At 43.6% G+C, this 461,373-nt stretch carries 393 protein-coding genes, 1 other RNA gene and 3 pseudogenes (2 of these 397 running past the window's edge); 185 read left to right on the plus strand and 212 right to left on the minus strand.

Annotation, left to right across the window (positions count from 1 at the left end):
* The 4 genes in view from ALT761_RS14225 to ALT761_RS14240 are tightly spaced (at most 30 nt apart) and all read right to left on the minus strand, a layout consistent with a single transcriptional unit that may run on beyond the window.
* On the minus strand, window positions 1–481 hold the beginning of the coding sequence (locus ALT761_RS14225; protein ID WP_232043461.1) for an O-antigen ligase family protein. The gene continues 848 nt to the left of window position 1, outside the view; only the first 481 of its 1,329 coding nucleotides appear in the window; it begins with the start codon at window positions 479–481; the stop codon falls past the left edge of the window.
* Window positions 475–1,560 (minus strand): GNAT family N-acetyltransferase, encoded by a 1,086-nt coding sequence (locus tag ALT761_RS14230; RefSeq protein WP_129739624.1) that lies wholly within the window; start codon window positions 1,558–1,560, stop codon window positions 475–477. The genes ALT761_RS14225 and ALT761_RS14230 overlap by 7 nt, the downstream gene beginning before the upstream one ends.
* 3 nt (window positions 1,561–1,563) lie before the next feature.
* Window positions 1,564–2,982 carry an exosortase gene (gene xrt, locus ALT761_RS14235; protein ID WP_129739626.1) on the minus strand — a complete coding sequence of 473 codons (1,419 nt, stop codon included), beginning with the start codon at window positions 2,980–2,982 and terminating at the stop codon, window positions 1,564–1,566.
* Between the two features lie 30 nt (window positions 2,983–3,012).
* Entirely contained in the window at window positions 3,013–4,425 is a 1,413-nt protein-coding gene (locus ALT761_RS14240) for a TIGR03013 family XrtA/PEP-CTERM system glycosyltransferase (RefSeq protein ID WP_129739628.1), read from the minus strand.
* 149 nt (window positions 4,426–4,574) lie between these two features.
* Between ALT761_RS14240 and ALT761_RS14245 the strand changes: the two genes are divergently transcribed.
* From ALT761_RS14245 to ALT761_RS14260, 4 genes are read left to right on the plus strand one after another with little or no spacing between them, the layout of a single operon-like run.
* Window positions 4,575–5,207, plus strand: a complete 633-nt coding sequence (locus ALT761_RS14245) for an XrtA/PEP-CTERM system exopolysaccharide export protein (protein ID WP_129739630.1) — start codon at window positions 4,575–4,577, stop codon at window positions 5,205–5,207.
* Between the two features lie 26 nt (window positions 5,208–5,233).
* A complete protein-coding gene (locus ALT761_RS14250; RefSeq protein ID WP_129739632.1) occupies window positions 5,234–6,802 on the plus strand; it encodes an XrtA system polysaccharide chain length determinant in 1,569 nt (522 codons plus the stop codon).
* Window positions 6,802–7,689: an XrtA-associated tyrosine autokinase gene (locus ALT761_RS14255; protein WP_129739634.1), complete on the plus strand. Its 888-nt coding sequence runs from the start codon at window positions 6,802–6,804 to the stop codon at window positions 7,687–7,689. The genes ALT761_RS14250 and ALT761_RS14255 overlap by 1 nt, the downstream gene beginning before the upstream one ends.
* Before the next feature lie 43 nt (window positions 7,690–7,732).
* Window positions 7,733–9,337, plus strand: a complete 1,605-nt coding sequence (locus ALT761_RS14260; protein ID WP_232043462.1) for a TIGR03016 family PEP-CTERM system-associated outer membrane protein — start codon at window positions 7,733–7,735, stop codon at window positions 9,335–9,337.
* Window positions 9,338–9,381: 44 nt separating this feature from the next.
* On the opposite strand, the gene ALT761_RS14265 is transcribed toward ALT761_RS14260, so the two are convergent.
* Window positions 9,382–10,449 carry an XrtA/PEP-CTERM system-associated ATPase gene (locus ALT761_RS14265; protein ID WP_129739638.1) on the minus strand — a complete coding sequence of 356 codons (1,068 nt, stop codon included), beginning with the start codon at window positions 10,447–10,449 and terminating at the stop codon, window positions 9,382–9,384.
* 116 nt (window positions 10,450–10,565) lie between these two features.
* Window positions 10,566–11,996, minus strand: a complete 1,431-nt coding sequence (hldE, locus tag ALT761_RS14270; protein WP_129739640.1) for a bifunctional D-glycero-beta-D-manno-heptose-7-phosphate kinase/D-glycero-beta-D-manno-heptose 1-phosphate adenylyltransferase HldE — start codon at window positions 11,994–11,996, stop codon at window positions 10,566–10,568.
* Window positions 11,997–12,033: 37 nt separating this feature from the next.
* Between hldE and ALT761_RS14275 the strand changes: the two genes are divergently transcribed.
* Window positions 12,034–12,396, plus strand: coding sequence for a GIY-YIG nuclease family protein (locus tag ALT761_RS14275; protein WP_232043463.1), 363 nt, complete (start codon window positions 12,034–12,036; stop codon window positions 12,394–12,396).
* Between the two features lie 52 nt (window positions 12,397–12,448).
* On the opposite strand, the gene ALT761_RS14280 is transcribed toward ALT761_RS14275, so the two are convergent.
* On the minus strand, window positions 12,449–13,354 hold the full coding sequence (locus ALT761_RS14280) for a DUF350 domain-containing protein (protein ID WP_013783198.1): 906 nt from the start codon (window positions 13,352–13,354) through the stop codon (window positions 12,449–12,451).
* Between the two features lie 115 nt (window positions 13,355–13,469).
* On the opposite strand from ALT761_RS14280, the gene glnE reads away from it, so the two are divergent.
* Window positions 13,470–16,361: a bifunctional [glutamate--ammonia ligase]-adenylyl-L-tyrosine phosphorylase/[glutamate--ammonia-ligase] adenylyltransferase gene (gene glnE / locus ALT761_RS14285; RefSeq protein WP_129739644.1), complete on the plus strand. Its 2,892-nt coding sequence runs from the start codon at window positions 13,470–13,472 to the stop codon at window positions 16,359–16,361.
* Between the two features lie 77 nt (window positions 16,362–16,438).
* Here glnE and ALT761_RS14290 read toward each other — a convergent pair whose 3' ends face one another.
* The 7 genes from ALT761_RS14290 to ALT761_RS14320 form a co-directional block, all read right to left on the minus strand.
* Window positions 16,439–17,053 (minus strand): TcpQ domain-containing protein, encoded by a 615-nt coding sequence (locus ALT761_RS14290; protein ID WP_129739646.1) that lies wholly within the window; start codon window positions 17,051–17,053, stop codon window positions 16,439–16,441.
* Between the two features lie 123 nt (window positions 17,054–17,176).
* Entirely contained in the window at window positions 17,177–18,103 is a 927-nt protein-coding gene (gene lpxL, locus ALT761_RS14295; RefSeq protein WP_129739648.1) for an LpxL/LpxP family Kdo(2)-lipid IV(A) lauroyl/palmitoleoyl acyltransferase, read from the minus strand.
* Between the two features lie 186 nt (window positions 18,104–18,289).
* Window positions 18,290–18,556: a DUF3081 family protein gene (locus tag ALT761_RS14300; protein ID WP_013783194.1), complete on the minus strand. Its 267-nt coding sequence runs from the start codon at window positions 18,554–18,556 to the stop codon at window positions 18,290–18,292.
* 106 nt (window positions 18,557–18,662) lie between these two features.
* A complete protein-coding gene (locus tag ALT761_RS14305) occupies window positions 18,663–19,190 on the minus strand; it encodes a hypothetical protein (RefSeq protein ID WP_126871645.1) in 528 nt (175 codons plus the stop codon).
* A 99-nt stretch (window positions 19,191–19,289) separates the two neighbouring features.
* Window positions 19,290–20,477 (minus strand): hypothetical protein, encoded by a 1,188-nt coding sequence (locus ALT761_RS14310; protein WP_129739650.1) that lies wholly within the window; start codon window positions 20,475–20,477, stop codon window positions 19,290–19,292.
* 3 nt (window positions 20,478–20,480) lie between these two features.
* Window positions 20,481–21,275 carry an outer membrane lipoprotein-sorting protein gene (locus ALT761_RS14315; RefSeq protein WP_197724981.1) on the minus strand — a complete coding sequence of 265 codons (795 nt, stop codon included), beginning with the start codon at window positions 21,273–21,275 and terminating at the stop codon, window positions 20,481–20,483.
* The gene (locus ALT761_RS14320) at window positions 21,262–23,571 is read right to left on the minus strand and encodes an efflux RND transporter permease subunit (RefSeq protein ID WP_129739654.1); all 2,310 of its coding nucleotides are present in this window, start codon (window positions 23,569–23,571) and stop codon (window positions 21,262–21,264) included. Before ALT761_RS14320 ends, ALT761_RS14315 begins: the two co-directional genes overlap by 14 nt.
* Window positions 23,572–23,834: 263 nt before the next feature.
* Here ALT761_RS14320 and ALT761_RS14325 point away from each other — a divergent pair, with 263 nt between their 5' ends.
* From ALT761_RS14325 to ALT761_RS14340, 4 genes are all read left to right on the plus strand, one after another.
* On the plus strand, window positions 23,835–26,084 hold the full coding sequence (locus tag ALT761_RS14325) for an acyl-CoA dehydrogenase (RefSeq protein ID WP_126871641.1): 2,250 nt from the start codon (window positions 23,835–23,837) through the stop codon (window positions 26,082–26,084).
* A 461-nt stretch (window positions 26,085–26,545) separates the two neighbouring features.
* Window positions 26,546–28,585, plus strand: coding sequence for a putative bifunctional diguanylate cyclase/phosphodiesterase (locus ALT761_RS14330; protein ID WP_232043464.1), 2,040 nt, complete (start codon window positions 26,546–26,548; stop codon window positions 28,583–28,585).
* Window positions 28,586–28,590: 5 nt separating this feature from the next.
* Window positions 28,591–29,181 carry a thymidine kinase gene (locus tag ALT761_RS14335; RefSeq protein WP_129739656.1) on the plus strand — a complete coding sequence of 197 codons (591 nt, stop codon included), beginning with the start codon at window positions 28,591–28,593 and terminating at the stop codon, window positions 29,179–29,181.
* A gap of 77 nt (window positions 29,182–29,258) precedes the next feature.
* A complete protein-coding gene (locus tag ALT761_RS14340; RefSeq protein ID WP_129739658.1) occupies window positions 29,259–29,753 on the plus strand; it encodes a hypothetical protein in 495 nt (164 codons plus the stop codon).
* A gap of 22 nt (window positions 29,754–29,775) precedes the next feature.
* Here the strand turns inward: ALT761_RS14340 and ALT761_RS14345 are convergent, their stop codons facing one another.
* The 3 genes from ALT761_RS14345 to ALT761_RS14355 all read right to left on the minus strand — a co-directional run bounded on the left by ALT761_RS14345 (window position 29,776) and on the right by ALT761_RS14355 (window position 31,992).
* A complete protein-coding gene (locus ALT761_RS14345) occupies window positions 29,776–30,807 on the minus strand; it encodes a LacI family DNA-binding transcriptional regulator (protein WP_129739660.1) in 1,032 nt (343 codons plus the stop codon).
* Window positions 30,808–31,067: 260 nt separating this feature from the next.
* On the minus strand, window positions 31,068–31,697 hold the full coding sequence (gene upp / locus ALT761_RS14350; protein ID WP_013783184.1) for a uracil phosphoribosyltransferase: 630 nt from the start codon (window positions 31,695–31,697) through the stop codon (window positions 31,068–31,070).
* A 58-nt stretch (window positions 31,698–31,755) separates the two neighbouring features.
* Entirely contained in the window at window positions 31,756–31,992 is a 237-nt protein-coding gene (locus tag ALT761_RS14355) for an XRE family transcriptional regulator (RefSeq protein ID WP_013783183.1), read from the minus strand.
* 388 nt (window positions 31,993–32,380) lie between these two features.
* Between ALT761_RS14355 and ALT761_RS14360 the strand changes: the two genes are divergently transcribed.
* Window positions 32,381–32,836, plus strand: a complete 456-nt coding sequence (locus ALT761_RS14360; protein WP_232043465.1) for a hypothetical protein — start codon at window positions 32,381–32,383, stop codon at window positions 32,834–32,836.
* Window positions 32,837–32,990: 154 nt separating this feature from the next.
* Here the strand turns inward: ALT761_RS14360 and ALT761_RS14365 are convergent, their stop codons facing one another.
* The 7 genes from ALT761_RS14365 to fdxA all read right to left on the minus strand — a co-directional run bounded on the left by ALT761_RS14365 (window position 32,991) and on the right by fdxA (window position 38,966).
* Window positions 32,991–33,479 (minus strand): WbuC family cupin fold metalloprotein, encoded by a 489-nt coding sequence (locus tag ALT761_RS14365; RefSeq protein ID WP_129739662.1) that lies wholly within the window; start codon window positions 33,477–33,479, stop codon window positions 32,991–32,993.
* 233 nt (window positions 33,480–33,712) lie between these two features.
* Window positions 33,713–34,249, minus strand: a complete 537-nt coding sequence (locus ALT761_RS14370) for a DUF2780 domain-containing protein (RefSeq protein ID WP_232043466.1) — start codon at window positions 34,247–34,249, stop codon at window positions 33,713–33,715.
* Between the two features lie 172 nt (window positions 34,250–34,421).
* Window positions 34,422–35,240: a transglutaminase-like domain-containing protein gene (locus ALT761_RS14375; protein WP_129739664.1), complete on the minus strand. Its 819-nt coding sequence runs from the start codon at window positions 35,238–35,240 to the stop codon at window positions 34,422–34,424.
* Window positions 35,240–36,472, minus strand: coding sequence for a hypothetical protein (locus ALT761_RS14380; protein WP_129739665.1), 1,233 nt, complete (start codon window positions 36,470–36,472; stop codon window positions 35,240–35,242). The genes ALT761_RS14375 and ALT761_RS14380 overlap by 1 nt, the downstream gene beginning before the upstream one ends.
* A gap of 107 nt (window positions 36,473–36,579) precedes the next feature.
* Window positions 36,580–37,584, minus strand: coding sequence for a ribosome biogenesis GTPase YlqF (ylqF, locus tag ALT761_RS14385; RefSeq protein ID WP_129739668.1), 1,005 nt, complete (start codon window positions 37,582–37,584; stop codon window positions 36,580–36,582).
* Window positions 37,585–37,761: 177 nt separating this feature from the next.
* The gene (locus tag ALT761_RS14390; RefSeq protein ID WP_129740657.1) at window positions 37,762–38,574 is read right to left on the minus strand and encodes a TrmH family RNA methyltransferase; all 813 of its coding nucleotides are present in this window, start codon (window positions 38,572–38,574) and stop codon (window positions 37,762–37,764) included.
* A gap of 65 nt (window positions 38,575–38,639) precedes the next feature.
* Window positions 38,640–38,966 (minus strand): ferredoxin FdxA, encoded by a 327-nt coding sequence (fdxA, locus tag ALT761_RS14395; protein WP_013783175.1) that lies wholly within the window; start codon window positions 38,964–38,966, stop codon window positions 38,640–38,642.
* 215 nt (window positions 38,967–39,181) lie between these two features.
* On the opposite strand from fdxA, the gene ALT761_RS14400 reads away from it, so the two are divergent.
* A complete protein-coding gene (locus tag ALT761_RS14400) occupies window positions 39,182–40,843 on the plus strand; it encodes an NAD(P)/FAD-dependent oxidoreductase (RefSeq protein WP_129739670.1) in 1,662 nt (553 codons plus the stop codon).
* A gap of 254 nt (window positions 40,844–41,097) precedes the next feature.
* Here ALT761_RS14400 and ALT761_RS14405 read toward each other — a convergent pair whose 3' ends face one another.
* Entirely contained in the window at window positions 41,098–44,400 is a 3,303-nt protein-coding gene (locus ALT761_RS14405) for a PKD domain-containing protein (RefSeq protein ID WP_129739672.1), read from the minus strand.
* Between the two features lie 274 nt (window positions 44,401–44,674).
* Between ALT761_RS14405 and ALT761_RS14410 the strand changes: the two genes are divergently transcribed.
* Window positions 44,675–45,073, plus strand: a complete 399-nt coding sequence (locus tag ALT761_RS14410; protein ID WP_129739674.1) for a helix-turn-helix transcriptional regulator — start codon at window positions 44,675–44,677, stop codon at window positions 45,071–45,073.
* 65 nt (window positions 45,074–45,138) lie between these two features.
* Here ALT761_RS14410 and ALT761_RS14415 read toward each other — a convergent pair whose 3' ends face one another.
* Both ALT761_RS14415 and ALT761_RS14420 read right to left on the minus strand, forming a co-directional pair.
* Window positions 45,139–48,468: a serine/threonine-protein kinase gene (locus ALT761_RS14415; protein ID WP_129739676.1), complete on the minus strand. Its 3,330-nt coding sequence runs from the start codon at window positions 48,466–48,468 to the stop codon at window positions 45,139–45,141.
* 45 nt (window positions 48,469–48,513) lie between these two features.
* Window positions 48,514–49,110, minus strand: a complete 597-nt coding sequence (locus tag ALT761_RS14420) for an ECF-type sigma factor (protein ID WP_013783168.1) — start codon at window positions 49,108–49,110, stop codon at window positions 48,514–48,516.
* Window positions 49,111–49,494: 384 nt separating this feature from the next.
* Here ALT761_RS14420 and ALT761_RS14425 point away from each other — a divergent pair, with 384 nt between their 5' ends.
* On the plus strand, window positions 49,495–50,151 hold the full coding sequence (locus ALT761_RS14425) for a crotonase/enoyl-CoA hydratase family protein (protein ID WP_013783167.1): 657 nt from the start codon (window positions 49,495–49,497) through the stop codon (window positions 50,149–50,151).
* A gap of 201 nt (window positions 50,152–50,352) precedes the next feature.
* Here ALT761_RS14425 and ALT761_RS14430 read toward each other — a convergent pair whose 3' ends face one another.
* Window positions 50,353–50,868 carry an Mpo1 family 2-hydroxy fatty acid dioxygenase gene (locus tag ALT761_RS14430; RefSeq protein WP_129739678.1) on the minus strand — a complete coding sequence of 172 codons (516 nt, stop codon included), beginning with the start codon at window positions 50,866–50,868 and terminating at the stop codon, window positions 50,353–50,355.
* Window positions 50,869–51,209: 341 nt separating this feature from the next.
* Between ALT761_RS14430 and ALT761_RS14435 the strand changes: the two genes are divergently transcribed.
* Window positions 51,210–52,265: a hypothetical protein gene (locus tag ALT761_RS14435; RefSeq protein ID WP_129739680.1), complete on the plus strand. Its 1,056-nt coding sequence runs from the start codon at window positions 51,210–51,212 to the stop codon at window positions 52,263–52,265.
* 290 nt (window positions 52,266–52,555) lie between these two features.
* On the opposite strand, the gene ALT761_RS14440 is transcribed toward ALT761_RS14435, so the two are convergent.
* The 3 genes from ALT761_RS14440 to ALT761_RS14450 all read right to left on the minus strand — a co-directional run bounded on the left by ALT761_RS14440 (window position 52,556) and on the right by ALT761_RS14450 (window position 58,100).
* Entirely contained in the window at window positions 52,556–54,568 is a 2,013-nt protein-coding gene (locus ALT761_RS14440) for a TonB-dependent receptor (protein ID WP_129740658.1), read from the minus strand.
* 510 nt (window positions 54,569–55,078) lie between these two features.
* Complete coding sequence (locus ALT761_RS14445) at window positions 55,079–57,244, minus strand: TonB-dependent siderophore receptor (RefSeq protein WP_129739682.1); 2,166 nt, start codon at window positions 57,242–57,244, stop codon at window positions 55,079–55,081.
* A 121-nt stretch (window positions 57,245–57,365) separates the two neighbouring features.
* Entirely contained in the window at window positions 57,366–58,100 is a 735-nt protein-coding gene (locus tag ALT761_RS14450) for an SDR family oxidoreductase (RefSeq protein WP_013783162.1), read from the minus strand.
* Window positions 58,101–58,462: 362 nt separating this feature from the next.
* Between ALT761_RS14450 and ALT761_RS14455 the strand changes: the two genes are divergently transcribed.
* The 3 genes from ALT761_RS14455 to ALT761_RS14465 all read left to right on the plus strand — a co-directional run bounded on the left by ALT761_RS14455 (window position 58,463) and on the right by ALT761_RS14465 (window position 62,896).
* The gene (locus ALT761_RS14455) at window positions 58,463–59,044 is read left to right on the plus strand and encodes a hypothetical protein (RefSeq protein WP_129739684.1); all 582 of its coding nucleotides are present in this window, start codon (window positions 58,463–58,465) and stop codon (window positions 59,042–59,044) included.
* A gap of 5 nt (window positions 59,045–59,049) precedes the next feature.
* Window positions 59,050–60,612, plus strand: coding sequence for a PepSY-associated TM helix domain-containing protein (locus ALT761_RS14460; protein WP_129739686.1), 1,563 nt, complete (start codon window positions 59,050–59,052; stop codon window positions 60,610–60,612).
* A gap of 187 nt (window positions 60,613–60,799) precedes the next feature.
* Window positions 60,800–62,896 (plus strand): TonB-dependent receptor, encoded by a 2,097-nt coding sequence (locus ALT761_RS14465; RefSeq protein WP_129739688.1) that lies wholly within the window; start codon window positions 60,800–60,802, stop codon window positions 62,894–62,896.
* 74 nt (window positions 62,897–62,970) lie between these two features.
* On the opposite strand, the gene ALT761_RS14470 is transcribed toward ALT761_RS14465, so the two are convergent.
* Entirely contained in the window at window positions 62,971–63,363 is a 393-nt protein-coding gene (locus ALT761_RS14470) for a hypothetical protein (RefSeq protein WP_129739689.1), read from the minus strand.
* 553 nt (window positions 63,364–63,916) lie between these two features.
* On the opposite strand from ALT761_RS14470, the gene yiaA reads away from it, so the two are divergent.
* Window positions 63,917–64,405: an inner membrane protein YiaA gene (gene yiaA, locus ALT761_RS14475; RefSeq protein ID WP_129739690.1), complete on the plus strand. Its 489-nt coding sequence runs from the start codon at window positions 63,917–63,919 to the stop codon at window positions 64,403–64,405.
* 63 nt (window positions 64,406–64,468) lie between these two features.
* On the opposite strand, the gene ALT761_RS14480 is transcribed toward yiaA, so the two are convergent.
* From ALT761_RS14480 to soxR, 3 genes are all read right to left on the minus strand, one after another.
* A complete protein-coding gene (locus ALT761_RS14480; RefSeq protein ID WP_232043467.1) occupies window positions 64,469–64,858 on the minus strand; it encodes a hypothetical protein in 390 nt (129 codons plus the stop codon).
* Window positions 64,859–64,946: 88 nt separating this feature from the next.
* A complete protein-coding gene (gene rlmF, locus ALT761_RS14485; RefSeq protein ID WP_129740660.1) occupies window positions 64,947–65,912 on the minus strand; it encodes a 23S rRNA (adenine(1618)-N(6))-methyltransferase RlmF in 966 nt (321 codons plus the stop codon).
* A gap of 70 nt (window positions 65,913–65,982) precedes the next feature.
* Entirely contained in the window at window positions 65,983–66,435 is a 453-nt protein-coding gene (gene soxR / locus ALT761_RS14490; RefSeq protein WP_129739691.1) for a redox-sensitive transcriptional activator SoxR, read from the minus strand.
* A gap of 102 nt (window positions 66,436–66,537) precedes the next feature.
* On the opposite strand from soxR, the gene ALT761_RS14495 reads away from it, so the two are divergent.
* Complete coding sequence (locus tag ALT761_RS14495) at window positions 66,538–66,945, plus strand: VOC family protein (protein WP_129739692.1); 408 nt, start codon at window positions 66,538–66,540, stop codon at window positions 66,943–66,945.
* Between the two features lie 94 nt (window positions 66,946–67,039).
* On the opposite strand, the gene ALT761_RS14500 is transcribed toward ALT761_RS14495, so the two are convergent.
* The 4 genes from ALT761_RS14500 to ALT761_RS14515 form a co-directional block, all read right to left on the minus strand.
* The gene (locus tag ALT761_RS14500) at window positions 67,040–68,527 is read right to left on the minus strand and encodes an efflux transporter outer membrane subunit (RefSeq protein WP_129739693.1); all 1,488 of its coding nucleotides are present in this window, start codon (window positions 68,525–68,527) and stop codon (window positions 67,040–67,042) included.
* Window positions 68,520–71,762: an efflux RND transporter permease subunit gene (locus ALT761_RS14505; protein ID WP_129739694.1), complete on the minus strand. Its 3,243-nt coding sequence runs from the start codon at window positions 71,760–71,762 to the stop codon at window positions 68,520–68,522. Before ALT761_RS14505 ends, ALT761_RS14500 begins: the two co-directional genes overlap by 8 nt.
* A 3-nt stretch (window positions 71,763–71,765) precedes the next feature.
* Window positions 71,766–72,959, minus strand: coding sequence for an efflux RND transporter periplasmic adaptor subunit (locus ALT761_RS14510; RefSeq protein WP_129739695.1), 1,194 nt, complete (start codon window positions 72,957–72,959; stop codon window positions 71,766–71,768).
* Window positions 72,960–73,271: 312 nt separating this feature from the next.
* Entirely contained in the window at window positions 73,272–74,375 is a 1,104-nt protein-coding gene (locus tag ALT761_RS14515; RefSeq protein ID WP_013783148.1) for a M20 family metallopeptidase, read from the minus strand.
* 352 nt (window positions 74,376–74,727) lie between these two features.
* Between ALT761_RS14515 and ALT761_RS14520 the strand changes: the two genes are divergently transcribed.
* Genes ALT761_RS14520 through ALT761_RS14530 form a run of 3 tightly spaced genes read left to right on the plus strand, consistent with a single transcriptional unit; the run spans window position 74,728 to window position 79,850 of the window.
* Window positions 74,728–75,672, plus strand: coding sequence for an ATP-grasp domain-containing protein (locus tag ALT761_RS14520; protein WP_129739696.1), 945 nt, complete (start codon window positions 74,728–74,730; stop codon window positions 75,670–75,672).
* 13 nt (window positions 75,673–75,685) lie between these two features.
* Complete coding sequence (locus ALT761_RS14525) at window positions 75,686–77,182, plus strand: ATP-grasp domain-containing protein (protein ID WP_129739697.1); 1,497 nt, start codon at window positions 75,686–75,688, stop codon at window positions 77,180–77,182.
* Between the two features lie 13 nt (window positions 77,183–77,195).
* Complete coding sequence (locus tag ALT761_RS14530) at window positions 77,196–79,850, plus strand: M14 family zinc carboxypeptidase (protein ID WP_129739698.1); 2,655 nt, start codon at window positions 77,196–77,198, stop codon at window positions 79,848–79,850.
* Between the two features lie 85 nt (window positions 79,851–79,935).
* On the opposite strand, the gene glgC is transcribed toward ALT761_RS14530, so the two are convergent.
* Window positions 79,936–81,312 carry a glucose-1-phosphate adenylyltransferase gene (gene glgC / locus ALT761_RS14535; RefSeq protein WP_129739699.1) on the minus strand — a complete coding sequence of 459 codons (1,377 nt, stop codon included), beginning with the start codon at window positions 81,310–81,312 and terminating at the stop codon, window positions 79,936–79,938.
* A gap of 387 nt (window positions 81,313–81,699) precedes the next feature.
* Here glgC and ALT761_RS14540 point away from each other — a divergent pair, with 387 nt between their 5' ends.
* A complete protein-coding gene (locus tag ALT761_RS14540) occupies window positions 81,700–83,025 on the plus strand; it encodes a M24 family metallopeptidase (protein WP_129739700.1) in 1,326 nt (441 codons plus the stop codon).
* Window positions 83,026–83,125: 100 nt separating this feature from the next.
* Here ALT761_RS14540 and ALT761_RS14545 read toward each other — a convergent pair whose 3' ends face one another.
* The 6 genes from ALT761_RS14545 to ALT761_RS14570 all read right to left on the minus strand — a co-directional run bounded on the left by ALT761_RS14545 (window position 83,126) and on the right by ALT761_RS14570 (window position 88,606).
* The gene (locus ALT761_RS14545; protein ID WP_129739701.1) at window positions 83,126–83,818 is read right to left on the minus strand and encodes an SCO family protein; all 693 of its coding nucleotides are present in this window, start codon (window positions 83,816–83,818) and stop codon (window positions 83,126–83,128) included.
* On the minus strand, window positions 83,766–84,386 hold the full coding sequence (locus tag ALT761_RS14550; protein ID WP_129739702.1) for a toxin-antitoxin system YwqK family antitoxin: 621 nt from the start codon (window positions 84,384–84,386) through the stop codon (window positions 83,766–83,768). Before ALT761_RS14550 ends, ALT761_RS14545 begins: the two co-directional genes overlap by 53 nt.
* Window positions 84,373–85,251 (minus strand): YHYH protein, encoded by an 879-nt coding sequence (locus ALT761_RS14555; protein WP_129739703.1) that lies wholly within the window; start codon window positions 85,249–85,251, stop codon window positions 84,373–84,375. The genes ALT761_RS14550 and ALT761_RS14555 overlap by 14 nt, the downstream gene beginning before the upstream one ends.
* Before the next feature lie 390 nt (window positions 85,252–85,641).
* Complete coding sequence (locus ALT761_RS14560; RefSeq protein WP_013783136.1) at window positions 85,642–86,106, minus strand: hypothetical protein; 465 nt, start codon at window positions 86,104–86,106, stop codon at window positions 85,642–85,644.
* Window positions 86,107–86,553: 447 nt separating this feature from the next.
* Window positions 86,554–87,666, minus strand: a complete 1,113-nt coding sequence (locus ALT761_RS14565; protein ID WP_129739704.1) for a hypothetical protein — start codon at window positions 87,664–87,666, stop codon at window positions 86,554–86,556.
* A gap of 133 nt (window positions 87,667–87,799) precedes the next feature.
* On the minus strand, window positions 87,800–88,606 hold the full coding sequence (locus tag ALT761_RS14570; protein ID WP_129739705.1) for a PaaX family transcriptional regulator: 807 nt from the start codon (window positions 88,604–88,606) through the stop codon (window positions 87,800–87,802).
* Window positions 88,607–88,956: 350 nt separating this feature from the next.
* Between ALT761_RS14570 and ALT761_RS14575 the strand changes: the two genes are divergently transcribed.
* Window positions 88,957–90,621, plus strand: a complete 1,665-nt coding sequence (locus ALT761_RS14575) for an isovaleryl-CoA dehydrogenase (RefSeq protein ID WP_129739706.1) — start codon at window positions 88,957–88,959, stop codon at window positions 90,619–90,621.
* On the opposite strand, the gene ALT761_RS14580 is transcribed toward ALT761_RS14575, so the two are convergent.
* The 3 genes from ALT761_RS14580 to ALT761_RS14590 form a co-directional block, all read right to left on the minus strand.
* A complete protein-coding gene (locus ALT761_RS14580) occupies window positions 90,618–91,169 on the minus strand; it encodes a DsrE family protein (RefSeq protein ID WP_197724982.1) in 552 nt (183 codons plus the stop codon). The two genes, ALT761_RS14575 and ALT761_RS14580, sit on opposite strands and share 4 nt — an antisense overlap.
* Before the next feature lie 80 nt (window positions 91,170–91,249).
* Window positions 91,250–92,521, minus strand: coding sequence for a dipeptidase (locus ALT761_RS14585; protein WP_129739707.1), 1,272 nt, complete (start codon window positions 92,519–92,521; stop codon window positions 91,250–91,252).
* Between the two features lies 1 nt (window position 92,522).
* Window positions 92,523–94,865, minus strand: a complete 2,343-nt coding sequence (locus tag ALT761_RS14590) for a TonB-dependent receptor (protein ID WP_129739708.1) — start codon at window positions 94,863–94,865, stop codon at window positions 92,523–92,525.
* A gap of 462 nt (window positions 94,866–95,327) precedes the next feature.
* Here ALT761_RS14590 and ALT761_RS14595 point away from each other — a divergent pair, with 462 nt between their 5' ends.
* Entirely contained in the window at window positions 95,328–95,939 is a 612-nt protein-coding gene (locus tag ALT761_RS14595; RefSeq protein WP_129739709.1) for a hypothetical protein, read from the plus strand.
* 139 nt (window positions 95,940–96,078) lie between these two features.
* On the opposite strand, the gene ALT761_RS14600 is transcribed toward ALT761_RS14595, so the two are convergent.
* A complete protein-coding gene (locus tag ALT761_RS14600; RefSeq protein ID WP_129739710.1) occupies window positions 96,079–97,044 on the minus strand; it encodes a dienelactone hydrolase family protein in 966 nt (321 codons plus the stop codon).
* Between the two features lie 255 nt (window positions 97,045–97,299).
* Here ALT761_RS14600 and ALT761_RS14605 point away from each other — a divergent pair, with 255 nt between their 5' ends.
* Complete coding sequence (locus ALT761_RS14605; protein WP_129739711.1) at window positions 97,300–97,947, plus strand: peroxiredoxin-like family protein; 648 nt, start codon at window positions 97,300–97,302, stop codon at window positions 97,945–97,947.
* A gap of 156 nt (window positions 97,948–98,103) precedes the next feature.
* On the opposite strand, the gene ALT761_RS14610 is transcribed toward ALT761_RS14605, so the two are convergent.
* Window positions 98,104–98,451 (minus strand): DUF3718 domain-containing protein, encoded by a 348-nt coding sequence (locus ALT761_RS14610; protein ID WP_232043468.1) that lies wholly within the window; start codon window positions 98,449–98,451, stop codon window positions 98,104–98,106.
* Between the two features lie 443 nt (window positions 98,452–98,894).
* Between ALT761_RS14610 and ALT761_RS14615 the strand changes: the two genes are divergently transcribed.
* A complete protein-coding gene (locus ALT761_RS14615; protein ID WP_129739712.1) occupies window positions 98,895–100,073 on the plus strand; it encodes an aldo/keto reductase in 1,179 nt (392 codons plus the stop codon).
* 205 nt (window positions 100,074–100,278) lie between these two features.
* On the opposite strand, the gene zapE is transcribed toward ALT761_RS14615, so the two are convergent.
* Both zapE and ALT761_RS14625 read right to left on the minus strand, forming a co-directional pair.
* Window positions 100,279–101,490: a cell division protein ZapE gene (gene zapE, locus ALT761_RS14620; RefSeq protein ID WP_129739713.1), complete on the minus strand. Its 1,212-nt coding sequence runs from the start codon at window positions 101,488–101,490 to the stop codon at window positions 100,279–100,281.
* 119 nt (window positions 101,491–101,609) lie between these two features.
* Window positions 101,610–102,197: a DUF1456 family protein gene (locus tag ALT761_RS14625; RefSeq protein ID WP_129739714.1), complete on the minus strand. Its 588-nt coding sequence runs from the start codon at window positions 102,195–102,197 to the stop codon at window positions 101,610–101,612.
* A gap of 202 nt (window positions 102,198–102,399) precedes the next feature.
* Between ALT761_RS14625 and ALT761_RS14630 the strand changes: the two genes are divergently transcribed.
* The 3 genes from ALT761_RS14630 to ALT761_RS14640 all read left to right on the plus strand — a co-directional run bounded on the left by ALT761_RS14630 (window position 102,400) and on the right by ALT761_RS14640 (window position 104,352).
* Window positions 102,400–102,969 (plus strand): DUF4136 domain-containing protein, encoded by a 570-nt coding sequence (locus ALT761_RS14630; RefSeq protein ID WP_129739715.1) that lies wholly within the window; start codon window positions 102,400–102,402, stop codon window positions 102,967–102,969.
* Between the two features lie 108 nt (window positions 102,970–103,077).
* Window positions 103,078–103,638 (plus strand): DUF1439 domain-containing protein, encoded by a 561-nt coding sequence (locus ALT761_RS14635; protein WP_129739716.1) that lies wholly within the window; start codon window positions 103,078–103,080, stop codon window positions 103,636–103,638.
* 123 nt (window positions 103,639–103,761) lie between these two features.
* Window positions 103,762–104,352 (plus strand): hypothetical protein, encoded by a 591-nt coding sequence (locus ALT761_RS14640; RefSeq protein ID WP_129740663.1) that lies wholly within the window; start codon window positions 103,762–103,764, stop codon window positions 104,350–104,352.
* 30 nt (window positions 104,353–104,382) lie between these two features.
* Here ALT761_RS14640 and gloA read toward each other — a convergent pair whose 3' ends face one another.
* Entirely contained in the window at window positions 104,383–104,931 is a 549-nt protein-coding gene (gloA, locus tag ALT761_RS14645) for a lactoylglutathione lyase (RefSeq protein WP_129739717.1), read from the minus strand.
* Window positions 104,932–105,208: 277 nt separating this feature from the next.
* Between gloA and ALT761_RS14650 the strand changes: the two genes are divergently transcribed.
* Entirely contained in the window at window positions 105,209–107,467 is a 2,259-nt protein-coding gene (locus ALT761_RS14650; RefSeq protein ID WP_232043469.1) for a tetratricopeptide repeat-containing diguanylate cyclase, read from the plus strand.
* Window positions 107,468–107,472: 5 nt separating this feature from the next.
* On the opposite strand, the gene ALT761_RS14655 is transcribed toward ALT761_RS14650, so the two are convergent.
* Window positions 107,473–108,129, minus strand: coding sequence for an NAD(P)H-dependent oxidoreductase (locus tag ALT761_RS14655; protein ID WP_129739719.1), 657 nt, complete (start codon window positions 108,127–108,129; stop codon window positions 107,473–107,475).
* Between the two features lie 221 nt (window positions 108,130–108,350).
* Between ALT761_RS14655 and ALT761_RS14660 the strand changes: the two genes are divergently transcribed.
* The 3 genes and pseudogenes from ALT761_RS14660 (at window position 108,351) to ALT761_RS14670 (ending at window position 111,873) form a co-directional block, all read left to right on the plus strand.
* Window positions 108,351–110,324: a class I adenylate cyclase gene (locus tag ALT761_RS14660; protein ID WP_129739720.1), complete on the plus strand. Its 1,974-nt coding sequence runs from the start codon at window positions 108,351–108,353 to the stop codon at window positions 110,322–110,324.
* Window positions 110,325–110,616: 292 nt separating this feature from the next.
* Window positions 110,617–111,120: pseudogene (locus tag ALT761_RS14665) on the plus strand (cupin domain-containing protein); the annotation flags it as partial.
* Between the two features lie 180 nt (window positions 111,121–111,300).
* Window positions 111,301–111,873: an acyl-CoA thioesterase gene (locus ALT761_RS14670; RefSeq protein ID WP_129739722.1), complete on the plus strand. Its 573-nt coding sequence runs from the start codon at window positions 111,301–111,303 to the stop codon at window positions 111,871–111,873.
* Between the two features lie 71 nt (window positions 111,874–111,944).
* On the opposite strand, the gene ALT761_RS14675 is transcribed toward ALT761_RS14670, so the two are convergent.
* Window positions 111,945–114,320 (minus strand): peptidase U32 family protein, encoded by a 2,376-nt coding sequence (locus tag ALT761_RS14675; protein WP_129739723.1) that lies wholly within the window; start codon window positions 114,318–114,320, stop codon window positions 111,945–111,947.
* A 108-nt stretch (window positions 114,321–114,428) separates the two neighbouring features.
* On the opposite strand from ALT761_RS14675, the gene ALT761_RS14680 reads away from it, so the two are divergent.
* The 6 genes from ALT761_RS14680 to ALT761_RS14705 all read left to right on the plus strand — a co-directional run bounded on the left by ALT761_RS14680 (window position 114,429) and on the right by ALT761_RS14705 (window position 120,783).
* Window positions 114,429–115,196 (plus strand): glutathione S-transferase, encoded by a 768-nt coding sequence (locus ALT761_RS14680; RefSeq protein WP_129739724.1) that lies wholly within the window; start codon window positions 114,429–114,431, stop codon window positions 115,194–115,196.
* A 196-nt stretch (window positions 115,197–115,392) separates the two neighbouring features.
* Entirely contained in the window at window positions 115,393–116,166 is a 774-nt protein-coding gene (locus ALT761_RS14685) for a DeoR/GlpR family DNA-binding transcription regulator (protein WP_129739725.1), read from the plus strand.
* 57 nt (window positions 116,167–116,223) lie between these two features.
* Window positions 116,224–117,162, plus strand: a complete 939-nt coding sequence (locus ALT761_RS14690) for a tagatose kinase (RefSeq protein WP_129739726.1) — start codon at window positions 116,224–116,226, stop codon at window positions 117,160–117,162.
* Window positions 117,163–117,755: 593 nt separating this feature from the next.
* Window positions 117,756–118,706, plus strand: coding sequence for a sugar kinase (locus ALT761_RS14695; protein ID WP_129739727.1), 951 nt, complete (start codon window positions 117,756–117,758; stop codon window positions 118,704–118,706).
* Window positions 118,703–119,989: a D-tagatose-bisphosphate aldolase, class II, non-catalytic subunit gene (locus ALT761_RS14700; RefSeq protein WP_129739728.1), complete on the plus strand. Its 1,287-nt coding sequence runs from the start codon at window positions 118,703–118,705 to the stop codon at window positions 119,987–119,989. Before ALT761_RS14695 ends, ALT761_RS14700 begins: the two co-directional genes overlap by 4 nt.
* A 32-nt stretch (window positions 119,990–120,021) precedes the next feature.
* Window positions 120,022–120,783, plus strand: coding sequence for a GolD/DthD family dehydrogenase (locus ALT761_RS14705; RefSeq protein WP_129739729.1), 762 nt, complete (start codon window positions 120,022–120,024; stop codon window positions 120,781–120,783).
* A gap of 118 nt (window positions 120,784–120,901) precedes the next feature.
* Here the strand turns inward: ALT761_RS14705 and ALT761_RS14710 are convergent, their stop codons facing one another.
* The 12 genes from ALT761_RS14710 to ALT761_RS14765 form a co-directional block, all read right to left on the minus strand.
* Window positions 120,902–121,795, minus strand: a complete 894-nt coding sequence (locus ALT761_RS14710) for a hypothetical protein (protein ID WP_129739730.1) — start codon at window positions 121,793–121,795, stop codon at window positions 120,902–120,904.
* A gap of 228 nt (window positions 121,796–122,023) precedes the next feature.
* Window positions 122,024–122,518 carry a hypothetical protein gene (locus tag ALT761_RS14715; protein ID WP_129739731.1) on the minus strand — a complete coding sequence of 165 codons (495 nt, stop codon included), beginning with the start codon at window positions 122,516–122,518 and terminating at the stop codon, window positions 122,024–122,026.
* A 15-nt stretch (window positions 122,519–122,533) separates the two neighbouring features.
* The gene (locus tag ALT761_RS14720; protein WP_129739732.1) at window positions 122,534–123,607 is read right to left on the minus strand and encodes a YHYH protein; all 1,074 of its coding nucleotides are present in this window, start codon (window positions 123,605–123,607) and stop codon (window positions 122,534–122,536) included.
* 206 nt (window positions 123,608–123,813) lie between these two features.
* Window positions 123,814–125,490, minus strand: a complete 1,677-nt coding sequence (locus ALT761_RS14725; protein WP_129739733.1) for a peptidoglycan-binding domain-containing protein — start codon at window positions 125,488–125,490, stop codon at window positions 123,814–123,816.
* Between the two features lie 2 nt (window positions 125,491–125,492).
* Complete coding sequence (locus ALT761_RS14730; RefSeq protein WP_126871590.1) at window positions 125,493–125,843, minus strand: hypothetical protein; 351 nt, start codon at window positions 125,841–125,843, stop codon at window positions 125,493–125,495.
* A gap of 17 nt (window positions 125,844–125,860) precedes the next feature.
* Window positions 125,861–126,160, minus strand: coding sequence for a hypothetical protein (locus tag ALT761_RS14735; RefSeq protein WP_129739734.1), 300 nt, complete (start codon window positions 126,158–126,160; stop codon window positions 125,861–125,863).
* Complete coding sequence (locus ALT761_RS14740; protein WP_172602898.1) at window positions 126,160–126,975, minus strand: glycoside hydrolase family protein; 816 nt, start codon at window positions 126,973–126,975, stop codon at window positions 126,160–126,162. Before ALT761_RS14740 ends, ALT761_RS14735 begins: the two co-directional genes overlap by 1 nt.
* Window positions 126,976–127,256: 281 nt before the next feature.
* Window positions 127,257–128,738 carry a sucrose phosphorylase gene (gene gtfA / locus ALT761_RS14745; RefSeq protein ID WP_129739736.1) on the minus strand — a complete coding sequence of 494 codons (1,482 nt, stop codon included), beginning with the start codon at window positions 128,736–128,738 and terminating at the stop codon, window positions 127,257–127,259.
* 131 nt (window positions 128,739–128,869) lie between these two features.
* Window positions 128,870–130,090, minus strand: a complete 1,221-nt coding sequence (locus ALT761_RS14750) for an MFS transporter (protein WP_232043595.1) — start codon at window positions 130,088–130,090, stop codon at window positions 128,870–128,872.
* Window positions 130,091–130,290: 200 nt separating this feature from the next.
* Complete coding sequence (locus tag ALT761_RS14755; RefSeq protein ID WP_129739738.1) at window positions 130,291–132,831, minus strand: TonB-dependent receptor; 2,541 nt, start codon at window positions 132,829–132,831, stop codon at window positions 130,291–130,293.
* A gap of 719 nt (window positions 132,832–133,550) precedes the next feature.
* On the minus strand, window positions 133,551–134,036 hold the full coding sequence (locus ALT761_RS14760; protein WP_232043470.1) for a RidA family protein: 486 nt from the start codon (window positions 134,034–134,036) through the stop codon (window positions 133,551–133,553).
* Entirely contained in the window at window positions 133,942–135,417 is a 1,476-nt protein-coding gene (locus ALT761_RS14765; protein ID WP_232043471.1) for an aminotransferase class V-fold PLP-dependent enzyme, read from the minus strand. Before ALT761_RS14765 ends, ALT761_RS14760 begins: the two co-directional genes overlap by 95 nt.
* Before the next feature lie 331 nt (window positions 135,418–135,748).
* On the opposite strand from ALT761_RS14765, the gene ALT761_RS14770 reads away from it, so the two are divergent.
* From ALT761_RS14770 to ALT761_RS14790, 5 genes are all read left to right on the plus strand, one after another.
* Window positions 135,749–136,213 carry a hypothetical protein gene (locus ALT761_RS14770; protein ID WP_129739740.1) on the plus strand — a complete coding sequence of 155 codons (465 nt, stop codon included), beginning with the start codon at window positions 135,749–135,751 and terminating at the stop codon, window positions 136,211–136,213.
* A gap of 244 nt (window positions 136,214–136,457) precedes the next feature.
* Window positions 136,458–136,850: a BlaI/MecI/CopY family transcriptional regulator gene (locus ALT761_RS14775; protein ID WP_129739741.1), complete on the plus strand. Its 393-nt coding sequence runs from the start codon at window positions 136,458–136,460 to the stop codon at window positions 136,848–136,850.
* Window positions 136,843–138,066, plus strand: a complete 1,224-nt coding sequence (locus ALT761_RS14780) for a M56 family metallopeptidase (protein ID WP_129739742.1) — start codon at window positions 136,843–136,845, stop codon at window positions 138,064–138,066. Before ALT761_RS14775 ends, ALT761_RS14780 begins: the two co-directional genes overlap by 8 nt.
* Window positions 138,067–138,468: 402 nt before the next feature.
* The gene (locus tag ALT761_RS14785; RefSeq protein WP_129739743.1) at window positions 138,469–138,735 is read left to right on the plus strand and encodes a DksA/TraR family C4-type zinc finger protein; all 267 of its coding nucleotides are present in this window, start codon (window positions 138,469–138,471) and stop codon (window positions 138,733–138,735) included.
* 221 nt (window positions 138,736–138,956) lie between these two features.
* Window positions 138,957–140,690: a M1 family metallopeptidase gene (locus ALT761_RS14790; RefSeq protein WP_129739744.1), complete on the plus strand. Its 1,734-nt coding sequence runs from the start codon at window positions 138,957–138,959 to the stop codon at window positions 140,688–140,690.
* A gap of 78 nt (window positions 140,691–140,768) precedes the next feature.
* Here the strand turns inward: ALT761_RS14790 and ALT761_RS14795 are convergent, their stop codons facing one another.
* Both ALT761_RS14795 and ALT761_RS14800 read right to left on the minus strand, forming a co-directional pair.
* Complete coding sequence (locus ALT761_RS14795; RefSeq protein ID WP_129739745.1) at window positions 140,769–141,500, minus strand: diguanylate cyclase; 732 nt, start codon at window positions 141,498–141,500, stop codon at window positions 140,769–140,771.
* A 136-nt stretch (window positions 141,501–141,636) separates the two neighbouring features.
* Window positions 141,637–142,815: an endonuclease/exonuclease/phosphatase family protein gene (locus ALT761_RS14800; RefSeq protein ID WP_129739746.1), complete on the minus strand. Its 1,179-nt coding sequence runs from the start codon at window positions 142,813–142,815 to the stop codon at window positions 141,637–141,639.
* A 218-nt stretch (window positions 142,816–143,033) separates the two neighbouring features.
* Between ALT761_RS14800 and ALT761_RS14805 the strand changes: the two genes are divergently transcribed.
* Both ALT761_RS14805 and ALT761_RS14810 read left to right on the plus strand, forming a co-directional pair.
* Window positions 143,034–144,086: an L-dopachrome tautomerase-related protein gene (locus ALT761_RS14805; protein ID WP_129739747.1), complete on the plus strand. Its 1,053-nt coding sequence runs from the start codon at window positions 143,034–143,036 to the stop codon at window positions 144,084–144,086.
* Between the two features lie 140 nt (window positions 144,087–144,226).
* Window positions 144,227–144,760: a PepSY-associated TM helix domain-containing protein gene (locus ALT761_RS14810; protein WP_129739748.1), complete on the plus strand. Its 534-nt coding sequence runs from the start codon at window positions 144,227–144,229 to the stop codon at window positions 144,758–144,760.
* Here the strand turns inward: ALT761_RS14810 and ALT761_RS14815 are convergent.
* The 3 genes from ALT761_RS14815 to ALT761_RS14825 all read right to left on the minus strand — a co-directional run bounded on the left by ALT761_RS14815 (window position 144,743) and on the right by ALT761_RS14825 (window position 151,328).
* The gene (locus tag ALT761_RS14815; RefSeq protein ID WP_129739749.1) at window positions 144,743–146,917 is read right to left on the minus strand and encodes a TonB-dependent receptor plug domain-containing protein; all 2,175 of its coding nucleotides are present in this window, start codon (window positions 146,915–146,917) and stop codon (window positions 144,743–144,745) included. The genes ALT761_RS14810 and ALT761_RS14815 overlap by 18 nt on opposite strands.
* A 93-nt stretch (window positions 146,918–147,010) precedes the next feature.
* On the minus strand, window positions 147,011–150,268 hold the full coding sequence (locus ALT761_RS14820) for a WD40/YVTN/BNR-like repeat-containing protein (protein ID WP_129739750.1): 3,258 nt from the start codon (window positions 150,266–150,268) through the stop codon (window positions 147,011–147,013).
* A gap of 166 nt (window positions 150,269–150,434) precedes the next feature.
* A complete protein-coding gene (locus ALT761_RS14825) occupies window positions 150,435–151,328 on the minus strand; it encodes an SDR family NAD(P)-dependent oxidoreductase (RefSeq protein WP_129739751.1) in 894 nt (297 codons plus the stop codon).
* A gap of 727 nt (window positions 151,329–152,055) precedes the next feature.
* Here ALT761_RS14825 and ALT761_RS14830 point away from each other — a divergent pair.
* From ALT761_RS14830 to cyoE, 6 genes are all read left to right on the plus strand, one after another.
* A complete protein-coding gene (locus tag ALT761_RS14830) occupies window positions 152,056–152,475 on the plus strand; it encodes a hypothetical protein (RefSeq protein WP_129739752.1) in 420 nt (139 codons plus the stop codon).
* A 214-nt stretch (window positions 152,476–152,689) separates the two neighbouring features.
* Complete coding sequence (gene cyoA / locus ALT761_RS14835; protein WP_442858128.1) at window positions 152,690–153,631, plus strand: ubiquinol oxidase subunit II; 942 nt, start codon at window positions 152,690–152,692, stop codon at window positions 153,629–153,631.
* 2 nt (window positions 153,632–153,633) lie between these two features.
* Entirely contained in the window at window positions 153,634–155,622 is a 1,989-nt protein-coding gene (gene cyoB, locus ALT761_RS14840; RefSeq protein ID WP_129739754.1) for a cytochrome o ubiquinol oxidase subunit I, read from the plus strand.
* Window positions 155,619–156,245, plus strand: a complete 627-nt coding sequence (gene cyoC, locus ALT761_RS14845) for a cytochrome o ubiquinol oxidase subunit III (protein WP_129739755.1) — start codon at window positions 155,619–155,621, stop codon at window positions 156,243–156,245. Before cyoB ends, cyoC begins: the two co-directional genes overlap by 4 nt.
* Entirely contained in the window at window positions 156,245–156,637 is a 393-nt protein-coding gene (cyoD, locus tag ALT761_RS14850; RefSeq protein WP_129739756.1) for a cytochrome o ubiquinol oxidase subunit IV, read from the plus strand. Before cyoC ends, cyoD begins: the two co-directional genes overlap by 1 nt.
* 53 nt (window positions 156,638–156,690) lie before the next feature.
* Window positions 156,691–157,566 carry a heme o synthase gene (cyoE, locus tag ALT761_RS14855; protein WP_197725003.1) on the plus strand — a complete coding sequence of 292 codons (876 nt, stop codon included), beginning with the start codon at window positions 156,691–156,693 and terminating at the stop codon, window positions 157,564–157,566.
* A gap of 29 nt (window positions 157,567–157,595) precedes the next feature.
* Here cyoE and ALT761_RS14860 read toward each other — a convergent pair whose 3' ends face one another.
* Window positions 157,596–157,904, minus strand: a complete 309-nt coding sequence (locus tag ALT761_RS14860) for a putative quinol monooxygenase (RefSeq protein WP_129739758.1) — start codon at window positions 157,902–157,904, stop codon at window positions 157,596–157,598.
* Window positions 157,901–158,116 (minus strand): DUF2798 domain-containing protein, encoded by a 216-nt coding sequence (locus tag ALT761_RS14865; protein ID WP_129739759.1) that lies wholly within the window; start codon window positions 158,114–158,116, stop codon window positions 157,901–157,903. The genes ALT761_RS14860 and ALT761_RS14865 overlap by 4 nt, the downstream gene beginning before the upstream one ends.
* An 87-nt stretch (window positions 158,117–158,203) precedes the next feature.
* Between ALT761_RS14865 and ALT761_RS14870 the strand changes: the two genes are divergently transcribed.
* A complete protein-coding gene (locus tag ALT761_RS14870; protein ID WP_129739760.1) occupies window positions 158,204–159,064 on the plus strand; it encodes a LysR family transcriptional regulator in 861 nt (286 codons plus the stop codon).
* A gap of 314 nt (window positions 159,065–159,378) precedes the next feature.
* On the opposite strand, the gene ALT761_RS14875 is transcribed toward ALT761_RS14870, so the two are convergent.
* From ALT761_RS14875 to ALT761_RS14885, 3 genes are all read right to left on the minus strand, one after another.
* Complete coding sequence (locus tag ALT761_RS14875) at window positions 159,379–160,071, minus strand: SDR family oxidoreductase (protein ID WP_129739761.1); 693 nt, start codon at window positions 160,069–160,071, stop codon at window positions 159,379–159,381.
* A gap of 74 nt (window positions 160,072–160,145) precedes the next feature.
* Window positions 160,146–160,697 carry a type 1 glutamine amidotransferase domain-containing protein gene (locus ALT761_RS14880; RefSeq protein WP_129739762.1) on the minus strand — a complete coding sequence of 184 codons (552 nt, stop codon included), beginning with the start codon at window positions 160,695–160,697 and terminating at the stop codon, window positions 160,146–160,148.
* A gap of 311 nt (window positions 160,698–161,008) precedes the next feature.
* The gene (locus tag ALT761_RS14885) at window positions 161,009–161,743 is read right to left on the minus strand and encodes a MauE/DoxX family redox-associated membrane protein (RefSeq protein WP_129740664.1); all 735 of its coding nucleotides are present in this window, start codon (window positions 161,741–161,743) and stop codon (window positions 161,009–161,011) included.
* 461 nt (window positions 161,744–162,204) lie between these two features.
* On the opposite strand from ALT761_RS14885, the gene ALT761_RS14890 reads away from it, so the two are divergent.
* Both ALT761_RS14890 and ALT761_RS14895 read left to right on the plus strand, forming a co-directional pair.
* Complete coding sequence (locus ALT761_RS14890) at window positions 162,205–162,918, plus strand: alpha/beta fold hydrolase (protein WP_129739763.1); 714 nt, start codon at window positions 162,205–162,207, stop codon at window positions 162,916–162,918.
* 432 nt (window positions 162,919–163,350) lie between these two features.
* Window positions 163,351–165,912 carry a TonB-dependent receptor plug domain-containing protein gene (locus tag ALT761_RS14895; RefSeq protein ID WP_129739764.1) on the plus strand — a complete coding sequence of 854 codons (2,562 nt, stop codon included), beginning with the start codon at window positions 163,351–163,353 and terminating at the stop codon, window positions 165,910–165,912.
* Between the two features lie 78 nt (window positions 165,913–165,990).
* Here ALT761_RS14895 and ALT761_RS14900 read toward each other — a convergent pair whose 3' ends face one another.
* The 3 genes from ALT761_RS14900 to ALT761_RS14910 are packed head-to-tail and all read right to left on the minus strand — an operon-like array spanning window position 165,991 to window position 168,614.
* The gene (locus tag ALT761_RS14900) at window positions 165,991–167,040 is read right to left on the minus strand and encodes a DUF2955 domain-containing protein (protein ID WP_129739765.1); all 1,050 of its coding nucleotides are present in this window, start codon (window positions 167,038–167,040) and stop codon (window positions 165,991–165,993) included.
* Between the two features lie 10 nt (window positions 167,041–167,050).
* Window positions 167,051–168,115 carry an HlyD family secretion protein gene (locus ALT761_RS14905; RefSeq protein WP_129739766.1) on the minus strand — a complete coding sequence of 355 codons (1,065 nt, stop codon included), beginning with the start codon at window positions 168,113–168,115 and terminating at the stop codon, window positions 167,051–167,053.
* Entirely contained in the window at window positions 168,105–168,614 is a 510-nt protein-coding gene (locus ALT761_RS14910; RefSeq protein ID WP_129739767.1) for a MarR family transcriptional regulator, read from the minus strand. Before ALT761_RS14910 ends, ALT761_RS14905 begins: the two co-directional genes overlap by 11 nt.
* A gap of 198 nt (window positions 168,615–168,812) precedes the next feature.
* On the opposite strand from ALT761_RS14910, the gene ALT761_RS14915 reads away from it, so the two are divergent.
* Together ALT761_RS14915 and ALT761_RS14920 are read left to right on the plus strand one after the other, a co-directional pair.
* Entirely contained in the window at window positions 168,813–171,425 is a 2,613-nt protein-coding gene (locus ALT761_RS14915) for an excinuclease ABC subunit UvrA (protein WP_129739768.1), read from the plus strand.
* A gap of 125 nt (window positions 171,426–171,550) precedes the next feature.
* The gene (locus ALT761_RS14920) at window positions 171,551–172,507 is read left to right on the plus strand and encodes a YihY/virulence factor BrkB family protein (protein WP_129739769.1); all 957 of its coding nucleotides are present in this window, start codon (window positions 171,551–171,553) and stop codon (window positions 172,505–172,507) included.
* Window positions 172,508–172,561: 54 nt separating this feature from the next.
* Here ALT761_RS14920 and ALT761_RS14925 read toward each other — a convergent pair whose 3' ends face one another.
* From ALT761_RS14925 to ALT761_RS14955, 7 genes are all read right to left on the minus strand, one after another.
* Window positions 172,562–172,996 (minus strand): c-type cytochrome, encoded by a 435-nt coding sequence (locus ALT761_RS14925; RefSeq protein WP_129739770.1) that lies wholly within the window; start codon window positions 172,994–172,996, stop codon window positions 172,562–172,564.
* Between the two features lie 19 nt (window positions 172,997–173,015).
* Window positions 173,016–173,468, minus strand: coding sequence for a c-type cytochrome (locus tag ALT761_RS14930; RefSeq protein ID WP_172602899.1), 453 nt, complete (start codon window positions 173,466–173,468; stop codon window positions 173,016–173,018).
* Between the two features lie 19 nt (window positions 173,469–173,487).
* A complete protein-coding gene (locus ALT761_RS14935) occupies window positions 173,488–174,033 on the minus strand; it encodes a methylamine dehydrogenase light chain (RefSeq protein WP_129739772.1) in 546 nt (181 codons plus the stop codon).
* Window positions 174,034–174,043: 10 nt separating this feature from the next.
* A complete protein-coding gene (locus tag ALT761_RS14940) occupies window positions 174,044–174,646 on the minus strand; it encodes a thioredoxin fold domain-containing protein (protein ID WP_129739773.1) in 603 nt (200 codons plus the stop codon).
* Window positions 174,639–175,202 (minus strand): MauE/DoxX family redox-associated membrane protein, encoded by a 564-nt coding sequence (locus ALT761_RS14945; protein WP_129739774.1) that lies wholly within the window; start codon window positions 175,200–175,202, stop codon window positions 174,639–174,641. The genes ALT761_RS14940 and ALT761_RS14945 overlap by 8 nt, the downstream gene beginning before the upstream one ends.
* Before the next feature lie 3 nt (window positions 175,203–175,205).
* A complete protein-coding gene (locus tag ALT761_RS14950; protein ID WP_129739775.1) occupies window positions 175,206–176,360 on the minus strand; it encodes an amine dehydrogenase large subunit in 1,155 nt (384 codons plus the stop codon).
* Between the two features lie 62 nt (window positions 176,361–176,422).
* The gene (locus ALT761_RS14955; protein WP_129739776.1) at window positions 176,423–178,636 is read right to left on the minus strand and encodes a TonB-dependent receptor; all 2,214 of its coding nucleotides are present in this window, start codon (window positions 178,634–178,636) and stop codon (window positions 176,423–176,425) included.
* A gap of 207 nt (window positions 178,637–178,843) precedes the next feature.
* Between ALT761_RS14955 and ALT761_RS14960 the strand changes: the two genes are divergently transcribed.
* From ALT761_RS14960 to ALT761_RS14975, 4 genes are all read left to right on the plus strand, one after another.
* Window positions 178,844–179,482 carry a TetR/AcrR family transcriptional regulator gene (locus tag ALT761_RS14960; RefSeq protein WP_129739777.1) on the plus strand — a complete coding sequence of 213 codons (639 nt, stop codon included), beginning with the start codon at window positions 178,844–178,846 and terminating at the stop codon, window positions 179,480–179,482.
* 314 nt (window positions 179,483–179,796) lie between these two features.
* A complete protein-coding gene (locus ALT761_RS14965) occupies window positions 179,797–181,806 on the plus strand; it encodes a RecQ family ATP-dependent DNA helicase (RefSeq protein ID WP_129739778.1) in 2,010 nt (669 codons plus the stop codon).
* Window positions 181,807–182,061: 255 nt separating this feature from the next.
* Window positions 182,062–182,610, plus strand: coding sequence for a YaeQ family protein (locus ALT761_RS14970; RefSeq protein WP_129739779.1), 549 nt, complete (start codon window positions 182,062–182,064; stop codon window positions 182,608–182,610).
* Between the two features lie 111 nt (window positions 182,611–182,721).
* Window positions 182,722–183,453: a glycosyltransferase family 25 protein gene (locus ALT761_RS14975; protein ID WP_172602900.1), complete on the plus strand. Its 732-nt coding sequence runs from the start codon at window positions 182,722–182,724 to the stop codon at window positions 183,451–183,453.
* A gap of 28 nt (window positions 183,454–183,481) precedes the next feature.
* Here the strand turns inward: ALT761_RS14975 and ALT761_RS14980 are convergent, their stop codons facing one another.
* Complete coding sequence (locus ALT761_RS14980; RefSeq protein ID WP_013783055.1) at window positions 183,482–183,715, minus strand: hypothetical protein; 234 nt, start codon at window positions 183,713–183,715, stop codon at window positions 183,482–183,484.
* A gap of 134 nt (window positions 183,716–183,849) precedes the next feature.
* Here ALT761_RS14980 and ALT761_RS14985 point away from each other — a divergent pair, with 134 nt between their 5' ends.
* Window positions 183,850–184,770 carry a LysR substrate-binding domain-containing protein gene (locus tag ALT761_RS14985; RefSeq protein ID WP_129739781.1) on the plus strand — a complete coding sequence of 307 codons (921 nt, stop codon included), beginning with the start codon at window positions 183,850–183,852 and terminating at the stop codon, window positions 184,768–184,770.
* Between the two features lie 7 nt (window positions 184,771–184,777).
* Here ALT761_RS14985 and ALT761_RS14990 read toward each other — a convergent pair whose 3' ends face one another.
* The 3 genes from ALT761_RS14990 to ALT761_RS15000 all read right to left on the minus strand — a co-directional run bounded on the left by ALT761_RS14990 (window position 184,778) and on the right by ALT761_RS15000 (window position 186,539).
* Complete coding sequence (locus ALT761_RS14990) at window positions 184,778–185,074, minus strand: chaperone modulator CbpM (RefSeq protein WP_129739782.1); 297 nt, start codon at window positions 185,072–185,074, stop codon at window positions 184,778–184,780.
* Window positions 185,067–186,026, minus strand: coding sequence for a DnaJ C-terminal domain-containing protein (locus tag ALT761_RS14995; protein ID WP_129739783.1), 960 nt, complete (start codon window positions 186,024–186,026; stop codon window positions 185,067–185,069). Before ALT761_RS14995 ends, ALT761_RS14990 begins: the two co-directional genes overlap by 8 nt.
* A gap of 204 nt (window positions 186,027–186,230) precedes the next feature.
* Entirely contained in the window at window positions 186,231–186,539 is a 309-nt protein-coding gene (locus tag ALT761_RS15000) for a hypothetical protein (protein ID WP_129739784.1), read from the minus strand.
* A 353-nt stretch (window positions 186,540–186,892) separates the two neighbouring features.
* Between ALT761_RS15000 and ALT761_RS15005 the strand changes: the two genes are divergently transcribed.
* The 4 genes from ALT761_RS15005 to ALT761_RS15020 all read left to right on the plus strand — a co-directional run bounded on the left by ALT761_RS15005 (window position 186,893) and on the right by ALT761_RS15020 (window position 190,036).
* A complete protein-coding gene (locus ALT761_RS15005; RefSeq protein ID WP_129739785.1) occupies window positions 186,893–187,321 on the plus strand; it encodes a hypothetical protein in 429 nt (142 codons plus the stop codon).
* A 179-nt stretch (window positions 187,322–187,500) separates the two neighbouring features.
* Complete coding sequence (locus ALT761_RS15010; RefSeq protein WP_129739786.1) at window positions 187,501–188,112, plus strand: DUF1287 domain-containing protein; 612 nt, start codon at window positions 187,501–187,503, stop codon at window positions 188,110–188,112.
* A gap of 215 nt (window positions 188,113–188,327) precedes the next feature.
* Window positions 188,328–188,945, plus strand: coding sequence for a hypothetical protein (locus ALT761_RS15015; protein ID WP_129739787.1), 618 nt, complete (start codon window positions 188,328–188,330; stop codon window positions 188,943–188,945).
* A gap of 2 nt (window positions 188,946–188,947) precedes the next feature.
* Window positions 188,948–190,036 (plus strand): rhomboid family intramembrane serine protease, encoded by a 1,089-nt coding sequence (locus ALT761_RS15020; RefSeq protein ID WP_129739788.1) that lies wholly within the window; start codon window positions 188,948–188,950, stop codon window positions 190,034–190,036.
* 126 nt (window positions 190,037–190,162) lie between these two features.
* Here the strand turns inward: ALT761_RS15020 and ALT761_RS15025 are convergent, their stop codons facing one another.
* Entirely contained in the window at window positions 190,163–191,590 is a 1,428-nt protein-coding gene (locus ALT761_RS15025; protein ID WP_129739789.1) for an aminotransferase-like domain-containing protein, read from the minus strand.
* A 261-nt stretch (window positions 191,591–191,851) separates the two neighbouring features.
* Between ALT761_RS15025 and ALT761_RS15030 the strand changes: the two genes are divergently transcribed.
* The 3 genes from ALT761_RS15030 (at window position 191,852) to ALT761_RS15040 (ending at window position 199,532) form a co-directional block, all read left to right on the plus strand.
* Window positions 191,852–192,454 (plus strand): LysE family translocator, encoded by a 603-nt coding sequence (locus ALT761_RS15030; protein WP_129739790.1) that lies wholly within the window; start codon window positions 191,852–191,854, stop codon window positions 192,452–192,454.
* A gap of 306 nt (window positions 192,455–192,760) precedes the next feature.
* Window positions 192,761–193,804 carry a response regulator gene (locus ALT761_RS15035; protein ID WP_129739791.1) on the plus strand — a complete coding sequence of 348 codons (1,044 nt, stop codon included), beginning with the start codon at window positions 192,761–192,763 and terminating at the stop codon, window positions 193,802–193,804.
* A gap of 10 nt (window positions 193,805–193,814) precedes the next feature.
* A complete protein-coding gene (locus ALT761_RS15040) occupies window positions 193,815–199,532 on the plus strand; it encodes a response regulator (protein WP_129739792.1) in 5,718 nt (1,905 codons plus the stop codon).
* A gap of 62 nt (window positions 199,533–199,594) precedes the next feature.
* On the opposite strand, the gene ALT761_RS15045 is transcribed toward ALT761_RS15040, so the two are convergent.
* From ALT761_RS15045 to ALT761_RS15055, 3 genes are all read right to left on the minus strand, one after another.
* On the minus strand, window positions 199,595–200,146 hold the full coding sequence (locus ALT761_RS15045) for a hypothetical protein (protein ID WP_129739793.1): 552 nt from the start codon (window positions 200,144–200,146) through the stop codon (window positions 199,595–199,597).
* Window positions 200,147–200,239: 93 nt separating this feature from the next.
* Window positions 200,240–201,334 (minus strand): YHYH protein, encoded by a 1,095-nt coding sequence (locus ALT761_RS15050; protein WP_172602901.1) that lies wholly within the window; start codon window positions 201,332–201,334, stop codon window positions 200,240–200,242.
* Between the two features lie 197 nt (window positions 201,335–201,531).
* Window positions 201,532–202,029, minus strand: coding sequence for a M48 metallopeptidase family protein (locus tag ALT761_RS15055; protein WP_129739795.1), 498 nt, complete (start codon window positions 202,027–202,029; stop codon window positions 201,532–201,534).
* Between the two features lie 268 nt (window positions 202,030–202,297).
* Here ALT761_RS15055 and ALT761_RS15060 point away from each other — a divergent pair, with 268 nt between their 5' ends.
* Complete coding sequence (locus tag ALT761_RS15060) at window positions 202,298–203,980, plus strand: S41 family peptidase (RefSeq protein WP_129739796.1); 1,683 nt, start codon at window positions 202,298–202,300, stop codon at window positions 203,978–203,980.
* On the plus strand, window positions 203,980–204,402 hold the full coding sequence (locus tag ALT761_RS15065) for a hypothetical protein (RefSeq protein ID WP_232043472.1): 423 nt from the start codon (window positions 203,980–203,982) through the stop codon (window positions 204,400–204,402). Before ALT761_RS15060 ends, ALT761_RS15065 begins: the two co-directional genes overlap by 1 nt.
* Here ALT761_RS15065 and ALT761_RS20660 read toward each other — a convergent pair.
* Entirely contained in the window at window positions 204,395–204,538 is a 144-nt protein-coding gene (locus ALT761_RS20660; RefSeq protein ID WP_172602825.1) for a hypothetical protein, read from the minus strand. The genes ALT761_RS15065 and ALT761_RS20660 overlap by 8 nt on opposite strands.
* Window positions 204,539–204,923: 385 nt before the next feature.
* On the opposite strand from ALT761_RS20660, the gene ALT761_RS15070 reads away from it, so the two are divergent.
* On the plus strand, window positions 204,924–206,771 hold the full coding sequence (locus ALT761_RS15070; RefSeq protein WP_129739797.1) for an alpha-amylase family glycosyl hydrolase: 1,848 nt from the start codon (window positions 204,924–204,926) through the stop codon (window positions 206,769–206,771).
* Window positions 206,772–206,857: 86 nt separating this feature from the next.
* On the opposite strand, the gene ALT761_RS15075 is transcribed toward ALT761_RS15070, so the two are convergent.
* On the minus strand, window positions 206,858–207,199 hold the full coding sequence (locus ALT761_RS15075) for a PBPRA1643 family SWIM/SEC-C metal-binding motif protein (protein WP_129739798.1): 342 nt from the start codon (window positions 207,197–207,199) through the stop codon (window positions 206,858–206,860).
* Between the two features lie 408 nt (window positions 207,200–207,607).
* On the opposite strand from ALT761_RS15075, the gene ALT761_RS15080 reads away from it, so the two are divergent.
* Window positions 207,608–208,282: a nitroreductase family protein gene (locus ALT761_RS15080; RefSeq protein ID WP_129739799.1), complete on the plus strand. Its 675-nt coding sequence runs from the start codon at window positions 207,608–207,610 to the stop codon at window positions 208,280–208,282.
* Window positions 208,283–208,355: 73 nt separating this feature from the next.
* On the opposite strand, the gene ALT761_RS15085 is transcribed toward ALT761_RS15080, so the two are convergent.
* A complete protein-coding gene (locus tag ALT761_RS15085; RefSeq protein ID WP_129739800.1) occupies window positions 208,356–209,474 on the minus strand; it encodes a zinc-binding dehydrogenase in 1,119 nt (372 codons plus the stop codon).
* Between the two features lie 206 nt (window positions 209,475–209,680).
* Window positions 209,681–211,168, minus strand: coding sequence for a Na+/H+ antiporter NhaC (nhaC, locus tag ALT761_RS15090; protein WP_129739801.1), 1,488 nt, complete (start codon window positions 211,166–211,168; stop codon window positions 209,681–209,683).
* A 195-nt stretch (window positions 211,169–211,363) separates the two neighbouring features.
* Here nhaC and ALT761_RS15095 point away from each other — a divergent pair, with 195 nt between their 5' ends.
* The 3 genes from ALT761_RS15095 to ALT761_RS15105 all read left to right on the plus strand — a co-directional run bounded on the left by ALT761_RS15095 (window position 211,364) and on the right by ALT761_RS15105 (window position 214,338).
* Window positions 211,364–212,218, plus strand: a complete 855-nt coding sequence (locus ALT761_RS15095) for a PA4780 family RIO1-like protein kinase (protein WP_129739802.1) — start codon at window positions 211,364–211,366, stop codon at window positions 212,216–212,218.
* 272 nt (window positions 212,219–212,490) lie between these two features.
* Complete coding sequence (locus tag ALT761_RS15100) at window positions 212,491–213,723, plus strand: nidogen-like domain-containing protein (protein WP_129739803.1); 1,233 nt, start codon at window positions 212,491–212,493, stop codon at window positions 213,721–213,723.
* Window positions 213,724–213,795: 72 nt separating this feature from the next.
* Entirely contained in the window at window positions 213,796–214,338 is a 543-nt protein-coding gene (locus tag ALT761_RS15105; RefSeq protein ID WP_129739804.1) for an invasion associated locus B family protein, read from the plus strand.
* 154 nt (window positions 214,339–214,492) lie between these two features.
* Here ALT761_RS15105 and ALT761_RS15110 read toward each other — a convergent pair whose 3' ends face one another.
* The 5 genes from ALT761_RS15110 to ALT761_RS15130 all read right to left on the minus strand — a co-directional run bounded on the left by ALT761_RS15110 (window position 214,493) and on the right by ALT761_RS15130 (window position 220,177).
* The gene (locus ALT761_RS15110; protein ID WP_129739805.1) at window positions 214,493–215,665 is read right to left on the minus strand and encodes a PQQ-dependent sugar dehydrogenase; all 1,173 of its coding nucleotides are present in this window, start codon (window positions 215,663–215,665) and stop codon (window positions 214,493–214,495) included.
* A 159-nt stretch (window positions 215,666–215,824) separates the two neighbouring features.
* Window positions 215,825–216,814 carry a GlxA family transcriptional regulator gene (locus ALT761_RS15115; protein WP_172602902.1) on the minus strand — a complete coding sequence of 330 codons (990 nt, stop codon included), beginning with the start codon at window positions 216,812–216,814 and terminating at the stop codon, window positions 215,825–215,827.
* Between the two features lie 14 nt (window positions 216,815–216,828).
* Window positions 216,829–217,722 (minus strand): EamA family transporter, encoded by an 894-nt coding sequence (locus ALT761_RS15120; protein WP_129739807.1) that lies wholly within the window; start codon window positions 217,720–217,722, stop codon window positions 216,829–216,831.
* A 29-nt stretch (window positions 217,723–217,751) separates the two neighbouring features.
* Complete coding sequence (locus ALT761_RS15125; RefSeq protein ID WP_129739808.1) at window positions 217,752–218,060, minus strand: DUF1272 domain-containing protein; 309 nt, start codon at window positions 218,058–218,060, stop codon at window positions 217,752–217,754.
* 212 nt (window positions 218,061–218,272) lie between these two features.
* Window positions 218,273–220,177 carry an ArnT family glycosyltransferase gene (locus ALT761_RS15130; protein ID WP_129739809.1) on the minus strand — a complete coding sequence of 635 codons (1,905 nt, stop codon included), beginning with the start codon at window positions 220,175–220,177 and terminating at the stop codon, window positions 218,273–218,275.
* A gap of 619 nt (window positions 220,178–220,796) precedes the next feature.
* Here ALT761_RS15130 and ALT761_RS15135 point away from each other — a divergent pair.
* Window positions 220,797–221,480, plus strand: coding sequence for a class I SAM-dependent methyltransferase (locus ALT761_RS15135; RefSeq protein ID WP_129739810.1), 684 nt, complete (start codon window positions 220,797–220,799; stop codon window positions 221,478–221,480).
* A gap of 23 nt (window positions 221,481–221,503) precedes the next feature.
* Here the strand turns inward: ALT761_RS15135 and ALT761_RS15140 are convergent, their stop codons facing one another.
* On the minus strand, window positions 221,504–222,655 hold the full coding sequence (locus ALT761_RS15140) for a glycosyltransferase family 2 protein (protein WP_129739811.1): 1,152 nt from the start codon (window positions 222,653–222,655) through the stop codon (window positions 221,504–221,506).
* A 481-nt stretch (window positions 222,656–223,136) separates the two neighbouring features.
* Between ALT761_RS15140 and ALT761_RS15145 the strand changes: the two genes are divergently transcribed.
* Window positions 223,137–224,381: a DEAD/DEAH box helicase gene (locus tag ALT761_RS15145; protein ID WP_129739812.1), complete on the plus strand. Its 1,245-nt coding sequence runs from the start codon at window positions 223,137–223,139 to the stop codon at window positions 224,379–224,381.
* 10 nt (window positions 224,382–224,391) lie between these two features.
* Here the strand turns inward: ALT761_RS15145 and ALT761_RS15150 are convergent, their stop codons facing one another.
* Window positions 224,392–224,724 (minus strand): hypothetical protein, encoded by a 333-nt coding sequence (locus tag ALT761_RS15150; protein WP_013783016.1) that lies wholly within the window; start codon window positions 224,722–224,724, stop codon window positions 224,392–224,394.
* 324 nt (window positions 224,725–225,048) lie between these two features.
* On the opposite strand from ALT761_RS15150, the gene ALT761_RS15155 reads away from it, so the two are divergent.
* The 4 genes from ALT761_RS15155 (at window position 225,049) to ALT761_RS15170 (ending at window position 230,050) form a co-directional block, all read left to right on the plus strand.
* Entirely contained in the window at window positions 225,049–225,945 is an 897-nt protein-coding gene (locus tag ALT761_RS15155) for a PEP-CTERM sorting domain-containing protein (protein ID WP_129739813.1), read from the plus strand.
* A 106-nt stretch (window positions 225,946–226,051) separates the two neighbouring features.
* Window positions 226,052–228,838, plus strand: coding sequence for a tetratricopeptide repeat protein (locus ALT761_RS15160; RefSeq protein ID WP_129739814.1), 2,787 nt, complete (start codon window positions 226,052–226,054; stop codon window positions 228,836–228,838).
* Window positions 228,839–229,190: 352 nt separating this feature from the next.
* Complete coding sequence (locus ALT761_RS15165; protein WP_129739815.1) at window positions 229,191–229,409, plus strand: DUF2945 domain-containing protein; 219 nt, start codon at window positions 229,191–229,193, stop codon at window positions 229,407–229,409.
* A gap of 35 nt (window positions 229,410–229,444) precedes the next feature.
* Window positions 229,445–230,050: a DNA-3-methyladenine glycosylase gene (locus ALT761_RS15170; protein WP_129739816.1), complete on the plus strand. Its 606-nt coding sequence runs from the start codon at window positions 229,445–229,447 to the stop codon at window positions 230,048–230,050.
* A gap of 74 nt (window positions 230,051–230,124) precedes the next feature.
* Here ALT761_RS15170 and ALT761_RS15175 read toward each other — a convergent pair whose 3' ends face one another.
* Complete coding sequence (locus tag ALT761_RS15175) at window positions 230,125–230,571, minus strand: DUF3010 family protein (protein ID WP_129739817.1); 447 nt, start codon at window positions 230,569–230,571, stop codon at window positions 230,125–230,127.
* Between the two features lie 287 nt (window positions 230,572–230,858).
* Here ALT761_RS15175 and ALT761_RS15180 point away from each other — a divergent pair, with 287 nt between their 5' ends.
* The 6 genes from ALT761_RS15180 (at window position 230,859) to ALT761_RS15205 (ending at window position 235,618) form a co-directional block, all read left to right on the plus strand.
* On the plus strand, window positions 230,859–232,040 hold the full coding sequence (locus ALT761_RS15180) for an MFS transporter (protein ID WP_129739818.1): 1,182 nt from the start codon (window positions 230,859–230,861) through the stop codon (window positions 232,038–232,040).
* 10 nt (window positions 232,041–232,050) lie between these two features.
* On the plus strand, window positions 232,051–232,968 hold the full coding sequence (locus ALT761_RS15185) for a TIGR03571 family LLM class oxidoreductase (RefSeq protein WP_129739819.1): 918 nt from the start codon (window positions 232,051–232,053) through the stop codon (window positions 232,966–232,968).
* A 25-nt stretch (window positions 232,969–232,993) separates the two neighbouring features.
* On the plus strand, window positions 232,994–233,818 hold the full coding sequence (gene dkgB / locus ALT761_RS15190; RefSeq protein WP_129739820.1) for a 2,5-didehydrogluconate reductase DkgB: 825 nt from the start codon (window positions 232,994–232,996) through the stop codon (window positions 233,816–233,818).
* 20 nt (window positions 233,819–233,838) lie between these two features.
* Window positions 233,839–234,774: an alcohol dehydrogenase catalytic domain-containing protein gene (locus ALT761_RS15195; RefSeq protein ID WP_129739821.1), complete on the plus strand. Its 936-nt coding sequence runs from the start codon at window positions 233,839–233,841 to the stop codon at window positions 234,772–234,774.
* Window positions 234,775–235,087: 313 nt separating this feature from the next.
* The gene (locus tag ALT761_RS15200; protein WP_126874060.1) at window positions 235,088–235,255 is read left to right on the plus strand and encodes a DUF1328 domain-containing protein; all 168 of its coding nucleotides are present in this window, start codon (window positions 235,088–235,090) and stop codon (window positions 235,253–235,255) included.
* A 117-nt stretch (window positions 235,256–235,372) separates the two neighbouring features.
* Entirely contained in the window at window positions 235,373–235,618 is a 246-nt protein-coding gene (locus tag ALT761_RS15205; RefSeq protein WP_013783003.1) for a DUF4235 domain-containing protein, read from the plus strand.
* Window positions 235,619–235,746: 128 nt separating this feature from the next.
* Here ALT761_RS15205 and ALT761_RS15210 read toward each other — a convergent pair whose 3' ends face one another.
* Window positions 235,747–237,081, minus strand: a complete 1,335-nt coding sequence (locus tag ALT761_RS15210) for an MATE family efflux transporter (RefSeq protein WP_129739822.1) — start codon at window positions 237,079–237,081, stop codon at window positions 235,747–235,749.
* Between the two features lie 242 nt (window positions 237,082–237,323).
* On the opposite strand from ALT761_RS15210, the gene ALT761_RS15215 reads away from it, so the two are divergent.
* From ALT761_RS15215 to ALT761_RS20955, 4 genes and pseudogenes are all read left to right on the plus strand, one after another.
* Window positions 237,324–238,373 carry a Gfo/Idh/MocA family protein gene (locus ALT761_RS15215; protein WP_129739823.1) on the plus strand — a complete coding sequence of 350 codons (1,050 nt, stop codon included), beginning with the start codon at window positions 237,324–237,326 and terminating at the stop codon, window positions 238,371–238,373.
* Window positions 238,374–238,461: 88 nt separating this feature from the next.
* Window positions 238,462–239,988 (plus strand): serine hydrolase domain-containing protein, encoded by a 1,527-nt coding sequence (locus tag ALT761_RS15220; RefSeq protein WP_129739824.1) that lies wholly within the window; start codon window positions 238,462–238,464, stop codon window positions 239,986–239,988.
* Window positions 239,989–240,617: 629 nt separating this feature from the next.
* Window positions 240,618–241,179, plus strand: a pseudogene (locus tag ALT761_RS15225) (EF-Tu/IF-2/RF-3 family GTPase); the annotation flags it as partial.
* 23 nt (window positions 241,180–241,202) lie between these two features.
* Window positions 241,203–241,346 carry a hypothetical protein gene (locus tag ALT761_RS20955; protein ID WP_442858129.1) on the plus strand — a complete coding sequence of 48 codons (144 nt, stop codon included), beginning with the start codon at window positions 241,203–241,205 and terminating at the stop codon, window positions 241,344–241,346.
* 76 nt (window positions 241,347–241,422) lie between these two features.
* On the opposite strand, the gene ALT761_RS15230 is transcribed toward ALT761_RS20955, so the two are convergent.
* The 4 genes from ALT761_RS15230 to ALT761_RS15245 all read right to left on the minus strand — a co-directional run bounded on the left by ALT761_RS15230 (window position 241,423) and on the right by ALT761_RS15245 (window position 247,796).
* Complete coding sequence (locus tag ALT761_RS15230) at window positions 241,423–242,376, minus strand: hypothetical protein (protein ID WP_129739825.1); 954 nt, start codon at window positions 242,374–242,376, stop codon at window positions 241,423–241,425.
* Window positions 242,377–242,378: 2 nt separating this feature from the next.
* Window positions 242,379–243,956, minus strand: a complete 1,578-nt coding sequence (locus tag ALT761_RS15235) for a hypothetical protein (protein WP_129739826.1) — start codon at window positions 243,954–243,956, stop codon at window positions 242,379–242,381.
* Window positions 243,957–244,010: 54 nt separating this feature from the next.
* Window positions 244,011–245,030, minus strand: coding sequence for a glycerophosphodiester phosphodiesterase family protein (locus tag ALT761_RS15240; protein ID WP_129739827.1), 1,020 nt, complete (start codon window positions 245,028–245,030; stop codon window positions 244,011–244,013).
* A gap of 72 nt (window positions 245,031–245,102) precedes the next feature.
* Window positions 245,103–247,796 (minus strand): TonB-dependent receptor, encoded by a 2,694-nt coding sequence (locus tag ALT761_RS15245; RefSeq protein ID WP_129739828.1) that lies wholly within the window; start codon window positions 247,794–247,796, stop codon window positions 245,103–245,105.
* Between the two features lie 185 nt (window positions 247,797–247,981).
* On the opposite strand from ALT761_RS15245, the gene ALT761_RS15250 reads away from it, so the two are divergent.
* Complete coding sequence (locus ALT761_RS15250; protein WP_129739829.1) at window positions 247,982–249,103, plus strand: ROK family protein; 1,122 nt, start codon at window positions 247,982–247,984, stop codon at window positions 249,101–249,103.
* 114 nt (window positions 249,104–249,217) lie between these two features.
* A complete protein-coding gene (locus ALT761_RS15255; RefSeq protein WP_172602903.1) occupies window positions 249,218–250,591 on the plus strand; it encodes an MFS transporter in 1,374 nt (457 codons plus the stop codon).
* A 486-nt stretch (window positions 250,592–251,077) separates the two neighbouring features.
* Here ALT761_RS15255 and ALT761_RS15260 read toward each other — a convergent pair whose 3' ends face one another.
* The 6 genes from ALT761_RS15260 to gcvT all read right to left on the minus strand — a co-directional run bounded on the left by ALT761_RS15260 (window position 251,078) and on the right by gcvT (window position 256,713).
* Complete coding sequence (locus ALT761_RS15260; protein WP_172602904.1) at window positions 251,078–251,542, minus strand: transglutaminase-like domain-containing protein; 465 nt, start codon at window positions 251,540–251,542, stop codon at window positions 251,078–251,080.
* A 66-nt stretch (window positions 251,543–251,608) separates the two neighbouring features.
* On the minus strand, window positions 251,609–251,758 hold the full coding sequence (locus tag ALT761_RS20665) for a hypothetical protein (RefSeq protein ID WP_172602905.1): 150 nt from the start codon (window positions 251,756–251,758) through the stop codon (window positions 251,609–251,611).
* A gap of 23 nt (window positions 251,759–251,781) precedes the next feature.
* Complete coding sequence (locus tag ALT761_RS15265; RefSeq protein ID WP_232043473.1) at window positions 251,782–251,946, minus strand: hypothetical protein; 165 nt, start codon at window positions 251,944–251,946, stop codon at window positions 251,782–251,784.
* A 230-nt stretch (window positions 251,947–252,176) separates the two neighbouring features.
* Complete coding sequence (gcvP, locus tag ALT761_RS15270; RefSeq protein ID WP_129739832.1) at window positions 252,177–255,074, minus strand: aminomethyl-transferring glycine dehydrogenase; 2,898 nt, start codon at window positions 255,072–255,074, stop codon at window positions 252,177–252,179.
* A gap of 143 nt (window positions 255,075–255,217) precedes the next feature.
* Window positions 255,218–255,607, minus strand: coding sequence for a glycine cleavage system protein GcvH (gene gcvH / locus ALT761_RS15275; RefSeq protein WP_129739833.1), 390 nt, complete (start codon window positions 255,605–255,607; stop codon window positions 255,218–255,220).
* Window positions 255,608–255,633: 26 nt separating this feature from the next.
* Window positions 255,634–256,713 carry a glycine cleavage system aminomethyltransferase GcvT gene (gene gcvT / locus ALT761_RS15280; protein ID WP_129739834.1) on the minus strand — a complete coding sequence of 360 codons (1,080 nt, stop codon included), beginning with the start codon at window positions 256,711–256,713 and terminating at the stop codon, window positions 255,634–255,636.
* 137 nt (window positions 256,714–256,850) lie between these two features.
* Between gcvT and ALT761_RS15285 the strand changes: the two genes are divergently transcribed.
* A complete protein-coding gene (locus ALT761_RS15285; protein ID WP_129739835.1) occupies window positions 256,851–257,705 on the plus strand; it encodes a LysR substrate-binding domain-containing protein in 855 nt (284 codons plus the stop codon).
* Between the two features lie 157 nt (window positions 257,706–257,862).
* Here ALT761_RS15285 and ALT761_RS15290 read toward each other — a convergent pair whose 3' ends face one another.
* From ALT761_RS15290 to ALT761_RS15320, 7 genes are all read right to left on the minus strand, one after another.
* Window positions 257,863–259,161 carry a M24 family metallopeptidase gene (locus ALT761_RS15290; RefSeq protein ID WP_129739836.1) on the minus strand — a complete coding sequence of 433 codons (1,299 nt, stop codon included), beginning with the start codon at window positions 259,159–259,161 and terminating at the stop codon, window positions 257,863–257,865.
* A gap of 38 nt (window positions 259,162–259,199) precedes the next feature.
* Complete coding sequence (locus ALT761_RS15295) at window positions 259,200–260,075, minus strand: DMT family transporter (protein WP_129739837.1); 876 nt, start codon at window positions 260,073–260,075, stop codon at window positions 259,200–259,202.
* 96 nt (window positions 260,076–260,171) lie between these two features.
* A complete protein-coding gene (locus ALT761_RS15300; protein WP_172602943.1) occupies window positions 260,172–261,815 on the minus strand; it encodes a M28 family metallopeptidase in 1,644 nt (547 codons plus the stop codon).
* A gap of 229 nt (window positions 261,816–262,044) precedes the next feature.
* Window positions 262,045–263,229, minus strand: a complete 1,185-nt coding sequence (locus tag ALT761_RS15305; RefSeq protein ID WP_129739838.1) for an FAD-dependent monooxygenase — start codon at window positions 263,227–263,229, stop codon at window positions 262,045–262,047.
* A 99-nt stretch (window positions 263,230–263,328) separates the two neighbouring features.
* A complete protein-coding gene (locus ALT761_RS15310) occupies window positions 263,329–264,588 on the minus strand; it encodes an FAD-dependent oxidoreductase (RefSeq protein ID WP_129739839.1) in 1,260 nt (419 codons plus the stop codon).
* Window positions 264,585–265,943 (minus strand): Xaa-Pro aminopeptidase, encoded by a 1,359-nt coding sequence (pepP, locus tag ALT761_RS15315; protein WP_129739840.1) that lies wholly within the window; start codon window positions 265,941–265,943, stop codon window positions 264,585–264,587. Before pepP ends, ALT761_RS15310 begins: the two co-directional genes overlap by 4 nt.
* A gap of 151 nt (window positions 265,944–266,094) precedes the next feature.
* Entirely contained in the window at window positions 266,095–266,661 is a 567-nt protein-coding gene (locus ALT761_RS15320; RefSeq protein ID WP_013782979.1) for a UPF0149 family protein, read from the minus strand.
* A gap of 394 nt (window positions 266,662–267,055) precedes the next feature.
* On the opposite strand from ALT761_RS15320, the gene ssrS reads away from it, so the two are divergent.
* The 7 genes from ssrS to serA all read left to right on the plus strand — a co-directional run bounded on the left by ssrS (window position 267,056) and on the right by serA (window position 273,789).
* Window positions 267,056–267,237: non-coding RNA, 6S RNA (gene ssrS, locus ALT761_RS15325), on the plus strand.
* A gap of 21 nt (window positions 267,238–267,258) precedes the next feature.
* Complete coding sequence (locus ALT761_RS15330) at window positions 267,259–268,155, plus strand: ribokinase (protein ID WP_013782978.1); 897 nt, start codon at window positions 267,259–267,261, stop codon at window positions 268,153–268,155.
* Between the two features lie 21 nt (window positions 268,156–268,176).
* On the plus strand, window positions 268,177–269,118 hold the full coding sequence (locus ALT761_RS15335) for a nucleoside hydrolase (protein ID WP_129739841.1): 942 nt from the start codon (window positions 268,177–268,179) through the stop codon (window positions 269,116–269,118).
* 75 nt (window positions 269,119–269,193) lie between these two features.
* Window positions 269,194–270,813 (plus strand): GAF domain-containing hybrid sensor histidine kinase/response regulator, encoded by a 1,620-nt coding sequence (locus ALT761_RS15340; protein WP_129739842.1) that lies wholly within the window; start codon window positions 269,194–269,196, stop codon window positions 270,811–270,813.
* Between the two features lie 30 nt (window positions 270,814–270,843).
* Window positions 270,844–271,479 (plus strand): 5-formyltetrahydrofolate cyclo-ligase, encoded by a 636-nt coding sequence (locus ALT761_RS15345; protein ID WP_129739843.1) that lies wholly within the window; start codon window positions 270,844–270,846, stop codon window positions 271,477–271,479.
* A gap of 81 nt (window positions 271,480–271,560) precedes the next feature.
* Entirely contained in the window at window positions 271,561–272,217 is a 657-nt protein-coding gene (gene rpiA, locus ALT761_RS15350) for a ribose-5-phosphate isomerase RpiA (RefSeq protein ID WP_013782974.1), read from the plus strand.
* Window positions 272,218–272,559: 342 nt separating this feature from the next.
* On the plus strand, window positions 272,560–273,789 hold the full coding sequence (gene serA / locus ALT761_RS15355) for a phosphoglycerate dehydrogenase (RefSeq protein ID WP_129739844.1): 1,230 nt from the start codon (window positions 272,560–272,562) through the stop codon (window positions 273,787–273,789).
* Between the two features lie 102 nt (window positions 273,790–273,891).
* On the opposite strand, the gene ALT761_RS15360 is transcribed toward serA, so the two are convergent.
* From ALT761_RS15360 to ALT761_RS15400, 9 genes are all read right to left on the minus strand, one after another.
* Window positions 273,892–274,635, minus strand: a complete 744-nt coding sequence (locus tag ALT761_RS15360) for a DUF481 domain-containing protein (RefSeq protein WP_129739845.1) — start codon at window positions 274,633–274,635, stop codon at window positions 273,892–273,894.
* A 186-nt stretch (window positions 274,636–274,821) separates the two neighbouring features.
* Window positions 274,822–275,625: a DUF481 domain-containing protein gene (locus tag ALT761_RS15365; protein ID WP_129739846.1), complete on the minus strand. Its 804-nt coding sequence runs from the start codon at window positions 275,623–275,625 to the stop codon at window positions 274,822–274,824.
* 241 nt (window positions 275,626–275,866) lie between these two features.
* A complete protein-coding gene (locus tag ALT761_RS15370) occupies window positions 275,867–276,691 on the minus strand; it encodes an HDOD domain-containing protein (RefSeq protein ID WP_129739847.1) in 825 nt (274 codons plus the stop codon).
* 58 nt (window positions 276,692–276,749) lie between these two features.
* On the minus strand, window positions 276,750–277,052 hold the full coding sequence (locus ALT761_RS15375; protein WP_129739848.1) for a DUF1289 domain-containing protein: 303 nt from the start codon (window positions 277,050–277,052) through the stop codon (window positions 276,750–276,752).
* A gap of 167 nt (window positions 277,053–277,219) precedes the next feature.
* Window positions 277,220–277,930: an SIMPL domain-containing protein gene (locus ALT761_RS15380; protein ID WP_129739849.1), complete on the minus strand. Its 711-nt coding sequence runs from the start codon at window positions 277,928–277,930 to the stop codon at window positions 277,220–277,222.
* Window positions 277,931–278,077: 147 nt separating this feature from the next.
* On the minus strand, window positions 278,078–278,872 hold the full coding sequence (locus ALT761_RS15385) for a TIGR03915 family putative DNA repair protein (RefSeq protein WP_129739850.1): 795 nt from the start codon (window positions 278,870–278,872) through the stop codon (window positions 278,078–278,080).
* Window positions 278,873–278,894: 22 nt separating this feature from the next.
* A complete protein-coding gene (locus ALT761_RS15390) occupies window positions 278,895–280,136 on the minus strand; it encodes a putative DNA modification/repair radical SAM protein (protein ID WP_129739851.1) in 1,242 nt (413 codons plus the stop codon).
* Window positions 280,137–280,490: 354 nt separating this feature from the next.
* Window positions 280,491–283,613: an efflux RND transporter permease subunit gene (locus ALT761_RS15395; RefSeq protein ID WP_129739852.1), complete on the minus strand. Its 3,123-nt coding sequence runs from the start codon at window positions 283,611–283,613 to the stop codon at window positions 280,491–280,493.
* On the minus strand, window positions 283,613–284,854 hold the full coding sequence (locus ALT761_RS15400; protein WP_129739853.1) for an efflux RND transporter periplasmic adaptor subunit: 1,242 nt from the start codon (window positions 284,852–284,854) through the stop codon (window positions 283,613–283,615). The genes ALT761_RS15395 and ALT761_RS15400 overlap by 1 nt, the downstream gene beginning before the upstream one ends.
* A gap of 337 nt (window positions 284,855–285,191) precedes the next feature.
* Between ALT761_RS15400 and ALT761_RS15405 the strand changes: the two genes are divergently transcribed.
* Entirely contained in the window at window positions 285,192–286,298 is a 1,107-nt protein-coding gene (locus ALT761_RS15405; protein ID WP_129739854.1) for a LysR family transcriptional regulator, read from the plus strand.
* 97 nt (window positions 286,299–286,395) lie between these two features.
* On the opposite strand, the gene ALT761_RS20815 is transcribed toward ALT761_RS15405, so the two are convergent.
* From ALT761_RS20815 to ampD, 7 genes are all read right to left on the minus strand, one after another.
* Window positions 286,396–286,842, minus strand: a complete 447-nt coding sequence (locus tag ALT761_RS20815; RefSeq protein ID WP_013782962.1) for a hypothetical protein — start codon at window positions 286,840–286,842, stop codon at window positions 286,396–286,398.
* 135 nt (window positions 286,843–286,977) lie between these two features.
* Window positions 286,978–288,399, minus strand: coding sequence for a dihydrolipoyl dehydrogenase (gene lpdA, locus ALT761_RS15415; protein ID WP_129739855.1), 1,422 nt, complete (start codon window positions 288,397–288,399; stop codon window positions 286,978–286,980).
* Window positions 288,400–288,527: 128 nt separating this feature from the next.
* Window positions 288,528–290,561 (minus strand): pyruvate dehydrogenase complex dihydrolipoyllysine-residue acetyltransferase, encoded by a 2,034-nt coding sequence (gene aceF, locus ALT761_RS15420; RefSeq protein WP_129739856.1) that lies wholly within the window; start codon window positions 290,559–290,561, stop codon window positions 288,528–288,530.
* 26 nt (window positions 290,562–290,587) lie between these two features.
* Complete coding sequence (gene aceE, locus ALT761_RS15425; RefSeq protein ID WP_129739857.1) at window positions 290,588–293,263, minus strand: pyruvate dehydrogenase (acetyl-transferring), homodimeric type; 2,676 nt, start codon at window positions 293,261–293,263, stop codon at window positions 290,588–290,590.
* Between the two features lie 202 nt (window positions 293,264–293,465).
* A complete protein-coding gene (locus ALT761_RS15430) occupies window positions 293,466–294,212 on the minus strand; it encodes a GntR family transcriptional regulator (RefSeq protein ID WP_129739858.1) in 747 nt (248 codons plus the stop codon).
* Between the two features lie 319 nt (window positions 294,213–294,531).
* Entirely contained in the window at window positions 294,532–295,401 is an 870-nt protein-coding gene (ampE, locus tag ALT761_RS15435; RefSeq protein ID WP_129739859.1) for a beta-lactamase regulator AmpE, read from the minus strand.
* Window positions 295,402–295,471: 70 nt separating this feature from the next.
* Window positions 295,472–296,032 (minus strand): 1,6-anhydro-N-acetylmuramyl-L-alanine amidase AmpD, encoded by a 561-nt coding sequence (ampD, locus tag ALT761_RS15440; RefSeq protein ID WP_129739860.1) that lies wholly within the window; start codon window positions 296,030–296,032, stop codon window positions 295,472–295,474.
* A 502-nt stretch (window positions 296,033–296,534) separates the two neighbouring features.
* On the opposite strand from ampD, the gene ALT761_RS15445 reads away from it, so the two are divergent.
* The 9 genes from ALT761_RS15445 to ALT761_RS15485 all read left to right on the plus strand — a co-directional run bounded on the left by ALT761_RS15445 (window position 296,535) and on the right by ALT761_RS15485 (window position 303,717).
* Window positions 296,535–297,065 carry a retropepsin-like aspartic protease family protein gene (locus ALT761_RS15445; protein ID WP_129739861.1) on the plus strand — a complete coding sequence of 177 codons (531 nt, stop codon included), beginning with the start codon at window positions 296,535–296,537 and terminating at the stop codon, window positions 297,063–297,065.
* An 18-nt stretch (window positions 297,066–297,083) separates the two neighbouring features.
* A complete protein-coding gene (gene nadC / locus ALT761_RS15450; protein ID WP_129739862.1) occupies window positions 297,084–297,938 on the plus strand; it encodes a carboxylating nicotinate-nucleotide diphosphorylase in 855 nt (284 codons plus the stop codon).
* 363 nt (window positions 297,939–298,301) lie between these two features.
* Window positions 298,302–298,721, plus strand: a complete 420-nt coding sequence (locus tag ALT761_RS15455; protein ID WP_129739863.1) for a pilin — start codon at window positions 298,302–298,304, stop codon at window positions 298,719–298,721.
* Window positions 298,722–298,787: 66 nt separating this feature from the next.
* Window positions 298,788–299,996 (plus strand): type II secretion system F family protein, encoded by a 1,209-nt coding sequence (locus ALT761_RS15460; RefSeq protein WP_129739864.1) that lies wholly within the window; start codon window positions 298,788–298,790, stop codon window positions 299,994–299,996.
* Between the two features lie 102 nt (window positions 299,997–300,098).
* Window positions 300,099–301,004 (plus strand): prepilin peptidase, encoded by a 906-nt coding sequence (locus ALT761_RS15465; RefSeq protein ID WP_129739865.1) that lies wholly within the window; start codon window positions 300,099–300,101, stop codon window positions 301,002–301,004.
* Complete coding sequence (coaE, locus tag ALT761_RS15470; protein ID WP_232043474.1) at window positions 301,004–301,678, plus strand: dephospho-CoA kinase; 675 nt, start codon at window positions 301,004–301,006, stop codon at window positions 301,676–301,678. Before ALT761_RS15465 ends, coaE begins: the two co-directional genes overlap by 1 nt.
* A 128-nt stretch (window positions 301,679–301,806) precedes the next feature.
* On the plus strand, window positions 301,807–302,559 hold the full coding sequence (gene zapD / locus ALT761_RS15475; RefSeq protein WP_126873773.1) for a cell division protein ZapD: 753 nt from the start codon (window positions 301,807–301,809) through the stop codon (window positions 302,557–302,559).
* A gap of 41 nt (window positions 302,560–302,600) precedes the next feature.
* Window positions 302,601–302,828 carry a DNA gyrase inhibitor YacG gene (gene yacG / locus ALT761_RS15480; RefSeq protein ID WP_129739866.1) on the plus strand — a complete coding sequence of 76 codons (228 nt, stop codon included), beginning with the start codon at window positions 302,601–302,603 and terminating at the stop codon, window positions 302,826–302,828.
* Between the two features lie 10 nt (window positions 302,829–302,838).
* Window positions 302,839–303,717: an aspartoacylase gene (locus tag ALT761_RS15485; protein WP_129739867.1), complete on the plus strand. Its 879-nt coding sequence runs from the start codon at window positions 302,839–302,841 to the stop codon at window positions 303,715–303,717.
* A 126-nt stretch (window positions 303,718–303,843) separates the two neighbouring features.
* Here ALT761_RS15485 and mutT read toward each other — a convergent pair whose 3' ends face one another.
* From mutT to ALT761_RS15585, 20 genes are all read right to left on the minus strand, one after another.
* Window positions 303,844–304,239 (minus strand): 8-oxo-dGTP diphosphatase MutT, encoded by a 396-nt coding sequence (gene mutT, locus ALT761_RS15490; RefSeq protein WP_129739868.1) that lies wholly within the window; start codon window positions 304,237–304,239, stop codon window positions 303,844–303,846.
* Window positions 304,239–306,956, minus strand: coding sequence for a preprotein translocase subunit SecA (secA, locus tag ALT761_RS15495; protein WP_129739869.1), 2,718 nt, complete (start codon window positions 306,954–306,956; stop codon window positions 304,239–304,241). Before secA ends, mutT begins: the two co-directional genes overlap by 1 nt.
* A gap of 149 nt (window positions 306,957–307,105) precedes the next feature.
* Window positions 307,106–307,984: a M23 family metallopeptidase gene (locus ALT761_RS15500; RefSeq protein ID WP_129739870.1), complete on the minus strand. Its 879-nt coding sequence runs from the start codon at window positions 307,982–307,984 to the stop codon at window positions 307,106–307,108.
* Between the two features lie 204 nt (window positions 307,985–308,188).
* On the minus strand, window positions 308,189–309,100 hold the full coding sequence (lpxC, locus tag ALT761_RS15505; protein ID WP_013782943.1) for a UDP-3-O-acyl-N-acetylglucosamine deacetylase: 912 nt from the start codon (window positions 309,098–309,100) through the stop codon (window positions 308,189–308,191).
* Between the two features lie 236 nt (window positions 309,101–309,336).
* Window positions 309,337–310,506 carry a cell division protein FtsZ gene (gene ftsZ, locus ALT761_RS15510; RefSeq protein WP_013782942.1) on the minus strand — a complete coding sequence of 390 codons (1,170 nt, stop codon included), beginning with the start codon at window positions 310,504–310,506 and terminating at the stop codon, window positions 309,337–309,339.
* Window positions 310,507–310,609: 103 nt separating this feature from the next.
* Window positions 310,610–311,839 carry a cell division protein FtsA gene (ftsA, locus tag ALT761_RS15515; protein ID WP_013782941.1) on the minus strand — a complete coding sequence of 410 codons (1,230 nt, stop codon included), beginning with the start codon at window positions 311,837–311,839 and terminating at the stop codon, window positions 310,610–310,612.
* Window positions 311,840–311,846: 7 nt separating this feature from the next.
* Window positions 311,847–312,611, minus strand: coding sequence for a cell division protein FtsQ/DivIB (locus tag ALT761_RS15520; protein WP_129739871.1), 765 nt, complete (start codon window positions 312,609–312,611; stop codon window positions 311,847–311,849).
* Between the two features lie 6 nt (window positions 312,612–312,617).
* Window positions 312,618–313,586 (minus strand): D-alanine--D-alanine ligase, encoded by a 969-nt coding sequence (locus ALT761_RS15525; RefSeq protein ID WP_129739872.1) that lies wholly within the window; start codon window positions 313,584–313,586, stop codon window positions 312,618–312,620.
* Window positions 313,583–315,031, minus strand: a complete 1,449-nt coding sequence (gene murC / locus ALT761_RS15530; RefSeq protein ID WP_129739873.1) for a UDP-N-acetylmuramate--L-alanine ligase — start codon at window positions 315,029–315,031, stop codon at window positions 313,583–313,585. The genes ALT761_RS15525 and murC overlap by 4 nt, the downstream gene beginning before the upstream one ends.
* The gene (murG, locus tag ALT761_RS15535) at window positions 315,031–316,119 is read right to left on the minus strand and encodes an undecaprenyldiphospho-muramoylpentapeptide beta-N-acetylglucosaminyltransferase (RefSeq protein ID WP_129739874.1); all 1,089 of its coding nucleotides are present in this window, start codon (window positions 316,117–316,119) and stop codon (window positions 315,031–315,033) included. Before murG ends, murC begins: the two co-directional genes overlap by 1 nt.
* Window positions 316,112–317,653 (minus strand): cell division protein FtsW, encoded by a 1,542-nt coding sequence (ftsW, locus tag ALT761_RS15540; RefSeq protein WP_129740668.1) that lies wholly within the window; start codon window positions 317,651–317,653, stop codon window positions 316,112–316,114. The genes murG and ftsW overlap by 8 nt, the downstream gene beginning before the upstream one ends.
* Window positions 317,653–319,065 (minus strand): UDP-N-acetylmuramoyl-L-alanine--D-glutamate ligase, encoded by a 1,413-nt coding sequence (gene murD, locus ALT761_RS15545; RefSeq protein WP_129739875.1) that lies wholly within the window; start codon window positions 319,063–319,065, stop codon window positions 317,653–317,655. Before murD ends, ftsW begins: the two co-directional genes overlap by 1 nt.
* Complete coding sequence (gene mraY / locus ALT761_RS15550) at window positions 319,065–320,147, minus strand: phospho-N-acetylmuramoyl-pentapeptide-transferase (protein ID WP_057789946.1); 1,083 nt, start codon at window positions 320,145–320,147, stop codon at window positions 319,065–319,067. Before mraY ends, murD begins: the two co-directional genes overlap by 1 nt.
* Window positions 320,141–321,574, minus strand: coding sequence for a UDP-N-acetylmuramoyl-tripeptide--D-alanyl-D-alanine ligase (locus ALT761_RS15555; RefSeq protein WP_129739876.1), 1,434 nt, complete (start codon window positions 321,572–321,574; stop codon window positions 320,141–320,143). Before ALT761_RS15555 ends, mraY begins: the two co-directional genes overlap by 7 nt.
* On the minus strand, window positions 321,571–323,163 hold the full coding sequence (locus ALT761_RS15560) for a UDP-N-acetylmuramoyl-L-alanyl-D-glutamate--2,6-diaminopimelate ligase (RefSeq protein WP_129739877.1): 1,593 nt from the start codon (window positions 323,161–323,163) through the stop codon (window positions 321,571–321,573). The genes ALT761_RS15555 and ALT761_RS15560 overlap by 4 nt, the downstream gene beginning before the upstream one ends.
* Window positions 323,153–324,928: a penicillin-binding transpeptidase domain-containing protein gene (locus ALT761_RS15565; RefSeq protein WP_129739878.1), complete on the minus strand. Its 1,776-nt coding sequence runs from the start codon at window positions 324,926–324,928 to the stop codon at window positions 323,153–323,155. The genes ALT761_RS15560 and ALT761_RS15565 overlap by 11 nt, the downstream gene beginning before the upstream one ends.
* On the minus strand, window positions 324,925–325,260 hold the full coding sequence (gene ftsL / locus ALT761_RS15570; protein ID WP_013782930.1) for a cell division protein FtsL: 336 nt from the start codon (window positions 325,258–325,260) through the stop codon (window positions 324,925–324,927). The genes ALT761_RS15565 and ftsL overlap by 4 nt, the downstream gene beginning before the upstream one ends.
* Window positions 325,257–326,198: a 16S rRNA (cytosine(1402)-N(4))-methyltransferase RsmH gene (gene rsmH, locus ALT761_RS15575; protein WP_062088014.1), complete on the minus strand. Its 942-nt coding sequence runs from the start codon at window positions 326,196–326,198 to the stop codon at window positions 325,257–325,259. The genes ftsL and rsmH overlap by 4 nt, the downstream gene beginning before the upstream one ends.
* On the minus strand, window positions 326,195–326,653 hold the full coding sequence (gene mraZ, locus ALT761_RS15580) for a division/cell wall cluster transcriptional repressor MraZ (protein ID WP_057789935.1): 459 nt from the start codon (window positions 326,651–326,653) through the stop codon (window positions 326,195–326,197). The genes rsmH and mraZ overlap by 4 nt, the downstream gene beginning before the upstream one ends.
* 358 nt (window positions 326,654–327,011) lie before the next feature.
* Window positions 327,012–327,779 (minus strand): SapC family protein, encoded by a 768-nt coding sequence (locus ALT761_RS15585; RefSeq protein ID WP_129739879.1) that lies wholly within the window; start codon window positions 327,777–327,779, stop codon window positions 327,012–327,014.
* Between the two features lie 384 nt (window positions 327,780–328,163).
* Here ALT761_RS15585 and ALT761_RS15590 point away from each other — a divergent pair, with 384 nt between their 5' ends.
* Window positions 328,164–329,378 (plus strand): dipeptidase, encoded by a 1,215-nt coding sequence (locus ALT761_RS15590; protein WP_129739880.1) that lies wholly within the window; start codon window positions 328,164–328,166, stop codon window positions 329,376–329,378.
* A 94-nt stretch (window positions 329,379–329,472) separates the two neighbouring features.
* Here the strand turns inward: ALT761_RS15590 and ALT761_RS15595 are convergent, their stop codons facing one another.
* From ALT761_RS15595 to ALT761_RS15620, 6 genes are all read right to left on the minus strand, one after another.
* Complete coding sequence (locus tag ALT761_RS15595; RefSeq protein WP_129739881.1) at window positions 329,473–332,625, minus strand: efflux RND transporter permease subunit; 3,153 nt, start codon at window positions 332,623–332,625, stop codon at window positions 329,473–329,475.
* Complete coding sequence (locus tag ALT761_RS15600; RefSeq protein WP_129739882.1) at window positions 332,618–333,937, minus strand: efflux RND transporter periplasmic adaptor subunit; 1,320 nt, start codon at window positions 333,935–333,937, stop codon at window positions 332,618–332,620. Before ALT761_RS15600 ends, ALT761_RS15595 begins: the two co-directional genes overlap by 8 nt.
* Window positions 333,934–335,514: a TolC family protein gene (locus ALT761_RS15605; RefSeq protein WP_129739883.1), complete on the minus strand. Its 1,581-nt coding sequence runs from the start codon at window positions 335,512–335,514 to the stop codon at window positions 333,934–333,936. The genes ALT761_RS15600 and ALT761_RS15605 overlap by 4 nt, the downstream gene beginning before the upstream one ends.
* A gap of 81 nt (window positions 335,515–335,595) precedes the next feature.
* On the minus strand, window positions 335,596–336,102 hold the full coding sequence (locus ALT761_RS20820; RefSeq protein ID WP_129739884.1) for a hypothetical protein: 507 nt from the start codon (window positions 336,100–336,102) through the stop codon (window positions 335,596–335,598).
* 51 nt (window positions 336,103–336,153) lie between these two features.
* Window positions 336,154–337,233, minus strand: coding sequence for an alpha/beta hydrolase (locus ALT761_RS15615; RefSeq protein WP_013782921.1), 1,080 nt, complete (start codon window positions 337,231–337,233; stop codon window positions 336,154–336,156).
* Window positions 337,234–337,414: 181 nt separating this feature from the next.
* Window positions 337,415–338,155, minus strand: a complete 741-nt coding sequence (locus ALT761_RS15620; protein WP_129739885.1) for a glutathione peroxidase — start codon at window positions 338,153–338,155, stop codon at window positions 337,415–337,417.
* A gap of 470 nt (window positions 338,156–338,625) precedes the next feature.
* Here ALT761_RS15620 and ALT761_RS15625 point away from each other — a divergent pair, with 470 nt between their 5' ends.
* Window positions 338,626–340,767, plus strand: coding sequence for a tetratricopeptide repeat-containing diguanylate cyclase (locus ALT761_RS15625; protein WP_129739886.1), 2,142 nt, complete (start codon window positions 338,626–338,628; stop codon window positions 340,765–340,767).
* A gap of 11 nt (window positions 340,768–340,778) precedes the next feature.
* A complete protein-coding gene (locus ALT761_RS15630) occupies window positions 340,779–341,099 on the plus strand; it encodes a GFA family protein (RefSeq protein ID WP_129739887.1) in 321 nt (106 codons plus the stop codon).
* Between the two features lie 279 nt (window positions 341,100–341,378).
* On the opposite strand, the gene prsR is transcribed toward ALT761_RS15630, so the two are convergent.
* The 4 genes from prsR to ALT761_RS15650 form a co-directional block, all read right to left on the minus strand.
* Window positions 341,379–342,740 carry a PEP-CTERM-box response regulator transcription factor gene (gene prsR, locus ALT761_RS15635; protein ID WP_013782917.1) on the minus strand — a complete coding sequence of 454 codons (1,362 nt, stop codon included), beginning with the start codon at window positions 342,738–342,740 and terminating at the stop codon, window positions 341,379–341,381.
* Between the two features lie 62 nt (window positions 342,741–342,802).
* Window positions 342,803–344,830 carry an XrtA/PEP-CTERM system histidine kinase PrsK gene (gene prsK, locus ALT761_RS15640; RefSeq protein ID WP_129739888.1) on the minus strand — a complete coding sequence of 676 codons (2,028 nt, stop codon included), beginning with the start codon at window positions 344,828–344,830 and terminating at the stop codon, window positions 342,803–342,805.
* Between the two features lie 112 nt (window positions 344,831–344,942).
* Window positions 344,943–346,067 carry a beta-ketoacyl-ACP synthase III gene (locus ALT761_RS15645; RefSeq protein WP_013782915.1) on the minus strand — a complete coding sequence of 375 codons (1,125 nt, stop codon included), beginning with the start codon at window positions 346,065–346,067 and terminating at the stop codon, window positions 344,943–344,945.
* A gap of 352 nt (window positions 346,068–346,419) precedes the next feature.
* The gene (locus ALT761_RS15650) at window positions 346,420–348,231 is read right to left on the minus strand and encodes a choice-of-anchor I family protein (RefSeq protein ID WP_129739889.1); all 1,812 of its coding nucleotides are present in this window, start codon (window positions 348,229–348,231) and stop codon (window positions 346,420–346,422) included.
* Window positions 348,232–348,554: 323 nt separating this feature from the next.
* Between ALT761_RS15650 and ALT761_RS15655 the strand changes: the two genes are divergently transcribed.
* Window positions 348,555–349,349: a M48 family metallopeptidase gene (locus ALT761_RS15655; RefSeq protein ID WP_129739890.1), complete on the plus strand. Its 795-nt coding sequence runs from the start codon at window positions 348,555–348,557 to the stop codon at window positions 349,347–349,349.
* 78 nt (window positions 349,350–349,427) lie between these two features.
* On the opposite strand, the gene ALT761_RS15660 is transcribed toward ALT761_RS15655, so the two are convergent.
* The gene (locus ALT761_RS15660) at window positions 349,428–350,270 is read right to left on the minus strand and encodes a mechanosensitive ion channel family protein (protein WP_129739891.1); all 843 of its coding nucleotides are present in this window, start codon (window positions 350,268–350,270) and stop codon (window positions 349,428–349,430) included.
* A 505-nt stretch (window positions 350,271–350,775) separates the two neighbouring features.
* On the opposite strand from ALT761_RS15660, the gene ALT761_RS20675 reads away from it, so the two are divergent.
* The 5 genes from ALT761_RS20675 to ruvX all read left to right on the plus strand — a co-directional run bounded on the left by ALT761_RS20675 (window position 350,776) and on the right by ruvX (window position 354,018).
* A complete protein-coding gene (locus tag ALT761_RS20675; RefSeq protein ID WP_013782911.1) occupies window positions 350,776–350,940 on the plus strand; it encodes a hypothetical protein in 165 nt (54 codons plus the stop codon).
* A 147-nt stretch (window positions 350,941–351,087) separates the two neighbouring features.
* Window positions 351,088–351,816: a 16S rRNA (uracil(1498)-N(3))-methyltransferase gene (locus ALT761_RS15665; RefSeq protein WP_129739892.1), complete on the plus strand. Its 729-nt coding sequence runs from the start codon at window positions 351,088–351,090 to the stop codon at window positions 351,814–351,816.
* A gap of 212 nt (window positions 351,817–352,028) precedes the next feature.
* Window positions 352,029–352,982: a glutathione synthase gene (gshB, locus tag ALT761_RS15670; protein ID WP_129739893.1), complete on the plus strand. Its 954-nt coding sequence runs from the start codon at window positions 352,029–352,031 to the stop codon at window positions 352,980–352,982.
* Window positions 352,983–353,024: 42 nt separating this feature from the next.
* The gene (locus tag ALT761_RS15675) at window positions 353,025–353,591 is read left to right on the plus strand and encodes a YqgE/AlgH family protein (RefSeq protein WP_129739894.1); all 567 of its coding nucleotides are present in this window, start codon (window positions 353,025–353,027) and stop codon (window positions 353,589–353,591) included.
* Window positions 353,584–354,018: a Holliday junction resolvase RuvX gene (gene ruvX, locus ALT761_RS15680; RefSeq protein WP_129739895.1), complete on the plus strand. Its 435-nt coding sequence runs from the start codon at window positions 353,584–353,586 to the stop codon at window positions 354,016–354,018. The genes ALT761_RS15675 and ruvX overlap by 8 nt, the downstream gene beginning before the upstream one ends.
* A gap of 265 nt (window positions 354,019–354,283) precedes the next feature.
* On the opposite strand, the gene ALT761_RS15685 is transcribed toward ruvX, so the two are convergent.
* From ALT761_RS15685 to ALT761_RS15695, 3 genes are read right to left on the minus strand one after another with little or no spacing between them, the layout of a single operon-like run.
* Complete coding sequence (locus ALT761_RS15685) at window positions 354,284–354,598, minus strand: putative signal transducing protein (RefSeq protein WP_129739896.1); 315 nt, start codon at window positions 354,596–354,598, stop codon at window positions 354,284–354,286.
* 5 nt (window positions 354,599–354,603) lie between these two features.
* Window positions 354,604–355,716, minus strand: a complete 1,113-nt coding sequence (locus ALT761_RS15690; protein WP_129739897.1) for a PilT/PilU family type 4a pilus ATPase — start codon at window positions 355,714–355,716, stop codon at window positions 354,604–354,606.
* A 9-nt stretch (window positions 355,717–355,725) separates the two neighbouring features.
* A complete protein-coding gene (locus tag ALT761_RS15695; protein WP_057789891.1) occupies window positions 355,726–356,769 on the minus strand; it encodes a type IV pilus twitching motility protein PilT in 1,044 nt (347 codons plus the stop codon).
* A 24-nt stretch (window positions 356,770–356,793) separates the two neighbouring features.
* Here ALT761_RS15695 and ALT761_RS15700 point away from each other — a divergent pair, with 24 nt between their 5' ends.
* The 6 genes from ALT761_RS15700 to ALT761_RS15725 all read left to right on the plus strand — a co-directional run bounded on the left by ALT761_RS15700 (window position 356,794) and on the right by ALT761_RS15725 (window position 362,913).
* Window positions 356,794–357,480, plus strand: a complete 687-nt coding sequence (locus tag ALT761_RS15700) for a YggS family pyridoxal phosphate-dependent enzyme (protein WP_129739898.1) — start codon at window positions 356,794–356,796, stop codon at window positions 357,478–357,480.
* A gap of 56 nt (window positions 357,481–357,536) precedes the next feature.
* The gene (gene proC / locus ALT761_RS15705; protein ID WP_129739899.1) at window positions 357,537–358,358 is read left to right on the plus strand and encodes a pyrroline-5-carboxylate reductase; all 822 of its coding nucleotides are present in this window, start codon (window positions 357,537–357,539) and stop codon (window positions 358,356–358,358) included.
* A gap of 21 nt (window positions 358,359–358,379) precedes the next feature.
* Window positions 358,380–358,919 (plus strand): YggT family protein, encoded by a 540-nt coding sequence (locus tag ALT761_RS15710; RefSeq protein ID WP_013782901.1) that lies wholly within the window; start codon window positions 358,380–358,382, stop codon window positions 358,917–358,919.
* Window positions 358,920–358,950: 31 nt separating this feature from the next.
* Complete coding sequence (locus ALT761_RS15715; RefSeq protein WP_232043598.1) at window positions 358,951–359,382, plus strand: DUF4426 domain-containing protein; 432 nt, start codon at window positions 358,951–358,953, stop codon at window positions 359,380–359,382.
* A 226-nt stretch (window positions 359,383–359,608) separates the two neighbouring features.
* Complete coding sequence (locus ALT761_RS15720) at window positions 359,609–360,547, plus strand: transposase (RefSeq protein ID WP_232043475.1); 939 nt, start codon at window positions 359,609–359,611, stop codon at window positions 360,545–360,547.
* A gap of 344 nt (window positions 360,548–360,891) precedes the next feature.
* Window positions 360,892–362,913 carry an NADPH-dependent 2,4-dienoyl-CoA reductase gene (locus ALT761_RS15725; RefSeq protein ID WP_129739902.1) on the plus strand — a complete coding sequence of 674 codons (2,022 nt, stop codon included), beginning with the start codon at window positions 360,892–360,894 and terminating at the stop codon, window positions 362,911–362,913.
* A gap of 85 nt (window positions 362,914–362,998) precedes the next feature.
* On the opposite strand, the gene ALT761_RS15730 is transcribed toward ALT761_RS15725, so the two are convergent.
* Together ALT761_RS15730 and ALT761_RS15735 are read right to left on the minus strand one after the other, a co-directional pair.
* Window positions 362,999–363,334 carry a VOC family protein gene (locus ALT761_RS15730; RefSeq protein ID WP_129739903.1) on the minus strand — a complete coding sequence of 112 codons (336 nt, stop codon included), beginning with the start codon at window positions 363,332–363,334 and terminating at the stop codon, window positions 362,999–363,001.
* Window positions 363,335–363,913: 579 nt separating this feature from the next.
* Window positions 363,914–364,930: pseudogene (locus ALT761_RS15735) on the minus strand (polysaccharide lyase family 7 protein); the annotation flags it as partial.
* 388 nt (window positions 364,931–365,318) lie between these two features.
* Here ALT761_RS15735 and ALT761_RS15740 point away from each other — a divergent pair.
* On the plus strand, window positions 365,319–365,642 hold the full coding sequence (locus ALT761_RS15740; protein WP_442858130.1) for a tRNA-binding protein: 324 nt from the start codon (window positions 365,319–365,321) through the stop codon (window positions 365,640–365,642).
* A gap of 88 nt (window positions 365,643–365,730) precedes the next feature.
* Here ALT761_RS15740 and ALT761_RS15745 read toward each other — a convergent pair whose 3' ends face one another.
* Together ALT761_RS15745 and yaaA are read right to left on the minus strand one after the other, a co-directional pair.
* The gene (locus ALT761_RS15745) at window positions 365,731–366,369 is read right to left on the minus strand and encodes a glutathione S-transferase family protein (RefSeq protein ID WP_129739905.1); all 639 of its coding nucleotides are present in this window, start codon (window positions 366,367–366,369) and stop codon (window positions 365,731–365,733) included.
* A 75-nt stretch (window positions 366,370–366,444) separates the two neighbouring features.
* A complete protein-coding gene (gene yaaA, locus ALT761_RS15750) occupies window positions 366,445–367,221 on the minus strand; it encodes a peroxide stress protein YaaA (protein WP_129739906.1) in 777 nt (258 codons plus the stop codon).
* A gap of 288 nt (window positions 367,222–367,509) precedes the next feature.
* Here yaaA and tal point away from each other — a divergent pair, with 288 nt between their 5' ends.
* The 3 genes from tal to ALT761_RS15765 all read left to right on the plus strand — a co-directional run bounded on the left by tal (window position 367,510) and on the right by ALT761_RS15765 (window position 370,621).
* Window positions 367,510–368,469, plus strand: coding sequence for a transaldolase (gene tal / locus ALT761_RS15755; RefSeq protein ID WP_013782892.1), 960 nt, complete (start codon window positions 367,510–367,512; stop codon window positions 368,467–368,469).
* A gap of 18 nt (window positions 368,470–368,487) precedes the next feature.
* Complete coding sequence (pgi, locus tag ALT761_RS15760) at window positions 368,488–370,137, plus strand: glucose-6-phosphate isomerase (protein WP_126873803.1); 1,650 nt, start codon at window positions 368,488–368,490, stop codon at window positions 370,135–370,137.
* Between the two features lie 307 nt (window positions 370,138–370,444).
* Window positions 370,445–370,621, plus strand: coding sequence for a DUF3545 family protein (locus tag ALT761_RS15765; RefSeq protein WP_013782890.1), 177 nt, complete (start codon window positions 370,445–370,447; stop codon window positions 370,619–370,621).
* Window positions 370,622–370,767: 146 nt separating this feature from the next.
* On the opposite strand, the gene ung is transcribed toward ALT761_RS15765, so the two are convergent.
* The 5 genes from ung to ALT761_RS15790 all read right to left on the minus strand — a co-directional run bounded on the left by ung (window position 370,768) and on the right by ALT761_RS15790 (window position 377,446).
* Window positions 370,768–371,427, minus strand: coding sequence for a uracil-DNA glycosylase (gene ung, locus ALT761_RS15770; RefSeq protein ID WP_129739907.1), 660 nt, complete (start codon window positions 371,425–371,427; stop codon window positions 370,768–370,770).
* Window positions 371,424–372,710, minus strand: a complete 1,287-nt coding sequence (thrC, locus tag ALT761_RS15775) for a threonine synthase (protein ID WP_129739908.1) — start codon at window positions 372,708–372,710, stop codon at window positions 371,424–371,426. The genes ung and thrC overlap by 4 nt, the downstream gene beginning before the upstream one ends.
* A 53-nt stretch (window positions 372,711–372,763) precedes the next feature.
* Entirely contained in the window at window positions 372,764–373,717 is a 954-nt protein-coding gene (gene thrB, locus ALT761_RS15780) for a homoserine kinase (protein ID WP_129739909.1), read from the minus strand.
* A gap of 58 nt (window positions 373,718–373,775) precedes the next feature.
* Window positions 373,776–376,241 carry a bifunctional aspartate kinase/homoserine dehydrogenase I gene (gene thrA, locus ALT761_RS15785; protein ID WP_129739910.1) on the minus strand — a complete coding sequence of 822 codons (2,466 nt, stop codon included), beginning with the start codon at window positions 376,239–376,241 and terminating at the stop codon, window positions 373,776–373,778.
* A 329-nt stretch (window positions 376,242–376,570) separates the two neighbouring features.
* On the minus strand, window positions 376,571–377,446 hold the full coding sequence (locus ALT761_RS15790) for a LysR substrate-binding domain-containing protein (protein WP_129739911.1): 876 nt from the start codon (window positions 377,444–377,446) through the stop codon (window positions 376,571–376,573).
* A gap of 236 nt (window positions 377,447–377,682) precedes the next feature.
* Here ALT761_RS15790 and ALT761_RS15795 point away from each other — a divergent pair, with 236 nt between their 5' ends.
* Window positions 377,683–378,831, plus strand: coding sequence for an S-(hydroxymethyl)glutathione dehydrogenase/class III alcohol dehydrogenase (locus ALT761_RS15795; protein ID WP_129739912.1), 1,149 nt, complete (start codon window positions 377,683–377,685; stop codon window positions 378,829–378,831).
* 70 nt (window positions 378,832–378,901) lie between these two features.
* Here ALT761_RS15795 and ALT761_RS15800 read toward each other — a convergent pair whose 3' ends face one another.
* On the minus strand, window positions 378,902–379,546 hold the full coding sequence (locus ALT761_RS15800) for a response regulator transcription factor (RefSeq protein WP_129739913.1): 645 nt from the start codon (window positions 379,544–379,546) through the stop codon (window positions 378,902–378,904).
* Entirely contained in the window at window positions 379,543–380,664 is a 1,122-nt protein-coding gene (locus ALT761_RS15805; protein ID WP_232043476.1) for a sensor histidine kinase, read from the minus strand. Before ALT761_RS15805 ends, ALT761_RS15800 begins: the two co-directional genes overlap by 4 nt.
* Before the next feature lie 149 nt (window positions 380,665–380,813).
* Between ALT761_RS15805 and ALT761_RS15810 the strand changes: the two genes are divergently transcribed.
* The 6 genes from ALT761_RS15810 to arsB all read left to right on the plus strand — a co-directional run bounded on the left by ALT761_RS15810 (window position 380,814) and on the right by arsB (window position 385,090).
* Window positions 380,814–381,560 (plus strand): hypothetical protein, encoded by a 747-nt coding sequence (locus tag ALT761_RS15810; RefSeq protein WP_129739915.1) that lies wholly within the window; start codon window positions 380,814–380,816, stop codon window positions 381,558–381,560.
* Between the two features lie 91 nt (window positions 381,561–381,651).
* A complete protein-coding gene (locus tag ALT761_RS15815) occupies window positions 381,652–382,293 on the plus strand; it encodes a protein tyrosine phosphatase family protein (RefSeq protein ID WP_232043477.1) in 642 nt (213 codons plus the stop codon).
* 122 nt (window positions 382,294–382,415) lie between these two features.
* Complete coding sequence (locus ALT761_RS15820) at window positions 382,416–382,769, plus strand: metalloregulator ArsR/SmtB family transcription factor (RefSeq protein WP_129740671.1); 354 nt, start codon at window positions 382,416–382,418, stop codon at window positions 382,767–382,769.
* A gap of 53 nt (window positions 382,770–382,822) precedes the next feature.
* Window positions 382,823–383,293, plus strand: a complete 471-nt coding sequence (locus tag ALT761_RS15825) for an arsenate reductase ArsC (RefSeq protein WP_129739916.1) — start codon at window positions 382,823–382,825, stop codon at window positions 383,291–383,293.
* Window positions 383,293–384,012 carry an arsenical resistance protein ArsH gene (gene arsH, locus ALT761_RS15830; protein WP_129739917.1) on the plus strand — a complete coding sequence of 240 codons (720 nt, stop codon included), beginning with the start codon at window positions 383,293–383,295 and terminating at the stop codon, window positions 384,010–384,012. The genes ALT761_RS15825 and arsH overlap by 1 nt, the downstream gene beginning before the upstream one ends.
* Window positions 384,013–384,076: 64 nt before the next feature.
* On the plus strand, window positions 384,077–385,090 hold the full coding sequence (arsB, locus tag ALT761_RS15835) for an ACR3 family arsenite efflux transporter (protein ID WP_129739918.1): 1,014 nt from the start codon (window positions 384,077–384,079) through the stop codon (window positions 385,088–385,090).
* A gap of 102 nt (window positions 385,091–385,192) precedes the next feature.
* Here arsB and ALT761_RS15840 read toward each other — a convergent pair whose 3' ends face one another.
* Window positions 385,193–385,579 carry a response regulator gene (locus tag ALT761_RS15840; RefSeq protein WP_129739919.1) on the minus strand — a complete coding sequence of 129 codons (387 nt, stop codon included), beginning with the start codon at window positions 385,577–385,579 and terminating at the stop codon, window positions 385,193–385,195.
* A gap of 251 nt (window positions 385,580–385,830) precedes the next feature.
* Between ALT761_RS15840 and aceK the strand changes: the two genes are divergently transcribed.
* From aceK to ALT761_RS15855, 3 genes are all read left to right on the plus strand, one after another.
* On the plus strand, window positions 385,831–387,561 hold the full coding sequence (gene aceK / locus ALT761_RS15845; protein ID WP_129739920.1) for a bifunctional isocitrate dehydrogenase kinase/phosphatase: 1,731 nt from the start codon (window positions 385,831–385,833) through the stop codon (window positions 387,559–387,561).
* A gap of 67 nt (window positions 387,562–387,628) precedes the next feature.
* The gene (locus ALT761_RS15850) at window positions 387,629–388,312 is read left to right on the plus strand and encodes a winged helix-turn-helix domain-containing protein (RefSeq protein WP_126873815.1); all 684 of its coding nucleotides are present in this window, start codon (window positions 387,629–387,631) and stop codon (window positions 388,310–388,312) included.
* Window positions 388,306–389,772 (plus strand): sensor histidine kinase, encoded by a 1,467-nt coding sequence (locus tag ALT761_RS15855; protein ID WP_129739921.1) that lies wholly within the window; start codon window positions 388,306–388,308, stop codon window positions 389,770–389,772. The genes ALT761_RS15850 and ALT761_RS15855 overlap by 7 nt, the downstream gene beginning before the upstream one ends.
* Before the next feature lie 40 nt (window positions 389,773–389,812).
* Here ALT761_RS15855 and ALT761_RS15860 read toward each other — a convergent pair whose 3' ends face one another.
* Both ALT761_RS15860 and ALT761_RS15865 read right to left on the minus strand, forming a co-directional pair.
* Window positions 389,813–390,361 (minus strand): DUF3833 domain-containing protein, encoded by a 549-nt coding sequence (locus ALT761_RS15860; protein ID WP_129739922.1) that lies wholly within the window; start codon window positions 390,359–390,361, stop codon window positions 389,813–389,815.
* A gap of 55 nt (window positions 390,362–390,416) precedes the next feature.
* Window positions 390,417–390,968: a chalcone isomerase family protein gene (locus ALT761_RS15865; RefSeq protein WP_232043478.1), complete on the minus strand. Its 552-nt coding sequence runs from the start codon at window positions 390,966–390,968 to the stop codon at window positions 390,417–390,419.
* A 158-nt stretch (window positions 390,969–391,126) separates the two neighbouring features.
* On the opposite strand from ALT761_RS15865, the gene ALT761_RS15870 reads away from it, so the two are divergent.
* The 4 genes from ALT761_RS15870 to nspC all read left to right on the plus strand — a co-directional run bounded on the left by ALT761_RS15870 (window position 391,127) and on the right by nspC (window position 395,113).
* Window positions 391,127–392,083: a pyridoxal-phosphate dependent enzyme gene (locus ALT761_RS15870; protein ID WP_129740673.1), complete on the plus strand. Its 957-nt coding sequence runs from the start codon at window positions 391,127–391,129 to the stop codon at window positions 392,081–392,083.
* A gap of 106 nt (window positions 392,084–392,189) precedes the next feature.
* Window positions 392,190–392,600 carry a hypothetical protein gene (locus ALT761_RS15875; protein ID WP_129739923.1) on the plus strand — a complete coding sequence of 137 codons (411 nt, stop codon included), beginning with the start codon at window positions 392,190–392,192 and terminating at the stop codon, window positions 392,598–392,600.
* Window positions 392,601–392,750: 150 nt separating this feature from the next.
* Window positions 392,751–393,953 (plus strand): saccharopine dehydrogenase family protein, encoded by a 1,203-nt coding sequence (locus tag ALT761_RS15880; protein WP_057789823.1) that lies wholly within the window; start codon window positions 392,751–392,753, stop codon window positions 393,951–393,953.
* A 29-nt stretch (window positions 393,954–393,982) separates the two neighbouring features.
* On the plus strand, window positions 393,983–395,113 hold the full coding sequence (gene nspC / locus ALT761_RS15885) for a carboxynorspermidine decarboxylase (RefSeq protein ID WP_129739924.1): 1,131 nt from the start codon (window positions 393,983–393,985) through the stop codon (window positions 395,111–395,113).
* 107 nt (window positions 395,114–395,220) lie between these two features.
* Here nspC and ALT761_RS15890 read toward each other — a convergent pair whose 3' ends face one another.
* Window positions 395,221–395,484: a hypothetical protein gene (locus tag ALT761_RS15890; RefSeq protein ID WP_129739925.1), complete on the minus strand. Its 264-nt coding sequence runs from the start codon at window positions 395,482–395,484 to the stop codon at window positions 395,221–395,223.
* A 113-nt stretch (window positions 395,485–395,597) separates the two neighbouring features.
* Complete coding sequence (gene rsmI / locus ALT761_RS15895; RefSeq protein WP_129740674.1) at window positions 395,598–396,449, minus strand: 16S rRNA (cytidine(1402)-2'-O)-methyltransferase; 852 nt, start codon at window positions 396,447–396,449, stop codon at window positions 395,598–395,600.
* Window positions 396,450–396,578: 129 nt separating this feature from the next.
* On the opposite strand from rsmI, the gene ALT761_RS15900 reads away from it, so the two are divergent.
* From ALT761_RS15900 to ALT761_RS15920, 5 genes are all read left to right on the plus strand, one after another.
* Complete coding sequence (locus tag ALT761_RS15900; protein ID WP_232043479.1) at window positions 396,579–398,561, plus strand: penicillin-binding protein activator; 1,983 nt, start codon at window positions 396,579–396,581, stop codon at window positions 398,559–398,561.
* A 6-nt stretch (window positions 398,562–398,567) separates the two neighbouring features.
* Window positions 398,568–398,909 (plus strand): YraN family protein, encoded by a 342-nt coding sequence (locus ALT761_RS15905; protein WP_126873819.1) that lies wholly within the window; start codon window positions 398,568–398,570, stop codon window positions 398,907–398,909.
* A gap of 228 nt (window positions 398,910–399,137) precedes the next feature.
* Window positions 399,138–399,734: a phosphoheptose isomerase gene (locus tag ALT761_RS15910; protein ID WP_013782861.1), complete on the plus strand. Its 597-nt coding sequence runs from the start codon at window positions 399,138–399,140 to the stop codon at window positions 399,732–399,734.
* A gap of 13 nt (window positions 399,735–399,747) precedes the next feature.
* The gene (locus ALT761_RS15915) at window positions 399,748–400,329 is read left to right on the plus strand and encodes a BON domain-containing protein (RefSeq protein WP_126873820.1); all 582 of its coding nucleotides are present in this window, start codon (window positions 399,748–399,750) and stop codon (window positions 400,327–400,329) included.
* Window positions 400,330–400,372: 43 nt separating this feature from the next.
* Window positions 400,373–401,728 (plus strand): MFS transporter, encoded by a 1,356-nt coding sequence (locus ALT761_RS15920; RefSeq protein ID WP_129740676.1) that lies wholly within the window; start codon window positions 400,373–400,375, stop codon window positions 401,726–401,728.
* Between the two features lie 195 nt (window positions 401,729–401,923).
* Here the strand turns inward: ALT761_RS15920 and ALT761_RS15925 are convergent, their stop codons facing one another.
* A complete protein-coding gene (locus ALT761_RS15925; RefSeq protein ID WP_129739926.1) occupies window positions 401,924–402,472 on the minus strand; it encodes a DUF3703 domain-containing protein in 549 nt (182 codons plus the stop codon).
* Window positions 402,473–402,561: 89 nt separating this feature from the next.
* On the opposite strand from ALT761_RS15925, the gene ALT761_RS15930 reads away from it, so the two are divergent.
* The 5 genes from ALT761_RS15930 to ALT761_RS15950 all read left to right on the plus strand — a co-directional run bounded on the left by ALT761_RS15930 (window position 402,562) and on the right by ALT761_RS15950 (window position 406,007).
* Window positions 402,562–402,954 carry a MerR family transcriptional regulator gene (locus ALT761_RS15930; protein WP_129739927.1) on the plus strand — a complete coding sequence of 131 codons (393 nt, stop codon included), beginning with the start codon at window positions 402,562–402,564 and terminating at the stop codon, window positions 402,952–402,954.
* A 222-nt stretch (window positions 402,955–403,176) separates the two neighbouring features.
* Window positions 403,177–403,815, plus strand: coding sequence for a DUF7010 family protein (locus ALT761_RS15935; RefSeq protein ID WP_129739928.1), 639 nt, complete (start codon window positions 403,177–403,179; stop codon window positions 403,813–403,815).
* A 26-nt stretch (window positions 403,816–403,841) separates the two neighbouring features.
* Window positions 403,842–404,171 (plus strand): DMT family transporter, encoded by a 330-nt coding sequence (locus ALT761_RS15940; protein ID WP_129739929.1) that lies wholly within the window; start codon window positions 403,842–403,844, stop codon window positions 404,169–404,171.
* 10 nt (window positions 404,172–404,181) lie between these two features.
* Window positions 404,182–405,369: a sensor histidine kinase gene (locus ALT761_RS15945; protein ID WP_129739930.1), complete on the plus strand. Its 1,188-nt coding sequence runs from the start codon at window positions 404,182–404,184 to the stop codon at window positions 405,367–405,369.
* 32 nt (window positions 405,370–405,401) lie between these two features.
* Window positions 405,402–406,007: a response regulator transcription factor gene (locus tag ALT761_RS15950; RefSeq protein WP_129739931.1), complete on the plus strand. Its 606-nt coding sequence runs from the start codon at window positions 405,402–405,404 to the stop codon at window positions 406,005–406,007.
* A 73-nt stretch (window positions 406,008–406,080) separates the two neighbouring features.
* Here ALT761_RS15950 and ALT761_RS15955 read toward each other — a convergent pair whose 3' ends face one another.
* Complete coding sequence (locus ALT761_RS15955; protein ID WP_129739932.1) at window positions 406,081–408,345, minus strand: TonB-dependent receptor; 2,265 nt, start codon at window positions 408,343–408,345, stop codon at window positions 406,081–406,083.
* A 736-nt stretch (window positions 408,346–409,081) separates the two neighbouring features.
* On the opposite strand from ALT761_RS15955, the gene ALT761_RS15960 reads away from it, so the two are divergent.
* From ALT761_RS15960 to ALT761_RS15985, 6 genes are all read left to right on the plus strand, one after another.
* A complete protein-coding gene (locus ALT761_RS15960; RefSeq protein WP_126873829.1) occupies window positions 409,082–409,756 on the plus strand; it encodes a GntR family transcriptional regulator in 675 nt (224 codons plus the stop codon).
* A gap of 23 nt (window positions 409,757–409,779) precedes the next feature.
* Window positions 409,780–410,655, plus strand: a complete 876-nt coding sequence (gene prpB, locus ALT761_RS15965) for a methylisocitrate lyase (RefSeq protein ID WP_013782842.1) — start codon at window positions 409,780–409,782, stop codon at window positions 410,653–410,655.
* Window positions 410,656–411,216: 561 nt separating this feature from the next.
* On the plus strand, window positions 411,217–412,341 hold the full coding sequence (gene prpC / locus ALT761_RS15970; RefSeq protein ID WP_129739933.1) for a bifunctional 2-methylcitrate synthase/citrate synthase: 1,125 nt from the start codon (window positions 411,217–411,219) through the stop codon (window positions 412,339–412,341).
* Window positions 412,342–412,368: 27 nt separating this feature from the next.
* Entirely contained in the window at window positions 412,369–414,966 is a 2,598-nt protein-coding gene (gene acnD / locus ALT761_RS15975; RefSeq protein WP_129740677.1) for a Fe/S-dependent 2-methylisocitrate dehydratase AcnD, read from the plus strand.
* Between the two features lie 439 nt (window positions 414,967–415,405).
* Window positions 415,406–416,587 carry a 2-methylaconitate cis-trans isomerase PrpF gene (gene prpF / locus ALT761_RS15980; RefSeq protein ID WP_129739934.1) on the plus strand — a complete coding sequence of 394 codons (1,182 nt, stop codon included), beginning with the start codon at window positions 415,406–415,408 and terminating at the stop codon, window positions 416,585–416,587.
* 151 nt (window positions 416,588–416,738) lie between these two features.
* Window positions 416,739–417,974 (plus strand): response regulator, encoded by a 1,236-nt coding sequence (locus tag ALT761_RS15985; protein ID WP_129739935.1) that lies wholly within the window; start codon window positions 416,739–416,741, stop codon window positions 417,972–417,974.
* 120 nt (window positions 417,975–418,094) lie between these two features.
* On the opposite strand, the gene ALT761_RS15990 is transcribed toward ALT761_RS15985, so the two are convergent.
* From ALT761_RS15990 to arcB, 3 genes are all read right to left on the minus strand, one after another.
* Complete coding sequence (locus ALT761_RS15990; RefSeq protein WP_129739936.1) at window positions 418,095–419,795, minus strand: PH domain-containing protein; 1,701 nt, start codon at window positions 419,793–419,795, stop codon at window positions 418,095–418,097.
* Window positions 419,795–420,373 carry a PH domain-containing protein gene (locus ALT761_RS15995; RefSeq protein WP_129739937.1) on the minus strand — a complete coding sequence of 193 codons (579 nt, stop codon included), beginning with the start codon at window positions 420,371–420,373 and terminating at the stop codon, window positions 419,795–419,797. The genes ALT761_RS15990 and ALT761_RS15995 overlap by 1 nt, the downstream gene beginning before the upstream one ends.
* Window positions 420,374–420,454: 81 nt before the next feature.
* Complete coding sequence (gene arcB, locus ALT761_RS16000) at window positions 420,455–422,812, minus strand: aerobic respiration two-component sensor histidine kinase ArcB (protein ID WP_129739938.1); 2,358 nt, start codon at window positions 422,810–422,812, stop codon at window positions 420,455–420,457.
* A 650-nt stretch (window positions 422,813–423,462) separates the two neighbouring features.
* Between arcB and gltB the strand changes: the two genes are divergently transcribed.
* The 12 genes from gltB to ALT761_RS16060 all read left to right on the plus strand — a co-directional run bounded on the left by gltB (window position 423,463) and on the right by ALT761_RS16060 (window position 436,036).
* Window positions 423,463–427,929, plus strand: coding sequence for a glutamate synthase large subunit (gltB, locus tag ALT761_RS16005; protein ID WP_129739939.1), 4,467 nt, complete (start codon window positions 423,463–423,465; stop codon window positions 427,927–427,929).
* Between the two features lie 14 nt (window positions 427,930–427,943).
* A complete protein-coding gene (locus ALT761_RS16010) occupies window positions 427,944–429,359 on the plus strand; it encodes an FAD-dependent oxidoreductase (RefSeq protein ID WP_129739940.1) in 1,416 nt (471 codons plus the stop codon).
* Between the two features lie 274 nt (window positions 429,360–429,633).
* Window positions 429,634–430,101 carry a hypothetical protein gene (locus ALT761_RS16015; RefSeq protein WP_126873129.1) on the plus strand — a complete coding sequence of 156 codons (468 nt, stop codon included), beginning with the start codon at window positions 429,634–429,636 and terminating at the stop codon, window positions 430,099–430,101.
* The gene (locus ALT761_RS16020; protein ID WP_013782831.1) at window positions 430,101–430,325 is read left to right on the plus strand and encodes a helix-turn-helix transcriptional regulator; all 225 of its coding nucleotides are present in this window, start codon (window positions 430,101–430,103) and stop codon (window positions 430,323–430,325) included. The genes ALT761_RS16015 and ALT761_RS16020 overlap by 1 nt, the downstream gene beginning before the upstream one ends.
* Before the next feature lie 145 nt (window positions 430,326–430,470).
* Window positions 430,471–430,866: a hypothetical protein gene (locus tag ALT761_RS16025; protein WP_129739941.1), complete on the plus strand. Its 396-nt coding sequence runs from the start codon at window positions 430,471–430,473 to the stop codon at window positions 430,864–430,866.
* Between the two features lie 143 nt (window positions 430,867–431,009).
* The gene (locus tag ALT761_RS16030; protein ID WP_013782829.1) at window positions 431,010–431,597 is read left to right on the plus strand and encodes a DUF2726 domain-containing protein; all 588 of its coding nucleotides are present in this window, start codon (window positions 431,010–431,012) and stop codon (window positions 431,595–431,597) included.
* 192 nt (window positions 431,598–431,789) lie between these two features.
* A complete protein-coding gene (locus tag ALT761_RS16035; RefSeq protein ID WP_129740678.1) occupies window positions 431,790–432,488 on the plus strand; it encodes a 5'-methylthioadenosine/adenosylhomocysteine nucleosidase in 699 nt (232 codons plus the stop codon).
* 6 nt (window positions 432,489–432,494) lie between these two features.
* Window positions 432,495–433,463, plus strand: coding sequence for a cobalamin biosynthesis protein CobD/CbiB (locus ALT761_RS16040; RefSeq protein ID WP_129739942.1), 969 nt, complete (start codon window positions 432,495–432,497; stop codon window positions 433,461–433,463).
* Window position 433,464: 1 nt separating this feature from the next.
* Entirely contained in the window at window positions 433,465–434,424 is a 960-nt protein-coding gene (locus ALT761_RS16045; protein ID WP_129739943.1) for a helical backbone metal receptor, read from the plus strand.
* A 47-nt stretch (window positions 434,425–434,471) separates the two neighbouring features.
* Window positions 434,472–434,876, plus strand: a complete 405-nt coding sequence (locus ALT761_RS16050) for a rhodanese-like domain-containing protein (protein ID WP_129739944.1) — start codon at window positions 434,472–434,474, stop codon at window positions 434,874–434,876.
* A 196-nt stretch (window positions 434,877–435,072) separates the two neighbouring features.
* On the plus strand, window positions 435,073–435,477 hold the full coding sequence (locus ALT761_RS16055) for a DUF2721 domain-containing protein (protein ID WP_126873123.1): 405 nt from the start codon (window positions 435,073–435,075) through the stop codon (window positions 435,475–435,477).
* The gene (locus tag ALT761_RS16060) at window positions 435,455–436,036 is read left to right on the plus strand and encodes a GNAT family N-acetyltransferase (protein WP_129739945.1); all 582 of its coding nucleotides are present in this window, start codon (window positions 435,455–435,457) and stop codon (window positions 436,034–436,036) included. Before ALT761_RS16055 ends, ALT761_RS16060 begins: the two co-directional genes overlap by 23 nt.
* Window positions 436,037–436,230: 194 nt before the next feature.
* On the opposite strand, the gene tyrS is transcribed toward ALT761_RS16060, so the two are convergent.
* Together tyrS and ALT761_RS20680 are read right to left on the minus strand one after the other, a co-directional pair.
* A complete protein-coding gene (tyrS, locus tag ALT761_RS16065) occupies window positions 436,231–437,430 on the minus strand; it encodes a tyrosine--tRNA ligase (RefSeq protein WP_129739946.1) in 1,200 nt (399 codons plus the stop codon).
* Between the two features lie 84 nt (window positions 437,431–437,514).
* Complete coding sequence (locus ALT761_RS20680; RefSeq protein ID WP_013782821.1) at window positions 437,515–437,688, minus strand: hypothetical protein; 174 nt, start codon at window positions 437,686–437,688, stop codon at window positions 437,515–437,517.
* Between the two features lie 206 nt (window positions 437,689–437,894).
* Between ALT761_RS20680 and ALT761_RS16070 the strand changes: the two genes are divergently transcribed.
* Together ALT761_RS16070 and ALT761_RS16075 are read left to right on the plus strand one after the other, a co-directional pair.
* Entirely contained in the window at window positions 437,895–439,220 is a 1,326-nt protein-coding gene (locus ALT761_RS16070) for an OapA family protein (RefSeq protein WP_126873120.1), read from the plus strand.
* A gap of 7 nt (window positions 439,221–439,227) precedes the next feature.
* On the plus strand, window positions 439,228–440,382 hold the full coding sequence (locus ALT761_RS16075) for an anhydro-N-acetylmuramic acid kinase (protein ID WP_129739947.1): 1,155 nt from the start codon (window positions 439,228–439,230) through the stop codon (window positions 440,380–440,382).
* A 33-nt stretch (window positions 440,383–440,415) separates the two neighbouring features.
* Here the strand turns inward: ALT761_RS16075 and ALT761_RS16080 are convergent, their stop codons facing one another.
* Window positions 440,416–442,491: an extracellular solute-binding protein gene (locus ALT761_RS16080; protein ID WP_129739948.1), complete on the minus strand. Its 2,076-nt coding sequence runs from the start codon at window positions 442,489–442,491 to the stop codon at window positions 440,416–440,418.
* 349 nt (window positions 442,492–442,840) lie between these two features.
* On the opposite strand from ALT761_RS16080, the gene ALT761_RS16085 reads away from it, so the two are divergent.
* Complete coding sequence (locus tag ALT761_RS16085) at window positions 442,841–443,962, plus strand: alkene reductase (RefSeq protein WP_129739949.1); 1,122 nt, start codon at window positions 442,841–442,843, stop codon at window positions 443,960–443,962.
* A 148-nt stretch (window positions 443,963–444,110) separates the two neighbouring features.
* Here ALT761_RS16085 and ALT761_RS16090 read toward each other — a convergent pair whose 3' ends face one another.
* Window positions 444,111–444,557, minus strand: a complete 447-nt coding sequence (locus ALT761_RS16090; protein ID WP_129739950.1) for an SRPBCC family protein — start codon at window positions 444,555–444,557, stop codon at window positions 444,111–444,113.
* 239 nt (window positions 444,558–444,796) lie between these two features.
* Here ALT761_RS16090 and ALT761_RS16095 point away from each other — a divergent pair, with 239 nt between their 5' ends.
* Entirely contained in the window at window positions 444,797–445,759 is a 963-nt protein-coding gene (locus tag ALT761_RS16095) for a D-2-hydroxyacid dehydrogenase (RefSeq protein ID WP_129739951.1), read from the plus strand.
* On the opposite strand, the gene ALT761_RS16100 is transcribed toward ALT761_RS16095, so the two are convergent.
* Window positions 445,753–446,325, minus strand: coding sequence for a glutathione S-transferase family protein (locus ALT761_RS16100; RefSeq protein WP_129739952.1), 573 nt, complete (start codon window positions 446,323–446,325; stop codon window positions 445,753–445,755). The genes ALT761_RS16095 and ALT761_RS16100 overlap by 7 nt on opposite strands.
* A gap of 124 nt (window positions 446,326–446,449) precedes the next feature.
* Window positions 446,450–446,794, minus strand: a complete 345-nt coding sequence (erpA, locus tag ALT761_RS16105) for an iron-sulfur cluster insertion protein ErpA (protein ID WP_013782811.1) — start codon at window positions 446,792–446,794, stop codon at window positions 446,450–446,452.
* A 211-nt stretch (window positions 446,795–447,005) separates the two neighbouring features.
* On the opposite strand from erpA, the gene ALT761_RS16110 reads away from it, so the two are divergent.
* Complete coding sequence (locus tag ALT761_RS16110) at window positions 447,006–447,839, plus strand: polyphosphate kinase 2 family protein (protein WP_129739953.1); 834 nt, start codon at window positions 447,006–447,008, stop codon at window positions 447,837–447,839.
* Window positions 447,840–447,959: 120 nt separating this feature from the next.
* Here the strand turns inward: ALT761_RS16110 and minE are convergent, their stop codons facing one another.
* The 4 genes from minE to ALT761_RS16130 form a co-directional block, all read right to left on the minus strand.
* The gene (gene minE, locus ALT761_RS16115; protein ID WP_013782809.1) at window positions 447,960–448,217 is read right to left on the minus strand and encodes a cell division topological specificity factor MinE; all 258 of its coding nucleotides are present in this window, start codon (window positions 448,215–448,217) and stop codon (window positions 447,960–447,962) included.
* Complete coding sequence (gene minD, locus ALT761_RS16120; RefSeq protein WP_013782808.1) at window positions 448,217–449,026, minus strand: septum site-determining protein MinD; 810 nt, start codon at window positions 449,024–449,026, stop codon at window positions 448,217–448,219. Before minD ends, minE begins: the two co-directional genes overlap by 1 nt.
* Before the next feature lie 29 nt (window positions 449,027–449,055).
* Window positions 449,056–449,808 (minus strand): septum site-determining protein MinC, encoded by a 753-nt coding sequence (gene minC, locus ALT761_RS16125; RefSeq protein WP_129739954.1) that lies wholly within the window; start codon window positions 449,806–449,808, stop codon window positions 449,056–449,058.
* A 297-nt stretch (window positions 449,809–450,105) separates the two neighbouring features.
* A complete protein-coding gene (locus ALT761_RS16130) occupies window positions 450,106–451,497 on the minus strand; it encodes a class II fumarate hydratase (RefSeq protein ID WP_129739955.1) in 1,392 nt (463 codons plus the stop codon).
* A 451-nt stretch (window positions 451,498–451,948) separates the two neighbouring features.
* On the opposite strand from ALT761_RS16130, the gene ALT761_RS16135 reads away from it, so the two are divergent.
* Window positions 451,949–453,169: a putative manganese transporter gene (locus ALT761_RS16135; protein WP_232043481.1), complete on the plus strand. Its 1,221-nt coding sequence runs from the start codon at window positions 451,949–451,951 to the stop codon at window positions 453,167–453,169.
* A 104-nt stretch (window positions 453,170–453,273) separates the two neighbouring features.
* Here the strand turns inward: ALT761_RS16135 and ALT761_RS16140 are convergent, their stop codons facing one another.
* A complete protein-coding gene (locus ALT761_RS16140) occupies window positions 453,274–453,999 on the minus strand; it encodes a DUF6776 family protein (protein WP_129739956.1) in 726 nt (241 codons plus the stop codon).
* 116 nt (window positions 454,000–454,115) lie between these two features.
* Here ALT761_RS16140 and ALT761_RS16145 point away from each other — a divergent pair, with 116 nt between their 5' ends.
* The 3 genes from ALT761_RS16145 to ALT761_RS16155 all read left to right on the plus strand — a co-directional run bounded on the left by ALT761_RS16145 (window position 454,116) and on the right by ALT761_RS16155 (window position 456,489).
* Window positions 454,116–455,792, plus strand: a complete 1,677-nt coding sequence (locus ALT761_RS16145) for a chloride channel protein (RefSeq protein WP_129739957.1) — start codon at window positions 454,116–454,118, stop codon at window positions 455,790–455,792.
* Between the two features lie 2 nt (window positions 455,793–455,794).
* On the plus strand, window positions 455,795–456,223 hold the full coding sequence (gene hemJ, locus ALT761_RS16150; RefSeq protein ID WP_129739958.1) for a protoporphyrinogen oxidase HemJ: 429 nt from the start codon (window positions 455,795–455,797) through the stop codon (window positions 456,221–456,223).
* 68 nt (window positions 456,224–456,291) lie between these two features.
* On the plus strand, window positions 456,292–456,489 hold the full coding sequence (locus ALT761_RS16155; RefSeq protein ID WP_129739959.1) for a hypothetical protein: 198 nt from the start codon (window positions 456,292–456,294) through the stop codon (window positions 456,487–456,489).
* Here the strand turns inward: ALT761_RS16155 and ALT761_RS16160 are convergent.
* Window positions 456,486–457,169, minus strand: a complete 684-nt coding sequence (locus tag ALT761_RS16160; RefSeq protein ID WP_129739960.1) for a UPF0149 family protein — start codon at window positions 457,167–457,169, stop codon at window positions 456,486–456,488. The two genes, ALT761_RS16155 and ALT761_RS16160, sit on opposite strands and share 4 nt — an antisense overlap.
* 205 nt (window positions 457,170–457,374) lie before the next feature.
* Between ALT761_RS16160 and ALT761_RS16165 the strand changes: the two genes are divergently transcribed.
* On the plus strand, window positions 457,375–458,586 hold the full coding sequence (locus ALT761_RS16165; RefSeq protein ID WP_129739961.1) for an Nramp family divalent metal transporter: 1,212 nt from the start codon (window positions 457,375–457,377) through the stop codon (window positions 458,584–458,586).
* 107 nt (window positions 458,587–458,693) lie between these two features.
* Here the strand turns inward: ALT761_RS16165 and ALT761_RS16170 are convergent, their stop codons facing one another.
* The 3 genes from ALT761_RS16170 to typA form a co-directional block, all read right to left on the minus strand.
* Window positions 458,694–459,833 (minus strand): MalY/PatB family protein, encoded by a 1,140-nt coding sequence (locus ALT761_RS16170; RefSeq protein WP_442858152.1) that lies wholly within the window; start codon window positions 459,831–459,833, stop codon window positions 458,694–458,696.
* A gap of 137 nt (window positions 459,834–459,970) precedes the next feature.
* Window positions 459,971–460,363 (minus strand): response regulator, encoded by a 393-nt coding sequence (locus ALT761_RS16175; RefSeq protein WP_129739963.1) that lies wholly within the window; start codon window positions 460,361–460,363, stop codon window positions 459,971–459,973.
* A gap of 193 nt (window positions 460,364–460,556) precedes the next feature.
* Window positions 460,557–461,373, minus strand: partial view of a translational GTPase TypA gene (gene typA / locus ALT761_RS16180; RefSeq protein WP_129739964.1) — the end only. 1,013 nt of this gene lie beyond the right edge of the window; only the last 817 of its 1,830 coding nucleotides appear in the window; its start codon lies off the right edge, out of view — the gene reads right to left on this strand; its stop codon occupies window positions 460,557–460,559.

Raw genomic sequence — 461,373 nt, forward strand, 5'->3', positions numbered from 1 at the left:
AACGGTAGACCACTGACTCAGCCCATCCTTGGCCTGTCGGGCTTTGCATTTGGCTGTAGGCGTGTTGAACCATAATTAATGAGGAACTCAAGAATATGAAAAAAATCACATTCTGCCGCTTAATCGTGCTCAGCAAACTGAAATAGAGAATAAACGGAATAATGTTGGCGTTTATCCATTCTATTAATTTACTCAGGTCGCTAAAATAGCGAAAAGCACGAATTTCTGATAGCAACATAGAGAAAAGCAGTAGAATTAATAACGTACATTGGACATTCCAAATCTTCGGCCTAAAGCTCACTAAATAGGAGAAAAACGTCAGTATCAGAAATGTTCTCAATAATGGAAATTCAATATCAAATAACGGCCATTCGTGAGGACGAGCAAGCAGTAAAAAAGTATAAATCGCAAGTAGGAAGAACCCGAAAGAGGCATGATTGGCAGAATTACTGTTCATTTGCATACTTTTGTTGTTTACCACGACACGCTCCCTAAGATTCGAACTCTTAGGTAACTTAATGCTTTCATAATAGCGGTTCGCCAACACTCGACGAAAAATGTCGTGTTGTACTTATGAAAAGTGAAGCTGTAAATGGGTTGTTTATATTCCGTAATGTCTTCTTTGTAGCTAGGAGGCATTGATAGTAAAAAGTCATAATTATATAGGTTTAATATGCGGGCTTGTCGAAGTTGAGCACAATGCAGAAGCATACCTGGAGAAATATTGGGTTTAAAAGAGGTGTCTACCCCGCTTTGGTAAAACACTAGGTCATCGCCGGATATCATTGAATAATTAACCGCTATCGTTTGTTCATTTTTTTTTATCGCGATCAAAGACAACTTTTCAACTGCTAAAAGCTTTCGCAAAACACTATGGTGAAAGGCGTCAAATAATGGGTGATCAAAAATAGAAGGGTGTCCAGGCCGACGCCATTTTGTATTGTGAAGACGCTTCAATTCATCAAAGGCCAGCTCTAAATCCGAAACATTTTCTACAACATGATAGGTAATACCACGCTTTTCAGCAGCCTTAATATAGCGGGAAGTTCTATTTTCGAGTTTGGTTTTACTATCTTTGGTATTAATAAAATACCGATTCCCTTTGAACTCCTTAAGGTTTTTATACCCTAAATATTCAAACATCATGCTAACTTGATTTATTTCTATTGAATTTGAAACAACTAATTTCTTAAGGCCAATAGTATCAATCGCCTTTTTGAGTAGTTGGTTAATCTCGGTATTAATTAACCGAGTTGACAGCATATCTAGGCCTTCACTGCATACTTCTGCAGCTTCTGGTTCTCCGCTACCTACAAACCAGAATACGCCAGCGCGATCCCCTACTCGTCTATAAAGAGGCAATAAGCATACTAGCTCATCAAGATCCCAGACTGTCACTACCGCCAATACCGACACATAGTTTTTAAATACACTTATCCACGTCGTTATCCATTCATAACTAAGAAAAACATTACTGTTACTTGCACTAGCATAAAGCTTCTGCCAAGACTCTTTGCTCTCTACTATTTGTTGTTCTGAGTCTAAAATGCGAATTTCCATCACTTAAAACCCGGCATGTGGGGAGTTCTTTGAGGATGTGGCACTCGATAATGAGCAATCGCCGGGGCATTTAGTAAGGGTCACCACCAAACGATGAGCATTAACCCCTTTCAATGCACTTTTAATACGAGCAATTTTAAAATCCCTTACAGAAGAAAACGTTTGACCGTCAATAATATAAACATATTTAATAAGCCAAACGTTACCCACTCTATCACGACTTACTACCCGATTTTCCCCGTCAGAAACCACTTTCGATATTAACGTGTAGTCGCTAGGTATGATGGTATTTAAGTAGAATGATGCTTTGTTATCTAATTCTTCGGCATTGAAATAAAAGACACGCTTTTGCTCGTTATTAACATCACCGGTAACGCTACAGACCAATGAGTAATTGTTTACGGACAAATTGATATGGCTTCGGGCATCAAACTCAGTCTCACAATTTTCAGTTAGAGCGACACTATTTTGAATAGACATTTGCGCTGCATATGATGAAAAGCAAAGCGTCATTACTGTTGCTATCACTACTGTAGCAGTCAGTGGTGAATTTTTTGCTGCTGCCTCAGATGATACCTCGGTAGCGGGATTGATTGAGCGCATTTTTTCGTCTGCCTGTTCTAACTTCCCCCCCAGATAAAACTGAATTAATGCCACTGGAACATAGATATACCAACCAAAATTGTTATGGTCAGTCATTAGAGAGCTTTCCATATTGGTATAGTCTCCAATAAGAATAAGGAAAACTATCCTTAGCCAGTTGGTAACTAGGGCACCTACGACTGCAAACAATATGAAGATAAAAGCGCTTTTAAATGTTCTAAGGTAAAGAAATACGTAAAGTGAACTTATCGCAAGCGATACGATGATATACCGCAAACCACTACACCCCCTTGCGATTTCAAATACACCTGCAGGTATAGTGACAAATTCATTTTCTACAAAAACGGGAATATCTGTAAATGACATGATAAAAGTCACCATAAATACAGAAAGCTCTTGAAAAAAGCCGGCGAATGCCCCCCAAAAGGGATAGATGAAAATTAAGTACGAGAGTGGAAATATGAGCGACCAACTCAATCTAAAAATTTGTAAACTCAAAAGAATAAGCAGTGAAAGGGACAATGACCAATACAGCAAGCTAATTTGAGACCAGACACTTATCCAGAATAAACCACCAATAACAATACCTGCAGCTAACCATCCATAATTAATTTTTGTTCTAAAAATCAACTTTTGTTGTTCAGCTGCAGTGTATATCAGATATAAAATAATAACGGGTATTAAGTAAGCGTGAGAGTACGTGCCGTCGTCAAAACCGTTGTCCCACAATGTTTTCATAACAGGATAGTTTAATAAAGCCCAACCCAATATGACCGTAGCCATTGTAACAAACGCAATTAGGCCATTCCTTGCTAGCATACTCTTAATCCCTATTCGAATATTTGAAGGCTATCTGCCTTTTCCAAATAACACCACTTCAACAGTTCTGATAAGTATAAGAATATCTAATAGTAGACTCTGATGCTTAACGTAATACAGGTCGAACTTAAGCTTTTCCATTGAGTCTTCAACACTTGCTCCATAGGGATAATTGAGTTGAGCCCACCCTGCTAATCCGGGCTTTACATTGTGTCGCTGATTATAATAGGGAACTTCTTTCACTAACTGCTCAACAAACTGAGGTCTTTCTGGGCGAGGTCCAATGAAAGACATTTCACCTTTGAAAACGTTTAGCAGCTGAGGTAATTCATCAATCCGGTACTTTCTAATGAAATGCCCAATTCGCGTTACCCGGTCGTCATTTTTACTTGCCCATTTAGCACCGTCTTTTTCGGCATCAGGTCGCATGCTTCGAAACTTCAGTATTTTGAATAACTGCCCATTTAAACCAACTCGCTCTTGTGCATAAAACACCGACACCCCTGTGCGTCGACCGTCATCAAGATAGATAATGAGTGCAGTAGTGAGCATGATTGGCCATACAAATATGAACACAAAGAACGCTAGTAAAGCGTTGAGGCTGTAGTCCAGCGCATCTCTAAGGTAATTTTGGCTCTGGAAACCGTTTGAGTAGATAACCCAACTTGGATACATCAAGTTTACTACAATTTGCCCCGTCTCTCGTTCCATAAAGTCGAGTAATTCGGTAACCTCAATACCACGTAGGCGGCATTCAAAAAGGACTTCAACGGGCAAGGTGCCGCGACGTTGATCACACGCAATGACAATTTCTTCAATATCATTGTCGTTTATAAACTGCTGAAAGTTCTCATCCACTTTTATGTGAACGATTTTTTCTCTGCGAATACCGTCTTCTCGGTTGTCACCTGGAATAGGCACAAACCCAACCATTTCGAATCCGATCCTATCGACATCGCGACGCATCCGCTTTTCAATAATTGATGCTCTTTCACCCGCTCCTAACACTACTATACGAACTTTACCTAAACCTAAAAGCCCTAGGCGGTTAGTAAAGTAGCGAAAAATGACCAGTGTGATGATAATTGAAAATACAGCTGCCGGTAGGAAATAAGCATCCATCACAAGATTATCGAACAACGCCCTACTGACGATTTCAACAAGAAAGTAACTCAACCCTACACTGACAAATATACGTCTAATTATCCCGCGGAAAGTTTCCCTAAGTTTTGCTTCATACAAACCCACCGACAGTGAGCAAAGAAGAATAGAAACGGTAAGTAAACCTACGTTAATGATCAGCTTTTCCACTGGAACTTTTGAAACAAGCCCAACTTGCGTGAGGATAAAGTACGTAATGTATCCCATATAAGCTATAAGTAACGCTTCTGTCACTACAAGAATATTAGAGCGCTTATTTTGATTTCGCTTATTTACTGCCACCCCTGGCCCCTTAATACTACGAACTAATCCCCATCATAGAGGGATTTATTCTAATAGACTAGAATTGTTATTGGCATTATAGTGAGATTTGCCGTAGGGTAAACACCGAAAGCTACAATTTAACCATAATGAGTGTAGGATGATCTCTTATGTTTCGTTTTAAAAACATGCATTTAAGCTTTGCATTTTTACTAGTATTAATACTTGCTGGGTGCTCGAATACTTCAACTCTCCCCCAAGCTACCACCAGAGCATCGCTAACAACCGATGTTAATGAATATCAATACCTAATCGGCCCTGGCGACTCGCTAACTATTTTTGTTTGGCGAAACCCTGAAGTATCCGGTCAGTTTATTGTTAGACCTGATGGGAAAGTAACTACGTCACTGGTCGAAGATATCGATGTAGCAGGGCGAACTCCCTCCATGCTTGCTCGCGAAATTGAAGAACAGTTATCAATTTATATTAATAACCCTCGCGTAACCGTGAGCGTTAATAACTTTTCGGGCCCGCTAAGCGAACAAGTAAGAGTTATTGGTGAAGCCACTAACCCAAGTGCGGTCAGTTACACTGAGCACATGACGTTGCTAGATTTGATGATAGCTGTCGGTGGGTTAACTGAGTTTGCCGACGGTAACAACGCAAAATTAGTACGTGTAATCAATGGTCAGCAATCCACTTTTTCTCTAAGTATTGACGACTTGATTCGAAGCGGCGACATTAAACAAAATGTAGACATTCTCCCAGGCGATATAATCATTATTCCAGAAGCTTGGTTTTAGTTCTAAGTAGTAAACGGAACATTTAAATGCAGGATTTACAACAAACCTTACTCCAATTTTTAGATTTGCTAAAAGGGATTTGGATTAAGAAACGTCATGTCATTATTATGTCATGGATAATTTGCCCAATTGGCTTCTTTATGGTTGCCAACTTACCCGATCAATACACCTCTACAGCAAAAGTCTACGTAGATACCCGTTCGGTTCTTCAACCACTTCTTAAAGGGCTAGCTATTCAGTCTGACCCAGATCAAGAAGTCAAAATGATGGCCAGAACGTTACTAAGTAGAACTAACGTTGAAACCATAGCCCGAGAGAGTGATTTAGATATCACGACAAATTCAGAGCGAGAATTCGAAGATTTAGTAACCCAATTATCTTCATCGATTGATTTACGTTCAGCTGGCAGAGACAACATCTATAACATCTCATTTGCTAATGCTAACGCGATTACGGCGCAGCGGGTGGTGCAAGAAACGTTAGACCTTTTTGTAGAAGGGTCGTTAGGAAACAACCGCCGCGATACTGATACTGCAGGACGTTTTTTAGAAGAACAAATTGCTGAATATGAAAGCCGACTAGGTGAATCTGAGCAACGACTTGCCCAATTTAAACGTCAGTACAACAATATTCTTCCCCTCTCGGGCACGTATTATAGCAGCCTGCAGGGACTCAATGCGGAACTAGAATTAACTCGTTTGAGCATAAAACAGACTAAACAACAGGTTGACTCCCTGAAATCGCAGATAAAGAAAACATCTGCAAAGGATAGCTTTGCTGTTTCTAGTCAAGAAAACACCGGCTTAAAGACTCGGTATGACGACCGAATCAGAAAACTGGAGGAAGAATTAGACCGCCTTCAACTTAGGTTCACCGATAAGCACCCTGATGTAGTTGAATCTCAATTGCTGTTATCTAGTTTAGAGAAGTCACGCCAACGAGAAATTGATGCATTCCTTGCAAGTGTTGACGAAGAAGACCAATTACCTCTTAACGAACTAACTCAGGAAATCCGGCTTGAAATGAGTAAACTTCAAAGTGAAGTGGCTTCATTAGAGGTAAAAGAGACAGATTTACAGAATAAAATTGCCGAGCTTGAGTCTAAGGTTGATTTAATTCCACAGATTGAAGCCGAGTCTTCAGCGCTTAATAGAGACTATGGGATAACAAAGAAGAAATACGAAGAATTATTGTCACGACGCGAAGCCGCAGGGCTTTCAAGACGGGCAGAAGTTTCTGCTGAAGAACTTCAGTTTCGTATCATAGAACCGCCTCTTGCAGCTAGTTCTCCGTCAGGCCCTAATAGACTCATTTTGTACACCGCAGTATTACTTGCTGGTTTTGGCTCTGGAGTAGGCGTAGCGTTTCTAGTGAGTCAACTTTCTCCGATATTAATTAGACCTAAACAATTAAACAGCCTCTCCGATTACCCAATTTGGGGAACGGTCAGTCATTTAAATATTGTGAACATTCAGAAAAAGAACAAATTTAGATTGTTAATCTTCGCTTTGTCCTGCGGGATGATTCTGCTGCAATATGGTATATTAGTTGCCGCTGAGGTGATGAATATTAATATAATCGAGAGGTTTTTCTAATGTCTAATACAATTGAAAAAGCATTGTTAAAACAAAAACAGAAAAACGCTTTGGCAAACAACTCGAATGAGAAAAGCGCAAGCAATAACATAATCGAGCCTCAACTTGAAGCTACTGAAGTTGCTAAGCCAGAGACTAGATCTCCAAAAAGTGGTTTTAAAATTAACCTTCAGAGGTTAAGCGATAATGGTCATATCTCTCTATCTGGTGAACGTAGGCAAATTAACGAAGAGTACCGGGAAATTAAGCGAAAACTACTCGCTAACGCGTTTGGCCCACTCGCTAAAACCCTTCATAACCCTAATATAATAATGGTTACAAGCAGTCGCCCTTCTGAAGGTAAAACATTCACTGCGACAAATCTCGCCCTGAGTATTGCAGCAGAACAAGATAAAACGGTTCTGTTAGTAGATGCGGACGTACTTAAACCTAATGTACTTAATACTTTAGGTTTGGAGAGGCGAAAAGGGTTAATGGAGTATCTTATCGGTGAAGTCGACGATATTTCTGAGGTACTCTATTCTACTAACATCGATAAGTTAAAAATTATTCCTGCTGGTCGATCGCATCATCTTTCTACTGAGATGCTTGCTAGTCATAAAATGCATGAAACAGTAGATGAATTTGCAAACCGATACCCTGACCGAATCGTTATTTTCGACACGCCTCCTCTTATCGGTATTAATGAAAGCGCTATTTTAGCTAATTTCGCAGGTCAGGCAGTTGTTGTTGTAGAGGAAGGTAAAGCGAAACTTAACGACGTTAAAATGTCTGTTGAACGATTGAACTCAGATATGGCAATTGGATTTGTGGTTAACAAGTCAGTGCACTATGACACCGATGGAAGCGGATATTATGGATATTACTACTCTGAGCGCAAAGACTAAATCTTGTAACATCGTGCTCAGAAATATATCAAGAAAAACATATTTGGCGTTTAGTCTCGGTGCTCTATCGCCTTGTGTTTACGCTGATTTCGATATTACTGGCTCTGCGCAAGGTAAGAGTATTTTTCAAGAGGTGGAAAGGCAAGATGAAGATTCGCTTTCTCTGACCACCTTTTCTGTCATTCCTCAAATCAATGCAACTTATCAATCTCGTACTTTTAATGGCTTATGGTCAGGCACATTGACGCATTTAGAACGAGACAATGACGATATCGGCCAAACGCAAGACTACGCTGAATATAGTTACTCCGCACAATGGGCGCCTATCGGAAGAACGTTAGTTTTCCAAGCGGCTGGCGCACTGAATTATCGAAATGGAGACTCAAGTAGCTTTTTAGTTTCTGATTTTCTCACCAATTCTAATAGCTTAGCGAAAACTCGAAATAACACACTTTCATCGTCGCTTCTTATCGAAAACAACAATTGGATAAATGCTCAAGGTAGTGCATCATATTCAGATGTTGCCTCTGAATCCACGTCTGCAAACGATACTCCTCTTGACAATGACTCATACCAATTATACGGCTCACTAACCAATGGGGAATATGCTAGATATTTAATTTGGGAAGTAACAGGCTCTTACCAAAATACGGCTAGCAATCAATCTTCACGTGGTGATTTCATAACGCGCTCCGCTGATGCTTTTACCGACTTTCGTGTTCTAAAGAATTGGGCAATCCGGTTAACTGCTTCTCATGAAGCTAATCAGATTTCAGATAGAACAGATACTAATAGTATTACGCGTGAATTTAACTCCTACGGTGCAGGACTGACGTATCGTCAAGCTGAAAATAGGTATATTGCGCTCACACTGAACAAAAGTGATTCAGATACCATTGAAGATGATAACGAAACCTTTATTGGGGTAGATTTGCTATGGGCGTTAAGTTCACGTACTGAAATTGGGGGAAGTTATGGGCGTCGATTTTACGGAGACTCAGCCTCCGCTAATATGAGCTATAACTCAAAACATTTTAGATCTTCGCTTTCGTATAGTGAGGATGTTACAAATACATCTCGCTTGCTATCAAATCCCGAGAATTTAGGTGTGTTTGTCTGCCCTGTAGGCGCAGCATCCATTGCAAGTTGTTTTCAACCAGCGAGCCTGAGTTATTCACCTTCTGCTGATGAGCAATTCGTTGAATTAAATTCCCAAAATTTGGATTTCGACGACCGAATAATTCTCCAAAAGCGCACCAACGTTCAAATGGGCTATGATTTTTCAAGAGTAAACCTAGGTGTTTCTTGGCTCTATTCTGAAAACGATTATTTAGACGAAGACAGACTTCAGCGTACGCTTTCAATGACGACCACACTGTCTTATAAGTTAGGTTCATATACCAATTTAAACACGTCATTAAGCTTTGCCAGAATTGATGGACAGTCTGAAGACAACACTTATGACGGCAGCAGTGACAACTTAAATGCCACTTTGGGGCTAGATAGAAGTTTTGGGAAACACTTGGTAACAAGCTTGGACGTTAGCTACTTGGATAAGAGCGGAGATTTGTCGTTTGGTGGTGGGCTTTACGGCAGCGATTACACCGATAGGCGGATAACCCTTTCGGTCACCTACACCTATCAGTAATATGGAGCCTCAGTAAAAATGGGGCCAATAAATTAGTTTTTTTGCTACTCACTCTTATCCGTACTCTTCAGCCTTACGTACGTTTTAAACTTTTTCTTCATTAGTTTATCTACATACTGCGTCATTTTAACTTTATGCGATATTGCGTCGTCTAACGCATCTACCAATTCCGCCAACATATCAAGATAGTATTTGCTATCTCGTATGATATTACCGCCTGGTGTCATAATAGTATGGTTTTCGAAGTGCTCTGCAACGTCATGGGCTTGAGAATTTGATTGGCCCACTCCACTCTCAGGCTCAAACATTTCTGCTCTAACTTCGTCTATCACTTCATTTACTGCGTCTTCATCAAAGATCTTAAGCTCTTCTAAAAAGCCAAAAAGCATGATGCGATCCATCAGCGTATTTATTTTACGGGGTACACCACGAGTAAATTGATAAATTCGCTCATATGCCCCTTCTGAAAATAAATCTTCGCCGTTCCAGCCAGCATGATGTAAGCGATATTCAATATACTCTTTGCACTCATCTAATGTGAGCGGCGCTAAGTGACATGAAGCCACAATACGCTGTCTGAACTGCTCCATATTGGGCGCTCGTAGAATAGGCTGCAGCTCTTCTTGCCCTAATAAAAAGCTTTGTATTAACGGCTTACCATTAAGCTGAAAGTTAGACAGCATGCGCAGCTCTTCAATAGACTCTAACGGTAAGTTCTGCGCTTCATCAACAAGCAGTAATGCGCGGCGACCTTGGGTGCTTAGGTCGTATAAGAACACCTCAAGCATCTTTAAGATTTCAGCTTTGCTTCTTCCGTCAGTGTTAATATCAAACTTTGACGCCACCATTTTAACCAGCTCATCAGGAGACAGTTTAGGGGTGACTATTTGGGCTGCAAAAATATCGTCTTGAATTTCAGCCAGCAAACTATTCGCGACGGTGGTTTTCCCCGTACCAATATCACCTGTGATAACAATAAACCCTTCCGCCTGCGACAACCCATACTGAAGGTACGACATGGCGCGTTTGTGCCACTTACTGGCAAAAAAGAAGCCTGGGTCTGGTGTTAACTGAAAAGGTTTAGCGTTAAGTCCATAGTAACTTTCGTACATGCTGATATCCGTTTGAAAAACTGCTCACATTGCTAGCTCACCGATTAACGGGTGCGGCTAGCGAACGACTACATTTTACATTTACTGAAACAAAAATTGAGGTAACGACGAAAATGCTAGGTTAACTTGTTTCGTGTTATACGCTCAATGATCCCGGTGGTAGAAACGCCATCTTCAAACGTTAACACTTGAACCTCGCCGCCGTTGGCAATCACTTCTTTGCCGCCAGCGATTTCATCAATTTGATAATCACCACCTTTCACCAATATATCTGGCAATAACGAGGCAATTAATCGCTGTGGCGTATCTTCAGTGAAGGGCACTACCCAATCAACCGCACTTAAGCCAGCTAGTACTGCCATACGGCGATTAGTGTTGTTCACAGGCCTTCCAGGGCCTTTAAGTTTCGTCACCGATGCATCGGTGTTTACTGCCACAATAAGCCGGTCACCTAACTGCGCGGCTTCTTCTAAATAAGCCACATGGCCAGAATGAAGAATATCGAAACAGCCGTTAGTCATTACAATACGTTCGCCGCGGGCTTTTGCTGCAGCCATCGCCATCTCAAGCTGACCTTCGGTCATCACACCGCCATCGAGATGTACAGATTGTTCACCTAAGGCTAGCGCTAACTCGGTATTGGTAACGGTAGACGTACCTAATTTCCCAACCACCACACTGGCGGCTAAATTAGCTAACACGCAGGCGGCCTGTAGAGGCAACTTGCTTGCTAACGCTACCGCTAATGTCGATACCACTGTGTCGCCAGCGCCAGTCACATCGTACACTTCTTTCGCTTTTGCAGGTAAGTGAAACTCTGCGTTGTCTCCCTCAAACAAGGTCATTCCTTGCTCAGAACGGGTTAGCAGTAGCGCATCCAAATTAAGCTCAGTTTTAACCTGCTGTGCATTTGATACTAATGATTTCTCGGTAGTAGACTCACCTACCACATGGTTTAGTTCTTCCATGTTCGGTGTGATAAGCGTAGCGTTAGCGTACTTTTTAAAGTCACTGCCTTTAGGGTCGACAATAACGCGCTTACCTTTTGCTTTAGCTGCTTGGATTAGCGCTTGGGGGTTGCTTAAGCACCCTTTGGCGTAGTCAGATAATATAACAATATCAACATCATCAAGGGCGCCATCGAACGCGCTTTCTAGTTCAGATTTATCTGAATCAGCAAAGCTCTTTTCAAAATCTAACCGAAGCAATTGCTGATTACGGCTCATCACCCGAAGTTTGGTTATTGTGTCTTGACCTTCAACGGCGAAAAACTGGCAGTCGATATCAAAGGACTCTAAACGCTCACGTAGAAGTTTGGCATTTTCATCGTTACCGCACATACCGAGTAAGGTGACTTTAGCGCCAAGGGTAGCGACGTTCACAGCCACGTTTGCCGCGCCGCCTGGGCGGTCTTCAGAAGACTGCACATTCACTACAGGAACAGGCGCTTCAGGGGAAATACGACCTGTGCCACCGCTCCAATAGCGGTCTAACATTAGGTCACCTACAATAAGCACTTTCGCTTTACTAAAATCTGGTAAAATCATTGATGAGACAACTTTATCGATGTATTTCAAATTGCCAATGAGTATAACAGCCAACAACGTGAATACCCACCAGCAGCCGTCAACTTGGTACCTTTATCTTATCGAAAATAAACTGGGTCAATTGTATACGGGCATTACGACTTCGCCGGAACGAAGAATATCCCAGCATCGAGGTGAAATTGTTGGTGGCGCGCGGGCTTTGAAAGGAAAAGGCCCACTTCAATTTAGGGCCATTTTCTTAATTGGAGATAGGTCGACAGCCTCGAAAGTTGAATACAAGGTAAAGCAACTTTCTAAAGAGAAAAAACGGGCTATCGTCAAACAGAAGGTTTTGCCTGAAAGCCTATGTATCGCCCTATGCGACAACAGCCGGTACATTTGCCCTTCTAATTATCAGTAGTATTTAGTTTGGTCATAGCTGTCAACGTTACGCTGACAGCTTGAAAATTGCTTTAACCGCCCAGTACACCATTTATCACCATGGCAGTACCAATGCTTAACGTAAAGCCAAGTGAAGCTACGCCAACATTATGTTGCTGGTCGACTTCTTGTCTAAAGTTCATACCAAACATGATCACTTTTTTATTAATAAGCACTAATATATGCAATGCGATAGCTAACGCTACACTTACCACTAACCAGCCAGTTACGTTACTTACATAACCTGAAGGGTTATAAATTAGTAAGTTTTTCGCTGCTGAAACAATCATAGCAGTGCCTAGTAAATTGCCCGAGTGTTCTATGGCTAACGCCAACTGACCTTTTCGAAGCGCGCCTTGAAAGGAGTCGTTTTGGTTATCTTTTGCATAGCGTACTTCTAAAATACGGGTCATCACCAGTAACATGGTAAGTACGACAGAGAATCCTGTCACGATGGCAATAATGGCATTCATGTCACTACCATCTACCCATACCATAATATTCTTAAGCACGATGGCACTGGCCACTAAGCTTGCAGCATCTACCAGTGCAACACTTACACTGCGCTCTGAAATCATGGCGTGGGTATCTACGCGGTTGAGTACTAACTTGTCATGAGCAAAACGACCAAACTTCACTAGCAGAATACCAACAATACCGAATGTCACCATACCTGTAGCGGCTTCACTGTAACCTTGGCCGATATGACGACCTACTACCGAACTAAGTACGATACAAAGCGACAACATGCCACCGGCTATACTAATACCAAAAGCAAAATTATCTTTAATACCAAGCTCTTCGGTCACTGAGTTCTTTCTCATAAGCCCAGTCACCCACTTCATAACCACCAACAGTGCTAGGGCGATACTTACATCGATGGCAAGGTAAATCCATAAGTCAGAACCTAGCGGCACGAGTTTAATTAAAGCATCCACGTAATATTACTCCTTTTACCTAAACACAACCTTAGGGTGGTTACGCCCCAAAAACTGTGACAGACTCTTTTTATCTCAATGTTTTGAAATATTTATTATTGTCGAAGCCAGTATTATGCCAACAGACAACACAATTACCATGAGCAATGCACAACAAGCTAACGAAACCTGGGAAAAGCTTTCAGATAATGAGCACTTTAATAGTGACTTAGCCCATTATCAAAATGATCTCACTACCCTATTCGGCCAATCGCTATTTTTTGCAGAGACTTGCCTTCAGCACCCTGAGTGGGTTGGCGCTATGCTGGTTGAATCGATTCCTGACGAGCCCCAAAGCTTTTACAATCATGCTGTTACGCAAAAGCTGGAAAATGTTAAATCCGAAGACGAGCTGCTTAGCGCACTTCGCCAATCCCGCCATTTTCATATGGCTGCTATCACCGCGCGTGACGGACTTAACAAACAGACTATTACACAATCGTTAACGCAGGTTTCGGCGTTAGCTGATGTATTAATTACATCCGCTTACCAATGGCTTTACACTATGCTGAGTGACAAACATGGTGTGCCTTGTGGTGAAAATGGCTCTATTCACATGTACATTTTGGGCATGGGGAAATTAGGCGGCCGCGAACTTAACTTTTCATCAGATATCGATTTGATTTTTGCCTACCCCGAAAAAGGCATGACAAATGGTGAAAAGAAACCTATTGAAAATCAGCAATTTTTTACCCGCTTAGCGCAAAAATTGATACAAGCGCTCAACAAGGTTACTCCGGATGGTCAAGTCTATCGTGTAGACATGAGACTGCGGCCATTCGGTGAGTCGGGGCCTTTGGTGATGCACTTCGACGCCATGGAAGATTATTACCAAGAACAAGGCCGTCACTGGGAACGTTTTGCAATGGTGAAAGCGCGGGTGATTAATAATGATGATTCTACTGATGTAGCTTCGCTAAACGGCATACTTAAGCCCTTTACCTTCAGGCGCTACCTAGACTTCACCACTATTGATGCGCTTAGAAGCATGAAGCACCTTATTGCTACGGAAATTAGACGTAGGCGTTTGAGCAATAACATTAAGCTTGGTGCGGGCGGTATTCGCGAGGTTGAATTTTTCGCACAAAGCTTTCAGCTTATTCATGGTGGTAGAGAGCTTGAGCTACAAAGTAAGTCGCTACTTACTACCCTTGATAAGCTTGCCGAATTTGAAGTTGTAGAGTCTGATGTGACTGAACAACTACGGGCAGACTATTTATTTCTTCGTAAAATTGAGCACACGCTTCAGCAATGCCAAGACCGACAAACTCAAACATTGCCTGATAGTGAGTGGGAGAAAAACGCATTAATTGCCGTGCTTGGTTTCAGTTCATATGATGAATTTATGGCAAAACTGCAAAACACTATGTCTAGAATACATGGGCACTTCAATGAATTAGTTGAAGAAGCACAAGATACTCATACTAGCGAAGATACCTTATTTGACGCATGCCGCGATGCTTGGCAACTTTCCCTCGACAAAGAAGAGTTTAGCACCACGCTAACCCCTTTTATTAGCGTAGACGAAGCGCAAGGTATTTGTACCCAGTTACAAGATTTTAAAACCAATCAGCGCGGATATCGAATGGGTCAAAAAGGCGAAGACACGCTGAATAAACTCATCCCGGAAATATTGTATGTGCTGATTAAATTCGACCCCAGTAAAGCAAATAATGTACTAAAACGAATCTTCGGCGTGATAGATGCGATCACCGGCAGGACAACCTATTTAGATTTATTACTGGAAAACCCCAATGTTCTGCAACAGTTGGTAAAACTGTGCGACAGGAGTGAGTGGATAGCGAATGAAATTAAGCGCTTCCCGTTGCTATTAGATGAACTACTCACCCCACTCTATTTACAGCAGCAAAATTCAGATATTACCACCAGCAAATACGAATATGCGCAAGAGCTGCGGCAAACCATGCTACGGGTTGAACATGACGATGTGGAGCTTGCTATGGACACGTGGCGACAGTTTAAGCTTTGTCAGCAGCTGCGCATTGCAGCCAGTGATATCAGTGGCTCGCTACCCATTGCGAATGTAAGCGATAAACTTACCGTATTAGCGGAAGTCTTGCTTGAGCAAGTTATTGAAGCGGCGTGGCACCAAATTTCAGCGCGCTTTGGCGTGCCCAGTCATTTGAACGATGGCGAGCTGGGCTTTGCAGTTATTGGCTATGGCAAACTGGGTGGCTACGAGCTTGGTTATGGCTCTGATCTTGACCTTGTGTTTTTGCACAATGCGCCTCGTCAGTCCTCTACCAATGGGGCTAAGTCTATTGAAGCCCAGCAGTTTTACATCAAACTTGCTCAGCGAATTATGCACTTACTGAATACCAAAACTTTGTTTGGTCAGTTGTATGAAACAGACTTACGCTTGCGGCCATCTGGTAACGCGGGCCTACTTTGTTGTCACATTGATGGATTTGAGCGCTATCAACAAGAAGAGGCGTGGACATGGGAGCATCAAGCGCTAGTGAGAGCCCGCGGTATTTGTGGTGATATATCGCTGCTTAGTGCGTTTAATAGTGTGCGTCACAACATTCTGTCTATTCAGAGAGACCAAACTACGCTATCTACTGAAGTGAGTGAAATGCGCGCAAAAATGCGCAAACATTTACTCTCTACCAGCAATCAAAAAGTCGATTTAAAACAGTGTGTGGGGGGCATAGCAGATATTGAATTTATGACTCAATACTGGGTATTAGCACATGCGAATAAGATTGATAGCTTGACTGAATTTTCAGATAATTTGCGTTTACTAGATGCGACCCATAACGCAGGCATTATTGATGAAAAACAATCTCACGCGCTACAACAAGCTTACCTTGCGCTAAGAGAACAATATCATCACCTGACCCTTGCAGACACTAAGTATGCAGAACAAACCGAGCATTTGAGCCAAATGAGAGAAACAGTAAGTGAATATTGGCAGGCGTTATTTGGCAGTGCTGCTGACAGCTGAACCAATAGTAATGCTAGCATTGATGGCAGTAATGATAATAAAGGTGAGCAGTAGCTCTCCTTTGATTTAACTAATAATCAGCGAACTAGGGTACATCGGGTAGATAAAAACTCTGTCTCTTCAGCGGTCACTACCAAAGAACGTTGCTCAGGGCAAAGATAGGCATTTACCTCCCCTTCGAAACTACTGTCGATAGCGCTAGCAATTTTTGCCAACGACCCAGCTACCGTGTTATCCAACTGAAACTGATGTTTGATTATGAAATCTTGCTCTAAATTCCATATCAGCTGCATGCCTTCCGCTTGCGCAAAAGTAGAGATAGCCTCTCGCAATGTGCTCCCTTCTTTGAAGGTACGGAATTTCTGCTCGCCAGTCCAGCTCGTGTCTACCGTTGTATTCAAGCTAGACATGCTTTCAAGTCTGCTATCGAGTTGGGGGTCAACGCCGCCAGTTTCTATAACAAAATTCCCCTGCTCTTCCTTAACGGGATCGGTGGAAGACATTCTAAATTCGCGGTAAAACTCGCTTAATCCCTTAGCCACTGACTTTTCTTCAGCGGGTTTACCGGCAGGAACGTCATCACTGTTATTTTGTTGCAAATATATCATCACACCCGCAATCACTATCAATACGAATGCCAGCGCTACGTGACGCGCCCAAAATAATGTATTTGAATAAACCTTTTTAGCCATGACTTTATTAATGCTTCCAATAACTTAAACCCAAAGTACAGCTTACCTCGCTTTTACCTTGCGCACAAAAAACGCCCTACATCAGTCATTGTACACCTAACAATATAATAGGTAACTGCTCCGTTAGTACAATGACGGTGTGTCTTTACTGGGTCTGGTTTTGAAACGCTTGTGCATCCATAAGTAGCTTTCAGGCTGTTCTTTAATTGCCTTGTCGATATGCGTGTTCAATTCCGTTAATGCAGCAATATCGTCCATTTCCCCTAAATGGGTCAATGGAGGGTATATTTTGATTTTGTAACCTTTTGCAGTGTACTGAGACGTAATCATCATAGGCACACTGGTAGAACGACGAATAAACATCAATGTGGCTGTGGTGGTCGCGGTTTCAGCAACTCCACCAAAGGGGACGAATACGCTTTGCTTTGGTCCGTAGTCTTGATCGGGAAGGTATAGACACAGTTCTTTGTCTTCCAATGCCATTAACAAGGCCTTTGCATTACGCTTATCAATCATGTACTTATTTGAGCGATTACGACCATGGTACTGTAAATAATCGACCAGCGGATTATTATGCTTTCTATAGAAGGCGATACTAGGGTGGAAGTACCCAATTCCCCTACATGCAAATTCAAGGTTCATGTTGTGCAGTGCCATCCCAAACACACCTTTGCCGCTAGCTATGGCAGCATCAACATGCTCAGCACCTTCAATTTCTATGGCTCTTTTTACTCGCCAATCAGGCCACCACCACCCCATAGCGGTTTCAAACAAGGCCATTCCGGTTCTTCGCACGTTCTCTTTTAATAGCGCTTGCACTTCTGACTCTGACAACGACGGGTTCCAAAGTTCAAGGTTTCGCTTTGCCACGCGAACGCGCTTAGGAACAATTTTCGCAATCAGTTTACCTGCACCACCGCCAATAAATCGTATGACAGGAAGAGGGAGCCAAGTGATGATGTAAAGAAGAAATACTCCTAGCCATACAGGCCAAAATTTTGGAGTAAGAAAAGACAGTTTGAATTTAGGAGCCTTAATTGCCGCAGCCAACGCACTCTATTCCTAACAAATTAAGAGGAGCGCTATTGTAGCAGACCAGATTAAAGTCGAAAGTGCGTTGGTGGAATAATTCGACACTACTGCCGTAGGATTTTGTTTTCAATGTCCCATCCATTGATTTACCAATCTCGATAAAGTGAAATTTTTAAAGAAGGTTGCCCTCCTCAATCAGCCTATTTAGTTAGCGCCGTACTCTTTATCAATCTGTTTCAGCTTTTTCTCAAAAGTATGAAAGTGGTCGTTAGTTTCATAATCAAAGTGATATTGATTATGGAAGCCAAATTGCAATTTGCAGTTTTTATCTTCGATAAATAACGTGTAGCCATCTAGGTCGGTGTACGCAACAATGCCATTTAGGTGGTATTGATCTTCTTTCTTATCACCGTTGGTTCGGATTTTTTCAAACACCTGTAATAGAAATTTACTGTCTAATTCGTTTTTCATAAATGGCTCCTTAGTTTTTGACTAGCCACTCTTTTTACGCTGAATGATAGCGTTTGGATTACACCGCTATTTTTGTATGTATTTAGTCGCCCTACCCTTTTGGCGATTAAAAATTGTAGCGAAAGCCCAAAGACACTAAATGCGTTGAAAGGTTGTCTTCGCCACCTAGATAAATGTATTCAAGTCGCACCATAGATTTTAGACCAACATAATAATCAAATCCAAGGCCAGCAATACCTGCAACCACACCCTCATCAAATGAGCATGCATCACCAGAAAACTCTGAATTGCCACAGTAGCGGGTACTTGCAATATCAACGTTAGCAACCCCTAATTTATAATACAGTTCCCCATACTGACTGTTTGCTTTTCCGAGCACTGCAAGGTAAAGCGCGTCACCCGAAAGCTTGGTGTCATTGTCACTATCGTTAGTTAAATTAAGGTACCCCACTTCTGCATACCACTGCCTATGAATTTGGCGCCCGAAAGCAACACTATAAGTTAGCCCGCTATTCTCGACATTTGTGAACTCAAAATCACTATACCCCACTGAAGCAATACCGTAGTTGGTAGAAGCACTGTGTGCGTTAAATATAAAAAAAAGCGCTATAAAACCAACAACAAACTGCTTCATTAAAACCTCATGTTAGAACCACAAAAGAATAACCCTATTATTAAATAGCTAGGGTTACGAGTGTAAATGTTAAATTTAAATCAGAAATAACGCCTTGTACTAAAAAAAGTACTCAAGGGTAAATTGAAGATGATCATCTCTTCTTAGGAAATAAAAAGTATCGTCAGTATCATCACTTGAAAAGAAATAACCATCCAGTTTCCATCGCCAATGGGGTGAAATACGACTGGACGCTTCAATAAATGCACTAGAGGTACTCGATTCATCTAAATCTTGAACGTACCCCATTAACACTTCTGTTCCGTCAATGTCGTTGAATATAAACCGCAAGCCCACCATAAGGTCGTTTTGACCTAAAGCAAAAAAATTATCTTTGCGCTCATCAAACTGATATTCACTTAATACGCCAAGGCCATATTGCGTGTCGAAGATACCTTGTGTGGTGTACTCGAAACCTGTGACTACCGCAGCAAAATCTTCCGACTGCCCTTCTCGATATATCGACTCAAATTTAAGTAACCATGCCCCATAAACATTCAGTAAATCAACGCCTACTTGATTGATTTGTGCGTAATAGGGAAGAATTTCTGGCTGACCTTCATCATTCACGATGGTAACAAGTTCTGGCTCTCGGCTTGTACCTGAAAAGTAAGATAGCCCCACTTCCCAATCACTGATACTTGCTTGCCATCTCAGCGCATAATCAACATGGCTTTGCTCACCATCTGACTCGTACAAGGCTTCTCCTACAGCAAGAGGTGGTCGAAGACGGCCATCAGTACTTTCGAAGGTACGCTCTCTAAAATAGGGCAACACAAATACTGAAAACGTGCCGAAATCACTAAAGTAGGAAGCGTTAACCATTGGCTGCCCAAGCTTATCTTCACCATCTACCGCTTCAATTGCATCGGTTTGATTAACGATGTCGACAAGGTGAATAGACTCGGTTTGCCCCCAGAATACTTTCCCAATTCCTACTTTGGTTTCCCATGTGTCTGCCACATGCATCCACTGCAGTTCCCGAACGTCGAAATGAGTTCTTTCCTCGTCGTGTTGGTCAGCCCTGAAAAAGGGCTTAAACAGCAAACTGTCTTCTCCATCATTCCACTCGGTATAGGTTTCGGGGCTGAAAAAGACAGAACCGTAAGTTCGTTCTTGCGGCTCGTACAATGCGTCTTGCATAAAGTAGCGCAACTCTCCACCCGCGGAGCCTGTCACTTCCGTATTGGCCAATAAAGAAAATGAAGCCGTAATACTTGATACCAATAAAGCAATAGATTTAATCACGAATTACCGGGCTCTTTTTAAACTGTTCTTATCAAAATCTGATTCTGACAAGTCGGTATCAAATATTAAGCTTTCTGTAATTAGCGATGTAGACTTACGTGTTTGTACGTTCGTCATTTCACTACGTATCGGTCGCCAGTACTTCTTTTTATAAAGCTCGTAATCTTTTAGCTCAAGTACCTTAAGTAGGGCCCCTTTCTTATCGTAAAATTCAACTTTGTGTACACGGTAGTGAGACTTATCAATCCATACTTTTTGTAACGTGTAACCCGAATAGTCATATTGAGGAGTTTGCTCTAAAATAAAGCACGCTTCACCATTGATCGTCTCGTCACCTACATAGGTGTAAGAAAATTTTTCTACTTCGAACGATGTCATGTCTTCAAAAGCAAATTCACTGCCGACAAAAGGCCCACTTTTATTTTTTGACGCTATACGCTTTACCCGTTTTAAAGCAGGAAGAAATATCCACTGCTCATCAGCATCAAAAACATGGGAGAAACTCAAGAATGCGGTTCCTTTTACATCCCGAGGGGATTGGAAAACCGTTAGTGCTTTATCACCGTCATCGGTCAACTCCATCGATTTCACGTTGAGTTTGCGTGTTGCCTCTTGGCCTTGCGCATTACGCAGGACCATTAAAATTTCGGCCTCTGAGTTATTCCACCCGCGATCTCTCGCTTTTCGCTCCTGCGCTATTTCTAGTCCTTTTGCGCTAGGCTCACTCTCGGCGGCAACGCTATTCAATGCACTGATAGATATGAACGACGCCAGTAAAACAAGGCTAATGTATCTCACTATTCTTCTCCGGTAACGGGGTTTCATCTTTGTCCAACCACATTAATAACGCGGGTAGGAAAATAAGGTCAACGGCCAAAGCCGCGACGATAATAATAATGGTTAAAATGCCCATGTGCGCGTTAAGCATGAAGCTTGAAGACGCTAGTACACCAAAACCTACTGTCAGCACTATTGTGGTAGTGGTCAGTGCCATTCCAACCGTATTAAATGCATAAAGCACACTTTCTTTGACCGATTTACGTGTCAGCCTCGCCGACTGATACTTCGACAAGAAGTGCACTGTATCGTCAACGATAATGCCCATGGTCATACTGATGACCACCGACAGCGCCATATTAATTTGGCCTGAGATTAACCCCCAAACGCCAAAGCCAATAGCGGCGGGTAGCAAATTAGTAAACAAGCTTACCAACCCGAGTCGCCACGAACGTAACGCGAAAAAAATCAAAACAGAAATAAGGACTAAGGCATAAATAGAGCCCTTTACCATACTTTCCATATTTCGATCGCCAATATGCGCGAACATTAAAGGCGGACTGGCTGCTTCCAGGCGGTTGTCGCTGCCAAGGCTTTTAAAATATGCTTTAGCATCAGACTCTAATGCGGTTAAATCTTTACTGCCTAAATTATCAATAACGGCGATAATTCTCATTGCTGATTTATCAATGTCTAACTGATTACTTAAGTCTAGACCAAATGGCAGCGACATTTCGTACAACAATACATACTGCGAAGCCAACTCTCCATCTTCTGGTAAACGATAATAGGCATCGTCATCACCATGCATATTTTTATTTAAGCGTTTTAATGTATCGGCAAAGGACAGCACATGATGAACTTCTTCTTTATCACGAAGCCATTTAGTCAGTAATTCTACTCGTGCCAAAAAGTCAGGCTCCGTGGCACCATAAGAGGAATCCGAATAAATAACGAAGTCGATGTTAGACATACCACCAAGCTTCTCTTCATTTATCTCTACCGCTTGGCCAAACGTACTTCTATCGTCGAAGTACTTCACCGCAACATCATTTAATTCGTTATTGGTAGCAAAGACACTGATCCCCACAATCACTAATGCACAGATAGGTAACAATGCTCGGTAATTCGACGTGACTTTATTTCCCAGTCGCTCGAAGACTTTGTTACTTTTTGTCGCCTTCACTTTCAATGGCTTTAATAGTAATAAAGCTGGCAGGAACCAAAGTGATAATACACAGGCGAGCATTACCCCAAATGCGGTCATGTTACCTAAATCAGACAAGACGGGGACCGCAGAAAAGTTCAGCATTAAAAAGCCAATAGCTGTGGTAACACTGGTAATAATAATAGGCTTGGTATTAATTCTTAAGCTTTCACTTATCGCATTAGCGTTGGTGAGGCCACGACCAAGAAAGTACTGCACCCCCACAATGATGTGGATACAGTCAGCCACTGCCAGTGTCGTTATCATAGTCGGTGCATTTACCGTAGCGGTACTAAGAAACATGCCCAGCCAGCCAGATACCCCAATGGAAGTGGCGATAGATACAATAACCACTAATAATGTAGCGAGAGCTGCAAACACCGAACGAACAATCACGCCTATCATCACAATGATAAGGAAAAACATAAGTGGAATGAGCGTACTGGCATCTTGCTGCGCAGCCACCGCGAAGGCATCGTTCATTACAACCATTCCGGTAAGATAGATAGTGTGACCGGGGTATTTTTCCTCTAACTGCTGTTTTAGCGCCGTTGCAGCAGTAGCGATTTCGATCACCTCTTTCGTTTGGTCGCCGTCGGGCAATTGAATGGTAGTGTTCACTACCAACACATCTCCAGGGTATGATACTAACCTTCCAGTTAGTTCAGGGGTACTATCTAGTACATCCTTAATATCAGTTATTTCAGAATTCGAGAGCGAACCCGTAGTAATTAAGTCCTCTACAATAAGATCGTCATCTTCGGCGTAGGTGTATTGGAAGTTAGATATGGATTCCACGCGGGTAGAAAGAGGGAGTTGCCATGCAGCTTCTGTAAGCTCAACAACTAAAGATAAGGTAGACGGTTTGAACACATTATCGTCGTCTGGCACCACCATAAAAGCGACATTTTCGCTCTTATTAAATATGTTCTGCATTTCTTCAAAGGCAAGACGCTGCGGATTATCAGGCTCAAAGAATACTTTGTAGTCGCCTCGAAAGTATAAATTTTTTGCGCCGACTACTGCCACTAACATCGCAACAATAACCACACAGATAGTTAACTTTGGTGAAGCAAACCACCTTGATGAGTTCGATGATGTATCTTGCATTACTACTTCCTGTAACTCGCTCTGTTATCGAAAGTTTACCTGTAAATGGTTAATAAACATAACTCAGTTACCAGAATATTTTCGGAAGCCGCCTCACATTTTTTACATAAGCTCGCCTTTATCATTTCCAGCGCTATCGTAATCACTTCATTTTATTAAATTTTACATTCTTGAAACTATTTATGAGCAATTTTTTTGATCTTTTCTGAAACTGATGTAGTATTAACACTATACAACTGGTCAGATGAGCGGATGAGTCAAATATGAGTATTAGAACTAGCTTAAAAAAAGTGTTACCACCAATTTCTGTAACAGAGCAGGAAGCGTTAGACGCAGGTGACGTTTGGATTGAATCTTCTATTTATCAGGGTAAACCTGATATGCAAGCACTTCGTGATATACCCCAAGCAAAATTGAGCGCGGAAGAGCAGGCATTTATGGACGGCCCAGTGACTGAATTACTGGGTATGATTGATGATTTCGAGTTAAACAACGGCGATCACATTCCTCAAGACGTTTTAGACTTCTTAGGTAAAAACCGTTTCTTCTCAATGATCATCCCTAAGAAATTTGGTGGTCTTGAGTTTAGCCCTTACGCTAACTCAACTATCGTTGCCACTATTGCTGCTAAATCTGGTGCAATCGCTGTAACCGTTATGGTACCTAACTCGTTAGGCCCAGGTGAGTTACTGATGCATTATGGTACTACAGCGCAACAAGATTACTGGTTACCACGCCTTTCAGATGGTCGTGATATTCCATGTTTTGCCCTAACCAGCCCTGAAGCGGGTTCAGATGCCGGTGCTATTCCTGATGCTGCTATCGTCACTAAAGGCGAGTACAACGGCGAAGAAGTACTTGGTCTTCGTATCAGCTGGGACAAGCGTTATATCACGCTAGCACCAATTGCTACCGTACTTGGCTTGGCATTTAAAGTATTCGATCCAGAGCAATTGCTTGGTGACAAATTAGAGCTAGGTATTACCTGTGCCTTATTACCTAAGTCTCACCCTGGTGTAGAACTTGGTAATCGCCACGACCCTATGGGCGTGCGCTTCTATAACGGAACAACTCGCGGTCAAGATGTATTTATTCCTATGGAATTTATCATTGGTGGTCAGAAAAATATCGGCCGCGGTTGGCAGATGCTAGTAGCGTGTCTTGGTGCAGGTCGTGGTATTTCACTTCCAGCGATGGGCGTTGCGACAGCACAATCTGCATTTAAAGGTACGGTTGAGTATTCATTTGTCCGTGAACAATTCGGTGTGCCGATTGGCCGCTTTGAAGGTATTCAAGAGAAGATGGCAGACATTGCTGGTAAGACTTTCTTACTTGAAGCCATGCGTGTTTTAACAACAGAAGGCCTAGGCTTAGGTGTTAAACCATCGGTTGTTACTGCAATTGCTAAATATCACATGACCGAACTTGGCCGTGATGTTATGAACTCGGCTATGGATATTCAAGCAGGTAAAGCAATTCAACGTGGCCCGCAAAATACCCTTGCAGGCGGATATGCTGCACTTCCTATTGCCATTACGGTTGAAGGTGCAAACATCCTTACTCGTAACCTAATGATTTTCGGTCAAGGTGCAATGCGTTGCCACCCTTACTTGAAAGACATGGTTGACCTTATTCACAGCAACGAAAGTTCTGCGGATAAAGAATTCAACAAGGTATTACGCAAAACTGTTGGCTTCAGTGTTAAGAATGCATTCCGTAGTTTTGGTAAAGGTTACTTACCTTTCCTACGCGGTTCAGAGTCTGCATTGCCTGAAGTACGTAAGTACGAAAAGCGTGTAAATAGCATTTCAGCTAAATTAGCACCACTTGCTGACTTATCACTAGCAGTACTTGGCGGCGACCTTAAGAAGGCAGAGTTACTTTCAGCCCGTCTGGGTGACGTGATGAGCTACCTTTACGGTGCAATGGCCGCTATTCGTTTTTACGAGCAGCGCATTGAAGATCGTCAACTTGCACTACCGTATTTCGAATACGCTATGCAGTGGTCATTACAGCAAGCTGATCAGGCAATTGTTAACTTCATCAACAATTTCCCGAACACGCCTACTCGCGGTCTAATGCGTTTACTTACCAACACCTATTCTAACAGTGTTGCAGGTATCAGCGATGACCTAGTTCGTGAATTGTCTATGGCGTCTATGCAAGACAATAGCGTGAAAGCACAGCTTACTCACTTAGTTCGCGTTAGCCCAGGTGATGGCAACGACATTAACGAACAAGCGTTTAAAGCGAAACATGCAGTTGCACACTTATTAGGTAAAGTGCAAAAAGCACTTCGCAAAGAGCCTGTAGTGCCGTTTATTTCGTTTGAGCATGCGCTGAACAAGCTTCAAGAGAAAGGCGTTATTAATGCCGAAGAAGCTGCACAGTTGCATGATTACAATGAGAAACGCCAATTGGCTGTTCGTGTTGATGAGTACACGTTCGACATGGAATTATTGCCTGCAACTGAAACGCTACGCGCAATTGATGGCGGAAAAAACGCAGCTTAACATTTCTTATTTAGCACATTATCTATAGAAAGCTCTGGCCTTTGGCCGGAGCTTTTTTGTATTTATTAAAGAGCATTAGTCAGCGCTTTAAGACGCCCTATGCTCGCTTTACATATACATCCCTTCTCACCTTGTATAAAGGGTGAAAATTTCTTCTTTAACATCTAAGCTTTAAGTATCAATTTTCAATTATAGAAAATTATGCAAATAATAAAACTTCTTAGCACTGCTTTAACTTTTATCATTGCTTAGCTTATGGGTCTGATGATTCGCCCTTACTATCGGATACCCTTGCATCTTACGTCGCATAGCAATTTTTGTAATATGCGTGTAATTTAACCAAAGTAGGTGTGTAAATTTAAAGCGATAAAAGCTGATTCGCTGTTATTACTAACAACACCAATAAAAACTTCACACCATATTAAGCGTAAAAGCTTATTGAGTTGGAACTTAGATTTATAGTGAAAAGCTCTGATGAACAAAGAGGGACAACCTCTCCTATTCCTATAACGCCGGAAATGCAGCGCGACATGGTCGATATGCTTAACAGTAATATGTTTACTGGATTAGCTATGACCTTCGTTGCCTTCCTAGGCTTAACGTTCGGTTTCGGGTCTGATACCGAAAAAGACCAAAGCTTAAAAGTATTGCTTTTTATCGCAATGAGCACTGTTATTCTTTTTCGTTTTACAGACGGCCTTTACTGGCTAACTAGATTAAAGGGCACCGAATATGATGTGCGACCTGTAAAGTTTAGGTTCGCGGTTGGCGTGTGTTTAGCATCTGCGGTATGGGCACTCTATTCAATTCTGCTCTACTCCACAATGAACTCGGTCGAGTTGGCGACAACCATGGTTGTCCTTGGAGCGATGGCCGGTGGTGCTGCGTCAGTATTAGCGCCAAGTAAAATTTTCGTTTTTGTCTATACCACCTCACTACTTGTGCCCATATCAATTAGAGCTTTGCTTGATGATGATAGAAATTTTGTTGTTTTGGGTATATTAGGCCTTATTTTTTGTATAGGTTGCCTTGTTAGTTCCTTACGTTACCATCGATTCTTTTTTGACACTGTATCCCTTAGGTATAAGAACAACCGCCTTGTAGAGCAGATGCAATCTGATAGGAAAGAGACCGCTAAAATTAACGCCATGCTGCGTAAATCTAATGAACAGTTAGATGATGCTAATGCTAATTTAGAAGATGAAGTTGAAAAACGTACCGCTGATATTTTTCGGTTATCTAATAGAGATCCGCTGACCAATTTACTGAACAGAAACGGATTGTTTAAACAGTTAAATACTCTCATTGAAAGTACCAAAGCGCTTGATAATAACCTTGCCGTTTTGTTTATTGATTTAGATGGTTTTAAGCAGGTAAACGATAGTTTGGGGCATAAGGTCGGCGATATTGTACTTGCAGAAATTGCTGACCGACTTGCCAAATATTGCGAAAAAGATCATCTCGCTCGATGGGGTGGCGATGAATTTGTTGCAGTAACGCCCTACGCCACCGTCCATACCGCAGTGGCCGTTGCTCATGCTATGCGCAGCGGGGTCACAGAGCCCATCATAGCTTTAGAAAACCAAATAACACTGGATGCCACCATTGGTATTGCGATGTTTCCGGAGCATGGCAACGACACCATGACGCTTATTCAACAAGCTGACTTGACCATGTACGATCAAAAACGTAAACAACGAGGCACTATTGGTGTTTTTAGTGAAGACCTACATGAAAAGATAAAAAGCGAACAGCGCCTTTGTGAGCAATTACGGCATGCTATAGAAAAAAATGCGTTTTCTGTGCACTATCAGCCCATTATTTGCGCCGACACACAAAAGTTAACATCGGTTGAAGCGCTACTACGTTGGAATTGTGACGGTAAAGTAATCTCCCCAGCGCGCTTTATTCCCCTTGCTGAGCGCACGGGGTTAATGCCTGAAATAGGCTCTTGGGTGTTAAACCGCGCGTGCATAGATGCGACTGAGTGGCCATTCAAAGACAACATTGCGTTATCGGTGAATGTTTCTATTAGTCAGCTGCTGGATGAAACTTTCATTAATACGCTGGACAAGGTACTAGCGTCGACCAGCATTAGCCCTTCCCGCCTTTATTTAGAAATAACAGAAAGCGTGTTCGCTAATAATATTAATGCGGTTGCAAATCAGATAAATAATGTTAAGGCCCGAGGCGTTAAAATATCAATCGATGACTTTGGCACAGGGTACTCTTCGTTAAGTCGATTGCAGTCAATGCCTTGTGATTTTATAAAAATTGATCGCTCATTTGTACAGAATACCAATGAAGGTAGTGATACTATTATGCGCGCAACCATGCTCATCGCAAACGAGTTTGGTTGTAAGACCATTGCTGAGGGCATTGAAACCTTAGAACAAATGAATAACGTCAAAGCATTAGGCGTGGATTTCATTCAAGGCTTTCTTTACGCTAAACCAATGCCATTGAGCGACCTTAAAACCTGGTATAACGAAAACAAATAATATTCATGGCTCAACTTTATTTTTATTACTCTGCAATGAACGCAGGAAAATCGACCTCTCTTTTACAATCAGCTTATAACTATCGCGAGAGAGGCATGCACTCTCTGATTTATACCGCGGCCTTTGATGACCGTTATGGCGTAGGGAAAGTTACCTCAAGAATTGGACTACAAGCCGACGCAAAATTGTACGGAAATGATGACGATCTTTATGAAGCTATAAAACATGACAACGAAGAAAAGCGTTTAGATTGCATTTTCATTGATGAAGCGCAGTTTCTAACGCAAGTTCAAGTTCGTCAGTTAATAGAAGTGGTAGACGAATTAGATATCCCCGTTTTGGCTTACGGATTACGTACAGACTTTTTAGGTGGCACTTTTGAAGGTAGCCACTACCTTCTCGCGTGGGCTGATAAGTTGTTCGAACTTAAAACGGTTTGTCATTGCGGGCGCAAAGCAAATTTTGTGGTAAGGCTGGATGAAGACGGCAATGCAGTTACCGATGGAGACCAAGTACAAATTGGTGGCAACGATCGCTATGAATCTATGTGTAGAAAGCATTTCAAAGAGTTGGTCTGGGATAAAGACAAAATTTAATGTTTCTTGAACTTCACTCTTTGATAGTAAGTATATACTTAAACTATTGTGTTTAAATTACCTCAAAGAGTGTCGCTATGGATATAGACCGCTATACAACACTCGTCATTTCATTGTCAAAGCGCGGATTGGATGAGCAAGATAAACTTACTGCGATAGTGTCATGCCTTCAATTAGGTATTCCGGCAGCGAATCGAATAAGCTTATGGCGATTTGAAGAAAACAAGACCCGAATTCGGTGTCTTACGTTAAATCAGGATGGCCAAAATTTGGCAACTCATGATTTATCGATATCTAAAGAAGATATCCCCGATTATTTTGACGACATACTAAAACAAAGCGTGTTAGTAGCCTCAGATGCCCGTAACCATCCTGCCACAAAAAGCTTTAACCAAAATTACTTCAAGCCCAATGATATCTACTCACTATTAGATTTTACCTTCCATAACCACTTCGACCCTATTGATGTTATCTGCTGTGAGAAAACACATAGTCCAATCGAATGGTCACAGAATGATATAGATAATTTAAAGCGTGTAGCGCAAATAACGTCTATGTTTTACGACAGTTAGACGTTCAATTTAGTACTCACAGTTAAACGCTAACCGTTTCACCTATCTTTAAATCAAACGGTAGCACGGTGCTTTTCAGTGATTCGCTGAGTAAAGCTTGGGCGGCCATCTCGCCTTTAAGTGCGCTTGATTGGCAAACCGTTGTTAAATAAGGACGAGTTCTGTCTGCCTCTTCAATACCGTCAAAACCTGTAATTTTTAGCTCTTCAGGTACTTTAATTCCCATCGAAAGCGCTGATTGCAGCAGTTCTAGGGCAATAATATCACTCATACATAACACGGTATCAGGCCTAGGGTTACTGTTTAACACTTCTTTAGCCGCTTGCTTTGCGAAGCTTCGCTCACTTTCGGGAATATGCCAAACCCAATCATTTGATATTGTTGCCTGACGTTCATCGATTGCTTTCATATAACCGTCTAATCGACGATGAGAAATAGAAGTTTGAACTTCTATAAGCGGGCTGTCATAAATGCGGCAGGTACTTGGAGACTCAATTAATCGCAGTCCTAAAATGGCGACATGATCACCAGGGGAAATTGCTTTTTTAGCGATTTGATACGCGGCGTTGTAATTATCGATGTTAACTGACGGAAGCCCTTCAATATCGAAATCTACCGTAATAGCAGGTTTACTTTGTCTTGCTAGCTCTTCTGCCAACTTATAATTGCGTGGCGCACCGTAACAAATGAACCCGTCAACAAAATCCACCACATCAAGAATACTTTCTGAGTCACCCGCATAAAGCAACAGGTGCTTTCCTTGCTGCTGTAATATACTTGAAACCCCTTTAATGAAGGTACTTGCTACGGGGTCACTGACGGTATAAGGAATACTGTCAGCCAATACTAAGGCGACAATATTAGAACGCCCTTTCCTTAAGATTTGCGCGGCTTTATTAGGCCCGGTGTAACCAATGCGATCGCACTCGGCGAGGATATGCTCTCGACGCGCTTTAGACAATTGATCGGGCCTATTAAATGCATTTGAAATAGTGGCGGTCGACACACCTAACTGCAAAGCTACATCTTTAAGTGTCAATTTTGTTTTGGTCATTTTTATGTGTACTATTCCCTGCGTTTGTTTTTACGATTCCCTGCGTACGCAAAGACAACTAACTGTAAATATGCAAGCGTTACAAACGCTTCAAGCATGCCGGTTTGTTGGCTAACCGTTAATTACAGTAAAATGACCTTAACTATATCACCACTTAAACGATTAATTCACACCTCTTATCGAATACCTATGATTGAAAGGTTTTAAGCGAATTAGACACAGAGGCCAGTTGGACTAAGTTACCTTAATCGTTTTTGTTTTTATCGTGTTCCAAATATTTTATCGCCTGCATCACCCAAACCAGGCAGTATGTAACCCTTCTCATCTAGGCGGTCATCAATAGCAGCAGTGAAAATTTCTACATCAGGGTGCGCATCAACCACGGCTTTAATACCTTCTGGCGCGGCCACTAAAAAAAGCCCCATGATTTTCTTACAGCCCTTTTGCTTCAGTAAATCGATAGTGGCAATTAACGTACCACCAGTCGCTAACATTGGGTCAACAATTAATGCAGTGCGCTCATCAATATTCTTTACTACTTTGTCAAAGTAAGCCACAGGCTGCAGTGTATCTTCGTCGCGATACAAACCAACCACACTGATTTTTGCATTAGGGATTAGTTCTAATACGCCCTCAAGCATGCCCAGCCCAGCACGAAGAATAGGTACTACCGTAATTTTCTTGCCTTTGATTTGCTTAACTTCAACATCATCACCTGACCAGCTTTTTATCACTGCACGCTCTGTTGGTAGCGTTCGTGTAGCTTCGTATGTCAGCAAGTTACCTACTTCTGATGCTAACTCACGAAAGTCTTTACTGCTAATTTTGGAGTAACGCATCAACCCCAATTTGTGTGCAATCAATGGATGAGTTATTTCATGAACGGCCATTTTACTTCCTTAAGTATCTGTTTTACACAGTTTAACCGCTCAAACCATTTAGGCAAAATTAACCTAACGTATTTTCTCCTACATTCACGGTGCTACCGTCAGGTAATGTCATTTCTATTTTGATGCTTCCTCCTACAGCTGCGAGGTAGGCCGAGGCTCTATGAAGGGGAACATCTTGTATGCGTTTCGACTCAAGCTTACTTACCCCCGAAGCAGTCACGCAAAGCGCCATTGCCACAACTTCTTGTTTAACCCTGTGTTGCTTTCTAATTTCACCTAACGTTATTTCTCTCATTGTTTTGTCGCCGATATATTTTGGGCATAAAAAAACCCAGATGGTTTAACCTTTCTGGGCTTTTGCAAAACGTTCTTACTTTTATGCTATGCCCAGAAGCGAATACTTGCCCCTGAACACTCAGCGTCAGGCGCTATTGGGTATAATTGTAAAAGTAATTAAAAGTAACGTTTTGCATGATGAATTCTCTTTGGTGGTTGGAATGCGCACTTGCGCTGCTCACTTATCCTTAACCATACCATTATTATTGGCAATAACAACGACTTTCCAATTTGGAATTTTTTTGCCTAACTCTTCCACCTTTACTAGAAACTTACACTTTACTTCGCAACTTTCACCTTTAAAATCTCTCTTAAGGTTATCTTTAGCTACCTCAAAAATTATAATTATGAAATTACTTGTTCCCTTTTTAGTTGTTACTGCCGTGTTAGCAGGCTGCGCCGGAAAACCAGACCATCGTGATCAAGGTGAAGTGTTCTTCGAAACCAAAATTAATCCCGATGGCACAAAATTATTTGCTTTTAGCATTGGTATGCCAAGTCGTGGAGACCGGGATGAAGGCCGCGGCCAACGTCCTTCTCGAGGTGGTAATGGTGGCGGTCGAGGCGGCAGAGACGGTGGCGGAGATGTTGGCGGAGAAGCAAGGGGCGGTAACGATCGCGATGCCGAACGTATGGAAGCTTTTTACGATACATTAAGTGAAAAGTTACTTGAAACGCAATATTGCCGAAATGGCTATATTGAAATTGATACCCATGAAACTGAAGGCCGTTATCACCTACTCGGCGAATGCCAAGAATCGGCGTCAGAGGAAGATAAACTCAAGTTCGCAAATCCTTATTAATTGGTAAATCATCGCCCATATTGTTTTGTATCGCGGTGTGGGCGATCACTTTTTATGCTTCATAGATAGGAAAAGTGCTAACGCATTTTCGATAGAAACTTAATTCTATGCTTTTACTGTAAGTTGCAAGTGTTCGTGCCAAGCACAAAAAACATTAAAACTGCGTACCTAATTCAGCCTTTTTTAGTTTCTCTAAAAAAGGCGCAACCGCTACATCGCCTTCTTCAGGTGCCCAACTTGCAAAACCTTTATCATCCATGACTTCGTAGGGGCCTTGCTTTACTTCCATAAATACCACGGGTTCAAAGCAAACCGTGGCATGCCATACGTTAGGTGGGATCTCTACCCCTACACAATCACCACCAGCGCTTAAGGTTATACGTTTAGTTAGCACAGCATTGTCGTCAAAAAACAATAAATCGATACTCCCTTCCACAGCCATAAAAAATTCCCACTTATGCTGTTGGGTATGGCGATGCGGACGAACATAAGAATCTGGTTCCATTGCGATAAATAGGCGCTGGACTAAATCTTCGTAACTTTTGTGGACGTTGTGATTGGCCCTTCGTCTTGGGCTTGCTTTGGCGCTTTCTTTAAGTGCATTGCGCTGCGCGTGATTAAAAAGTTGAATATCGGTAAGCATGACACTCTCCTTGTTTTGCTTTATTAATGGGATTGCCGGTATTTGACTACCCTAAAGTGCTGAACATTTAACTTAACGCGCAAGCCTGTGTTGCGAGGGGACTTGTATTTTGGCGTAACCTGTACGTTAGCATTGACGGTGCTGAAAAAGCAAAAAGACGAGCTTATTGCTCGCCTTTGACATTCAAGAACGCGCTAAGCCCTCGGCTTAGCGTGTTGAGTTACCCTATTAGTTTAGCCGCTGAACTTGCCTAAACCTTCAACCAACAGTGCTTTAATCTCTTGCCCTTGTTCGGTATCAAGGTAAGCTTTTGCACTATTCACAATTTGCATGATCTGTGCTGGCTCTAAGCCTAGCGCTTCAAATTGCTTGTTTAATTCATTAACTGACTTAAAGCTATCGCTATAACTTGCGGCTTTATCAAGAATACTGCTTAAACCGCCTTCAGAAGTTACATTGCTGATATCGGGTACTGAACCTAGTAAAGACTCAAGCCCCGGCAATGCGTTGCTTAGTTCACTGAACTGGCTGGTTGAAATATTGTCTTTTGCGTAATTGAAGATAGATGCTAAGCCACCTGTCGCTTGAGACTCGGTAATGCCTACCGCATCACTAACTGAGCGTGTCATATCAGAAATATTCGGCACTGCTTCAACTTCTTCGGTCATACCAAACAAGCCTTTCAGAGAATCCAACCATCCTTCAGCATGGCTTTGTGGGGCAACGGCGAGTCCTGATACTAAAACAAGAGCGTAGATTTTTTTCATCATTATTTTTATTGTGAGCAGGAAACAAAAGCTCTGCCAACAATCCATCCTTAGTGATTTCAAGAGCCCTAATTCTATAGGTATTTGTAATTATCACAATTAGGCAAAAGGATAAAACTATGCCCTAGCACTTACTCGTACGGGGCTGAGTCGTTATTTTAGTGAGGTGTAGGACTTAAGACTTAGGCTTACTACGAAGCGAAAGAAGTTGCTCGGGCATCAGCACAAAAGCCCTAACGAGCCCCATTCCATAACCCGGACCTTCGTTGTCTAGTTCAGAGGCAGGTAAGTAAAAGTGCTGTGTCGCTTCTAAGCGGTATAAGGCTGAATCTACAATGTGCCATTGCCCGTCCTGCCAAACTTCAGTCCATGCATGCCCAAACGCATTTACACTATCGTTTTGCTCCACTATCACCGTACCAATTATAACCTTGGCTGACATGCCTAACGCGCGGGCTAACGCTGCCGTAAGCACCGCATATTCGGTACAATCACCACTGCGCTGGCTAGCAACAACCGACGCAATATTAAAACCGTGAATATAATTTGGATCAACAATATAGCCATCAACAAAGGCGGTAAGATGTTCTAGCTCAAAGGGGGCATCTGCGTAAGCTTGTTGATAGCTAGCAACAAATGCTTTTGTACTGGGCTCACTCAAATCTACAACAAAGCTATCTGCGCTGTGTTTATCTTGAACTGGTTTAATAAAACGAGGCATTGGAGATAAGGTAATCGATAAGCGATTATCGCTCACCTGTTCAGCAGTCACACCTTCCCAGTTTTCTAAGTTGGTAGCCAGCTTATTCGAGTTTGATGATACCAGCTCAAAATTAATCTGTTTTGAAAGTGGTAAAACCTGACCTTCAGCAAGCTCGATACCTATTTCGGCCATAGAAGGCACAGACTGCGCGCTTACTGTATGAGTAAACGCAAAACCAACAAAACCAAATAGTAGGCTAAACCCAATAGATAACCGGCATGAAGACCACATTATAGTGTGGGGGTTCCGTTGGAATGCATCAATACCATGTCCATCTTAAGCCCGCCTTGTTGCATAACTCCCTTGCTAATGACGCCCTTTTTGTCAGACTGCATGGTCATTACCAGTGGCCCCATATCTATTTTAAGGTTACCACTAGGATTGTCTGCCTCTTCGCTTATCACAACCTCAATGGCTGCGGTTGGGTCGGCATCTGCCGTCCACATATAAAAACTGCCTGAGTTATTGTCTGAGTTAAGGAGATTGACCGATTCTAAATAGCTGCCGTAGCTCGATAGTAACCAGTCTTTATGAGCCAGTTCTATTTCTAAAGCTTTACCTTGCAACTCCCCTTTAACCTGCCAAGCGTCTTCAACGTAACTAATATTAAAGCTTGATGTCATCGTGCTGTTTTCAATGGTGTATTCACTTGCGTTAATCAAAGAACCGTCTGGGTTACTCCACGAAAAAGCGACTGAATCTGAACGAGCAATTGATGTTTCATCTACGGGGATCATAAACGCTGTCCCTACCACAATTTCAATATCACCATCGCTATCTTCTATATATTTTTCACGGGTGAAACCCATAGGGATATCATTAATGACTATCTGATAGGTAGAACGGTAAAATTCAGGGGAAGGTTGAGACGCAGTAAACGCGCGTACGAACGACTTAAATACAGCAACAAAAGCGCTTTGATAACCCATTTCGTTATGGATGCAAACTTGCAAACTATTATCAGTTTCAGCAGAGAGGCCTTTTAAAAGGCCGGAGACCTTTTCATCGCCCTCACCTACCGTATACAACGTATCGAGTGAGAGGTAAGGCGTTGCGTCGACCACACCCGAATCCATGGCATAGTTAAATTGTCCAGAAAGCGTTTTTTCATTTAACGTTTCCACACCCGACAAGCTATATTCAACAATTGAATATAGTGAGTTGGCGGGGCCGTCAAATTCATTAAATGCGTAACATTCGACTGGTGAATCAGTACCTATATCGATGGTGTAGTACCAAGTACCTTCAGAAGCGTCTTGTGCAGTCGCTTGCCCCAACACCGAACTATTTACCTGAAAATCAGCTATTTCAATAGGTGAAGTGTTAGTCACCTTGGTATCTCTAGCCATTGCCTCTTTGAACCAGTCTGGAAAATCGCTAAGGTTGACTAATTCAACAGCGCTTACGTTAAACGCCAACAAACTTGAGAAAGATAAAGAGGTAACAATACTGCCTAACTTCATAAATAGTCGTTCCTTGATATTTGTCACTGATTAAGAAAGCACATTGGCTGCTCATACCATTGACCATACGTTTTTTATGCGAATATTTCTATATTCTTTTGTGCGTTCTACTTCGCGCTTTTCTTCATTCTTTTACTTTGCGCTTCACGTTTTTCATTTCGTTTTTCTTTTCTAGCTTGTTTATCTGGCGTGAGCGAGCCATCTTTAAACCGTTGCTTTCGCTTGGCGTTATCAGCGGCTTTCTTTGCTGCCACTTCAGCTATTTCACGTTTTTCGACTTCAATCATCTCTGGCGTTTCTAGGGTTATTCTGCCTAATTTACCCGATTGTAGTTCATTCAATAACACTTCACATATCTTATGAAGATTAACACGGCCGCCGGTCATTATAGCGCCCCGCTTTTTCGCCGCGGCTTCTAAAAACTCAATTTCAGTATCGGGAATTTCTTCAAGCTTATAATTCGCTTTTAACACATCTGGGTAAGCTTTAATCAGGTAATCGGCAGCATAAAAACCCACATCATCATATTCCATTGCCGTGTTCTTCACTGCACCTGAAGAGGCTAAACGATATATGGAATTAGGATTTTCCAGTTTTGGCCATAACACCCCAGGGGTGTCGAAAAGCACAATACCATCACCTAAATTAATACGTTGCTGACTTTTTGTTACCGCTGGCTCGTTACCCGTTTTAGCAATAATACGGTCGGCCAAAATATTGATGAGGGTAGACTTCCCTACGTTTGGAATGCCCGTGATCATGGCTTTAATCACTTTATGCTGCACGTCTTTGTGTGCACAAATGGTTTTAATCAGCCCCATGACTTGTTTACTACTAGCGGGGTTGTCGCTAGAGGTAGTCAGGGTTTTAACCCCGCGCTCAGACTCTAAATGCGCTTGCCACTGCGCTGTTATTTCAGGGTCAGCCAAGTCGTACTTGTTCAAAATTTTTATGCACGGCTTATCGCCTCGCAATTTTGCAATCTCTGGATTTTCGCTTGAAAACGGTATGCGTGCATCAAGCACCTCAATCAGTACATCTACCTGACTAAGCGATTCCTTAATCTCTTTAAGGGCTTTGTGCATGTGTCCAGGAAACCATTGTAAGGCCACTGTTATTATCCTTTTAGGGGGTGGTGATACCAAGCTATTAGCACTTCGCTAATGCCTGGGCTGTTATCAAGCTAATGAGAAGCAAGCGCAGAACGCTAATCCGCATTAAATGTTCAATAATATATAAACTGCAAATAGCAGCGCTAATGTGTGCGTCTGAATAGCATTAGCAAAAGGCTAACGGGACAACTCATAAACACACATATTCACGGCACTGGCCAAGTTGAGCGAATCTATTTTTCCGCTACCAGCAATGGTGTATGCCTTGGCATTAAATGCAGAAAGCGCTGCTTTGGGAACACCCCTCGCTTCATTACCAAACAAGTAGCAGTCGAAATCTGAAAACGACGGTGCGGTAACGGCTTCACCTGACATATCTAAATAGGCGAACCGGCTGAAGCGAGTTTGCAATGCATCTAGGCTCACATCTAATTCAATAGGCACGTGAAAGATTGCCCCCATACTCGAACGCACCACTTTAGAATTAAAGGGGTCCACACTATTGGGACTTAGTAACAAGGAGAAATTATCAAACCAGGCTAATGTTCTTAATATGGTGCCCAAATTTCCTGGGTCTTGCACTTCGTGCAGGTACACGTAGCGCTGCTTGTCTTTATGTCCAAGCGCTTGATTCAAATTTTTATCCGACACTTCCTCTGGGGTATTGGTCGCGCCAGCGGTAGAACTAGGTAATGGCACACAGGCAATAATACCTTGCGGGGTTTTAGTATCACTAAGCTGTGACATTTGCTTTTGAGTGACGTTTACTAGGGTAAACCCCGAATCAAGCGCCCTCGCCTTTTGCTCAAAGTCATCGGTAATAAAAAGGGTGATAAATTCAGCTGATGGAGCACTACTCGTATTACTGTAAGCATTGGTCCTAACGGCTTTTACTAATTCTAAAACTAGATGTTCGCCTTCCACCAAATAAAAGCCAAATTGCCCACGGTATTTTTTCTGATGCAGCTTTTTAACATCGTCAAGTTTCATCATTCTATTTTTCCGTTTTAGGAGGCGAAGCGCACAGGTGCATTGTTATTTATTAACCTTGCACGCTATTCGTGCTCAAGCAGGGCCAGTTTATCTGGCACACCATTCCATACATCGGCGTCTTCAGGCGGCGCTTTTAGCTCAATAATATTAGGCCACTTCGCTGCAAGCTCTTCGTTAATAGCCAAATACGGCTTTTGCGCATCAGTCAGGTGCGTATCTTGAACTATGGCGTCGGCAGGACATTCAGGTACACAAAGCGCACAATCGATACATATAGCAGGATCTATGGCTAAAAAATTAGGTCCTTCAAAGAATGCATCTACTGGGCATACTGCAACACAGTCTGTGTACTTACAGTTTATGCAATTGTCTGTCACTACAAAGGTCATTTGCACCTACATGCTTGGGTTATTATTTCAGGGTGCCAAGTTTAAATTAGCCTGTGTAAAACTCAAATTTCTTTTTACTCTATTATTCTAGGGTAAATAAGCTAATTAACCCACTGCTTACCCGTGATTGCAGCTAGTATTAGTCTTGTTGCTGATTTACCATACGCGCGCCCTGACGGAGAGGCCGTCCGGCAAAGCCAAGAGTACCTATTATTATGTTGCGTTTAACCGATATTAAATTACCGCTAGATCACGATGAAGTTGCGATAGAAAACGCAATTTTGCATAAGCTTCAAATCACAAAATCGATGCTTCTTGAAACCACGGTATTTAAACGCGGTTACGATGCGCGCAATAATAGAGACATCCAGCTTATTTACACCCTTGATGTAACGGTAGAAAACGAAGCTGCGCTGCTTGAAAAGTTCGCCAAAGATACCAGCGTACGGGTAACCCCTGATATGCGCTATAAGTTTGTCGCTACCGCTCCGGAAGAGGTAACCGACCGCCCAGTGGTAGTTGGCCTTGGCCCTTGTGGATTATTCGCTGCGCTTATTTTAGCCCAAATGGGCTTCAAACCTATTGTGCTTGAGCGAGGCAAAGCCGTTCGTGAACGTACCAAAGACACCTTTGGTTTTTGGCGTAAACAACCGCTAAACCCAGAGTCGAATGTACAATTTGGTGAAGGTGGCGCAGGCACCTTTTCTGACGGTAAGCTATATAGTCAGGTGAAAGATCGCAAGCACTATGGCCGTAAGGTATTGAACGAATTTGTTGCTGCTGGCGCACCTGAAGAAATCATGTATGTGAGTAAGCCACATATCGGTACATTCAAACTGGTGAGCATGGTAGAGAAAATGCGTGAGCAAATCATTTCTCTAGGTGGTGAAATTCGTTTCAGCACCCGTGTTGAAAGCTTAGATTTAGACAGCGCGAATTCAAAACCAGCTGATGAAGCAAGCACAGACTCAAAAAGCCATAAAATTAAAGGGCTATTCTTATCTGATGGCAGCTACCTACCCTGCACCAAAGTCATTATGGCTATTGGTCATAGTGCCCGCGATACTTTCCAATCGCTTTATGACCAAGGTGTATACATAGAGGCCAAACCTTTTTCCATTGGTTTTAGAATTGAACACGAGCAAAGCATGATCGACAGCTGTCGATTTGGTGAGAACGCTGGTAACCCTATTTTGGGCGCAGCCGATTACAAGCTCGTTCACCACTGTAGAAATGGTCGTACCGTATACAGCTTTTGTATGTGCCCGGGCGGCACCGTGGTGGCAGCGGCGTCTGAACCTGGCCGCGTAGTTACTAATGGTATGAGCCAGTACTCTCGTCATGAACGAAATGCCAACAGTGCTATTGTGGTAGGTATTACGCCCGAAAAAGACTACCCCGAACACCCCTTGGCAGGCATAGATCTTCAGCGCAAATTGGAAGAACTGGCATTTAAAGTGGGCGGTGAGAATTATCATGCACCCGCGCAGCTTATTGGCGACTTCCTAGATGGCAAGCCAAGTAACGAATTAGGCGAAGTAAAACCTTCCTATACCCCAGGTATTACCCTGACTGATTTAAGCAAGGTTGTCCCCGATTTTGTTATCGAATCTATCCGCGAAGCCATTCCCGCATTCAATCGTCAAATCAAAGGCTTTGCTAAAGCTGACGGCATGCTTACAGGGGTTGAAACCCGCACATCGTCGCCTGTGTGTATTAAACGTGATAAACAATACGAAAGCGTGAATATTGAAGGCTTGTACCCTGCCGGTGAAGGTGCGGGTTATGCTGGTGGTATTTGGTCTGCAGGTATTGATGGAATTCGCGTTGCAGAAGCGGTAGCACTGGCTTTGGTGCCCTCCGATTCTAATACCTAACTCTCAGTAGTCTCCGAAAAAAGGGAGCCATTTAAGCAAGACTCTCGCGTTAATGTTAACCCGATGAGTTGTTTCATACCTTTGCTTTCTTTTTTAGGTATTCAATTAAGTCGCCAGTGTTGTCTAGCAAGGAAAGCTTACTAACAGGAGAGATAGTAAAATACTGATCTTCGGCTCAGTTATCGAGCAGTTTTAGCCATTATTAATAAAAAAGGGCCATTAGGCCCTTTCATTTATCGGCTTTGATTAAGCAATCAATTGTCGCCCAACTGTTCTGCGGTAGCTCTCAAATTATTGGCATTTTCAACGAACTGAGCCGCTACTGTCGTATCATCAAAGAGGTAGTTGAAGTCGATATAATCGCCTTCTCCTTCATCAGAGACGAAAACCGAGAACCCAGTAGTACTCAAAGAAAGATACAATCTACCATTAATATCTATGCTCCCATCATCGTTTAATACATAGCCGAAGCTGTCGTTTACTTCTGAGTAAGTGCTATCGGTGTAGATAACCACATTACTGCCGTCAAACTGTAGATAAGTGGTGTTCCATTCACCGCTTTGCGAAGTATCTACCAATACTAAGCTCTTATCTTTCAACGAATCAAACGACGCAACAGATGTGCCTTCTCTTAATACCGTTTCATAATCACCAGCCGCTTGCTGAGTTCCGAAAAACGGTACTGGCGCGCCTAAATGAGCGCCTATCGTGACACCATCAGAAGACAAAAGAAATGCTTGAAGCCCGTTCGGCGCTGCAGCATCACTTGCTTGTAATAGAATACTGTTGTCTGCGGCAACTAGGAAGCTCCCACTTTCACTGCCCTGCGGCAATCCTTCGAAGGTACGAACATAAGTATCATCTGCTTCTAGGCTCAACGCTATTGATGCATCGTCTACTGTGTACAATCCGTTTTGCTCGACACCATATAACGTTGTACCTAAGTAGTCTGAGGGCGTCACTAAATTGACAAACGCTTGAGGCGGCAGTGCGGGTAAATGTGGGTGCTCAGGCAGCGTTGCGGTTACAGGACGATTCGCCTGTTTCGACACACGACGATTATCCTGTACAAAGAAGTCGACTATGCCATCGAAGCCGCCGCTACCATCTTGCAGATTGAAGTCGAACTCGTGCAGATTAGAGATATGGTAAGCATCGCCAACTTGAGCAAATATCGACCATGTACGGCTGTTGTATAAATAGCAATCGGCTGATTCATTAAAACATCCGGGCCAACTATAATCAGTTGAACGGTAGCGATTTATTTGTAATTCCCCATTCGCTTCCACTGACCAATTCCCATACATTACCAAAATTTCTTCCGTGGTAATGTTACCGTCGCCGTTATTATCAGCAACTTCAATGGTATACGCCTTTCCGTTTGGCCAAAGCTCCCACCAGAATTCATTGAGACTATCGCCATCAAAGGCGTAGGTGTATATACCTGGCACTGTCGCCACGTCGAACTTATCTTCAGCGGTTACCGCACCGCCAGCGTCGACCTTAAATGACTCATTCTGCCCATCTGAGGAGGTCCCGCTAACTGCATAAAGGTTATTGTCGCTCGAGTCGGTTAGCTGTACATAAGACTGTGTTGTTCCATCATCAAATGTAATGACGAGTTCGTTAATGTCAGGGTTCAAGGCGTAAGGTTGCTTCATCCATGTAAAATCATTATCTACAACACGTGTATTACCCGTTCCGTCTTGGTTGAACTCGAACGTGTCTGAGGACCAATTGTAGGTAAATAAATTACTGTCATCAGTATCAAATAGCGAAGAGGTGATCGGCAGTGATAACGACTTGTTATCGGTACTATCAATGGCAATTTCTGTAGCATTATTTAACGCAATCGCAGTAACTTGCGTAGGGTCGTCAAGAATATTGTGAATATCTTCCAATTCACCATTGGGGTAATACTTTGAGTAAAGCAGCTTCATTTGAAATGTCACTACCCCATCTTGCTCATTTAGCGGCAAAAATGTCATTTCATGGTAAGCATATTCAACTTCAACTTGCTGAGTAATCCCATCAATGTTTAGATATTCATTTTGAATAAAATGATACTCTCCATATTCAAACTCTAATGTTATTTCATTGTCATCACTAAATTTCTCAGCTTCAAACGTGCCTAAATAAGTACTGTAAGTTGCTGTCGTGTCACTGGTTAAGGTAAGCTTTTTACCTGGATGTGCAATAAGTGGGTTATAGTAATCAAGCAGGTAATAGGTAGTAACCGATGCGTCTAAATCACTCTCTACTAACTCTGGGTCTGCTATAATTTCTTCGTAGGCTGACTCATACGCTTCGGTATTTTCAACAGTCTCGATATAGGCAGCGGAAGCCTCTGGGTTTTGGACCAGTGCTAACGTGTCAGCTATACCGTCAGGCAACGCTAAACTAGCATCGTCGCCCGCTTTGTCTATCGCCACTTTTATCGCGGTTGCCAACGCGAACTTCTCTTGCTGTGAAACTCGAAGATTCAATGCCGCTAACGTTGCGTCATCAACGATGGGATCGCCTAGGTTTTCTCGCTGCATTAAGCCGGCGTTTGCAGTGGTAACGTTGGTCACATTCACGCCGAAAAAATCATCTTTGGTCACCTCGCCGTCACCGTTAGAGGCTTCATTGAGCGCTTCAAACGAACCTAGCACTGACATAAGTTTCGCTTGCGTTTGCGACCCTACACCACTGGCTACAATAGACACCATTTTATCCGTTGCATCATCATCCACACTCAATGTAACGGAATAACTTCCATCGCTACCAGCCGTCACTTCTTGTTGCTCATCGCCTACATTAATCACAAGGTGTGCATCAATAATAGGCGAATCAGTCACTAGCCCTACTAGGGTTAACGATTCACTTTTCTGAAGTACATTAACGCTAACCGTTTCGGTAGTCGTCTCACCTTCATCATCTTCTACGGTAAGGGCAAACGATAACGTTTCATCGCTGTCTACAGAAGGCGCGGTAAAAGAGAGCGTTGAGGTCGTTGTGCCACTTAGCTCAACATCTGTCCCCCCCGATTGCACCCACAAATAGTTGGTAATTTCACCGTCGTCTTCAACTACCGCAGCGATAGAGTGCGTCTCTTTTTCTTCCACTTCCTGGGCTGAAATTGTGATTATCGGTGATGCGTTGATGTGAGTAACGGTAACAGACACACTATCTGTAGCAGTTGCCCCAGCATCATCAGTAACGCTAAGTTCGAACGTGAGTATTTCGGAAGGTTTCACATCTGGAGCCGTAAATTCAGCAGAAGCTTGGTCTGCATTTGTTAACGTGACCTCTACGCCTTCGGTTTGTACCCAGCGGTAAGATGCAATAGTACCATCATCATCTACACCACTACCGGCAAGTGTTACCTGAGTATTTTCGTCAACGGTGGCATCCTCGCCGGCTTGGGCGACGGGAAGACTATTAACCACCTCTTCATTAACTGCTTCTTCTTCGTTAACAATAACATCTTCTTTGTCATCGTCGTTACAACCCGACAAGGCTAATACCAGTGATGCAGCAATAATGCTTTTCTTATAATTTGCTCTGATAAACATGAAACACTTCCTTATACTTTTTATTGGTTAAACATTAAACTAAAAAAGCATAAACCTGATCACCCCCACCTTTCCTTCCTTAAATCGCGCAACTTGAACGCTCTCAACTAAAGACTGATAAATCGAAGCCACGCAAAACCAAAAGCATGACGTGAATAGTAAACACAAAAAAAATTCTAATTTTTTGGAAAATACCTGCGCATTTTCTTTCTACCCCAACAAGTGGAACAAAAACACAATAGCCTCACAGCGAATTTCGACAAGGTGAAGGGCAATGGCGTCGTGTGAGGTTAATGGGGCAGAACGAAAAATACGGTTCATGGTGAAATTTGAACAGCAGCTTAACTGTGAAATAGATAGAAGAGCGGTAAGCCACGACATATGTGATATACGGGTAAGTGATATGGCCAACGCCCTGAATATGGACGTGTCGACCCTTAGGCGTTTATGCCAGAAACACTACGGTAAATCGCCTAAGGCTTGCATAGATACGTTGCGTATTGCAGAAGCAAGGAAGTTGCTCTTAGTGGGTGAAAGGCCTTCCACCATAGCCGATAAGCTCGGTTTCTATGAACACAAAACCTTCTCTACCTTGTTCAAAAAATATGAAGGTGTGAGCCCCGTAACTTTTACCCAAAACGATGATGCAAAGGCCTTTGAGGCATACCGTTAACCAGTTGTCGCTGCGCCTTCGCTAGGCTTAAAAGCAAGGTTACTCTTAGGTGTTTATCGATGATCTTAATGAGGATTAACCACCGTAAACCGTTCGTCAGACACAGCCCAATATCCTGAATCACTTATAATAAGTATTTTGTAGGCATTCCCTTGACCATTAAATTGCGCTGGATCGAGCCCGTAATTACCTATGTTCGGTGCCCTACTCGCCACTAAATACCAACGTCGTTTCAGCACAGTAGTCATCTGCGCGTTGCGCCCGCTACCAATATTTATAGGATTGTCGTGAAGAACATATATCGCCACGGCATCGCCTTTTAACGCCGCATTGTCCCACTCTATGGTATTGCGCTCACCCACATTATAAACCTCAGAAGCTTCAGGTTTACTCACAGCATCAACTAATAAACGGGGGTTGATAGTATGGGTAATGCCGTTATCTATCGCTGTGCCATTTTGTACACCGAATGAGCCGTCACTGAGTGACCAGTAGCCTTCATCTGACACCATCATTACTTTAAAGCCCTGCCCACCATTTGCCATAAGAAAGAAGGGATCGATTTCTACTTCACCCGTATTAGGCACATGCTTAGCAAACATCTGCCAGCGTAACCCTTGTATATTTTCAAATGAATCAAATGCTTTGGCTTCAAAATTTAACTTATGATTGATATACAAAGAAATGCTCTCGCCTTTAAGGGCCTCTTTATTCCACTTAAAGGTAAAAGGCGTACCCATCTTAAGGTTATCCCCGTGAGTTGGTGCGGTAACCCCAGCAACTCTTCGATTACTCACCACGCGATTTTGCCCCTCTAACACCATCATATTAAGAGTCTTAAAATCAGGTGTTATTAACGCCTCTGGGGACAATATACTGGCAAGCGTTTCAGCATACTCTTTGCGTATGGGAAGCGAAGTCGACGTTGCTAACATTTCCTCCGCTTTTAGGGCTTCTCCTTTAACCGCATACGCCGAGGCCAGTGCTAAATGTCTTTCAATATCATCGTTCTGAGTATGAGTGAGCCCATATTCAATCGCTAAATCAGTAAAGCCGGCGCGTAGAGCAGTATGAATAATATAAGCGGTATACTCGCCCAAGGTGTCTTTTTCCGCCAATGCATAAATATCGGCTTGCTTCACTGATAATCCCAAACCTATTTCACTATTCACTGTCACTAACGACGAGAAAAATGAAAGAGAAGCTGTTAAATTCTCGTCGGATACGCCGCCATTATTTCTCAGTGTTTCTATTTCTACTGACTTGATAACCGATAGCGCGCTGGTGAAATCATTGACAAGATACAAGGCCATCGCTTGTTTCACCTTTAATCGAGAACACCGGTTGCCTTGCCCGCACAACGCAACCGCAGATTCAATAAAAGACACACTCTGAGCATACATTTTGCCGTAGGCATAATAGTTGTGTTGCTGCTCATAAACTTTTATTAATTGCTCCTCAAATAAGGGAGCGAGTGCAAGGTAAATACTTTGCTGCTTACTCAATAAAAACTCTACCAAAAGAGGGTCGTCTATTAGCGACGCGGTTTCTAATAGATATCCATATAATTGCGCGAGCTCTGGATTGGTTGCATTATAGGCTTGCTCACCCAACGCCAACGATGATTTCATTCGTGATGCGGCACCATTCCTATCGCCGGCTTTGGCTAGCACTAATGACTTCATACCTTCAAACCATGCTTTTTGGTGAGCCGGCATATCTGCTGGTAAGGGCAGCTCAACCCTATCAAGTAACTTGGCAGGTGCATGTTTAAGCAAAACTTCCCACTGAAATTTTTGCAATCTAAACTTGTCTTCCGGCAACATTTGTTTGTCGAAATTATTCAGAAGACGCGCCAGAGTATCTAGCACTTGCGGCCTTTGTGTGCCAGCGTAGTCGACCTTAGCGTTAAGGAATTCGCTTTCAAACGTACTTGGTAAATCGTTATTATATTTGGTAAGCCAGTGGGTGGCGCTGCTTAAATCACCACGGTAATAGGCTATTTTTGCCTGCATCAATGCACCGCTGGCACCATCCGTATCCAATCGCTCAATAACGTACTTTGCTTTCTCTATATATCCTAAGTTCAATAGCGTTTGAGATAAGGTGGCAATAATTGATGCACGGGTTTCACTATCACTCAATGAGGTCGAAAATGCGATATCAACACCATGATTAATAAAGTCAGCGGCACTCAATGCGCCGCCGCCTTCTGATTGTGGTGAGTGCGCTAAAAATAACTCGTCGTAAAAGGAAAGCGTCTGCTGTGTTTTCCTCGATTCTTGAATTAGCGACTTATTTTGCATGAATAGCGCAGCAGCCCCTATCGCTAGCACACAAGGGATAATGACGGCCGATATTGCAGTAGTGGGCGAACGTTGAAACCATTTTTTGTAATAATATGACTTGCTACTTTTGAACCACTTAAGTGGCCTATTGGCGAATAAACATTCAAGTGCATCGTTAAATTGCTCAGCACTTTGAAAGCGATCCTTTGGGTCGGTAGATGTGGCTTTTTCAATTACTGCCTCAAATTCAGCATTGAGCATATGATGCTGAAACATAAACGCCATTACTTTACCCAGCGCATATATGTCATCGGTAACTTTTGCCTGGTTGCCACTTTGTTGTTGTGGACTAGCATAATCGTTGCTGACGGCGGTTAGTTGTTGATTATCTGGATGGCTTAACGAGTGTGAAATACCAAAATCGAGTAACTTTGGTTGGTTGTGTTCATCTACAATAATATTCGACGGTTTAATGTCAGCGTGAATAATACCGCATTGATGTGCTTCAAACAGTGCACTACACAGTTTCATTAATACTGAAAGGTAGGCGTGAGTAGTGTGCGATAAATTCTGTCTATTTGATAACGTTGCTTCAGACAATGGAGCACCATCAATGTATTCCATCACCAAATAAGGTACGTCTTCTTCAGTGACATCGACGGTATAAATTTTAGCGATGTTAGGGTGGTTTAAATTGGCTAAATGCTGCGCTTCTTTTTGTATAAAGTTATCACCCGCTAAATCTGCAATTGATGCGAAAACAAACTTAACCGCGACTTTTTGTTCTATCAACCCATCATTTCGTTGACCTAAATACACCGCGCCCATTCCGCCTTCGCCAAGCTTTTGCTTCAGCAGATAAGGCCCCACTTGTTTACCTTCTAGGGATTTCGCGTGATTATCGTCACACAGCAAATCGGCTTGAGCTCCTACTAACTGAGTGAAGCCGCTTTGTTGTTTATTCGCATAATGGGCATTGATTAATGCCAGGGTTTCATCAAATAGCGGGTCTTCTTTTGAACATAACTGCGACAAATTTTCTCGCATTTTAGCTTCGTCCAACCCAATAAGGTGCTGAAAAAAGAGTAAGGCATTTTCAAACTTCATGAATAGCTCTTTTGATTTATCTGAACAACAATATGGAGGGAAGGACTAGGCGGCTTCGCACTGAACCCTAAGGTAAGCTTTTGCCGCCGACAATTCGTTGTAAACCGTAGACTCGCTTAAATTGAGTTGAGAGGTTATTTCCCCTACATTTTGCCCAAGATAATAGTGAAGAAGCGCAATTTGATAACAACGCTTAGAAACATTTTCGAGTGAGGATAACGCATTGTCGAAACTAAGGTATAAACCCGAGTCGATAGAAGCATCGGTTATCTGCACCACGTCTTCTAAATCGTTTGTACGTTTTTTTGCAGAACGCTTCTTAATTTCATCTTGCAACATCCAGCGAACAAAAACTGCCAAGGAAGCATAAAACTGCTGTCTGTTCTCAAAGATTTCATCAGGCGCAGTCAGTTTGATAATGACATCATGAAGAAGTGAGGTGGTATTGGGGAGTTTATCGAGCAGGCTTAGCGCATTGTCAGACTCCGCTTTTTTGCTGATCTGCTTTTTAACCATGCCTTTTAAATGATAATAAACGATACTACGGAGCTGATTGGCACTTTTTAAATCGTTATTGATTACCCAAGCGTTTAGCACTTCGGTAAATTCGCCGTTTGTATCCCTCAAATGTACATCTTCCATACTGCTGCCTAGCGCATTGGCTAATCACTTTAATGACCAACATAGAAATAATATGGCGATTAGTCAACGCTTAAATGCACTTTATCTTAATTAATAATTCAAAAAGGCTAAACCCACCTGCTGTATAATCATTTATTATTAGTAACAATCACTTACACTCATCCCTCACGACTCTGAAAAAAGAACTCACCCTAGTAAAGGGCTTAGATAGTGAATTTTCAAGGCTATTTCAGCTACGCAAACAGCGTATATAGCGGGCGGCAGAATACTACTGTTTTTGCGTTTATAAGCAATGACTACTTCCCTGCATTACTTAAAAAAACTTGCTTCTTTGCACCACTAAAAACAAACTCCACCTATAGAACTAATAACAAAGAGGCAGTAATGGCTTTCGAATTAAAAATTGAAAACAAGGTAGCACTGATTACCTTTGATGACGGCAAGGTAAACGCAGTAGGCTTTTCTCTTATTGACGCATTGAATAACGCACTAGATGAAGCTGAGCAAAACGCTGATGCCGTAGTGATGTATGGCGGTGCCGATAAGTTTTGCGGCGGCTTCGACCTTTCAGTGATGAAAGCCGAAGATAAAACCGAGCAAGTAAAATTAGTGCAAGCAGGCGCCGATTTAATTATAAGACTGTACAGCTACCCTAAACCCCTTGTTGTTGCTGCTGAAGGACATAGTATTGCGTTAGGCGCAATATTCTTGATGGCCGCTGACTTACGTATTGGTAAAGATGGCGACACCAAATATGGCTTAACCGAGACCGCTATTGGTATGGTATTGCCTGCGTTTGGGATGGAATTGGCGAAATCACGTTTAGCCCCTACTTCATTAACAGAAGCGTTACTCTTTTCGCGAGTATACCAAGGGAAGGATGCGGTAAAAGTGGGCTATTTAGATGCTGCAGTGCCGCAAGAGCAAGTACTCGCTACCGCTATGGGCTATGCTGAAAAGCTTAAAATGTTGCCTGCAAAAGCGTTTGCTGAATCTAAGCTACAACTTCGCAAAGAAACCCTATCTAAAATGCGCGGCTAGTCTCGCCTTCCTACTTAGGAATTGAGACTTAGGCATCAAAACTTAAGTATCAAAATTTAGATATTCAACGCTTAGGTATTCAACGTAACTAGTACGCAAAAAAGTGCTTAGAATACACCTAGAATCCATTTAGGTGGAAGTAGCCTAATAATAAATGGCACCCTTGAGGTGCCATTCTAGTTTTACATACTAAACCGGTAACTAATGCACTGCACCTGAGGTTTCTTCAATTTTTGCTTGAAGCTCTCCTCGCAAACCCAGTTCGAAACCAAGCTCGGCGACCACAAATAGCGGTCCAATGGCTAGCCCCATAATATCGTCTACAAAGGCTGGTTTTTTACCTTCAAAATGATGGCCAACGAATTGTAAAATCCAACCACCTACGAATATACCAATTGAGACAGATAGCCATACCCACGTTGCGCTTTGTGCTAAAGGTTGTGCGATGTAAAGCAATGCCCCGGTTAACACCACCATGGTAAGACCTAACTTCACATCTAACTTTAAATAAAACACATTACCGATGACCCACACGAATAACGCAGGGCTTAGCAATAGTGCCCCTACAACTGGCGCAGTCACTTCAAAAGCCGGGCGGCTTAACAAGCTTAAAAACGCAAAAACAATAAGGGGAATACCAATGTAATGGGTGAAAATATTACGCTGATCTCTATGATATTTTGCGTACTCACTTAGATGCTGCTCAAGCGTTTTCATTTAGCTACCTATAAACTTTTTCTTATACTGAAAAGAGACTATAGAGAAAAAGCACTTCACACTGTCGTAAAGCCGACAATTAATTCAAATTGATAACAAACTAGGGGATAGCGTAGATAGACAAGTGAAGTTAATGCACTTATTTCGCTTTGTGTATCTTCTTCAAATATTTCGAAATAGTGCATCACGGGGTGGGTACTAGTAGGCCGAACCTCAGATTAAAAGAAAAGTCTTCTACGCCAATATCACTTAAAATTGCCTTATTGCGTAATATAAATTACCTTCTAAGGTAGTGATTAAATAATAAAAACATAAAGTTATAAACTCAACAAGGATGTTTCATGCGCAAGGCCGTTCGCTTTAGAGTACTTTATTTACTGTTTGCTATAGCCACCTACACTTTAGGCTTCATACTACTACCAGAGACTATTAATTCTTCATTCGACCAGATACTTTCTGCTGGCTTCCTGTTTGCCTACTTCATTGTTCTACCAGCTCTGTTTTGGTACTGCGTTATTAAGGTCAGTGAGCAGAAAAAATGGAAGATCATCATTCCCTTTAGTCTCGCCAGTGTTGTGGCACGCTATTCAATGCCGGTTTCTCTTGCTAGCTACTTTGAATTTTTAAGCTGGGTGCGCTATCCGGTAATCGCCGTACTGCTTATTATTGAGTTTGTGGTTATCTATCACGTGGTTTCCATGCTTTGGAAATCAAGAAAGCTTAAAGGTGACCCACGGATTAACGCGCTAATTGACAACATTGATGCAGACGATAAGAAAAGAGAAGTTACCTTAATAATGGCTAGCGAGCCGGCGAGTTGGTATTACGCTATTCCTAAATTCACAAAAGCCCACACGCCCGTTTTAGCTAACCTATCGCTGCTAAGCGCCAAACGGTGGCATTTCGCATTGGTATTGTTAGGTTTAGTGGCGGTGACGTATGTGTCTTATTCTTTGTTAATATTATGGAGTGAAATTGCCGCCATTATTGTCGGGTCAGTCATTTTCTACGGCATCGTTAGTGTTACGGCAAGTCATCGGATTAGCAGACATTTTTCTGTTTATTGCCACAACAATCACCTTGTGGTGAATGCCAGTTTTTTCAATTTGCTTTTTATCCCCTTATCTCACCTTCAAACCTGTGAGGCAGGTAAGTGGGAATGTGACAAAGAACAATTGAAAGTGGGTCGGGGCACCGCAAATATTAAGCTCACTTTTTCAGCACCCGTTTACTGGTTCACGCTAATGGGTACCTTTTGTGAACGCCCAACTGAAGTCTATTTATGTGTAGATGCACCGAATGACCTTGTGGAATCTCTAAATTCTGGATACTTAACACTTGGCGATTCAAGCACTGAAACAACTAGTGACAATATTGATAAATACGCGCGAGATTAACGAGCACAAGAGAATAAAGTCAGTAAATTATGATGGAGAGACGAAGGTTCTTTGCAGCCTTGATTATTGTAGAAGGAAGATAATGTGAAGCGATTTAGGGCAAAGGTATTTCATAGCCCATTATTACTCAAATAGTGCGATAGATAGTTTGTGAATGAAGCATCGCCTTAGCTTGAACAAGCTAAGGCGATGCTTTTTATTACAGTACTGTTTTTAGCGTACTAATTTCTACCGTGCTTAATTTTACAGTGCTCATTTTTAAGGTACTCATTTTACAGTACCAACCGCTATTACAGAGACGTCTTAAATTCTATACGTGCGGTGGCACCGTCGCCAATAGTAACGTTGTTAATGCCGCCACCAACAAGGTAATCGGTATCAAACACGTTTTCTACATTTAGCCTTACATCAACTTGTTTACCCATAATATCAGTTCGGTATGTAGCACCTATATCGACACGACTATATGCGTCTTTTAACACAGTATTTGCATTGTCTGCATAGCGTTCGCCCTGGTAAAAGATACCCGCATTCAATGCTAATTTTTCAGTAACTTCGTAGCGGCTCCATAATGACGCTGACCATTTAGGCGCATCAACTGGCGTATTGCCTTCAAAGTTCTCGTCTTTTTCATACTCAGCATCTAAGTACATCATTGATGTCATCACAAACCACTTATCAGTAACTGCACCTTGTGCTGCAAGCTCTAAACCTTGGTGAGTTTGCTTACCAGATTGCGTAGTTACAGTAGTATACAAGGGGTCATTTAACAGCTGCTCAGAAATCAAGGTGCCAGTTTTTTCAATGTTGAAAAGAGCACCACTCACGAGTAGTCGGTCTGATACTTCCCACTTAGCCCCTAACTCTACTTGCTTAGACGTAGTTGCATCTAATTCCATACCGAAATTTTGGTCGAGTTCGTCTTCAATGGTTTCACTTGATTGAGGCTCAAACCCTTCTGAGTAGTTCACATATACCGTGCTGTTTTCAGTTGGGTGATACAACACGCCAACTTTTGGTAATAAAGATTCGTTGTCAGCACCTTCACGGCTTTGCTTATCGAAGCGCCCGCCAATAGCAACTTGCCATTGGTCATTAAAGGTCATCAAATCTTGAAAATACACACCGTAATAATCGTATTCAGTGGTACTTAACGTTACATCATTATTGAAATTTAAATCTGGTTTGGCCGGTTCGGGTTGCCCTACGGTGTAAGTGATTGAATCCCCTCTTTCGATAAGTTGACCGTAGTAATAATCTAGTGCGTTCGCACCAATCAGAATATTGTGCTCGATACCACCAAACGATACTTCACCATTAATATCTATAAATGCTGTTTTAAACTGCCAATCGTCTGAACGATCGTAAGGATTAGAGGTATAGCTGTTACCAATTTCATAATCAGAAGGAAGACGAGGCGATGATTCAAAACGTTGTCTTTCAAACGATTGCTCATTGTACCCCACCTTCACTTGCCACTCTGGGTTCATGAAATAAGTTAACTTAACGCCTTTGTTCTCAACGTGGATATCCGTGAACGCCCAAGAAAAATCGTTAATGGTATTTCTATTGCTAATTACATTAGCATCTTCATCTAACCATGCGCCGGTATCTAAACCCGCTTTATCGTTAGTGCGATCGTAATAAGCATTCACTATTAAGCTGTCATTAATTTTATGCTCAAGCACCAATGAACCAAGGAAACGATCACGCTCTCTTGTTTCGCCATTTTGATATTCGCGATCAAAATTAACATCCTGCTTTACTAATACCGCGCGATAGCCGGTGTCTTCGGTAATCTCGCCACCAGCATCTAACATAAATCGCGTAGAACCATATTGGTCGGTGTCTGCACTGACTTCTAATAAGCGAGACGCGGTAGGTTGCTTGGTTACCATGTTGATAAGACCACCAGGTGCAGACTGACCATATAAAATACTAGATGGGCCTTTAATGACCTCTACTCTTGAAAGCGTTTCTATAGGCTGTTGGTAGTGCGACCAATGCTGATGCCCATCGCGCAAATAACCAGTAGATGAGCTTAATTCAAAGCCTCGTGAACTAAACACTTCACGGTTTCGCTGTTTAGAGCCCGGCGACAAACTTGCATCGTTATTGAGTACTTCGCCCAACGTGGTAGCAAGTTGCTCATCGATAATAGTTTCAGGAATGACCGTTACCGCTTGAGACGTCTCAAGTAACGAAACATTTGCACGCATGGCGCCAGAAGCATCGCCTACCTTATAGTCGTTGAAATAGGTACCTTTTACATTGATAACTTCTACTTCGCTTTCGCTTGTCATTGTTTCCTCTGCGTAGGCCGCATTCGATAATGCAATGCCCCCAACGCTGAGGCCCAAGCCTAGACCCAAACTTTTGCCTAACTTAAGGCCTAAACGAACTTTTACTGACGTGCGGCTGCGTTGCATGAATGTGTTCCTTTACAAAATACTGACAATAGCTTTCAAAAAAACGGATGCTACCACAAACACAAATGATAAACATTCACATTCAGGATTTTTTGTAAGGAAAACTAATATCGGTATTAGGAACGTGTAGAGAAGGGAGCCTTTACTCAATGCTAAAAGAGAGAGATAGGTGTAGGGTCCAGCTCCCCCCATCTAAATACCCTCCTGTTTTGGGATGAAGATACAAGCGGTGCCGTAAGTTATCCTTATCACGGTAAATAACTCCTGCACTGAATCAAGAGTGGATAGGCGCGTGGATATACTCTATTTTTCATACAGCAGGATGGAAAGCTTAACCCCCACCCGACTGTGAATGGATAACCATGTAAACCGGCTGAACATTATTTAAAAGTTATATTGAAGCTGGGCGATAATTTCGCGAGGCTGCCCTGGGAAGTGGCCATTCCTTTCGCTAAATCCGCTTACTGCATATTCTTTATCAAACACGTTATTCACGTTTACGCTAAGTAAAACCGCGTCCCATCGTGTCGTCCAGCTTGCATCAAACACAGTGAAAGGTTTTACCTTTTGCGCATCTGCACTTATTTGCTCACTCACGTAATTCACCCCAAAAGCAATCGAAGAGTCGATACTATTAATGGCATACCTTGTCCATAAGCCTGCTTGATGACGTGGCGCGTTCACAAATCTATCGCCCGCACCAAACGTGTTACTTGAGCTACCGTCAACTACAATAGTATCGTTATACGCGTAATTTGCAGTCACGCTGATGGTGTCGCTTATATCACCTACCAAGGTAAATTCAGCACCGTCACTTTCCACCACCCCAAAGTTGATGAGCGCCGATTCTGTATCGTCATTCACACCTTCGATATAGTCTGGGTTGCTATACACTAAGTTTTCTTTACTAATGTGGTACACGGCTAATGTGGTCATAATGCTGCCGTTTAACCACTCGTTTTTCACACCGAACTCAATGGCATCGCCGCTAACAGGTTCAAGGGCAGTAACATTGGCATCAGCTTGGTCAGTGGCGTCAACGGGGTTAAAGCTTTCTGAATAGTTGGCGTACACCGACATGGCGTCAAAAGGCTTGTACGTAATTCCAGCACGATACGTAACGTCTGAATCATCGTATTCGGTGCCAGTTTCTTTATCTCGCTCGTCAAATCTATCGAAGCGCGCGCCAGCCATCACAATAATATTATCTGTTAAGTTCACCATATCCTGAACATACAACCCTTGGCGATTACGACGTATGCCGTCTCTTTCTAGGTCTGTCAGGTTATAAGTACTTGGGTCTGTTTCACCATAATTTAAGGTGAAAATATTAAGATTGGCAACACCGTCAGCCTCATAGCGAGCACGCAAGTAATCGTACTCTGTGTCCATATAGTGCCAATCGCCACCAAATAGGAATTGATGTTCTATACCCGCTGCGTTGAAATCGTAAACAAAGTCGGTGGTTAAGCTAACTTCATCATTAGCACGGTATTGGTCGCGATATTCACGTTGAATAGTCTGGTCATCAATATTAGCTTCGCCGTCGCCGTTAACATCAACCCAACTTCGTGACTCGTGATAAGCCTGATCTCGCTCGTTCGTTAAATAGCGAAGGGTAGAACTAACCTTGAATGTGTCGCTGAAGGTGTGTGCTAGCTGGGTTTGAAAGACGAATGCCTCCATATCTTGAAAGTCACTTTCTTCGTTCGCGTTATAGGTTAAATCAACAAGGAAATTTCCCTCGTCATCTACCGGCACGCCACGCAGTCGGTGGCCACCTAGGTTTTGTACAATGTAATCGAAGGTAGTGGTTAAACGGGTATTGTCGCTAGCATCGTAAAGCAAGCCGCCAGTAAGTTCGATATTTTCCATATCCGCATTATTTCTAAAGCTATCTTGGGCTTCATAAAAACCACCAATTCGATAGGCTACATCTTCGCTTAGCCCACCTGTAGCTTCACCTGAAATACCACGAAGGTCATAGTTTCCACCTGTTAGGGTAATTTCTTTATTCTGGGTGAACGTAGGTTTTTTGGTGACGTAATTAATCATGCCACCAGGCTCTCCACCACCGTATAATGCTGCCGCAGGGCCTTTCAGCACTTCTACTCTGGCCACATTAAATAAGTCAGGTACACTGAAACCTGAGTAAGGATCGCCCCTTACCCCATCATAAAATACGTTGTCTTCATCTCGGAAGCCGCGAAATGTCACGCCGGAATAGCTGTACTCGCTGACACCAGCGATAGAGCGATATAAGTCAGTAATATCACGCGCAGCTTGGTCAGCAATAAGTTGCGCACTTAGAACTTGTGCAGACATGGGAATATCGATGAGATCGGCATCGGTTTTGGTACCAATTTTAGTTTTGGTATCTAAATAAAACTGCTGCGCCCTGCCCTTTACCTCAACACGCTCTACCGTGTCAGTTTCAACTTCTTGCGCTGAAACTGCGGCTTGAGCATGAACGACAGAACTAAGCCCTAGAGAAACAACACCAGATAAGCCAGAAAGAAAAATTCCAAGTGAGGTAGCGTTGCGCGACATTATTTATATTCCACTAAAGTATAAAGGGCTAGAAATCTAGCGCACACCCTAACTCAAATGAGAATCATTTTCAATTAAGTGCTAAGAACTTTACCTTCATTAAAATAATTGTCGCAATACGTTAAACAATCCCACCGTTAGCCCGCAATACTTGCCCATTTACCCAATGCCCTTCATCGCTAGCTAAAAAGCCAACTACATTAGCAATGTCTTCAGGCTGCCCTAGCCTTTCCATAGGGCTCATATTGGCAAGTTTATCGATGAATTCTTGAGATTTCCCCTCGGTAAACAGGTCTGTTTCCGTAGGCCCTGGCGCGACACAGTTCACCGAAATATTTTTACCTCTTAGCTCTTTTGACAAGATAGCGGACATGGTCTCTACCGCTGACTTAGTCGCGGCATACACACCATAGCGCTCTAATTTAAGCCCCACTACACTGGTGGAAAGGTTAATGATACTTCCGCCTTCATGAAGTTGGGTCGATGCTAACCGGAGCATGTTAAATACACCTTTCATGTTAACGTCGAACTGTTTGTTAAAATCTTCATCGCTCGTATCGGCTAACGGTGAAAGCGCCATCACGCCCGCATTGTTCACCAGTACATCCACCTTACCAAATTCTTGTAACGCTGCTTCAAACAAGCTTTGTGCCTGAGTGTTTTTCGACACATCAGCTTTTACCGCAATCGCTTGTCCACCTTTGCTTTTAATCTGTTCAACAAGTTCGTTTGCAGCATCACTACTACTGGCATAATTAACTACCACGGCAAAACTATTCGCCGCCAACGTTTCAACGATGCTTGCGCCAATGCCTTTCGCGCCACCTGTTACCAAGGCTACTCTTACATTTTTCATATGCCACCTGCTGTTTAATTGTTTAAATCCTGAGCCAATACGGATTCAATTGTTGGGTTAACTATTGCTGCATTAACTACGGAGCAATCCTAGTTACAAATTCATACCCACACCAAAGGCAGAAAGATTGATTTTGGTTTGTGAAATCTTGCCTAAGGTGATTGGCGATGTGTTTTTAAGCTGAGCTTTAGCAATTGATTTTGTATTATTTTTTTGATTTATGATCTAAAAATGTAAATTTGCAAATAAAAATCATTTTTATTTGCATTGGAGAAAGTTAAACTTTAGTCTACTGCAACTTTAAACTATTTTGTGCAAAAAGCGCGCATAAGTCACAGTCCTATTTGCAAGGAGCAATAAAGGTGAACTCGGCAATATCTATAGGCGCACTCGTCTGTTTACTGGCTACTCTAGTGTTTTACGCGGGCTGTCCAAACCAACAATGGTTTAAGAAAAAGCCATTATCATTTAACATCGCACTGTTAATTTCATTGACGCTATTGGTCTTAAGCACGGTAATATTCAGTTCGACGTTTTCATTACCAGCCGCCATCTATACCGTTATCACACTGTGTATGCTGCTGTTGGGAACTATCCCCTTCTTTACCCGTTACGCGGTGCCACTTAAGTCTGGACGCTCTCGCGGTACAGGGCTCACCAGGGATGAAAGTTACAGTACGTTTAAGCCGCACTGGTGGTTAAAAACGATAGGTGCAACACTGATTAGTTTTCCCTTTGCGCTGTTCACTAGCAGTTTAATTAGTCTGTTTTTTCTTTCCAATACACCTCTTGATGTGAAGAGCCAATTTTTAATGTGGCTGATAGTCCCTTTTTGGTTAACCCCGTTAAGCCTCATCTTTTTTGCTAAAAAGCCTTGGCCACCACTGGTTATGCTCTCGCTTATCACACTGATTGAATTCGCCGTTTTACAGGTTCAGGGGTAACACCAATGAAATTACAGAATTATAAAAGTTATCAGCAAGTACACATTTGGACCGGTATTATTTCAGGCCTGCTGCTTTTCATTTGTTTTGTGGCTGGGGCCCTAACCATGTTCAAGGCGCCATTGAATGTATGGGCCATGCATGAAAAAAATGCGCTTCCTGCTATTGAGCTAAACCAATACGACAGCTTAATTAAAACCGTTTTACAGACTCACCCCGAAGCTAGCAAAGAAATGACGGTTTATTTACCGTCTGCCCAGCCAAATCATGCCCCCGTTACTTGGACTATTGAAGACGAGGCTACGCATTCGCACACTTTTTGGCATGCCTCATTAGACAGCGCAGGGAAATTGGTAAGCGAACAAACTCACATTTCAGCTATTGGTGATTTTCTCGATCATATACACCGTACCGCCGGCATTCCGGGAGGCGACGAGCATGATGCGCTAGGCATCTTCGTGATGGGGTTCGTGTGTATCTTGTACTTTGTGGCCATAGTGTCAGGTTTAATTATTTTCTTACCTACGTGGTTTAAAGACTTATTTAGCTTGCGTAAGAAGAAAAGCGGAAAGCGTTTTTGGGTAGATTTTCATAATATCTTGGGCGTTAGCGCCCTCCCTTTCCACATTATCATTGCCATCACCACAATCGTGTTTGCTTACCACGATATTCTATATGGCAGCATGCAACAGTGGATTTATAAAGACAGCCCGATGTTCAATCGACCGGCACCGACAGATATGGATAGAAGCATTGAAAGGCTGATTTCTATAGAGCAATTAACTAAAGAAATTACCGACATTGAACCCGAGTTTGAGATTGCAGAACTCCGCTTTACAGGCCTAGGGACACCCCGTGCAAGGGTGTTAGTTGGTGGAGAATTAGTGGGGAAAATTATACGTGGGCCTGATTACGCTTTCTGGGTTACCGATCCTTACACGGCCTCTTCAGGTTATACCGCTATGCTGCCGTCTATTTCTGGCGTGCCAGGCAAGGTAGTGAATAGTTTCTTTACCCTGCATTTTGGCGGATTTGGTGGTTCGGTTGTACACTGGGTATATTTTGCTATGGGCTTAAGCGGCGCACTGCTATTTTTAACTGGCAACGTGGTTTGGGTAGAGTCTCGGCGTAAAAAACAGCTACAAAATAATGCGCCAGTAGAGCAAAAACGCTCCGTTCGTATTATGGCTAGGCTAACCATTGGAGTGTGTGCAGGTACGGTTGTGGGAATCATTCTGTCATTGCTGGCAGCAAAAGTGTTCTCTATCGATAATCCAAACATTCGTACTTATCAGCTTATCGCCTATTACATCGGCTTTTTCACGCCTGTGATCTACAGCTTCATGATGCCACCAATAAAAGCCGCTATTCATTCATTATATCTCTCGTGTTTGCTACTCCTTACCACCATGGGCATTACCCTTTATTTCAGCAGCAGTAGCTTATCTTCAAGCATTGATATCGGAGTTTGCTTAGTGTCAGCAATCATATTGCTCGCATTCTTATTTACCGCACGTCATTTGAAAAAACGCCGTTCGGCTATTCCTATCGATTCGGTGTGGGCTTAATCAGATAGCAAGATATCTAGGAACAATGAAAATGGAATGAGTATTTTCACAGTGTAGGTAGTTGCGCTAGCCGTTGGCGCAATCTAATCACTTTAAACCGCACTTTTAAACTAAGACCCCAAAAATAAGAGCCCCTTCAAAGGTGGCCACATTGCGCATTTACACTTACTTAAAGGAAAAAATCACTATGGCTTTCGGCTCTACAGTAAACGTATCAAATAGAAATTCCACACGGCTATCATCAAGTTTTTTACCATGCACATCGTTGCTAGCACTTGCTATTTCTTCCGCCATAAGCGGCGTGCAGGCACAAGAGATACAAACCCCAGATAGAGATATCACTGATATTGAAAAAATTGTAGTGATAGGTGAAAAAGCGAATCGCTCATTAAAAGACTCTACTACGTCGATTTCTGTTCTAACCGAAGAAGCGATTAATAATACTCAATATAAATCAATATCTGATGCCATATCTGACATAGCAAATGTAGTAGTGCCCTCGGGTTCCCTGCCAGATATTCGCGGCGTCTCTGGTAACGGCGCTGCTGGTGGCTTTAATTCCATTTCAGGTGGTGCTAATGGACGGGTAATGACGTTGATTGATGGCGTTTCACAACCTTTCGTGGCTGACTTAAGCGGCGACTCCGGCATGTGGGATCTACAACAAATAGAAGTTTACCGCGGACCGCAATCTACCAGTAATGGTCGTAACAGTATTGGCGGTGCAGTCTATATTAAAACAAATGATCCAACCCAAGAGTGGGAAGGCGCTGCTCGTATAGGTTACAGAAATAACGATCAATATATAGACACCGCCGGAGTAATTTCAGGGCCCCTTATTGAAGATAAACTTTCCTTTAGATTGAGCGTTCAAAATCTTAATGCCGATACCATTACCGATGGTGAGGGTTATGAATCAAACCCGCCAGACTATGATATTGATAAAATTGAAACCCAACGGGTGCGCGGTAAATTGCTTTGGACGCCATCTAGCGATTTATCATTCAGCCTTTCGCATACCTACAATAATGAAGAAGGTGATACTGGCCGCGTTTATTATGCACTTGAGAATTTGGAAGAATACAACCGCATTTATTACCGTGATATCAGCACAGAATCTTCAACAACTGCATTGAGTACGCAGTACGTTATCTCTGACAATGTATCCTTCGATATGCTGGTTTCATTTATGGACTATGAATGGGGGTTTGATACCTATGAAGCCTCTGATGAAGCAGAACAAACACTTATTTTTGATGAAACCAATGTAACGGTAGATGCAAAAATTAACTTTGCCTTACCGAACCACAACATTGATGGCTTTGTTGGCTTGTACTACTTCGAGCGTGAGCAAGATATTTTGAGTACAGGTGCATACCCCTACTACGGTGATGATGAAAGTGAATCCATTGCTGTATATGGCGAAACCACATTTGCACTTACAGATAAATTCAACATTATTGCGGGTGTACGGGTAGAACGAGAAAGCCAGTCTAGGCATTTTGTTTACGAGCCAATAGACTCGAATCTTGATGACGATACCAATATATTTTTGCCTAAGTTAGCAGTTCAATACGCTGTTACACCACAAACCACTTTGGCATTTAGTGCGCGTAAAGGCTACAACGCAGGCGGCGGTGCGCTTAACTTTACCGCGCAAGAGTACTATTACTATGAAGAAGAGAAGGTAAACACGTTCGAGTTAAGTAGCCGAACCCAATTTGAAAATGGTGCTGGCTTTATTAGTGCCAACATTTTCTACAACGACTACGATGGCTTTCAAGCATTAAGCTCTACGCGTTTCATCACCAATATGCCAAGCGTAGCCACCTACGGTGCTGAGTTAGAAGTGCATGCCAACGTAACCGATAGCATAGAAGTGAACGCTGGAATGGGTTTACTTCATTCAGACATTAAAGATGCCGGCGCTGATTACACCGATGCCCAAGGTAATGAACTAAACTCAGCACCTAGCTTTAATGCTAATTTAGGGGCTAAGTATTGGATAACAGATGCCATAAGCGTAGGTGGCTCTGTTCGTTACATTGGTGAATACTTTGGCGACTTTACGAATACCGCAGAACGGGTTGCAGGTGATTATACCATCGCGCGTTTTACCGCAAACTATACCTCGGATAACTGGCTACTTACTGCGTATTTAGATAATGCCTTCGATGAGGCGGCACTGGTATCGCAAGAACCTAGCAGCGCCCGCTATCCGGGTGGTTATGCTGCCATTGTAGATCCGCGCACAGTTGGCGTATCGGCCACCTACCGCTTCTAAAAAAAAGAGGCAGAGTGTACTTAATCTCAAACTAAGGAAGCGAAGTACACTCCGCCCCTATTTCTTTTAGGGCGCTACTCAAAATTTTGATGCGTCTTAGTATTTGTATCAACCAGCAATAGCTTACCGTTTACATCAAAAATGGCGGTGGTAACAACAATTAAAATATCTGCCACTGTCGTATACACATTTGCGCTTGTCTCCACCCTTCCACCATCAGATAAGTTTGTTGCTCCAGATGACGTACTGACAGAAATATTGCTGATAGACAAATTGCTTGCCGTTAAGTTTAATGTTTCAGCTAAAGAGACGGGGTGGCTATACATAATATTGCCTGTAGCGTCGAATCCCCTAACGATAACCACATCATCTACCTGCTTCACCGCTACACAATCAGACGAACAAGCGAAAGTCTGATTAGTTAACAAGCCACTGCTTAATAACAAAACAAAAATAAAACGCTTCATATTGTAATCCTTCCCGCTAGTTTCTCACTCATCACCTGTTCAAATAATATACTGACAAACATTGAAGCAGCTCAGATTTACTCAAGGTTTACACTAACCTCATAGATAAGTTAGAAAGACGGGTGGCAGAATAGATTATTGTTATTCCCCCCCTCAACAGACCCATCCCAATTTTTATCCTTATCGATTAGCCATAACAGCCGTCAATCTGATTTAAGCGTTCGTATTTACTAATACAAGCATTGTTCGTATATTTGCCCATGTATATTCTTGAACCTAAGCAGCTAGAAAATGGCTTTTAACATTAGGCGGTCGATAAGAAGTACTTTAAAGAGGACCATCTACGGGACTAGAAACCTCGACGTTAAACATCTATTTGCAGAATTAAGGATGCTGACATCGAGTGGTCTATGCTGAGTAGGCAACGCTGTTAAACAGGAGGTTTACGTAGACTGGGATGCTAATAATAAAAAGTATATATCTAACCGCAGTTAGATATGTTTTCAAAGGAACTCGTGTAGGGTTAAAGATAACTCAAAAGGAATTTATAACAATGCAAACAACATCACATCGAGTATATAAACCAACACAAGCATATATCTCAGCAACATGGGCCGCCCTTGCAATTGGGGTTATTGGTTACCTTGTTGGATTATGGAACGCCAACATTTTACTCAATGAAAAAGGCTATTATTTAGCAATATTTATTTTAGCCATGTTTTCAGCCGTAACCTTGCAAAAGACGGTAAGAGATAAACAAGAAGGTCTTCCAACCACCACGGTTTTTGTAGGTATGTGTTGGGCTGCGTTCTTTAGTTCTATTGCCTTGCTGGGTATTGGTCTTTTTAACGCCGACATGTTGCTAAGTGAAAAAGGATTTTATGGCATGGCATTTATACTTAGTTTGTTTGCTATTATTACGGTTCAGAAAAATATCCGCGATTTAACCAACGATGATGGAACCACGCCGTCTTCTGCATACCCTGGCGTAGCAAATAGCCTTGATGTAGCACTAGAAACCACTGACATCGTGGGCGAATAAATCGAAAGGAAACGTGAAGGGGTCAGAGTATTTAATTGACTTTAAATGCTCCGATCTCATTATTTAAAAATTCAACTCCGCCAGTACAAACCTTTTCTTCCACTCATAAATAGCCAATACGCCAACAAATAATGCTTCACCACCGATAAAAAGAAAACCAACGGGGCTTAATGTTTGGACATACAGAACGACAATAGCAACACAGATAACTACCCAAACACTGTTTGCGATAGAGAGCACCTTAATGGCCATCAAGCTTCTCTGGTTTGACAATGCCAGCGCTAATGCATAGCAACCATATAGAATGTTTGCGCTTGCTAGGAATAAAATAACGTTAAGGGGCAAACGATAAAGCTCACTAACCCATTCAGCTAAGGCAAATAACACTAACCCCACTGCTAAACCAGCACTACCATCTATGTGTAAAACATTGATATTTTTACGCAACATCATCAAGGCCCTTTGAATTTATTCTGAAATTCCATCTAGTAAATAAACGTTAAAACAGCCAGAAAACACCGCAGCGGTGTTTGCTTGACGTCTATTCAACAAACGTCCATGCCACGAATCGGCTTTGCTTTTGCCCCTGGCCCATGTCTACTTTTAAGAATTTCTTTGCACCATAGTAATTGATGCTGGTTTCAATGGGTTTTAGGTGGTCGCTTTTAGACACTAAACAAGTGAACCAATCTACCTGTGTTTTAAACGCCACACTTTCTATGATCATGCGCTGAATGAAGGCAAGTTCGCCCCCTTCGCACCACAATTCATTACCTGTTCCTGCAAAGTTTAGCTTTACGTTACTGATATCGGGTTTCGCTTTAGCAGAGGTATGTGCGTTTGTATTAGCTTGCATATCAACGCGAGGCTTTTTGCCACTTCGTTTTTGCTTATTTCCTTTAAGACCGATGGCTTTGCGCTCGCTTCCCAGCGCCGCAGCTTCGGCAGATTTGTGAAACGGAGGGTTACACATGGTGAAAGTGAAGTGCTCGTTAGGCTGAATAATACCTTCAAAGATTTTCGATTTATTCGGCTGCTTTCGTACCGACAATAAAGGGGAAAGCTTTGGATTTTTGTTGGAAATTGATTTCGCCGATTTCACCGATACCGCATCGATGTCGCTTCCCACAAACTGCCAACCATAGCTTTGACTGCCAATGATAGGATAAATGGCGTTAGCCCCAATCCCCACATCCAGCCCTTTTACCTCACCGCCTTTGGGGATAACGCCACCATTGGCACGCGCCAATACGTCGGCAATGCCGTGAATATAATCAGCTCGACCAGGAACAGGCGGACATAAATACCCATTAGGTATGTCCCACGCTTTAAGTCCATAGTAATGAATAAGCAATGCTGCATTCAGCGCTTTAACGGCGTCTTGATTGGCAAAGTCGATGCTTTTCTTGCCACTCTTAGCATTAATCACATAGCCCGATAATGCAGGATGTGCTTGGCACAGCGCGGCCATCGGATATCCATTTCTATGTAAATTACGGGTGTGCATACTAGTGCTAGTATTTGAATTAGCTGGTTTTGTTATTGCCAAAGGTGAGTTCCTATATTCAGCGTCTATTTTACTTCGGGCTGTCACCTAAAAGGAATCGGGCTCCCGCTCCATTCTCGGCAATGTTATCGTTTTTATTGTACAGGTTGCATTTGTCTAAAGACAAACAGCCACAGCCGATGCATCCCTCTAATGAGGATTGTAACGCTGTTAGCTCAGATATACGCCTTGCTATGTGCGCATTAAATATTTCACTAAGCTTAGCCCAGTCTTCTTTATTTGGCGTACGTTTATCGGGCAGCGTATTAAGAAGTTGCCGAATATCATCAAGTGCATAACCCAATTTCTGAGCGATTAAAATAAACGACACCCTACGTATAACCGAACGAGGAAACATTCTGTTCCCTCCAGATGTTCGCACAGAAGGGATGAGAGATTCGTTCGCGTAATAACGTATAAGCGATACAGCATTGCCAGTTCGCTTTGCGACAAAACCAATGCTAACAAGGGGTTCAGGAGCCATTTTAAAAAAGTTAAACTTAATGCTTGATCTAAAGTTAGCTTGAGATATTAAGCTGTTTCTAACGATTAATCCATAACCCCATTTAATCAATAAGGAAACACTATGCAACCAGCTATACTTGAACACGCTAACATTACGGTCAAGGATCCAGATGCCATCGCTAACACATTATGTGAACTATTTGACTGGCATATTCGTTGGAGCGGCCCTGCCAAAGATGATGGCTATACGGTACATGTCGGCACAGATAGCGCTTATTTGGCACTCTACAAACCGAAGCAGTTTAACCATATTTCAAAAATTGAACTCGGTGAAAATACATTTGATCACACTACCCCAGCCCACGTTAATCATTTAGGTATCGTGGTCGAGAATTTAGATGATGTTGAAAAGAAAGTATTTACCTTAGGTTTTGATACCTACAACCATGGGGATTATGAACCAGGAAGACGTTTTTATTTCATGCTTGGCGAAGGACTTGAAGCCGAAGTGGTATCGTATACCAGCTAAGCAGCTGTGGTAAGAAAATGGAAAAATGGGGTCGAAAAATGGGGTCAAAGTTAATTAAAATGTACTTTGACCCCATTCTTTATAACCTCATTTTTTATTTTTCTTCGCCCTCGGTAGGCGCTAACCCGCCGCCTAACACTTTATAAAGTGTTATACGGTTTGATAAATCAGCTTGGCGAGTGGTAATAAGCGACTGCTTAGCGCTGTACATAGTTCGCTGCGATTCCAATGCAGTCTGAAAACTATCTACACCATTTTCATACCTTGCTAAAGACAACTCATAGCTTCGTGTTGAAGCTTCAACCAAGGCATCTTCAGCATCGAGTTGATCTCGAATAGTCGCTCGTTTTGCCAATGCATCAGCAACTTCGGTAAACGCACTTTGAATGGCATATTCATAGGCGGCTAAGTACTTCTGCTGCTGGGCTTCACTGTAGGCCAAGTTTGCTTTGTTCCCACCACCATTAAATATGGGCAAGCTAATGCTAGGCGCTATGCTCCAAATTGAACTGGCACCGCCACTGAAAATATCCGATAACACTGAGCTGGCAAGCCCGCCCGTCGCAGTAAGCGATATGGTAGGGAAGAACGCTGCGCGTGCCGCACCAATATTCGCATTAGCCGATTTCAAATCATGCTCAGCAGATAACACATCAGGTCGCACTAACAATACGTCTGACGACACTCCCGCAGGCACATCCGTCACTAAGCTGTCACTGCCTCCATAGGTGTCAGCCGGCAAGGTATAAGCGAGCAGATTGTCATCAAATTTCTCACCCACTAACAAGCGCAGCGCATTTTTGTCTTGCTCCACTTGGGTTTTATAGCTAGCTATGTCAGAACGTGCGTTGTAATAAATGGTTTCAGCACTCGCTACATCTATACGCGAATCAACACCGTAAGATAAACGTTTATTCGTGATATCCATGGCTTGCTTAGCATTACTGGCGGTTTCTTCCGCTAGGCTTAGTAGATTACTATCGGCCGCTAAGGTTAACCACGCATTGGCAACTTCACCAATAAGGGAAATTTTTGCTGCCTTGGCCGTTTCACTACTGGCTAAATAAGTTTCCATTTCAGCTTCAGATAAACTGCGATTTTTACCAAATAAGTCTAGCTCGTAGCTGCTGAATCCCGCTTGAGCTTCGTATGTTGTGTCAATTTCACCGGTTGAGTACTTGGTGCGATCGCCACTTAAACTCACGTCTAGATCAGGAAATAAGTCTGATCGTTGAATTCGGTACGTCGCTCTGGCCGACTCTACATCTGCAATAGTTTCTCGCAGACTTCGATTACTGCTTAGCGCTAAATCGATGACCTGTTCTAAACGCTCATCTTTTATAAAGTCTTTCCACGGTATATCTAAGGCTTGTTGCGATGACAACCCTTGAGTCTCCTCTATGGTTTTCTCTATGGCTTCGAATTGCCATTCATTGGCAACCGATGAATTGGAACGCTCATACTCTGGCGCCATTGAACTGCAACCCGCTAGCACAATTGCCGCGGCGATAGGCAACAGCCTAACGCTGCGTGTAAAAGTAAGGTTTGAGGATAAGCGTTTCATTATAGGAAAATTAATCATGGCCATTCTCCAACTGCTTAGTACTTACAGCCCCCGCCGTTTGCTCACCACCTACTTCGCTTCCATCATTATTGTAAATAGTACGACGTTTTGGGAATAACCCTCGTACTAATACGAAGAACATAGGCACTAAAAATATACCGAGTACTGTTGCCGTAAATGTTCCGCCAATAATTCCTGTTCCAATTGATATACGGCTGTTTGCTCCAGCACCCGATGAAATAGCCAAAGGCAATATACCGAACATAAAGGCTAACGACGTCATAATAATCGGGCGCAACCTCAGCTTCGCTGCATTGACTGCCGCATCAATTAATGACATTCCTTTTTGATATGAGGCTTCCGCAAATTCCACAATTAATATGGCGTTTTTAGCGGCAAGACCTATAGTCGTTAACAACGCGACTTGGAAATATATATCGTTATCCAACCCTCGCATGGTGGACGCAAGGGCCGCGCCTACAACGCCCAATGGAATAACCATAATCACCGAGAATGGCACCGACCAACTTTCATACAAGGCTGCTAATGCTAAGAACACTACCAAAATTGAAATGGCGTACAAGGTAGATGACTGACCGCTTGAAAGCTTTTCTTGATAAGACAACCCACTCCACGCGTAGGCTAGTTTGCCCTGACCAACTTCATCAGCCAACCTTTCCATTTCAGCCATGGCTTGGCCCGAACTCACGCCACTAGCGGCAGCACCTTGAATTTGGTACGACGCAATACCATTAAAGCGCGATAAACTTTGCGGTGCACTAGACCAAGACGACGAGCTAAAGGCTTCAAATGACGTCATGGTAGTTTCACCATCGGCGTTAGTGCCTCGAACATACCATTCATTTAAATCTTCAGGTTTAGAGCGGTATTGCGCATCACTTTCGATGTACACTTTCTTCACGCGGCCATCGTCTATAAAGTCATTCACGTACGAACCAGCCCACGCCGAAGTGAGCGTATCGGCCACATCTGATAGCGATACGCCCAGAGCCGTCGCCTTACCATTATCAATATCAATTTTAAGCTGTGGCGTATCGCTCAATGCACCATCACGAATACCTACAAACAACTCATTTTGACGGGCTTTATTTAGCAATTCACTTTTCAATGACGTTAGCTCATCACGGCTAGTACCCGCAGCAGCTTGAAGCTCAAAGGTAAAGCCATTACTTTGCCCTAAACCTTGTATTACCGGCTGCGACAATGCAAAAACGTTAGCATCGCGAATAGTCGACAGGTTCTGATTCATACGGTTAATAAGGGCGTCGGCACTTTCATCATCTTCTGTGCGATCGTCCCATGGCGTCAAAGACACGAACCCCATTCCCGCATTCTGGCCACTTCCACTGAAGTTAAATCCAGAAATAGAGAAAGCGCGAATAACCGTATTGGTTTCTTCTGTCATTAAATAGTCGGTGATTTGTTCGCCTACCGCTCGGGTACGTTTTATTGAAGCGCCAGGAGGAAGGTTAACCTGAAACATCACACTGCCTTGGTCTTCTTGCGGTAAGAAACCGGTAGGCATACGTACTATTAGCACGCCTAGTACACCAATGATTACCGCGTACACAATCATCCAGCGCACTTTTTGATTGACCATACGCCCTACTCGACCTGCGTAGGCATTGCTCATATTATCAAACTTGGTGTTAAACCAACCAAAGAAGCTTTGTCTTTTGCCTTTGCTTTCGCTTTTTCCTAATTTATCACCATGCTTTTCGCTAGGTGTTTTATGTTTAAGCAAGCTTGCACACAAGGTAGGGCTTAGGGTTAATGCCACAATTACCGACAATATCATTGACGATACAATGGCTACCGAGAACTGTTTATAAATAACGCCTATTGAGCCGCCGAAAAAGGCCATAGGCAAGAACACTGCTGACAATACAACGGCTATGCCGATAAGCGCACCCGTAATTTCTGACATGGATTTTATGGTGGCCTCTCGTGGCGACAGGTTTTCTTCTTCCATTAATCGCTCGACGTTTTCCACCACTACGATGGCATCATCAACCAAGAGCCCGATTGAAAGCACAATACCGAACATGGTTAGGGTATTAATGGAAAAGCCGAAGGCAGAGAGCACCCCAAAGGTACCGAGCAATACAACCGGTACCGCAATGGCTGGAATAAGTGTTGCACGCCAATTTTGCAAAAATAGCCACATAACCAATACGACCAGTACAACCGCTTCAGCTAGCGTATGTACTACTTCGTTAATCGAAATTTTAATGAAATCGGTGCTGTCACGTGGAAACGTAACTTCATAACCATCCGGTAAGTTAGTCGCAAGCTCAGCCACTTTTTCTTTAACCCGTGTTGCCGTATCTAAGGCATTAGCACCTGGCGACAACATAACCGCAATACCCGAGGCTGGGTGGCCGTTCAGACGGGGGATAGCCGAGTAACTTTCGCTACCAATCTCTACTCTTGCCACATCGCTTAATAAGACATTTGCGCCGGTTGCATCGTATTTCACAATAATATTGCGGAACTGCTCTGGGGTAGACATCATCGACTGCGCGGTTACCGTGGCATTTAATTCTTGGCTGTCTGCTGATGGAATAGCACCAATATTTCCAGCAGGCACCTGAATGTTTTGCGCACCTAGTGCACTGGTAATATCCGATGTCATTAGCTCATAAGCTGCAAGCTTGGTTGGATCTAACCAAATGCGCATGGCGTATTCTGAACCAAACACACGGGTGTCTCCCACGCCCTCAATTCGAGCAATAGAGTCTTGCATGTTCGAAGAAATGTAATCAGAAATATCAAATGCTGACACCGTATCGGTAGAATCATAGACGGCGGTGACCAACAAAAAGTCGGTATTCGACTTAGTCACAGTAACCCCTTGAGATTGAACCGACTCTGGGAAGCGAGAATTTACCTGCTCAACCTTATTTTGTACTTGTACTTGCGCGTAATCTGAGTCAGTACCTTGCTCGAAGGTCACATTAACGGAAGCACCACCATCTGAAGTACTCGACGATGAGAAATACAACAAACCATCAAGACCAGTAAGTTGCTGCTCTAATATTTGGGTAACACTATTTTCTACGGTTTCAGCATCTGCCCCTGTGTAAGTGGTACTTACACTAATAACTGGCGGCGCTATACTAGGGTACTGCGCTACAGGTAGCGACATAATAGAAGCAATACCTGCAAGCATGATAATGATGGAAATTACCCACGCAAAAACGGGGCGATCGATAAAAAAGCGCGCTAACATGAATTACTTGCTCCCTAAACTAGAGACATTAGTAGCATTTGAATCCACCACCGTTACCATAGTACCCGCACTGTTCATTTCAACTTGAACTGGCTTCACCGTGCTACCTGGCGCGACTTTACCCGAGCCTTCTACCAGCAATTTTTCATTCACCGATAGCCCGTTATCTAACAGCCATTTGTTACCTACCGCATTAATGGTTTCAACTATGCGCTTTTCAACTTGGTTGTCTTGGTTAATTACGTACGCAAACGCTGCACCGGTCGCTTCGTGATAAATACCTTGCTGAGGAACCAATATTGCGTTTTCGTCTACCGCTTCACTTACTGTGGCACGTACAAACATACCTGGTAGTAACAAACCATCAGGGTTTGGAAATTCAGCGCGCAATGTGACTGCGCCAGTAGACGCATCAACCGCCACTTCTTGCATTTTTAATTCACCGGCTAGTTCATAGTCGCTGCCGTCTTCTAACGTTAATGCCACGTCAGTTGTGCCTTCTTTAATATTACTTTCACGCATTAGTTTGCGTAGTTTAAGCAGCGCTTTACTATTTTTGGTCATATCTACATAAATAGGATCTAACGTTCGAATAGTGGCCAAAGCAGTGTCTTGTTGGGCTGTCACTAACGCGCCTTGGGTAACGGTAGAAATCCCAATATGCCCCGATATAGGCGCAAGCACTTTGGTATATTCAAGATTGATTCTGGCGGTTTCCAATGCGGCTTCGTACATCTCTATATTTGCCTTCGCTTCTAAATGAGCAGCGTGGGCATCATCAGCATCTTGCTGAGACACACCTTCGATTTTTAACAAATTTGCATAGCGCTCATCTTTTAACTTAGCGGTCGCTACTGTTGCTTTTGCACTGTTTAACGTAGCTTTTGCTTCGTTATAAGCTGCTTCGTAGGTTTCAGGGTCTATCTGATACAAGGTTTGTCCTTGCTTTACCATTTGCCCTTCGGTGAATAGACGCTTTTGAATAATACCGCTCACTTGAGGGCGTACCTCAGCCACCATAGAGGCAGTTACTCTTCCTTGCAGTTTGGTATCTATTTTATGCTCGGTAGAGGTAACGTTAATGTAAGAAACCTCTGAAACACGCGCAGTTGGGGGCGTGCTAGATTGTTCTTCACAGCCACTAAGCAGCGACACTATGATTAAGAGGCCAATCGGGACCAGTGCATACGTCTTCATTAAGGAGTCCTACCATCGTTTAATTAAGTTAAATATCGAAGTGGTTAGATTCACACAGTTGAACGGCGAATCCAGAATGGGAGCATGCTATTTAAGGACGGGTTAAGGCTGGGTTAACCCTTGGCATTTATGCGGTAAACGAACAGATAAACGGATAGACAGCATTTTTCAAAGCTGGTTTGACCATGGTCATATAAAAAAGCCTGAAGAATAGATTTCAGGCTTTTCATAATTCGTATCAATATTTTCAGTTAGTTATTTATGCTTGAAATATCTCTGGCCCGTATAATAAATACTCGCCAGAATTAGCGCCTATTTCCCGCCATTAAAATGTGCGAGTATTTTACTCACCTCATTAATACGGCGTTCAAAACTCGATTTGCTCGCACGTTCATGAATGGTGTGGTCGCCATCACCGTAAGGCCCAAAACCGTCGAGGGTTGGCACGCCTGCAGCTGATACCACATTCGCATCACTCACTCCGCCGCGCTTTTCTAGCTTGAGTGGCGCACCCAAAACAGATTCTAACTCGACGATAAACTGAGCTTGCGCTTCTGTCGGTTGCATGACGTCTCGCTGCAAGCCACCCGTTACGACCACTTTTACCCCTTCAACAGCAGGGTTTTGCGTAACTTCTTTAAACGCTGCCAGCACTCTGTCTCGCTCGTCTGATTGGGTGAATCGTGCTTCTACTGTCAAGCTGGCACTAGGGGAAATAGTATTTGCACCTAAGCCACCTTTCATTTTGCCAGCGTTAACCGTAGTGCCTTTTTCAAGGTCGGTTAAGTTAGTCAGTGCAATGAGCATATGAGCCGCAGCCAAGTTCGCATTAATACCATCGGTATAATGGTTACCCGCATGCGCACCTTTGCCTTCAAATTCGATTTGAAAGGTAGCAATGCCTTTTCGAGAAATAACCACGTCGTGATCAGGCCCTGCCGCTTCAAAAACCATACAGGCATCGTAGGCTTTGGCTAATTCGCTGGTAAGCAATTTGCTATCGTCACTGCCACTTTCTTCATCGCTCACCAAAAGCATATCTATGTTCGCGATGTGGCCTTGTTCGGTAAATACATTTCGAAGTGCGGTAAGCGCAATATAGTTACCGCCTTTCATATCACATACACCTGGGCCGTAAATCCATTCATCATCTTCACGAAATTCCGTAAAAGTATCAGGTGGGAATACGGTATCTAAGTGGCCAAGTAGGAGCAATTTTGCTCCTTCACTTTTTTTCGACAGATAGTGAACATGATTGCCTATTTCTTCTCGACGATGAGTTTCAACAGAAAACCCAAGCTGTTCCATCCACCCATTAAAGATGTCAGCATTATGATCTACACCCGCTTTATTTTTAGTGTAAGAATTGAGCGATATAATGGTGGCAAGTTCGGTAAAGTCCAGACTACTATTCATGCTATTTATTCCAAGTATTGATTAAAACCAAACTACGCTGAAGCCCTTGATTATCAAGGCCAATTTACATACAGAATACACGTTTCAAACGTTATCATTACAAAATTCTAAATTATTTAATTTTGAACAAAAAATAAACTTGAATAGTTTGCAATTTAGCCGTTTAATGGCGCCGCTTTTGGGAGGGACTCCTCGTACCAAGACGTACCCTAAAGTCTAATATATGTCATATTTCTCATCTAAAATAGATATTTACCACCCATTTTGGTGCAAAAATTTATTTTGAGAAATCTTCTTACTTAAATCGAACAGAATGTCAATTCATCGATTCATAAACATAGGGTTAAAAGTCGTGCCAAAGTATACAGTCGGGATGTGGATGTACAGCAACAGCGGTGGTACTGCCATACAGGCTAAAATCGTTAATCAATTGCGAGATCGTGATATTGAAGCAATCACCGATCTTAACTTAGGCCATGCAAACGCACATAACGGAACCATTACGTGTCACAACGTAAATATGGAGGAATTAGATGCGTTCTTTTCATACAATGCAGGCCAACAAACGCCATATCAAGTTTTTCTTTATCAAGTATTAAACGAATCAATTCCGTGCCTTAACAGTTTTGAGTCTTTTTCGTTATCTGAAGACAAACTGCGTACATCACACCGATTATCTCGTGCTGGAATTCGCACGCCTGATTACCGACTATGTAATACCAAAGACAAGCCTATGCTTAAAAATACCATTCGCGAATGGGGTGGACGTTTAGTCTACAAGCCTACCGATGGCTGGGGTGGCATGGGTATTGTTAAAGTAGAAGATGAGCGTTCTTTAGATATGCTTATTCCCTTTTTGGATCAAACCAATATTCCTCACTTCTACGTTGAACGTTTTATCAATTACGACATGACAGACTATCGCATCGATATTGTTGATGGTGAGTTTGTGGGTTGTTACGGACGTCAAGCGCCTAAAGACGATTGGAAAACTAACGTAACCAGTGGTGGCTCTGTTATTCGCCGTGAACCCAACGATGAATTAGTTGCCCTAGCGATTAAAGCAGCAAAAGTTACCGGGTTAGATATCGCTGGGGTTGATGTGATTTATGACCAAGAACATGAAGAATATGTAGTTCTTGAAGTAAACGGTATTCCTGCATTCGCAACGCCTGAACAAGAAGCTGCAGGATTAACGTTTAATGAAGGAAAAATCGAGCGGATCGTTAATTTGATTGAGCGAAAAGCAATTGAAAAGCGCGCTAGCATGCAAGCCGCGCTAACCTCTCAACTTTAAACGAGAAAGTAAAATGTCTACGACTAAACTACCTACTATTGGCCTACTCTATTTAGACCACGTATTGCGCTTTTTCGACAAGTCTAACTTTAAAGGCTGGCCTGATAAAATTGAAACGGTATGCTACCACTGGGGTAACGACAAAGCCCGTTTCGTTCGTGAAGTGAAGAGCAAAAATATCGATATTCTTATTGGTAATATTCCTGCAACGGCTTACGAAACGTTTCGTGAAATTGCGCGCGAATTACCTGATGTTCGCTTCTTGCCTTCAATGGACACACAGTTCGCCAACAAGTCGAAAGAAAATGTTACCCACTTTTGTGAAAAGCACGACTTGCCTATTCCCAAAACTGATATTTTTTACGAAAAAGACGAAGCCATGGCCTTTTTACGTAAAACCAGTTATCCAAAGATTATTAAAAAATCATACGGACCGTCCAACTATGGCGGCTACTTCGTACATAAAGTAGATAGCTTTAAAGAAGCAGCCGAACTGCTTAAGAAAAAGAAATACCACCCGGTTTACGTGCAAGAATTTGTTCCGATGATGGCAGATATTCGCGTGATGTTGATTGGCCACAAGCCAGTTTGTGCGTTTTGGCGTCGTCCGCCAGAAGGTGAATGGCTAACCAACACCAGTCAGGGTGGTTCGATGGATTACTCTGATGTGCCCCAAGAAGCATTACAAATAGCAGTGAATGCGTCGAAGGCTGCTAAAGCTGAATATTGGGCTTCTGATATTGCATTAGGTGTTGATGGTAAGTTCCGTATATTAGAATGTGCTACCGCGTTCGCTGCCTTCCCGTATATTCGCGATTGGATTGGCCAGTACATTATGTGGACCTTGTGCTCAGAGCGCTTTAAGAAGCCGCATATTCCTTTGTATAACTGGGAGGAACTGGGTAAGATTCGCACGCCGTTATTACGCACAATGCGAAACATTACCTTTGGTGAATATACCCCAAGTTGTGATAGCGCAGACTCAGTGGCAGTGACTAACCCTGAGCTTTACCCATTACTACCTGTTGAATTGCAGCTAGATGAAGAATGGCCAAGTGAGTCGTGGAATTTTCAAGATAATTACACGCCCAAAAGTAAAGCTGAAGTCATTGCCGACCTACACATGGAAAATCAAGATGTAGGTGAAGATGATGGTCTTCCTGAAGTCGACGGCGATGGCCTCGAAAAAGTACTAAACATAAGTAACGATGAGTTCGAAGATACTGCCGAAGCTAGCGCGCCTGAAATCAAAAATACAGACGCTAAAGCAGACGAACTGGTTTTGACAACGCCGCAAATAGAAGCGTTTTTTGGTGGCGTTAAAGGTATAGGCCCTAAGCTTACAGAGGTGATAATCAGTACTCTGGGTGAAAAGGGTACGTCAGAAGCTATAACCGCTGATCCAAGCGTGTTTCTGACGGTTAAAAACATTCAGCAAAAGAAAGTCGATGCAATTATCGCGCATTGGGATAATTTCAAGACTACGCTGGTAACCACTGATTTCTCTTAGTAAAGAAGAAATAATGAAAAAACAATATACCTCGTATCAAGAAACAATGGCGTTTTTAGAACAAGCTCAGGAAAAGTACCCTGAGCTTATTCGCGTGCATAGCATTGGAACGACGTGGGAAGGTAGGCCAATTATGATGGCTACTCTTTCTGCTAACATTGAAACTGCGGACAGTAAACCCGCTCTGCTTTTTACAGGAACCATCCACGCTCGTGAGTGGATTGGAAATGAGTTAGCCATTAAGTTTATTGATAATGTGCTAACCAATATTGACCACAACCCATCTATACAACAGGCATTAAGCCGCAATACGCTATATATGGTGCCTTGTTTAAACCCAGATGGGTTTGAATATTCTCGTACTCACTTCTCTTTTTGGCGCAAGAATAGACGTGACAATGGCGATGGCACCTTTGGTGTAGATTTAAACCGTAACTTTGGTGTTCGCTTTAAGCGCTCTGCCGATACCACGGTAAACACCTACTCTGGCCCAGCAGCGTTCTCTGAGCCAGAAACTGCCGCTATTCGTGATTTCGTACTGGATCATAAAAACATTACCATTGCGCTAGATTATCATTCGCAAGGTAACGTGTTTTTCCCTGCCCATAAGTTTAATCACGAGTCTGAAATTGAAGGCACCGATTTAAACGTGTTGTGCGCCAATATGAACCGTGAAATCCATAAGGTTACGGGTCGCCAGTACGGTATTCACCGTGGCAAGCCACCTACAAACCTGATTAACGGTAGTGGCCGTGAGTATTATTACTCGTTAGGTATTATCTCTGCCGTGGTAGAAGTGGGCACACGCAATATTCCTGATTACATGGCGAACATGTCGCAAAGTGTAGATGAAAATGTGCCTGCGGTACTTTATGCACTTTCAGAAGCGAAAAACTACTCTGATGAAGCACCTGCTCGGGTAGATAACTTCACAATTGAATCAGTGGGCGTTTACGAAGCGACCCTGTGCTGGGATTACCCAGAGTCTGATGATATCTATTTTGAACTGTATCGTTCAGAAACAGTGAAAAGCCCTTGTCGCGAAGATAATCTTATTGCGATTATTGGCAAACACACGTTCACTGATGTGCAGCTTAAAAGTGGTCAGAAATATTTCTACAATATACGTGCGGTTAATAAAGTTACTGATACCAAGTCGCCTTTCAGCCCTGAAATTAAGCTGAAAACGCAGTTATCTGAAGATGAATATTTCAGAGGTTTGTTCCCATCGAAGCGTGGTATTGGTTATGTAGGCCAATATACCCTTGAGAAAAACCGCGACCATTTCGGCTACAACTCGTTGTTTGTAGGTGTGAATAAACGCCGTGGTATTTGTTACGGTGTGATTGCGTTTAATATGGAAAACTTACCGGAAGAAGCCCGTATTAAGAATGCAAGCTTCTCCTTGTATCCGATGAACCGTGTTAACGCGAAAGTAGAGAATTTTGGTGAATGGACAGTATCTATCCTCGACCCATCAGAAATTTCTGACATCACAGACTTTAACCAAATTCATCAAGCGAAGCCTATTCAAACCCTAGGTGATGAAATTCGCTCAGATAAGCTAACTCAAGGTATTTGGTCTCATTGGGATTTGAATGTGGCTGAGCGTCGTATTATTCGTAAATCTATTAAGAACGGTACCTTGTTGCTTCGCGTTGAAGGCCCAAGAAAACTGCCTCTAGGTGCAGACTCGCAAATGATGCAATTTGATATTGGTTACGGAAAGTTTGGTTCAGGTATTCATTACCGCCCCAACTTGGAAGTTATTTATACCCTTCCAAGCAAACAAGTAGAGCTAACGCCATCATCTCTTAGCACGGTATCAAAAGCCGAGGTTAAGAAAAACGAACTGCAGTCTGGTTTCGATGCAAACGGCGATGTGGTGTACGGGCAAATGACCTTCTTAACCGAAAATCTGCCTGATCCTAAGAAAACCGTGATCACGGAAGCGTATTTAACAATGAGTAACGACAATGCCTTGCCTACATCGCAAGATATTCGTTTCACCATTGAATTGGCTGGTCTTGAAGATCTTGATTATGAAAGCGTTAAAAATAGAGAGAAAAAAGAGTTTATTGGCTACGAGGTGAGTAATGCTCAGCTTAAAGACAAAAACTCTCATAACTTTATTTTTGATAGTTATTGCCGTGAAGCGCTGGAAGATATGCATGCGAAGCATGCGCCTTTCCATTTCGTGGTTCGCTCAACGTCATCAAGTGCTGAAAAGAACATGCTAGTAAATTGGCACGACTTACACAGTAACAACGTGTGTAAGTTGGTGATTAAGTATATTGAGCGTCGTAAAGAGCCTTTACCGGCACCAGCGAATTTAAGCGTAACCTTAGAAAATCGTCAGGTTAAGCTAAGTTGGAGCAATCCGAAGCATGCCGATTTAGTGGGTGCGTTTGTGGTAAGAAATCGCTTCCATTCGCCTCGTTCACCGCTTGATGGTGTGAAGCTTTACGCAGGTTCTGATGAATATACCTATGACAACTTTGGTAATCCCAATGTTGAAAAGTATTATTCAGTGTTTGCTTACGACGATGTACCTAACTATTCAGCGCCTGTCAGCGTGTATTATTCTTCTGAGGAAGTGATTCCTGTAGAAGAAGAAAAATACGAAAAGCAGGAAGAAGAAGACGATGATGAGCCGTTAATTGATTAGTTATTAATTGCCATGTTGTTTACTAGGTAAAGAATGAGAATAGGCGCTTAAAGCGCCTATTTTTTTGCATCCAATAAGGCTTTTCTTAACGCTCATTCAGCGCGCTGGGTGCATGAGTACGGTCGATGTTTCGAGTTGATAGCTCTGAATGCATGGGTCTGATTGGGCTTACACTCGTCGATTTTTGCGGTACGTCAAAATATATTTCCACATCGGCAAAACTATCTATTACTTGTTGGGTAATTAAAACAACCCCCTTCTCGCTAACTGAAAAACCGAAGTGCTTAGCAATATTAATATCGTCAATGGCTAAATTAGCGGGAACCGTCACACCTTTATCTACGATAACGTTTTTTAGTTTAGCGCCGGTCTCTATAGTCACATCAGGCAGCAATACACACCCTTGAAGTGAAGCGCCATCACCGATTGCGCAATTGGATGACAAAACAGTGTGATGGATACGGCAATTAGTTAATTGGCAACCGGTTCCAATCAAAATCTGATTGAGGTCGCACTGGCCTTTTTGAGTCCCGCCCCGTATTTGGGTTGGCGCGCTAGATAAAGCACTTCCCCAGATAGGCCAAGACGGGTCGGCTAAATTCAACATGTCACTGTTATTCAGCAAATCCATATGCGCACGCCAATAACTATCAATGGTGCCTACATCACGCCAATAGGGAATTTGGCAACCATCGGCGCCTCTGAATCGATGCGCAAACACTTTGTGCTGCTCAATAATATTTGGAATTACGTTTTTACCGAAGTCGTGATCAGATTCCAACGCTTTGGCATCTGCTTTAAGTAGCCGATAAAGCACTTCAGCATTCACTACATAATTGCCCATTGAAGCTAAACAATACTCTGGTGCATCTAATAATGGGTGTGGTTTACATGGCTTTTCATCGAAAGCGGTTACCCGACCTTTGCTATCAGCACTTAATACGCCCAGCTGATTTGCCGCATTCTTAGTAGGCACTTCTATGCAAGATACTGTCATTTCGGCGCCGTTTTTCACATGTTCAGCCAGCAGTTTTCGATAATCCATTTGATATACGTGATCCCCCGATAAGATCATCACATATTTAGGTGCTCTGGATTTGATATAGTCAATATTCTGAAAACACGCATCTGCAGTACCTTGGTACCAGCTTTCAGACTGTTGCTGGGATGCAGGAAGAATATCTAATCGCCCCCCAAAACTGTTATTCAATGTGCCCCAATGTTGCATCAAATGCCGAATTAAACACTGAGACTTATATTGGGTGAGTACCGCAATTTGATTTAGGCCTGAATTAACACAGTTTGAGAGAGGAAAATCGATGATTCGACAATGACTGCCAAACTCTAGTACAGGTTTAGCCCGGGTTTCAGTAAGTGCTTTTAACCGTGAGCCCTGCCCACCTGCTAGCACTAACACCATGGTATTTTCTATTATTTGCTGTAAATCAATCTCTGCATTCATAACTGTCTCCGGCTAGGGTAATACCTAAATCGATGATGATTAAACTGCAATCACAATTTAATTTATCTACTGAAGGAAAATTGCCGACATTGAATTGAAAAAATTCTACAACATGCCTTTCGCGTTACAGCTAAGTAAACAAGGAATTTTCATTTATCGTATTGATCCGCATCAATACGATTGACGATGCACGCCCATGAAGGCTTATACTCATTATAACGCTAGGCTATATAGCTTTTTCATCTGGCTTTCATAAAACGTGTATTGGCTTGAATAAAACAAACCAATTTCCCGCTTTCTTAATTGTAGTCACCATTGCTTAAGCTAAACAGCTTGTGCTAGCTTTAATGATTACATGCTTATAATTTAAACAAATAAGGGAAGGGAATGAGAGCAGTTTGTACGCTTGTTTTACTGTTAGTCAGTTTGCAATGTATGGCCAAGGATGTCATGAATATGCAAGCAAGGAGCGAGTTGGTTGATGAAATACTAACGCAACGATTCGAGCAGGTTTTACCCAGCCTTATGCAGCGTACTAATATTGATATGTGGGTAATCATGTCGCGGGAATACAATGAAGACCCCGTGATTAAAACCATGCTGCCATCCACATGGTTATCTGCCCGCAGGCATACCATGTTAGTGATTTATAACCCAGGCGCAGACAAGCCATTAGAACGCCTGGCCGTAGCGCGATATGCGGTGACCGATTTATTCAAAAAAGCATGGGACAAAGAAGCTCAGCCTAATCAGTGGGAAGCACTTGCTGAAGTTATTGAAGCGCGCAACCCTAAACGAATTGCAGTGAATGTGTCAGAAGCATTTGCACTTGCTGATGGTATGAGTAGCACTGAAAACCGCAAGTTTATGGCCGCGCTTTCTCCTACCTTTAAAGACCGTGTTGTGTCAGGTGAAAAACTTGCTATAGCCTGGCTAGAAACCCGTAGCAAGCTTGAAATGCAACACTACCCTACCCTGACTCAAATTGGCCACAAACTTATTGGAACGGCTTTTTCAAATGAAGTCATTACCCCAGGAATCACCACCACCGACGACGTTATTTGGTGGCTGCGTGATCAAAGCAAGGCATTAGGGCTAGAAAATTGGTTTCATCCATCAGTATCTATCCAACGTGCCGACAGCGAAAAATTTGATCAAATAAAAGCGTTTAGCAAGCGCGCTGGTGAAAATATTATTCAGCCAGGAGACCTTATTCATGTTGATTTTGGCATTACTTACTTGCGTTTAAATACCGACCAACAACAACATGCCTATATATTGAAAGCTGGCGAAACGACCCCTCCTGAAAGCATAGTAAAGGCCTTAGCGGCAGGTAATCGTTTGCAAGATATTCTTACGAACAACTTTAAAGTGGGACGTACCGGCAACGAGATTTTAAAAATGTCGCGAGAACAAGCTATTGAAGAAGGACTAACTCCCGCTATTTACACTCATCCCCTTGGATTTCATGGTCATGCAGCTGGTCCCACTATTGGAATGTGGGACGCACAAGAAGGGGTTCCTGTTAAGGGCGACTACCCTATGTATCCGAATACGGTTTACTCCATAGAGTTAAATGCCGCAACCTACATTCCAGAGTGGGATAAGGACATACGCATTATGCTAGAAGAAGATGCGTTTTTTGATGGTGAAAGAGTAGAGTATCTCGACGGAAGGCAAAAAGTGCTGCACCTCATTTCATCAGGGAAGTAGCCGCGATTTCTAACGGCGCGTTTATTTCCCGGTACCTTTCCACCGATAAACGCGCTAAACCTGATACTTAGACCTATTACTCAGTCGGAATGCTGAACGTTCACTGACCGTTCAGCACTTTAATATCTGCTATCAAATAATCTACTGAGGCGCTGTTAAGGCCATTGTATATGCCTCGAATATGGCGATTTTTATCTATTAGTAACAAACTTTCCGTATGCAAAAAATCTTCTGTATTTTGCAAATTCCCCAGATCGTCGCTAGCGAAGTACGCGCTTTTTGCTAATGAATAAATAGCATCTCGCTCTCCTGTCGCCAAATACCACTTACCGCTCACAATGCCATTTTTATCCGCATAAGCTTTTAGCAACTCTACCGTATCGGTATGCGGCCTAATCGAGTGCTGAAGAATTTTTACGTTATCGTCATCAATAAATGCTTCTTGTACCTTGGCTAACTTAGAGCGGATCATGGGGCAAATACCAGGGCAAGTGCTAAAGAAAAAACCCGCCACGTAAATTTTATTATCGAAATCTTTTTCGCTGACCTCTTCACCATCTTGATTAGTGAAACTAAACGGCGGTATTTGGTGAAAACCATTAAGCGCTTCGCTATCGCTTTCAATCCAGTGCGGTGTAAATTCTTTGCTGTTGTAGTAAGGTAATTGGTTAGATAAATCGTCAGCGCCGTAGGCTGAAGTTACCGTTATTACACTGCCGCTGCCTAGCAACAGCAGTGCGCTAAAAACTAAGACCTGCCTGATTTTGGTAGTAATCAACAGAAATAACTTCATCTTCAAGCCCCACACAGTTGTTCGCTTTTCTAAGCCCATAAATCCGCCCATTTTTGTATTCGAAATTTGAGTATAAGGTGCCGTTTTGGCGCCACGCTTGCTGCAACCCTGTTGGCTGGCCTGCGTGATAGTTAAACTTTTTGAACTTGGCACCACTTCTGTACCATCGCCAGCCCTCGCCCTCGACTTTGCCGTCTTCATACACAAATGCCGAGCGAAGATTACCGTTAACCCACCAGGTTTTTGCACTGCCCTCTCGTGCCCCTGATACATAATAAGCCTCGTAACCTAAGGTGCCGTTCGAAAACCACTTTTTTGCCACGCCTGCGCGGCGCCCAGCAACAAATTCATCTTCTGTAGCCAGTTTTCCGGTGGGGTGATAGCTCACTACTTTTCCAGTAAATGGGACACGCTTGTAAATTCGAACGCCTTGCTTGTCTAGTGATATGTCACTTTCATACACCACTAATTGCGGTCTATCGCTAAAGGCTACCGCCCCGCAAGTTGCTGCTAGCCAAAGCACACAGAACATCAGTGCCTTGTAGGTTAGCGGTTTAGTTAATATCACTCGGCGTACCTTGAAAGTTACCTGGGAAAATAAGGTAATAATCGCCATTTAGGTATTGTTCTGTCGATACGTGATAGTGATATTCAGCGTCTTCTTCTGAAGCACCGGTATAAAGGGTAATTGACGTGTGGCCATTCGATTCATCAAGATCCGTCGGGTAGCCTACGGTTGAATAGCAACGTCTTCCAAAGATAAAAAAGCCATCTGCCATGATGCCTACTAGCGAGTCATCATCGTAGGAGATGGCTTGCGGCTCCAAATGATAGTGGTAAGTTTGCGGTCCTGTGTGGGCGCCATTGCGATCAAATCCTTGTATTACACCTAGCGATACATCCCCCGTACCTTCTGAATCGTTGAAAATAGGCGCGCCGCTTAAGGCAATACCTATCGCACCTAACGGCGTGGCCGATGAAGTTGCAGCAAGTTCCGGTGATACGGGCACAGTTAAGTCGTAATCGTTAATATAATCTTCAATGTCGCCAGGAGAGCGTTGTTGATTAAATAAGGTTTCGTCTTCAGGCTCAACATATAAGCCGCTGGCATTGCCTGAATCCCAGTATGACGAAGTGTGATCGGGTTTGCCTGCCGACTCTAGCGAGACCGTACATCCATCTTCAGACAACACAATGGTGACATTAGGCGCCGCAACAAATTCAAGGTAAGCACTTGAAAGCTCGGTCATAGGTGAGTCGCATGTTGTTGTACTCGAATCACTATCGTTCCCCGTATCTACTGCGGTTCCGGTATCAACACTTGTGCTGCTATCTACCGTTTCATCGGTAGACGAACTTCCGCCACACGCTGTTAGTACCGATAAAATACTTACACAAAACAAAGCACGTAATGCGTGGGGACTTTTCGACATGGTGATTCTCTCTATTAGTATTTACTGCAGCAATATTCATACGTTTATACACTGTGCAAACAAACGTAAGGATCGTGAATAGTCAGTAAATTAGCACAGGGCTTGTATGCACAATGTGCATATTCCATGGAGTTTGTTGATAAGAAAGAACATAGGGAACTGAAAACAAAAAGTACACCCGTTGATACGCGTAGCTCAGGTAAACCGTAAGGGATAGTAATGGTTTTTAGATAAAGAAATTAAATTTGCGTGATTATAGTAAGAGAGGAAATATTTATTGAGGGGTATTTTTAACACCAGAAGGCGTAGTGATTAAAATAAGTTACTGGCCCACCCAGTTGCCGAGTGGGCCATGAAACTGTAAACAAACGTTATATCAGTAAAGCTGTACTATTCAGAGAATGGACGTACAACAACTGTTTCAGCGTTATAAGAACGAACAAAGGCTGACATTTCTTTGTGGTTACAGATAATGGTTTCGCCTTCTAAGCCATGCTTAGCAAGTGCTTTTTCTGTACCGATTGAAACGGCATCTAGACATGCTTTTGAAGCGATATCTTCGTTTTTAGCAACAAGCGCGATACCTTTAGCTTCACTGGTAGTTTTATCACTGTATAAATCAGCAAACTTTCTTAAGCTTACGTCATTACAAAGCAATGATGCACTGAAAGACGCAACATTTAATCCGTTGTCACGAATTAAGCGCTTTGCTGCTCTGTAGCCTTCTGTAGCGGCTGTGTAGCAAGCTTGTGTTTCAATGTTTTGATTAACTGGGTTTAAACGAACGTCTTGAGCAAAAGCATTTAAAGACGCTACTGAAGAGATTAGAGCAATGGCGAAAGTTGACAGTTTCATAATGTAATTCCTATTGTGTAACAAAATTAGAGTTTTCTTAAGCAACGAGTACATTATGACCAAAAATTACGTAAAAGAAAGCTTATTTCGTAATTAAATTACAGAAAAGGGCAAAAAACTGTACTTTTCACATCAATTCTGTAAGTTTTTTACAAAAATTAACCTTTTTAACAATCGTTGTTACAAAATGCGAATATATGTAACGTACATTATTGTTATCTAATATTGGATACGGCTGTATTCAGCAGCTTAAAGATAGATTTTGAAGTTATTAAAATGCTCAAGCGATCTATTGCGCTGACCTATGAAGTGCGAGGGAGTGGATATGTATTTACAAATTTGCGTCAGATAAGTCATGAGGTCACTGAAACAAAAATGCCCACCGGTTTGGTGCGGCAGGCATCAATGATTAAGCTAATAGCCGTGGTGGCTTTTATACTTTTGCGATTAGGTGATTAAATCGTGCATCCAGTTTAGAGAAGGAAGTTTTCGATCTTCTTGGTAGAACAGCCGGTTTAGCCTACCCAGAAGATTGACAGGTCTGGAGGGATCGTGAGATTTAACCCTATGAGAGCTTTCATTAAGCATGAACTCCCAAGGTTGTAGGTTCATTTCATCAATCTCCTCTTGGCGAACACCTAAGCCTTTAAGCGTAGACAAAATCCGTTCTGTCTTGCTTTCTACAACTGGCAAAATGGTACTGCCGTATAAATCAGTTAAAGGCGCATTAATAGCTGCCAATGTGTGGTTAATTGCCGACCACACCATGTCGTGATCAAACTCCCAATCACGGGGCGCGTAATAACCTTCTATTTCCCACTCTAGCTCAGCATTGCTGGCAGCAATACTGCTTTCAGCTTCTGGCGAAAACGACAAATCAGGGCGCGCGCCAATATTGTACGCGTCTACGCTCATGGCAACACAAATTACCAGATCGCCACATATTTCTTTATTTTGATACAAGGCTTCAAATGCCGCCCGCTTAACTCCCATCCACCCGTGCACTTTCGAAGGTTGCTCTACAAAATGACGTACATCGTTGGGTAAGTCTTCACCATAAAGATCGATTAGCAGTGGCAAAGGGTTTTGCTCTGGTGCCTCATCAGGCATCCACACTTCATACTCTTGGCGATTATCTGCTTTTCCGCGGCTTTTAATACCGTAAGATAAATTTACAGGCCGGCAGATACTCCTGTCTTCATCAACTTTATGAAAGTACTCAGAGCGCATTCGCTTGATAAAAGGGGCATCTAAGCCCGCCAGTGCTGCAGTAGGATAGCGATAACCAATCTCGCTGTGCTCAACCATCGTGAGTGTAGGTATGGCTTTTTCAAGCTTACTCTTTACGCCCTTAAGTTGCTCTACATTTGGTAATACAATACTTCGCTCTGGCTCAATAGTGAGCCGACGCCCATCTTCTGCAACGAACTTGGGGGTTTTGTGAAATTCGTACTCAGAAAGGCCGAGGCCTTGCACCGCGATGTTACGATAACGCGACAATTCACTGAAAAGCGCGGTGTGGTTACGAATATGTTTAAACAGGGGGCGGTTTGACGTCATACTACTTATTCCATGTCACGTATTTAAGTTGGAAAATCTGTGCGTATCTATGCAGCCGTTTTTCGGGAATTCCAATGACAGTGTGCCACAAAGATAGCATCAGGCAAGCACCTCCGTGCTCGTACCTCTTTCCTCACTTATTTATATTTAAAAATTTATACCAGACTTCAGCGCCAGCCTTATCGTACTCTTCTACTTTTGCACGAAATGCTTTGCGAAGGTCAACATTAACCAGTGGGGCTGGAAGCAGCGGGTCGAACACCAACCGTTTTAGGGCATTGTCGCCGACGGTATAATATTCCTTTGCTGCATCATCTAGTGATAGGCCTTCTATACGCTTACGCGACCGCGCGAGTTCAATTAATCCTTCTTCATAGCTAGCTTCGAGGTTTTTGGTTTGCCATAACCCTGCTGCTTTTTTTTCCGTCGCGTCTGCGAAGTCAGATGCGTTAAACACCACAGCACCTTTATCTAACCCCAGTCGGTACAAGCGCTTTCGTGTTGCTCCTACCGTATCGTTAAGGTTGTTCGGCCTAACATAAAAGTCTGCTGAGAGCTTTTTCAAGCCCATTAATTTAAGCGCCCTGTCTTGTGCACGTGTGGCCTTACGATCACTCTTTGCTAATGCGGTAGTCAGCACGGTAAGCCAATCACCACGCCATTCGCATAATCTAGACTCTGCCGTATGCCAACTGCTGATCTCGCCAGCAAATTGCTCCCCTTCTTTGCCTAACTGATAATAACCACGCTCCACCACCTTCAGCAGTTTAGCCGACTGTAAGCGAGTAAGGGTAACGCGTATGTTATTTTCCGAAATGCCAAACAAGGCGCCTACTCTTACCGCGCTTGCGGCATCCATTTTTATACCGGGCCGTGAACCAAGTAGCTTCATTAACAAGTGGCGGGCTACGGGTTTACCGGTAGGTTTTTCGGGTAACATATTGCTTTACCAATCTTTTAGTAATTAAAACGACATCAAGTGAGCACTTTACCTAAATGCCAAGCATTTACAAAATATATCCTTTTTACGCTGTCTTAGTTGCCCATAAGCATTTGAACCTACCCACTTGAATATAAGCACGTGAATATAAACTCGTGTTCAAGAGCACTTAAACGTAGCACGTAAACGTAGCGCTTAAACAAAACACCTAAATACAGCCCTTGTGCAGAACGTTTTGCGTAAAGCCTCTTGAACCAGCTTTCTTACTACAAGCAGCCAATTCAATTACATTATTTGACATAAAAAGACACAAAGAGTAATGTTTGGTAAATTTTTAAGACGAGTTCGTTATGTCTTCACCTACGTTGTTCAATACCCATATTGTTGAGAATCAGCCACTTCCCTTAGCTGCCTATAACTTGTGGCAAGATGACCCATTACTCAAGCACGCAGTGATGGCTAATGTCACTTCGCCAAACGCTGACGTAGAATTACAACTAAGTGTATTTGGGCAAGTCGCGGGCTTTGAATTAATGGAACACGGTGAAGTTGCTAACAAAAATAAACCCGAATTCCATCCCTTCGATCGGTATGGTCGCAGAATTGATGATGTAGCGTTTCACCCTAGCTACCACACGCTAATGAGTGCGGGCATGAAGGGTAACGTACACAATTATTCGTGGCAGCATGAAAGTCAACAAGGCGCGCATGTTGTAAGAGCGGCGTTAATTTTCATGCATTCTCAGGCAGATTCCGGCACAACCTGCCCTCTTACCATGACCCATGCTGCTATTCCTGCACTACGACAAGCTAAAGGCTTACCAGATTATTGGGTAGATAAAGTAGTGCATGGCCAATACGATGACCGCACCTTACCAGCAGAGCACAAGCATGGCCTGTCTATCGGTATGGGAATGACTGAAAAACAAGGGGGCTCAGATGTTCGCCGCAATACGACCACGGCGACAAAACAACAAGATGGCAGCTACCGCATTGTGGGGCACAAGTTCTTCTTTTCTGCACCCATGTGTGACGGCCATTTAATTCTTGCGCAAACCAACGCTGGCTTAGGGTGCTTTTTATTACCAAGGGTCATGCCTGATGGCACCTTAAACGAAGTCCGCATTCAACGTTTGAAAGACAAACTGGGAGACTGGAGCAATGCTTCATCAGAAGTAGAGTTTCAAGGCGCTACTGCTTATTTAATAGGTGAAGAAGGTAGAGGCGTACGTGTGATTCTCGACATGGTATCGCTTACTCGCCTTGATTGTATGATTGGCTCTTCGGCTACTATGAGACAAGGGTTAGTACAAGCCTATCATCATGTTAGTAATCGAGAAGCCTTTGGTGCAACACTTATTGACCAGCCTTTAATGCAAAATGTCATCGCCGACCTGACTCTTGAATGTACCGCATCATTGGCACTTACCATGCGGGTCGCCCGCGCCGTTGATGCAAGTAAAACCGATAAGAAAGAAGCTGCCCTAGCACGTATCGCAACGGCGATTGGTAAATACTGGATTTGTAAGCGAACCCCGGCATTTATTAACGAAGCGCAAGAGTGCTTGGGGGGCATTGGCTATGTTGAAGAGAATATTTTGCCTAGGCTATATCGCCAAGCTCCGCTTAATTCAATTTGGGAAGGCAGTGGTAATGTACAATGCTTAGATGTACTTCGCGCATTACACAAAGAGCCAGAAACGAAAGCCGCACTTTTTGATTTATTGCACAGTGCAAAAGGGAAAAACGTCTTCTACGATCGTCACCTGCAAAGCCTTATAGACTCCTTCGAAGATACCGACACCCTAGAGGTTCGTAGTCGTTTAATTACAGAACAAACTGCCCTTGCCATGCAAGGTGCCTTGTTGCTCAATGAGAAAGATAATGTATTGGCGAACACCTTTTGCGAAGCTAGGTTAGGTAAACAACAAGGTTTAGCTTATGGAACACTGCCTGCTAGCACGCCTTTTCTAGATATTATTAAAAAAGGTATGCTTTGCAGTAGCATAGATTAAAACGGGTTAGTACTGTAACCCTGTTCACTCAAGCGGGCATGGGCTGTCATTGCAGATAAGTCCATTTCAACGCCCTCTATTAGCATTTCAGTACTTACATCGTTAGCTGCTGATGATTGGCCGCACACGATTACACGTACGCCCTTATCTATAAGTGCACGCAATAAACTTAAGTTACCGTTATCTTCACCTTTTCGCTTTTGATAGGTCGCGTTATTAATAACATCTAGGGTAGTAGAACCGTGAACCACTAACGCTAGTTGAATATTTTCTTGCTTAGCGCCATTAGCGACATGCATATTAATGAAACGGGCAAGTGAATCAAATTTGCGGTTTACCTTGCCCGCATCTGCCCCTTTAGCCACATCAAAGGCAACTTTAAATTGTTGCTGAGGCGACACACTCACACCTGGCACAGGCGCATGCTTGCCATGGTTATCAAATACAGGGCCTGCGGCAAAATCATCAGTGCCCGCATGGGCAAAAAAAGGCGTGGATAAAGCGCTTATAACGGCAAAGGATGACGCTAAAAGGGGTAACGATTTCATGCATGCTCCACGATGTTATTTAAAGATAAAAAAATGCCCTACTCACCAAATGAATAGGGCGTGTTTTCAATTCAGTGTAACTATTTGCTCGCTGATTTCAAACTGGCAGCATAGCCTTGGGCTTGTTTAAGTAACCGCAGCGCATTACCACTCCAAATATCTGCTAGGTCTTCTTTGGTATAGCCCTCTTCCAACAAACGTTGTGTAATCATGGGCAAATTAACCACATCCATCATGTCGTCTACACCGCCGCCGCCATCCCAGTCTGCGCCAATACCTACGTGCTTGGGCCCCACAATTTCTAACGCATGTAAGAAGTGTTTCATGTACACATCAAACGACGCTTTAACCGCGGGATGCTCATGCTCTATTTCCCTACGCTTTTCTAACAAATCTTTGTGGTCAGCACCTTGTTTAACCATTGCCATTAATCCCTTGTAAGCTTCTTTACGCTCAGGGTTTTCGGGCAATGCAGTAAGGTAGTCGCTGTAAGCATTCATTTGAATAACTCCGCCCGACTCGGCAAGCTGCTTAAGCAAGTCGTCGTCAATATTTCGCGGATGATCATAAATTGCTTTCACGCCAGTATGCGACAATATGATGGGCGTTTTGGACAATTTAATCATGTCTTTCACCGTTTCATCATGAGCATGGGAACCGTCTAACACAATCCCCAGTCTATTTGCTTCGCTCACAAAGGTTTCACCTAACGGCGAAAGCCCACCCCACTTTACGCCTTCGGGATCGGTAGAACTATCACCAAGCTGATTGTTTTTGAAATGTACCGGCCCCGCCATTCGTAGTCCAAACTTATAAAAAGTTTCAAGTAGGCTCATATCCGTCCCTAGCGGATAGGAATTTTCCATACTCATATAGACAATATGTTTGCCGGCTTTTTTGATCTCACTAGCATCATCGGGCTCTAGTGCTAATGCAAAGGTTTCTGGATGTTCGGTAACCATGGTGCGAACAGCAAGCGCCCGCAGTAGAGCGGTATCACGGCTTTGTTGATAACCTTCTGTCGTTAGCGGGCCTTGTGGAGTGTAAAGCACCCAAAAACCACCATCTAGCGCTCCTTCTTGCATTCTTGGAACGTCCACTTGTGAAAAGTCATGTCCATAGGTATGACGTTCCATGATATCAAACCCGGGCCTGACCAAATGCGCAGGCGTATCGAGATGGGTGTCCAAGGTCACTAGTTTTCGCTGAATAGCTTCGGCTTCTTCTAGAGATATGGTATCGGCTGCCTGTGTTACAGAACTCACCATCGTGGTTCCAAGACCTAAGGCTACCACTACCCCAATCATTGCTTTGTTTAATTGATACAGCTTTGTATTCGTTTTATTTGTCATGTTAGAAAGCCACCGTTAATGATGCTTGCACATTGCGAGGGCTTAAAGGGCGATAGAAAGCCGAGCCTACAAACGCAAACGACAATACTTCTTTGTCGAAAAGGTTATCTACGTTCAAGCGTAGACTCACATTTTCAGGCATACCAAAAGGGTTCACACCGCCTAAATCCACATAGGCACTTACCGTGGTGTAGCTATCCATTTCATAGGTTTCGGCGTAATCGGTATAACGGCTGCTGGTATATTTTGCTGATACATTCGCTACTAACCATTCTGTTGGCTCGTAGGTAATGCCACCTGTCATCACCCAGTCTGGGCTATCAGCCAAGGCGCTGCCTTCAGGGTTGCTACCGAAGCCATCTACTAAGCTGGCATTTTTGTACGAGATATTGGCATTCATGTATAACTGTTTTTTGAATACTTCAGGCTGATAAACACCCGATAATTCAAAGCCGTAAGCTTCTGAAGCACCGCCATTAATATAGAAGCTCTCTGGCTGCCCAGTGGCGGGGTTTAATACGTTACTGGCAAACAAACGATTATCAAAGCGGGTATAGAATAGCGCTAATGCCGCGTTAAAGTTTTCTTTGTTGGTACGGTAGCCTAATTCAATATTATCGGCTTCTTCACCTTCGGGTGTATCGGGTTCAAAGCTAACCGCATTGTCATAAATGTCATCTGTACCATTAGGTAGCGCGTAGTTTTTCGAGTAAGACGCGAAGACTTGGTCGGTGTCATTTAGTGTATATACCGCGCCTATTGAAGGTAAGAAATGGTTGCTAAATTTGCCGCCCACAGACTGAGGCCCATAGCCCGCTTCACCATCAATTTCATAGTCGTTGTAGTCGCGATATCCATCGAGTGAATAATCCACACTTAATGACTTTATACCCAGTTCAAGCTTTAAATTATCGTCCATTAAGCTAATGGTATCTTTCACGTACAACTGCGTAGTTTCACGTACCGAGGTATAATCTCGACGATAATATGCCACCTCATCCCAAATCACGTCGCCGTCAGCACTACCGCCAGTTTTATTTAAACGCTGTTGCGTACGATGGTAAGTGTCTTTTTCCTGCCAGCCACCAAATTGTATATCGTGGGCATCGAGGGTTAAGTTGAAATCAGCAACAAAGCCTTTTCTATCACCACCTACTGACGATAAGCCGTATTGCACCCCACGTGGGTGCACTACATCTAGCCCTGCTGCCGCCTGATCTTCATAAATACTTAAGGTGTTACTGTAAGAATCGGGAGAAACACCATAACCATCTTTATCTTCAAAATAATAAGTACCGGTAAATAACAAGTTATCTAACAAATAGGTTTCAAGCTGAGCAGAATAAAGCTTATCGTCGCGAACGTTTACGCGGTCTTCGTAATAACTTGTACAGTTACTGCCGGTGAACACAGGGGTAAAGTCGCTTTCATCAGCCACTCCATCTTGGTTGAAATCGTAAACACCGGTTAATGGTGCGATACAGCCTTCAGGAATGGCGTCTAGGTAGCTGTAATAATAGTTATCATCAAAAGTCGCTTCGGTGCCGGAGGGTGAGTCGTAATCAAAAAAGTCGTTCGCCACATAACTAACGGTAAATTTCGTTTCGTCACTAAAGGCATAAATTGCTTTACCCTCAATGTGCTCCCTGTCGATGGTACCTGGCCCGCGCCATAAATCGCTGTCGGTTTTCGAGCGACTTACGTAAGCCTTGAAACCATTAATATCTCCGGTTTCCAATTTAACGAAAGAGCGATTTAAATCATCATCACCAATGGTATAAGACATCATGCCACCGGCTTCGTCAGACGGGTCTACCGAATAGTACGAAGCTATAGGCCCTAAAGTAGAATAACTTGGTGCGGAAACATCGCCTGCACCTGGAGAAGCCACTACAGACGCTAAGTTCTCGTTATCTACATATCTGAAAATAGGGCTACCGCCAAAAGCATCTGAACGCCCCATGGGTACGCCATTCAATACAAAGCCCATTTGGCTTAAGTTGAATGCGCGCACATTCACAGAGTTTCCAAACTCATATAAACCTAATGCACCGTCCGTTTGCACATTAAAACCAGGTAAACTTTCTAACATTTTGAGCCCAGATATACCGCCTGGGGCCGACAACAACGCTTCTCGTGTAACGGCTAGCGTATTGGTCACTTCACCAGTACCAATGGCTACCTCGGTAGTAGAGATACGACGACCTACTACTTGAATTTTTTCTTCTTCAGTTTCAGCACTGGCGGTTTCACTTTCTTGTGCATACGCAGGGCTGACGGCAAACATTGCCGCAATAGAGACACTTAATAGTGTGGGACGGAACGATTTATTTGTTTTTATCATGAGTGTGTTTCCTGCTGTGACTGCAACTACGTACCAACTCGGAGGAAAACCAAGCGGGAGTTCAATCAACACATCACAATAAACATACCAACAACGTTAGACTTAAGTATAAATATAGGCGTTATTTTAATCAGGCGAGCAGCCACCTAGCCTAAGCAACTCATCTGATGAGTTTATTCTTAATCGTTTTTGTAGGTAACCATTCACATTAACCACTATTACGCTTTGGCAATGCACCAAGAGATCGCCAGTGGAAATAAGTGGTGCACCACAACAGTGAACAGGTCACCTTTAAAAATTAAAACACTCTTTAATTTTCAACAACTAAGACATAAAATCTGTGGTGGCGATCAGGCTATTTTAAAACACATTATAAGTGTAAAAACTGCGGTATGCTTGCTATTCACTTTTGCAATTTTTATATTGCTTAAATAATGACATCATCCAAATAATTTAAACTTCATGGAACCGAATTACGCCAATTACTCCTACAATGAGTTACTAGAGGCATTAGAAACCATTGACCATCACGCATACCCTGACCGAGTCAATAGCATCAAAGCAAGATTAGCCACACTAGATGATAAAAACGGTAACGTATCTATACGTGGTGATTATAAAGACATCAGCCTATTACTGTTTTTAATTTGTTCGGTACTTGGTGTGATGTGTACTTGGATGCTAATTAAAGGAAATGAAAATGATTTTAGGGCTATCGTTGGCGCCTTTCTGCTCCCCGCCGCCCCTTTTTTATATTGGCACTACAAGAAAAAATGGAAAACTCACGCAAAAGACCTCTTCATTCTAAATAAAGAGGGCGTGCTTTATAGCTTTAAAGGACAAGATGCCAAATTAGCATGGGCGAATATTACGTCCATCGAGTTATCCCGAACCAGATATCATAGCAGCCTATCTTTTGAGTCAAAGCATAAAGATAAAAGTATCTATATTGATATAAAAAAGTTTCGGTGTAGTCAGTTAACAGTAGAAAACTTCATTAGAAAAAAGGCCGCCGAACACGGTATGCCATATTATAAAAGCACATTATGGAGGGGCAAAAAGCGAATAGCATAAGCAAGGTCCTCACTCCCAAAACCCTTGATAAAAGCGGCTTATTTTAAAGACCTTGCGTTGATGATATGAGTCTTAAATTATGCTTCTTAAGCTTTACGCTTGGGAATATCTGCTGTAATGCTTAAGTAAAATAGTTAGTTTACGCCAACTTAGCGTTAAAAAATGCAATGGTTCTAGACCATGCTAACTCAGCATTGTCTTTATCAAACCGCCCCGTAGAATCGTTATGAAAGCCATGGTTCGCATTTTTGTACATATGCATGTCGTACGAGACATCATTAGCTTTCAAATCTTCTTCGTATTCTGGCCAAGTGGCATTTACTCGCTCGTCTAATTCACCAAGTTGAATAAGTAATGGTGCCTTGATATTTTTGCGTAATGCTTTGGCTGCTGGGGTACCGTAAAAAGGCACACCTGCATCTATAAGGTCGCTATCGATGGCAGCTAGGTAGTTCACCATGTAGCCACCGAAACAAAAGCCCACGGCGCCTAGTTTTCCGCTAGATAATTCATGCCCTTTGATAAATTCAGCGGCGGCGACAAAATCATGTTCTATTTTTGAACGGTCCAGAGTTCGCTGCATAGCGCGGCCTTCATCGTCATTGCCCGGATAACCACCTAATGGAAATAAAGCATCGGGAGCAAACGCAATAAAACCCGCCTTTGCTAGTCTTCTGGCTACATCTTTAACATAAGGATTTAGCCCTCGGTTTTCGTGTATTACCAATACTACCGGCGCTTTCTTTTGCGTGGTTTCATCTTGTTTCAGCGCATTCGGTACGACCAAATAGCCCTTACCTTCTCCATGCCCTTTGGGTGAAGCAAAGGTTTCGTAGGTTGCGGTAATATCTGGATCATTAAAAGATATCTGTTCGGCCAGCGCGTAGTTAGGTAACAATGCAGAGGTTAAGAAAGACATGGAATAACCAAGGGCAACCAACCCTGTGAGCTTGGTCATGAATGTGCGTCTGTCCATGCCTCCGTGGGCATAAGCGTCGTACCAATCGAAAGCTTCTTGTGGAATGGCTTTGTTTTCCTGCTCAAGGCTGTTTTCCCGCTGAAGGCTCTTGTCCCGCTGAAGGCTCTTGTCCCGCTGAAGGCTCATAGTTAATCCTTAATGATACAAAGTGGTAATGCTAGGTAAGTGAACTGCTAGTTAATAACTAAATAAGTGTGGGTGTCCAGACTAATATCCAATTTAATATGAAAACAGGCGTACTTTTGCGTCGTACCGCATTTATGGCGAAGATAATCGTAAATGCAACGTAAATAGGTTTCATTACTACAAATAAGGCGTTAGCTTTACTCCAATATCACTATTTTGATACGTCATTATGATGTCGTAAAACATGAGGCTTATATGGGAACGTTAAAAGAACAAACTGAAGCGAAGGTGGAAGCTGGCCGTAAAGGTAACCCAGATTTCATGAAAGGAGTTGATGCAGAAATAGCAAAAGCTAAATCGTTTCAGCAAGGCAGTGATGCATTGGCTATTGGTGATAAAGCACCGGCGTTCACGCTGCCAGATGCAAAATCGAATACTGTTTCACTCTCTTCTCTATTAAACCAAGGGCCTGTTGTAGTCACTTTTTATCGTGGCAGTTGGTGCCCCTACTGTAATTTACAGCTAAGAGCACTTCAGTCTCGATTAGACGATATTAAACAGCTAGGGGCAACGTTAGTGGCGATAAGCCCGCAGGTGCCCGATGATTCGCTCAGTGAAGATGAAATTAGCAAAATGGATTTTATCGTACTGTCAGACCAAAGTGCTAAAGTTGCAGCTCATTACGGCGTAGCGTGGGAAGTGCCTGAGTTTCTAATTGAACATATGAAAAATGATAGGCAACTCGACCTAGAAAGCATCAACAATGGTAATGGTAACATTCTGCCTATTCCAGCAACCTTCGTGCTTAATCAAGGTGGCGACGTAACCTGGCGCTATGTAGATGTAGATTATCGAACTCGCTCAGAACCGCAAGATATCGTTGATGCGCTTAAAAACATGTAAGCCTAATGGCTTGCAATCTAGAGAGTAGGATACTAAGACTCGGTAGATATGCTTAAAACAGCAAAAAGGTGGCCATGGCCACCTTTTTTAAATTATGTGCTGAGCAACAACAATGTAAATGAAAACTACATACTCAGGCTTCAATTTTACTACTTATTAATTTTTTGTCTTCGCTGCAGCCAAATCAATAATTTCAACGTTGGTATTAAATTTACCATTGGTTAAAACATTATTCATTTTATCTGGATCTTCCGCATACTCTTGTACAAAGGCTAAGATATTTTGACCGTTACAAGTAACATTCTTAGCAATATAATGCTTTCTCAAACCAGAATCTTTAATTGATTTATGTAATTGAATTTTGCTGCCTTGCGCTGCAACAACACATAATTTAGAAGATACTGAATCATCCGCTGAAAATAAGGAACCCGCTGCGTTCGCCATACCAATAGTTGACAAAGAAAGAGTGATTGTCGCTAATGTTTTAGTGAAAGTTTTCATCATTGTTATCCTTTAGGTTAAGTCGAAGTAAGTTTTGCAACCTAAATGCCAAAACAACAAAATCAAACAAAATCAAACAGATAACCAGTTAATATCATTTCCCCGACATAGGCATAGATATCTAAAAGACTTAAAATTAGCTTTTTTGACCACAATTTAGCCTTAATTTTAATCAGTTTTATTTTTATTTTTATTTTTATTTTAAGCATTGTTTAACTAAAACCCAATAAAAATAATTCCTTCATTTAACTACCTTTCCGACAATTAAAAAATCGGCCATTAATAACGCTTAATTAAATGAGCATTAACTATAATTTAAAAATAAAAATTGAAGCGCATTAATTAATTTTTATCACAACCAATTAATCATGATCTCATTATTTATCTGTTCAGTATTTTTAAAGGGGAGACACCCGCATTGAAAATCACTTACGGAGATTAATTACATGTTAACACGAAGGAATTTCATAAAAGCTGGTGCTGGAGCAGGAGCGGCGCTAGGTCTTGGATCTATAATGAGTTCAACTGCTGCGGCACAAGAACTTAAGCTTAAGACTTCTACGGGGCCATTAATGCCTACCCTTGGGGAAATCGAAAAAGGCGCGAGTCTACCCACCAATGCGATGACAAGTAGTAAACATTATCGCCCAAAGTACCGGATGGGTTTAGGAGGGCTTGCAGCTGGAAACGGCTTTAATACTATTTCCAGTGACGAAGAAATACTGCAGATGCTCAATACCGCATGGGACTCGGGAATTCGGCATTATGATACATCGCCATTTTACGGCTTAAGTTTAAGTGAAAGGCGCTACGGCGATTTACTGAGGAATAAAGAGCGGGATGAATATGTGCTTTCTTCGAAAGTAGGTAGGCTGTTAACCGCTTCGTCTAAACCACTAGAGAACAGTTGGCACTGGGCCGATCACTCTCCGTTTCATTACCGCTACGATTATACGGCATCAGGCACACGACGCTCCATTGAAGACTCATTACAACGTATTGGCGTATCATCCCTTGATATTGTGTACATTCACGATTTGTCACCTCAAAACAGCGATATGGGTGACGATTGGGTGCACTACTTCGATCAAGCCGCTAAAGGTGCTATTCCTGAATTAGCGAAAATGCGCGATGAAGGTATTATAAAAGGTTGGGGATTTGGCATTAATACTCCCCATGCAGCCTATAAAGCCCTTGAAATATCAGACCCCGATATATTTTTGTTAGCCTTACAATATTCCATTTTGGATCATGATGAAGCCTTAGAGAAGACCTTCCAGCTGTTGGATAAACGAGATATGTCTGTGGTGGTAGGCGCTCCGTTAAATGGTGGTTTCCTAGCCGGTAGAAATAGATTCAATTATTCGAGCAAAATCCCGAATGCCATGTCACAGAAATTTGATGCTATTAACACTGTTGCCATGAAACACGGTATCGATATGAAAACTGCAGCGTTACAGTTTGCTGAAGCCCCAGACACTGTCTCGGCCATCATTCCTGGCGCTCGAACTATGGAGCAAGTGACAGCGAACATTAAGGCGATGAAAGTAAAAATTCCTAGTGAGTTTTGGAGTGAGTTGAAGTCTAAAAACCTTATCGCTCAAAACGCCCCCGTTCCTAGCTAAATACTTTTAAGATAAATGATCTTAAGGTAGATGATTTTAAGGTAGATGCTCTTAAGGTAGATGATCTTAAGGTAAGCATTACAAAACTAAAACTTTTCTGCTTTCAATTTATCGACGAAGGTAAAGTGAAGTATTCAGTAGGAAGTTAGTGGCACAGATAGGCACTCATAGTTTTACGTTTAATCCATAAGGTAAACGTGAGTGCCTATTTATCCTTCACGCTAGTCATGAACTCTAACGATGCCATTTCTATCAATCGGCTTTTAGTGCGCTCAAACTCGAACATCAGTGAGCCGCTTGTATAAATCTCTTCCTGAGGTACGTAAGCCGTCATGACCAAGTTAGTTTTACTGTCATAACATTCGTCTACCAATGCAATAAATCGGCGTAATGCATCATCCATTGGCGCTAAAACCACTTCCCGCTCTCCGGTTTCAGCAGAGGCGATGTTGATATTCGAGCCATTATCTTCTGTGCCCCGCGCTTTAATTCTCTCGTATGCCTGGCCACTCATAGGCGGTACGTTGAACACTAAGATGGTTTTATACAATTTGGCTAACTCTACGTAATCAAAGTGACTACGAGGCCCTTCACACAACGAGGAAAAATCAAAACAAACTGCTTTATGGCTTATGCCTGAATTGCTTATATCAGTGTCACTTTGGGCGATGGTATTAATAGTTCGCCCCAACACCGTTACGCTTGAAGCCACATCATTAAATATTAAGTCGTACTGACGAAGGAGGGTTTGATGCAATTTTGCCTGCGCTTGCAATGATTTAGGTAATTCGAAATAACGTTGAATGTAATTAAGCGCACGCTTTCTATGGTCTTGTTCGCCATTAAGATGCAGTACATGTAAATGGGCTTCAATGGCCGCGATAGCGGGTAAAAAGCGTGAGCGCTGTAATCCATTTCGATAAAGCTCGTTGGGCGCGCAGTTGCTGGTACACACCACTACCATGTTAAGTTCAAACATGTACTGCAGTAAGTTACCTAATAACATGGCATCGCCTATATCAGATACAAAGAATTCATCAAAACACAGAACCTTGTGCTGCTTACTAAGCTGCTTGGCAATATGGCGCAGGGGCTCAGACTTACCGGATATCTCAGTGAGACGCTTATGCACATCCTGCATAAAATGATGGAAGTGTTTTCGTTTACACAAAGTGCTAGGCAAACACGCGTCTAGCAAGTCCATTAGAAAGGTTTTGCCCCGCCCTACCTTGCCCCACAAATAAATACCTTTATTCTGTGGTTGCTTACTTTTAAGAGAAGCATCTTCTTGAGCACCCTGTAACGAAAGATACAGTTGCTGAAGTAATACAATGGCGTGTTCTTGTGATGGGTCTTTTTGAAGTTTACCCGAATCGACAAATGCTTGATATTTGGTAAGCGGTGAGGACCGTTGCATACAGGTTTTTTATGATTGTTGCCGAAGAAGATAGCGTTGCGCGTATGTTTGAACTTTCAAACTTTTACACCCTATGAACACAGTGCAAAGCGCAACACTCGATGATTACCAGCTTACGATTAAGAGGTTTTACCCCACACTGAACTTGGCTTATTGGCTTTCTCTTTCGCTTTTTGGGCCTGCATATCCGCTTTTACGTTCTCGCGTATTTGCTCTTTCGTATGCGCTGTTTTTTTGGCATCAGGACGATACTTCTTCACCATGCCCTGTAGTAAATTTCGTACTACTTGGTCACCAGCCACTTTATAGTTTCTGTGATCGGGTTTTCTGAAAAACGCAGAAAGTTCGTTTTTGCTTAATCTGAAATCAGCCATTTGAAGCGCATTAATCATGTCTTCGTCTTTGTAGCTCATAGCAATACGGATTTTTCGAAGCACTTCGTTGTTACTCAAACGCTCACCGGCTTTTAAAATAACAGGCTCAACACCTTCTTGTTTGCCACGTCTTTTAATGATTAAGCCGTCTAAGAACAAAGAGATGATTTTGTCTCTGCAAGGTAGATACCCTTCTTCACCTTCTTTTTTCATAATTGAATGAAGGTAGTCTACATCCATGTCGTAATCTACTAACTTGAAAATACCGATAGCAGCGGTATCGTTAATTGCCAAAGCAAAACGTAGGCGTCGTAGAACATCATTGTGGATCATGGTTTTTAGTCTTAATCTAGAGGTGGCTCATTTATTATGGCGTAGTTTATCGCAATGGCTAATAGACCGCGAATTAAAAGCGCGGGTTTGCGTGATTTGATTCGGCTTTATGTTTAATTCGTGTTATTTACGGTAAAAAATCGATCCTAATTGGCGGTTTTCTTCTTTAAACTACTACAGCAGCTTTTTATTCGGCGTACTTATGACACCAACAAATAAAAGTAAACATACAGCAAGCAAACCCTTTTACCTGATTTTAGTCTTATTGGCGTTAAGCTTCTTAGCTGGGTGTGCCAGCAAGGGCCCACAAATTAACATTGATGAAAGCCAAAATTTTGCTGACATCAATACCTTTTTTGTTCGGCCCCCACTTAATAGTTTGAACCCAGAAATAGAAAGCCAACTTACATCAGCGATTAGCCGAGCACTTATCGCCAAAGGGCTTAAGCCCTCGCCAGAAGAAGGTGCAGATGTACTGGTAGGTTTCCTTCCTTCTACCGCCAGTGAAGAAAATGACACGCGGTTAAACCTAGGATTAGGCACGGGTGTATTTGGGCGTTCTGGTGGCATTTCCCTTGGCAGTATATTCAGCGTACCCATTGGTGAGCGTGTGACGCAATATCAAAATCTTCAAATCGATGTGGTACGTGGCGATACCTTTATCTACAGTGCGGTGGGCAGTGTAGAAGTAGAGTCTACCGATTCAGTCACTATCCAAAATAAACTTGGCGAGTTAGTGGCCAATTTACTTGAAGCCTTTCCAGCAAAATAAAAGTCACTTATGCCGGGCGCGTGGCATAATGTGAATAGTTAGCTTGCTTGTTATAAGGCTCTCTCGAGTATGCATCGCAGGCAATAAACCCTATACAGAAGGTTTTTTATGAAAGTTATATTCTTTGCTATCACACTTTTTCTCACCGGATGTGCAAGCACTAACGGCTTAGCGGTGTTCTCTTTTTCAAATGCTGAAGTTCAGTCGTTGCTTACCAAGCAAATGCCTAATTTAACTGAAAACGTTAATCTTATGGGCTTGCCTGTACAGCTAAATGTGAATGATGTGAGCGTAAATATTGGCCCAGATAACCGCGATGTAATATCACTTGGGTTAGACACAGGTGCCGAAATTAATGCTTTCGCCTTTAAATACCCCGTACGTTTAACCTTTCAGATTGAAGGCAGCCCTTACTATGATAGTGAGCAAAAAGCCGTATTTCTCCGCAACCTTAATTTACTCGACTCAAGCGTAGAAGCAGGAAGCTATAAGGGAAATCTAAAGCCATTAAACAATGAAGTGATGAATTTACTCAACGCTTTTCTGGCGGTTAATCCTGTTTATAAATTAGATATGAATAACCCTAAAGTGGCGCTATTAAGCAAAGTACCGCTAGACATGAAAGTGGTTGAGGGTGCTGTTCAATTAGTACCAAGAAGCTGGAATTAGTATCAACAAACTGGAATAACTAGGCCATAATAAAAAATAATAATAAGGTAACGCATGAAGATTAGCTTAACACTGCTTCAAATAGCACCTCGATTAGTCGCGATGGGCACTTTAGCGCTAATAATGACGCCAGCAACAGCTTTTAGCGCTGAAAAGATGGCGACTGCTCCTATTATTCAGCCAGCCCCTTTAGTGTCGATTGCCAGCCACGATAGTTTTTTTGACAGTATACGCGCGCTATGTGGTAAAGCGTTTGCGGGGAAAGTAACGGTTGATAACCAGCCTACTAGCAGCATGACTGATAAACCTTTGGTTATGCATGTCAGGCGCTGTAAAGACGATGTGTTATATATCCCCTTCCACGTGGGTGAGGATGCATCTCGGACGTGGATCATTACAAAAACGGGCTCTGGGTTGTCGCTCAAACATGATCATCGCCATAAAGATGGTAGCTACTCGGAATCGACAATGTACGGCGGCCATACCCTTGATGCTGGTTGGCCCCAGGTTCAATCCTTTCCCGCCGATGCCTACTCTAAAGCCTTGTTTGCGAAAAGTGGCATTCCCCAATCAAGCTCCAATATTTGGCAAATGTTTATTTACCCGGAAACCTTTACCTACCGATTGATTAGAGAAGGCAGAGAGTTCCGGGTCGATTTTGATTTAACCCAACCTATACCGGTTCCTTCGGCACCCTGGGGCTATGCTGACTAAGTTTGGTAATACAAGAAGGAGCGCCTTGCACTACTTAGCTAAATGCGGGGCGCAAACGTTAGCCGTTTGCTTAGCATCGAATATTTCAATCCAATAATCATCTGGATCTTTAATAAATGCGATGCCTTTCATCGAACCATCGTTAGGGCGTTTTTGGAAAGGCACACCTAGCGCTTCAAACCTTTCACATGCAGCGTCTAGATTCGGTACGTGAAAGCCAATATGACCAAAGCCTTTTGGTTCACTATTGCCATTATGATAGCCAACACTATCTGCGGTATCTCCCCAGTTATGAGTAAGCTCTAACATGGCTGGACGACCAAAAGTTTGTGCGGTGCGCTCACTGTCATCTTCGCTAATATCAGAAAAATCGTCACCCGCTGCTAAGAAATAAAGGCTAAATTTCATCTCTTCAAAGTCAAGACGTTTTAGCAAGGTCATTCCCATTACTCGTGTATAAAAATCGAGTGAACGCGCAGGGTCGGCAATACGCAACATCGTCTGATTGAAAACAAAGCCTTCGGTGGCTTTATCTTTGTCTTCACATAACCCTTCAGCATTATCAAAGTGTCGGCTCATTGAAATAGTATCCTTAGTTAAGTGACGTTATTAAGCGTTAAAGTGGGGGCAAACAACCAATTAAACAACAACAAAAGCAGCAACAGGTCATTTATTGTACAGCCATTTAGACTATTTGACCCTATTTACACCACTTTCACTCTGTTAGTACAAAGCCTGAACATTTATACTTTGTTTATTCACTTGGCTTTACCCGAACTCATAATAAATGCGCTTTTTTGTTTTTATCCTGTTACTGGTTGTTTGTACTTCTGCCCATTCGCAGAAGGCTAGCCCCTTGCTTTCTCAGGATGAAGCGTCATTTCAGCGCGCTGAAACACTACTTTCCCAGGCACAACAAGCACAAGATTCCTCGCCAAAACGCAGCACTATATGGGCCAATCAAGCCCTAAAAATATCGGAAGAAATAGACGATTTTAGCACGTCCGCACAAGCGCATTTTCTACTTGGAAAACTAACGAGTCGAACCAATCAATACAAAAAATCACAGCACCATTTTTTTACCGCTTCAGCTATATTTGAAAAGCTCAACGATACGGAAAATTATATATTGTCGCATGTGGCCTATATCGATGTATTGGTGAAAGATAAACAATTCACCAAAGCGGAAAACGCTATTACAACGCTAGTGCCATTGGCTTTTCAATACGGCGTAGATTTCCCTATTGCGATTACCTTAAAAACCAAAGGTGATTACCATTTCGCACGGGCAGAACACACTATCGCGGTTGTGCAATATTTGATGGCTATTGAATATCTCACTGCCAACGAAAGTCACATCCAAAAACTAAACGCAAGAACCCTCGTCAGAATTGCTGAAGCCTACAAGCGTTTAGAGAATCGAGAAAAAACCGCTGAATATTACGAAAAAGCATTAGCCATTTTTACTGATTTAAATGAAGTGAAATCTATGGCGCGTACCCTCAACACACTGGCTGAAGCACATCGTTATCTTGGCAATTTAGTACTCGCACTAGACTATGCATTACGAAGCCTGGCCCTTCACGGGCAAATAGATGATGCTGAAGGCCGTGCTAAAGCATTAACTGGCGCAGGCATTATTTACCGGCACATTGGTCGCTATGAACAGTCTTTAGAGCACGTTCATCAAGCGCATCTGTATTATAAGAAAATTAATAATGCAACGGGCATTGCTAAAACGTCAAATCAGATAGGCCATATTTATTTTAGATTAGAACAATTCGACCAAGCCCGCTCGTTCTACATGCTGTCCATTAGCTTGCCAGAGGAAAAAGTTGAACCCAAAACCCTTGCTACCGCACTGAGAGAAAGTGCGATTATCGATTACAACAAGGGTAACTATGCTTCGGCGAAATTGTTAGCGCAGAAAGCGGATAATATCTACCGAGACAGTAATGACAAAGCAAAACAATCAATAACTCAGCGTATATTGGCGAACATTCAACGAGACGAAAATAACATTTCAGGCGCGCTTGATTATTATGAAGAATCACTGGTTTTAGCCACAGAGATAGAAAGCGATTTTTACCAAATTAAAACGCTCATTCCATTAGCTACCATGCTTTTTGATACTGACATGGAAGAGGCTGTAAAGCTGTTAAAAACAGCCGTAGCATTAGCTCGTAAAAATGGCTACAAGAGCTATATGTTAGAAAGTTATCGTCATCTACGTTTAGCAGAGAAACGTAGAGGCAATACAGCAGCCTCTTTACAATACGCTGAACAAGAAATTGCCTTAAGCGAAGTTATTCAAGAAGACATTAGTAACAACGAACTCGCGCTGGAGAAAGCCAAGCTACATTCATTAAGACTAGAAATAGAATTAGAAACGATGCGAGAGACAACCAAACTCGATAAGCTTGAGCTGGCTAGAAAGAACAATGAAATTGAGATAGCCCAGCAAGCCACTACCATTTCAGAACTGGAATTAACTAAAAATAGATATGCCAGTGTCGCATTAGCATTATTATTAGCTGTTTGTTTAACAGCGATACTGTTTATTTATCGTCGCTTTATGCTGTCGAAACAACACAACAGGGAACTCGACTATTTAGCCACACGAGACCCATTGACGAACTGTTTTAATCGCCGCGTTTTGTTTGATTTAATGAAACGGGATTTTGCGAGAAAGCCAAAGCCTGAAGAATATTGCGTGATAATGATAGATATCGATTATTTCAAATCTATCAATGATAATTACGGGCATACCATCGGTGATTCAGTACTTCGAGGCGTTGCTAAAACGTTACAAAAATGTGTTCGTCAAAACGACGTTGTTGCAAGATTTGGTGGAGAGGAGTTCTGTATTGTATTACCAGATACCTCCTCTGACCAAGCCATGCGTATAGCTGAAAACATGCGAGAAACTATTCAAGTTTGCCGCTTTGATGATATCGCGGTTACCTGTAGTTTGGGCGTAACGACCATTCGCAATAATGCGACAACACCTTCTGAGTTTATAGACCAAGCCGATCTCGCGTTATTTAAGTCTAAATCGTTAGGCCGTAATCGGGTAACCTTGTGGAGCGAGGCTCTTGCTAGAGCGCAAGACTAACGTAACTATACAACGGTAATTACATCTTCCATCGGCAAACGTGCCTTAGGTAAACCGTGGTTCCAGTCTTGCTCTTCGTCTGCATAGCCAAGTGCAAGCGCCACTTCACAAACATGTCCGTCTAACTCTTCGCTAAACAATTCACCAATCAAATCAGCGTCTACACCTTCCATTGGTGTAGAAGAAATACCAAGACGGGCTAGAGTGTGGAGCAAGTTTCCAAATGCTAGATAAACTTGAGCTTTTGTCCATGCACCGTTGTAGCCATTCTCATCAGTATTAGCTTCTGCAAAAGCGTAAGCCCCCATAAACGAGTCTCGCATTGCTTCTGGTAAGTGACCAGACGCCACCTCAGCATCAACACGCTTAACAAATTTCTCTTTGGTAAACTTAGGGTCGTAAGCAAATAAGATTGTGTGCGATGCTTCTTTTGCATGCAATTGGTTGAACTGGTGCTTGTTAGCAAAAGTGTCGTGTAGACGCTGTTTTGCAGCGTCACTTTCAACCACAACAAACTTCCAAGGCTGAGAGTTTATAGAAGAGGCTGATAACCTTAGTGCTTCCAATATAGTGGTTAAATCTTCTGAAGAAATGCGTTTGCTACTGTCGTACTTTTTAACGGTATAACGCTGGTTTAAATCACTGATAATTTGATTAGACATAACTAATTCCTAATATTTAATGCGAATACTTTAGATGCAGAGAAGTTTAACGAGTTATACTAAAGACGATAAGCCCAGTAATGATTGAATGAGTTTAAACAATTTTTTGATAATGGAAGCGCAGGCTAATCACCTACTTTTCACTGCCGTACTAGAAATAGAAGGCGGATAATGGAAAATTGCGCTATTTTTGAAATCACTATCGATACAAAAGAGCAGTAATGACAGAGCAACCGTCTCTTTCAATTAAAAAGAATCTAACAATTCGCCTGTTACGCGTACTTAGGTACAACAAGGCTAGAGTAGAACGCGCACTTGTGCTTATGCCTGCTGAGCACAAGCCATTGTTTCATGTACTGCCGTTTTTACTGCACGTAAATCATCCTGAGCTTCCAGGTTATATTGAAGGCGAAAATATTCCCTTTGGTATTCATAACTACTCATTTCGCGATGTTGTTGAAAATGCACTCTTGCAATGCTTTCCAGATAAGCGTGATTTGCTTTCTGATATCAAGCCCCTGTGGCCCCGTCAGCGAGCTATTGACGCTTTGGTACTGATGGGAAGTATTGGCACCATTGCACAAACTGACACCTCTGATTTCGACTATTGGGTTTGTGTCGATGGCAATAAACGCTCAGAAGCATCGCTTACTAAACTACAAGAAAAATTAACTGCCATTGAACGTTGGGCAGACAGTAAATTCGGTATAGAAGTGCACTTTTTTCTATCTGAAATTGACAATGTGCGACGCAACGACTTTGGTATTGCCGATGGAGAAAGCGCAGGCTCTGCTCAAGCCCTGTTTCTTAAAGCTGAGTTTTACACCACCAATATTGTAGTGGCTGGAAAGGCGCCTTTTTGGTGGTTAACCCCAGAAAAGACAAATGATCAGCAATATGCAGCATTAAAAGACCACTTAGAAGACGGTGGTTCCCCAGATTTAAGTTGGTTTATGGACCTTGGTAACCTTGAAAAGCTCGACGCCAGCGAATTGTTTGGTGCTGCAATATGGCAGTTAAGCAAGGCCATGGACTCGCCGTTCAAGTCGGTACTAAAAATAGCGAAGTTAGAAGTTTATCTTGCTCATATTGAGCACGGTCAGCCTTTATGCAGCTTGCTTAAAAAGCATGTTCACCGAGGTGCTGAAGCACCTGGACAAGTCGCGGTTATCGACCCTTATGCGCTAATGTTCGACCAACTTATTGAACATTACGAAAAGGAGGGGCAGCCTGAAGACATGTTATTGCTTCAACAGTGCCTGTACCTCAAATGCAATTGCAAACTAAGCCAACCGCCGCTGCGTGGCGAAACATCAACGTTTAAACGCAAGATAATAGCGGCCTACGCTAAAAAGTGGGGATGGACAAAACAAGACCTTTATCATTTAGATAATCAGCATGAATGGACGTTCCATGAGCGGGTTCAATTGAGCCGACGTATTCACCGGTTTCTTTTGAAATGCTATCGACGTATTTCAAGTCAGCTTGGTGCTGAACAACAAACTATGAGTAAAGAAGACATGACCGTATTAGGTCGTCGACTGAGTACGTTTTATGGCAAGAAACCGAACAAAATTGAATTTCTACGCCGCGCGTTTGATGAAAACCTTTACTGCGAAACGGTAACCGTGGCGTTAAAGCAAAGTAAAACAGGGCAAGAAACTTGGACAGTGTATGCCACAGATATGCTCAGCAAGTCGGGAAAAATATCGCAAAATCAGAAGATAACGCAAACATCCTCTGCTATTGAGTTAGTTGTATGGTGCGTAGCAAATCGTATTATCGACGCAAAAACCACCATCTATCTTGATTACAATGCCACAGAGGTAAGCGAGCTGGATTTGAACGACTTATTGAAACATATCTGCCGCTACTTTCCACCCATTAAAGTCTCTTCGCTGCAAAGGGATAACTTGCTTACTAGCGCTCGCGTTACAACCTGCTTAGCGGTGGTAAATTTCAACACGCTTAGGCAAAAGGCGAGCGTTGAAGAAGTCTCTGTGTTGTATACCACATCGTGGGGCGAAACCTTTTTATTTCACGGGAAAGATGTGCTTGATACACTCTGGTTTGAGCTTGAAGAAACGGAGCCTACACCGCCTTGTTATGCCATGGTACCTCGCGGAAATCAGCAGTCTCGCATTCAGGGTGAGTTTTTAGAATCCACAGGTGTGAGTTTTTCACTTATTCACTAAACACGCCCTCTGTGTTCTCCCTCATCTATTCTGCGCCTCTCTTTATTGCCAAACAGCCACTTTAGCTAGGCATGCCATAAGATTACTTATCTTGAACCTGAAAAAGCTAATATTTTTTTGTTTATCTAGGTATGCTAGAAAACAAATCTACGTATTAAATTGTGGCGCTATCATGCTAAAAACTAAAACCCAAAAATCCGTTCTCCCTTTTGTTTTGTCACTAACATTGCTGTGTACCCTGTTAAGTGCCTGCACTAACGTCACTACCACTACTCAATCGGCAACGTCACTCGATAAAAAACTTACCGCAGAACAACTCATCGAGTCTCTTGATTTAACCGGTCACGTTGAAGGTGGTTTTTTTCGCCAAACTTTTAAAGCAGATCACAGGCCGCCAATAAGTACAGCAAACGGTGATAGAGTGAATATGACCTCTATTTATTACCTGCTAAGTGCCAAATCCCCTATTGGACATTTTCATATGAATCGTTCTGACATCATGCATTACTTCCACATGGGAGACCCCATTACCTATTACCTCATTAACCAAGATGGCAGCCTTGAAACCCATGTATTAGGGCCCGACCCTACGCAAGGTCACAAGATGCAAATGGTGGTGAAAGGCGGAACATGGAAGGCATCAAAAATTCTCACTACAGGCCCATATGGTTATGGCTTAATAGGGGAAGCGGTAGCGCCTGGTTTCGAATACGTTGATATGCAATTAGGCGAACGCGCTGAGTTAATTAACCAATTTCCTCAGCACAGTGAGCTCATTACATCGTTAACGCGATAGATCATATACCTTGAAAAAAAAGGGGGGTGGTAAAAGTCCCCTGCCTTCTTTTGTGTAAACTCTTGATGCGTATAATCCCCCTGTTATAGTAGGTGTTTACCCACTATCAAATTAATTATCTACCCTACAAATTTGTCCACCCTATAACTACATCAAATATAACAATAGAGAAGGTTAACTATGAGCCCACGTACTGTCGCATTTTCAAGAACACGCTTAACTGAGCTAATGGTTCCTTCTTTTGCCAACTTTGGCGGAAAAGTTCATGGGGGAGTAATATTGTCCCTAATGGATAAAGTGGCCTACGCTTGTGCTAGTAAACATGCTGGCGCCTATTGCGTTACGGTTACGGTAGATGGCGTTGAATTTTTACAGCCTGTGGAAGTGGGCGAACTATTATCGCTAGATGCTACTGTGCATTACGTCGGAAACACTTCATTGGTGGTGGGTATTAAAGTCACATCTGAGAACATCAAGACCAATAAAGTGAAGCATACCAACAACAGCTTTTTCACGATGGTGGCTAAAGACGACAACGGTGTGCCAGTAAAAGTGCCTGAGCTTGAACTCAGCAACCCTCACGAAATGCGTCATTTTGTCACAACGATTAAGCGTAACAAAGTGAAACGTGAAGCGCAGGCAAGAATACAAAAAGAGCACGATGACTTTATCCCAAAAGCCGATTTTATATTACTTGATAAACAGCGCTGCACCATTACTTTCGATAAAGATGCGTCTTATACACAAGAGTAAGATACAAAAAAGCCCCTCCTGTTGAGCGACAGCAAGGGGCTTTCTATTGTATATGCTTTTAACGCTCGCGGTTAAAGACCTGCGTGGTACTGACTTACCGTGGAAGCTGGCACCATACTATTTAGCGTCTCTTCTACGTGTTTATCACCGGCTAATAGCTGTTCGAATTGACGAATAAGCACCACTTTATCTGGCGATACTTTGTCTCCTGCGCCAATGTTGGTTAGGTCAATCATGAAACCGTCGAACAAGTCAGACAAATCGTTCATCACTTCCATATTTAAAAACTGATCTTCGTTGTAAATACTCGGATATCCGGCCTTTTGTTTATCGATGGCGAACGACATACCTTTCACATTGGTAATGCTGGTTGATTTGTCGCACGAGAGCATGCACCCGTTGTCAATTCGTGGCTTCTCACAACCTACACTCTGTTGGAAGAAACACTGCCTGCTGGTCATCAACAAAATAGGGTGATAAATACTGTAAAACAATTTGAAGTTTTCAGGTCGGGCAATATTCTTCATTTGCATACGGTTAAGCTCGTTTGAGATGAACGCACCGTGACAATCGAAATCTTCTTTCATCGCCATTAACGCATACGAGTTGGTCGTATTTAAGAACGGCCCTGCAATCCACTTTATGCCTAACTCGTTAGCTTTGTAGGCAATGCCAGTATTGTTAGTCACTATTAATGGCGGCATAACTTGTTCAAGTATGTTCACTGCCACATCATAATCTTTGCCAATAAGTACCGCGGGGAACCACGGAATTAAACGTGGGTTATCTTTTAAGAAACCCACATACTTGGTGCAATTACGCTTATAGGCATCTGGCAACTTAAAGTAAATGTCAGCATCCGTTTCATCGGCCAAATGCACGTCTGCTTCATCACAAATTAGCAATGAAAGTGCTGGCTGCTTATCGGCTTCGCTTTTGGGGTAATTTGTCAGTTTAGGTAATACCACTTCAGGTATTAGCGACTGTTCACCATTAAGCTGTTTCATGGCTTCGTTTTTGAGCGCTGTAACATCGCGAAACGGCAAACTAAGGCCTGCACCTAGTTGTGTGACATCAAGACCAGCAATGCTGTATTCACCCGTACCTAAATTCTTAAAACGCTTCTCTAACAAGGCTTCGTCTAACGCATTTTTCTCGCTTTTAGACAACACGCCTTCAGAACGTAGTGTAATGGTTTTAGGGGCAATTGAATTGATGTCGTCTTTAACAGAGCCATCGTCAGTATTAGTCGACTGGCCCGCAGCTAAACCATGAGTTTTAATAGTTAGGGTTAAACAGCTTCCCTCCTCACCTGAAAAAACGAGCGTAGTAGGTATTTTATCAATAGATAAATATTGAATTTTCTCTCTTACCAAGTCGTGTAGCTCGTTCTTTTCTTGATAAAGGGTTTGTTTCACTTCTTGTATTTGCACCACTGAAATACGGTTAACGTCTTTCGCAGACGCATCACTTGCGCTTTCTGTTTGCGCCGCTTTTTCGATAGCATGATTTTTTGAGTTATCACGTGGGTTATCAATAAACATCGATTGATTCAAATCGCCACGTAAAAACGCGTTAGAAAAATCTCGGTTGAAAACCTTATAAAGGCGTTCGCCGTCCTCTAACAATTCGCCAGTTTCTAAAAAGCCATCTATTTGCTTTCTAAAACTATCAATAACGGTATGAACGTAACTAGCGCCTTTTATCCGCCCTTCTACTTTAAACGAGTAAACACCGGCTTCTATCAATGCTGGCAGGTCGAAAAACGCTGAATTGTCTTTAATATTTAGCGGAAAATTATGCCCCGACTCGGTGGTTTCATATTCTTCACGGCAAGCCTGACTACAGCGGCCTCGGTTACCCGAGTTTCCGGCACTCGCAGAGGTTGAATAACATAACCCTGAGAACGCCACACATAAAGACCCATGCACAAACACCTCGGTTAGCACATCGTGTTCGCGGCTTACTTTGGTAATGGCAGTAATTTCCCGCAGGTTTAATTCTCTAGACAAATTAACCCGCGAAGCCCCTAGTTTTTTAAGAAAAGGGATTTGACCGATGTTGTGCGTGGTCATTTGAGTAGAAGCATGAATATCAAGCGTAGGAAAATGCTTTTTGATAAGATTGAACATGCCAATATCTTGCACAATCACGCCATCAAGCGTGGTATTAACCAACTTACTTAATAGCTTTGCAAGGGTGGGAAATTCTTTTTCAAGAATAACGATATTCAACGTTAAAAATATTTCGCAGTCGTATTGGTGCGCCAAGCGAATAACGCCTATTAGCGCATCGAATGAAATATTAGACGCACGATTTCGAGCGTTAAAATTATCTAACCCGCAGTACACCGCATTGGCGCCCGCAATTATGGCGGCTTTAATCGCATCAACATCGCCACCTGGGGCTAATAATTCAATTTTCGGATTCGTGTGAGTACTGTTCATGTAGATGCTATATTGTGGGAAACTTTATGCCGAGGATTTTACCTGCATATTTGCCCAATGAATATCATAACGGCAGATTAATCGCGGTAAATGGAGATAAAACACCCAATGCCACCGTCAAAGCCACCTGCTACGCTACAACCTAATCAAAAAAACGCACCTGCAATTGCACAAAAATATGAACCTATACGTGGGCAGCGCCCCATACTTTATTCGTTGCGCAATTGCCCTTATGCCATGCGCGGAAGAATTGGTTTGTTTAAAGCGGCGCAAGACGTTGAAGTGCGTGAAGTGGTATTAAACAATAAGCCCGATGCCATGATTGAAGCGTCTGCCAAAGGTACGGTGCCCACCCTCGTATTGCCAAATTCAGATGGCACTAATACCGTGATAGATGAAAGTTTGGATGTAATGCTGTGGGCACTGCATCAAAACGATCCAGAAGACCTACTGCATCAGCAAGACCCCAATGCTCTGCCCGCCATGCTGGCATTAATTAAAATATTCGATGACGAATTCAAAACACAGTTAAATGCTTACAAAGCTGCTAAACGTTATCACGAAAATAATGTCACCGAGTGCAGGCAAGCCTGTGAAGTATACCTGCAAGATTTAGAAGCGCGTTTAAGTGATGACAGCATTGAAGGCAGTGCTAAACAAGGCCTAGAAGATGCACAATCGAAGCGGTTTATTTTTGGCACAACAGAAAGCCTAGCAGATATCGCCATTCTGCCCTTTATTCGCCAATTTTCCAAAGTTGAAAGAAAATGGTATCGAGAATCGCCCTACCCTAACCTAAAGCAGTGGCTAAACGTTTACATACAAAGTGTTATGTTTAATAAAGTGATGACGCAGTATGAGCTGTGGAAACCCTAAACACCTTGACCCTCTATAAGCTGAGCGTTAATATTTTTAAATTGTAAGCTTTTACTTTCGAATTATTCGATTTATCAATCGCAAACATCTTATTTCTTAGCTAACTTCAAGCAAACCAGTGCCGCTGGCCTTTTATTGAGAGGGTATTAATTTGGTCAGAACGACGGGAAACAGTTCCCTAAAGCGCCGACTACAAATGTTAGATGTTATACGTCAGCAAAATGAAGTGAAAGTAGAAGCGCTTAGTCAACAATTTAACGTGTCGACCGTAACCATTCGCGGCGACCTTAATTATTTAGAAGAACAGGGATTCATTGTTCGGTCGTTTGGCAGTGCCAAATACAGCCCCGATGCTAATTCATCTTTACCTAGCTCAACCGTCGATAATACCAAACTAAACATCAGCAACGCAGATGGACTCACAATCGCCAAGTTAGCTGCGGGTTTTGTGGAAAACGGCGAGAGCTTATTTCTTGGTGCCAGTGATTTAACCCATAAAATGGTGCCATTTCTAGCATCTTATGAAAGCTTATCGCTGATAGTAAACACCTTAGAAATTGTACCAACGGTTAAGCAGTTTATGCTGTGCGACCTGCAGCTTTTGGGCGGCACCGTTAGTGAAGAGTGTTCAGCGCTGGTTGGCCCTATAGCAGAGCAAGGAGTGCATTTACAGTTAGTAAGTAAGTGCTTTATAGAGTTTGCGGGCGTTAATGCCGATGGTTATTTAACATTAAAAAATGTGGCAATGGCACGCTTGTACAAAGACATCGTGAACCATTCAGAAATGGTAATAGCACTGATACCCCATGCTGTATTTTCTGACACTGAAGGCTACCCCGTATGCAAACTCAGCGAATTAGATATTCTCATACTGACTTGCGACATAGGTGAGGATGAAACCTCCATAGTTGAACAAGCAGCAATGTCCGTTACCCAAACCCGTGGTAACTATCAAATATTAAGCAAATAAATTATTTGTGAATAACCTGCATATATCTGGCTTAGGCAAAGCCATAGTGGAGTGTAAATGAGCAAAATTATGACCATGGGCGAAATTCTAGTGGAAATCATGACAACGGAAGTAGGTCAGAGTTTCCGGAAGCCCGGTGCATTGGCTGGCCCGTTTCCTAGCGGCGCACCTGCTATTTTTATTGATCAGGTAGCCAAACTTAATCAACCCTGCGGAATAATTAGCAGCGTAGGCGACGACGATTTTGGTGCATTAAACCTTTATCGCTTAAGCAATGATGGTGTAGATATCAGCGGTATTAGCATAAATAAAAAAATCGCCACTGGAACGGCATTCGTTACCTACCAAAAGAACGGTTCACGAGACTTTATCTTCAACATTACCAACAGTGCGTGCGCGCACTTATCGCTTACGCCATCAGCAAAACTGTTACTTAATAATTGTAAGCATTTTCATGTTATGGGTTCATCCTTATTTTCCTTTCGCATTATTGATGAAATAAAAAACGCCATTGAAATAGTAAAAGCTAATGGCGGTACTATTTCTTTCGACCCCAATGTTCGAAAAGAAATGCTCAAAATACCGGAAATGCGTGAGGCGCTTAACTTCATCTTAGAATATACCGATATTTTTCTGCCCAGTGGCGCCGATATCTCACTGCTAACCGATTCGAATAAAGAAGACGAAGCGATAGAAGAGATTCTTTCCCTTGGCGTACGCGAAATAGCCCTAAAACGAGGGAAACAAGGCGGCAGTTTTTATGACGCTAATCAGCAGATATCACTTCCCGCTTTTGTAAGTGAAGAAGTTGACCCTACTGGCGCTGGCGACTGTTTTGGCGCAACATTTGTTGTATGCAGACTACAAGGTATGTCACCCGAAGAATCTCTTCGATATGCCAATGCCAGTGGTGCATTAGCCGTTTCTCACAAAGGCCCCATGGAAGGCGCATCTACCTTTGAAGACCTAAACCACTTCATTTCACAGCAAGCCTAATTTTTTAAATAATCTCTCTGAAAAGCCAGAGCTGCACACGATATAGCTCTGGCTAATACATTTCGAGCAAAATTCCCCCCCTCAAAAAAATTAGACACCCCTTCTAAACTTTCACTCTAATTTTGGACACTCATTCAGAACACTCATTCAGGGCCCCCATTTAAACTCGAACACCCACTCACACGCCACGCCCCCAAAATTTGGACGCCAAACTAGAGCACCTTCAAAACTAGAGTACCTTCCAAGCTAGAGCACCTTCCAAACTCAATCCCTCGCCCCACAACTTTCGAATGAATAATAATTTTTACGAAATATTCGAAATTACTTTACGAAAGTATTTTCCATAGTTAGTATCAGCCAAATGAAAATCAAAACCTTCGAAACTTTCGAGTTTTATTTTTTATCGTATTAGTGAGTATTGGTTGTAATAGGCAAATAACCAAGCATGAAAAATGCTGAAAGTGTTTATTTTAAAAGACTTTAGTTGAATTACGCTTATATAAAATCGACATAGCAGTATTTTTCATTAGATAAATTTTTGGCACGTAACGAAAACCAGACTTTAAAACTCGAAAGTAAATATGAGTAGAACTATGACTGACATTTTGTGTATGGGCGAGTTACTCGCAGAAATCATGGCCGAGAGAATTGGCCAAAGCTTTACTGAACCCGGTGTATTTTTAGGGCCTTACCCAAGTGGCGCACCTGCTATTTTCGCCGATCAAGCTGCCAAAATTGGAGCGTCAGTTGCCTTTATTGGCTGTGCTGGAAATGACGGTTTTGGTGAACTCATTTTAAATCGACTGAGTCATGACGGCGTTGATGTAAGCGGTATAAGTCGTTCTAACGAATTGCCTACCGGCACCGCCTTTGTAACTTATAAAGAAGACGGCAACCGAGAGTTTATCTTTAACATCAGCAACAGTGCCGCTGCTCTTATTAATGAAGACTCGGTAAACCCTGCTATGGCCAGTAATTGTCGCTATTTTCATGTAATGGGTTCTTCTCTTGGAAACGCAGGTTCTATCGCTGCGGTAAAACGCGCAGTGGAACTAGTGAAAAAGTCTGGCGGAAAAATTTCCTTCGACCCCAATATCCGCCCAGAGATCATGGCATCACCAGTGATACAAGAAGCTATTCATCTCATCTTAGACGTTTGCGATATTTTGCTGCCAAGTGAAATAGACCTGACGTATTTCTGTGGCGACGTACCTGAAGAAAGCGCTGTAGCAACGCTATTAGACAAGTATTCGATGGAAATGATTGTAGTAAAGAATGCTGATGAAGGTTGCGTTTACTACGACCGTCAACGCGCTATTCCTATGCCCTCATTTAAAGTCACCGAAGTCGATCCTACCGGTGCGGGCGACTGCTTCGGCGGAACCTTAATAGCTTGTTTATCTCAAGGCGTTGAAATAGAGCGAGCCCTTACCCTAGCGAACGCTGCAGGCGCGATGGCCGTAACTAAGCGCGGCCCAATGGAAGGTAATTCTACCGTGTGCGAGCTAGATAAATTTATAGACTCTATGGAGAAAGAAGTATGAATACTAATTTTCTAAAAGACATAGTTAAAGAAAACAGAACTGATGGCAGCCGAGGTATTTACTCTGTGTGCTCTGCTCATCGACTTGTTATTGAAGCGTCTATGCAGCAGGCCAAAACTGATGGCTCTCCTTTGTTGATAGAAGCCACCTGCAATCAGGTAAACCATGAAGGTGGTTACACCGGCATGACACCAAGCGATTTTCGTGATTACGTGCTAGAAATTGCCAAAGAAGTGGGATTTTCTGAAGACAACCTTATTTTGGGTGGCGACCATTTAGGGCCAAACCCATGGACATCGCTACCTGCATCACAAGCCATGGAAGCAGCGAAAACTATGGTAGCCGACTATGTGAGCGCTGGATTTTCTAAAATTCATCTTGATGCCAGCATGGCATGTGCTGACGATGAAGTGCCTCTCTCCGATGATGTTATTGCAGAGCGCGCCACTCTATTATGTGCCGCAGCCGAAGCGGCTATCCCTACACCTGATGCAGCGCCTGTCTATATCATTGGCACTGAAGTTCCTGTTCCAGGCGGCGCTCAAGAAGATCTTGATGAGCTTGCGACCACCAGAATTGAAGATTTACAGCAAACCATAGAAACCCATAAATCCAAATTCGCCCAATGCGGTTTAACCGATGCGTGGGAGCGAGTTATTGGCGTAGTGGTTCAGCCTGGAGTAGAGTTTGATCATGGGTCGGTGATTGAATATCAACCTGAAAAAGCCCAAGCGCTCAGTAAAACCATACTAAACGTCGATAACATCGTTTATGAAGCGCATTCAACTGACTATCAAACCGAAACCGCGTTGCGTCATTTGGTTACTGACCATTTTGCTATCTTAAAAGTAGGTCCAGGATTAACCTATGCCGCGCGTGAAGCCTTATTCGCGCTTAGCTATATTGAGCAAGAATGGATAACCGACAAGCCATTGTCGAACCTTCGTGAAGTGTTAGATCAACGTATGCTAGACAACCCAGGTAATTGGTCGAAGTACTATGCAGGAACTGATACGGAGCGCGCTTTTGCACGCAAATATAGCTTTAGTGACAGATCTCGTTACTATTGGGCCGATCCTAAGGTTGAAGAAAGCGTACAAGTGTTAATAAAAAATCTAACAGAACAACCTGCTCCTATTACGCTTCTGAGCCAGTTCATGCCACTTCAATATGCAGCGTTTCGCGCAGGTACCATTGATAAAGATCCCCTTTCTTTAGTTAGGCACTGGATCCAAGAAGTTGTTTCAATCTATGCCCGTGCCAGCGGACTCTCAACCAAATAGCGCGCGTTAAGCGCATTTTAGAGGAAAAAATCATGAAATATTCATTCGACACTGCGTTCAATCTTAAAGGACAAGTGGCACTTATTACTGGCGGCGCATCAGGTATTGGCAAGTGTATCGCCGAGCTATTTGCTGAACGTGGCGCAACGTTGATTTTGGTCGACAAAAACGAAAACGTACATGAAACCGCTCGTTCACTGGGTGATAATCACCTTTCTTGGGTTGCCGATGTATCTGATGAAGCTTCAACACAACAAATTGTAGCGGACTCTGCTGAAAAGCTAGGGCATATCGACATTCTAATCAACAATGCCGGCATTGGCCCTTTAGCTAAATCTGAAGAAACCTCAGCAGATTTATGGGATATCACGATGGCGGTAAACCTTCGCGGACCATTTTTGTATGCTCGAGAAGTGGGCAAGCAAATGCTTAAACAAAAAAGCGGACGTATTGTTAACCTAGCCTCTCAGGCAGCACTAGTTGCCTTAGACGGGCACCTAGCGTATTGCGCAAGTAAAGCAGGCGTATTGGGAATGACCCGCGTGATGGCAATGGAATGGGGTCCAGAAGGCATCACTGTTAACGCTATTTCACCAACTGTTGTAGAAACCGAACTGGGTGCCGGCGGTTATTGGTCTGGTGAAACTGGGGCTAACTTTAAAGCTAAAGTACCAGCTAGACGCTTCGCACAGCCAGAAGAGATTGCACTTTCTGCCCTATACCTAGTCAGCGGCGCAGCCGGCATGGTTAATGGTGAGAACTTAGTGGTAGATGGTGGTTACACTGCTACTTAAGTGACATTAATAAGCTTTAGCGCAATTACTGTGACGTAATAACTAAAAAAGGTGGGGATACGTGTGATTGGCACGCCCCACTTTTTTTGCTTTTTAGTTTAAATGTTACTCGCCCGTTTTAGTCGATACTAATTTTAAACTGTCCATCTCGCATGAAAGTAGCAAATGCGCCATTGGGATCTGACATCATCATCATAGGTACAACTGAAAAAGGTTCATCACTATCACGGTAAAGAGTGACCTCCTCGCCTTCAAGTAGCGCAAGCATTCCTTCCAATATCATTTGTCTTGGTTCCTCAGCTTGCTTCAGCGCTAACTTTAACTCTTCTATCGCTTCATCACGTAAATTATTGCCGTCTTTTTCAGCAGTAGCTTGAGAAGCAAATAGTCTATCTACTAATCCATCATCTGCTAACGAAAACTCAAACGCGCCAATTTCAATGGCGGCCATTAAATGCTGTGCCATTAACTCGGGGGCTGTTGATATCGGTGCTTTAGTGAAAAGATCGGTTGAAAGTGAAACGCGACCAGCATCTTCTACATCGAAAGAAAGCTCTTTAATACGATATTCGTTGTCTTCTTCATTTACTTCAAAGGAAAAACGTTGATCTAGCGTTTTGCCTTCTTTCATCAGCATATGAACCAGAATCTCTTGAATATCGTCAGGCGTATCATCAACACCCTGACCTTTAAATTCTAAAAAAGATACTCCCGAAAAATGCACTTCACCTTCTGTGGTATTTTCCAACTCGGCTTCAAAGCCCGAAAGCGCTATGTTATCGACCAGAATATCTCCCTGTCTGGCATCACCAATGCGAATATCGTCAATGGACACATCACCAAAAATAGTCGCACTTACATCGCCGTAAGAAACCTGGGTGGTAGCAGGGAGGTCGGCGATCATTTCATCTACTGCGTCTTTGGCTTTTGAGGAAGCATAAACATTTCCTCCTACATAACAAACGCCAAGTGCAACTAAAACGCCTACAACAAGCTTTGTGTTTTTACTCATTTACGTGTCCTTTCTTTTACACTATCCCGAATTTCACACAATCAAATTTTGCTTAATCAAATATCACGCCATTTACACCCCACAGAAACCGAATCTGCAAGGCGTAACATGGAAGATGCAGTATGAATAAGTACATCAAACTGATTGCTAAAACTGATGCTATAAGGCCATGGTAACGAATTTTAGCGAAAAGTTATGCCCAATTTTTATAGCCGCGCTTCAATTAGCTTAATGTAGAGGGATAGTTGCCGTAAAATTGTTTGACTTATTTAAAATAAATGACTGTTTTTCTGCGCCCAGCGGCGTAACAATTAGCTTAGTGGTGTGACGGTAAATATCTTTTACTGCGCCGTTAGTAAGCACAACTTGCTTGGCACTTTTGGGAAGCTTGATTTGGGTAAAAACAACCGACGTTTCGTGCCCAAGAGACACCGTACCTTCACCAAGTGAAACAGATTTATTTTCTGCGTTGATACTCAACGTGGCGCTAATATGGTTAAGAAGCTGCTCGTTAAATTCCTCTGGAGTAGTGTAAGGGGTTTTGGAGAAGTGCAAACGCACTTCTTTTCTAAAAGCATCTAATGATGAGGTTATGGCTAAGCGCCACGTATGGTTTTCTGTTTCTGTTAACCTAACAACAGAATAATCGAATCCGTGGGCATGAACGCTAATAGACCACCATAACAAGGTGATAAATAACACCGACTGTTTAACTACATTCATAATATATCTGCTGGATTACTCTGCCCACGCGCCATAAAAGCAATCTAAGAACTCATTACTTTCTAGCGACAATACATGGTAATGGTAGCCACGTGTGTCATCGCTGTGCCCCCGACATTCATCCAAATCTTCTGCTTCATTACCGTTGTCATCTAACTTTGCGTACAAACCAAAACCATCAAGGGCATAGCCAATCATTGCCGCGTGACCGTCCGATTGCTCAATACGTGTAGTCATTCCGGTATCACCATGGTAGTGATAACCCAAGCTGTTGTTCACGTGCCCACCTGCATCATCTACCGGCGCAATTTGATACCCAGCTAGAATGATATCAATGTCGGCGGGATGATCGAATCTAACACCATTGAATGCCAAGCCTCTTACTGAAGGTCCGTACTCAACGCCAGGCACTTCTAGCGTAGGGCCATCGCTTAACTCAACGGGTTCGTCTTGCTTAATGGGTGTAATAGGAATGAGATAGGTCACTTGCGTACTTACCCACTCAGGCAAACACTGAGCACACATGTTAGTGTACTTATCTTCAATATTAGGGTCGGCACCCTCAGCACACTCCTCGGCGGTTTCCATACGGCGCACTGTGCCGTCATCTTCATACATCTTAAAGCCGGGGTCATCGTAATAGGTGGCCAAGTTTTCAATAAAAGCGCCATCCAGGTTATTTATTTCACCGTTATCAAACCAAAGCCCGCCCTCTTCCGCCGTATCGTAAATTGTTTCGGGGCACCAAGGGCCCATATCGTGTTCTTCTGCTGTATGTTTTGATGTTATTTCGTAGCACAATGTTTGCGTACCATTCACCAAGGTACAAGATACGGTATCGATGCTGACGTTTTCTCCGGCAAGAAACAAAGTCGCATCCACATCCAATCCTGCATTCTCATCTTGCGCGTCGTCATCAGAGCTATTGCTATCAGAGCTATCGCTGCTATCGTCACTGGCTGAACTATCGTCAGAGCCATCACTTGCATTACTGTCGGTGACTTCAGTACTTGAATCGCTTGAACCGCCACAGGCAGTTAAAAACAAAGATAGTGAAATAAAAGCAATTTTGAGCAGATCGTTATTCACGTTAATTCCTTTGTAAAATGTAAGGCATAAATTCAATTTGCCGCCGCATATCTGTAACCAGTTGGGTAACACTCTACTTATCCAGCACAGGGGCAGATTCAGGCAATAGATAATGACTGAACAACTACCTTACTAGATAAGAACGGGAAACAATGTGGAGAAAAAGTGGAGGTTAAAATTAGGCGAGTAAAAGACAATGTATGACATTAAGAGATACGGGTTTTAAATAAAGACTTTCGATGTGTAACGTCAAGTTCATACTTCTCAACAAGGCTTATTTGCTGGTTTATTGCCTTAATAGCGTTAGCAACATTTGCCAATGAAAGCAGGGCTAAAAGCCATCCCACGGGTGAAGAGATTGTTCGTACTATTCGCTGCGCTATACGCAATAGATGACCAACAATTGTAAGTCCTGCAGCATAGAGTTTGGCTTGAAAACCATACTGGTTTCTATCAAAACTAATTTGATGGGGCAACGCTTTTGAGTCTATGCAGCAAAACTGATCAAAGTCATTATCATGAGCAAAGCACGTTTTTGAGGGTGCCCCATAATGAAATACATGACCTTTTAAATACGTCATGCCTGAATAAACAATATCGAACGCTTTCACCACACTCAAATAACATGTGCGTGCTTTTTTACTAATGTAGCGTGCAATATTCGCAATCACTTCCTTTGTTTTTTCAAGCACGCGTTTTACTGCGCCAAAAAGCCAACTTACCATTCGCTTTAATCCGTCGAAAATACCATTGGCTAGTTTGTTAAATTGCGTTCTTAACGCATTTTGCTTACTTTTACTTTGCCATAATTGGCTTACCGAAGCATTTAAGCTTTCATTGTCGCTATCAGTCACTTCAATACTGGTGGAAAGTGCGGAGAATGCCGCCATTAAAGCAGCATTTAGAGGCTGTCTATTGTCGCTTCTTTCATCATATATTTTATCATTTTCATTATCACTTAGGCGCACCACAGGGTAGTCAGAATAAAACTGCCTAACCGCGAGTTGAGTTTTAGATACACTCGCAAAGGTGCGTTTTTTGAATCTTCTGGTAGCCCTTCTAATCGTCTGTTCTTTCCCCGGTGAGATATCATAACCGAGCAACCAAAGCTCTACTCTGGCTATCGCTTCTATAGTGTTAGGATACGCAGTAAATGCTGGTGCAAAGTGTGTATTGTCGCCTAACCTAGCAACGATATTATCGTATTCAAACATGGCATTGAGTAAATTTATATCCAATCCGGAGCACGCGTTTTTCACTAATTTTAGCTGTTTGGCAAACACACAAAACTGGTCAATCGCATTTTGAAAGTCGGCATTTTCGCTAGGGTTGATAATAGTTTTGGTGTGAATACGATGTTTATCCCAATCGGCGAAAAAGCCGAGTGTGTACAAGCGGCAGTACACCGCTCGCATCACGGCTTTGTTTTGTAGTACCCCACCTTTAAATAACCAAACGTGGTATTGATTTTCTGGTGTTGATTGTTGCCATAAGCTTCTCCGTTTCTCGCTAGCAGCATTTCGCCAAACAGTACCCCATAGTGCAGGGCTTTGCTGATTTTCAAAACTTACTAGGCACTCCAAAACCTGCCAAGTAAGCTTGCCGGCCCAACCGTCTTGGGTAATACCAGCATCATATTGAAACTGCTTTATTTTTTTAATCAGTATGCGGTCAGTCTGCGGGTTATGTCGATTTGCGAATTTATGCCCTTCTCCTAAGTAACCTAGCTCAATTAAACGGGCTCTTATGGCGCGAATATAGGCAGAAGAATCTGTCTTGTTAGGGTTATCGGAAGCTAACGTGGCGTTGGGCAAATAATGCTTAGATACCGAAGCATCAAGCCCTCTCCCTAACTTGTCGATTATGCCAAACTTGTCGTCCATCACTACAAATCCGCAATTTCCCCTACGATAGATCTTACGAACTCAATAGATGCCGCTCGAGATTCAGCACCCGCGAGCACCAAATCAGCATGAGCAAGTCGCTGCTCTTCGGTGATATCCTTATCGTAGAAAGCAACAATGTCACCATCAATACTGGTTTGAGTACTAGCGAGTACCTTAACCGCCACGGTGGCATTTCCCATTGCAGACGACATCACGGCATCAAATTTTAACGGTGCCGTATCCGTCGCGTTCAATGTGACTGAGCCTTGAAATGTCACCACATCAAGCTTAGACAAATCACCAATACCGTCAGCCATGGTTTGCATTGCGTCTTTGAACTTTCCCATCATAAAATTCCTTCTATAAATTAATAAAAAAGCAGCTTTATCGCCTTAACAAAGCTTGTATTGAACAGGGCGTTAAACAAAGGTAAAGCGGTGCGTTGAACTGCTGGTATAGATACGGGTAAAAACGCTGGTATTACTGCGCTTTCTTCCGCTTCCTGTGAAAATGGATAAGTCGCCAAATGTTTAAAGTCATGCTGATTGTCGATTTCCAATCTGCCTTGGTAGATTTCAACCCGAAACTCTCCCCTTTCAGCAAAACGCTGATGTGCTCGGGTGTAGGCTTCGTACCGTAAATGTAAATCGTGCTGAAGCGTTTTCATTACGCCACCCTTACCAGGTCGACAGCGGTATACTTTCTAGCTGAATGCCTGACTAAGTTAGCTTCATCGTCTCGCCGGTGTAACAAACCATCGAGTCCTCTGCCCTGCCATAATCGCTTCATCTTCGTAATTTGCTGCGCAATGCCAACATAATCTTTGCTTGCCACTAAAGGCTTTATGGCAGCCATTTCTCGTCGTGAATCCCCTTTTAGACTCCCACCACGGTTATACACTAACGATACCAAGGCAGCTTGAGTATCAGCATTCAAGTACTCGACACCAGGGAAAGTAGATTTTGTTTTTTGTGCATATTTCGGCAGTGATGAGTGCACAAATACATGCTTCGCGGCATCGAAGGGCACAGTGACAGAACGTAAAGAGGAGACATGAATTTTAGCCGCTTGCCCCTTCAGGCCACATACCCGGGTAAGTTTCACCATATCAAAGGTACTAAGGAGAGACTGCCAGTCTGATTGAAATTGACTCTTACTCGCGTAACCTAAATCGTAGCCAATACCGATTGTGATCCCAGACTCACCTTTAGGCCATGTTGGACGGGTAAGCCGTTTCTCATAATATTGCTTTGAACTGATCTCATGTTGCACAATGAGGTTTATCCCCTTTTGTGAAAGCGTAAGGCTTATTTCATCTGAGTTGGCTGGCGTTGTTGTTGATGTAACTTGGGTTAGGCGCTCTGCGATGGGAAGTAACCGCTTTTCAAGGGCTGAAAGGGTTTCGCCACCAAGTACACCATCAGGTGACACACCTAAGTGTTGTTGAATTCGTTTTAGTCGCTCTGAAGTGGTGAAGTGCATTGGGTTGTGTCCATGCAACCTTGAAACATACTTCATTTCGATGGTTATTATTTGAACTAATAAATATTAACTTAACATTATTTGTACAAAATACAACCAATTCAGTTTCAATTTTGAGTGTTATCTGAAGAGAATGATAGACGTAGCGTTAAAAGGATAGGGCTATGCGTTTATTTATGAGGGTAACATGCTGAATTTAATATGAATAATCGGTAGTGACTTCGATTAAATAAAAGAAGTCACTACCGGGTGTTTTGACTTTGTTCGGGCTAGAACAAAGACTATGCCGTAAATTTTGCTAAAGATAGGGCGGATTTAAGTCCGCCTTCTAGCAATGTGATAGTTGCATCAAGCGTGCTCATTTCTATCCGTAATTCGGCGCGGTCTTCACCTAACGTCCAGACTAATAACAAAGTACCTGCATCTTCAGTAACAGAGAAATCGCCGTTAAACGCATTCGTATCGTTGCGAATATGAATTAATTCAATTAGGCCTTTTACCACTGGCTTAGCGAGGGCTTCATCAATATCGCTCTCACTTAAATAAGGTCTATTGATATCACGACCCACATTGGTTTTCGCTAGCAGTTCCATGTCGTTAGTCGCCCCTAGCATCCCAGCATAATATACTTGTGGTACCCCTGGACTGAAAAACTGTATCGCACGCGCAAGCAAGTATTTATAGTCGTCTTTTCCTAGTGCATCATAATAAGTGCAGTTAATTTGATACAGGTCGACATTACTTGCCGCTTCCCCAGTGGCCTTTCTCGACTCTCCATTCGAGTTAACATGAATGGTTTCTACCAAATTATCGATTTGCGAGTTAGTTAAAAGCCCTGGCTTATCACCGCTGGCTCCTACATCAACAATACCAATTCCATCATGGGTATCTAGTACGGTGAAGCAATTGCGAGGGGAAATAGACAACCAATGCGCCAAGGCAGATGCGTCTTTGCTAAATAGGGTGTGCAACACCAATGGTGGAAGCGCAAAGTCATAAACGCTGTCACAACGAGACGCAATAGCAATTTGAGTTTCATAATGACTGTGAATTTCAACCAAGCTTTGAATGCCCATCGCGTGTGCACGCTTGCTTAATGCCTCAATAAACTCAAAGGTTTCTTCTAACATAAAACAGTTAGTGCCAGCGCGTTTAATGGCATAACCTGCTGCATCTAAACGAATTAAATCGACATTACTTTGTGTAAAAGCTTCTAGGATTGATTCTAGGTATGCTTTACCCAAATCAGACTCAACATCAATATCGATTTGATTGGCGGTGAACGTTGTCCAAAAAGGCACAACCTCTTTGTTATCTAGCTCATACTCAGAGAAAAATGGCGTAGGGCGAGGCCTAAATACCTTTCCAATATTGGCAATATTAGCCGCATCATCTTCGCTAAATACAGATTGTTTTGTTAAAAATAGCGGCCAGTATTGTGATTCACGGCCGTGTTTAATTACATCTAAAAATGGCTCACTTTGCGCAGACATGTGATTCACTATGAGGTCTGCCATAATATTCATCGACTCACCAATCTGCTTCACATCGGCCCAGCTACCCAAGCGCGAATCAACGGTCGTGTGATCGATAGGATCAAAACCTGCATCTTCACCATCGAAGGGGTAATAGAAAGGTAAAATATGAACGCCTGTAAATAGCCCTTTCAACGTGGTGCTTAGCAGCGTGTTGAGGCCTGTCATATTTCCCTTACCTAAACGGTCTGCATAGGTAATAAGTTGAACGCCATTGCGTAAAGGCATGAAAATTCTCCAAATAATGGGGGTGCGCCTTATTAAAAAGCAAAAATGCACCGAAGATTTGCAGTGTTTCCTATAGCAACAAGAAGCACTGCATTGATTTATGTAAATAGTGGAACTTGATAATGCTCTGGCTAGGTGTGTTGAGGCACTCCATATTCTCGTTTCTCAATCATGGCGAGACGCTCTCGCGTTGGCTGAGCAATAGCGTTGTAAAGTAAGCCTAGGAATAACAAAATAGAAAAGCCCGTGGCTACGACAAATCCATACTTGGCATCGCCGCCATTGGCATCACTTACCACACCCATAATAAAAGGCCCAGCCGCAGCACCCGCCGCAGTAAAGAATAAGATAACCCCCGCCACTGAACCGTGCTGTCGCTTCTCGAAGCAGCTAATACCTTTGGAATTAAAAGTAGGATAAATGACTGACATAAATATGCCGCTCAATGGAAAAAGGAAAACGGCAAGCGTTTGACCTGCTATTAAGCCAACCATAAAGCACATCATTATCATGAAACTAAATAACAGAAGCACTTTGGTCCACTCGAAGTGCTGCATCATCCAAATACCAACAAACCGACCTACCGCGCGCAACGCGAAAAATACGGAAACGGCGTAAATAGCAAGTGTTTGGGTAGATTCATTGGCGTAGCAGCTGTAAATATCTGATGCCGAATTAGCGTCACAAATTAAGTAGCTTGGCATCCACACATAAATTGCACTTTCGGCCGCAACATAAAGAAACGCGCCAATTGAGAAACCTAGTGCGTAAGGGTCTTTTAGTAACTTTAAGCTATCGACAAGACTAGTAGGCTTTTCTTTTATCGCCTTGCTTTCTGGATATTCAACCATCAGTGCCATGCAAATGAGCACGGTGCATAAACCACCTGCAATCACGTATAGCCAAGTCCAATGAACACCCTGGGTAATCAGCCAGGCGACCAGAATTGGACCTATTATTGCGCCCACACCAAAGAATGCTTCAGCACCGTTCATGGTGCCAGTATGTTCTTTAGTTGAGCGTGAAATATCGCCGATTAAGGCAAGTGCAGCGGTTTTAAACACCCCAACAGCCAAGCCTGACAAAGTTACCAAACTTAGAATAAACGCAAAGGTACTGCCTACCATAAACAGATAACAAGATATCGCGAATAAAGCTAAGCCCAAGATAAGCGTTTTTTTGCGACCAAATTTGTCGGCCAAAAAGCCAAGAAATAGCCCAGAAAATGCAATACCAATCATGAACAAAGAGTGCATTAGACTCGCTTGCGTATTGGTCACTGCAAACTCAATTTTTACTTCTTTTATGATTTCGCCTACCGAGTCGGATGTCATCGCAAACATCATAAACATCAAATAGGTTAACCAGCGAATTAACCCGTAGTTATGCTCGCTCGTTTGGTTAGTAGACATGAAGATTTACCTTTAAAACTTAAGAAAGATAAAATGCATTGCTGCGGCGAATTATCTTATGTAGCGTTTGCAGCGAAATACCAGAACTATCACTTACGGCGCTTATTAAAAAGCGCCGCAGTGAATAGTGATAGCGACCATTAATAGAAAGCGTACTTCAATTGAATTGAAGACGTTCTTCCGCTAATCGGGCGAGCACGAATGATGTCGCCAGCTGATGCAGCACTTTCTTCAGACTCAGTAATAACAAACTCATCGGTGGCGTTGTTTACATTCAACGATACTGAGAATTGGTCAGATACATACCAAGTGGCAAATAAGTTAGCTACTACGTAAGCGTCTTGCTTAAGCTCGTTTGAGTCTTGAACATAGTACTCTGTTGAGCCTTGTAACGATGCACCAATACTGAAGTTTTCAAAGTCATACTGTGGAATAACCGTGTAGATGAAATCAGCTTGACGACGAGGAGTCTTACCTACTAATGCAGGATTGAACTTGTCTTCACTAATTTCTGCATCTGTCCACGTTGCATTTCCTGACATTGTGAAACCGTTACCAAAATCGTACTTACTTTCAAGTTCTAAACCTGTTGCTTCGTATTCACGAATAAAGGTTAAACCGCTTGTCACTTCAGCTTGAGTATCTTGGGTTACCGTATTGAACAATGTCGCGTTAAATTTGAAGTCTTGCGTACCGTACTTGACACCAAACTCTAACTGCTCTGTTTCGTCGAAACCACTCGTCGTGCTTGTTAAGCTGCCATCGGCATTAAGGGTACCAGCAATTTGAAGTAGTCTATCAGCTAGCGCTCGGCCACCTTCACTGTAGCGACCAAAGAAAGTCACAGAATCGCTGTACAGGTATGAACCACCTAATGAGAATGATGTGTTACTTGCTTCGTAATCAACAATTTGACTTGTTGCGTTAGCTCGGTTCAAACGAATTACACCACCACCGAAGCCAAAGCCATTTGATGCAGATGCATCTTCAGTATTACCTGAAATAACCCCATCACCATTAATGTCTACATCGGTATTACCGCCGCAACACGAGTTGATAAGTTCACCATTCGCTTGCACTGTGTCACGACGAGCACTCACATCAAACAACCAGTTGTCACCCACTTCAAAGCCTACGTTAATGTACGGCGCCGTAGTGGTGTAATTTAAATCCCATTCCCATGAAAGGAAGCTTGGTGCCCAAAGCCCTTGGTCAACCAGTGCAGTACCGTCGGCATCTTCAATATGAAGATACTGAGAATTAGTACCATCAACAGTTTGAATAAAGGTATTCCAGCTGTTCCAGCTAATCGCGATATCTTGCTTAGAGTAGTAATAACCTGCGGTAAGCGTTACGCCATTGTCGTACTCTTTGCGAAGACTTAAATCATTGATCATGTTGCCTAAATCATTGTAAGTCGTATCGAACAATAAGTTTAGGAAGGCTAAGCCGTTGTATTCGTCACCGGCATTAGGCCCATTGGCAAGGGTTACGCTGGTTGAATCACAGTTGAACGCATTACCGTCACCGTCTAAGGCTGATGCACAGATGGCAGTCGCCATACTACTTGCTGACTGTGGCCCATAAGCTCCGAAAGTATCAGTGAATGGAGATACGAATCCACCGCCTACATCAGACGTTCTGAATTTGTTAAGCAGGTAAAGATCTTCTGCCACTTCTAAATCAGCTTCAAAGCCGAATGAGGTCACCTCAGATTCAATACCGTCCGTTAGATCACGATTAACTGGGTTACCGAAAGAATCGAAAGTCGAGACATTGGTAGTGTAAGCAGAATGCAGAGTTTGGCTGCTAGCATCGAAGTTATCTACTGCGCCATAACTGCCGTTACCCTTTACCAGTACCGGAGCTGGTAAATAGGTCGTTACTCTGTCGTCTAAATGCTTGAAGTAAAAGCGTAGATGACCGTTTTCGAGTAGTTGAGTGAAGTTGATTTTTACTTGACCACCTTGGTCGCCGTTATAGCCAGTGTCACGAACACCTTCGCCACCACGCGCGAAACCACCGATGTGGAAATAGAGGTCGTCGTTTACTTCACCGCCGTAAGCGAAGTCTAGACGAAACTCTTCGTAGTCAAGACCAAACGATGTGCCGATTGCACCACCACCTTGTTCACCCGTTGCGCTGATCATGTTGATGACCCCACCCGGTGAGTTACTGGCAAATGTAGATGCTGAACCACCACGTACCGATTCCACCCGTTCTACAGACCAGTCATAACGTAAGAAGTTATCTGCGTTACCGAAGTTAATATCGCCATACTCTAAAACGGGAAGGCCATCTTCATGAATTTGCATGAATTTAGAGCCGCCGGTAGCCAAAGGAATACCACGAATAGTGATGTTTGCGTTGCCGCCACCGCCTGATGATTCGGCGCGAATACCTGGCAGCGCACGGAACACCTCAGCCGTTGAGCGAGGTGCAAGCTTCATGACTTCTTCTTCATCAAACGAACTAACAGAGACACTTGCCTCTTGTGCGGAAACACCCGCGGGGCTGGCAGTGACCACGATCTGTTCATACGTTTCTTTTGCTTTCTTCTCTTGAGGTGAATTCTCTTGAGATAAATTCTTTTGAACTAAAGAGTCCTGAGCTAAAACAGTGCCATTCAGGCCTAATAACACTGCAATGCCCAATGCGCTTTTATTAAATGTTGTATGCATGGGTATTCTCCAAAGCTAAGCGAAATTCTCTTGCGCTCAGCTTTATAGAAAGAAGCGAAAGAGAACTAAAACCATAAATTAACAAACATCGACTTAATCGATTAAGTTAAAGATTACTAGAAGAATTGCATTATGTAAAATATTTGTTTAAAAAAATAACCAAATTCATTTCACCCTAATAGCGAACTAAAATCACAAATACATAAAAATCAAAATCTTAGACAAAAAACGAGCAAGATAAAAAAGTTCATTTTAATTTTAGTTTTTACCCAGCATTAACTTAATCGTTTTAGACCAAGGTTTAATTAACAATGTATAAACATAGTAAAAACTCAGATAATTCTTACTCTTAGGTTTCAAGTTCGCCACAGACTTAATCAAAAATTAAGCGCTAGTCTTCGCAATTATCTCATTCAAAAATAGACCTTTCTTACCAAAAAGCGAATTGAGAGATCGGGGTTAGCCTTGCCAAGATTTTGGCATATTATGCTCGGCGGTGTTCCACATAAAAGCTGAGCTCTGGGTCGTTATATCGTCGAGGGATTAATACGTGAAGCCGGGCAAGCCGGCCATGTATTCTCTGTCTAGGTGAGAAATGGCGTAGCATGGATGTGTATGCACACAACACTCATCACTATATTTAAAAACTTTCAAATATTAGTGTCGCGTACATGCGAACTTAGGTTTAGCCTTTTTTAGCTCTCGCTTTCAGGCTCTCTTTAACTGCCTTTCAATTCAATAACAGCACTCACTTCAACCGCCATGTTACCCGGCAAGCTACTCATGCCAACGGCGGCTCTTGCTGCTTTGCCATCGTCGCCAAACGCAGTAACAAATATATCGGAAAAGCCATTTATCACGAGTGAATGCCCAGTGAAATCATCGGTAGCGTTTACCATGCCTGTTATTTGTAGCACTTGTTTTACCGTGCTCAAATCGCCAGTGGCTTCTTTGATGGTTGCCAATGCACATAGTCCTACCCGTTGTGCGGCATCGTACCCCTGCTCTATTGTTACATCTTGCCCCAATTTACCCAGCACACTTTTTCCTTCACAGGCGCCGTGACCCGATAAGTACAGTATATTTCCTGCACGGCGCCACGTTACGTAATTAGCAATGGGCTTCACTGGCGCAGGTAAGGAAAAGCCTTCTGATTTTAAGCTTTCCTCTGGTGTATTCGCGATTGCCACCGTGGGCGCAAACATTAATGAGGCTGCTGTCGCTATTATAAATTTCTTCATCGTTCTTCCTTTTTATAAGCTTTTTAACGCTAGAATTAATTGGTTTTATTTCTTCAGCTGAAATGAATATCTGCGGTGTTACTCTTATACAGCAACCACTGGCTAGCCCTACTCTTACTACCGTAAATACGTTGAATTCATTTTCTAGTCTTTTCTGCAAAGCTTTGGCATCGTCTAGCGACGCTTTACCTTTTATTCGAAATGCCCCCATTCCTGTGCTTGATGCGTCATCTTCGCCGCCCAGCACTTCAATAGTAGGCAATTTCCTTGCTTCTTCTACCCACAAGTTACGCAAGTAACGTAACCTCGCTTCTTTATTGGCAGCCCCTATAGACTGATGAAAATCAATAGCGGTTGGGATCGTCAAGATAGACGCAAAATTTGAAGTCGCTGTATGCACCCGTTTGTGAGCCAACGTATTGGTAGGGTCGGTTTCACCAGGGTATGGAGATATTTTGTCTAGCGTGCCCTTCTTCATATAAAGCGCCCCCACACCCACGGGGCTACCTATCCATTTATGCAAGTTGAAGCCTGCCCAATCCACGTTCAATTCGGCAATATTAAAGTTGAGCAACCCCCACGATTGGGCACAATCACAAATAACATCTATACCACGGGCTTTTGCGGCTTTAGCGATATCAGCAACAGGCAATATGAGGCCGTGTTGATTACTCACATGAGTAAGCAGCATTAGCTTCAAATTAGGATTTTCATCAAAGGCTTTCGTGTATATCTTAAGGATTTCAGCTTGATTAGTTTGCGCAGGTAATGTGACTTCCACAGGTTCGACGCTCTGCGTTTTAGCTAGCCAACGCATGGTATCTTTAAAACTAGGGTAATCGATGTCGGCAAATAATACGGTATCGTTAGCATTAAAGTCGTTGTATTGACGCATTAAGTTATGAATTGATTCCGTCGCGTTACGAGTGATAACGACCTCATCATGATTGGCACCTAACGCTTGTGCTATTTTGCTAGCGCTTAGCTTTAGGTCATCAGAGAAATGCTTACGTGCATAAACAGAAAGTTGTGTATTCACCATTTTCGTCTTATCAATAAATACTTCCTGCACCTGCTTAGACATCTTCCCCCAGTAACCATGTTCTAAATTAACTATCCCCTGCGCTTTGTCATAATTCAGTGCAACTTGTGCCCAAAATGATTCATCTTTCGCCAGCAACTCGGGCGATAAACCCTTGGTTACTTTTGAAAATTGATGCGTTTTTAATGAAGAAATTCCACTGCTGGCATAAGCCAACTTTGTGGCCGTCAAAGTTCCAAACGCCCCACCTACAAGGGTTTTAATCATACGTCTGCGGTTTAAATATTCAGGTACTTCACTCATGAAATCACGCTCACTACTAGGCCTAAATTGAAAAGAGAAACATCGGTATTTCAATACATTTGAATCTTAAATAGTCTATCGCAGCCAATTGAAGCAATTGTTAAACCACATGATTTAATGATTTGCTTTTCCGTTGGTTTCGCCTTGTGCCAACCTCAGCGCTAAACACCTCGCTTAATGGGCAACAGTAACCTCTATCGTCAGAACTGCTGTTTGTTATTGTGTGTAAATTTCTAGCAAAAAAACGTAAAGCATGAGGCGCTTTGGCGGGAAGTTAATTAAGGTTTCAGATACTAAGCAATGATTGCACTGAATCAAAAAGGAGCGGTAGATGAACAAATGGTTTTGGGGTGTATTGATTTTCTGCTTTTTTGTAATCAATGAGATAACAGTAGATTGGTTACTCGCCATTACCATTGGCGGTTATGGTTTCGAAGCCAGCTTCGAGCATATCTTTCGATATTCCTCTTTTTTTGATTACTTTGAATCGGCTCCCTTTCGGCTTATTCCTTACTTGCTGCTTACTAGTCTAGCTGTATTCCTTGGTGGCTATTATTCTGTTCATGAGAAAGTAGCCTTTTGGGCGGCATTAATGGCTATAGCGCTTTTCCATTTTTGGGGATATTGGGGCTTACATTACCCTTCCTATAATGGTGAGCGCCTATCATCGACAGCCGCATTGGCACTTCTTTTTATTCCCCTGCACGCTATTTGGATAGGCTTATTTGCAGGTATAGCTACAGGGCTTTTATCGTTGTTGTCCGCTAGTATTTTCAAGAAAATTCGCGGCGTTTAATGGCTGTAAAACAGCCAATTAAACGCTTTAAAATAAATAATAGGTATGCACCAACCACTCACACTTCCCTGCTCCACTGATGGGCCACTCTCGTGGCAGGCCAGCCTCCTTCCCTCCAGCGCTGATTAAAAAAAACGCGATAAAAACTTGCGCTTTAGAATTACACATGTAATCTTAAATTAAGACTACATGTGTAATCCATTTATAGAAAAGCCACTACCACATTGGTTAAAGCGAAATAATTATGAACACACCTAAAGCGCAGCCAGATATTAGCAATACCGAGTTTGAAGTATTAGACGTGATTTGGGACAGCAACCCGATTTCGTCTAACGAGGTCATTGAGCGCCTCAATCAACATAAACCGTGGCATGAAAAAACGGTGAAAACCTTGCTTGGACGCTTAGTTAAAAAGGGGGCTATCAGTTTTCACAAGCAGCAGCGTCAGTACCTTTACTACCCCTTAATTGCCCGCGAAGAATATGTTCAAGAAGAAACCAGTAGCTTTTTAAGCCGACTCTTCAAAGGTAAAGTTGCGCCAATGATCGCAGGCTTTGCCAACCAAAACGAGTTATCTAAAGAAGATATCGATGAGCTTAAAGCGGTGATCAAGCAATGGGAGAAAGACAATGATTGAGTGGATAATTTCTCAGCAAACTATGTTAACCGTTGTTCTGGCGCTATTGATTCTTTGTGAACGATTCCTTACTGCCCAACTAGGCACTACATTTGTTTACAAAGTATGGTTATTACTTCCGGCTGCACTTGTGATGAACAACCTACCAATTGATTTGGTTTCTATTCCCGCTAATAGCATCAGTCGCTATTTAGTAGGCATTAATCCTAATGTATCCGGTGCGCAGTTCAACGTGCTGTTTTGGTTATGGGCAACAGGTGCTAGTGCAGTCGCGGCCTACATAGTGGTAAACCATATAAATATATTACGATCTATTGATAAAAAGCACCTTGCGCGAGCGCCTAGCGCAACGGTTCCGGTAACCTCAAATACATCACCTTCCCTTCGCGCTTATTACTCTGATAAAGCTTCTACACCTATGCTCTTTGGCTTCCTGAAACCAGCCGTACTGCTGCCAAGTTACTTTAAGACCGCGTTTTCAAGCTCCCAACAAGCATTAATACTTGAACATGAACGTGTCCATAACCAACACAAAGATAACCTATGGAATGCCATTGCGTTAGCGTTTGCGGTGCTTTTTTGGTTTAACCCCGTGCTCTGGATTGCATTGAAGTCGTTTCGTAGCAGTCAAGAATTAGCATGCGATAACGCAGTGCTCGCCAACAAATCACCAACCGAGAAACTCATTTATGCAAAAGCACTTGTATGTTGTGCCGAGCATAATTCACAAGCAGTAAACCTGTACCCAACCTTTGGAGAGAAAAGTACAATGATTAAAAGATTGAACGCGATTAAAACCCCGCATAAAGGTAATAAATTACTTGCCGCTGGCACAGCTGCTATTTTTGCCTTAGTAACGGCCAACATGGCGTTAGCCAATGTGCCACTTCAAAATACTGAACACAAACAGTCGAAAGTTGACGAAGCAGCCCCGGTAGAATTTGTATCACCTGAATACCCCTCGTCGGCCGAAAAAAGCAATATTGAAGGCTTCGTCGTACTGCAGTTTGATATTACTAAAACCGGTAACACCGACAATATCACTGTAGTTGATGCCACGCCCGAAGGTATATTTGATGAAAGTGCAAAAGCTGCGCTTGAGCAATGGAAATACAAACCAGCAATTAAAGGTGGTGTAGCCCGCAGGCAAACAGGTTTGTTAGTGCAGCTCGACTATAAACTTGACCAGCCATTAACGGCGGGCACTGATAAGTAAGCTTAAGCCAAAACAGTAAGAATACTAAAAGGAGCTCTTGCTCCTTTTAGTGTTTTCTTCAAACAAGGCTATTCTCTCTCAAACTTCTGCTTCATACGCTATTTTGTCTTAGGCTACTCTATCTTAGACCACTCTGCCTTAGACCATTCCATCACAGAACGAAGCAGATATTTCACTGTGGTCAGTAAAAACTACGGGCACTCCGTGTTAACTACATTACTTTACCTTTTTTCACCCACCTTAACCTGTTGTAACTATTACCAAAAATTCTTGAGGAAGGGCTCGGCACTCTCTTTGCTTCATTTTAGCGCTAGTGATGAGTATTGATGCTGATTGGTTTTGATTCCGATGGTATTGAATATTGGTTATTAGCAAACTCACAAGCAACACTTAGGAGGAAACATGGCCGGTGGCTGGGCAAAAGACGGGGCTGTTCAAGATCAGATAGACGCAAGCGTTGAAGATGCCGTGGCGCGTGCTAAAAACAGTATGTATCAAGGTGAGAGTGCAGAGTTCTGTGAAGAGTGCGATGCCCCTATTCCTGAACGCAGACGCATAGCAGTGCCCGGTGTTCAATTGTGTATTGACTGTCAATCCGAAATGGAGAAGGCAAGTAAAGTAGAGTCGCTGTTCAACCGTAGAGGCAGTAAAGATAGCCAGCTAAGATAGGCTATGAAAATAGTCGCCTTATAGAAAGCCGCCTTTATCAGAAATTCGATTAACCACGCGGTCAGTTATTGCTTTTCATCCTACTTACCCTCGTATTAACCGTTTACACGTTGCATAGTATTAGGACTTTTGCGAAAGATAAGTTATTGATTTATCTTGTTCCCGTTCGTATAACAGTAAGAACGGAATAACGAAGTCACAATAATAAAAACGGAAAACACATGAAATTAAAAACGCTTGCCCTAGCGTGTGCCTCAACATTTGTAGTTGGGTGTGCAACGCAACCCGCGTCTTCAGTCAATCAAACAGCAGCCGAGCTATCAACACCATACACGTTAAAGTCTGGCGGAGAAATTTCTGAAAGACAAAAGCATTTATCCATTAGTCATGCAAAGCTTGCCTTTTCTTTCGATTTTGACAAAGAGATATTGTTTGGCGATACCACACTTACGCTGCAGGCTCCTTCACCACAACAAGAAATCTCTGTGGATTTAGACACACGTTTTACCATTGAAGGCGTTTGGCTAAATGGTACCGAGCTAACTGCACAGCAATTTAGTAACCTTGAAGGCGAGCTTATTGTATCGCCAAATAGCAAAGTGTCTTTCCCTGCAACCTTACGCGTTGTCTATTCTGGACACCCACGCACGCCGATTAGAGCCCCTTGGGATGGTGGTGTGATGTGGGAAAAAACACCGGATGGACATCCATGGTTGGCAACAGCAGTACAAGGTGAAGGGTGCGACCTTTTCTGGCCATGTATTGACCAACCTTACGGCGAACCCGCTAACACCGAGCTTTTCATTACCGTACCTAAGCCGCTTGTGGCCGCCAGTAATGGCGTATTGGTCGCTACTGAAGAAAAAGGCAATGACCGCACATTTCATTGGCAAACCAAGTCGATGCACAATACTTATGGCATTGCCTTAAACATAGCGCCTTATGAAAAGCTGACCAAAAGTTTTACCAGCATATACGGTAACACCTACCCGTTAACCTACTACCATCTTCCAGAAAACGAAGAAAAAGCCGAGGCATTATTTGCCGAACTTCCTGAAATGATAACCTTTTTCGAGCGTATGATTGGCCCCTACCCGTTCGCGGACGAAAAAGTGGGCATAGTACAAACGCCTCACTTGGGTATGGAACACCAAACCATAAACGCCTATGGCAATGAATATAGAAAAGATGACGCTGGATATGATTGGCTAATGCAGCACGAGTTTGCCCATGAATGGTTTGGTAATCAGCTAACCAACGACAACTGGGATCACATGTGGCTACACGAAGGGTTTGGCACTTACATGCAGCCGTTATATGCCCAATACCTTCACGGCAATGAAGCCTATTTTGTGAAGCTTAATGCGCAGCGAAAAGGGTTGGCTAATGCTCACCCTATTGTAAGTAACGAATTATTGTCAGAAGAAGATGTGTACGAAAAAGGCCCTGCGGGTGATATTTATGCCAAAGGTTCATGGGTTATTCATACACTTAGAGGGTTAATGGGTGATGAACGCTTTTTCCGTTCTGTAACCGAACTTGTGTATGGCCGCGTTGACCCACAACCTGGCAATTTCGAACCTATTTTCGCCAATACTCAAGACTTTATCGATATCGTCAATAAAAACAGCGAGCATAATTTAGATTGGTTTTTTGACGTGTATATATTCAGCGCGGCTTTACCTATATTAGATGTAGCCCGCACAGAAAATGAAGTCACCTTTACGTGGAAAACAGAAAGTCGCTTACCCTTCCCTATGCCCCTAGAGGTTAGCGTAAACGGTGAAGTAACCACGCTTGATATGCAAAACCAAACCAGCTTAACGGTAAGCCCATACGATGTAGTGGTTGCCGATCCTAATAGTAAGGTGCTTCGCTACGAACAACGCTTCGAGGATTATAAGGCCTGGCAGGAAGCGCAAGCTGAAATGAAAAGCATGCAGACCGAAAAATAAGCTTACGACAGGGAGCTTAAAAAGCTCCCTTAAATATGCGCTAATTGAGGTTGGTAAAACCAATCCATTGATACCCCTTTACCGTTTTTTACTATTTTTAGAAATAGGGGTAACCACATCGCTACTTTCTACCAGTTCTTCTAATGCTACACCCGGATCTTCTTCCCCAGCCACTGACGAGGCAAAGGGGCTAGCAGCCTCGGCTTCTGCATCTGAAACGGGGGTAACGCTTCTCCCCTCTGTGTCAATCGAATCATCATTATCGCTTTGACGATCACTTTTTATACCACGCATTAATTCTTCCAAATAGGGTACAAATTCTAAGGCTAGTGCTATCAATAGTACGGTAACTAAATACCATGTGGGTAAGGGGTCTTCTTTAAGTTCTAGCGCGAAGTCAGCGGGAATGTCGCCAAAACCAAACAGCGCAGTAAAATGCGGCCAATGACGGCCCACCACTAACACTAAAGCTAGCAGCGGGATCATTTCTAAAAAACTATGAACATGCTGTTCAATTGGGCCTACACGGCGCTTGGTTACAGCATAAGATACATCCCACATTGCCGTAGCTTCATGCACAAAAAACAACACGATACTAATGGCGATAATTAGACTGTTTACTTCAAATATCAGCACCATAAAAAGCGGAATACCCACTTCGGCGAACATAAGTAAATGGATAAAAGATTCTTTTGCGCCGCTCGTACCGGAAATATTACTTCGCCTGTGGCAAAACCAGTCAACAATGCCCGCCACGAACCAGATGGGAATGATGAAATACATTAGGATAATTAGCGTAGGATCGTCCATAGAAACCTGCCTCTCCTCTTAAACATGGCCTACATCAAGTAACGTAAGCAAAGGTCTATGAGGTTATAAACGGGCGAGATGGCAGAACAGATTAGCAGCTCATTAAATTTTTTTAACGTTTACGGATGTAAGCGAACTATTTTATAGCTAGCGACACCCAAACCATTCTGTGGTCAGAACTTGCTTGTCTGTCTTTAACTAACCTGAACAAGTCACTGTCTTTGGTAGGCCAAAAAACACCCGCGTCTTTTACGTCAAAACCATACTGTGAAGGCAGTACATAATCGGCTCTTGCCCCCCAATATGCAGTGAAACGGTTACTAAAGGCTTCGCTGGATGCTTCTGCGCCGCCAGCACTCGTTGGAATAAGGCTATTGTTGACTAACGGGCTTTCGGTTAATTGCTCTATCACATCAGGTCTGTGTTTATCGCCAATGTCAGCGGCATTAAAATCGCCAACTAATACGAATCGGTCTTTCTCTTTTAAGCTAACCTGCTCGCCAGCATCGTCGTAAATATAGTCTCCACGTTCTGGCGTTAAGTAATCTGCCATTAGGCGAATTTCATCGTGATTGCGCGTACCGTTTCTGTCTTCAGCGCCGTCGAAATTTGGCGGTGTCGGGTGCATAGCCAATATATGCACTATTTCTCCATTCACGTTAACTGGAATATCCCAATGAGATTTTGAGCTTAGGCGAAAAGCCTTCCACTCCTTTTCTGAATACCAAGGCTTATCCTCTTTATTTGGTGCGGTAGCGGGTGAAATTGGCTGTTGCGCATCAGGCATATCTTGCCATTTGAAAGTTTGAAAAGTCCGTGTATTCGCCTGTTGGATTGGGTACTTAGACAATACCACCATGCCATATTGGCCTGGGTATAAGCCGTATCCGTAAGCATCACCGCCGTATTGTTCTTTTTTGCCATTATTGTCTAAATCAAAATTAGTCGGCTCACCAGTGTTGACGGTATTTGTATAAACATAGCCATAATCTACCGCTTTTTGACCCCCCTGAGATACATTCAGGTAATGCTTTATAAAGTTATCAATACCTACCGACTGGTCGGCGATATAATCAAACTCATTGAGTAACAGAATATCGGGGTTAACACGTTGAATAATTTCAGCAATGTTCTTAACTTGCTGATTCTCACCATTAGATAGCACCTGCTGTAAAACCTTAGCGCTAGGCGCTACACCAAGCGCGTTGTAGTTGGTTGATTCCATGCTGACATTGAACGTGGCAACTTTTAGTGTGTTGGCACTAAGCACCGATGAAAAAGCCATTAAAAACAGTGCGACATATTTATGGTTCATAAACTTTACTCATTTGAAACTGGATTTATTACAAGTGGTTAAATAACTGGAAAATATACATTACGTTGCAACTGCCTTTGAAAAACCTAAAACAAAAAAATCTACCACTGAGCCGTTCTTTTAAGCCACACGTAGCATTTAAGGGTATCAATAACAAAAAGCTCCTACACTGAATGTCTTTCTACAAACACTCACCATTAATAATACAGGGCAAGTACATGGCTTTAAAACAGTTATTTTTCACGATGGGATTAGCCTTTTTTTCAGCGCATTCGTTAGGTGCACAAACCGCACAAAAGCTAGCAAGCATAAAGGGAACACAAATAACGGGTGTCACAGTGAGTGGCAACGGCGATGTATTTGTTAATGCGCCCAACTGGAGAAGCGGTGTCGAATTTGCGGTAGCAAAAGTTTCAAATTCAGGAAGTTTTGAAGCTTATCCAAATGAGCAGTTAAATAGCTGTGTGGCGTCAACAAGGGTGAGCGATGATTGCTTTTTAGCGGTACAGTCGGTGGTGGCTCACGACGATAAATTATATGTTTTAGACACCCGTAACCCGCAATTTAAAGGGGTTAAAGATGCACCTCGCATTTTCGTAATAGACCTTGAAACAAATACGGTGGAAAGTGTACTCACCTTAGGCAGCAGTGCTTATCACTCCGACTCCTACATTAATGACTTACGCGTTGATGATAAAACTAATCGAATTTATATGACAGATTCTGGTCATGCCGGGCTCGTCATCTACGACTTAGGCGATAACAGTAGTTACCGCATTTTAGATAACCATCAATCTACTCGTGCGGAAACCTCTACGTTAGATATTGCTGGAAAACCGTTTACGAACACAGTTCACTCTGATGGCCTAGCGCTTGATAGCCAACATGACATTGTTTATTTTCACGCTTTAAGTGGCTACAGCTTATACGCCATCGATACTCAAGATATAAAACCAACCAGTAACGACGACATTGCAAATAAAGTACGTAAAATCGCCACTACGGGTGCGCCGGATGGCTTGATTTATCATGATGGAATATTATACCTTGCCGATTTAGAGAAACAGTTAGTTCAGTACTTAACACCTGATTTCACACTGCACACCTTAGTAAATGGAGATGCGGTAAATTGGGCTGACACGTTTAGTATTCATGGCGATTCCCTTTACTATACCAACAGTAAAATTCAAGATGCCGGTAGTGATGTAAGCGACATGGAATTTGAGGTTTATAAGGTAGCCTTACCGTCACAAGGCAGCCACACTGAATAAGATGAAAAAACTCTTATCGTAAGATTAAACTAGGAATATTGCGCTAAAAGCGGGGCGATATGCGCCGAAGTACCTAAGGCCATTTTTACTCATAAAGTCAGATGCAGTATAGTGGTTACTCATTTTTAGGTAGTAAGTGCATGTCGATTAACCTGCGTAAAACAAGCCGCAATATTCACTTGTGGCTCTCTTTGGCCATTTTTATTCCTGTCGTTGTTGTGATTGGCAGCGGTCTTTTGTTGCAGGTAAAAAAAGAGTTCGACTGGCTACAACCGCCGACTCAAAAAGCCGCTGGTAACGCCCCATCTATTAGTTTCGATAGTATTATTGAGGCAATTCAGCTCGTCCCTGAAGCCGAATTAAACAGTTGGGACGACATCGACCGTTTAGACGTTAGGCCCGACAAAGGCATTATAAAAGTACGCGGAAAGAATCAGTGGGAAGTGCAGCTGAACGCAACCAATGGTGAAGTGCTGCAGGTTGCTTATCGGCGTACCGATACCATTGAAGCTATTCACGATGGCAGTTGGTTTTTTGAAGGCGCAAAGTTATGGCTATTCTTGCCCGCCGCCATTTTGCTATTCATTTTATGGCTGACGGGCTTAGTGATGTTATTTACTACATTAAAGAGTAAATATCGAAAACGTTACTACCGTTCACAGCAAAAAGGTTAACGCTAGCTGTACACTTTCACCTTGCGCAAATGCCGCTTTGTCGTCGGCGCTTACATAATATTGCTGATTAGTAAGATTACGCCAGCTAGCTTGCAGTGAAGTACGTTGGTTAAGTTGCCACGCCGCGCCAATATCTACTGTGGTTACATTATCGAGTTCTTTTTCACCATCGCCAATATCTCGCTTGCTTGCACGATAAACAAGCGTTGAAAATAGGCGTACATCACTTACTTCATACCCTAGTGTTAGTCGCTGACTATGTGGCGGAATATCAGCAATAGCGCTACCTATATTGTCTTCGCCCTCAATCCACGCGCCATTCAACTGCACGAACCAATACCCATGATCTGATTCGTTATTTTGCGATCTATTTGCCGCTTGTGACTGCAACCAATCTAGCTGATAGCTTATGCCTTGAATAGTAGCACTGTCTAAATTGCTATAAACCTGCACATCTTCAGATACCGTAGTTCGTTCAATATAGTGATTGATTTTCTGCCGAAACACTTCAACTGAGCCCGCTAAAGCGTTGCTGCTGTACGATAGAGAAGCCTGTATATTTGTGGCCTGCTCTGTGTCTAAATCGACATCACCTAACACGGTACCCCGAGGGGTTTCACCGGAGAAATAGCGTTCGGTTAATGACGGATTCCTAAAGGCGCTAGATAAGTAAGCACTAGCCGTCCATTGCGGCGAAAGTATATGGCTAGCGCCAATAAAACCGCTGATGTTAGTATTAGTGACATCATCAGCATTGTTAGACTGTTGCTGCCAATCTAACCTACCTCCAAACGCTAGCGAGGTATCACCAAAAGAGCGTGTTGCATCAGCAATACCTGCCACTGTGGTTTCACTGGCATCCAATGTACGAAGCGCGTAAGCTAATTCAGAGATAAAAGATGAGCCGGTCGAGCTTAATGTCTCATTTAAAAGAGATTCACCTACAAGCGTTCCACTAGCAGAGGAAACCAAGGAGAACTCTCTTTCATCAATAGTTACCCCCTCCCGCCCCATCAATTGAACTTGCCAGTTTACCTGCCAGTTATTAATACGTGCGTTACTGCCCACATCAAACCCGAAATCTAACGCCTCACTTTCACTTTCGTTTATCCGATCCTCTGGCCTTAAAATGTGGGTGTCCAGTGTGGATTGGTGCCACCAAAGGTTGCTTACTAGGTCTGTGCTAGAAGTATCAGAGCTAGCCATGCCACCGCTAAATATATTAGAGAATGCAAACGTCATTTTACCTAGCCAGTGCGTATTTTCTGGGTAGGTAGTTACTCTATCTTCTGGAAAATCGCTGCTGGATTTACCGATATCACTGTTGTCTGAATACAACGTCCAGGCTTCTTTCAGCACGCCATTTTCCGGCCGATGTCTTATAAACAAGGCGGTTTGTTCAAACTTATCAAACAGAGTATTACCTTGTGCGTCAGAGCCGTTATTGCCTTTACGATACGACAGGTTCCAATCGGTATTGCCTGCATAATCGGCATAACTATAATCTTGTGCCTGTTGGTTACTACTCCACCCTATTTGAAGGTTTGGATCTGTGTTGTACGGTAGTAACAAATCCACAGCGCCACCTATAGCGCCCGACCCTAAATAGGTAGACGCAGCGCCTGGAATGACGGCCACGCCTTGAATAAATGACGGAGGAACAAACCCCACGCTCGCCCCTGCTCGGCGGTCACTCACAATAGGTACGCCATCAAGTAAGGTTTGAATTCGCCAGCGAGAAAAGCCCCTAATATTGATATTTTGAATTTGCCCACCTTGCCCATTTAAGTTAACTGAAGGCGATTGAAGCAAAATATCATTAATATGAGGGCTACCCACAAGATTCGATTTATCGTAAGTATATTGGGGGAAAATGCTGTTTAAGGTTTGATTGTAATAGGGACGCTCTGCGGTAACAGTGTACCGCTCGACTTCCTTAGCGCTAATGTCGTTGGAGCTTGCATTGTTAGCCCCTTCAGCATCAACACCTTCACCATTAGCGCCTTGAGCATCAGCGCCTTGGTCATCAGTGGCACTGGCACAAAAAACAGGTAATGCGAAAAGGGAAACGGTTAACAATAGTCTAAAAGGTGCTAATCCAAAACGCGAAAACTTAGCAGAAGATAAAAAAGAGAGAGAATACGACAGGCTTTTCATTGGGTCTTGCTACGGTAGTAAAGCTAAAAAAGAAGGGTGAAAATAAAAAACGCGGCAGCGTAACGCTGCCGCATCTGTTTGCACTAACGCCCGTTAGTTTGCAATAACCGGAATGCCAGCAGTCCAAGGACCCCCTTCATTCACCACCGCTTGCTGAAGCGCAGGCAGCGTGGTTTCATGCAACGTTTTAATGCGCGCAATTACTTGGCTTAATTCATCTTCAGCGTAACCAAGTTGGTCTTTGTGCTGTTGAGTCGGCCCATAAGATGACCCCAGTGCAGACCTTGCGTAACGCAAGCGACTCATAATATTAGCCGGTTTGATCCCTTTACGATTGCGCGACTCTAAGCCAGTAAACGCTTTATTAATATCGTTTATTTCACTTTGAATGCTCGCAAATTGTGCTTCAAGTTGGCTAACATCACTAGGGGTACGGTCAATAGCAACACGAAGTAATGCCATGGTTTCTTTCACTTGGCCCAGTACAGTATTTGAAGATATTGCACGTTTCTGCGCTTTAGTAACCGCATTACCATAAGCGGAAATTTCCTCAGCAGATGCCCCTTCAAGTGCACCTTCATAGATAGATTCCAACATAAACTCAACAGGCTCAGCCAGTTGAGTAACTGTTGACCCCTCACGCTTGAACAAGGTCGCACTATAGGTTCCCGGCAATGCCATTAAGCCATTATTTTTGCTGTCTTTCTTGATAAGCGGTGTGGTATTTGAGTACTTCATATCCCACGTAATGCGGTGAAGCCCTTTTTTAGCACTTCCCGATACGCGATTTATCACGTCGCCCGCATTGTCACGAATTTCTACATAAACAGCAGGTTCTGGCTCTTGAAGTTCAGCTTCAATCGCTTCCCAACTTGGATACTTAGGATATTTGTCATCTTCAAGAAGCTTTTTCTCAGCTTCTTGACGTTTACCCTTCGCAGTTAACAAACTGTCTTTTAAGAAATAGGTTAACGTAGCGCCATGTGCTGGATTCTCTGCCACAAAACGGTCGTCGCCGTCTGAGTCAGAATGCCTAGTATCTAGTTGAAACCATTTCACTGGGCGGCTAGGCGCAAATAACAAGGCGTCTTGTTCCATCGACTTTTCCGTTAATGCGCGAAGCGGTGCGTAATCATCTAGAATGTAAATACCACGGCCAAATGTACCGGCCACCAAGTCATTTTCTCTGCGCTGAATTTTTACATCGCGCGTAGAAATAGTTGGCATGCCGCCATCAAGTTCAACCCACTTTTTACCGCCGTTAACCGTAAAGAAAACGCCAAATTCGGTACCAATGAACATCAAATTTTTGTTCACATGATCCTGCACAATACGCCAAACAAGGTGTTTTGCAGGTAGGTCATCGGCAAGTGATGTCCACTTTTTACCTAGGTTCGTCGACTTGATCAAGTAGGGTTTGTAGTCGCCATATTTATGGTTATCTAGAGCGACATACACGGTATTCGGATCGTATAAATCAGCACGGATATCATTTACATAAGCGGTAGCAGGAATACCTTTAATATCGTCTAATTCAATCTTTTTCCACGATTCACCGCCGTTGGTAGTGACTTGAATGATGCCATCATCAGTACCTGCCCACAGAATGTTTTCATCTACTGGGCTTTCAGAGAAGTTAGCAATAGTGTGGAATTCTGTCATAGCGTACAAATCCCAGCCCGCTTCTACCGACCACGTTCTGCCCATCATCGGCATATGCATGCGGTTTCCGTCTTGGGTGAGGTCGCCAGAAACGGCTGTCCAGCTATCGCCACGGTTATCAGAACGCCATACTCGCTGTGATGCAAAATAAATACGAGCAGGATCGTGGCTAGACACATTAATAGGTGCATCCCAGTTGTAACGCTCAGCAGGGTCGCCCGGCAATGGCTGCGGCTTAACATAAACACCTTCTTTGGTGGTCATGTCTACGCGGGTAAGGTTACCCTGCTGCCATTGAGAATACATAATATCTGGGTTGCCTGGTTCAACCGCTGGCTGATGCCCATCGCCGCCTAGGGTTAAGAACCAATCTTTGTTCTTAATACCATCTTTGCGCATAGTGCGAGATGGCCCCCCTTGGGTAGAGTTGTCTTGTGCACCCGCATAAATCATGTAGAAAGGTTTTGAATCATCCGGTGCCACTTTATAGAACTGCGTTAACGGCAAGTTAGCCATAAAACGCCAGTTCGCCATGCGGTCATGAGACATATAAATACCACCATCTGATCCCATCAAAACAAAATCAGGATCAGTCGGGTGAAATGCCATAGCATGGTCATCTACGTGCTTGCGCTTAGTATTAATTGGCGTCCACGTTTTGCCGCCATCGTCCGACACTTTGCTGTAGTTACTGGCAATATAAACACGGTCAAACTGGTGTTGATCAGCAAAGATTTCTTGGTAATAGTGAGGGCCTGTACCTGCACCTATTTCATCAGAGACCTTGGTCCAACTTGCGCCTTGGTCGGCTGAACGATAGAAACCGCCTTTGCGATTGTCAGTTTCGATAGTGGCGTAAAGCACGTCGGGGTTCATAGGCGATATCGCCATGCCTATTTTACCCATGTTACCTTCTGGCAAACCGGTTTTGAGTTCGGTCCAGGTTTCACCGCCATCGTCAGACGTATGAATACCCGCACCTTCATTAGTCCCTACATATACCGCAATTGAACGTTGGCGAGCCCATGTGGCTGCGTAAAGTTTATCAGGGTTACGCGGGTCGATAAGTAAGGAAGTCACGCCGGTCCATTTATCGGCAGGCGTGAGTACTTGCTTCCATGTGTCGCCACCGTCGGTAGTTTTGTAAAGGCCGCGTTCACCGCCCCCAGACCATAGTGGCCCTTGAGCAGACACCCACACGATGTCAGGATTTGTTGGGTGAATAATAATGTCAGAGATGTGTTCCGACTTCTCTAGGCCCACATTATTCCATGTTTGACCGCCATCTACAGACTTGTATACGCCATCACCAAAGCTAATATGACGCCCGCCGTTGTTCTCACCAGTACCTACCCAAATAATATTTGAGTTACTAGGTGCAATAGTCACATCGCCAATAGAGTAAACCGCTTGCTTATCGAAGATTGGCGTCCAGGTATTACCTGCGTTCGTGGTTTTCCACACGCCACCAGAACCTACTGCGGTGTACCATGTTGAAGGATTATTTTGATCGATAGCAATGTCTGCTATTCGGCCAGACATATAAGCAGGGCCAATGTTTCTCAGCTCCATAGCTTTAAAAGTTGAACTGCTAAAAATAGATTTGTCGTTGTTAGAGTTTTCTGCAAAAACAGTCGAGCATGAGAGCGCAAGAGATACAGCTACTGCAGCTTTAAGAAGCTTCTTCATTATTATTATCCACAGAGTGTTTATTGGAATTTAGAATTATAGGTAGTAACACTATATAGAGTTACTAACAAACCCATAAAGTTTCAATAAACACACGACCAACCACCGAATATAGAGGTTAAAAAATGGTCGTCAGTGGATAGGCGTTGTAAGGGAAGGTTTCCAATTAAAAAGTGACGATGTCATCGTTAATTAAATGACCTACTACAGAACTGTTTTCAGCGTCGACAAACCCGTTGTCGATAGCTTTAGCACGGCCGCGAGTTACTTTGCGATAGTTAGGGTGGGTATAAATATAAGTTTGCTTTGAACGCAATGCTTCTAACACACGTTCAGCCAACATAGACACTGGAATACCAGACTCCACCGCCATCGTGGCCGCTTTGGCCCCTGCTTTAAGTTTTTCTTTATCGATTCGCTTTTCTGTGGCTACCGCATATTTTTCTTGTCTGTTGCGATAAGACTCATGAATACGGGTTTTTACAAATGCAGGGCACAACACCGACGTGTGGATATTAAATGGCTCTAGCTCTGGCATCCAACTCTCAGTCATAGACACTACTGCTGCCTTAGAGGCACAGTATGCGCCCGCGTAAGGCATACCCATCATGCCAGCCATCGATGCCACGTTTAATACCCAGCCCCCTTCACCATGTTCTTTAATGGCCGGAACACAAGCTTGAGCACCATACAAAACGCCCATCACATTCACGTCCATTACCCAGCGCCAAGTTTCAGCTTCAGAGTCTTCAATTTTTCCAGGCGAACCACCAACACCCGCGTTATTAATAACCATATGGATTTTGCCGAACGCTTCTTTCGCTTTGGCAACAACCTCTTCCCACTGGGTATAGTCGGTGACATCAAGTGAACACGTGATTACCTTGTAGCCTTTTGAGTGCAAGTCTTCGCTAGATTGTGCAAGGGCTGCGGCATCTATATCGGCCATAACAATATTCATTCCCTGCGCCGCTAATGCTTCACTTAGGGCTAAGCCAATTCCACCCGCTGCGCCAGAAATAACCGCGGTTTTACCTGAAAATTCATTAGACTGAGACATCTGCTCTCCTGTTGTCTTTATTCCCGCAGCAAATACAGTTGCTGCAACGTCTGCTTGCCGCCACCACTACGACCAGATCAAAGTAAGGTCAACAAAGAAGCGGAGCTAAATGCGTTAAATCATCGACAAGTAGAGTAGTCTGCTGATGTAAGCGTAGATACTTTATTTGGCTAATTTCAGATACTTCATGAAATCAATAATATGGAGAAAACAGGCTACTGCTTTTTAGTGAGGCTAATAAAAATAGCGCGTTTTATGATTTTGATAATATGACGGCTTAATTAAATATGACTGATATTCATCAATATTTAGGTTGTAAGCCAAAATTGAGTTCTTCTACTCATCGCAAAAATCGGCTTACTTAACGGTTATCCTAACTTACTTCGTGAAGGCTAAAACATGCAGAAAGATAAAACATTAAATTAACAAAACGATACTTTAACGGTGAAAAAAGCATACAAATAGAATGCACAATCCCAATATATTAAGCATTCAGCTAAAAATAGCATCTACACGCTCAACCTTTAAAAAATCAATTTTTTGTTAACACAAGTGAAAGCTAAGCATTGCTATTAAGAGGACTTCTAATAAAGTGGGTCTGTTCCCCCCCTTGTGATAAATAGAATTAATCATTACTCTCCCACGCTCAATAACAACTCAATTTGATTCGGTTTTCTAGGCAATTACAGTCTAGGCAATTGCAATTTTCGAGGATTCTTACGTAAGCATGGTCAATCCACACCCTTCCATTGATGTTTTTCTGCCCCCTGCTTTTAAAGCATTTTTGCAGAAGCTTCAACACTACACCACGGGTGTAGGGGTATTCCTATGGATTGCGAACGCAGCCTTGCTGCTTAACGTTGCATTGATAGCCAGCGGCACAATGGCCGATTCAGGCGAATTTGTTAGTGCGCTTCACGACAATATTGTTATTGAGCCTTTTTTCATTGCCGCTTTCAATCAAGCGCTTTCCCTATTTTCTCTTCCTACCATTATACTAGTACTGGTTGGCCTTCAAGTTCATGCTTGCGCCACCGCTAGAGCCCAGTTTATTGGCAATGACCAACCTGTTCCTTTCGTTTTTCACGAATACCCTCACCCCTTTATTCAAAAAATTGGTAGCCGAGCCCCTCCCACTCTTAGCTAACCGTTTTTGATACCGATGTGTAACCACTAATCGTGTCCCGAAAACGCTAAATTGCGTGCTTGTCTTTGCGGATTAAGCACAGCGGCTATCTATTGTCTTCGAATACATATCGATGCCCTATTTGCTGCTTATCTTTGCTGCTCGTCGGTGCTGTTTATCTGCGCTGGCTAATTGCCGCACTCCCTTGAACTTACGGGTTATAGGAAAAATGTTTTTGTCTATTCGTAACCTCTTTAAATTAACTTTTACCACAATCGTGCTAATGCTAGCCGGTTGCAGCGGCGGTGTACTCGATCCTAAAGGGCAAGTAGGTATGGATGAAAAGAATCTGATCATTCTTTGCACCATTCTTATGCTCATTGTTGTGATCCCTGTCATTGTGCTAACGCTCTATTTTGCTTGGAAATATCGCGCCAGTCGCGACTTTGAAATTTACACCCCAAAATGGGCCCACTCTACCAAAATTGAAGCGTTAGTATGGTCAGTTCCCGTGCTCATTATTGTTGCGCTAGGCGTTATCACTTGGCGTTCAACCATAGCGTTAGACCCATACGCGCCGCTTGAAGGCCAAGGTGAACACCTTACTGTAGAAGTGGTGTCGTTAGACTGGAAGTGGCTGTTCATCTATCCAGAGCAAGGCATTGCTACGGTGAACGAATTAGTTTTTCCTGCTAACAAGCCCATCGCGTTCAAAATTACCTCTGAAAACGCCATGAACTCGTTTTTCATCCCTCAATTAGGTAGCCAAATTTACTCGATGGCCGGAATGGAAACCAAGTTACACCTTATTGCAAATGAGCCAGGTACGTTCAAAGGCATTTCATCTAACTACAGTGGCGCTGGTTTCTCAGGTATGAAATTCAATGCTATTGCCACCCCAACTGAAGCTGATTTCGAGGCTTGGGTAGAGAGGGTTAAGCAAGAAGATACGGCATTAACTTCTGGCACTTACAAAGAACTCGCAGAACCGACCGAAAATCACCCTGTAACCTACTACGGCGATGTAAGTGATGGGTTATTCCACGAAATACTAATGAAATATATGAAAGACCACGGCTCGATGGATTTTTACAGCAAGCCTGATAACGCGGCTACAGGTATGAAAAAAGCTATGCCGGATATGCACAAGGGTCATCATGAAGAGGTTAACGAATAATTATGTCTTTTTTAGGTAAATTATCTATAGAGTCAGTGCCTTACCACGAACCTATTATCATGGTTACGTTGGCAGTGATTGCTGTAGTGGGCATTGCTATTGCGCTGCTCATTACAAAATACAAGCAGTGGGGCACACTGTGGAATGACTGGATCACGTCTGTGGATCACAAACACCTAGGCATTATGTACATTGTACTGGCTATGGTGATGTTACTGCGTGGTTTTGCCGACGCCATTATGATGCGTACCCAACTTGCGGTAGCGACTAATGGTGCGCCTGGCTATTTGCCACCGGAACACTACGACCAAATTTTCACCGCCCACGGCGTTATTATGATCATCTTTATGGCCATGCCATTTATGATTGGTTTAATGAACATTGTGCTGCCGCTGCAAATTGGTGCTCGTGATGTTGCCTACCCCTTTTTGAATAATTTAAGTTTTTGGCTTACCGCTGGCGGCGCCATTCTCATTAATATTTCATTAGGTATAGGTGAATTTGCAAAAACAGGTTGGGTAGCTTATCCGCCAATAGCGGGGCTTGAATTAAGCCCGGGGGTTGGCGTCGACTACTACATATGGGCCTTGCAGATATCAGGGCTCGGCACGCTACTTACTGCGGTTAACTTCTTAGTGACGGTATTTAAGATGCGTGCACCGGGCATGAAATTGATGCAAATGCCAATTTTCACGTGGACATGCACATGGGCAAATATCCTTATTGCCGCGTCGTTCCCGATTCTTACCGCAGTGCTAGCCATGCTAACACTAGACCGCTATCTAGACTTCCACTTCTTCACTAACGAAGCAGGTGGTAACTCTATGATGTACATCAATTTATTCTGGGCATGGGGCCACCCTGAGGTTTACATTTTGGTGCTACCTGCTTTCGGTATTTTCTCTGAAGTTATATCCACCTTTACGGCAAAACGCTTATTCGGTTACACCTCTATGGTGTACGCATCCGGCGCAATTGCCATTCTAGGTTTTGTGGTATGGCTGCATCACTTCTTTACCATGGGCTCAAGTGCCAATGTAAATGCCTTCTTCGGTATCATGACCATGGTTATCGCCGTGCCGACAGGGGTGAAGCTATTCAACTGGTTATTTACTATGTACCGCGGCCGATTGGTACTCAGCGTGCCTGTACTTTGGGCATTAGGCTTTATGGTGACCTTTACCATTGGTGGAATGACCGGTGTGTTACTCGCTATTCCTGGTGCCGACTATGTACTTCACAACAGCTTATTTTTAATTGCTCATTTCCATAACACTATTATTGGTGGTGCGGTATTTGGTTACTTGGCAGGGTTTGCATTTTGGTTCCCGAAAGCCATGGGCTTTAAGCTTGATGAAAGAACGGGTAAAGCCGCCTTTTGGTGCTGGCAAATTGGTTTCATGATGGCGTTCTTGCCATTGTATGTGTTGGGCTTCTTGGGCATGACCCGCAGGCTTAACCACACCAATAACCCTGACTGGAACTTGTGGCTCTACATTGCGGCAGTAGGTGCGTTTGTTATTGCCCTTGGTATTTTCTTCCAGCTATTACAGTTGTACATAAGCTTTAAAAACAAAGACAAGCTTGATGACACCACAGGCGATCCATGGAATGGACACACACTTGAGTGGTCCACGGCGTCTCCGCCTCAGTTTTATAATTTTGCGAACATTCCTCACATCAAAGATATCGATGCATGGACAGACACAAAAGAACGAGGCGATTCTTATCAAAAACCTGAGAAATACGCGCCTATTCACATGCCGAAGAATACCTCTGCGGGTGTATTTATGAGTATGAGCTTTACCGTGATGGGCTTTGCGCTTATTTGGCATATTTGGTGGTTAGCTGCGGTTGGGCTTATCGCTGGAATAGGTGTATTTATTAAGCGTTGTTACACCTCTGATGTTGATTACTACGTTCAGGTAGATGAGATAGAAAAAATTGAACATGCGCATTTAACGGCTAATGCGAAAGGAGCGTCTGTATGAGCGCACTAGCAAATGATATAGCTCACGATATTCACGAAGAGCACGCTTTAGATCACGACCACGAACATCACGAAAACAATACGGTATTCGGTTTTTGGCTATACCTAATGACCGACTGTTTGTTATTCGCTTCATTCTTTGCCACTTATGCGGTGTTGTTCATGAACACGGCCGGTGGTGTGTCTGGAAAAGACATCTTCGAACTTAACTTTGTGGCGGTTGAAACCGCCGCGCTACTCGTTAGTAGTATCACCTTTGGCTTCGCCATGATTTGTGCGCACAAGCAAAACAAAAGCGGTGCGTTAGCATGGTTAGCTATCACCTGGGTTTTGGGTGCGACGTTCATCGGCATGGAAGCATATGAATTCCATCACTTAATTGTGCATGGCAATGGCCCTCAAGAAAGCGCCTTTCTTACTGCCTTTTTCTCGCTAGTAGGCTTACATGGTATTCATGTAACGACGGGGCTTATTTGGATGACAATTTTGTTTATCGAAGTGTCGCGAAGAGGCTTACCTGAGAAAACAGTCACAAGACTTAGCTGCTTAAGCTTGTTCTGGCATTTCCTCGATATTGTATGGATTTGCGTATTCACCGTGGTTTATTTAATGGGGGCAATGTAATGGCGGGCCATCGTACTAATAAATTTGGCGTTAGTGCTTTAGCGGGAAATAGTGCTAACGATGACAATGCAACCTCAGTCAATCACGCTGCCGATCATGGCAGCGTAAAAACTTATCTTGTTGGCTTTGTGCTATCGGTGGTTTTGACGGCGATCCCATTTTGGATGGTAATGGAAGGCGACTTCTCAAAAGTGACTACGCTGTGGAGCATCGTCGTTTTCGCACTCGTACAAATTTGGGTTCATCTTAAGTACTTCCTTCACCTTAACTTTGTTACTGAAGACGGCAGAGCCAGTACCATTTCGTTTTTATTCAGCGCACTTATTATCTTCATGGTAGTAGGGCTATCTATTTGGATAATTTACGAATCTAACGCGATGATGATGTATTAGCGTATTGCTATTCATTATGCATAAGCAACAAGGTAAACAGTAAAATGAACGCGATATTTCGACGCTATTTATCGGTGACCAAGCCCGGTATCATCATGGGAAACTTAATTTCCGTAGCAGGTGGTTTTTTACTTGCCGCCCGCGGGGATGTTGACTGGCCTTTGATGGTCGCGACCTTGGCTGGCTTGTCTTTAGTGGTGGCTTCTGGATGTGCAGTTAACAACTGCATAGACAGCGACATTGACACCAAAATGCAGCGAACACGCGCTAGGGTGACTGTCACCGGCGAAATGTCGTTGAAAGCAGCCTTTTGGCACGGTGTAGTGCTAGGGGTTGCTGGGTTCGCTTTACTGGCTTTTTACACCAATCTTACGGCAGTGCTTTTCGCAGCCTTAGGTTATGTGGTTTACGTAGGCGTGTATAGCTTATACATGAAGCGTAACTCTGTGTATGGCACCCTTGTTGGTAGCTTATCTGGCGCGGTACCGCCCGTGGTCGGTTACTGTGCAGTAACCGGTGAATTCGACACCGCCGCCGCTATATTGCTAGTGATGTTCAGTATATGGCAAATGCCCCATTCCTATGCCATCGCTATTTTCCGTTTCAAAGATTACGAAGCTGCCAATATACCGGTATTGCCGGTGGCAGAAGGCATCGCAAAAGCTAAGCAGCACATCGTGTTATACATTGCGGTATATGCCATGGTTACACTGCTGTTGCCAATTAGTGGTTATACGGGTGTGGGCTTTTTGGCCGTGGCATTTTCCACCAGCTTATGGTGGTTGATTATGGCGCTGCGAGGATACCGCCGCGATATCAATATTGAAGGTTGGGCCCGTCAAGTGTTCGGGTTTTCAATTATCAATATTACGGCGCTCTCAATTGCCATGGCTGTGGATTATCACAGCCATGTTTTAAGTCTTTTTTAGTTACACTTTTTTACGTAGCGATTTAGGTGCTAGCTCGCTTCTATGGGAGAAAGGTGGCGAATTTCAGGTGCTGTTGCCAATATAGTTTCATACAGTGCAAATACCGACTTGGTATATTCTTGCGCGTAATGAAAGTCTAAGTCGGCCTGGCATTTGAAGTGTTCAACCAAAATATATTGGCCATTTTCTTTATCTTCGAAAACGTCAAAACGAATACACCCTAGCTCACCTCTGGTGGGGATGAGAAGGCGCTGCAGCGCCTCTATTCCCTTTTCATAATAGCGTGGTTGTGGTTGAATAATGGCAACGATATGCACCGGTTTGTCGGCTTTTGTCATGAATTTGATCCTATGATTTTTTGGGTTAATGATTTAATTGGCTTAGCAAGGCCGTATGCAGCCACAAAGGCCATGGGATAAGCCTTAATAAATGCCATTGACCAATCTGACAAAAACGTATCTGTGATCCCTAAATTAATAAATGTCACCCAACCGGACATCAGTCCAGACAGACAACATGAAAACAGCGCAGTAAATATAATTCTTTCCATCTATTCCTCCTTCAAGCGATGTTAGTGTATACCTATGTCGCTTGGTGAGAATAAGCGAAATGGAAACCTTAGATTGCAGGAAATGATGTGCTAGATGACTTAACGCTTTTTATCGAAGTAATCCAAAGAGGCAGTTTCGCTAAAACGGCGGAAGATTTGCGTATATCTCCCTCAGCGTTATCAAAACGTATCGCGAAACTTGAAAAGCGATTTGGTGCCCCTTTACTGTCTCGTTCGTCTAGGGGCGTAGTGTTAACTGCATTTGGTAAAATGGTATACGATGATGTTGCCGATGTTATTTTAAGCGTAAAACAAAAGGTGCAAGCATACGACAGTACACAACTAAATAGGCTTAGTGTGTTATGCCCACAAAATTTGGTAGCCGGCCCACTATTTACGCCATTCAGTGAATTTCAATTTGCTCATCCAACATTACAACTGCGTATAGAGCCTAACAACCGCAACGTATTAACCAGCCAAAAGCAATTTGATATCGCGTTTCGGGTAGGTGAACAGCAAGACTCTTCATTGATACAGAGAAGAATGGGCAGTGTTTCCGTTCACATTATTGGAAGGGATAATAAACTAAATACTTCTCATCTTTTTGTACCTTACACCATCAAACAAATTCCCAACGCTGAGCAGTTTACTACTTTAGCCGACGAGTATGACAATGTGCATTTCGTGGGTGATATTACGCTAGCGAGACAGTTTGTGGCGTCAGGAAATGGGGCAGCACTGTTACCCAGTACTGAAATTCAGACACTCATAGATGATAAAACGCCTAAGTTGCAGTTTCATAGTGAGCAGTTATTTACTCGCCCCATCTATGCATTGTGGCCTAATTCATCTAGCCCCAGTGTTCAAGCGCGGGATTTAATTGAAAGTGTTCATCGTTATTGTAGTGCCACTCCGTCTTTGTGCGGCGGCGCCATGCCTGTAGGTTAATAGGATAAAACCACCTCATTTTAGCTAATAAACACGGGCGGAATAGAGGGCAGCCAACGCTCGGCTTCCCTCTATTTATAAGGTTACTACCTTATCTTCACCAATATAAGAAAAAGAAACCACTTCATGTGACGCGTTTTTATCAACTGTTTAAACACTATTTTACTAAAGTAAATAGTTAAGCTTATTTACTAAGTATGTGCGACCAATGAGTGTGATATGTTGAACGTTTAAAATATATGGCAGCGGATGTACTTACATCCACTGCCATATTTATACCGTAATATTACAAGCAATTAAGTCTGTTAAGTCGCCTACGACGTTGGCATAACATACACTTCTCGTACGCAGGCCGAATCGTTAGCTGAAAGGGCAAACACAACCGACTTTGCTATATCTTCGGGCTGAAGTTTGTCTTCCTTGGGCTCATCGAAGAAAGGCGTGTTAACCATTCCAGGGCAAATTGTGGTACATCTACCGCCCCACTCTCTCATTTCTTCCGCTAAGTTTTGGCCGAAACCGTAGGCAAACCATTTACTTGCGCCATAAACCGAGCCTTTTAAAGCAATACGCCCTGCCACCGAGCTTGTTAGAATAAAGTGACCTTTAGTCTTTTTCAGCAAAGGAAGCCCAAGCTTTGCGGTATACAGCAAGCCGTTCACGTTTGCGCCTAACATACTTTGCCACTCTGCAACGTCGCCGTTCTCAATACCGGCACTTTTTGCACCCGTACCCGCATTCGCAAATACGCCGTCTACCTGGCCATAATGCTGAACTACTTTGCTAAATGCTTTCTCTAAATCATTGAAATCGCTCACATCGGCAGTAACGGCAAAGGCATTGGCCTCGCCAAGTTCTGACACCAGATCGTTAAGCTTGTCTTCACTTCTGGCAATTAAGGCAACTTTATTACCTTCATCTACCAATGCTTGTGCAGTCGCTTTGCCTATCCCGCTTGACGCACCGGTTATTACAATTACCTTTGAACCTGTTTTCTGACTAGACATGCATACTCCTGTTAACGCTAATTACTTACTCGCTTAAAATTCTACCTGTGAGTTTCTATTCTCACTTTACAAACCTAAGCAATGAGCTGACTAATCTTCTCTACAAAAGCTGGGATGTCATCTGGGTTTCTGCTGGTTACCAATTTGCCATCTTGTACCACTTGCTCATCTTTCCAGGTTGCACCGGCATTAATTAAATCAGTTTTGATACTGGGAAAAGAGGTGACTGTACTGTTTCTTGCTAGCTCAGATTCAACCAGTAACCATGGCCCATGACATATAGCAGCAAGTGCTTTAATCCGAGGTTCTGCGTGGGCTTGCTTAATAAATGAAACCGCATCGCTGTTAGTACGTAAGATATCTGGGTTAATTTGGCCGCCAGGCAATACGAGCGCGTCGTAATCACTTGGCGATACCGAGGAAACTTGAGCATCTACCGATATTTGTTTACCCCAATTCCCTTCATTCCATGCAGTGATACTGCTTTGATCATCAATTGAAAGTATCTCTACTGTAGCGCCTTGCTCGGTAAGCATATCTTTTGGCTGCACCAGTTCACTTTGCTCGAAACCATCGGTAGCTAAAATAGCGATTTTTTTGCCTTCTAAATTTTGCTGGTTGCTCATTGTAAAACTCCTATTTATTACTCAACGTTATTGCCGCTTCCCATTCAGTTGTTTGCATGACGCAAAGCTGAAGAACGAAGGTTACTTGAATGAATACTCATCAGTAGTACACCTTATAAGCTGGCAATTCGGATAACTAACTTGTATGTGTAACTTGTGATTGCAAAAACCAAACCATCACTCGAAACCTCTTAAGTAGTTGTTTGTATTGAAATTTAAATTTAGACCAAGAAGTTGTAGCGCTTCAGCCGGCGCTTTTGGCGTGCGACTTTTTCAGCATTCATGAAGGTTTTACATGAGGATGAACCCAGTTACATATAGAAAAACATCAGCAGAGCACCGGCTATCATAAAGAGGTTTTCAGTTAGCGAAACAAAGCCTAATGGCACGTTGCTATCGCCACCTACACAGGCACACTTGAGTTCACGTTTATCGATGTATACCGCTTTAACCACTGAAACCGCTCCCACCGAACCTATAAATAGGGAGAACGGCGCCACCGCTAACGCGGGCAGTTGAGCTACCATACCAATTCCAGCATAAGCCTCTACAAACGGGTAAATATAGCCGTATCGTAGCCACTTCATGGCTAGCAAATCGTAGGTAATAAACGAGTTAGTAAAGCTGAATAGGTCTTTGAGTTTTTGTACTGCCAGCAGCGACATTGAAAACGCGATAAATAGCATGAGAGTGCGAATGGAAAAATACGCACCTGCTACCGTATATTGAAATGCTAACGCTAATAACGCAGCTACCGAAAATATGGCTATTACTGGGGTATAGGTGGTACCCGTTTGGCCCGCTTCGCCTTTTCCAAAATAAGTACGAAGATCGTCGTACCCACCTATACGCTCATCATTTATAAACGTCTGTGGGGTTGTTTTAACATTGTACTTTGTCTTGAACGCGTCGGTTTCTTCCCTAGAAGTGAGTGGGCGGTCATCAATGTCATACCCTTCTCTCTCTAACAAATCTTTGGAACGTAAACCAAACGGACAAATATGATTATCGGTCACCATTCTGTACAAAATTGCCGTTTTATTCATCATGCTCTCCTTTGTCTCACTCGCGCCAAAAGCTAACAGAAAAGGTTGTAGTTAATTTCGCAATAAGCTCCAAACTCGTCTTTATTCAAACCGAGCCATAAGCTTGAAAGAGTTCGGTCAGGTTATTAGTCACACCAAACTCCCCTGCCTCAAACTTGCCTCTAAATTAGATAGCGAGAAGAGATCCGTCATGTGAAATCCTTACGCGAATAGTTCATGAAGCTGTAAATTCCTCACAATTAACGACTCAAACCTTTCGGTTCTAGGTACCTTTATCAATACCGTTACAATATCTATACCGATATATACTCAACGTTATTGTAGGAATTATCGAATATGTCTCTTTGGGGGGAATCTGTAGGGCAATGACGCTTAATCAGTTGCTGGCCTTATCGCCTAGAACGTAGAATATTAATTCCTTTCGTTATAGAGTGAATAGAACTCTCGAAAAGGCATTTAAAATGACATTCGTATTTTTACATGGCTCAGGTTGCACGAATAACGTGTGGGCGCACCAAGTATCGTTTTTCAACAACAGTGTTGCATTAAACTTTCCTGGTCACCCTGATGGCGAAGTATTATGCGATGTAAAATCCATAGCTCATTGGGTGCTTAATACCGTTGAACAAGAAGATTTAACAGACGTGGTGTTGGTTGGTCATTCTTTAGGAAGTGCCGTAGCCATGCAAGCTGTTCTGCTGGCCTCAAGCGAATCAACGACTTTCGATTCAAGCAGACTAAAAGCACTGGTGTTAATAGGTGCGGGCGCTAAATTAAAAGTAATGCCACAACTGCTTACGTCACTAGCAACGCTTATAGAAGAATGCGGAGCATTCCCCGATTACCTATTAGCTTCAAACCAACAGCTTCAAGAGCCGTTAAGAACTGAGGTAAATTCAGCAATTGTTAAAAATGGCGCCGCGGTGATGCTGAAAGACTTTACCGCCTGTGACAACTTTGACGTTATGCGAGAGATAGGCAGCATTAAATTGCCAGTACAACTTATTGTGGGTGACAAAGATATTATGACCCCCGTTAAGTACTCTGAATACTTACTAGCAAACCTGCCAAGCGCCCAATTAGAAGTTATAGATGCTGGCACCCACATGGTGTTTGCCGAGCAATATGACAAAGTGAATGCATGCATTCAACGCTTCGTAGATGGGTTAGCCTAAAAAGCCAATACGGTAACATTAAGAAAGGCGATTCCATTCGAAGTCTTTAAAAACTTCACAAAAAGAATTCAGCCTCTTTCGCTTTGTGAAATAAAACGCTTCATCGCAAAAATTCGACATGCTGCCGCTCGAAATACTCTTCTCATCGAAACGATTAAAAATTTACAACTTTAGTATTGTATGACTAATTGATTTTGTGCTTAACTCAGCCCCATAAACGAAATGCGTTTATCACATCTAATAATTATAAGTCTTATCAGACAACACGGCTTTTAGCTGTACCCCGCAACAGAAAGAAGTAACAGCAGTGAACGCACTATGGATTGCAGTATGCGTACCAAAAATACGTGTAACTTGTGCATTCAAAAGCACATCGTTATTGCAACGTTCATTCGCTTTAAAAATACACTTATAAAAATTCAGGAACACACAATGCAACAGGCAAATTTTAACGCTTCTGTTTTTAAGCTTTCTTTAATTGCAGGCGCAATAGCCGCTATACCGTTTTCAACGTCGGTAATGGCTCAAGAACAAACCAACATCGACGAACAAGATGTTGAGCAAATCCAAATTGTTGGTTCGCGCCGCGTAGGCCGCACTGTTAATGACTCTCCGGTACCTATCGATATTATCGATGCGTCATCCATTGAAGCCACCGGTTTAACTGAAACCAACATGATCCTTAATTCGTTGTTGCCAAGCTTCAACTTCCCGCAGCCTTCTGTTACTGATGGAACAGACCATGTTCGCCCCGCACAGCTTCGTGGACTAGCGCCAGATCACACACTTGTATTAGTGAATGGTAAGCGCCGCCATACTTCAGCACTACTTAACCTAAACGGTTCTGTGGGCCGCGGCTCTTCTGCTGTAGATTTAAACGCTATACCAGCTAACGCAATTAAGCGCATTGAAGTACTGCGCGATGGTGCAGCGGCTCAATACGGTTCAGACGCCATTGCTGGTGTTATCAATATTGTATTGAAAGACGCTAGCGAAGGCGGTGAAGTATCAGCCACTTACGGTGCAAACGTAACTACGATGGACGGTGTGCCTAACCTTGAAGGCGTTAGTGCCGATGCAGACGGCAACCTTGCATTTGATACAGGTTCAGATCGTGAACTTACCGACGGGCAAACCCTTACCCTACGCGGCAATATGGGTTTTGAGTGGGGCGATGACGGATTTGTAAACGTTTCAGCTGAATACCGCGACCGTGGCGAGTCAAACCGTTCAGACTTCGATACTCGAGAAAACTACGCTCGTGATGCCGATGGTAATTTAGATGAAAGAGAATTCACGGTTAACCGCTACAACCACGTATACGGTAACGGCGAAGTAGAAGATTACGCGCTATTCGTAAACGCGGGCAAAGCCATTAACGACAGTGTCGAATTCTACGGTACTGCTGGCTTTAGCTCACGTGATTCCATTGGCGGCGGTTTTTATCGCCGCGCATCAGACAGCCGTAACATTACTTCTATCTACCCAGACGGCTTCTTACCTTCTATTCAAACTGACATTCAAGATATGTCGATTCTAGGCGGTATCAAAGGTTACGGCGATGTGTGGAACTACGATTTATCAGTTACTCACGGTGGCAATGCACTAGAGTACAGCGTAGTAAATAGCTTAAACACTTCTCTTGGGCCAACAAGCCAAACGAGTTTTAACGCAGGTGAGCTAGAATACAACACCACCATTGTTAATGCTGATGCATCTCGCTTAGTTGATACAGGCTATTTCTTCAGCGAAATGAACTTCGCCATGGGTGCAGAATATCGCCACGAAAGCTATGAAATCACCGCTGGTGAAGAGAACTCGTATATCCAAGGTACGTTTGGCCCTGGTGGCGTAGTTACCGACCCTATTGATGGCCCTTTTGGCTCAGCCGGCTCACAAGTTTTCCCTGGCTTCACGCCAGAGTCAGCAGGTGAAAATACCCGTCACAACTACAGCTTTTATGTGGATGTAGAAGCCGATGTGCTTGAAAACTGGAATGTAGCTGTGGCTGGCCGTTTTGAAGACTATTCAGATTTCGGCAGTACATTTAATTGGAAAATGTCTCATCGCGTGACTATTACAGATGCACTTGCCCTTCGTGCATCGGTATCTACCGGCTTTAGAGCCCCATCGCTACAACAACAGCACTTCACCTCTATTGCAACTGTGTTCGTGGATGGCGAGCCAACTGAAACGGGTACGTTTGCCGCGTCAAGCAACGTAGCTCAAGCGTTGGGTAGCCCCGGTCTTGATGCTGAAGAATCAGATAACTACAGCGCAGGTTTCACCTATTCGCCTACAGCGAATTTCAACCTAACGGTAGACTTCTATCGCATTGATATTGACGATCGAATTGTACTGTCTAACAACCTATCGGGCGATGCTATTGAAGCTTTACTTGAAGGCACAGGTGCTAACCAAGCTCGCTTCTTCTTAAACGCGATTAATTCACGTACTGAAGGGGTAGATATTGTTTCTACCTACACATTAAATACCAATGATTTAGGTGCGTTTAACTTTAATGCTGGTATTAACTTCAATGATAACGAAGTCACCGACATTATAGATGCGCCAGATGTACTTCAAAATGCAGGCTTCGATCAAAGTAACTTGTTCGACGATGTTGAACTACGCCGCTTTGAAACAAGCTCGCCAGACAGCAAAGTTAACCTTGGTGTAACTTGGTCATATGACCGTTATAACGCTACTTTGCGCACCACACGTTACGGCGAAGTTGAAGATCCGTCTTCTATTGAAGCACGTAACGAAATCATTCCTTCTGAGTGGATCACAGATTTAGATGTTCGCGTAGCCCTTACTGACAACCTAGCGGTATCGGTTGGTGCGAATAACATCTTCGATGTTTACCCAGAAGCTACACGCGATTTAGTTGATGACGTAACGACTTTCTCGATGATTTTCCCATACTCAGGTTTCTCGCCGTATGGTTTCACAGGCCGTTATGTTTACGGAAAAGTAACTTATAGTTTTTAATTAATCTTGTAAATTAGAACTAAACAAAAATGCCGGATGTGAAAACATCCGGCATTTTTTTCAGCACGGAGTAAAGCGCTATTCATATGTGTGGTGACGGGTAACACTAAAGCGGTTCAAAATGTGATGCATAACGTAAACGGCACTCAAACTAAGGGCAATTGCCACGGCCACAGAGCTAAAACGGTAAAGCGCGCTGTAAACTAAATCTTGATTGGGTGTTAGCGAGTTTCCAAACAAAATACCAAACGTGGTTAGCACACCAAACCCAATGCCCGGCATCCCGCCACCTAAAATATGATAGCGGCTAAAAATGAACGCTAAAATCCACAATACGAGTACCGGAAAAAGTAAAAAATCACTGTGATTGTACAAAAACAATTGCGCAAGCAGTGCTAAATTACAACCAATGAGTGTACCAATAGCCCGTTGCCACCCAGCGAGACTTGCCGCTTTCCAGCAAAGCGAAAATAGAATAAGCACCGATGAAGCTTGTGCCGATATAGAGTCTTGTAAATCCAGCGCTTGAAACACCACAAACGATAAAGTTGCTACACTTGCACACAAGAGTACTTCGTGACGAATACTTTCCTTCGCCTTAGGCGGTGGGACACGAGGCGTGCGCGGCGCGACATCTGGGAAGATGCCATGCATGAACACTGCAATAACAATTGATAAAAGCGTAGCTGCACCGTTACTCACTATCAACGGGTAGACAGTATCGCCCCCCGTTGCATAGCTTGAAAAGTGCAGCTGTATTGACAGCCCCACGGCACCTAACGCACCAAACAAAAAGCCACCGCCACTGCTCATTTGATAGAACAAAACACAAAAGCATAGAAACACAATAAGGGTCATCACCACTGGAATGTGGGAAAATAAGCCTTGCAATACCAACACAATAAAGGCGCTGAACCCCGCACTAGCTATGAACTGCTTTATCACTGGCTTACTAATAACGGGCACTAAACCCAGCAACAACATGGGGTAAACCGTAAAGAAAATACCGTAAGGCCAGTTCATTAATTTAGCGATGGTAAAACCAATGGTACAGCCCCCCGCTATACGCAGCGCCTGGCGCAAACCATTGCCATCTAACGTGGGGGCTTCACTAATTGCCTTCGTCATTTCGCCTCCGTTAGTAAATGTAGTGTAACCAACTAATGGCGTTAATTTGTAACGTACCAAACCACTGACCTAAGGTTGATTCAGGTAACAGTTGTACTGTGGCACGAGCACCACTTGGCATACCCTCAATCAAGTTTTCATTTTCTTGCAGAACAACATGAACCCGCTGACGTTGGGCATCTCGCACCCATCTATTACTGGTTTCGGTTACGCTTAGCTTACCGTTAGCACTTAATTGACCATCGCTAACTCCAGCTTCGAAAGAGGCAATGTGCGCGTCGTATACTTCACCCGGACGACTATCGAACACCACTTTAGCGATGCTATGCGCTGGCATATGGGCCAAGGATTTTTCTCTGAAATCGGCAACCAAATCTGTTTCGCTTGTCACAATAGCCAACAACGGGCTTCCTTTTACCGCATAGGCGCCTTCACGTAACTGCATATTAGACACCACGCCATCGTTGCGAGCACGTACTTGGGTATAAGATAGGTTTAGTTTGGCTTCAGCTAGCTGGTTCGCAGCATGGCGAACTGTGAGGTTACTTTCACCCGAATCGCCTCTTGCCAATAAGGCCTCAGACAACTGCGCCTCTAAGGCAGATTTATCGGCAATACTCGCTTCATAATTGGCACGCATCGCTTCGAGCTCTTGCTCTGAAATTGCGCGTTGCTCATACAAAGTATTGCTACGCTGTTGAAGTAACTTTTGCTCGTGCAGCTTGGCACTAGCCGCCTTAATTTGCGCCTCTAAAGATTTAATATTGGTATCAAGCCGTTTGTTTTGTAATTTGGCATCATCTAACGCTAACCTCGCTTGCGTTAATGCTATATCGTACGGCCCACTATCAATTTGAAACAATACATCGCCCGCTTTTACTGTCTGATTATTGCGAACAAAAACCTGCGTTACTTCGCCACTTAGCTGAGGCGCAACTTGTACTACCGGATGATAAATACGCGCTTGGGGCGTTACCGGCATGAAGGTATCGGCAATAAGGTAGTAAATAAAAACCAGCACAAAACCAATTAAAGAAAATCTTACGTAAAGTGAAAACTTCTGATCAGGCGTCATTAGTCCCCTCCTCTAATTTACTTGCTCTGCGTGTTTCCTGTAGAGAAATACAGTCCGAGGCATTTTGTTCTATTTGCAACAACGCACGCGCCATTACATCTAGCTGCTCATGGGTTAACCCTGCATAAAACTGCTGCTTAACATCCGCAATTTTTTCATTTAGCGAATTCAAAACAACGCGACCGTCTTGAGTGAAATATAGTTTTTTGCTGCGCTTATCGCTGTTATCAACTTGGCGGCTAATCAGCGACTGCTCTTCAAGCTGCTTTAATGTGCGGGTTAACGACGGCATTTCTATGCCCAAACTTTGCGAAAGCGCTAATTGGGTAACCCCTTCGCCAATTAAATTGATATGCATTAACGCGAGCCATCTTGATTGCGTTAACCCCAAGGGCTCAACAGTTAACGTAACAGCTTCTCTGCATAACCGGTGTACTCGGCCCATCTTTCCAACAAGCGTAAAATCTAGCGTTTCGTGAAACGGCTTTTGTGCAGACATACACACCTCAAAGTTACTTAGCATGCTAACTACAATAACATTACTTAGCACGCTAAGTAAATCAAAAGCCGTATTTACCTTTCCCCCACGTAACTTTTTATGGTCTCCAAAATGATCGTTATAAATGCATGCAGCTTACTCATTCTAGGTTCACCTTATTTTGTAAGGTGGAAAAGTATTAAGGATGGTAAGGGAAGCATGACAATAACTAACGACAATTTTCTGCAGGTTCGTGGTGCACGGGTTCACAACTTAAAAGACGTGGATGTTGATATTCCGCGAAACAAGATTGTGGCCTTTACGGGCATTTCTGGCTCGGGTAAGTCCTCACTCGCCTTTGGCACCTTGTACGCAGAAGCGCAGCATCGTTATTTAGATTCGGTTTCCCCCTATGCAAGAAGGTTGATAGATCAAATTGAAACGCCCGATGTAGATAGTATCGAGGGCCTGCCACCCGCAGTTGGGCTGCATCAGAACCGCGGAACGCCTTCAATTCGTTCATCGGTAGGCAGTATCACCACCATTTCAAACAGCCTGCGTATGCTGTATTCCCGTGCAGGTGATTACCCCGCAAATCAAAAGATTATTTACGCCGATGGCTTCTCGCCAAATACCGTTGAGGGTGCCTGCGAGAGGTGCCATGGCATTGGCACTGTGTTTGATGTAACGGAAGACAAACTGGTGCCCGACCCTACCCTTACTATTCGTGAAGGTGCTATTGCAGCGTGGCCTGGCGCGTGGCAAGGTAAAAATTTAGTGCGGGTTCTACTGTCGTTAGATATTGATGTCGATATACCTTGGCAGGAATTACCCGAATCTACGCGAGATTGGATTTTATACACCGACGATACCCCCCAAGTACCGGTATACAGAAACTATAACTTGGCGCAGACCCAAGCCGCGAGGGAAGAAGGCGAACCCGCCAGCTATAACGGTAAGTTTATTGGCGCTAAACGCTATGTACTTGAAACCTTCAAAACCTCTCAAAAAGAAAAAATTAAGCAAAGAGTAGCGCAATATCTTGCTGTTTCAACGTGCCCACAATGCCATGGAAAAAAGCTTAAACAGGCTTCACTATCAGTAACGCTTTGCGGCCTAGACATATCCGCCTTCTCTCAACTTTCGTTGAGCGACGTGGTAGAACATTTGAATACGCTACTTGAAACAGCCGAAGCCCAAAACAATGAACGGGCACTGGTTATTCAAAACATTGCTAAAGACATAGCAGCCCGAATCAAACCCATTATTGCACTCGGATTGGGGTATCTTTCGTTAGAGCGAAGCACCACGTCGATTTCAGCCGGTGAATTACAGCGGTTACGGCTAGCCACCCAAATAAAATCAAAATTGTTTGGCGTGGTATATATTATGGATGAGCCATCGTCTGGCCTGCACCCGAATGATATAACCGCATTGCTAGACGCATTTGATGCGCTAGTAGAAGCAGGTAATAGCGTATTTTTGGTTGAGCATAATCCCCGTGTCATTAAACACGCTGACTGGGTTGTTGATATCGGCCCCAATGCAGGCTTAAACGGTGGTGAGCTGGTATATAGCGGACCTGTCGATGCATTGGAAAAAGCATCGAATTCAATAACCTCTCAGTATCTTTTCAATAACGCCTTGGCCCTTAAGCATCACAACCGTGCCCCGAAAGGCTGGCTATCATTAAAAGCCATTACTAAAAACAACCTTAATAGTATCGACTGCGCGTTTCCCCTTGGCACTATTACCACAGTAACCGGCGTATCAGGCTCGGGTAAATCGAGCTTAGTAAGCCATGCACTGGTGGAGTTAGTGAAAGCGTCACTTGGCACTAGCAGAGCGCCGGATAAAAACGCTACTACTAATAGCTCTGCTGGCAAAAGCGCCGCTAGCAATAACCCTGCAGCAGTTATTACCGAAGCCACCTTGCTGGAAAGCAACGAAGAGCAACCAGCTAGCGGCTATATAGATAGCAGCAATATTAATAGTGGCAGTGAAGGTGGCATTGAGGGTTACAGCCCAGACGACAAAGCAAGCGATGCAGAACAAATAAAGCGATTAGTCGTAGTAAACCAATCCCCCATTGGCAGAACGCCCCGTTCGAATTTAGCGACTTACACAGGGCTATTCGACCATGTGCGCAAACTATTCGCCGCCACACCATTAGCGAAAAAACGACGCTACGATGCAGGTCGATTTTCGTTTAATACCACCAAAGGAAGGTGCGCCAACTGCGAGGGGGTAGGCTTTGTATCGGTAGAATTACTCTTTATGCCATCGGTGTATTCCCCCTGCCCGGTTTGCGATACAAAACGCTACAACCAAGACACATTAGACGTTACCTGGAATTCATTATCGATAGCCGATGTACTGTCGCTAAGTGTTGCAGAGGCACATAACCTATTCGCCAATGAAGCCCCTGTTTTTCGTGCGCTTGATGCGCTGGTGAAAGTGGGCTTGGGCTACTTACGATTAGGCCAACCCGCCACCGAACTTTCAGGGGGAGAAGCACAGCGAATAAAGCTGGCTACCGAGCTAAAACGAGCCGACAAAAAACACACCCTTTACGTACTAGACGAACCTACTACCGGGCTTCATCCTGCGGATATTTCGTTATTAATGAAACACCTAAATACATTGGTAGATGAAGGCAGCAGCGTGGTAATGGTAGAGCACAATATGCAAGTTGCGTCATCTAGTGATTACATTATAGATATTGGCCCAGGTGCGGGTGATGCTGGAGGAAACATAGTGGCTAAAGGCACGCCTGCTGAAGTTGCGAAATGCAATAAGAGTAAAACAGCCCCCTTTATCACGCTACGTTAATAGCGTTAAACAGGTTATCGCGCGTGTTAACCGTAACAACAAATGAACTAGCAGGTAGTTTTTTGTAATCTTACTTGTTCTCTGCGCTGTATAAACCCATAGACAAGTAACGTGAACGGAATTACATGAGCACAACGCAATCTACTCAAGCAGAGTCTGCTTTGGGGTTAACGCTAAAAAACTGGTGGAGTATTGTTAAACGTACATTTACCAACATCCAAAGCCATAATATCCCTCTTATCGCCGCCGGCGTTGCGTTTTACTGCTTACTGGCGATATTCCCGCTTCTTGGTGCCACTATTTCCTTATATGGCTTAATGGTGTCACCCGAAGAGTTGCAAAATCATATGGCCTTACTGGTTAACGTAGTACCTAGCGACAGCAGCTATATTATTGAAGAACAACTCAAAAACCTTACTCAAAAATCCAGCTCAGCCTTGGGATGGGGCTTCTTCCTAACGCTTTTCTTATCATTATGGAGTAGCAGTAAAGGGGCCAACGCACTTATTACCGCATGCAATATTACCTATATAGAAGACAATGGCAGAGGCTTTTTTAAAGGCTTAATTGCCCGCATAACTGGCACCATTTGCATGATAATCACCGTCATTGTTGCGCTAGTTTGCATTACGGTTCTTCCGGAATTAATAAGTTGGATTTCTGGCGGCTTAATAAGCTTCAAGCAAGCTTCATGGATAACCTGGCCTGTATTGCTGTTGCTCTTTAATATTGGACTTTCTGCACTATACCGTTACGCACCTCATAGACGTTCAGCACAGTGGCGGTGGGTTACACCGGGGTCGTTGTTCGCCACTTTGTTATGGATTGCCGCATCTTATGGCTTTTCTATTTATTTGAATGAATTCGCCAGCTACAACAAAACTTACGGCTCGGTAGGTGGCATTATCATTCTACTCATGTGGCTGTACTTAAGCGCCTACATCATACTTATTGGCGCTGAAGTAAACTCGTCAATTGAGCTTCAAACTAGCGCAGACAGTACCGTGGGTGAAGACAAGCCTATGGGTGAACGAGATGCCGTGGTGGCTGATAATACGCCGGAAGATTTGAAGAGCTCTTGAATCAAATAAAAATTCTGTCGCAATTAATTGCGACAGAATTTATGACCTTAAAAACTAGTTTTGTGGATCAGCCCTAGTTAATGCGTTGGCCAAATTCCTCCGAACTTCATACACGTCTGTCATTTTTGTTCCTCGATACTCACGTACTTCTTGTGCGGTAAACATTTGGTGTTCCTTCACCTGAACAATATCATTAGCAATATAATTTAATACATTGGCCAACTCACTGTCAGTTAAGGGGGAGTTTGCTGCGCCCGGCACACTTACCCAATATCTCCGACCTTCTGGGGCATGCATAAATAACTCGCCATGAGTATGAAAATTTGGTGTTTGGGGCGGCATACCTGTACCGTCTGATCTGTGACACCCTTGGCATTGCAACATATAGTCTGTCTTCGCTTTAGTTAAACCAGCCGCTTGTACACTGTTGGAATAGCTTATTGAAACTATGGCCAACAACGCCAAGCCAACATGTAAAAATAAACGCATTGTGTCCTCCCAATTACCTTTATGGCGCAGTAAGTGCTTTTCTCAGCGTATGGCTTTTAGCCAATGCGCCCTGCGCTATTTTTGCTCGTACTATCGAGACATCATTTTCTGAAATAGGGCTGCTATCATCCAATGAAGGCTTCGCTACATTGGTAAGGACATAATTTAGAACCGATGCAATTTCACTGTCTGAAAGTGATGGACCAAATGCTTGCATATATCCGCTAAACGCGTTGCCCTGAGAAGTAATCGGGCCGCTTAGTCCTTGTAACACAACACTAATCAGATATTGCTTCCCTCCCTCTTGTTCAAATATATCAGGTAGTTTTGTAAGCGGTGGAAAAGCCCCAGGAATACCCTCCCCTGTTGCTAAGTGGCATGCAGAGCAAGTGGCAAATGTTTGTTTACCGCTTTGATCTTCAGCATAAAGTGAAGTGGAAAAGCTCAGAACGCTTACAGCTGTGCAAAGCACAGCTGCTCCTCTAATTGCTCTAACCATCGACCGCCACTCCTAGCACAACACCAGTCGAACACGTATACACATTACTAGAGGTTCCCAAGCACCAATTGATATCATTGTTAGCTTGCGGTCGATAAACCGGCTTATCGTTTTCATTACGATTACATAAACACCTGCCACAGCTAGTTTTACCACAACAATCGTTATACGAAATGATGTAATCTTTTCCATCTGCGGGATTACGGCACGTTCCAATCCAAGTGATGGGTGACATTTCGGTTCCAGGTGGGCAGCTAGATGCAGTACCACCGCAACACGAACAAAGAAATCCGTCGATAGCGCAATAGCGCCAATAATCGCAACTTGTTGGGTCGCCTGGGTCGCCATCTAACCCTGAAACTTGTTTTCCAACACCGGGATAACCACCGACCACTTCTGACGCCCTTGCAACAGGTAGCAAAGGCACCACGGCAGCCCCCACCATTAGCTTTGATATGTTGGTTAACAAATGACGACGAGAGGTATTCTGTGCAACTTTACGCGAACTGCGCTCCATTAATTTATCGAGAAATTTCATGGTAATCTCCTTAGGCAAAGTTTTTCTGCATGTATTCTTGAAGACTGGTGTAGCCAGTTTCTTTCACGTTAAACAAGCTTTCGATATGCTCACGAGAATTAACAATACCCATCGCTTGCAAAATACCTTTTTCATCAATTAGCACCGCGTATGGCAACTTTGCAACGCCAAATTGCTTACCTACAAGTTCACTGTTTACAACGTTTGCTTTTTCTAGCTTTTGGGCCTGAACAAATTGTTCAATTTGTGTTTTATCGCCATCTGTTGCAAAAACCAAATCTACCCATGACTGCTCTTCATTAGATATTGATTTAGCAATGGGAATAAGCGATTTGCACATCGGGCAGGTTGGCGAGACAAAGAAAAGCAACTGACATTTACCTGACGAAGGCGCTCCACCAATTGTTATTGTTTGTTCGCCTTTTAGATTAATTGCATCTAATTTTGGTGCAACATCGCCCACTTTTAATTGTTTATTAATAGATAGTGCACCCGCTGGCGCCACTCGTTCGTAAAGCACACCAATCTGACGTATTAAGGCAAATACAATGGTAGCCAGTACAATTAGCGCTAACCACAAGATGATGTTTGAAGCGATAAGTAAATTAATCATGTCTAACCCTCAAGTTTTTTAACAAGGCGTGGTTTTCCATCACACCATCAATGCTGTTGTAAGTAATAAAAATAAGCAGTGAAAAAATAACGCCCATTGCCCATACCGCCATAGAGTCAGAATAGGAATGGAAAGAAAAGTAAAATACAGCCACTAATGCCATGAGCATAAGGTTGCGCACTAACAAACGCGCAGGCTCCACCTCGGCCACCGGTGAATTTAGTGAACAACCACAATCTTCTAGCTTTTTGTTAGTTAGCGCTGCATGAGCCAAAAATGCAGCATAGGTAGCAAACAAGCTAAAAATGACCACGCTGGTGATGAAAGGAGTAACCAAGGTAAACGCTATTATCGCTACAGCAATAACGCCTAACTCGATAAAAGGCACCACTTTGGCCGCAGGTAAAGCCCATGAATGTGGTAGAAGTTCGTAAGCAACAAAGGCTTGCCGAAATCGTGCTGGCTCTTTCAATTTATGCACTGCACTGGCTAAAATTAGTGAAAGAAAAAAGCCTAATAAACCAATTTGTAGAACCTGTAGAAGAACGCCTAACATGGTCTACCTCCCTCTATGAAGCACAATTGGCATAGTGGAGTCACCAACAGAGATGAAGCGCTGATATTCCCCTTTCAAGTCGTAAATATCCAAGCCCATCTCAATATTGGTGACCACCAATAGAGGGGTTTCAGAGCGCGTAACTTCAATCGAGAATGCATTCTTTTTCAACGTTATGCGTTGTACTCTTTTTTGAGTGGTGGTATCGAACACCCACACTTCTTCGCCACCAAATTTATGACTACCGTTGTAGCCATCTTTGTGCATAACAACGTATAGCAATTTGTCATCATCTGAAGAAGCAAACTGCCATCCTCCTGGACGCCAATTTTGCTTCGCCTCTTCGTCTGAAACTAATGACCATGTAGGCAGTAACTTAGGTTCAGCCGCAGACAAGTCAATGGGCTGAACTTGGCTTTTGTAAGAAAAGAAATAAGCGGTTTTACCGATAAAAACAGGTTTATCGAATAAGGGATCGTTTTCAACGCTAAAGAAAGGCTTTAAATCGGTACGATTTGTTTCTTGCCCTTTCTCATCAAATGAAACAGCTTTCATTCCACCGTTACCACACAGAGAAGCAAAGCCTTTGTCTCCCATAGGGTAAATTAAGTTACAGCCCGCGATGGGCAGTTCACTGAGTATTTCCAGTGAGTCGGTATCCATAACCATGACTGAAGTTGCCGGTGTAAAAGCGAGTATCAACAGATACTTGTCGTTATCGACTAGCTTCAACATGTACTTACTAGCAACAATTTGTGCACGGTTATTTTTAGGTAACAGAACTTCCTTAGTTCGTTTTAACGTCGCTTTGTCGTAGATAGAAATAACATCGGTACGTGTTCCGCTTGTCCCCCTAGAATAGAAAGACTCGGCCACATAAAGGAGGGGCTTGTCTTTTGATTCAACAAAGTTTGCCATCATTGATGCATCAACAAACCCTTTGAATTCATTCGTGTCTGCTGCAACGTCAATAATAGCGACTTTGCCTGCTATCATTGAATTGAAATTAACATCATGGGCAAACACCCATGTGTCAGGATAAGCTGAAGGTAATGTTTCTACCGAAGGAATAGGCTCCGGTGCCAACTCGGCCGCTGCGGGTAAACCACAACATGCCAAAAGTACTGCGGATATCGCGTTAGTCAGTTGTTTACGCATAATAAAATGTTCCTGAATAAGTGACTCGAATTCGCCGCGTTTTTCAACGCCGCGCCATAAACTTAAAACCACGAGTATTTAAAGGACACGCCCCACCATCTAGGTTTACCGTAGTATTGCTCGGTGATACCAAATACATCGGGCCCAGAAAGATCGAACGCTTGTACCACATATTCTTCGTCAGCAAGGTTATCGACGAAGGCGCGTACCTGCCAAGAATCGTCACCCGAGGTGTACGTTATAGAGGCGTTGTAAATGGTGTAGGCTTCTTGCTGAACGGTTTCGGCGTCAGACAGTGCGAACTTAACGTCATCACGAAATACAAAGTCTGCCTGTAAGGCTAAATAGCCATCCGCTAACGGCATGCTGTAGCGAACAAGCCCGTTATAGTTCCACTTTGGTGATTGTACTGGCGTGGTTGTTGATCCATCAGCTAAGGTAGCTTCAGCATCGTTGAAGGCTGCACCAAGTAATACATCCCAGTTGTCTCCAATTTGGCCTTGGTATTCCAACTCAAAACCTTTTGATGATGCATCTGGCGAATTGATGGTAATGGTATCTAAACCAATGATGTTGAAGATTTGGTAATCGTTGTAATCATAGTAATACAAAGCGGCATTTAGCCGGCCGAACTCACCAACATCCGTTTTAAGCCCAGCCTCAAATGCATCAAGTTGCTCTGGGTCGTAACTTAACGTGGCATCATCGTAATCGTTGGGGGGAGCTAGCGGAAAAATGGGGGCGTTGTAACCACCGCCTTTCACACCGCGATTCCAGCTAAAATATGTCAACATATCTTCAACTGGATACCAGTTAAGCTGCAACCGCGCCGCTATTTCGGAGTCTTTCCTACTTGCAGCGTATTCACCTAAAACGGCTTGAAGAGCGATGTTATCGCTATCGGCAAAACCTGCAACCGACTCAGGGTTTAAAAATTCAACGGCGCTAACACTGAAATCGAACTCTTTTTCATCTTGAATGAAGCGAAGGCCACCAATAAGGGTTAGGTCATCCCGAAATGGATATTCCAGCTGTGCAAAAACTGAAGTAGAGGTTAACGTTGAAGTATAAGGGTTGAACAACCCTCCTTCGCTACCCTCTGCGGTAGTCCCTCCGCCACCAATAAGTGGATCAGAAATAGCGCCATTGGAATCATCTATATCTAGGTCGAGGTAGTAGGCTCCGGTAACCCATAGCAAATCCCCTGCACTGCCTTCTAGGCGCAACTCTTGTGAAAACTGTTTGGCATCTGTAGTAAGGAAAAAATTAAAAAGAGGAACGGGTGAAGCATCACTATCTTCAATATAAGTGCGCTCAACATTCGACACGTCGGAAATTGACACCAATTTCAACTCGTCGTTTATTTGCCAATTAAGCGTTGCTGTAGCGCCGTTGGTTTCTAAGTCGTTGAAACCGGGGTCGTCATAGTCACCTGCATATACATCGCCGTCGTTGTCGATATATCCCAATACAGGGTTAATTTCATCAGGCGTAAGCTCACCCGAACGAACTGAACTTACATTTTCAAAAAAACCGGTATCAATATTTTGTTCAGCGTAACGAAAATTAAATAACGCTTCAAAATCACTGGTTGGCGAGTAGAGGAATTGTATGCGGGCGGTCTTATCATCAGCGTTATTAAGATCATTGCCGGTGTAACGATTAGTAATATACCCATCGGCTTTGTTGATATTGACAGAAACGCGGGTAGACAAATTATCAGTCAGGCCAGTACCAATAGCCCCCTCAAATTTTTTCTGATTGTAATCGCCAAATGTGATTTTTGCATAAGCATCAAGTTCTTGGGTAGGCTTTCGAGTTATGTAATGCACCAAACCACCTGTAGCATTTCGCCCGAATAACGTTCCCTGAGGGCCGCGAAGTATTTCTACGCGTTCAAGGTCGAATAGGCTGAACCCAGCACCAGACATTTGGCTGATATAAACTTCATCAACATACAGCGCGACAGGGCTTTCTACATTCGTGGTAAAATCGGAATTTGTTACGCCTCGAATACCTACAGAATAATTAGCTTCACCGTTAGGTTGAACTGTTTGAACACCTGGCGCCATCGCCGTAACTTGTTGAGCGTTATCGAAACCCAAAGCGTCAAGTTGCTCACCTGATAGTGCTGTAATGGCTATCCCGACGTCTTGAACGCTCTGTTCTCGCTTTTGAGCTACCACGCTTATTTCTTCGAATACTTGCTGTGCAAAGGCGAATTGTTGCGTAACTCCCCCTAAAGCAAGCGCGAGTGCAATATTACTTATCCTCATGTTCTTCCCCCAGTTTCAAGTTATAATTTTTATGCGTTTCAATTACGACTGAGCAACTTCCAAGCCAAATTGGTACAGGTGAACTATATTGAGTTGTGAATAGTATGTAAGTAAAAGCAGATTCGCGTATAATTGAACGCGACTAGGCAGGTAAATTTATTAGGCCTAATAGTGGCGATTATCAAGATACAAAGACCAAGGAAAAACATGCCAAAACGCGGTCCCTATAAAGCTGGATTAGAACGTCAGAAACAAATTCTAGAAGCAGCCAGAAAATTACTGATTGATGAGGGGTATCATAATTTTTCTATACGCAAGGTTGCGAAAAAAGTAGGTATATCACCGGGTAATTTACAGCACCATTTTGCAACTCGGGAGGAGCTTGTTTCGGCAATGCTTGATGAAGTCATTAGTGTGTACATACTTCAGCTTGGAGAACTTAGAAACAAAGCCCCTGGCCCGAAGGACTGTCTCAAAAGTGTCATTGAATTTGTGACGAGAGATTTGCAAACCAGAGATACAACCGTTTTCTTTCCTGAAATATGGTCACTGTCAAATCACGATGCATACGTAGATGGTTTGATGCAAAATATGTATGAAGTTTATCGCAAGATTTACCAAGATATTGCCCTTGAAATAAACCCCTCACTTAGTGAAAAACAATGTCAGCTAATCGCGTTATTTATTTCTTCAATTATCGAAGGGCATACCATGTTTATCGGTTTTAAAAAGTCTTATAACCAAGATTGTGAAGATGTAATAATTATGATTTACGATACTGCAATTCAGTTGATTGAAAGCGGAAACATTCCCGATTCGGATAGTAAAAATCAACCACAAAAATAGGACACTCGTACCATTTTGCACCAGATTTGAGCGCAATTTAATCACATTGCACACTTTTTGCGCTCTTAATTTATAGTGTGGTTATAAATATACGCGTTTACGCCTAGCTCTCATCGCTTGAACCACCCTTTTTTTGTTGCTCAACTCTGTTAAGCGTGTCATCTATTTCGTTAGCAGACTTACTTAGTTTAGATGCACTGAAATCATTTTAGGACGAAACCAATAGGTAAAGTGAAGGAATCAACGTAGTAGCAACAAACCCATCTTCTAATGCGGTATCATACCCCTAATTAAATACAGGAATGTGCAGCTTAATGACCACAGACTACTCTTCATTGTTACAAACCCTTTTTGGATTTTCATCGTTTCGTAGTGGTCAGCAAGAGGTTGTAGATAGTCTGCTTAATCAGCGCTCATCACTTGCCATATTTCCCACGGGTTCAGGTAAGTCGCTGTGCTATCAATTTGTAGCAACGCAACTACCTCATTTAACCTTAGTAGTGTCGCCGTTGTTGGCGCTAATGAAGGATCAGCTCGCCTTTTTACATAGTAAAGGCATAGCTGCCGCCAGCATCGATTCAACACTAACCGCTGAACAAAATAAGCAAGTCATGAACGACGTACGTTCTGGTGAATGCAAAATACTCATGGTGTCGGTAGAGCGCTTTAAGAACGAACGTTTTAGGCAGTTTATAGAGTCGATTCAAGTTTCAATGTTAGTAATTGATGAAGCCCACTGTATCTCTGAATGGGGGCACAACTTTCGTCCTGATTACTTGAAACTACCAGCCTATCAGCAAGAATTAAACATTCCCTTAGTGTTACTGCTGACTGCGACGGCCACTAAAAAAGTGAAGCTTGATATGGCACGTCGGTTTAATATTGCGACAGATAATATTGTTCAAACGGGATTCTATCGGCCCAACCTTAATTTGAATGTACTGCCGGTTGTTGAGAAGAATAAAAACCAAGCCTTACTGGAAGAACTTCAGCGCCAGCAAGGCGCGGGTATTGTATATGTAACGTTGCAACAAACCGCCGAACAAGTCGCACGGTTTTTACAACAAAATGGTGTCGCAGCAAGCGCTTATCATGCCGGACTAGACGGCGATATTCGCCAAAACATTCAACAAGATTTCATGGTGAACAAGCTACAAGTGGTAGTGGCCACTATTGCTTTTGGCATGGGCATTGATAAATCTGATATTCGTTTTGTTGTACATTACGACTTACCCAAGTCTATCGAGAACTACAGCCAAGAAATTGGTCGAGGTGGCCGCGACGGACAAAACGCAAACTGCACTGTGCTGGCCAACCTAGACGGTCTAGTGACTATTGAAAACTTTGTTTATGGCGACACCCCAGACAAATCCGCTATTGAACGGGTAATTAAAGACATTGCCAGTCAAGCTCCTGATCAAAGTACTAGTGCCTCACACGGCAGCCCTAGTGGCGGTACGTACCAATGGGAAACCCAAATAAATAGCTTGTCGACTTTAAGCAATATTCGTCAGCTACCGCTTAAAACCTTGCTAGTACAACTAGAACTCGCCAAGGTTATTCGCCCTTTATACGCCTATTTTGCTGAGTTCAAGTACCGTTTTAATACCAACAAAGCCGACATTCTCAACCTATTTAGCAAAGAGCGAAGCGATTTTCTAAACGCCGTTTTCACCCATACCGATATGAAAAAAGTATGGGGCGTAGTGAATTTCGACAGTATTTTTGAGCACTACGGGGCTGAGCGCGCAAGAGTAGTAACGGCATTAGAATATTTACACGAACATAATCATATCGAGCTAGCGTCGCGGTTAATTACCGATGTATATGAGGTTAATCAGCAAGCACTGTTAGCAGATGATTCACCCAATAGCCTAGCCGAAAACCTCGCCCACTATTTTGCTGAAAATGAACGTAAAGAAGTAAAACGTATTGCTGCGCTGGTACGGTTCTTCGAGCTTAACACCTGTTTAAACTATAACTTGTCGGCGTATTTTGATGACCAACAGGCGCCAAAAGAATGCGGCCACTGCAGTGTGTGCAATGGTAAAGTGGCCAAATTAGACTATTCAACGCCTATCCCCCAGCCAGATAAAGAACAAGTAGCCCAGGCGATGGCTGCCCTTAATACTCACCTTGAAGGTAAGTTTAACGAAACCATCACTGAATCTATCTATTGCCGTTTTTTAACCGCCATGACCATGCCTTTGTTTACCCGTTTAAAAGTAAGGCAAGTTGCAGGGTTTGGCAGCTGCGAGTTTTGCAGATATGCGGATGTGAAAGCCGTTGTTAGCGAGATTTTAGATGAAGGTGCTAGGCCTTAATACCTGTTATCCCTAATATCTGTTACTCTACGCGGCAAATATGCGCGGACCATAGTATCAGTTACACCGTGTCTCAGTTACACCGTGTCGCAGTAACACCGCGCCGCCCAATTCGTATACTTGCATAAAAACGCTACCTAAAAGTGCTAGCACCAAATAACAATAGTGCGGGCGCTACATAAAGATAAGTATAAAGATTAATAAGACTAGCGTTAGGCCTTACATAACGCGCTCAGCAAAATACTCAGGATTACCATGGCTCTTAAAGCAACCATTTTTAAAGCGGATATATCAATTACCGATATGGATCGCAATTACTACAATGAGCACAATTTAACTGTTGCTCGTCATCCCTCTGAAAACGATGCACGTATGATGCTTCGTATTGTTGCTTTTATTGTGAATGCTCATGAACAGCTGCAATTTACAAAAGGGTTATCTGACGACGAAGTGCCAGACATTTGGCAAAAGGACTTCAGCGACGTAATAGAACTGTGGATTGAGTTGGGCCAACCGTCCGAACAACGCATTAAAAAAGGCTGCAATCAAAGCCAGCAGATGATGATTTATGCTTACGCAGATAACAGCTTCGATGCTTGGTGGAAGAAAGAACAAAACAGCCTACGCACAAGAAAGAACTTATCGGTTTTCACCTTGCCAGAAAGCCTTTCTACCTCGTTAGCTAATGCCGTAGACCGTTCAATGCAAATGCAAGTAACGGTGCAAGATGGCCAAATATGGCTAACTATCGAAAGCGCTGGCAAGAGCGAATGTATAGAAGTGGAAATTGAAAAGCATTTGTAATTTTTTTAACGGTGCAGAATAGATAGCCGTTAGATGCTGATCTGGCCGACATAATGTTGCAATAAATACCTAATAACATGATTGGATTATGATTCTTCTATATATATCCAAGTGAAAATTCTACTAATTAACTTGCCGGAGTCCATCGACCGACTCAATTTGTTTACGCAGAGCGCAAAGCACTATTCAGCTGAATTTTCAGTCATAACGGCAATTAAAGGCTCGTCAGATAATGTTATGCACCAAGGATATTCAAAGCGTGCTAACAAGCTAAATTACTATAAAAAATTAACCTTAGGGGAAATCGGCTGCTTTCTTAGCCACAGAAAAGCCTGGTCTTTTATTGTCGAGCACAAGCTAGCGTTCACCGTAGTACTAGAAGACGATGTGATGTTCGAGCATAGCTTTCAACAACTAGATAAAGTAATAGATAAAATCAACGAGCCTTGGGACTACATAAACCTTAACGAAGTGCATGAGAAACGTTCTGCGACAACCGTCTTCATGTCTGAAGGTGTTTCTGTGGTCAAATATAATAAATTACCTATTGGCGCTTCTGCACAAGTCATTTCCTATAGTGGCGCTGAAAAGTTGCTAAAATATACAGAATCTTTTTCTAGGCCCTTGGACGTTGAACTTCAATGGTTAGCAGTAGATAAAATAAAAGCTTTAGGTATTAAGCCTTACCCGTTTAAAACAAGAAAGCTACATAGCGACATTGACCAATTTGGTAGAAGAAATAGTGTAAGTGGGAACCCTGTTGTGAAAGTTTTTAATCTAATAAAATTCCAGGCTCACCTTTTTAAACATTTCTGCCTCAATTTTTGGTTTTTAAATCATTGAGAAAGCCTAAACACTCTCTTAAATACCCTCACTTAAATGCACTCCACTTTGATAAGCACAACTTATCTCCCATTTTCGACAACATACTTTTTTTAGTACCACTTCCATTGTTTTCTTCTGACATTTCTTTATTAGCCATTATAGGCTGTTCACCCACTATTGAACGTGTGCTGCCAACGCGAGAATTACCAATCACAAACCTAGTCATGTTGATTTTTATCGCGCTAAAGCATGCGCCAACCCTGCTCGTTTTCATGTTCATTTCGCCAATCCCTTTTCGACATAAATTCGTAAGTTTTTCCTCATTCGGTAACGTAAGTTTCGCGATTAACCCTTTACTTCACCAACGATAAAAACTAACTTAAAAGATAAGCTGAACTTATATAACAACGATTAATGGATAAACGATTACGATGGCTGAATAACCTGCTTTGTTTTGAAGTAGCCGCCCGGCATCAAAGCTACAGCAAAGCGGCAGAAGAGCTGTATATCTCGCAAGCCGCGGTAAGCCAACAAATGCGGCAGCTAGAGTCTAATTTAGGGGTAAGCTTATTTCGTAGGCAAGCTCGAAAAATGCTGCTAACTGGGCCGGGAAGAACCCTTTATGCATCCTGTGAGAAAGGTTTTAGTGAAATCGTAAGTGGTTTGAATCAAGTACATGAAGAGCCCTTGGAAGGCAGTTTAACCGTTACCTCCACTCAGGCTTTTTGTGCATTGTGGCTTATGCCCAACTTATTCGAGTTTTTTAATCAGTACCCCACCATAAATATTAATATTCAAGCATCTAATCGCATTGAAAGCTTACATAAAGGCGATATTGATATCGCCATTCGCTTTTCAACCTCTAGCACAGCGGCCAAGGATGACAGCCTTATTGTACAAAGGTTCGGTGAAAATGGCGTAGTGCCCGCCTGCTCCCCTGAGTTTCAAACTCAAATGCAGCTGCATAGCGTTAAAGACATGTTGGGGGCACGCCTACTCGCACTTGCAGGAGAAGAGAAAGCAAGTTGGGAAGCATACTTTGAACACAGCAAAATTAATCTTTCAAATAAGATACTAAGAAAGACGGTGGTATCTTCGAGCGATCTTGCCGTTAGCGCAGCACTGGCAGGCCAGGGTGTTATGTTAGCTTCTGATGTTATGATTGGTCAGTATTTGAAATCAGGGCAATTGGTGGTACCCATTGATATTCCCCATCCAGTGCGCTGGAAATCTCATTTTGTATATCTAAAGAACTCACCAAAACAACAACGCATAGCGCATTTCTGTGAGTGGCTTACAAAAAAAATGGCAAACCATGAAGCACTACAAACGTAAAAACAGGTTAAAACCGCGTTAGCCGACGGTGAAGATATTCATTTTCTTCTGTCAGCTTTTCTTTTTGTTTCAGTAACTCAACAATCATCGCTACCGCTACCCAATCCAACTCTAATTGAGAATATAGCGTTATGGCTTTTTTGACCCAACGAACACTGCTGGTATCGAACATCCAGTCGTTCTTATCGTCGCCAGAAACAGGTTCAGCTATCCCGTAATCAATAACTTCAACTATCATTTCTTGGTTTAACCGTTCAACTTGGCAAAGTTCTTCGAATGATATTACTAGCAGCGTATCAACCATTTTCTTTACTCCATTGTGAGCGAGGGTCGTCGTGTTTTAATTCCGCCAGTTGTTGCCATAACACTTTGTCTTCATCACTGGTTGTGTTTGGTATAACGATTTTTAAAACAGCAATCATATCGCCAACGCCGGTTTTCATTTTAAGGCCTTTACCCTTAACCCGTAATTTTTGACCTGTTTGACTATTTGGCTTGATATTCAAACTAATTTTGCCGGTCAACGTTGGCACTTCAACCTTGCATCCCAGCGCGGCTTCCCACGGTAAAACAGGTACAGTTAGAACAAGGTTATGCCCTTCAACATCAAACAGTGGGTGTGGTACTAATCGAATGTGTAAATAAAGATCGCCATCTCTACCTTGCCCCTGCCCTTTGCCGCCTTGGCCTTTAAGCCTAATCCGCTCTGAGTCAACCACGCCGGCTGGTATTTTAACTTTTAGGGTTTTATTGACGTGTTTAATCTGCCCATTTTCTAATGATGGCATCGAAAATTGAATTGTTTTAGGCGCTTCTGAAAACAAGTCTTCAAGGAATACTGGCACTTCAATCTCAGCATCTTGGCCGTGATCGCTAAACCCAGAAAAATCGTCTGCTTGATGACTTCGCGGCCCCTGATTAAAACCACCGCCAAATACGGAATTAAAAAAGTCTGAAAAGTCGCCGCCGTTATGAGCGCCATTGAAATCGTTATTACTTTGCCAGCCTGGTGGCGGTTGAAAATTATCGTGTGAAGTTGCACCATATTTTTTCAATTCGTCATATTCAGCTCTGCGCTTCGGATCTTTAAGCACCTCATAAGCTTCAACTAATTCTTTAAATTCTTCATCGGAATTACTGTCTGGTTGCATATCTGGGTGCAGCTTTAGCGCAAGCTTCCGATAGGCTTTTTTTATTTCCTTTAAATCAGCATCTTCTTTAACACCAAGGATCTGATAATAATCTTTAAATTCCATTCAATGATGCTCAGCGTAGTGGCTATAGAATACTTAATATAGCGGATGCCGATAAAGCATCATTTGATATTGATCAAATATCAACAGGTCTACAAAAAATGGGGAGGGAATGATTAACGTTGTATAGGAAATTTGGCTTCGATTTAGGCTAAAAATGAAGGGGGGCCAATGCAATGTGACCCATACAAAAAACGCAAACCTGATTTAATCATCAGGCCCTTCTACTGTAAATACTAGATGCCTTCGCATATCTTTTAGAATAACCCCTTTTTTCACCATGGCGGCGCTTAATCGCTTTCGCCATTTTAATAATTCCGGTTCCGCGGCGGCTAACGATTGTTCTTCTTCAAACTGAAAGCGCAGTAATAAAGAGCTTGGGAACATCTCGTATTTCATATCAAACCAGCACTGCACCATGCCGGGAATTTCAGCGCGCCCTTGCTCTTCAAGCATGTTCGCAACATCAAGGACAAGTGCTTGTTGTTTAAGTTGCACTTTAGAAAGTTTTTTCATGAATATAGCCCAAGGTGAAGATTAACTTTTATAGCCGCTAAATCTAAACGAAAAACTACTAGCTGAACAGAAGGAACGCAGATAGAGATAGAATTTATGCAAACGTTTAAAATGGACTGTAAGCGTAAAAAGTATCAAGAGCACTCAAATAAGCGCTACAGCAGATGAAAAGCTTCAAAAGGTGACTAGAAGCGCTAATACTCTTAACACTTTGATGACAATTTAAGCTAAACTGAAGCTTCAACGATTAGTGATAACGACCGATATTTTCTTCTCGCGTTACGCTAATAATTGAACAAAACTTTATTACTAACCTTAACATTTGCACTAAATTCAGCAAAAGGAGTTTCACCATGAAAAACAAAGCAATTGCGTTAGCATTATTACTGTCTGTAGTAGGTTGTTCTGAGTCTAATAAAGAGGCAACAGAAGAAGCAAAAAAAGAAGCCATGATGGAAATGGAGAAGGCTGGCGACGCGACAGCTGACGGCTACGAAGAAGGAAAAGAAAAAGCAGCTGATGCTTGGGATGAAACTAAAGACTCTGCATCAAGTGCTTATGAAGATGGTAAAGACATGGCTTCTGATGCTTATGAAGACGGCAAAGACATGGCTTCCGATGCATATGAAGACGGCAAAGATATGGCCTCTGACGCGTACGAAGATGGCAAAGAAAAAGGTGCTGACATGATGGATGCTGGTGCTGAGAAAGTGCGTGAAGCATGTATTGCAATGAAGAAAAAAATGGGTGGTGACGTAAGCGAGTGTGATAGTAAAGACTAATACACCTCAACGCGCTCTTCACTTTGAATCTAGGCAGATAGTCTGCCTAGATTTGAGTGTTTCAATGTATGCGGTGGTTTTTCTGAGAGTCATTTCATAAAAACTTTGACTGCGACACTATTGGCTAAGGAGCGTATCAACCATACTCTGCAGAGGTCGGTGAAGGCGGTATTTACCACATGAATAAACTGCTAAGCATTATAGCGTTGATGTTCTCTCCGTATTGTTTGGGTGGTAGTTTCGAGCAAGATATAGTTTCCGCTGCAATTGAACGCACCAAACATGACATTACCTATGATGGGTCATATTTTTCTATTGCATACCCCAATGGTGACGTTCCGAAAAATATTGGCGTTTGCACAGACGTAATCATCCGCACCTATCGGTCACTTGGCACCGATTTACAAATGCTTGTTCATCAAGATATGTCTGATAACTTTGCAGTATACCCATCGAAACAAATTTGGGGTTTGAATAAACCAGATAGAAATATCGATCATCGTCGTGTGCCCAATTTACAGGTGTTTTTATCTCGACATGGTGAGAGTTTACCTATAACGCTTGCAGCAGAAGATTATGCACCAGGAGATATTGTCACTTGGTCACTACCTAGAAATTTACCGCATATAGGTATTGTCAGCGCTACACTTTCAGAAGCAAGTGGCAACCCACTTATAATTCATAATATTGGCTCAGGCCCAACTATTGAAGATATGTTGTTTAGATATCGAATAACAGGGCACTATCGTTACGTACCACAACATTACCTCGCCTCTTCAATGAACATCTAAGAATAAACATGAGCCATTCTTTTCCACGTCCATATTAGGCGTAAAATTCCAGAACTTGACTACAAAATTGTTATTTCTTTACAGCGTGGCCATATTATCTAGCCTATTAATTTACATAGTGATTTATAAATAAATCATTCATTTATGGTATTATTTCGTCGAAATAACCCTTGAACTAACATTACCTAAACAGCATATAACGGAAGTGAGAAGAAATGGACTCTGCAACACCCAAATCCCCCGCGAAACCTATAAAAAGGCAACAGCCAGTCATAAAATTAGATAATTCTGATTTAGTTAAAACTGGATTTTGGGTCGGACAAATATTTATGGTTATTGCGACCGTGGTAGGCGTTTATTTAGCCGCACAAGAAGGCTTGTCGCAAGCGCTATTGTTTGAAAATTTAAATAGCAAAGAAAAAAACTATTATCTACAACACGCTTTAGCCGATGAGCTCGATGATAATATTATTGCCCTGAATGCCTATGCTAACCTGCTTCAAAACAAACCTATTTATGACATAAAAGCTAACCGTCCCGTTGTCAGCGATTTTGTGTGGGAAAGTATGAAATATTCCCCAAATGCATTAGAAACACCAAGCAACATTCTCTCTGCAATCCGTCGATATAATTCTGAAGTTGCGTTGATTATTAAAAAAATGGAAGGTAATCAATTCGGGCCTAAGTACGGTTCGAGCTTGTTGTTAGCGCTCAATGAAAAGGTAACTGATGGCGCGCTAAGTGATCTTATTCATCATTATACTCAACTACACCAAGAATTAGTTGAAGCTGGTATCGATGTTAGCCCTTTGACGAATAGTGAAGGAGCATAGTTATGGATAAATGTCCTAATTGTGTAAGCACTTCAATGGATAAGCATGTATTTCATCAACAGGAAGTTGAGCAATGCCAAGTCTGTAATGGTATCTGGCTAGAGGCTGGTGAACTAAACGATGCTTTATCTGTGGCTGACAACGGTCATTCGAAAGTTGTTTTAGAAGAGGCTTTGGGTGAAATGCTTGGTGCATCAGAAAGACATTGTCATGTTTGTGATACCAAGCTATTTCGATATTATCTGATGGCGGGGTTTGAAGTTGAAGTTGATGCCTGTCCAAGCTGCAGTGGTGTATGGTTGGACAAAGATGAGTTGGAAAAAGTGACTCATTCTCCTGCAATAGCAAAAGCCTTATTAGAATTAGACAAGCCTACTCAAAAGCGTACATGGTTATTTCAATTTTTGTCTCAAATGCCAGTGGAATACAACTTAAAGCCTAAACAAACGCCTTGGGCTATGTATTCTTTAGTTTTCTTAAATCTACTCTTCTTTGTTAGTTATGCTTTTGGGTTTATTGACGACTCTTATGCTTTTGATAACTTTGCTGTACATCCTGACCAAGTCAGTCATGGACAGCAGTTGTGGACATTAATTTCGCACATGTTCATGCATGCAGGGGTAATGCATCTATTAGGAAACATGTATTTCTTGTATATCATAGGTGACAATTTAGAAGACGCCCTCGGACATGGTAAATTTATTTTTTATTATACCTTGTGCGGTTTGGCTGCTGTTGCTGCTCAAACTCTAGCTAATACAAGCTCATTTATTCCTGTGGTAGGGGCTAGTGGAGCTATTGCCGGTTTGTTTGGTATGTACCTATTATGGTTTAGGCATGCAAGTTTAACGGTGATGATTATTGTTTATCAGAAAAAAGTTAGCCCAACGATATTTTTTGGACTTTGGCTGCTTATCAATATTCTAGGCCTTTATTTGTCTGATGATAGCGAAGGTGGCGTAGCTTATTGGGCTCATATCGGTGGGTTTATTGCTGGCATCGCTATCGGGATGGCTTTTAAAAAGCAAGTGCTTGCTGCGAATCCGTTGTTGGCTGTGCTCAATAGTCAAGAAGTAAAAGTGAAGCGCTAGCCTTACTGAGTGCCAACAGCCTTTAAAAAGGTTGTTGGCTCACGTTCGCTTGAAATCCAAAGCGTCTTTTGCTTTTCCTCTTTTATCCCCCAAGCATGATAATAAAAGTACTCAGGCAAAGCGCCTTTAACTAGTAAATGAATCAATCAATTCGCCAAGCAATTTTATACTTTGTGTGCGAACTTCCTGCGAGCCATCAATAAAATTGAACCGCAAACAATTTCGATATTTTCCAGTGGCTGAAAACATTTGCCCCGGGGCAATATAAATACCATGCTCTTTGGCTTTATCAGCCAGTTTAACCGCGTCGTATTTCGCATTTAATTCAACCCACAGTACATACCCACCTTGAGGGTAACTTACGCATGTATCTTGTGGAAAATAACGCTTAATATCAGCGCGAAGTGCGTCTCGAGCGCTTAAATAGTAATGGCGCATTGCGCGTATGTGCTTGTCATAACCACCTTGTTCAATAAAACTTGCTATGGCGAGTTGAGGCAATGTAGGGCACATGGAACTGCTAACATACTTTGCATGAAGTACTTTGTTCCTGAAACTTCCAGGCGCTATCCACCCCACCCTAAACCCTGGCGCTAAGGTTTTAGAAAATGACGAACACAATAAAACCCGGCCATCCTCATCAAACGACTTAACCGTTTTTGGGCGCGGATATGAATACGCAATATCTCCGTAAATATCATCTTCAATAATGGCGACGTCGTATTCTCTGGCCATATCGTAAAGCGCTTTTTTCTTATCATCGGGCATAACAAAACCCTGAGGATTATTGACCGTAGGTGCTACCAATATGGCTTTAACCGGCCATTGATCAAGCGCCAGTTTTAATGCATCTAAACTCAAGCCAGTTTCAGAATCTGTAGGTATTTCTAGTGCTTTTAAATTCGCGCCTTTTATTGCTTGCATGGCACCGTAAAAGCCCGGTGACTCAACCACTATTACATCCCCCGCAGTGGCCACCGCACGAAGGCATACCGATAGCGCTTCTTGGCAACCTGAGGTAACGATAAACTCATCTGACTGCAACCTACAGCCCGAGGCAGCAGTAAGCCTGCTAAGCTGCTTTCTAAGGTTCTGATCACCCTTCACATCGCCGTAGACCATGCCATCAAGCGGCCTGTTCTTTGTTAACTCATGTAGGCGTTTTGTTAGTGGCTTTAAGGTTTTAGCAGTCATGTTAGGCATGGCGTGCTGGAACTGGCATCGCGTTTCAATTCCACTGTCTTTGTTAAACGTATTCAACAGCATGTTGAGTACATCTTCCCACTGAGACACATCCATCGGCCGTTGTGGCGGCTTAGTCATTTTAGGCGTGTTATTCAATGTGGTATTTGACGATACGAAATAGCCTGATTTAGGCTTTGCTTCAACGTACATTTGAGACTCTAGAACCCGATAGGCTTCTTGTACTGTAGCAATGCTGACGTGGTGCTCTTTAGACAGTTGCCTAACTGAGGGAAGCTTATCTCCTTGTTCAAATAGCCCTCGATCAATTTGCGCTTTTAACTCACAGGCAAGCGACTCATACAGTGTCATTCATTCTACTCGATATAGACAAAAACCATACAGATAACTATACCTCATCTAATCAACAGAATTTACCATACAGATCTAATGGTAATTGAGCATACAGTCGTCTTTCCTGCTTATCTGTATGGCTAACTTTCAATACATTTGGGACTAATGCATACACATATTAAATCGTACTATTTTGTGGCGTTATTAAATAACGCTTCTAAATGTGCAACTTAACTGTCGCTTATTGATTTAAATAAAAGAATAGAGAAAAGGACCATCATGGAAACTTCGTTACTTTTTGCACTCGCCACCTTTGCTTTTGTTAGCACAGTAACGCCAGGCCCCAACAACTTAATGCTATTGGCATCTGGAGCGCAGTATGGTTACAAGAAGTCAATTCCACATATGTTAGGCATTGTAGTGGGGGTGGCAGGGCTAATGATTAGCACGCTATTGGGCGTAGGAGCACTTTTCACATTATTACCCACCCTGTATACCGTACTAAAAGTATTAGGCATAGGGTATTTGTTGTGGTTGGCCGTTAAAATTGCCACTGCCCCAACTGATGAAATTGAGATCAAGAAATCCACCCGCCAAGGGCCACTTAAATGGTGGGAGGGCGCACTGTTTCAATTAATTAATCCAAAAGCGTGGATGATGGCATTAGCTAGCGTAGGCACATTTTCTATCCCCGGTGAACACTATGCAGAATCAGGCCTTATTATTGTTATGGCTTTTGCGTTTATTGGATTCCCGTGCATTTCAATTTGGGCTGCAGTTGGTGCCAAAATAAAAATTTGGCTTAGCTCGCCCCTACGCAGAAAACGCTTCAACTTCACCATGGCAGCCGCCACAGCTGCTACATTGTTTCTGATTGTGTAGCATCACGAATTATTCCGCGAGTACATTATTGTCAATAATGTACTCAAATTTCGTTGTCAGAACTTATGTAGTAATCCCCAACGCACTTGTTAAAACACTCTAGTATCAAATTACACACTTGAGTATGAAAAAAAATACTCTTCAATCTCAATAGCATTTTACTGTGCTACTTCTGTAGACTAAACTTTACACTAAAGTATTATATCAATATTACTTTTCGAGAAAATTCGTCTTTAAAAGTGCTTGATAGCGAATGTGACACGATTTTTATGGCGTTAGACACACGAATGAAAAGGAGATTTTTCGTTGTCAGTAGAAAAAAAAACCGTTCTGGTAGTAGATGATACACCTGAAAACATCGACTTACTCTCTGCAGTGCTAAGCCCCTACTTTAAAGTTAAAGCGGCAATGAACGGCACATTAGCTATAAAAATAGCTCAGAGTAGAAATAAACCGGATATCATTCTTCTGGACGTAATGATGCCTGACGTAGATGGTTACGAAGTTTGTCGCCAACTAAAAAGAGACGTTTCTACTGCCTCTATTCCCATCATATTTGTAACCGCAAAAAGTGAAATAGAAGATGAGCAAAAAGGTTTTGATCTAGGCGCTGCTGACTATATTGCTAAGCCTATTAGTCCGCCAATTGTAGTGTCGAGAGTAAAAGCACAGATTGCCCTTTACGACCAAGCCCGTCATTTAGAAGCACTTGTCGCTCAACGAACAGAAGACTTACATCATACTCGTCTTGAAGTCATACGCCGCTTAGGAAAAGCTGCTGAATATAAAGACAACGAAACTGGAATGCATGTAATTCGCATGAGTTACTTCAGCAAGTTTTTAGCTGAAAAGCTTGACGTGTCTGAAGAGTGGATTGACCTTCTTCACAACGCAGCTCCCATGCATGACGTAGGAAAAATAGGTATACCAGATTCTATTTTACTCAAGCCCGGCAGATTAGATCCGCAGGAATGGGAAGTCATGCAAAAGCACTCCCAGTTTGGATGCGAAATCATTGGCGACAGCGATGAGCCATTGTTGAACATGGCAAGAGAAATTGCACTTTACCATCACGAAAAATGGGACGGCAGTGGTTACCCTCAGGGTATAAAGGGTGAAGCAATTCCTCTTTCTGCGAGAATTGTTGCTATTACCGACGTATTTGATGCGTTAACGAGTGAGCGTCCTTATAAAAAAGCATGGACCGAAGAGCGCGCCATAGCGCTGATTGAGTCTGAATCTGGTAAACATTTTGATCCTAATCTTGTTCCATTATTTCTAGAGTGTTTAGAAAAAATAAGAGATATTCAGTCACGTTTCGGTGACGAAATATTTAAAGCTCGCGGTTAAGGTAGAATTGATGCTCGCCTCCGCTTTTACGTTTATCAGCAATTTTTTGTCGAGCTTCTTCCTTTTCGCTACCATACTTTTTCGTAAACAGTTTACCCATCATTCTGGCTGCCATAGACAGACTATTCGCTTTTGGCTTATGCCTATCTTCTTTTTATTGTACTGCGTTTTACTACCGGTTTATGCCCAGCAAAAAGTTGAAAGCCTATCTCTTCATGATGGGCTACTCAACCCTCAAGTGTATGACGTAGTAAAAGACGATGAAGGGTTTATCTGGTTCGGCACAGCAGATGGAATAAAACGATACGACGGCTATAAATTCACATCCTTTCGACATGATAAGAATGCACCAACTTCACTGTCTAATAACAGTGTTGGCACCATGTTAATCGATAGTCAAAACAGGTTATGGATAGGAACATGGGGGGGCGGCTTAAACCTATATCAGCGAAAAACCCAAAACTTTAGACACTATGTACAAGACGATGCTAACCCATCGTCTTTAGGCGGGAATAAAATTCAATCCCTGTTTGAGTCACGCTCTGGCCAAATATGGGTAGGCACCAATGGTGGCGGTTTAAACCTCTTTAATGAAGCAGATAATACGTTTGTTCGGTTTGTGAATTCACCAAACGACATTTCAACGATTGGGCACGATCGAGTTTGGAGTATTGCTGAGGATCCAGACGGCAATATCTGGGTGGGTACGTCTGAAGGGCTGTATAGAAAGTCGCACGCATCAAATAGTTTTGAACGATTTGGTGATACACCAGACGGATTAGACCACCCCGAAGTAAGAGCGGTTTATATCAACAAAAAAGGCCATATGTGGCTGGCTACCCGTAATAGTTTTGGTCGCTTTTATCCAAAAACGAACCGCTATTACCCAATGGAATTTCCCCCTGGCACCATCCCTAGTATTACAAAAATAACCCCCTATGAAGACACATTGTTGCTTTCAACATTCGCCGGTATTTTTAAGTTCAATACACGAAAAGCAAGCTTTGAGCCTGCCGCCGAAAATGGTGACTGGGCGCTTTTAGATAATCGCGATGTTCGCCAAGTTATGGTTGAATCGTCAGGCCTGCTCTGGGCAGCTACGCGTTATTCAGGCATAAAAAAAGTGTTTTTAAAACCTTCTCGATTTCAGGGGTGGACGGACATACTCAGTGACCAAATGTTATCTGGACTTTTTTCTCAGATAATTTCAATGGCACAAAAACCTAATGGTGAAATGTGGTTGGGTACCGGCAGAAGTTTGGTCAATTTTGACGGTATAGGTAAGTTCACGCCGCAAATGTCTGAAGAAAATTTAAATAATCTAAACCGACTCCGTATTGATAGCATGAGCTATGACGACAATAACGGCTTATACCTTGGTACTGATTTTGGACTTTACTATTTAGCCACACCATCGAGTAACTTAGAAGAAATCTCTCTGGATTGGGCTGGAGGCCTCAACAATACGGTAGAATGGGTGGAATACGACGCCGAAGGATGGCTATGGCTAATTTTGGCTAAGTATCGTCATGTTATACGGTGGAACCCGAAAACTAACGATGTGCAGCATTACCTTGATGAAGTTGATGCTGAATTTACCTTTGTAGATAAACAAAACAATGCTTGGGTGGGCACACAAGGTGAGGGCCTATTTAAAATTGTTCCTTCGACTGGCTTAGTCACCAACTATGACGCAAATGACAAAAACAACACCTTAAATAGCAACCATATAAACGCTGCCCTACAAGCCAATGGCGATACCATCTGGTTCGCCACTAACCGAGGTTTAGAAAAATATACACCGTCTACCGACCAATTTGAAACTATCAGTTTAGACATCGATGGTGTGGGCTTCGCCGTATTGTCTATAGTGCAGGACAGTAAAGGCTTATTATGGCTAGCTACCGCAAAAGGTATTTATAGACTAAATCCCGAAAACAGCGTATTTCAATATTTTACTACTAACGATGGACTTCATAGCAATACTTTTCTTCCCCGCTCAGCAATGCTCGCTTCTGACGGCTTTATTTACTTTGGCAGCATAGATGGACTAACGGGCTTCAACCCCAATGCGGTTAGCGCTAACGATGTGATCCCCCCTATCGCTATTACCGGTGTAGAAATAGATGGCGAAGAGATATTTCCCGTACCTGATTCGCTTGTGCTTCCTAATGACTATAAGCAACTAACTATTACCTTTGCAGCTCTAGACTACCATGCAAGTGAGGATAACCAGTACCGAACCCGCTTAGTAAACTACTACGATAACTGGGGCGACATCACCGACCGCTATACGGTCTCGTTTGCTCGCATGCAACCTGATACTTATATCTTTGAAGTCATTGGAAGTAATAATCATGGCACATGGAACCTTGAACCAAAGACATTAACCTTAATTGTGCCCCCTTTGTGGTATCAAACATTATGGTTCAAACTATTAGCGCCACTGGCCCTGTTACTTCTTGCTTATACGTTTTACTGGAATCGCGTGAAACAGCATTATGCGACCGAGCGATATTTATCTACCCAGGTAGAAAGAAGAACACAAGATATATTTGTCTTAGGTGACGTGGGCCGCGACCTTGCCGCCACAACTGATACCGAAAGTATTGCGAAGTTACTCTATCGCCAATTAGATAAAGCGCTTCAAGCCAGTAGTTTTATGGTGGGTTTATATCACCCACAATCTCAACACGTAAGTTTCATTTTCACCATGAGTGATGGGCAACGATTACAACCCGCGTCTATAAATACTAAGCAATCTGATGACCCCATTGCGTGGACAATAAATAATAAAAAAGAGTTTATTGCACAAAAACCTGAGCACTGGGAGCAATTCAGTTTAGATCCTTCTTCATGTTTCAACGGCGAGCAGACACAATCTGCCGTATGCCAACCACTGATGGCAGGGAATACCTTACTAGGCGTAGTAGCAATACATGCTAACGTGACGAAAGCCTTTGATACATCGCAAATCAATATTTTTCGCATAGCTTCAAGTTTTGCCTCAGTAGCTATTTCTAACAGTTTGTCGTTCAAAGAACTCGCAGAAGCTGAGCAACGTTTAGAACTGGCCATGACAGGTGCAAATGCCGGCACATGGGAATGGGATCCTGAAGAGGATTCGCTAATTACGAACAGTGTATGGGCATCAATGTTGGGATACACCATTGACGAACTAGTCCAGCAATACGGTACTAATACTAATTTTCTCACGCAGTTAATTCACCCAGAAGATAAAGACAGATGCGAAGCTGAATTGACAAAACATCTTCGTAATGAAACTCATGACTATCGCTGTGAGTACCGAATAAAATGCGCTGATAGTAGCTATAAATGGGTGCTGAGTGTTGGCCGCGCCGTACAAGAACATAGCGAAACTCACTCTCTTAAGGTGTTTGGAATTCACCTCGATGTAAATACGGCAAAAGCAATGGAAACCGCCTTAAAAGAAGCTAAAGAAAAGGCCGAAAGCGCCACCCAGGCAAAGTCAGACTTTCTATCAAACATGTCGCATGAGATTCGTACACCAATGAATGCCATTATTGGAATGAGTCATCTAGCACTGCAAACCGAGTTAAATCATAAACAACAGAATTACATAGAAAAGGTAAATAGAAGTGCCGAGTTGCTGCTGGGTATTATTAACGACATTCTCGATTTCTCGAAGATTGAAGCCGGCCGTTTAGACATCGAACATATTCCGTTTGAACTTGATGAAGTACTGCAAAATATGGCGAATGCTATTTCGTTTAAAGCAGACGAAAAAGAAATAGAGCTGTATTTTGATATTGCTAATGATGTGCCTAAAACGTTTATTGGTGACCCGCTAAGATTAGGCCAGATTCTACTCAATTTGGGCAACAACGCTGTTAAGTTCTCCAATGCGAACGGCGAAATAATAATTAGCGTAAAACTAGCCACCGCTAACAAAAAGCACAGCTGTATCGAATTTTGTGTGTCTGACAACGGTATAGGAATGACGCCTGAACAAAAGGCCAAGTTGTTTCAATCGTTCAGTCAAGCTGACTCATCTATTACTCGCAAATATGGAGGCACTGGTTTGGGATTAGCAATATCCAAAGACCTTGTCGAGTTAATGGGCGGAAAAATATGGGTAGAATCGGCAATAGACAAAGGTAGCCAGTTCTTTTTTACCGTGAACCTTGGTTATAGAGAAAGTGATAAAAAACGACTGGATTACGATGTAAATTCTCACTTAAATATTTTGGTTGTAGACGATAGTGAGACGGCAAGAGAAGTATTACATAGCCAACTTTCAAGCTTTGGAATTCGGCATAATGTGGTCAGTAGTGGAAAAGAAGCATTAACGCTACTTGAGCAACACCAGCATATACAACCATTTGACTTAATTCTGATGGATTGGAAAATGCCAGAAATGGATGGATTAGAAACCGTTGCCAATATTCGTGGCAATACTTCGATTAACCATCAGCCAAAAATTATAATGGTAACTGCGTTTAACAGTGAAGATATACAGGCACAAACCAATCAACTTGATATTGACAACACATTAACCAAGCCGGTTACAGCATCTACCCTATTAGAGACCATATCAGACTGCGTAGGCTTAAGTAAGGTCTCAAAAAACAGCTTAAAAAACACAACAGATAACGGGTCATTTTTCAAACTACTCAGCGGTCTTCATTTGCTTTTGGTCGAAGATAACGAGATGAATCAAGAATTAGCCTGTGAGCTACTTAAAGCCGTAGGCGTTAATACAACTCTTGCTGAAAACGGTCAAGTTGCGTTATCGCTCCTCGAAGATCACACATTTGATGGTATTTTGATGGACTGCCAAATGCCGGTGATGGATGGCTATACGGCAACTAGAGAAATCCGCAAACAACCTAAGTACCAGCATATACCTATTATTGCGATGACAGCTAATGTCATGGCTGACGATATTGCAAAAGTAAGTGCCTGTGGTATGAATGCGCATATTGCAAAACCCATAAATATAACGGCAATGTATAACACTCTGGCGCAGTTTCTCACGCCATCTCTGGATATTCCTATTAGGGAAACTGCTAACGTTGAACACATTGATTTTCCGGTCAAAGCACTCAATGGTATCGACATCAGAAAAGGGCTTCTATCGTCAAACAACAATGTAACTCTTTATAAAAAGCACCTATTAAAATTTGCCGAAAAATACTCAAACTTTACTCAAAGTCTAAGCACGCTAAATGATACAGATGATGCTAACGAGAAAGCGCGCGAAATTCACACACTGAAGGGATTAGCTGGCAGTATTGGGGCGCAAGCGCTTTATCACGACGTAACGCTTCTGGAGCAAGAGCTCAATGCAGATTTAATAGATGACAACCAAACCAATGAAGACATTAGTCAAAATAACTACGTAAACGCTAACGTAAACACCGAAAACGCAATCGCAAATATGTTAAATAGCTTAGCGCTTGTGGTGTCATCTATAGAATCAGCTCATACGCTATTGAGTTCGACTGAATCAACTGAAAGCGATGCTTTAAATGCAAAAACATTGAAAGCTACGTTGATTGAGCTGCTCGACTTACTAGACGATTACGATACCGAAGCAGTAGACGTTGTAATGGAGTTAATAAGAAACTCAAAAGGCTTATCGCCGAATGTGATGAATGAGTTGGAAAGTATAGAAAAAGCGTTAAGACGATACGACTTTGAAGCTGCTACCACCCATGCCAACGCTCTGCTTAAAATGGTTTAGCCGCTTTGGCTTGCAAGTAAGCTAAGGATAACTTGCTGCGGCTAAACCCGTTTTAAAAAGCACTAAGGCGCGAAAAAGAAGCCTTTATCTACCCCACTAAAATTGTTTTTATGGTTCAACAAGTACTTCTTGTTCTTTGCGCCATCTATCAATCGTAAAATATTGTTCTGCGAGTCGTTGTTAGCCATGTTGCTAATACGAAACTTCAGCTGTGTGACATTTTCTGGCATGCCGAGAATTTCAAAGATAAACACCGACAAATGATCATCGAGTTTTATTTTACCCTCGCCCAAACGCAGTTGGCTTGTGGTCACTTCTTGCGTTTTTTCACCTCGGCTCAAAGCCTTCACATCAAAGGCTTGTTTAATGTGGGCCACTAAACGTTGTTTATAAGCGGTGCTGCCTTTTGGTATTGCCTTGAGCTTAGCTTTATTGCTACTGCTAGCAATAAGAGACTGGTCTATACCGTACAATGGCGTCATCACTTCATATATCCAGCGGCCATCATCTAAATGGCGAATTTGAAAAGTGGCAATATTACTATCGTGCGCATTACTTACGCCTGAAAACATCAATACACAAACCAATAAGATAAATTTAAATTTTTTACGCATATGCAGTACCCATAAGCCTTATGCCAATATATTTAAACGCATAAGACATCAACCTTTAGGTTTTAAACAGTGATGGCGATTGAACAGTCATGGTCATTGAACTGTAAAATCGTTTCTATCGACGTAACTTCCCATCAAACAGACCGGTACCGTCGGCGCCCCTGTTTCTAAGGCATGGTAGTGGTATGCCCCATCTGGGAACTCTTCCGTGGCATGAGTATGACCGTTACACTCATCAGTAGTGGCAACCTCAGCAGGAAGGGTATTGGTGCCGTCAATCAAATCGTAAGCGGCGTAGATAGGAAAACCGTCTTTCGCTAAGCCGGCAAATGCCGCGTGATCTTCATATTCAATATAAGTATTGGTACAACTAATGCCGTACAGATTTGTGAAGTTGTATTCTGCTGCATCGAACACCGTATTGATAGATTGAGGAATAAAGTGCCAATGATAATATCCGGCAGGATCGGCATGGCCACCGCAATGATCTAACGCGGGGATATTTCCGCTACCCGTGCCACCAATGCCGGCTTCAGCAGTCGTAACACTAGGCGGATCACCTTTAATTGGAATACCATTAATACCTAAACCGATACTGCCAACGGTAGGAATATAATAGGCTTCAGAGCGAAATTCTGGGGTAACGGGAATTAAATAGGTTACTGTTAAACTTGAATCGAAAGCCATAGACAAACAGTAACTGAAGTCGCCACCGCCACCGGAGCGAATATTCCCATCTTCATCAACAATATCGTAGCCGTCTGCGTCCATTCCTTGCGCCGCATCAACGAGCGACTGAAAGCCTGGATTGGTTTCACCGTCGTAAACGCCTAAACCGGCTTCAATTCTAGGGGTAGAAATGGAATCGGGGCAATAAGGCCCAACGGTCCCCTCACCTTCGGTATCACCCACGGTATTGGCTGCAAAGGTTAGCTCGTAACAGGTGGTTTCGCTGCCGTTTTCAAGGGTACAGCTCACTTCGTACTCGGTAAGTGGTAATACGGTAAATAAATCAACGTTGTAGTACGTAGTTATCTCGTCATCCACTGTGTCGTCTGCAGAATCATCTTGAGTATCATCATCGACACTGACCTCATCTACAACACTTGTATCGTCACTTGACCCACCACAACCCACTAAGGTTACAGAGAATATGAACGCAATTAGAAACCATTTAACACTATGCATATTGGCAAACCTTTTAATTCCCATAATGAGATGTTATGCCTAATTTTTTTGTTTTGGGAGTATGAAAGGAAAACTTCACAGTAATTGCACATTTCGTCAGTGCTGTGATGCACATAAATGAGCGGTGCGTTAGTAAGGTATGAAGGCGGCACTGGCGGATAAATACCTCCACCATAGCGGCATTCTGGCGTTAGCACTTATCGGTAAGGATTTTCGCCCATAGCAACGGCAACGCAAAACAATCGCAAATCTAATTCTAACTGATGGTATTGCGGCTCAATATAACAGCAAAGTTGATAGAAACCTTTGTTATGGTCTTTTTCTTTAAAGTGAGCGAGTTCATGTACCACTAACGCTTTTAATAAAGGCTCGGGGGCGTGCAATAAGTCGCTGTTAATGGCTAAGTCATGCTTGCGCGTTTTACCCTGCATACGATAGGTATGTGTACCCAACGCATTTGTGACCATATCTCCTTGCTTTTTAAATGCCGCCCGCCCAAAAGGTGGCGCATTTTTCACATAACGCTTTTTTAAGTCGGTTGCGTAATTATAAAGTAACTTGTCGGTCGTTATAGTATGCGCATTGGGGTACTTTTTAACGAGGTAATGGCTTAACTTATTCTCGGCTATTAGTTGCAGCGCTTGCTCAACAACAGTTTTGGGGTAGCCATTAAAATATCGTGCGTATTCACTCACTTCACTTTCTCCTTAGTACGCACAATTATAAAGGAATTCAAAAGTGGGACTTAAGCATTTTTCAGAAGATTAGTTACTTTTTACCTGTTTCGTTTTTCTATTTGTCTATCTTCCGGTTTCTCTGTCCCTGTTTATTGACTGCTTCTCTATAAAGCCCGACCCGATACATTAATTTAAAGTTGCTATGTAGTCAGGTGTATCTTGATGTGGCAATATTTATTTAATTTTATGGCCTGCGTTTTGTTGGCCGACTAGATCAGGAAAATCTATGCTGATAAACGCGCGTAAATGTACTGGTGTTGCTCTAGCAGTAACTGTTGCCATTCTAAGTGGTTGTGGAGGCGGTGGCGGAGGTGGCAATACCACCACACCAGTAACTACTACACCACCAGTTAGTAACGACCCTTCTTGGGAGCCAGGTGTGTATGAATCACAATCTACTTTTATCGCGCAATGTGAATCACCAAGAACAGGGATAGATCCCTTCACAGGCAGTGCTTACCCTGATTCACAAGGCTCAGCATTAGAAGAAAAGCTTTGGCTACGTTCATGGACTAACGACACCTATCTTTGGTACGACGAAGTTGATGACAACAACCCAGATAACTTTTCGGTAATAGCCTACTTCGATCAGTTAAAAACCAACGAATTAACCCCTAGCGGAACAGCTAAAGATAATTTTCACTTTTCTCAAGATACCGCTGAATATAATGAACTAACCCAAACGGGCGTCTCTTCAGGTTACGGCTTTGACTGGGAATTTGTTGCTAACACTTCCCCTCGAGAGCTTGTGGTTCGCTTTACTGAACCTGATTCTCCTGCTGCATTGGCCAATGTACCTCGCGGCGCTTCATTGATTACGGTTAATGGTATCGACTTCGTGAACGACAATACCCAATCTGGTGTTGATGCCCTTAATGCGGCGCTATTTCCTGAAAGCGCGGGCACTATTACCAATTTCGAATTTGAACTTATTGATGGTAGTTCTCTGGCTGTAGACATTACATCAGCCGATGTCAGCGTAACGCCTGTGCAAAACGTAAACGTGCTAGATACTGAAAATGGCAAAACAGGCTACTTTCAATTCAATACCTTTATTCGCACAGCCCAAGATGGCCTTATCGATGCGTTTGATTTATTCGTAGATGAGAATGTAACTGAACTGGTTATAGACTTACGTTACAACGGTGGAGGCCTTTTGGCTCTGGCTTCACAAGTTTCCTATATGGTAGCAGGCCCTAGCCAAACTAATAACGCTATTTTCGAAACCACCCGCTTTAATGATAAGAGCGGTACAACAAACCCAATAACCGGCGGCACGGTACAAGCAACCCCATTTTATAGCAATGAAATAGACTACAATGCAGGCGTACTAACCAGCACCTTGTTACCTAGTTTGTCGCTTACACGTGTTTACGTGATAACCACGGGTTCAACGTGCTCTGCCAGTGAAGCGGTAATGAACGCATTGCGGGGTATTGATGTAGAGGTGGTTCAAATAGGGCAAACTACCTGTGGCAAACCCTATGGTTTTTACCCTACCGACAACTGCGGCGAAACCTATTTTACTATTCAATTCCAAGGCGTAAATAATAAAGGGTTCGGTGATTATGCCGACGGCTTTATACCAACAGACTCACCCAACTTCGATTTTGAGCTACCCGGCTGTAATGTAGAAGACGACTTTACCGCAGCGCTAGGCAGCCCCGAAGAAGGCATGTTGGCTACCGCTATAGAATACTCTGCAACGGGCAACTGCCCAGTAGTGACTTCAACGGAAGGCTTAGCAGGAGTTTCGCCTGACAAAGATAATGCGTCAAGTGCGTTGGCAAGCACTCAGGAAAGTACTCAACAAAGCACGTTGCTAGCCATCGACAACCCCAAAACACAAAGAGAAACGTTAATTTTGCACAATAAAATTAATGAGCCTGTTATTGAGGAGCGCCAGTAATGGCGTTTCTTGAGGTTGCGACTTTCAAGAAACCGCTTTTTAAGATTGCTATTGGTTTATGTGCCTTTCCTCTGGCTTTCGCAAGTGGATGCGCGATGACCTCAGTAACAAAAGAAAGCGACTTGGTTGAAGCTTATGCTAGCAACTTGAACTTAGCGCAAAAACAGCAAATTGAGAGCAAAATAAGCAGTTGGTTTGGCGGGGTGAAAATTACCCTTGCCAACGATGTATTTTCTGAGTCTTCCCAGGTCAGCATTGAGCGTAAAGCGCATATGGATGAGCGAAGGTTACCTGTTGAGGGAAGGCACAATAATCCTGCGTTTACCTTTACTTTACTGACTGATGGCAAGAACTGCGTATTGCGTAACAACCAAACTGGTGAGACCGAAACGCTTTCTGGTGTGACTTGCAGACTTAAATAACGTACTCCGCCCCCATTATCGAAAGCGCTAGTGTGGTCATCATGGGGCTGTCTTGTGTATAGATTGGCCCAACAAAAGACAAAATTGCAGCGATGACAACACCGACTATACCCATTGCCATATGAGCGTTGAGCATTAGGTTAACGAACTCGGACTAACTTCAGTTATAAAATAAGAATTACGATACTCATTCCCTTAAAAGAAATTACCGATAGAAGCTGTTGGGAATACTCAACAGCCCCCCCCTTAATTAAGCGAATTTAAGTAAACACGAAACGGTGGCGTCATACATATAGTGCTGACAAATTTACCGTGAAATTGCAAAAATTACTTATTTCCTACTCTCTACTTTGCGAATTCAAAATGGTTTGGATGGCACTTAAACGAGGAGAAAAGTTAACCACAGCGGGCAAAGTTCGTGGCTTTCAGACAGGCACTGGTTTTTATTTATCTATAGATGCTGTTTTGGCGCGTTTTACGCTTAATGATGGTTTCATATTGCAACTCTACTGAGAGCTCAAATGCCACAGCAAAATCCCCCTCCTATGGGTTTAAGCAAGTTAGATAAAGGCTACAAAGTTTGTGTTTGGGCGCCGCATGCGGCTAGCGTATCCATACATGGAGAATTTGACGACTGGAGCGATGACGGCCTTGCGCTATCTAAAGAAGACGGTGGGATATGGGCTGCAAACGTACCAGAACTGAAAAACAATCAGCAATACCAATTTCTTATTACTACCGAATCTGGCGACGTATTAAAGCGCAACGACCCTAGGGCTCGATTGCTTACCAACAGTGTCGGAGCCTCAATTGTTTATGATGATGACTATCATTGGCCTGATGATACCTTCTCTATGCCAGACAAAAAGTCGCTGGTTATTTATGAACTGCACATAGGCACATTTAACTGCAAAGAAAGAGACGAAAATGGAACGCCGAATAAGCCTGGCACATTTGATAGTGCTATTGAAAAGTTAGATTACCTTGCAGAACTCGGTATCAACTGTATTGAATTGATGCCCGTTAATGAATTTGCAGGTGACTTCAGCTGGGGTTACAACCCTGCCTACCCGTTTGCGGTTGAAGAAGCTTACGGTGGACCAAATGGCTTGAAAGACTTTGTTCGCGAAGCTCATGCACGGGGTATCGCAGTAGTATTAGATGTAGTCTACAACCACTTTGGACCAAGTGATCTTCACCTTTGGCAATTCGATGGCTGGTCTGAAAACAACAAAGGCGGTATTTACTTTTATAATGACTGGCGTAGTGACACCCCGTGGGGTGATACAAGACCGGATTATGGCCGACCAGAAGTCCGCCAATACATTTTTGATAATGCAATGATGTGGCTAGATGAATACAGACTAGATGGCTTGCGTATGGACATGATCCCTTATATGCGTTCTGTATCTGGTTCAGAAACCCCTGAAGACTCCATTGAAGAGGCTTATGATTTAATTCGCTGGATAAACAGCGAAATACAGCAACGTCACCCAGAAAAAATTGTCGTTGCCGAAGACCTTCACGGAAATGACTTCGTCACCAATTCCACAGAAGACGGTGGGCTTGGCTACACGGCACAATGGGATGCACACTTTGTCCATCCAATACGTGATGTTTTAACCCAGCCAGATGACGAGAATAGAGATATTGCTACCGTCCAAGAAGCGCTTAGGCAGCAATACTCCGAAGACCCTTTTCGCCGCGTGATTTACGTGGAATCCCATGATGAAGTGGCAAACGGCAGCGCACGTTTAGCAGAAGAAATAGCACCTGGTAACGTGGATAAAGACTACTTCGCTCGTCAACGTTCAGTGATAGCTGCAGCACTTACCCTCACAGCGCCTGGTATACCCATGTTATTCCAAGGCCAAGAGTTGCTAGAAGATCTCTGGTTTGATGATATGGACCCTCTAGATTGGTCGAGAGAACAGAATTTTCCGCAGTTACACAAAGCCTACAAAGCCTTAATCGCGTTACGCAAGGGTAGCCCAAGCTTACATAGTAATGAAGTAACAGTGACCCACTTCGATAATGACAATGGCGTGCTGGCCTACATCCGAGGCGATAACGGTGATGATAATACAAACCAAGCCGGAAACGACAAGGTAATGATTGTCATAAACTTCAAGAATCAAGCACACGATAATTACGAAATACCCAACCTAAACAAAGCTCAATGGCATTGTATTTTTAATTGGTACGGGGGATATCACGAGCCAAGCGACTTTTCGTTTTTAGATGATACCGCTGGTGAAGAACATGATGATCATGAGGGAGATAATGATCATGAAAGAAATAGTAACGCCACGCTTTACCTGGAAGCCTATCAGGTCTTAATTTTCAGCCTAACCATTAACAATGGCTAACGCACTACAAGAAACTTAAAAATGGGGTCAGAGTACTTTTTAGACAAAGCAATAATGTACTCTGCCCCCATTAATATGGTTTAGCGCTAGCCACAGCACTTCTTATATTTTTTACCGCTACCGCAGGTACACGGGTCGTTACGTGCAGGGACTTTTTCTACGGTTACAGTGCCCTTTTTATTCAGCAGCACGGTTAATTCTTGTATAGATTCTACCGCGCCTTCCTTTGTATCAACGGTAATATCTGCATACAAACCAGCTTCAGCCACTAATGCGTCTACTTCTTGCTTTCGAGCTTCATTGGTTACCACTAGTTTTAGCGGGTATTTTTTACTGCCTGCAATACGGCTAGCGTTTCTTTCATAACCGTATGTTAAGGTCGTTTGACGGGCGTCTTTACGACCTTTAAAAAAAAATTTATCTGACATTTGGTGTTCCAAATATTAAAAATAGAAGGTAGGTATTATCTTTAAACCGTCACAAAAATTAGCTAATCAACCTGAGTCTTGGATAAGAGATATAAAGACAGGGGGGAAAGCTTTACTTACAGGCGTTGCCTATCAGAGATTTAGGTTGAATCAGAAACCGTAAATAACAAAGATTAGTGTGATGGTCTGCTTATGCCTATTCTACTACAAGTGCAAAGCACACACACAATCTACTTGAGATTAACGTAGCCTTTAGAATGAAAAAAGGTCAGAGTACTTTTCCCAACAAAGCTTACGAGTAAGATTACTTCGCTAAAAGACGCTGGCTAATGTACTCATCTCACGTATTCGGTTAATGTGCTCAGCTAATATATTTTGCCCCATTAATTCTAGAAATGAGACTACATAATGCAACCACACGACCACTCGCCACTAGATGACTTTGTTGAATACCCAGAAAATGAAATGATGTCGCGCAGCGCTGACTTTCTGCAAACTATGCAACGCAGGCACAGCATTCGCCAATTTAGCGACAGGCCGGTAGACAAAAAGGTGATTGAAAATTGCCTATTAACGGCGGGCACTGCGCCGAGTGGCGCCAACCACCAGCCTTGGCATTTCGCAGCAATTAACTCTACCACGGTAAAGCAAAAAGTAAGGGAACAGGCGGAAGCCCATGAGCGTGGATTTTATGAAGGACGCGCTGGGGAGCAGTGGCTACAAGACCTTAAACCGCTGGGCACAGACTCAAGTAAACCCTATTTAGAATTGGCACCTTGGCTTATTGCCGTATTCAGCCAAAAGTCTGGTGAAACAGAAAGCGGAGACAAGCGTCAGAATTACTACGTTCATGAATCGGTAGGCATTGCGGTTGGAATGCTGATCATTGCCTTGCACAATGCGGGTTTGGCTACCTTAACCCACACACCAAAGCCCATGAACTTTTTAACGCAAGTATGCAACCGTCCAGAAAACGAACGGGCTTATATGCTAATTATTGCCGGCTATCCCGCAGCTGAAGCCACTATTCCAGCTCATGCCAAGCAGAAAAAGCCACTTGAAAGCATCGCCAGCTTTCTTTGATGAAATAAAAAATGGGGTCAGAGTACTTTTACGATTAATTGACTCCGCCCCCCATTATTTCGCCCTTTATTACTTACTTATTAGGAACGATTAAGTACTTTTCACCGGTTTTCTTAGCATTGTATAAAGCTACATTTTCAGGCTGTAGCGCTTCTTCAAGGCTTAATTCTTTGGTGTACGAAGACGCAAAAGTAGTGTTAATTTCAGAGGCAACTTTCTGATAAAGTGCGCCTACACGCTTTTTATCTAGTTTGCCTAGGAAGCGCATAAGCAACCAGCCACCAATTCCCCATGTCATACCGAAAGCTCGATTTAGTATAGTTGGAGAGAAATCTAGGCCGCCGTATATATACACTTGCTTGTTGCTGTCTGAACCATAGGTGTTGAAGCCTTTGGCATCTTTACTGCCAGACGCTTCCATCATGGTAAGAATGTCGCTTACTAACTCGCCGCCGCCAATAGCATCAAACGCTAACGTCGCGCCTGTTTTATCAATAGCGTGGTAAAGCTCTGTTTTGAAATTCTCGCTAGTAGAATCAAGCACAATTTTAGCGCCTAAGTCTTTAAGAATATCTACCTGTTGCTGACTACGCACAATGTTAACCAAATCAACGCCTTCTTCTAAGCAGATTTTGTTTAGCATTTGGCCCAAGTTAGATGCAGCTGCGGTATGTACTAAAGCTTTATGGCCTTCCATACGCATGGTTTCTACCATACCCAGTGCAGTCAACGGGTTTACAAACGAAGACGCGGCTTGTTGCGCCGTTGTACTTTCCATGTGCGGCAAACATGCTTGAGCTGGAACACATGCATATTCGGTGTAAGCTGCGCCAGTTAGAATAGAAACGGTTTTACCCATTAGTGCCTGAGCTTCAGGGCTGTCGCCTGCCCCAACAACGGTTCCCGCGCCTTCATTCCCAATAGGTAACGTTTGATCAAGGCGCGACTTAATGCGCATCAACATCGATTTATGTACCGGTGCAACTAAGGCATTTTTGCTGGCATCAAAGGTGGCTTTATCAAGACTGGCTGGCCCGAACATGGGCCACATATCAGAAGGGTTAATTGGTGAAGCTTCCATACGAACTATCACTTCGTGTGACTTAGGCTCTGGAACATCTACCTCTTTGATAGATACCTCTAGTTCGCCTTCTGATTTGATAAGCGTAAAAAGCTGTTTGGATTTATTCATTTTGGTTGTCTCGCTATGTTAATCAAGATCTACGTGTGAGCTAAGCTAACATGACGTTAACATCAGTAATATTTATATTGGTAATATATATAGTTGCAGATGAGTTATAGAAAACTAAAAAAGGGACAGAGTACGTTTTACACGAAAAGTACTCTGACCCCATGATTTCGCCCCCATTATTTGAGCCCCGCTATTTGCGGTCTTATTTAATCCGTCTTGGGCGATCCATCTTCGTTAAATTCTGCAATTGCTTCGCCGGAACTCTTCCAACGCTCTCGCTCTTCATCACTTGCTTTAGGTGAATATAACCCTGTATAGGCATAGAAAATGCCGATTAATGGCGCGGTCCAGCAGGCAAAGGCCAAAGGAATATACAGAAGGTTTTCAAGATTATCGCCAGATACGCCTAACCCCAGTGCAGTGATCACGAATGCTCCGCCCGCATTCCATGGAATAAGTGGCGACATCAACGTGCCCCCCTCTTCGATGCCTCTGGCAAGGTTCAAGGTCGAATAGCCCATTCCTCGGTATACCGGCGAGTACATACGCCCAGGTAACGCCACAGATAAATAGGGGTCACCAGCTACTAAATTAGTCGCAAATGCAGTTCCAACTGCGGCAGTTTGTGTGCCTGCAAATGTGGTTGCTTTGCTTTTTATTGCATTAATAATACTTCGCAAACACCCTGTGGTTTCAAGCGCGCCACCAAAGCCTAGTGCAATAAGAACAAGCGAAATAGTCCACATCATAGACTGAATACCACCGCGGTTTAATAAACCGTCTATCTCTGCAATACCGGTTTCAATCGAGTACCCGTTATTGGCAAAATCAAAAATCGACTGTAAGTTCTGCCCTTGGGTAATCATTGCCATTGCACTACCCACTACAACACCAGCGAATAACGAGGGCAATGGCGGACATTTCTTAAGTGCCAGCGCCATTACAACAACAGCAGGTAACAGTGCCCAAGGAGAGATATAAAAGTTATCTTGTAGCGCGTTAGTAATTCCCGAAATTTTTTCAAATGAAACGCTTTGCGTGTCGATAACAAAAAAGCCAACGGCTATGTAAATGACTAACGCGATTAACATGGCCGGTATTGTGGTCGCCATCATATTTTTGATATGAGAAAACACATCGGTTCCCGTCACCGCGGGGGCTAAATTTGTGGTGTCAGATAAGGGCGAGACTTTATCGCCAAAGAAAGCGCCAGATACTACCGCTCCGGCCGTCCAGTACATAGGAATATCGAAGCCCTCGCCAATACCCATTAATGCTAACCCAACAGTACCGACACTTCCCCAACTGGTCCCTAAGGAAACAGAAACTACTGCACATATAATCATGCCAGCAGCCAAGAAGATTTCGGGAGAAAGGGCTTTTAGCCCATAGTAGATAATGGTGGGAACGGTTCCGCTAGCTATCCAAACACCTATAATCATGCCAACGGTAATGAGGACCGACACCGATGGTAAAGCAACATGAACCACGTGGAAAATACCTTCTCGGATATCTACCCAAGTGAGGCCTAAATACATGCCGACTAAACTGGTTAACGCTAGCCCAATAGTGAGCGGAATGTGTGGTTCGAATACGCCAAAGTAGAATATCTGGGTACCTAAGATAATAAGGGTTAGCACCACAGGGGTTAAAGCAAGTAACAAACTGGGTGTGACAGGTTGCTTGTTATTCATGTCAATGTCCGTTATTTAGAAATCCATTCCTTATTTCGTTACGGATATTAGCCCATAACAGATCGGCTAGAAAAAATTGCCTCTACTTCACTGCTCTTAGTTTTCAACACTGGTATACTAGTTAAGCAAATTAAATAAACATAGAGCACCTTTATCAACAATGATGAAAACCCAACACCATTTAGCAGGCACTGAGTGAAAATACCTAAACGCCTACAACCTCTCGTCGATGATGGTTTAATTGACGAAGTACTAAGCCGCTTAATGAGCGGTAAAGAAGCCGATGTTTTTGTGGTTCGCTGTGGTGAACACGTTCGTTGCGCAAAGGTTTATAAAGATGCGGTTAAACGTAGCTTTAAAAAAGCGGCACAGTATCAAGAAGGTCGCAAAGTGCGAGGTGGCCGACAAGCACGCGCCATGGGCAAACGTTCTAGCTACGGACGCCAAATAGAAGAAGAGATTTGGCAAACTGCAGAGGTTGATGCCCTATCACGTTTAAATGAAGCCGGTGTGCGTGTACCAGATACATACTGTTGCATTGACGGCGTGCTGCTGATGGAGCTGGTGTCTGATGAACACGGCGATGTAGCCCCCCAATTAGGGCATGTGAGCTTTAGCAAAGAAGAAGCAATAGCCCAGCATAAACTCATGATGCACAATATTATGCTAATGCTTTGCGCGGGTATTATTCACGGCGACTTGTCTGAGTTTAACGTTCTTGTTGATGACAAAGGCCCTGTGATTATCGATTTGCCACAAGCGGTGAATGCCTCAGCCAACAACAGTGCTGAAGCCATGTTTGCTCGCGACGTTAATAACATTCGTCGTTACTACGGTGACTTTGCCCCTGAGCTATTGAATACTAACTACGCCAAGGAAATGTGGGCACTGTTTGAAGAGGCTAACTTAACGCCTAATTCTGTCCTTACCGGTGAGTTTGAAGATGACAGTGAAGATGCTGACGTAGACGCCATTCTTGAAGAAATACAAGCAGCTGCTGATGAAGAGCAAGAACGGTTAGCGCGTATTAATTTTTCGGATGATGATTAACAAACAAAAATGAGTTCAGAGTACTTTTTGCCCGCTATTCGTTCATATAAAGTACTCCGACATCATTGCCCCACCCTAAAGAACTGATCAAATTTAATACAATCAGTAGCTTACACTGTCAGAATTGCTTACAACTTCGTTACAACAAAAACCACCCACCAAAACTTTATTATACAAATCAAATGGTTAGCAATTGGCATGGATTTAGCTTTAGCCTGCCGCGCTATGCGTTTAATAAAAATAAGAAACTATCTATAAGGATATAATTTATAATGAAATTTAAGAACACACTTCTTGCTGCGTCCCTCTCTTTTGCCGCGTTCTCCTTGCAAACTCACGCTGACGTTATTATCTCGGGCATGGGAGGCGAAGCTGGCTATGGTTCCGACCAAACTTTTTCCGAGTTTTCTCCTACGTTCGACCTCCCTTTCGATGTAAATATTGATGGAGTAAACTTTGACACATTTAGCGCATTTACAAACGGGGGCATCGATTTATATAGCAGTGAGCTTTCAGACTTAGAGCCTGCTATAGCGTCCCTAACGCCTTTTTTTGCATCGGGAAACTACGACTGCTGGAGCTGCGGTGACACCTATATTGGCTCACCGTCAGAGGGTGTTGTCGCCGTTACTTGGCTAGACATGAGCACAGATGCATTTTATAACGGCGACGATGAAATCAATCGTCAAAATACCTTTCAAGCATTAATCATCGACCGCTCTGACGAGACAGGCCTCGTTGGTGATGTTGATATCGAATTTCGCTACGACGAGCTTTCATACCGCGATGAAGGGATCTCATTTGATTCAATTACTTGGGGTCAATCTAGAGCCGGGGTATCTCTAACTGACGAACAATTTATTGCGTTACCTGGTAGTGATTCAGAAGCGATATTAGAACTCGTTAATTCCTCAAATGTAGGCGAGGACGGTATATGGGCATACTCTGTTCGTAACGGTGAAGTAACGCTAGCCACAGCGCCAACTGGTAGCGAAGGTGCAGGAACTGAGCTTGACCCTTTCATGCCTTCAGATGATGTTGATGGCAGTTGGGAATTCGAGTTTAGTATTTCAGACAATGAAGTGGTTTTTATCGACCCTGACGTAGCGATTGGATACGACTACGTGGTGGAGTCTGGTCCAGAAATAGCCTCGGTTATTTTGCCAACGGGCTTTGATGCTGATTACGAATTATGGTTGATGGGCGCCTCTGGTTGGGAGTTCACCGATAACCTTACAGCCCAAGAAGAGTACTTCTTTGGTCCTGACGGCGTGACTGAGTTTCGTGTTTTGGGTATCGACACTACGAACATGATTGACCCAGACGATGCATTGGCATTTGTTACCGGTTTATCATTTGTTGAATCTGGCGATGTGGTTATGACGCAAACACCTATCACTGAGTTTGTTGCTGAACCTACATCGGTAAGCGAACCAAGAATGTTTTTCGTTCTGCTAACAGCTTTTGGATTATTCGCCATCCGCGCTCGTAAGAAAACTAAATAAACTGCTAGCAGTTTATATTATTTGCATTTTTTGGGGCTTTACAGCCCCTTCTTTTTACCCTGGAAATTGTCAATGAGTTACATATTATCGCAAATCAAAGTTGCGACATTAGCCGCCCTCTTTCTCATCTTCACCCTAAACGCTGGGGCACAAACTTCCCCCAACTCAAGCTCTACATCAACTGATGCCCCAATGCCTTCGAAGAACAGTGTTTCAGAAAGGTGGAGCTATCAATGCGAAGACAAGCATTGTTTCATTAGCCAAGTATTGATTGCTCGCAACAATAAAAAGGCCGGCGTTGTAGCAGCTATAAACATTGCACTTTCGGCACAAAAACAACCTATTCTTACTCTAAGATTTAGCAACACTGCAAAGAAAGAGTTCGGTTTAGGAATAAAAATAGATGACGGAAAGCCGGTTCGAGTTAGCATTCAGCAGTGTGACACTAAAGTGTGCGAAACCAACATTGTTATAGACGATATCATGCTAGCAGAGCTTAAAAAGGGCACGCGCTTTGTGGTTGCTTTTATGAATGCAGAAAATGAACAAACAACACTCCCCTTTTCTCTTAGTGGCTTCACGCAGGTCTACGAAAAATTACTAACCCACAGGTAATTAATAGCAAATGAGAAGTGGGATTAACACGAAAGATCTAGATTTTAGAGGCCTGAAGCCCGCTACCCATTTTAACGGATTGGTAGGTAATCAAAGCCCGATTTATTCGGGCTTTTTTATGCTCTTTCTATTTAACCTAATACGCTTTCACCTGTTAATTATTGGGCTGAAGTTTTATTAAGCGGCCACCTTCTTTGTCTTCAAGTACATATATGTTGCCCTTGTTATCTTGTTCCACCTCACGAACCCGTTTACCCCATTCGTAACGTTCCGCCTCTTCCACATTCCACTTTTGACCGTCTTGACTGAAAGTAACCCGCACTAACGCTTCTGAAGACAACCCGCCTATGAAGCCATTACCTTTCCAATCTTTGTACATGTCACCCTTATAAATAATAAAACCCGCTGGGCTTATGGCAGGTACCCACGCATTTTCTGGCGCTTTATAAATAGGGTAATCTTCGTGGTTCGGTATTTTAACACCGGAATAATGGTCGCCTTGCGAAACAACGGGGTAGCCATAGTTACGCGCTTTTTCAATAATATTAAGCTCATCACCATGACGGGGGCCCATTTCATGGGACCATAAATTTCCCTGTTCGTCGAAATCAATACCCAATGGGTTACGGTGCCCTAGCGTCCATATTTGCTCTGTCACGCTACCGTTGCCATAAAATGGATTATCCTGTGGCACGCTTCCATCTGCATTTAAGCGCAAAATTTTTCCCAAGTTCATCGCCATGTTTTGCGCTGGCGTAAATTTCTGCCTGTCTCCTGACGTAATAAACAAGTAGCCGTCCGGCGAAAACGCCATACGATGTGAATAGTGCCCGTTTCCGGTTACTTTCGGTGATTGATGCCAAATAACTTCTCTGTCAGACAAATTTGCACCGCTATCAGAAATATTTAGTGTTGCGCGCTCAATCACTGCCCCGCTGTAGGCATCGTCTTTAGGATCGCGCTCTATGTAGGAAATGTAGATGGTGCTATTCGTTTTAAATTCAGGGTGAACAATGACATCGCCCAAGCCACCTTGCCCTCGCGGTGTAACGTTTGGAGTACCCGTTACTGCAAAGCGTTTCTGCTGGTTTTTATTAAGCAACCATAGCGTGCCAGCCTTTTCTGTTACTAAACTATGCCCATCAGGTAGAAATGCCATTGCCCAAGGATTTTCGAATGACGTTATGGCTTCTCCCACAAGCATAGTGCCCTTACTGCCTTTCATGTCGATTTGAGTTGGAAAGTCAGACTGAGCCGACGCAACGAAGGAGGTGGTTAGTATGGTAAAAAGAAGAGTCAGTTTTTGTCTCGTGTTAGGTTTTCGCATGGTCGTTTTTAACCTTGTAAAAGGTTCGCGTAATACTTGTCACACCTAAATGTGGCACGCAAATGATGATTAATAACGATGTTTACGCGTGTTTATTGGGTACGGCTCACTTGCGCTAACATCAGCTAATTTTACCTTTTTTCACAGCTCGTCATCACTCTATCGATAGGATGATGGCGGGCTATTGTGGTATCTGGCCCAAAGGCGCCTGAACTGCCTTGAGTCTTCAAATCCACACCTCTGGGCGATTTCTTCTACCTGCAACGGCGAATGCTGCAAAAGCTGCTGGGCCAAACTTAATCGCAACTTGTAAATATACTCTTTACTGGTAATGCCGGTGCTGTCTTTAAATAGGCGTGCAAAGTGGCGTTTACTGCAATGCCCTAAGTCAGCCAGTTCGTCTACGCTCCAACTTTTAGCAGGGTCTTGCTGAATCTTATCTTGAATTCTATGAATTCTTTGCTGTAAATGGTTTCTGTGCTCCAGATACGGTGACAAACTAGGATCTTGCATACCTCGGCGAATAAAAAGCACCATTTGTCTGGCTATCTTTGCCGATACTTGGGGGCCGATTTGCTGTTGTACCAAGTGAAGCGCTAAATCAATTCCAGCTGATACGCCAGCACTGGTATATACATTGTCATCTTGCACGAACAAGCGGTTTTCAAGTACTTGCTTAGCGGTAAGTAAAGCAGATAACTCGTTGCAGTGCATAAAGTGTGTGGTGCATTTTTTATTATTTAGCAACCCCGCTTTCGCCAACACCAACGCCCCCGCACAAACACTGATCACTTTGGCAAATTGGTGTTGTGCCAACCACCCACATACTTTTTGCATCACAGGCGTATCAAGCTTAATTTCATTACCCACCATGCCGGTCACTAATAGCCAAGCATTTGGTTCAACGATAGTTGGCAGAGGGTCTACCGACAACTTCATACCAAGGGAGTTTTTAAGCGAAGTCTGCGGGCCAACAAAATGCAGTGTAAAATGGGCTTTCCCGTAGCGATTTGCATAGGCAAAAACCTCTGCGGGACCTACCACATCTAACATTAAAAGCTCTGGAAGCAATACTATGTAGATGGGAATTGTTTCAGTGTCGGCATTTGGAATCACGCCAGTATCAAAAGTGCCTGCAGATTCAGCCATCTTAAACTCACCCATCACACATTCACTACCACTTTACGGCGAAAGCGACCACCAAAGGTATTAAGTAGCAGGCCAAACAATACCAAAATAATACCCAGCCACTGCATAGGCGTAATACTTTCACCCAGCATGAGTGCAGCAGAGCTTAACCCTACAACGGGAACGCCTAACGACAACGGCGCAATTTGGCCAGCTGGGTAGCGAGTTAATAAATAGCTCCAAAGCCCATATCCCGTAATAGTGGCCCCAACCGCCAGATACAGTAACGCGCCAAACGACACCCAACTAAACCCACTTAAACTTGTGATAATTTGCTCGGGCCCTTCTATAAAATAACTGCCGATGAAAAATGGAATAGGCGGTACCCATGCGCTCCAAACCACTAAGTTAACGTTCGAATTAAAGCCTCGATTGCTAATGCTTCTAGCACTAATATTACCCAAAGCCCAGCTTGCTGCGCCTGCCATGGTTAAACCGAACCCTAGGGCTGTGATGCTATGGTCGTCTTTACTTAGTGCAATAAAAGTTAAGCCAAACGCGGCAATAAAAAAGGCCCACACTTGATAATTCTTTATTGATTCTTTTAGAAAAAACATAGCAAAAATCATGGTGAACAACGCCTGTGCTTGCAACGCAAGCGACGCTAACCCTGCGGGCATCCCATAGGCCATAGCTGAAAATAAAAATGCAAATTGCAGAAAGCTAATAGGTACAGCATAGGCCACCCACCATATAAATGGGGTGTTGGGTCGTTTGAAAAATAAAGCACCCACCGAAGCCACTAACAGGAAGCGTAAACCGCCCATTAATAAAGGAGGCATACCTTCTAACCCCCAAGCAATTGCAACGAAATTCACGCCCCATATCACCACAATAAATATAGCGATCAACAAATCTTTACCTAACATACCCTTCCCTTTTCGTTGCCGTTTATTGATTAGCGCTCATGCGCCGGAATATGCTTTATAGTGTCTACAAATGTAGTGATTTCTTGCTCACTGAGTTGTCCAACGACTTTCTCATTACTTGCACTATGGTGCTGTAAACCCAAACCCGGACGATATGCTTTTACAGGGCGTATGGGCCTTCGTTGCAAGTCACCCCCGCAGTTAGGGCAAACCCCTTGCAATATTCCCTTCAAACAATCTTCGCAAAACGTACACTCATAAGTGCAAATATAGGCCTTTGATGAGTTAGCAGGTAAAGATGTATTACAGCATTCGCAATTAGGTTTAAGTATCAACATAGAGGTATGCCCTGATGATTGTTGATAATGATACTATGCCTGTTTGTACATGGATGGTAGGGCAAAAACTTAATCTTAGCGGGTCAAAAAGGACATTTAAAAAAGTAGCCGTTTACTTTTGGAGGAATTACGCACTCTAAGCCTTAGGGCTCAATGCAAATTAGTAATTGAAATGAGCATAACAAAGTAGAGTGCGATTTAACCTTTCATAGCTAGAAGCTAACAGACCTAGACCTCTTCGTACCAGATGTTTTACAGCCCAAAGATGCCGCCTCTGGATTGTTCAGCCACTCTTCTCTTTTTCCTAAAATCACTGTTCCTATTTCAGTATAATCTTGTTTTACAACATCCGTATTCATTACTAAAATAGTAGTGTCAGAACCAATATAATAACGTAGCCAAGCGCCGGCTACTTTTTCCGTCACTCCTTCTGATGGGCTGAATAGTTGCGGGCAGAGTTTTTCTATATTTCTAAATATAATATTTACCTCTGAAACTGATTCTTTAAACTCAGATGCGAGAACGGCGTCCGTTTTAATTGGGCAGTCAACAATATACTTTTCCCCTAAGATACCTTTCCTGATAACGTTTTTAACATACTCGCATTCTTGCTCGTCAATTTTCCAACCAAACCTTTCAAGCTTAGTATCAATTAGACTATGCCAATTGACATCTGAAACTTGCCTATCTTCAGGTATTTCTATTTCTGTATAAAATCGCAAGTTACCCTCATGTCGATTTAATAGTTGCTTTATTTTTCCAAAAGCATCTTCCCCATCTAAAGGCATTTGTCCCGATATACTTATAAATGACGAGTCCCGATGATATTGCGGTATTAAAAAGCTATTTGATTGATATTCTGTGGAAACATAGAGAGCAGGAGTACTAGTCAAACCTACCGGCAATTTGTATTCAAAATAAGAGTCTCCCCATGCCACCGAGTTCCACCTAAACTCACCACCAAAACCTATTAGACACATCTGAAAAACAACTAAGAGAAACATATATATCTGTGAACGCTTTGCGTCCAAAGCTTTTGAAATCATATATCCCAAAATCACCCCTATTAGAATAAATAGCGGCATACCATAGCGTCCATTTCCCGTGCTAACTATCCATAAGCAATAGCTAATTAACCAAAAACTAAGAACAATACTAAATGAGGATGTGTTTTTTTTATTTCTCTTCCTTAGATATGCCAAAAATGGAAATGATAAGAAAAATAGCGCGAAGCGTGCGTCGGGCGATAGTATTTCGATGTACAGCCACGGGGAAGGTAGAACCATTTCAAAAGGTAAAATTAGTGCTTCTAATAGCGATGAAGGGATGAACCTATGATGCGCAATAGACTCACATATGACATATGGAGAGCAAAAAATACTATTTAGAAACGGAAAGAATGGGTTTCCTGTCTGTTGATATACTTTGTACCCCCACCAGCCTTCTACAAGAAGGGTTCCTGCTACACCCGCCATGGCGAACCACATAAAGTGTTTATACTCTTTGTGTTTTAAACACATTAAGAAGAAAGCACACCCTGCAGCAGCAATAGCAAACATGCCGGATGTTAACTTAATACCTACCGCACAACCCAAGACGAAAGCTGAAATAAATGACAATTTAGCATTTGGCGAAATATTGTATCTGAGAAGACAATAAACACCCAACAAGACGAGAATTGTCACATAGATATCAATAAAAGAGGAACCAATTTGGTGCCAAACTACTGTTGTTGAAAGGCTAAGGATAGTAGTAAGAAATAGAAAGCTTTTCGAGGGTGCCATTTCTTTCAATACTAACTTTGCAATTCCCCATGTTAAATAAATAACTGCACTGTGGCTAAGAGCAAGAACTAATCCAATGACTAGAGCACTTTCAAAATAAGTAACAAGTAGATAAAAAAGTGTATATGCAAATGGATTCAAATAACTTTGTGGGCCTGCGGCAAAGAAATCTTGGGATAAACGCTCGTTAAGAGCTGAGAAACCAGCATAAAGATGATAATTACTAGCATCCCAATTTAGATCCTTGCCAATCATAAACTGCCAAGCTATACACAAAAATATTGGTAAAACTCCTAAAACGATTTCGCTTTTATCTCTTGCAAAAAATTGCATCTCATTTCCTTATAAAATTAAAGCTACACTTCGTGAGGCCGTGTAAATAGGTGCTTATTTAGAAGGTAAGATAAAGGCACGACCACACTAACTGACACAATATAAGCAAAAGTAACTGCAGCTAATTCCCTGCTATTGAGAAAATATAAGACTGAAGTATTTACGCCACCAAAAACGAACGAGCAAATACCGCAACAAAAAATATAAGTGACAAAACTGCCTTTTTTGTTAAAAACCCAAAAAGATTGGAAAAAATAATTGAGAAGACTGAGGAAAAGATATATCAACGAACAAACAATAAGAAAAGCATTGTTGTTATCAATGTACTGGGAAGCCAAGCCAACAAATACAGCGCAGGCAACTGCCATGAATACACCACTAACAATAAATCTAAAAAATTGTGGTAAAACTAAAATAGATTTCACGTACTTATAATTATTAATATATGGAGTAAAAGTAGGTAGCGAATATTAGACTGACTTTGGCATCTCATCAAGGCATAGCTACCAGTTTATAATATTATATCTATAAGGCTACTTAACTAAAAAACCTTCAATATTATTATTGCTTTGATATACACTCCTTGGTTCACAGCAGTATTTTAAAACGGGTCAGCAAAGTGAATTTCAAAAAAGTAAATGATCAATACAATGTCGCTCCACCAGCGAGCTTACCTGTAAAAATAGCAGCGTACCAAAGGAAAAAAATGTATGAGTTATTTTTAGATTTAACTCGAATTTCCAGTTGTGATTCTGTTCTTGATATAGGTGTTACTGCCGACCAAACTTATGAGGCATCAAACTACTTCGAAGCCTGGTATCCACATAAAAATAGAATCACAGCTGTAGGTCTGGATGATGCGTCGTTTCTCGAAACGCTATATGAAGGCTTAAAATTTGTAAGAGCAAATGGCCTTAACTTACCTTTTGAAGATAACACCTTTGATTATGTCCATTCGTCCGCAGTGCTCGAACATGTAGGTAATTTAGACAATCAAAAGCGCTTTATTGAAGAAAGTTATAGAGTTGCAAGAAAGGGGGTATTTATTACCACTCCAAACCGATGGTTCCCAGTGGAATTTCACACCGTTTTACCTCTAATACATTGGCTTCCAAAATCAACTTTTCGCTCAATACTAAGCAATACCCCCTATTCTTTTTTTTCTAAAGAAGAAAATCTCAACCTGCTGACGCCAGCAGAAGTTAAAAGAATAATGTTGATATCGACAGCCTCCGAGCCTAAAGTGCAGACGCTACCACTGTGGGGCTGGCCTAGTAATATTATTGCCTATGCCCCGAAATAGTCTCAAGCGTGTGTTAATTAGGGCTACGACTCCTTTTCGCTAAACATCAATAATGAATTCAGGAAAAACCAAGAAAGAATACCCTGCCCTGCAACAATAATAAGAGTTACCGATAATATCGACGACCTTAAGATATTAAGATCTGTTATAGGACCATAATTCCCTTTTCCCCATTCTCCTATAGTCAAAATACCCAAGCTAATTCCAGACAGCAATAATAGAAAACAAACTAAAAGGGAACGCTCACGGATAAATATTTCAACTGCTTTTAGCATGGCGTCACTCGACCTCCACAGTTGCATAACTTTACCCATGGTTTTACTAATAAATGCAAATGAAATCATTTGAACACCAACGACCGCAAACGCCGAAGAATACAGCATCGTGTGATAGTCTAGAGTCAAGTTACCTATAGATAGCCTTCCGAACGAGAGTGCACCAATACCAATCGCACCGATTAAAAAACAAAATAAACCTGGATAGAAAAACAACCATTTGGGACTATATACCAACAAAAACTTAAGATGCCGCCAACCGTCTTTCCAAGTGTTCAAGTGCGGTGGCCTGTCTCTCCCATCTTTTTTAAGCGTGGTGGGAACTTCGGTAATTTTAAGTCCTTGTAAAGAAGCTTTGACGACCATTTCACTCGCGAATTCCATACCAGGGCAGGTTAACTGAAGTTTCAAAATAGACTGCCTGTCAAATCCCCTTAAACCGCAATGAAAATCTCGAATTGAAGAGGAAAAAAACAACCTACCTAGAAAGCTTAAGACTGGATTCCCTAAATAACGATGCAAGAAAGGCATTGCATTACGATCAACCCCACCTTCGAACCGGTTCCCCATAACCAACTGTGCACCAGAACGAAGCTGCTTTAAAAAGACATCAAGTTTTTCAAAGTCATAACTATCATCGGCATCCCCCATGATGACATATTTTCCGCGAGCTACTTTAATACCTCCTGAAATTGCTGCTCCGTAGCCTTTCCTACTTATTTCTACAACTTTAGCTCCTTCTTCAATAGCAATTTTTTTCGATAAGTCTGTCGAACCGTTGTCCGCTATAATTATCTCGGCGACTATACCTTCTCGCTTTATAAACCGCTTGGCCTTACCAATACAAGAAGCCAAAGTTTTTTCTTCATTTAGACATGGAATAACAAAACTTAATTCCAAAGATGTCTCCTTACATTTTGTCTTTTAATTAGTCTCAAATCTAACATTTTGAAACCATAAAACCTTACAATAAACCCCACAACCAAGGTAGATGAAGTAGCTACTAGTTACGGTAAAAACTCGCACTATATTTCAATTTCTAATTACAGTAGGTTTAACAGTAAAGGAAATTCATTTCAATCAATACGTTGCTTGAACGTATCCATGATTTCAACGCATTCATGTTAAATCATTTGAATGCACATATTTTATCTTTAAACGCAGACTGTTTGGCCATAGAGCGTTTTAGCTATTTTCATAAATTTCTCTAACATGAGAGCCCTTCTAACAATATTTTTTGGATACAAATAAAAAGTAAACTCAAAGTACCTATGAGCAGGTAGACATGCGCTAGTTAGCAATGTATTCCGCCCCCATTTTCCATGCCCCCTATATTCAAGTATCATGACGCCAAATTTAATGCGTTGTGGGTTCCCCTTTTATGTCATTTAGCGCGCTAGGCTTGTGTACTGAACTTTTAAATACCGTTGCTGAAAAGGGCTATACCACCCCATCTCCAATTCAGCAGGAAGCCATTCCAGCAATATTAAGTAAACAAGACCTTATTGCGATTGCACAAACAGGAACGGGGAAAACAGCGAGTTTTTCACTGCCTATTTTGCAGCTATTGGCAGACAAGCCTCGCTCTGAGCCTAACTGTGTACGCGCGCTAATCATAGCTCCTACTAGAGAGCTTGCCGCACAGGTTGCCCAGAACGTGGAACAATATAGCCAGAATCTAAAAGTCCGCTCAACCGCCGTGTTTGGTGGCGTGCGAATTGAACCTCAAAAATATGCGTTAGCCCAAGGTGTAGACATTCTCATCGCAACACCAGGGCGCTTGCTAGATTTGTATGAACAAGGTGATATTAACTTCGAGCACCTTGAAATATTGGTGCTAGATGAAGCCGACCGCATGCTGGACTTAGGGTTTATTGACCATATTCATCACATACAAAAGCTTCTGCCAGAGAAACGTCAAACGCTACTCTTTTCAGCCACGTTTTCAAAAGAAATTAAAACATTAGCAACCACGATGCTGAACACCCCTAAAACTATCGAGTTAGCTAGGGCTAATGATCACATTGAAAAGATTACGCAAATATTGCATCCGGTAGACAAAGAGCGAAAAAACGAGCTTCTTATTCACCTTATTGAAAATAATGACTGGTCTCAAATATTGGTATTTACGCGTACCAAACGCGGCGCAGATGAGTTAAGGAATGAACTTGAAGCGAAAGGTATTGTTGCAGAGTCTATTCATGCTAACAGAACGCAGCAAGCACGCACATTGGCGTTAAATGGTTTTAGAGATGGCAGCATTAAAGTACTGATTGGAACAGATCTAGCCGCTAGAGGCATTGATATTCAGCAATTGCCATGCGTGATTAATGTCGACCTGCCCTATGTAGCTGAGGACTATATTCATAGAATTGGCCGTACAGGCAGAGCGTCGTCAGAGGGCTTGGCTATTTCGCTATTCAGCGACGACGAAGCAAAGCAGCTAAAAACCATCGAACGTCTTCTTGGCAGGCAATTTAAAAAGACCTTCATTGCCGAATTTGCGCCGAAGCCAAAACCGAAGCCACCCGCAGCTAAGATTGAAGAAGACTTATACGGGAATTTTGAGGCTAACGACAAGCCGAAAGGTAAAGGTAGATCGAAGGGGCGTAGAAAGCGCCGTTAGTTCAGCGCTTTCAACGCTCAAAAAACACATCAACTAAGTCGGCAAGGGTTTCTTCCAACTCTTCTTCGAAAACATCAATATCAATATCGAAGCTGTTCATATACTTGTCAGCATTTTCACGCGATACCGTAATGTTCTTCATCTGAAACTCTAGCTCAGGAAGTGATTTGTCATATCGAGGTTTAACAACCCAACGCAAACAGTGGCCACGGTTGTCTTTCAGTTTTTGTTTAGCAAAAACACAAAACTCCTCGACATAGTCTGCTCCCTGCGGCCCAAGACAGCCAGGTTCAATACGACACATCACCAACAACTTTTTGTACAGAGGGAGTCGAGTTTCCATTTTATCTTTGAATAGTTTAAAGATTTGATTATCGGCAAATTTTGTTTATTTTTCCAGTATGAAATAGAGCCAATATTGAATTTGTAAGTATTAAGTCCGCAAGATGGCTTCTGACCTCTATAAAGTAAAGACTGTGAGAAAACGCTTTCGTTTTAATTTCGAACCGGCTTTCTACAACTAAGGTACAAGCAGGCGTAATGCAATCTGTCAAACTTCTTTACAATTAATTTCAAAGTGAAAACAAAACACAAAAAAATCAAAAACTTACCACGTGGCACACTTAGTGCTTAAGATAAAATTAAAGTATAATGGAGTATGGCTTAAATGTTGTCGTTGAAGCAGTTGTTGTGTGTTGTTTTATGTGTGTCGTCAGCAAATGCGCTGGCTACGGTCAGAGTTGTTGATTTCGATTTGGATGCAAATTTAAATAGAATTCAAAATGGACAGGTTATCGATGATGAATACGCTGATTGGGGCATATTAATCTCAAGCTGTAATACAAACGGCGTGGCAGCTGCTGGCACAGACCGAGTTACGGGCGTGTGTAATGACGATCCTAATGCTACTAATCCAGACTACAGCAGTAGACAGGCTGCATTTAATACGCAAGCTAACAACACACAAGACCCTGACCTTGAATTTGACAAGGTTAACGGCAGCTGGGTAGGTACTATCTCGGGCGATGAATACGACAAGCTTACAGATTACAAAAGCTACTATGCAGACATCAAAGCTCAAGCGGGAACCGGAGGCGGCTTATGGTCTCGCCCAGGTAATGCGTTAATCTTAAATGAGCATGCTTGCAATACAACAACGTGTACAAACCCAGATGATGAAGCTACGCGTCCTGGTGGTTTCTTTGTATTTGATTTTACCGATGGCCCAGTAGATATCCTTAATTTAGACTTTTTCGATGTAGAAGACGTTGAACGTACAGATACAACCTCTCCTCAAAATCTAATCTACTTTTTCTATGCTGACGGCACGTCAGGTAGTACCCAAGTATTAGCGCCAGGCAATAATGAATACGCAAGAAAAGATTTTGTGTCTACGGAATTGGCGTCGCTGTACACTAATGTAACGAAACTGGTTGTTAACCTTCCAGGTTCAGGTGCCATCAATAACCTTATCGTAAAAGCCACCGAAGTTCCTGAACCTGCAGGTATCGCGCTATTTTTAAGTGCTGGTTTAATAATGCTAAGGCGTAGAAAGTCGAAATAGCTTTGCTAGAAATTAAACACTACGGCGCTGTAAAGCGTCGTTTTTGTTTATCCACTTTACATTTTTACGTAAACTGAAATCCCTCTTTAGGCTAAATGGTTGCTCCATGTATTACAATCGTACTGTCATCATCACCTTAATGTTTCTGCTGTTTTCTATATCGAGCAATGCTATTGAGGTTGAAGAGCAGTATTTTGAGTCTGCTTTAGAGTCCGTGTCACAAAATGATACTGAAAGCGCCTATATTCACTTGAAGAATGCTCTTGCAGCCAATCCAAGTCACGTGCCTTCGAAGATATTGATGGGGAAGATCCTTTATACAAAGGGCTTTTTTGATGCTGCGTTACAAGAGTTACATGATGCAGAGCAACTAGGTGCAGATAAAAACCTTACCGCTGTAACAATTGCGCGAGCGCTACTTGTATTGAAAAGTTACTCACGTATTTTGAGTATTGATACTGCTAGTTTGAAGCAAGATATTGCATTTGAAGTACTTCTAATTAAAAGCAGCGCGCAGCATCAATCACCAAAGCCTAAAGAGGCTATTCAATATTTAAACCAAGCGAATGAACTACAGCCCAATAGTTTACGTGTCTTACAAACGTTTGCATCACACTATCTCTATTTAAATGATTTCGAGAAAGCCACGTCTTATATCCAACAGGCATCGAGTAAATATGGTGACAATCCTCAAACACTTCATTTACGTGGCCAGTTAGCTTATCGACAAGGTAATACACAAGAAGCGGTGAGTTTCTTAGAACGCGCCCACTCGTTGTCTGCTGAAAACCCTATCATTATGCGATCGTTGGCAAGTGCCTATATGGCTATCGACAATAATGATGCTGCTTTAAAAATTGTACAAACAATAGTAGATCAAACCCCTGGCGACCCTTACGTCAAATTGCTTTTAGGGCAGCTTCGCGCTAAAAACAATCAAACTGAAATAGCTAAACAAGTATTCGACGAACTGCTAGCGGCACTAACTTTATTACCCGAAGATATTATGCAGAGTAGCCAAGAGCTGCAATTTATCAATGCGTTTGCGTCCTACTTGAATGAAGACTATGAAAGTGCCGTGAAGGCATTTTCTACTTACCTTAATAATAATAATGACAGCGTAAAAGCACTAGCCTTGCTAGCTGATTCATATATTAAGCTAGATACGCCGAAAGATGCCCTAACGCTATTAGATAGACGGCAAACCTTGGTTACTCGCAATATACCGCTGACAGTGACCTTGTGTAATTTATTTATTGAAAACAATCGCAGTTTTAAATGTGACAGGCTGATTGAACAAGCTGAATTCATTCATGGCTCACAAGCAACGTTCAGTTATGTGCGTATGAACTCGTTGATAGAACGCAGCCGTTTTGACGATGCTTTAGCTATATTCAACGAAACCTTTAGCGAAGCACAAGACGAAAAACTAAAGCTGTTAGGCATCCAATTAAAAATGCAGACGTCCTCTTATCAAGCGGCTTTAGATGACATTAAAGACCTTTACGCCACAACTGAAGATAAGAGCAGGCTTAAATTACTCGAGGCAAAAGTTCAGGATAGTTGGGGTAATTTAGAAGCGGCGAAGGCCATCACACAAGAGGTTGTAAAAGATACTCCCTACGCGCCGGGGGCTCTAATTTTACATGCAGAAGTTTTGCTCAAACTAAATGAAGTTGATGAGGCGCTAGTCATTGCGGAACGGCTATTCCAAGGCAACCCCAATCTTGCACATACGCTGCTCTTGGGCGAAGCGTTGGCAAAGTCTGATAATATCGAGGCCGCATTGTCACTCTTGAATGCCGCCAAAAGAGATATACCGCAAAGTACCCCTATTTCAGGCTTACTGTTAGAAATCTACATCAATTCTAGACAGCATGAAAAAGCGCTAATCGAGGTGGGCGAACTGCTGAAACAAAACAGACTAGATCAAACTGCATTGGTTGCTAAAGCGTCACTTTTAACCGAAATAGGGCAATATGAAAAAGCTGAATTGCCGCTCAATATTTTGTATGGTCTTTGGAACGGCAACCCTAGACTTCTCGTTAAGTTGAGTAAATTGCAGATAAAGGCAAATGATCTCATTGGCGCACGTACCTCGCTATCCGACGCTAAAGCTATTGCACCAGACAGCGTAACAATAGCGTTGGAAGAAGCTAAACTAAAATTAAAAACCAATCAGCTTGATGGTTTGGAAAAAGCGATTATTGCTATTCAGGCTAAAGCGCCCAATAGCCCTGAGGCTTATCTACTTGCCGGCAATTTTTATAATGCAACAAACGATAAACAAAAGGCATTCAGCGCATTTTCCCACGCATTTGAACTTGACCCTCATACTTCTGTGCACGCAGCCTCACTATTTCAAAGCGCTAGCAATGAAAGCATGTTTATCGCTTTTGAAGAACTTATGCTTCCTTACGTTGAGAAATATCCAAACGCCTATTTCCATAAAAGGTTATTGGCAGATTTCTATTTAACCCAAGATGAGCATGATAAAGCAAAGACACATTATGAGTTTTTATCAAAGATAGAAGCGCTTTTTGACAAAGCAACCGTCTTAAATAACCTTGCTTATATAGAAACGAAAGACGACTTACCAAAAGCACTAAAATACGCAGAAGAGGCGTTATCACTTTCACCAAATACACCACAAGTTTTAGATACATATGGTTGGATTTTGGCACGCCAGGGTAATTACACCGAAGCGCTGCCTAATTTAAGAAAGGCCTATTCTTTCGATGCCGTCGACCCTAATATTATGTATCACCTAGGCTTCGTACTGTTAAAGCAAGGAAAGCATCAACAGGCTAAAATTGAACTTGCCAATGCACTTTCTTCGGACTTACCTTTCGCAGACAAACAACAAGCCAAAGTCTTATTTGATTCTCTTTAAAGCAAAGCAGTACATCACCCTTTTTGGCTGAGTACTGCGATAGCGTGCCAGTCTTTAATAGTAACATCCGCTCCAGATTCGCCAAATGTATCGACGATTCGTGCTGGGGCGTTAATTTGCCCGACATCTGCTTCGCCGTTGTACTCCCTATAAATTAACTACCACACCATAGCTGCCACACCGCGCTTAAATTTTAACTGCAGCAGCCTAGCGTGCTTCATTTCTGTTAGTGAACTTTACCCACACTATGCCCGTTTATAGTTTGCACAAATCAATTTTGAGTACGGTGATTTTGTTTTAGCGAATGCAACCTTGTAGCTAGCCTTCTTAAACATTTACATAGGGATTTAAAATGAAAAATTATGCTATTAACACAGAAGTAGAGTGGGAATGGGGGAAAGGTAGCGCCACGGGTAATATTCGAAAGAAATATACAAGTGACGTTGAGCGCACAATTAAAGGCTCATCGGTAAAACGTGAGGCTAGCGAAAAAGACCCTGCTTATCTTATCGAACAAGACGATGGCAGTGAGGTACTGAAGTCGCACAGCGAACTTAAAAAATCGTCTTAACTTATTTATAGATTATTGTACTTCGTATAATGACAATGCCCCCTTCTTTTTTCTCTCATAGCGATGTAGTTAACATAGCGAAGAATTTGCTAGGCAAATATCTATACAGTGAAATTGATGGTATACGAACGGGTGGCATAATTTTAGAGACTGAGGCTTATTCCCATAGCAACGATTTGGCAATGCAAAAGCATTTGCTCAGACGCCCTTCTTCTATAAAAACACTAAAACGCAATGGCGGAATTGCTTACATATACAAGGTTTATGGCCACCATAGTATGTTCAATATTGTCACTAACAGTGAAGCGTTCGCAGACTCGGTGCTTATTCGTGCAATTGAGCCAACTGAGGGAGTTGAAGCTATGGCAAAAAGAAGAAACATGCAGTGTGCTAACAAAAACCTATGTTCGGGCCCAGCTAAACTCACTCAAGCTCTTGGTTTAACGCCTTCCCTTAATGGGACACCAGTAACTAATCGAAACCTGGTTTGGGTTCAAGGTGAAGGAAAAGGAAAAGGAAAAACAGTACCCAAGGATAATATAACGTGCTCGCCGCGCATTGGTATAGATTACGCCGAAGATGACGCCGCATTACCTTGGCGATTTACACTGAAAAGAAAGGCGCTATTGCAGGCGGAATAGCTCGCTTATTTCACCACAGCGTGACGGTTATATTGGGCAGAGTATTAAAAAATTAAGTACCCTGCCCCCTTAATTTACTCGTCTGTTTGCGAAGCGTAATGGTTCTGCATTAACCATGCATAAGCGGAAGTAAAAGCTGGCTCTTGAAACTGCTTTAAACCCGTTTCGGCAAAAGGCACTGCAATTGGGTTTCTGCGTAAAGATTCTTTAATATCAGTTGGGCTATATACAATTACATCCAACCCTTCAATTAATTCAATAGCCGCTTCTAATTTGAAGCCAATAGCACCGCCAGCAAATTTACCTTTGCTTTGACGTTGGCGAATTATCACAGCATCAATTTTGTAGTCGGCCACAAGTTTAGCGAAAGTACTTTGAAGGCTTTTGAGCCCTTTAGCACTGCTATCTGCCAACGTTAACCGGCGTGTTCGGCAGTCGGGAACATGAAACAAGCCATCTATTAGCGACAATAGACACACATTTGCTTCGTTACCTTTTAAATCTACACCACAGACTTTCATATTCATTCCTATTTACATTTATCAGCCATTATAGCGTGTTTTGCTAATGATATTTATCAACACTCAGCTTTCTTTAGCTTTTCGATTCTATTTTTTCCTAGAAATAGAAACAGCGTACCTTTATATCAATAAAGTACTCTGACCCCATCATTTATGCCTTATTATTTATATTTTCAAAAATCGCAAAAGTGTTTTGTCATTAGTGCTGTTTTTAACAAACAAATTTATCGTCACACTGTACGCACTTAAATAACAGCTCTTTTGAGCCACTTTTGTGAGGATTAACAATGCCTATTGCATTATTTGCGTTAACGTTAAGTGCGTTTGCTATTGGTACTACGGAATTTGTAATTGTGGGGTTAGTGCCCACGATAGCGTCAGATCTTGGCGTAACCCTACCCAGCGCGGGATTACTCGTCAGCCTTTACGCTGTTGGTGTAGCCGTTGGCGCCCCTGTATTAACCGCATTAACCGGTAAATGGAACAGAAAACACGTACTGCTAAGCCTTATGGCTTTGTTTGTTGCCGGTAATATTCTTGCCTGGCAAGCACCTAGTTACGAAAGTCTAATAGTGGCGCGTATCTTAACTGGCCTTGCCCATGGTGTGTTCTTTTCAATTGGCTCTACTATCGCCACCAGCTTGGTTGCTAAAGAGAAAGAAGCCAGCGCCATTGCTATTATGTTTACTGGCCTTACCGTTGCCTTGGTAACAGGTGTACCGCTTGGCACATGGATTGGACAAAGCTTTGGATGGAGAGCCACATTCTTAGTGGTATCTGCTTTAGGTACTATTGCGCTTATTGGCAGTGCGTTACTTGTGCCAAACAACTTAAAACAGAGTAAGCCTGCTACGTTAAGCGAGCAGATGAAAGTATTGGTTCAGCCCCGATTAGTCTTGGTATACCTAATGACCATTTTAGGTTACGGCGGTACCTTTACCGCATTTACTTACCTTGCGCCTATTTTGCAACAAGAATCAGGATTCGCGCCTTCTGCGATTAGCTTGATCATGCTGGTTTACGGTGCCTCAGTTGCCGTTGGGAACATATATGGCGGTAAATTAGCCGATAAAAAAGGCCCTATTCGCGCGCTCACTATTATCTTCAGTGCTCTAGCCATTATTTTGTTCGCCCTCACCTTCACCATGGGTCACAAAATTGCTGCAGTAATTACTATTCTAGTGTGGGGGGCGTTTGCATTTGGAAACGTACCAGGTCTTCAAGTATATGTTGTGCAGCTTGCTGAAAAATTCACACCAAATGCAGTAGATGTAGCTTCAGGGCTAAACATTGCAGCGTTCAACATTGGTATTGCGGTAGGTTCAATTGTTGGCGGGGCCATTGTAGAGGGCATGGAGCTATCAGATACCGCATGGATAGGCGCTGCTATTTCTGTGTCTGCGTTAGTGGTAACACGGTACAGCGGTTACTTAGATAAGCGTGACGCTTCCGCTACGATAAATGCGTAAGGGCACCATTATGACTACCAACACGTTTGATAAACTAGCAGCCCACGACTTTTCAGTAGGCGTAGAACTTCCACTCGATAACGACTGGGCACATTTTGATGCTACAAAAGGTACGCCGTTTGGCGTACCTGATTTAACTCAACATCACAGTCGCATCCAGTTGGCAGACAAATTAGGTTTTAAGGCAGCTTGGGTACGCGATGTGCCTATATATGACCCAAACTTTGGCGATGCCGCACAAGTTTTTGAAACCTTCACTTACCTTGGCTACCTTGCCGGTATTACTGACAATATTTTACTAGGCACAGCGGCCGTCGTTCTGCCTTTACGCCAACCTTGGTTAGTAAAGAAAGCCGCGGCGAGCGTACAAAAGCTTAGCGGTAACCGGCTAATTCTTGGCGTGGCAAGCGGCGACCGCCCTGTTGAATATCCGCTTTTTGGTGTCGACTTTAACACCCGGGGTGAACAATTTAGGCAGTCGCTCGACATTGTAAAACACGGCAATGCGCAATTAACCAAGGGCATGGAGGTACTTCCTAATTCGCAGTCTGAATTAGTTGATACGCCGCTTTATGTTGCCGGACTTGCACAGCAAAGCCCACAATGGGTTGGGGAAAACATGGACGGTTGGCTCGCCTACCCTGGTACGCCAAACGATCATATAAAACGCGTAGCCTTATGGCGGGAAGTTGCAGGTAATAAACCTTACGTTAGCTTTATCCATCTTAATTTGGTTGAAGACGACGAAGCGCCGATAAAACGCCACCGATTCGGGGTTGAAACTGGCGTAAACGGGCTTATCAAAGAACTTAAGGCAATGAAAAGCGCGGGCGTTAACCATATTGGCCTTCACTTCAGGCGAAATACGCTGCCGGTTGAAGACGCAATGCAGCGAATTGCTGAGCACGTTCTACCGCATTTTCATTAGTAACGGAAATTAACAAGGAGGCATCATGCCTAACGTAAATCAGTCACAGTCTAAAATTCCTTCACTGGGTGTAGGCACATTTCGTTTAAAAGATGAAGAAGCATATAACAGCGTGACGATGGCCCTAGAAGTAGGTTTCCGCCACATTGATACCGCACAAATTTATGGCAATGAAGAAGCCGTGGGCCGGGCTATTAAAGACAGTGCCGTAGCACGTGAAGATTTATACGTTACCACCAAAGTGTGGAACGATAAGCTAAACAAAGCGAGCTTTGTTGACAGTGTAAAAGAAAGCTTGGCAAAACTTCAGCTAGATTACGTAGACCTACTGCTTATTCACTGGCCGTCACCAGAAAACGGTGAAAGCATGGAAGAATACTTAGGTGAGTTACTAAAAGTGAAAACGTTAGGCCTTACCAAAGAAATCGGCATTTCTAACTTTACGGTGGCTCAAGTTGAACAAGCCGTAGGTATTTTAGGTCAAGGTGTTATTGCCACTAACCAAGTTGAAGTTCATCCTTATCTGACCAATGATAAAGTGCGCGCCGTGTGCGACAAGCACGGCATTGTTGTTACCGGCTACATGCCATTTGCCGTAGGCAAAGTGCTTAAAGACGACACCATTGTTGCCATTGCAGAGAAGCACGGGGTGAGCGCGGCTGAAGTGGTTGTGGCCTGGGAGCTTGCCAATGGCCTTGTGACTATTCCATCGTCTACCAAACGTAAGAACTTGGAAACCAATTTCAAAGCACTTGAGCTAACGCTTGACGCAGAAGACATTGCAAAAATTGACGCACTAGACTGCGGCGATCGTCAGGCCACACCAGACTTTGCCCCAGAGTGGGATTAGAGAGGTATTAGATAGGTATTATGCAAGCGAATGTTTGGCAATTTCAACAAGCAGGTAAGCCACTAGTGCATGACGAGCAGGTAATCTCGGCACCAGCGGCTGGGCGTATTGTGGTGCGTAATTATGCGATTGGTATAAACCCAGTAGACTGGAAGTTTATCGACGATAATCCCCGCGATTGGCAAGAAGGCCATGTGCCAGGTGTCGACGGCGCAGGCGTTGTTATTGCCGTGGGCGATGGTGTGGATAACGGGTTATTGGGAAAGCGCGTTGCTTATCATCATAGTCTTAGCGAGAACGGTAGTTTTGCAGATCATACACAGGTATACGCAAGCCGCGTAATGGACGTGCCTGAAAGTATGGACTTTGCATTGGCTGCGGCCCTGCCATGCCCCATGCTAACGGCGTGGCAAGCATTCAGTAAAGTACCCGTTAGGCAAGGTGCTGATGTACTCGTTAGCGGAATGGGAGCGGTAAACAAGCTGCTTTCCCAACTGTTATCGCAGGCCGGCTTTAATGTGCACGTTATATCCAGCAGTTTCACTCAAGCGCAAGCGGATGTAATGGGTGTGAAAGCCATTCATAGTGATGCCCCAACAGGCCAAAGCTTTTACGCACTTTTCGATGCAAATGGCCCTGATAACGCCAAAAACCTTGTACCTTTATTGGAAGCGAATGGTCATGTGGTGAGTATCTTAGGGCGCATTGAAGAGCCTGTAGATGAACCGTTTACCCGCACAATTTCATATCACGAAATAGCCCTAGGCGCTTTGCACGATTTCGGTGATTTAGCGCAGTGGCAGCGTCTTATGAACGACGGTGAAACCTTGTTAAGGCAAATAACAGAGCAGCAAATAGTGGTAGAAATACCTCAAGTGTTTGCTTTTCAAAACCTCAACGATGCGCTTCATTCTTCTAAAGAAGCCAAACAAAAAGCAGTGGTGACTGTTAGCTAAATGAAATGGGGGCAGAGTATTTTTGTAAGGAAATGGATAAAAGTACTCTGCCTCTTTTATGCGTAACACTATTATTTTCTAGCCCCATCATTCGAGAAATATTTACAGTTTTATTCGGTAAAATAGTCATCCTCTCTAGTCGTTACATATATTACGGCGCAAAAAACGCACTTCTTTTTGTCGATAAAATCGGGCTACAAGCCGCATTCTGACGCTATTTTGAGCAACAATTTAAAACAATCTGGCAAAGTAGGCCTGTGGTTTGCAACTCCATAACTAACTCACATTAACTCACAAACTGAAGGGATACATTATGTTACGTTGGGCTTTAATATTTTTAGTAGTTGCATTAGTTGCAGCAGTTTTAGGATTTGGTGGAATTGCTGGTTCTGCAGCGGGTATCGCCAAAATTATATTCGGTGTTTTCGTTATCCTACTGATCATTTCAGTTGTTATGAATATGGTTAAAGGCAAAAGTTAAACGAAAGCCGAAGTAAAAAATTGGTTTTAAGACTTTGCGAGAGTCTGTAATAAACAGCCATTAGTCATTTGATTAATGGCTGTTTTTTTAATTTACGCTTCATCAATGGAGATCATTATGAGCAACAAACAACGCATTACGAACGTAGGTATCGGTCTTGCCGCTGCATCTGCAGGAATTCTAGCGAGAAAAACGCTTCAAAAGTCGTGGGAAAAAGTGACTAACGACCCCGCCCCGAAAGACAAAGAAAGTGAAAATACAGACCTTAAAGAGGCCGTAACCTGGGCTGTAGTATCAGGCATTGGAGCAGGCGTTGCCAGAATGGCCGTTCAATATGTACTAGACAAACGCCAGTCAAAATAACACTGCCAAATTGATACCTCTTAAAAGTGTAAGCACTTATAAGAGGTATCGAAACGTTGGTTAATTTTTGCGACCTGTTCCCATAACACATCTGTTAAATAAATCTGCAAGATTGAATACAAGCCAATTCATAATTTAACCCTGTTTATCTCTCTTCTGGTATAAAAGAAAGCAATGACGGCGCTTAAAATAACCACTGTAACGATGGTGTAAAACATAGACACCATGGGGTAGCCCCACACTACAATCAGTACATAGTTTATTGAAGCGGGCACAACAAGTTGACGGGCTATACCTAAATACATGGGAAACATAGGCTTTTGCATTGCCTGCAATATAGCCACACTTTGAAACAAAACCACGTACGCATAAAAAGCTAATGTATCAATTCTAAGGTACGTTATTCCTGTATTTTTAATGGCACTGTCGTTAGTAAAAAGGCTCATTGCCAGCGGCGATAGAAAATACATAACGGGAATAGACACTACCGCCATAAAGAAACCGATTAGTAACCCCTTGCGGTACGTTTCAGCCACACGGTCGTATTTTTTTACGCCCATATTCTGACCCGCTATGGCCATTACCGCGCTATTCAACCCTAACGCTGGTAGTAACAACACCTGCTCTAGACGCAGCCCAACGGTATACCCTGCCACATGCTCACTACCAAATTGACCGATAAGCGCCACTGTAATAAAACCACCTAAAATAATAGTGAGCATATTGAAGCTAGCGGGCACAATTTGTTTAAGTAGCTTTTGCCAACGCTCTTTATCAAAAGTGGGCATTACCAATATGTTTAAACGCTTCATCAGTACCCGGAACAGGTAAAACGCGGTGGCAAACTTAATCACCACGGTGGCTAGCGCTATACCGCTTACCCCTAAGTCGAGTATAAAAGTAAAGAAGGGGTTCAGCCCAAAATTGGCAAAGAAACCAATCATGAGTGCATTTCGGTTAGATTTGGTATCGCCTAGTGCCATCAACGCGCCCGCCGCCCCGAAAGATAAGGTGAAGCCTACCGAGCCGGCTAACGTTACCCATAAATATTCCATGGCAAGCGGCTCGATATGAGGTTCAGCGCCAAGTAAAACCACCAACGGACGCGCCGCAAAAAATCCTATTACACACGACACCGCACTAAAGGCAATGGCAAGGCCGCTTACGTTATCTAGCCAGCCTTTCACTTCGTGGGTTTCTCCCCTACCCGCCCCCGGCGCAATCATTGCAGAAGCCCCAGTTTGAATGCCAATACCAATAGACAGCAGTAGAAAGAAAACGCTGGACGCGATAGATAAACCGGCAAGTGCATTATCTGACAAGTAGCCCGCAAACCAAATGTCGGTCAGGTTATACAGTGTATTGAAGATCATGCCCGTTGATGCCGGGATAGCAAGCCGCACCATGTGGCCGACAATAGCGCCTTCCGTTAACGATGGTTCAGATTTGGTGGCTTCTTGCATTTAGCTTCCTCGGCTACAACGAATACCCGCAATAACATACCGATTTTTAAGCCCGCTGGAAAAGTTTTGTTTTAATAATGAGGTAAGAGAATGAGATCAGTGTGAATTTAGGAATTAATGTACTCTGTTCTCTTTATTCCTGCTCCCTTTACTTCTACTCTCTTTATTCCCTTATTTAAAGCTAGTCTAGAGCGCTAACTTTCCCTATACTTTTTGCAAACTGTTTAAAAAAGGAACAAGGAATGTATCGATTTGGCATTGTCGGCGCTGGCATGATCGCGGATTTTCATGCTCAGGCTATTAACGCTATACCTAATGCAGAGCTAACAGGGATTTATTCACGTTCAACTGAAAAAGCGAACGCCTTCGCACAGAAACATAACTGCACACCTTTTGACGATTATGCTTCTTTTATAAATTCTCCCAATATTGATGTTATTACCGTATGCACCCCATCAGGGTTTCATTTAGAGCCCATATCTGCTGCAGCCAAAGCGGGTAAACACATTATTTGCGAAAAGCCCCTTGAAGTGACCGCCGAACGAGTGGATGAGATGATAGCCGTATGTGCAGAAAATAATGTGATGTTAGCGGGCATTTTCCCCCGGCGTTTCAATGCATCGTCGCAGCTACTTAAAAAGGCGTTAGCGCAAGGTAGATTTGGCAACATTGCTATGGCTGATGCCTATATTAAATGGTGGCGAACTCAAGAGTACTATGAAAGCGGCGCTTGGCGTGGCACCTGGAAGCTAGACGGCGGGGGCGCGTTAATGAACCAATCTATCCATACCATCGATTTATTACTTTACGTGATGGGCGACGTTAAATCCGTACGGGCAGAAACTAGGCTTGTGGCCCATGAGGGAATAGAAGTAGAAGATGTTGGTATTGCCATGGTGGAGTTTGAAAGTGGCGCGTTGGGTGTGATTCAAGGGTCTACCGCGTGCTGGTCTAAAAACGGACATCCGGCAGAAATCCAAATTACCGGCTCGCAGGGTTCTGTTTTCATGAGCGATGACAAATTCCGGCTGTGGGAGTTCGCTAATGAAAGTGAACATGACAATGAAATTAGACAGCAATATGGTCTTAATGAGAATGAAGCCGGCGCTGGCGCAGCCGACCCTTCAGCCATCGACTTTGTTTGGCACCAAAGAAATTTTGAAGATGTTTTACATGCGCTTGAAAACGGCACTAAACCATTGGTAGATGGTTTCGAAGGTCGCCGCTCTATTGCCTTGCTTAACGCAATTTATCGTTCAGCGGCAAAAGGTGGTGAAAAAGAATTTGTTTAAACTGCCACTTCAACTCCTAATGGCGGCTGATTGACGAGGTAAGTTTAGATACGTACTCTGATATTTCTACACGTAATGGATTACTTAAATGAAAACAAGAAAAATAATAACCGCGCTGACGCTCTCACTTTGCTTAACTTCATTATTGGGCTGCGCAGAGCCTGAAACCCTGCCGGCCTCCCCCTCTCCTGCTGAAGAGTCAAAAGAAGCCACCCTTTTGAAAACCGGCCTTGCAGAACGAATTCGAATTGAAGGGCAAGAGGTTGATTTTCAATCTTTAGCCCAGCGGCAGGCCCTTTATAATGTGCCAGGCGTTTCTGTCGCGTATATGAAAAATGGACAACTGGCTTGGACCACGCAAAGCGGCGTTAAAGACTTAACAACCGAGTTGGTTGTTGATGAAAACACAGTGTTCCAAGCAGGCAGTATTTCTAAACCCGCATTTGCCGCGGTATTGATGAAGTACCGCCAAGATAACCCTATTGATTTAGATAACGACGTAAATAATTTACTTACCAGCTGGCAATTGCCCGAACATGAATGGACTGGCCAAGAGGTAGTTTCATTACGCAGGCTGTTGAGTCATACCGCTGGCACCACAGTACATGGCTTTCCTGGTTACGCGGCTGGCGAACCCGTGCCTACTTTGCAGCAAGTGTTAGAAGGTGTTGAGCCTGCTAATACCAGCGCGGTAGTGGTTGACCTTCAACCCGGCACGCAAATGCGCTATTCAGGTGGGGGCACTACGCTCGCTCAACTTACCTTGCAAGACATAGCAAACGAACCCTTACCGACAATGGCACAACGACTTTTGTTTACGCCGATAGGTATGACGCGCTCTGGTTTCGAACAGCCCATATCGCCTAAGTTATCAAACAATATGGCTACGCCATATGACGGTGACGGTGCACCAGTAGAAGGTGGCGCGCATACTTACGCTACGCTTGCAGCAGCCGGCATGTGGAGCACGCCATCAGACATGTTGAAAATGGCAAGCGGCGTTCGTAGCGCGTATTTGGGGCAAAAAACAGATTGGATATCGCAAGCTACTGCACGAGAAATGTTAACCAACAATACGCCAACCAATGAAGCACCTAATGTTGGTATTGGCTTTTTTATCAACATGGATGAAGACGGTGAAATTCTGGGCTTTGGTCATGGCGGCGCAGATAAAGGTTTTATGTCGCAGTTATATCTTGAGTTAGATACCGGCAACGGCTACGCCATTATGACTAACGGCGATAACGGTAGTCAGTTAATTAGCGAGTTAGAAGTTCGCCTAAAAGAAGTGTTGGATGTGGGGTATTCGCAAGCTGAAGTTAAAAAGTTAGTGCCAATCAACCAAACAGAGCTGAGTAAGTATATTGGTACTTACGTGGTAACAGACCCCGTTAATGTTGACATTGTATTGCAGGAAGCAAAAAACGGCTTTGTGCTTAACGCCCTACCTTATATTGAAAATGAAAGGTATTTTCATGAGGGTGAAGGTCATTTTTTTGCTAAGAATGGCAGTAGTGTTCGTTTTGAAGACGATGCTGAAGGCGCGCTGGCTAAGACGCTTGTTATGGATGGGAATATTCGGGGAGTCAGGAATAGTCAGCGAGAAACGCAGTGATAATATGGTGTATCTAATAAACCAGCTTGCGACTTTCTAGCTTTAGGCATCAGGATTTTCTAACGTTGGTTTACTCCTTTAACAGTGTGAATAGCTAACCAACTTGAAGATAGTGTACTCCGGTACAGTTTTGATAGCGCGTGTTATGCCTGTCTTATTAGCTTTTAAACGTAGGGTATTGAGCTATTAGCAATGACGTCCTTTTCAAGAACTAGTATATCAGTGTGCAGATAGGTTAGCTGATAACCTACTGACTTTTGAGGTGAAAAAATTCTTTGCTCAATGGTCCGGTTTAGACAAACAGCGGACATTTACGAAAGTCACTTCAGGCTTACCGTAAGTGCCATTAGTGGAAATATTCATTAGATATTATGGCTGGAAAGCATAATACTTTTTAAATAATTAGATTCACGGGAAAGACGTAAGTTAGCTTCATTGATATCATTTTTAAATGACGTAATTTCTCTAAAAGGAGAGCATGTTTCACCGCTAGACACTTTAATCCAGAAGTCTTTAGAGTGAAGGTCGAATGCCCTAATTATCTCAGCGACAGTATCCTTGCAGTTGAGTACCCACAGGCTAGATATCAAATTTTCAACCAAGTTTGTTTTAGATAAAAAAATCCAATTACTAATCTTAACGGTGCAACGGGTAAGACTAAGCGTATCGGCCGTATGGTTAAAATGCACGCTGGTGAACGTACTGAACTTACTTCAGCACAAGCGGGTGATATCCTAGCTGTTGTTGGTATGAAGAACGTTCAAACAGGTCACACGCTATGTGATTCTAACCACCCTTGTACACTAGAGCCAACGGTCTTCCTTGAGCCAGTAATCTCGATTGCTGTTAAGCCAAAAGATAAAGGCGCGAACGAGAAGATGTCTATCGCTATCGGTAAACTGGTTGCAGAAGACCCGTCTTTCCAGGTTGAAACTGATGAAGATTCTGGAGAAACCATCCTTAAAGGTATGGGTGAACTTCACCTGGACATCAAAGTAGACATCCTTAAGCGTACTTACGGCGTTGAGCTGGAAGTTGGTCAGTCGCCGCAGGTTGCATACCGTAAAACTATCACGCCAGCGGTTGAAGACAGCGACACACAAAAAGCAGTCTGGTGGTTCTGGTCAATTCGGTAAGATTGATTACCGCATCCGCCCGGGCGAAACTAACTCTGGCTTTACGTTCGCATCAAGGCAGACGTACCTCAGTCTGAAATGTTCGGTTACATCGGACACCTGCGTACTATCACGTCAGGCCGTGGACTGTTCTCTATGGAATTCAGCCACTACTCAACATGTCCTAACAACGTAGCTGAAAAAATAATTGCAGAAGCAAAAGCGCGTAAAAACGCCAAGTAATATTTTGCTTGTATGATTAAAAAACCCGCCATTTGGCGGGTTTTTTGTATGGAGGTTAGATTAAAAGCGTGCCCCTTTACTCTGGCAAAATAGGGTACCCTCCGTCGCTTGGATCGTAACTTTCGTTGACAGGCTTCACGTAATGTTCTGTTACTTTCTCTTTGAAAACTGTACAAGAAACCAGTTTATCGATGTTTGACTCTTCATTGCCCAGCGTAGTAGTTGTCCTTACATTTCTGCCATCTTTTTTACTACGATGATCTTCACCGATAAATAAAGCAGCTTGACGTGGCGTCATTATTATATAGGTACCAAATTCTTCGTCTGGGTTATCCCCTTTGATAATATGACTAACGGTATTCGCATTAAAGCCGGTGAACAGCACGGTGCGGTTTACCCTTTGACGTGGTGAATTGGCATGATCGCTTACTGGCCATATTTCAAACCAGGTTATGTCACTGCCCAGTACCATACGAAAATAGAAATCTTCACTTTTAATTTCTTTCTTTGTGTAATTCGCTGCAAGGTTATCAAGAGATGCGGCGCGAGTGGCTGTTTTTTCGTTATAGAACTTATAAACACTAAAACTACCGCCTGTGTCAGGATCAAGATCTAACGCGTAACTGCTAATTTTTTCATCGTTAGATCGATTACCGACCCTAAACCCGTTAATTTTAAAGCTACCGTCTAACGTCTCCGCCGTCTTGGGATTACCTACCGTGAAAATGATTCTCTTTTTGTTCTTCAACAAGGGCTTTAATTTTATTGGTTTAGTCACTACACATAGGTCCTGAAAACTTCGTAACCCGAATGGCTCATCCAAAAAGTCGCCGGCTTTTTTAACTCCCACGGGAAAATCACTGAATCTGGCGTTATAATCGTAATATTCAGCTAAGCTAAACGCATCAAGTGGTTCCACATCCAACTCATAAAACCCATCGTTATTAAGGCGCACGTCGGCGTTAGCCGCAAACCCCAGCGTAAGTCCCACTGCGACGGCAATTGACTGTAGTTTGTTTACATATCTCATTATTAATCCTTATATCCAAACGGGATAGCTTTGTCGACTTTTTCGGAAATTGTAGCGCGATAGAAAATAGGCATATCTGTGTTCATTGCAGCGTATTGCACACCTGGAATAGATGACATCCAAAGTTGATTGCCTCTCATGTCTTGCTCTTTACCTGCTGCTGTTTCATTGCCAAAGAATTTCCAATTGTATTCGCGACCGAATGTGCCTTTGTCACCCATGGGGTCAATACTCCACATCGCAGGTCGAACAGGGATTTTACTTCTTCCTTTTAATCCGGTTAACACATACGTCAACAGGTTCATGCTGTCCGACATAGTGTAGGCCGTCCAGTGGTAGGGTGAGTACAAAGCGACTTCATAGGTGGCTATGCCCCTGCTATTGTTTGTTTTTTTGTGCCAGGCTTTTATTTCTTTGAGAGTATCCTTCTTAGATATACTTGCAGATTTGTTGGGAATAGGGCTCCAGAGAAACTTTTTGATAAACTTCTCTCTGGCGGTTTTGCTTTCCCATGGCTGTGTTTCTAAACCACTGTCTAGTGAGACTGCAGTGGAAAATGAAAGCATTAGCGACACTTTGTCCCATATTTCGTTTAGCGGACTAGCTGTTTTCAGTACAACGTGATGTTCCGCATCACGTTCATATGCCAGCACCATTGCACGAGCCAGAAGGCGTGCTTCATGCAAATGTCCTTCTTGTTCTAGTGTTTTTTTTGAAGCGCCAGGAAAGTAATCCTGTAATCCGGGTACTTTGGGGTCAACCATGAGTACAGTGTTGGTGTCTATGGCATGCTTTAAAATATCATCGAATCGGACATAACTGTCTTTGTCCAGTTTTCCTCTGCCTAATGAAGGTCGCCAGGTTTCTTTGTCTTTTTGTATGGTTTGGTCCCGCAGGCGCATATGTGCTAAAGACAACTCTGAAGTAGCCTCTCTTCCTTGAAATCTGACCATCATATTCATAGGTCTAAGGCTGTAGCTATCGCTGATCACGATGTCATCAAAGTCGGAATAAGCTTCCGAAGTATTAGGTATTTCAAAGTCAGTAGCATGAAGTCTGAAGTAATGACCAAGGAAGAGTTGCCAAGTTTTACCAGCATTAATTGCGTGTGAATGTTCATAATCATCTCTTTTAATATCGCCCATCATCGCCACGTCAATTTCTACAAACCGGCATTTTGCGTCAACTGTTGCAGCTTCAATAGCGCCGAATGTATTTTCAGCTTGCTGGATGGAGTGGTCTAATCCAATGGGTTTATTGGGTTTTACAATACGCTTAGGGCCCCATATACCTCGATGTGGTATGCCGATAAAATCGGCTTTGTTCTGGTACATTTGCGGTACTTTTAAGTGGTCGAGTGCGTCACAAACGGCTGGACGGTCGTAATAATCTATTCCATCTCTGTAGCAAAAATGTTCTTTATTATAAATAGTACTTAAATCAACGATATTACCATTGATGTCACGAAGACCAAGTTCAGGCGTATCCAGAGTTTGACAATCACTGTCGGCTATCGCCGGTAGTGACTGCGAGGTAATCAGCCCTACTGAAAAGGCTAATATCATTTTATGTATTTTCATAATTATCCCGTTATAAAGTAAATGTGAAACGACGTGGTGTTGCTTTTGTACTGCTTAGTTTGCGAGTGTTACCGGCTTTCGCTTTTGCTTATCTTGCAAATATTGAATAAGGAATTTAGGTTCGTCGGTTTGAATAATGGTGGCACCATGATCTATCCAAAAATCGAACACCTGCGACGGGTATTTAAGGCCCAGAATATCGTGACGACCGCCATTCCATTGCAGGGCATCTAATCGTCCACGTAGCGCATCGATGTACAGGGTGTTCATCCACAAATGGCTGTTAAATTGTTGGTTGAGGGCGCGGGTTTTTGCCGAAAAAAGAATACCGCCGTCTTTGGTTAAGTACCTGCCATCGTCGTAGTCTGGTATACCCACTACCATCTCTACTGCAGAGGGGTTTAGCTGCGTGTAAGTTGCTTTGATATCGTCAAATGACGAGATCTTTTTGTCCCGTAGCATGGGCATAAAATCTACAGTAAAGGGCAGGGAGGCCATAAGCTCGTCAATCGCCTTTCGCTGTTCGGGCGTGTCTGCTTTTCCTTTTAATATTATGTGGTCTAACACGCCCATCTTATTAGCAATCGTCAGGGTTTCGCTTAATTCGCTTAGCGCGAGTTTGGGGTCAAGGTTTACCATAATATTGCCCCGAACAAGGTCGTAGACTTGTTCAAGAGTAGGTATCTGGTGTGTAGTGACTTCGCCGGTGACTTCATCTATCAGGTGTAATTGCTGCACTTGCTGATAAGTGAGTTCGGCAATTTTTCCCGTGCCATTAGTGGTACGATCAACAGTAGCATCGTGCAAAATAACAAACCGGCCGTCTATAGTGGCTCTGACGTCCAGTTCAACCATATCTACGCCTAACTCAATGGCATATTCAATGGCCGGCAGTGAGTTTTCTGGCAGTACAATCTGGCCGTCTTCCATAAAGGCCCCACGGTGCGCGACGACAAAAATGTAGTCTTCAGACGGGGAATGCCACTGGGTCAAAACTGTTTCTATGTTGTTGGCAGATACCGGGTTAAAAACGTGTAGAACGATGAAAAATATAACAGTGCGTAGCTTGAACATAATGCTTGGTATTTCCTTATAGGCGGGTGAATTGCGCAATAAAAAAGCGGTGCCAGGGCACCGCCGTAGCTATCAGAAACGGTAAGCTGCGCCTACCCAGAACGATTTTCCATAATCACGGGTCCAGTGAATGCGCCCAGAGTTTAAGAGTCGGTCTTCAGCTTCATCGGACAAGTTACGCCCTTCGAATGACACGTTTATGCCGTTATGAAATTTGTATCTCACCCGTAAGTCGACAAAGGTTTGGCTGTCGATAAATTCGTCATAACTGGGGGACGACGCGCTAGAAGATACCTGGCGCTTGCCCTTGTAGCGAAGTGCAACGCGAATATCGAAGCGTGATGGTGTCCAAAATACACTTAAGTTGGCGATGTCTTTAGGCTGGTGAATTTGTCCATATAATTCACGTTGGCTGTCATCCGACGTTTCAATGGCAAAATCACTGGTGATGTGAGAATAATTAAGCGATAAGCCCACGTCGTCGAGATGCTCATTTAACTCGCCAAAGCTATTGATTAGCATGCCTGCCTCAATACCTTTCAGTGTAGTGTCGGTAGCGTTAGTCGGTTGCGTGGTGTTTTGCGTATACTCCAAACTATCAATAGTCACACTTTCGGTGGTTTTGCGGTTGTAGATCTCGTTATCAATTTTTTTGTAAAACAGGCCTGCAGACAGGGCAATCCCGGCTTTGGGATAGGAATAATCAAAGGCTAGGTCGATATTCTGTGCTTCCCGGGGCTTAAGGTTCGTGTTACCCGAGCTTATAGAAATACTTTGATTCGTATCATCAATGTTGCGACTGCCGCGTACGGCGAGATCATCGTATTCTGCTCGGCCCAAGGTTTCACTGTATGCTGCCCTAAGCTTTGCCCGTTCACTCAAATGATAATTCGCAGTAAGGGAAGGGAGCAGATGGTTGTAAGAACCCGATTGAGTGCGCAGAACATAATCAGGCGTAGCTGGGTCATCGTCGCTTAAACGCTGGCCACCCGTTGAGTCAACATCAGTACTTTCGTAGCGAAGTCCACCAATTAGGGTAAGATTATCTGTTGCGTAACGCCCCATAATGTATGCAGCATCAATAGTTTCTTCAACAATAAATTGGCTGCTCAACCCTTCTGTTATCTGGTTTTTTCTGTCTTCCCAGTCGGCCTTATTACTATCGAAATAGTTTAAAAAGAGTGCCGGATCGATAAATTGTTGCGGTTGGCCCGGCAACAGGTTGGGTTCGAAATAGTTAAAACCATCTGATAACACATTAGTGAGCGTGTAAGCCTTGGCATCGTCGCTACTTGGACGATAATCATGATCGAAGCTCTGATCCTGGAAGCGTTCGTCAGTACGACGGCTTATTCCTGCCTTAACACCAAATGTGTTTGCACGGGTCCAGTTTCGGGTGAAGTCGAGTTTTAGCTGTGATGCATCCTGCTCGTTAATATCCAGACGTGGGCGATAGAATTCAGGAGCAAAGAGTTCTGTATTCGTCCAATTATCTGCATTAACCAGGCTTATTACAGGGTAGTCGCCGCTGCTGTCATAGTTGTAGGCAAACGCTGCGCGATCATCTGCTTCAAAGCGTATTTGGTAGAAGGGATTTTGTCGCTCTCCGGTGGCTTTAGATGCCAAAAAATCAATATGTTGGTCATCGTCGAGTTGATATTGACCTCGAAAGGTAATACTTTTTAGCGTGTTCTCATCGCCTTGAAAGAAGTACTGACGCTGTGTTCTGGCACTGTCAACCAAACCGGTGGTGGCAGTTAAGTTATCAGGAATAGTGCCTTCACTTGAGCGGAAAATTAAGCTATCCCAGCGCTGTTCGGTATCATCTTCGGTGAATAAATACGAGGACAAGCTAAGGTAAAGCGCGTCGTTATTACTGAGATATTCCAGCTTTAACAGCGCGCCTTTACGTTCGATTTCGTTGTTGTACTGGTAAGTTTGATTGCCGTGAGGAATTTCGACACTGTCTTCAATGCCTTCTTCATATAGCCTGGTGGTATATTGCTCTGTTTCGCCCGCATCGTTGAGCCGCTCGCCAAGTACACGGTATTCATTGTAGGCAACGCCTGGCAGCCAAGTATCGCCGTTGGATTTTAAATAGCCAGCCGAAACGACAACACCAAATTGACCACCTTTACCGAAGGTATTGGCAAAAGTGAAGTTCGCACGAGAGCTTAAATCGCCGCCCGCAGGGGTTTCGTCGTGGTCGTATTTTCCCAACGAGCCGCGTGCGAAGAAGTAAGCTGAGTTGTAATCAAAGGCACTGCGTGTTTTTACATTAATGTTGCCGCCAATGGCGTTGGCATCCATTTCTGCGGTGAAGCTTTTGGCAACAGTTGTGGTATCAATTACACTTGATGGAATAACACTGAGTTGCGTTGCACGGCCATTTTTACGGGTAGATGGAACAATAGCGCCATCGATTGACAAATAATTGAAGTCGGAACGCATACCGCGTACCACGACGAATTCCGCGTCACCATTTCTGTCTTCCGTTGAAACACCGGTTACACGAGAAATGGCTTCTGCTACCGAGAAATCTGGCAATGCGCCAATTTCATCTGCCGATATAGCATCAACTATATTTTCCGATGCATATTTTATCGCAGCCGCCCTTTGGTTTTGGAGCCGCGTACCGGTTACTGTTACCACCTCTGTTTGCTCGCTTGCTTGTGTTGCCTGCATATCGTCAGCAAAGGTCGCCTGATGTGTAAAGGCAAGCCCCATGGCTACTGAAAGTGTACTTATCCTAAACGCCGTGTTCATAACTCATCTCCGTGAATTGCTATCTGGTATTGAATGTGAATTTATTGGGAGCATCGTAAACAAGATTTGTGACACTAACATTAAGTTAAGTTAACTTAATTTATATTTGCGCATTTCCTAACAGACCAAATTGCTCTACACTGATCAGTAAATCGCAGTGACGAATTAACTGAGCCAGAGGCGAAATGCAGGGTATTGAACTAAGTAACAGCGAACGCTTAATTTTGGAAATCATTAGGCGGGAAAGAACCAGTACTCGTGTGGAGGTAGCTAAACGTCTTGATTTTTCAAAGGTACAGGCCACAAACCTGGCTAAGTCACTACTAGATAAAAAACTGATTATTGACCAGGCTTCGCCATCCGGTGCCAGGGGGCAGCCGGTTAAAATGATTCGCTTAAATGCAGACGCTTTGTATTCTGTAGGGGTGACGTTTACCGGGGCATATATGGAAATTGCACTGGTAGATTGGACCGGCGTAATTAAGGTGAGTGACTCAGTGAAGCTTCAAAGCCAGCATTCTCTCGATGCCTTGTGTCAGTCTATCGCAGAATTTATTGAACAAAAGTTGAAACCTAACTCCGTTGCCAGAAAAAAATTTTACGGGGTGGGCATTTCCATTCCCGGCGATTTTACCTACGCACGGAGAAAAATGAATGCCGTGTATTTTCCTGAACTTGAAGACGTTGATTTAATGTCGGCATTTTCATCACGCCTCGATTATCCGGTTTACATTGAAAATGATGGTACCTGTGCTGCATGGGGGGAGTCAGTCGCTGGTGCCGGGAATGCGTTTGATCATTTTGTGTTTGTTCATATAGGTCATGGTATTGGTGGTGGAATTATTATTGACCGACGTGTTTACAGAGGCCGAAACGGCAATGCCGGCGCATTTGGTGCGCCTTTTCCACATCTAGACCAATCCCGCCCATCCGGTGCAGATTTACTCAAGACGCTGCGCTCCCATGGCATTGAAGTCGACGATTTTGCTGAATTGCGTGCCCTGTCTGTAGATACCTGTGAACCGTTAAAAGCCTGGCTAAAAGGTGCTGCTGAACAATTGGCTCAGCCGTTAACAGTTCTTGCCCGTGCATTAGATCCCCAGGCCATAATTATTGGGGGGCGTCTGCCTCTGGATATTCTGCAGGCATGGCTTCCTTATATTGATAACGACAAATTTTGTCAGTTTGATAAGCATAAGCTACCCGTACCGGAACTGATTGCCAGTAAATTGGGTGATTTAGGCGGCGTGGTGGGGGCGTCGCAGTTGTGTTTCGAGCACAGTATTTTTGCCAAGCAAACGTTTTAACTTTGCATCGGTGTCGTTCACAAAACTGTTATCCGTTGCCGCTAAGATAATGGTTTAATTTAACAACAACCTGTAACGATAAGTGCAGGTGACAGCTGGTAAATTGGAATTGTCGTGACTTTTAGTCCTCTCTCTCGAGCTCAGTCCTTTGGTTATGCCGGTGGTAATTTTGGCAAAAACATTGTTGCCAATACCTTGGGCTATTTTTTGTTAATTTACATCACGGATGTACTGGGAATAGACCCCAATTTAGCAGGTATCATTGTTCTCGTCGCGCTGGTTGTTGACGCTGTACTCGACCCCCTCATTGGTTGTTTGTCAGATCGCAAACACAGTCCTCGCTTTGGTAAATATGGCCGATATATTGTTTTCGGCGCGCCATTATGCTCACTGAGTTTTGTTGCTATTTTTTATTTACCATTAGTGAGTGATAGCCCTGTTACCACATTGTTAGCATGCCTTTTGCTGTTCAGGGCGAGTTATACGCTCATTGACTTGCCTCACAATGCATTGCTGTCTCGGATCAGTGAGAACAGTCGTGAGCGCGCCCATCTTGCAACGTTGCGGTTTTTCTTCAGCTCGGTTGGGTCCTTGTGCGTCACCGTGGCAGCATTCCAACTGTTTGACAGTACAACGTCACTGGCACAAGCAACGTTATTTCAGCAGTTTTCTGTATTTGCCGCGTGTTGTTCGTTAATCGCAGTATGGTTGTCTTGGTATACGGTGCGCAAGCGTGATATCTGTGCCAGTCAAGGTGTACTTAACTTGTCACAGCAAATGCAGGGGCTTAGGTTTATTTTTACTGATAAGCACGCCATCATCATTCTAATCGCGAGCTTTTTCTGTGCACTTACTGTGCCTGTGTTCACAAAGAGTTTCAGTTATTTTTGTAAATACAATCTCAATGATCAAAGCCTCATTGCCGAGGGATTAACGCTGATGGTAATCGCTCAAACGGTATCCACGCCTGCATGGTCTTTTTTATCGACCCGATTTGAAAAGCACCATACGTTGATTGCTGCCCACGGGCTTAGCGTTTTATCAATGGTGTATTTTTTATTTTTAGTTACCGGCGACAGTACAAATTTTACGGTAGGGTGCCTGTTAGTTGGCACTGCAGCTGGTGGTTTATGGTCAGTTATTTGGGGAATGGCACCCGACGTAATTGACAAAGTAAATTGCGAAACGAACATTCGTTCAGAAGCGATATTTATTGCGATGGTCGTTGTGCTTATGAAGGTAGGTCACGGTCTTGGGGCCACCCTGTTAGGTTATGTACTTACTCAGGCAGGGTATGTAGCAAACGCTGTGCAAAATGAGGCCGTACTTGAGGCTATACGATGGGTAATGTTTAGTTTTCCTGCATTTGGCGCGATCATTTGTGTCGCGAGTTTAAGTCAATATCGTCTTGGACACGCTCGGCACGAAAAGATCCAGGCGATATTACAAGAGCGACGGATCCTAAACAACGCGGTAAGAGCGAACTGATAAACTACTGCGAACTTCTTCTTAACGCTTTATTTAATTCTCTTGATGCCACTTTACCTTCGGCTGCGCTCACGGTTGGGCCACCATACTCACAATGTTCAAAATAAGCTGTAACAACGCGAAATGGTGCCAGTGCTATGGGTGAAAGCTCGGTTTCCAGCGTACCAGTAGTTCAGCCGGACTTTGGTTTTTCCGCGCAATATTGCATTGACGGTATAACTGACCTGTAGCCCCGAGGTAAAGTTTATAATGGGGCGACCGGCTTTTGCGTCGCCAGTCAGGTAAGAAGTAAAGTGCCAGTGCACTGAGAATGGCAAGCACTATCACAATTCCCAGCAATGATAGTTTCCGTGGTGAGAGATCGCCTAACAGATCGGAGAAAAAGGCATTTTGTTTTTCGCTGTTAAAGCCCAAAAAACCATTTACCCCCCAAGAAATCCATTTGTGCAGAGAGTGTTCTGAAAAAGGCAAAGGCTTCTAAGTGGTCTAAACCTGTAAAGGGGTGCTCCCCATTAACTCACCGGAAAACCGAGCTGCTTCTTCAAAACCAGCGCTGATCCGACTTGGGGCAACCTGAGTGGTCGGGTCAAAAGTTTGCCATCCAGTGTCATCCAACCAGGCTTCTACCCAAGCGTGGGCATCGTATTGATAAACATCAATGGTGGTATCGTTTATTTGCTTACCGCCCTGGTAAGATGACACTACCCGTGCTGGGATCCCCGCAAGCCTGAAGGCGTATGCCATTGCGCTGGCGTAGTGGGCACAAAAGCCAGCTTTATGGGTAAACAAAAAGTTATCGATGGGGTTATAAGGCATGGCAGACGGCGCCAGGGTGTACTCAAATTTATTTTCCTTAAAAAAATTCATTATTGCATAGGCATAGGCTTCGTTATCAGGATAACGAGCACGAAGGTCTTTTGCCCATAGTTGAGTTTGTGTATTTGTCTGCACTGGAGCCTGTAAATTTACCCGGTTATCAATTGATACAATGCCTTGATCGCGAAGGGTGTCTGGATATCAGTTTACCGTATAGGAAAAACGACTAAACAAAGGTTGGTTAGCAACCATATGATAGTTCCATCCCTGAATGATGTCTCGCTTGCTTTCTTCCGAGGCCGGCACAGCGGGTATCCAGTGCATATAGCCAGCGCTGTTGTGTGGGCTCACTGATAACTTCGTATCTACAAGGTTTACCTTAGAAATTCTTCAAACTCTTTTTCTACGTGCTTTGGCAATGACTTCCCTTGATGTGAAAGCTGCTCCAGAAATTCAGGATAGTGACGTTCGACTAATTGATACAGCAATGTCTGCTCTGGCCGATGTCGTTTATAGGTATGAGAGTGATCTGCTAGCAAGGTTGTCCTTACCAAATTTTGGCACATCAGTGTGCAGGCGATCTTCGTGTTAGTCTGCTGACCTTGGAGATGGAAACTCATTGCGAAGGTCCGGAATACGTACACAGCAGCCGACAAAACACTATCACTCAAAGTGTATAAACTGGCACAAAAAAGCGAGCCAAATGGCTCGCCTTCCACATAATTCAGCACTAAAAGCAACGCTGCTAACTCAAAAACAATCTAAGCCCCTACCCCTCAATGTAACTCTCAATACTAGGGCAAGAACAAATCAAATTCCTATCACCAAACACATCATCAATGCGGTTAACCGACGGCCAGAATTTGTTTCTGTGTACTTCTGGTACTGGGTACGCCGCTAGGTTACGGTCGTAGCTGCGGTTCCAGTCGCTGTCACAAATATCGGCTAGCGTATGTGGTGCATTGTGTAACGGGTTGTCGGTGGCATCCCACTCGCCGCTTTCTACTTTCGCCACTTCTTGGCGAATGCTTATCATGGCGTTCACGAAGCGGTCTAGCTCGTATTTAGCTTCCGATTCAGTCGGCTCAATCATGAGTGTACCCGCTACTGGGAAGCTCATGGTTGGCGCGTGGAAACCGTAGTCATTCAAGCGTTTTGCTATGTCTACTTCGGTTACACCGCTGGCTTCTTTTAATGGGCGTAAGTCAATAATACATTCATGCGCTACGCGGCCGTTTTGGCCTTTGTACAATACGTTGTAGTGCCCTTCTAACGCTTTGGCTACATAGTTGGCGTTAAGTATGGCTACTTCGGTTGCCTTACGTAGGCCAGCCGAGCCCATCATTTTAATATACATGTAGCTTATTGGCAGAATAGAGGCACTGCCCCACGGTGCTGCTGAAACCGCTCCGCAGTCTTTACCGGCTGTTTCAATATTCACTACCGTGTGGTTTGGTAAGAAAGGCGCAAGGTGCGACTTAACACCAATTGGCCCCATACCTGGGCCGCCGCCACCGTGTGGAATACAGAAGGTTTTGTGTAAGTTTAAGTGCGATACGTCTGAGCCAATATAACCAGGTGACGTAATGCCCACTTGCGCGTTCATGTTCGCGCCATCCATATACACTTGGCCGCCGTACTGGTGCACAATTTCACACATTTCACGAATGGTTTCTTCGTACACACCGTGGGTAGATGGGTAAGTGATCATAGCGCACGATAAGTTATCGCCCACTTCTTCGGCTTTCTTGCGAAGGTCGTCTAAGTCTACATTACCGTTGTTGTCACACTTTACTACCACTACATTTAGGCTAACCATTTGTGCCGAAGCGGGGTTAGTACCGTGTGCTGAACTTGGTATTAAGCATACGTTTCTGTGCCCTTCGCCGCGGCTTTCATGGTAACGCTGAATGGCCAACAAGCCTGCGTATTCACCCTGTGCGCCTGAGTTAGGTTGCATAGAAAGGTTGTCGTACCCCGTTACGTTAATTAACCACTCGGCTAGCTCGGCAATCATTTCTTGATAGCCTTCTGCTTGATTCAGTGGTGCAAACGGGTGAATTTGGCCGAACTCTGCCCAGGTTACGGGGATCATTTCCGCTGTAGCGTTTAGCTTCATGGTGCACGAACCCAATGAAATCATTGAGTGGTTCAAGGCTAAATCTTTATTCTCTAGGCTTTTAATATAACGCAGCATCTCAGTTTCTGAATGGTACTGGTTAAACACTTCGTGCGTAAGAATATCGCTGGTGCGTAGTAGGTTTTCTGGAATAGCGCTAGCAGGCTGCGTGGTTACATCAGCATCTAGTGCTTCTACGCTTAGGCCGTGGTCGCTGCCTAGAATAACGTTAAATAAGGTAGCAATGTCTTCACGGGTAGTGGTTTCATCAATTGAAACCCCTACTGCGCCTTCTAAATCGGCACGTAGGTTTAGGCCGTGTTCGTAGCCTTTGTTTAGTACAGCGTCTTTGTTATCTACCAATACGGTTAGGGTATCGAAGTAGGTGCTGTGCTTAAGGGCTACACCCTTGTTTGTAAGCCCTGCCGCTAAAATATTGGTTAAGCGGTGTATGCGCTGAGCAATGGTTTTTAAGCCTTTAGGGCCGTGGTATACGGCGTAAAAGCTGGCCATGTTAGCTAGCAATACTTGCGCGGTACAAATGTTCGAGTTGGCTTTTTCGCGGCGAATATGTTGCTCGCGAGTTTGCAATGCCATACGTAGTGCTGGGCGGCCGCGAGTATCTTTACTTACGCCAATAATACGGCCAGGCAATGAACGCTTGTAGCTGTCGCGTGTGGCGAAGAAGGCAGCATGTGGGCCACCGTAACCCATTGGCACACCAAAGCGTTGTGCGCTACCTAGGGCAACGTCTGCGCCTAGTTCACCGGGCGATTTTAATAACACCAAGCTCATTAGGTCGGCGGCTATTGCCACTATGCCTTTTTTCGCTTGTACTGCGGCAATAATGTCTGAAATATCGCTAACTTCACCGGTAGTGCTTGGGTATTGCAGTAACGCACCAAATACATCGTGATCGGCAGCTTCGCTAGCTGGGCCGGTAATAATACCAAAACCAAACATTTCAGCGCGTGTGGCTACTACGTCGTGAGTTTGTGGGTGTACGTCGTCGGCAATAAAGTAACTGCTGGCTTTTTTGTTTTTCGATACGCGCTTTGCCAGTGACATGGCTTCAGCGGCGGCGGTGCCTTCATCAAGTAATGAAGCAGACGCTAGCTCTAAACCGGTTAAATCAATGGTTAACTGTTGGAAGTTAAGAATAGCTTCTAAACGGCCTTGGGCAATTTCTGGCTGATACGGGGTGTAGGCGGTGTACCAACCTGGGTTTTCCAATACATTGCGCAAAATAACGTTAGGTACGTGGGTGTCGTAATAGCCCATACCAATGAAAGATCGGTTCACTACGTTTTTGCCAGCAACTGTTTTTAATGCGGCTAGTGCATCTACTTCTGTAGCCCCTTCGCCTACTTTTAGCGGCTCGGGTAGCGCTATGCCAGCCGGAACGGTTTGCGCAATTAAATCGTCTAACGATGTTGCGTCAATGGCCGACAGCATTTGTTGAATTTCTTCTTCGCCTGGGCCTACGTGGCGGCGAATGAATGCGTCTTTTTGCTCTAGTTGAGCTAATGTAGGAGAAGTATTCGACATAACGTTGTTAAGCACTCGCAATGTATTGCCCCGAAAGGCAGGATAAAACACAAATAAAAACGTAAAGATAAAAAGGGGCCAATTAGAAGCCCCTTTTTAATTATTACTGGTTACTACGCTCCGGTTTAGAAGCAACTAACGAATTATTCTTCGTCAATGCTGTTTTCGTAACCGTCAGCGTCTAACAAGCCTTCAACTTCTTCGGCATCATCAGCTTTAATTTTGAATAACCAGCCATCGCCGTAAGGGTCTGAGTTTACAAGCTCTGGTGAATCTTCTAGGTCTTCATTAACGCCAACGACTTCGCCGCTAATAGGCGCGTAAACGTCTGAAGCCGCTTTTACCGATTCAGCAACAGCGATATCGTCGCCAGTACTTACGGTGTCGCCAACGTCTGGCAGTTCTACAAATACCATATCGCCAAGCAAGCCTTGAGCGTGCTCAGAAATACCTACTGTGAATACCCCGTCACCTTCTGGGCGAACCCATTCGTGGGTAGATGCGTAACGTAAATCTGTTGGAATGTTGCTCATAATCGTTCCTGTTATTCTCTGTTAACTTATAAAACACTTTTTCCGTTGCGAACAAAGGAGGGCTTAACCACTTTTACTGTAACCCACTTTTTGCGCATTTCCACCTCAACAGTTTCGCCAACATCTGAAGGTACTCGTGCTAACGCAACAGAGTGGCCTAATGTAGGTGAAAATGTGCCCGAGGTAATAATGCCTTCGCCGCTTTCGGTTTTAATTTTTTGACCGTGGCGCAACACGCCTTTATCTGTCATAACCAAGCCAACTAACTTGTCGGTACCGGCTTCACGCTGTGCTTCTAGTGCGCTGCGGCCAACAAAGTTACGGTCGCTTGGTTCCCACGTAATGGTCCAAGCCATGTTAGCGGCTAGTGGCGATACGGTTTCATCCATATCTTGGCCGTACAAGTTCATGCCTGCTTCTAAACGAAGGGTGTCACGTGCACCTAAACCGCAAGGTTTAACGCCTGCGTCTAGCAAGTCTTGCCAGAAGCCTGCGGCTTGCGCGGTTGGTACCATAATTTCGTAGCCTGCTTCACCGGTGTAACCCGTAGTAGCAATAAATAAATCTTCAGCTTGTACACCGAAAAATGGCTTCATGCCTGCTACCGCTTCTTTTTGCGCGGCGCTGAAAAGCGTTGCGGCTTTTTCTTTGGCGTTGGGGCCTTGCACGGCAATCATGGCAAATTCTGGGCGTTCGGTAATAGATACGTCAAAACCTTCGGCGTTGCTATTAAGCCAGTTCATGTCTTTTTCGCGTGTGGCTGAATTTACTACTAGGCGATAGTTAGTTTCATCGAAGTAATAAACAATTAAATCATCTACCACGCCGCCTTCTTCATTAAGCATGCCGCTGTATAGCGCTTTGCCTTTTACTTGAAGTTTGGCCACGTCGTTGGCAAGAAGGTGTTGAAGATATGCTTTGGCTTGTGTGCCTTTTACATCAACAATGGTCATGTGCGACACGTCGAACATGCCTGCATCTTGACGAACTGCGTGATGCTCTTCTATTTGAGAACCATAGTTAATTGGCATATCCCAGCCAAAGAAATCAACCATTTTGGCACCAGATTCTAGGTGCTTGGCATGTAGGGCGGTGGTGTTAGACATTCCACTTTCTCTTAGGTAAGGGTAGAAAACACCATCGAGTATAGTGAGTGAAATACGGCGCAACAAATTGAAATTTCTTATCAATACATTTATAAAGGTAATGTATACGATTTACTACATCAGGAATTCAAATCTTAATGAAGCAGCTATCGCTAGATAATTTGCGCACGTTTGTGAGTGTTATAGAGCTTGGCGGCTATGCCAAAGCGGGGGAATTTGTAGGCCGTTCTCAGCCTGCTATTAGTTTGCAAATAAAAAAACTAGAATCCCAGTTAGAGCGAAAGTTGTTTACCAAAGTAGGTCAACGACACTTACCTAGCGCCGATGGCAACTGGCTTTACCCTAAAGCCAAGGAATTACTAGAGCTTAACGACAACATATTTAAAAGCTTAATTCCTGCGCCGTTAAGTGGCCGTTTGCGTTTAGGTATTCCCAACGAATTTGCATCAACTTTACTGCCAGGGCTTATTGGTGAATTTTCAAAGCGCTACCCTGATGTGTCGCTAGAGGTAACATCATCACTTAGCCGCGATTTACTGCACCCCAGCCAGCGCGATCATTTCGATTTAATTTTAGCGCTGGTAAATCCTAGTGAAGATACCGAAGGGGAAGTGGTACTTGAAGATGAAGTAGTATGGGTAGGTGATGCCACCCGCCCTTTTGTAGGCGACAGTATTCCATTGGTGCTGGCCCCTGATGGCTGCATGTACCGAAGTCGGGTAATAGAGCAATTAAAACAGCAAACCTTTGCGTGGAAAATTACCTATACCAACGCCGATTTAGGCGGCTTGGTGGCGGCTATTCAACAAGGCTTAGGCATTACCGCCCTTGCCCGCTCTAGTTTGCCGCAAAACTTATCACCCCTTAACCACCCTAAACTCCCTAAACTAGGCAGAGTAAATATTTGCCTATTCAACCAAGACACCCAACACCCGGTTATTAGTAAAACGTTGGCGGAGTTTATAACCTCGCGACTAAAAGACAGTGCATAAGCGCTAACGCTATACGCCGCGGCTTTCATACTTTTGAAAACCGCAGATATTGGCGTTTAAAAGCCGACGTACTGTTAGGTATTAGCTACGAGATAGCTACTAGATAACTGCTGAATACCAAGCTACATGTCAGAAATTAGCCCACCGTCACCTTGCTTTACGCACTTAAAGGCACTAATTTACCCAAGGGTTTCTCAATATTTTCTGGTGGCTCGGTAAAGTAAACTGGCGCTTTGTCTGTCATGTATAGGCAATCTTCTAAGCGAACGCCAAATTTTCCGGGTATGTACAAGCCGGGTTCGTTCGAAAAGCACATGCCTTTATTTAGTGGTGTAGTTTCGCCACGCACAAAGTTCACACTTTCGTGGCCTTCCATGCCAATACCATGGCCGGTACGGTGGCTTAAGCCAGGCAACGCGTAGTCTTTGTCGTAGCCTTGGGTAACATAATATTTGCGAACCGCATCATCTACTTTGCCTGCTGGCGTACCAATTTTAGCCGCAGAAAACGCTACGTTTTGGCCTTCACGCACGGTATTCCAAACATCTACCACCTGCTGTGATGCTTTACCAAATACCAATGTACGGCTAATGTCCGACTGATACCCATGTACGCTACAGCCGCTGTCTAACAATATTACCGAGCCTTCACTAATGGTTTGTTTGGCATTGGTGCCGTGCGGGTACGCACTGGCGTCGTTGAACAATGCTAAGCACCATGCGCCGCTACCGCCCAATTGTTGCTGTGCGCTATTCATTAAACTTTTCACTTGGGCTTGGCTCATACCAATTTCAAGCTTGCTGAATACATACTCGTAAGCACGAAGGGTAACTTCGTTGGCTTTATGCATAAGGGTAAGTTCAGCCGCCGTTTTATACATTCTACAGCCTCGGGTAACCGGCTCGGCGGCCACAATATTCATGCTTGGCAGTGCCTTGGTTACGCCTGTTACCACAAAATAGCGAACGCTGCTTTCAAAGCCAATATTGCCTTTTTCTATTCCGCGAGATTTTAATATGTTGGCGACCACATCGAACGGGCTTTCGTGTTCTTGCCATACACTTACGTCGTCGCCCACTTTTAAACTTTCTAACACACTGGGTTGTTCAAAGAAGGGAGTAACCACGGCTACCTCACCTTTTTGCGGAATAACTAATGCGGTTAATCGCTCGCTGCGCCACCACTGAATACCCGAGAAATAATCCATGGCCGCGCCCGGCTCTATGATCATGGCCGCCATATTATGCTGCGCCATTAACGACTGCGCTTTTTTAATACGCGCTTCGCGCTCGGCATTGGTAATGGGCGAAACACCAGAAGTAATAGGTTGTAACGATAATGAACTGTTTTTAGCGCTGGCTGCTTCATTAGCAGCGGCTAGACTGGTTAGTGGCGTTAACGCCAAAGGGGCTAATGCTGCCGCGCCTGAAAGCTTAAGAAAATCACGTTTTTTCATTATCATTCCTTTAGTAATAATAGTGGTGAAGGCTTTGCCTACGCCCACATAACAAGTACTGCGGCAATCGCAATTAAGAACAAGCCTGCTATTTCCTGAACAGTCACTTTATGTTTAAGCCAATAGTGCGCTAACAATAAGGTTAATAGCACTTCTAGTTGCCCCAGTGTTTTCACTAAGGCCACATGTTGAAGTGCCATCGCTGTAAACCAGCATATAGAGCCTAAACAGCTTACCGTGCTGATAACCAACGTATGGGTGAATCGTTCAAACAGCTGCCTAAAAACATTCGGATTGGTAAATAATATATATGCACTTAACCCCATTGCTTGCGTACATAGCACCCATAAAAGTACCCAAGCGGCGCCGTGCACAAATGGCATAGCAAGCATATGGCTAGCCTCTCTTACGAACAACGACGTAAGCGCAAAGCACGTACCGCAAGCTATACCTATTACTAGGGTTTTTAAGCTTAAGCCTTTTGCCCTATTCCCGCTGCTTAATACAAATACAGCCACAGCTCCTACGGCAATACCTATCCAGCCAAGCACGGTTAAATAGCTACCAAAGAAAAGCATACCCAACACAGCGGCTACCAGCGCTTCGCTTTTGGCTAGCCCGGCTCCTATGGCAAAATTCTTTTGTTTAAATAGCATAACCATGAATGCCGTGGCAGCTATTTGCAGCACCGAAGCCAGCAACACCATGATAATAAAATGGTGGCTAAAACTAGGTATCTGCTTTGGCGATGTAGTATGCAGCGCCACCACGTAAATAAGCGCTATAGGCGGCGCGAATAAAAACCGAGAAAGGGTAACGCCCACGGTATCTACGTGGGTGCTAAGTTTGCTTTGCAGGGCATTACGAACAGTTTGTAAGACTACCGCGCCTAGGGTGTAAAATACCCAGTTCATCGATATAGATTCGCTTTTTGTTGCTAACTTCGTGTTACAGGCGGCACCCGATATACGTGTGCATGTCACATACCGAGCTACTTACCGAGCTAGCGCTTATTGCAATGCATCTAATGCTTTGGGCGCGGCGGTATCCAGCGCACGCTTTTTCTTAAAATCAGAATCGCGCTTCCAAACCGGCCATTGCTCGCCGTTTGCTAAATTAGACATCATAGTGCCAATTAAGGCTAAGTCTTGCTGTACGCCGCCCAATGTCCAGCTTGGTAGGTAATCATCGTCGGCCTTGTGATAGCGGTTAGCTATAAAATTAGGGTCGGTATCGCCTAAGCTCATAAACAATAATGAAGGCACACCTTGGCGAGCAAGCGCGAAATGATCAGAGCGAAAGAACAACCCATTTTGTGGGCGCGGATCAAGCTTAACCGAGCGCCCTTGCGCTGCGGCAGTAGCACTTAAATCATCTTCAAGTGAAGAGTACCCTTCGCCATACTGCAAAATGTAATCTACCGCGTTATTTACGTTCATACCGTCTATATTTAAAAACGCCACCATATTAGCGGTTGGAATAGGCGGGTTTTTGGCAAAGTGATCGGCGCCCAGTAAGCCGGTTTCTTCGGCAGTAAACGCACTAAACATTAAGGTACGTTCAAACGGTGTTTGCTTGCTTTGCGCTACCAAGGTATTGGCTAGGGTTAGCACTCCGGCCACGCCCGAGGCATTATCTACTGCGCCATTGTAAATCACGGTTTTGCCGTTTTTCTCACTTTTCCCTAAGTGATCCCAATGAGCATGCAACATTACCCACTCGTCTGCGGCCGATGCGCCGGGCAAAATGGCTGCTACATTTTGCGACTGGGCATGGGTGATGGTATTTGAAAAGGTCAACGAGGCTTTTACATTCATAGGAATAGGTTTGAACCCAGGCGTTGATGCTTGTTCTTTAAGTGCGGCGTAATCTAGCCCAGCTTGTTCGAACACCGTACGTGCCGTATTAAGATGTAACCACCCCATCACGCCAACTTGAGATAAGTTTTTGTTTTTATCCACTAAGGTGAATTTAGTATTTGAGTTCGAGTTTTCAACCACGCCCCAGCCATAACCAGCAGGCATGGTTTCGTGAACAATAAATACGGCTTCTGCGCCTTGGCGGGCGGCTTCTTCGTACTTGTAAGTCCAGCGGCCATAGTAGGTCATGGCATTGCCTTGAAATAAATTCGGGTCTTTTGAAGCAAAACCTGGGTCGTTTACTAACATGACCACCGTTTTGCCTTTCACATCTAACCCGGCGTAGTCATTCCAATTATATTCAGGCGCATTAATACCGTAGCCCACAAAAATGACATCGCTATTTTTTAATGTGATGTCTTTCACAATTCGTTGAGTTCTAGCGGTGAATGCACTGCCACCAGCAAAGGTGTGCTGGCCTAAGGTTAAGGCCATATCACTTGAAGGGGTAATTTTTGCCAAGGGCACAGGCTGGGTGTAGCTATCGCCAAAAGCCGGTTTTAAACCAAGAGCTTTGTAGGCTTCCACTAAATAATTAACGGTAAGGGTTTCGCCTACTGACAAGGGCCCGCGGCCTTCAAACTTGTCGCTTGCTAATGTACTAACGTGAGTACGGTATAAGTCTAAGTCGCTGTCGGTGATGGTAAGCGTTGAAGGCGTATCTGCCTGCGCTAACGCGGGTAGCGCTACACTGGCTGATCCTATACTGGCTAGCGCCAATAAGGCAAAAGCCATTAGCCCAGACTTACCCGTGGTAAGTGAAGAGGTGCGAACAGTAAACGAAGAAGTAAAACAAACTTTCTGGATAAATTGACGAATTATCATTAATTTAGGCGCTTGTATAAAACAGATACCTTAAGAGTATCGTTATACAGCGCCTAGCTCAATCGTTGGTATGCATTTGGGCGTATTTGGCTGCTTTTGTATGCGGCTTGAATGTGGCTGAGAACGTGATTGAATGTGTTTAAAGCCCCATTGCGTGGCTGACAAATGCCTGTTTAACCGCGCTAAGTTTATCGGTAGCGGCTAAGCCTACACCTCTAATTAGCTTTTTAAGCGGGTCGTCGCCATCGAATAAAAATTTAAACCCGTCCATCGCGGCAATCATCTTCATTGCCTCGGTTTTACGCGCTCGCTCGTAAGGGCGCAGGTAACGAAGCTGGCCTACGTCTTTTTGTTCCTCTAACAAGGTGCCGAGTAATGCAGCCAAGGCTAATGCGTCTTGCATACCTAAGTTGGCCCCCTGCCCCGCCAAGGGATGAATTGTGTGGGCAGCATCACCCACCAGCACTATGCCGTCTTTAGCCCATTCTCGGGCATAACGCATCGTTAGCGGAAATGCGGCTCTAGAGGTTTCAAGCGATACTGGGCCTAATGCATTGTTGCTTGCCGCTACTAGCGCATTACAAAATTCGCTATCGGAATACCCTTGTAAGGCTTTAGCGGCATCTGGGGTTTGCGACCATACAATAGAACATACATTGGGGTCGCGCATGGGCAATAACGCCAAAGGCCCTGTTGGCGTGAATGCTTGGCGCGCTACGTTTTCATGAGGTTGCTGGGTACGAATGTTTGCAACAATGGCGGTGTGTTCGTAATCGCGAAACGTAATAGGAAAGTTCGCTTGTTTGCGCACGAAGGAATTAGCACCGTCGGCGCCCACTAATAATCTACACGACAGCGCATCGCCGTTTTCAAGCATTAGCATGTTTTGCTGAGGGCTACTTAAAACACGCTCTATGGTGGTATCAATTACCACAACGTTATCTTGCTTTAATACCGAATGGGCTAGGCCATTAACTAAAGCCTGATTTTCGATAATAACGCCCAAGGTATCGCTTTCTAGTTCACCTCCAGTATCTTTACCAGCAAAGTGAATATCACCAAAGCTGTCTTTATCCCACACGTACATAGCATTGTACGGGTTCGCTCTGCTTGCATCGATATGCTGCCAAACATCGGCATTTTTCAACGCGCTAATATTAGCCTGATTAATTGCGCTAACCCGTGCACCTGGCTTGTCGCCTAGTGGCTGGTCTATCAAGCCTTTATTTATAATAGCGATACGGCACGGCGCGTCTTTTAGCGCTGCGGCCAGGGTTAACCCTACTATTCCACCGCCTACAATGGCGATATCGACATGTTGCATATCGGCTCTCTTTTTTTCTGTTTTTTTGGGTTCTAGCTTCTTGGTTTTAGCTTCTTGGTGCTAGGCTTTTAACTAGCTTTTTCCCGCTAGCCCTATAGCTTAAACACTGCGCCCATATCCTGTGGTTTGCTGCACAAACGCACGCTTCGCACTTGGCATCACATTTAATGCAGTTAGCGCCATGTTTCTTGCTGCCACTAAGGGAAAATGACTATTCGAAAACGTACGTACTAACGTGTCGGTTAACGTAATAGTGGCGGTTCTGTCTTTATTGCGCTTGGCGGCGTAATCATTAAGTACGTTAAATTCCCCCGGATCGGTCACCCCTTTAAGCGTGTTCACCAAGGTAATAATATCGCGAAGTCCAAGGTTAAACCCCTGCCCTGCAATTGGGTGCAATGCTTGGGCCGCATTACCTACCACTACCGCACGATGGCTGGTAAGTGCATCGGTGTAACTTAATGCTAGTGGGTAGCTAGCCAGTTCACTGATGGCTGTAATTTGCCCTTGCCGGTAACCAAATTCTTGCTGTAACCGCCGAATAAACGCTTCAGGGCTAAGCTGAATAAGTGATTCCGCGTGCTCACGAGCGACCGTCCATACTACGGAAAACCCCTTTCCTTTCGCCACATGCCCATTAATTTCACTGTCGAAAGGCAAAAATGCAACGGGCCCGTTTTTGGTAAAACGCTCGTAAGCTTTGTTGTAATGAGGCTCGCTAGTATGGGCATTGAAGATAATAGCCACTTGCTGGTAATCGTCAGTGTGGCGGGTAAGCCCTACTTGTTGAGCAAGTGAAGAGCGACCACCATCGGCAATCACCAATAGTTTTGCATTAATAATGCTGCCGTTATTAAGCGTGACTGCAGTACTGTCGGTTTCGCGGGCTAAATGAGTAACCGTGGCGGGTGCAATGTGCTGATACTGCTTGCTTTGCGACATCACATTATGGGTAAGCGCACTTAGCGACACTACTTGCCCAAAGGTATTAATACCAAATTCACTGCTCGATAAATTCGTTAAGCCAATACCACCTTTATCGCTTACTTCAATATGTTCAATTTTGCCTTGATTTTGTTTTGCTAGCTCAGCTAGCCCTACGCCCATGGCATTTAACTCATTGACTGTTCGCCTAGCAAGGGCGATTACCCGCGTATCGGTTAACGGGTTAAAAGTGGCGCTTGCCTTGGAAGAACTGGTTGCATCGGCGGAACTGGTTTTATCAGAAAAGCTAGCTGCATTTGAGGGGCTGGCGGCATCTACCAAAGTCACCGAAAGGCCCGCTTGTTCAGATAGGCCTTTGGCCAACACGCAGCCTACTATGCCGCCACCTACAATCACTACGTCTTGCTGGCTCACGCTTTTGAACCTTCTTTTGTATTTTCTTTTTTACTTTCTTTATTAGCTGGCTGCATCAGGGCTTCGATGTCTTTCACCGTTTTAGGTACATCGGCGGTTAGAATATCTACGCCTGTTGCTGTCACCACAACATCATCTTCAATACGCACTCCAATGCCTTTGTATTGTTCAGGCACATCACTGTCGCTAGCAATATAAATACCCGGCTCTACGGTAAGCACCATGCCGGGTTTTAATAAGCGGTCTTGGCCGTTCAATTTGTAGTTACCTACATCATGCACATCTAAGCCTAAAAAGTGCCCTAGCCCGTGCATGTAAAACTGTCGCCATGCTTTTTGGTCAAGGTTTTCACCTACCGAGCCTTTTAACACGCCAAGGGCAACCAAGCCTTCGGTGATGACTTCAGCACTGTGAGTCATAGCGTCGGTTAGGGTAATACCTGGCCCAAGCATGCCCAATACACTTTCTTGTGCTTTTAACACTAGCTCATATATCTCGCGCTGGGGCTTAGTAAATTTACCATTTACGGGGAAAGTACGGGTAATGTCAGCGGCATAACCCTGAAATTCAGCGCCTGCGTCTATTAGTACTAAATCGCCGTCTTGGGTTTGCGATGAATTTTCGGTGTAATGCAAAATACAGGCATTTTCACCGCTACCCACAATTGTGCTGTAAGCCGGCGCGCGAGCACCTGCCATAGCGAACTCATGATGTAATTCCGCTTCCAGTTGATATTCGAAGCAGCCAGGTTTGGCATATTGCATAGCCCGCTTATGCGCGCGGGCGGTAATTTCTGCGGCGGCTTTCATCATGGCCACTTCACAGGCCGATTTAAACACCCGCATTTCATGCAAAATAGGGCGAACGTCGGTAATAGTTTTGGGCGCTAAGGCTTCTTTTGGTGCATTGCGCAAAGTAGCAACAGCGCTATTCACCTGTGCATCGGCTTCTTCATTTTCACCTAAGGCGAAATAAAGATGGTCTTGGCCTTGAAGTGATTCAAGCAAAGCATCACCTAGTTCAGATAGCTCAAAGGCTTCATCTAGGCTGAAGCGTGATAGTGCCGCTTCTGCGCCTAAACGTCTGCCTTGCCAAATTTCAGCGTCTTTATCTTTTGGTAAACACACCATGGCACGATAACTTTCACCATAACGTGGATGATTCGATAAAATTAACCAAGCGTCGGCTTCTTCGAACCCGGTTAAATACCAAAAGTCGCTGTTTTGTCTGAACAAGTATTCAGTATCTCGGCTTCGGGTCACTAAACCTGCTGCCGGAATAACACAGACACTATTAGGCAAACATTGCGCTAACAGTCTATCTTGACGAGCGATAAATTCTTGCGCACTAATCATCTCATTCGCCTTTCTTCATCAATATTATAAAACTCATGCATCTAATGACGATCATGCTATTCGAAAGATTACCCTTGCTTGTCATTTCACTCATGCCTTATGGAACAACGTTTTATTGCTTACGCGTTCCAACAAGCTTGAGATTATTTATTTAATGAACAGATGGCTTATCTTGCTGATCATCAAGCAAAGACTGCCCTAATTCGCTAAAGCACAAAATAGCGGATATCTTCACATATTCCATCACTTCAAATAAGGCGCGTTCCGACTCTTCATCGGCATCCATAGGTTCTTCCATACGGGCGATGTCAGCAAAATCTTCTAATGCTTCTTTTACATCGGCAGAACATTGCATTAAATCTTGCTGGTGTAAGCCAAATCCTAACATAAAGCCGTGCACCCAATTAATTAACGCTTCGCCTCTGTCATTGATAGGGGCTTGATCGTCAGGCAGCATTAACTGTAAGGCGAACTCAGGTTCAAGTAACTGCTGACACGTTTGATTAAACAATGTGTTTAACAGATAAGTGGTCGCATCGTTGAAGTTTTCACCTTGATTAATAGTGTCACTTAATGCAGAAAGCCACTTCTGATCGGTTAGCGACATTCCGCCACACAACATGCCACATAAAATACCGTGAACTTCGGCGCCATCTACCACTATGCCGTGTTGCGATAACTTGTTGCTAACGCTGTCGTAATCAAGCTGTTTTTCCACAAATAGGTTTCCTTTTTCGTTGAAACTTAATATTAGCAAAATAGCGCTATAAAACACACCATTGGTGATTTGGTCAGATGTTATTCAAGTAGTACTGGTCTTATGGGTTTTAACTGGCAACCTAGGATCAATTGCTCTATGATCGTCGTTACTGGATATGGAACTTCCTTTGCAGCAGATTAAGGTAAATGAGTAAAACAGACCTCACTTAAGCGAAGCAAATTTGAGCTTAAGTGAATAGCGTGTATAATTGCTGACCAACTGGTCAAGATTGGATTTATCGAATCTCATCAGTAATGGTTAAATTAGCTACGCAAATAATTCATTGGCGCTTTGGTGATCTACTTCACCCCACACCGCGTTTGATATACCCTGTTGCGTTATACAATAACAATGTTTCCTGGAATGTTCGCCAGTTCACTCTTGTCCCTGGCCGATGCTATTAAATTAGGAAGTTGAAACCATGGCTATTGTGCAAGCTCGGCTCGTATCGAGAAGCCTACGGCCATAGTGATGCTTCCGCCCTGAACTTTCGGTTCACGGGCGAACGATGAACAGCGGCATTTCGGGAGACGCCCTCTTTCGACGGAAGAAGAAATGGCAATAATAAATTTTGGCTCTATTAATATCGATCATGTTTATCAGGTAGATCACTTCGTTCAACCTGGTGAAACTCTTGCGTCTACTCACTACCAACAATTACTTGGTGGTAAAGGTGCGAACCAGTCAATTGCCCTAGCGCAAGCCGGTGCAGATGTTCGTCACGTAGGCAGCATTCATGAAAATGACGCAACGTTCAAACAAACGCTAATTAAAAAAGGCGTAGATTGTCGTGGTGTTAAATGCTCTGAAACCCCTTCAGGTCATGCCATTATTCAAGTAACGCCCAGTGGCGAAAATGCTATTGTGTTATTTGGTGGCGCAAACCAAACCATTACTGCCGATACCGTAAACAAAGCGTTGTTAGATACGTCGTCTTCCGATTGGGTACTTACCCAAAACGAAACCAGCAGTATTGCTGACGTACTTCGCTTGGCAAAAGAAAGTCAGCTTAAAGTTGCCTTTAACCCTGCACCTATGAGTGAGTCGGTTAAAGCCCTTCCTTTAGATTGTATCGATTTACTGATTGTAAACGAGACGGAAGCAGCAGCATTAACGGATAAAGAAGAATTAGACGATATTCTTACGGTATTTAAAGAGCAGTGGTCTCATTGCGAAGTTATCATTACACTAGGAAAAGCGGGTGTAATGATGTTAAGAGGAAACGATACCATAGAAGTGGAAGCGTTTTCTGTTGATGCAGTAGATACCACCGCCGCTGGCGATACTTTTATAGGTTACTTTTTATCTGCTTACAGTACTCACACTGATGCGAAACGTGCATTGATTAGAGGTTGTGCAGCTTCTGCTATTGCGGTTACCCGTGAGGGCGCTGCGCAGAGTATTCCTACGCAGAAAGAAGTTGACCGTTTTTTGGCAAAGCACACTAAATAAAAACGCACTAGAGTATTATTAATGGCACATAAGATAATTTTAGATACGGATCCTGGCATCGATGATGCGATGGCAATATTTTTTGCGTTTCAGTCTCCAGATATTGAAGTACTTGGTTTAACCACAGTTTACGGCAACGTACCTGTCACCATGGCGGCACAAAATGCCCTTACCCTTTGCGAAATTGCAGGTAAAGACATTCCAGTAACCAAAGGTGTTGGTATGCCTTGGGTAGGTCCTGAATCAACGTACGCGCATTTTGTACATGGTGATTATGGTTTTGGTCACATTAAACCAGAAGCGCCTAAAACCGAACTAGATCCTCGTAGTTCTGCTCAGTTTATTGTGGATATGGCCCGTAAATACCCTGGCGAAGTGACGCTTGTGGCTATTGGCCCATTAGGTAACTTAGCGCTAGCACTACGTTTAGAGCCAGAACTGCCTAAGCTAGTGAAAGGCGTTACCATCATGGGCGGCGCAGCCTTTGTACGTGGTAACGTAACGCCACTTGCCGAAGCTAATATTTGGAACGATGCCTACGCTGCCGAAATTGTATTTGGTGCAGAGTGGGACTTAACCATGTTCGGCTTAGACGTGACTAACGACACGCCGTTTTCTCCTTCTTTTGTTGAAACATTAGAAGAAAAGAATGCGAAGCTTGGTGGTTTTGTAAAAGACACTGCCCAGTTCTATATGGATTTCTATTCAGCCAATCGTGAAGATCGTGTTTGTTTCTTCCACGATGCATTCCCGCTTGCACATTTACGCCATCCTGAGTTATTCGAACTTACCGAAGGCCATGTGCGTGTTGGTACTGGCGAGCTAGATCGTGGTCAAACAGCAGTGGCCCCGAAGGGTACAACCCCTAGCCCACTGTGGAACAATGCGAACACCATTAAAGTGGCTACAAAAGTAGATCACGCTAAATTGGAACAATTGTTCATAGACACCTACGCTTTATAGATGTGAAAGGGGGCTGTTCTATGGTAGTCGGCCTCCTGCTTTCACATTTTAGTTGAGTTGAGGTAATGTGAAAGAATGATCCCTGCCAAGGTTCCAGCAAACGAAGAACAGCGTCTTAGAGAGCTATTAAGCTACGATGTACTTGATACGGACGCCGAACAACTCTTCGACGACTTAACTCAACTTGCTTCACAAATTTGTGACGCGCCCATTGCATTAATTAGCCTAGTTGACCCCGACAGACAATGGTTCAAATCTCGTGTAGGGATTGAAGCCACCGAAACCTCTCGTAATATCGCTTTTTGCTCACATGCTATTTTACAGCGTGAAGTGTTCGAAGTATCTAACGCAAAAGAAGATCCGCGCTTTCATGATAATCCGTTAGTGACGGGCGAGCCCAATATTCGATTCTACGCCGGCGCACCGCTATTAACGCCATCAGGGCATGCCATTGGCACGTTATGCGCAATAGACGATAAACCCAAAACCCTAACTAGTCTTCAACGCAATGCACTTAAGACATTAAGTGAATCAGTGGTTGCGCATTTGGAATTGAAACGTAAGAACAGAGAACTTGAGCGAACCAGCCAGTTTAAATCTGACTTTCTTTCATACATTAGCCATGAAATTAGAACGCCCCTAAATGCGATAAACACGTTCAGCAACTTGCTTGAAGGCGAAGCCAAGCAGCTTTCACTGCCCACTAACTTTACAGACTCGCTTGGGCATATAAGCAAAAGCGGTGAGCGCTTGCTTGAAATAGTGAACTCTGTGTTGGATATGAAGCAAATCGAAGCGGGTAAAATGCGCGTTATGCCCCGCCCTGTAGGCACTGCCGACTTTTTCACTCATTTATTCTCGTTAACCCGAATTCGCGCTGAAGACGGGAATGTTATTTTTAATTCAGCTATTGATGACAATGTTCCCCACTCTCTCAATTTTGACGACACTAAATTTGGCCAAGTAGCCCTAAACCTATTGTCGAACGCCATTAAATATACCCATGCCAACAAGCACGTTTCCATTCAAGTGAAGTACAAGCAAGGGAATTTGTTGCTGGCGATTAAAGATGAAGGCATTGGCATTAGTGAAGAGGAACAAAAGAAACTTTTCGCACCATTCGAGCGAATGGAGAACGCGCATCAATTTGATGGTACAGGCTTAGGCCTAAATATTACCAAGAAGCTGGTTGAGTTGATGGGGGGATCTATAAAACTTAGCAGTAAGCTAAACGAGGGTACTCGTGTAAGCGTAACCATTCCTGCTGAAGAAGTTAGTGCCAATACTATCGAGCACGACCCCGCGCTTTTACAGCCCCAAAAGCTAAATATTCCTACTGACTCTTACGTATTAGTAGTGGAAGATCATTATATTAATCAGATAGTGATAAAAACCATATTTGATAAACTTGGTTTGCCAATATCAGTTGTAGGTAGCGGTGAAGAAGGCGTAGAGTATGTAAAATCTAATCCGGTAGATTTAGTGTTGATGGACATCAACTTGCCGGGTATTGACGGAACAGAAGCCACTCGACAAATTAAGCAAATACGCGCAACACTGCCCGTAATCGCCTTAACCGCAGATGTTATCACGCAACGAGATTTGTTATTAAAAAATGGCTTAGACGACCTACTTACCAAGCCCGTTGAAAACGCAGAGCTTATTAGGGTACTTAATCACTATTTAGGAAAGTAAGACAAAGTGGAGCCACTGGAAGCCTGCTGTATGGAACGGAATACGTCACACATTATGCCCAAAAAAACATCACGAGCAACACTGCGAAAGGCATTAAGAGCATTGCGCAACGAATTACCTGAATCACAGCAGCAGCGCGCTGCTATCGCAGTACGCGACAACCTCATGTCATTGCCCGATATTACCAACGCATCATCTATTGCTTGTTACCTGCCTAACGACGGTGAAGTGGATTTACGCCCTTTTATGCATGCTTGCTGGAAGCTGAACAACGCATCTGCCCTTCATACTTCTTTGCCTGTGTTGCATCCGGTTTGCAAAGGTCACCTGCTTTTTCTTCGATATTCAGAGAAAACGCCAATGCGCGTGAACAAATACAACATTGAAGAGCCAATGTTAGCCTGCCCAGATGTTATTCCGACTTTTCATCATCAGGTGATACTTATGCCATTAGTAGGGTTCGATGCGAGTGGAAATCGTTTGGGCATGGGCGGTGGCTATTACGACCGCACGTTAGCTAGCATTCAAGCACAAATGATAAAGCCAAAACTCATTGGTATTGCCCACAATTGCCAGCAAGTAGACCAACTTCCCGTTCAGCAATGGGACATTCCTGTAAACGCTATTATCACCCCCACACAGCAGTTGAGCTTTAATCGTACATAACGCACCGTAAATTCCCCTATCACGGTGGGTTAGCTAGCGGTTTTCCGGTAAACTGATGAAAATTTAGTTAGGAGAGTCACTATGGATCAAAATGCAAAGAAGCAAGCAGTCGCTAAAGCAGCCATCGAATATGTTGAAAATGGCAGTATTGTTGGTGTAGGTACTGGCTCCACGGTTAATTTTTTCATTGAAGAACTCGGCAAAATTAAAAATAACATTGAAGGGGCAGTATCAAGCTCTGATGCCTCTACCAAGTTACTAGAAGCCCTAGGCATTGAAGTATTCGCACTAAACGATGTTAGCAATATTTCAGTGTATATCGACGGTGCTGATGAAGTTACCGAACACAAACACATGATTAAAGGCGGCGGTGCAGCCCTTACCCGCGAAAAAATTGTGGCCGGTGCATCAACCACATTCGTGTGTATTGTAGATGATAGCAAGCGCGTTCCCGTGCTTGGCAAATTCCCTCTTCCTGTTGAAGTTATTCCTATGGCGCGATCTTTTGTGGCTCGCGAGTTGGTAAAATTGGGCGGCGATCCTGAATACCGTCAAGGCGTAGTAACCGATAACGGCAACGTTATTTTAGACGTACATAACCTTGAAATCTTAAACCCAAGAGAGCTTGAACAGTCGATTAATAACATTCCTGGTGTAGTCACCAATGGCATATTCGCCCTACGTGGCGCAGACATCGTACTATCGGCCACCGAAACCGGTGTGGATACCTTTAAATAATAGCTTTAAATAATAGCTTTCAAGTTAAACTGATTTCTGTTAGATTTCCGTTTAGACGTCTAGATGGCCTTTCGAGAGTTTGAGGCTAGTACTAGTCGGATGTACCTTCATCGTTACACGTTGATGTAAATTGCGGATACGATGAAGCTGCTCACGTCGAAGAATGTATAACGCGGGGCAGATGGGAGGGAGTAAGGTCGGAACAAACCCTCCACCGCATGGATGCGGTGGCGGAGCGCCCATGGATGGGTTTACCGCGTGTTTGTGTAGGCCTTCTCCCTCCCAGCTGCCGCCCAAACAGCGTACTTATTAAGTTTTACTACAGCGAGAGATAGCAAATCCATGAGCAAAGTTTCACTAGAGAAGGATAAGATCCGGATATTGTTGTTAGAGGGTGTGCATCAAAGTGCACTAGAAACCTTTAAGAATAATGGATACACCAATATTGAGTATCTCAAAACGTCCCTTCCTGAAGAAGAGCTTGTTGAGAAAGTGAAAGATGCGCACTTTATTGGCCTTCGTTCACGTACTCAAATTACTGAGAAGGTAGTAGATGCTGCTCAGAAATTGGTAGCTATTGGTTGTTTCTGTATTGGTACTAACCAAGTTAATTTAGAAGCAACGCAACGCCGTGGTATTCCGGTATTTAACGCACCGTTTTCAAATACCCGTTCAGTGGCAGAGCTTGTACTTGGTCAGCTTATTCTTTTACTACGCCAAGTGCCTAGCAAAAGCGCCAAAGCTCACCGCGGTGAGTGGGAAAAAACGGCCAATGGTTCGTTTGAAGCCCGTGGTAAAACATTAGGTATTATTGGTTACGGCCACATTGGTACCCAGCTTAGTATTCTTGCCGAACACTTAGGCATGCGCGTACAGTTCTTCGATATTGAAGATAAACTGGTATTAGGTAACTCAACGCAAGTTAAGTCGTTAGAGAAGCTGTTGAACACCTCTGACGTGGTATCGCTTCATGTGCCTGAAACTCAGCAAACGCAAAACATGTTTGCAGCTGAGCAGTTTGCGCAAATGAAGAGAGGCAGCATTTTTATAAATGCGTCTCGCGGAACGGTTGTAGATATTGACGCTCTAGCCGATGCGCTTGAAAGCGGGCAGTTAAATGGCGCAGCTATTGATGTATTCCCTGTTGAGCCTAAGTCGAATAACGAAGAATTCCAATCGCCTTTACGTAAGTTTGATAATGTTATCCTTACGCCGCATGTAGGTGGTAGTACTCAAGAAGCGCAAGAAAACATTGGTATAGAAGTAGCCGGTAAATTGGCGAAGTACAGTGATAATGGTTCTACCTTATCTGCAGTTAACTTCCCTGAAGTATCATTGCCAGAGCACATTAGCCGCTCTCGTTTACTTCACGTGCATAAAAACCAGCCGGGTATTCTTACTCAAATTAACCAAGCGTTTGCAGAGAAAGGCATCAACATTGAAGCCCAGTACCTTCAAACTAACGCAGAAATTGGTTATGTAGTGGTAGATGTTCAGCAAGACCGAGCCTATGACGCGCTTGCACAACTCCAGCAGATTGACGGTACGATTAAGACCCGTATTCTTCACTAATGCTATGCATGACGGTTGTCAGATGCCGTCATGCGCTTTAAAGACATAAAAAAACGCTGCCAATTGGCAGCGTTTTTTGTTTCTACTATCGTCAATACGATTTTAGAAGAAGTTGTAAACTAGCGTTACTGCAGTTTCAGTATCAAGCTTTTCAACGTCATCAGATACGTTAGAGTTGTGGTCTAGCTTGAATGACACCTTCATAGAAAGGTTACCGCTAATAGTAGCCGTAAGTGCCGATTCAGCACGAGATTTCGTGTTGTCAGAACCCACTTCCGTACTCACTGTTTGAGTGAATCTAGCTGTGTCTGAAATTTTCCAAGAGTAAGCACTTGAAGCACGAACAATCATACTGTTCTGCTCTTCGCCTTCTTGCGTTTCAGCAAACGAGTAACCAGGACCGATTGAGTACTCTAAAGTGTGACGATTATTTTCAAGTACTTTTTGGTTCCAACCCACAGCAAGTGTTGATTGATAGTCGAAGTTACTTAAACGGTCATCTTCATACGATGCGAAACCAAACAAACGATAATCAGGGTTGTCTAACTTGTAGTTACCCTGTGCAGAGCCGTAAAATTTTTGCGCAGATGTGTATTCTTCTTCGGTACCATCGTCGTTATCTACCGTTTCTTTCTTGTATAGACCTTCAAGAATGTAGTCGTTGCTCCACTGCTCTAACTCTTGGTGAGCAGTAATACCGGCACTAATTGACGATGTTTCAGTGTTACCTGTTGTAGCGATAATACCTAGCTCACCTTCCATAGTGAAAGGTTTAACGTCATCTTGAGCAAAAGTAACAGAAGAGAAAGACAAGGCCAAAAGTGATGCGATAAGCTGTTTTTTCATTAGCAATCCTAGTAGTGTTTTATCCTTTTGCCATGCTGTGAATACCCAACGTAAGCGCTAGCCAGCATAGCCTGAAAAATCTGCGCCAATAGTACCTACCTAAATTTACGAGTCAATGAGGGCAGTACAAAAAGCGAGCAATAAAACGTAAAATTTACACTTATTGATAAGCTTTAAGCCTGATTGTTAGAAGAATTGATAAACCAAGGCCACTGATGTCTCGGTACTTAACCCATCTACATCTTCGGTAGTATCAGTTTCATGATTTAAAATAAACGACAGCTTCATGGCTAAAGAGCCAAACACATTGGCTGACAAAGACGTCTCAGAACGAGATTTAGTATTTTCATCACCCGCTTCAGTGCTAACAAATTGTCGAAGGTTAGCACCAGAAGCCCAGTGATATTTGTATTCAGCAGATGCCCTTACAATTACACCGTTATTGATATCTTCATCTAACGGTTCTTCAAGCTCGACAAAAGCGTAACCCGGCCCAACACTGTAACGAAACTCACTGACTTCGTCTCGCCAGAGACGCTGCGACCAACCCGCGGCCAATGAAGCACGATGCTCATACCCGCTAAAAGAATCATCTTCATAATCGCCGTACATGAACAAGCGTCGACCAGGCTGGTTTAATTTGTAATCGAACTGAGCACTGCCATAGAAGCGTTTGGCCGATAATTCGCGACCAGAGCCATCGGTGTTACTTTCTTGATAAAGCATTTCTGCAAAGTACAGACTGCTCCAATTTTCAGTTTCATGATCGGCGTTAATACCCGCTTTAATGCTCGCTGCAGACGTATTCCCAGTATTTGAAAGTATACCTAACTCACCGTTCAGCGAAAATCTAGGCACTTCGTCGTCGGTGTCTGGCGTAAAATCGGCGTGATAAAGCGTTTGAATTAAATCGCGATCTGCCGCGAAGACGGCAGTGCTTATACTGAGTAGACAGCATACTGCACAAAATAATTTGGTTAGATTAAGCATAATTTCTAGTAATTTTTTATAGGTTCGGTGTTGTTATGCCATAGCCATTTAACACCCTATTATGCCCATCCGTGGGTATTACGTAAGCTATGTGTTTTTACCGCTTAGCTTTTTACCGCTTAGTTGTACAATCGAGCGCTTGCTGAACGGTTTCTAAATTCATATTTAACAACCGTCAAGCTGCTTTGCGTCATACAAAGCCCAAAGCTGCCTTCCATTGTTTTACCTCACTGCCGATAAATCAATGTATAAGCATGGAAATCTTTGCTGTTTCTCTATCGGCGAACTCTATGGCATTTGCCACGTCATCTAGGTTTACACCACTATTATTGGCTATGTCTTCTAAAAAAAGTTCAATGTCAGCATCAGTTTTTTTATTTTGCTGCATGGAAGTGACCCTTGACGCTAATGCCAGTAGCGCAATATCGCTATCTGAAGCCTGCCTCGACACATCATTAGCGTGCATAACCGGATAATAGAGCACAAGAGGAAGCTTCCAATTTTCTAATATGGTACCGCTACAGTTAGAAAAGGTAAAACCAAAATGGTGAATTTGTCTTGCCCCTAGCAACATATCACTATCTTGCTCAATGTAATTTTTGTAAAGCTCGGGCGAGCGTTTAGCTATCACCAATTCACTGAGGTTTTGCAATATACCCATCACGAAGAAACGCTCGCTACCACGTATATTACTGGCCTTGGCCAATTGCTTCGCCACCATTCCACAATACACCGAATCGAACCAATATTTATCAAGATTAATAAGCTGGGTATCAAAGTATTTAAACGCAGTGTTGGCAGTTTCCGCAATCACCAAATTATACAAAGCTTCACCACCAATAATGTTGATGGCTTTTGAAACAGACTCTACCTGTGATGGAAACCGGAATAATGAACTGTTTGCCAATCGCAGCACCTTGGCGGTTAATGACGCATCCAAACTAATTAAATCGCCAAGGTCGCTTGCACTTGAACGCGGGTTATCTAATACCGAGCGGATACGTATACATATATCTGGCAAGGTAAATGACTTTGTAGCAAACGACACATATTTATTTAAGGACATGCAAAGGTTCCACTTTTAGCTATTGCATGAGGGTGTATAAAAATAAAAACTACACCACTTATGCTTTATCAATTTTCTCGGGAGGCGTATCAAACATAGAAATTTGACTAGGCTCTCGGACTTCTTTTGTTGCTTCATTTTGACGACGGGCTCTGCTTAAGGCCGATTTTTTACGGCGCTGACATGCCACTATGACTTTTCGGCGAGTTCCGTCGTCAATCTTGAGCCAATACAATCGCTCTTCTCGGCTGCGGTAGCATCCTTTGCAATACCCTCGCGGTCCAGACTCACAAACACCAATACAGGGGCTTGGAATTTCAAAGAACTCCAGTTGCTGTGCTGGTGGCTTTTGGTCTGTCATGTTTACCTGTATGCGTTTGCTAAAACGCGTTGCGTTAAATTAAAAACACCTTTTTAATGCCACTAATATATTGTTACTGGCCACGTAAACTAAGATAGCTTTTACATTACTCCAGTATATTTTGGGCAAACTCACCAAAATAGCAACTCTGTAATAATACATGAGTATTAATCTACCAGTGTATAGTCAATAGTCGAAACTACCCGTACCTGCTTAATATGGGGGTGATGATGGTCTCTACTAGAGATAGAAAACCGTCCCTGATTAGCCCGTTTTATTTTCCCTAAGGTACTTTTTGAGTCTTGCGCGAATTTTTCAGCCACTTCTCTGGCGTTAACTGTGGCTTCCTCAATCATTGCTGGCTTCACTTCATTTAAGCGCGTAAATACATAATCGGGCTGTGCTTGATAGTGTTGATTGGTTAGCACAACACCAGACTTTAATAAGCTACCTATCTGGCTCATGACCAAGCGTACCTTTTCAACCTCGTTTGAAAACACCGTAATGGTTTGCACTGCGGTGTAACGAAATGGCGCTTTTTCTGTTCCTCCATACTGCTGGGCTAGCTTGTCGGTAATATCTGGCTTACCAATGGTAATTCCGTCTTCGGCAATGCCGTTACTCTGTAAGAATTCAGACACTTTCATGCTGTTAGCTTCAATGTGATTGTATAGCGCGGGTAAATCATTGCCCGCATCAACAAATTGAATAGGCCAAATCACGCGATCAGCTAAGTATTCTCGTTCTGATAAACCTTTAACGGTAACTACCCTGTCCCACGTTTGCATGTCGTTTAATGCTGATGATACCTGTAGCCCTAATATGCCAAGCGCACTCACCATTCCTATTGCCACTACCACTGCTGCACCTGTTTTCATTGCTCTGGTTTCCATTTTTATTGTTGGTAGTACTAGCGTAAGTTCTATAAGGGGCGGTATTAGGTACTGAAATGGCTGAAAAGATTGAGACTTAACGATACATAATGACCAATTGTGGCCGAAAAGAGGTGGGAGAAATGGTAGAAATTAGCGTTTATTCCCCTCTATTATCATTTTGCGAGCTCTTGCATCCGAATTTCGAATCATGTCATCAATTAATGCTGTTTCAGGCATGTTCTTCCAGTATTTTTTGGGCATCGAGCTTAACATCGCATTCTTTTTGATACGGGCGGGATTAAATATATTAGCGTAGTAAGTGAGCCAATATTTTTCGATACGGTCTTCATTAGGAAACACACTCGGATCGGGATTATCTTCTAAAACTAGCTTTTCAGTATCCCAATGAGCAGCCCGATAAGGCGTTAATATAGACCACCGCATATTCTTAAAGCGAGTTTGGAAGAAGTCGAGTTTAATCTCTAAGCTAAAATGTTCCGGTTCATACCAAGCGATAAAGTGCTCTTGTCCGTCAAGCGTAACTTCTCGAAATCTCAAAAAAGCACTTATTTTATATGCATCGCGCTTTACCGCTTTGGCTAACGTAGTAAGTTGCATGATATCTTCATCAGTTTTTAACTGAATAAGGTTTTTGTTTTCGAAAATAACCCGCCATAACACCCGATAACACAATGCGAATCGGCTCGCATCTTGATGACACAGCGCATACTTAAGAATCATTAAGACTGACTTGGGAATAGTGTGTTTCGTATTTGGCCTGCTGGTTACTACGGCTGGTTCCCCGCCGCCAAACAGGTCGTCTTGTATAGACTCTGAAGTTTGCCAGATAATATTTTCAGGGGGGATAGCTTGCGCCAAACATTCTCTTGCTGCTATGCGCCACTCATCGTACCCAGGCACCGAAGTGATTGTGATTGTTTTCATCTTACTGCTAATCCTACTTCAGCTAGGCGCCGAATAACTCAAACTGCTTCGGCGGTTTGAACTGTAACTCAAAATTATTACTATCGAGTAAGTGAATAGCAGGTGAGTAATCACTCACGCTAATGAAAGGTTTCAGCTTTTGTAGTGGCAGACGCATTTTAGTGAGATCCATCCAGCTAAGCTTTGTATAACGACGAATCGCTAGAATTTTTTGTACGGTGCGTGCACCAAGACCTGGCACTCTTAACAACATGAGTTTGTCGGCTTTATTTAAATCAATGGGAAACACATGACGATTGCGCAATGCCCACGCAAGTTTAGGGTCGTGGTCCATATCAAGCATGTCATCGTGCACGATTTCGTCAAGCGTAAATCCGTAGAAACGCAGTAGCCAATCAGCTTGATAAAGACGATGCTCTCGCACTAAAGGCGCAGGCTTCAACGGCAAGACTTCTGATGCATCGGGTATTGGCGAGAATGCAGAGTAATAAACTCGGCGCAGCTTTTGTTGGCTATAAAGTTGAACACTCGCTCCCAAGATGGTTTTATCATTTGAGCCATCGGCCCCTATAATCATTTGCGTGGACTGTCCGCCAGGGGCAAAGCGAGGAGGACGTTTGCCTGTATGCGTCTTATCTACTTTATGCTCAGTTATTTTGTCTTTCAGGGTATTCATCGCACTATGAATAGCGCCGAGATCTTTTTCGGGCGCATATTGATTTAATGAAGGCTGGGTGGGCATTTCTACATTAATGCTTAACCTGTCAGCATATAAGCCAGCTTCAGCCTGAAGTTCAGGCGATGCATTGGGGATTGTTTTAAGGTGAATATACCCCTTAAACCCGTGTTCAACACGTAAGGATTTGGCAATACGCACCATGCTTTCCATTGTCAGGTCTGGCGAACCGACAATGCCTGAACTAAGAAACAAACCTTCGATATAGTTACGCTTATAAAAATTCAGGGTTAGCTCTACCGTTTCTTTGACCGTGAAACGGGCACGTTGAACGCTACTTGATACTCTATTGATGCAATAGTGACAATCGTAAATACAGTAGTTTGTCATGAGTATCTTCAGTAAAGAGACACACCGCCCATCAGGAGTAAAACTGTGGCATATACCCGTTCCGCCAGTAAGAGAACCAATGCCAGTTTTATCAGTTTTACCCGCCTTTCGCTTACCTGCCGTACCGCTTGCACAGGAAGCGTCATACTTGGCTGCATCTGAGAGAATTTCGAGTTTTTGAATCAGTTTGTCATGCATTGCAGGTAATTACTTTCTTTTAGCAAATACACAACGTCAGTGAATTCAGTATTAAATTATGAAAAAAGACGTGTGCATTGCTATTTCGTTTTCAGAATATAAAAAGCGTTATAGCATGTATAAATATACAGTACAAATGCATTTTGCTATCAAAAAGCAAAGCGTAAAAAGTTTGATCCAATGCGCCTTTCACTCACCTCCTCTCACCTACCCCTTCTAGCCCAACGCCTCTCCCAATCCATCTGGCCCAACACCTCTCCCCGATGCCAATCATAAAAAAAGGCCACTTAAATTAAGTGGCCTAAAGTGCCTCCAAAGTACGAGGAGGAGGCAACGCTTGGGTAAACGGGAGAGTTAACCGTTACGTTTTAACAAGTAGTAAAATACAGGGGTAAGAATTAAGCCGAACACGGTGACCCCAATCATGCCAGAGAATACCGCTACACCCATGGCTTGACGCATTTCTGCACCCGCACCAGTGGAAAGCACCATCGGTAACACACCCATAATGAATGCAATCGATGTCATCAGAATGGGGCGAAGACGCAATTTGCTGGCCTCTTTAATGGCTGATAGCGCGTCCATACCCTTGTCTTGCAGTTCTTTGGCAAACTCCACTATCAGAATGGCGTTTTTAGTCGCAAGCCCCACCAACACAATTAAGCCAATTTGGGTAAATATGTTGTTGTCGCCGCCGTATATCACCACACCAATTAATGCGCTTAGCAAGGTCATAGGAACAATTAATATAATGGCCAGTGGTAAGCGCAAACTTTCATATTGCGCTGCCAATACTAAGAATACCAACAGTACGACTAACGGGAAAATAAAGGCCGATGCATTGCCAGCCAATATTTGCTGATAGGTTAGCTCGGTCCACTCGTAGGTCATGCCTAGCGGTAGCGTTTCATCAAGAATTTGCTCAATCGCGGCTTTGGCTTGATCTGAACTGTAGCCCGGCGCTGGTGAACCATTTACTTCAGCGGTGACATAGCCGTTGTAATGCATCACCCTGTCTGGCCCTGCACTGTGCTGAATATCTAGGAATGAACCTAGTGGGATCATATCGCCTTTATCGTTTCGCACTTTAAACTGGGTGATATTTTCAACATCTTGGCGGTACTGTGCATCGGCCTGAACATTTACCTGATAAGTTCTACCGAACAAGTTGAAGTCGTTGACATAAGCTGAACCTAAATACGCCTGCATGGTGTCAAACAAGGTACCAATATTAACCCCTTGGCTAACGGCTTTCTCGCGATCTACATCCACATTTAACTGAGGCACGTTCACTGTAAAACTAGTGAAGCTACCGGTTAATGCTGGGTGCGCCCAGGCTTTGCCAATCACCTCTTGGGTTACTTTTTCAAGTTCAGCAAAACCTAAGTTTCCTCTATCTTGCACTTGTAGCCTAAATCCACCAATGGTGCCAAGCCCCATTACCGGCGGTGGCGGGAATATAGCTACATACGCCCCTTTTATAGAAGCAAATTGTTGGTTCAGTTGCATTGCAATAGCACCGGCTGACATGTCGGGACTTTGACGTTCATTGAACGGTTTAAGTGGTGTGAACAAAACCCCTGAACTTGGACTGGTTGTAAAACCATTAATATTCAAACCAGGAAATGCGACTGCATCTGAAACCCCAGGGTGTTCCATCGCAATACGCGACATTTCACGCACCACTTCCTCGGTTCTATCTAGCGACGCGGCATTAGGCAACTGCGCAAATGCAATAAGGTACTGTTTATCTTGCGGTGGTACGTAGCCAGTAGGTGTATTAGCAAACTGGAAATAGGTTAACCCTAACAAACCAGCGTAAAGCACCACTACTACACCGCTTTTGCGAATAAGCCCGCCTACAGCGCCCGTGTATTTTTTGGCACCGCGATCGAACATTTTATTAAACGGCGTAAATACAAACCGACCTAATAATTTATCCATACCACGGCTTAACCAATCTTTTGATTGGCCATGGGGCTTTAATAATAACGCCGACAGCGCTGGGCTTAAGGTTAATGAGTTAATCGCCGAGATAAAGGTAGAAATGGTAATGGTTAACGCAAATTGCTTATAAAACTGACCGGTTAGGCCACTCATAAAGGCAGTTGGGATAAATACCGCTGCCAATACCAAGGTGGTCGCAATAATAGGGCCTGTTACTTCTTTCATAGCTTGCACAGTGGCATCGAATGGCGCTTTGCCATCGGCAATATTCCGCTCTACGTTTTCCACCACCACAATGGCATCATCAACTACAATGCCGATAGCGAGTACTAGTCCAAACAACGATAACGCGTTTAACGAAAAGCCCATCAATTGCATAAACGCAAAAGTACCTACCAATGAAATGGGCACAGCCACTAAAGGAATAATAGAAGCGCGCCACGTTTGTAAAAACAGCACTACAACCAAAACAACCAGTAGCACAGCTTCAAATAACGTATTTACCACCGCTTCAATGGAACCACGTACGAAGACGGTAGGATCGTAAACAATGTCGTATTCCAACCCTTCTGGAAACATTTTTTCAAGCTCGGCCATGCGAGCACGCACATCATCAGAAATTTGTATGGCGTTAGAACCTGGTGCTTGAAATATAGGTAGTGCAGCTGCTGGGTTGTTATTTAACAATGAACGCAAGGTGTAGTAATCGGCACCTAGCTCAATGCGAGCGACGTCTTTTAAGCGGGTAATTTGACCGTTGTCTCCCACCTTAACAATAATGTTTTCAAACTCACTTTCATCTTCTAGGCGACCGCGTACATTGATAAGCAGTTGAAACTCACTAGTACCCGTGGGCTGTGCGCCTAAACTCCCTGCCGCCGCTTGTTGGTTTTGCTCGGAAATAGCAGCAACTACATCACCAGGGTTCATTTGCAGCGAGGCTAATTTATTGGGATCTAACCATACGCGCATGCTGTATTCACCAGCACCAAATAAACGAACTTGCCCTACCCCTTCAACTCGCGCGAGTTCGTCTTTTACAAATTGGTCGGCATAGTTAGACAAATAAAGCATGTCGTAACGTTTATCAGGTGAGGTTAAGTGCACCACCATGGTTAAATTAGGTGACGATTTTTCGGTAACAATACCTAGGCGTTGTACTTCTTGTGGCAATCGCGGTGTGGCGCGGTTAACCCGGTTTTGTACTAGCGTAGTGGCATCATCAGGATCGGTGCCAATAGCAAACGTAATGGTAAGGGTCATGCGCCCATCAGATGTGGCCTGCGAAGACATGTAAATCATATCTTCTACGCCATTAATCTCTTGCTCTAAAGGCGTGGCGACGGTTTCCGCTATCACCTTAGGGTTTGCGCCAGGATAGTTAGCCGTTACCACAACCGTAGGTGGCACTACTTCTGGGTATTCTGTTATAGGTAGCTGCCAAACAGCAATGGCGCCGCCAATGAAAATGAGCAGGCTTAGTACACCTGCAAAAATAGGGCGACGAATGAAAAATTGCGAAAAATTCATTAGTTAATTCCAGTACCCGCTGCGCTATCAGTAAGAGCATCAACGTTAGCCAAATTGGTTACATTGTCTACACGAGACTGCCAGTTTTGTAAGCTTGCTAGCGCTTCTTTATCACCCATATCAACCTGATTTGGCGCTACAACCGCTCCTGGGCGTACGCGCTGAAGGCCATCAACTACAATAGTGTCGCCAGCTACCAAGCCGCTTCGAATAATGCGCATGCTACCTACTTTGTCACCCAAGGTAACGGCACGGTATTCCACTTTATTTTCGCTGTTTAACACCAACACAAATTTGTTATTAAGGTCGGTGCCAATGGCTTTTTCTTTAATCAGAATACCTTGCTCGTTGGTATCTCCGGCCAGCTTTAAATGCGTAAAAAGCCCAGGCATTAAACGGCCATTCTCATTATTGAAAACCGCGCGAACACGAAGGGTGCCGGTATTGCCATTCACTTGATTATCGACGAAATCGATTTGCCCCCAGTGTCCATAGTCTTGCTCATTGGCAAGACGCATAGCCACGGCTTGGTCGTTTACCGCAGAATCTGCTTTATCATCGCTACTTACGTAATTTAGGTAGGTTTGCTCATCAATATCGAAGTAAGCATAAAGCTGATGGGTAGACACTATACTAGTAAGTTCAGACTGCCCTGCCGTTACATAGTTACCTTCTGTAATATTTGCGCGAGACACACGGCCAGAAATAGGCGCTTCAACACGGGCAAAACCACGGTTCAAACGAGCGACATCTAACGCCGCTTTTGTTTGGTTTATGCTAGCAAAAGCTTGATTCTTGCCGGCCAAACGCTCATCTAGCACCTCTTGCGAAACCGCTTGGGTTTTACGAAGCTTTACGACTCTGTCGTAACTTTGCACAGATAAGTCGTAACGACTTTTTGCTTCTTCAAGTTGCGCAGTTAATCGCTCAACTTCTGCTTTAAAAGCTCGGTTATCAATAAGGAATAAGGTTTCGCCCTGCTCTACATATTCGCCTTCTTCAAAGGCAACAAATTCAATGTATCCTGAAACACGTGGGCGAAGCGATACGGTTTGTGGCGCTTCTAAACGGCCAGTAAAGCTGTCCCATTCAGTTAAACGCTGTGAGACCACTGGCGCAACGTCTACAGGAATGCCTGCATTCGCATGCATTTGGTGGCTAGGGTCCGCATCGTCGCTACCACATGCGGCGACAAGCGCAGTTAGGCTTAATATTGCCAAAAATCGAGTTAAAGTCGTCATTGCAAGCGTCTCTAAAAGTGTGAAGGCGTGCATTATGCACATCGCAATACAATAAAAATAATTATATTTTTATATGCAACACATCATAAAATGATATATATTGAGAAGTATGAAATTTAGGCTATTTTGCTCAGGGTGTTACATGAAAGTTGGCACCACAGCATTAAGCGAAAAAGTGTACTGGTAATAGCTAGACACGCCGTGTAGAGAAATACTGAAGCGATAAAAAGCGATGGGTTCGCCGCGTATTTACGGAGTATTTCCTTACCTCGGCTTTACCTCAGCATTGAACTAGAACCCAGGTACAGAACTAATTTATGAATAATCGGAGTGACTGATGCGCCCACATGATTTGAATTTATTGATGATATTTGATGCCATCATGACAGAAGGCGCGATTACCCGCGCTGCTGATAGATTGTCGATGACACAGCCTGCAGTCTCAAACGCCCTTTCTCGCATGCGTACCGCATGGAAAGACGAGTTATTCGTAAAGGATGGTCGTGGTATTCAACCCACCTCTTATGCTAAGAACCTGTGGAGCCAAATTCAAGGCCCATTGGGTCAACTTGAAGTTGCCGTCAGTCCCGCGGAATTTGACCCTGCTACGGCCAAGCGTACCTTTCGTATATCGGCCACCGACAGCATTGTTGCTATGGTATGGGGGCCGCTTCGTAAGGTTATTGAAAATGAAGCGCCAGGCATTAATATTCATGCGATCCCCAGTTACGATTTGGGTACTGATAAGGTATTGAAAGATGCTGAGGCTGAACTAACTTTTTCTAAATACCATCAACCTGATGCGGTAATACGTACCGAGCACGTGTTAGATCCTAGTTGGGTAGTCGTGATGCGCCCCGATCACCCGCTAGCGAAAGCGCAGCTCACGCTAGAAGACTTTATTGCCGCAGATCACCTGTTGGTATCGGTAACGGGTGATGTTACCGGCCCTACCGATCAGGTATTGGCTAACATGGGATTAAAACGCCGTATTGCCATGTCGGTCAATCAATTCTACAACGCTACGCCGTTGCTAAAAGAAAGCAATTTAATATGTGTTGCACCGTCACTGGTTGTCGAGAAGGAAATTTTTTCTGGTGAGCTCGCAGTATTTGAAACACCTGTTGAAATTAAAGGCTTGCCAATGTCTGTCATGTGGCACAAACGCCAAGACTTAGATGCAGGCTTACAGTGGTTGCGTAAGTTAGTGGTGAAGTTCATTCGTGAGCGTGTAGAACGCCATGAAATGCTGCTATCTCAGTGCTGCCGTAAAGCATACTGCGCCGAAACTGTTAAGCGCTTCTTAGCTCAGCGCAACATGGACAGCAGCGACTTTACGCCATCGCATATTAAGCATGGTGACGAGGTAGACGTAACCGAGGCCGCCGAGATTTTAAATTTAGATAACGCTGTGAACGACCCGAAGGGAAAAGTAATTGCGTAGTTTTTTAAATAAACCTTGTTGGTGACAGGTTGCAATAAACCTTAAAGATAAGCTGCTATTAATCCCCTCTGATAGACAGCTTTTCACCTGCTTAGGCTTACTTGTACTTGCACTCTTTACTGGCAAGCCACGCTAAACCCTCTTTTTCATCAACACAAAAGAAATAATCGATATCTGCTGCCAAGTACACCCGCTCGAACTGACTTTGAACCAGCGCTGGAATGTCAGCGTTGGCAACCACCAAAGCGCAGGCTGACATACCGTATATTTTACGAAGTTTGATTGAGTCTATTAAGGTAGATTCTGCTGCCGGCGTTAAAATCCCAGTACCCTGAACAAATCCTAAAAAGCCCCATTTTTGGCCTTTAAGGCTAATGACAATATCTTTAACGTCCTCGTGGTATTGCTTCAAAATCTCTTCATTCACCACACCGCGTCCGTCTACTCGCAGCACATTACCTATTAGCTCAATATCATATTCGGCGTGCTTAGTTTCTGCATGGGAGGTGTTTTTTCCAATAGTATGAATGTTGCTCGGGACCATTTTGTCTCGTTTAAAATTAACTGCTAACTACCTGCTCTAATAGTAGGCGCTATATGTAGATTACGCCAAGTTAGCTGCGCTAAAAATAAAAAAACCCGCCATTTGACGGGTTTCTGCGTTAACTAATTAGCTAACTTACTTCTTTTTCTTTGCCTTAGCGTTAGGCAAATCGGTAATACTACCTTCGAAGATTTCAGACGCTAGGCCAATTGACTCGTTTAGCGTTGGGTGAGCGTGAATTGTTAAAGCAACATCTTCCGCGTCTGCGCCCATTTCAACAGCAAGACCAATTTCGCCAAGCATTTCGCCCGCGTTAGTACCTACCATTGCGCCACCAAGTACTCGACCGGTGTCTTTATCGAAAATCATTTTAGTCATACCGTTTGTTGCGTCAGAAGCAATGGCGCGACCTGAAGCAGCCCATGGGAATACGGCTGTTTCGTAGCTTAAACCTTGTTCTTTTGCTTCTTTCTCGGTAACACCTACCCAGGCAACTTCCGGCTCAGTGTACGCTACTGAAGGAATACCACGTGGGTCGAAGTAATGTTTCTGTCCGGCAATAACTTCAGCTGCAACATGACCTTCGTGAACCGCTTTATGCGCAAGCATAGGTTGGCCAACTAAGTCGCCAATAGCGAAGATATGTTCAACGTTAGTACGCATTTGCTTATCAACGTTAATAAAGCCACGGTCGTCAACGTTAACACCAGCAGTGTCTGCGCCAACCATTTTACCGTTTGGACGACGTCCAACAGCCACTAATACTTTGTCGTAGCGTACTTGTTCTGAAGGTGCATTTTTACCTTCAAACGTTACATACAAACCGTCTTCTTTTGCTTCAACCGCAGTCACTTTCGTTTCAAGCATGATGTTGAATTTTTCTTTATAATCTTTCATAAAGACTTTCATGATGTCTTTATCAGCAGCTGGAATAAGCTGATCTAAAAATTCAACAACATCAATTTTTGAACCTAATGCTTCGTACACTGTACCCATTTCTAGGCCAATGATACCGCCACCAAGTACAAGCATCTTCTCTGGAATATCTTTCATTTCCAAAGCGCCAGTTGAGTCGATAATACGATCGTCTTCTGGAATAAACGGAAGACTTACTGGCTCAGAGCCTGCAGCAATAATTGCTTTTTCAAAAGTAATAGTAGTAACGTCGTCACCGTTTTTTACTTCAAGGGTATTAGCACCGGTAAATTTACCGTAACCTTTAACGTGCTTGGTTTTACGCATTTTTGACATGCCGCCAAGACCGTTAGTCAGCTGTTTTACAACGCTGTCTTTATATTCGCGAATTTTGTCTAGGTCGATTTTTGGTTCGCCAAAAGTTACACCATGGCTAGCCAGATGCTTCGCTTCTTTCATTACTTTTGCTACGTGAAGCAATGCTTTTGAAGGAATACAACCAACGTTAAGACATACACCACCTAGCACTTCACGTGAATCAACAATAACGGTCTCGATGCCTAAGTCGGCAGCACGGAATGCTGCAGAGTAACCGCCAGGGCCGCCGCCCAGTACCACTAATTGCGTTTTAATTTCGCTCATTGTGAACCTCAATCCTATTTTTTGTTATCTATCACCTTGTGCGTAATAGCATAACCTAAATACTGCCCCAAGGGCTTATAAAATCACCGAGAATGTTAATGATATAACAAACATTCTCGTATTTTGATTTAAAGTATAATTCTGCGCAAGTCAGTCAAGTTTGCAGCTACTTCAGTAGAGAACCTTGCACCTACCGCACCATCAATAACACGATGATCGTACGACAAGCTTAACGGAACCATTAGGCGAGGTTCAAACTCGCTACCGTTCCACTTCGGTTTCATATCAGACTTAGATACACCTAAAATAGCAACTTCAGGGGCATTAACAATTGGCGTGAACGCTGTTCCACCAATACCGCCTAAGCTTGAAATGGTAAACGTACCGCCTTGCATATCTGAAGACTTCAGCTTGCCATCACGGGCTTTCTTCGACGTTTCAATAAGCTCTTGAGATAACTGCTCAATACCTTTCTTGTTCACGTCTTTGATTACCGGCACTACCAAGCCACCCGGTGTTTCTACCGCAATACCAATGTTGATGAATTTCTTGATAATCAAGCTTTCACCATCTTCAGAAAGCGAAGAGTTGAATATTTCGTATTTTTCTAGTGCTTTTGCGACCGCTTTCATGATGAAAACAAGTGGCGTGATCTTCAAGCCAGACTTGGTTTTTGCATGATACGCATTTTGTTCTTTACGGAACGCTTCTACGTCGGTGATATCAGCCTCATCGAACTGTGTTACATGAGGGATAGTCGCCCAGTTACGGTGTAAGAACGGGCCAGAAATCTTCTGAATGCGTGAAAGCTTAACTTCTTCAACTTCACCAAACTTGCTGTGATCGACAGGTTTAACCGGCACAATTTGAAGCACGTTATCGCCAGCTGGTGCAGATGCACTTGCAGCGCTGCCTTTAGGCTTAGCAAGCTCAGCTTTAACGTAAGCCTGAACGTCTTCTTTAAGAATACGATTCTTAGGGCCTGTTCCGTTAACAAGGGTGAGGTCTACACCAAACTCTCTTGCTACGCGGCGCACAGAAGGAGAAGCATGTGCTTTCCCATTGCCCTTAGGCTCTGGCGCTTCTTGCGCTGGCACAGGTGAATTATTTTGCGCTGCTGTTTTTTCAGCCGCTTTTGGCTTCTCAGGCGCAGATTCAGCTTTCTTCGGTGCGGGTGCTTCGCTACTAGCTGAACCGCCACTTCCGGCAGTTTCTAGCTTAATAACTAACGTACCTTGCTTAACTTTGTCACCGGCTTTAATAAAGACTTCTTTTACTGTACCTGCATGGGTAGAAGGCACATCCATTGTCGCTTTATCAGTTTCAAGGGTAATAAGACCATCTTCTTTCTCAATGGTGTCGCCCACAGAAACTAATACATCGATAACGTCTACTTCGCCGTCTTCACCAATATCAGGAACTTCAACCTCTACCACGCCGCCAGCTGATTCTGAAGATGAGGCAGATGAAGCCGCGTCGTCAGAAGATGATTCAGCCGCAGGTGCCGCTTTTTCAGAACTTGATTCCGCAGGCGCATCGCTGCTAGCTGCTTCACCACTTCCAGCGGTTTCTAGTTTAATAACTAGCGTACCTTCTTTTACTTTATCGCCAGTACTGATGAATACTTCTTTCACCGTACCTGCGTGAGTAGAAGGCACATCCATAGTGGCTTTATCGGTTTCTAGCGTAATAAGCCCATCTTCTTTTTCGATGGTATCGCCTACAGAAACCAATACATCAATAACATCTACTTCGCCGTCGTCACCAATATCAGGAACCGCAACTTCTATCACTTCACCGCCACCTGATGATGCAGGTGCCGCTTCTGACTTGCTTTCTTCTTTTGGTGATTCTTTAGGCTCTTCTTTTGCAGGTGCTGCTTCAGCTGGTTCTTCTTTTTCTTCAGAAGAGGCTTCTTCGCCACCTGCTTTTTTCATTTCACCGATAACATCGCCTTCTTTAATCTTGTCGCCAACGGCAACAGATAAGCTAACAATCTCACCTTCAAATGGTGCAGGAATGTCCATAGAGGCTTTGTCACTTTCTACGGTAACAACGCCTTCATCTGCATCAATGGTGTCGCCAACGGCAACACATAGCTCGATAACTTCAACTTCGTCACCGCCTACATCGGGTACGATAATCTTTTGAATATCTGACATATGTAAAATACCTTATCTGCCTGCGGCTACGCGTAAAGTGGGTTTAGTTTTTCAACGTTAATATCAAAACGTTTAATCGCTTCGGCAACATCTTTCTTATCAAACTCACCGCGTTGCGCTAGTTCGTACAATGAAGCCACTACAATGTATGCAGCGTTAACTTCAAAGTGAGTACGCAAGTTTTCACGGCTATCACTTCTACCAAAGCCATCAGTACCTAGACAGCGGTAATCAGTGTCGATAAATGCACGAACCTGATCAGAATAGTTCTTCACGTAGTCGGTAGCAGAAATAGCAGGACCTGCATCTTTCGTAATGACCTGACCAACGTAAGCTGTTTTCTGATCTGCTTCTGGATTCAACATGTTCCAGCGCGCCACTTCTTGACCTTCGCGAGCCAATTCGTTGAACGAGGTTACCGAGTAAACGTCTGAAGAAACGTTGTAGTCGTCACAAAGAATTTGTGCCGCTTTACGTACTTCATTCAAGATAGTCCCCGAGCCCATTAACTGTACATTGGTCTTGGTCTTCTTGTTTTCAACTCGTTCAAGCTTATAAATACCTTTAATGATTTGATCTGCTACGTCATCACCTTCAGGCATAGCTGGGTGTTGGTAGTTCTCGTTCATCAATGTTAGGTAATAGAATACGTTTTCGTTGTTGCCATACATGCGACGTAAACCGTCTTGTACAATAACAGCTACTTCGTATCCGTAAGTTGGATCGTAAGTTACACAGTTCGGGATAAGGTTCGCTTGAACATGTGAATGTCCATCTTGGTGCTGTAGACCTTCACCGTTCAATGTGGTTCTACCTGCAGTAGCACCTAACAAGAAACCTCTCGCTTGGCTATCGCCAGCTGCCCACGCCAAGTCGCCAACACGTTGGAAACCAAACATTGAGTAGTAAATGTAGAACGGAATAGTCGTAGCGTTACAGGTTGAGTAAGACGTACCTGCCGCAACCCATGATGCCATTGCACCTAATTCGTTAATACCTTCCTGCAATACCTGACCTTTTTTATCTTCACGATAGTAAGCCACTTGGTCTGCATCTTGTGGAACGTATTTTTGGCCTTCGTTAGCATAAATGCCCACTTGGCGGAAAAGCCCTTCCATACCGAATGTACGTGCTTCATCAGGGATAATTGGCACAATACGCTTACCAATTTTCTTGTCTTTCAACAAGGCATTAAGTACGCGAACAAAGGTCATAGTAGAGGAAACTGAACGATCGCCTGAACCTTTTAAGATTGCATCGAATGCTTTTAGCTCAGGTACTTCAAGTTGCTCTTCTGCTTGCTCTCTACGAGAAGGCAGGTAGCCGCCTAAAGACTCACGACGCTCGCGCAAGTACTTCATTTCTTCACTGTCTTCAGGGAACTTGAAGTATGGAAGTTCTTCAATTTTCTCATCAGCGATTGGAATATTGAAACGATCGCGGAACACTTTAAGTGAATCAACGTCCATCTTCTTCACGTTATGCGCAATGTTTAAAGCTTCACCAGAAGCACCTAAACCAAACCCTTTAACGGTTTTAGCAAGAATAACCGTTGGACGACCTTTGGTCTCTTTCGCTTTTTGATAAGCAGCAAAGACTTTAACTGGATCGTGTCCACCACGGTTCAAGCGCCAGATGTCATCATCAGACATGTTCGCAACAAGTGCAGCCGTTTCTGGGTACTTGTTGAAGAAGTTTTCGCGAGTGTATTTACCACCCTTCGCTTTACAGTTCTGGTACTCACCGTCTACGGTTTCGCCCATTAACTGAATAAGTTTGCCTGATTTATCACGGGCAAGAAGCTCATCCCAGTAACTGCCCCAAATAACTTTAACCACTTCCCAGCCTGCGCCGCGGAATGTGCCTTCAAGTTCTTGGATAATTTTGCCGTTACCACGAACCGGGCCGTCTAGGCGCTGTAGGTTACAGTTGATAACGAAAGTTAGGTTATCTAGGCCTTCACGTGACGCAAGACCAATAGCACCTAATGATTCTGGCTCATCACACTCACCGTCACCCATGTAGCAGTATACGCGCTGTTCAGAACAATCTTTGATACCACGGTTAGTGAGGTACTTAAGGAAACGTGCAGTATAAATAGCTTGAAGTGGACCTAAGCCCATCGATACTGTTGGGAACTGCCAGTAATCTTTCATCAAATGAGGGTGTGGGTATGAAGACAAGCCTTCACCAGCGCATTCTTGACGGAAGTTATTTAGCTGTTCTTCAGAAAGGTTACCTTCAATGAAAGAACGGGCATAAATACCTGGAGAGATATGGCCTTGGGCAAAAATAAAGTCGCCACCAGCGTTTTCTGTCGGCGCTTTAAAGAAGTGGTTAAAACCAACATCATATAGCATGGCAGATGACGCAAAACTACCAATGTGACCACCAAGCTCTAAGTCTTTCTTAGAAGCACGTAATACAATCATCAATGCATTCCAACGAATGGCGGCACGAATACGTGCTTCAATCGTTAGGTCGCCAGGCATTTTTGGCTCTTGCGCTGAAGGAATTGTATTGATGTACGCTGTGGTGGCGTCGTACGGTAAGTGCGCTCCGCTACGACGAGCCTTATCAATAAGTTTCTCGAGTAGATAATGGGCGCGTTCTACACCTTCCTCTTCCAAAACAGATTCAAGAGCATCAATCCACTCTTTAGTTTCTTGAGGATCCACATCTTGGTGCATCATATCAGTCATGGTGCCATCCTATTTTTGCTTTATATATAGAGAATTCTTCCTTCGACCTAATTATCGAAAGAAGAATGACCAAATTACGTTGTACTCGCTGTGAACCTTAATGGCTCACCTGTGCTTTTTGCATATCGCAGTAGCTAAAATTCTCTTTAAGCCTCTGCTTATATAATCACGCCTTATAAAACTGGGTAAACAAGAAGGCATGTTAAATTTCTAATCGGCGTAACGCGCGTTGTACACGTGTGTCACGCTGATTAATGGTTAATAATGTCTTTTCAATGAACGCAAGGTGCGTATTACACGCCTGACGTGCTGCTTCTGGATCCCGTGCAGCGATAGCCTCAACAATTTCTCGTCTTTGACGAGCAATATCGGCCACAGCATCGGGGTGAGTCGCTAACATATCAAAGTTACGTTCAATGTTTTCCACCAGCATACTTTGCATGGTGCTCATTACATGTAAAAGCACCATGTTATGGGATGCTCTTGCCATAATGATGTAGAACTTACCTAGCGCTTCAGCTTGTTTCCGCTTACTTTCTTCAGGGGCTGGCTGAGGCAATTCGTTAAGCGCATTTTTTAGCGCTTCATAATCTTCAGGTTGCCCACGAAGCGCAGCGTAGTACGCTGCCATTCCCTCTAGGGCATGACGAAACTCAAGTAAATCGAACTGAGTTTCAGGCCGTTTACTTACCAATGCCATTAATGGATCTTTCAAGGCTGAATTAAGGTTGCGGTTAACAAATGTGCCGCCCCCTTGCTTGCGCTCAACTAACCCACGCGCCTGGAGATTACCTATAGCTTCTCGTAACGAAGGCCGCGATACCTCAAACTGAACTGCAAGTTCACGCTCTGGTGGCAATTTCTGACCTGCCAATAAGCTCCCATCCAAAATCATGGATTCAAGCTGCTCGGTGATAACATCGGCAAGTTTTTTTCGCTGCTGACGCATGCGTGACTATATTCCTTCGTTTACTTGAGTATGCGACTATTTTGTAAACAAGTAAGGTCTACAGTCACAATTGGTAATACCATTTTACCTATACAGTTTAAGATAGTTTGAAAGTGAGGTAAATACTCTCAAGCATAGCAAACTTGTAACGAGTTGCTTGTTGTTAAGCTTTATTGTTGAATTTGTTGCAAAAATTTAGCAAAGCCTCACTGGTCTGATGAGGTGAGGTAACATGCATATGAGACATGAAATGCCTGATCTATAAATAAAAAATTTATAGACCAGGATAGAATGGTAATACGTTTGTTAACGGTATTAGTTAGGCAAGGGTGCCAATAACAGTAAGTACAGAGGTAATAACAAGTAGAAAAATAACATTACGTTTTGCTAACTTGACCAACACTTTAGGCTCTACGGCTGCATTTTCTGTCTGAGCTTTATGCTCTTCAGCCGTTAACATCTCAGCTTTTGACGACACTTTAGTGAGTAGGTCATACGCAGAAATATTCAATGATAAGCCGTCTTTCAGCCATTCAGGTAATGCACGAGAAAAGTGCCCCATCATCAGCATGCCAAACGCAGTAATGCGTACCGGTATAAAATCAAGTGCGTACATTAACTTGCCCGCCGCCATAGCCAATGGATGTTGAGATGCACAGAAACGCTCAGTGGCACTTCTACTGAAACAGTAGAACACGGCACCCGGTGCACCAAATGCTATGAACCACAACATCACCGCAGCGTAGTGCTGATAGTTCAGCCAAGTAAGGTGTTGGCCGAAGCTTTTTCCCTCAGCCATGGCAGTACCGTCGCTATCACGCTTGCTACCGCAATGCCCTAGTTGGTCGGTGTACATACTGCAAGCTTGTAAATCGCCTCGGTCTGCAGCGTTCAAAAACTGCTTATACGTGGCACGCAATACCGGGCAGCCTATACAAATAAACAAAATGATACTTTGTTCAATAAAGGTAAGAAAAGCGCCGAACAGCCAATGCTCAATTAGCCCAATGATTAGTGCTGGCAGCAACATATATAAATAAAAAGCAATCGATGACGTGTCTTCTTCTAGCCATTTTCGCTCGTAAAGCCAATTTTGATAGGCAACTGCATAACGTTCTATGTGCCATACCGGCGTTTTAGTAATGAGCCTTTCAAGACTTAATACCAGCAGTAAACTCATTAGTATCATGTATATTTCCTACCGTAAAAATGCTGAATTATAGGTAATAGGCAGACGCTTAATCGCCTTGCTTACCGATTTATATAATGGTGTTGCTTGAGATGTTAGTTGCATCAAGTGACTGTCTGTAGCGTGACCAATCGAACGCTACACCCGGATCGGTCTTTCGCCCTGGCGCAATATCATTATGACCCACAATTCGACCCAACGTAATTCGCGGGTACTGTTGCAATATAAACCTACTCAATATCGATAGTTGCTCATATTGAGCATCCGTGTAAGGCAGAGTATCCGTACCTTCTAATTCAATACCAATGGTAAAGTCGTTACAACGAGAGCGACCTTGAAATGTCGATAACCCTGCATGCCACGCCCGCTTATTGAAAGGAACAAACTGCTCTACCTCACCGTTGCGGTAAATAACGCAATGCGCAGATACCCTAATTCCTGCTATTGCTTTGTAAAACGGGTGCTCATCAGGGTTTAACGTACCGGTAAACAGTTCACGAATGCCTGATGTACCAAACTGTGAGGGTGGCAACGAAATATTATGAATAACCAACACACTCACATCGCTTTCGTCGGGCCGTTCATCATAATGGGGGCAATCAATTTGCGTCGCGGGCTTGTATAACACCATATAATTTGAAGATTCGTTACGTGGTTTTCATTAATAACAGTGTGACACCAGCTGCCCAAGGGCACAAGCTCGCAAGCGTAGGATTCAGCCCCGAGAGGTATAGCAGTAAGTCAGCATCCATTTAAAACACGCCGTAAACCCATCCATGGGGGCTCTATGCAGCTCCCTGCTGCATAAGGTTTTAAATGGATGCTGACTTACTGCTTTGACATATGGCTATTTGACTGGAGCTCATATCAACGTTATGAATGAAAGGTGAGTTTGAGGGTAAAGCACGCCGTGAATCCATCCTTGGAGGCTCGGCTGCAGCATCCATGCTGCAGACGGCTCTACCCTCACTCTCACTATCCACTTAATTATTCGCTAGTTTTACTTAGATAAAATAAAGAAAACAGCGCTCTGCTGCGCAAGGAATAAATGGTTACAAACTCTATTAGTTAGGCCGATACGTTTATATATACGTAGAAAGGCGGTATAAATAGAACGTATAAAAAGAAGTGAGATGGTTTATATGAGTGAAGATGATTCTGTGGGCGAGAATTCTGCGGCAAAGTATATGGTGGTGCTGGCGTGGATTTGTGGGTTTGGTCTGCTGGTCTATGTCTTTTCTGGCTTGCTCGATAAGCAGGTTAACCCTAATAGCGAACCCCAATCACAGCGTATTGGGTCACAAACCGAAGTACGCTTAAAGCAAAACCGTGCAGGGCATTACGTGACTTCAGGCTTTATTAATGGCGAAGAAGTGGTGTTTTTGGTAGATACCGGTGCTACCGATGTGTCTATCCCTGCCCATTTAGCACAGCGACTTCAACTACAAGCGGGTCGTAAAGGCTTAGCCAATACAGCGAATGGAACCGTTACCGTTGCTGAATCACGTATTGATACTCTTCGAATTGGCGACATTGTATTGAAAAATGTTAGCGCAAACCTAAACCCCGGTATGCAAAGTGAGCATATCTTGCTTGGAATGAGCGTTTTACGGCAATTAGAGTTTACTCAGCGCGGAGATTGGTTAATATTGCGTACCCTTTAATTCTAAACAGCAGCCATCATGATTTCACCCGACATTAACGCCATCCGCGAACAAGTTTCTCTCGCACTTATTGAAGATTTAGGTGGCGAGCTTAACGCGCATAACGACATTACTGCGAACTTAATAGATGAAAGCGAAAACGCGACTGCTACTATTATTACCCGTGAGCAATGCGTTATTTGCGGCGTAGCTTGGGTTGAACAAGCGTTTGCGTTAATTGATGAGCACCTAGAATTAGTATGGCAAGTAAAAGATGGCGATACCGTTGCAGCAGATACTACCCTACTGACTTTAACAGGCTCGGCTCGTGCCATTCTTACTGCCGAGCGGGTAGCACTTAATTTTCTGCAAACCCTTTCAGCAACGGCAACCGTCACAGCCAGCTACGCGAAGTTGCTTGCCGGAAGCAACACCAAAATCCTTGATACACGCAAAACCTTACCAGGCCTTCGTATGGCACAGAAGTACGCTGTGCATTGTGGCGGCGGACAAAATCATCGTATTGGTTTGTTTGATGCGTTCTTAATTAAAGAAAACCACATTTTTTCCTGCGGCTCTATAGAGAAAGCAATAAGCCGAGCTAAAGAAATGAAACCTGGGAAGCCTGTTGAAGTAGAAGTAGAAAGCTTAGAAGAATTACAACAAGCACTGCTTGCAGGGGCTGACATCGTGATGTTGGATAACTTTACCAACGAACAGATCCAAAAGGCAGTAGCGCTAACCCAAGGGCAATGTAAACTGGAAGTGTCAGGTAACATTACCGATGAACGGTTATCGTCGCTAGCAACATTGGGTGTAGACTATATTTCATCTGGTGCATTAACTAAGAATGTGAAAGCAATTGATTTGTCGCTAAGGGTTAACTTAGCGTAAAAAAGATTGCGAATAGCGTGCGTTAATTTCATATGTAACAGTTCAAATGACGTGCTTAGGTATAAAGCTACTTTACTACTTTGTAAGCACGTTTCATCGGTTTAGTTCTCGCTAGTATAGTTATCTATACGTACAAAAGTTGTAAATTTATACGAAAGTTCAACAACATAGGGCTGCAAAGCCCTTTTTGAACGTGTCATACTGAAAAAGTCAGACATAGGTATTTTTCTGCATACTTGTCACTGACCAATTAATTTATATACTTAGATTCAAGTACCAGGGGCGTTTAAGGACGACTCGGGTATAAACGTCAATTTGAATTACATTTAAACTTAACGTGCTATACACGTCCCGGAGAAAACCATGATGAACATGAAAACTAAAAACCAAAAGGGTTTCACCCTAATCGAACTAATGATCGTTGTTGCCATTATCGGTATTTTGGCTGCAATCGCTTTACCTGCTTATCAAACTTATACTCAAAAATCTAAGTTTACAGAAGTAGTAATGGCTACCACTGCATTTAAAACAGCTTTTGAAGTTTCTGCACAAACTGGTGAGTTTACAGCATTAACTGATGCGGATGCGGGCACTAAAGGTCTTCCGCCAGCGATGTCAACAGCAACTGGGCGCGTAGCTTCTGTCAATATTACAGATGGCGTTATCACAGCAACTGGTACATCTGAAGTAGGTAGCTACACTTATATCCTAACTCCTAACGGTATTACCGCTCCGATTCAATGGACTAAAACAGGAACATGTGTAGCTCAAGGAGTCTGTTAACGAGTTATCGTATAATTTAAGGGAAGTGCAATTGCACTTCCCTTTTTTATTAAAGGAAGAATATTTGTGAAGGCTGCAATAGTTTACGAATGGCAAGGTAAAGATGGGCGAGGTAACAGCCGCAAAGGTGAGATATCGGCTGCCAACCTTAAAGAAGCCAAAATGCAACTTCGTAAACAAGGTGTTTCAGTCAGAAAAGTAAAAAAACAGCAGAAATCCCTATTTAGTCGTGGCGGCCAAAAAATTACCGCTGCAGACATTTCAGTATTTTCACGCCAAATTGCCACTATGTTGGCTGCTGGTGTTACCCTTATCCAATCTTTAGACATGATATCACAAGGTCATGCTAAAGCATCGATGCGGAAATTGCTCGGAGATATTACAAACGAAGTCCGCTCAGGAAACCCCTTATCAAATTCACTGCGTAAACACCCTGAATATTTTGACGATTTATACTGTGACTTGGTTTACACCGGAGAACAGTCTGGTGCGCTTGAAACTATTTATGACCGAATTGCCACCTATAAAGAAAAAGCAGAAGCACTGAAATCAAAAATTAAAAAGGCGATGTTTTACCCTGTTGCTGTGGTGGTAGTCGCGCTTATAGTAACCACTATATTGCTAGTTTTTGTTGTACCTCAATTTGAAGAAATTTTTAGTAGTTTTGGGGCAGAGCTTCCTGCCTTTACACTCTTTGTGCTCGCCATCTCAAATTTTGTGCAAAGTTACGGGATATTTATAGGCATCGGAATTGGCATAGCTGGCTACATGTTTATGCGCGTTCACAAAAAAAGTCAAAACTTTCGCGATAAAGTTGATAGAGCTGTTCTCAAAATCCCCGTCATTGGGGAAATACTTAAAAAAGCGAGTATCGCGCGATTTACTCGCACACTAGCAACCACCTTTGCCGCAGGTGTACCTCTAATTGGCGCACTTGAATCGGCTGCTGGCGCGTCGGGTAATGCGGTCTTTAGAGACGCCATCATGTTTATGCGAAAAGAAGTGGCAGGCGGCATGCCAATGCATACATCAATGCGCGCTACCAATGTATTTCCTGATATGGTGACGCAGATGGTTGCCATCGGTGAAGAGTCTGGCTCAGTTGACTCTATGTTAAGCAAAATTGCTACCATATATGAAGCTGAAGTGGATGATATGGTCGATGGCTTAACCAGCTTATTAGAGCCAATGATCATGGCTGTGCTAGGCGTGGTAATTGGCGGCCTTATCGTTGCGATGTACCTTCCCATATTTGAAATGGGTAATGTGGTATAACCTTTTACGCCATGCTGTGGTTGTATACTTCACATGATTAGGCTTGCCCAGCGCAGGCCTTTTTTGCATTATTAACTAAAATAAAAAAGAGAACGCTATTTTATGGAAGCGATATTGCTTACCAGCCAATTATACCCGTGGTTATTCTACCTATTTGTTTTTGTGGTTAGCTTAATGGTAGGAAGCTTCTTAAATGTAGTTATTCATCGCTTGCCCATTATGATGGAAAACAGTTGGAAGCAGGAATACGCCAGTTACTTTATTGAAACAGATAGCGAAAATGAAGATATTCAAGCTGCTGGTGAGCAAACTTCCTCTGAAACGTTTAATTTAGCTAAGCCAGATAGCACTTGCCCAAGTTGCGGTCATAAAATTCGGGCTTGGGAAAATATTCCTATTATTAGCTATCTTTTCCTTCGCGGGAAATGTTCAAACTGTAAAACCCCTATTTCTATTCGCTACCCATTGGTAGAACTATTTACAGCGCTAACTTGTACATTCGCCGCCTATTATTTTGGCCCTACACCTCAAGCAATATGGGCAGTGATCTTTACTTATATTCTTATCGCTCTAATTTTTATCGATTTAGATAAAATGCTGCTTCCAGACCAACTTACCCTTCCCTTACTGTGGCTTGGTTTAATACTTAGCACCCAATCTATTTTTGTTGGACCAGTTGACGCCATTATTGGTGCAGCCGCCGGATATTTGAGTTTATGGTCTGTGTTCTGGTTGTTTAAATTAGTCACCGGCAAAGAAGGTATGGGATATGGCGACTTTAAAATATTAGCAGCTCTTGGTGCCTTTACTGGCTGGCAGGGCTTACCTATCATTATTTTATTGTCTTCAATAGTCGGTGCAATCGCCGGCATTGCCATAATGATGTTCCAAAACAAAGGAAAATCACTGGCTATCCCCTTCGGGCCCTATTTGGCTGTAGCAGGTTGGATAACCTTATTTTATAAAGATACGATTATTACCCACTATTTAAAATGGGCACTGCAGTAATGGCAGTAACTAAAAGAACAGCCGAAGCAGAACCAAAGAGGCCTTCGAATAAAAGCGATAAAATCGTGATTGGCCTTACCGGCGGAATTGGTAGTGGAAAGTCTGCCGCTACGAATAAATTCGCAGCGTTAGGTATTGATATTATTGATGCCGATGAAGTGGCTAGAGAGGTTGTTACTCTTGGCAGTGAAGGGTTAACTAAAATAACCGAGCATTTTGGCCACGCTATTTTGTTAGAAGACGGCACTCTGAACAGAGCAGCTTTACGAGAACAAGTTTTTAATAACAGCGAAGAAAAAAAATGGCTCAATCAATTGTTACATCCGCTTATTCGCAAAACTATGCTTCAACAAATAGCTTACGCGACTAGCCATTATTGTATTTTATCGGTTCCCTTACTAATTGAGGGAAACCTTAGTGAATTATGCGACCGAATAATTGTGGTAGATTGCCCCGAATCAATGCAGCTTGAACGAGCCATGCAACGCGATGGCAGTACCAAGCAACTAATTGAAAATATTATGGCATCGCAAGCGACTAGAAAAGAACGATTAGCCGCTGCAGACGATGTCATCGATAATAGTAAAACTATTGAGTTTCTCAATGAGCAAGTTATCGCGCTACATAACGAGTACACCCGTAAATACAGTGCAAATAACGAAAATTCTTCGTAAATTCGGTTTTACTGCAACTTTTTTCCTTAAAACTCGTCAAAAGTTTAATTGATTATGAAAGTAGGCTTGGCTTAGGGCAGTTCATGCATTAGGCTTTAGGGTTAAGTCTATGTGTTTTAAGGATATCCATGAGCGAAGCTGTATTCGAATTCCCCCTAAAGGAAAAAGTGCGTAACTATCTGCGCGTAGAGCAGCTTCTTGGGCAGTTAAAAAGCACTGCGAAATCTGACAGTGTGCCGCTGCAAATGGTTTTCTTTGAGCAGTTATTTGAGTTACTCGATTTGATTGAGCGACTGGATTTACGCTCAGACATGAGCAAAGATTTAGATGCCCACGAAAAAAATCTCGTTTATTGGTCACAGCACCCTAAGATAGATAGTGCCGCGCTAGATCAGGCACTTAAAACCATAGTGAACCTTAAGCAAAAGCTTAAAACCGACCGTCGCTTTGGCAGCGCGCTTAAAGAAGATAAGCTGCTAAGTGCGATTAGGCAGCGCTTCGCTATTCCAGGTGGTTCTTGTAGCTTTGACCTACCCAACCTTCACTTTTGGCTTCAGCAACCTGCCGAGGTGCGCCAACAAGAAATTGGTCAATGGCTTGAAACCTTGAGTTTATTAGACGACACCATAGCCGTTAGCCTGTCGTTTATTCGTGAACGCGGACAATTCAAAACGGTTACTGCAGACAATGGTTTTTATCAAGGTGCGGCTGAAGATAAAAACGAGCTTATCCGCATAAAATGCCGTGTAGATGAAGGTTACTACCCTACCCTTAGCGGCAATAAATACCGCTATGCCTTGCGCTTTTTATGGTTTTCTCCCGCTGAAGGCCAAAACGCGGCTGTTGAATCTAATATTCAGTTTAAACTGGCAGCCTGTTAAACTACGCCTATCGAAAACCTAATCTGCCACTGGAGTGATTCATGGTTGTAAATTGCCCAACTTGTGCGAAGTCGGTTCCTTGGAATAGTGATAGCGAGTTTCGCCCTTTTTGTAGTAAAAAATGCCAACTTATTGATTTAGGCGAATGGGCTTCTGAAGAACACAAAATTGCTGCAAAGCCATCTGAACAGCCTTCCGCTAAAGAAGTCGATATTGAAGAAATAGAAGCAATGCTTGCTAAGCAATCTGACGACTTTTTCAAACACTAATAGGAAGTATATGATTAATAAAATTGCGCTTGTTGGTGGAACACATGGTAATGAAACCAGTGGTATTCAACTTATTCATAACTGGCAATCTGAAGGGTTCTCTGATGCCCTATCATCGCGCTATTCATCACTGGACGTGTCGCTTACCATTGCTAACCCAGACGCCCTAAGCGCTAATGTGCGATTTGTTGAAGAAGATTTGAATCGTCAGTTCACCCTAGAAGCCTTAAGCAATTCCAGCGATGCTAAAGAGGCGAAGCTAGCCAAAAAGCTTAACCAGCAATTTGGCCCGAAAGGCAACTCTGCCACTGACTTGGTCATTGATATTCACAACACCACCAGTAACATGGGTGCAACGCTAATCATTTTAGAAGCTGATGACTTCCATATTCAGCTGGCACGATTTGTAAAGCATCATATGCCTGAAGCGAACATCCTTTTAGAAGATGAAAAGCCGTATTTAGAGCACGGTTATTTATGTACCACGGGTAAACGTGGCGTAATGATTGAGGTAGGCGCACAACCTCAAGGTGTGTTGCGAGAAGACGTTTATTTGCTTACCCAAACCATGGCTGAAGTTATTCTGGATTTTTGCCAAGCGTATAACACGGATAGCCTTGAACAATACCCCGAATGCGAGGTGTTTAGACTAGGGGAAAATATTAAATTCCCACTCAATGCCGAAGGTAAACGTACTGCGATGATCCACCACTCATTGCAAGATAACGACTTCGCCCCGCTTATTCCAGGTGCACCGGTATTTCGCACCTTTGATGGTAAAGACATTGAATGGCAAGAAGCACAGGAAACCTATCCTCACTTCATCAACGAAGCGGCTTATCACAAGTTAGATGTGGCTTTTGCCACTGCGACTAGGGTAATGCTGTAAGCTGTTAAATTCGTATTTCAGGACGGGACACAGAATACAAAAAAAGGCGGTCACTTCACTTCAACTTCAAAGACCGCCCTTTTGTTTTTTATTTTGAAGTGTATTGTTTAGGCTAAAAGCCGTCAGCTACTTCGTATATTTCTGTTGAAGCGCATCTATTATAGCCACATTAGCTGCTGGAAATTCACTAGCTTCTAATGCACTGACTTCAACCCAGCGCGTTTGTTGGTTTTCCTTACCTTCAGGCTCACCGTTAAACGCACTCACAGAATGTACATCAAGCTTAACAAGCTTATCGCCATAATCATGTTCAATGACAAGCAAAGGCTCGCTAGATTGCACTAGAATGCCAATCTCTTCTTGCAACTCTCGGCGTAATGCATCAAGTACAGTTTCATTGGCTTCCACTTTACCGCCAGGAAATTCCCACTTGCCGCCTTGATGGGCGTTATCAGCCCGTAGGCTGACAAATACTTGTGTACCGCGAAGTACTACCCCCACGGCAACATGTACAAGTTTCATTAGCTTAATTTACCGTGGCACTGCTTGTATTTTTTACCTGAACCACAAGGGCAAGGATCGTTACGACCTACTTTAGGGCCATCACGCACTTCAGTACGTACCTTATCGCTTGCTGCTTCTGGCGGTGCTTCTGTCGCTGACGCGTTTTCGTGCTCAAATTGCTTAGGCACGTTATCCGCTTGGCGACGCTGTTCTTCTACTTTCTCAACGTCTTCTTCAGCTTGCACTTTTACACGTGAAAGAATAGTAATGACTTCAACTTTCAACGTTTCTAGCATTTGTGAGAACAAAGCAAACGACTCGCGCTTATATTCTTGCTTCGGATTTTTCTGCGCATAGCTGCGTAGTCCAATACCTTGACGAAGGTGATCCATAGCCGCCAAATGCTCTTTCCAATGGCTGTCTAGGTTTTGTAGCATCACGGCTTTTTCAAACTGACGAAGTACTTGTTCGCCCACTACCGCTTCTTTTTCTTTGTAGCTAGAAACCACTTCACCATGAATACGCTCACGAAGCTTTTCTTCATAAAGTTTGTCGTCGTTTTCTAACCAGTTTTGAATAGGCAGGTCTACGGCGAAGTCAGCGCGTAAACGCTCTTCTAACCCTTTCACATCCCACATTTCTTCTAGAGACTGTGGTGGAATATATTCGTCAACCACACCGCTTACCACATCTTCGCGGATTACTGCGATGGTTTCACTGATGTCGCCTTCATCAAGCAACTCATTACGTTGCTCGTAAATCACTTTACGCTGATCGTTCGCCACGTCATCGTATTCAAGTAGTTGCTTACGAATATCGAAGTTACGACCTTCTACTTTACGTTGGGCGTTTTCGATAGCGCGGGTTACCCATGGGTGTTCAATGGCTTCGCCTTTTTCCATCCCTAAGCGCTTCATCATGTTGCCCATTTTTTCAGAGGCAAAAATACGCATTAGGGCATCATCTAGTGACAAGTAAAAACGGCTTGAACCTGGATCACCCTGACGACCTGAACGACCACGCAGCTGATTATCGATACGGCGAGATTCATGGCGCTCTGTACCAATGATATGCAAGCCGCCTGATTCTAATACCGCATCATGACGTACTTTCCACTCAGCCTTAATCTTATCGATTTGTGCTTGAGTAGGGTTTTCGATTTTTTCGATTTCTGCTTGCCAGTTACCGCCAAGCACAATATCCGTTCCACGACCTGCCATGTTAGTCGCTATAGTTACCGCACCTGGCTTACCGGCTTGAGCAACAATATCGGCTTCGTGTTCGTGGAACTTAGCGTTAAGTACTTTATGGGGAATTTTGCTTTTCTTAAGTACCCGAGACAACAACTCAGAGTTTTCAATCGATACTGTCCCTACCAAGGTAGGCTGACCGCGCTCAACACATGCTTTAATATCTTCTACAATAGCATCGTATTTTTCTTCTGCCGTTAAATAGATAAGATCGGCCTTATCTTTACGCTGCATAGGTTTGTTGGTCGGCAATACAACCGTTTCTAGGCTGTATATATGCTGGAATTCGAACGCTTCCGTATCGGCAGTACCTGTCATACCCGCAAGTTTGTTGTACAAGCGGAAGTAGTTTTGGAAAGTAATAGACGCTAAGGTTTGGTTCTCATTTTGAATCTTCACACCTTCTTTTGCTTCAACAGCTTGGTGTAAACCTTCAGACCAACGACGGCCTTCCATTGTACGACCAGTATGCTCATCAACAATAACGATTTGGTCTTCTTTAACGATGTAATCTACATCTTTTGAAAACAATTTGTGTGCACGAAGGGCTGCGTTAATGTGGTGAAGTAATGAGATATTACCCGCAGCAAATAACGATTCGCCTTCTGGCAATACGCCTGCACGATGTAAAATTTCTTCTACATGGCCCTGGCCACGTTCAGTTAAGTGAATCTGTTTCGCTTTTAGATCGATAGTGTAATCACCGTCGCCTTCTTTGCCTTCTTCGTCTTCTTCTTCTTGCTGAATCAATTCAGGTATAACTAAATTAATACGGCGGTAAAGTTCAGAACTGTCTTCTGCTTGGCCTGAAATAATAAGCGGAGTACGCGCCTCATCAATTAGGATTGAATCTACTTCATCCACTACAGCAAAGTTAAGTGGGCGCTGAACGCGGTCTTGCGGGCTAAACGCCATGTTGTCACGCAAGTAATCAAAGCCGAACTCGTTGTTTGTACCATAGGTAACGTCAGCTTGGTAAGCGTCACGCTTTTGCTCGTGCGCCATACCGGGTACGTTACAACCTACACGCATACCCAAGAAAGTGAACAGCTGGTTAGCCCATTCAGCATCACGCTTAGCAAGGTAATCGTTCACGGTAATAACGTGAACACCTTTACCTGATAAGGCATTTAAATAAGTTGGCAAGGTAGCGGTAAGGGTTTTACCTTCACCGGTACGCATTTCTGAAATTTTGCCTTCGTGTAATACTTGGCCGCCAAGCATTTGTACGTCGAAGTGGCGCATGCCGTACACACGTTTACTTGCTTCACGTACGGTAGCAAAAGCTTCGTACATTAGATCTTCAAGGCTTTCGCCTTTTTCGATTCGCTGTTTAAACTCAGCCGTTTTTGCTTTTAACGCCTCATCAGAAAGCTGTTCATACTCTGCTTCCAGTGCATTGATGGCATCTACATTTTTTTGTAATTTTTTTAATAGACGGTCGTTTCGGCTACCGAACACTTTTCTAAGGATGCTTGAAAACATTAGCTTGTTATTTCCACTACTTGTCGAGACGCCGCACGGTAAGAGCACAGCTGCGATTAAACGTAAAAGACACTACCTCTAAAGATAATGCCAAGCGATAACTAATTGTTGCGTAAGCTGAACGCTTACTTACCTGGCTGCTGCCGTGTTTATTTTTTATAAACGTATGGCAGAGGATCGATTTGCTTACCGTATCTTATTACTTCGTAGTGAACATGAACGCCCGTAGAGCGCCCCGTATTACCCATTTTAGCGATAGATTGACCCTTGGTCACCACGTCGCCTATTGAGACAGTTAACGTTTCATTATGCCCATAACGGGTAATAAAACCATCACCATGTTCTATTTCTACTAGATGCCCGTAACCGCTGCGTTCGCCCGCCCAGGTAACGATACCTGCTGCAGTAGCTAAAACGTCATCACCCGCTTTACCCGCGAAATCTAAGCCTTTATGCATGGCTGTTTCACCAGTGAAGGGGTCGGCGCGCATACCATAATAAGATGACAACCATCCCGATGCTATCGGTCGACCAGATAATTGACTCTGCTCATGGATATGGTGGCCCCTCACCAAACTTTCAAGCATAGAAAGCTGCTGAGATTTTACGTCGAGAGATTGCTGAAGCTTATTAATCTCGCTGAGTAAGGGATCATCTTGGAGGTTGTCCGGTATCGATACCGGTACGAAAGCGTCCAGGTCAGCCGCTGTCATACCTAATTCTGTTGCTATCTGCTTTCCTTTATCATCGAGCATAGACGCTTGTGCTGAAAGCTCGGCAATATGGGAAATCAAAGTTTGTAATTTAATGGTGGTCTGTTGTTTAAGTGCTTCAACGTCTTGTTGCGTTTCATTCACTTCAGATTGTGCCAGGCGAACCCTAGCTACATCTTCAGACACAGATTCTGTGGAACGACTAGACACTAACATAAATATCGACGACAACACGGTCGCGCTCACCAGCGTACGTACACTGATGCTATGACGATAGCGTTTGTTCTTGCCTGATAGCGTTATTGTTAGCTTCATACCACAAATAGGAAATTTCTGTCGTGCTCAGTGAGCTTCTAATACCTGTTTGCTAACAAACAAAGACACGGCTAAAGCCGAGCTGGGAAGTAAAGAAGTTATGGCACATTAATTATAATTATATAGATTGCTTACTTTATCATTGTTTAGTCTAAAAGCTAAACGAAAAAAAGCCGCCATGTAGGCGGCTTCTTGTATACCGGTTTACGCTAATACTGGTTGAGCGTAATGGATAGGTGCTTCGTCTTGAGAATCGTACGTTATAAATTCCCAGCAGTCTTTCTGCGCAAGCACGGCGTTTAATAGTTTGTTGTTTAACCCGTGGCCTGTTTTGTAAGCGCGCAATTCACCAATAAGGCTATGCCCACCTAAGTACAAATCACCAATAGCATCTAAAATTTTATGCTTTAAAAATTCGTCGTCGTAACGTAAACCTTCGGGGTTCAACACGCGAAATTCATCAAGAGCAACCGCATTTTCCATGCTGCCGCCTAACGCTAAGTTGTTAGCATTCATGTATTCAAGGTCGCGCATAAAACCGAAGGTACGTGCACGGCTTACTTCGTTCACATAAGAACATGAATCGAAATCCATGGTCATATGCTGACGAGTTTGGCTGATAACTGGGTGATCGAAGTCGATTTGGAAGTCGACACGGAAACCATCATAAGGCACTAATTCGGCCCACTTATCGCCGTCTTCAACGCGAACGGTTTTCTTAATACGGATAAAGCGCTTAAGAGCATTCAACTCTTCTATTCCTGCTGATTGAAGCAAGAATACGAAGGGGCTAGCACTACCATCCATAATAGGCAGCTCGTTGCTATCAACTTCAACAATGATGTTGTCGATACCAAGCCCTGCAAGCGCAGATGCCAAATGTTCAACGGTTTGAATTGTCACGCCGTCTTCATTATTCAAACAGGTACACAGCATGGTATTACCCACTGCGTTTGCACGCGATGGAATATCAACATGAGGTTCAAGGTCAACACGCCTAAACACAATTCCCGTGTTTGCAGGCGCAGGCCGGAGAGTCATTGTGACCTTTTCCCCTTTATGAAGCCCAATTCCGGTTTCTTGCACCGGGTGCTTGATTGTACGTTGTCTAATCATCTGCTTATGCTTTTACCTATAAAAAAAGCGGTCGCGAATTATAGTGACTTACCACTTATTTGTCAAAAAATACGCAATTTGAACCATTCGCGAATCCAAAATTTTACGCGCAAGTAGTCACTCTGGTCACTAACCTGGAAAAATTCCAGTTTAAAACCTACCAGACATATAGTGCCCTTAATACCGTTCTGACAACGGTATTTCAGAAAAATTCACTTCAATTTCAGCGAGGTGAATTAGTCTGCTTGCTTACGCAAAAACGCTGGAATGTCTAGATACTCTAAATCATTACCAGGTTGCGCTTCATCTTCAGCTTTAAGTGCTTGGTTGCCTTCAGTACTGCCAACCGATGCTGAACGAGGTTCAGACGCTGTTGTGCTACCGTACTCTTTAGCTGGCGTAGTTAAACGCGAACCTTCTGAGCTTACTAGCGAAATGTCAGGCTTTCGCTCTGCGCCAATACCGGTTGCAACAACCGTTACGCGAAGCTCATCTGTCATTTCCATGTCGATAACGGTACCAACAACCACTGTCGCATTTTCAGAAGCAAACGCTTTAACAGCATTACCAACAGTTTCGAACTCGTCAATAGCGAAATCTGGGCCGGCTGTGATATTCACAAGAATACCGCGCGCACCTGACAAATCGATATCTTCAAGTAGCGGACTAGCAATGGCTGATTCAGAGGCTTCTTCAGCACGATCTGGACCACTTGCTGAACCACTGCCCATCATGGCTTTACCCATCTCAGACATTACTGTACGTACGTCGGCGAAATCCACGTTGATCAATCCAGGGCGAGTAATTAGCTCTGCAATCCCCTGAACAGCACCACGTAATACGTCGTTCGCTGCGCTGAACGCTTGAAGTAAAGGCGTACCTGGCCCCATCACTTTTAACAATTTCTCGTTAGGAATAGTGATAAGTGAATCTACGTTGTTAGCCAGTTCAACAATGCCCTGCTCTGCAAACGTAGTACGCTTTTTACCTTCAAATGGGAATGGCTTGGTAACAACAGCCACAGTAAGAATTCCCATTTCGCGAGCAATTTTTGCCACTTCAGGTGCTGCACCAGTACCTGTACCACCACCCATACCAGCGGTGATGAAAACCATATCTGCACCATCTAATGCCTGGCGAATGGTTTCTCTGTCTTCGTGTGCAGCATCGCGTCCAATGTTAGGATCGGCGCCTGCGCCTAAACCTTTAGTAACACTTGAACCAATTTGTAAGGTAACGTCAGCATTTGAGCTGCGTAGTACCTGCGCGTCGGTGTTTATCGCAATAAACTCTACGCCTTCAATGCTTTGAGACACCATGTGCTCAACTGCATTTCCGCCGCCGCCACCAACGCCGATGACTTTGATTACGGCTTCTTCGCCGTGACTATCCATTAATTCGAACATACTTACTCTCCGGTTGTACGTCTTCTATGCTTCGCTACGACACATAGTCGATTATCTGCATCCTGCCAATCGTGATGTCGTAGCTATAGCGACCCCAAAAAAATTAAAATTCACCTTTAAACCAGCTTTGCACGCGATGAAATAAACTCTCACCCGGTTTTTGCTTACTGGACTTCTTATTATCTGCTTGCACTTTGCCGTATTGCAGAAGCCCTACGACGGTTGCAAATCCTGCATCATCAACGTATTCAGACAAGCCTTTAACGTTGATTGGGTTGCCTACTCTCACAGGCATCTGGAAAATTTCCTCGGCAAACTCAACCGCACCTTCCATTTTGGCGGTACCACCAGTTAGCACTAAGCCGGCGGCAATTTGCTCTTCCAGACCACTGGCACGAATTTCATCATGTACCAGTTCAAAAAGTTCTTGGTATCGAGGCTCAATCACTTCAGCTAGCGTATGTCGCGACATGACTCGCGCGGCACGCCCGCCTACACTTGGCACTTCAATACTTTCTTCCATACTGACCATGTCTTTTAGCGCGCAGGCATAATTAACTTTAATCTCTTCTGCGTTGCTAATTGGTGTACGGAAAATCTTAGCGATGTCGCTGGTAATCTGATTACCGGCAACAGGGATAACAGCGGTATGCCTAATGGCACCATCTGTGTAAATAACGATATCCATGGTGCCACCACCAATATCGACTACACACACACCTAATTCACGCTCATCATCCGTTAGCACGGCATAACTTGATGCCAATGCTGAAAATATCAATTGGTCGGCGTTTAGTTCGCAGCGCTCAACACACTTCACTAAATTTTTCGCCATATCGTCTGCACAGGTAATAATGTGTGCATCAGCTTCCATTCTTACGCCTGACATGCCAATTGGGTTCTTAATTCCTTCTTGCACATCAATAGTAAATTCTTGTGGTAAAACATGAAGTAACCTGCGTTCAGCTGCAATAGGAACACTACGTGCTGCATGAATAACGTTGTCTACGTCTTCTTGGGTTACTTCTTGGTTGTTAATCGGCACCATACCGTTTTCGTTTTGGCATTTTACGTGACGGCCTGAAATAGACATGAACACTGAAGAAACACGGCAATCTGCCATTAGCTCCATTTCATTTACCGCACGTTGCACCGACTTAACCACAAGGTTTAAGTCATTTACGCCGCCTTTATCCATGCCTTTTGCGGCATGCGTACCGACACCGACAATACTGATTTGATCGTCGTCTAACAGCTCGCCCACCACAGCCTTTACCTGGCTAGTGCCTATATCTAAGCCTACAATCAAATTACGTTCAGCAGGTTTTGACATGGTTTCCTTAACTCTCTTTGTTTGTTGTATCGCTGTTGCTGTTTTCCCAGCCAACCGCGACACCCGTATCGTAACGAAGATCGATATATTTTACCGTCTTCTCTTGCTGCGCAAGTAAGGGATATACATCGATAAAGCGTTGTAACCTATCGATAAATTCCTTGCGCCCTAAATTTAATTCAATACCATTTTCAAGTTGAACTTGCCATGCGAAGCGCTCGCTCAACGACAATTCTTCAATATTCATAGCAGTAGTGGTTAACAGCGCATGCATGGCGTTATACCCTTCAAGCGCGGTCTTCTCGCTACCACCTGGGCCGTATAACCTTGGTAAGGCTAAATCATGCCCATCGGCGTTAAACGTATCGCCGTAGGGGTTTAGCAACAAATCTTCGTTCCATTTAGCAACGGGTTGCTGCTCAACCAAATATATCTTTAACGTGTTTGGCCATTTTTTGCGTACCGACGCGCGATACACCCATGGCTGTGCTTCTACCAGTTCAAACACTTCATTCACATCTAGGGCAAAAAAACTGCCCGGTTGTGACTTTCTTATTAGGCGTTCTAGCCTAGTAATATTCACATGTTGGTAATCGCCTGAAAAATCGATTACCTGAACAGGCATTTGCTGTTCATCTTGCATATAACCGTTGGCCTTAACAACGCCAAACACTAATGCCGCGATAACAAACAATAAGAACACTACACCGCCCCACAAAGACGCTTTGTCTTTAGCTGGCTTATTGTTTACTGTGCTCGTCTTACTTGTCATTGCGCTTTATGCTCTGCTGTCAGGGTCGAAACTGGTGGCCAATATTGCCAGAACCAGTTCATCAAAACTTAACCCTGCCACTTTAGCCGCTTTAGGCACCAAGCTCTTTTCCGTCATTCCAGGCACCGTATTCGCTTCAAGCAAATAAAAATGCCCATCACTATCTTGCATCACATCAATGCGACCCCAGCCAGAGCCAGAAATAGAATCGAATGCCTGCGTCGATAGCTGAGCAAGATGTGCTTCTTGCTCGTCAGACAAACCACTTGGACAAAAATACTCTGTGGTATCGTCTTGGTACTTTGCAGCGTAATCATAAAACGTATGTGGAGTAGACATGCGAATAGACGGCAATGCCTGCCCCTGAATTACTGAAACCGTAAACTCAGGGCCTTTAATGTATTGCTCTAACAGGACCTGGTTGTCATAGTTAAAGGCGTCCTGTATGGCATTTTCGAGTTGTTCAGCGCTTGTCACTCTCGCCATGCCAATACTCGACCCTTCTCGGGCCGGTTTTACCATGACTTCATTCCCCAACTTTTCCATTATAGCGCTGCACTTACCAGCTTCAAAGCGCCTTTTATCAGCAATTTCATATTTAGCAGTAGGTAAGCCAAGGCTTTGCCATACTTGCTTGGTGTGAATTTTGTCCATCGCCAAGGCAGAACCTAAAACCGGCGTTCCCGTATAGGGAATTTTAAGCAGTTGTAGTGCCCCTTGCATTGAACCATCTTCACCACCTCGACCGTGTAACATGATAAGTACTCGGTCAACTTTTTCGCTGATTAAATCAGTAAGTGGTCGCTCTGCCGGATCGAAAGCTATAGCGTTTACATTTTCTCGTAAAAGCGCTGCAAGCACCGCGTTTCCTGAGTTTAGCGACACGTCACGTTCGGCAGAGTCGCCGCCAAACATGACCGCCACTTTTCCAAATTCGGCAGCATCATATTTTTTTAAGTTGCTAAAAAGACTCATGCATCGCTCTCCTGATGCAGCGCTTTTGGCTCCATCTCGCGGCTGGCGAGCAACTTAGCAATTTGACCAATGTTTCCAGCGCCTTGGGTCATCACGATATCGCCCTCTACCAAAATATTGGCAAGAATGGCGGGAAGCGCTTCTTTACCGCCCACGTAAACGGGCTCAATTTGGCCACGTTGACGGATAGAACGACACAAAGATTTACTGTCAGCACCTTCAATAGGCTGTTCACTGGCCGGGTAAACGTCTAACAATAGCAATACATCTACCGTAGACAGCACGTTAACAAAGTCTTCGTATAAATCACGAGTACGAGTAAACCGGTGTGGTTGATACACCATCACTAAACGATTCTCGGGCCAATTAGCCCTCGCTGCCGCTATCGTGGCTTTCACTTCTGTAGGGTGATGACCATAATCGTCAACCAAGGTAACGTTGCCAACACTGGTATTAAAATCGCCAAGTACTTCAAACCGACGACCAATACCACCAAAGCTTGCCAATGCGGCCACAATGGCGTCATCATCAATGCCTTCATCCGTTGCCACAGCAATGGCTGCCAACGCATTTAGCACATTGTGGTTACCGGTTAGGTTTAATGTCACCTTCAAAGGCTCACGCTCTGGCCGTATAACGGTAAAATTAGCTTGTCCAAACGACAAGGTAATATCCTCAGCTCGCACATCGTTGTGCGCTTCAAAACCATAAGTAATGATACTGCGGCCAATACGCGGGCTAATCTCTTGTATGTTGGCGTCGTCGCCACATACGATTGCCTGCCCGTAAAATGGCAAATTACTCAAAAATTCAACAAAAGTGTCTTTCACTTTCGAGAAGTCACCGCCATAGGTATCCATATGGTCAGCTTCAATATTCGTAACTACCGACACCATAGGCTGCAAGTGTAAAAACGATGCATCACTTTCATCGGCTTCAGCAATTAAATAACGGCTTCTACCTAGGCGCGCGTTAGTACCTGCACTATTTAACAAGCCGCCAATAACAAACGTTGGATCGTACTGCGCTTGTGCAAAAATGGTAGAGATCAAACTGGTTGTTGTGGTTTTACCATGGGTTCCTGCCACGGCTATACCATGACGAAAACGCATTAATTCCGCTAACATTTCCGCGCGACGTATAATTGGAATACGTTGCTCTCTGGCGGTAATAATCTCTGGATTAGCTTCATTAATGGCGCTAGAAACCACAATCACATCCATACCATCAACGTTTTCGGCTTTATGACCAATCTTTACATCCACGCCCAAATCACTAAGGCGCTGAGTCATTGGCCCTGAATTTATGTCAGAGCCAGCAATGTCGTAACCTTCATTAAGCAGTACTTCAGCAATACCGCCCATACCCGCACCGCCAATGCCGATAAAAAATATTTTCTTCACCCTGCGCATTTGCGGGCTTTCAAATGGGGTCTTAAAAACCATTATTCCCCTTCTCCTACTACTGCCATGCAATGGCTTACTACTTGTTCAGTGGCGTGAGTACTGGCGTGTTGCCTTGCTACTTCACCCATTTTTTGGCAATCGCTAGGGTGTGTTACCCAGTGCCGAACTGCCTGCCTTAAATTGTCTTTTAATGCTGACTGCGCAATCATAATGGCAGCGCCATACTTTACTAACGACTGCGCATTTTTTGTTTGATGATCGTCTACCGCGTGTGGAAGAGGTACAAACAATGCTGCTCTTCCTGCCGCGGCTACTTCAGCAACAGTGAGCGCACCGGCTCTGCAAATCACAAAATCAGCCCATTCGTAGGCCGCTGCCATATCATCAATAAAGTCGCTGACTTCAACGGGATTATCCGAACCTGCATAAAGCGCTTCTACCGATGCTTTATTGCCTTTTCCGCACTGATGTCGAATAGATAAACCATCAATGACCCCACACGTTTCGGGCACAGTATCATTTAGCACTTTAGCACCCAAACTTCCGCCAACAACAAGAAGGTTAAGTTTACCCTTTACGGTTTGGTCTGAAACTGCTTCTTTAGGGTTAACTTTCCAAATTTCGTCTCGCACCGGGTTACCCACGGTGTGGACTTTAGAGCTAACCTTGGCAAATTGTGGTTTAGCATCTTTAAAACCGAGTAGTACTCGTGTGGCAACTTTAGCCAATAACTTATTGGTCATGCCCGCGGCCGCATTTTGCTCGTGTATTACCACGGGAATGCCTAACGATTTGGCAGCAACACCACCAGGGCCGCTGGCGTAACCACCGAACCCAAGCACTAAATCTGGTTGCACCCGTTTAATAATACGGCGAGCCGAAAACAAACTTTTTATCAATGCGATACCGCCCGATAATTTGGCTTTTAGCCCTTTACCTCTAATACCTTTCACTGGAATAAAGTGAATGGGAATGCCATGTTTAGGCACAACGTCGGCTTCCATTCGCTCAGCAGTACCTAGCCATTCTATTTCCCAACCCGCTGATTGCAGCGCGTGAGCCACCGCTAATCCAGGGAAAACATGCCCCCCAGTGCCACCAGCCATAATTAAGCAACGCTTACTCACTCGAAGCCTCCTTAGATACACGGGCTAAAATGGCCTTAATACCGGCTTTGCCTTCATCTTCAGGAGAAATTGTATTAGATGATTTTTTTGTTCCAGCGTCTTTTGTTTTAACTACTGGCGCGTCTTCGCTACTCTCATGCATATCAGGAGCGTTCACATCAGACGCTTTCAGATCAGGGGCTTGGTTGTAATCAGCCTCGGCATCAGCGAACGGTTCAGCATTGGTATGTTTCGTTCTCACTGGCGGCTTAGCTGCTGATTTAGCACTAGGCTTTGCTTTCACTTTTCCAGTTTTCTTAATGTCGCCACGCCCGAGAGCTTGAACACCATCTACACGCAATTCGAAATCGATACGCAACAATAAAGCCACCGCAACAGACATAACAATAAGCGATGAACCACCGTAACTCACTAATGGCAGCGTTAACCCCTTGGTAGGCAGAATACCTGCACTGGCACCAATATTAACTGCGGTTTGAAAACTAAACCAAATTCCTACGCTATAAGCTAAATACCCTTCAAATGGGCGTGATTTCAATAAGGCTTTGTTACCTATTTGTAGCGCACGTACCACCATCCATAATATTAAGCCAAGTACCGCAAGCACACCCACAAAGCCAAGCTCTTCAGCTAAAATGGCCATCACAAAATCGGTGTGTGCTTCTGGTAAAAACTCTAGCTTTTGTAGGCTATTACCCAAACCTTGGCCAAACCAATTGCCGCGGCCATAAGCCATAAGCGATTGGGTAAGCTGATACCCAGCGCCAAAAGGATCGGCCCAAGGATCAAGAAATGAGGTCACCCGCTTCATGCGGTATTCCTCAAACACGATAAGGGCAACAACCGCCAATACGCCCGCGAATACCAACGCAAAGAACTGCCATAAGCGAGCACCCGCTAAAAATAACAGCCCAATGGTAGTGGCAAACATTACGACCACAGTACCCAAATCGGGTTGTAGCAGCAGTAACATGGCTAATGCGAAGAACACCACTAATGGCTTTATAAACCCTTTTAAATTTTCCGTTACTTCTTCATAACGGCGAACTAGGTAGCCGGCCAAGTAAGTGAAGAAGAAAAGCTTGGCAGGCTCTGCAGCCTGAATGGTGATGGGGCCTAACGCCAGCCAACGAGTACTCCCGTTTACGGTGCGCCCAATAAGCAGCACTGCCACCAATAGACCAATAGCCGCTAACAACAGATAAGGGTTTGCCGTACGCCAAAACTGCATGGGAAGCTCTAGCACCACCATGGCAGCAATAATTGCCCCCACAATGTAAATACCGTGTCGAATAGCAAAGTAAAAAGGGTTATCGTGAATTCTTTCAGCAACCGGCATTGAAGCTGATGTCACTATGATAATACCTATCGTCATTAGCGCTAATGCAACTATGATAAGGCCTATATCGTAGGGGCTTTGAAGGTTTTGTTCGTCATGACGAGCCGCAAACAACGCACTTAATTTAGTATCGGCTTGCGGCTTATCTTTTGTTTTTAACGCGCGGTTTGCTTGGGGAGCGCTTGCAGTCGTCATCATGATGGCAAACCTCCCGCTTCTTTCATTACGCTAGCGTCACGAGCAAATTTCACGCTTGTGGTAATATGTGTGACGGCATTAGTAAATACTTGTGCACGGTGCATATAGTTTTTGAACATGTCGATACTTGCACAGGCTGGGGACAGCAAGACAATATCGCCGTTACCAGCACGTAAGTTTGCAGCCGACACCGCCATCTCCATTGAGGCCACTATTGTGGTATCACTAAAAACAGCGCTGAATTTTTCTGCATCTTTGCCTAACGCAATCACTTCACTAACACTTTCATCTAGCGCAGGTTTTAAAGCACTTAAATCTGCCCCTTTGCTATCACCACCGGCAATTAAAATAATCTTTCCTTTAGTGGTAGGTGCAAGCCCTTGAATAGCTGCGATAGTGGCTCCCACGTTAGTGGCCTTCGAGTCATCAATCCATTTCACGCCATTAATGTTGGCAATTTCTACGCAGCGGTGCGGCGCCGAACTAAAGCTTGCCACCGCAAGTGCGGCTGTATTAAGCAGGGCTGGTTTATTCAATGAAGTACTAAACGCTTGGCACAATGCCAGCGACGCCATCACGTTTAGCACATTGTGCATGCCTGCCAATCGAATATCGGCGGTGTTAAGCAGTGCTTCACCGTTGAAGGTAATCGCACCTTCGCGTAAACCAAAGCCGGTATCGCTAGCATCAAGGCCATAGGTGATAGTGTTTTCGCAATTTGAAGTTGGCGTAACCTGTTTGTCGCCGCGCCATACTACTGCGGTATTACAATGACTAAAGATACGTTGTTTGGCCGCTGTGTAGTGCTGCATATCGCCGTGTCTATCTAAATGGTCATCGCTAATATTCAAAATCGATGCGGCATTTAGCTTTAAGCTCGACGTTGTTTCAAGCTGAAAACTAGATAGTTCTAAAACAATGACATCCAAAGAAGAAGACTGAGTTTCAAGCTCTGCTATGGATTCTGGAAGGGTTTCAAGTACTGGGCGCCCTACATTACCCGCCTCACACACCTCGTACCCACACGCCTTTAGCATGTGAGTCGTTAAAAGCGTAACCGTGGTTTTTCCGTTAGAACCGGTAATGCCTATGGTTGGCGTAGTGTTAAGACGTGCAAACAATTCCACGTCGCCAATCACCTCAACACCACAGGCTTTTGCGTGTTCCACTTGTTCAATGTTAAGCGGTAAGCCTGGACTCAGTACCAAGGTATCAACGCCTGCAAAGAAGTCACGAGGTAATGTCCCGGTGGTTACGCAGATATTTAATGGTGCTGACACGTTGAAAGTATCGCGGGTATCAAAGGCTTTTACCTTCGCCCCTTGCTGTTTTAGAAAACGCACGCAAGCCTGACCTGTTACTCCAAGGCCGCCTACCACATAAGAATGTGCACGTACGTTATATGTCATTATCTAAGTTTCAACGTTGCCAGCCCAACAAGGACTAAAATGATAGAAATGATCCAGAAGCGCACAATTACTCGCGGCTCCGGCCAACCTTTTAATTCGTAATGGTGGTGAATAGGTGCCATTCTAAAAATACGTTGTCCACGCAACTTAAATGAACCCACTTGCAAAATGACCGATAAGGTTTCTACTACAAACACACCACCCATAATAATCAGTACAATTTCTTGGCGAACTAATACGGCTAGTACGCCCAATGTGCCACCTAATGCCAATGAACCTACATCGCCCATGAAGACTTGTGCTGGATAGGTGTTAAACCATAAAAATCCTAGCCCAGCACCAACAATGGCCGTACACACAATTACCAATTCACTGGTAAGGGGAATATGCGGAATATTAAGGTAGTCGGCGAAATTCGCGTTCCCGGTTACATAAGCAAAAATAGCGAAAGCACCTGCCACTAAAATAGTCGGTACAATGGCTAAACCATCAAGGCCGTCGGTTAGGTTTACTGCGTTACTTGTGCCCACAATGGCAAAGTAAGTAATAATGATAAAAAAGGCGCCTAGTTGCGGAAACACTTCTTTAAAGAAAGGGATAAGCAATGAGGTTTCAGCACTTAATGTGGCACTGCTATATAGGAAGAAAGCTACCCCAATGGCTACCACCGATTGCCAGAAATACTTCCAGCGCGCAATCAAGCCTTTTGAGTCTTTACGGATCACTTTGCGATAGTCATCAACAAAACCGATAATGCCGTACGACACCACCACGGCTAAGGTCACTAAGACGTAGCGGTTACTTAAATCTGCCCACAATAAGACACTCACTACTATAGCCGCTAAAATCAGTAAGCCACCCATAGTAGGTGTACCCGATTTAGATAAATGACTTTGCGGGCCATCATCACGTACGGTTTGCCCTATCTGCATGGTTTGCAAATAACGAATCATCTTAGGGCCAATTAAAATAGCAATCAGCAACGCCGTTAGCGTACTTAAAATCGCTCTTAGGGTAAGGTATGAAAATACGTTAAACCCAGTATCAAATTGTGTCAGCCAGTCAGCTAGCCAAATTAACATGCAATACGCTCCCGACGGCGTTCAAACTTTCCCAGCGAAGAGGCCTCTATCGCCTCTACCACGCGTTCCATACGAGAACTGCGTGAGCCTTTTACTAAAATTGAAATATCTTGTTGTTCTACTTGTAGGTCTTGCTCTAGCGCTTTCATCAAACTGTCTATATCAGTGAAATGGCCGCTATTTTTTTCAGTCCCATTTTTTCCTGAAACTTCTTCAAACACTGCACTGGCGGACTGACTTAACACACCAAATGAATACAGGTAATCAATACCTTTACTTAGTGCGTAATTACCGACTTGCTCATGATAGAAACGCGCTTTTTCGCCGAGCTCTTTCATGTCGCCCAATATCAAAACATTAATGCCAGAGAAAGTACTTAGTGTATCGATAGCCGCATTCACAGAAGCAACGTTGGCGTTGTAAGTATCATCGAGCAAACGTACTTGGCTACCTAATGTCTTAACATTCAAGCGCCCTTTTACTTGCTTCATCGCAAGCAAACCGTCACGTACGTTCTCAAGGGTGGCACCCAATTGCATGGTAAGGGCCGCAGCAACGAGTGCATTTCCCACATTATGGATACCAGGAATAGTTAATTGAATAGCAGCTTCACCTTCGTTGCTACACAACTGAAATGCTGCGCAACCATCAAGACCTACAATGATATCTTCTGCTGTGAAGTCGGCTTCGTTGTTCTTTTGCATTGGCGAGAAAGTTAATACCCGCTTTTGCTTGAGCTTACCTTGCCAGAAATCGGCAAATTGGCTGTCTACATTAACGATGGCAGTGCCGTTATCGCCTAAGCCTTTAAAGATTTCGCTTTTTGCACGCGCTACACCTAACAAACTCCCGAACCCTTCAAGGTGAGAAGCTGCAGCATTGACGATAGTGGCAACATCTGGCTTAACCAGATTAGTGGTGTAAGCAATTTCACCTAGATGGTTTGCACCTAATTCCATCACCGCGTATTCGTGGTGTTGTTCTAGGCGAAGTAAGGTAAGCGGAACCCCAATATCGTTGTTAAAATTGCCATTGGTAGCAAGAACAGAGCCGCGGCGCTCTAATATGGCCGCACACATTTCTTTCACGGTAGTCTTACCGCTACTTCCTGTGATAGCGATAGTTTTAGGTGCCACTTCACGTTTTACAGCAGCCCCTAAAAGGCCTAAAGCCAGTTTAGTGTCTTCAACATACACCACAGGAATGGAAACATTCACAGGTTCGCTGGCAATAATTGCACTTGCGCCCGCTTTTTCAGCACTTTCTGCAAAAGCATGGCCGTCGAAATTATCGCCTTTTAATGCAAGGTATACAGAGCCCGAATCTAAGGTTCGTGTGTCTGTACTTACTGCATTGACTTCACAATCTTGTCCGTCAAGTTTGCCGTCTATTTGGCTGGCTATCCACGACAGTGTTGTAGTTATCATTTTTTGTACTCCTGTTGTAGTCGAGCCACAACTGTACGTTCGTTATAGTCTGTCTGTTGGGTACCAATAATTTGGTAATCTTCATGGCCTTTACCAGCCACTACAATAATGTCGTTCTCATCTGCACTATTTAGGCAATAGCGAATAGCGCTTTCTCTGTCTGCTTCTTCTACTGCGTCATTGGGGCGTTGCAAGCCCGCCTTAATATCGCTAGCAATACTTTCTGGCGACTCGCTACGACTGTTGTCAGTGGTAATGACAATCACGTCAGCATGCAGTTCAGCCGCTACTCCCATTAAGGGGCGCTTGCCTTTATCGCGATCGCCACCACACCCAAACACGCACCACACTTTACCAGCAGTATGTGTTTTAGCGCTTTTCAGCACTTGTTCTAACGCGTCTGGCGTGTGCGCATAATCAACAATTACGCTGGCACTGCCCTCTACAGGGAACACTTCCATTCTTCCCGGTACGGGTTGCAAACCATTCACTACCCGCACTACATTTTCAAAGCGTTCGCCCTGCGCCAATAAACATGAAATAGCGCTTAGCGTATTGCTCACGTTAAACGAGCCAAACAATGCCAATTCAATAGGTGCTGTGCCCCATGAAGAAACAAGGTCGAATCGAATTCCTGAAGAATGGTATGAAACATTTGTGGCGAAACAATGGCGATCTTGTGGTTGTTTGTGCGTGGCTAAAACATCATCAGTGGGTTCAAATCCTGTCCATACTCGTGTCACTCTCGGCTTTTTATCTTCGCTTTTCTTTAAGCCTTCATGATTAGCTGCGTTCGTGTCTAAATATTTAGCCCAATTCTGGCTTTCACTGTCGTTTACATTCAACACAACAGCTTCAAGGCCAGGTTGATCTAACAACAAACGTTTTGCCTTCGCGTACTCTTCCATGGTGCCGTGATAATCAAGATGGTCCCGCGTTAAATTAGTGAATACTGCAATATCTGTTTTCACTTGGCTTAACCGGCCTTGCACTAATGCATGAGAACTAGCTTCAAACGCCGTATGTCGCACTTCGCATTGCACAAACTCTGCCAACACGTACTGCAAACGAATAGCATCAGGGGTGGTATTAGCCGCGGCGGTCGTAACCCATTGGGTATTTTCACCTTCATATACACTACTGCCAAGAGTGCCAACGCTTGCACTGCGCGTACCCAGCGCATCTTTCAACTGAGTAAGCAATTGAACTGTCGAGGTTTTTCCGTTAGTTCCCGTTACCGCCACTGTCATCATTTTCAAAGCGGGGTAATCGTAAAACGCAGCCGCCAATGCCGATAGCATGCTAGGTAATTGATATAGCGAAATAATTACCGAATGGTCGCGCATTTCCATTTGGCCATGGGCTTGACTGTCGTCAGTTTGCGCCAGAATGACACGCGCGCCTAAACTAATCGCCTGAGGTATGAAATCTCTTCCGTCACGCTCATGACCTTTAACCGCTACAAATGCTGTTTTTGTGTTCACATCACGGCTGTCTAAAGTTAGGCCTTCAATACGAATATCTGGCGCGTCTATGCCAAACTTTGCCATTAGCGCACGCGTACTTTGAATAAAGGAATTAACTACCACTGTTGCCTCCTTTCAGCCATGCGCCTGACGTCACGTGCTTGTCATCTGGGGTTACGTTTAGCATGTGTAAAGCGCCGCCCATAATTGATGAAAATACAGGGGCCGCGGTGTCACCGGCGTGATACAAATCACCACCAGGCTCGTTAATAAGCACAATAGTGACAAGTCTTGGGTCGGAAACTGGGGCAATACCGGCAAAGATATTCACATACTCTTCGCCATAGCCACCTGCCACAGCCTTGCGACTGGTGCCTGTTTTTCCTGCCACACGATAACCTGGAACGGCTGCTTTTTTCGCTGTACCGCCACGCTGGGTTACGCTTTCCATCATTTGGACTATAGCTTTTGCATTCTCTTCACTTATTACCCGTTCAGGCTGGCCTTGCCATCCGGTTTGCTGTGGCGACTTGATAATATTCAGAGGCTGCTTGATACCGCCATTCGCCAATGTGGCGTACAACCGCCCAAGTTGCGCAGTGGTTACCGATATCCCATAGCCAAATGACAAGGTGGCAAGTTCGAATTCAGACCAACGGCTTCGGTCGTAGAAGATACCACTGCTTTCACCCGCCATATTTAGGCCCGTATCTGACATCAACCCAATGTTGTAATAGGTGTCGAGTAGAAATTGCTTAGGCACAGACAGCGCTAATTTCGAGGTACCCATATTGCTTGAATGCTGGATAATTTCTTCAAGGGTAAGCTCGCCATAGTTACGCGAGTCTTTAACTAAGCTTCCGCCTAGGCGCATCCAACCAGGGTTAGTATCTACTACATCTTCAGCTTCTACTTCACCAAATTCCATAGCAGTTAGTACCGCCAACGGCTTTAACGCAGAGCCTGGCTCGAATGCATCCGTAATGACGCGGTTACGCATGCGGTGGGGTGAAATATTACTGCGATCGTTAGGGTTAAAAGACGGCGCATTTACCATGGCCAGTACATCGCCCGTTTTTACATCAATCACCACTGCCGAGGCAGAACTAGATTGATAGTAAATCATGGCTTCTTTAATTTCTTTGTACGCTAACGCTTGAATACGTTGGTCGATAGTCAGTTGCAGATTACCCGCATCTTCGCCAGTGGTGGTTTCTAAAATTTCTACCTGGCGACCTTTTGCATCTCGACGAATTTTGCGGGAACCGGGCGTACCAGTTAGCCACTCATCGTACATACGCTCTAGGCCTTCAACACCTGTATCATCAACATCGGTAACACCGATTAATTGGGCCGACACTTCACCGGTAGGATAATAACGACGACTCTCACGACGTAAGTAAATGCCTGGAATATCAAGTTTATCAACATACTCGGCCATGGCAGGAGACACTTGACGCTGCAAGTACACAAAGCGGCGCTTAGGATTGCTTACTTTTTCTTGCAAGCTATCTACCGACTGGCCTAATACATCGGCCAGCGCTTGCCAACGACGTGGCTCAGCAAGGCCATCGTTCTCATGAATAATTTTAGGATCGGCATAAATGGCCCGAACTGGCACGCTTACGGCTAGCTCAACCCCATTTCTGTCTGTCACTAGGCCGCGATAGGTAGGCATGTTGCGCGTACGCAAGGTACGGCTATCGCCTTGTTGAATAAGTTCATCAGGCTCAATAACTTGAATAAACGCCGCGCGGGCAGCCAGTGCCGCGAAAACCGAGATAACCACGATAAGCACAACCACAAAGCGCCAGTGCACCAAGCTTGGTGTGACGTTCTGTTTCGCTCCGCTCGCTTTGCGGCTACGTTTAACGGTTGGCGTGGTCATTTAAGTCTCACTACCACTTCGTCATCGGCTGTAGGACGGTACATATCAAGTTGCTTTTCAACCAAGGTTTCAATGCGGTTATGTTCGGTAAGCGCACGTTGTTCTAGCACTAAATTGCGCCATTCAACATCCAGCTCATCTTTCTGCTGCATCAGGTCTTCAAGGGCAATAACTTGCTGGCGATTTTGGTGGCTACCAAGAATAACCGCCATGCCACTAAGCAGAACCGCTAAATACAACAAAACCCGCAACTTGTTGCGGGTTAAATCTGACACAATAATCAGCAGTAAACTGAAGTTTGTATTTGCCCTGTCAGGCTTACCTAACGTCATAGCTTTTCGGCCACCCTTAGTACAGAACTGCGTGAGCGAACGTTGTTCGCAATCTCCAATTCAGAGGGTTTTATAGCCCGACTTAACGCTTTTAATACTTTATCGGCATCTATTTCAGCTTGGGTTATGGGCAAATTGTGCGGTACTGATTTGCCTTTGCTTTGGTCTTTTATAAAGCGTTTTACTAGTCGGTCTTCCAAAGAATGAAACGAAATAACCGCTAAGCGGCCTTCTTTTGCTAACACTTGAGTGGCTGCTTTTAGGCCTATTCGCAACTGCTCTAGCTCAGCATTAATGTAAATTCGGATACCTTGGAATGCCCGAGTGGCAGGATGTTTAAACTTATCTTTGACTGGTACGGCTTCATCAATAAGTGCGGCTAACTGAGCAGTACGAGTAATAGGTGTGGTTTCACGAGTATTTACAATGGCGTGCGCAATGCGTTTACCAAACTTCTCTTCACCAAATTCTTTAATCACTTGGGTAATGTCTTGTTCTTCGGCGCGGGCTAACCAATCGGCTGCACTTTCACCGCGTGAGGTGTCCATACGCATATCTAGCGGGCCATCGCGAAGGAAACTAAACCCACGTTCGGCGTCATCAAGCTGAGGTGACGAAACACCTAAATCCATTAATACGCCGTCAATCTTTCCGGTTAAACCAAGGGCTTCAATTTCTTCAGCCATATCGCCAAAAGGAGAATGAATAATACGGAAACGGCTGTCATCGGCAAAACGCTTAGCCGCTTCTATGGCCTGAGGGTCGCGATCAAACGCGATTAAGCTACCATCGCTACCCAACGCATCAAGAATGTGCGCAGAATGGCCTCCACGGCCGAATGTGGCATCAATGTAGATACCGTTAGGTTTGATAGCTAGGGCTTCTATGCACTCGTCGAGTAACACAGAAACATGTTTGAATTCGTTAGATTGGCTCATAAGGAAAAGTCCTGTAAACGTTCGGTGAGTTCAAATTCGCCTTTGCGTTCGGTATCCATATCAAGCTCAACTTGTTCAGCCCATACTTCGGCATCCCAAATTTCAAACTTATTCAACTGACCAACTAACATGACTTCTTTTGATAGGTGAGCATGAAGGCGTAGCGGAGTAGGAAGCAGAATTCGTCCGCTTTTATCCATTTCACCTTCAGTAGCATGACCGAGTAATAAACGCTGCATGCGTCTTTCCGCTGGAATCATGCTTGAGAACTTAATGAGTTTAAGCTCAATTTCTTCCCATTCGGGAAGTGGGTAAAGCAGCAAACAACTTTGCTGTGTATCGACCGTACAGACCAGCTGTCCATTACAATCATCCAGCAGCGACTGCCGATACTTTGTTGGTATCGCTAGTCTGCCTTTTGTATCCAGATTGATTGCGTTAGCGCCGCGGAACATTCCCCTAGCCTTCTATATTTTGCTCTTGGTTTTCTTGTTTTTTTGAGTACTGATCTGCAAAACAATGATGGTTCGATCCACTATTCGCCACATTTACCCACTGATTGACAGTTTAGGTATCATTGATCCCCACTGTCAAGCTAAAAAGCATAGTGAAGGCCACGTATTTACTGGCTTTGAACTGTGTGCATATACAGTGTTTTGGCGAAGTAGTTGATAACGCCTAAGAAAAGAGGGGCAAAATAAAAAGGGGTTGGGGAAAGTAAATATGATAAATACGAAAAAACCGATACTCGTTTCCCAGTATCGGTTTTATTGTCTAGCTTAGCGCTTCAATCACCCTAGTGGGTGATAATACCTATGCGCTTGGCGCTTCAGCTTGTGCTTCTTCAGGTTTAACCACTGACAATTGCATGCTGCGAATTGGGTTGTCTGTACCATTTGAAAGCTCAACCAAACGGTTCAATTGGCCTGCTGACATCATTACCGCGTACATAGCGCCTAAGAAACCAGACTTGTGAAGCTCAGTCACTTTCTCTTCTGGCAACTCAAGTACTTTCTTTTCGTTAATGCTTAGCATGCCAGTAACGTTACGTTGTTGACCGCTTTGGTAAGTAAGACGAATTTGAATTGGGTCTAGCAGGTCTAGGTCAACAACTTGTTGAACAAAACGCTGAGTCATCATTTCGCTGTTAGCAAGGTCAGCTAAAAACTGCTGACGGTTTTGCAAGAATTCCGTTGGCTCACCAGCGTCAGTAAATAAGGCTTCACCTTCTTCACCGATTAGGTCGCTGTTTTCATCAATGTATACACCTAGCTTCTCGCCATCAGGGCGAACATCAAAAGGGTAACGAAGGATGTTCATTGGAACGTGAGGGCCCTGCCATTTGTCGCCAGTAAGAAACAGGTTTTTGTTCTGTTCCATGCCAAGCATTGCAACAACATGGTGACGTTTAGCATTAGCATCTTCAATAAATACTAGCGGCATAGTGGCAGCCAATTGAGCAAACTCACGAATAGTGGCTGCAGCAAGGTGCGTATCTTTCGCAAACTTAAAGGTATTGCTAACCGCGACTTTTACGTCTTTGTGTTTTTCTTTATCTAGCGGTACAAAATTAATAGCCATTTTACTTTCTCATACTTGTTTACTGTGGCCCCTGTAAAATAACTGAGAAGTGAGGGGTGCCACGAAAAATTATGTAGGCCGCGCGGATGAACTCACTCTCATCCTATTCGGCGACGCGCTCGGGAGTATCCCGCATTCGCGTTATGAAGTCACGCGTCAACACAATAACAAGTTTTAAATTTTTATTGCAATGTAAAATTAAAGTGAATGGTAGTAACCGCTCTAAAAACGCACAATTTTACTGTTTTTAGGGGCATTGAGAATAAAAAAGCCCGAAATGAAAGGAAATCAGAAGAAATAAAAGAATAAGGCGTTCGAGCCATTGTAGGCATGAAGGTTTTCTTTTAGTCTTTTGTCTTACAACAACGATAAGGAAAAACAAAAATGAAGGGCTTCTTCCCGCTAAAATCTTGTGCACTCGCAATTTCCACTCTACTTTGCGCATCAGCCATTGCTGATAACACACCCACTTACACAGCAGGTGAAAAAGCGATAAAAATAGCCCAAGAAACGATTATTGTTGATGGCCATATCGATGTGCCTTATCGGGTTAAAAACGCATGGGTAGATGTAACCAAAGCCACAAAAGGCGGAGACTTTGATTACCCTCGCGCGGTCAAAGGCGGCTTAAATGCTCCTTTCATGTCAATTTATGTACCGGCGAGTTTAGATAATTCACCAGAATCAACACAACTTGCTCATTTGCTTATTGATTCTGTAGAAGCCATAGTGGCGCGAGCCCCTGATAAATTTGCCATTGCCAAAAGCCCGTCAGACGTAAAAGCCCAGTTCGAAAAAGGCATTATTTCATTACCCATGGGAATGGAAAATGGCTCCCCACTTCAAGGCGATTTAGCTAATCTAGAAGCGTTTCACGAACGTGGCATTCGCTATATTACATTAGCCCACAGCCAGTCGAACCATATTTCAGATTCGTCATACGATTTGCGCCGTCAGTGGAACGGGTTAAGTCCGTTTGGTAAAACACTGGTTACTGAGATGAACAACATCGGCATCATGCTTGATATTTCTCATGTATCTGACGATGCCTTTTATCAAGTTATTGAGCTAACAAAAGTGCCCGTAATTGCGTCTCACTCATCGCTTCGCCGCTTTACACCAGGCTTCGAGCGTAATATGAATGACGAAATGGTTAAAGCGCTTGGCGATAATGGCGGCGTTATCATGATTAACTTTGGCTCAAGCTTTGTCACGAAAGAAGCCGGTAAGTGGCGCACGGGGTTAACACAAGCGCGCAAAGCATTAATTGCCGCTGAAGGTGAAGATAGCCCGAAACTGGAAGACTTCGAAGCTAACTACCGCAAAGAAGTGCCTTACCCTTACTCAACACTTGATGAAGTACTTGATCACATCGACCATGTGGTAGAGCTGGTTGGTATTGAGCACGTAGGAATTGGTTCTGATTATGACGGCGTAGGTGACTCGTTACCCATCGGCTTAAAAGATGTGGCTAGCTTCCCTAATTTAGTTCAGGGGTTACTGGACAGAAAATACAGCCGTGCAGATATTGAAAAAATCTTGAGCGGAAATTTACTGCGTGTATGGACCCAAGTGGAAGAATACGCCAGCAAGCATTAATCGTTGAAATAAAACAGCCGAACAAATACTAAAAAGGCAGTTAGGTTATCCTAACTGCCTTTTTGTTTCTAAGGTGGCTGTGTAGTGTGTTTTCTTACGAACGTCGCTTCAACTGCCACGTCTTAACAAGGTAAAACACAGTAGGTAGCACAAACAGGGTTAGTACCAGCGCACTTAGCATCCCTCCCACCATAGGGGCAGCAATACGTCGCATAATTTCAGCACCGGTTCCCGTTGCATACAGCACAGGTAGTAAGCCTATTATAATAGAGAGCGCCGTCATCATTACCGGCCTTACACGCCGCGTGGCACCTTCAATAATGGCATCTTTGAGTGCTTGTTTTATTTGCTCAGCAGATGCTTGGGCATGCGTAGTAGAGCACGCTTTTCCGGCAAACGCTTCAACCGCTTGATGCAGGTACACCAGCATAATAACGCCTATTTCAACCGCGACTCCCGCCAACGCAATAAACCCAACGGCAACGGCTACAGAGAAGTTAAACTCGAGTGCATACAATAGCCAGTAGCTGCCTATCAATGCCAACGGCAAAGTAACCATAATAAGTGCTACATCGGTAACTCGCCTGAAGCTTAGATACAGCAGTAACACGATAGCGGCTAATGTTAACGGCACCACAACACTAAGCCTTGCTTCAGCCCTTTCTAAGTATTCAAACTGCCCAGCCCATGTTAACGAATAGCCTGGAGGCAATGAAACCGTATTAGCAACATGTTCTTTTGCACTTTGTACGTAACTGCCTAAATCGCCGCTTTCAATATCGATAAATACCCAACCGTTTAATCGAGCATTTTCGCTTTTTATTGCCGCGGGCCCCACCTCAATAGCAATATCGGCTACCTCGCCCAAGGTAATATTGGCACCGTTTGCTAACACTATGGGAAGTTGTCTTAGCGCTTCTGGAGAATCTCTATATTGTTGTGGGTAACGCATACTAATAGGAAAACGCTGCCTTCCCTCTACGGTTTCACCCAATGTACGCCCACCTATAGCAGTGTTGATGACCTCTTGGATATCAGCGATATTGAGCCCGTATCGCGCCGCCCTATCACGACTAATATCAATAGTGATATATCGCCCACCTGCAACTTTCTCGGCAAATACCGATGCGGTATTCTCAAAGTTTTCTAGCGCAGCTTCTATTTGTTTTCCCACCTGCTGAATACCAGCCAATTCTGGACCCGCTATTTTAATCCCCACTGGGGTTTTAATACCGGTGGCAAGCATATCGATACGCGTTTTAATTGGCATCACCCACGCATTGGATACGCCTGGAAATTGCACCGTACTGTTTAATATTTCCTTCAATTTTGATGTTGTCATACCCGCACGCCACTGGGATTTAGGCTTTAATTGCACAAAGGTTTCTATCATAGTTAAAGGCGCAGGATCGGTAGCGGTATCTGCCCTGCCCACTTTACCGAATACATTTTGCACCTCGGGTATTGTGGCAATCAGCTTATCGGTTTGTTGTAGCAATTCTCTCGCTTTCCCCACCGAAATACCAGGGTAAGTAGTAGGCATATAGAGCAAGTCACCCTCATCTAAAGATGGCATGAATTCGCTACCGATATGCTGCATTGGCCATACTACGGAAACTAACGCAATAAGGGCTGCGAACACTATTTTTCGAGGGTGGTTCAGCGCAGCCGTTAACGCCTTAACATACCCTGTCGAAATAGCCTTGTTTAACGGGTTGCGATGCTCTGCTTTTAGCTTGCCTGTCACGAAATAGCCGGCTAACACTGGCACCAAGGTAATGGCTAACGCCGCAGCGGCAGCCATGGCATAGGTTTTCGTAAAAGCGAGAGGGGCAAACATTCGCCCTTCTTGTGCTTCTAAGGTAAAAACAGGGATAAAAGACACGGTAATTATCAACAGTGAAAAGAACAGAGCTGGCCCCACTTCGGTGGCCGACTTCACCACTAGCGCCCAACGCGCTTCAACTTTTACTTGCTCTCCTTGCGCTGTCGCCCGTTCAATATGCTTATGCAGGTTTTCCACCAACACAATAGCGCCATCTACCATGGCCCCCATGGCAATAGCAATACCACCTAAAGACATAATATTTGCGTTAAGCCCTTGGAATTTCATTACAATAAAGGCTACTAATATGCCAATTGGCAACGTGATTATGGCAACCAGCGATGAGCGCACATGAAAAAGAAACACTAAGCAGACGGCACCTACCACAAGTAACTCTTCAACAAGCTTGCTCCATAGGTTATCGACGGCATTATCGATAAGGGTGGAACGGTCGTATACAGGTACAATATTTACGCCACTAGGTAAACTGGCCTTCAACGTTTCAATACGCGCCTTCACATTATCAATAGTCGCCTTAGCATTTTCGCCAAAGCGCATCACTACTATGCCACCTACCACTTCGCCGTTTCCGTTTAGCTCAGCGATGCCTCTGCGCATAAGTGGCGCCTCTACTACACTTGCGACATCACCTATCGTTATCGCCACGCCATTGTGAACAACGCCTAAAGGAATATTAGCAATATCTTCAGTACCCGTAAGATAGGCAGAAGATGTCACCATATACTCGGCTTCAGCCATTTCTATTACTGACGCCCCCGCTGCATTGTTGCCTCGGGCGAGTGCCGTTTCAATATGACGTAAAGGCACGTTATACGCTTGCAACTTTTGCGGATAAAGTTGCAGTAAATACTGTTTAACCATGCCGCCTACAGAGGCGACTTCCGACACCCCCTGCACGCTTTGCAATTCATATTTTAAGAACCAGTCTTGCAAAGCCCTAAGCTCACCAGCATCGTAGTGGTGTAACTCATCAACGAGGGCATACATGTAAACCCACCCTACCCCAGTAGCATCAGGCCCCAGTTTGGGTACCACACCATCAGGCAAGGTTATTTGGCTAAGGTATTCCAGCACTCTGCTTCGTGCCCAATACATATCGGTACTGTCGTCAAAAATAACGTACACATAAGAGTCACCAAAAAATGAAAATCCTCGAACTGTTTTTGCACCCGGCACAGACATTAAGGCAGTGGTGAGCGGATAGGTTACTTGATCTTCCACCACTTGGGGCGATTGCCCTGCATAGCTGGTTTTAACAATCACCTGAACATCTGATAAATCAGGAATGGCATCAATGGGAGTTTGTTTTACCGCTATTACCCCACCAATAGAGATAAACACCGTTGCCAGCAGCACCAATATGCGATTGGCCACCGACCAGCGTATGATGGCTTCAATCATGGTGCATGCCCTCGTGATGCTTGGCCTGTTGATTCACTTCCTGATGATGTAATTCATGATCGGCATGAGACTGCATACGCTTGAAATCTGATGTTTTAGACGACTCTGAATCAATCAAAAACTGCGCCGACAGCACTATTTTGTCACCTTCATTTACGCCTTGAGTTATTTCAATGAACTCCCCTGCTTTTCGCCCAACATTGACGGCTATAGATTTGAAGCTTTCTTCGACATTCATAACGACTCGGTTTTGGCCGAGATTTTGATTTTGGTCCTGCGACCGTATTTGAATAACGCTTTGATAAGGCACATACAGCACAGGCCTTTCGGTTTGCTTGGTAAAAATCATATTGGCGAACATATTCGGTTTAATGTCACCGCTGTCGTTCTTTAAAGTAACCCGTACTCTGAGCGTGCGTGTTTCAACATCAAGTGCTGGGTAGATAAAATCAACTTTTCCTGAAAAGATTTTATTTGGCAGATAGTCAAACGTGACCGATACCTGCTGATCAAGTGCCACTTTAGGGACATCTTGTTCAAATACGCGCGCTTCAACCCATACACTGTCTAAACGAGCAATGCTAAGCACCGTGGTACCAGGTTGAACGTAGAACCCTTCGCGAACGCCTAAATGTTCTACCACGCCGGCTTGGGGAGCAAAGAAGGTAATAGTTTGTGAAACCTCGCGGCTTTTTTCGAGTTGCGCAATAAACCCATCCGATAAGTGCAGCGCTTTTAAACGTTGTTTAGCACCTGCGGCTAAGCGTGTGTCTCCTCGCTTTAGCGCAATAACAAATTCCTCTTGCGCAGTCACCAAAGCAGGTGAATAAAGGGTATACAGTTTTTGCCCTTGGCTAACGGCCTCACCTTCCGTTTTAATAAACAGCTTATCAATCCAACCCTCTACTCTGGGGTGGATATGCACCAAGTAGTCTTCGTTATAGGTAACATTCCCCACTGCACTAAAGGTCAAATCCAGTTGCCCTCGTTTTACCGTGGTAAACTTCACACCCATATTTTGCTGTACCTGGGGTGAAATTGTCACCTCACCTTCACCATGATTTTCACTGCTATCCAATGCCGGATATACAGGCACTAGATCCATGCCCATTGGCGACTTACCCGGTTTATCTCGACGGTAAGCATCATCCATAGGTGCAACCCAATAAAGGGGCTTTTTATTATTTAAGTTGTCATCACCGCCAGCAACCACACCCTCAACAGCAGTCTCGCCCTGCATATTTGTATTCCAAACAAACATAGCCGCTGCGCCACCGAGTAACCCGACTATTAAAATAAATAGTGTCTTCATTGTTTTGCTGCTCCGTCGGTAGTGGTTTTGTGGGTGTCCATGTTTGAATTAGTGTGGATGTCCACTTTAGTCTCCACTCTAGTCAGTAGTGATTCATTGTTTGATTCAGAGCTTTGAAGTGGGTGTCCATAACCGAATTGTGCACTGGATGGGGTATGCACATGGCTACTTGAAATATGGGTGTCTAGAAATCTGTCATCCAATCTAGAACTTGTTAACTGATTTTGTTCGTTTGTCAGCGGGTAATATAGGTAAGCGAGTTCGGCTAAAGTCTTTGCTATATCGACGTGAAGCGCTAAGGCATCTAACTTTGCTGATATATATGAGATACGTGCACGCATTACGCCGTCGAATGTGCCCTTATCGGTCATGTAAGCATTAAGCGCTGACTCGGCTAAACTCTCTGACTGTGCAAGTAGTGCGGTATCAAATAATTGCTGCCTAGCGGACAAATTGACAAGCTCTGCTTCACGAGCTTCAGCAAGGGCTGCTAATCGCCTCACTTCTAGTCGTCGCTGTGTGGATGTCACCCCTAATCTTGCTGCTGATGCCGACACATTTGCATCTTGCCGCTTACTGCTAAACAGCGGTAAATCAACTTGGACACCCACACTAATGAAGTCAGCCTGGCTCATGCCGTTTTGGGCATCTTGTCGATATCCGTAGGCTGCTTCGAAGGCCCACTTAGGTTTGGTTTGCTCTTTCGCTAGACTAAGTTTCTGTGTAGCCACCAACTCGTCTTTTGCAAGTAACTGCACAGAAGGATGAGCGTCAATAACATCCAGTACGTCACGTCGTTTAACCTGTCTAGCTACGGATTTATTAAAAGGGAATATATCGTGATGATTGAGGGTTTCGGGCACAGTAAAACTGACTTCACTGGAGAAATCGAACCATCTCGACAACTGCGCTAAAGCCACCGATGCAGCTTGTTGTTTCTGCAAAAGCGTATCTTTTAAGCGAAGGCGCTCTAACCGAATCTGAATGATGTCTTGCTGTTGAGTGCTCCCCACACCACTTCGGTAAGACGATTCTACCGTCTCGAGTAATTGCACTAACGACTGCGACTCTTCTCGTAACAAGGCTAGGGTTTTTTCCGCTTGATACCACGCCAACCAATCCATCGCCACAGCTCGCAACAACCACGCCCGCCTTGCTGCTCTTTTCACCGGTTCTTTTTGGGCTTCTTCAATGGCAATAGTGCGAGAAATGCTTGCAGAGTCTCCTCTTGGCATAGCTTGTCGAATACCCAGCTTCAACTGAGTCATGGGCTCTTGATTGAGGGAAAAACCATCTGTTGGCACGCTTTGCAGTGTAGTGGTAATAGTAGGGTTATCCCAACTATCAGCCGCATCACTATCGTGCTGATACGCAGCCTCTTCAAGTTTGCTACCTTGAAAATAAACGTCTTGGTTGAGCGCGAGATGTTGCGCATCTTTAAGACTGAGGGTCGTCGCGAGGGAAGATGTACTAACGACAAAAAGCAACACCCCCAGCCAAGCTCGCTGAAGGTAATAAGTTCGAGAGCGAGCTTGAGTTAGGCTAGTAAAAACTATACCCAGATTACAATTAAACATGAGAAAACCACATTAATTTCCCTGTGCACTAAGGGAATAAAAAAGAAAAACGTGGGTGCTATACGCCCCCGCCAGATACAACTATCCTGCGAAAGCGAATTTGGGGGGGCGAAATTGGGTGTTGGGTATCGTGTAAGGAGTTTGGGGGTTTACAAAAACTATTAACTGAGTTGGCGCAATAACCGCTACTGAGCGTTCGTTATTTATAACTGCATAAACAGCGGCGCATACACCTGTAGGGCATTGACACTGAACGTCACAGCACGACTCAGATGTGTCACCGTGCATGCTAGGATTCATTGATTTCATAGCTTCGCGGGGAGTGCTTGAGCCACTGTGAATGGTGCGATCATTTTTTGCTGAATGGCACCCACTAGCTCTAGCTTGCATTTTGCTATTGGCGCGACTTGCTTCTGATGAATTGTACTCAGAATTTGCTTCATTAGACATCACGTCCGCAGGCGTTGTCGCGGTCTTTGAGGTAGCCATTGACATAGTGTTTGGCATAGCCATTCCCGGCGACAATTTAGTCACCAAGGAAATAACCATTATCAATATGACGACGTAGCCACGTCGCTGCTTTTTCAATTTAGCTATCATGCCTTAAAGCTTAATCGCATTTGTTAGAGCTGTAAAACGCTAGAATTGTTGCGCATAGGTTTTCAGCATCATTGTCATGGTTGAAAATAAAGGATTTGCTTTTGGTACTGCACATTCTTCGTTTTCATTTACCATGACTTTATTGAACTTCATATCGTGTAACATTGATGTGTTCACCACAAGGTCGGCGTGGCACAACGCATAAGATGCATCGATAACAAAAAACGTATTTGGCCCTGCGCTATTTTCCATTAAATTTTCTACACCGTGAATAGGCGTGGTGGCATCAGCTTGAGAGTGCGCAGCAAAAAGAGGCACTTCAATACGCTTGCCGTCTTCGAAGTCGTCGCGAATTTTTTCAATAATATCCATCAACTCTAACCCCGCAAAGCCTGCAACATTTGGGTATTTAAAAGGGTTCGGACCGTGCGTGATATAACTACCATCCACAATTTTCGCCACCCACTTAATACCCCAAATTCTAGACATGCTCTCGGCATTTTCAGAAAGTGCCAATGCACCAGAAAACAACATAAGCCCATCTATGTTTTCATTTGTGTCTAGGTACTGATCGACCGCTAATGCGCCACCAGTAGAAAACCCTCCCACAATCAGGGTGTCGCCCATGTCATCAGCTAACGCGATGACCTCATCAACATGTGCTTGCCAACGCTCGGCTAAATCGCTGTCACTCATTGCCCCCTCATCATCTCGCAACCCATGCCCAGGTAACAGTGGAACAATAACGTCGTAGCCTTCGTTGAATAGAATATTGCTAATTTCTCGCATAAAGAAAGGTGAATCACTCAGTCCGTGGACTAACACGGCCACTTTCTTTGAAGGGGTATCATGATGCAGCACGAAGGGAGCATTACCTTCGTTGCGAAGTACGTTTCCACATACCGTGTAGCGATGCAGTTTAGAAGATTTACATCGCTGCGTTTCGCCCCACTCTTGCTTATAAAAATCAGCAAATCGCGTTAATGCGTCTTGTGTTTCAAGAGTGCTGGCTGCTGCAGAACTAGCGAAAAATGTTCCTATTAATGTGCCTATCAATGCAAAGCACACTACTGCAACAGGAAGTATAGATAATTTTGCGAGAGCAAACTTTGAATGCACGTATATTCTCCAGAAGGCATTACAATTAGCCAATTATAACAAAATAAGGCCATTAAATAATGACCTTACGCTATTACAGTTACACTGTGACGGTATGCTGTTTTAACAAATTTCAGCTCAACAAGCCCTGTTTTAGCACATGTTGTATTAGTAAGCGCTTTGTTACCGTCGTTACTCGTATTTAGCTAAAATACAATGCTAAGTCGTCTGACCCGCCAATATGCTTACCGCCAATGAATACTTGAGGTACGGTATCACGGCCAGTCATTGCGTTAAGGCTGGTTAACGAGGCGTCTTTGCCTAGTACAATCTCTTCAAAGTCGTAACCTTTGTCGGTTAACAACGCTTTCGCTTTTGTACAAAATGGGCAGTTAGGCTTAGTAAATAGTGATACCGGAGCTTTTGTCTCGGCGCCTGGGGCTATATAAGCAAGCATAGTGTCGGCATCAGAAACCTCAAACGGGTCGCCCGGCACGTCTGGTTCAATGAACATCTTCTCTACGGTGCCGTTTTTAACCAGCATAGAGTAGCGCCAGCTGCGCTTTCCAAAACCTAAATCAGCTTTGTCTACCAACATACCCATACCGTCAGTAAAATCACCATTACCATCTGGTATCACGGTGACATTTTCTGCTTCTTGATCGGCTGCCCACGCATTCATTACAAACGTATCGTTTACTGATATGCACAGAATGTCATCAACGCCGTGCTGTTTGAATACTTTAGCAAGTGCGTTGTAACGAGGTAAGTGCGTAGAAGAACATGTTGGCGTAAACGCGCCAGGAAGTGAAAAAACCACCACCGTTTTGTTATTAAACAATTCTTCAGTGGTTTTGGTTGACCATGTCTCGCCATCGCGAACAGGAATGGATACGGAAGGTACTTGCTGACCTTCTTTTGAAATAAAACGACTTTCGGACATAGTGTTCTCGCTACGCGCAAATAAATGAAGTTGCTAGCATAGAGAAATCTAAGAAAAAAGAACAGTCTCGGTTCACTTAATCCGAACAAAGGTATAAATTAGTATGCGTAGCGACTAATATTAATGCTTTTCAACACCATGTGTCTCGCTATATTCTTATTCTACGTTAGACATAAGTTTTAACTGGTCAGGGAATGATTCAGCCTTACGCTTCCGCCAAACCGAACTCAACAACCATAACTATTTTATTTAATGTGTAAATTCTGATTAGAACAGGTACTCTGCGTGCCAAATTTATACTTTAGTCTAATACCTGATACGTTATTTCTTCGGGTTGTTCGCCATAATAATAGTGATAGAAATTGACTGCTGATAACGATATTAACACTTCAGCTTTGCTCATAAACTTCCGTCCTTCTTCTTTTTATAGAAAAGGCCAATAAATGTGTAGTCGTAAGGAAACTTCTATAATGCCCAGACAGTCGGCTCGGCGTTTTGCCACCAGCATTGTCACCGTTTCGCTACTTTTTGCTTTAGCGGGTTTTTCTTTGCCTACAAAAGCAGTGTCTAATACCCTTACTCAAACTGTTTATGAATTTATTCAGAGCGGGGCTTTCGAAGATGCTGAGCGTCAAACTTTACTTGCCATTGAACAAGCCCATCAAAGCGGCGCATTGTCGATAAGTACATTGTCGGCCAGTACGTTCTTTGAGGTAGGCGTACTATTACAAAGTGCATCTCGTTTTAACGTAGCAAAGGATGCGCTTTACGTTGCCTTAGATGGCTTCACTCGCCACGGTCAACTTGTTGATATGGCAAAAACCTTACACCACCTTGGAACCGCACAACGCTTTCTAGGGAACTATGATCAATCTATTGGCTACCTACGACGTGCACAGTCTATCGCGCAAACCCAAGGTGTCCTCCCGTTAAATGCGACCATTCAAATGGAAATTGGTCTTGTCCAAAAAGAACAAGGTCAGGTACAAGCTGCACTCTATACAATAAAAAAAGCATTGGGCTTATTTCGGGTGCAGCGAGACACTAAAAGTACCGGCCAAGGTCTAGCCACCATTGGTGACATCTATGCCACGTTAAATCAGTTTTCTGAGGCGAACACGTATTATCAAGATGCACTACAGATAGCGAAAACTAGCGGTGACAAGCCGCTTACGGCACAAATACTGGGTAAGATTGGCGCTTTATTATTACTCAAAGGCGATATTGAAGCAGCTTCAGAAGCGCTTAAACACGCCCTAACCCTATTAAAAGAGAATGGGGAAACAAGTGAAATATCCACTACGCAGGCGTGGTTAGGCGAAGCGCTGGTAAAAACCGGCGACACAGAACAAGGCTTGATGCTGCTTGAGGAATCACTCGCGGTGGCTAAATCCACCGGTCAGCAAAAATTACTTCAACAATCTCGCCTGGCACTGGCCAATGCGATGATGTCGTTGCAACAATTTGACGATGCACTGGCGTATGCTAAAAATGGCACTATTGAAGCAAGACGGCGCGGAGATTTGCGCAGCCAGCTGAACTTCTTGTCGATTCAAGTGAAAGCCCTCGCAGCAAAGGGAGAGTTTAAGCGCGCATTAGATATTCAGTCGGTGTTACAAAATATAAGAGAAGAAGTGTTGAGTTCAGGTAGCGAAGTCGCTATTGCGCAGCTTCAGGCGGAAATAGAAATTGAGCGACAGGCACAGTCAATTCAAGTACTACAGAAAACCAAACAACTCGCATTAGCTGAAGCTGAACAACTTAATTTGCGCACAACATTATTTTGGAGCACGTTAATTGCCGGGTTGTTAACGCTATTTCTGATTTGGAGCAGATATACACAGCGCCAACAAACCATCAGACTTCGCCGTGAAGTTAAGCAGCGAACAAAAGAGCTTGAACAAAAAAATTCTGAGCTACAAACCGCTTACAAAACCCTTGAACAGGTCAGTCTTCATGACTCACTCACCGGCTTGTACAATCGGCACTACCTTGAATCCCAATTGCCAGGTGAACTCAAGCGCAGTTCTCATGCGAATAAGCATCAACAAGGCAACAATGAGCGTAACCAAGACCTGCTCTGCTTTTTAATAGATATAGACCATTTTAAACGTATTAATGATGAGCACGGCCATTTAGCGGGCGATAAAGTACTGAGTCAATTTGCCGATGTCCTTCGAGAAGTTTTCAGACAAACGGATTTACTCATACGCTGGGGCGGCGAAGAATTCTTGGTGATATGCCGTCACTCTATGCGAGACGACCTTCCTCAACTAGCTGAACGATGCCGCGCAGCAGTGAGCGATAACGTGTTTCATATTGACGATACTCGCTCGCTTCGTGTCACCTGCAGTATTGGCTTTAGTATTCTTCCCCCTGTTGAACATGTGTCCTTCGAAGAAAGCTGGAAGAGCACTTTTTCAGTGGTAGATTATTGTTTATACGCCACCAAAATGTCTGGTCGTAATGGTTGGATTGGGGTTATTGACACTAACAGAGCCCTGATTGGCGACACTCAAGAAACCCCGCTTGATAAGAAATTTCATTTTAAGCAGTCATACATTTCTACATCATTTAACACGCTGTCGAGCATAAATTGGCCCGATGAGTAGGAGCGTATATTATGTATAAAGGTAGTTGTCAGTGTCAGGCCGTGCAATTTGAATTGTCTGGTATTAGCGAAGATGAATTGGACGTAGAAACATTGTCCTGCAGCGAAACGCTTAACCTCACCATTGCCGGTGCACGCAAACATCTAGTAATAGATTGCGCACCATCTATGCTGGGAGAATTGCAGCTATCGCCAAACAGCAAACAGTTTTTCTGTAATGAATGCTCAACGCCAATTTTTACCGAAGATGATCAGGGCTATATTGGGCTGCATGTAGCTTTTTACGGGCATGATTTATTAGCAAAACATCACAGCCAATACCATATATCCTAATTAGGCAGCCCAGCTTCAGCGCCTCTGAAAACACAGCATAAACTTTCTTCATGTGAGTTGTCACAGCGAAGCTGCCGCAACGGAGTTGTCGCAGTGAAGCTGTCACAGTGAAAACTATCCCAACGAAGGCATGATAACGAAGCCTCAATAAGACTCCCGCTCTCAGCAGAACGGGCCGTAACAGCAAACTTTACTGAAATAAGAGTGCGTTGAAAGGTATCGCACCGAATAATGCGATAGGCAAGAGCGTAGCATCAAACTACGCCTTTTCGATGAGTCTCACGCCGAACTTTTTAAATCATCCAAGTGGTATTTATCAATAAGTGAATACAAGGTTGGACGAGTAACACCAAGCAATTCAGCGGTTTTAGACATGTTTTTATCCGCTTGATGATACGCCCTACGAATTGCCTTACTTTCGGCAACCTCTCGTACCTCGCGAAGATTCAAGGTTTCAGACTCCCCACTACCATCTACCGCAAACAAACCTAAGTCATCAGGCTGTATGACTGTACCCTCGGCCATGATCACTGCCGATTTCAGCTTATTTTGCATTTCACGAATATTACCAGGCCATTTGTGAGCCAGCATGGAATTAATCGCAGACTCAGAAAAGCTCTTTGCCTTGGCATTAAACTCTTCGCGATAAATATTAAGGAAGGTACGGGCAAGCAGGATAATATCTTGATCTCTATCTCGCAGCGGCGGGATCATAATGGGAATTTCACCAACACGGTAATATAAATCTTCCCTAAAACGCTCTTCTGCCACCATGGTTTGCAAATCTCTGTGAGTCGCACAAATAACCCTAATATCCACAGGAATTTCGGCACGCCCCCCCACTCGCTCGATAACACGTTCTTGTAAAAAACGTAGCATTTTGGCTTGCAGCCCGATAGGCATATCGCCAATTTCATCTAAAAATAGCGTGCCACCTTGGGCGGTTTCAATTTTACCTAGGGTCGTTTTATTGGCGCCAGTAAATGCGCCTTTCTCGTAACCAAAAAGCTCACTTTCCAAAAGATTTTCAGGAATAGATGCACAGTTAATGGCAACAAACGGTTTATCTTTGCGAGGGCTATGCTCATGTATACTGCGAGCAAACACCTCTTTACCCGTTCCACTTTCACCTAGCAGTAACGTACTCACATCGGTATTCGCTATTTTTTCAGCTTTACGCACTACCGTTTGAATAGACTCACTGTTGCCAATGATACGGCTCATACCTGTGCGCACTTTGGATAAAATGCTGTTTTCTAACTCTAATTTTGCCAAATTAAGCGCGCGATACACGAGCAGCTTTATGGTGTCAGAATCTATGGGTTTTTGGTAAAAGTCGTAGGCACCGAAGTTTATAGCCTTTAGTGCATTCTCTTTTTCGTTGTTACCGGTGACAACAATGACCTTGGTTCTAGGCGCTAAGGAAATAATATCTTGTAAAATTCTCAAGCCTTCAGACGCATTTGCTGGGTCGGGTGGCAAACCTAAATCTAGTGTTACGACTTTAGGTTCGTAACGACGCAGTTGCGCAATTGCCGAGGTATGATCGTCAGCAAAAACAACGTCGTAGTCGGTTAAGCTCCACTTTAATTGTTTCTGAATACCTAAATCGTCATCTACCACTAAAACGGTATCTGTCATCAGTCTGTTCCTGTGTTACTTCGTCCGTATCAACATAGGTTGGTTGTCATCGCTCACTTTGCTTAATTCAGCGTAAATGCTAGCGTAAAACAACTTCCTTTCCCTGGTTCACTTTGAACGCTTATTTTCCCACCAATAGATTCAATGTACGTTTTCGCATCGTACGCACCAATACCCATTCCAGCGTTACCTTTCGTGGTATCGAAAGGTTTAAACAAGCGAGTATCGATGAAGTCTTGATCCATCCCGGTTCCTGTGTCCTCTATCATTACATATTGAACATGGTTTTGGGTGTCATGCGTTAATACAATATCTATTTCGCCGCTATCTTCGGTTGCTTGCTGCGCATTACTTATTAGATGATAAAAAACATTAGCAACTTTTTCTTTATCAATTAATACCGGCTCTTCACTGCTGCAGTGCACTTTCGGGGTGGGAGAAAGCCCCATGCACCGGTTGGCCACTACATCATTAATAATATGCGATAACGAGCACGAAGTGTGAGCCCCATCATCATTAATCTTTTTATCCGTTAATTGCTTTAACATTTTATCCATACGCGCTTTGGTATGCTCTAACGTTTCAAATGTGTCTTCAATAAACTCGGGGTTATGTTTATGTTGCTGCGCATTGGCCAAGATCAAATCTACTTGTGCCATCACATTCTTTAAATCATGCACAACAAACGCAGACATTCTATTGAACGCAGCAAACTGGGCATTTTCAGCCACCAGCTTTGAAGCTTCATGATGGAACACAAACATACTCACCTGCTCGGTGATAGCATTGAGATAATCTCTCACTTCCCAATTTAAACTCAGTCGTTCTTTATCCCCAGCCGAAAGCACAGCAAAGCCCCAAATTTCATCATTTTTGTAAAACGGCAAGTAAAGCTGATAACCCCAGTCCTTTAAAATATCTCTGTCGATTTGCAGCCCTTTGTAATGAAATGGCTTGGCTTGGTATTCATGTACATCAATTAACCAGGTATTAGACGTGCAGTAGTCTGTTAGCGTACGAATGATGGTTAAGTCATCATGGGTGTCTGGTAATGGATTAACTTGTGCCAACTGCTCGAAGTCGTTATTTACCCGTTTATACAATTTGCCAGAGTCATATTCGATGGCTTCAAGTATGCCGCGAAGTGCACTTTCGTGAACGGTATTAGGGGCGTCCATTGAGCTAGACAGTGTTTTGGTTAGCTTTATCCACTCTACGCGGTAGTCAAACTGATTGGCAAAAAAGTGCTTGGTAATAAAGACCTTACACTTGGTTCTAAAGGAGTTCGACAAAAATACGGTAACCAGCAGGGCAAGCGACAAAACTACCAAGATAGTTTGCACCATGGCGCCCCAGTTTCCACCTACGTAGCTGATGGCGTAGCCAATAATGGCCATAATGAAAAGGTAAGCGCCTGCAACCAGTAATAAAGAGCTGTGTAGTACTACATCCCTGGAAATGAATATATCAACGCCCCAGTGCTTTATACGTCGAATGGCAATAACTAAAAATGGAATAAGCAGGAAATAGATATAGCCACGAGCCGCAATATAATTAACCTCAACCTGATTCACCATGGTGGCATTGGCGTAAGTAACAAAATCAAAAAGGTGGGTAGCGCCAAGATATAAAATTAAAGGCTTATATGCCCATTGATCGGCATCCGCTTGACGGTAAATAACTTCCAATAAGATAAGCACTTCAAGGGCCAGAATAATCAGCATCAGATAACGCCACGAGGCATCAATCCACAAGACGTGGGGCAGCACTAAGGCTATGCAGCCGGGAAGTAGTATAAAAAGCGTTGTTGGGCGGCGCAGAACATCAAACAGGTTGGTGAAATTATTTTTCAGGCACCCAGCTAAAAAGAGCAACCATGCCACTTGCCTGAGCGCATCAATAGTGAGCAACCAGGAAAGGCTGATGGGACCAAACAGTGCCGTTATCATGCTAGTAGACCAGAACAGCGTCGTAGCTGTAGCTAATACCAGCAAGTGGTTGGCTAACCCAGGCTTTCGTACTGCAAAAAGTAATAGCATTAACAGTAAGTAAGCCAAACTGTTAAGGGCATAGCCTATATCTGAAATCATCCCTATTTATTCTCACCCAGCTTTTTATTTTTTTAAGGTTTTGTTTTTAAAGTTCTGTTGTTAGCAGGTGGTGCTGACAGCAAACTAGGTTACTGCCAGCTCAGGCTAATGCCTATCGTTTTTTAAGTAACAATGACCCAATTGAATAGCCTGCTCCAAAGGAGCACAACACACCAACATCACCGGCCACTAAGTCTTCATGGTTCAAGCCAAAAGCAATAACCGATCCTGCTGACGCCGTATTAGCATATTCATCTAATACAATAGGTGCTTCATCAGCGTTAGCATCACGCCCCAACAAACGCTTAATGATCAGCGTATTCATGTTGATATTCGCTTGATGCAACCACCAACGTCTTACATCAGTTGCCGTTAATTGATGTCTATCTAAATGACTTTCTATGTGGCTTGCTGCCATAGGGCAGACTTCTTTAAACACTTTGCGACCGGCTTGATGAAAGAGTTTGTCTGCACCATATGGGTCTACATCTTCTGTTCGCGTTATATAACCGAAGTTTGAGCGAATATTATTGGAGTACTTAGTTACCGCGTTTGTACTCATAACATCGTAGCTGTGCTCACTATTCACGGTTTCAGCTGTTTCTAGTACCGTGGCTGTGGCTACGTCACCAAAAATGAAATGGCTGTCTCTGTCGGTATAGTTAATTTGCGGTGACACTAATTCAGGGTTAATAACTAATACACACTTGGCATTACCGGCACTTAGCATTTCGTACGCGCGATGCATACCGAATGTGGCGGCAGAGCACGCCACTAACATGTCGAAACCAAAACCTTCAATGCCTAACGCTTCTTGCACTTCAATCGCAATAGCTGGGTAAGCACGTTGTGTGTACGCGCAAGATACAATAACGGCATCAACGTCTTGGGCGGTTTTGTTTGCGGAAGCCAACGCCAATTTGGCTGCTTCTACTGCTATTTCCGCTTGGTGGGATAGCGCTTCATCTTCGCGAGCCTCAATTTTTGGCTTCATGCGCGAGATATCGAGCGCACCTTCTTTTTGGTAAATATATCGGCTTTTAATACCTGACGCTTTTTCAATGAACTCGGCACTTGAATAAGGTTTTGCAGTAACCTGTTGGGCTTCTATTTCAGCTTTATGCGCTTCGTTATACGAATCAACATACGCATTATAACTATCTACCAGTTCCTGATTTGTAATACTGCTTTCAGGGTGCCAAACACCCACACCGCTAACAACGATCTGTTGAGACATCTGCATTCTCTTTTTCTATTAATTCTGTTTAAGCCCTTCGGCCATGACATAACGGAGAAATAAGATAAGTGAAATCCTACAGACTGTTAGCAGGCAACCACAATCTGTACTCTGACAATTTGAGCGCTAACGCGCTGCACTTATCGTTTCAATGTTAATACGTATAGTTATAGCTTAACTCAATCCATCCCGTATGTAATCACCGCTCAACGATTTACCCTAGGCACAAGATGCACACTATTTTGGTTTTAATAAAAAAAACGGCGCCAAGGGCGCCGTTTCATTATGGGTTTCTAGCGAGTGTTTTTGCTTAGCAACCTTTGCTCAGTAATGTCTACTTAGCATATTTCACTTAGTTTTGTGTAATTTGCCATACCGTTACGGTGCCACTAACTTCATTACCTACAAGTAACAAAGGAACGCCGCTTGCACTATCATCTGCACTTACAAATACCAAACTCTCTGGCGCCAAGTCGCCTATGACGTCAGTTGCCTCTAGGCCTTCTGTTAAATCGCGATTGATAATGTAATCAGCAAATTGAACATCGTAAGGGTTAGTTACATCGTAGACAAAAATGCCGCCCATGCGCTCAGTTCCAACAAACGCGTAGGTTCTATCACCGATAACGCCTACGGTTAATGCTTCAGGCTCTGGACCTTTATTCTCAGAACGTGAGTCACCTTCGTTTGCATCATCACCGTTGTTAAACGATGCACCGTGAACTGACGCGGTAATCCGCTCAAAATCATCACCTGAATCGTAAACCGCTAAGCCGTTTTGATCCCAAATGGTAAACGAACGTGAGCCATACGCATAAGCTGCATCATATTCACCGTTACCATCCGCATCACCCATTGCATTAGTGACACGTAAATCATCAGCTTCACCATTGGCTTGTAAATCAGCAAGTTCAGAATTCGCTTCTGCCGTTAAGTCTTCAACTTTAACTTCGTCAATGAAAGCTAAACAACCATCGTCTTCATCAAACTCTAGCCCGCCTTCACTTAGGCAAGTTGCTTCATCAGCAGAGTCAAAGAAATATTCACGTGCGTCACCTTCATTAGCTGTCACGATAAAAGTGGCATCTTTCCAAGAGTAATTGGCAATAGTATCGGGCTGATATACACCGTAAAGGCCGTCATACTGACCAAAACTTACGCTGCCATCTTCTTGAATATCAATATTCAAGTCAGACCAACTTTTCACACCCAAGCCAACAATTTCTACGGTTAGTTCTTCAAGGTCAAGAATGGCTAAACCGTTGTTTTCTTGCAGGCTGACATACGCTACATCATTAGTCGCCGTAATATATTCTGGTTCTAAATCTTGAGCCACAGTGGTAGCAATATCTACACCTTTAATCGTACGGCCACTTGGATTAGGGAACATCATTCCCTGTGCAACTAAGTCGTCTTGACTGCCGTTAAAGCCTGTGAAGCTCACTGAGGTCGCTGTTTCTTCAGGCTCACCGCTTGCAAGAATATTAATTACCGAGATAGAACCTTCTGGGTCAATCGTGTAATCATTTGAAGGCTCCCCTTCATTGGCTACTAATACTTTTCCGCCATCTGGCGTAAATGTCACCATGTCAGGCAAGGCGCCAACAACGACTGAATCTAAAAATACGGGTGCAGAAGTGTCTAAGCCATTATAAAAAAGTACGTAGCCGCTATCGGTTTTCACCTCTGCAGGCACTGCAACAGCCATTAGGTCGCCACTAATAGCAATACTCGTAAGGCTACCTAACGTTACGCCGTCAATATCAGCAGGTAACGTAATATTACTCACCGCAAGGTTGGTAGTATTGATTGGATCGCTCATAGCAGTGGTGCTTACTGTATCAGCGGCAATAACTGCGATGGCATTGGTTTCACCGTTGGTGGCATAAATAGTTTGGGTGTCAGCATGATATTGCACGATTTCTGCCGACGTTAGGTTACCCAAGAATGCACGGGCAACAACGTCAAGAGAAACACCTAAAGATGCATCGCTACCGTCAACACCGTCGGCGCCATCTGAACCCGCTTCACCTTGCTCGCCTTGAGGGCCTTGAGCACCTGTTTCACCTTGTGCACCATCATCGCCATCTAGACCACAGCCGGTAAGAGCCGCTGAGATAAGAAGCGCTAAGACGCCGTATTTGAATTTTGACTGCGCAGACATTTAATTTCCTTTTTATCATGTTGTTACGCCAAACCTCAGCTTGCCAACTAGGGTGTTTAATTCTCGCTTTCAGTGCGGGAACGAACCGATGGCATACAATGTAGATTTAGCTATTATTTTTAATTACATCTGTATATAAGCTAGAGCCAGTGTATGACACAAATATTAATTTGGCAAAAGGGTAAATTTACAAATGAATAACACCCCGATTTGTAGTATTAATAGAAGCTAATATTGGTCTGCTCTTACGCACTGTACGTAACAAACAATAAGTGTCGTAACTCACTAATATTTCTCTATTTCGCGACAACAAGGATTAAAATATGAAATTGAGGTTTACCGCATCAATCGCCGCAGTAGCCCTTGCAGTGACAGCGTGTGCTACATCGCCTACAGGCCGTAATCAGGTACTCTTATATTCAGAGTCCCAACTGGCAGAAATGGGCGACCAAGCATTCAGCGGAATGAAAGAAGAACTTAAAATTTCAAACAAAGCTGTTCAAAATAGCTATGTTGAATGTGTCGCCAATGCGATCACCGCGAAGGTCCCTAATAGTGTGTTCGATGGTACATGGGAAGTCGTGGTTTTTGATGATGAACAGGTAAACGCATTTGCTTTGCCTGGGGGGAAAATTGGTGTTTATACAGGGTTATTAAATGTGGCTGAAAACCAACACCAGCTTGCGGCGGTCATCGGGCATGAAGTGGGTCATGTAATTGCAGAACATGGTAATGAGCGTATGTCTCAATCAACGCTTATCAATATGGGCACCCAAGCAGCAGGTGCAGCTTTGGCAATGAACGAAGTTTCTCAAACGGCTCCTATCATGGCAGCCATTGGTTTAGGGTTACAAGTTGGGGTTCAACTACCGTTTAGCCGTACCCATGAGTCTGAAGCCGATGTTATTGGCCTTCAATTAATGGCTATGTCAGGCTTTGACCCTCGCCAATCCGTAAATTTATGGCAGAACATGGATGCGGCAAGTAGTGGCGAACGTCCTTTAGAGTTACTTTCTACTCACCCTGCCCCGCAAACGCGGATTAGCAACTTGCAAGCAAACATGAACGCTGCGTACACTGATTACCAAGCATCGGCGTATAGACCTAACTGTGGCTAGTTATTCAACGTCGCTAACATAAAGTAGAGCAAAAAAACGCCACATTAATGTGGCGTTTTTGTATCAAGGAATAAAATCTTATTCGCTGTCGTTTTTGTGAAGGTGTACATCCATTTGTGGGAACGGAATTGAAATACCTTCTTGGTCGAAGCGAAGTTTAACTTGCTCAGTGAAGTCGAACTTAACACCCCAGAAGTCAGCCGCTTTACACCATGGACGAACCACGAAGTTAACGCTGCTATCAGCCAATTCAGAAACAGCAACAGTAGGTGCAGGCTCGCTAAGGATACGCTCATCCGCACGAACCATTTCATTTAGAATTTCTTTAGCTTTGCGTAAGTCAGCGTCATAACCAATACCAACAACCATATCAACTCGACGCGTTTCTTTTGCTGAGTAGTTGGTAATGTTGTTGCTATAAATGCCACCGTTTGGAACGATAATTTCTTTGTTATCTGGTGTGGTCATTGTGGTAGTAAAAATGCTGATTTTATTAATTGTACCCGCAGTACCGCCAGCTTCAACAAAGTCGCCAGACTTAAATGGCTTGAATACAAGAAGCATTACGCCAGCAGCAAAGTTCTTCAATGAATCTTGCAGTGACAAACCAATAGCTAAACCGGCAGCACCTAATATCGCAACAAGCGAGGTTGTATCGACACCAAGCTGATTTAGCGATGCCACAATAACGAACAACATCAAAATAGCACTAATAATGGCTTCTAAGAAGTCCACCAACATTGCATCGTACTTTGATTTTGCCATTAAACGGCGGAATAAAGATAGGATGAACCCTACAACGATTCGACCAATAACGTAGATAACAATCGCCATGGCAATATTAATGCCCCATGGGATTGCATAATCGTTGATGTAGCGTTCAACATCACTTGATGAGAATAATGATAAATTTTCTTCCATAATTTTGTCCTTGTTTTATCAAACGTAATTAAGCTGGGATAAGGTAGCAGGCTTTTAGAATTACGCCAACGACTTTGCAGCACAAACAACCATTTTTGGTCCAAAGTCTAATATTCACGTGGCCTACAGCCAATAGATGTTATCCTAAAGTCGACTTTTTTCCTGCTAATTTTTTCTTCAGAATTATAGTCGAGCTGTTTAAACGTATTGTCGTAAATTCGTCATTAGGGTGTCATTTAAGCAATCTAATCTCAATGGCTCGTCAAGTTAGTTAGCAGCACCGAATAGCGAATCAGCCATAACGGACTATCGAAAACTTTACGAGAATTGATGATTTTCCCATCTAATTGGTGTAGAGTTTTCGGTCAAAAATAAGCAGGATGCTTTATAAAGTCTGCAAAGCGCTGAAAAACATTTAAAAAGAATGTGAACCGGACATGACGTTAGCAGGTATTGCTATTGTCAATTTTGTACAGCTTAGCAAATAGAATAAAAGGAATAATCTATGTTTTACTTTATATTACTGGCAATTATCGTAGCAGCATTGTTCTTGTATTCTTTGAGAACAGATAAAGGCGAACATACCAAGTACGCACGAAAGGACGGGCAAGCAGTACCTCCTCATCAAAACGAAACGCAAAACACCACTTCAACACCTTCGGCAGCTTAATTAGCCCTAGTGCTACCAAAGCTATCGTAAATCCCGAAAAAAATAGCTTTTTACAACGCATTGTAGCGATTTTCAGCTACGATGCGTTGCATCCACTTGCTCTAGACACGTATCATATCCACATTATCCGCCATTTTTAGTTTCCCAATGCGCATACCGAGAATTTATTACCCCAACCCAATTCCTCTTGAAGAAGAATTTCAGTTAACTGAAGAAGCTGGGCATCACATTGCCAGTGTGCTTCGCTTGAAAGCGAATCATCCTATCGTTTTGTTCAACGGTGACGGCAACGAGTACAGCGCACAGATAATTAATGCTCAAAGAAAAAAGGTTTTTGTTGAGGCTGATGCGTGTTTAACGCTGTCAAAAGAATCATCGCTAAATATACATTTAGGCCAAGGTGTATCTAAAGGTGACCGAATGGATACGGTTCTGCAAAAAAGTGTAGAGCTTGGTGTTACCGAAATTACGCCTATTTTGACCGAACGATGTACAGTTAAATTAGATGAAGCCAGATGGGAAAAAAAGTTGCTGCAATGGCAAAAGATCATCATCGGTGCATGCGAGCAAAGTGGCAGAAATACTCTGCCCTCGCTGAACCCACCCATTGCCCTTAACAAATGGTTATCTGAATCAACCTCGAGTTCGCGGTTAGTATTGGCGCCTGGTGCAGAGAAGCCATTGGCCCGCCAACCTTATAACTCTCAAGGCTTTCGTTTGTTAATTGGTCCGGAAGGCGGCCTGTCTGAAGGCGAAATTCACCAAGCTAACGAAAGCGGCTTTACATCGTGTAGTTTAGGGCCTCGAATACTGCGTACCGAAACTGCCGCCATTAGCAGTATTAGTATTCTGCAGGCCCAGCATGGCGATTTTTAAGCGCGCAGTTTACGCGAGCTTTACAGATTAACGATTAAAAAGTTTGGTTTTTTCGATACTTGATCTAAATGCTGAGTGCCCCCACTTAGAATTTAGTGGTATTCATACCAAAACCAACTTCAACAAATAAAATGCATCAACAGCCAACTGTCACAATTAGTGCGTAACGCTGTTGCCAAATTATCTACCTTTATCAAAGAGTGAGAACATACATGCACTACACCCTTGGCGTGATTATGGATCCTATCGCGGTGATTAAGCCGCATAAAGACACCAGTTTAGCAATGATGCTTGAAGCCCAGCGCCGTGGCGCAACTGTACTGTACTTCGAACTTAAAGATATCTATATAAATAACGGTAAACCAATGGGGCTGGCTAGAACCATTACCGTGCGTGATCAAGCAACTGACTTTTACACTTTAGGTGAGGAACATACTGTTTCACTTGGTGATATTGATGTGTTGCTGATGCGTAAGGATCCGCCCTTCGACAGCGAATTTTTGTATGCTACCCATATATTATCGCTTGCCCAGGAAGAGGGCGCGCTGGTTGTAAATAATCCGCAAGCGCTTCGAGACTACAACGAAAAATTGTTTACCTCTTTGTTTCCTGAGCACATTCCTAACACATTGGTAACCAATAACCAGAAGCTTATTCGTGATTTTCACGCAAAGCATCAAGATATTATTTGTAAGCCTTTGGATGGTATGGGCGGTGCTTCAATTTTCAGAGTGAAGCCAGATGGAAATAACTTAGGCGTGATCATTGAAACGCTAACCAATTTAGGCAAACGTTACATGATGGTTCAAGAATACTTGCCACAAATTAAGGATGGCGATAAACGTATTCTTATTGTGGACGGTGAAGTGATTCCTTATTGCTTAGCGCGCTTACCCACCAAGGGGGAGACTCGTGGCAATTTGGCAGCAGGCGGAACAGGCAGACCCCAAGAAATTTCAGAAACTGATCGTGCGTTAGCTGAAGCCGTGGCTCCCACATTGCGAGACAACAATATTTTATTTGTTGGGCTGGACGTGATTGGCGAAAAAATTACAGAAATAAACATTACTAGCCCAACATGCGTAAGAGAAATAGAGGGTCACTATAATATTAATATTATGGCCTCGTTATTCGACGCAATTGAAAAGCGCCTTACAACTAAGTAGCGTTTTGCACTAAATGTAAGTAAGTGAGAAGTAGAGGAAACAATGACAGAACTGAAAAGTTTACAAAACCACTTTCTAGTAGCGATGCCTTCGCTAGATGACCCGTATTTTTCTCGCTCTCTCACTTATATATGCGAACACAACAAAGACGGTGCCATGGGACTGGTAATAAATCAGCCTTCAACCATGAACTTAAAAGAACTGCTCGAACAAACCGACAAAGACTTAACCGTGGCGGAAGGTAAAGCCGAGCAAATTATTCTTGCCGGCGGACCAGTAAGCCAAGAACGAGGGTTCGTTCTACATTCCAGTCAAAGTGGCTGGGACTCAAGTTTAACCTTATCGCCTGACGTTATGATCACCACTTCAAAAGATATTTTATCCGCAATAGGCACTAACACTGGACCAGATTCATCGATTATCGCGTTAGGTTATGCTGGCTGGACTGCTGGGCAACTTGAACAGGAAATGCAAGATAACTCGTGGCTAACCATAGAAGCCGATGACGACATTTTGTTTAACACACCTATTCATAAAAAATGGCAAGCAGCGGTAAATAAACTTGGCGTAGATGTGTGGCAACTTGCACCAGGAGCGGGACATGCCTGATATTGGCAGTAGAACAGTATTAACCTTCGACTTCGGTACAAAAAGTATTGGAGTAGCAGTAGGACAAGAAATTACCGGTACGGCGTCACCGCTAGCCGCACTTAAAGCCCGTGATGGTATTCCAGATTGGAATGTTATTGAAAAGCTTTATGATGAATGGCAACCGCAGCTTGTGGTAGTGGGTTTACCGTTAAATATGGATGGCACCGAACAAGAAGTTACACAGCGCGCCAAAAAATTTGCTAATCGCTTACATGGAAGATTCAAGGTAGCGGTAGATTTATGCGATGAAAGGCTTACCACAACGGATGCAAAATCTATGTTGTTCGAACTTGGCGGCTATAAAAAGCTAACCAAAGAAAAAATAGACAGCGTATCGGCCTGCGTGATTTTTACCAGCTGGGTTGAAAACCAATACGGCGACTAGTTTCTCGCCGTTATTTGCGCCGTTATTTGGACACCCACTTTTTTGCGTTAGTTGGATGCGTTAGTTGGACACCCATCTTTATGTAACTGTAATATGTAACTGGACATCCATTTATGTAGGCTGTGATTAATATCTACCACTTGGACACCCACTCTTTTTACATCAGCTACATCAGCGTAAAATAGCTTAGTCTAAGGCCATCACTGCAAGACACCCACAGTTTCAATCACGAACTAATGGATTAGCAAACCAGAAACCCGTAACGCTAAGGTCTACTTTCTCCGCACTTCCAGCAGGTATCAAAAGCTTCACCGTTTGCCTCACCACAGTTACCACACACCCACGGAAATTGCTCGGTAGGTTCGTGGCTGTCCATTAAAGAATTCACAACCTTATTGGCTCTGGTAGACCAAGATTCATCTATTAACCAAAGTTCGGGCTGTGACTCTTGCCATGGCAGTTCACCCATCGCCCCACCTGCAAATTCGTTTTTCACTAGGTAAGGTATAGAAAGCGCATCGAGTTCACTCTTTACCGACTGAAGTAAGAAAGGGTCTGAAGACGTAAAAAGCTTAATCAAGAGTTTTAGTCATCCATATCGATTGAGACATTCGATAATGTGCCCAAGCTCGATCCATCGTTAGAATCTAGCTTAATCATTAGGCGCAAATCATTGGGAGAATCAGCATGGTGTAAGGCTTGGTCTAAATCAATACTGCCCTCGCGATATAAATCGTACAACGCCATATCGAAACTTTGCATGCCTAACTCCTTGCCCTTTTTCATGGCTTCTTTCAAGCTACCTATTTCATTGCGTTGAATAAGGTCGCTCACTAGAGGAGAGTTTAATAGTATTTCAATTGCCGCTACCCTTCCCTCGCCGTCTTTGGTTGGAAGAAGTTGTTGTGCCACTATAGCTTTTATATTTTGGCTTAAGTCAAAACGTAACTTGTCATGTTGGTCTTTTGGCGCTAAATGCATAATGCGCTCAATTGCTTGGTTTGCGTTGTTGGCATGGAGTGTTGCCACACATAAATGCCCCGTATCAGCGAACGACATGGCGTATTCCATTGTCTCCATTGAACGAATTTCACCAATAAGAATGACATCAGGCGCTTGTCGCAAGGAGCTTTTCAATGCATCGTCGAATGAGTGGGTGTCTATACCCACTTCACGCTGAGTTATCACGCAAGATTTATGCTCATGCACAAATTCAATAGGATCTTCAATAGTTAAAATATGCCCATAAGAATTACTATTTCGATGACCAATAAGTGCGGCCAGCGAGGTCGATTTACCCGTGCCTGTGCCACCTACAAAAAGCACCAAGCCGCGCTTTGACATAATGATATCTTTTAACACCGAAGGTAAACCCAAGTCATCGACCTTGGGAATTTCGGTCACAATACGACGTACCACCATCCCGGCTTGATCTCGTTGCCAGAACGCCGAACAACGAAAACGCCCTAGGCCTTCTCGTACAATGGCAAAATTACATTCCTTGGTAGTATGAAAAGCCTCTTTTTGCTTTTCATTCATAGCCTCATGGACAAGTTCTAATGCATCTTCATCGTTAAATGAATTTTCCGAAATGGGAGTAAGCTTACCGTGCACTTTGGCGCTAACGGGAAAGCCCGCGGTAACGAATAAGTCAGAAGCAGATTTCTCTACCATTTTTTCTAAAAAGCTATCTAACATTACCCGTCCTTAAAAATTACTCATCGATTGCTTGTCTTTCGATTTAGCAGCCGCGTCTTCTTTAGAAATGGCACCTAATGCCAACAAGCGTTGTAGACACTGATCCATAGTTTGCATACCCGTAGCTTGCCCCGTTTGAATAACCGAATACATTTGAGGCACTTTATCTTCGCGAATAAGATTTCGTATTGCAGGGATACCTACCATGATTTCATGCGCTGCAATTCGCCCTCCCCCTACTTTCTTCAACAGGGTTTGAGAAATTACAGCTCTTAGCGATTCAGACAACATAGAGCGCACCATCGCTTTTTCTTCGGCAGGAAACACATCAATAATACGGTCTATTGTTTTAGGTGCTGAATTAGTATGCAGGGTGCCAAATACTAGATGCCCCGTTTCCGCAGCTGAAATGGCCAAGCGAATTGTTTCTAAATCACGTAGCTCACCCACTAATATCACGTCCGGATCTTCACGTAATGCAGAGCGAAGTGCGTTACTGAAAGAGTGGGTGTCTCGATGCACTTCCCGTTGGTTTACAAGACTTAATTTATTTTCGTGCACAAACTCGATAGGATCTTCAATAGTAAGAATGTGCTCGCGCTTATGTGAATTGATATGGTCAACCATCGCGGCAAGGGTTGTACTTTTACCCGAACCCGTGGCGCCAGTGACTAAAACAATTCCAGTAGGTTGGTTGATTATTTCTTTGAATATTTCAGGCGCACCTAGATCATCAAGGGTAAGAACCGTATTTGGGATAGTACGAAGCACCGCTGCTGCTCCGCGATTTTGCACAAAAGCATTTACACGAAACCGCGACAAGCCACTAATTTCGAATGAGAAATCGGTTTCCAAGTTCTCTTCGTATTCTTTACGTTGCATGTCATTCATTATTTCATAAATAAGTGCATGGACTTGTTTATGATCTAATGCGGGTACATTAAGCTTACGCATTTCTCCGTCTACGCGGATAAGAGGTGGCAGACCTGCTGATAAGTGCAAATCTGACGCTTTATTTTTAACGCTGAAAGCCAAAAGTTCGGTAATATCCACAACAACTCCTCAAAAAGGTGAATAATGCAAACAATAGCAGAAAGACTCAATAGTGCACGACAGGATGTGAGCCTAGCTACTGCCAACGCTAATCGTCCACCAAATTCAGTTAAATTGCTAGCCGTGAGTAAAACTAAACCGGTATCGGATATTATGGCAGCGTATGAAGAGGGACAACGTACATTCGGCGAAAACTATATACAAGAAGGTGTAGATAAAATACAGCAGTTGTCTGCACTTAGTAATATTGAATGGCATATGATAGGCCCTATTCAATCAAACAAGACCAAAGTAGTTGCCGAGCATTTTGACTGGGTACAATCCGTTGATAGGGAAAAAATAGCGCGTCGTTTGAATGACCAACGTCCGGCGGAGATGGCACCTCTAAATGTATGTATTCAAGTGAATATAGATGATGAAGTGAATAAGTCAGGTGTAAAACCTGAAGACGTAGATGAACTGGTGCGCTTTATTACCAAGCAGGACAAACTTTGCTTACGCGGCCTAATGGCAATTCCAAAAGCAAACCCAGACAGCCATGAACAAGCGCAAAGCTTAAGTGCTTTAAAGGAATTGTTCGACCGATACCATACAAACTTGACCAATTTTGATACCCTGTCCGTAGGAATGAGTAGTGATATGCAAAGCGCCATCGCTCATGGGTCTACCATGGTAAGAATTGGCACCGCAATCTTCGGCGCACGAAATTAGTTCCTACTATTTTTAACTGAACGCTGTTAGTTTTTTCAACTTACAATAGGATTCATATGCAACAAAAGAAATTGGCATTCATTGGCGCGGGCAACATGAGCCGCAGCATCATTAGTGGTTTAATTCAGTCTGGCTATGATAAAAATCGCATTTTAGCGAGCAACCCGTCTACTCCGAAACTCGATAAGTTAAAAGAGGAATTCGGTATTCAAATTACCCAGTCTAATGATGAAGCCTGCCAATTTGCAGATGCTATTGTGTTAGCCGTGAAACCCCAGATGATGGGTGACATGTGCGCAGACCTTAAACAGAACAATGACTTAACTGGCAAGCTATTCCTTAGTATCGCAGCCGGGTTACCCGTATCTCGATTACAAGAAATGCTAGGCGGTGAATATCCCGTTGTTCGTATTATGCCAAACACACCAAGCCTACTCGGTAAGGGTATGTCGGGCATGTATGCAGATAATACCGTGTCAGCAGATGACAGAACTTACGTTGATGATGTGATGAATAGCGTAGGTGAGACAGTATGGGTTGAAGAGGAAGACGGTATCAATGGCGTTATCGCTGCGGCTGGCAGTAGCCCTGCTTATTTCTTCTTGTTTTTACAAGCTATGCAAGAGGAAGCTATAAACATGGGCTTCGATAAAGCACAATCACGTTTGATGGTGCAACAAGCTATGTTAGGGGCTGCTGAAATGGTTTGTCACAATCCTGACCTTGAATTAAGTGAGCTTCGTGCCCAAGTTACTTCTAAAGGCGGCACTACAGCTGCGGCAGTCAATACCTTAATTGATCAAGGCTTGAGTGATATCGTAAGTAAAGCGATGCGCGCTGCGGTAGCTCGTGCTGAAGAAATGGCAATACAGCTTTAACGTTTTTAGGAACATCAAAACATGAATGCAACGGTTTTTCTGGTAGATACACTATTTGGTTTGTATTTAATGGTGGTTATCTTACGCCTATGGTTGCAACTGGTTAGGGCTGATTTTTATAACCCTATGAGCCAGTTTATTGTAAAGGCCACACACCCTATCGTGGGGCCGTTGCGCAGAATAATCCCTTCAATTGGTCGCTTCGACACTGCTACTTTTGTGCTGGCGCTTGTTGTTGCCGCGTTAAAAATAATCACGCTTTCACTGATGGTCGGTGGCAGTTTGAATCCAGTAGGCATTGTAATCGTTGCGCTGATTGAAGTGGTGAAAGAAACGCTTTCTATCATGTTCTGGGTGTTAATTTTACGCGCCATTTTAAGTTGGGTATCACAAGGTCAAACGCCTATCGACTACCTTCTTTATCAATTAACTGAGCCTTTCTTAGCACCCATCAGAAAAGTTATACCGCCTTTAGGTGGTTTAGACTTATCTGTGCTGATTGCCATAATTGGACTACAGTTTTTACAATTGCTACTTCAAGACACATTCAGGTTTTTTTAAGCTGAATAGGCAGGGTGATAATATGAAAAAAATGAGCACATTACTCTTTGGTTTGTTGGGTAGTTTGTTACTTATTACAAGTAGCGCAGCGTACGCCGAGCAAAAGCAACAATTAGGCGAGTGGGATGTACATTACATGGTAGTGAGTACTCCCTTTCTTACCCCAGAGGTCGCGGCCTCTTACGGCATAGTTCGTAGTAAGTTTAACGCCTTGGTCAATATTTCAGTGCTAGACGCTGTAACAGGAACTGCTCAACGCGTATCTGTTTCTGGCACTGCTAAGAACTTGATAGGCACCACTAAGACACTCACCTTTAAAAAGGTAGAAGAAGGTGATGCTATTTACTACCTAGCGGTGCTGCCTTTTAGAGATAGAGAAAACTACCGGTTTAGTATTGATGTTCAACGTGGGAATACCATGCAGACCTTGAATTTTAAGCAAGAAATGTTTGTTGATGGCTAAGGTTTAAAGTAAGCCGAAAGCGCGAAACACGTAATATAATTTTGTAAAAATACCAAATGGCGAGTGAAAACTCGCCTTTTTTATACGCGCTAAAAGGTTAGACACCCACCCAAACCATCCTCTCGCTAAAAGGTTAGACACCCACCCAAACCATCCTCTTGTTCAGTATATTTAGGCAACAAATTAGCTCAATATCTTAATCACTATTTTAAGATTGAGCTCCCTTATGCCACGCCCTAGAAAGTCATTAATCTGTTTACAGAACACGCCCTACTATCACTGCGTATCTCGGTGTGTAAGACGAGCCTTCTTGTGTGGCGATGACCATTACACTGGGAAGAGCTACGAGCATCGACGTCAATGGGTTGAAGACCGGCTAATAGCATTAGCGAACGCATTCTCAATTGATGTATGTGCCTATGCAGTAATGAGTAACCATACCCACTTGGTATTACATGTAGATAGAAACGAAGCCCTGTCGTGGACCACTGAGGAAGTATTAAGGCGTTGGCATTCTCTGCACAAGGGCACTGTATTAACCCAGCAATATATGCAGCCCACACAGCGGGCATCACTTACAGAAGCTCAGATAACAACAATCATATCGACAGCGAATGTATATAGACAAAGGTTGTACGATATCAGTTGGTTCATGAGGTTACTTAATGAGTTTATTGCTCGTGAAGCTAATAAGGAGGATGAGTGCACGGGGCGTTTTTGGGAAGGAAGGTTTAAATCTCAGGCTCTACTTGATGAAGCCGCATTGGCAGCGTGCATGGCTTATGTAGATTTGAATCCGCTACGTGCTAGTATTTCAGAGACGCCAGAAACATCTGAATTCACTAGCATTAAACATCGAATAGAGGCAGCGAAATTTGGCCTTCAACCAGCGTTCCTTAAGCCTCTGGTGGGAAGTTATTCACACGGTTTAAAAGGGTTGCCGTTTAATTTAGCTGATTATTTAACCTTGGTAGATGAAACTGCTAGGCAAATTAGTGCAGGTAAATCAGGCTACGTACTCCACAATATCTCCCCAATTTTACAGCGTACCGGCTTGTCGCAAACAAATTGGAATAGTATGGTCGTTGGGATTGAAGCTATCTTTTCAAACTCTATTGGCCTATCGATTGCCCAACGTAAGCTAGCTCTTTCTAGAACGGGTTAATATCTCCTAATTAAATCAAATTTATTGAAACCGTGCCCAGCTAGGTAAACCGAAGTCATATTTACCATCAACTTTCTCTTAGTGTATGCCACACCTCAAATCTTTAGTGCTAGGTGAATATTTGCTACACCATTTTGTCTCATTAATGTTTGTTATTCGTCCTGAAATCATAGTTTATCTGTGTCATAGCCCTAAAACTATGTTTGAAACTGTGGGTGTCTTAACATTATCTTCGATTTTTTATAGCTCAATCCTTTACCCCCAAAGCATACTGGTAAATAATCTTAAGATACTGGTCGGGCAAGTTTATGGCTGTCCGAATAAAAATTATAACGAGAATAACCATGACCAACGCATACCCTCACTTACTTGAGCCCCTAGATCTCGGCTTCACCACGTTAAAAAACCGTACTTTAATGGGCTCTATGCACTTAGGCCTAGAAGAAGAGAAAGGCGGATTCGATAAGCTTGCAGCATTTTACGCAGAAAGAGCTAAAGGCGGTGTGGCACTTATCGTAACAGGGGGAATTAGCCCCAACATTTCTGGCTGGGTAGCCCCTTTCGCTGGCAGAATGACAGCCAAACGTCACGCAAAAAAGCACAAAGTAATTACTGAAGCCGTGCACGCTGAAGGCGGTAAAATTTGTATGCAAATTTTGCACTCTGGCCGTTACGGATATCATCCACTTGCCGTATCGGCTTCACCTGTTAAGTCTCCAATTACGCCGTTTAAACCTCGCGCCTTATCTTCAAAAGCTGTGACATCCACAATCAAAGACTACGTCAGTTGTGCCGCTCTTGCGAAAAAAGCCGGATACGATGGCGTAGAAGTGATGGGTTCGGAAGGGTATTTAATTAATCAATTCTTGGTAAAACGTACTAATCATCGAGATGACGAATGGGGTGGGTGTCTAGAAAACAGGGTAAAAATAGCGGTCGATATCGTCAAAGGTATTCGTGAAAGGGTGGGCACTGACTTCATCATTATTTATCGCCTATCAATGTTGGATTTGGTTGAAGGTGGCGCAACGTGGGATGATGTTGTTTTTCTCGCCAAAGCGATTGAAAAAGCCGGTGCTACGCTTATCAATACAGGTATTGGTTGGCATGAAGCACGAGTTCCAACTATTTCTACTTCGGTTCCGCGCGCAGCCTTCACATGGATAACGCAGCGGATGAAAAAGGAAGTATCACTACCGCTTGTTACAACAAACAGAATTAATACGCCTGAAGTGGCGGAAGGCGTTTTAGCCGATGGCCATGCCGACATGGTATCAATGGCGCGACCATTTTTAGCCGACTCTCAGTTTGTTGCCAAAGCGATGCGCAATGAATCTCAACTAATTAACACCTGTATTGCGTGTAATCAAGCGTGCTTAGACCATGCATTTGAACAAAAACGTGCTAGCTGTTTAGTTAATCCACAAGCCTGTTACGAAACAGAACTGACCTTTACTCCGGTAACACATAGTAAACGTATTGCAGTGGTAGGTGCTGGCCCTGCAGGGCTTGCATTCGCCATGTACGCTGCAGACAGAGGTCATGAAGTCAGCATATTCGACAAAGCGAGTGAGCTTGGTGGGCAATTCAACTACGCAAAACAAGTGCCTGGAAAAGAAGAGTTTTATGAAACTATTCGCTACTTCAGTAATCAGCTCAAACGTTCTGGGGTTACCGTAACCCTCAATACTGATGTTACCTGTGAGTTTCTTACTGAAAGCGGTTTTGATGAGGTGGTATTGGCTACTGGTATCAACCCTAGAAGCCTAAGTATCGAAGGTGCTAACCATTCTAAAGTCATGAGTTATATCGATGTGCTTCGCGACCACAAACCTGTGGGGCAAAAAGTCGCGATTATTGGAGCGGGCGGCATCGGTTTCGATGTAGCCGAGTATTTAGTTGAAGACAAAGACCTATCGCTCAATACTGATAAGTGGCTGTCTCATTGGGGGATTGATAAAAACTATACCAATGAAGGCGCGCTCACCGAGAAATCCTATACTCCTTCAAGCCGAGAAGTATTCTTACTGCAACGTAAGACATCCAAAGTTGGCAAGGGCTTGGGCAAAACAACAGGTTGGATCCACCGACAATCCTTGAAGCTACATAATGTGCAAATGGTGAATGGTGTAAGTTATGAGAAGGTTGATGATGAAGGTTTACATGTTCTAATAAATGATAACCCGAAATGTTTACCCGTAGACAACGTTATCGTGTGTGCGGGACAAGAACCGTTCAAGCCATTGCAAGCCCCGCTGGAGGCTGCCGGTGTGCGTGTCCACATTATTGGTGGCGCAGATGTAGCCGCTGAACTTGATGCGAAGCGTGCTATTCGCCAAGGTGCAGAGTTAGCCGCTAAAATTTAAAGTTAGTAATACTTAAAGGTGGGTGTCTCAGTTTAGTTTTATAAAAAGAAGGGAAGCTAATTAGCTTCCCTTTCTTATATTTCTACTAGAACTGATCGAACATAATCGTATTACCATCTGGATCTTTCACTACGCAATGCCCAGGCCCTTCATCGCCTTTAACTGGCACATCTATTTCAATGCCTTTATCTATTAAGCGCTGCTCGAGTTCACGTACATCAGTGGGATTAAAGGTTAAAATATTGCCTTCAAACATTCCTTCGAACAAACCAATCATGGTTTGGCCACTTTTCATGATCACCCATTTCTCTTCCACTGAACCGCACGACGGCATGGCCTCAAAGCCAAGCGTTTCATAAAACGCTTTCGAGATGGCAATATCACTGACCGCTAAACTTAACGAAAAAAGCCCAGGTTGCACTGTGTTCTCCTAAGAACCTAACAGAATGAACTTCATACTGTAGATAAGTGCAGGAGCAAGATCACTGCAATTGGTCGCAAAACGTTCAATTATTCCGCTAAGTTAGTGCTGCCACTCTTTCGCTAGCACAACCGCTTCGCCGCCTTCTACTTTCACTTCTTTACGCGACTCTTTGCCTTGACTGTCCACCGCATAAAACTCATAAACGGTTATTCCCGTGCCATGCTGAATACTTTCAATAATGCGCTTTGCTTCGAAATCAGGTGAAGATTGTTTTAATGCCCCACTAACATTTTCAGGCAGCTGAGACCATACTAAGTCTCTTTGTACCTCTACTACTTTCCATTCGTCAGCCACTTGTAGCATATCGAACTCAATTTCTCTGCCATCGGCCAATACGCCTTCAACATCAAGATAAGTCTTGCCATGTTTCAGTTCTTTTTCTACTTCATTTACTGTGAAAGATGGCTCAATGGCTTTAATAGCGGTTAACGCATTATCTGGAATGTCACTAATACTCATACCAACTTTTTCGTTTAACGTGGCACCAATTTTAGTTTGTTCGCCATGATTAGCTTTTGGCGCAACGCTCTCCCCCACTTCTAAACGCGTGAACGTCACACTGGCGTAATCGCCATTCGCCTTATCTTCTTCCCAGTTGCCTGTTCCTAAACACGCCGGATACCAGAAACCAGGGTCATCTTTAGTACTACATTGGTTATAAGCACCAGCTTTAAAGTAATTCCAATCTAACGTGTAGCCGTATGGATGGTCGTGCTTATCAAGTTTACCGTTAGCGTCTACGGCATTCGCGAGGTTGATTTTATATTCAACGGTTTCATGTCCATCAGCTTCGAAAGTTAAATACATCACATCACCGTGAACATTTACTACGTAACTCAGAGCTTCACCTAAGGCTAATCCTGCTTCACCAGGATCTTCAGGATTTGTCCATAAGTTACCCCACACTGGATAAGCAATATCTCTTCGATTAGCGTCATCTTTGGGAAGGTTTCTTTCATAGGTCCAAAATACCGAGCCCTTGTCGTGATTCGGCCATTTCTTGTAATAAATCTTAAGCGGTTCATTACCCCATCCAAAACCTTGTACCTTTTTCTCCCATTTACTAGCATGTATTTGACCGATAACCACTGAATAGGCTGGCGCTTTTTCAGGGTATTTCGCACGTAGGGCAACATGATTTACTTTTAACGTAGCTTCCATCTTGCCGCCTATTCGCCCGAAACGTTTCGCTATAGGGTTACTAGCTACAGTAAAATTGTTTTTGGGAGACTTTGTTTTAATTCGTGTACTTTTTCCACGCAACATATGACGTAGTTCACTACGGGTGTTACTGGAATTTGCGGTTGTAAGCGCTTTGTTGGGAGACGTAAAAACCATGCCGCCGTTTTCGTCCACATAAAAAAAGTCAGGATGGGAAAAATCTTGGATATCTTTTACTGACACACTATCTGGCTTCCCATCATTATTCTCATCAGTCGGCAGCGTAATATTCCACTCACTTAAATCAAATTTATCAGCGGGAACGTCATCCGCAATAGCACCAACACTAAATATTGAAAGTATGAGCAACATAGCCGCATTACTGCACTTTGCTCGTTGAGGGACAACTTTCATAAAAAAACCTCTTTAATAATATGTTAAGCGTACTTCTTGTGCGGTACTTGATTGATACGAACCTACCCCATAAAAACAACGAATGGCTTTACCAATAGACCATCAAGGATGCATTTAAAAGCAGAGATAAAATACCAAAAAACATTACCAACGAAGAATTAATGTAATACCAATTTAACATTCAAACAATTTAATTACAAAATACTTTCATTTCATTCATTAGGTTGTGGAGAACAATTGCCTAGTATGGGCTAGTGAAACGTAAAGGAAGGTTTAAAAGCTAAAAAAGTGTGGGTGTCCATTAGTCATGGCTATCTGCTAAATAGAGGGTCTGCTAGATAGACGCTTGTTTAAAACTATGGCTGTCCAAATTCAAAAAGCTGGAAGAATTATTGAAATCAATGACTTTCCTGAGGCTCGCAAGCCAGCCTACAAACTACTTTTTGATTTTGGTGAGGATATTGGAACGCGTAAACACAGCGCCCAAACAACCGAACACTATTTCCCTGAGAATTTGTTGGGAAGGAAAATTGTAGCCGCAGCCAACTTTCCATCCAAACAACTAGACCCCTTTATGTCAGAATGCTTGGTGACCGGTTTCTATCGTGAAGATGGTGTGGTGTTAGTCAGCCCCGACAAACCTGTGCCTAATGGCGCAAAACTGGGCTGACTATCTAACCAGTGGCTACATCGCTCTGCGTCCTTTCTCAAAACGAGCTAACAAAACGAGCTATCAACTTCAGCCTCATAAAGCAGGCTTAAGCATCCGCCTTAGCCAAATGCGCAACTTCATTGCGCCATGCTTTTTCATAGGCTGGGCGAGATAACACCCGTTCAGCATACGAATTTACATTGTCGAACTTTAGGTCAAGCTCACTGCCTTTAGCCCATGACAACACTTGGGCTGTCACAATATCTGCCATTGTGAACAAACTGCCGCACACATACTCTTTGTCATTAAGAAGTAGCGAGAACGCAGTTAACGCTCGATCAAATTCCCACGCTGCTGTGTCTTTCATTTGGGGAATACGATATTGTTCAGGCAAAGCAAAGGTATGTTTTGCTTTACTCCATAAGGGCTGCTCTAGTTCGCTAACGGCAAATATCATCATTTGCTCATACAACCCACGTTCAAAAGTACCTGATGCAGGAATAAACTCTTCCATTGCATGCTTTTCTGCTAAGAAGGTCACTATGGCACCTGACTCAGAAAGGGCACCTTGTTCAGTGACTAACACTGGAATTTTAGTGGCCGGATTCAGTGCTTTAAAAGCTGAACCGAGGTGTTCACCGGCTTTTAAATTCACCACCTTGTACTCGTAAGGTAAGCCAATTTCTTCTAAAGCCCATGCCACCCTTACCGAGCGAGTTTTCGGGTATCCATAAAGTGTATACATTGCGTGCTCCGCGTTTAAAATACTTCAATTTAACAGCCGACAGCCATATTGAAGCCAAAACGCGGTGCAAACAGCTTATGCATCCTGGCGACGTAAAAAGACTAACTCGGTGGCTGTGCTTTGTGACTCGCTATAAACATAACCTTCACTGTCGAAAGCTTGCAACCCTTTCACATCACTCACTTCGTTTTCTAGAATATATCTTGCCATTAATCCACGGGCTTTTTTGGCAAAAAAGCTGATGATCTTATATTGATCGTTTTTATAGTCTTTAAAGACAGGTGTAATCACCATTCCTTCAAGTTCTTTTTTCTTAACCGCTTTAAAGTACTCATTAGAAGCAAGATTCACCAAAACGTTGTCACCCTGCGCTTCCATGGCGTCGTTTAGAACCTGAGTAATACGGCTTCCCCAAAACGCATAAAGGTCTTTACCCTCTGGGTTCGCTAATTTGGTGCCCATTTCTAAACGGTACGCTTGCATTAAATCTAATGGGCGTAACAAACCGTAAAGGCCTGACAAAATTCGCAAGTGGTCTTGGGCATAGCTAACGGCTTTATTGCTTAGTGTATTAGCGTCTAGCCCTGTGTATACATCACCATTGAATGCGTACATGGCTTGTCGCGCATTACCAGCAGTGAAAGGGGTAGAAAACTCAGCAAATCGATTAGCATTAAGTGTGGCTAACTTGTCACTAATTTTCATTAACGAAGAAAGGTCGGCTGGCGAAAGGGTACGGCACACTTCCATCAAACGCTCAGTGTCTTGAAGCATGGTAGGCTGCGTGAAATCATCCACCTTAATGGGGGTTTCAAAATCTAGGTTTTTCGCTGGGGATACTACAACTAACATCTTCGACTCCTTATCTTTTTCAGGCTTTATTATACCACTGTGAAAAAGTTGAGGTTGAATTTAGCATTAAAAACCCATAAATCAACGTAACAGAGAAATCCGATTAGCCAGTATTTACCGTGTCTGCGCTATAAATTGTCACACGGGTTTGGTATAACTATACCCAAATACGCAAACGTTTGAACCTATCAAACAATTACGCCCTACATACGCAAAAGCGAACCGCTTTACACGACTTGCCTTTCCGGCAATTCGTCCGAGTTTTTTAATTTAAGATTAGAGAGAATTATGAGCAACCAGCTAGCTTCGTTACGTGAGATCACCACGGTCGTTGCCGACACCGGCGATATCGACGCAATTAAAAAATACCAGCCAGTAGACGCAACAACAAACCCATCTTTGTTGTTAAAAGCCGCCAGCTTGCCTCAGTATGCCAGCCTAATCGACGACTCAGTAGCGTGGGCTAAACTACAATCATCTGATAGCGATCAACAGCTTATCGATGCATCCGACAAACTTGCTGTGGCTATTGGTAAAGAGATTTCAGACTCTATCCCAGGTCGTATTTCTACGGAAGTAGATGCCCGTTTGTCTTTCGACAAAAATGCCACCGTAGAAAAAGCAGAGCGTCTTGTTCAACTTTATCAAGATGCCGGCATCGATAAGTCACGTATTCTAATTAAAATGGCATCAACGTGGGAAGGCATTCAGGCTGCTGAAATACTTGAGAAAAAAGGTATTCAGTGCAACCTAACCTTATTATTTAGCTTTGCCCAAGCGCGCGCTTGTGCTGAAGCTGGCGCATACCTTATTTCACCGTTTGTAGGCCGTATTCTAGATTGGTACAAAAAATCGACTGGTAAAACTGAATATGCTGCTGATGAAGATCCAGGTGTGGTGTCGGTTACCAGCATCTACAACTACTACAAAGAACACGGTTACAATACGGTAGTCATGGGCGCAAGCTTCCGCAACATTGGTGAAATCCAATCATTAGCCGGCTGCGATCGTCTAACTATAAGCCCAGCTTTATTAGAAGAGCTTGCCAATGAACCGGGCGAACTTACTGTTAAGCTTAAAGATAATGGCGCGACTAAAACCCCTGGCGATCGTTTGACCGAGTCTGAATTCCGCTGGGAAATGAATCAAGATGCCATGGCAACTGAAAAGCTTTCTGAAGGTATCCGCAACTTCGCAGCAGACCAAGACAAGCTCGAAGTGATGCTTCGTGAAAAGTTAAGTGCATAAACCACAGGGAATTAGTAAATGAGTACACTAACATCATTGCCACAATGGCAAGCACTTAATCAAATTGCAGCTTCAATGAAAGATGCACACATGCGTGATTGGTTTAAGGCTGATCCCAAGCGTGCTGAAAAAATGCAGTTAGAAGCGTGCGGCATTTTTCTTGATTACTCTAAGAACCGCGTAAACGAACACGCGTTAGGTGCACTTTTCGATTTAGCCCGTGCATGTAAGTTAGATGACGCCCGCGACGCCATGTTTAACGGTGAGCAAATCAACAGCACCGAAGGTCGTGCGGTTCTTCATACCGCGTTACGTAACTTCTCTGATTCACCTGTAATGGTTGATGGCGAAGACGTCATGCCCGAAGTACGTGCCACCCTTGATAAAATTCGCGACTTCACTGCATTAGTTCACAGTGGCGAACATAAAGGCTACACAGGCAAATCTGTGAAGCATATTGTCGCGATTGGTATTGGTGGTTCTTTCCTTGGCCCTAAAATTATGACCGAAGCCTTAAAACCTCATACGGTTGAGACGGTTAAGGTTCATTTTGTAGCTAACGTTGACGGCTGCCATATTCATGATGTGTTAACTAAACTCGATCATGAAGAAACCCTTGTCGTGATGTCTTCTAAGTCATTCACTACGCAAGAAACGTTGCAAAACACACTTTCTGCCAAGGCTTGGTTTTTGAAATCTGGCGGCACGCAAGAAGATATCGCGAAGCACTTTGTTGCCGTGTCTTCAAATGTAAAAGCGGCCACTGAATTCGGAATAGCTGAAGATAACATTTTCCCTATGTGGGATTGGGTTGGCGGTCGTTATTCTTTGTGGTCAGCAATTGGGCTACCGATTTCATTAGCGTTAGGTTTTGAAAACTTTAAAGGTTTACTTGAAGGCGCGTTCGACATGGACACGCACTTTAAAACAGCACCGTTAGAGCAAAACCTACCGGTATTACTTGGACTATTAGGCGTGTGGTATCGCAATTTCTTCGATGCACAGTCTCAAGTACTTCTTCCTTATTACCACTACCTTCGCGGCTTACCTGCTTATGTACAGCAGCTTGATATGGAAAGTAATGGTAAACAAGTCACTCAAGGCGGCGAAGCCGTAGATTACGCCACAGGGCCTATTATTTGGGGTAGTGAAGGTACTAACGGCCAGCACAGCTTCCATCAGCTTATTCACCAAGGCTCTGGGGTTATTCCAGCTGACTTTATGTTGCCGTTGAATGTACCTAACCAAGATGACACACATCATTCGATGTTAGCATCTAACTGCTTTGGCCAAGCGCAAGCGCTTATGCAAGGCAAAACGTTTGATGAGTGTTATGCCGACCTAGAAGGCAAAGGCTTAGACGAGGCGGAACGTACTCGTTTGGCGGCCCACAAGACGATGCCGGGTAACAAGCCTAGTAACACCTTAATGTTTGATAGCCTTACGCCTAAGACACTTGGCGCACTAGTTGCAATGTATGAGCATAAGGTATTCGTTCAGGGTGTTATCTGGAACCTTAACTCATTCGACCAATGGGGCGTAGAGTTAGGAAAAGTACTGGGCAACCAAGTACTAGCAGGCATTCAGGGAAATGCAGAAGAAGAAAGTTTTGACGCATCTACCCAACAATTGATTGCCCGTTTCAGAGCAGCGAATGCACCAAAATAAGGAAGTCCGAGTGATGTAATCACTCAAATTTGGTGCAAATAATAACTGAACGGCCGGCTTACCCCCGGCCGTTTTTATTGGCAGAAAATAAGAACGTACAAGCTAACATGCTGCTAAGTATGTAACCTGCTAACTGTTTTGCTAAACACACTGACGATATCTACCTGTGTCATCATACTGTCACAATTTGTTAATAAAAAGTAAATTTACTTGTTTTATTTTAATTGTGGCTGTGATACAAAATTATACAGAGGGAATAAGTACCAAACTCTGTATTGTTGTAGTGGTAATAAAAAGGAGAATCCCAGTGGACAAATCAGACTTATTTGCCATGTTAGATATTGAAGCAAGCCCAGCGAAAACAAAAAGTAAAAAACGCAAGTGGAGAGAGATTGAAGCGCTTCAAGATCGCTTCAAACTGGAAAAGGAGCTCTCTGAACTCGATTGTGGCTTCGAATACGAGTTAGAAACACTGGAAAGATAATATAAAGGCCGCCTGTTAATAACAGGCGGCTTTTTTACTTTCTGGCTTCTTACTTTTAAAGCGGCATTCAAAGCTGCGAAAGAACGACGCCTAACGTTTGCCTTTTGTTAACCGCGATCCTTTCAATAGGCTACAAATGCCAGAAACTATACCTGCCAAAGAATGGGTGAAAGTCCTTTGCTTGCTAGGTAGGCATTGGTGTCGCTAAAATGATGGCAACCAAAGAAGCCTCGGTAGGCTGATAACGGTGACGGATGCGGCGCATGTAGCACACAGTGCTTAGTGCGTTTGATATGCTTGCCTTTCTTTTGTGCATGACTGCCCCACAATAAAAACACCACGTTTTCTGCGTGCGTGTTAACTGTCTCTATTACCGCATCAGTATAGGTTTCCCATCCCCACTTGGCATGACTATTCGCCTTGCCCTGCTCTACCGTTAACACGGTATTAAGCAGCAGTACGCCTTGTTCTGCCCAAGAGGTAAGCGTGCCGTGGTTCGGAATGGAAAAGTCGGTAATATCATTGGCTAATTCTTTATAAATATTAACCAGCGAGGGAGGTGTTTTAATGTTTGGCAATACCGAGAAGCATAAGCCATGAGCTTGATGTGGCCCGTGATAAGGATCTTGCCCCAATATCACCACCTTTACTTTTTCTAGCGGTGTCATCGTCAGGGCGTTAAATACATCTTCTGAAGGCGGGTAAATGACTTTACCCGCTTCACGTTCAGTTGCTACTTTTTGCATTAGGGCTTTGAAGTAAGGCTTATCTTCTTCACTTCCCAATGCTTGTGCCCATGTGGTCACGCTTTTAATAAATCCAACATGTGCTGTTTAAGCGCATCATAAGATGCAGGCAAATCAACAGCAAGGCTGTCTTCACCGGCTACATCAGCTAACGGCTTAGGCAAGCTAATAGGCGTGCCCAGCACGTTTTCTACCGTTTCGCGGAATTTCGCAGGATGCGCAGTACCTAAGAATAGGCCAATTTCGCCGTCTTCTAAATCGTGGCTAACTGCACGGTAAGCAATAGCAGCATGAGGCTCACTGGTATAGCCCAATTGCGCTAATTGGCGCATAGCTAGCTGAGTGTACTCTTCATCTACCATTTCGCCTTTTAAGCAGCCTTTATCAACATAGCCTTGCTCGATTAAGGCTTCAATGCGCGGCCAGTTGTTAGGTTGGCTAACATCCATCGCGTTCGACATAGTAGCGACAGTCTTCTTCGGCGCCCACTCGCCAGTTTTTATATAGCGTGGCACAGTATCGTTAGCGTTAGTGGCAGCGATAAAGCGTTTGATTGGCAAGCCCATTGATTTTGCAATCATACCGGCGGTTAAGTTACCAAAGTTTCCACTTGGTACCGAGATAACCAGTTGATCACGCTTATCTTTAGGTAATTGGCTTACCGCTTCAAAGTAATAACATACTTGGGCTAGCAAGCGACTGATATTAATCGAGTTAGCCGAGTTAAGGTGTAAACCTTCACGGATGTCTGGGTCGTCGAATGATGCTTTTACTAAGGACTGACATTCATCAAAATCAGATTCAACAGCTACTGTATGGATATTGCCACCAAGGGTGGTGAACAGCTTTTCTTGCAGGGCGCTAATTTTGCCTTTAGGGAAAAGAATGACCACATTGATATTTTCAATACCGTGAAACGCATGCGCTACCGCAGCACCTGTATCACCAGAAGTGGCGGTAAGAATAGTGACTGGTTTACCTTCACTAATTCTTGATAAGGTTTGCGCCATGAAGCGACCACCAAAATCTTTAAACGCCAATGTCGGTCCGTGGAAAAGCTCCAAGGTATAAATATTGTCGCTTACCTGCTCTACCGGCGCGCCAAACGCAAATGCGGTATTCACGATCTCTTCTAATTCGCCATTGTTAAGCTCATCACCAATAATGGCACGCAGTACTGCTATGCTGCGCTCCGCGAACGGCATTTCAAGCAGTTCGTCAATGTTGTCTAGTTTCGGGATATGAGTAGGGAAATACAAACCTTGTTGTTTACCCAACCCTCTTTTAACTGCTTCAGAGAATGAGGCAGTGTCCTGTGCGTCTTTTAAATTAACCAATTCCACGTTTTAATACCTTTTATCGTTGTGCCGTAACATCTAGCTGCTGTATCACTTCATTAAGCGATAGGGCCAACCGTGGTTCCCTGCTCAGGGATTTGGCACACATGGCTAAAGCCATCTTCATTTTGAATATAGTGTTCGTCTAAATAGGCAACGATACGCTGCGCTTTTTCTTTACTGTCACATACGGCGAATACGGTTGGGCCGGAACCCGAGATACCAAAGGCTAACGCGCCTTCTTGTTCGCTGAAAGCTCTTGCTTCATCGAAACCCGGCAGTAACTGTTTACGATACGGTTCTGCAATTACATCTTTCATTACCGAGGCAGCAAGATCATTTTCACCTGCATGCAAGGCGTGTACAAACACCCCTAACTGGCGACCAAAAGTGAGCGCCGTGGCCATATCAACCTGCTTGGGTAATATGTCACGGGCGGCCGCCGTAGATACGCTAATGCCAGAATAACAAATAGCATAATACCAGTCTTTCACTAAAGGCAGCGACAAGGTTACAGGAGATGTTGCCCCAGTCATCAATGTCATGCCGCCAACATAACATGGCGCCACGTTGTCGTAGTGAATGCTACCGCTGATTTGCCCTTCTAGTTCACCCATCATGGTCAATAAAGTGTCTTCATCGAAGGGATAATCATAAAAAGCGTTTAATGCGACAAAAGCGGCAACAATAGAACTTGCGCTCGACCCCAAACCGCTGCCTATTGGCAAGTTTTTCGATAAAGTCATCGCCACTGGTGAAGTCGCTTTCCCGACTTTCTCCATTTGCGCACAAAAGTAGTGATAGCATTGAGTCACAATATTGCTGTCTGCATCGCCAGGCAATTTGTGTGCGAAAGAGCCAACCGTGGTTAACGAAAAGGTATCGGCACTTTCAATATCGACTTCGTCGCCCAAGCGCGAACCATCGACAGGGGCAAGTGCGGCGCCTAATACATCAAACCCTAAACTTACATTGCCAATAGATGCTGGCGCATATGCTCGTAATGCTTTCATAATACTTTTCTTTAATTACTCTTTAAACTTCAGTGGCTCTTTAACGTTAAAAAGCCAATTAGTGTGCCATTTGCTTCCAAGGCATAGTACGTAATATATCAGCAAATACCCCCGCAGCCGTTACTGTACCACCTGCCCCATAGCCTCGAATAACATAAGGAATAGGCTGGTAATAATCACTGTTAATGGCCAACGCGTTCTCGCCGTCTTTCACTTGCGATAATGGGTTAGACGCAGGCACTGCTTGAATCGTTACCTTACACTTGTCGCCTTCAATGCTACCTATATAACGAAGTACTTTTCCTTCGGCTTTTGCAGCATCTACACGCTTGGCAAATTCAGCATCAAGTTCAGGCAACTGTGTCATGAACTCATCAATGGAACAGTCTTCAGCAAAACCAGCTGGTAGTACCGATTCTATTTCAATATCAGAAAGCTCAAGCTCTAAGTCTGCTTCACGGGCCATAATAAGAAGCTTACGGGCAACGTCCATTCCGCTTAAGTCATCACGAGGATCTGGCTCGGTATAGCCATTATCTTTCGCTGTACTTGTCGCTTGAGATAGCGACATTCCTTCTTCTAACTTGCCAAATACGTAAGACAAACTACCTGATAATATGCCTTCAAAACGGTGTAATACATCACCTGCACTGAATAGTTTTTGAAGGTTGTCGATTACCGGTAATCCTGCGCCTACCGTAGTTTCGTATAGATACTGACGATTCGTAGATAATGCTGTTTTCTTCAACTTACGGTAATAGTCTAGTGAACTGGTATTGGCTTTCTTATTCGGTGTCACTACGTGAAAGCCATTTTCCATCATGTCTACATATTGCTGAGCAATAGCATCGTGGCTAGTGCAATCCACAATGACCGGGTTTACCAAGCTGTTTTCGTCCACAAACTGTTGTAAACGTTCAACGGAAAGCCCTTCACTGGCCGCATCTAATGCTGGCTTCCAGTCCTGGCTTAAATCTATGCCTTGACTGTTAAGTAACAACTTACGGCTATTCGCAATACCGTATACCCGCAACTGTACATTACGATTAAGTAAAGCTGGCTGTTGTTTTGCAATTTGGCTTAAAAGCTCAGTACCCACGTTACCGCACCCTACCAAAAATACATCAATGGTATGGCGGTCTGAGAAAAAATTCTGGTGAATAACCTTAACCGCTTTTTTCGCCCGCTTGTTTTCGATAACTGTTGAAATAGAACGCTCTGATGAGCCTTGTGCTATCGCCACGTTATTAACGCGGGCTTGCGCCAACGAGTTAAAGAAGCGTGCAGCCAAGCCTTTCGCATGACGCATACCGTCACCCACTAAGGTAACAATCGCTAAGTCATGGCGCACTTCGATAGGGTCTAACAATTGGTTTTGCAACTCTAGCGCAAAGGCATCTTCTAACAAGCTTAACGCGCGATCAGCATCTTTACTTTGAATACAGAAGCTTATTGAGTATTCAGAAGAAGACTGAGTGATTAGGCTTATTGAAATATTCGCATTCGACATCACCTCAAAAACACGGCTTGCCATGCCAACCATGCCTTTAAGGCCTGGGCCTGCCACGTTGAACATAGTGACATTTTCAAGTTGAGAGATACCTTTAACCGAGGTCCACTTTTCACTGGCTTCGTTACTAATTAACGTACCAGGCGCCGCTGGGTTCAGCGTATTACGAATCAAACAAGGAATATGGTGCTGGGCAATGGGGCCGATAGTTTTCGGGTGAAGTACTTTTGCACCAAAGTATGAAAGCTCCATGGCTTCTTGATAAGTAAGCTTATCAAGCAATACCGCCCCTTCAACTTGATTCGGATCAGCATTATAAACACCGTCTACGTCAGTCCAAATTTCACAACAACTCGCATCAATACAAGCTGCTAAGATAGCCGCTGAGTAGTCAGAACCATTGCGACCAAGCGTAACTTTTTCACCGGCCTCGTTCGCAGCAACAAACCCAGGCATGACTAATAACTCACTGCCATCGATAGGTACATCAGTAAAGCGCGCTTTACTTAACGAAACATCAGCAATGCTGTCTAGGTACTCACCTTCTGCAAGAATGTAAGTCACTGGGTCGATAATACGATTTTTCACGCCTTTAGCGCTTAAGATACCGCTAAATAACGTTACCGATATGTACTCGCCAATACTTAAAATACCTGCGGCAATATTGTCAGGTGCAACACCTAATAGTTTAATACCGTCGAGGTGTTGATTAAGTACACGCAGTTGCGCATGAATGAAGTCGGTAACATCCGCGTGTGCGAAGCCGCTGAGCTCTTCGTTTAGTGCATCAGCAATACCGGTCACGGTAGACGTTAATTTTTCAAATAGAGGGTGGAAATCTTCGCCAGCGGCTGCCTGCTCACATAAAAGTGACAATGCATTCGTTACCCCTTTAGGGGCAGAAAGTACCACTGCAGCGCCATCGGTTTGGTGGGTGGCCGTGCTAATGTCGTTCACGCGCAAGTAGCGCGGTGCGTCGGCAAGTGATGAGCCCCCAAACTTTAAGACTTTCATGTGCTGCTCCTATATCGGTTACGCCAGGTTACTGCTTTAAATCGGTTACGATGACGTGAGTAAAAAAAAGCCCGCTCTCTGTGAGGGCGGGCTTTCGTTGTCTTATGCTTACTTGCACTAGCCAGCGACCGCCCGTTTTAAGGTGGTAATCATAATGCTGGTGGTGCCAATAAGAAGAATCGTTTTCATAGGGTCAATTTGCCGTATAGACGTCTATCTGTCAACCGCAGTTTTCACCATACTGTATTGCAAAAAGTGAAACACAAAGTATTTCACGTTTCGATTTAAGCGATAATCAATCAAGCGATGCTAGATTCGGGTAGTAAGAACTATTCATCATCAACTAATTTCGCAGATAAAAAATCAACTAACAAGCGTATTTTGGGCACTAAATGCCTGTTCGATGGAAACAATGCCCATACCGCTTCTCGCTTGTCTCGATATGATGATAGCACTTCTATTAAGTTGCCTGCTGCTAACGACTCACGTACATAAAATCCTGGAAGCTGCACTAAACCCAGCCCGGCCAATGCAGCATGATGTAAGGCATTACCACTATTATACTTCACTCTTCCCTTCACACGCACGGTTTGCACTTGCCCTTCATGATTAAACCGCCAAAGGGGCTGAGATCCTACTAAGCACTGATGTTCGCTGAGCATGTCGGTACGCTTCGGTGCAGGGAAGGCATTTAAATATTCAGGGCTGGCGCATACATATAGCTGTCGGGTAGCCAGCTTTTTGGCCACCAACGTAGAATCTTCTAAATTACCTATGCGTATGGCAAGGTCATAACCGTCATCAATAATATCCATGGTGTCGTTAGTAAAACGACACTCTACTTCTATACCTTCGTATTTTTTTAAAAATTGATTAATAAGTGGGGCGATAAAAGCTTCGCCAAAGGCGACCGGAGCGGTGAGTTTAATCAGCCCTTGGGGTACTTTTTGAAGTTGGCTAATATTGAGCTCAGCCTCTTCTAACGCTTTTAGTGCTGGTTGGCATTGTTCAAAATAAATATGTCCTGCTTGAGTGAGTGACACACTTCGGGTGGTACGGTTGAATAACTTCACTCCCAAACGCTTTTCCACATTGGCGACTTTTCTACTTATTTGCGCGCCCGACGTATCTAATTTAGCAGCAGCCGCAGTAAAGCTGCCCGTACTCGCTACTGCACAAAATTCTACAATACCTTCCCATGTCATCGTTTATACCTTTACCGATTCTCGTTTTTTAGCATGGCGCTATGGGGATAAACACTCACTAGAAGACGCCAGTTAACTTACAATTAAACACCAACATATTATTACACTCAAGTAATAATGAATTACCAAATCTGTATTTATAAAGCCGCGCCTCAGGTCTATAATCTATTTCATAACGTAAGAAATTTAAGGTAACGACATCGTGTTGTTTACTTACACTTATTTAGGAGCATGCCATGACATTAGCATTGAAAGATGGTCAGACACATATTAAGTCCAAAGCAGCCGTTGCGTGGGCCGCTGGTGAACCGTTAAAGATGGAAGAGATTGATGTTGAACTTCCAAAAAAAGGCGAAGTACTAGTACGTATTGTTGCCAGCGGCGTGTGTCATACCGATGCATTTACGCTTTCAGGTGATGATCCAGAAGGTGTGTTTCCTTCAGTACTTGGCCACGAAGGTGGCGGTATTGTAGAAATGGTAGGTGAAGGGGTGACGTCTGTTGAAGTAGGCGACCATGTTATTCCTTTATACACAGCGGAATGCGGTGAATGTAAATTCTGTACGTCTGGCAAAACAAACTTATGCCAAGCGGTTCGTGAAACTCAAGGAAAAGGCTTAATGCCTGATGGCACCAGCCGCTTTTCGAAAGATGGTGAGCCAATTTACCATTACATGGGTTGCTCTACTTTTTCTGAATACACCGTATTGCCAGAAATTTCACTGGCTAAAGTGAACAAATCAGCGCCGCTTGAAGAAGTCTGCTTGTTAGGCTGTGGCGTTACCACGGGTATGGGCGCTGTGCTTAATACTGCTAAGGTAAAAGAAGGCGATACCGTTGCTATATTTGGCTTAGGCGGCATTGGGCTTTCAGCTATTATTGGTGCACGTATGGCGGGCGCTAGTCGTATTATTGGTATTGATATTAACGATAGTAAATTCGATCTTGCTACGCAACTTGGTGCTACAGACCTTGTTAACCCTAAAAATTTCGACAAACCTATTCAGGAAGTGATAGTTGAAATGACCGACGGCGGCGTAGATTACTCTTTTGAGTGTATCGGTAACGTGAATGTGATGCGTTCAGCACTAGAGTGCTGCCACAAAGGTTGGGGCGAATCGGTTATTATTGGTGTAGCGGGTGCTGGCCAGGAAATATCTACTCGTCCATTCCAGTTAGTAACTGGCAGAGTATGGCGTGGTTCTGCTTTTGGCGGTGTGAAAGGTCGCTCTGAACTACCGGGTATTGTTGAACGCTACCTAGAGGGTGAATTTGGCTTACAAGAATTCATTACACACACAATGGGGCTTGATGGCATCAATGATGCGTTCGATTTAATGCATAAAGGCGAAAGTATCCGTTCTGTTGTGCACATGGATAAATAGCGTTTAGCTTCTAATAAACTGTGTTTAAGTGTTAAAAGGCCCGCATTAGTTAATGCAGGCCTTTTTATATTTATAACCACCCTAATTCTAGCGCTTTTAGCACGGCTCGTGTTCTATCTCTCACGCCCATTTTCGCCATAATGGCAGACACTTGATTCTTAACCGTACCGGTTGATTTAAACATTGCTTCAGATATTTCTTTATTGCTGTAGCCAGCGGCCACTAAACGTAAGATCTCAATTTCCTTTGAGCTCAAGGTTTCTGGCTGTTCAAATGACTCGAAACTAACCTCTAATCCTTGCAACCCTTTTAGTACTTTTTCGGTAACACTGGGCTGAATAAGGGTTTCCCCATTAACGACGGATTTAATTGCGTCAATTAAGGTTTCAAGTGAGACATCTTTAAGCAAATACCCTTTCGCCCCCGACTGCATCGCTTGAGTAACCAGTTCATGATCGTCAAATGTGGTTAGCATAATAACGGGGGTATCAATGTTATGTTTTCGCATTGCACGCAAAGCATCAATACCCGTCATCTCGGGCATTCGAATATCCATCAATACAATATCTGCACTATTAGCATTAAGTGCATCAATAACATGGGCACCATCATCACACTCGGCCACGACTTCTACACTATCATCCAATGCCAACAAGGAGCGTATCCCTTGTCGCACTAACATCTGATCTTCAACCAATACAACACGAATACTCATACTGGCTCCGGCAACAACACATGCGTAAAAAACCCATGTTTATTAAAACTAAATTTCACCGAACCACCTGCCTCTTCAATTCGCTCCGACATCCCCGTCAACCCATTACCTAACTGAATTTTTTTTGCCGTAGGCACTTGCTCATCTTGCAGCGTTAATGAATACCCTTTTTCGCTTTTATCCAAGTTGACATGTAATTGCGCAGACTGCGTATGCTTAATGGTATTGGTTAAGCTTTCTTGTACGCAGCGAAGTAAGATATCTGCTGTCGTGACATCTTCAATGCTGACATTATCGGCAATAGATAATTGAAGGCTTGGACGCGGTAAGTCTTTAAATAATGCCTTTACCGCTTGCTGCCAATCTAATGGGGCGTTTTCGCGAATATCAGAAACCGCTTCTCGCACATCAGATAGAAGCAACTTTGCTAAGCTGTGACACTGGTCTACGTGGGTCTTTACTTCATCTTGTCCAGCACCTTTGGCTTTATGTGAAGCCACCTGCAAGTGGATGGTAAGCGCGGTTAAGTGGTGCCCTAATACATCGTGTATATTTCTGGCAATGCGCAGCCTTTCGTCTTGTCGACCGGCTTGGTGAATGAGTTGCTGGGCACTGGTTAACTGTCGATTTAGTGCTTCAGATTTCTCTCTGGCGGACTTTTCTTTAATAGCTACATTCGACATCATCATGGCAAATAAATTAAATGTCCAAAACAGTGCGGCCGTTAGCCATGCATAGGGATCTTGCCAATAGAAGGTGTGTATTACACCTAAAGGTAAAGCCGCTAATACTGAAACAGCCAAACATGTTCTCCACCCTAAGTAATAAGGTAGCAATGCCGACCATACCACTAAGTATATAGCGAGATAACTGTAAGGAAGTAAAAGCAAACTCCCTATTGCCAATAAGTACATTACAATTAATAGCGGAATACGCCAAGCAGGAAGCGACGTGTCCCGCCTAGTTACCACACTAAAGCACAGCGCTAGCCCAACTGCTGCGGCAACAATCAACCACGGTCTGTGGGATGAGACACCATATTGACTAAATGCGTAGTAAAGCGCAGAGCTACTCACAAACAGCCATGTTACTAAGGCGCTTGCTCGCTCTATATTCATAAAACTGAGTATTTTCATAAACCTATTATTAACTTAAGCGACGAAAAATACATAGGCCAAAAGTCACTTTTTATCTTGTGACCTTCGGCACTAATACTGGAAGCAAAATATCGGCAAACTGGCTACATCAAATATTTAAGGTGTAAGTCATGCAAAACATTCACAGCGCTATCGTTCTATTTCACATTATTTGCGGTGCAATTTCACTGCTACTTTTTTGGGGGCCATGTTTTACCAAAAAAGGCGGAAAGCAACATAATAAGATAGGTAATGTTTACCTAGCCACAATGACGCTGACATCGGTTAGTGGTGTGGTTAGCTCGTCATTAGTGCTGCTTGCTCCCCTTCTTATTTTCCCTACTATGCCGGCGCATTTTGAATCTGTGGAGTACTTTCTTGCTTACCTTCAAGGCCAATACATATTTCTACTGATGCTAAGCCTGCTGGTTTGGAACAATGTCAGACACGCTAAAAGAGTCTTAGAGGTAAAAGTTAACCGTGGTGAGCTTCGAAAGGTTGAATATTTATGGTTACCCACTGCGCTATTTGTTGTAGCCAGTATCGCGTTATACCAAGGCATAAAATACAACATTACGCTGACTCAAATTTTTGCGCCTATCGCACTATTTAACAGCATTGGCATTGTGCGATATGCATTCAAAAAAGACATTGCCAAAGGAGCATGGGTGATTCAACACATCGGGCATATTATTGGCTCAGGCATTGGGGCCTATACAGCATTTTTCGCTTTCGGTGGCCGCAACCTATTTCAAAGCCTACCCTTGCTTCAGATAGGAAGTTGGGTATTGCCAAGTTTAATCGGTGTTCCTTTTATTATTTGGCTAAGTAGGAAGTATTTTACGTTGTTTAATCCTAAAGCCAAAGTTGGCGCCTGAAGGTTTTTTGACCAAAATTACCATTGAATTTATTCTCGATTTGGCGCAGTCTGGACTTAAACATGAATACTACCTGCTAGCGGTGATAGCTATGAGACGTAAAACAACAAGTTTCCTTTCTTCATTCTTGGTTGTAGCAATAGCACTTATAAATACAAGCTCATCAGTGGGTAGTACAGTAACTGTTACTAGCGAGATTTCGAATAAAAAGGGCATTATAGCCCCAGAAATATCACTCAATTCTCTTACCAACTATCAAGTTAATAACGAACACATGGTGAGCTCAGGTTTGCCTTCTGCTGCGCATTTTCAATTATTGAAAGACGAAGGGATAAGTAGGGTTATAGATCTCATTCCCGGCGAGCGAGGGCAAGAACAGCTAATGGTTGAAGCACTATCGCTTAACTATCACAACATTCAAGTTGAATGGGAACACCCCACCCTTGCCAATTTCAAAGAGTATACGGGCTATATGGCTCAGGCAAATTCAGCCGATGATAAGGTGCTTACTCATTGTAAATTGAATTGGCGAGGTGCTGTATTTACCTATTTGTACCGCATTACCGTATTAGGTGAGTCAGAGCTATCGGCTAAACAAGACTTACTGGCAATTTGGCAACCGAATCAAACCTGGTTTCAATTTATTAATACCGTGATAGATGACTTTAACCAAACCCACAATGCTCAACTCGTTACCTCTGTAACGCCTCAGATAGAGCCTCTTGAACAATAATTTCTAATTACATCTTGGTAGCGACATCACCACGAGCATAGTAAGAATTCATTTGAGTTTGACATATACGAAAATTCATATACGATACCAACATATATGATTTAGCGTATTTGAGATAAATGATGACTGCAGCAACTTCTACTTCATGCGTTTCGCTTTCACCTCTTTCATTGTTTAAATGTTTAGCGGAAGAAACTCGGCTAAAAACACTGCTTATGCTTTGTGTTAAAGACGAACTTTGTGTGTGTGATTTAACTGACGCGCTCAATCTTAGCCAACCCAAAATATCCCGTCATCTGGCCGATTTACGTAAATGCGGGCTAGTGGCCGACGACCGACGTGGTAAATGGGTTTATTACCGCCTAAACCCAGCGCTTCCCGCATGGGCCAAAGAAGTGATTCATTTATCTGCCACAAACAACGCTGACTATATTAGCGATGCGCTAAGTAACCTTAAATGTGACGCGGGCTGTTAAACACCCTTCTTACTTTTTTCAAATATGTGACGTAAACCATCAGGATTTTTGTAATGAAAATATTGTATATCTGCACGCACAACCGTTGCCGTAGCATCCTTTGTGAAGCCATTACTAATGCTTCAAGCAATTCATCTTTAGAAGCGCGCAGCGCGGGTAGCCAACCTGTGGGTGAAGTGCATCCATTGTCAGTAAAGTACCTTGCCGAGCGTGGCTATAATACCGATGGGCTTAAAAGCCAATCTTGGGACGACTTTGAAGACTACCAGCCTGACATCGTCATTACCGTGTGTGACTCAGCAGCGGGTGAAGCATGCCCTGTGTATTTTGGTAATTCTCTGAAGTTGCACTGGGGTCTTGAAGATCCTTCGAAATTAGAAGGTAGTGAAGAAGACATAGCCCAAGCTTTCTTCAACACCATCGATATTATTGAAAGCCGCGTTGCCGCACTAAGCGATATTGCATCTCGTAACCTTGCTATCGAAGACGTTAAAAAGGCGCTTCAGGAACAAGGAGCTCAGTAATGTCAGAAAAAACATCACCTTCTGATAACGTAGTGACTAGCGTCGCACCTGCACCGACAGCTGACGATTTCGCAAAAACGTATTCTGAACACAAACCGCGCATATTGTTACTTTACGGATCGTTAAGAGAGCGCTCTTACAGCCGCTTAGTAATTGAAGAAAGTGCTCGCTTGCTTGAGTACTATGGTTGTGAAGCTAAAGTTTTTGACCCTAGAGGGTTGCCACAACCCGACACGGAAGATGACACCCATCCAAAAGTAAAAGAGCTTCGCGAGCTCATGATGTGGTCTGAAGGGCAAATTTGGTGCTCGCCTGAACGTCACGGCAGTATGACTGGCATTATTAAAAGTATTATCGACTGGGTACCCTTAAGCATTGGCGCGGTGCGCCCAACTCAAGGGAAAACCTTAGCTGTAATGCAAGTCAGTGGAGGCTCTCAATCGTTCAACGCAGTGAATCAAATGCGTGTGCTTGGTCGCTGGATGCGCATGCTGACCATTCCTAACCAGTCTTCGGTGGCAAAAGCCTTTTTAGAATTTGAAGACGATGGCCGCATGAAGCCTTCTTCTTACTACAACCGCATCGTGGATGTAGTTGAAGAACTAGTGAAATTTACACTACTGACCCGCGACAACAAAGACCACCTTGTTAATCGCTATTCTGAGCGCGTTGAAAGCGCAGAGGAATTAAGCAAACGGGTGAACCAAAAAACGATTTAGTCGAGGCGATACTCGCACGCACTATCAACACGAAAGACATTAAAACCATTAAGGACACTGTCTCATGGGATTTTTCGAACGATACTTATCCGTCTGGGTAGGACTTTGTATTATTGCAGGTGTAGCCGTCGGCAGTCTTTTTCCAGACTTCTTTGCGCTAGTAGCTAGCCTTGAATATGCTCACGTAAATTTAGTGATTGCTGTACTAATTTGGCTCATGATTTACCCAATGATGATTCAAATTGATTTTTCATCCATAAAAGATGTGGGTAAAAAGCCCAAAGGGCTGGTACTTACCTTAGTAGTGAACTGGTTAATAAAGCCTTTCACAATGGCGCTACTTGGCTGGTTGTTCTTCAAAGGCATTTTTGCCGACTGGGTAGACCCGCAAACGGCCACTGAATATATCGCCGGTATGATTTTACTGGGCGTAGCACCGTGCACTGCCATGGTATTTGTATGGAGCCACTTAACAAAAGGCGATGCAAACTACACCCTCGTTCAAGTGTCTATCAACGACTTAATCATGATCATCCTGTTTGCACCTATTACCGCTATGCTTCTAGGTGTTACCGATATTACAGTACCGTGGGATACACTAATTCTCTCGGTTGTACTTTATGTGGTATTGCCGTTAATTGCCGGGGTTATTACCCGTAAGAAGATTGAGAAAAAAGGCGAACAAGCCGTTACTGCTATTATTGAACGCTTTAAGCCATTCTCAGTACTTGGGCTGTTAATTACTATTGTGTTGCTGTTTGGCTTTCAAGCAGAAACAATATTGGCCCAGCCTCAAGACATCGTACTTATCGCGATACCGCTTCTTATTCAAACCTACGGTATTTTTGCGATAGCGTATTTTGCGGCGAAAAAAATGAAGCTACCACACAATGTTGCAGCGCCTGCATGCATGATAGGTACATCTAACTTTTTCGAATTAGCCGTAGCGGTAGCCATATCCTTATTTGGCCTGCACAGTGGCGCAGCCCTAGCAACCGTTGTTGGTGTGCTGGTTGAAGTACCTGTAATGTTATCGCTGGTATGGTTCGCAAATAGAACCCGCCACTGGTTTGACTAACATAAGCATTCATTAGCACTACAAAACTAAATGCAAAAAGGAGCTCATATGAGCTCCTTTTTACGTTTATAACTGTATAAACATACCCGAGAAGGTGCTTATTTAACACGCCATGGTTTCTGGCAGAATAAATCCGTAGCGCTTCAAGGTAGTTTCCAACGGTAGTCGTTTAAGCGGCTTTTCAATAAATGCCAGCGCACCGAGTTCCATCACGCGGTTTTGCATGACTGGCTGAATATCACCTGAAATGACCACTACAAACACTTCTATTTTTCGGCGCTTTATTTCTTCAAGCACGCCTACCCCGTCGAGTATCGGCATGGTTAAATCTAGCAGCACCAAATCAATGCGATGATGTCCCATTATCTCAAGCGCATCCACACCATTAGATGCTTCATAAATTTCACTTGCTAATCCATCGGGCAAGTTACGGCGCGCTACTTTTCTCGCTAGCGCCGAATCATCACAAATCAGAATGTTGAAGCTCATGGTCTACTCTTAGTAATCTACAAGTACGTAATCGCCACAAGGAACTCGCAGCAATGCGTCTATTGTCGAAAACATGGATGAAGAAAGTAAGGATAAGACTATATTAAACCAAAGTATAAAAAAACACTTTTAGGTAAATTTCCCAGTAGCTTATGGTAAATATTTGTTACTTTAGAAGGTATATGCAGCCAAATATAAAAACAAAGCACACTGCGCCGCATTGAATATCACTTATTGTTAAAGGCTAAATTATGCTGGATGTCACCCTTTCTAAGAAAGTTGCTTATCAAATTCTTTCTCATTTTGATAAGAGCTATCGCTGGTTTACGCGAATTACTAGAGGAGCCCAGTCGCGCTTTGAGCAGGGCCAATGGAAAGAGATTCAGCTCGCCTCAAAAGAACGCATTACTATCTATGAGCAAAGCCTTTCAGATGCCGTTGCCGATGTTTACCATTTAACCGAAGTGCATAAAAAAAATGACGAGTTTTGGCAAGACCTCAAGAAGACCTTCGCACGACAACTTGAAGGCCACCCGCAGTTTGAGCTAGCCGAAACCTTTTATAATTCTGTGATTGGGCGTTTATTTAAACACCGCAAAATCGACAACAGCATGATGTTTGTATTGCCAAGTCGCTGCTTTTTACCCGGCCAAGACCGAGATAAAGTCATTCACAGCTTCGATACCACCACCACGGTACGCGAAATGTACGTGTCTATTTTCAAAATATATCGCTACGGCATCCCTTTTGAAAACTACGAACGTGACATGCAAAACCTTGAAGAAGCACTTAGAAAGCGATTAACCACACAGCAATTGGCGAGTGTTCATACTGTCGAACTGCTAAAACCCACGTTTTTTAGAGGAAAATCGGCGTATCTTATTGGCAGAATATGCATGCCAGAAGAAACCCTTCCTTTTGTTATCTCTATGCAACGCAGTGATGAACATACCCTGTTTGTAGACGCACTGCTCACAGACAGAAGTGATTTAAGCGTTATTTTCGGTTTTGCCAGAAGCTACTTTATGGCAGACACCCAAAACCCAGCAGAAGTGGCGGCGTTTCTGCAAGAACTATTACCTAACAAGAAGCACTTTGAGCTTTACATGGCGCTTGGTCATTACAAGCACGGGAAAACCGTGTTTTATCGTAATTTCCTCGATCATATGGATACCACGGACGATCACTTCGAGGCCGCGCCTGGCATTAGAGGATTGGTGATGATGGTGTTTCACCTGCCCTCTTACGGGGTAGTGTTTAAAATTATCAAAGATGAATTTGCCGAAAGTAAGAAGATCACCCGAGAGCATGTTAAAGACTGCTACCGGTTAGTAAAAATGTCCGACCGTGTGGGACGAATGGCAGACACCCATGAATACGTTAACTTTCGCTTTCCCTTGTCTCGTATCGACCCTCTTTTAATCGAAGAACTTAAAGAAACCTGCGCTTCTAGCCTCGAATTTACCGAAGACGAACTGGTCATTAAGCATTTATACATAGAACGTAAGATGACTCCGCTTAATTTGTACCTTCAACAAGAAGAAGATGAAGGCAAAGTACGCAGCGCATTAAACGAGTTAGGACTTTGTATTAAACAAATAGCCATGGCGAATATTTTCCCTGGCGACATGCTGCATAAAAATTTCGGTATCACTCGACATGGCAGAGTTATCTTTTACGACTATGATGAAATATGTTTAATGAACGAACGTCATTTCAGGGCGCTACCCAAATCAGATGACCCTTATGCGATGGACATGTTGTCAGTTGGTCCTAGCGATGTCTTCCCCGAGCAGTTTGAACATTTTATTGTTGGAAAACGCAAACTTAAGGACATTTTGAAGTCGTTGCATGGCGACCTAATGACCCCAGAATACTGGCACGAAGTACAGGCAAAATGTGCTCGTGGCGACATTCAACACTTTACGCCATATAACGCTGATGTCCGTTTTAATAGGGGTGCTAATAGCAACCCAAAGTGATCGCAACACGATAGATTGTATGTATAAACACTGATATTTAACTCCATTAATTAGAAGTACCAAAATCATGAATGTGCTACTTGTTGAAGATGATCCTAAGGTTGCCGCTCACATTGAAAAAGGATTTGTTGGTGAAGGGCACAGCTGCGTTGCGGCGCGTGATGGCGAAAGGGGCTTAGCTGAAGCTTTGTCCGATGATGTAGATGTTATTGTATTAGATGTAATGCTGCCCTTGTTAGACGGCTTTACTATCTTAGAACGTTTACGAAAGGATAACGTGCTTACCCCTGTGCTACTTCTTAGTGCGAAAAGCCAAGTAGAAGATAAAGTTCGGGGTTTACGTTCAGGCGCCAACGATTATTTAACCAAACCTTTTGCGTTTGAAGAGCTACTCGCCCGGGTTGAAGGGTTAGCAGGACGAGAACGTGAAAGCGGTGATAAAACACTTATCAAAGTGGGCGATCTCACGCTTGACCTTGTTAACAGGAAGGTACAACGCGGTGATACCGAAATAGACTTACAATCAAAAGAGTTCCAGTTACTAGAGTGCTTATTGCGCCATCAAGGGAAGGTCGTTACACGCAGCATGCTGTTGGAGCAAGTTTGGAATTATCACTTCGACCCGCAAACCAATGTTATCGACGTGCATATCAGCCGTTTGCGTCAAAAAGTAGACAAAGCATTTAACGTTCCTCTTATTGAAACGGTAAGAGGCACGGGATATAGAATTGCGGATCCTGTTGTGTGTTAGCAATAGGCAACTTCACCCGAAGTTCTAGTTTTCGAGTTGGGGTATTACTTACCTCGTTAGCGCTTGTTGCTATTTTATTTATCGTTTACTTCTGGCGTCTTGCCAGTAGTGACGTATTTATTCGTGAGGCAAGCGCTGCGGTTGATGCTGAAACTTACGCGTTTACGCTATTGCATGAGCAAGTAGGTATTGATGCGGTTATTAGTAACATTCAAGCGAGAACCACACCAAGCCTTCCGTCAGATTCGAACCAAACCGACACCTCCCACGCCTTAACGCCATCTCGGTTAATTGTGGTACTTCGCAACAGCGAAAACCAGATAGTAGCAGGCAATTATCCAATGTGGCCTATTGCCATGGGTGAAAGTGTTGACGCTGGCACTCCTCTCACAAGCATTATTAAATTACCCGCACTGACTGGCGAAAAAGAGAGTTTCGAAAAAGAGAGTATCGCGCAAGACAGTACCCGCTATTCCTTTTCTGAATCAACCAACAGTATTCTTTTCGAGGAAGTAAACCTAGAAGGTTATTCTTTGTTTGTTGGCCGGAATATCGATGATTTATACAGTGCACAGTGGTTAGGGAAAACGTTTGGTTGGATAATTATTGCCTTGCTATGCGTATTGGGTGCCATAAGCTTTGCAGTCGCACTTTACGTGGTTAAGCGTATTAACCGCATGGCACAAACTGCCGATTCCATTATTCGCACTGGTAATTTAGAAGAACGCTTGGAAATAGACAGCAACTGGGATGACTTAAGTCGATTGGCTGTTGTGTTCAATCATATGCTCGATACCATTGAAAGTGCGGTGAACAATATAAAGTCGGTAAGCGACAGTATTGCCCATGACTTGCGTACACCGCTGGCACGCTTACGCAATAATTTAGAACATATTGGTGATGAGAAGCTACGCCACGAAACTACCTACGAAGCTGACAAACTGTTAAATATGTTCAATAGTCTTTTGCGTATTAGCAAACTAGAAACGGTTCACAAAAAAGAAGGGTTTTATGAAACCGAGCTAAGTGAAATGATTATTGATGTAGAGGATTTATATCAACCATTGGCCGAAGACCGAGATATTAAGCTTATTAGTCAGCTGTCTAAAGTTCAGTTCTACGGCGATCCAAACTTACTGTTTCAAGCAGTAGCGAATGTGCTAGATAACGCCATAAAATACACGCCTGATGGCGGAACCGTTACGCTACAACTTACCGCCACGTCTTCCCATGTGATTATCAGCGTGAATGATAATGGGAAGGGAGTTGATGAACATGAACTTGATAGTTTAGAACGTCGTTTCTTCCAAGCTGATAAAAGCAGAACCTGTGAAGGGAACGGGTTGGGGTTATCACTTGTTTCGGCAATTATTAAACTACACAAAGGTAAACTTTGGTTTGTGCACGACCCGCTTATGCAAGGTCACGGGTTGGGCGTAGTATTCACCTTCCCCCGTTAATGCTTCGATGGTAATACTTTGATAAAGTGCTAAATCGACACTAGTTTTGTTTCTGCATAAAAATAGTCACCTCAGCCATTACCACGCCAAATTTTCTAATGTATGAGCGGTTCATCATGGCGCTATCGTCAAATGCCCAAAACCAATCATCGAAGGTAACTGCATAGGTTGTATCATCAACCGGTAAGTCCATATTGTAATGAAAGTTAAATGCGTTGCCGTATGAAGTGCCCGTTGCAGGGCCATCAATATCGCCCGCGTTGCCCACGTAGGTGCCATCGGCCTGTTTAACAATTTTCCACGCACGATTTTTTGGCCCTTCACCTACCCCGTAGGTGAATGTTTCATCTAGCGTTAATGTACCGCCCTCGTTTTTACCTTCAATATCTACCACAAAGCGCTGGACCACTTCGCCGGAACGATTTTGTACTATGCCCCAAGCCCGAACGTTGCCAGCAAAAAATTCCTCAATATTAAACGTGGGTGAAACTTGTTTGTAAGTATTGCCATCTACCGATGTAGAACATCCGGCTATAAGAGTAAGGCAAGATAAAAGCCCGACTAACACCGTGCGCTGTATAAATTTCATAGTGACCTCAATTTAAGTTTATATGGCTGCCCACAATTGATAAAAAATGTACTAATTACTTTTGTAACAAGGCTTTACGTAATTTGGGTTCAGAGGTTTTTTCTGACAGCCAAATGTCGAAAAAAGACTGCGTAAAGTTCGTGTCTTCAATAGTGCCAGCCAGCTCACCATTGATATAAAATTCACTGGCTCGGTTTGAGGTAGCCACACCGGTAATCACGTCACCGTCTTCAACATCGGGGAAAAGCGACGCCATTTTGTCTCGCCATTCGCTTAACATTGCTTCGTCGCTAATACCTTGCTTGCGCATTTCATCTACTGAACGCTGTGCTATCTTTTTACCATCTAAACTTCTTTGATAATCGAGCTTTAATGCAAATGGAGCGTCAGACTGCCACTGCCCTTTAGGCGCATAGAGCGTAGCGTCGTAAACGTCCCAAAACATATACGTAAACATTGCATTGCCCACAACTTGCGCCTCAGGCACTTGTTTGGTGACATAATCAGGCACGCTTTGCGCCAGCACGTTTTTCGACAAAACCAAAAGCGATATTCCCAATGCGATGACGATGTTAAAAGTGGTATAACGACGTTGAAACATATACATGTACCTTCTTTATCTATCTTCTAGTTATACTGTTGCAATTGCCACATTGATCATTTGAATAGCTTGTTTTGAATTTTAAAAGTTTTGCTGATGCCCTGTGTTTACCCTCGCCGCTAGAGCCCTTTACGCCAGACTGGGAAGGTGCTGAACATGTATCAATGTTTGTTAAGCGGGACGATAAAATACATCCCGTCATTTCAGGCAACAAATGGCGTAAATTAAAATACGCGTTTGCTCTTTTGCCGCACCACGAAATGGCTTTAAATTCTGGCCCCGAATTAAATTCGAGGCTGTACAAGCAGCTCCCCTCTTCTGTAGTCAGTTTTGGCGGTGGGTTTTCCAACCATCTGCACGCGTTAGGTTATCTGTGTAATCAGCTAAATGTGCCTTTTCACGCCATAATTCGCGGCGACTACACCAAACACCCCAGCCCAATGATTCAGGATTTAGTGGAATGGGGCGCTCAAGTTCGCTACGTGAATAAAATAACCTACCAGCAAAGGGATGATCCTACTTATTTAGCGAGCCTACGAACTCAGTTTCCCGATGCGTTGATCATTCCTGAAGGCGGCAGCCAAATGGCGGCGCTTAAAGGCGTGCGAGAAGTCGTAAACGAAATAGAGATCCCTTTCGACCATATTATTGCTCCTGTTGCCAGTGGCGCGACCTTGGCAGGATTAACTTCGGCGTTATCATCCCACCAACATGCTATTGGCATTGGCGTATTAAAAGGAGACGGATATTTAGAAGGGCTAGTAGAGCAGTTTCTTGAGCCGGGGCCTGCACTTAATGGTCGCACAAACAGCCAATTCAGTATTAATCATGATTTTCATTGTGGTGGATACGGGAAAATTCCCCCGTATTTAAAGACATTCTGTGAAAACTTTAATCGAACAATGCCCTTTGAAATTGAAGGGGTTTACTCGGGAAAAGTGTTTTGGGCACTTAAGCACTTGCTAGCCACTTTGGCTTCAACCAATGCCTCGACCAATGTAGGTGAAAAAAGCCCAATTGAAAAAGGACAGACACTTATTATCGTTCACACTGGTGGAATTCAGGGTGCCAGAAAAAATAAAACCCTTGATCTTATAGACCAAAACATTCGTTTAACCTAATATCAAGGCTGTGGAAAGTGTATATCTAAAAGCACAGCCTGGTTGTATCTAGCTTCGCGTTACTCATAGCTACCGCTCAAACGCAATAACTGTTAGGAGATGCACCATGATAAAAGGAACAAGTAGCTTACCCCCCCCTTTAAACATATTGGTTTCTAGGGCACTCAAATTATGCGAACTGGTACTTTCTACCAACTCCGTGTTCTATCCCTTCGCGGCTATCTATGAAGATGGCAAAGTTGGCTGTTTGTTTAGCGAAGAAACCAATTACCGCATCGACGAAAGCCAACTTATAGAGTGCTTACAGTGGCGAATTATCGACACTACCACTGACTCTGAAAGTTACAGTATTCTTGTTTATGCCGCGATGGTTGAAACGCAAAAGCACACACGTTTAGATGCTATCGCCATCAGCGCAGCCTGCCCCAATGATGAGGAACAGCTATTGCTCTATCCTTATTATCGTGTGGGAGACAAAATAGTGGTTTCCCCTCCCATCAATACAATGCCAGAATAGGCGTTATCGCGTATAAATTATGCTTATTCGTTTTCCTTGTGATTACGATGACTATTTTTTGTCGAACCTATGCTGTCTTTGCTTGCCAATTTGGTATCGTCTGCTAGCATTCAGCCCAAAATTCATTAGCTTATTTAGGGATTAATTATTATGTCTCGCGTTTTAATAATTGGTGCTGGTGGCGTTGCCTCAGTAACCGTAAAAAAGTGTGCACGTTTACCACAGCACTTTGACGAAATCTTTCTTGCCAGCCGCACGGTGTCTAAGTGTGAAGCCTTGCAACAAGAAGTAGGCGCAGATCGCGTTAAAGGCGTATTCGCTCTTGATGCTGATAACGCCAAAGAAGTAGAAGCGCTTATTAACGATGTTAAACCTGACCTAGTAATTAATCTTGCGTTGCCTTATCAAGACTTGCCTATTATGGACGCGTGTTTAGCTACTAACACCGACTATCTTGATACCGCAAACTACGAACCAAAAGACGAAGCAAAGTTCGAATACTCTTGGCAGTGGGCTTACCAGCAGAAATTCAAAGATGCGGGCATTATGGCGTTGTTAGGCAGTGGTTTCGATCCAGGTGTAACCAACGTGTACACCGCATACGCTGCTAAACACTATTTCGACGAAATTCACTATTTGGATATTGTTGACTGTAATGGTGGTGACCATGGTCAAGCATTTGCGACCAACTTCAACCCTGAAATCAATATTCGCGAAATTACTCAACGTGGTCGTTTCTGGGAAAATGGCGAGTGGAAAGAAACCGATCCACTAAGCGTGCGTGAAGATTTGGATTACCAAAACATTGGTGTACGCGCTTCTTACCTGATGTTCCATGAAGAATTGGAATCTTTGGTTAAGCATTTCCCTACCCTAAAACGTGCGCGTTTTTGGATGACCTTTGGTGATGAATACCTTACACACCTTCGTGTGTTAGAAGGTGTAGGCATGACCAGCATTGAACCGGTTGAATTCCAAGGCCAAAAAGTGGTGCCGTTAGAATTCTTAAAGGCGGTTCTGCCTAACCCAGGCTCACTCGCTGAAGGTTATACCGGCATGACCTGCATTGGTACTTACATTACTGGCATGAAAGATGGCAAAGAAAAAACCATTTTCATCTACAACAACTGTGAACATGCCAAGTGTAACGACGAAGTGGGTGCACAAGCGGTGTCTTACACCACAGGTGTTCCAGCCATGATTGGTGCAGCGCTAATGCTTAACGGCACTTGGAAAGAAAACGGTGTTTGGAACATGGAACAATTCGATCCAGATCCATTCATGGATATGCTTAACGAGCACGGCCTTCCATGGCATGTACTTGAGTGTGATAGCAGCCCATTCACTAAGTAATAGAACATTGTAACTGGAGCAAATAAAGGTTGGCAGACTTAACGCAACGAACAGATATCCCTTCTCCTTGCTACGTGCTGGAAGAGGAAAAACTCATCCGAAACCTTGAGTTGATGAAGCGTGTACAAGACGAGTCAGGCGTTAGAATTATTCTGGCTTTAAAAGGGTTTTCAATGTGGTCGAGCTTCGACATCATTAAACCTTATTTACATGGCGCAACCGCAAGTTCGGTATGGGAAGCCAAATTAGCCGCTGAAATGGGTAAGGAAGTCCATGCCTATTCTCCTGCGTATAAAAAGGCGGATATAGAAGAGCTGGCTACGCTGGTGAATCACTTGTCGTTTAATAGTCTGTCACAATGGCAAACTCACAAAGATGCGCTTGCGGGCGTTTCTTTGGGTTTGCGCATTAATCCCGAGCATCAAGAAGCAGATACCCCACTTTACGACCCCGCAGCGCCGGGTTCGCGACTAGGGCTTCGAGTAAGTGAACTGGAAGGCGTAGATTTATCGGGCATTGACGGTTTCCATTGTCATAACTTGTGTGAGTGTGACTCATTCGCTACCGAACGTACGCTTAAAGCAATAGAGGCACGCTTTGGCGATTACCTAGGTCAGTTAAAGTGGTTAAACTTAGGTGGCGGCCACTTAATGACTAGCGAAGGCTACGATGTTGACCACCTGATTAAAACCCTTAGCGATTTTAAACAGCGCTACCCGCATTTAGACGTTATCTTAGAGCCTGGCTCTGCAGTCGCGTGGCAAACAGGGCCGCTAATTGCTGAGGTCGTGGATGTAGTAAACAACGATGGTGATATTGCCATTTTAGATATTTCAGCCACAGCGCACATGCCTGATGTGCTTGAAATGCCTTATCGGCCGACGATTTTAAATGCGGCGTTACCTGGCGAGAAAGCCTACGACTATCGCTTAGGTGGAAATTCCTGCCTAGCAGGCGACGTCATTGATACTTACTCGTTTGATGCGCCACTAAAAGCCGGTGACCGAGTACAGTTTGAAGACATGATGCACTACACCATGGTGAAAACGTCATTCTTCAATGGCGTTGAACACCCCGCCATTGGTATTTTGCGTAAAAACGGTGAGTTCGAAATCGTTCGCCAATTCACTTACGAAGACTTTAAAGGCCGCTTGTCGTAAGCAGTAGATAGCGCCTTTTACCTAAAAAATAAATGCCCGCTGCGTTAACGCTAGCGGGCATTTTTATTCATGGTGTTTGAATACAGCGTAGTGGATAAAAATCTATTCTATAAAATGCCAGTACCATTTAGGTTTTGGCTTTTATCTACCGTGCCTTCCGCGATAACCGTATCATCAAGATAAATAGCAACTGGCGTACCTTCAGGGCCGGTAAGATTATACCGAAAGCCATGTATTTCATCGGCTAAGGCTAACTTCACTTGCGTGTTGGGGTGAATTAAATCGTACTCGCCGGAATCGCCGGATTTATTAAAAACATCGACAACCCATTTACCCTCTGGCATCTCAATTTTCAAAACTTGCTGACTCATAACTATCCTCCAACCTTACACTTAACGTGACAAGCAATAGTGCGAAATGCGCTAAGCCTATTGTGTGTTAACTATATTGTTTAGATAGGTACCCTCAATCTATAGGTCTGAGATCAATCAGTCTCTTTCGCATCTTTTGCTTCTAGCCCAGCTTGATACAAGGCATTCTTTTTCAAGTCGTAGTGATCAGCCACAACAGCTGCAGCTTTCTTTAATGGCATGTGGTCACATAACGTGGTTAAAAGCGACATGGCTTCAGCCGATATTTCAGATAAATTCACTTGAGCTGGCGACACCATCACCACGAACTCACCTTTTTGGTGGGCTGCATCGGCTTCTAAATAATCAATAACATCACCTGGCGTACCACTCACATAGGTTTCAAAGGTTTTACTAAGCTCTTTGGCGACCACTATGTGTCTGTCTCCTAGTACACGGGCAATGTCTTTGACTGTGGCTAAAATACGGCGCGGAGCTTCATAAAATACGCTCGTGCAGGTACGCTCTTTTAATTCAGCAAGCTGATTATCTTTGGCTTGTGTTTTTACCGGTAAAAAACCTTCAAAAATAAATCGGTCTGTTGGCAGCCCTGAAGCACTTAACGCCGTAATGGCGGCACACGGGCCGGGCAATGCGGTAACAGGAATACCTTCTTCCCGGCAGCGCCTAACAAATACAAAACCAGGATCGCTAATTAATGGCGTGCCCGCATCACTGATTAACGCCACCGATTCGCCGTCTTTTAGGCGCTGAACCAGCATTGCGGTACGTTTATCTTCATTGTGATCATGCAGCGATAAGGTACGTGTAGAAATACTGAAATGCTGTAACAACCGGGAGCTGTGTCGTGTATCTTCCGCAGCAATCCAGTTAACCTGCTTTAATACCTCGATAGCGCGGGCGCTAATATCATCAAGGTTGCCGATAGGTGTGGGAACGATATACAGGGTGGCGAAATTGGTCATATAAACAATAAAAATAACGAATAATACAGAAAGTGTACCACGCCATTGGGCTAGTTTACGCCGGCAAACGTAGATTTTCATCGTGGTTAGGATAAACTTGCCGTTAAACGAAGTGAAAGGAAACAGACTGTGGGTCACATTGGACATTTTACAAAGCGCATTACCTTTGCAATGGCGACAGCCACCAGCGTGCTATATTTAGCAGGCTGCGGGAGCACACCTGAACCCACCTCGGCACCTAAAATTACTAATACTAAGCCGGTAGAAGCACCAGCAGAGAAGCGCATCACGCCTGAACACAAGCTAGTAGAAGCCAAAAAAGTATGGCTTCAAACCCGAGATAAAGTAAAGCGAGATACCTTACTACTAGATGCAGTGGGCCTTTATCTCGCGCAAGACGATACTATTTTAGCGCAGCAAATCTTGTTTGAAATGAAACAAGACGGTGTAGCTACCTCGTTGCAAGATAGCTACGCCATACATGTTGCAATGGCATATCAGAACGACCCTTCTTCATCGCCAGCACAACTTACTGCCATGCTGGAAGATGTGAATACTAGCCCTGCCCTTGTTGCCAAACTAGCGGCGCTAGAAGCAGACCTTTATGCCAAGCAAGGTTTGTGGGCTAAGGCGGCCAATAGCGTTTTGTCTACTGAACTAGAAGACGAACAAAAAGTCGCTAAAGTTTGGGCATTATTAAACCAAATACCTGCTGATGAACTCACCCAAAGTGAAAATCAGAACCCTAAATTGCAACCCTTCTTTGCTCTTCGTCAGTTAACCGTTGAAAGTGCACGAAACCCGCAGCAGTTGAATCGGTCAATTGCGCAATATCAACAGGTTTATGCAGGCCATATGTTGGCACAGCATTTACCCAAAGAGGTTGCCTTAGCGCAGGCACTAACTGCCCCTCAAATTCGCGAACTTGTTGTTCTATTGCCGTTAAGCGGAAGGCTTGCGGCTACTGGTGAGGCGGTTAAAGATGGCATTATGGCGGGTTATTACCAACAGCTCCAACAAAGCAGCAACCCAAATAGTATGCCTGACATTCGGTTTGTTGATACCACCAACGCCGATACACAAACCCTGGTCGCCGCCATTGGCGATGCTAAATTTATAGTCGGCCCGCTACTAAAAGAAACCGTTGAGCAATTAATACCCGCGTTACCGCCTGGCGTGAACATGTTGGCGTTGAACCGCCCGGATGAAATGCCGACAATTTCAGATAGCTCTGCCTCAGTAATCTCAGCGTCAGTAAACTCAGAGCCTTTAAACCCAGAAGGCGTTAACGCTGAATCTGAGATGCCTACAACCACAGCACCAGCGGTTAATTATTTCGCCCTTGCGCCGGAAGATGAAGCCAATCAGCTTGCAGAGTTTATTTATAGCAAAGGCTTTAGAGCCCCCATTGTTATTGCAGCGCAAAGTAACTTGTACCAGCGTATGAACGATGCGTTTAAATCTCGTTGGAACACGCTGCACGAACAAGAAGCCCAAGCCCGCAAGGCTAACATCACTTCAGTAACGTTCAATGATAGTGAGTCACTAAGAGAAGGCATCACGCAGGCTTTAGATGTAGCCCAAAGTAATCAGCGTATTAACCAAATTGAATATATGACGAACGAAGAAGTTTACAACATGCCCCGCAGCAGGCGAGACATTGATGCCATTGTTGCATTCGCGTCGCCGCAAGATACCGAACTTCTTAACCCCATAATAGAAGCGAGCTTAAACCCGTACGATGGAAAACAAGTGCCTGTTTATGCGACCTCCCGTTCAATGGACTACAACAGTGGCAAGAACCAGTGGCGTGATTTACAAAACGTACGCTTTATCGACATGCCATGGATGATGCCAGACCATCAATGGCAGCAACTTGCTCAGCAAACCAACCAAACCTGGCCCGATCGCAGTACGTTGCAAAATAGACTGTTCGCCTTCGGTGTAGACGCTTACGAATTACTCCCTCAGTTAGGGATGCTAACGACCTTGTCGTACATAACATTCGACGGGTTAACCGGCACACTTACGCTGAATGAAAACAGTGAAGTAGAACGAAACTTACCTCAAGCCGTTATTCGTAACGAGCGCGTGCAAATGCTAATGGAGTAAACTACATTGTCCGTATTGCAAGGGAATGCAGCAGAAAACAAGGCCGTTACCTATTTAGAGGAACAAGGGCTTACATTACGTTGTCGTAATTACCGAACCAAACGTGGTGAACTTGATATTGTTATGCAAGATGGTGACACCATTGTTTGTGTAGAAGTGAAGTTTCGCAAAAAGTCACAGTACGGTCAGGCCGCTGAATTTGTCACAATGAAGAAACTTCAACGAATTCAGGCTGCGTTTGCGTTCTATTTGTTAGATAATAACTTTAATCCCGCGTCTACCCCATTACGCATAGACGTTATCGCCATTGACGGAAGCGACCTTCAGTGGCTTAAAAATATTGGATAAAAAGCGCGTAGCGGTTAGGTGCGCTGATGATTAGGTGTAGGTAGTACTTAGGCTGTAGTAAACCCTCCGCCGCATGGATGCGGCGGCGGAGCTCCCATGGATGGGTTCACAGCGTGTTTACGGAAGCCTAAGTACTGCCTGCGCCGAATTCTCAAGCCTACCTCCTACAGCCTGATGTGCACTCATTGTTGAGATTGCTTGATATCCTGAAATGCAGAGAAAAGAAGTATGATTGAACAAATTAAAGCGAACTTTACTGAAAGTATTCAAACCAAAATTGCTGCATCTGAAATTTTGCCTGAATCAATTGAAAAAGCAGCCATGATGATGGTTGAAGCGCTAATTCGCGGTAATAAGATTTTGAGCTGCGGTAACGGTGGTTCGGCAGGTGATGCTCAGCACTTTTCTTCTGAAATGCTTAACCGCTATGAACGCGATCGCCCTAGCCTTCCAGCTATTGCGTTAAGCACTGATACTTCTACTATTACTTCCATTGCTAACGACTATAGCTACGATGAAATTTTTGCCAAACAAGTTCGTGCGTTAGGTCAGTCTGGCGATATTTTGTTTGCTATATCAACCAGTGGTAACTCACGAAATGTCATTGCCGCCATGGAAGCAGCCTTATCTCGCGATATGACCATTGTAGCCTTAACCGGTAAAGACGGTGGTGAAATGGCAGGCTTCTTAAGCGAGCACGATGTTGAAGTGCGTGTGCCTTCTAACCGCACTGCCCGCATTCAGGAAGTTCACTTGTTGGTTATTCACAACTTATGTGAATGCATTGATGACAGCTTATTCCCGGCCGACCTTGGAGACGAATAACGTTTACCCATTTATGAAACGAGTTAAAACGTTAACTATTACTCTTGTATCACTTCTTTTTGTAATGCAATTACAGGGCTGCGTGGTGGCGGTTGGCGCCGCGGGTGCGATGGCTGCGAAAGTGGCGAACGACAGACGCACTGTTGGTACTCAACTTGATGACCAAAACGCAGGTCGCGCTGTGGCTTATCAATGGTCAAAGAGTGAAGCGCTAAAAGAGCAAACCAATCTACAAGTCGATATGTATAACGGCATTGCTTTACTTACTGGCCAAGCTCCCACGCAAGCGTTAATTGATGAAGCGGTTAGACGGGCTCAGGAAGTCGATTACCTTAAGAAAATTCACAATCAAATTCGCATTGGTGAACCTATTGGGGCGGGTACTCAAGCTAATGACATCTGGCTTGCATCAAAAGTACGCACCAAGATAGTGGCCGATGAACGCGTGCCAGCCCTACAGGTTAGTGTTGTAGTGCAAGATTCTGAAGTGTTCTTAATGGGCCGATTAACCAATGCAGAAGCTAATGCAGCTGTAGATATTGCAAGGAACATAACGGGCGTAGCCCGCGTAGTGCGAGCATTTGAGATCATTTAGTCGCGATACCGCAACGGCCCTACTTGTTGCTGGGGCCTTGTTTATGGAAATTCTGGATGCCACGGTGATCACCACCGCGCTTCCCGTTATTGCCGCTGATTTTGGCGTGCCAGCAACTCAGCTTTCTATTGGCGTTTCTGCCTACCTTGTTGCCGTTACCTTTTTTATTCCGCTAAGTGGTTATGTGGCCGACAAATTCGGTGCCCGTAATGTCTTCATGGCCGCCATTATCATTTTTGTGGTGGCATCAATATTATGTGGAATTAGCACTAACCTAACTAGCTTTACCTTGTCTCGTATTATGCAGGGCATTGGCGGCGCCTTAATGGTGCCCGTAGGCCGTTTAGTGGTGCTGCGAGACTTACCCAAAGAAAAGCTAGTTAAAACCGTGGCTATTATCACGTGGCCGGCGTTAAGTGCCCCTATTCTTGGCCCTGTATTAGGGGGTTGGATTGCCACCCACTTGAGCTGGCAATGGATATTCTTTATGAACGTGCCATTAGGCATATTCGCGCTTATTGCTTCCGCCTATTTGCTTGAGAACTTCACCGCTAATGTGGGTAAGTTTGATGTAGTAGGTTTTCTGCTAACCGGTATTGGCTTTGCCTCTTTTATGGCCGGTATAGAACTATTTGCTGGTCACAACACCTCGACCCTATTGGGCAGCGTGGTGACCGTGTTTGGACTGTTATTATTGATAGCTGCGGTGTTTCATATTCGCCGTGCTAAAAAACCTCTGTTTTCTTTTGAAGCCATGCAGTATCGCACCTTTCGATTGTCAATGTACGGCGGCTCGGTAGTACGTATAGCGTTAGGCAGTGCGCCATTTTTGGTGCCGCTTATGCTGCAATTGGGAATGGGTTACTCGCCGGTGGAAGCAGGTACATTATTGCTATGGCTGTTTGTGGGTAATATTGCCATTAAACCCGCGACTACCTGGATAATGAACACCTTTGGCTTTAAGCGTGTGCTTATTGCAAATGGCATTATGATCTCACTGGGTTTTGTGGCGCTATCGCTAATTACTCAACAAAGTTCATCGGTTGTGATTGCGGTTATTTTGTTTGTTAGCGGTGTGAATAGGTCAATGCATTTAACCTTATTAAACACCATCGCCTTTGCGGATGTGCCAAAAGACAAAATGCGCGATGCCAATACACTGGGTGCAATACTCATGCAAATGAACCGTGGCATGGGGATCACCATTTCTGCGCTTATGCTGGCCGTAGCTTCACTGTTGGTGGGTAATTCAAGTAGCGATCCGTCGCTTATCAACTTCAAAATTGCTATGGCGATGATGGCAGTAGTTGCGCTGCTTAGTATTACCGACAGCCTAATGTTGTCAAAAACTGATGGCGACTCAGTTTTGAAAAAGCGACTCAAAAAGCAGGTAAGCTGAAGTAGCACAGGCAAGTGCTACTGTTCAGATAAAGCGAATGACTGTGATCACCAAGGGTGTTATCAGGGATTTAAACCGACACTCCACTAGCCGAATTAACTGTATCTGGCAGGCTATTGTGTAAGTGAAGTCGACCTTCAACTTTTAAGCTCTAGTTGCAATCTAATTAATATCGCTTTTATCGCCAATTACACTTCACTTTTTTTCATTTATCATTGCTAATATAGTCTCGTTCTCTTTCGATATTGGCATGGGTTGGAATGCCCTGACATTGCTGCCACCAGTATTACCCGTCGGTAAGAATCCAAAGGCCGTTTTAGTCATCGCTCCCAATATGCGTATAACTTGCCCAATTATTTCGTTTAGAATCCTGTAACGAAGCGCAAATACCAACATGCGTAAATGAACTAGCGTGTGAAAATACGTCGATCGTTGACCTATTACATGCGCATCTTCAAGATGCTTGAATTCAGCCTTTAAATCTCCTTGCTCACGCGCAGCGTTTGCAGCATTTAATTTTTGTTGTACATAAGGTTTAACTCTGAGGCTGTAGCGTTTCTGCGATTTAATACCAATAGAATCAAGCGCCCATTCACCAGAAACAAAAGCTATTAGTAATAAGCTCACTAGGAGCACTAAAGGGTGTAACACCAAGCTATGGTATATGCTTTGATCGGTAAAAAAACCATGTACTAAAGATACACAAACTGAGATAGCGCTAATCCACCCCCATATTGATTTCATTCTGAAACTCCTAATCGTCTTATAGTTACCATTTAAAATAAAACTATATTGTCTATACTAGGTATAGGGTCAAACAATAATCAAAATTTATGCAAATTGGTGAGTTGGCAAAAAAGACAAATTGTACCGTTCAAACAATAAGACTTTATGAGCGCAGTGGATTACTTAAAAAGCCACCACGCAGTTCAGGAAACTATCGAACTTATAATGGCGCCGCATTGGAAAGGCTTATTTTTATTCGACAATGCCGCGCGCTAGGGATCACAATAAAAGAAATTGCGTTGCTGTTGCGCCAAAGGGAAACGCCTACAGATAATTGCGATGAAGTAAGTAAACTCATCTCAAAACATCTTTCAAATGTTCAGCGACAGATTAACGAACTGCAAGAATTACAAATCACTTTAAAGCGATTATCAAATGAGTGTCCTGGTAACAATACAGTTCAAACCTGCGGTATTTTTAACAAACTTGAAGCCAATTGAATCGCGGAACTATTGATTGTTATAAATGTTTCCCGTTCAAGAAACCAACACCGTCCGCTCCTTGTCTTTAGCCAACTGTCGAACGGTGACCGAACCCACAACTCATTCATGACAAATGTCATGTTACTTTGCTTACCTTTGTGACTAACCAAATTTTCCCGCGCATTACATACTTTCATCACTGCTTACGCACTTTTATTTATCAACTAAAAAGGCATCGTGATGAAAACACAAACGCTAACACTAGAACAACAACGCGACATTATGAAACAACGCCGCTTTATCGCGATGCCACTGGCAGGCACTCTGGTTTGGGCGGCGATTGGTTTTGCATCGCCTTTTTTCAACGAGGCTATACAAACCTGGATGCTTTACCTTGGTACGGGCGCTATTTTTTATATTGGTTCAGGGCTTTCCTACCTTACTGGTGAACGTTTCTTTTCTAAAGACCGCCAAAATACAGAATTCGATACCTTGTTCTTTATTGGTATGGCGATGGCGTTACTGGTGTTTGCCATCGCCCTACCCGTCGCCGCCATCGACCACACTACGCTTCCACTTAGTATTGGCATACTTACTGGGCTTATGTGGATGCCGCTATCGTGGGCTATACAACACTGGGTTGGCTACTTTCACACTGTCGCCCGTACCCTAGGTATTCTCATTGCTTGGTATGTGTTTCCAGAAGCCCGTATTGAAGCCATATCAGCAGTTATTGTGGCAGTTTACTTGATATCACTTGTGGCATTGGAAGTAAGATATCGTGCCATTAACCGCACAACACTAAAAGTAAGTCGAGCTTCGGCTAACGCTGGCGTAGCAATGTCAGCACGCTCTACTACTAGCCCTATTCCACAATAAGCCCATATTCATTATGGAGAGAAATTATGACTTACTTATTATTAGCCCTAGCCATTGTCACAGAAGTAACAGCTACGTTGTTGTTAAAGGCCTCAGACGGCTGGGAGAAATGGTACTTCGGCTATGGGGCTATCGCATTTTATATGGTTTCAGGAATACTATTTGCTACCGTGCTCAAGCATATGGGGGTGGGTGTTGCTTATGCCATATGGTCTGGAATGGGTATCGCCCTTATCACCGCAGCTTCCGTAATCTTATGGAAACAAACTTTCGACTTCTATGCCGCAATGGGTATTATATTAATTGTTTCAGGTACTTTGCTTATCACCAGCAAGTCTGCCGTTGTATTTCAATAGAAATACCTAGATGGATAGCAATTCAATAAAAAACAGCGACAAGGCCATTAGCAAAACCTCTGCTAACCTACCATCGCCAGTATTACCCTTGCTGGCAGACGGGCGCAAAAAAAAGTGGTCTTATAGCTCTTTGGTATTTTCGCTGTTTTACTTTGTGCCAATGTTATTTATGCAAAATGCGCCTTCCAATTGGGTAATGGCGCTCATTCTTACGGGCTTTATCACCTTTGTTTTGCTTTATGTGTTGTGTGTAAACCAACCTGTAAATCGCTTACCTTATTACCTCACTGCAATGATTTTTTTAGCCTACACCACCAGCTTGGTTAATCCTGGTGGCACGGTGATTTTTGGCTTTATTAGCTTTATTGTTGGCTACTATTATCGTTTACGTACCGGCATTATTTTATTATTGATAGTATCGGCTTCGCTTATTGTCATGAAAGTACTTTTATACCCAACCGGTTTGTTTTTCTTTCTTGGCGCTGGGAGCAATATCGCTGTGCTATTTGGCTTTGGATATATGGAACGTAAGGAAACGCTTTTTCAACAAAAAGAAGCAAAGCACGCTGCCGCACTGGGTACCTTAAGTGCCATTGCTGAGCGAGAACGAATAGGCCGTGATCTCCATGATGTAGCTGGTCATGCATTAAGCAGCATTTCGTTGAAGGCTCAAGTGGCCGATAAATTACTGTCTAAAGGCCGCACCGCTGAAGCTCAAGCAGAAGTAAAAGCATTGGCGCAGCTGTCTCAGCAACTACTCAGTGAGATTAGGCAAACGGTAAGTGGCATTAAACACCTTTCCTTTAGCCAGGAAATCGCTAAAAATATGGCTAAGTTGTCGGAGCAGGGTTTTCATGAAGTGAGTGATGTAGATGAAAGCAGCTTCACTCACCTTACTCCCCTTCAAGAAACCCAATTGTCGTTAATAGTAAAAGAAGCGACTACGAATATTCTTCGTCATAGTATAGGCAACCAAGCAGCGCTTACCCTTCAATGTACCAACGATATGTTGACTCTCGTTATAACTGATAATGGTAACAGCCACTGCCAAACTGAGGGCAATGGCGTTCAAGGCATTCGCGAGCGAGCTGAACTCATTAATGCAACGGTTGAGTTTCAGTGGAGCTCCCCAACCGTGCTAACACTTCAATTACCGCTACTTTCTAAACCCGATAATAGCGCACAGAGCACACATTGAAATATGACTAATTCTATATCGAGCAACCGGCAATGAATCGAATTTTAGTGGTAGAAGACCAATATTTGGTGCGTGATGCTATCGCCACCTTATTGTCTTTAGAAGACGACTTTGAAATAAGTGGGAAGTGCGCTAATGGACAAGAAGCGCTAGATTGGCTTGGCGCAAACGAAGCCCCCGACATTATTCTTACCGACATTGAAATGCCCTTAGTCTCGGGGCTAGATTTAGCAGAAAAGCTTGCAGCTTTATCTATAGACAGCAAAGTGGTGGTAATGACCACATTCTCCAAACCTGGCTACATAAAGCGAGCGCTGGCACTGGGCGCTAAAGGGTTTGTTTTAAAAGAGGCTGACAGTGAGTACCTTGTTAGCTCTTTACATAAAATTGTAAAAGGCGAAAGAGTTATTAGCCCCGAACTTGCTTTAATGGCACTGGATGATAACAACCCGCTTTCGGCAAAAGAAAGCAAAGCACTGAAACTCGCCGCTGATGGATTAAAAACCCATGATATTGCGCAGAAGCTGTTTTTATCAGAAGGTACTGTGCGTAATTATTTGTCTGAAGCTATAGCAAAACTTGATGCTACCAACCGTGTAGATGCCGCCAGAATCGCAAAACAAAAAGGCTGGTTATAAACCAGCCTTTGTTATATCCGCTACCCCTATTTCAGATGTAGCGTTTGTCTTTTTAACTTACTCAATTCGTTAATTAAAACTCAGTTGAGAAACGTACGCCAAACTCACTCGCGTCATTACTTAATACTTGGATAATATAATCCCCAGTATTTAAGCGAGCGTTGTCATAACGCTCATCAAAGATATTACGGCCATATAAAGCAACCGTATAACCTTCATCTGCTGGCGTATAGGCAACATCGAAATTAACCAATTCACGGCTATCAATGTTCGTCATACGAGTAGGCTCTGAACTAGGCTCGCCGTACATTTCTGCGCGGTATGAATAGTCGATACGTGCGCGAATTTTATCACCGCCTTCAAGGTCGAAGGTATATGACGGGCCAATTGCGAAAGTTAAATCAGGCGTTAATGGCGCAACAGGGTTAAATCCGTCTTGCTCATCAACTTCAACATCCATGTAACCAATGCTGGTTAGCATACTGAAGTTGCCTACGTTCAAGGTCGTATCTAGCTCGATACCACGTGACGTTTGCTCAACCACTAAGTTAGCCGTATCAAAACCACCTTCACTAACTTGGCTTACTTGGTACGGTAAGTCTTCAAACTCAGTGTTAAATACTGCAATGCTCACGTCAAAGTATTCATTTACACGACCTTTAAGGCCCACTTCGTAGTTCACCGCTGTAATGTTGTCAGAGGCTTCAAAACAGTTGCTTGCATTAACTGATGCTACTGCGCCGTCTAAATCATCGAAGCCACCCGCGCCAAAGAACTCGCCAATTAGGCAGTATGGACGAGCAGGATATTGACCTGACTGATAACCGTTTTGAATGGTGGCATAACCTGTCATGCCATTTTCAAAGGTATAGTTGGTCGCCAATTCCCACGTTACTTCGTCCCACTCATTTGAGTCATAAATGGTGCCAAGCGCATCGAATACATTTGCAGACGCGTCTTTTTCATCTTCAGTGTAACGAATACCACCAGATACACTAAGCTCGTCAGTTAAGTCATGACGAAGGTTTAGGTATACTGCTTTACTTGTGGTTTCTTGGTCAAGTTGAAGGGTGTTGCCACCGCCATCAAAACTTGAATCACTTCCTTGACGGTTGCTACCTTCTTCATTGAAGTAATAAAGGCCAGCAACGAAGTCAGTGTACTCATTGATGTAACCATTCAATTGAACTTCAATTGACGTTTGGTCTGCTTCACCACGCTCTGGGTATTGGTCTAACGAGTAGATAGTACCATCATCATCCAGACCCGCTTTGTACTTAGATGTACGGCGGCTAGCAACGACTTTAGCGGTGTAATCGTCACTAATATCCCATTCGGTAGTCAGTGACACACCACGGGCTTCATTAGATACGCCAGTGACTTCTGGCGTGCCTGTAGCGTTATCGTAAATATCATAACCTTCTGGGGTTACATCGCTATTTCTAAGCTCAAGACCTAGGCTATTGGTACCAGCATAAAAACGCCCATCTGGCATTTCATCAATAAGCACTGTGTAAGGGCGTAAACCACCGTCACCATTATTGGCATCAGCGGTTAGTACCATACGGAAATCATCAGACGGCTCATATTTTACCGAGATACGACCAGAAATATCTTCTGTTTCACCCACATCATATTCTGCATTAGGTACGTTAATGAACTCGCCCAAACCATCACGGGTGTTGTAAGCAAGGTTCATGTTAAATGCTAGGGTGTCAGATAATGCATGGTTCACGAACAAGTCAGTCTTAACACGACCGCGAGTACCGAACTCTGCATTTACTTTAGTCACATCGCCTTGATCTGGCTCTTTGGTAATGATGTTAATGGCACCACCAATAGAGTTACGACCGTATAGCGTACCTTGAGGACCACGAAGTACCTCGATACGCTCGATGTTATTCAAGCTCCAGTTTTGACCCACTTGGCGGCCTAAATAAACGCCATCAACATAGACGCTTACACCAGGATCAGTAGTGATAAGATGGTCTTGAAGACCAATACCACGAATAAAAGGGTTTACAGAAGAAGTGTGACCCGCTGAAAAGCCCGTTACGTTTAAGTTTGGAACAAACTTACCAACATCCGTTAAGTCAGTAATGCCTTGTTCAGCTAACATATCACCGTCAAATGCACTAATTGCAATTGGTACTTCATAGATAACTTGAGGACGCTTGGTTGCTGTAACGGTAATCGCTTCATACATTTGTTCTTCAGTGGCTTCAGCCTCTTGAGCAAATGCAGAATGAGAAATAGCAGGTACAGTTAACGCTACTGCCAAAGCGACAGGCGAAAGCCTACTAACTAGTGTCTTAGACACGTCAGTATTGGTGATCATGTGTAACCCCTTTGCGAGAGTGTTTAGTGTCAAAAAATTTATTGTTTTTAGGCTGCTTCAAGTTCTCTATGGAACTTTAAAACCAATAGACTCACAAAATAGAGGGCGTTACGACGAGTAACATTTAGCTGATTTATGGATATCCTGATGAAAGTGGCGTGTATCCCTACTGGTTTTAGTGTCACTTTCTCTACCCTACCAGCCCCCATCTACCCACGACTGGAGTATTGGCTTGAAGACTGGAGAAATATCATACTGACTTCCTTTTAACTTGCATAGCGAAATATTGCACTTTTATTAAAATGAGACTTTAAAATTAGACTAATTGGTTAGGCCGAAAACAGTGCTAACCCCCTCATTCCAATTGACATATTATTATTTATAATCATTACGTTAGCATAGGTTACTTATTAAGCATAAAACCGGTTCCCTTTAACTATTCACTAGACCATTTAGACAATATTTTCCCGCACCTTTACAACCTTCAGACAAAAAGCACCGCAGGTTGTAGCCGCCCACTACCTCAATTCGCCTTCTTTATACTTTGCCTCTTGTCGCTAGCCTTTAAGATTAACCTCTTGCATTAGCAGCAAATTGTTACCTTTTTAGATTTTACTCAACCTTTCAATTTATAAAAACCAACGCCACTTTGTCGACAATAACCACTAAGAAAGTTTGACCAAGCAGCCTAAACCCCCTATATTGTCGACATAACATTTATTTTGTGGTGCATAGCTTGTCGGTACAGATAACCCTAGAAAAGCCTGTAACTAATGCAGATAGAACCTTCTTTCAATTGCGTAAAGACATTGTAGAAGGCGTTATTCCTGCAGGCTCTAAACTCAGTGAAACTGATTTGTCGACAAAATACGAAGTCAGCCGTGCGGTTATTCGCGAAGGTATTAATCGACTTGCCGCCTGCCACCTTGTTGAGCGGAAAGCGAATATTGGGGCCAAAGTAGTATCGCTAACCCCTGAAGGGCTAATTCAGCTTTACCAAGTAAGAGAAGCCTTAGAAGGCATGGCCGCACGCCTTGCTGCAAGACACATGAGCGACGAAGAAGTCGCCTCACTGCAAGGCTTATTAGATTCTCACTTCAATAAAGTGAAAGACGCCCAGTTGTATTACCAAGAAGCCGGCGACGTGGACTTCCACTACCGCATCGTGACTGGCAGTAAAAATAGCCACCTCATTAGCGTGTTAATAGACGGGCTTTATCACCTTGTACGCATGTATCGCGTTCAGTTAGGCATGGCTGGCCCAAGGGTTACTACTGCGTTTGACGAACACAGACACATTGTGAACGCGATTGCGAATCGCGATGAAGAGTTGGCAGAAATGCTAATGCGACGCCATATTCTTTATTCAAAGAACAATATTGAAAACAAACTTAGCGCCACACCAACCTAATTTAAAACCAGAGAGTGTTATTTATGAGTGCAGGAAAGAAATTCAGACAAGCACTGGCCGACAATAAGCCATTGCAAATATTAGGCACCATTAATGCCTATACCGCCATGATGGCAAAATCTATCGGTCACAAAGCGATATACCTCTCAGGCGGTGGCGTTGCGAATGCTTCATACGGGCTACCTGATTTGGGCATGACATCACTAAACGACGTTATTGTTGATGTACAACGCATCACGTCAGCCTGTGACTTACCCTTATTGGTAGACATAGACACAGGCTGGGGCGGCGCATTTAATATTGCAAAAACCATTCGTGATATGGAAAAAGCGGGCGCAGCGGCTGTACATATGGAAGATCAAGTTGCGCAAAAGCGCTGCGGTCATCGCCCTAACAAAGAAATTGTGAGCACAGAAGAAATGGTCGATCGCATTAAAGCCGCGGTAGATGCTAGAACCGACCCAGACTTTTTCATTATGGCGCGAACCGATTCTTTCGCTCAAGAAGGGTTAGAAAAAGCCATTGAACGCGCTAAGGCCTATGTTGCGGCAGGTGCCGATGGCATATTTGCAGAAGCAGTAAAAACTGAAGAACACTACCGCGCATTTTCAGAAGCGTTAGATGTACCTATTCTTGCCAACATTACCGAATTCGGACAAACCGAACTTTGGAACAAAGAACAACTTGGCGAATGGGGCGCTGCGATGGTGCTTTACCCACTAAGTGCGTTCCGCGCCATGAATAAAGCTGCCGAAAACGTTTACCAATCAATACTTGATAATGGCGATCAAAAAGCCGTTGTCGACACCATGCAAACACGCATGGAGTTATACGACTACCTTGGCTATCACGACTACGAACAAAAGCTCGACGAACTGTTCGCCAAAGGCAAAGGCTAACGGCTGGCTGCGAAGCCGCTTTGGCTGAGGAGGCAGGGATACGGCGCTGCCACGCCGTTTGCCTTTGCAATAAATATGCGCGGTCCTGCTGAGGTCGGTGATGTAGAGGTAGAGAGTGCGAGCGCTGCCCCTCTGAGGCATGGATGCCGAAGCGGAGCCCCCATGGATGGGTTTACGGCGTGGCAGAGCCGCACTTTGTACCTCTGCAGCAAAGCGACTTCACTTAGGCCGCTGATGTAGAGGTAGAGAGTGTGAGCGCTGCCCCTCTGAGGCATGGATGCCGAAGCGGAGCCCCCATGGATGGGTTTACGGCGTGGCAGAGCCGCACTTTGTACCTCTGCAGCAAAGCGACTTCACTTAGGCCGCTGATGTAGAGGTAGAGAGTGTGAGCGCTGCCCCTCTGAGGCATGGATGCCGAGGCGGAGCCCCCATGGATGGGTTTACGGCGTGGCAGCGCCGCACTCTGTACCTCTGCAGCAAAGCGGCCTCAAGCAAATTGCGGCGATTAATTATACTAAACAAACTTTTGTACCTTACATACACAAGACCGGAGACAACAAGATGGCTAAACAATTAAGTGGCGCGGGATTACGCGGCCAAGTTGCAGGAAAAACAGCACTGTCTACTGTAGGCGTATCAGGTTCTGGCCTGACATACCGTGGTTACGATGTAAAAGATTTAGCAGCCAGTTGCCAGTTTGAAGAAGTGGCTTATCTTATTTTAAAAGGTAAATTGCCTACCCAGTCCGAGTTAGATGAATACAAAACCTTACTTCGTAGTATGCGCGGATTACCACAGGCTCTTAAAGATGTATTAGAGCGTATTCCAAAAGACGCACATCCTATGGACGTACTTCGTACAGGTTGTTCTATGTTGGGTAACCTTGAAATGGAGAACGACTTCAGCGAACAGCAGCACGCAACCGATCGCATGCTAGCTTGTTTCCCAAGCATTATTTGCTATTGGTATCGCTTTACTCACGATGGCGTTCGTATTGATGTAGAAACCGATGACGATTCAATTGGTGGTCATTTCTTGCATATGCTGCACGGCGAAAAACCTCGCGAGTTGCATGAACAAGTCATGCACGTTTCACTTATTTTGTATGCAGAGCACGAATTCAATGCCTCTACCTTTACCGCTCGCGTATGTGCTTCAACCTTGTCAGATATGCATTCATGTGTGACCGGCGCTATTGGCTCGCTTCGCGGTCCATTGCATGGCGGTGCGAATGAAGCAGCCATGGAAATGATAGAAGGCTTTACCTCGGCAGACGACGCTGAAGAAAAAATGATGGCCATGCTTGCCCGTAAAGACAAAATCATGGGCTTTGGCCATGCCATTTATTCTGAATCTGACCCACGTAACGAAATCATCAAAGGCTGGTCTGAAAAGCTCGCTGCCGATGTGGGCGACGAGGTGCTTTACCCCGTATCTGTACGCTGTGAAGAAGTGATGTGGCGCGAGAAAAAGCTATTCTGTAACGCTGATTTCTTTCATGCTTCCGCCTATAACTTTATGGGAATTCCCACCAAGTTGTTTACCCCTATATTCGTGATGTCTCGCCTAACTGGCTGGGCTGCACACGTGATGGAACAACGCGCTGACAACCGTATTATTCGCCCATCAGCTGAATATACTGGTGAAGATATTCGTGACGTACCTCCTATGTCTGCACGTAGTTAACGACTAAGGCTTAAAATCATGAGTAATATGAATTACGAATACCGTAAACCTTTGCCTGGCGCAGGTATCGATTTCTTTGATACCCGCGAGGCAGTGGAAGCCATTGAACCTGGTGCCTACAATAAACTTCCCTACACTTCACGAGTGTTTGCCGAAAACTTAGTGCGCCGTTGTAACCCTGACGCGTTAACCGATTCACTTAAGCAGTTTATTTATCGCAAGAACGATTTGGATTTTCCGTGGTTTCCAGCCCGCGTGGTATGCCACGACATTTTGGGGCAAACCGCGTTGGTTGACTTGGCTGGCTTACGGGATGCCATTGCGGCGAAAGGCGGCGATCCGGCGAAAGTAAACCCCGTTGTGCCTACCCAGTTAATTGTCGATCACTCATTAGCCGTTGAACATGCGGGTTTTGAACCCGACGCGTTTGAAAAAAACCGCGCTATTGAAGATAGACGTAACGACGACCGATTCCATTTTATCGACTGGACTAAGTTAGCGTTTAAAAACGTGGATGTGATACCGCCGGGTAACGGCATTATGCACCAAATCAACTTAGAGCGTATGTCGCCAGTTATTCAGTCTCGCGACGGCGTTGCCTTTCCTGATACCTTGGTTGGCACCGACAGCCATACCCCTCATGTTGATGCACTAGGCGTTATTGCTATTGGTGTAGGCGGCCTTGAAGCAGAAAGCGTTATGCTGGGGCGCGCCTCTTACATGCGCCTACCTGATATTGTAGGTGTTGAACTTACCGGTAAGCCACAGCCCAATATTACTGCTACCGATATTGTATTAGCACTTACTGAGTTTTTGCGTAAAGCGCGTGTGGTGTCTTCTTATTTGGAATTTTATGGCGAAGGTACTACGCACCTCACCCTTGGCGATCGCGCTACTATTTCAAACATGACGCCCGAATACGGCGCCACCGCGGCGATGTTCTACATCGACCAGCAAACCATCGATTATTTGCGCTTAACTGGCCGTGAAGAAAAGCAAATTGCCTTAGTTGAACAATACGCAAAGCACACCGGTTTATGGGCAGATTCATTAGCGAGTGCCGAATACGAGCGTGTTCTCACTTTTGATTTATCCTCTGTTGGCCGCAACATGGCTGGCCCATCTAATCCACATGCTCGTTTAGCCACCAGCGATTTGGCTCAGCGCGGCGTTGCTAGCGCATGGGAACAAGAAGAAGGCAAAATGCCTGATGGTGCGGTAATTATCGCTGCCATTACCAGTTGTACTAATACGTCTAACCCGCGCAATGTAATTGCAGCAGGCTTAATTGCCCGCAATGCAAACCAGCGTGGCTTAACCCGTAAACCTTGGGTGAAAAGTTCGTTAGCGCCAGGTTCTAAAGCGGTAAAACTGTATTTAGAAGAAGCCGATTTGATGGGCGAACTGGAACAGTTGGGCTTTGGTATAGTGGCTTTTGCCTGCACCACCTGTAACGGAATGAGCGGCGCGCTAGACCCTAAAATTCAGCAAGAAATTATAGATCGTGACTTATACGCCACGGCAGTGCTTTCTGGTAATCGTAATTTCGATGGCCGTATTCACCCGTATGCGAAACAAGCCTTTTTGGCATCACCGCCATTAGTGGTGGCCTACGCCATTGCCGGTACGGTTCGTTTTGATATTGAAAAAGACGTATTAGGCATAGATAACGACGGTAACCCGGTCACGCTTAAAGATATTTGGCCAAGCGACGAAGAGATTGATGCCATTGTCGCTAAAAGCGTGAAACCAGAGCATTTTCATAAAGTGTACGAGCCGATGTTCGATTTAAAAGTGAATACTGGTAGCGACATTAGCCCGCTGTATGATTGGCGTGAAATGAGTACCTATATTCGCCGCCCTCCTTACTGGGAAGGTGCGATGGATGCTGAGCGCACCATGACAGGCATGCGACCACTGGCTATATTGGGCGATAACATTACCACTGATCATTTATCGCCATCGAATGCGATTATGGCTACCAGTGCAGCGGGTGAGTATTTAGCGAAAATGGGGTTACCGGAAGAAGACTTTAACTCTTATGCCACCCATAGGGGCGACCATTTAACGGCGCTTCGCGCTACTTTGGCGAACCCGAAAGTGTTCAACGAAATGGTGCTTGAAAACGGCGAAGTGAAACAAGGCTCGCTTGCTCGCATTGAGCCAGAAGGCAAAGTGGTGCGCATGTGGGAAGCCATTGAAGCCTACATGCAGCGCAGACAGCCACTGATTATTGTAGCAGGTGCTGACTATGGTCAGGGCTCTTCACGCGACTGGGCTGCCAAAGGTGTTCGTTTAGCTGGGGTAGAAGTCATTGCGGCAGAGGGCTTCGAGCGTATTCACCGTACCAACTTACTTGGCATGGGTGTATTACCCCTTGAGTTTAAACCAGGCACAACGCGCAAAACCCTTGAACTTGATGGCACTGAAACCTACGACGTTAAAGGCGAACCGGCACCGGGTGCTACGCTAACCTTAGTGGTTAATCGAGCCAACGGTGAAACCCTAGATGTGCCCGTAACCTGTCGCTTAGATACCGCAGAAGAGGTGTCGATTTACAGCGCAGGCGGTGTGCTTCAACGCTTTGCCAAAGACTTCTTAGAAGCTGAAGAGGTTGAAAGCTAGCGTCTTCATCTTAGCGCATTGACGTTTGGCACTGAGCCACTTCACTTCATAAACACGCCGTGAACCCATCCATGGGGGCTCTGCCGCAGCATCCTTGCTGCGGAAGGTTTATGAAGCGAAGTGGCTCAATACCTTAGTGTATAACGACGTTAAGCCAAACTTGTAATACAACTGTGGAAAGCGATTTTTAAGCGCTGCTTTCGCTGAGTGACTGGTTGCCTTGCTGTTGTAAGCTCCCAACTTGCACCCATGCGTATTGAGGGCCCTGAGCCCAAATTACGTTCCCCTAACATCCTCCAACAACGTTTAATTAGGTGGTGGATTTAGGTGATGGATTGATGTGTTTTAAGTGGGGCTTAATCGTTATCACGGTTCGCAACCAATCATCGTAACCAATTAACGTAATCAGCCATTGCCACCACTCAAAAAAGGAATAAACATGACGAAGTATGCCCCTCAAATTCGTGTACCAGCTACCTACATGCGCGGTGGTACCAGTAAAGGTGTGTTCTTTAACGTATCTGATTTACCCGAAGCGGCGCAGCAGCCTGGGCCGGCGCGAGATGCGCTTTTATTGCGTGTGATTGGCAGCCCAGACCCTTACGGTAAACAAACCGATGGCATGGGTGGCGCTACGTCGAGCACTAGCAAAACCGTGCTTATTAGTAAGAGCGAGCGCGATGATTACGATGTTGACTACTTATTTGGTCAAGTTTCTATCGACAAGCCTTTTGTAGATTGGAGCGGCAACTGCGGTAACTTAACGGCCGCAGTGGGCGCATTTGCGATAAATAATGGGTTGGTCGATGCCAGTAAAATTCCAGATAACGGCATTGCGGTTGTCAATATATGGCAATCTAACATCAATAAAGCCATTACTGCCAAGGTGCCTATTACTAATGGTGAAGTGCAAGAAACCGGTGATTTTGAATTAGACGGGGTGACGTTTCCTGCCGCTGAAGTAGAGGTTGCGTTTGTCGACCCTGCAGATGGCGAAGGCGCTATATTTCCTACCGGTCGTTTAGTCGATACGCTTGAAGTACCTGATGTAGGCTCTTTCAGTGCCACCATGATTAACGCAGGCATTCCGACTATTTTCATCAACGCTGAAGATATTGGCTACACGGGTACGGAACTGCAAGATGACATTAATAACGATGATGCCGCCCTTGCCAAATTTGAAGCTATTCGTGCTTATGGCGCTGTGAAAATGGGCCTAATAAGTGATATTGGCGAAGCGGCCTCTCGCCAGCACACGCCTAAAGTCGCTATGGTAGCGCCACCTGCAGGCTATAAGGCCTCTAGTGGTAAAGACATTTTGGGAAATGATATTGATGTACTGGTTCGCGCTATGTCTATGGGTAAGCTGCATCACGCTATGATGGGCACAGCTGCTGTGGCCATAGCTGCAGCTGCGGCTATTCCGGGTACATTAGTGAATCTTGCTGCTGGTGGCAGTGAACGTGAAGCTGTTGTGTTCGGTCACCCCTCAGGCACCTTGCGTGTAGGTGCAAAAGCAAGCTTTGAAAACGACAAATGGAATATTGAACAAGCCGTCATGAGTAGAAGCGCCCGCATATTGATGGAAGGCTGGGTTCGCGTTCCCACCGAACAAAGCTAATCAGCAGTATAAAATTTAACCCACTGAGAAATATCAGCTTTTCTTCCCTTATCGCCAAGGTAGACTTCCGTATAATATTGCGCTCTTAGGGGCGCTTTTTTTATGTTTATTCGTTATTCTTTTCGTCTGATTACTTAGAGTCCACGTTGTCATGAATAAAGTATTGGTGGTAGAAGACAGCTTAACCGTTCGTAAAATTTTAAGTAAACTATTAGAAGACAACCCGTACTTAACGCCAATCCTTTGTAAGGATTTCGCTGAAGCAACGCAAGAACTTAAAAAAGGACACGACTTTCTCGCCGCTATTGTAGATTTAAATTTACCTGATGCTCCCAACGGGGAGAGCGTAGATCTCAGTTTATCGTATTCAATACCCACTTTGGTGTTAACAGGCAATTTTGATGAGTTTACCCGTGCACAACTTCTCGATTTAGGTGTACTTGATTATATAACCAAAGAATCTCGCTATTCCTACAATCAGGTCATCAAGCTCATCGACCGCTTGAGAAAAAACCTCACCACTAAGGTACTCGTTGTTGAAGACTCTGTTACTAGTCGAAACTATATTTGCAGCCTGCTTAAAAAATTTCAATTCCAAATATATGAGGCAAGTGATGGCCTAGAGGCACTTAATGTGCTTGCTGAGCATCAAGATATCCGTATGGTAATTTCCGATCACCGCATGCCTAATATGGATGGATACGAACTCATCAAAGCAATTAGACACGAACGTCGAATGCAAGATTTAATCTTTATTGGGCTTTCAGGTACCAATGATGGCGTACTTTCCTCTAAGTTCATCAAAAGTGGCGCTAACGACTTCCTCTCTAAACCTTTCTATCATGAAGAGTTCTTCTGCCGAGTGATGCAAAATTTAGAAGCTCAAGAAATGATTCAGACCATCAGGCAATCAGCCAATATCGATCCCCTGACTCAAGTTTACAATCGCCGCTACCTTATAGAACAAGGAGAAGAAATATTAGCCCAGGACACGTCTACCTCTGCGGTAACCGTATGTATGATTGATATCGATAACTTTAAATCGGTGAATGATAATCAAGGTCATAAGGCAGGTGATATGTTGCTTCAGGAGTTTGCCACTTTGTTAAAAGAACATTTTAGTGAAGACTTGGTGGTTCGCTACGGCGGTGAAGAGTTTACGGTGATATCGACCCGAACGTTGAAGGAGCACCTTGGAAACGTTTCGCAATTTATTAACCTTGTACGAAGCTCACGTTTCACGCAGCACGAATTAAATATAACGTGCAGCATTGGTATTTGCGCAGAAAAACACACTAACCTTGAAACGCAAATTGACATTGCTGACAAACGGCTTTATCAGGCCAAGCGTACTGGAAAAGATAGAATAATTGCCAGTGACAGCTAACGCTAAACAATTGCATCATACCTGCCCAAATTAGTCGCTTCGATTGCTTTAACGTAATCACAAAAATAAAACAAGCTGTGGTCATATTCTGGAGGTGCCACGCTTGTTATCGAAAAATTATTACATCCAAGACTTTCGTTTCGATTCAACTTCAAATAGCACGTTATTAGCTAACTCATTCGCATAATCTTCAGGTAAAAACGGCACTGAAATAGCCCCAGATGCTAATACAAACTGCACCGTGGCAAGCTTTCGCCTTTTCATGAACACACTTTGCTTTACCACTACCTGCTGAACTTTGTAGGGTTCGAAGCATAAGTAATCCACACCTATGCGCCCTCGCCTTACATAAATGTATTTACCGTCGCTAACCACACCCCAACGCCACCATCTAAGCACAATAACACTTAGCAATATTGCGCTAACAAAAGTGACCCCTGCAGTAATATCTAAATGTTCTATATAGATACCGAATCCAGCACCCACCACAAAAGGAATAGAAAGCCCTGCGATAACCCAGTGTAAAATGTAACGCTTGCTTATAGACTGGTAGTCGCTGCGGCGAATTTTACTCTGCGGCATGACTTCTCGGCTTAATTCATCCGCTTCGTCTTCAGTCACAGAAGGTACAATAAGTCGGTTTGGCGACATAAGCTCATTGGTCGAGTGCCCAATTGATGCGTTTTGCTCGAAGTACAGATTCACGCGCTTAAGAATTCTGTCTAACCAATCTTGTTTCGCAGAAATTACTTGAATGCGGGATGCCCGCATACTCACTTCTTGTTTATTCAATAAACCACTTCTGCGGATATATCTGTCGTTGTGGCGCGACAATGTATAATCGTAAAAGGTAAACAGAGCGCCGCCAATACTAATCACTGCGACCAAGGCCATAGCCATCATTAGCATCACAAACGCGTACAAGCCAAACTGCCACCACGCTATGGTCTGCTCGCCAACCAGCTGATTTAGCTGCAAGCCCTTTTCAGCCAGCCATTCTGATAGGTAGCCAAACGCATTGTCGTAAAAGGGGGCTGCAGCACCTAATAAAATCCATACTCGGTTGTTGGTAATTCCGTGGATCACGATATCGGTTATAGAGCGCTTATTCAGTATGGTTTCGCCATCCTCGTTGGTTTCTAAATAGCGCTTGCTTTGGTCACTGTTAACCGCAGTATTAGCAACTGCATTGCTATCATTTACATAAGAGCTTGCGTGGCGCTCAGTTTGTTGATGCCCTGTCTCTTGATGTTCTTCCTCGCTATGTCGAGCGTCTAGTGGGCGAGAGTCTTGATGCTCGGCAAGCACTTGCTTTCTTAAAGCATGAGCATAGGCCAAAGGAACGGCGACAATTTTAGCCTCTTCTCCTGCACTTCCAGCGGTATCGAGTATTACGAGTGCAAAGCCGAACGGTCGATAGTAGAAAGGTAATTCAATTTTTACATTCTGAATACGCCAAAATGGCAAGTTGGTATAACTTCGAGAAAACACTCCACTGTGAATTTCAACATGCTGGTTGTTTACTTTAAATCGGTACATGAAGAAACTGACGACACCGCTTGAAAAGAAAATAATGAAGAGCGCAGCAATGCCTAAAAGGGTATTGGGCGATTGAATGTTATCGGTAATATTGGCCGTTACCGCAATGGCTGGTACGGCGTAAATGGCGCCTTGTGCCATATTTTTAATGCTGCGAAGCGTAAAATAAGCAATGGCGATAGGTGAAAGCCTACGCCAGCCTTCGCCCGTATCAACCTTAACCGCTTTCCCTTGTGCGCTGCTTTCAGAAGGCTTCGCCGTTTCTACTTCGGGGGAAGCCATTATTTTGCACTCACATCTTTATGATCAAGTATGAACTGCCTTAATCGCTCGGCCACCTCCACCTCTATACCTGGAATTTCAAACGTGTGGGTTGCACCACCAGCCGAAAACACCTGCAAAGAAGCTAAACCAGCTAGGCGCGCAATCGGTCCACGCTTTAATTCAACGTGTTGAACACGCAATATAGGCTGGCAAGATAACGACCTAAATATCAAGCCTGACTGCAAGCTTAAGTCTTGTTCACGCAGGGCATATTTAATGAGTGGATCGGCAAAAAAATGATAGGTCGTCCATAAACATCCCAGCGCACAAATGCCCACAACAATATAAGGAAAGGCGGCGACTAAGGGCTCTGGTAGCGCAAAAAATGACTGATACCGTAGAGCACTAGCCACCATAATCAATACAAACGCTATGCCAAAAGCCAGTGAGATATTAATCACGCGGTAACGCGGAGAAATAGCTTCTAAATTAAGTTGGTGAAGTTGAGGCTTGTCTGATGCAGACGTGTTTTCATTAGTTGTTACGGCGTTTAGCTGAGCGTTGCTAAACGTCTCGTTATCAGTACTCATTGTCATTGCGTCTACCCCTTGTAAACTCGCGAAATCAACTTCCAAATAAAAACGGGGCTTAATCAGCCCCGTTTTTTAATAAACGATTTAATCGTCTACCCGCTGCTGATTGAGCCACTCTTGTAAGGCTTTCATATCGTGCTGTACCGCCATTTGCAACTCTTCAACCCAATCGTGAACGTTTTGCCACCACGTAGGGTGGTCGCCTTGTTGAATTTGATTTGCAATACGCTGAACACGAGCAAGCCCTACAGAGCCTGCTGCACCTTTAATTTTATGCGCTTGCGAGCAAACTTCAGATTTCTCATCAGCGCTTAGGCTCAACTGCAAAATTTCCATGTATTCAGGCATTTTCTCCTGGAACACTTTCACACTTGCTCGCACCATATCATCGCCTATTGTATCCACTAACATCTGGAGCAAGTCCATATCTAAAATGTTACTTAATATTTTGCTTGGCTCTGGTGGGCGTTCTACCTGACCTTCAACTTCTAATGGTGCAGGCGGCGCATGGAATAATTCGTTGAAGACCTCAATCACGCGTGATTTCTTAATAGGCTTGGCAATAATATCGTCCATGCCATTTTGCAAATATTCTTCCCGCTTTTTAATCACGTTAGCAGTAAGTGCCACAATGGGCGTTTGCATTACTAAGTCTTCTTCATGCAACGTACTGGCCACGTCGAAGCCCGTCATATCTGGCAACTGAATATCTAACAATATTAAGTCGTATTGATTCGCGCGGGCTTTATCAATCGCTTCTTGCCCTGTCATGGCCACATCCACCTTTTGCCCCATTTTTTCAAGCAAGGCTTTGGCTACCATCACGTTAAGTTCAATATCTTCTACCAGTAGAATGTTCAAGTCACTAACCTGAAGCTGCGCCACTTGCATCGGCTTTTTCGATATTTCTACCGGAAGCTCTATTTCAAAGCGTGTGCCTTTACCTACCACACTGGTAACTTTGATATTGCCCTTCATTAAATCGACCATTTGCTTACAAATAGCCAAACCAATACCGGTCCCTGTCGCCGACTGATGATCAGGGTGATCAACCTGATAGTACATGGCGAAGATTTTTTCTATCTCTTCTTCAGGTATGCCTACCCCAGTATCTTCAATCACAAAGGTGACGAACGCGAGGTCATTTTCAGGTTTGGTAGATTCAATCGATAAGCTCACATGGCCTTTTTGGGTAAACTTCACTGCGTTAAACAGGATATTCCACAAAATTTGGCGCAAGCGCGTGCCATCGACTTCAACTAACCTCGGAAGAGGCTCTTTAATCGTGGTCTTAAGCTCTAGCTGTTTATCACCGGCTAGTAGTCGAATAATACTGCTTAGCTCTTCGGTGAAGTCGCGAAGCGATACGGTCTTCAAGCTCAGTTCAACTTTGTCTCTATCTAACTTATCAAGGTCGATAATATCGTTAAAGATATTGCCAAGCGTGATAGCACTGGCATAAATAGTACTTACCCAGCTAAATTGCTCTTCGCTTAATTCTGTATCGCGCAGCATTCTACTCAAACCTACAATACCGTTTAGCGGGGTACGTAGTTCGTGACTAATCGTGGCGATAAAGCGCGTTTTGTCGGTACTGGCTTTCGCTGCTGCATTTTCTGCTTGTTTACGTTCAGTCATGTCTCGACCAAATGATAGCAAGCCTAAACGGTTACCTTCTTTATCGAAGAAAGGAACTCGCTTCATTTCGAAGTAGCGACGGCGGCCATCGGCAAAGCGTAGCCATAACTCTTCGGTAATGCTGGCGTTAGTTTCAAGCACTTCGTGATCACTGGCGACGATTTGTCGCGCCAAGTCTTCTTCATAAACATCTGTAGGGGTCAAGCCAAGCAGTTCCTGCTCTGTTTTACCCGTCATAAGTTCTGCTATACGGTTACAGCCCGCAAAGCGCCCTTCTTCATTTCGATAGTAAATAAGATCTGGCGAGGCATCGATGATCGAGCGCAGCAAGGTAGATAAACGACGGGCTTGCGCTTCTTGTTCAGATTTATCCTGAATTTCACGCTCTAAGTCTTTAAATAAGGCTTCACGCTCTTCTTGCGCTAATTTACGCTGCTCAATTTCGTGGTTTAATTGGCGGATATTAGTTTGCAGCTCACGGTTAAGAAAAACATCTTCTTCTCGCAAGCGCTCTAGTTGGCTTACCACTTCTTTAAGATTGGTACGTGAATTTTCTAACTGCTTTATAAGTTCGCTGAAAAAGTACAGCACCCAAGGTGCCGAAAGCATTGTGAGTATAACCGCGCTGATAAAGTCATCGGGTTGTACTGCACTGCCCATGCTTACGCGAATTACGTAAGAGCCGCCAAGCGTAAAGACCAGCGAAAATACAACGAACAGAATACTTAACTTAAGCGTACCGAAGCTCTGCACAAATTGTGCAAAGCGAATAGCCCAAGAGTCATTTGGAGAATCTGAATGCATGAACGACTTATTTTTAGGATTATTTTCAACATATCCTATCAGGGTTTATGCATTACGGAAATGCTCACTGAGTTCGCAGGTTATGAAGGGTGGCTGCGCGTTCAAGTGAATCAACTTACCACGGTGCATTTTTTGTACAACGCTGTATGATTCTGGTATTGTGTAATAAAGGATTTACAACTACATAAAAATACAGCAAACACGCCCTTGACTAGATATTAAACGTCCCTACATGAATTTTTATTCACTTTGGGCAATTTAAAGACACTTGCTATAATTTCATTGCCTACCAATAAGACGATATATCGGGTTATAACAATTTTGTTACAAAGATGAATTTATAAGTTTAACATCATGAAAATAGTGAAGATTTTAAACTATATGCTAAATCTTTGTTATACCCCCTACTTTAGCGTTTGATTTTACATATCAATATAGGTATTTTGTACGCCCCGCAAAGCAATAATGCATAAAAATGCGGAACACGACTGGAATCCTCTAATAATAAATAACGACAAGAAAAGGCGCATAGAGCGGTAATAGTGCCAGCTCGACAAAAGACGTCTGAACAATGTTGTGATACGCAATACCTAGGCGCATCTACACGCAACGCACACCTTGCCCCAGTCAAAGGTTGAAGGAGTTAAGAGATGAGTTTATACAACCCCAACGATTCCCGGGATAACTGTGGATTTGGCTTAATCGCCCATACCCACGGAGAAGCTAGCCATACGCTAGTAGAAACTGCTATTCACGGTTTAGACCGTATGCAGCATCGAGGCGGTATTGCCGCTGACGGGAAAACCGGAGACGGCTGTGGTTTACTACTGCAGAAACCGGATGCGTTCTTCCATACTATCGCCGCAGAAAATGGCTGGAAACTCAGCAAAAAATACGGCGTTGGCATGATATTTCTAAGCCAGGACCAGGCCCTTGCGCAAACTGCGCGTGAGGTGTTGAATGAAGAACTTGAAAAAGAAACCCTTAGTGTAGTTGGCTGGCGCGAAGTGCCTGTCGATCGCTCTGTATTGGGTGAACTTGCTCTTACCGGCGTGCCACAAATAGAACAAGTATTTGTGAATGCACCAGCAGGTTGGCGCAAGCGCGATCTTGAACGCCGCCTTTATATGGTGCGTCGACGCGCTGAAAAGCGTCTTGAAAGCGATCCAGATTTTTATGTTGCCTGCCTATCTGGATTGGTAACTATATATAAAGGCTTGGTAATGCCGAAAGACTTACCCGCCTTTTATTTAGATTTAGCTGACGAGCGTCTGAAAAGTGCTATTTGTGTATTCCACCAGCGCTTTTCAACCAATACGCTTCCACGTTGGCCATTGGCTCAACCGTTCCGCTTCTTGGCCCACAATGGTGAAATTAACACCATTAAAGGTAACCGAGATTGGGCAATGGCTCGAGCCTCTAAATTTGCTACGCCGCTTATTCCTGATTTGAAAGAAGCAGCCCCTTTTGTTAATACCGAGGGTTCTGATTCATCCTCACTAGATAACATGCTTGAGGTATTCTTAGCCGGTGGGATGGATTTATTCCGTGCCATGCGTTTATTAGTGCCGCCTGCTTATCAAAATAACAAAACCATGGATGACGACCTACGTGCATTTTACGAGTTCAACTCGATGCACATGGAACCATGGGATGGCCCTGCCGGTATCGTATTAACGAACGGCCGCCACGTGGCATGTAACCTAGACCGAAATGGTCTTCGCCCTGCCCGCTACGTTATCACTAAAAATGGCTTCATTACCCTTGCCTCAGAAGTCGGTATTTGGGATTACGAAGAAGCTGACGTTATTGAGAAAGGCCGCGTAGGTCCAGGTGAAATGCTAGCGGTTGATACCTATACAGGTAAAATCTGGCGTTCCACTGAAATTGATGAAGAATTAAAAGCGCGCCATCCTTATAAAGAGTGGCTCGATAAGCATATTCGTCATTTAACGCCGATTGAAGAGCTAGATGCTTCACTGATTGGAAAGCGCGTTTTTGATGACGACACCATTTCGGTATTCCATAAGCAGTTCAGCTATAGCTACGAAGAAATTCAGCAAGTTATTAAAGTACTTGCGAAAGACGGTCAAGAAGCCGTTGGTTCTATGGGTGATGATACGCCAATGGCGGTTATGTCTTCACGCCAGCGTACCGTTTACGATTACTTCCGTCAGCAGTTTGCACAGGTAACTAACCCGCCTATCGATCCATTACGTGAAAACCACGTAATGTCGCTAGCCACCTGTATTGGCCGCGAGCAAAACGTATTCAGCGAAACCTCAGGTTATGCAGACCGCGTATTGTTTAACTCGCCAATACTGATGTATACCGATTTAAAACAGCTACGTGAATTTAATCCTGATAACTACTATTCAGAAGTGGTTGAACTTCAGTATCAACCGCAAGAGGGCTTGAAGAAAGCCATCGAGCGTATTTGTAACGAAGTAGAACACTTAGTTAAACAAAAGCGTGCGGCGTTCGTGATTTTATCCGATCGCAATATCAGACAAAACCGCTTACCTATTCCAGCGGCTATGGCCGTTGGTGCAGTACAGCGCCGTTTAGTTGATAAATCACTACGATGTGACGCGAACGTAGTAATAGAAACCGCCAGTGCCCGTGACCCACATCACTTTGCCGTACTCATTGGTTTAGGTGCTACAGCGGTGTATCCGTTCTTAGCCTACGAAACCATTGAACAGCTTTGTGAGAAAGGCGAACTCGACATTTCACCTATGCAAGCCACGTTAAACTACCGTAAAGGTATCAATAAAGGCTTGTACAAGATAATGTCAAAAATGGGTATCAGTACCGTGGCAAGTTACCGTAGTTCGAAATTATTCGAAGCTATCGGTATTAACGATGCGGTAATGGAACTGTGTTTCAGAGGTGTTACCTCGCGCCTTCAAGGTGCTGATTTCGACGATTTCCAACAAGATACGGTTAATCTAAACCGCGTTGCTTGGTTAAAACGTAAGCCTGTCGATCACGGTGGTTTGCTTAAGTATGTACACGGCGGCGAATATCACGCGTATAACCCAGATGTAGTCAGCACACTGCAAAAAGCAGTGATGAGCGGCGAATACAGCGATTACCAGCAGTATGCGAAACTAGTTAACGAGCGCTCTCCTGCACACATTCGTGACCTGCTAGCGCTCGACCCACAAAGCGAGCCGGTGGATATAAGCGAAGTTGAAGACGCACAGAACTTATTCCCGCGTTTTGATACGGCAGCAATGTCTATAGGCGCGTTAAGTCCTGAAGCGCATGAAGCGTTAGCGATTGCCATGAACCGTTTAGGCGGGCAGTCGAATTCAGGTGAAGGTGGTGAACATCCATCACGCTTTGGTACTGAAAAGAACTCGAAAATTAAGCAGGTTGCTTCTGGTCGCTTTGGGGTAACACCGCATTACTTAGTAAATGCGAATGTTATTCAAATTAAAGTGGCACAGGGTGCGAAGCCTGGTGAAGGTGGTCAGTTACCTGGCGACAAAGTGAATAAGTACATTGCACAGTTACGTTTCTCCGTGCCTGGTGTAACCCTTATTTCGCCTCCACCGCACCACGATATATATTCAATTGAAGATTTAGCTCAGCTTATTTTCGATTTGAAACAGGTAAACCCAACTGCACTTATTTCAGTGAAGTTAGTGTCTGAACCTGGTGTAGGAACTATTGCTACCGGTGTAGCAAAAGCCTATGCAGATCTTATTACGGTATCTGGCTACGATGGCGGTACAGGTGCAAGCCCACTTACGTCGGTTAAATATGCTGGAAGCCCGTTCGAATTAGGCTTGTCAGAAACACAGCAAGCGCTTATCGAAAACGGCCTTCGCCATAAAGTACGCGTTCAAACTGACGGCGGCCTTAAAACAGGTTTAGACGTAGTGAAAGCGGGTATTTTAGGTGCTGAAAGCTTCGGTTTTGGTACTGGTCCCATGGTGGCGTTAGGGTGTAAGTACTTACGTATTTGTCACTTGAACAACTGCGCGACCGGTGTAGCAACACAAGATCAAAAGCTTCGCGACGACCACTTCATTGGTTTGCCAGACATGGTTATGAACTACTTTAAGTTTATTGCCCAAGAAGTACGTGAAATTATGGCTGCCCTTGGCGTGACCAAGTTTGACGACCTTGTTGGCCGTACTGAGCTATTAAAAGTGATTGACGGTGTGACTGCGAAGCAAAACCGCCTTGATTTAACGCCATTGTTGGTAAGACCGAAAGCAGGTGAACATACCCGTTTATTCTGCTCGCAAACCACCAATGAACCCGTTGATAAAGGTGTGCTAAACGCACAAATGCTTAAAGACGCGCAGCAAGCGGTTGTTGACGGCGAGTCTCTTGAGTTGAAATACCCTGTTCGTAACACCGACCGTTCGGTAGGTGCTTTGTTATCGGGTGAAATTGCTAAGCACCATGGCAACCACGACTTTGAAGATACGCCTATTAAAGTGAATCTTACCGGTACTGCTGGTCAAAGTTTTGGCGTATGGAATGCTGGCGGCTTGCACATGCATCTTGAAGGTGACGCAAACGATTACGTAGGTAAAGGAATGACTGGCGGTAAGCTTGTTATTCATCCACCAAGAAACATGACTTACAATGCGCATGAAAGTGCCATTATGGGTAATACCTGCTTATACGGTGCAACTGGCGGTAAATTATTTGCTGCAGGCCGTGCAGGTGAGCGTTTTGGTGTACGTAACTCAGGTGCTATTGCGGTAGTTGAAGGTATTGGTGACAACGGTTGTGAATACATGACCGGTGGTATTGTTGCTGTACTTGGCCCTGTAGGCGTGAACTTCGGTGCCGGTATGACAGGTGGTTTTGCGTACCTTATGGACGACAACGACGACCTAGATAACCGTGTAAACCAAGACCTTATTGAGATTATGCCTGTTGACGGTAAAGCGATTTTAGTAGAGCACTTACGTGGTCTTATTAATCAGCATTACGAAGAAACCGGCAGCGACCATTCGTTAGGCTTGCTAACCGATTTCGCGGCAACGCTGAAACGCTTCAAGCTTATTAAGCCGAAGACCAGTGATGTGAAAAACCTATTAGGTCACATCAGTCGTTCAAGCGCAGAATTGCGCATTCAGGCTCAGTAGGAGGAGAAAAGTTTATGGCAAAGAACGTATACCAGTTTGTCGATGTTGAACGTATCGATCCGCCGAAAAAGCCGATCATGGTGCGTAAACACGAATTCGCTGAAATTTATCAGCCGTTAAGTCAGTCACAAACCGAAGGCCAAGCAGATCGCTGCTTGGACTGCGGTAACCCGTATTGCGAATGGAAGTGCCCAGTACACAACTACATTCCTCAATGGTTAGACCTTGCCAATGAAGGTCGTATTATTGAGGCGGCTGAGTTGTCGCACAAAACCAATAGTTTGCCAGAAGTATGTGGCCGCGTTTGTCCTCAGGACAGACTCTGCGAAGGTGCATGTACCCTAAATGATGATTTTGGCGCGGTAACCATTGGTAGTATTGAAAAATACATTACCGATACCGCGTTTAAAATGGGCTGGCGCCCAGATATGTCTGACGTAGTTTGGACAGATAAGAAAGTCGCTATTGTAGGTGCAGGCCCAGCAGGCCTAGCGTGTGCCGATATTCTTGTTCGTAACGGCGTAAAGCCAGTGGTATTCGACAAGTACGAAGAAATTGGCGGCTTGCTAACCTTCGGTATTCCATCGTTTAAGCTTGAAAAAGATGTGATTAAGCTTCGCCGCGAAATCTTTACCGACATGGGTGTTGAGTTTGTCCTTAAGACTGAAATTGGTAAAGACATTGAAATGCAAACCCTGCTAGATGACTACGACGCTGTGTTCTTAGGCATGGGTACGTATAAATCGATGCAAGGCGGCTTCGAAAATGAACATGTACACGGTGTTCACGATGCTCTGCCCTTCCTTATCTCAAACACAAACCGCGTGATGGGTCTTGAAAAAGACGAAGCCGACTTTGTTGATATGAAAGGTAAGCGCGTAGTGGTACTTGGTGGTGGTGATACCACCATGGACTGTGTACGTACGTCTATTCGTCAAGAAGCCGACCGCGTTATTTGTGCTTATCGTCGTGACGAAGAAAGCATGCCTGGCTCTCGCCGTGAAGTGGTTAACGCAAAAGAAGAAGGGGTTGAATTTATGTTCAACATTCAACCTTTAGACATTGCTGTTGATAGCGAAGGCAAAGCTTGCGGTGTTAAATTCGTAAAAACCGAGATGGGTCCACCAGATATTAACGGGCGTCGTCGCCCAGTTGAAATTGAAGGTTCTGAACACGTGGTTGAAGCTGATGCGATTATTATCGCGTTTGGTTTCCAGCCTAGCCCTGCCCCTTGGTTTGCTGAGTTCGGCATTATGCTAGATGAAAAAGGCCGTGTACGCGCTCCTGCTGCTGGTAAGTTTGCTTTCCAAACATCACACCCTAAAATCTTTGCGGGCGGTGATATGGTACGTGGTAGTGATCTTGTGGTTACCGCTATCGACGAAGGCAGAAAAGCCGCTGACGGTATCATGGATTATATTGGCGTTTAATATTAGCGTTTAATATCCACGTGTAAAAATGCATGTTAACCGTACCTCGTTGTATGTAATCTATTTAAAAGCTCGCTTAGGCGAGCTTTTTTGTGGCCAGTATATCTAAAGCTGTAAAGAAATCCGCTCAGGGCACCTTCTCCTACAACATACTTTGTAACAACCTACCGCTAGCTTTCTACAAGCGCCAATGTATAGTATATTTAACATTGAGTTAAATTTAGCGTACACAAAGTTAAATTTAACCACCATTATTAGGGCATGGAAAAAGATAATGATTTCGTTCAGAGAGAAAAGTTTGTGGGTGTCTTTGTTAGTATCTGCGGTGATCGCCTCTATCTATGGAGATAACGTATACGCACTTCTTTTTGTGCTGCCCAATAGTAGCCTTGGAGACACTACGTCCCTCATCACACAAATCGTTATTGCCTTCATTATTTTAGAAGTTGCCATACATATTGCGTTAGCCATGAGCCAGCAAGAAGATGCCGATGCCCCTGAAGATGAGCGAGAACGCAATCATCGCCTAACGGCTAACAACGCAGGCTACTGGGTATTAGCCGTTGGTGTTGTTGGGTGCGTGATACAGCAGATGATCAACAGTAACATCGATTTTGACGCGCAAAATAGCTACACCAATTATGCTCTTGCTCCTATTGAGCTAAAGTTAGTCCTTATCTTTTGGTTATCGGAGGTAACCCGCTTTGGTACTGAGATTTACTATTTCCGGAAAGAAAGTTAATGGCTGAACATTATTCAATAACTAACAATATAAGAACCTTGCGCTTTCTTGTCGATGAAATGACGCAGCAGGAACTCGCGTCAAAAGTGGGCGTGACACGCCAAACCATTATGGCGATTGAGAAAGGAAAATACTCACCATCTCTTGAAGTGGCGTTCAAAATTGCCTTGGTATTTGATAAGCCATTTAATGAGGTGTTTCAGTATTCGAAAGTGAAGGAGTGATGTGATTGAGAGCCCAGCTCTCAAATAGTTTTCACCTTATACCCATCACGTTATGAACATACCTTGTGCAACTATTTACCTATTGCTCTTATATAGTTAGCCCATTATTATCGATACAAAGAGCGATTAATGGTTAACAAGAATAATGACAAGTGGTTTACGTAAAAGCATTAATATAGTTTTACTTAGCGGGCTAGCAATGGCGAGCTACGCGTTTGCCGATACGGTGTCCACCGATAGTTCATTAGACGCACCTGTTGTTCGGTCTTGCCCTACCTCCTTTTTTGACGTGTCGCTAATGGCTAATGCTCGCCAGTGTCAGCAATTCGACGATAGCTTGCCTGCTAGCTTGGTCTATTTTACTAAGCACGCGCCTAAAGAGGTAATCGCCTTCTATCAAAATGCCTATCCCCAATTTGTCAGAAAACCTGCAGTTAACCAACGCACCATGCTTGCAGCAACAGATGATTCGGTTCGTATTGTGGTCTCACCCGATAATGTGGGCACGCAAGTTGATGTACTCATCATTAGTAAGCCATAACCTACCATAAATTTTATTTCCGCCTAGTTACTCTCCTCGTTCAATGTGGCACTGCCTTTGCAATTTCAGTAAAGAACCACAGTGGTGTCAAAAAAAGCGTCATTTTTATGACGCGCATTACACGTTGATATGCGAGGAATATGATGGAACTGGCAATTATTTTAATGATGTTACTTATTGTGGTGGCATTAGGCGCCATAAAATTATCAGATGGTGGCGTAGCGTTTCCTTTTCGCCGAAAGCCACAGCTTTTCACTCCTGTAGAACACTCTTTTTTAAACCTTATTGAACAAGCAATGGGGCGAGAGTTTCGTATCATTTGCCGTGTACGCTTAAGTGACATAGTGTCAGTAAGGCAATCGGCCAACAAGAAAACGGCCAGCCAAGCTATTTCTAGAGCCTCTTCGCGCCAACTTGATTTTATCCTGGTCGACAAACAGGACATGAGCCCCATATTAGCTATCGACCTTGTGCATAACCAAGGGAAAGAGGGTTACAAAACTCAGCGCGATTGGTTTGTTTCTGGCGCATTAGATGCTGCGGGTGTTCCTCATGCGCGAATTAAGGTTAAGTCGGGTTATACCGTAGACGATATTCGTGAATGCCTTGAAAATAAACTTATTCCTTATAGAAGAATTCAACAAAAAATGTCGCAGCTTCCTACGCACAACCCTGAGCCAACTAAGCGCCCGACTCGCCCAGTTAGGTCGAGCCGCGCGGCAGCTGCATAAAAAAAGCCGGTTTCCCCCTAGCCTTTGTTGCACTCCATTATTGCTGTAATAGCAGGTGACAAAGGCTTTTTCCTGTCAGTTTCCCTCATTTCCTTATACAATTCATTACCATATCTGTAGCAAGCTTTGCTTCCCCCAACATTTGAATAAATCGGTGTTTACATGAAAGAGACTGACATGAAAGAGACTGGCATAAAAAAAATTGGCATTCTAGGCGCAATGGATGAAGAAGTTGTGTTACTTAAAGCTTCACTTTCAAACCTTAAAGAAACCACATGGAAGCACTTAACCTTTTATGAAGGCACCCTTAATAACCTTGAGGTTGTGTTAGTAAAGTGTGGTATTGGAAAAGTTGCGGCGGCCCTTGCCACTACGGTACTTATCGAGCAATACGCGCCAGATGTGGTAGTAAATACAGGTTCAGCAGGCGGGTTTGATAAGAACTTAAACATTGGTGACTTAGTGATTGCCACCCATGTTATCCACCACGATGTGGACTTAACCCATTTCGGCTACAAGCTTGGCCAATGTGCTGGCATGCCTGCAGACTACCGTTGTGACAATACGCTCATTGAAGCCGCAAAAACGGCGACGGGCGAGTTAGAAAACATCCAATCTACCAGCGGTCTTATCTGTACTGGCGATTCGTTTATCGGCACCGACGAAGCGGTAGAAGCGCTGCGTGAAAGTTTCCCAGATATGAAAGCAGTTGAAATGGAAGGTGCAGCTATAGCTCAAACCTGTCACATGCTTGACGTACCGTTTTTGGTAATTCGCTCGCTATCTGACATTGCGGGTAAGACATCAACTGTCAGTTTTAAAGAATATTTAGATACGGCGGCAAAACATTCAGCGCAACTTGTTATGGCTATGATCAAAGCGCTGGCGTAGCGGTAAATGGAAGCATTGCTGACCCAATCAGCATATCAGTCGGTGCTGGTATTATGGTTGGCAGTTGTTTTAGATGCCCTTTGGCGGTGGCCGCTTAGCAGCCACCCGCTTACCCTCATGCGTTATTTGGTTAGGCAGATGGGGTTTAAAGTTCTTCCTTCTTTAAGCTACTCTCGTTCGCAGCATTATATCTCTGGTTCATTAGCGGCTATCGTATTATTAGCCCCCTTAATCGTTTGCCTTGCCATACTCATATACATGGCTCAATACCCTGCTTTTTTCGAAGCCGTGATCATGGTTGCCTTGCTCGACTTTGCCTATCAGCGCCATCAATTCAGTAAGATATTAAAAACGGTAGGAAAAAATAAAAAAGTACTCACCAGAGAAACCGTAGACACCATAATTGCCCGTGAATGCACCCAATTAACCGATGTAGGTATTGCGAAAGCGGCCATTGAATCGCTATGGCTTAAGTTTTTATATCTTTATTGCGGCGTTATTTTTTACTTTATGTTGGCAGGCCCGATTGGTGCGCTGACCTACCGTTTGTTATTACTCACCTCGTGGCAATGGCACTACCGAAATCCTAAAATGGTGCATTTTGCTAAACCTGTGCGAAAGCTTGTTTCGTTATTAGTGGTTCCCCCTGCGTTACTCGGTTGTGTTGCTGTGCTTCTTTTCACTCACCCCGTAAAAGGCATTCGAGCAGTAAGACGAAGTAAAGCGCGAGATAAAACCTCCTTGTTACTTGCGCTATTTGGTGGAATACAAAACATTCAATTAGGCGGCCCTGCAATTTATCATGGACGAAAATACCGCTACCCTCGCGTAGGCGGTGCCGAGCAAGTAAAGTATTCAGACATGATACGCAGTAAACGCACTATAGTGGGTGCCATGGCTGTGGTCACCGCCATTGCGAGTGTTTGTTTGCTATTGATCGCTGTACAGACACAAACCCTGAGCGAGGTCTTCTAACGTGAAGAGTCTATTTCACAAATTGCGCAAACACGCTGCATTTATAATAAGTGTTTTACTACTTAAGATATTGAATAAAGGTAGTACTGTAGAGCGTTCGCTAATAATCGTTACATTACTCACACTAGTACCTCTTTCCACTTCAGCTGAAGCGCAAAGTGGTGAGAAAATTAGTGAGGAAACTCAGCATGAATATGTTCAGGCTGTAGAAGCCAGAAAATCAGCCCCGCGGATTATCACGCTTGCACCTCATTTAACCGAGTGGGTTTATAGCCTGGGTTTAGAAGCCCACTTAATTGGCGTTAGCGACTACAGTAACTTTCCTAAAGAAGCACAGCTTTTACCTAAAGTGGCCGACTATCAAGGAGCCGATTTATCCAAGATAATGGCGCTGCAACCTACCCTGATATTAGCGTGGGAAGGAGGTAACAAGCCGCAAGATTTACACCGTTTAGAAAGCTTAGGTTATAAGGTGTTTCGCGCCAAAATCACTGAAATTGAGGACATCGCCAGTGAGTTGATGCGGTTAGCTAAAGTAACTAACACAGAAGAAAAAGCCAATGCGCTCACCAGTGAGTTTTTACATCATTTAGCAGCATTAAGAGCCGAGTACGCCACGCCTTCAAATAACAAGGTGTTTTATTACTCTTGGACATCGCCGCTAATGACCATAGGTGACAATGCGTGGCCGAACAAGCTACTTAACGTATGTGGTGCGCAAACCCTATTTGCCGACAGCCCAGTCGATTACCCGCAAGTTTCGGTACAAGAAGTATTATCTAGGCAGCCTTTTGCTTTGGTGGCCGCAAGCAATCAGCCAACGTCCGATCTTGAGCAATTTTGGCGTCCTCACCGTCGTTTTTTGTCAGCCCCCTTAATTGTGGTCAATCCAGACATTACCAGCAGGTTCTCACTGCGGTTAATTAATGAACTAAAAACACTGTGTAAGGGTATTAACTAGTACTGCCACAAGGTATAATATCGCCTTGTTATGTTTAAAGGTTATTCATGCGAATCGTTTTAGTCTTGTTTGTCGTCGTTGTTGCTGTCACGCTATTTGTGTCAATGCAATGCACAGCGAAAGCAACCTCTCAAGTATCGGTTGCGGCTTCCCCGTACCTTATTGAGCGGGTGAAAAACAATGACTGGATGCTTATCGACGTGCGTTCTCCAAGCGACTTTGCTGATGGACACATTCCAGGCGCCATCAACATGCCTCATGAAAATATTAACGATTATCTTACCGAGCTAGAAGGCCATAAAGACAAGCCTATTATTATTTATTGTCAATCTGGTACTCAGGCTAAACTTGCTATGAAGTTTCTAAAAGACTTAGACTTTTCTGAAGTTATGCATTTAGAAGGCGATATGCTGGGCTGGAATGCCTCCCAAATGCCAATCGACAGAATGTAGCTTTCCGTAGTTATAGCCTTAGCAGATAAAGCTTTTGAAAATATAGCGTCTGTAAATCTAGCTCTCTGCCACTGAATTCGCCACTAACTGCACGCTACGACCTAAACTCTGTCCTACACCGCTATTCACTATCAGACGACAACATCCCTACGTTTTTGATACACTGACACGCATTCACTAAGGTGACAGACAATTCATGAAAATAGACCTCGCAACACCCGCTATGCTTTTTCCAGCAATCTCATTGCTGTTACTGGCCTATACAAACCGGTTTTTAACCCTTGCTACGCTTATTCGTAACTTTTCAAAAGAAGAGCGTGACGACAATACTCTAGCCCAAATCAAGAATTTGAGGCTTCGTATTCAGCTTATTAAGCGGATGCAAATTGCGGGAGTTGGCAGCTTCTTTTTGTGTGTTGTATCTATGCTGGCGATTTACCTTACCTACCAACAAGTGGGAAATTGGATATTCGCATTAAGCTTAGTGTCTCTTCTGTATTCACTTTGGATGTCGGTAAAAGAAATACTCATTTCTGTAGAAGCATTAGATTTTCACCTTGATGGTATGAAAGAGCAACATGACAGCACCAAATCTAAATAGCGTTACTTATCTACCTTTGGCGCCCGAACATTTTGATGATGTTATACGCTTAGGCAACCAAGTTCAGGGTGAAAATTACCTGATGCCCGACACATTAAAAGCCATGTACGACAAAAGCTGGCACAACAATATTAATGCTAGCTTAGTGAGTTATTGCGGTGGTGACATTGTTGGCTTTCGAATTACCTATGCTCATTCACAGTGGCAGTGTGATAAATGGTGCAGTCCAGAATTATGGCCGGTAGCCCCCGAGAAAGTGTGCTATTTCAAATGCAATACGGTATCGCCCGCCATGCAAGGAGCTGGCATTGGAAGTACCTTATTAGCCAAGTCGGTGAACGCGGCCAAAGCGCAAGGCGCTGAAGCAGGACTTGCTCATATTTGGCTTTCAAGCCCGGGTAATAGTGCGTTTAAATACTTTACTAAAAACGGCGGCGAACTTATTAAGAAGCACCCGAACAAGTGGCGCTATGAGTCTATACATGAAGGTTACGATTGCCCTGTGTGCCCTGAAACCTGCGAATGTGAAGGCGCAGAAATGATATTACGGTTTTCTTAAAGCCGAAATAAGTACACAATTTAATGATTATTGGGTAGCACTGTTTTTACGCTTAAAAGCCGCAAATTAATTAGCGACTGACGAAACAGAAAGTAATACAGATAGCATTCCAAGCAAAAAATACAGACATTAAAAAGCCCCGATAAATCGGGGCTTTTTTGTATTTCTTTTAGCACCTAAGTGCTAATGCCAAACTAGGCTAACGTAATTCTCGCGAATTTACGTTTACCCACTTGATAAACATTTTCGCCAGCTTCAGTAAGTACAAGACGAGTATCTTCTACTTTATCGCCGTTAATTTTCACAGCACCTTGCTTAATCATACGCATAGCATCAGACGTTGAGCCCACTAACTTGGTTTCTTTTAATAAGTTACCAATAGCAATACCCTCATCACCTAGTGCAATTTCAAACTCTGGCATTTCATCAGGAATCGCATTTTTCTGGAAACGCTGAATGAAATCTTGATGTGCACCTTCTGCTGCCGCATCGTCGTGGAAACGAGCGATAATCTCTTTCGCCAGCAATATTTTAATATCACGCGGGTTTTCGCCGTTCTCAACACGCTGCTTAAGTTCAGCAATTTCATCAAGTGGACGGAAGCTTAGCAGGTCGTAATAACGCCACATTAAATCATCTGAAATCGACATCACTTTACCAAACATATCGTTTGGTGCATCAGTAATACCGATATAGTTGTTTAATGACTTAGACATTTTTTGAACGCCATCTAGGCCTTCAAGCAACGGCACCATCACAATAGACTGTGGCTTAATACCTTGCTCTTTTTGAAGCTCGCGGCCCATTAGCAAGTTAAAGCGTTGATCGGTACCACCTAACTCAACATCAGATTTTAGCGCAACTGAATCCCACCCTTGTACTAACGGATACAAAAATTCGTGTATCGCAATAGGCTGACCATTGTTGTAACGCTTTTTGAAGTCGTCACGCTCAAGCATACGTGCAACAGTTTGGCTGGCAGCTAATTTAATCATACCCGCAGCGCCTAATTGATCCATCCACTCTGAGTTAAAGCGAATTTGAGTCAGTTCAGGATCAAGAATTTTGAACACTTGTTCTTGATACGTTTGCGCGTTTTCTAATACCTGTTCTTTGTTTAAGGGCTTGCGTGTCACATTTTTCCCTGTAGGATCGCCAATCAGGCCAGTAAAATCCCCAATAAGAAAAACAACGGTATGGCCTAACTGCTGAAAGGTACGCAGTTTATTGATCAAAACAGTGTGACCAAGATGAAGATCAGGCGCAGTAGGATCAAAACCCGCTTTAATGGTTAGGGTTTTGCCGGATTTTAATTTCTCAATTAAATCCTCTTCGGGGAGTATTTCATCCGTTCCCCGTTTAATTTCAGCTAGCGCTGTTTGCCAGTCTTTCATCGGTTATTTCACACTCTTGATGTTGTAGAATCTATTTTGAGCGGCATTTTACGCGGACATTGGAACCATTAAAAGGTTTCTGCGTCAAAAAGCGGATGACTTGTCGTCACGTTCGTTATTGAACGCAATGGTTGAGGGCTTATTAACTGCTGCACTTTGCATATCAAGGTGCACGTCGAGGACATTGAGATCAGGAGGAAGGGGGCTTCCGCAAACACGCGGTAAACCCATCCATGGGCGCTCCGCCATCGCATCCATGCGATGGAGGGTTTGCTACAGCCCCCTCCCTCCTGCTCATGCCCTCGATGTATCATCACTTGCAGTTAAAGTAGCTTTTCGCTATTTCCTATAGCCATTGCGTTCAATAATTAACTTTTGCGCTAAAAAACAATGAGAAAAGTTGCATTTTTAAGCAACTTATGTGACAAGTACATTGCACATAAAATTCTCAAGTAGGTAGTATTATGAGAATCAAACTAGACGCCCTTAAGGCGCTAAACATATTTAAACAATTGCCTAAGCAACACCGAACAGGGTTAGCTATCGCTAGCATGTTTTTAGGTGGGCTTATTCTTTTGCCGTCAGACACGGTAGAAGCGAGTCGTCATCAAGACGCTTTGGTACTTGATACCGGTATTCGTTACCCTCTTGATTTGAACATTATGCCGTCAACCGACGTGTTTTCAATTGAAGAAGAGTCGAACTGGCAAACCTATAAAGTACGCAGCGGCGACACCCTTGCAAAACTGTTTAAGCGTGCGGGTTTTACTTCTCGTGACGTTTACAACGTTACTCAAGCGGGTGATCTTGCTAAAACACTGGTTACCTTATTACCCGGTGATGAGCTTTCGTTTAAAATTAATAACGATGGCACATTTGGTGAGCTTAAATACAAGCTTTCTTCTACCGAAACCTTATTTATTCGCCCTGACTCCACCAGCGAAGATAATAGCTTAACGGCCGAACTTGAAAAGCGTGACGTGGATATTCGCTATAATTTTGCCCAAGGTGAAATTCATTCAAGCTTTTGGAATGCTGGGGCAACAGCAGGATTAACCAGCAACCAAATTATGAACCTTGCGGGCATATTTGGCTGGGATATCGATTTTGCGACAGAAATTCGTTCAGGCGATACCTTTAACGTGGTGTTTGAAGAACAATACATTGATGGTGAGTTCGTGGGCTATGGCGACATAGTTGCAGCAGAATTCACTAACCAAGGTGAAGAGTTTAGCGCTATTTTGCATGAAGATGGCACTTACTACACACCTGAAGGCCGAAGCATGCGTAAGAGCTTTTTACGTGCGCCAATTAACTTTAGGTACGTGAGCTCTAACTTCTCAAAAGCACGTTTCCATCCCGTACAAAAACGCTGGAAAGCACATCGTGGCACAGATTACGTTGCGGCTGTTGGTACGCCAGTTATGGCGGCGGGTGATGGTAAGGTGATTAAGTCTGCGTACGATAAATACAATGGTCACCATGTATTTGTTCAACATGGTGAAAAATATACCACCAAGTATTTGCACTTCAAAAAACGTGCTGTGAAAGTAGGCGACACGGTTAAACAGGGTCAAACCATTGGTTACTTAGGTAGCACTGGCTTGGCATCAGGCCCGCATGTTCACTACGAATTCTTGGTAGACGGTGTACACCGTAACCCTCGTACTGTTTCGCTACCAAAAGCATTACCTATTGCCGCTGAAGAGCGCGAAGCATTTATGGAAATTGCTCATGTACGTCAACAGCAGCTTAATAACAACAAACGCATTATGCTTGCAATGAAATAGCCTACTTATGGCAAAGTATATTGGCCTTATGTCAGGAACTAGCATGGACGGCGTTGACGCCGTCCTTTGCGATATCACTGGCGATAACTGCCAAACTTTACATGCGGTCTCTATTTCCTACCCTGAGAACCTGCTTTCTTTACTTCATTCACTTTGCACCCCCTCTACTAACGAGCTAAATGCGATGGCAACCGCCGACAGGTTGGTGGCCGAAAGCTTTGCACGTGCCGTAAACGTGTTGCTATCAAAAACCCAGCTTTCACCAGACGATATCACCGCAATTGGCTCACATGGTCAAACGATAAGGCACTTTCCGCAGGGAATTGAACTTTCACATGACGTTGAGCAAAAAGGTTTTACGTGTCAGATTGGCGACCCTAATACTCTTGCCGTGTTAACAGGTATTGATGTTATTGCTGATTTTAGGCGCAAAGATATTGCTCTTGGCGGCCAAGGTGCGCCTTTAGTTCCTGCTTACCATAATGCTATTTTCGCTCATGACACCAACCCCAGAGTGTTGGTTAACATTGGCGGTATTGCGAACATTTCAGTATTAGCAGCTAAACGAGATGCTATTGCCCCTCTTGGCTATGATACTGGCCCAGGCAATACCTTAATGGATGTATGGATTAAGCAGCATTTGAACCAACCCTATGATGACAAAGGGCAATGGGCTAGTACCGGTGTAGTAAGTAATGACCTATTAGCAAGACTGCGAGCAGATAGCTATTTTCATCAAACTGCACCCAAAAGTACCGGCAGAGAGTATTTCAATTTAGCATGGTTAACGTCTTACCTTGATGAAATCGCAAGTTCACGAGCCAGCACTCTCGCCCCTCAAGATGTGCAAGCGACGTTATTAGCGCTAACAGCAACGAGTATTGCTGATGAAATTAACAAGCAAAAAATGCCCAAAGGAGCACAAGTGATTGTATGTGGAGGCGGTGCCTTTAATCCGGTGTTGATGCAACGTATAACCGACTTACTGCCACGTTATCAAGTGAGTGACAGCCATAGTATCAATATTCACCCCCAACACGTTGAAGGAGCCGCATTCGCGTGGCTAGCTTTTGCACATCGAAATAATATACCAGGCAACGTACCTGCGGTTACCGGTGCTTCGCGAGAGGCGGTACTGGGAACATATTGCCCAGCAAGCTAAATACAACCCGCCAACTAAATTCAAGTAAGTATTTTAGTTTTGATAATAACCAGCGCGTCTCATTACCGCTTCAGATTGGTGTTGCGCTGTTTTTAAAGCCTCTTGAATAGTAACTTGCTGCTTCACTGCTAAATTTATCTGGACCCCCACTAAGTAGCCGAGTGCAGTGAATTCAGGTATTGGAACAAACTGGCTTCCCGTCGTAGGGACATTAATATTATCTAACTCGGTTGCTAGTAATGCGTTGTATTCATAGCTGGCATAGGGAATAGCTTGTACATAGCTGTCACTGTAAGTTGAATGACGCGTGCCAGCCGGCGCTGCATAATAACCATACTTACTTTTGACCAACGTTATAAACTCTTTAGACGTTAGCCAATAAGCAAGTTCCTGTGCTGCTGCTTTGTTTTGAGATAAATGAGGTATAGCGAAATTCCAAGACCAAAACCATTGAGCCCCCTTTGTCGTTGTCCCTATAGGCGCATAAGTCACACCAACATTCTCTGAAACTTTAGAGTATGAAGGGTTTAGGATATAACCACCTAATGATGATGCATCAACAAAGAATGCTAATTTTCCGTCAGCAAAGAGTTGCTGATTATCTTTCCAACCTAAATCGTATTCACCTGGCGGTCCGTTTTTTACTGCTATTGAGACGTAGTCGTTGATTGCTCGCTCCCACGACTTAGAAGTCAACAGTGGCTTCATATCCTCATCAAACCAGCTTCCACCGTATGTATTTACCATGGTGCCAATTAGCGCCATATTTTGCCCCCACCCTACTTTTGTGCGCAGGCCTATCCCATACAGTTGTGATTTGGGATCTTGGACTACCGTAGCTATGTCGCTTAGGTTTTTATATGTTATTTGCGTGGGCAAACTAATATTAGCGCGCTGTAATAGGTCTGTTCGGTAGAAGGTCAGGGTCGTTTCTCCTACGAACGGCAAACCATAGATCTCATCTTGGTATGTATTTGAATGCGTGGCGATGGGTATAATATCTGTCATGTCATAGTTCGAGGGGTGCTCGGAAAAAGGTAACAACCAACCCTTTTTAGCCCAGATAGGCACTTCGAAATTACCTAGCATTGTTAAGTCAAACTGTGTTTCGTTAACTGCAAAGTCTCCTAGAAGGTGCTTTCTAAGTATGCTCTCTTCCATTATGCGCCATTGAATATCTAGCGCTGCAAAAGGCGAATCATTGTTATCCAAATACCTAATAGCGGCTTCAATCCCATTTATATTAGGCGCACCAACTATCAACTTTTTGTCACTCGCAATATTATCCGGTTCGATAAAAATTCCATATCGCTCTAGTATCGAATCGATGGTTCCATCTGCCTCTAAGGAAGCCAAAGCTTGGTTGAAACGCGCCATAATTTGAGGCGCATCGGGCAGTTTTTTAGATATTCCTAAGAAATGGGGATTACTTTTTCTAAGCCCTTTTATGAACTTAAATTTCTGTGCTAAATGAGGCCGATGATTAGTTATTGTTTGTTTTGCGCTGTACTCATCAATGTAAATAAAGTCTACTCGCCCCCTATCTAACATATCTAACAATGTCGGTAATGATTTGGCTAAGAGTACATCGATATTTTCAGCCTCTCGAAGGCTTGACGGTAATTGGGCTCCACGTAAAACCCCAAGACGAGAAAGACCTAAGTTGGTGAATTGTGTCATCGAATCGCCCAATTCGACGTTTAATAGATTCTTTATATTTCGGCTATTATGAATAAGATAGTTGATGCCCCCACCACGAATAGCATCGGAATATATCATTCCCTCAATATGAGCGGAGCTATCGCGAAGCGGAAAAACACCTTCAACTTGAGCACCATCGGCCAGATAAATAGCCCTAGCATGTGGAAAGAATTCAACTTTGGGTATGTAGCCCATTTTTTCAAAGGCAAGGTGAATGATTTCGTTTACGTACCCTTGTTTAGGGTCATGAGCGCTGCTGAACGGACTTGCTTCTGAGGTAGCTAGAGTAATCGTGTTTCGTTGCTCGGCACAAACGCTAAGTGAAAACGTATAACTTCCTAATAAAATCAAAAATATTGAAAACGGGCTGATGATATTTGAGTTAATAGAGCCAGACCAATTATTCATAATGCCATTATTAATTTAAAACTATTAGCCTAATAGTGGCATGAACGACCGAAATTACCAGTTAATCTAGTTTTCTGCGTATCTCGACGTTTATGGTAAACGGCCTTATTAAGAGCGAGTCAGAGCGACTACTGCGCGAGTTAATATAAAGCCTTTGTGGGTATAACGTTAGTAGCGTCAGCATTACCTACTTCGCAGGCTTCCCTCGTCCTATTACACTCCTATTACGCTCCTCTTACACTCGTTTTGCTATTTATTAGTACCAATCGGCATATCCTTTCATCTTGAATCAATCCAAGTCGCGTCCATTTCTGTAATCACTTACACACAGTTTTAAAAGGAACAACAAATGTCAGAGTTATCTCTGTTTAAGCCTCTAGAATGGGCAGGTAATACACTTCAAAACCGCATGGTATTAGCACCGATGACACGCGGCCGTGCAGGTAGCAACCGCATCCCTAACAAAATAATGGGCGATCAATACGTACAGCGCGCCGATGCTGGCCTTATTATTACCGAAGCAACGGCCATATCGGAAGAAGGTATTGGCTGGGTAGACACGCCTGGAATCTATACCGAAGAAATGGTGGAAGGATGGCGCTCTATTAATGAAAGAGTGCATGAAGCTGGCGGCAAAATTATCCTTCAGTTATGGCATACCGGTCGTGCGTCTCATAGTGACTTTCATAACGGCGACCTGCCTTTTTCTGCGTCTGCTATTGCCATCGAAGGCGATGAAATTCACACGCCAAAAGGTAAAAAGTCTTATGAAGTGCCAAGAGCAATGACGCAAGATGACATTCGTAGAACGGTTGCTGATTTCAAACATGCGGCTGTAAATGCGAAAGCTGCAGGCTTTGATGGTATAGAAGTGCACGCCGCTAACGGTTACCTGTTAAATCAGTTTTTAGACAGTCGCAGCAATCAACGTAGTGATGAATATGGCGGCAGCGTAGATAATCGATACCGCTTCCTTAGTGAAGTGATGGACGCTGTGCTAGAGATTTGGCCTTCAGAGCAAGTTGGAGTGCGTTTATCGCCTAACGGCGTATTTAATGACATGGGTGCAGATGATTTTCGCGATACGTTTACTTATGTCGCCCAAGCACTTAATAAGCTAGACCTTGGCTATTTACATGTGATGGATGGCCTAGCGTTTGGTTTTCATGAACGCGGTGAGCCTATGACTCTTGCTGAGTTTCGTGCATTGTTCGACGGCATGCTAATGGGCAACTGTGGTTATACCCAAGAGGAGGCAGAGAAACGTATTGGCGACGGTGATGCCGACATGATTGCTTTTGGGCGCCCTTGGATCACCAATCCTGATTTGCCTACGCGGTTTAAAAATAACTACCCGCTGGCAGCGTTTGATGACCCTTCAACATGGTATGGTGGTGGTGAAGAAGGTTATACCGATTACAACACCTACCGTGAAGAAAGCGGAAAAGCGGCCATGGAGTCCTTAACCTAACAAATAAGGTTAACCTAACAAATAAGGTTAATTTAACTGCAGGTGCAAAAATGTTGCAGTTAGTAAATAGAAAAGCAGTCATTTCATGACTGCTTTTTTTATATCTTTAGCAACACTGCGCTATTAATATTTCGCTAGCATTACAGCTTTAGTTAAACGCCACTTGTTTATCGGCTAATACCGCAAGCTTTTCTAGGCAAGACATCCATGCATATTGATGTTGATCGCATTCTTGTTGGTTACTGAAACCACTGTGAATTAGCGTTAACGCCACTTCGCCTTCGCTTGTTTCTTCAAACGAAATATCCACTGAGCTCATTACCGTTTCTTCTACGCCATCTTCCCACGCCCAAGAGAACACAAGCTTCTCGTTTGCTAAGATAGTCACATATTCGCCCGTTAGCGCTATTTCAACGCCGTTGGGTTCAATCATCTTTATGCGGTATCTTCCGCCTTCTTTAAAGCTACTCATAATTTGCGATACCGTGCAATTACCCGGAGCAAACCATTCAGATAAATATTCAGGTTCATGAAACGCAGCAAACAAAAAGGAGATGGGCGCATGAAGGGATACATTCAGGGTAAATTGAAACATGTTAAGTCGCCTGTAAAAAAACTAGAGCCTTGGTAAGTTTAGGCGCTAGCAGAAAAGGATTCTAGGCTGTTATCGGCTATGTTCGACATTTTCTTTAGTTTGAACCGATAGCGTTGCCTTATGTGAATGATTATCTTAGGGTATCCTCACTAGCAGTCTCGACTCTGCGTAAACTATTCAAGCTATGTATTCGTGTGCTAATCGTAAAAGCCACCAATAAAGATTACTAAGGCTCATTTATGTCAATTCAATCGCCTACACTCAACGTCTCTATTCTCAGCAAAGATGCCAGTGCATTAGCAGAGGAAATAGCAAATGCATGGCCCCAGCCTCATGCTTTGAATATCTGCCAAGCCGTTACCACTTCTGAACAAATTAACCCCGACGAGGTTGAGGTATTGCTTGCCGATCCTAATTTGGCGGCTAAGGTTATCGACCAGTGCACTGGCTTGAAGTGGTGCCAGTCGACGTGGGCTGGTAATGCACCTCTGCTTAATTTGGACAAAAGCGATTATATACTCACTGGCGTAAAAGGCGTTTTCGGAAAGCTAATGCGCGAATATGTGTTTGCTTATCTCTTGCAATACGCACGCAATATTTCGGCGTTCGCGCATAACCAGAATCACCAGCCCCCAATTTGGGAAGAAAGCCCTCGAGCGCCCCTTACGGGTAAAACCCTTGGCATTTTAGGCGCTGGTTCAATAGCCCAAGCACTTATTCCTGTGGCAAAAAGTTTTGAAATGAAGGTCATAGGCTTATCGAGAAGTGGTCAAGCGGTAGACGGTTTCGATAGCGTCTATGCAGCAACTGGTCTACTCAAATTTGCCCAAAAGGCCGACCATGTAGTGAACCTGATGCCAGATACGCCCGCCACTACAGGTGTATTAAACCAGGCTTTCTTTAACGCACTGAAGCCTCATAGCGTGTTTATCAACGCAGGACGCGGAAGTGCCATTATAGAAGGTGCCCTTTTAAACGCGCTGGATAACGGCACACTACAAGCAGCAGTCCTTGACGTATTTACACAAGAACCACTGCCAGAGAAGCACCCATTTTGGACACACCCCAAGGTGGTAGTTACTGCTCATACTGCCGCAGTATCAACACCTGAAGATGTTGCTAGCGTATTTATAACCAATGCAATGCGTTACATGGCTAACGAACCGCTCCATTATCAATTTGATTTCAACAAAGGCTACTGACGTGGGTCGGTAGCGGTTAGCTCTATACGATCACGGTGCTTTTCATGAAACTCCAGTAACAAAGGATAGTCTTTAAAACTGTGTAATTCTCTGAATAGCACCCAATCTACCATTGAGTACAGGCAAATTTCAGGATACGTCCAGCCACTAAAGCCACCCGCTTCCAGCTGCTTAGATAATGATGAAAAAACCGATTCTATACGTTCTTTTTGCAAACGAATGATGAGCTTGTCTTGATTGATATCGATATCAGAGCGCTTTAGTAGCATCAACTGCACGAATGAATCGTTAGCAGCATCTATCAGAGTAAGCAGATTTTCTTCCTCCCAAGACAGGGAGTCATGGTCAAGTTTACTCGCCAAATAACTATAAATTACTCTGGAATCGAAAATTAGTTGCCCGTTGTCTTCTAGGCAAGGCACTTTTAAGGTGGGGTTTCGCGATGCGAGTAGCTCTCTGTCTTCCCCAGAGAATATTTGTAAATCGAGGAATTCATGGGGCGTGTTAGAAAGTACTACGCGAATTCTACGTACAAATGGAGATGTTACTGAACCATACAGTTTCATAGCTTCAACCTGAGTGAATTTATTTACACACTCAGTTTAGCCATAAAATTAACGTGGAGAAAAGCACTATACCGTAAAGGCGAGACAAGCATACACCAAGATGCGATGTATGCCCGATTATCATTTACACGCTAAAGCTAGCGCCGCATCCGCAAGTGGTGGTTGCATTCGGGTTTTGCACTAAAAAGCGTGAACCTTCTAAACCTTCAACGTAGTCAACAACGCCGCCCACTAAGTATTGCAAACTCATAGGGTCTACCACTAAGGTAACGTCATCTTTATCAATTGTCATATCACCGTCGTTCACTTTCTCATCAAAAGTGAAACCATACTGAAAGCCAGAACAACCGCCCCCAGTAACATAAACCCGCAGTTTTAACGCAGGATTTTCTTCTTCCGTGATGAGCGCTTTTACTTTTGTCGCCGCTGCATCAGAAAACTCAATTGGCAACGCCATTTCTACAGACATACTCACCTCTTCATTAACCATGTGCACCTGCACGCATTCACGTGCACGCATCGATAACCCAATTATCTAATACTTGAGTAATGCTATCAACTATTGGGGTGAAACTAACTGAAACAATAGCCAGCGTTCTTTCATTTAGCATGAAAATGAGAGACTAAATAGACACGCTTGTCTGTAAGGCATACCCTGAAAAGAAACAAACGGGATCATCATGGCGCATTCAGTATCTTCTATTTCTCTTCTTGAGCGCAAACTTACATTGCCTGAAGGCGATGATGCGCCTTTTATTGATAGTCGCAAGCATTACAAAAACACATTGAAAAGCTGGCAGAAAAAACTGCTACATGTACAGCAGGCTTACTATCATCAAGGCCGACGCGCCATCATCGTGTTTGAAGGATGGGATGCCTCAGGTAAAGGCGGCGCTATTAGGAGGATAACCGAAAAACTTGACCCTCGCGGGTTTCGCGTCCACTCGTTCGCCAAACCCACAGCTGAGGAACAAGGTCGCCACTACCTCTATCGGTTTCAAACACGGCTACCTGTACCGGGAAGAATAGCCATTTTTGACCGCTCTTACTATGGCCGTGTGATGGTAGAACGCATTGAAGGTTTTACACCTAAACCCGCATGGGAAAGAGCTTATCAAGAAATTAATGAGTTTGAACGACTCTTAATTGATGACGGCGTAACAATTATAAAACTCTTTATGCATATTTCAGCAGCCGAGCAATTAGAGCGCTTTGAAGAACGCTTAAATAACCCTTACAAACGCTGGAAGCTAACCGAAGAAGATATACGAAATCGTGGCCGACGGGACGACTACATTGATGCCATAGAAGAGATGTTTGATAAAACCGATACTCAAATGGCACCCTGGCATGTGATAGAGGCCGAGCATAAATGGTTTGCACGTATTAGCGTGCTAAAAACGATTGTTGAGGCACTGAGTGAGGGCGTAGTTGTAGAACCACCGCCAATCGACCCTACCGTGGTGCATTTAGCAAAGCAGCAACTTGGTATTACTTTAGAGAAAAGCGAATAAACAATAACAGTTTACCCATGCCTTGTTACTAAGGCATGGGCAATACTATTTTAGAGTAAGTCGCGGCATGGGCGGTTTTGATACGGTGTAAACCGGCTATTCCTGGCCTTAGCCCTAGTTCTAGCTTTCAGGCAAAGTAACGTTTAGCTCAAGCACGCTGCAATCGTCACTGCTTTCCAACTGTACCGACACTTGGTCGTCTGCAATACTCACATATTTGCGTATTACCTGAATAATTTCTTGCTGCATCATGGGCAGATAATCAGGCTCGGTACGTTTACGTCTTTCGTGAGCTACAATGATTTGTAACCGCTCTTTGGCCACTGCCGCAGTGCGCGGCTTTTCCTTTTTCTTGAGTAGGTAATCGAAAATACTCATTACTTGCCTCCTAGCAGGCGCTTAAAGAACCCTTTCTTCTCTGCTTCTAGAAATCTATGTTCAATGGTTTCGCCTAATAAGCGGCGAACGGCGTCTGAATATGCCTGACCTGCGTTGGCTTCTAAGTCTAGAATAACCGGCTGACCTTGGTTAGAAGCTTTAAGTACGGCTTCCGATTCAGGAATAACGCCCAATAGTGGTATCGCTAATATTTCTTCAACATCAGCAACGCTAAGCATTTCTGCACTTTCAACTCGCTGAGGATTGTAGCGGGTAAGCAATAAATGCTCTTTTACCGGCTTGCCTTGTTCAGCGCGCAAAGACTTACTTTGCAAAATACCTAAAATACGATCTGAATCACGTACCGAAGAGACTTCAGGGTTAGTCACAACGATAGCTTCATCGGCAAAATACAATGCCATTTGAGCGCCTTGTTCTATACCTGCTGGTGAATCACAGATAATAAAATCGAAATCTTCTTTCAACTCGTTAAGAACGGCTTGAACCCCATCGATGGTAAGCGCGTCTTTATCACGTGTTTGTGATGCTGGCAGAATAAACAAGTTGTCGGTACGCTTATCTTTAATTAGCGCTTGTTTCAGCGTGGCTTCTTTATTTATCACGTTAACGAAGTCGTAAACCACACGGCGTTCACAGCCCATGATCAAATCGAGGTTACGTAAGCCCACATCAAAATCTATCACGACGGTTTTATGACCCGCTAAGGCTAAACCTGTACTGATAGCCGCACTTGAAGTCGTTTTACCAACCCCACCTTTACCCGATGTAACTACGATAATCTTTGCCATTTTTAATTCCTTGTAGAATACGTTAACACTTAGGCGATAGGCTCAATGTGTAACGTGTCCTCTTCTAAATAGATTTGTGCGGGCTGTTTCCAGCATGATGCTTTTACGGTTTCATGCATAATGAATTGCCCAGCAATTGAGATAAGTTCTGCATCTAACGACTGACAAAAAACGCGGGCATGCACGTTACCTTTTACGCCCGCCAGAGCTCGGCCTCTAAGTGTGCCGTAAACATGAATATTTCCATCTGCTAGTACTTCTGCCCCTTCACTCACCGCTGCGGTAATTACCAAATCACCACCTTCGGCATAGACTTGCTGCCCTGAGCGTACTGGGCGGCTAATGACTTTTACTGGTTTAGTGGCTGCTGGTGTGGGTACTGGCGAAGATACTGGTGTGGATGCTGCTGGCTCATTCGCGGCCTGCTCTTTAGACGTGGTACTTTCTGATTTTGTTGTTTTCAACGAGCTTTCGGTGAATTTACTTTGGCTAACATCCGCTAACCCCAAATCGTTGATGATACTTCTAAGTGGCCCAACTTCACCGCGAACCGCCATAGGCTGAAGCTTAAAGCGTCGACATAACGCAACAAGCAACTCGAATTCGGTGGCAGTGAGTGATTTGACTAAATGCAATATTAGCGATGAACGAGTGAAAAACTGGGGTGCACTATTTACCTTTTCAGCAAGCTGAGATTCAAAGGTATCTGGCTCAAAATCGATCACTTCTAACACGATACTGGTTAGTGTAGTGCCCTTCATGCGAAAGCATGTATCTGTCATTAATTATTCCTGAGTAATTTTTATTGCTCAACTGCCCAACCATGAGGGCTTAAAGCGAGTATGCACTCTATCAAATTCCGCTTCATCGGCAATAGGCAAGCGCTTAACAAGCGCACAACTGCTCACAAAACAACCACAATCTAACATTCCTTCGCACTAGGCATCTAGTATCGACCTAAAATTGCATTGAAAATCCGTAAAAAAAAGCGTGGGGCTCCACGCTTTTTTATCAAAATTTTGTCCAAAGAGCGTTTCAACCAGGGAATTAAAGCTCGGTTAACCGCCCTACTAAATGCTTTAGCGCTGAGTTTCAGTCAGTTTTTTAGGGTCTAATAACGATTCCAGCTCAGACCTTGGCAAGTCGGTCATCGCTTCTGCAACATCGATAACGGGCATTTTATCTTTGTAAGCTTTTTTCGCTATTTCTGCGGCTTTCGCATAACCAATGATAGGGTTGAGCGCAGTCACTAAAATAGGGTTTTTCGCCAATGCTTTCTCAAGGTTCTCTTGGTTAACCGTAAACCCTTTAATGGCCTGCTCGCCCAAAAGCACACAGCTATTCGATATTAGCTTGATGCTCGACAGCAAATTGTCGGCAATCATAGGCAACATAACGTTAAGCTCGAAATTGCCCGACTGCCCGCCCACCGTTATGGCTGCATCGTTTCCCATCACCTGCGCCGATGCCATCGCTACCGCTTCGGGTATTACGGGGTTCACTTTGCCGGGCATAATGGATGACCCTGGTTGCAATGCCGGCAGCGATACTTCACCTAATCCAGCAAGGGGCCCTGAGTTCATCCAGCGTAAGTCATTTGATATTTTCATTAAGGTAACGGCGAGGGATTTTATCGCGCCTGATAAAGTTACCGCTGTATCTTGCGAGCTAATTAACGCAAAGCAGTTATCAGCAGGGGTAAATGCTATACCTGTAAGTTCAGACAGAGTACTTGCAAAAGTGGCAGCAAAGTCAGGGTGTGCGTTTACTCCTGTGCCAACTGCCGTTCCACCCTGCGCTAACGTTTGAATGGCGGGTTGAAGCGATTTTATTGTCTTACGTTGCTGACTAAGCTGCGCAGACCAAGCACCTAAACTTTGATCCATCCTAACCGGCATAGCATCCATTAAGTGTGTGCGGCCGGTTTTGCAATAATCAGACACTGAGCTCGCTTTGGTATCAATGATATCGATTAGCTTCGTAATGGCCGGGATAAGCGATTCTGTCAGCTCAATGGCGGCACTTGCATGAATGGTAGTGGGGATAACATCGTTTGAGCTTTGTCCGTTGTTAACATGATCGTTAGGGTGGACCGCTTCCCCTTCACGTTTACCCTGTTGCTGATTCGCCAAGTTAGCGATGACCTCATTGGCATTCATATTGGTGCTAGTGCCTGAGCCTGTTTGAAATACATCTACCGGGAAGTGCTGCTGTAACTCGGGCTCATCAAGCAAGGTGTCACAGGCTTGCTGAATAGCGTCGGCAGTTTCAGCATCAAGGGTTTCGAGTTTTTTGTTCGCAAGTGCAGCAGCTTTTTTAATTGTCACTAGGGTGCGAAGAAAAGTAAGCGGCATTCGTTCACCACTTAATGGAAAGTTATTAATTGCGCGTTGTGTCTGTGCGCCATATAACGCGTCGCTAGGAACTTCGAGCTCGCCCATGCTGTCACTTTCTGTTCGGGTATTTGTCATTACTGTCCCCTTAATCTGATGAAATAAACGTTACTCTACTCTTGCCTACTTCACCCTGCACGGTTTGGATCCTTATTTATCTCTTTCAACAACAGTGCTTCTGTCAACGCGTTTATCAACGCTTTCGTCAAAGCTCCTATTAACGTAGAGCCCAACAAACCCGAGTCACAAGTGCTATCGGTAGGTATTGACAGTACGTATTAACAGGACATCTTGACAGAAAACCTGTTAATGATAATAATTAGCATTATTATTTAATGCGATTGTAGCATGATCTGATCACGTAAAAGTTCGTAGGAATTAGTACTGTTTGTTTAAAAAGCACACGACATGTGCTTTTGCTAAAACCTGTTATTTTCACTGTAACGTGTGGGGCTGGAGCTTTAGTACTGGGCCTTTTATCACTAAGCCTTGTAAGACGAACACCTGTTGCTATCACCTGGAATCGAGAGTGTCTTCTTTAACTTCAACTGAAAAAGTCAGTAGATACAGCATTAGGCAGAAAACACTAATGTTAAACAAGCGCCTGTTCTTACCGGCGTTTATCGTCGTGCTGCTTGTTTACTCATTCACGCGTGAAGCGACCATCGCGGTTCTATCCGATGCCTATTTTCAAGTAGCGGCATTTGTTTATGCATCACTGTCAGTTTATTACCTTGCCACTTTGAAAGTATCCGCTGAAGCCATTGGCGACTTTATGCGCAAGCATCCGCTCTATGAAGTAGGCTTAGCATCTTTTCTTGGTGCCCTTCCCGGCTGCGGGGGCGCGATTATTGTAGTCACTCAATATACCCGAGGTGTTACTAGTTTTGGTGCTGTGGTTGCTGTATTGACAAGTACCATGGGTGACGCCGCGTTCTTGCTATTGGCTCAGGCGCCGTTTGACGGCTTAACCGTAATGGGTGTTGGCATGGTAGTGGGTACCCTTACCGGCGTTATTGTAAACCGTTTCCACAATTACCAACCGCCTTCCTCGACTACTACACTTGGCAGTGCTGACGACAATACCGATGATAGAGTTGATGATAGTAAGCCATCCGCTACCACTGTCTCCTCTTCCATTGATAAGCTTTCTACTTACTTTTGGCTGGTTGTCGCATTACCATCACTTGCTATCGCCCTAGGCTTGTCGTTCCAATCGCCCGTTCATGAATATCTGGGGGTAACAGAACCTACATTGCAACTTATTGGTGCCGTATTATGCCTGTCGGCAATTACACTGTGGTCGTTAAACGGCGGCAGTGCAGGTTATGCTTCGCTAACTAAAGAAGATGCTATTACGCCTCCGCCACGCTGGCAGAGTAAAGCCGCGCTAGATACCCAATTTGTATTAGCTTGGGTTGTGGTTGCTTTCTTATTATTTGAATTAGCGATACTGTGGTTTGGACTCGATATAGGTGCCACCTTAACCTCTATGGGCGCAAGCGTTGTAGGCTTGGCAATTTTGGTGGGGTTTATACCTGGGTGTGGTCCACAAATATTAGTGACCAGTCTGTATTTGAATGGTGCAGTGCCTTTTTCTGCTCAACTTGGTAATGCTATTAGTAACGATGGTGATGCCTTGTTTCCCGCCATAGCCCTATCACCTAAAGCGGCCATTCTAGCCACTGTCTACTCTGCTATTCCTGCCATAACGGTGGGCTATGGGTATTATTTTCTATTCGAAAGATAGCGATATCAGTGAGGCTAGTAGCTTTGAAACACTAACGGTTCCCACTTGAGAATGAGCTTCTTCGCTCGGCACTATGGGGTTGCATTGTACTTATCGTCGAAGCGCTACTGCGTATCTTCTAATGTATTGCCACTGTTTAATGCGTCTTCCCACGTTACCGTTTTAGCTAAGTCTCCACGCCGAGAATTATACTGATATACGGTGGTAGTAAGGGTAATTGATGTCGGTTGAAAACCATCGGGTAGCGTAAAGCTTGTATTAATGGCTTGAAAATACTTAAACCTGTATTCAATGTCTTGCGGAATAAAACCAGGTTCACCAATCGTTACCGTATATTCCTTCCCATCCCGCTCACCTGATAAGGTGACAGCGAGTTTGCCCTTAACTACTGCTTTGTTTTGTCGCTGCTGTAGTACTACAAAACGCATTTGAAACTGATTAGGTTCTGGCAGTAAGGCAACCTCTACCCCTTCAATGATAAAACCATCTTGGGTGGTTTCAGGTGCCATAATTCGTTGGTAAAAAGCGAGTTGCTGCTGAAGCTCAGCCTGTTCCGCTTCAACGTTATTGAGTTGCTCGGCAATCGATTTTTTTTCCAATTCTGTTAACTGTAATGCGACTTCCAATTGGTTAACCTGAGTCACATATTGATTATTTTCACTGACTAATAACGCAATGGTTTTGTCTTGAGCAGCTACCTTCAGGCTATCGCCCTCATCCGCTATTCGCGCTAGCTTGTAGCCAAACGCTATCATTATTAGTAGCAAAGCAGCGACAAGCAATGACCACTTATAATCACCGAGGAGTTGTTTCAATTTATCAGTTGTCATGAATAGTTATGGTTCTTAATTTTCTCGAGCCAGATACATTAAAATTCTTAACATTATGAATTTCAAGTGTTTGTGGTAAGCTGCTTATATCTACGATTTCTCTACTGTATCACAACATGCGTTTGCAGGCTTTACGACAAGAAGTGGCTCACCCGAGGACGTCTATACAACTTTGCCTCTTGGGTATTGTGGGCGGCGTAAGTGCTGCATCGCTGATCATCATGTTCCGCCTTTGCGTAGAATGGCTTCAAGCGTCAGGTTTCGGTGCACTTCGAGAGTGGTTCAATGATGAGTGGCCTGTTTGGTTTCTCATGCCCTTACTTAGCGTGCTGTGTATTTTGCTTATTGCCTATATCACTGGTTTTAAGCACTATCGAATGGGTATTCCCTTTGTTATCCACCGCGTAAAATATTACTACGGCCATATTCCCTTTCGCACCACTATTAATCAGTTTTTCGGCGGTATGTTGGCCTTAGCCGGCGGCTTCGTGGTAGGCCGCGAAGGCCCTTGTGTTCACCTAGGTGCATCGGCCAGTAGCTTCTTAGGCCAATGGCTACGACTTCCCTACAACAGCATTCGTATTTTAGCGGGTTGTGGTATTGCTGCGGGCATATCCGCGTCATTTAATACCCCGTTTGCTGCGGTTATCTTCGTTATGGAAGTGGTACTGAGGGAATATAAAATTCATATATTTGTACCCGTTATGCTTGCCGCTGCGTGTGGCTCGGTGTTAACCCGTATCGTATTTGGGCAAGTAAACGAACTGTCGTTTTTGTCTTTTACCGCATTTAGTCAGTGGATGTACCTATACCTTGTTTTACTTGGCGTTTTACTCGGTATGCTGGCTACATTATTTAACAACCAACTTATGCGGGTAATGACCTGGTTTAGACCTGTCCCTATGGTATGGCGACTTATGCTGGCGGCGCTAATAACAGGTACAGTGGGTATGTTGTTGCCCGAGGCATTAGGGGCCAACTTTATTGATGTCGAAACGCTGTTTGCCAGCAACCCAGAAACCCTTTTACTGTGTGCTATTTTGGTGAGTAAAGTCGTTCTGGCTGTATTTGCTATTGGGCTAGGTATTCCCGGCGGAATCATTGGGCCTGTAATGGTTATCGGCATGCTTGCTGGTGCTGTACTGTTGGTGCCCTTGTCGTACTTTATCGACGTGCCTGAATTTACTAACAGCTTTGCCCTATTAGGTATTGCTGGCATGCTAACTGCCGTGCTTCACGCCCCCTTAGCTGCCTTGTCGGCGGTAATGGAGTTATCGTACAGCCCTGAAATTATTTTGCCCGCCATGTTGGTCATCGTGCCTGCTTATGTGACATCAACACAATTTTTCGGCAATCGGTCGATTTTTATTCGCCAATTAGATTATCAAAACCTACCCTATGCCATTTCTTCCATACGCGAAGCGCTCGAAAAAACGGGTGTACTGGCAGCATTAAGCAAAGATTATAAACTTTTTCATGACGCGCCAGATAAGGCATTGGAAGACTATTTATCGAAAAATCCAACAAAGATCGTAATTCAACAATCAAAATTTGAAATAGATGTGCAGTATCGTCTGGTCCAATATAATGTGAGCTTAGAACACGATGCGAATGCGCTCAGTTATCACGAGATGGAAGGCTTGAATGCTCAAAGCACGCTTCATGAAGTATATGAGCATCTTAAAAATACGCGTTCTGGCGCGGTCTATATTTACGATCAGGAACTCAACGACATCATTGGCGTTATTACCTGGAATATTTTGCAAAGCTTTTTACAAAAGGCACAGTATTAACAATGTACATTTTATGGTTTAAAGCACTTCATATTTTTTTCATGCTTGCGTGGATGGCCGGAATTTTTTATCTTCCTCGGTTGTTTGTTTACCATGCTGAAGCTACATCGCAAGAAGTGAAAGATCAGTTTAAAGTGATGGAGAGAAGGCTGTGGTTTTTTGTCACCCCTTTCGCTTTTTTAACCTTAGCGTTTGGTGTTGCACTTATTGTGAGCTATGGAAGTACGTGGTTTAAAATGTCAGGTTGGCTGCACATTAAATTCATGCTTTTGCTTGCGCTTTACAGCTATCACTTCTATTTGTTTAAGCTAGTAAAACAATTCTCCCGTGATGAAAATCGTCACAGTGCCAAATTTTACCGCATTATTAATGAAGCTCCGGTACTGCTTATATTGGCTATTGTTTGTTTAGCAGTAGTAAAACCGCTATAAATTAAACAGGCCGTGTTACCACGTACTGATGTTATGGAATAACCGTTAAATAACCTAAAGGAAACTACATGGATGATAGTAACCAGCACTTAAAAGATTTGTTGTCGCAAACTGATTTAGCGTTTAAAGCGCTGATGCGCCAACCTAACTCTAGTGAGTTAACTAATGCTTACGACAACGCTAAAGCAGAGTTAGACGCTTACATGAAGTCATTGCGTAATACGCTTTCTCAGCGCAAACACCTGCAGCGCCAGAAAGCTCGTTAAGAGGTTTTCGTAAAGGTTTCAAATTGGTTAGGTAATGCTGCGCTCAGTTCGCCAGCCAGATCAATATAATCTTGAATCATTGCTGGGAGTTGTTTCCACAATATGGGTAAGTTGTCTTTAAGCTGTTGCGCCTGGCTACGGTTACGATACTGCAAAGCCAGCTCAACATTCGCTAGGGTAGTAAATAACTTTAAGCAACGAGACAGCCGTTTCTCTGGGGTATCTGAGTTATTGATATCTTCACGCATTGCATCTTTTGCACTTAACTTTTCCCAGGCTTGTTGCCAGACATCCTCAAGTTGCTGGTGCACGTAAAGTAATCCTTCAAGCCATTGAGCTAATTCTGCGGGTATTGCAGAAGCGGGTTCAACACTAGCATCACCCTCTGAATACACACAGCGTGATGGCATTAAGGGCTTCTCGTCGGTCATACACTGTAGGTGAGCCCTTAAGTTATTCATCAGCACATCCGCTAGTGCATCTACATCTTTGTCTACCAGTGCACTTGAAGAGCTCTGTATCAACCATGGCATCCACTGCTCTGGCATAGGTATTTCTGGTGATGCTGCAACAGCGAATATCATACCGTCGGCTTTGTAGGCGCTAGGTAATACATGCGTTAACTTGCCCTTTTCAAACACAGGCAAAAGAATATCGATGGGACGCGCCGTTTCTGACATTAAAAATTCCTACTAGCGGTTGAAATGACCTATTTATAACCTGTACCCTTCGCGCCCATTTTTTATGTTGGGTTAAAAACCTGTTTTAACCATTATATTCAAAGCACAACAACATAGTGAGCGAGTAGCAATAGAATTAGTTTGCGTGGTTGCGCAATAGCTAACCTGTTGTCATGATAGCAAAACTAAACTAAGAGTGACTGCAATGGCAAAAGATAAATCAGGATATATTATCGCGGCTGCCTTTATTGGCCCAGGTACAGTAACAACAGCAAGTCTAGCAGGCGCTAACTTCGGTTTTCATTTGGTATGGGCATTACTGTTTTCAATTTTTGCCACCATCGTATTACAAGATATGGCTGCTCGCTTAGGGGTCGCAACGGGCAAAGGCTTGGCATCAGCCATGAAAGACATGGTGTCTACACCATGGCTGAAAATGCTTTTCATTGCGTTAATTGTTAGCGCAATTGGCATTGGAAACGCTGCTTATGAATCAGGCAATCTTACCGGCGCCGCTATAGGTCTGGATGCTTTTTGGGAAATTGGCACAGGCACCTGGGCGCTTATTCTTGGGGTACTTGCCATTGCTCTACTTTGGACTGGCAGCTATTCATGGATAGAAAACGTACTGGTGTACCTCGTGTTTATTATGGCTGGCGTGTTTTTCATTACCCTTATTGTCGCTAAACCCGATATATCATTAATGTTTAGCCAGCTACTGCAGCCGCGTTTAGCCGCCGATTCTATTACCACCATACTTGCGTTGATAGGCACCACTATTGTGCCTTACAACTTATTCCTTCATGCGAGTCTTGTGGCGAAGTCATCGCCAGGCACGGACAATATAAATTCTGATAAAAGCGATGCGATTAAAGCGTGCAGAAAACAATCGGCAACGGCCATTAGTATGGGTGGCTTAATTACTCTTGTGGTGATGGCCACGGCCATGATGGCCTTTTTCAACCAAGCTGCCAGCATGGACGCCGGAAACATGGGTGAGCAGTTAAAGCCTGTCTTAGGTGACAAAGCTCAATGGTTTTTTGCATTAGGCTTGTTTGCGGCAGGGCTAACCAGTGCCATCACCGCACCGCTTGCTGCTGCATATGCGGTTTGTGGAGCGCTTGGGCTGTCTGACGACATGAAAAGCAAAGGATTTCGGGCGGTTTGGCTGACCATAATTATATGCGGCGTTGCCGTTGCTGCACTCGGTTTTAAACCCCTACCCGCTATCTTATTTGCTCAAGCTACCAACGGCTTATTACTGCCTATTATCGCTATCTTTTTATTAGTAGTGATGAATAAAAGCAAGGCACTTGGTGAATTCAAAAACACCCTATGGAGCAATCTTGCAGGCGTTATAGTGGTATCTGTTGTGGTAGGGTTGGGTCTTTATAAATTGACTAGCCTATTCGTCTAATTCGCTAATTTCAGCCACAAAAAAGCCCGTGAACGTGAAGCAAACGGGCTTTTTATAGGCTAGCGCTTAATTAGTGGTTAGCGTGTAGTGCGTGGCTAACTTGACCGCTACTTGGCTAAACGTTGTAGCACATCATTGAGCATCGACTGACTACAACCGAAATTAATTCTGAAATGATCAGCTTTATGAAAATCTGCGCCAGGTGAAGGGCCTACGCCTTTTTCTTCTGCCCATGTTTGTACGTTTTCTACGCCTAAACCGCTCGCGTCTACCCACGCTAAAAAGGTAGCATCAGGTTTCAACATTGATAACCCATCGATACCGTTTATCGTTTCGTACACGGCATCACGGTTAGCGCGCAAGTAATCAATTTGAGCGCTGTGCCATTCGTCACACAAAGTAAACGCGGCTTCGGTAGCGGCTAATCCCAACACGGTAACCCAAGGCATGATGCCCGCGGCCGCGCTGGTAAATTGCTGCCGGAGTTTGGGGTCTGGAATAATCGCAAAAGAGGTGCCTAAACCCGCAACGTTAAAGGTTTTGCTAGCAGCCATTAGGGTAACGCTGTTGTTGGCTAAGTTAGCCTCACGACCAGCAGGAATATGCTTCACTCCAGGCTCTAAAATTAAATCACAATGGATTTCATCAGAACATAAACGCACATTATTGGCGTTACAAATATCAGCAACCCTATCTAGCTCTGCTTTGGTTAATACTGAGCCAACTGGGTTCATCGGATTACAAAGAATGAATAACTTACATTTGGGGTCCGCGGCATTGGCTTCTAGTGCTTCGAAATCCAACGTATAACGCTTCCCTTCCGATTCAGGGTCAATCACAGTGCCAATATCGACGCGCTCTAATTCATTTAATTTAGGCGCCGCGAGCAATGGTGGGTAATTAGGCGTTTGAATAAGCACCTTATCGCCTGGCTCACAATAAGCTTTACAGGCTACGTTGAACGCAGGCACTACGCCGGGTGTCCACACAATCCATTCTGACTTTACATCCCAGTCATGCTTGTCTTTCAACCAGCGCTGAATTGCATTAATAGCGCCTTGATGCTGACTAGGTAGTACATAACCTAAATTACCGTGCTCAACTTGTGCTGAAATTGCATCTAAAATAGGCTGTGCGCAACGAAATTCAGTATCGGCAACCCAAGCAGGAATAATGTCCTTACCTTTGTATTTTTGCCATTTAAACGAATAGGTATCTTTACGAGGTGGGGTTTGGTCAAAATTAATCGTCACACGTACATCCTGTTGCCATTACATTATGGGCACCAGTGTAATAATTCGTGAGCATATAAACTAGCGCTGCTTAGACCATTTAGGACTTTTTTATTTGTTTGCTAATACATTTGCTGACGAGTAGTTCGCTATTAGCTAACGCGAGTTTTCGTTTTTGCTTGCACAACAGATTTCGCCTTTGCGGCCAAGGCGTCCATTTCCAAAGGTTTTGCCAAAAACCCTGACACGCCTAACTTGCGCGCTTCCATAACGAGTTCTTTATTAGGATCGCCAGTAATAAGTAAAAAGGGAACGGATAAATTAGCAGAGCGGCATGCTTTCAACAGACTTAACCCATCGAATTCTTTCATGACTTGGTCGCTGATAATAAGCTGCAGTGTGTCTGGCGTTTGTTGGAGTAAGAATTCACGGGCAATTTTACTTCGGCTAAACGGGTAAACCGTCGCCGACAAACGGGTTTCTAATGCATCGGTAATAAGATCGAGCGTAATAACATCGTCTTCAATAACTGCTACAGAGAACACGGGCTTTGCCTTTTTAATTTCATTAACTTGATAATAGAGGCCAAATTGGATGTTGCCAACTCATCTTTCGTCGACATTTTGGCAAAAAGTTTTCACAAAATACTTCAGCAAAAAAAACGCCAGCTTGAAAGCTGGCGTTTTTGAATCATCTTAATGCATTTGAAAACTAATTAAGTTGTCAAAGCAGAGGTGATTACTTTTTCTCGCGTGAAGAACGCTTACGTTCGTTTTCAGTAAGTAACTTCTTACGAATACGAATAGATACTGGCGTAACTTCAACTAGTTCGTCTTCATCGATGAACTCAAGCGCTTGCTCAAGAGACATCTTGATAGGCGGAACCAAAGTTTGCGCTTCATCAGTACCAGATGCACGAACGTTCGTTAACTGCTTACCTTTAAGGGCGTTAACGGTAAGGTCGTTGTCGCGGCTGTGAATACCGATAACCATACCTTCGTAAACTTCTACACCGTGACCGATAAACAAACGACCACGCTCTTGAAGGTTAAACAAGGCGTTAGTTAGGGCTTTACCGTTAGCGTTGGCAATAAGAACACCGTTTTTACGCTTACCTATAACACCGCCTTTGTACGGACCATAATGATCGAATGTATGGTAAAGCAAACCAGAACCAGACGTCATCGTCATGAATTCAGTTTGAAAACCAATCAATCCACGGCTAGGAATAACGAAGTCGATACGTACACGGCCTTTACCATCTGGAGACATGTTGGTCATTTCAGCTTTACGCAGACCAAGTTGTTCCATGATAGAGCCCTGATGCGCTTCTTCACAGTCTACCGTTAGTGTTTCAAACGGTTCTTGTGTTTCGCCATTCTCTTCTTTAAGAATAACTTCTGGACGTGATACCGCTAGCTCGTAGCCTTCACGACGCATGTTTTCAATAAGGATACCCAAGTGAAGTTCACCACGACCTGATACGCGGAATTTATCCGGATCTGGTGTTTCTTCAACACGAAGTGCAACGTTATGTACTAGTTCGTCATTCAAA

This window comes from Alteromonas sp. 76-1 (assembly GCF_900654235.1).
GTDB lineage: Bacteria > Pseudomonadota > Gammaproteobacteria > Enterobacterales > Alteromonadaceae > Alteromonas > Alteromonas naphthalenivorans.

What these genes read in the sequence shown, in the direction of transcription:
- ALT761_RS14230 (WP_129739624.1), bottom strand. Translation starts at nt 1,560, where the DNA reads ATGGAAATTCGCATTTTAGACTCAGAACAACAAATAGTAGAGAGCAAA.
- xrt (WP_129739626.1), bottom strand. Translation starts at nt 2,982, where the DNA reads ATGCTAGCAAGGAATGGCCTAATTGCGTTTGTTACAATGGCTACGGTC.
- ALT761_RS14245 (WP_129739630.1), top strand. Translation starts at nt 4,575, where the DNA reads ATGTTTCGTTTTAAAAACATGCATTTAAGCTTTGCATTTTTACTAGTA.
- ALT761_RS14250 (WP_129739632.1), top strand. Translation starts at nt 5,234, where the DNA reads ATGCAGGATTTACAACAAACCTTACTCCAATTTTTAGATTTGCTAAAA.
- ALT761_RS14255 (WP_129739634.1), top strand. Translation starts at nt 6,802, where the DNA reads ATGTCTAATACAATTGAAAAAGCATTGTTAAAACAAAAACAGAAAAAC.
- ALT761_RS14265 (WP_129739638.1), bottom strand. Translation starts at nt 10,449, where the DNA reads ATGTACGAAAGTTACTATGGACTTAACGCTAAACCTTTTCAGTTAACA.
- hldE (WP_129739640.1), bottom strand. Translation starts at nt 11,996, where the DNA reads ATGATTTTACCAGATTTTAGTAAAGCGAAAGTGCTTATTGTAGGTGAC.
- ALT761_RS14275 (WP_232043463.1), top strand. Translation starts at nt 12,034, where the DNA reads ATGAGTATAACAGCCAACAACGTGAATACCCACCAGCAGCCGTCAACT.
- glnE (WP_129739644.1), top strand. Translation starts at nt 13,470, where the DNA reads ATGCCAACAGACAACACAATTACCATGAGCAATGCACAACAAGCTAAC.
- ALT761_RS14290 (WP_129739646.1), bottom strand. Translation starts at nt 17,053, where the DNA reads ATGGCTAAAAAGGTTTATTCAAATACATTATTTTGGGCGCGTCACGTA.
- ALT761_RS14300 (WP_013783194.1), bottom strand. Translation starts at nt 18,556, where the DNA reads ATGAAAAACGAATTAGACAGTAAATTTCTATTACAGGTGTTTGAAAAA.
- ALT761_RS14305 (WP_126871645.1), bottom strand. Translation starts at nt 19,190, where the DNA reads ATGAAGCAGTTTGTTGTTGGTTTTATAGCGCTTTTTTTTATATTTAAC.
- ALT761_RS14320 (WP_129739654.1), bottom strand. Translation starts at nt 23,571, where the DNA reads ATGCAAGATACATCATCGAACTCATCAAGGTGGTTTGCTTCACCAAAG.
- ALT761_RS14325 (WP_126871641.1), top strand. Translation starts at nt 23,835, where the DNA reads ATGAGTATTAGAACTAGCTTAAAAAAAGTGTTACCACCAATTTCTGTA.
- ALT761_RS14335 (WP_129739656.1), top strand. Translation starts at nt 28,591, where the DNA reads ATGGCTCAACTTTATTTTTATTACTCTGCAATGAACGCAGGAAAATCG.
- ALT761_RS14340 (WP_129739658.1), top strand. Translation starts at nt 29,259, where the DNA reads ATGGATATAGACCGCTATACAACACTCGTCATTTCATTGTCAAAGCGC.
- ALT761_RS14345 (WP_129739660.1), bottom strand. Translation starts at nt 30,807, where the DNA reads ATGACCAAAACAAAATTGACACTTAAAGATGTAGCTTTGCAGTTAGGT.
- upp (WP_013783184.1), bottom strand. Translation starts at nt 31,697, where the DNA reads ATGGCCGTTCATGAAATAACTCATCCATTGATTGCACACAAATTGGGG.
- ALT761_RS14355 (WP_013783183.1), bottom strand. Translation starts at nt 31,992, where the DNA reads ATGAGAGAAATAACGTTAGGTGAAATTAGAAAGCAACACAGGGTTAAA.
- ALT761_RS14360 (WP_232043465.1), top strand. Translation starts at nt 32,381, where the DNA reads ATGAAATTACTTGTTCCCTTTTTAGTTGTTACTGCCGTGTTAGCAGGC.
- ALT761_RS14365 (WP_129739662.1), bottom strand. Translation starts at nt 33,479, where the DNA reads ATGCTTACCGATATTCAACTTTTTAATCACGCGCAGCGCAATGCACTT.
- ALT761_RS14370 (WP_232043466.1), bottom strand. Translation starts at nt 34,249, where the DNA reads ATGATGAAAAAAATCTACGCTCTTGTTTTAGTATCAGGACTCGCCGTT.
- ALT761_RS14375 (WP_129739664.1), bottom strand. Translation starts at nt 35,240, where the DNA reads ATGTGGTCTTCATGCCGGTTATCTATTGGGTTTAGCCTACTATTTGGT.
- ALT761_RS14380 (WP_129739665.1), bottom strand. Translation starts at nt 36,472, where the DNA reads ATGAAGTTAGGCAGTATTGTTACCTCTTTATCTTTCTCAAGTTTGTTG.
- ALT761_RS14390 (WP_129740657.1), bottom strand. Translation starts at nt 38,574, where the DNA reads ATGAAACTTGACGATGTTAAAAAGCTGCATCAGAAAAAATACCGTGGG.
- fdxA (WP_013783175.1), bottom strand. Translation starts at nt 38,966, where the DNA reads ATGACCTTTGTAGTGACAGACAATTGCATAAACTGTAAGTACACAGAC.
- ALT761_RS14400 (WP_129739670.1), top strand. Translation starts at nt 39,182, where the DNA reads ATGTTGCGTTTAACCGATATTAAATTACCGCTAGATCACGATGAAGTT.
- ALT761_RS14405 (WP_129739672.1), bottom strand. Translation starts at nt 44,400, where the DNA reads ATGTTTATCAGAGCAAATTATAAGAAAAGCATTATTGCTGCATCACTG.
- ALT761_RS14410 (WP_129739674.1), top strand. Translation starts at nt 44,675, where the DNA reads ATGGCGTCGTGTGAGGTTAATGGGGCAGAACGAAAAATACGGTTCATG.
- ALT761_RS14415 (WP_129739676.1), bottom strand. Translation starts at nt 48,468, where the DNA reads ATGAAGTTTGAAAATGCCTTACTCTTTTTTCAGCACCTTATTGGGTTG.
- ALT761_RS14420 (WP_013783168.1), bottom strand. Translation starts at nt 49,110, where the DNA reads ATGGAAGATGTACATTTGAGGGATACAAACGGCGAATTTACCGAAGTG.
- ALT761_RS14425 (WP_013783167.1), top strand. Translation starts at nt 49,495, where the DNA reads ATGGCTTTCGAATTAAAAATTGAAAACAAGGTAGCACTGATTACCTTT.
- ALT761_RS14430 (WP_129739678.1), bottom strand. Translation starts at nt 50,868, where the DNA reads ATGAAAACGCTTGAGCAGCATCTAAGTGAGTACGCAAAATATCATAGA.
- ALT761_RS14435 (WP_129739680.1), top strand. Translation starts at nt 51,210, where the DNA reads ATGCGCAAGGCCGTTCGCTTTAGAGTACTTTATTTACTGTTTGCTATA.
- ALT761_RS14440 (WP_129740658.1), bottom strand. Translation starts at nt 54,568, where the DNA reads ATGACAAGCGAAAGCGAAGTAGAAGTTATCAATGTAAAAGGTACCTAT.
- ALT761_RS14445 (WP_129739682.1), bottom strand. Translation starts at nt 57,244, where the DNA reads ATGTCGCGCAACGCTACCTCACTTGGAATTTTTCTTTCTGGCTTATCT.
- ALT761_RS14450 (WP_013783162.1), bottom strand. Translation starts at nt 58,100, where the DNA reads ATGAAAAATGTAAGAGTAGCCTTGGTAACAGGTGGCGCGAAAGGCATT.
- ALT761_RS14460 (WP_129739686.1), top strand. Translation starts at nt 59,050, where the DNA reads ATGAAATTACAGAATTATAAAAGTTATCAGCAAGTACACATTTGGACC.
- ALT761_RS14465 (WP_129739688.1), top strand. Translation starts at nt 60,800, where the DNA reads ATGGCTTTCGGCTCTACAGTAAACGTATCAAATAGAAATTCCACACGG.
- ALT761_RS14470 (WP_129739689.1), bottom strand. Translation starts at nt 63,363, where the DNA reads ATGAAGCGTTTTATTTTTGTTTTGTTATTAAGCAGTGGCTTGTTAACT.
- yiaA (WP_129739690.1), top strand. Translation starts at nt 63,917, where the DNA reads ATGCAAACAACATCACATCGAGTATATAAACCAACACAAGCATATATC.
- ALT761_RS14480 (WP_232043467.1), bottom strand. Translation starts at nt 64,858, where the DNA reads ATGATGTTGCGTAAAAATATCAATGTTTTACACATAGATGGTAGTGCT.
- rlmF (WP_129740660.1), bottom strand. Translation starts at nt 65,912, where the DNA reads ATGCACACCCGTAATTTACATAGAAATGGATATCCGATGGCCGCGCTG.
- soxR (WP_129739691.1), bottom strand. Translation starts at nt 66,435, where the DNA reads ATGGCTCCTGAACCCCTTGTTAGCATTGGTTTTGTCGCAAAGCGAACT.
- ALT761_RS14495 (WP_129739692.1), top strand. Translation starts at nt 66,538, where the DNA reads ATGCAACCAGCTATACTTGAACACGCTAACATTACGGTCAAGGATCCA.
- ALT761_RS14500 (WP_129739693.1), bottom strand. Translation starts at nt 68,527, where the DNA reads ATGATTAATTTTCCTATAATGAAACGCTTATCCTCAAACCTTACTTTT.
- ALT761_RS14505 (WP_129739694.1), bottom strand. Translation starts at nt 71,762, where the DNA reads ATGTTAGCGCGCTTTTTTATCGATCGCCCCGTTTTTGCGTGGGTAATT.
- ALT761_RS14510 (WP_129739695.1), bottom strand. Translation starts at nt 72,959, where the DNA reads ATGAAGACGTATGCACTGGTCCCGATTGGCCTCTTAATCATAGTGTCG.
- ALT761_RS14515 (WP_013783148.1), bottom strand. Translation starts at nt 74,375, where the DNA reads ATGAATAGTAGTCTGGACTTTACCGAACTTGCCACCATTATATCGCTC.
- ALT761_RS14525 (WP_129739697.1), top strand. Translation starts at nt 75,686, where the DNA reads ATGTCTACGACTAAACTACCTACTATTGGCCTACTCTATTTAGACCAC.
- ALT761_RS14530 (WP_129739698.1), top strand. Translation starts at nt 77,196, where the DNA reads ATGAAAAAACAATATACCTCGTATCAAGAAACAATGGCGTTTTTAGAA.
- glgC (WP_129739699.1), bottom strand. Translation starts at nt 81,312, where the DNA reads ATGAATGCAGAGATTGATTTACAGCAAATAATAGAAAATACCATGGTG.
- ALT761_RS14540 (WP_129739700.1), top strand. Translation starts at nt 81,700, where the DNA reads ATGAGAGCAGTTTGTACGCTTGTTTTACTGTTAGTCAGTTTGCAATGT.
- ALT761_RS14545 (WP_129739701.1), bottom strand. Translation starts at nt 83,818, where the DNA reads ATGAAGTTATTTCTGTTGATTACTACCAAAATCAGGCAGGTCTTAGTT.
- ALT761_RS14555 (WP_129739703.1), bottom strand. Translation starts at nt 85,251, where the DNA reads ATGTCGAAAAGTCCCCACGCATTACGTGCTTTGTTTTGTGTAAGTATT.
- ALT761_RS14560 (WP_013783136.1), bottom strand. Translation starts at nt 86,106, where the DNA reads ATGAAACTGTCAACTTTCGCCATTGCTCTAATCTCTTCAGTAGCGTCT.
- ALT761_RS14565 (WP_129739704.1), bottom strand. Translation starts at nt 87,666, where the DNA reads ATGACGTCAAACCGCCCCCTGTTTAAACATATTCGTAACCACACCGCG.
- ALT761_RS14570 (WP_129739705.1), bottom strand. Translation starts at nt 88,606, where the DNA reads ATGTTACCCGAAAAACCTACCGGTAAACCCGTAGCCCGCCACTTGTTA.
- ALT761_RS14575 (WP_129739706.1), top strand. Translation starts at nt 88,957, where the DNA reads ATGTCTTCACCTACGTTGTTCAATACCCATATTGTTGAGAATCAGCCA.
- ALT761_RS14580 (WP_197724982.1), bottom strand. Translation starts at nt 91,169, where the DNA reads ATGAAATCGTTACCCCTTTTAGCGTCATCCTTTGCCGTTATAAGCGCT.
- ALT761_RS14585 (WP_129739707.1), bottom strand. Translation starts at nt 92,521, where the DNA reads ATGACAAATAAAACGAATACAAAGCTGTATCAATTAAACAAAGCAATG.
- ALT761_RS14590 (WP_129739708.1), bottom strand. Translation starts at nt 94,865, where the DNA reads ATGATAAAAACAAATAAATCGTTCCGTCCCACACTATTAAGTGTCTCT.
- ALT761_RS14595 (WP_129739709.1), top strand. Translation starts at nt 95,328, where the DNA reads ATGGAACCGAATTACGCCAATTACTCCTACAATGAGTTACTAGAGGCA.
- ALT761_RS14600 (WP_129739710.1), bottom strand. Translation starts at nt 97,044, where the DNA reads ATGAGCCTTCAGCGGGACAAGAGCCTTCAGCGGGACAAGAGCCTTCAG.
- ALT761_RS14605 (WP_129739711.1), top strand. Translation starts at nt 97,300, where the DNA reads ATGGGAACGTTAAAAGAACAAACTGAAGCGAAGGTGGAAGCTGGCCGT.
- ALT761_RS14610 (WP_232043468.1), bottom strand. Translation starts at nt 98,451, where the DNA reads ATGATGAAAACTTTCACTAAAACATTAGCGACAATCACTCTTTCTTTG.
- ALT761_RS14615 (WP_129739712.1), top strand. Translation starts at nt 98,895, where the DNA reads ATGTTAACACGAAGGAATTTCATAAAAGCTGGTGCTGGAGCAGGAGCG.
- zapE (WP_129739713.1), bottom strand. Translation starts at nt 101,490, where the DNA reads ATGCAACGGTCCTCACCGCTTACCAAATATCAAGCATTTGTCGATTCG.
- ALT761_RS14625 (WP_129739714.1), bottom strand. Translation starts at nt 102,197, where the DNA reads ATGATCCACAATGATGTTCTACGACGCCTACGTTTTGCTTTGGCAATT.
- ALT761_RS14630 (WP_129739715.1), top strand. Translation starts at nt 102,400, where the DNA reads ATGACACCAACAAATAAAAGTAAACATACAGCAAGCAAACCCTTTTAC.
- ALT761_RS14635 (WP_129739716.1), top strand. Translation starts at nt 103,078, where the DNA reads ATGAAAGTTATATTCTTTGCTATCACACTTTTTCTCACCGGATGTGCA.
- ALT761_RS14640 (WP_129740663.1), top strand. Translation starts at nt 103,762, where the DNA reads ATGACGCCAGCAACAGCTTTTAGCGCTGAAAAGATGGCGACTGCTCCT.
- gloA (WP_129739717.1), bottom strand. Translation starts at nt 104,931, where the DNA reads ATGAGCCGACACTTTGATAATGCTGAAGGGTTATGTGAAGACAAAGAT.
- ALT761_RS14655 (WP_129739719.1), bottom strand. Translation starts at nt 108,129, where the DNA reads ATGTCTAATCAAATTATCAGTGATTTAAACCAGCGTTATACCGTTAAA.
- ALT761_RS14660 (WP_129739720.1), top strand. Translation starts at nt 108,351, where the DNA reads ATGACAGAGCAACCGTCTCTTTCAATTAAAAAGAATCTAACAATTCGC.
- ALT761_RS14670 (WP_129739722.1), top strand. Translation starts at nt 111,301, where the DNA reads ATGAGCCCACGTACTGTCGCATTTTCAAGAACACGCTTAACTGAGCTA.
- ALT761_RS14675 (WP_129739723.1), bottom strand. Translation starts at nt 114,320, where the DNA reads ATGAACAGTACTCACACGAATCCGAAAATTGAATTATTAGCCCCAGGT.
- ALT761_RS14680 (WP_129739724.1), top strand. Translation starts at nt 114,429, where the DNA reads ATGCCACCGTCAAAGCCACCTGCTACGCTACAACCTAATCAAAAAAAC.
- ALT761_RS14685 (WP_129739725.1), top strand. Translation starts at nt 115,393, where the DNA reads ATGTTAGATGTTATACGTCAGCAAAATGAAGTGAAAGTAGAAGCGCTT.
- ALT761_RS14690 (WP_129739726.1), top strand. Translation starts at nt 116,224, where the DNA reads ATGAGCAAAATTATGACCATGGGCGAAATTCTAGTGGAAATCATGACA.
- ALT761_RS14695 (WP_129739727.1), top strand. Translation starts at nt 117,756, where the DNA reads ATGACTGACATTTTGTGTATGGGCGAGTTACTCGCAGAAATCATGGCC.
- ALT761_RS14700 (WP_129739728.1), top strand. Translation starts at nt 118,703, where the DNA reads ATGAATACTAATTTTCTAAAAGACATAGTTAAAGAAAACAGAACTGAT.
- ALT761_RS14705 (WP_129739729.1), top strand. Translation starts at nt 120,022, where the DNA reads ATGAAATATTCATTCGACACTGCGTTCAATCTTAAAGGACAAGTGGCA.
- ALT761_RS14710 (WP_129739730.1), bottom strand. Translation starts at nt 121,795, where the DNA reads ATGAGTAAAAACACAAAGCTTGTTGTAGGCGTTTTAGTTGCACTTGGC.
- ALT761_RS14715 (WP_129739731.1), bottom strand. Translation starts at nt 122,518, where the DNA reads ATGAATGTAGTTAAACAGTCGGTGTTATTTATCACCTTGTTATGGTGG.
- ALT761_RS14725 (WP_129739733.1), bottom strand. Translation starts at nt 125,490, where the DNA reads ATGGACGACAAGTTTGGCATAATCGACAAGTTAGGGAGAGGGCTTGAT.
- ALT761_RS14730 (WP_126871590.1), bottom strand. Translation starts at nt 125,843, where the DNA reads ATGATGGGAAAGTTCAAAGACGCAATGCAAACCATGGCTGACGGTATT.
- ALT761_RS14735 (WP_129739734.1), bottom strand. Translation starts at nt 126,160, where the DNA reads ATGAAAACGCTTCAGCACGATTTACATTTACGGTACGAAGCCTACACC.
- ALT761_RS14740 (WP_172602898.1), bottom strand. Translation starts at nt 126,975, where the DNA reads ATGCACTTCACCACTTCAGAGCGACTAAAACGAATTCAACAACACTTA.
- gtfA (WP_129739736.1), bottom strand. Translation starts at nt 128,738, where the DNA reads ATGCCTTTACGCAATGGCGTTCAACTTATTACCTATGCAGACCGTTTA.
- ALT761_RS14750 (WP_232043595.1), bottom strand. Translation starts at nt 130,090, where the DNA reads ATGTTTATGATGTTTGCGATGACATCCGACTCGGTAGGCGAAATCATA.
- ALT761_RS14755 (WP_129739738.1), bottom strand. Translation starts at nt 132,831, where the DNA reads ATGCATACAACATTTAATAAAAGCGCATTGGGCATTGCAGTGTTATTA.
- ALT761_RS14760 (WP_232043470.1), bottom strand. Translation starts at nt 134,036, where the DNA reads ATGTTTGCGCCCACGGTGGCAATCGCGAATACACCAGAGGAAAGCTTA.
- ALT761_RS14765 (WP_232043471.1), bottom strand. Translation starts at nt 135,417, where the DNA reads ATGAGTGAAGTACCTGAATATTTAAACCGCAGACGTATGATTAAAACC.
- ALT761_RS14770 (WP_129739740.1), top strand. Translation starts at nt 135,749, where the DNA reads ATGAACAAATGGTTTTGGGGTGTATTGATTTTCTGCTTTTTTGTAATC.
- ALT761_RS14775 (WP_129739741.1), top strand. Translation starts at nt 136,458, where the DNA reads ATGAACACACCTAAAGCGCAGCCAGATATTAGCAATACCGAGTTTGAA.
- ALT761_RS14780 (WP_129739742.1), top strand. Translation starts at nt 136,843, where the DNA reads ATGATTGAGTGGATAATTTCTCAGCAAACTATGTTAACCGTTGTTCTG.
- ALT761_RS14785 (WP_129739743.1), top strand. Translation starts at nt 138,469, where the DNA reads ATGGCCGGTGGCTGGGCAAAAGACGGGGCTGTTCAAGATCAGATAGAC.
- ALT761_RS14790 (WP_129739744.1), top strand. Translation starts at nt 138,957, where the DNA reads ATGAAATTAAAAACGCTTGCCCTAGCGTGTGCCTCAACATTTGTAGTT.
- ALT761_RS14795 (WP_129739745.1), bottom strand. Translation starts at nt 141,500, where the DNA reads ATGGACGATCCTACGCTAATTATCCTAATGTATTTCATCATTCCCATC.
- ALT761_RS14800 (WP_129739746.1), bottom strand. Translation starts at nt 142,815, where the DNA reads ATGAACCATAAATATGTCGCACTGTTTTTAATGGCTTTTTCATCGGTG.
- ALT761_RS14805 (WP_129739747.1), top strand. Translation starts at nt 143,034, where the DNA reads ATGGCTTTAAAACAGTTATTTTTCACGATGGGATTAGCCTTTTTTTCA.
- ALT761_RS14810 (WP_129739748.1), top strand. Translation starts at nt 144,227, where the DNA reads ATGTCGATTAACCTGCGTAAAACAAGCCGCAATATTCACTTGTGGCTC.
- ALT761_RS14815 (WP_129739749.1), bottom strand. Translation starts at nt 146,917, where the DNA reads ATGAAAAGCCTGTCGTATTCTCTCTCTTTTTTATCTTCTGCTAAGTTT.
- ALT761_RS14820 (WP_129739750.1), bottom strand. Translation starts at nt 150,268, where the DNA reads ATGAAGAAGCTTCTTAAAGCTGCAGTAGCTGTATCTCTTGCGCTCTCA.
- ALT761_RS14825 (WP_129739751.1), bottom strand. Translation starts at nt 151,328, where the DNA reads ATGTCTCAGTCTAATGAATTTTCAGGTAAAACCGCGGTTATTTCTGGC.
- ALT761_RS14830 (WP_129739752.1), top strand. Translation starts at nt 152,056, where the DNA reads ATGGTCAATCCACACCCTTCCATTGATGTTTTTCTGCCCCCTGCTTTT.
- cyoB (WP_129739754.1), top strand. Translation starts at nt 153,634, where the DNA reads ATGTCTTTTTTAGGTAAATTATCTATAGAGTCAGTGCCTTACCACGAA.
- cyoC (WP_129739755.1), top strand. Translation starts at nt 155,619, where the DNA reads ATGAGCGCACTAGCAAATGATATAGCTCACGATATTCACGAAGAGCAC.
- cyoD (WP_129739756.1), top strand. Translation starts at nt 156,245, where the DNA reads ATGGCGGGCCATCGTACTAATAAATTTGGCGTTAGTGCTTTAGCGGGA.
- ALT761_RS14860 (WP_129739758.1), bottom strand. Translation starts at nt 157,904, where the DNA reads ATGACAAAAGCCGACAAACCGGTGCATATCGTTGCCATTATTCAACCA.
- ALT761_RS14865 (WP_129739759.1), bottom strand. Translation starts at nt 158,116, where the DNA reads ATGGAAAGAATTATATTTACTGCGCTGTTTTCATGTTGTCTGTCTGGA.
- ALT761_RS14875 (WP_129739761.1), bottom strand. Translation starts at nt 160,071, where the DNA reads ATGTCTAGTCAGAAAACAGGTTCAAAGGTAATTGTAATAACCGGTGCG.
- ALT761_RS14880 (WP_129739762.1), bottom strand. Translation starts at nt 160,697, where the DNA reads ATGAGCAACCAGCAAAATTTAGAAGGCAAAAAAATCGCTATTTTAGCT.
- ALT761_RS14885 (WP_129740664.1), bottom strand. Translation starts at nt 161,743, where the DNA reads ATGAATAAAACGGCAATTTTGTACAGAATGGTGACCGATAATCATATT.
- ALT761_RS14890 (WP_129739763.1), top strand. Translation starts at nt 162,205, where the DNA reads ATGACATTCGTATTTTTACATGGCTCAGGTTGCACGAATAACGTGTGG.
- ALT761_RS14895 (WP_129739764.1), top strand. Translation starts at nt 163,351, where the DNA reads ATGCAACAGGCAAATTTTAACGCTTCTGTTTTTAAGCTTTCTTTAATT.
- ALT761_RS14900 (WP_129739765.1), bottom strand. Translation starts at nt 167,040, where the DNA reads ATGACGAAGGCAATTAGTGAAGCCCCCACGTTAGATGGCAATGGTTTG.
- ALT761_RS14905 (WP_129739766.1), bottom strand. Translation starts at nt 168,115, where the DNA reads ATGACGCCTGATCAGAAGTTTTCACTTTACGTAAGATTTTCTTTAATT.
- ALT761_RS14910 (WP_129739767.1), bottom strand. Translation starts at nt 168,614, where the DNA reads ATGTCTGCACAAAAGCCGTTTCACGAAACGCTAGATTTTACGCTTGTT.
- ALT761_RS14915 (WP_129739768.1), top strand. Translation starts at nt 168,813, where the DNA reads ATGACAATAACTAACGACAATTTTCTGCAGGTTCGTGGTGCACGGGTT.
- ALT761_RS14920 (WP_129739769.1), top strand. Translation starts at nt 171,551, where the DNA reads ATGAGCACAACGCAATCTACTCAAGCAGAGTCTGCTTTGGGGTTAACG.
- ALT761_RS14925 (WP_129739770.1), bottom strand. Translation starts at nt 172,996, where the DNA reads ATGCGTTTATTTTTACATGTTGGCTTGGCGTTGTTGGCCATAGTTTCA.
- ALT761_RS14935 (WP_129739772.1), bottom strand. Translation starts at nt 174,033, where the DNA reads ATGAAATTTCTCGATAAATTAATGGAGCGCAGTTCGCGTAAAGTTGCA.
- ALT761_RS14940 (WP_129739773.1), bottom strand. Translation starts at nt 174,646, where the DNA reads ATGATTAATTTACTTATCGCTTCAAACATCATCTTGTGGTTAGCGCTA.
- ALT761_RS14945 (WP_129739774.1), bottom strand. Translation starts at nt 175,202, where the DNA reads ATGTTAGGCGTTCTTCTACAGGTTCTACAAATTGGTTTATTAGGCTTT.
- ALT761_RS14950 (WP_129739775.1), bottom strand. Translation starts at nt 176,360, where the DNA reads ATGCGTAAACAACTGACTAACGCGATATCCGCAGTACTTTTGGCATGT.
- ALT761_RS14955 (WP_129739776.1), bottom strand. Translation starts at nt 178,636, where the DNA reads ATGAGGATAAGTAATATTGCACTCGCGCTTGCTTTAGGGGGAGTTACG.
- ALT761_RS14960 (WP_129739777.1), top strand. Translation starts at nt 178,844, where the DNA reads ATGCCAAAACGCGGTCCCTATAAAGCTGGATTAGAACGTCAGAAACAA.
- ALT761_RS14965 (WP_129739778.1), top strand. Translation starts at nt 179,797, where the DNA reads ATGACCACAGACTACTCTTCATTGTTACAAACCCTTTTTGGATTTTCA.
- ALT761_RS14970 (WP_129739779.1), top strand. Translation starts at nt 182,062, where the DNA reads ATGGCTCTTAAAGCAACCATTTTTAAAGCGGATATATCAATTACCGAT.
- ALT761_RS14980 (WP_013783055.1), bottom strand. Translation starts at nt 183,715, where the DNA reads ATGAACATGAAAACGAGCAGGGTTGGCGCATGCTTTAGCGCGATAAAA.
- ALT761_RS14985 (WP_129739781.1), top strand. Translation starts at nt 183,850, where the DNA reads ATGGATAAACGATTACGATGGCTGAATAACCTGCTTTGTTTTGAAGTA.
- ALT761_RS14990 (WP_129739782.1), bottom strand. Translation starts at nt 185,074, where the DNA reads ATGGTTGATACGCTGCTAGTAATATCATTCGAAGAACTTTGCCAAGTT.
- ALT761_RS14995 (WP_129739783.1), bottom strand. Translation starts at nt 186,026, where the DNA reads ATGGAATTTAAAGATTATTATCAGATCCTTGGTGTTAAAGAAGATGCT.
- ALT761_RS15000 (WP_129739784.1), bottom strand. Translation starts at nt 186,539, where the DNA reads ATGAAAAAACTTTCTAAAGTGCAACTTAAACAACAAGCACTTGTCCTT.
- ALT761_RS15005 (WP_129739785.1), top strand. Translation starts at nt 186,893, where the DNA reads ATGAAAAACAAAGCAATTGCGTTAGCATTATTACTGTCTGTAGTAGGT.
- ALT761_RS15010 (WP_129739786.1), top strand. Translation starts at nt 187,501, where the DNA reads ATGAATAAACTGCTAAGCATTATAGCGTTGATGTTCTCTCCGTATTGT.
- ALT761_RS15015 (WP_129739787.1), top strand. Translation starts at nt 188,328, where the DNA reads ATGGACTCTGCAACACCCAAATCCCCCGCGAAACCTATAAAAAGGCAA.
- ALT761_RS15020 (WP_129739788.1), top strand. Translation starts at nt 188,948, where the DNA reads ATGGATAAATGTCCTAATTGTGTAAGCACTTCAATGGATAAGCATGTA.
- ALT761_RS15025 (WP_129739789.1), bottom strand. Translation starts at nt 191,590, where the DNA reads ATGACACTGTATGAGTCGCTTGCCTGTGAGTTAAAAGCGCAAATTGAT.
- ALT761_RS15030 (WP_129739790.1), top strand. Translation starts at nt 191,852, where the DNA reads ATGGAAACTTCGTTACTTTTTGCACTCGCCACCTTTGCTTTTGTTAGC.
- ALT761_RS15040 (WP_129739792.1), top strand. Translation starts at nt 193,815, where the DNA reads ATGCTCGCCTCCGCTTTTACGTTTATCAGCAATTTTTTGTCGAGCTTC.
- ALT761_RS15045 (WP_129739793.1), bottom strand. Translation starts at nt 200,146, where the DNA reads ATGCGTAAAAAATTTAAATTTATCTTATTGGTTTGTGTATTGATGTTT.
- ALT761_RS15050 (WP_172602901.1), bottom strand. Translation starts at nt 201,334, where the DNA reads ATGCATAGTGTTAAATGGTTTCTAATTGCGTTCATATTCTCTGTAACC.
- ALT761_RS15060 (WP_129739796.1), top strand. Translation starts at nt 202,298, where the DNA reads ATGCTGATAAACGCGCGTAAATGTACTGGTGTTGCTCTAGCAGTAACT.
- ALT761_RS15065 (WP_232043472.1), top strand. Translation starts at nt 203,980, where the DNA reads ATGGCGTTTCTTGAGGTTGCGACTTTCAAGAAACCGCTTTTTAAGATT.
- ALT761_RS20660 (WP_172602825.1), bottom strand. Translation starts at nt 204,538, where the DNA reads ATGCTCAACGCTCATATGGCAATGGGTATAGTCGGTGTTGTCATCGCT.
- ALT761_RS15070 (WP_129739797.1), top strand. Translation starts at nt 204,924, where the DNA reads ATGCCACAGCAAAATCCCCCTCCTATGGGTTTAAGCAAGTTAGATAAA.
- ALT761_RS15075 (WP_129739798.1), bottom strand. Translation starts at nt 207,199, where the DNA reads ATGTCAGATAAATTTTTTTTTAAAGGTCGTAAAGACGCCCGTCAAACG.
- ALT761_RS15080 (WP_129739799.1), top strand. Translation starts at nt 207,608, where the DNA reads ATGCAACCACACGACCACTCGCCACTAGATGACTTTGTTGAATACCCA.
- ALT761_RS15085 (WP_129739800.1), bottom strand. Translation starts at nt 209,474, where the DNA reads ATGAATAAATCCAAACAGCTTTTTACGCTTATCAAATCAGAAGGCGAA.
- nhaC (WP_129739801.1), bottom strand. Translation starts at nt 211,168, where the DNA reads ATGAATAACAAGCAACCTGTCACACCCAGTTTGTTACTTGCTTTAACC.
- ALT761_RS15100 (WP_129739803.1), top strand. Translation starts at nt 212,491, where the DNA reads ATGAAATTTAAGAACACACTTCTTGCTGCGTCCCTCTCTTTTGCCGCG.
- ALT761_RS15105 (WP_129739804.1), top strand. Translation starts at nt 213,796, where the DNA reads ATGAGTTACATATTATCGCAAATCAAAGTTGCGACATTAGCCGCCCTC.
- ALT761_RS15110 (WP_129739805.1), bottom strand. Translation starts at nt 215,665, where the DNA reads ATGCGAAAACCTAACACGAGACAAAAACTGACTCTTCTTTTTACCATA.
- ALT761_RS15115 (WP_172602902.1), bottom strand. Translation starts at nt 216,814, where the DNA reads ATGGCTGAATCTGCAGGCACTTTTGATACTGGCGTGATTCCAAATGCC.
- ALT761_RS15120 (WP_129739807.1), bottom strand. Translation starts at nt 217,722, where the DNA reads ATGTTAGGTAAAGATTTGTTGATCGCTATATTTATTGTGGTGATATGG.
- ALT761_RS15125 (WP_129739808.1), bottom strand. Translation starts at nt 218,060, where the DNA reads ATGTTGATACTTAAACCTAATTGCGAATGCTGTAATACATCTTTACCT.
- ALT761_RS15130 (WP_129739809.1), bottom strand. Translation starts at nt 220,177, where the DNA reads ATGCAATTTTTTGCAAGAGATAAAAGCGAAATCGTTTTAGGAGTTTTA.
- ALT761_RS15145 (WP_129739812.1), top strand. Translation starts at nt 223,137, where the DNA reads ATGTCATTTAGCGCGCTAGGCTTGTGTACTGAACTTTTAAATACCGTT.
- ALT761_RS15150 (WP_013783016.1), bottom strand. Translation starts at nt 224,724, where the DNA reads ATGGAAACTCGACTCCCTCTGTACAAAAAGTTGTTGGTGATGTGTCGT.
- ALT761_RS15155 (WP_129739813.1), top strand. Translation starts at nt 225,049, where the DNA reads ATGTTGTCGTTGAAGCAGTTGTTGTGTGTTGTTTTATGTGTGTCGTCA.
- ALT761_RS15160 (WP_129739814.1), top strand. Translation starts at nt 226,052, where the DNA reads ATGTATTACAATCGTACTGTCATCATCACCTTAATGTTTCTGCTGTTT.
- ALT761_RS15165 (WP_129739815.1), top strand. Translation starts at nt 229,191, where the DNA reads ATGAAAAATTATGCTATTAACACAGAAGTAGAGTGGGAATGGGGGAAA.
- ALT761_RS15170 (WP_129739816.1), top strand. Translation starts at nt 229,445, where the DNA reads ATGCCCCCTTCTTTTTTCTCTCATAGCGATGTAGTTAACATAGCGAAG.
- ALT761_RS15175 (WP_129739817.1), bottom strand. Translation starts at nt 230,571, where the DNA reads ATGAAAGTCTGTGGTGTAGATTTAAAAGGTAACGAAGCAAATGTGTGT.
- ALT761_RS15180 (WP_129739818.1), top strand. Translation starts at nt 230,859, where the DNA reads ATGCCTATTGCATTATTTGCGTTAACGTTAAGTGCGTTTGCTATTGGT.
- ALT761_RS15185 (WP_129739819.1), top strand. Translation starts at nt 232,051, where the DNA reads ATGACTACCAACACGTTTGATAAACTAGCAGCCCACGACTTTTCAGTA.
- dkgB (WP_129739820.1), top strand. Translation starts at nt 232,994, where the DNA reads ATGCCTAACGTAAATCAGTCACAGTCTAAAATTCCTTCACTGGGTGTA.
- ALT761_RS15195 (WP_129739821.1), top strand. Translation starts at nt 233,839, where the DNA reads ATGCAAGCGAATGTTTGGCAATTTCAACAAGCAGGTAAGCCACTAGTG.
- ALT761_RS15200 (WP_126874060.1), top strand. Translation starts at nt 235,088, where the DNA reads ATGTTACGTTGGGCTTTAATATTTTTAGTAGTTGCATTAGTTGCAGCA.
- ALT761_RS15205 (WP_013783003.1), top strand. Translation starts at nt 235,373, where the DNA reads ATGAGCAACAAACAACGCATTACGAACGTAGGTATCGGTCTTGCCGCT.
- ALT761_RS15210 (WP_129739822.1), bottom strand. Translation starts at nt 237,081, where the DNA reads ATGCAAGAAGCCACCAAATCTGAACCATCGTTAACGGAAGGCGCTATT.
- ALT761_RS15215 (WP_129739823.1), top strand. Translation starts at nt 237,324, where the DNA reads ATGTATCGATTTGGCATTGTCGGCGCTGGCATGATCGCGGATTTTCAT.
- ALT761_RS15220 (WP_129739824.1), top strand. Translation starts at nt 238,462, where the DNA reads ATGAAAACAAGAAAAATAATAACCGCGCTGACGCTCTCACTTTGCTTA.
- ALT761_RS20955 (WP_442858129.1), top strand. Translation starts at nt 241,203, where the DNA reads ATGTTCGGTTACATCGGACACCTGCGTACTATCACGTCAGGCCGTGGA.
- ALT761_RS15230 (WP_129739825.1), bottom strand. Translation starts at nt 242,376, where the DNA reads ATGAGATATGTAAACAAACTACAGTCAATTGCCGTCGCAGTGGGACTT.
- ALT761_RS15235 (WP_129739826.1), bottom strand. Translation starts at nt 243,956, where the DNA reads ATGAAAATACATAAAATGATATTAGCCTTTTCAGTAGGGCTGATTACC.
- ALT761_RS15240 (WP_129739827.1), bottom strand. Translation starts at nt 245,030, where the DNA reads ATGTTCAAGCTACGCACTGTTATATTTTTCATCGTTCTACACGTTTTT.
- ALT761_RS15245 (WP_129739828.1), bottom strand. Translation starts at nt 247,796, where the DNA reads ATGAACACGGCGTTTAGGATAAGTACACTTTCAGTAGCCATGGGGCTT.
- ALT761_RS15250 (WP_129739829.1), top strand. Translation starts at nt 247,982, where the DNA reads ATGCAGGGTATTGAACTAAGTAACAGCGAACGCTTAATTTTGGAAATC.
- gcvP (WP_129739832.1), bottom strand. Translation starts at nt 255,074, where the DNA reads ATGTCGAATACTTCTCCTACATTAGCTCAACTAGAGCAAAAAGACGCA.
- gcvH (WP_129739833.1), bottom strand. Translation starts at nt 255,607, where the DNA reads ATGAGCAACATTCCAACAGATTTACGTTACGCATCTACCCACGAATGG.
- gcvT (WP_129739834.1), bottom strand. Translation starts at nt 256,713, where the DNA reads ATGTCTAACACCACCGCCCTACATGCCAAGCACCTAGAATCTGGTGCC.
- ALT761_RS15285 (WP_129739835.1), top strand. Translation starts at nt 256,851, where the DNA reads ATGAAGCAGCTATCGCTAGATAATTTGCGCACGTTTGTGAGTGTTATA.
- ALT761_RS15290 (WP_129739836.1), bottom strand. Translation starts at nt 259,161, where the DNA reads ATGAAAAAACGTGATTTTCTTAAGCTTTCAGGCGCGGCAGCATTAGCC.
- ALT761_RS15295 (WP_129739837.1), bottom strand. Translation starts at nt 260,075, where the DNA reads ATGAACTGGGTATTTTACACCCTAGGCGCGGTAGTCTTACAAACTGTT.
- ALT761_RS15300 (WP_172602943.1), bottom strand. Translation starts at nt 261,815, where the DNA reads ATGGCTTTTGCCTTATTGGCGCTAGCCAGTATAGGATCAGCCAGTGTA.
- ALT761_RS15305 (WP_129739838.1), bottom strand. Translation starts at nt 263,229, where the DNA reads ATGCAACATGTCGATATCGCCATTGTAGGCGGTGGAATAGTAGGGTTA.
- pepP (WP_129739840.1), bottom strand. Translation starts at nt 265,943, where the DNA reads ATGATTAGTGCGCAAGAATTTATCGCTCGTCAAGATAGACTGTTAGCG.
- ALT761_RS15330 (WP_013782978.1), top strand. Translation starts at nt 267,259, where the DNA reads ATGGCAATAATAAATTTTGGCTCTATTAATATCGATCATGTTTATCAG.
- ALT761_RS15335 (WP_129739841.1), top strand. Translation starts at nt 268,177, where the DNA reads ATGGCACATAAGATAATTTTAGATACGGATCCTGGCATCGATGATGCG.
- ALT761_RS15340 (WP_129739842.1), top strand. Translation starts at nt 269,194, where the DNA reads ATGATCCCTGCCAAGGTTCCAGCAAACGAAGAACAGCGTCTTAGAGAG.
- ALT761_RS15345 (WP_129739843.1), top strand. Translation starts at nt 270,844, where the DNA reads ATGGAACGGAATACGTCACACATTATGCCCAAAAAAACATCACGAGCA.
- rpiA (WP_013782974.1), top strand. Translation starts at nt 271,561, where the DNA reads ATGGATCAAAATGCAAAGAAGCAAGCAGTCGCTAAAGCAGCCATCGAA.
- serA (WP_129739844.1), top strand. Translation starts at nt 272,560, where the DNA reads ATGAGCAAAGTTTCACTAGAGAAGGATAAGATCCGGATATTGTTGTTA.
- ALT761_RS15360 (WP_129739845.1), bottom strand. Translation starts at nt 274,635, where the DNA reads ATGAAAAAACAGCTTATCGCATCACTTTTGGCCTTGTCTTTCTCTTCT.
- ALT761_RS15365 (WP_129739846.1), bottom strand. Translation starts at nt 275,625, where the DNA reads ATGCTTAATCTAACCAAATTATTTTGTGCAGTATGCTGTCTACTCAGT.
- ALT761_RS15370 (WP_129739847.1), bottom strand. Translation starts at nt 276,691, where the DNA reads ATGTCCTTAAATAAATATGTGTCGTTTGCTACAAAGTCATTTACCTTG.
- ALT761_RS15375 (WP_129739848.1), bottom strand. Translation starts at nt 277,052, where the DNA reads ATGACAGACCAAAAGCCACCAGCACAGCAACTGGAGTTCTTTGAAATT.
- ALT761_RS15380 (WP_129739849.1), bottom strand. Translation starts at nt 277,930, where the DNA reads ATGAAAACAGGTGCAGCAGTGGTAGTGGCAATAGGAATGGTGAGTGCG.
- ALT761_RS15385 (WP_129739850.1), bottom strand. Translation starts at nt 278,872, where the DNA reads ATGAAAACAATCACAATCACTTCGGTGCCTGGGTACGATGAGTGGCGC.
- ALT761_RS15390 (WP_129739851.1), bottom strand. Translation starts at nt 280,136, where the DNA reads ATGCATGACAAACTGATTCAAAAACTCGAAATTCTCTCAGATGCAGCC.
- ALT761_RS15395 (WP_129739852.1), bottom strand. Translation starts at nt 283,613, where the DNA reads ATGAATTTTTCGCAATTTTTCATTCGTCGCCCTATTTTTGCAGGTGTA.
- ALT761_RS15400 (WP_129739853.1), bottom strand. Translation starts at nt 284,854, where the DNA reads ATGACGACTTTAACTCGATTTTTGGCAATATTAAGCCTAACTGCGCTT.
- ALT761_RS15405 (WP_129739854.1), top strand. Translation starts at nt 285,192, where the DNA reads ATGCGCCCACATGATTTGAATTTATTGATGATATTTGATGCCATCATG.
- ALT761_RS20815 (WP_013782962.1), bottom strand. Translation starts at nt 286,842, where the DNA reads ATGGTCCCGAGCAACATTCATACTATTGGAAAAAACACCTCCCATGCA.
- lpdA (WP_129739855.1), bottom strand. Translation starts at nt 288,399, where the DNA reads ATGAGCGAAATTAAAACGCAATTAGTGGTACTGGGCGGCGGCCCTGGC.
- aceF (WP_129739856.1), bottom strand. Translation starts at nt 290,561, where the DNA reads ATGTCAGATATTCAAAAGATTATCGTACCCGATGTAGGCGGTGACGAA.
- aceE (WP_129739857.1), bottom strand. Translation starts at nt 293,263, where the DNA reads ATGACTGATATGATGCACCAAGATGTGGATCCTCAAGAAACTAAAGAG.
- ALT761_RS15430 (WP_129739858.1), bottom strand. Translation starts at nt 294,212, where the DNA reads ATGCGTCAGCAGCGAAAAAAACTTGCCGATGTTATCACCGAGCAGCTT.
- ampE (WP_129739859.1), bottom strand. Translation starts at nt 295,401, where the DNA reads ATGATACTAATGAGTTTACTGCTGGTATTAAGTCTTGAAAGGCTCATT.
- ampD (WP_129739860.1), bottom strand. Translation starts at nt 296,032, where the DNA reads ATGGTGTTATACAAGCCCGCGACGCAAATTGATTGCCCCCATTATGAT.
- ALT761_RS15445 (WP_129739861.1), top strand. Translation starts at nt 296,535, where the DNA reads ATGGTTTATATGAGTGAAGATGATTCTGTGGGCGAGAATTCTGCGGCA.
- nadC (WP_129739862.1), top strand. Translation starts at nt 297,084, where the DNA reads ATGATTTCACCCGACATTAACGCCATCCGCGAACAAGTTTCTCTCGCA.
- ALT761_RS15455 (WP_129739863.1), top strand. Translation starts at nt 298,302, where the DNA reads ATGATGAACATGAAAACTAAAAACCAAAAGGGTTTCACCCTAATCGAA.
- ALT761_RS15465 (WP_129739865.1), top strand. Translation starts at nt 300,099, where the DNA reads ATGGAAGCGATATTGCTTACCAGCCAATTATACCCGTGGTTATTCTAC.
- coaE (WP_232043474.1), top strand. Translation starts at nt 301,004, where the DNA reads ATGGCAGTAACTAAAAGAACAGCCGAAGCAGAACCAAAGAGGCCTTCG.
- zapD (WP_126873773.1), top strand. Translation starts at nt 301,807, where the DNA reads ATGAGCGAAGCTGTATTCGAATTCCCCCTAAAGGAAAAAGTGCGTAAC.
- yacG (WP_129739866.1), top strand. Translation starts at nt 302,601, where the DNA reads ATGGTTGTAAATTGCCCAACTTGTGCGAAGTCGGTTCCTTGGAATAGT.
- ALT761_RS15485 (WP_129739867.1), top strand. Translation starts at nt 302,839, where the DNA reads ATGATTAATAAAATTGCGCTTGTTGGTGGAACACATGGTAATGAAACC.
- mutT (WP_129739868.1), bottom strand. Translation starts at nt 304,239, where the DNA reads ATGAAACTTGTACATGTTGCCGTGGGGGTAGTACTTCGCGGTACACAA.
- secA (WP_129739869.1), bottom strand. Translation starts at nt 306,956, where the DNA reads ATGTTTTCAAGCATCCTTAGAAAAGTGTTCGGTAGCCGAAACGACCGT.
- ALT761_RS15500 (WP_129739870.1), bottom strand. Translation starts at nt 307,984, where the DNA reads ATGAAGCTAACAATAACGCTATCAGGCAAGAACAAACGCTATCGTCAT.
- lpxC (WP_013782943.1), bottom strand. Translation starts at nt 309,100, where the DNA reads ATGATTAGACAACGTACAATCAAGCACCCGGTGCAAGAAACCGGAATT.
- ftsZ (WP_013782942.1), bottom strand. Translation starts at nt 310,506, where the DNA reads ATGTTCGAATTAATGGATAGTCACGGCGAAGAAGCCGTAATCAAAGTC.
- ftsA (WP_013782941.1), bottom strand. Translation starts at nt 311,839, where the DNA reads ATGTCAAAACCTGCTGAACGTAATTTGATTGTAGGCTTAGATATAGGC.
- ALT761_RS15520 (WP_129739871.1), bottom strand. Translation starts at nt 312,611, where the DNA reads ATGACAAGTAAGACGAGCACAGTAAACAATAAGCCAGCTAAAGACAAA.
- ALT761_RS15525 (WP_129739872.1), bottom strand. Translation starts at nt 313,586, where the DNA reads ATGAGTCTTTTTAGCAACTTAAAAAAATATGATGCTGCCGAATTTGGA.
- murC (WP_129739873.1), bottom strand. Translation starts at nt 315,031, where the DNA reads ATGGTTTTTAAGACCCCATTTGAAAGCCCGCAAATGCGCAGGGTGAAG.
- ftsW (WP_129740668.1), bottom strand. Translation starts at nt 317,653, where the DNA reads ATGACGACTGCAAGCGCTCCCCAAGCAAACCGCGCGTTAAAAACAAAA.
- murD (WP_129739875.1), bottom strand. Translation starts at nt 319,065, where the DNA reads ATGACATATAACGTACGTGCACATTCTTATGTGGTAGGCGGCCTTGGA.
- mraY (WP_057789946.1), bottom strand. Translation starts at nt 320,147, where the DNA reads ATGTTAATTTGGCTAGCTGACTGGCTGACACAATTTGATACTGGGTTT.
- ALT761_RS15555 (WP_129739876.1), bottom strand. Translation starts at nt 321,574, where the DNA reads ATGATAACTACAACACTGTCGTGGATAGCCAGCCAAATAGACGGCAAA.
- ALT761_RS15565 (WP_129739878.1), bottom strand. Translation starts at nt 324,928, where the DNA reads ATGACCACGCCAACCGTTAAACGTAGCCGCAAAGCGAGCGGAGCGAAA.
- ftsL (WP_013782930.1), bottom strand. Translation starts at nt 325,260, where the DNA reads ATGACGTTAGGTAAGCCTGACAGGGCAAATACAAACTTCAGTTTACTG.
- rsmH (WP_062088014.1), bottom strand. Translation starts at nt 326,198, where the DNA reads ATGAGCCAATCTAACGAATTCAAACATGTTTCTGTGTTACTCGACGAG.
- mraZ (WP_057789935.1), bottom strand. Translation starts at nt 326,653, where the DNA reads ATGTTCCGCGGCGCTAACGCAATCAATCTGGATACAAAAGGCAGACTA.
- ALT761_RS15585 (WP_129739879.1), bottom strand. Translation starts at nt 327,779, where the DNA reads ATGGCTATTAATTTTGTACCGCTAGATAAAGAAAAACACAAAGACGTA.
- ALT761_RS15590 (WP_129739880.1), top strand. Translation starts at nt 328,164, where the DNA reads ATGAAGGGCTTCTTCCCGCTAAAATCTTGTGCACTCGCAATTTCCACT.
- ALT761_RS15595 (WP_129739881.1), bottom strand. Translation starts at nt 332,625, where the DNA reads ATGATTGAAGCCATCATACGCTGGTCGGTGGCCAATCGCATATTGGTG.
- ALT761_RS15600 (WP_129739882.1), bottom strand. Translation starts at nt 333,937, where the DNA reads ATGAAGACACTATTTATTTTAATAGTCGGGTTACTCGGTGGCGCAGCG.
- ALT761_RS15605 (WP_129739883.1), bottom strand. Translation starts at nt 335,514, where the DNA reads ATGTTTAATTGTAATCTGGGTATAGTTTTTACTAGCCTAACTCAAGCT.
- ALT761_RS15620 (WP_129739885.1), bottom strand. Translation starts at nt 338,155, where the DNA reads ATGTCCGAAAGTCGTTTTATTTCAAAAGAAGGTCAGCAAGTACCTTCC.
- ALT761_RS15625 (WP_129739886.1), top strand. Translation starts at nt 338,626, where the DNA reads ATGCCCAGACAGTCGGCTCGGCGTTTTGCCACCAGCATTGTCACCGTT.
- ALT761_RS15630 (WP_129739887.1), top strand. Translation starts at nt 340,779, where the DNA reads ATGTATAAAGGTAGTTGTCAGTGTCAGGCCGTGCAATTTGAATTGTCT.
- prsR (WP_013782917.1), bottom strand. Translation starts at nt 342,740, where the DNA reads ATGACAGATACCGTTTTAGTGGTAGATGACGATTTAGGTATTCAGAAA.
- prsK (WP_129739888.1), bottom strand. Translation starts at nt 344,830, where the DNA reads ATGATTTCAGATATAGGCTATGCCCTTAACAGTTTGGCTTACTTACTG.
- ALT761_RS15645 (WP_013782915.1), bottom strand. Translation starts at nt 346,067, where the DNA reads ATGTCTCAACAGATCGTTGTTAGCGGTGTGGGTGTTTGGCACCCTGAA.
- ALT761_RS15650 (WP_129739889.1), bottom strand. Translation starts at nt 348,231, where the DNA reads ATGTCTGCGCAGTCAAAATTCAAATACGGCGTCTTAGCGCTTCTTATC.
- ALT761_RS15655 (WP_129739890.1), top strand. Translation starts at nt 348,555, where the DNA reads ATGAAATTGAGGTTTACCGCATCAATCGCCGCAGTAGCCCTTGCAGTG.
- ALT761_RS15660 (WP_129739891.1), bottom strand. Translation starts at nt 350,270, where the DNA reads ATGGAAGAAAATTTATCATTATTCTCATCAAGTGATGTTGAACGCTAC.
- ALT761_RS20675 (WP_013782911.1), top strand. Translation starts at nt 350,776, where the DNA reads ATGTTTTACTTTATATTACTGGCAATTATCGTAGCAGCATTGTTCTTG.
- ALT761_RS15665 (WP_129739892.1), top strand. Translation starts at nt 351,088, where the DNA reads ATGCGCATACCGAGAATTTATTACCCCAACCCAATTCCTCTTGAAGAA.
- gshB (WP_129739893.1), top strand. Translation starts at nt 352,029, where the DNA reads ATGCACTACACCCTTGGCGTGATTATGGATCCTATCGCGGTGATTAAG.
- ALT761_RS15675 (WP_129739894.1), top strand. Translation starts at nt 353,025, where the DNA reads ATGACAGAACTGAAAAGTTTACAAAACCACTTTCTAGTAGCGATGCCT.
- ruvX (WP_129739895.1), top strand. Translation starts at nt 353,584, where the DNA reads ATGCCTGATATTGGCAGTAGAACAGTATTAACCTTCGACTTCGGTACA.
- ALT761_RS15690 (WP_129739897.1), bottom strand. Translation starts at nt 355,716, where the DNA reads ATGTTAGATAGCTTTTTAGAAAAAATGGTAGAGAAATCTGCTTCTGAC.
- ALT761_RS15700 (WP_129739898.1), top strand. Translation starts at nt 356,794, where the DNA reads ATGCAAACAATAGCAGAAAGACTCAATAGTGCACGACAGGATGTGAGC.
- proC (WP_129739899.1), top strand. Translation starts at nt 357,537, where the DNA reads ATGCAACAAAAGAAATTGGCATTCATTGGCGCGGGCAACATGAGCCGC.
- ALT761_RS15710 (WP_013782901.1), top strand. Translation starts at nt 358,380, where the DNA reads ATGAATGCAACGGTTTTTCTGGTAGATACACTATTTGGTTTGTATTTA.
- ALT761_RS15715 (WP_232043598.1), top strand. Translation starts at nt 358,951, where the DNA reads ATGAGCACATTACTCTTTGGTTTGTTGGGTAGTTTGTTACTTATTACA.
- ALT761_RS15720 (WP_232043475.1), top strand. Translation starts at nt 359,609, where the DNA reads ATGCCACGCCCTAGAAAGTCATTAATCTGTTTACAGAACACGCCCTAC.
- ALT761_RS15725 (WP_129739902.1), top strand. Translation starts at nt 360,892, where the DNA reads ATGACCAACGCATACCCTCACTTACTTGAGCCCCTAGATCTCGGCTTC.
- ALT761_RS15745 (WP_129739905.1), bottom strand. Translation starts at nt 366,369, where the DNA reads ATGTATACACTTTATGGATACCCGAAAACTCGCTCGGTAAGGGTGGCA.
- yaaA (WP_129739906.1), bottom strand. Translation starts at nt 367,221, where the DNA reads ATGTTAGTTGTAGTATCCCCAGCGAAAAACCTAGATTTTGAAACCCCC.
- tal (WP_013782892.1), top strand. Translation starts at nt 367,510, where the DNA reads ATGAGCAACCAGCTAGCTTCGTTACGTGAGATCACCACGGTCGTTGCC.
- pgi (WP_126873803.1), top strand. Translation starts at nt 368,488, where the DNA reads ATGAGTACACTAACATCATTGCCACAATGGCAAGCACTTAATCAAATT.
- thrB (WP_129739909.1), bottom strand. Translation starts at nt 373,717, where the DNA reads ATGAAAGCATTACGAGCATATGCGCCAGCATCTATTGGCAATGTAAGT.
- thrA (WP_129739910.1), bottom strand. Translation starts at nt 376,241, where the DNA reads ATGAAAGTCTTAAAGTTTGGGGGCTCATCACTTGCCGACGCACCGCGC.
- ALT761_RS15790 (WP_129739911.1), bottom strand. Translation starts at nt 377,446, where the DNA reads ATGACATGGGAAGGTATTGTAGAATTTTGTGCAGTAGCGAGTACGGGC.
- ALT761_RS15795 (WP_129739912.1), top strand. Translation starts at nt 377,683, where the DNA reads ATGACATTAGCATTGAAAGATGGTCAGACACATATTAAGTCCAAAGCA.
- ALT761_RS15800 (WP_129739913.1), bottom strand. Translation starts at nt 379,546, where the DNA reads ATGAGTATTCGTGTTGTATTGGTTGAAGATCAGATGTTAGTGCGACAA.
- ALT761_RS15805 (WP_232043476.1), bottom strand. Translation starts at nt 380,664, where the DNA reads ATGAATATAGAGCGAGCAAGCGCCTTAGTAACATGGCTGTTTGTGAGT.
- ALT761_RS15810 (WP_129739915.1), top strand. Translation starts at nt 380,814, where the DNA reads ATGCAAAACATTCACAGCGCTATCGTTCTATTTCACATTATTTGCGGT.
- ALT761_RS15815 (WP_232043477.1), top strand. Translation starts at nt 381,652, where the DNA reads ATGAGACGTAAAACAACAAGTTTCCTTTCTTCATTCTTGGTTGTAGCA.
- ALT761_RS15820 (WP_129740671.1), top strand. Translation starts at nt 382,416, where the DNA reads ATGACTGCAGCAACTTCTACTTCATGCGTTTCGCTTTCACCTCTTTCA.
- ALT761_RS15825 (WP_129739916.1), top strand. Translation starts at nt 382,823, where the DNA reads ATGAAAATATTGTATATCTGCACGCACAACCGTTGCCGTAGCATCCTT.
- arsH (WP_129739917.1), top strand. Translation starts at nt 383,293, where the DNA reads ATGTCAGAAAAAACATCACCTTCTGATAACGTAGTGACTAGCGTCGCA.
- arsB (WP_129739918.1), top strand. Translation starts at nt 384,077, where the DNA reads ATGGGATTTTTCGAACGATACTTATCCGTCTGGGTAGGACTTTGTATT.
- ALT761_RS15840 (WP_129739919.1), bottom strand. Translation starts at nt 385,579, where the DNA reads ATGAGCTTCAACATTCTGATTTGTGATGATTCGGCGCTAGCGAGAAAA.
- aceK (WP_129739920.1), top strand. Translation starts at nt 385,831, where the DNA reads ATGCTGGATGTCACCCTTTCTAAGAAAGTTGCTTATCAAATTCTTTCT.
- ALT761_RS15850 (WP_126873815.1), top strand. Translation starts at nt 387,629, where the DNA reads ATGAATGTGCTACTTGTTGAAGATGATCCTAAGGTTGCCGCTCACATT.
- ALT761_RS15860 (WP_129739922.1), bottom strand. Translation starts at nt 390,361, where the DNA reads ATGAAATTTATACAGCGCACGGTGTTAGTCGGGCTTTTATCTTGCCTT.
- ALT761_RS15865 (WP_232043478.1), bottom strand. Translation starts at nt 390,968, where the DNA reads ATGTATATGTTTCAACGTCGTTATACCACTTTTAACATCGTCATCGCA.
- ALT761_RS15870 (WP_129740673.1), top strand. Translation starts at nt 391,127, where the DNA reads ATGTTTGTTAAGCGGGACGATAAAATACATCCCGTCATTTCAGGCAAC.
- ALT761_RS15875 (WP_129739923.1), top strand. Translation starts at nt 392,190, where the DNA reads ATGATAAAAGGAACAAGTAGCTTACCCCCCCCTTTAAACATATTGGTT.
- ALT761_RS15880 (WP_057789823.1), top strand. Translation starts at nt 392,751, where the DNA reads ATGTCTCGCGTTTTAATAATTGGTGCTGGTGGCGTTGCCTCAGTAACC.
- ALT761_RS15890 (WP_129739925.1), bottom strand. Translation starts at nt 395,484, where the DNA reads ATGAGTCAGCAAGTTTTGAAAATTGAGATGCCAGAGGGTAAATGGGTT.
- rsmI (WP_129740674.1), bottom strand. Translation starts at nt 396,449, where the DNA reads ATGACCAATTTCGCCACCCTGTATATCGTTCCCACACCTATCGGCAAC.
- ALT761_RS15910 (WP_013782861.1), top strand. Translation starts at nt 399,138, where the DNA reads ATGATTGAACAAATTAAAGCGAACTTTACTGAAAGTATTCAAACCAAA.
- ALT761_RS15915 (WP_126873820.1), top strand. Translation starts at nt 399,748, where the DNA reads ATGAAACGAGTTAAAACGTTAACTATTACTCTTGTATCACTTCTTTTT.
- ALT761_RS15920 (WP_129740676.1), top strand. Translation starts at nt 400,373, where the DNA reads ATGGAAATTCTGGATGCCACGGTGATCACCACCGCGCTTCCCGTTATT.
- ALT761_RS15925 (WP_129739926.1), bottom strand. Translation starts at nt 402,472, where the DNA reads ATGAAATCAATATGGGGGTGGATTAGCGCTATCTCAGTTTGTGTATCT.
- ALT761_RS15930 (WP_129739927.1), top strand. Translation starts at nt 402,562, where the DNA reads ATGCAAATTGGTGAGTTGGCAAAAAAGACAAATTGTACCGTTCAAACA.
- ALT761_RS15935 (WP_129739928.1), top strand. Translation starts at nt 403,177, where the DNA reads ATGAAAACACAAACGCTAACACTAGAACAACAACGCGACATTATGAAA.
- ALT761_RS15940 (WP_129739929.1), top strand. Translation starts at nt 403,842, where the DNA reads ATGACTTACTTATTATTAGCCCTAGCCATTGTCACAGAAGTAACAGCT.
- ALT761_RS15945 (WP_129739930.1), top strand. Translation starts at nt 404,182, where the DNA reads ATGGATAGCAATTCAATAAAAAACAGCGACAAGGCCATTAGCAAAACC.
- ALT761_RS15950 (WP_129739931.1), top strand. Translation starts at nt 405,402, where the DNA reads ATGAATCGAATTTTAGTGGTAGAAGACCAATATTTGGTGCGTGATGCT.
- ALT761_RS15955 (WP_129739932.1), bottom strand. Translation starts at nt 408,345, where the DNA reads ATGATCACCAATACTGACGTGTCTAAGACACTAGTTAGTAGGCTTTCG.
- prpB (WP_013782842.1), top strand. Translation starts at nt 409,780, where the DNA reads ATGAGTGCAGGAAAGAAATTCAGACAAGCACTGGCCGACAATAAGCCA.
- prpC (WP_129739933.1), top strand. Translation starts at nt 411,217, where the DNA reads ATGGCTAAACAATTAAGTGGCGCGGGATTACGCGGCCAAGTTGCAGGA.
- acnD (WP_129740677.1), top strand. Translation starts at nt 412,369, where the DNA reads ATGAATTACGAATACCGTAAACCTTTGCCTGGCGCAGGTATCGATTTC.
- prpF (WP_129739934.1), top strand. Translation starts at nt 415,406, where the DNA reads ATGACGAAGTATGCCCCTCAAATTCGTGTACCAGCTACCTACATGCGC.
- ALT761_RS15985 (WP_129739935.1), top strand. Translation starts at nt 416,739, where the DNA reads ATGAATAAAGTATTGGTGGTAGAAGACAGCTTAACCGTTCGTAAAATT.
- ALT761_RS15990 (WP_129739936.1), bottom strand. Translation starts at nt 419,795, where the DNA reads ATGGCTTCCCCCGAAGTAGAAACGGCGAAGCCTTCTGAAAGCAGCGCA.
- ALT761_RS15995 (WP_129739937.1), bottom strand. Translation starts at nt 420,373, where the DNA reads ATGACAATGAGTACTGATAACGAGACGTTTAGCAACGCTCAGCTAAAC.
- arcB (WP_129739938.1), bottom strand. Translation starts at nt 422,812, where the DNA reads ATGCATTCAGATTCTCCAAATGACTCTTGGGCTATTCGCTTTGCACAA.
- gltB (WP_129739939.1), top strand. Translation starts at nt 423,463, where the DNA reads ATGAGTTTATACAACCCCAACGATTCCCGGGATAACTGTGGATTTGGC.
- ALT761_RS16010 (WP_129739940.1), top strand. Translation starts at nt 427,944, where the DNA reads ATGGCAAAGAACGTATACCAGTTTGTCGATGTTGAACGTATCGATCCG.
- ALT761_RS16015 (WP_126873129.1), top strand. Translation starts at nt 429,634, where the DNA reads ATGATTTCGTTCAGAGAGAAAAGTTTGTGGGTGTCTTTGTTAGTATCT.
- ALT761_RS16020 (WP_013782831.1), top strand. Translation starts at nt 430,101, where the DNA reads ATGGCTGAACATTATTCAATAACTAACAATATAAGAACCTTGCGCTTT.
- ALT761_RS16025 (WP_129739941.1), top strand. Translation starts at nt 430,471, where the DNA reads ATGACAAGTGGTTTACGTAAAAGCATTAATATAGTTTTACTTAGCGGG.
- ALT761_RS16030 (WP_013782829.1), top strand. Translation starts at nt 431,010, where the DNA reads ATGGAACTGGCAATTATTTTAATGATGTTACTTATTGTGGTGGCATTA.
- ALT761_RS16040 (WP_129739942.1), top strand. Translation starts at nt 432,495, where the DNA reads ATGGAAGCATTGCTGACCCAATCAGCATATCAGTCGGTGCTGGTATTA.
- ALT761_RS16050 (WP_129739944.1), top strand. Translation starts at nt 434,472, where the DNA reads ATGCGAATCGTTTTAGTCTTGTTTGTCGTCGTTGTTGCTGTCACGCTA.
- ALT761_RS16055 (WP_126873123.1), top strand. Translation starts at nt 435,073, where the DNA reads ATGAAAATAGACCTCGCAACACCCGCTATGCTTTTTCCAGCAATCTCA.
- ALT761_RS16060 (WP_129739945.1), top strand. Translation starts at nt 435,455, where the DNA reads ATGACAGCACCAAATCTAAATAGCGTTACTTATCTACCTTTGGCGCCC.
- tyrS (WP_129739946.1), bottom strand. Translation starts at nt 437,430, where the DNA reads ATGAAAGACTGGCAAACAGCGCTAGCTGAAATTAAACGGGGAACGGAT.
- ALT761_RS20680 (WP_013782821.1), bottom strand. Translation starts at nt 437,688, where the DNA reads ATGGATGCGATGGCGGAGCGCCCATGGATGGGTTTACCGCGTGTTTGC.
- ALT761_RS16070 (WP_126873120.1), top strand. Translation starts at nt 437,895, where the DNA reads ATGAGAATCAAACTAGACGCCCTTAAGGCGCTAAACATATTTAAACAA.
- ALT761_RS16075 (WP_129739947.1), top strand. Translation starts at nt 439,228, where the DNA reads ATGGCAAAGTATATTGGCCTTATGTCAGGAACTAGCATGGACGGCGTT.
- ALT761_RS16080 (WP_129739948.1), bottom strand. Translation starts at nt 442,491, where the DNA reads ATGAATAATTGGTCTGGCTCTATTAACTCAAATATCATCAGCCCGTTT.
- ALT761_RS16085 (WP_129739949.1), top strand. Translation starts at nt 442,841, where the DNA reads ATGTCAGAGTTATCTCTGTTTAAGCCTCTAGAATGGGCAGGTAATACA.
- ALT761_RS16090 (WP_129739950.1), bottom strand. Translation starts at nt 444,557, where the DNA reads ATGTTTCAATTTACCCTGAATGTATCCCTTCATGCGCCCATCTCCTTT.
- ALT761_RS16095 (WP_129739951.1), top strand. Translation starts at nt 444,797, where the DNA reads ATGTCAATTCAATCGCCTACACTCAACGTCTCTATTCTCAGCAAAGAT.
- ALT761_RS16100 (WP_129739952.1), bottom strand. Translation starts at nt 446,325, where the DNA reads ATGAAACTGTATGGTTCAGTAACATCTCCATTTGTACGTAGAATTCGC.
- erpA (WP_013782811.1), bottom strand. Translation starts at nt 446,794, where the DNA reads ATGTCTGTAGAAATGGCGTTGCCAATTGAGTTTTCTGATGCAGCGGCG.
- ALT761_RS16110 (WP_129739953.1), top strand. Translation starts at nt 447,006, where the DNA reads ATGGCGCATTCAGTATCTTCTATTTCTCTTCTTGAGCGCAAACTTACA.
- minE (WP_013782809.1), bottom strand. Translation starts at nt 448,217, where the DNA reads ATGAGTATTTTCGATTACCTACTCAAGAAAAAGGAAAAGCCGCGCACT.
- minD (WP_013782808.1), bottom strand. Translation starts at nt 449,026, where the DNA reads ATGGCAAAGATTATCGTAGTTACATCGGGTAAAGGTGGGGTTGGTAAA.
- minC (WP_129739954.1), bottom strand. Translation starts at nt 449,808, where the DNA reads ATGACAGATACATGCTTTCGCATGAAGGGCACTACACTAACCAGTATC.
- ALT761_RS16130 (WP_129739955.1), bottom strand. Translation starts at nt 451,497, where the DNA reads ATGACAAATACCCGAACAGAAAGTGACAGCATGGGCGAGCTCGAAGTT.
- ALT761_RS16140 (WP_129739956.1), bottom strand. Translation starts at nt 453,999, where the DNA reads ATGACAACTGATAAATTGAAACAACTCCTCGGTGATTATAAGTGGTCA.
- ALT761_RS16145 (WP_129739957.1), top strand. Translation starts at nt 454,116, where the DNA reads ATGCGTTTGCAGGCTTTACGACAAGAAGTGGCTCACCCGAGGACGTCT.
- hemJ (WP_129739958.1), top strand. Translation starts at nt 455,795, where the DNA reads ATGTACATTTTATGGTTTAAAGCACTTCATATTTTTTTCATGCTTGCG.
- ALT761_RS16155 (WP_129739959.1), top strand. Translation starts at nt 456,292, where the DNA reads ATGGATGATAGTAACCAGCACTTAAAAGATTTGTTGTCGCAAACTGAT.
- ALT761_RS16160 (WP_129739960.1), bottom strand. Translation starts at nt 457,169, where the DNA reads ATGTCAGAAACGGCGCGTCCCATCGATATTCTTTTGCCTGTGTTTGAA.
- ALT761_RS16165 (WP_129739961.1), top strand. Translation starts at nt 457,375, where the DNA reads ATGGCAAAAGATAAATCAGGATATATTATCGCGGCTGCCTTTATTGGC.